This is a genomic window from Arachidicoccus ginsenosidivorans, from assembly GCF_007971385.1.
Lineage (GTDB): Bacteria > Bacteroidota > Bacteroidia > Chitinophagales > Chitinophagaceae > Arachidicoccus > Arachidicoccus ginsenosidivorans.
The window spans coordinates 4,267,686-4,729,058 of sequence record NZ_CP042434.1 but is presented as its reverse complement, the minus strand read 5'-3'; the positions used below and the strand labels follow the sequence as shown (position 1 = coordinate 4,729,058).

The window sequence follows — 461,373 nt, the reverse complement described above, 5'->3', positions numbered from 1 at the left end:
AACCCACAAATATCCGGCAAAAACATGCAGCGGCAGCAGATAGCGGGGTTATTGTATTAAGCTATTATCTAAGGGCCGGCCAGACTTTGTTTTTTAAAATGGGCACATCACTTACCAGTACGACAGCTGCAAAAAACAATCTGGATACAGAAATTCCTGGTTGGGATTTCAAGATAACTGAGCAAAAGGTGAAGGCGGATTGGAACCTTCATTTAGGTCGGATTAAAGTCTTTACAAAAAGTATCCATGATCTAAAAATGTTTTACACCTCCTTATATCACAGTTTTCAGCAACCCAGGCTATTTAGTGATGCGGCAGGTACCTACCCGGCGTTCAGTGGCGGCAAAAATCAAGAAAAATCGCCCATTATGCAAATCAAAGATGGCCTTTATTATGATGACTTTTCCATGTGGGATATTTATAGAGCCCAGCTGCCACTAATGATGCTTATTGAGCCTAAAACGGTCAATAATTTTGTCCGCTCCATATTGCTTAAAAGTGAGCAAGGTGGCTGGACGCCCATCTTTCCTTGCTGGAATAATTATACCGCAGCTATGATCGGGGATCATAGCACTGCTTTTGTAGCAGCTGCCTACCAAATGGGCATCAGGGATTTTGATTTAAAAGCACTATATCCTTACTTAAGAAAAAATGCATTTGATACGACAAGTCAAACTGCTTACCGGCAGGGAAAGGGCAGAAGAGCCCTAAAATCCTACCTGCGTTATGGTTATATTCCGCTCGAAGACGAGGTTAAAGATGCCTTTCACAAAAAAGAGCAGGTAAGTAGAACATTAGAATATAGCTATGATGACTATGCCTTAAGTGTGCTGGCAAAAGCACTGGGCAAAACCAGCGATTACAAGCATTTATCCAAAAGAGCACTCAATTATAAAAACGTCATTGATCCCAGTGTAGCCATGGCCAGAGGCAGGTACCAAAACGGCAAATGGATACAATCCTTTAGGCCATATGAGCGGGCTAGTTATATTACGGAAGGTACACCCGCTCAATACAGCTTTTATGTTCCACAGGATATCAAAGGGCTCGCCCAGTGGATGGGTGGTGATAAAATTTTAGAAAATCACCTGGACGAGCTGTTTGCAAAAAAGGGTTACTGGCATGGCAATGAGCCCGGGCACCAGATCCCTTTTATGTATAACTATACTAAATCCCCTTATAAAACACAACTTGAGGTACATAAAATTCTACAACAGGCATACAGCCCTGGCCCCGGCGGCATTGACGGTAATGACGATGCGGGTCAAATGAGCAGCTGGTATGTTTTTGCCTCGATGGGGTTTTATCCGGTGGATCCGGTATCAGGCACCTATATGTTATCCAGTCCCCACTTTGACCATATAGAAATACAACTGAGTAATCATAAAATGCTTTCCATTACCACACATAAAACAACAGTGTCGGCAATTTACATAGAAAAGATACTACTTAATGGTCGCCTTTATACCAAAAACTATTTGACTAAAGACCTTTTTAAAACAGGCGGAGACCTGCAAATCTACCTAACTGCTCATCCCACAGCCTGGGGAAGCAAGCAAAAAGATCGAGGATATTCCATGAGTCATTAAGCCGCAACCCTTTTATATGTCTCGTCTAAAGGCGCACAGATTTACCGGAAACGATTGCGCAAATTTTGGCCTTCAACCATGACAGTACAGGATGGTTATGCAAAAGACTCCACCTAACTTCGTAACTTAACTAACAATTGGTATTATACTTTTTTTTGCGACTTCCTATAAGTGGAACAGCAGCCTTTCAAAAATACCTGTTGTGGATATAGGCAGTGGCCTCCCTGAATTGAATTAGCGTACCTCTTAAAAATAAAGGAACGATCTTCCATTTCCAATAAATTATGAAAAGCAAAATTCTAGTATTGAGCTTTCTTTTGACCATGGCACATATTTGTCACGCTTCGGACTTTATCTGGTTCAGCAAAACAAGTCCTGTTACTTATGTATTGCCCAAAACGGTCGCTCCGGTGGTATACACGGCCGTCACCATGTGGCGCCAGGATCTGGCACAAGTGACCGGCCAACTTCCGACATTGCTAGCAGGTAACAAAAACCGGGATAAAGCAAGGATCCGTTTTATACAATATGATCAAGATCAGTCAAACGCGTTAAAATCACAGGGTGTTCCCGTAGATAAACTTGCTAAAACAAAGGAGGCATTTTATATTAAAGTTGCCGGCAAACAACTGCAGGTGATTGGCAGTGACCCCGTGGGCTGGCTTACGGCATTCTCGAACTCTCCAGACTGGCGGGTGTATCGCCATGGGTATGGTGGGGCGAGGTAACACCAGACAAAAAAACGACATTAACCTTACCGGATGATTTTGAAACTTTTCAAAGTCCGTCAGTAGAATATAGAGGCATTTTTATCAACGATGAGGACTGGAGCTTACAACCCTGGAGCTGGTTAAATTTTGATCCGCATCACAAAAAAGGCATGATCTCTGCCAAAACCTACAAAAAAGTCTTTCAGCTCATGCTGCGACTGCGGGCCAATATGATCTGGCCGGCTATGCATGGCAGTTCAGTACCTTTTTACTGGACACCTGGTGCCAAACAAGTGGCAGATAGTTGTGGAATCGTGATCGGCACTTCGCACTGCGAACCGATGATGTCCAATGCAAATGGTGAGTGGAATGAAAACAACCAGGGGCCATATAATTATATCACCAACAGAGATTCTGTTATTGCTTATTGGAGCAGACGGTTAAAGGCAGTCGCACCATATGATAACATATACACATTAGGCTTGCGTGGCAAGCACGACGGGTCCATGGAAGGCGTGCATACACTGAGCGAAAAAACCAAGGCCCTGCAAGCAGTTATTAACGATCAAAGATCCCTGCTCAAAAAATATGTAAATCCAGATTTACAGTCCATTCCACAACAGTTTGTACCCTATAAGGAAGTATTAGATATTTATGAAAATGGACTGCAAGTTCCTCAGGATGTAATGCTGACCTGGTGTGATGATAACTATGGCTATCTTACCCGGCTCAGCGATAAAAAGCAGCAGACGCGTACAGGCGGATCCGGTGTTTATTATCATCTAAGTTATTGGGGCCGTCCACATGACTATTTATGGTTAACCACCACACAACCTGGACTCATCTATTACGAAATGAGCACTGCCTATCACCATAATGCCAAAAGGTTATGGATCGTGAATGTCCATGATCCTAAAGTTGCGGCCTTCGATCTGGAACTCTTTTTGGATCTGGCCTGGGATATACATTTAACGGCCAGTCGTGGTAGCGTGGCTACACATCTTAAAAACTGCCTGATAAGAGATTACGGTCATCAGGTGGGAGAACAGCTATATCCTGTCATGAAAGAATTTTACCACTTAACAGCCATTCGTAAACCGGAATTTATGGGCTGGGAGCAAGTAGAATTAGATAAGAAAACTTATCCAAGAGGCATTTCTCCGGCCGGCACTACCGAATTTAGTTTTACGCAGTTCGCCGGCGAAGCGGACCGGTATCTGGCCGCTTATGCCAAAATAAAAACGGCTGTGGAACAAATTGAAAAAGAGATTCCTGCCGGTAAAAAAGACGCCTATTTTGCGGCCATTAAATACCCCGTATGCGCTGCAGCTGACATGGCCACAAAATGGCTGGAAGCAGCCAGGGCAAAATCCCTGGCGAGCGGTGATTACAGCGCTGTAAAGCGCAGTAAGGCAAAAAATCAGCTAATGACCGCCTCTGCAAAAAGCCTGAAGGCCTATCAGGAGATCCGCAGTATGACAGATTATTATAATAACAAATTGAATGGTGGACAATGGAAATATTTGATGTGTTTCAACCCAAGAAACTTACCGGTTTTTGATCAACCATCTTTACCAATAGACTTAACGGAGCAAGAAATTAATTTATATACGGCAAAAGCAAACGACCAGGAAGCTCCCTACGATTCCATCCAACCAGATCCATCCTACGTTGCCTTAAATGCGGCTGATTATACCAAAGCATCGTTTACCCCCCAACCAGTGGAAATGCTTGGCCATAGCATGGAGGCGGTACCGCTGCCTAAACAGCAGTCGCTCACCTATGTTTTTAATACCACTAAAGCCGGTGCAGCTGTTTTACGAACAGCCGTCATTCCAACGCAGCCCAATGACAAGGGCGATATCCGTTATAGCGTGCAAATTGACGATAACCCACCTCAGGTAATTTCTTTTAGGCAAAAGGGTAGAACAGAAACTTGGAAAACCAACGTGCTGCGCGGCCAGGCAGTAAATATTACACCGTGCCAGCTCAACCAGGGACAACATCAATTAAAAATAACGGCCCTGGATGATCACATAATCATTGATCAATGGATGGTTGATTTTAAGGCAAATCGCAAATTTTATGTCTTTCCTATAAATACACATTGACTTTATTTTATTTTAAAATGAACAGTAAGCACATGCGTGTAATATATCTATTGGTGGGTTTTCTAGCTGTATTTTGTTGCAAAGGCTTGGATGCACAATTGAGGTTTTATCCTGTGCGGGATCAAATGCTAACTGAGTCTTTAGATGGCACCTGGAAAATTAAGATGATTGCCGGTCAAGTGATACCTGATAGCTTAAGCAATTGGCTGGATTTAAGCTATGATACACAAAATTGGCAGGATATTCTTGTGCCCGGTAACCTGGAAACCCAAGGGTTAAAAATGCCGGAATATGGTGCAGATTTAAGCGATTATACAGGCCTGTACAGACGTAAGTTTGATTACAACCCAAGTTGGAAAGGCAGACATGTCATCTTAAGATTGGATGGTGTCAACTTCTCGTACACTATTTACTTAAACGGACACAAAGTAGGTGACTGGGGCAGCAGTTTTAATCTTTGTCAGTTTGATATAACGCCCTATTTAAATAAAGGCGGAAAAAATCTGCTTTGTATACAAGTATCCACCAGATCGCTGCCCACACAACCAGATAATACCTGGCAATTTGACACCAATGATGACTGGTCCTTATCAGGTATTTCCAGAGACGTAACACTGTTCACCCTTGATACCGTTTACTTAAAGGATGTGACATTCACTACTGATATTTTGGAAAACAAAGACGCTGATGTAAAGGTAGACGTACAAGTAGACAGATTTAAGCCTACACACACCCAAAATTATCAGGTGGAAGTATCACTGGTAGACCCATTAAATAACCATGTGATTGATTTTAGGAAGGCTTGTACTTTCAATAAGGATACGATCCATTTTAAAGCAAAATTGAAAACCCCCAGTCTGTGGACTGCTGAAACGCCCAATCTTTATCGATTGGAAGTTAATATCATAGGACCAACGGGCCAGGTAATTCAGCGTACCCACCAAAAAGTAGGTATCCGTAGTGTGCGGGTAGACGGCTACAACTTAAAAGTGAATAATGTACCCATTAAACTGCACGGTGTTTGTTTAAGTGAAATCAACCCTAAAAACGGCAGAGCACTCAAATATAAACAAAGGCGTCAGCAACTTAAAATGATGAAAGCCGCTGGCATTAACTTTATCCGAACAGCGCATTACCCTTTTAGTCCAGACTTTTATGATCTCACCGATGAAATGGGCTTTTATATCTGTGATGAAGTCCCCTTTGGATTTGGTGACCATAATTTAAAGGATGAAACCTATTTGCCGCAGTTGATTACCCGGGCCCGCGCTACAATCAGTCGGGATAAAAATCACCCCGCCGTGATCATCTGGTCGATCGGCAATGAGAATCCTTATACACCCATCGTGGAAAAGGTGATTCAGTATGTAAAGCAAAAGGATCCCAGCAGGCCGCGCGGACTGCCGCAACGAGGGTCTGATTATCTGCGTTATCAGGGCAGACAAAGTCCAAATGTGGATATTTACATGCCACATTATCTGGACGTAACTTCTTTAAATAAGAGCCTGCAAAAGACAGACAAACCACTCATTCTAACAGAATATGCCCATTCTCTGGGGCTGGCCATGGATGAATTTGAGCAGCAATACGCGAACATATTAAAACAGCCTCGGATTATTGGCGGATCCATTTGGTGCTGGACCGACCAGGCTATGCTGATAAGTAGACCGCCAAATGGGCTAGAAAGCGTAAACCGCTTTAATGAAAAAGTAAATCACCCAAATCTCAAACAGACACAGGTAATGGAAGGGATCCAAATTGATCAGCATCATTATTTGGATAACAATGGCAATAACGGCGCAGACGGCATTGTTTACGGAGATGGATATCCCCAGGAGGATTATTTTTTAGTAAGGAAAATTTATGCTCCTGTGCAAATCCAGGCAGATCATTTAAATTTTATCCCGGGCCAAAAATCAAATTTCACCATTGATGTCACCAACAGGTTTGACTTTATTTCCTTACATGGATACCAACTCAAATGGCAAATTGTCAACCTGAAAAAAACCATTGATCAAGGTAAGCGCTGGTTGGATGCACCCGCCAACCATACACAAAAAGTAACGATTCAGGGCTGGTTACCTGAACACCTGACTGCTGCACAGCCTTTGGCGCTGCATCTGATGGTGCTAGATCCACAAGGGAAACAAATCAATGAAAAAAATATTGTGCTGAAAGAGGCTGATTTTACCAAACAGATCAGGGATATAAAGGCTAATCAGGATTTACAAATTAGCATCTCAAAAACAGCAGTACTGGAAATTCAAAATAAAAAACAGCAGCTGTTAAAATCACCCTTACTGATGCGGGTGGGTAGAAAGCAGACCATTACACTGCAGGCGCAAACAAGTAAAAATAAGTTTAATTGGCAACCCTATTTACTCAGGCCTAAAGTAGATCATTTTAAAAAAATAAAGACCGATAGCGGCCAAGTCTACTTATTGGATTGCCATTGGGCCATTGATAATGATTCGTTCAATCACCGGGGATTTAAAGGAGTAGTACAGATACTGATTGGAAAAAATAACGTCATTGAATTAAGCTATAAAGCGCAGCCATACAAGGGTGCCACTGGCAGTCTGTTGGCATGTGGACTCACACTGCTACTGGAAAAACAATATCAAACATTTGACTATCTGGGGCAAGGGCCATTTTCTACGACGGTCGGCAAAAAGCCTATAATGAAAATGGGCTTTGGGCTTTGAATATTCAGGATATCCGCTTTAATGGGAACCGCTCCAATGTTAGGTTAGCAGCAGCTACATCAAAAGACAGTACAGGTATTGGCCTTTGGAGCAGCAACGGAAATATCGGGCTAGAAAATATAGATGGCCGTATGGCTATTTCTCAAAACGAAATAGTGAGCGGCTACGGCAGTAAATTTAAAACACCTAAAGGATTAATGCGTGCCAGTGATATAGATGAAGTTTCCGGGAGATTAATTTTATTTATAACCACAGCGTCAAAACCGGTAGATTTTTTAAATCAAACTTTTAATCCCTATAAAACAATTAATCCCGAGAATCCCTATCAAAGTAGTTATGGCTGGTAATGACGGCCTACCTACGGCCATTGTTTAATACTTTTTTCCCTATAAAAAGTCCCAGAATTCTAAATTTTCATAAAATAATACCAGCAATTCAAGGTCGCCGCATCACAAAATAAGTAAGTTGATCCCCTAAAAGGCAGATCAGTCTAATATATTTTTGGTTTTATTTAGCATATCGTAGCCCCTCATAATATAAAGACAAGGAAATCCCTTGGTAATAAATTGATGTGCATGTAATTATAAATTGAAATGCACTTTCAAATATGCCCATCTATGCCATTTATGGACACGATTTCAGCAATAAAAACAGCTTTTTGTGTCAATCTTACATGGATAATTGTTTTTTTTTCAATTAATACAGGACGGTACAGGACAGTCAGGTAAAACTACCCTGCTATATTTGTTAAGAATTGAAAAATGATTAACGTTCGTTAGACTTTTTTGAATATACTTAACTGATAAAACATTGATTTCTAGTATATAATAAAGGGTGTACACAAAAATATTCATGCTTTTATTATATTAAGTAAAGCTAAAATTAAGACAAGTGCTTACTGCTTTAAATTTGAGATATGCGATAATTAAAACGATAAGTAAGCTCAAAAGCAAGGTTTTAGCAATCTCAAGATGCTCATAAAAGTTTTTAACGGTATTAATGACCAAAATCTTGAAAAAAATGAACAAAAGAAGTGCGACCATTCAGCCACAAAGGCTGTTCAAACGCCAGGGGAAGCGTTTATATCTTCCCTTATCACTGATGGTTTTGTGTTTGGGGGCATCGCCCTGTTTAACACTGGCAGCACCTGGCCATGAGGGATACGTTTCTACTCGTCAGCAAAAAGTTATAAAAGGCCAAGTGCTTGATCAAACGGGTAAACCTATCGTAGGGGCTTCCATTATTATTAAAGGCACCCATAAGGGAACGATTTCAGATGCAGAGGGTCGGTTTCAGCTGGAGCTGCCAGATGCCAATACAACCATCCAGGTTGCCTACACGGGCTATACTACCCAGGAAATTACCCTGGATGGTAAAACCGATATTTCTGTCACGCTGAAAGAATCTGTCACCACCTTAGAAGATGTTGTAATGGTGGGATATGGCACACAGAAGAAAAGCGACCTTACAGGAGCTATTGTCAGTATATCCTCCGACGAGTTAGAGAAGCGCCCTGTTGCTAATGCCCTGGAAGCCATGCAAGGTAAGGCTGCCGGTGTGGACATTACCTCAAATGAACGTCCGGGTCAGACAGGCAGTGTAATGATTCGCGGTGTACGCTCTTTGAATGCCAGCAATTCCCCACTATATGTTGTAGATGGAATTCCACTGGCTACAGGCGGCATTGACGCCTTAAACCCCAACGATATCGAGTCTATCGATATCTTAAAAGACGCCTCAGCTACCGCCATCTACGGATCCAGAGGTGCAAATGGCGTTATCCTGGTCAAGACCAAACAAGGTAAAGCGGGCAAGTTAGCGGTTAATTATAACGGCTCTGTCACTTTTGACCAATTGGAGGATCGTTCCAAAATGATGAATTCTGCCCAGTACATTGAATTTAGAAGGGCTGCCTTCCGTAGAGCTGGTCAATATCCAGACGAGCCTACACTCGCCGCTGATAAAGTAATTTTCGGGCAGACAGACGCTTATGCCTGGGCCAATATTGAGAAAGGCTGGGCTGGCGGCACCTGGGACGGTTCAAAAGTGCCCACAACAGATTGGGCAGGCATGGTGACCAGAACGGGCATTACCCAAAATCACTCCTTAAGTGCCAGCGGTGGTACGGATAAAATCAAAACCTACGCCTCAATCGGTTACCTATCGCAAAATGGTACCCAGAAAGGCCAGGATTATACCCGGTACAATGGCAAATTCTCCATAGATCTGACACCTGTTAAATGGTTTAGATTCGGCGGAAGTATTTCAACGACATACAGCATCCAAAATTATGGGTTTGCCTCATCAAGTGCGACAGGTCCCGGTAGTCTCTATGCTGCCGCCAGAGGCATGTTGCCTTATGCTGTACCTTTTGACAGCACAGGGGCCCGCATTAACCTTCCAGGGGGAGATATTAATATTGTAAATCCGATCGGAGAGGATAAATATAATATCAATGAACGCAAACTAGTCAGAACGATCGGCTTGGTTTATGCTGAATTAAACATCATGCCCGGTTTAAAACTGCGCAGCAATTTTGGTCCAGAGTTCTATAATTGGCAAGACGGCCGTTTTATGGATTCCCTGTCCATTAATCGCGGCGGCGGAGAACCAGGCTCTACCAACTTCGCAGGCCTGGATCAAAGCAATAAACTATCCTGGACTTTGGATAATTTGCTCTATTATGATAAAGAAATCAACAAACACGCCTTTCATTTAACCTTACTGCAAAGTACGTCTTATAACAGAACGGAAACCTCTTCCATGTCCGCAGAAGACTTGCCATGGAACAGTCAGAAGTGGTATCAGTTAAATTCAGTGGCGGCTTTGAAAAGTTTCGGAACGGGACTTTCTAAAACCACGCTGGAATCTTACATGGCCCGTTTAAACTATTCTTATAACAATAAGTACCTTTTGACGCTTTCCAGCAGATGGGACGCCGCCTCACAGTTAGCGGACGGCCATAAATGGTCTTATTTCCCATCGCTGGCAGCTGCCTGGAGAATCGATCAGGAAGATTTTATGCGGGGTATCAGCTGGATTAATTCCTTAAAGCTAAGAGCAGGTATCGGTACAACAGGTAATGCCGCCATCTCTGCTTACCAGACACTTGGCGGCATCCAAACCCTGTATTATACCTGGGGAAGCAGCGTAGATGCAGGCTATGTGTCTTCAGATGCATCCTTAAAGGATCCTCAACCCATGGCTAATATAGACTTAGGCTGGGAGCGGACCACACAGTTTAATCTGGGTCTTGACTTCGACTTATTTCATAACCGGGTTAGCGGTTCCATTGATCTATATAAATCGCAGACAAACGACCTTTTAATGATGATGAGTATTCCTTCACTGACGGGGTATACCAGCGCCTGGGCCAATATTGGTAAAACGGCTAATAAAGGGATAGACATAACACTGAATACCGTCAATGTCCAGACAAGAGATTTTAGCTGGAATTCTACCCTTACGTTTGCAGGCAATAAAAGCAGAATTGTTGAACTAAGCAATGGTAAAGAAGATGATATCAATAATAGCTGGTTTATTGGTCAGCGCCTGGGCGTTTACTATGATTATAAGAAAATCGGGATCTGGCAAAATACCACTGCCGATCAGGCAGAAATGGCCAAATTCAATGCAAACGGTGGTGATTTTAAGGCCGGTGATATCAAATTAGCGGATTTGAATGGTGATTATAAAATCGATCCGAATAACGATAAAACAATTGTCGGTCATTCCAGTCCCAATTGGATGGGTGGTTTCCAAAATACATTTGATTATAAAAACTGGGAGCTAAGCGTATTTATTATCAGCAGATTGGGTTATACCATTGAAACAGGTGATGAAGCCCTGCAAGGACGCTATGCACAAAGGCTGTTGGATTACTGGACACCAGAAAATCCAACCAATGCTTATCCTTCTCCTGATTATAGCAGCGCTGCAGGGGATCCTTACAAGACAGCACTAAACTATCAGAACGGTTCTTTCATTAAAATCCGCAATATCTCATTGGGATACAGATTACCTAAAAAAGTATTAGACAACCTGCATATAACCAATCTGAAGTTCTATGCCCAGATGAGCAATCCAGCCCTGATCTATTCAGGTGTCTCCTGGATTGATCCGGATCTGGGAAGTTCTTCCTTTAACAGAGGCGTTGTAATTGGCGCTAACCTTACCTTTTAATTATTAAAGCATTATTATTATGAACCGATTTATAAGATATGGAATTCTGGGCATGAGCCTAGGTCTATGTTCACTGCAATCCTGCAAAAAAGGCTTTCTGGAAGAAAACTTAGTTACTTCCCTTAGCACAGACGATTTCAAAACTCAGCAAGGGCTAGATGCACTGGTCACAGGTATGTATCAGTCACTACGCTTTCACTTTAATTATGAATGGGCATATACCACAACCGAATATGGCACCGATGAGTTTGAGGTCGGCGGCGACCGAACAATGGAAATGTGGAATTCTTACAGCTCGAATTTGAATTCACAAACAGCCCATGCACAAAACATCTGGGATAATATGTATGGCAATATTAATTCGGCCAACATCGTCATACAGAACGTACCGCTTTACTATGGTGAGGGAGCGGATAAAAATACGCGCCTCGGAGAAGGCTATTTTATGCGTGCCTTCGATTATTTTAAACTGGTCAAACAATATGGGGGAGTTCCTATTAAACTAACCCCCTCTACCACCGTTGAGCGTGAGTTTACCAGAAATACAGAAAAAGAAGTCTATCAGCAAATCATTGATGACTTTACGAATGCCTATAATAACCTGCCGGAAACGCCGGCAGCTACAGGTAGGATCACAAAATATGCCGCTGCTCATTTTCTGGCCAAGGCTTATTTATACAGAGCCAGCGAGTTATATGACAGTTGGAACAGTGATACCAAACAGGCAGATCTGCAAAATGCCGTTAAATATGCAGATATCGTCATTAATAGCGGTCATTATAGCCTGGCACCCAATTATAGCGATCTCTGGGATTTTGAAACCGTAGACGGTCCCAATGAACAGCTCAATGAGATTATACTGGCAGCACAGTTCTCCAATAATACAGCCACACAAGGTCGTTATGGTAATCAGATCCACCTGTATTATCCTGCCGTTTATCAGAACCTGCCCGGTATGCAGCGGGATATTCCAGGCGACAGAGAATTTCAACGTATGCGTAGTACGGATTATATCCTGGATGTTTTTGACAGGGTCAATGATTCCAGATTCTGGAAAAGCTTTAAGACCAGCTATCTTTGTAATAAGCCTTCAGGTGCACCTAAATGGACGGCGGACTATGCACCCACGACTGCAGATATCGGCCAGCCCAAATTTGCCGGCGGACAGGAGTCTATCCGCTATATTGTGAATAGTGCCGGAGATACAAGATATACAGCTGATAATATCAATTACCGGGCACCAAGCATGTATGTGCGTTATTTTAGTGGTCAGGCCAATAACTATAAAGGCGGTCATGGTAATTATACGGCCAGCCAATATGTGGCACTTTCTAAATTTATGGATGGTTCCAGAAGCACAGTGGCTTCTCAGTTTGGACAAAGAGATGGTATCCTGGCAAGGCTTGCAGAAACCTATCTGATTGCAGCCGAAGCTTATGGTAGATTGGGCGATTACGATAAAGCGCTTCCTTATATTAATAAGGTCAGAGACAGAGCAGCCTATAAAGATGGAGAAGACCGTTCGTTTTATGTGGATGGCGGTGTTGCTTATAAGAACAATTCAGCAGCCAACGCAGCGACCTATGTTTCTTATTCGGACAAAAACACCTATTACGAGTCTAATAATCTGCCAGAAACGACAACCGGTAGCACACTGTCTGCTATGCACCTGAATAGCACCAGTGATATCTTTAATTCCAAGCATGATTTTATGATGTATTAGGGGTTAGTTCAAACGCTGATAAATTCCTTTGCTTTATCTTAAATGAACGTTCTCGGGAACTGGCCGGTGAATTAATGCGTTGGGAGGATCTGGCAAGAACCAAAACCTTGATTAAACGTGATAAGGCCTTTAATGATGAGGCGGCGCCTACGGATAAGGATTATCTCAGACCCATTCCACAATCCTTCCTGGATGCCATTCAGAGTGGCGGTTCTGCATTAACCAGCGCAGAAAAAGAAGCGATGCAAAATCCAGGTTGGTAGCCTTTAACCTATTATAATGTTCAGTTACTGCATTAGAATATTTTGTTTGTAATGCAACATGTAGACCTCATCCTAAAGCCTAGGCAAAGGATGGGGTCTTTTATTATGTCACTAAACCGACTATCTAAGCGTAAGTTGGCTGATAGGTATGCACAACGATCCCGCCGGGAAAAGATTTCACGTCCAATAACTTCAAGTCCAATTGCTGCGTCACTCCAGTAAATATCGAAAGTCCACTGCCCAGTATTACAGGATGGATGGCTAGTTGCAACTGATCCACCTCACCGGTTGTAAGCAGGCTTTGCACAAAATCCGCACCCCCAATAGCCATTACTGGCTTTCCCTCTTCTTGTTTAAGCCCCTGGATCTCTGATGTCAAATCTCCCGAAAATACACGTGCACCTGCCCAGGTGGCTGCAGTTGGCAACTGAATAATCTCTTCGCTCAAACTACTGGCTGCATCATATCCTTTTAATGTAAAAACGGCTTTCTGAATGCTGTTCATGGGCGCTGCAAAAGGACCCTGTGCACCTGGCCAGTAGGGCGCCATCTGGTGAAAGCTTTTGCGTCCCATAATAATTAACCCTGCTTCTTCGCTCAGTGAAACGGCCCAGTTTCTGGACTTTTCATCTGAGCTTCTAAATACCCAATCCATATTTCCATTTTCAGTGGCGACAAATCCATCCAGGGACATCGACATTTTGACAAATAATTTACGCATGGTGAAAGGTTTAAAAATGATTAATGCATCAAAAATACAAGAATTGAAAACGGGTAAAAGGGGGGCAAAACGACAAAAATAGGGGCGGACAAGTCGAAAAAAAGTGTAGGAACCACTTTGCATTGAAAATGACCAAGAAGCAAAAAAACAGTTACAAGATTTGTAACTGCTTTTTTTAGCTTTTTTCCTTTTTTGTCTTTTCAAAAAAACAAGTGCAATCTAATTTGTTGTATTGCACTTTAATAAATTTGCTCTCCCTGTTGGACTTGAACCAACGACCCTCTGATTAACAGTCAGATGCTCTAACCAACTGAGCTAAGGAAGAATCTTCTTACCAAGAAGCGGACCGGACGAGACTCGAACTCGCGACCTCCGCCGTGACAGGGCGGCATTCTAACCAACTGAACTACCGATCCAAATGTTGCATTGCTGCAAATGTATAAAGAACTTATTTCAAAACCCACAAATCACGCAACTTTGTGGAAAAAAGATTCCATTCTGAAATCTTCCTAACTTTCTGCTCTTCCTGTTGGACTTGAACCAACGACCCTCTGATTAACAGTCAGATGCTCTAACCAACTGAGCTAAGGAAGAATCTTCTTACCAAGAAGCGGACCGGACGAGACTCGAACTCGCGACCTCCGCCGTGACAGGGCGGCATTCTAACCAACTGAACTACCGATCCAAATTACCCAGAACTACTTGATATCCTTTGTTTTGGGTGTGCAAATATAAGAACAAATAATTTTATCAAACAAATATTTTTAAAAAAATTTTCTAACGTTACTTTTACACTCGATTAGACTAAATATTAAATAATTATGCCCCAGTATCCAAACAGACAGTTCCTCGATTTTGAGAAGCCGATCAAAGAGTTATACGAACAAATTGACCAGGCTAAAAAGCTGGCTGAAAAGAATCCGAAAATTGATTACACATCCAATATCGAACAAATTGAATCTTTGATAGAGGCTAAACGTAAGGAAATTACAGATAACCTCACCCCTTGGCAACGTGTGCAGCTAAGTCGTCATCCAGACCGTCCCTATACCCTAAAATATATAGACAAAATGACGACCGACTTTATTGAACTTTATGGTGATCGCAATGTCAAGGATGATAAAGCAATGATCGGGGGTTTTGCGAGTCTGGATGGGCAAACAGTCATGTTTATCGGACAACAGAAAGGCACCAATACCAAACAGCGCCAACTGCGTAATTTTGGGATGGCAAATCCGGAAGGTTACCGCAAAGCCTTAAGACTCATGAAACTGGCAGAAAAATTCAATAAGCCGATCGTCACCTTAATTGACACGCCGGGCGCATTCCCTGGCATGGAAGCCGAGGAAAGAGGCCAAAGTGAGGCCATTGCCCGCAATATTTATGAAATGTTCCGTTTAAAAGTACCGGTAATATGCATCATTATTGGTGAAGGAGCGAGTGGGGGGGCCTTGGGTATTGGTGTAGGCGACCGTGTCTTTATGCTGGAAAACTCCTGGTATACAGTGATTTCTCCGGAAAATTGCAGCTCTATTTTATGGAGAAGCTGGGATTATAAGGAAACCGCGGCCGAACAACTTAAATTAACCTCCGACTATATGAGTGAATTTGGTTTAGTAGATGGCGTAATTGCCGAACCCGTTGGAGGCGCCCATTGGGATTATGATCAGGCCGCAGCCACTTTAAAAGAAACCATTAAAAAATCTCTGGCTGAGCTGGCAAAAATACCAGCGGAAAAACGGATTTCTCAAAGGATCGCTAAATTTGAGAAAATGGGCAATTTTGAGGAAGTAAAAGCCTAAATTAAGCCCTGATTTATTAAAATATCATCATTAAAAAATAACATAGCAAATCATTATGTCGCTGAAAAGCTCTCTTAGAGGCACTGGCGTTGCCATTGTAACGCCATTTAACGAAGATCACACCATTGATTTTGAGGCATTAGGAAAAATTATTGACTTTCAGATTGACGGCGGTATCGAGTATTTGGTCACCCTGGGCACAACGGGAGAAACCCCGACCATTTCCCGGGAAGAGCAAATCCAGATTATTGAATTTACCTACGAAAAAGTAGCGGGTAGGGTACCTGTAGTGGTAGGCATCGGAGGCAACAATACCCAGGCAGTGGTAGAAACGCTAAAGACTTTCCCCCTGGAAAAGGCCACTGCAGTGCTTAGTTCTGCACCATATTACAGTAAACCTTCCCAAGAAGGTATTTTCCAACATTACAAGGCGCTCGCTGCGGCCAGCCCAAAACCAATTTTGCTCTATAATGTCCCTCATCGTACGGGCAAAAATATTGATGCGGACACCGTAATTCGTCTGGCAAATGAGGTAGCTAATATTGGCGGTATTAAGGAAGCCTGTGGTAACTTTACCCAGTTTGCCCGGATTTTAAGAGACGTACCAGAAGATTTTCTGGTAACCAGCGGAGAAGACGATATTGCGATTCCACAGATCGCTATGGGCATGCAAGGTGTTATTACCGTAGCCGGCAATGCTTTCCCTAAAGAAGTGTCTACCATTGTACGGTTAGCTCTGGAAGGAAAATTCAAAGAAGCAACTCAGGTCAATAATAAAATCCTTGAAGTATTCACCTTACTCTTTAATGAGAACAATCCGGCAGGCGTGAAGGCATTTTTATTTGAAAAAGGGTTGATTAAAAACGAACTACGTTTACCAGTTGTTCCGTTAAGTGCAGAAAATCACAGCAAGATCAAGGCTTTTTTAAAAAGCTATGATGCCTAAACAAAGATTAAACTTAATCAGTCTTTAAGTCTTTAAGCAATTAATATAAAAACAGGCGGTGCGGTAATGTCTCCAAAAAGACATTACCGCACCGCCTGTTTTTATGCCTTATGCACGAATACAAAAACTCCCTGAATGCTATTTACCGTGTAGGTATCCATTCAGGGAGTTCTTTATTTAAATTCAACAATATAATGATATTGCACCACTTGCTATATAGCGTGTTCTATTTTACCAGATTTTCAGCCTGTCCTCAGGTTTAATATACATTTTTTCACCTGGCTGAACGTTGAAAGCCTTATAAAAAGGATCAAAGTTCATAAGTGGACCGAGCACACGCCACATGGCAGGAGAGTGAGGGTCCAGGTTGATCAACTGACGCACACGGGCATCTTTATATTTACTTCTCCATATTTGAGCCAACGACATAAAGAACCGCTGATCTGGCGTATAACCATCGATCTTAGTAGTGTCCTGTCCTTGTTTCGTTAATTTGAAGGCATCCCAGGCAATGGCTACACCGCCAAAGTCAGCCATGTTTTCACCGGTGGTTAACTGCCCATTGACATGCAGCGAATCGAGCACAGTGAAACTATCATAAAGCCCTTGGATTTTTTTGACCTTTTCATCAAATTTGGCCTTGTCTTCTTTGGTCCACCAGTTATTGATATTACCATCTTTATCATATTGGGAACCTTGATCATCAAACCCGTGGGTCATTTCATGGCCAATGACCATGCCAATAGCACCATAGTTCACTGCATCATCTGCGTCTTTATCAAAGAAAGGATACTGCAGGATTCCAGCCGGGAATACAATCTGGTTGGTGGTGGGATCGTAATAAGCGTTGACAGTCGGAGGTGTCATATACCAAAGATTCTTATCCACTGGCTTTCCCAGTTGTGACAACTCAAAATTATAGTTATTCTCTCTGGCAGCAACCGCATTCTCAAAATATTTGGTACTATCTACATTCACTTTGCTATAATCTCTCCAGGTAGTTGGATACCCGATTTTACGGATAATGGCTTTAAGTTTGACCTGCGCAGTAGCTTTCGTTGAATCACTCATCCAATCCAAGTGCTGAATCCTATTAGAAAAGGCTGTTTCCAAATTGGTAACTAACTGATCCATTCTTTTTTTGGCTTCTGGCGGGAAGTATTTTTTCACATATAACTGCCCCAAAAGCTCACCTAAATTATGATCTATTGCGGAAACCATTCTTTTCCAAAGGGCTTCTTGTTTATCTCTACCTGTCAACTCTTTAGAATAGGCAAAGGCGGCATCTGAAAAGGCCGTACTTAGTACACCCGCATAAGATCCAATTGTATTGGCCTTTAAATAGACTTTCCATTGATCAATGGGTATGGAAGTAAGCATTTTATTGAGCTGCACATAATAGGCAGGCTGTTCCATATCCAAAGAATCAATACTACCAGCACCCAGATTTTTTAACAAATCTGTCCAGCCAATATTAGGCTCCGAACTAACCAGAGAGGCAACGGATACTTTGTTGTAATTACCTTTTACATCCCTTAACTGGACCCTTGTTTTATGGGATCCTGCTATCTGTTTTTCGATATTGTAAACCACCTGTGCATTTTTAACAGCGGCGGCAGAATCCGTGCCTGTTAAGGTAAATAGGTTGGCTACAAAAGTTTTGTAAGCATTTTGAATCCGCTCAGTCGCTGTATCTGTCCTAAAATAATAATCTCTGTCAGGTAGCCCAATGCCCGTCTGGTGAAAGGCGGCAATATTCATGGAGCTGTTTTTTTGATCTGGCCCGACGCCAAAAGAAATAATAGAATTATCACCTCTTTTGGCTGCATCAGCAACGTAAGTCATCAGCGACGGGATATCTTTAATACCATCAATGGCACTCAGCATGGGCTTAATCGGCTCATAACCTCTTTTGTCTCTAGTGACTGTATCCATACCAGAGGCAAAATAATCACCCACTTTTTGTTCAATACTACCAGGCTTATGGTCATTTTTCAGGGCATCTTCTACAATAGCCTTAAGTTTTTCCTGATTATCATCTATGAGTTGATTAAAACCGCCAACACCAAATTTTTCTGCAGGAATTTTAACGGTGTCCAGCCATTTACCGTTGACAAATTGGTAAAAATTATCGCCCGGTTTTACAGCACTGTCGATGTACTGGGTTTCAATAAAATGTTGCCTGGTATGCGTTGAACCATCAGACCCCGTGCCACTACAAGCAGCAAAGGCCGAAGCTACCGCAACAGCAGCAACAGAAAGTGTAACTTTATTCATTGTTTGTATTTTATTATTCAAATTCTAAAATCCGTTTTATAATTACTTTAGTTCAGGTAAAATCCGTCTAATCCAAGCGCACAATCAATTAAAATTCGTACCATTTACGGTTAAGTAAATTATATTTATTCAATAAATGGCCTGTTTAATACAGGCACTTTTGTTCAAGCGGGTCAGCTTAGACGGGATTCTTAGTCATTTACGCTGAACAAATGTCGGAAAATATTTGAAAAAAGCCACTGCTTATTTTATGACAATTATAAAATTCGACTACTCAGCCTAAATAATTGGTAATCAATAGAAAAAAGACATAATCATTAAATAAAAATATAATATTTGATAAATTAATGCGGGTATTACCCAATATCAGTATTTAAAATTTCAACGAACCGCCATAATTTCTGATATTTACAACTAATTATTGCATATTCAGTTTAAATACACAGGCAAGTATGCATTATTTTGTACAAATTAATTAAGCTAGATGATTTCGTCAATAGAAATAAAGGGATTCAAGTCCATAAGAAATCAAATTGTGCCATTGAAACAATTAAATGTTTTAATTGGCGGAAATGGCGTTGGGAAAAGTAATTTTATATCAGTATTTTCTCTTGTACGCAATTTATATGAAGGGAGTTTGCAAAATTATGTTATCAAAAAAGGAGGTAGTAATAGTTTTCTTTATGGAGGCAATAAAATTACCAATGAAATTTTTATTAAATTCATTTTTTCAAATCAAATTGATGAAGTTATTAATAGCTTCTTTGTTACATTAGAAAGCGGCGCAAATAAATTATTTATAAAAAAATTAAGTACGGGATTTAAAGGACTTAATGGACATTGGCATGAAAAAGACTTTGAACAAAATATTGAAGAATCTGCATTCTCCAAAATAAAGGAGAGTCAAGCTTACTATGTTAATAATTTATTGAAGGAATTTGAGGTTTATCACTTTCATGATACAAGTGATAACTCACCGATGAAGAGATTCAGTTCGATCAATGATAATCGATTTTTAAAAAAAGACGGATCAAATTTAGCAGCCTTCTTGTATTACTTAAAGTTAAAACACCCTAAACATTTTTTAAGGATTGAGCGAACAATATGTTCCATTGCGCCTTTTTTTGATAAATTTATACTTGAACCCAATAGATTAAATCCAGAAAATATTCAATTAGAATGGTTAGAAAAAGGTAATTATGAATCATTTTTCAATGCAAATAACTTATCTGATGGAACGCTTAGATTTATATGTCTTACCACTTTATTATTACAACCGACACCACCCAAAATAATAATAATTGACGAGCCGGAACTAGGACTTCATCCATTAGCAATAAACATATTAAGTGAATTATTCAAGAAAAAATCACAAGAAGGTATCCAAGTAATTATTTCAACTCAGTCCATTACTTTGTTAAATAACTTTGAGCCTGAGGACACTATTGTTGCAGACCGAAAAGAAAATTCCACAATTTTTAATCGCTTAAATAAAAATGAATTGGAGGCCTGGACAGAACAATATTCTATGGGAGAATTATGGGAAAAGAACATTATAGGAGGACAGCCATTTTAACATTTATGAAAAGATTAGTTTTTTAGTCGAAGGAGATTGTGAATTAATATTTATTCAAAAATTCTTGATACCATACCTTTATAAAAATGGATTACAGCATGTCGGAATAAATGCACAGAAGATTGTAACCAATGCAAAACTGAATAAAAAGGGAGGCAACATCTCTTATAAATATCTGAAAAACGATTTGCACAGAATTAATGCCTCAGGAAATGTAGTTATAACAACTTTACTTGATTTTTTTAGATTGCCAATTGACTTTCCTGGGCATAGCACGAATGATTGCGATCAAATTGAACAAAAAATGAGGGCGGACCAACCTCAAATACAAAATTACATCCCATATATTCAAAAACATGAATTTGAAGCATTGCTGTTTTCAAGCATAAAAGGTTTCGCCTTTATTATTGATGAGCCCAATACGTTAAATCAGATTAGAGGAATTATAGAAAAATTTGCGAACCCTGAGCAAATAAATGGAGGCGCCAATACATCTCCTTCAAAGAGACTTCTTAATATTTTTCCTTACAAAAAAGTTCATGATTCTGAATTAATAATGACCGAAATTACCATTGATGAAATTAGGGAAAAGTGCCCGAGATTCAATACATGGATTGATAAAATCTTAAGTCAAAATTATATCTCAAATTAATTTTATTAAATATTTGTCCATAATCACAGATTGGAATCTTGAGTTGGCAACAAGATTTAAAACAGAATGATCATTTATCAAAGCAGTCAAATAAGAAAAAAAATTGTTCTAGTGGTCAGCATTGGAGAATCCCTATGGGGCATAGCAAATTATCAAATAGGAATAACCCTCGTAATAGCCTGTGGACGATAAGTTAAACGAAATACCTAATGCTAATAAAAGCACCTGAAAGCCATATTTGTATTATTCCTGTTATCATTCAACTACATTGACAATACCAGACATGGTCGTTCAATCTGGCGCAAAATGTCGGTTTTTCAATTATTTTGTTCGTACTTTGCGCCATGCAAAAATTAAGCATGGATGATTTAGGCAGGTTAAGTCCTGAGCAATTCAAAGCAGCAGAAAAGTTGCCGCTGATCATCATTTTAGACAATATTCGCAGCATGCATAATGTAGGCAGTGTTTTCAGGACAGCAGATGCCTTCCTTTGTAGCGAACTTATGCTTTGCGGCTACACACCGCAACCTCCCATAGAGACATCCACAAAACAGCTCTGGGCGCCACAGAGACCGTTTATTGGTCCTATCACAAGCGCACACTAGAAGCCGTAGAACAGGTCCGGGCCAAAGGCTACGCTGTTTATAGCGTTGAACAGGCGAGTGGCAGTATTTCTACCGAAAACATGCAATCATTGAATGCACCTGGCCTTGTCAAAGGATTGGCGCTGGTCCTGGGCAATGAAGTCCAGGGAGTTGAGCAATCAGTCATTGATCAAAGCGACGGTTGTTTAGAAATCCCCCAATATGGCACAAAGCATTCTTTAAATATCTCCGTTGCAGCAGGTATTGTCATTTGGGAAGCCTCTAAGCTGCTTAGAAACAATAGATAGCATTTATTATTTCTGAAAAAACATGATAATTTTTATTACTTAACCCTTATAATTCATTGAAAATGACAATCCGAATTTTGGTCACAGGAGGAACGTTTGACAAGGAATATGATATGATCCATGGGAAACTGGATTTTGAACAAACCCATGTTCCCGAGATGCTGCAGCTAGGCCGCTGCACCGTCCCAGTAGAAATCAGGACACTGATGATGGTAGATTCTCTGGAAATGACAGATACAGACAGAGAATTGATCCTGCATAACTGCAGCTCCGTACCCGAGGACCGGATACTGCTGACACATGGAACAGATACAATGAGTCAGACAGCCGCCTATCTAGCGGCTGCCAACATCCCTAAAACCATTGTGATCACAGGTGCCATGATTCCCTATAAATTCGGCAGCTCAGACGGTTTTTTCAACCTGGGGGCCGCCCTTGCCTTTTTGCAAACCTTACCACATGGCGTCTATGTCGCCATGAATGGTCGGTATTATAACTGGGATAATGTCCAAAAAAATAAAAAAACGGGTTTCTTTGAAGAAATCACGACAAAGCAATCCTAATAAAGTAATCTGATATTCAATATTTTAAGTTTTTCGGTGGGGGATGTTAAGGCAAATTAACCCATCACTCACCGAATTTCCCTTTTCATTGTAACCCTCAATTCAATCTAAGCGTTATCTTTAAGGTATCAAATTTGAGAAGATAAATACCCGAATCAAGATGACTTATCAAATATCTCAAGGTATTAAAATTAATGTAGAGACCTTTTTTCAACCCGATCAAAGTAGTCCCATGATCAATGAATACCTCTTTGCCTATAGGATTACCATTGAAAACCACAATCCATTTGTTGTCCGGCTCCTAAGCAGGCACTGGCACATCTTTGATGCCAATGGTACGACCCAGGAGGTTAAAGGGGAGGGGTGGTTGGTGCGCAGCCCTTTATTGAGCCCGGTGCTTCCTATCAGTATATCAGCGGCTGCAGTCTGAACTCAGAAATGGGCAGAATGCATGGTGAATACCTGATGGAAAATCAAAATACCAAAACCCAGTTTACGGTGCCCATTCCGGCCTTTGATTTAATAACACCTTCTAAACTCAACTAAATCCGTGCATTGGCTTATAATCAATCATCTGAGCGATCAATTTGTCTAAAACCCTGTAGCAAGGCTTTATGGAATTAGTGCCTTATTTACCTGAAGATGCAATAAGAAAGGATCCAGGCTGTCAGCATGGGGATAAAAAGTGCCGTGTCCGTATCCGTCAAAACAGCTGGATCGCTAAAATTGCCTGCAAATGTATCAAACAAAAGGATGTAGCGCTTACCGTTTTTAGAACCATTTATCTTTCTCATAGCACACCTGGGGTCTTTTTAAACAATCACCGGTGGGTGGCCCATGAACTTGCCCATGTCAGGCAGTTCAGAACTTATGGCAACTTAAAATTCATCTTTTTGTATTTGAAAGAAAGCCTGAGCAAGGGCTATTATAACAATAAATGGGAGGTAGAAGCGAGAGCAGAAGAAAACAAGGCAGATATCCTGGAGGATTATTATTTTGAGTATGCCACCTAAACTCCGCAAAACGCTTAAAATCACCCTGCACTACCATATTGAACAATTTTCCCAACATCCTGCGGCCAAAATAAACCGCTAACCAAAATCTTTGCCTGAGACTGATTTCCCATGTGATTACAGGTCCTCAAATTCTTCTTCATCCATTTCAGCGGTTGTATCTATATATAAAGGCAGGCTTACATAAAAAGTAGTGCCTTTACCCGCTTCACTCTCAAACCAGATCTGTCCACCTGCGTTTTCCACAATGCCTTTGCAAATAGCCAGGCCTAAACCGGTACCAGAAGTCTTGGTGGTAAAATTAGGGACAAAGATTCTGGCTGCCGCCTCTTTTGTAATCCCCATGCCTTTATCGGCTACAGTCAACAATACATTTTTTTCAATTCGCTGTTCCTTAATACTAACCGCAAACTGATCCATATTTTCAGAGGCTTCCAGCGCATTTTTGATCAAATTAGTAAAGACACGCCGCAGTTGCACTTTGTCTGCTCTCACCGTATTAATCTGTGGGGAAGATTGATATTGCACATCAATGCCATCTTCTGTATTATAGAGTAGCAACAAAGGTCTTATAATTTCTTCAATGGTAAACGTCTCCGGTTTGGTATGATGGATATTGGCGAACTGGGAAAAATCACTGGCGATTTTTGCCAACTGGTCAATTTGCTCAATCAGCATATCTGAGACCCTTTTGGACAAAGAATGAATATCCTGACTCGGATCCTGCGCGGAGCGTTGCAAGAACTGCAGACTCAGTTTCATGGGCGTGAGCGGATTTTTGATCTCATGGGCGACCTGCCGGGCCATTTCTTTCCAGGCACCTTCTCTTTCACTGCGTGCAAGGGCGCGGGCACTTTCACCCAGCTTGCGGACCATGATATTATATTCTTTTACCAGATCCCCGATCTCATCATTGCGATTCCACTGGATTTCCTCATTTTCTATCCCAAGATTGATCTTACGCATATCTTCCTTGATCACCGAAAAGGACTGTGTAATTCTGTAAGTCAGTAAACTGGCCACAGCACCTGCCAGTAAAAAGATCAGGGCATTCAGGTTAATAATCGTTACAAGGAAACTCGATATTTCCTGATCCAGTTCATATTGAGAATTTAAGGCCGGTGTATTCAGATAAGCAAATACCTGTTTATTTTGGCCATACAAGGGAACATAAATACTTAAGTATTTGAGCTTTCCGATGGTCTCCTGCTGGAAAAACTTAATGCGGTGTCTGCCATGGAGTGCCTCAAAGGCGTTGGGATGCATTTTATTGGAGACAATATTCTCATTAAAGATATAAGGCTGCGAAGAGGCTTCCAGATTGCCATTTTTATCATAGAGATTGACATCCTGCTTATTTAAATTAGCCAGTTCAATAACTCTTTGGGCCACCAGTGTACTGTTATAAAAAGCATCCAGATCATTGGGCGCCTTCATATTCAAAGGCAGTTCCTGTTTTAAACTCTCTTCAATCTCGCCCGCCAATATCTGGGTGGATTGCATGAGTTTATCCTTGTTGGTCTTATTAAATCTACTGATAAAAAAGGAAATGGTAGAAATACCAATAATGATAAAAGAAAACAAACTAATAAAGATAAGGGTAGCATGCACCTGGAAACGAATATTAAAGTTTAGTCCGTTTTTGATCAATTTCCATTTAAACCGGGACTGTATAATAAAGCCTGAGAGCTTAAGCAATACAATAACCACTACAAAAGAAGAAAAGATGTAGGCAAATAAGGTCACCGTACTAAGCAGGTCATCATTTTTCTCCGTGATCACAACTGTCGTATGATTGCCTGCATTATACCAGAGCTCCTTTACCTTAAAGCTATTGTTTTGCCTGAATTCTCTTTTGGGTATCTGTTGGTCGCTCAAAGAATCAGAGAACTCAAAGTCTTTGCTATTAGAAAATAGTTGCCTGTTTTTATAAACAGCATAGGAGTAGTTTTGCGGGATCTGTCCGGTCACGATGACTGGATTATTCAGCAATTCCAAGGACAGGTTGTTATTGACATACTTTCTGGGTGAGAGTACAACGAACATGTATCCCATAACAGCGTGGTTATAAACACTGCTAATCTCCTTTCGGTAGATATAATTAAAATTATCGGATTCCGAACCATGAATATAGAGATCCGTCACATTGGTCGGCTTTGAATTACTGACCAGCGCATTGAGCAGACCAAAAGAAGTCGAATCTGCATTATATAACGGCGCTCTGTTGGCATCAAAGGTATAAATCCGCGTATTGAATTTATTTAAAAAACCCGAGAAATTAGCCATTATCAGGCTGTCCTTGACAAAGCGGTTATCCCCGTCGTCATAAAGGCGGTTAAAATTATCATTCCAGAAAAAGTTCGTAAAATTGCTGATCGCCATTTTTACCAGATTTTCACCAGCATTATCTGCCTGTAGGGCCAGCGCCTCTGCATACCTTTTCTTCTCCTCCAGTCTTCTGTTATTGGTGAACTGCAAAATTGCGGTAAAGGTGGCCGCAAAAAACATGACCCAAAATAAAAATACCTGGAAGCAACCAGCGGCCCGGGCAAATCCTCCCACCGGACCTGGAGGAAAAATAAATAAAGCACCATCCAGGCCAGTGCGAATATTTTTATGGTGACCAGATCTGAGGAACTGCTAACAGAGACCATTAAAAGCCCGCTGACCACCACTATGGCCATCCGCTCATACAGGCTAAACCCGGCATTTAAGGCCGGCAGATGCAGAAAATAAGACAGATTGAAAAAGCTCAGTGTAATAAAAGTCAGAATCACAAAAGTGACAACCGTGTAAATATTCAGGTTAAAAAAGTCGGCCACATTGATCGGGATCTTGGAATCTCTAACAAGACTGGATACAATGCTAACCATATTCATGGTACAGAGCGCAAATAAAAATAATGCCGCCACACCAATGACTTTGCTATATTTTTTTACCAATTGCTGGTGTCCGGCGCCTACTTTAGTATGTCGGTATTTAATAAAAAATGTGATCCAGAAAAACAGTAAAGTATTGATCAACAGATCCCCTAAGGAGGAGTGCAGCACATTGGAGGCATAGATAATAGGACTGAACAGCTCATAGCTCCTGTAATTAAAAGGGATGGGCAACCAATAGGTCATAAACCGAAGCAACACCACCGTTATAAGCAGCCAGAATGCGCCTTTGTAAAACCCTTTAACCAGCGTGATCTCACTGATGACCCCATTGATAAAGATCAGGACAAACAAAATGCCCAGCAATTTAAAATTAAAGATGCCATGCTGGGATGCTGATCCGGATTTTGTGCATATTTACTCAGCTTAAAGAGCTCCTGACCACGGGAATTGTAAATAGGTTCCCCAGTGCCGCTCTGATCCACATAATACATACCATCCAGATCCGGCGCATGGGCAAAGCTGTTTCTAAATATTTGCTTTCAATAAAATAGGTCCACCTAATAGGGATCATGGCCACTACCAGAAAGTCGCCCGTTTTGGTGGGAATGGTCTTTTTAAGCATTTCAAAAAGACCATTATTGGCCCGAATCGGGTAGTAGCCATCCGGCAATCTGAGATCCTGCTGGCTTACATTCATATTAAAGGTATTCCAATAGGTCTCTTTTGGCGGTGTACTATCGCCCACCGTATAAACAAATAGGCCGTATTCCTTGTCCTGTAAATCCAGAGCCGATTTATCTGCCTGACTATTCAGCAATAAATGTAAGGAGGCTGTGGTGGTTGTCAGGGTTTCAAAGTCCTTTTCCTGAGAGGCAAGATAAGATTCAAAACTTTGTTTGACCTTTTGAGGAGAGGCGTTAAATGCCCAGTAGTTGCTTATCACAAAAGAGAGTGTAAACATCCAGGCGGCTATGATCAGTGAATAGCCCTGCTTAAATATTGCTTTTCTAAATGTATTAATCATATACCGCTTGACGGCTACCCTTTAAAAATTCACACTAGTATAAGGTTAAGATTCAACCCTCAATTCAACCTGCTATTCACCCCTGATTCAACCCTCAATTCAACCCTCGATCAATCACTGTTCCGCCTGCGACCCGTCGCCATTTATACTTCCTTGAACCCCTAATTCCTTTTTCAGCTTTTGTTTTGCCGCTTCCCATAAGTCGTCCATTTCTTTAAAAAGCATATCTGGATCCGTAATGGAGCGTCCCTGATCCGCTGCCAGTTGCTCCATCAGATTAAAACGTTTGATAAATTTCTGATTGCAGCTTTCCAGCGCCTTATCCGCATCCACCTTCAAAAAGCGTGCGTAATTAATCAATGAGAAAAAAACATCCCCTAATTCTTCCTCTATATGCCCCTGATCCGTCGATTCGATCGCCTCCTGCAACTCACTGAGTTCCTCCAGGACTTTATCATACACGGACTGCGTTTCCCCTTCGGGCCAGTCAAAACCAGCTTGTCTTGCCTTTTCCTGGATCCGGGCAGCTTTGACCATGGAGGGCAACCCTTGGGGACGCCGCTCAATATGGCTGTTTTTTCTTGCTGTTGTTTTATTTGTTGCCAGTTGCGTTTAACCGCCTCAGCATCCTTCACTTTGATATCTCCATATATATGCGGATGACGGCGGATCATTTTTTCTGAGATCGACTCCAGGACATCTTTTAGATTAAACTGCTGCTGTTCTTTGCCGATCCGGGCATAAAACAATAAATGGAGCATAATATCACCGAGTTCACCTTTGAGATCTGACCAGTTTTTTTCATCAATGGCGCCGGTCAACTCATAGGTTTCCTCCAGCGTCATTGCTCTTAAGGTATCAATAGTCTGCTCTTGATCCCAGGGGCACTGTTCACGTAGTTCATCCATAATCGTTGCTAGCTTCATAAATGCCTCAGACAATCCTTCGTCCTGGCTGATCCGCTTGCTGAGCGACTTGTCTTCCATTTTTTGGGGCATTGGAGAAATTGGCCCTTCTGTAATTCCTTGCTTATCAATATCAGACTGATTCATAATTATATATATCGTTTTAATCCACTTTGAATTGGCCTTAAAAATACGTCAGCCTAACGAACTGTCCTAATTGGGCTCTTTATGCTAATTATTTTCCCCCGTTTTCACCATCCTAGATAAATTAACGGTTTTTGAACGCCCCAAAAAATCAAATCATAATCCACACTAAATCAATCATATAATTATTTTATTGGCACAAAAGGGGTTATTTTTTCAAAAAATATTAAACAAATGTTTGATTAACTTAAACAATTGTTTAATTTTGCACTATCAAAAGCAAAACAAAGGAATTGAGATATGTCAGACAAAAAATCTCATATTGTTAATATAGCCATCGAGCTGTTCTCCAAAAATGGTTTTGAGGGTACATCGATGCGTGATTTGGCGAGTGCAGCCGGCGTCAATATCGCTATGATTAACTATTATTTTGGCAGCAAGGAAAAACTCTTTGAAGCCATTGTAGAAGGGCGCTCTGAAATAGTCAGAAAAGAATTTGAAGAACTGGCACAGGATAAAAGTCTTACAGCCATTGAGAAAATGGACCGTATTATAGAAATGCAGGTAAACAAAGTCTTAGAAAAACGCCATTTTCATAAAGTCCTTCAAAATGAGGTCATGTTGAATAAACGACCTGAACTAAATATTGCCATCGGCAATATTTTTAAAAAGAACGGCATGCTGATAAAAGGAATTTTGGAAGAGGGGATTAATAATGGCGAGTTCAATAAAGTAGACTACGGACTCATCACTTCTACCATTATGGGAACGATCAACCATGTTTTTTTATCTCGTACCATCTGTAACCTGATTTTTGAACAAACAGCGCAAAATCCTGATCCGTTTGAAAATCCTAAAATAAAAAAAAGGGTCATTGCCCATCTGAAGGATTTGATTCACGTTTATCTTCTAAAGAAACCGGAAGGATCCTCACAAGCATAATACCGACTTAACCGAATTGTAAAACAATTTATAGATGAATCACACATTAAAAAAAGCAGGATATCTGATTGCCTTAATGATCATGCCTGCTGTTTTGTGGGCCCAACAACCGACAAAAACCTAAGTTTAAGTGAAGCCATTGAACTGGGACTGGGGCACAGCAAAAAACTCATGCTCTCAGATGCAGCAGTTGAGCAGGCTGAGGCAAGTCTGCAACAGTCCAAGGACGCAAAACTTCCAGATCTTAAATTAAGTGGTGCTTATTTATATCTGGCCCAACCACATTTGGATATTAAATTAGATCTGGGCGATAATAGTGATGACGATGCAGGCTCCTCGGATGACGGATCTTCCTCAAGCAGTTTTCCAAAAGTTCACCAGGCCGTCTACGGCATGGTCAGTGCTTCTTTGCCCCTGTATGCAGGAGGCAAGATCACTAACTCCATTAAAAGTGCCGAGTATCTGACAAAGGCTACTAAACTGGACGCAGAAAATGACAAAGAAGAAGTCGTACAAAACATTATCAGCGCTTATTATAACCTCTATAAGGCAGATGCCCAATTAAGACTGGTCAATGAAAATCTAAAAACCGCTGTGCAGCGCGTAAAAGACTTTTCAAATCTGGAAGCCAATGGCATTATCGCCAGAAACGATCTGATGAAAGCAGAATTGCAACAAAGCGATATGGAGCTGGCAGTACTGGATGCAGAGAACAACCGCAAGATTACTAATTTTAATTTTAACCTGCTACTAGGACTGGAAGATAGTACACAGATCATCATTGACACCAATGCAGTCGGCACACCTGCACAGGTAGAAGGGCTAGCTGATCTGGTAACAATGGCCAGATCCAACCGGTTTGATTACCTGGCCACCGTCCAGAGAAGCCAGGCAGCCTTATACAATACAAAGGCGATCCAAGGAAATAAATATCCGACCGTTGCACTCACAGGTGGTTATATGGCCGCCGATATCCCTAAGGCACTTTCAGCATATAACATCGTAAACGTTGGGGTAGGCGTCAGTTATGATCTGGGCGCTTTGTATAAAAATAAAGCCAAGGAGCGGGCCGCCAAGACGCAGGAAAAGATACTGGACATTCGGCGCCAAAAATTGGATGACGATATTCAGACAGAGATTTTCCAGGCCTATAATAATTATACCCATCAACTCAAAAAGCTGGATGTGTTGCAAAAAGCCATTGAGCAGGCAGCGGAAAACTACCGCATCACCAAAAATAAATATGACAATGCGCTGGCAACAGCCACTGAACTTTTCGATGCGGATGTCGCACAGCTACAGGCCAGAATCAATTTTGCCAATGCAAAAGCAGATGCAGCCGTTGCCTATAATAAAATCTATGAAACGGTAGGCGTACTGAATAAACGAGTGCATCACATAAATAACGACAAATAATTCGGTTTACAGATAGGGTATACCGCCAAAAACAAGCATAAAACAATAATTCAATTATAATTTATAAAGCGAGAAAAATGTCTCAGGAAAATAACACCACAAAACCCAAGAAAAAATCAAATGCCATGTTTGCGATCATTTTCTCCATTCTGGTCGTAGCAGGTATTATTTATGGCGTGATGGCTTTTTTGCATGCACAAAAGCATGAAGAAACAGATGATGCGCAGATCTCCAGTGACATCAGCCCGGTCATTCCACATGTCTCCGGTTATATTAAAGACGTACTGGTGAAAGATCATCAATATGTACATAAGGGCGACACCCTGGTCATTTTGGATGACCGTGATTTTCAGATTGCCCTGGAAAATGCCCAGGCCGGTCTCGCTGCTGCTAAGAGCGGTGTAAGCGTAGCCAGCGCAGGGATCGGCGTCGCACAAAGCAATATCGTCAGTTCAAGGACCTCCATTGAAACGGTGGATGCACAAATAGAAGCCGCTAAAGTAAAACTTTGGAGAGCCAATAGTGATTTTGAACGCTACAGTAATCTGATAAAAGACCACACGATTACCCAACAACAGTTTGAAGAGGCAAAAGCCACCAAAGAACTGGCTGAAAAACAGTTGAGTATTCTTCAGGCACAAAAAAATGCAGCTGCTAAGAACGTAGCAGCCGTCGTTTCTCAAAAAGAGGTATCCAACTCTCAGGTTGCCTCCGCTCAGGCGAAGATCAAACAGGAACAAGCCTCCATTGATGCCGCTAAACTAAACCTTTCTTATACGGTCATCACGGCTTCTGTAGACGGGCAGGTGGGTACCGTAAACTTACAACCCGGTCAATTTGTTTCCGCAGGCCAGGCTTTATTTGAGGTCGTTCCCAATTTAAAAAGATGGGTCGTTGCCAATTTCAAAGAAACGCAGATGACTAAAATCCGCAAAGGTCAGGATGTGCAGATTCATGTGGATGCCTACCCTGATATGGATCTCAAAGGAACAGTGAGCTCTATATCACCGGCCACCGGGGCTAAAATGGCATTATTACCGCCAGATAACGCTTCCGGCAACTTCATAAAAGTGGTTCAACGTCTTCCGGTGCGTATTGATCTTGTCGGCGCATCTGATTCAACTTTGCAGATGTTAAGCTCTGGTATGAGTGTGGACGTGGACGTCTTGCTTACTTCCGGTAAATAATATAGAAAATGGTTTTAAATAATTGGCTTTAGCAAGTGATCTGGGCTACCGGTACTCCTGATCACCCCTGGTGAAGCAGTCGTCTTCTAAAATTCATTAGTAGGCATTTAAGAAGCCAGCCAGCAAGGGCAGTGCGCTTTAGTTATTTACCATTAAACAGTAATTAATGACTACGCCCCGTCAGTGGCAGCGTATTTATTGATTTGCGCGAATGTCAGGTAGCTACTAAGCGATAATAAGCCAACATTTTCTTTTTAAAAGATGAAAAATTAAAATGAGTAATTCAATAAGCCTAAATCAACAGGATTCTTTGGTAGAATATGGCGCCAGGCGAGTGGTGATCGTGATTACAGCCATCCTGTGCGCACTGCTGGAGATCGTGGATACGACGATTGTCAACGTGGCGCTCAATGATATGAAGGGTAACCTGGGGCAACGCTCAGTGAGATCGGTTGGGTGATTACGGCCTATGCCATCGGGAACGTCATTATTATCCCATGACCAGTTGGTTAAGCCAGCAGTTTGGTCGCAGAAACTATTTTGCGGCATCGGTGATCGTATTTACAGCTTGTTCTTTTTCTGCGGTAATGCCACTAGTCTGTGGGAACTGATTATTTTCCGGTTTCTTCAAGGAGTAGGTGGGGGCGCCTTGCTTGTTACTTCCCAAACCATTATTACGGAAGTATTCCCAATGGATAAAAGAGGTATGGCTCAGGCTATTTACGGACTTGGCGTAATCGTGGGTCCAACCCTTGGGCCACCACTGGGTGGTTATCTGGTAGAGACCTATAGCTGGCCTTATATCTTTTTTGTAAATATCCCCATAGGTATTGCGGCCGCTATCATGACCTTAAAATTTGTTCGTAGTCCTAAATATGGAACAAAGAAAAAAGCCAGCGAAGTAGACTGGTATGGGATTTTATTTTTAATGGGCGCGGTGGGCTGTTTGCAGTTTGTATTGGAAAAAGGGCAAGAGGAGGACTGGTTTAGCTCCCATCTGGTGGTGATTTGTTCCATTATCTCTGCAGTTATGTTCTATTTCTTTATCTGGCGAGAGACCGTGGCTAAAAACCCCATTGTCAATCTCAGAGTACTCAAAGATAAGAATCTGGCTATCGGTACCATCCTGACCTTCATATTAGGGTTCGGCCTATATGGATCAACCTTTATTATACCACTTTACTTGCAGAATATTCTGGGCTGGACAGCCTATCAGGCTGGTCTGATTATGGTGCCATCGGCCGTGGTAACGGCCATTATGATGCCCATTATCGGTATACTGATGCAAAAAGGGGTCAAGCAACAACTCTTGATTGCGCTTGGGTTTATCCTGTTTTTGTCTACAGCTTGTGGGGATATAAGATCATCACACCAGACACCGGTTTTAATGACTTTTTCTGGATGCTGATGCTGCGTGGTTTTGCCCTTAGTATGATCTTTATTCCAATTACGACACTGGCCCTGTCCACCCTTACGGGTAAATCCATCGGCGAAGGTGCCTCCTTTACCGGTATGGCCAGACAGCTGGGCGGATCTTTCGGGGTCGCGTTGATTTCTACTTTTATGACGCGTCAGAACTTCAGCTACCGTACCGATATGGTCAGCAATACAAATGCAGCCAGCGGCATATTCCAGCACAAATATGAGAGTCTGGTGGCCATGTTTACGCATAAAGGCATGGCGCTTAACCAGGCAAGGAAAGCCGCCTATGAGGCCATTGATGGCATGATCATGAAACAAGTAGCCATCTTGTCCTATATGGATGTATTCCTATACATTGGTATGATGTTTTTAATCTGTGTGCCATTTGTATTAATGGTTAAAAACAGTAAGAAAAAGTGGATCTGAGTGCGGCAATGCACTAATTGAAATAATTAAATGATTTAGTCGGATTCGGCACTCATTAAGCAAAAAGGAACATCTGTTCTCACATATACAAAAATGTATATACGGGCAGATGTTTTTTTGGGTAGTACTTCCATATATACACTTTCTTCTGCTCCTGCTGTCTGCTGCCATCAGGCACAATAGGACGTTACAAAAATGTCTCAGGTAATGTCTCAGGTAATGTCCTGGGTTATTTCTTAGACTTAATCGACCCGGTTTTCTCTGCGATCCCAGACGCAAATACTTGGTCATTTTCTATCCAGCGTAGCTGCGTAGCGTAGCTGTGTAGCCTAACTGACTAGAGTAATTGAGTAATGGTATAAATGAGCAACCCAACCAGGCCGCCGACAATCGTGCCGTTGATACGGATATACTGCAGGTCTTTACCTACCTCCAGTTCCAGTTTTTCACTCAGATCATGACCCTGCCAGTTGCCCACAGTGCGACTAATCAGTTCACCCACCCGCGCTCGGTTGCGTAGCGTCAGCCGGTAGGCATTTAACCGGATCCAGTGATTGACTTTGCCGGCCATCTTTGGATCATTTTTTAAATTATCTGAAAGAACCAGGATCTGCCGGTCCAGATAACGGGAAAGTTTAGTGGTTTGTCCTAGTTCTGGTGCATAATCCAGTTCCTGCAGCAGCATATCTTTTAAATATTGCCAGGCCATCATGGCGTAGCCTTCCAGTTGTGTTTCTGAAAGCAGCCCGGCTTTTAGCTGCGCAAGGTCATTTTCATACTTTTCAGACGATTTTAAATCACTGGATAATAGTCTAAGCTGCCCCCTCATTTCTTGTCTAAGCGGGTGATTAGGTGTCTGGTGAATCTCATGGATATAATTGGCAAGCCCAGTGGTAATACGATTGGCCAGCATGTTATCAACAAAACCCGGCACCAAAAAGCCGCTTTCTTTTTTACTCTTTCTTTGACCAGCTCCTCATTGCCCGCAATATAATATTTAAGTTTTTCAAGCAGGTAATTAAGCAGTCTTTGGTCCTGACCCTGGCTAAGCAATAAGTCCAGGGCACTGCCCAGGGTAGGGCCCAGATTTACTGTTTCCAATAAATCCCGCCCTTTGTTTTTGAGAAAACGGGCTGCCGCCTGATCATCTGTTTTTTCCAGGAGTTCTTTGGCCATTTTCATAGCTTCCTGAAGCATTTGTTCACGGTTGCGCTCAATAGCCAGATAACCTCCAGCCATGGTAGCCACATCCAGCTTCTCAAAATAGGGGCGCAGTGCCATGGGTGTCAGAAAATTATCTACCACGAAGCCGCCCAGATTATTGCCGATCGTATTTTTTTTTCTTTCAATCAGGTTGGTATGTGGTATTTTCAGTCCCATAGGATGGTGAAAAAGTGCGGTCACGGCAAACCAATCTGCCAGTGCCCCCACCACACCCGCCTCGGCAAATGCACTGACATACCCCATCCAGCCGGCAGGTTCTTTTTTCATCAGGAAAACCATAAGTAAATAGACCGCTGCCATAAATACAAGACAGCAAGTAGCCAGGGTCTTATGTTTTTTTAATTGCCGGGCCTTATAATCTTCTAGTGTCCCATTTTCTTTTAATTGTTGCGACATATCTTTTTGCAGACTTGCAGGTATTTAATTGTACAATTATTCAGGTAAAATTACACTAAATCATTTATATTGAAATAACCGGCTTGGCTTAGCTGATCAGAGCGATCTAAAAATTCCAGCAAACAAATTGCACGCCTGCTATCAGGATATTTTGTAGGATATTTAGATAACAGCGCAAATGCCCATTTTAGCACCAGCCAGAAATCCAGCAATAAAAAAAGGGTCTGTTGTAATGCGCGCATTGCAACAGACCCTTTTTTTAACGACTTGCTGCAACTTATGCAGTCACAGCCTCCGTAATGCTCCTTTATGCTCCTTTAATGCAAGCCGTCCCAAAGCGGTTGCTTTGCAGCCAATATTGAAGGAGTCCTATAAGGATATTTTCCGAGCCAGGCTTTTAGGTACAGATTTTTTGTTCACCAAAATAGATGTGGTTTTATACTGTACATAGGCCTTGGACACATATAAGAAGCCATTGTAATCATTTTTAGTGCCCCAAGAGTTTTTAACGATATAAAACTCCTGACCGTCCTGGTCTTTGGCCAAACCAACAATATGCATTCCATGGTCATCAGTAGTGGTATAATCTTCCAGACCCTGCTGACGCAGTTCAGGCGTTATCACCATTTCTGTACGGTCACCATTATAAATGGCCGCTTTTTCATCGCGTGTCAGCTTTTTACCTTCCAGCTCCTCAGCGTTTTTAGGGACAAAAGCAACACCGTTGGGCCAGCTAAAATAAGGCTCAGAAACATCGGCGCCCCAGCCAACTGTATAACCGTTTTTCAGCGCATTGTCAATAACATCTGTCAAATCAGTTGGGGTAATATTGTAATCCCATTGGTATGCCCAGTTATCGGAGGCCATCATCATGGCTTTTTTATAATAAGGCGTTGAGGTCTGAGAAATAAACTCAATGTAATTATCTGCATCCAGATGGGCGACTTCTTTAGCGAAGGTTGCCGGTGTATAGGTCTTGCCATTGTATTGGAAAGTTGCAGGAACGACACCCAGGCTATCATCCAGGATCTTTTTAAATTCAGCTTTCCAGCCGGCCGGATCAATCTGACCTTTAATGGCAATTACTGAATCCAGTAAAGCTTTCAGCTTTTTCTGCATCGGGCCAAACCGGTTGATTTTTTTGCCTCCAACCAGACCGGTATAGTCTGATTCTGGCAAAGTACCATATTTGGCATACATATTAATAACGTCATGGCCTTCTCCACCATCACCCCAGCTCAGACCGCCTTTCATCAGGACATAAGCATCTGCTTTTTCCATATAGGCTTGACGCACGGTATAGATTTTAGATAAGTGTACAGGCGCCTGTCCGTTTTTAATCATTTCAGATTCCAGGAAGGAATTGGCTGAATAGCTCCAGCAGGTTCCTGAAGAGCCCTGATTTTCTACCGGCGTGGTAGACAGATCAATCACATTGGTAAATTTAAATCCTTGTTTTGCCGCATCCGTTGCATTTTCACTCGCTTTTTTAACCAGGTTCACCTGTGCAGTAGCCATTGACACGGTCAATAGTATTGCAAAAGCTGAAAGAAGCGTTCTTTTCATTGTTCTCTTAAATTGGTTTTAGAAATAATTGTTTTATTTAATTGTCCAGGCATATTGATTACATTGACATTGTACTAAATATAAAATCAATATTGCACAGCGTGCTGTCCTGTACAAAAAAACGAACCCAGGTTCAGAACCGGGGTCAGGTGGCCAAAGATAGGCGCATAATAACGATATTCAAAAAAACTTTTGAACACCTGTTAGTTTACCTGCAAAACTTGGATGCTTTTGGAGGGTCAATGTTTAATGGGGGGCATTATTCAACTCGGCAAAGGATAAATTCAGCAAATGATACCGGCTGTTATCTCCAGGATAGCTAAAATGCCACCATTCAGTGCTAAGCGGCTTAAAACCGCCGTGCACCATCACACTTTTAAGTAACGCCCTGTTTTTCAAAACATTGTCAGGCAAATTTTGATAACCCTGGTGGGCCTTATTGGTAAAATTGTCAAATTCAGTTGGCATCTGGACCGGTTTACCGGTTTTTAAGTCATAGAGACTAAGATCCACAGATAAAGCTCTGTTATGACCGCTGCCATGTCGGGGATCTGCCGCATAGCGGTTATCCGGCACCACTTCCCACATCTTTTCAGTCACTGAATAAGGACGGTAGCTGTCATAAATAAGCAAACCGTAGCCCAGCTTATTAAACTGTCGGGCTATTTTTTGCAGCGCAAGCGCAGCTGGCTTTCTAAGATAGGCCCTTGGTGCCTTATAAAGTACTTTGCCGGTAAAATTATTAAGGGTCGCATAGACAAAATCTGTTTTAAGATCCTCTATTAAACTATCCAGGGGGATTAACGCCAGATCAGGATCCTGGCTTATGCGCTGCTGGTAACTCGCCATATCATTAATTAGTCTCAAACCATATTTGTTTATTTTGTATGTTTGGGCATTTAAAGGCATCAAGGGCATCGTAAGGGTTATAACAATAAGGGTCAGGAAAATTTTAATACCGCAGATCACTTTGCAGATGCGACGATTGGTTCGGAAGAATCGGTTGATCCGCCCAGTTAGGGCAGACAACCTGGCTAGCAATGCCCGCTTCCCTGGGCCTGGTAAACCCAGCGCATGGAAGGGAAAAATGGTATTAACCGACCCTTGAAGTGACATAAATAAGGACATAAAATTCAAATTTTCTGATTCCGGCTTTATAATAAACCTGGATCAGGTTTAAAAGCGGGAACAAAATAGGCAATAATTGCCAACCGGCAAACGCTCTTTTGGCAATTGGAGGGCAATTTAGAGGGCAAAAACAGCATAACAGGCATTCAACTTATTTTAAATTCTTAGATGACGGGGACAAAAAAATACGCCACCAATACTTTTTTATTGATTGGCCTATGGGCTTTGGGGCTGATTATGTTGGGCAACGGTCCCCTGTATGGGCAATTGGCACCTACAAAATCAAAATCAGTGCAGGTAACCAAAGGGGCAGCCGGCCAAAAAATTGTCCTGGGTAAGGCGACGCATTACAGCCGCAGCCTGGAAGGCACCAAAACGGCCATTGGTACCCGGTATCAAAACCATAAAATGACAGCAGCCAGTAATTTTTTTAAGCTGCGAACCTGGGTTAAGGTCACCAGGCTTTCTAATGGGCGCAGCGTCACCGTATACATCAATGACCGCATGCATCCCTCCATGGCCAGTAAAGGCCGGGTCATTGACCTGTCCATCGCCGCCGCCGAAGCCCTCCATTTTATGGGTGGTGCAGGAATCACCCGGGTCAGGGTGGAAGAGATTCCTAAATGGGACGCTTTATCCAATGAGAATCAACCTGCGCCAGCCGATGAGATCAGCGCTTATGATCGCTAAAAGTGGTAAGCATCAGACCACAGGCATTACATTAATACATCAACACAAAGAAACTTAAAAACCTCAGACAATTGATACAATTGCAAACGGATGACATAATTTTGGAATCCTAAAGAAATATTGTGAATTTAGCGCTCCTGAATCGCAAGTAAAAACTGGCCAGATTGTTTAATTATGATCAGTGTAGGCGATTCATTAAAAGTAAAAGAAAATATATGTTGGTTAAGAAATATATGGTATTGCCTTTGTTTATCCTTGCTGTAGCCTGTGGCAACAGTGCAGGCGATCACTTAGGCAACCAAACCGATCAAAGTACGACCTTAAATGCCAAGCCGGATTACACGGTTATTAAAGTCTATCCACATGATCCTTCAGCCTTTACAGAAGGTTTTTATCTAAAAGGCGACACCGCCTATGAAAGTGCGGGCGAACCTGAGAAAAGCAGACTATTTAGCTATGATCTGAACTCCGGCAAGGTTTATCAGGAAGTAAAGCTGGCCAAAGCAGATTTTGGCGAAGGCATTAGCGAGCTGGGAGGGAAAATTTATCAGATGACCTGGCAGCAGCATATCGTATATGTCTATGACGCAAAAACGCTTAAAAAGACAGGGCAACTTACCTGGCCCAATGAGGGCTGGGGGATGACCACCGATGAACAGCATTTGATTGTCAGCGATGGCAGCAGTCACCTCTATTATATCAATCCGGTAGATTTTTCCGTTGTAAAAACCTTAAATATCCAGGGAGCTTATGGTCCTTTATCGCAGATCAACGAGCTGGAATATGTAGACGGGTTTATTTATGCCAATGTCTGGCAAACGGATAATATCGTCAAAATTGACCCTGCCACCAGTAAAGTGGTCGCCACTTATGATCTGACAGATATTCGCAAAAAAAATGGATTTGCGCAAAATAAGGATGATGTGCTCAATGGCATTGCTTATCATAAGGCAACTGGTAATTTTGTCATTACGGGCAAAAACTGGCAACACAGTTTTGAAATTAAATTTGCAAACCAACCCAAGCCTTAGCAAATCAGAGGGCCGGTTGTTGCCGCTGCCAATTATAGTTACTATTTAACCTACTGATTATAATTGTAATTATATTATTCAATTATAATTTTTATTTATGAATCGCATGGACTTTGACTTTCCAGTGTCGCAACGTGAACATTTTGTCTTTAATAAGATTGCCGCCACAGCCGATGAGTTGGGCATGGAGGTCTACCTGATTGGCGGCTATGTCCGTGATAAAATCCTGGATCGCCCGACAAAAGATGTCGACATTATGACAGTAGGTGATGGCTTACTACTAGCAAAGCAAATTGCAGAGCGGTTTCATCCAAAGCCACCTGTTACGCTTTTTAAAACCTACGGGACTGCACAGATTAAATTACCAGACATGGAAATTGAAATCGTGGGTGCCCGCAAAGAAAGTTACGAACAAAGCAGTCGCAAACCAGCGGTAGCGCAAGGCTCCCTGCAGGATGATCTTAACCGCAGAGATTTTACGATCAATACCTTTTTTTCAAGACTCAGCCTGCATCACACGGACGGCGGCAGGATCCAGGATCCTTTTAACGGACTACAGGATCTGTCCTATAAAATTATCCGGACGCCACAGGCGCCAGATAGCACCTTTAGTGACGACCCCTTAAGAATGCTAAGAGCCATCCGCTTTGCGACCCAGCTACAGTTTAGCATTCAGCCAGAAACACTGGAAGCAATCAAGCGGCAAAAAGAACGGATAAAAATCATTTCAGGGGAAAGAATTGCTGATGAGCTCAATAAGATCATGATGGCCAAAAAACCTTCCATCGGCTGGGCACTGCTTTTTACAACCGGTCTTTTGGATCAGTTTTTTCCGCAACTCTCCTCCATGGCAGGCGCTGAAAACGTAGATGGGATTGGCCACAAGGATAATTTTTATCATAGTATCCAGGTATTAGATAATATTGCCCCACATACCAAAGATCTATGGCTGCGCTGGGCGGCTTTGCTTCATGATATCGGCAAACCAGCCACCAAGCGTTTTGAAAAGGGGCATGGCTGGACTTTCCATGGCCACGAACTGGTGGGCGCCAAAATGGTTCCAAAGATTTTTAATCAGCTAAAACTGCCCCTTAATGACAAAATGCGCTATGTACAAAAACTAGTTGGACTACATATGCGGCCAGTCAGCCTGACCAAGGAAAATATTACCGATAGTGCGGTCAGAAGATTACTCTTTGATGCCGGCGCTGAGACAGATGATCTGATGACCCTCTGCTCGGCTGATATTACCAGTAAAAATGTTATGAAGGTCAGGCGCTTTAAGGAAAACTTTAAACTTGTCCGCAAAAGGATGGAAGAAGTGGAGGCCGCTGACAAAATGCGCAACTGGCAGCCACCAATTTCAGGGGATCTGATCATGCAGACCTTTGGCATCCGCCCCAGTAGGGAAGTAGGTATTATTAAGGATTGTATCCGGGAATCGATCATTGAAGGAATCATACCGGGCAGCTATGAGGCGGCCTATCAATTGATGCTGGATAAGGGCGCCGAGTTAGGTCTGGTGTCCAAAAAAGACGGCGGCACCGCGCCTAAGACTGGCCCTGGTGAGCTCTAAAACCATGACAGGGGTCTAGCAAAGACAAACAACAGCTTGCCTTTGCTAGGCTTCTCTGGCCGGCTTTTTGTGCCGCAGCAGCTTTATAAGTCAGTGGCTGGCAGACGGGCAAGCTGGCAAGATTATGCTATTTTTAAATAAGATTCAATCATATTATTAAAAACCATTGATATGGCCGTTTTGAAATTCAGGGTATATGTGGAAGAAGATAGTGGTGTTTACAGAGATATTGTCATTCAGACCGCGCAATTGTTCCAGGATTTGCATGCCTGTATTTTGCAGTCCTACGGTTTTGACAATAAACACCAGGCGACCTTTTATAGAAGTAATGAACATTGGCAAAGAGGCCGCCAGATATCGCTGGAAAAATATGACCGGCCCTACCGGGTGGAGCCCCTTTTGATGGCTGATACTGTTATTGGTACTGAGATTAAGGATACCAACCAACATTTTATCTATGAGTATGATTTTGATAAAAACTGGATCTTTTTGCTGGAACTCATTGGCATTAATAAAGATGCTGATCCCAGAAAAGAGTATCCTTATATTAGTCGGACGGAAGGAGTGGGGCCGCAACAATACGGCAATAAAAGTCTGCTACCGGATCAATTTATAGATATTGAGGAAAAATATGATCTGGACAAAAATGCTGACGGCTTTGAAAGTGAAGGTGGTGATGATGCTGATCAGGACGATAGTGATAACCAGGATGAGTCAGATGATCAGCAATTCACAGACGACCTTTAAATTCGAATTGTACCGACCTGCCCACGGGTAGACTAGCAGCTTATATTTTTGGGGAAAATCCATTTTAAATAAACTAAAAATACAGGCCAAAGCGTTCAAAAGAGGCCTGGGAAAGGTGTATTTTAACCGTTTCCAGGCCTTTTTGGGCCATTTGCCTAAAAAAGAGGGTTGTTTAACCATATTTTTTTTACGTTTTGGCGCAATTTGTGTAATATTGTAGTTATTCACTTGACTAAAAACAATGATTTCTGATATACCTCCGGCCTCTGAGTCCGTTGACATTTTAAAAATAGTATTAACCATTTTTCTGGTTTTATTAAATGGTTTTTTCGTTGCTGCTGAATTTGCTATCGTAAAAGTTCGTTCTTCCCAGATTACCACCACAAAGGGGGCTTCCAAAAAATTGGTCAATACGGCACGTATTGTAACCAATAACCTGGATAATTATCTGGCCGCTACCCAACTGGGGGTAACACTGGCCTCCCTTGGCCTTGGTTGGGTTGGTGAGAGCGTGATGACCAGTGTGGTCGTAAAATTCTTCCATCTGTTCTCCGTTGATATGAGTACCCCAACAGCCAGTAAAATTGCTATTATCCTGGCTTTTGTGCTTATTACCATTTTACATATTGTTTTTGGTGAATTAGCACCAAAATCAATCGCCATCCGCAAGGCCCCCAGACGACTTTACTGATCGCCGTACCGCTTCGCATCTTCTATTTTATATTCAGGCCTTTTATTTTGATGCTGAACTTTATGGCCAATTTAATTCTGAAGGCACTTAGAATCTCTCCTGTCAAGGAACAAGATATTCATACAGAAGAAGAGATCAAAATGATCATCACAGAAAGTGAGGAGGGAGGAGCCATTGAAGACTCTGAAAGAGAGCTGATTAATAATGTATTTGACTTTGACTCCAGAAGGGTCAGAGAAATTCTGACCCACCGAAAAGATATCGTGGCCCTTGATATTGATACGAGTTTTGATGAGATTGTAAATACAGTCGTAGCCGAGGGCTATTCCCGTTATCCCGTATATAAAGATTCGCTGGATGAACTGGTCGGCATCCTGACCGTTAAAGATATCCTGCAATTTGTCAATGCAGGCAAAACCAGAGATATTAAAAAAATATTGCGACCGGTGTTTTATATCCCGGATTCCATGAAAATCAAGGATATTTTAAAGTCCTTTCAGAAAGATCACCTGCAGATTGCCGTTGTAACAGATGAATATGGCGATCTGGCTGGTATTGTCACCATGGAAGATATCCTGGAGGAACTGGTCGGAGACATCCAGGATGAACACGACGCAGAATTACCCATTGCGGTACAGCAACCGGATGGAAGTTTTCTTGTGCAATCCCATGAAACCCTGGAAGATATCAATGAATACCTGCCTAAGGCTTTCCCGGTAAATGATGATGATTATTCCACCCTGTCAGGTCTGATTACCTTTAGTCATGGCAGTGTACCGGTCGAAGGAGAAGTGCTGGAACTCGCCGGTTATGAAATTACCATTCTTAAAATGTTTAGAAGCTCCGTGGAAAAAGTGCGCTTGCGATTACTACCAGGCACATCCTTCAACGAAAAGGTAGATAAATAATGCCCGTTCTTTGTCCGGGCCGCTAGCGGCCGGGACAAAGAACGAAACCACCACCTTTACCTACTTCATATTTACTATTTATTAGCTGGCAACACCACTGGCATACGCACGAATTAATTGAATAAGTGGTTGAAAAATTGATTAACTGATTGATTGAATTAGTTGATAACCACTTCGCTTATCGTGCCAGCGCCCATTTTTTCATTGATCCTTTCAATGATCAGCTGCTTTTGAAACATCAATTCATTTTTTAAAGGACCATTACTGGTTGTTATAAATAATTTTTGGTTGATGATCTGCAGTTTATTGGTGTATTTTGCAATGACCTCGCCCATAATCTCCTGCCAGACCTGTTCAATGGCAGCGGACTTAAGTCCATTTTTAAGACGGCTTTTCTGCATAAAGTTTTTCATGGCATCACCCATTGAAAATTCGGACATGATCAGTATTTTTTTAAAGTAAAAGCAGCTTGAAAAACTGCGTTTTAATGCTAAATAAGTTTAAGTAAGTTATTGTTTACCCTGAAAAATCCAAGGCCAGTTCACCAGGGTTAATGCTTAGTTGCTACCGTAAAGGCCTGCATGCGGGCAATATATTTTCCAATGACATCAAATTCCAGATTGACCAGATCACCGGGCTTAATCTGACTGATGCTCGTATGCTGATAAGTATAGGGAATGATGGCCACTGAAAAGACACCATCGCCCACATCAAAACAAGTCAGACTCGTGCCAGAAACAGCGATAGAGCCTTTTTCTATAATCAGATGATTAAACGGCTTAGGAAAGCTAAAACGATACAGATAACTGCCATTTTCAGGCGTAACGCTAAGACAAGTTCCTGTGGCATCCACATGTCCTTGAACGATATGACCATCCAGGCGGCCGCCAAGGGTCATACAACGCTCTAAATTCACTGTTTTGCCTATCTGCCACTCGCTGATATTACTTTTACGGATCGTTTCCTCAATGGCCGTCACCTGATAGCGACTTTCATTGATGGCCTCTACGGTGAGGCAGATACCATCATGACTCATACTTTGATCTACCTTTAATTCCCGGGTAATATCAGCTTCCAGCCAAAAAGATAAATTATGGCCACTTGCCGAAATATCCAATATCTTACCTACTGTTTCTACGATTCCTGTAAACATAGTGGCAAAGTTAATCCAAATAAATCGCTCGGCGTTCAAAACAAAGCAAGGATTACTGAGTAATGGCAGCAAAAAATGCAGGGATTGTGCCAAAAGGGCACAGGATGCAGTAGCGGCAACCCTACAACCTGCATTTTTAAAAACCTGCGCAGCGATAATTCTACAACTAGTTGATATTCAGTATATATAATTATACAACTTACAAAAAGAAGGTATATTTTTTGTCATATCCTGATTGTTGGCTATTTTTGCGCATCTTTAACCAAAAGGGGTATATAAAATTATGTTGATTATTGATTCCAAAGATTGTGAGAACATCGATAAAGCACTCAAAAAGTATAAAAAGAAATTTGAGAAAAGCAAGACGTTATTGCAGTTAAGAGAGCGCCAGCACTTTACCAAACCGTCCGTAAAACGTCGCTTTGAAGTCCTGAAAGCGGTCTATAAGCAAGACATTGCTTCTGGCAAGATTGAGAAATAATCTCGCATCTATTATCAATAACGATAAGATTTTAGCCTTAAAGTACTAACTTTAAGGCTAATTTTTTATGGACCAGCAAGCAACACATGAAGGGGCGGCAGCCAGGATCCCGGCTTTGGGTCAGTTTCTGGATTATCTCAGATTTGAGAAGCGCTATTCTGTGCATACCGTACTTGCCTATCAAATTGACCTGAATCAGTTTTTTGATTACTTGGTAACCCATTACGATGGCCTCGAATTTGAAAAAGTAAAGGCACCCGTCATACGCAGCTGGATGGTGGCCCTTAAAAACGACAAAACCCATCCCATCGGCAATAAAAGCCTGCATAGAAAGATATCTTCCTTAAAATCTTTTTATAAATACTTATTACGCAACCAGTTGGTGGATAGCTCCCCACTCACCGCCATTACGCTTCCAAAGATCAGCAAAAGGCTGCCCTCCTTTTTAAAGGAAAACGAAGCAGCAGCCCTTATCCATCCAGGCCGAATAGAAGGCTTATTGGAAACGGAACAGTTTAGTGCTAAAGCAGCGGCTGGTATTTTGCAGGGAAGCGATGCACTGGCAGGTCCAGATGGCCAATCGACCCAGATTTGGAAAAAATACTTCCATGATTTAACAGCCTATCTAAGCATCTGTCTGTTGTATGAATGTGGCATCCGGCGTAGTGAGCTGATTTCTTTAAAGCAAAAAGATATAGACAAAAGCCTAAAACAAATTAAAGTACTCGGCAAAGGCGGCAAAGAGCGTTTAATCCCCGTAGCAGACAGTCTCGTGGCACTCATCAGTCAATACCAGCAGGAAAAAACAAAGATCCCCGAACTTACGCAAAACAACCCAGACAGCGTTTTGCTGACAGACCACAAAGGCAAACCGCTCTATGACAAAAAAGTATATCATATGGTCTGCACCTTGGTGGCAGAAGTAACGGATCTTAAAAAAAAGAGTCCGCATATTTTGCGCCACAGCTTTGCCACCCATCTGCTGAATGCCGGGGCAGATTTGAGTGCGGTGAAAGAATTGCTGGGCCACGCCAGCCTGGCGGCCACCCAGGTCTATACCCACACCAATATTGAAAAGCTGAAGGAAGTTTATAAAAAAGCACACCCTAAGTCTTGACACAATTCTTGAAACGATGTCCCGAAATAACGTCCTGAATCTACTTCTTTAATCAAGCTCAAAACGAAGCCCTAAGTATGCAAGACCCTAAGTCCATAGCAGATCATCAGCGCCCAAAGCCATCCACAACGACTTCCCCTAGGAAAAGGTTTTGGCAACAAAGAGCCCGATGCTTTTTATTCGCTTTTAAAGGCATCGTCTATGCTTTTAAAACGAGCACAATATGTGGCTGCATAGCGCCGCTGCCGTGTTAGCCATATTGCTGGGTATTTTCCTGCATATTGGTGGCTGGCAGTGGTGCATCATTTTGATATGTATTGCCATGGTACTCGCCCTGGAAATCATCAATACCGCTATAGAACACCTGGCAGATAGCCTGCATCCTGGCTGGGATCCCCAAATAGGCCTGGTAAAAGACTTGGCCGCCGCTGCGGTGCTGGTGGCAGCCGTTATTAGTTTGATTATCGGATGTTGGATATTCGGGCCAGCTTTGATTGCCATGCTTTAACTGCATGGTAACTGCTGCTGGCTTTTCAAAAATAGGGCAATCAGTTACTTTTTTAAGCAAGCCCTAGAGTTCCCTTTTATTTTCAATGGCCCATTTAAGCAGGGCATTTTTAATCGGAGGGATATCTAATTTTTTAATAATGTGCGCCCGATGGGTCTCTACCGTTTTTTCAGAAATAAACAGCATCGCGGCTATTTCCTTAGAAGACTTCTGCTGACTGATCAGTTCCAGTATTTTTCTCTCCGAGAAGGTCAAAAGTGATAAAGTGTTGTGGGCAGTGGCCTGGCTGCCCACATGCAGACTGGCAGTTAACTGTTCACTAAAATAAGTTTCTCCTCTTACAATAGCCTGAATACATTGATCTAATTCATCGAGTGCAAAATCCTTTAATAAAAAGCCGCTGACCCCAATTTTTTTGCATAATTGTAAGTAGCCAGCTCTTTATCCAGGGTCAGTAAAACGATTTTACTGGGCAACCTGGACTGAATGACTTTACTGGCAATTTCAATACCAGTCATACCTGGCATGCTAATATCCAAAATAGCGATATGAGGTCTTTTGGTCATTATATTATTATAGGCCTCTATGCCATTCGTGCAGCAGGCCATCACATGATGGCCGTTTTGCACTAAATAAGTTTTGATGCCCAGAAGAATGGCCGGATGATCGTCTGCCAGTAATATATCAGCCATGAATAGGTATTTTTATTTTAATCAGTGTGCCGCTAGTGGAAGAGTGAATGGAGGCCTTGCCATTAATGGCACGGCTACGTTCAAGGATGCTGAAAAGGCCAAAAGAAGCGCCACTATTCAGGGTTGATTGAACATCAAATCCTTTGCCGTTGTCGCGAATTACGGCAACAAAATCACTGCCCTCAATCTTAGTCTGTATATTGGCTGCCTGCGCCTGGGCATATTTAATCACATTATTGAGCCCTTCTTGAAAGATCCTGAATAGCTGCAGTTCTTTTTCCTTACCCAATTCGCCGTTGTATTGAAGGTCTGTAGAAATAAAAAGCGATTCTTTTTCTGAAAGATGTTTACAAATGTGATAGACACTCTCCTTAAAACCAATCTGGTCCAAAATAATCGGATGCACACCTCTGGAAATCGCTCTTACTTCTTCTAATAGTCGGTCAATACTGGCAGCATCTATTTTTCCCCCATCTTTCAACTGGTGTTTTAATACCAGAATATTTTGACCCAGTCCATCATGCAAATCCCTGGCCAGTCGACCACGCTCTGCCTCACCACGCGCGATAAGGCCGGCGGAGAACTGCTGTTGCAAAGCGGTTTCTTTTCTTTTCCTACGTAATCTGGTATAGGTTATCAAAAAAGCGGCAATAGCAACGCCTGCAATTAGCAGCACCCCCAGCAACCGGGTAAAAGCTGTTTTGCGCTCGATTTGCTTTTGTTGTTTTTCGATGGTGGTTTCCTTTTTCTGCAAATCGTACTGTGTCCTTAAGCGGGTTATATATTTATTATTCGCCTGACTGGACAGGATATTGGTGACCGAATCGTAGGATTTATAATATCCTAAGGCATTTTGATACTGATGGCGTTTGTCATAAACCATATAAAGGTTAAAATATGCTGCCTTTACCAGGATCAGGTTATTTTGATCAGAAAACAGCTGAATAGCTGTTTTCATGTCTTTAATTTCTGAAAAGAGATCCGTTTTTACCTGTTCATAGGCAGGGGTAGAAAATATGACATACATCAGGCGCTGCTCTTCAGTACCGATGGCTGCCAATGGGGCTTTGCACAGATCAAAGAAATAGAGCGCCTTTTTCAGGTTGTTTCTTTCATAATAGATTTCCCCCAGATTGGTATATAGAATTATTTCTACACTTGGATTACTGACGCCGGTTTTTTTTAAAGCCAGCGCCCGCTTATAATGATAAAAAGCACTATCCATCTGGGATAAAGTAGCATAGGATCTGGCCAGGCTCACCTCACCAATAAAGGCATACGCGTCATTTTTGTGCCGGGTATAATATTCCAGACTCCATTTTTTGATGGGGATCGCCTTATCTTCCTCATCCATACTGGAATAGATAGCAGCCAAATTGCCATAATTCCCAATCATGGACATACTATCTTTCAATTTTTCAGAAATCTTAATGGCTTTCAAGTAATAATCAGCGGCCCGCTGAAAATCTCCTTTTTGATAATAGGTCTGGGCGATTAAAGCGTAATAAGAATTATACACCGTATCATTAAAGGCAGCTCTGTAAGGTTTTAAGGCCTGAAGTGCCAGTAAGCCGCTGTCAGCCTGTTGATTGATATACAGATAATAGGCTGCCTGAGAGAGTAATGTCTGCGCCTGAATCTCCGGTTGATCCTGACTTAGGATAAACTGCGCTTTATAAAAAGGCAGTACCGTGCTATCTGGATGGGCGTAGGCGATCATAAAAAGCTTTTTGAAAATAGGCCGGGCAAAGCTTGCTTTCAATGGTTCAGACAGTGAAGTATAGTAGGATTTCAAGTGCGCAATCTTATTATGAGGGTCTTCCTGCAAACTGTCCATGGAGGCGAGTGCTTTTGTAACAAGCTGTTTATCAGCTGAACTCACTAATTTAGGCTGCCGTGTCGGTTTGTTTTTACAGCCGGTAATGAGTAAAAGTATCAGTGAAAAGATCAATAAGCCTGCTCCCGCACAAAGAGCGCGCATCCGGCCATGATTATAGGAACTGCTTTTGCCTCCCCAAAAGTAGGGGTTACCCCCGATTGCCTGTTATGGTCGCTCATCGTAGTTTTGCTTCAGGAATTAAAAATAAATGGCCTGTAATTGAAGCGGCGTACCCACAAAATGCCGCAATTAAATACATGACCTAACAAAGATAACATGTAGGCATTGAATAGTGACGCATTTGATGATTAAAAAGTATATTACCCTTATTATGACTACTTAAACCCAAACCCAAAGGTTATCCAAGAGTTAATCCAAGTGATAATCCAAGTGATAATCCAAGGAACGCCAGCTACTGGTTACATAAAATAAATCAGTACGGATACACCTTAAGGTTTTGTCGATGGCCGCAACCAAAATTAAGCGCCTTAAAAAATTTATCTCGCGGTGTTTTTTTTAAAAAACCGCCGGGTCTTAAATCTTAAAACATACACCAAAACTAAAACCCGTAGAATGGATCTTTATATTCAGGTCCATTCTACAATCTAACTCCCAACACATTATGATAAAGAATCTACTTCTATGTGGACTGCTGCTTTGTGCCATGACTTTTCTCAATGCGCAAGACCTAGGCTATATAAACCAGGACGTCACCCTTACCACCGGCACCTATAATTGCAGTGGTACGGGTAATATAAACGTCACCATACCTCAGGGAGCAGTGGTGCAGCTTAATTGCACAGATACCTACGCCGGAGCCAATCTGATCATTTTCGGTCAGCTAACCGTAAATAAAAACCCAGGTAGCAGCCTGCAGGTGGGAGGATATATCCTTTTAGGTACAGCAGCCAACTTGACGGTCAATGGTAGTTTTATCAGCTCTAAAATGGTAACGCTAGGGGAAAATGCCACTTTTAGTATAACAAAGGACTATGCGTCCACCTTAAATGATGGGAAAAGTGTTCATCTACTCACCAAAAGTAACCTTCAGGTGGGTGGTAATAGTCGATTCAATAACGGACATTTAATCATGGATGCCGGCAGCGTCTTTACCACAACAGGCAATCTGACATTAGCCAATCCAGAAAGTCAAATCAGCGGTGCGCTCACCACTTTGGGAACGCTCACTATTTCCGGGGGTACCAATCAACTCAGCTGCCCGGGCAGTATCACGACTACCAACCTGGTCAATGATGCGGCGATCACCCCTGTGGCTATTTCCGGGTCCGGCTTTATTAAAATCACCGGCAATTTAGAACAAGGATCCGGCAATCCACTCACCAGCGATGCGACCATCGTAGTGGATTATAACGGTACAGGCGGCAATATAGGCGCAGCAACCAGAGGCGCTAGCAGTCCCTGTAGTCCACTGACCTTACCTGTAAATTTAAGCGACTTTTCAGCCAGCTACAACAAAGGCATCATTACCCTTACCTGGCAGACCGCTACAGAAATTAATAACAAAGGCTTTTACGTCCAGCGAAGCGTTGACGCAATCCACTATACGACCATTGGCTTTGAGCCCAGCAAGTCAATGAGTGGCAATAGCAGCGTCGGCTTAGCATATAGTTTTCTGGATCCAAGTCCAGAATTAAACAACTACTATAGACTCCAACAAATGGATTTAAACGGCCGGGTAAGTTATAGCGCCATTATTTACCAGCCCAAAGCAGGGACTGATGTCTCCCAGACAACTACCGTAAAGGCTTATCCAGTCCCAGCCACAGATTATATTTATTTTATCTCCAGTGCTGCCGGCCGTCTGATGATTTTTGACTTAAATGGCAGACAGGTACTTAATGGGATGGTTGCAGCAGGGGCAAACAAAATAAGTATACAGCAACTCAAAAGCGGGATTTATGATTACCGGATAAACAACCAAAAGGGCCGTTTTATCAAAAAATAGGGTTGAAGCAACTGCGCAAATACAGTAGGGGGGCAGATAGCGAAAATGCTGGCTAAACAATGGCCCGGAAGCCCCATGGCAAAAAATCAAATCAAATCAAATAACCAACCGGGATAGACAAAATTGCCAGCGCATGATGCGCTGGCAATTTTGTCATTTTTTCTATTTTGTTATTTTCTATTTATTGAAACAAATGCCCCAACCGGTTATTTAATAAATCTACGGAGCAAAAGGCACTATTACTTCAAGAATCCATCTGCATAAATAGTTCAGCAATAAATCAGCCAGGAAGTTATCATCTTTGGACGGCCGACTTATTCAGGGCCCAAAATCTTATGCTTCCTCGCTGGACAAGATCGCCCGCATATACTCTTTATTAAGTCTGGCAATATTGGTTATAGAAATCCCCTTCGGGCAGGTCGCTTCACAAGCCCCGGTTGCCGTGCAGGAACCAAATCCTTCCTTATCCATTTGAGCCACCATTTCAATAACGCGGGTTTTTCTTTCCGGATCTCCCTGTGGTAATAAAGCCAGCTGAGAGACTTTCGCTCCGGCAAATAACATAGCGGAGCTATTTTTACAGGCGGCTACACAGGCGCCGCAACCAATACAGGCCGCTGCTGCAAATGCATCGTCCGCAGATTTTTTATCAATAGGTATCGCATTGGCATCTGCCGGGTTGCCTGTATTTACAGAAATATACCCACCGGCCTGGATGACTCTGTCAAAAGCAGATCTGTCTACCATCAAATCTTTCACTACCGGGAAAGCCTTCGCTCTCCAGGGTTCAACAATAATGGTGTCACCATCCTGGAAGGCACGCATATGCAGCTGACAGGTGGTATTTTGTGCCCAGGGGCCATGCGGTTTACCATCGATCACCATGGAACAGGCACCACAGATCCCTTCTCTACAGTCATGATCAAAAGCAATGGGATCTTCTCCTTCTTCAATGAGCCGTTCATTGAGCACATCAAACATCTCCAAAAAGGACATTTCTGATGAGATATTATCTACCCGTAGGTTTTAAATCCGCCCTGAGCGTTTGCACCAGCCTGGCGCCATACTTTAAGCGTCAAATGCATATTGTAATGTTCCATAATGCCTAATTTTATATTTTGCCTTTAGGTCCGTGATCTAATTAAAATATTGTTTCAGTCACTAAAGGTTGTCGTGTTTTATGTATATCCTTGTCCAATCCGATTGCTATGTCCATTCCCAAGCCCTTCACTTTGGTTACTTGGGCGAGGTCAAGCACCGCATAAATAGGGGTTGACGCTATTTATAGTTACGCTGTGTGGGCTGGATTTTTTCAAAAATCAACGGTTCTTTATGTAATTCCCACTCGCCAACAGATTTAAACTCCCAGGCAGATACGTACATGAACTTTTCATCGTTTCTAAGCGCTTCTCCTTCTGGCGTCTGAGACTCTTCTCTAAAGTGTCCACCACAGCTTTCTGCGCGGTCCAGTGCATCCAGACACATGAGTTCTCCCAGTTCTAAAAAGTCAGCCACACGGCCTGCCTTATCCAGTTCCGGATTATATTCTTTGTCAGATCCCGGAATGCGTAAATCCTGCCAGAATTCAGCCCGGAGTTCCCGTATTTCCTGTATGGCTTGTTTAAGTCCCGCTTCATTACGGGCCATACCGCAATATTCCCACATAATCTTGCCCAGCCGTTTGTGAAAATGATCCACGCTATGTTTGCCCTTGATGCCCATCAGTTTGGCTATTCTTTGCGCTACTTGCTTTTCGGCAGTTGCAAAGGCTTCATGATCGGTTGAGATGGGTTTATGATAGATTTCACCGGCCAGATAATTACCCAGCGTATACGGAATAACAAAATAACCATCCGCCAGTCCCTGCATCAGGGCGGAAGCGCCCAGTCGGTTGGCACCATGGTCACTGTAATTGGCCTCTCCCAAACAATAAAGCCCCTGAACTGAAGTCATCAGTTCATAGTCTACCCACAGACCGCCCATGGTATAGTGGATGGCAGGGTAGATGCGCATAGGTACTTCATAAGGGTTCTCTCCGGTAATTTTTTCATACATATCGAACAGGTTGCCGTATTTTTCCTTAACGACTTCCAGTCCGTGGTGGCGAATAATCTCTGCAGAAGGATTATCGATCCCATGCTTGCCACACTCAATCTTTCCGTAACGATTAATGGCTTCTGTAAAATCCAAATAGACCGCCTGTTTGGTGGTGCCTACGCCGTAACCGGCGTCACATCTTTCTTTGGCAGCTCTGGAGGCCACATCACGGGGCACCAGGTTACCAAAGGCAGGATATCTTCTTTCCAGATAATAATCTCTTTCCTGTTCAGGAATCTGATTCGCTTTTCGTTTATCGTCTTTTTGCTTGGGGACCCAGATTCTACCATCATTGCGTAAGGACTCAGACATCAGTGTCAATTTGGACTGATGGTCTCCGGTAACCGGGATACAGGTCGGATGAATCTGTGTCATGCAGGGATTGGCAAAATAAGCGCCTTGCTTGTGTGCTTTCCAGGCGGCTGTAACATTACTACCCATTGCATTGGTTGACAGAAAATAAACATTGCCATAACCGCCGCTGCAGATAAGCACTGCATAGCCAAAATGTCTTTCCAGCTCTCCTGTCATCATATTACGGGCGATAATACCTCTGGCTTTGCCATCAATATGTACCACTTCCTGCATTTCATGGCGATCATACACCTGTACATTACCGAGTGCAACTTGTCTTTCCAGGGCACTATAGGCACCTAATAATAACTGTTGTCCAGTCTGCCCGGCTGCATAGAAAGTACGCTGCACCTGCACACCACCAAAGGAACGGTTGGACAAAAGTCCGCCGTACTCTCTGGCAAAGGGAACCCCTTGTGCGACACATTGATCGATAATATTGGCACTGACTTCAGCCAGTCGGTATACATTGGAATCCCTGGAGCGGTAATCGCCGCCCTTTAGGGTGTCGTAAAACAGTCTGAAGACGGAGTCGCCGTCATTTTGATAATTTTTTGCAGCATTAATACCTCCCTGTGCGGCAATAGAGTGAGCGCGTCTGGGAGAATCCTGAAAACAAAATGACTTAACTTTATACCCCATTTCTCCCAAAGAGGCTGCCGCACTGGCGCCAGCCAGTCCCGTACCAATTACGATGATTTCCAGTTTGCGTTTATTGGCAGGATTGACCAGTTTACAGTGGTCTTTGTATTCTGTCCACTTATTTTCTAATGGTCCTTTGGGTACTTTTGAATCAAATGCCATGCTATAAAAAGTTGTAATGATTATATGATCGTATTGCATACAAAAGAACCCGGCTTTTCAGGGGTTCTTTGTAGTGGGCTAGCTCAACCAGCCAAAATAAAAACTCAGGGGCATCAGGGCAAATAACAGCGGAACGATAATCGCAAATCCACGGCCGATGCAGGTGAGTAGTTTGTTATATTTGTTATTGTGTACACCCAGTGACCTAAATGCACTTTGAAAACCATGCATCAGGTGATAGGCAAGGGCGATCAGTCCGATCAGATAAACGATCACAATCCAACCAATGCTGAAGGTGACTTTCATGCGGTCATACAGATTGATTTCTTCTCCTAATAAAAATCCCTGGTGAACACGGTTGGGTAACCAGAAATTAGAAATATGCAGGATCAGAAAAATCAAAATCAGAATACCCAGCAGCGCCATAGAACGGCTATACCATTTGGAACCTCGGTTGCCGTAGCTTTTTTCATATCCGATGCCTCTTTTGGCTCTATTGGACATTTCAAGTATCAGCCCCTGGACAATATGAACAATTAAAAAGAAAAACAACCCGATTTCCAGCACACGAGGTACCCAGTTGCCCCCCATAAAATGCGCTGCACGGTTGAACATCTCTCCACCGTCATTGGCAAAAATGCAGAGGTTAAGTCCGACATGTACAATTAAAAATAGAACGAGGAAAAGACCTGTGGCACCCATGGTTAATTTTCGGCCAACTGCGGAAGTTAATAACTTTTTAAAGCTCATATCACTTGTTTAGTCTAAATAATTCGATGCAAAACTACAAAACTAACAGCAGTTTTGCATCAACGAAAAAAAATATTTTTTACAATTGTCTGACAATTCACTGAGATCCTAAATCAAATTAGATTTATTCTAATAGTTAGCACCTTCGTTATGAGCGCAAATCATTGAACTTATGCACTTCACAAAGATTTGCCTTGCACATTCACCCTTTAACAATTCAATAAGTCAATATTGACTTACCTCAACTGGAGCCTGAACATTATTTACAGTAGGCCGCCAGCGGCCTCATCAATAAACCAATGCAATTCACCGCTGGTGGGGCTGATTATTTGACTTGGGTAAATATCGGGCTCATACGCGCCTTCCAAAACAGCTTTCAAAGCTTTACTCTTGCCAGCACCCGCGACCAAAAAGGCGACAGCACCCGCGTGATTGGCTATTGGATGCGTCATCGTAATGCGGTACATATCCTGCGCTTCCAACCAAAAACTGTCCACCCATTTTTTAGTTTCATGAATGATCGGTTGACCTGGGAATAATGACAGGGTATGACCATCGTCTCCCATACCCAGGATCACCAGGTCAATGCCCGTTTGTTTGCCTTCATAAAAGCCACGCAGCAGCTTTTCGTATTGCAGGGCGCTCTCGGCCGGTTCTATATTTTCCGTTTGATAGAAATGGATCTGGTTTTTATTCACTGGTACCCGGTCCAGTAAGGTCTCATAGCACATTTTGGCATTGCTTCTATCATCTGAGAAAGGAACAAACCTTTCATCTCCCATAAAAAAATGCCATTTTGACCAATCTGTCTTATCCTTAAAATCGTCGCTGGCCAGTAGTAAATGAAGTTTCTTTGGTGTACTGCCACCTGACAGCGCCACAGAGAACGCACCATTGATGGCGATTTTCTGATTCGCGTAATCGATCAGAAAGTGAGCAAAGTCCTGGCTCAGCTGATCTATATCTTTTGATTTGTGTATTTGCATAATCTTTTTATTTATCCAGATGTATCCTCTAATAACAACTATTATCAAGAATTCAGTATATCTCCCTGTTCTTGGCACTCGTCCATCCTTGCCCCTTATTGACCCTGCCTAATAGCGGTTTATTAGCAGCGCCAAAGCGCAGGATAATGCACGAAAAAATGTTTAAGATAATGATTATATAAAAGCCTGAGGCTAATTTAGCGGCTCAGGCTTCTATTAAATCCATTATGATTAAGATTCTTTTCTGTCTTTTTTAGGAGGCAGTGTCACCCAGGTTCTGCCATCTCTTGCGATGAGTGCCTCTGCATCTTCCGGACCCCAGGAGCCAGGTGCGTAATTAGGGAAGTCAACCGGCGGGCGACTTTCCCAGGTTTCCAGAATAGGCGCTACCACTTCCCAGGCAATTTCTACCTGATCCCCCCGCATAAACTGCGTCGCATTGCCCATCATGGCATCCAGTAATAAAGTTTCATAGGCTTCCGGTTGTGGCTCATCATAGTTATCATTATAACTAAAGACCATATCCACCGGGTTCAGCGACATGGTTTGTCCTGGCCGCTTGGCCTGGAAACGCAACCGGATATCCATTTCTGGCTGTATACTGATGGTCAGCCTGTTGGCCCGCCAGGTTTCCGAAGCTTCTGTCGGGAAGGCATATTTAGGTGCTTCTTTAAACTGAATGGTGATGAGTGTCGTTTTTTCCATCAGGTGTTTACCTGTTCTAACGTAAAATGGAACACCCTGCCAGCGCCAGTTATCAATATAAAACTTAACCGCAGCAAAAGTATCGGTGCTTGATTCAGGATTCACGCCTTTTTCTTCCCGGTAAGCCTTTTCTTTTTTACCTTGCATCCAACCGCTGCCATACTGACCACGAACAGCATACTTCTGCACTTCGTGTTTATTAATCTTTCTGATGGCATTAAGCACGTCAGATTTTTTATTGCGGATCTCATTGGCCTCAAAAGAGACCGGCGCTTCCATGGCAATCATGCAAAGTACCTGCAATATATGGTTCTGTACCATATCACGTAGGGCACCTGCCTGTTCGTAATAGCCGCCTCTGTCTTCCACGCCCACGGTTTCTGCAGCCGTGATCTGAACATGATCGATATAATTGCAGTTCCAGATAGGTTCAAACAAGGCATTGGCAAAACGCAGAGCCAGGATATTTTGAACGGTTTCTTTGCCTAAGTAGTGGTCAATCCGGTAGATCTGATTTTCTTCAAATAAACCAGTTAAAAGACTATTGAGCTCTTTTGCGCTCTGCAGGTCATGACCGAAGGGTTTTTCCACCACAATCCGGGTATTGTTTTTATCCTTGCAGAGTTTTAATTTTTTAAGATTGGTGGCAATATCTGGCACCAGTTGAGGCGCTACCGCCAAGTAGAAAAGTACATTAGGATGTTCACCCCAGGCTTTTTCCCGATCCTCAATAATTTTTGCAATACCATTATAATCCTCCGGCTTATCTGCATCCATGCGCAGGTAGGAGATATGTTGCTGAAAACTCTCCCAGGTCGCATTTTTATCATCTTTTCTTCTGGAGAATTCTTTGATACCTTGCAAAAGATGACCTCTGAATTTCTCATCAGAATAATCCGTACGGCCCGTGCCGATGATCGCAAAATTATCCGGCATAAATTCATCGATAAACAGATTATAAAGGGCCGGTGTTAATTTGCGCTGATTTAAATCTCCGCTACCGCCAAATATAAAGACAACGGTCGCAGTGGGCTTTTTATGATTGTTATTTTTAGCCATTCGTTATTTGATTGAGATTGAGATTAAGTTAAGTGAAAGGCAGCACCGTATCGTTGATGTACTGTACTGCCTTTATTTTAAATTTACTTATTATTTAAGGATGGGCTTCCCACTGTGTATGGAAGATACCTTCTTTATCTGTTCTCTGATAAGTATGAGAGCCAAAATTATCTCTTTGTGCCTGAATCAGATTGGTCGGCATTTTTGCGGACACAAAAGATTCCAAATAGGCCAGTGAGGACTGAATAGCCCCAATAGCAATACCACTTTTAGCAGCCTGAGAGACAACATCCCTTAAATCCTGTTGGCCAGCTTTCACTTCGGCGGCGACCTTTGCATCCAACAAAATATTGGAGAGATTCGGGTCAGCCAGGTAAGCCTGGTAGAAGGTTTCTAAAAGAGTAGAGCGGATGATACAACCGCCTCTCCAGATTTTAACCACATCCTTCAAGGGGATCTCCATTTGTAATTCTTCGGAGGCTTTAACCAGCAAGGAGAGGCCCTGTGCATAACAGATAATGGTAGATACATACAAAGCCGCTTCTACCTGCGCCTCAAATTTTGCCGGATCCTCCTGAATTTTATGAATAACCGGTTGATACAAGGCGGCTGCTTTCAGGCGGTCATCCTTGTAGGCAGATAAGGTACGCATAGAAACTGCCATATCGATACTTGGAATAGCAACTCCTGTATCCATGGCATCCTGAGAGGTCCATTTACCTGTGCCCTTGGCACCGGCTTTATCTAAAATCATATCCACCAGGTAACCACCTGTTTCGGGGTCTTTGGTGGCAAATATATCACGCGTAATTTCTATCAAAAAAGACTGTAGTCTGCCATCATTCCAACGGCCAAACAATTCGTGCAACTGGTCGTTGGTATAACCGAGACCATTTTTAAGCAGATCATAGACTTCGCTGATGACTTCCATAATCGCATATTCAATACCATTATGCACCATTTTTACAAAATGGCCGGCGGCGTCCTTGCCCATATAAGCCGTACAAGGCTCCTGATCTTTACCAACCTTGGCAGAAATGGCTTCAAGTAGCGGTTTAACATGATCATAGGCTGCTTTATCCCCACCCGGCATAATACTGGGACCAAAACGAGCACCTTTTTCACCACCGGATACACCCATACCCATAAAATGGAAACCTTGGGGGCTAGCTCTTTTACTCTTCTTAAGGTATCTGTATAATGAGAATTTCCACCATCAATAATAATATCGCCTTTATCCAAAAAGGGGAGTAGGCTGGCAACCACTGCATCAACAGGCTTACCGGCAGGTACCAGCAAGGTAATTCTTCTAGGTGTAGAGAGACCCTCTACAAAGGTTTTGGTATCTGTAGTGCCTTTTACATATGTGCCTTCTGGCGCACCATCTTCCAGCGCTTTTGCCTTTTTTTCATCCAGATCAAGGCCCAGAACACTAAAGCCGTGATCGGCCATGTTATATAAAAGGTTCTGGCCCATTACACCAAGACCAATCATACCAAAATCAAACTTTTTTTCCATAATCCTTTTCTTTAATTTATGAGAGTACCAAAGTTAGTCAATTTGAGGTTTTACGACGGGCAATTAATACATTAATTTTTATTTTATTTTTAAATTATATATATACTGTTGCATCGTATCCAGATCAAAACTACTGAGATTCTGCCGGGCGGTAAGTCCTGCCTTCTGAGCCACCAGTACACCGTAACGAATATCATCCATGCCCCTGATGCTATGGGCATCGGGATCAATGGATAACATAATGCCTTTATCCAAAGCCTTTTGAATATAAGTCCAGTCAATATCCAGCCTGCGGGGATTGGCATTGAGTTCAACCACCACATTATTTGCCCGGCAGGCGTCCAGTACTTTTTCCATATCCAGCGGATAGCCTTTACGGCTGAGTAACAACCGACCGGTCATATGTCCCAAAATATGCGTAAATGGGTTTTCGATGGCTTTTATAAGCCGACTGGTCGCATCCGACTGGTCCATTTTTAATACAGAATGCACGGAGGCAATCACCAGATCAAAGCTGGAGAGAATATCTGGCGGATAATCCAGATCGCCATGGCGTAAAATATCACTTTCAATACTTTTAAAAATCTTAAAAGGCGCCAGGGTTTTATTGAGTTCATCGATCTCTTCATGCTGTTCCAGAATCCTGGCTGGCTGCAGGCCGCCGGCGTATCCGGCAGATTTGGAGTGATCAGAGATGACCAGGTATTCAAAACCTTTCGATTTGGCGGCGACGGCCATTTCTTTAAGTGTCTGTCCTCCATCACTATAGCGGCTATGACAGTGAATAATGCCTTTTATATCGGATGGAGTAATAACAGGAGGAAAATCACCTGAGATCGTTTTGGCTTTTTGAATAATATCCGGAAACTCTCTTTGAGGTACCGGAATAGGGCTTAATCCCAGGGTTTTAAACAAATCCTGTTCGTTCCAGTTGTCGCTTGTCACCTGATCTGGGAAATTATTTTCAAAGGCCTCTTTAAATACCGGGGAACAGTTTTGAAAAAATACCGCCCTGTCAAACGACTCACTTTGCGTAAGCAAAATAAAATGAAGTGCCGGCAATTTACCACTTTTGACCAATAATAATGTTGGACCTGATTCATTTTCTATCACCTCAAAGTCTGGAGCAGGATATAAATTTGCCATGGCCGCACTTTCAAATAAGGGGCGCAGCTGCTGCTGATTTAAGGTGGTTACCCATTCTAAATATTCAATGACCGGTAACTGTCTGGGCAGCTGGCCTGTCATTTTAAGCTTTGCCTCAGGCGTTCCTATTTTACTTGTTCGCTGAAGCTCCAGATCCAGCTCCAAGGCCAAGGCTTCCACCTGCGCATATAAAAACTGGCCCGCCTGGTCCTGAAAAAACAAAATGGCTTCCTTGATATTGTTCTGGGTTTTCTCCCCAAAACCTTTGAGCAACATCAGGCGGTTTTCTTCGCAGGCATAAAGTAACTCACCTAAGTTCTCCACACCTAGTTCCCGCCAGATGACGATTATTTTTTTGGGTCCCAACCCTTTAACCGATAGCATTTCAATAATGCCCGGCGGGGTTTTGTCCATCCACTGATCCAAAACTTTAATATGGCCCGTATCCAGTAATTCCAGTGTCTTGGCGCTGACAGCAGCACCGATACCCGGGATTTCCCGGATCTGTTCAGCTGTCATATCCTTAAAATTCAGGGCAAATTTTTCAATGGTTCTAACAGCGTTCTGGTAGGACCGGATTTTGAAGGGTGACTCCCCATGAAGTTCCATTAGTTCAGCCAGTAGTTTAAAGCGTGCCGCAATGTCTTTGTTTGTCATATTTCAATATTTATCAGTGCCTTAAAAGTACGTCAACTAAGGCTTAAATCAACAGCTCCGGTCCAACAAATTAAAGGTTAAGTGCCTTATTTAGCCTGAGCAGAGGGCAGTGAGAAAGAGCAGGTATAAAAAAAGTCCCGAAAAATCGGGACTTCAATATGTGCATTTGTACAGTTATGATTAACTGTTTGTTGCAGGCGTAGCTTCTGGAGCAGCTGCAGGCGGAGGTACGGACGCCTTCTTACCGCGCTTTGCACCAGCTTTTTTAGGAGCGGCTTTTTTAGCTGCTTTCTTAGCGGCCTTTTTAGGAGCTGCTTTTTTAGCTACTTTTTTTGCTGCTTTTTTGGGAGCTGCCTTTTTAGCGACCTTTTTTGCTGCTTTTTTAGGAGCTGCTTTTTTGGCTACCTTTTTTGCTGCTTTCTTAGGAGCTGCTTTTTTAGCTACCTTTTTTGCTGCTTTTTTGGGAGCTGCCTTTTTAGCGACCTTTTTTGCTGCTTTTTTAGGAGCTGCTTTTTTGGCTACTTTTTTAACGGCTTTCTTAGGAGCTGCTTTTTTAGCGGCTTTCTTAGCTGCTTTTTTAGGAGCGGCTTTTTTAGCTACTTTTTTAACGGCTGCCTTTTTTGGTGCTGCTTTTTTAGCAGCTTTTTTAGCTGTTGCCATGATAAAATTTATTTTAATGGTTAGTAAATTAGTAGTAAATATATAACCATTTATATTAACCAAAAAAAAATCTTTGCACAGTATGTTGAAAACTCCCTATCTATTTTGAATGGTTTTTCAGGCACTCATATATATCAAACAACGCTAATACCTACAAATAAAGGGTTACAGCGATTTTCATTTAGTAAAAAATCTTCAATTCTGCAAAATTTTGAGCCAATTTTTCTAAAAAAAATTTTTTCTTTTTTAACCTTATTTTTTCTTTTAAAGTGCATTTTTGGGGCTTTTTTGCACCTTGTCCGCCTGCTGATTTACCTTGCAATTTGCCTCCATATTGGGGTAAATAAAAAGACTCATTTCTAAAAGAAATAAGTCTTTTTATTTAAACGGGTTATAGGAAAGCTTATCTTAAAATCCTTTTTGCCTGCATGTCTTTTAAGATCGTTTTCGCAAAATCATAGGACATCTTTTCAGCGGAACTTGGATCGATGGTTTCTGATTGTGCAGAGTACAACATTTTGTTCTTTTGTTGTAAATCATACAGATTGGTCTCGAAAGAGTAGGAGGTGGTTCTTTCATAATACCCTCCGTAAGGCGCACCCCACATATAAGGTGCATAGAAAGAATAATAACTCCAAAAATAATAAGGACCTACACCGTAATAACCCGGTACAAACCTGCGGCTGGCATTCTTATCAATCATGGCGATGGTAATCACCCCATCAATGCCATCTTTTTTAAGCATCCTGAGCACCTGATTTTCGGATTTATGCCTGAATGCATTGGGGCCATATACATCTGTGGCGGTAACGGCCTGTATGCCCATGTTAATTAATCCAGATGCCAGTTCATTTTCCATATTCACTTTGACGGCTCTGTTTTTTGCACTTAACATGCCTAGTACAAGGACTTTATTAAAATGCTGGCCATTGGCCTGTAAGTCCTTGGAGACCCAACTTGTGGTCAATCTTGAGGAGCTGCACCCTGCCATAAATAACATGACAACAGGAACACACCAAAGCAATAGTTTTTTCATCATTTTAAATTTTATGGATTGTTCTTTTATAATATACCCTTTATATGTTTATTAATCTATTATTGATACAAATTTATACATTATACCGTTTTAAATAATGGTTTTGACCATTGCACCCAACCTCGCGCCTTTCTTTAAAAGCCATCAAAACTAAACTTCAACAAAGGTTAGGCAATAGATACAACATTTTAAATTTCACCCATTCAAAATCTAATCCTACCCAAACTCCCCCGTCTTACCTAAAACTCTTTAATCCTACTTCATTTCTACATTTATTCATCTATCTATTCATTTATTCATTTATCCGACCTATCGTTGTTGGTTGCTTTAAAAAAGCGGGGCTTCTGCTTATAGATTAATTTTTAGTGAATATACTATTATTTAGTTATTTGACAAATAACGGATTAAAAAGTAATCTCAAAGGGTTAGCTTTAACTTTTTTTTATTCAGGGCGTTTAAACTTCAACTGCAGCCTTACTACTTTGTTGTAAAAACTGACGATGCCAGGCGATCACCTGGGGCCAGAGTAGTGTTTGTCCATTATTAACGATTACGCCACCACACCGCTTCATTTTTTCATTTTCATCCATTTGCTTCAGTATCCTGCTGTTCGCCGCCTCAAAACTTAATTGATCTCGATCCATGATTCTTTGTATTCTGGTGGCTTTATCCGCATAGATTCCCAAAATAAAGTCAAGTGATCTGTTAGAACCTGACTCAAAAAGCAAAGCAGCTTCTTTAATCAGATAGCTGGTGGGTTTGGCCTGGTCGAGGTCAGCAATAGCGCTGTTTTGGGTTCCGGACTGTCCATTAGACCACTCACTCATTTTTGATTTAAATGCTTCATTTTGAATGGCTACCCAGTCCTCGGCAGCCTTGATAACAGGCGGATGGGTGATCTTGTTTAAGGTTTCCAAAAGTTGTTGATTATTAAAAACAAGTTGGCCGATCTTTTTTCGATTCAGGCCCTGATTTTCGGGCAAATAGGCATCCCTTCCAAAAGCCTCGATAATTTGCGCTTTGATAACAGGATCGCTGTCAATAAGGCTACGGGCAACCAGGTCACTGTCAAAAACAGGCACGCCCAGTTTTCTGAACAGATTCGTTACTACGGATTTGCCGCTGCCAATACCCCCGGTAATCCCGATTTTCAGCATAATTATATTTTTTCTTATTTGCCCAACCAAGGTACAAATTTACCGCAACATGGCGGCTTTGATAATATCTGTACCTCAGTACGTATAATTGCATAAAAAACAGCCACTAGTATTACCTAAATAATGCTTGGTGGCTGTAGAAAAATAGATTGATTTTTTCAGGGATATTAGGCCTTTTTAGCGCCCCCTTGTAATCCTTTGGTCCAATCCAGGGAAATGGCGGATTTTTCCAGTTTAACGTAACTACCAGGGCTGGTTTCCAGCATAATTGTGGTTCCGTCTTCATTTACCTTATTGATCGTTCCATGAATGCCGGCAATAGTGACGACTTTGTCACCTTTTTGCAGGTCATTGATAAAATTTTTCTGGTCTTTTGCCTTTTTGGTCTGTGGTCTGATCATAAAGAAATAGAAAACCACAATGATACCGATCATAATAATCAACTGGGCGGATCCGCCGCCAGCCTGGCCGCCCTGACCGGACATAAGTAATACAGAATTAAGCGTACTCATTGAATTGTCTGTTTTTGAATGTAAAATTTATTGTTTGCTGAATTTAATATAGATATTGGATATCGTTATTTAAAACCAATGATTCGATATTTGTTCTATTCATCTTTGTGCTGGCACAACCCTTATTTGGTCACTTTTCCCGTAAAGCCTAACACAAAATGGGCGTCATTGCTTGTATTGGAACTCACAACGATGCTTTTACGAACGCTGCCGGGTGCGCCATGGTTGGTGTCAAATTCGGCGGTTACATTGCCCTTTTTACCAGGCATGACGGCCGTCTTTGTATAATCAGCCACCGTACAACCGCAGGTGGGTCTTACCTCCGTGATAAATAGTGGCTTACTGCCTGTGTTCTCAAAACTGTAAGCTATTTTTACTTTATCCCCCATTTTGGCGGTACCAAAATCCTTTAAGGAATCAATCCAGTGAATAGTGGTAAAATTAGCGGTATCGGTCTGGGCATTTGCCGGTGCTTTCAGATTGCTACCTGTACTATCCTGACAGGCAGTAAAACCCACTGCCAGTGTAAACAGACAAATCCCAGCTAAGCATATTTTTCGCATAAAATTCCTGTTTAAAAATAGGTTTAATTATTTTTTAAAATCGACCTTTTGGATCTTATTTTGCGAAATTAGCTCTTTATGAATAGAATCTAAAATTCCATTTACAAATTGTCCGCTTTGTTGGGTGGAATAGTCTTTAGCAATATCAATGTATTCATTGATAGTGACTTTGGTTGGAATGGTCTCAAAATAGAGCAATTCTGTCAGGCCCATTTTTAATAAAACCATGTCTATGAGTGCAATACGGTCTGAATCCCAGTTTTTTAATTTAGGCTTGATCAGCTCCATCAGGTAATCTTCCTTTTCCATTACCGTGTGTAAGAGCTGGCGGGCATATTGCCATTTATCAGGCGCCACCGACTGATCCAGGTGCATGGAGCTAGGCTTATGCAGGTATTGCATGACCATTTGCTCTGCCATCTCTGCATCATCATCCAGATTAGCAAAACGCTCTTCAAGTTGCGACAAAAACCCTTCGTGGGTCAATAATAAATTTGTGAAAATGAAGGAGATAATCGCTGATTCTGACTTTTTATCCCGGTTTTGCTGGGCGATATAGTCCTGATAGGTGGCCGTGGTGATCAGTTCCAGAAAAATCTTTTTAATGATTTCCGGATCGATCTGGCTATCGGTTTTTTCAATGCTGATAACATTTTGAAAACCCGTATCTTCTTTAATTTTCCAAATGACCTCATTGCCGGCCAGTTTAATATTAAAGGCCAGATCTGCTGAAGTAACAATGTGCTTGGAGGCAAGCTGGCGGGCGTGCTTTTCGGCATAACCAGCGATATGCACCAGGTTATCGAGTAAATACACGACCAGCGCCCTGGTTTGATCAATTTGCTGAAGTAAAGTTTTTGAAAGATCGCCGCCGGCAAATAAAGGCTTTTCAGGTTTCATCACATCTACTGCATACAAAAGCTGCATGACTTTCACCCGGATATTTCTTCTGCTGATCATAAGGATATGGAATAAGAACTTTTTTAGAGGTGGCAAAGGTAATGAAAGATTATTATATGACCACCGTAAAATCGGACTTGTTCCCGCCTAAATTGCATTTCCAGGGTCATTTGGTAAGGGTTTAGCATTTCCTTATTACTTAGCAAGTCTCTCGGGCACCTAACATCAGAACCTGCTAAATTTATAACAAGCCATTATCCCGTAAAAATGCCGTGGCAACTTCAAAAGGACGACCAATTACCGCAAGGTCCCCATTACCAATATGGGTCTTTGCAAAAACCGGGGATATTTGACCAGCACGTCTATTACCGCCTTTGTATCCCCTGAACTGTTAAGCCCACTTTTAGCCATCAGCTCAAGATAATCCGGATCGCTTTGACGTAGCAGCTTTTGCGCAGGGAATCCTGTTTTTTCAATGAGCGTTATTAATTCGTCCCTAGAGAGTGGCCTTTGCAAATAATCCCGCAAAACAAAAGGGATATGGTTATCTGTCAGGAATTGATACAAGCACTGGCTTTTAGAACAACTGGCATTATGTATTAAAGTTAGGGTGGACATAAATAATGGATCTGTAATGAAAAAATCTATTGTGCGCAAACGGCAATAAGTACTAACAATAAGTACTATAGTAAGCGCATAAATTAAAGGGTACTTAAACAAAAAGCGTATCCAATGTTTATTAAAACAGGTAGACACGCTTTTTGTCAAGATCCGCTTATTTAAAAATCAATTAATAGCGGTAATGATCAGGTTTATAAGGTCCTTCTTTAGCAATATTCAGATAGGCTGATTGTGCATCTGTCAACACATCCAGGGTAACGCCGATTTTGGCCAGGTGCAGACGGGCTACTTTTTCATCCAGGTGCTTAGGCAGCACATAAACTTTGTTTTCATAGTTTTCCGGATGCAGCCAGAGTTCAATTTGGGCCAGCGTCTGATTGGTAAAAGAATTACTCATCACAAAGGAAGGATGACCGGTTGCACAACCCAGGTTTACCAGGCGGCCTTCTGCCAGTACAATAACATCTTTGCCGTCGATCGTATAAAGATCTACCTGTGGCTTAATGGTATTTTTAGTGGATCCGTAGTTATTATTCAGCCACTGCATATCGATTTCAATATCGAAGTGACCAATGTTACAAACAATGGTTTTATCTTTCATTAAACGGAATTCACGTTCAGCAATGATATCTCTGCAACCTGTAGTGGTCACGATAATATCCGCTTCTTTTACCGCATCTTCCATTTTTTTTACTTCAAATCCTTCCATAGCAGCCTGCAGGGCACAAATCGGATCGATTTCTGTCACGATCACCCGGGCACCGGCGCCACGAAGTGATTCTGCAGAGCCTTTACCAACATCCCCGAAACCAGCTACTACAGCGACTTTACCGGCGATCATTACATCCGTTGCACGACGGATCGCGTCTACGCAGGATTCTCTACAGCCGTATTTATTATCAAATTTGGATTTGGTAACTGAGTCATTAACGTTAATGGCTGGGATCGGCAACGTACCTTTCGCCATTCTTTCATATAATCTGTGTACACCTGTGGTGGTTTCCTCAGACAGGCCTTTAATGCCTGCCACCAGTTCAGGATATTGATCCAGCACCATATTGGTCAGATCCCCGCCATCATCTAAGATCATATTAAGGGGCTTTTCCTTGCTGCCAAAAAACAGGGTCTGTTCAATGCACCAATCGGCCTCTTGTTGGGTTTCTCCTTTCCAGGCAAATACAGGGACTCCCGTTGCGGCAATGGCCGCAGCGGCATGATCCTGCGTAGAGAAGATATTACAAGAACTCCATCTTACCTCTGCACCCAGGGCTGTCAGGGTCTCAATTAAGACGGCGGTCTGAATAGTCATATGCAGACAACCGGCAATGCGGGCACCTTTCAGCGGCTGAGCAGCACCATACTCCTCACGCAGACTCATTAGTCCGGGCATTTCTGCCTCTGCGAGTCTTATTTCCTTACGACCCCAATCGGCCAAATGGATATCTGCCACCTTGTAGGGGAGATTAAAATCGATTTTTTCTATTCCAGTAGACGTATTAGCGGCTGTTGACATAGTTTTTTATTGATTATTTAGGTTGATTATCTAATTATTTTGCGCGAAAATAAGGGATTTTTTACGTTTATAAGCCGTTTTAACGGCTATTAACGCCTGGAACCACTAAATTTTATACCCCCCATAAGATTTAGTGGTTAATCGCCCTGGTTATGGCCCCACTCATGTTGATATAAGTTCAAATTCAACCAGTTCTCCCAAACAATTACCCGTCAGGCGTATCTTTGAGTTCAATGAGTTGATAGTCTTTCTCCAGCTTTTCAAAAGCGGTTTTTAACCGCGCTGCATGCGTATCTGTAATAAAGATCTGTCCCTTGGCCTGGTCTGTGACCTGTCCAAGCAGATTGATCATCCTGTCCTCATCGAGTTTTTCAAAAACATCATCCAATAATAAGATAGGGATTACTTGTTTTACCCTGGCTATATAATCATAGGAGGCCAGTTTTAAAGCAAATAACAGGCTTTTTCGCTGTCCTTGGGAGGCCAGGGTTTTAAACTGAAGTCCATCCAGGGTAATCACCAATTCATCGCGGTGGATACCTTTGGTGGTTCTTTGCATTTGCAGATCTGCCCCAGACTATTTTTTAGTAATAATTCCAGGTTATCTGCAAATAAAGCTGAATGATACTTAATGTGTAGCCCTTCTGCTTTACCGGCGATAACCTGGTACTTACTTAATACAGCAGGCAGTAAATCATGCAGACAGGCCTTTCTTTTTTCAAATAAAGGTGCCCCTGATGGCAGAGTTGCTGATCCAGCACGGATAAAACTGGTTGAATCTGACTGAGCGGCTGCCCGGATTTCAACAGCGCATTGCGCTGCTGAAGGATCTTATTATAATGGATTAAATGCTGCAGATATTCCGGGTCTGTTTGCGCTAAAATGGTATCTATAAATTTTCTGCGTTCTTCGCTGCCGCCCATAATCAACTGACTGTCGTCAGGCGCGATCATGACGGCCGGCAATCTGCCAATATGCTGCGAAAATCGGTCATAAGCCACCTGATTGAATAAAAATTCTTTTTTGCCGCCTGGCCGCACAATGCATAAAAGTTGATCCCGAATAGGCTTAGTAAGCGTGGTAAGCGCAGCATCCTTGGTTTCCTTCACATCCTTATCATCCTTGACATCGCCATCACCCACAATGTCCTGATACGCTTTATGTGCTGTATCTGCTATTGCAACCTCGCCTTCCAGGCGAAAGCCCTCCGTGCCATGCAAGGCATTTTTACTGTCCGGTCTGGCAAAATAACTACGGGTAAAGCATAAGTAATAAATCGCATCCAAAAGATTGGTTTTGCCACTCCCATTCGGCCCGGCAATTCCAATAATTTGCTGCTTAAAATCAAAAGCTGCCTGCTGGTAATTTCTGAATTGAATCAGGGTTAATCGGGTAAACTTGGACACGGGGTAAATTTAGCAAATTTAAGCCAAAACAACCTATTCTAAAATGCAGCATGCAAAGAACAGGGCAACTGACTTTGAGATAATTAGCCGTTTAGCTTTCCCTAGCATTGCTATAGGCATATTTTATGGAAAATCAACTTTACGGCCTATTTAAGAAAAATAAAAATAGCCACTCTTGGTAGTTTGCGGGTGCATATACTACCGGAGCGGCTATTTTCAATATAATAGGCTTCACCAAAAGGCGAACCTAGTTTTGATTACTTTTTAGCGGAATCTGAAGGGGTAACATCCAACACCTGAATATCAAATTTCAGGTTACTGAAAGCAGGGATCTTTTCACCTTGATCTCTATCACCATAGCCTAGTTCAGCCGGGATATAAATGGTTCCTTTGGCACCTTTACCAAATAAACGTAGACCTTCATCCATTCCGACGATGGAACGGTGCTCACCAACGGCAATAGGTAATGGTTCTGTATGTCCTGCAATAGTAGAGTCTATATTGGAATCAAAGGCTTTTCCGTTAGACAGCAGGCTACCGGTATATTTAATGGTCGCTGTCATCCCTGAATCTGCTTTTTTGCTGATATCACCTGGCTGATCAATAACAACATAGGCGCCGCTTTTGGTTTTAACAGCTTTCAGGCCTTTGTCTTTAATATATTTATCCAGATCAGCAGTGGCTTGTTTTAATTTCACCTGTGAAATTTCCTGCTGTTTGGTCCTTTCTTTGGTCACATCTGCCTGAGCAGCAGCTTCATCCTTGAAAACATTCAGGATACTGACCGTCGCCTTTACGTGACGGCCTTTGGTCATAATCGGCGGCAAGCCCTGGTTAGGTCCCCTTGTTTAATGATGCTATCAACACTGATGATCACCTCAGCGCTATCTCCGGATTTTAACTGCGGAAATATTTCTAAAAAGGTCATTTTGGTTCTGGCGCTGGTGTCTACCTTGGTATACTGTGGCATCTTGTCGTAGGAATCACGCCATACGGTGTCTCCTAATTCCGGAATGGAGAATTTAAATTTGAATTTAACAATGTCACCGGCTGCCACCTGGACACCAGTCGTGTCTGCGCCGACTACCTTACCGGTCAGAATTTTATATTTCATGCCCGATGGCGTAGTCTTGTAATTGACATTACAAGCCGCCAGCCCCAAGATGGCAACGGCTGAAAATGCAAAAAATAGTCTTTTCATTTTTAAAATTATGCGTTCTTTTAATATTTTGGATTCGCAATATTAATTCAAAGCGGACTTATAATCTAATAAAACCTTTTTAAATTTTTGGACTGTTTCTGTGAGCGAATCTGCCGTATTGCCGCCTGCAGCATTTTTATGACCGCCTCCATTAAAATGTTTGCGGGCAAATTCATTGACGTCAAAATCACCTTTGCTCCTAAAACTCCACTTTCTTTCCTCGTCGCGGTCAATGACAATGGCCCCAAAGCGAATCCCCTCAATGGAAAGTAAGTAATTGACTAATCCTTCAGTATCACCGGTTTTTGTATGAAAAGCCAGCAAATCAGCCTTAGGGATGGTCATAATGGCCGTATTGTATTCATAGAGCACTTCCATGCGCTTGAGCAGAGAGTGGCCCAGAAAACGCAGGCGCTGTTCTGAGTTTGAGTCATAAATATGTTCATGCACCGGACTGTGCTGGAGTCCCAGATTCTTTAAATCAGCAATGGCTTCATGCACGGAGGCGGTGGTAGAGGGAAATCTAAAAGAGCCGGTATCGGTCATAAGACCCGTATAAATACAACTGGCCAGCTCAGGATCAATCAATTCCCTATGACCGCTGGATACAATAAAGTCATAGATCATTTCACAGGTGGAACTTTTGGCCGGAATACTGATCCCATAATCAAAGGCCTCTATTTGAGGTTGCTCATGGTGATCAATCAATATTTTGACCCCTTTTGCATTCAAAAGTGCAGGCTCCATATTTTTGGTTCTATATAGTACATTGAAATCCAGGCAAAAAATCCAGTCAGCGGCCTTAATATAGGCATCACTAAACAGCTTGGTTTTCTCATAATCCCATACCTGCTGCGCACCCGGCAACCAATCCAAAAAAGAGGCCCAGTTGGTAGGGGAGATGACCTGCACCTGATGGCCCAACTTAGCCAGTAAATGGTATAGTGCCAGGGTAGAGCCCATGGCATCGCCATCTGGCTTCTGGTGCATGGTGATCAATACTTTTTTAGCTTTGGTCGTTGTATTGAGTAAGGAATAGAATTCCGTGATTGGTTTCATGAATATTTTAGTGTATTTGTGGTGCCGGAACCAATTGATACAGTGTAGTTCATATCAGAAAGGCCTGGCAGGTTTAAAATCTGACTGGCGCAAAAATAACTGATTTTGCGCGGTTGGCAAAGCTTAGATTAGGGCAGCGTTGCCTACCGGCAATAAATAAAAAATAACCGTCCTGCAATTATGCACAGCCACGAATCAATCGTTTTGAAGCAAGGCTTTGTCGCTTATTCGTTTAAGAAACCTAAATTTTATCTCCCTTAATGATTGTTTATTTTAATATCAGTGATCAAGGGCCATTCAAAGCCTAAAATCCTAAAGACTACCACTCGTTAATTGGCCAAAATACTTTACTTTTGCGGCCAATCTTAAAAAATATGAGCAATACAACATTTACCATGATTAAACCGGATGCAACGGCTAAAGGCCACACCGGTGCTATCTTAGATCAGATCATTAAAGCTGGCTTTACCATCAAAGCGATGAAATGGACCAAACTGACCAAAGAACAGGCTGGTGCTTTTTACGAAGTACACAAAGAGCGTCCTTTTTATGGCGAACTGGTTGATTTTATGAGCAGCGGTCAGATCGTAGCTGCCATTCTGGAAAAAGAAGATGCAGTCGCAGCATTCAGAACGCTGATTGGTGCCACCAACCCAGCAGAAGCTGCAGAAGGTACGATCCGCAAACAATTTGCTGCTTCTATTGGAGAAAATGCGGTCCATGGCAGTGATAGTGATGAAAATGCTGCAATCGAAGGAAACTTCTTCTTCTCTAAACTGGAAAGATTCTAGTAGCGCACCTCTAAGAAAATCAGCCTCAGATTCGTTGTCCTGTTAAAAACAAAATAAATAGGGCACAGGTGTCATCAGGCTATGCATCATACAAAAAAAAGTCCTGGCAGCCGTCTAAACGATTACCTGCCAGGACTTTTTATTTTTCAAAAGCAAAACGGATAGCCCTTTGAGCTATCCGTTATTGCAAATTTACTAACACATTTATATTCGGTTACGTCCTAAAACGTCTGTTTATACCAAATGACTTACAGGTTATTTCTTACTGGCCTTTTTTTCGGCTTCCTGGGCAGCTTCTTCCACCGCCTGTGCAGTATCGGCGGGAGCCTGTTGTTCAGAGAGTTTCGCCCTGATTTTACCTTCAATTTCATTCGCAAGATCAGGGTTATCACCGAGCAGGCCTTTTACCGCATCACGGCCCTGTCCTAACTTACTGCCTTCATAGCTGAACCAACTACCGCTTTTGCCAACAATACCTAACTCGACGCCCATATCAATAATTTCACCGATCTTACTGATTCCTTGTCCGTAAATAATGTCGAACTCTGTATTACGGAAAGGAGGGGCTACTTTATTTTTAACGACTTTTACCTTGACGCGGTTTCCGATGGCTACATCGCCATCTTTAATCTGAGCTGCACGGCGGATATCCAGACGAACAGAAGCATAGAATTTAAGTGCATTACCACCGGTAGTGGTTTCCGGATTACCAAACATCACACCGATCTTTTCGCGCAACTGATTGATAAAGATACAAATGGTATTGGTTTTACTAATTGTGGCGGTTAGTTTTCTAAGTGCCTGACTCATCAGCCTTGCTTGTAAGCCCATCTTAGAATCGCCCATTTCTCCTTCGAGTTCCCCTTTAGGGACCAAGGCAGCGACGGAGTCAACGACAACAACGTCCAGTGCACCGGATAGGATCAGGCGATCAGTAATTTCCAGGGCCTGCTCTCCATAATCTGGCTGAGAAATCAATAAATTATCTACATCCACACCTAATTTACGGGCATAAGTGCTGTCAAAAGCATGCTCCGCATCGACAATAGCGCACATACCGCCTCTTTTTTGGGCCTCTGCGATCACATGGATGGCCAGGGTCGTCTTACCAGAGGATTCAGGTCCATAGATTTCTACCACACGGCCACGAGGTAAACCACCAATACCCAGGGCGGTATCCAGGCCAATAGATCCTGTTGATATGGAATCAATTACGCGATTGGGCTTTTCATTCATCATCATGACGCTTCCTTTCCCAAAATCCTTGTCAATTTTATCAATGGTCAGCTTTAAAGCCTTTAATTTTTCTGCGTTTATATTACTCATACTAAAAAAGCGTTTTTAAATATTAGATTTTCAGGTTTCAAAATTACAATATTTTTTTCAATAAAACTAATCAAATTAGTCAATATTTTATAATAGTCTTAGACATAACAAAATTTGTTTATAAGATTTTAAGAAAAGAAAAAAAGCGATTAATGTTGTGAAAGTAGAAAACATTCTCCAATATAGCTCATTTCGTTGTCGCTTTTTATGGAAGCTTATCTGTGGAAAAATAAAAACGTCTTTTTGTTTATAGCTGATCCTGCTGTTTATGCAGCAGGAAAAACCAAATACAAAAAGACGTTCAAGCGGTGGATATCCTTGGATAACCCACCAAACTTTTTACCTAAATCACATTACATCAATGAAATACATATCTAAATGCAATCCCAAAGCGGCCGGCTTCAAAATCAGAACCATGCGTTAATTGCCAGGCGGGGCGCCAGTCAAACCCAAAATCAATGGGTGCGTTGGGTACTTTATATTCAATTCCTAAGGCAGGGCGTACCAAAAAATCAGTATTACCATTACCAAAGGCAGCCTGGGGGCCTACGCCAATATTCCATAATAAACCTGGTGCATTGCGCACAGCTTCATTATAAGAATATTCCACGCCTAATGCCGTCAGTCCATCGCCAAACAAGACCATACCCTGAATGGCACCAGTCGGATTAATAAAATGCTTTACATGCGGTCCCACCAAGGTGGCGCCGTTGCCAAAATCAATAAATAATCCACCTGCAGTGCGGTAGGATTGTGCTTTGAGGCCTTGTGCTGCGCAGATGAGCAACATGGCTGATAACCCGAGGAGAATTTTTTCATACTCAAAATTTTATTTTGCGATTAATTAATTCTTTGTCAGAGAAATACAAAATCTACGCCAAAGGCAAAAAAAACTTAAAATCCCCAATTTCGGGGATCCTAAGTAAAAGGCTTTCTTCCTTATTTAGGGGGAATTTTCTGCCAAAGGGGCGCAAGCCGGAAAAACTGGCAACTGACATAATCCGCAAAGGGCTTGAATCAGTGGGTTTATGACCAAAATCTGGCATTATGCCATGGCTTTTGTTGACTAGCTTTTTTTTCTTAAAGTGCTCAATGGACCTCCTAAATATTGCTACCAGATAATTCGTGGGCAGTGTAGCGTTTTTCCCTCCTGCAGCGTTTCAATAACCAGTAAAGCAAATAGCTGCACACTGCTTTTTGATTCACCATAAGCAGGTGCAGCCCAAAAACAACAATAATTATAACGACCATGAAAAAGATGATTGAAAAAGCAATCAACCTGCGAATGTGGCTGATACTGGCCATCGCCGCTATCAGTATTTCCTCCTGCCTTAAAGATGACAACAACAGTTACAGTGTCCAGGTGGCAGGTGTGGCGCTGATCAATGCAGCACCTGGATCGGGCGCCCTGGACTTTATCTCTGACGGCAACAGAAATTATTTACCAACAACTTTTGCCTATGATACGGTCCTGAGCTATCGCAGCGCCTATCCGGGATTCAGGGTATTTGGAGTGACCTTGCATAACAGCAATGAACTACTGGGATCTCAGCAGTTTTATTTAGAGCCCGGCGTTGCCTATTCGTTATTTGTCACCGATACCATTGGAGATATAAAATTAGCCCTACTTAAGGATAGCCTGGGGGATCAGGACAGTACAATGGCTACCATCCGATTCGCCAATATGAGTGCAGACGCGCCAAATCTTACACTTGAGTTAAGCGGAGGAGGCCAAACGTCCAGCCTGGAAGCCGTTGCTTATTCAAAGGCGTCTAAATTTTCAAGTATAGCTCCTGGCGAAGATTATACCCTTAAACTCATCAATAGCGAAACCCAAAAAATCAATAGCGAAACCCAAAAAGTAATCGCCACCAAATCAGCAGTTACGCTTAAAAAAGCTAAAATCTATACCATATGGGCAAAGGGTATATTATCTTCCACCGACAGTAAAACGAAAATCGGACTAGCAGTAATGGAAAATGAGTAGGGTGGCTCTATCTTATATACTGCCTCTTAACTTCAACCTCCTTTAATTGAATATTGGTTACCTTTGATGAAGTAGCCATTGACAGTGAAATAGTTATTCATGGATAATCATGCAGACATCTTGGTCAATGGCTACACAAGAATCAAATTTAATAGAGGCCTCAAAAATCCCGATCGACAAACTCAGGGTCATTTAATGAAAAGCGACGCACCCAGCATCAGAAGCCTTGTCCAGGACTGTCAAAACAGTGATGCATCCTCCAAAGAGAGGCTGTATAGGACTTTTTATGGCTATTTGATGGGCGTTACGCTGCGTTATGTGAATACCTCAGATGATGCAGAAGAATTGGTTAACGATAGTTTTATGAAGATCTTTAAAAACATCGATGGATTTAGCGGCCCGGAAGATCCGGATAGCTTTGGTAAATTTTTTAAGGGATGGATCGCCAAAATCGCCTCCAGGACCGCCATTGACCATATCCGCAAACAAAAAGCCAATTTTAATATGACTGGTATTGAAAAGGCCGAACAGTTTGAGCATGCCGCTCCAGCCTCAATGACACTTGAAGTGGCAGATATTATGGCGCTCATCAACCAATTACCTGAAAATCATAAAATAGTTTTCAATCTACACGAAGTGGAAGGTTATACACATGAAGAAATAGCAAACATGATGGATATTCCCGTTAGTAGTTCCCGGGTATATTTAACACGCGCAAAAAGTAAATTAAGAACATTATATGCTTTGAAATTCAGTGCCTGTTGAGGATGCGGTAGATATTACCCCTACCACAGGCTACAAATAAAAGTAATCAAATAATAAATGAACAATATTTTAAATAACCAGCGAAGGGCTTAGCATGGAAAACGAGGAAAATGATATTATCCGTCAGTTGGCTGAAAAACTAAGAGCCCATCAGGAACCTTACAAAGAAGGCGCCTGGGAGCAGTTTGTCCGCCATGAAGCCGCAGCATCCGCTGCTCAATCAGCTGAGCCGGCGGCCCGGATAGAGAAAACTGGTACAAAGCAGCGAACACTGCTGCGTCCCTGGATGGCTGTTGCTGCCGCCTTGCTGCTCGCTGTGGGAGCCGGTTGGCTCTATATGTCCTTGAACCAGACAACGCACCTCAATGGAGTAGCAAGCTCCACAAAACAAGGCCATGAGGTGGCAAAAGATTCAAAAGGTTCAAAAGGCATACCAAGCGCTAGCACTCCAACCCCAATCATGCCGCAAAAGGCAGCTCAAGCAGCGATTTCCGGTCAGACAAATATGGATGCACAAGGCGACCGGTCTGTCCCAGCTGGTTCTTTGGCAATCAGCTCGTTTAATAACGACTTGAAAGAGGATGCAAAATCTGAGGGCAAGCTCCTGCAAAATCATCCTTACCACATAGGCCAAAGGGGCGTTATTATACTAAATAACCATTTTGCCACCACCGACCAGGCGGCCGCCAGGCAGATCGCGGAAAATGCACTGGCCTCCATTAATCAGCCTAGGCAGCTTCTGGTTCCGGGCCTTCAGATAAGCCCGGTGGGACCTGTATTTACGGTGACGGCACCTAAGGCTGCTAGTACAGCTCAGCGTCCTTATAATGCGCCATCAAATCAAAATAGCAATAACCGTGTATTGCAAAATAATACAGCCCTATCAGCCACTAATCAGCGCATAAAACCAAGTGCACAGCCCCTGGCTGACAATGCTAAGGTAGCTGGCGCCGGCAATCAAAGTAATAATCGTCAGGCCTTTGATCATTTTGACGATAAAGGTTATTTTGACGTAGCGGATAATAATGGTTCATCCCGCAAGTGGCATATGGGTGTCATGGTTGTCCCTGCTGTGAGTAATAGTGCAAAACTAAATATGGGGTACGGCCTCAGTGTAGGCTATAAACTCAGTAACCGACTTTCATTGGCCTCTGGTTTATCCTATGCTGAACTTACCGGCTCTAAAGATGCCGGCACTGGTCAAGGACAGAGTCTTGCCAGTATCGCTTCCAGCGGCAGGACACTCACAGCCCTTGACGCTAGTCTCACCGGACTGAACGTACCTTTAGAAATTCGTTATCAGGTCAGTTCCAAAATTTATGTGGGTACGGGTGTTTCAGCCATGGCAGTACTTTCCGATAAAGTTGAACGCAGATATGCCATTGCTCAAATGCAGAGCTCAGCGCTGGAGGCGAATACCGGTTATGCGCTAAAACCCGATGCCATGCAAAGTATCGCCTCTAATTTGAATAAGCGTGAGGTAATCCCTGATCAGGAAGTAGGGGCGAAGGATTTTGCAGGATTTATCAATTTCAGTCTGGGTTTTAAACAACCGCTCAATAAAAGCAAATCACTTTCCATCGAACCTTTTGTGAGTGTACCGATGAGTAATAATTTATTCAATCAAAATATTAAAATGACCAATGGCGGTCTCAGAATTAAGCTCGGGCTCTAATGCTGAATGGTCATTGGTCCTAAAGCCAAACATACAGCTTAAAATTGCAACACCTGTTTTATTTTCATTTGACCTGGCTGTTGCTAACCACCTAAATAATGTGTAAACACCTTACCTTTATGGAGGCAACGCTTAAGGCGAGCTAGCAACCCCTGAAAATTCTTAGTTTTGCTAGCTCGCCTGTTGCCCTTGGTTATTCGCTGCTGGCTATTTATGTAAAGTTTATTATTGAATGCCTTGAAACATTCAGCTTCATTCAAATGCCTTTAGTTATAGGATCAATTGCCAAAGGCTCACTTTGTCTTTGTCTTTGTCTTTGGCTTTGTCTTTGTCTTTGGCTTTGGCTTTGGCTTTGGCTTTTCAGTTTTGGCCTCTTCAGCATTGCGTTCAGATAATTCTAAAATCACGTCCCACTCATCCTCAGTTACCGGGCACACGGAAAGTCTTCCCTGACGAATCAGCCCCAGATCCTGCAAACGTTTTTCGGCCTTCATCTGGGCTAAACCAACAGGCGCCTTTAAAGCCTTTACGGGCTTTAAATCCACAGCCACCCAACGATCATCATCTATGGTAGGATCGGGGTAAGCTTCCCGGATCACCTGGGCAATACCTACGATTTCCATACCCTCATTGCTATGATAGAAAAAAACCTGATCTCCCTTTTGCATAGATCTGAGGTTATTACGGGCCTGGTAATTTCTGACACCATCCCAGAAGGTCTTCTTGTCCTTATTGAACTGCTGCCAACTGTATTTAAAGGGCTCCGATTTTACGAGCCAATAATTATTTGCCATTGTCTTGCTAAATATTTAGTGAAAAAAACAACCGCACATGCACTGTGCTATGTTTGCAGAACTTTGTTTATAGCGCTTTTGGCTAATTATATTTAAAAGCCCAATTAATCCCAGCCACTGGCAAGAACATCAGCCAGGTGCAGGCTTTTAATGGACACTCCTTTTTTGCCGGCGCATCCGCCAATATGCATCAGACAACTCATGTCAGTAGAAATCAGATAATCTGCCTTGGTGTCCAGTGCATGGCCGATTTTTTGATCGGCCATGGCCACACTGATGGGATTGAACTTTACCGCAAAGGTACCTCCAAAACCGCAACAAGTTGTCGTGTCCTCCATTTCTACGAGTTCCAACCCTTTTACATGGGAGAGCAGCTTTCTGGGTTCGTCCTTAATGTGACATTCCCTGAGACCGGCACAGCTATCATGATAGGTGGCCCGCCCTTCAAAAGTTGCACCTACGTCCTCCACTTTCAGTACATTGACCATAAAATCAGAGAACTCAAAAATGCGTTCACCAACAGCCTTTACATCATGTATCAATGAGGAGTTTTCAAATAACTTACCGTAATAATTACGCACGAACCCGACGCAACTGGCACTAGGAGCAACAATAAAGTCATCCGATTTAAAATCATCCAGAAACTTTTTGCAAACCGATTTAGCTTCGTCGAAAAAGCCTGCATTAAAAGCGGGCTGGCCGCAACAGGTCTGGTTCGTGTTATATTTAACATGGCAACCTGCTTTTTCCAATACTTTCACCATATTAAAGGCAACAGTAGGATAGAGCTGGTCTATAAAACAGGGAATAAATAATTGAACATCCATATCATTCAAAATAGAAGGGTTATCTTCAAATAGTGGGCAATCTGACTTAATCACCAGCACTAAAAAAAGGGATATAACCAAAAACCTTGCTAGAATAACAAAGCTACCAAAAACTTGTCTGGCAAAATAAGGTCTCCATCCTTTCTTTTGAGACACTGCCCAGATCAGGCGATCAAAGCGCCCGGTTCATTGCGATCATTTTAAGGGCCGTAATTGCAGCCTCTTCACCTTTATGCCCATGAATACCACCGGTTCTTTCAATGGCTTCCTGTTCATTATTAAGGGTTAAGACCCCAAATATGACAGGTACGGGTAATTGGAGATTAAGTGCCGTCACCCCATCGGATACCATCTGGCAGACATATTCAAAGTGGGGCGTTCCTCCTTGTATAACCGTGCCCAGCGTTATAAAGGCATCCGCCTTTTTTGCAGCCACCTGATCATAGCGCTTTACAGCAAAAGTGAGTTCCACAGCACCCGGTACGACAATGGTTTTATAAGAAACGCCGGCTGCCTGCAAAACCCGGATACATCCTTGTTCCAACCGGTCCACCAGGTGCGCATTCCACTCAGTCTTTACCAGGACAACAAAGGCATCCGCTAATTCAGGGATGCCTTGTGTCAATACGTTATTTCCAGTACTGGCCATATCGTTGATTAGTTTGTAGTCTGAACTTCCAACCTGTTCAGGTACTTTTCAGCCTGTGTACCTTTGACTGTATTTGGAAATTCATCTTTTAATTTTTTATAAATTGCAATGGCATCATTTTTCTGCCCGGCAAGTTCACTTAACATACCTGCTCTAAACAGATATTCTGAAGCGTTTACTGCATCATCTTCAAAAGTGGCAGCTGCTTTTTTATAGCTGCTAATTGCCTCCTTATTTTGTTTCAGCTCACTGTAAGCATCCCCTAAAGCACCATAAGCCATCATTTGAACCTGCTTTTGATCTGTGGAGAAGTCCTTGAGATATTTTACTGCATTTTGGAAATCGCCGATATGAAGATAAGCCGCTCCTGCATAATATTTAGCCAGATTGCCTGCAGGTGTGCCACCATAGCTCTTGATAATACCCAGCGCGCCGGTGCCATCTCCGGCACCATTTAAAACAGCCTTATAAGCTGCAGTATCCAAGGTTGGCTGAAACGCCGCCTGTTGAAAATGCGCCTGAACAACAGCTAATTGCTCATTAGCACGATCTTCTTTTGGTGCCTGGATAAATGCCTTATAAGCAATAACGCCCAAGACAGCAATGATAATAATTGCAACAATGGTCAGAAGCGTTTTTTGGTTTTTATACCAAAAGGCGGTAAGATCTGCACTGCTTTTTGCCTGATTGTAAGCCATAAATTGTTTTGATTTTTAATATGAGATTAGTCTACAATAAATTCATAATTGGGATCTGCATAGACGTCTTTTAACACTTCGCTGGCATCCGGGAATGGACTTTCTTCTGCGAATTTCACAGCAGCTTCCACGACATCTTCAATACGTTTGTCAATTGCAGCGATTTCCTCATCGGTTGCAATCCCCTTTTCTTTAATAGTATGCAAGGTCAAAAGTATCGGATCTTTGGATTTGTATTCTTCCAACTCTTCTTTGGTCCGGTATTTACCCGGATCAGAAATAGAGTGTCCTTTATAACGATAGGTTTTGATTTCTAAAAGGGTAGGGCCACCTTTCTCACGCGCACGCTTTACGGCTCTTGATACAGCCTCATGCACTGTTTCAGGATTCATACCATCTACAGAATCACCCGGCATTTCAAATCCGTCTGCTAATTTATAGATATCCAGTACGTTAGAGGTTCTTTCGATGGAAGTCCCCATGGCATAATGGTTGTTTTCACAAATAAATACAACCGGTAGGTTCCAAAGCATCGCCAGGTTGAATGTTTCATGGAGTACACCTTGTCTGGCAGCACCATCCCCGAAAAAACAAAGGACCACGTTATCTGTGCCACGGTATTGCTCAGCGAAAGCCAGTCCGGCACCCACACCTATCTGACCACCTACAATGCCGTGCCCACCAAAGAAATGGTGTTCTTTGCTAAAGAAGTGCATACTTCCGCCTTTACCCTTCGCACAACCAGTTGATTTACCATAGAGTTCAGCCATTGCTTCATTGGGGTAATCCCTTTGGCCATGCCCAGACCATGATCACGGTAAGCCGTAATAAATGGGTCTTCCGGACGAGTTGCTGTCATACAACCGGCAGCAATTGCTTCCTGTCCCACGTAGGCGTGGAAAAATCCGCGGATTTTTCCTGCCATTTTATACTTTTCTTCCGCTTTAAGCTCAAACTGGCGGATTAATTGCATCAGTTCATACCAATACAAATAGGTTTCCTTCGAAAATTGAGTATTTGTAGCCACGATAATAAAATTTGAGACGCAAATATAGTAATTAATTCCAGAAATCAACAGCGAATGACTGATTGGTTTTCCCTAATAACCAAAAAGGTGACTGAGGCAAACACGCCTTGAGGATCAAGGCGCTTTGGCCACAGTTTAGCCTAGGCTTCAAACCGCTATTTGTACATTTACCGATGGAAGGCTCCGTTTTATCGAAAACTTGTAACAAAATAGAGGGCATTTCCACTATTTTTGCCCCTACGATGAAACAGAATACATCCTCACCAAGGGGCCGGGGAAAAGACGGCCAGCCAAAAGCAAATATATTCAAAGTATTAAAGCCTTATAAAGGCCTACTGGCCGGGCTACTCATTTTTGCCCTGCTCAGCAATTTACTGAACCTGGTCATACCCAAAATTATTGAAAAGGGTATCGATAGTTTTACCCATCATACCTACCAGTTATCCTCAATACTCACGGTTTTTCTAATAGCCACCGTGAGTATTTTTGTTTTCAGTTACCTGCAAAGTATCATACAGACCTATGCCTCTGAAAAGGTGGCTCGCGATTTAAGAAAACAACTGGCAGACAAAGTCTCCCATCATTGCTATAAACAAATACAGGCGGTTAGTCCAAGTAAGATATTAACCAACCTGACCTCTGATGTAGACGCCGTAAAAACCTTTGTCTCTCAGGCAATTGTCTCCATTGTATCCTCCTTAGTTTTAATTATTGGTGCCGCTATTTTGCTGATCAATATCAACTGGAAACTCGGTTTACTCGTGCTACTAGTCATTCCTATTATTGGAGGCGCTTTCTTTTTGGTATTTAAAAAGGTAAAAGCGCTTTTCAAAAGATCTCAGGAAATCTTAGATAAGCTCAACAGGGTCATTAGTGAAGCTATTTTAGGATCTGCGCTGATTCGGGTACTGAATGCCCAATTGCCCGAATATTACAAATTTACAGAGGCCAGTGGAGAGGCTAAAAATCTGGGGCTGTCCATATTGCGCTTATTTGCGCTTTTGATACCGGTCATTGTATTTACCGCCAATATGGCCAGACTGATCGTCCTTGGCATGGGTGGCCATTTTGTGATTTCCGGTTCTATGACCCTGGGAGAATTTGCCGCCTTTAACAGTTATATCGCCATTCTGATTTTCCCGATTTTGATTATAGGTTTTATGAGCAATATCATCGCCCGGGCCTCTGCCTCCTATGGGAGAATCCTGCAGATCCTGGACGCCCCGGACGAAAAGCAAGGCGGCGATTTTGAGAAAACCCTGGTAGGAAATATCGATATTCAGCATTTAGTTTTAGCCTACGGTGATAAAAAGGCGCTAAAGGATGTATCCATTTCTATCAAAGCGGGTTCAAAAACAGCCATCATTGGACCGACAGCAGCTGGCAAGACCCAACTTTTGTACGCACTCACAACGCTTATTCAACCCGATAGTGGTCAGGTTTTATATGACGGTGTGCCGCTCGATGATTATGACCAGGAGGTATTACTTAGGCAAATCGGCCTGGTATTCCAGGACGCCGTTATTTTTAATATGAGCTTACGGGAAAATATTGCCTTTAATGCAGAGGTTTCACCCGAGCAAATGCAAAAGGCCATTGATACAGCCGAATTGGGTGATTTTATAGACTCGATGCCTGAGGGGCTGGAAACGATCGTCTCAGAAAGGGGTGATAGTCTTTCAGGTGGCCAGAAGCAAAGAGTCATGCTGGCAAGAGCCCTTGCCGGAAGTCCTAAAATTTTATTACTCGATGAGTTTACAGCAAGGGTGGATAAACAAACTGAACAAAAAATCTGGAACAATGTCGCTAAAAATTATCCTGGCATCACCCTGGTATCTATTACCCAAAATCTTCAGCCGATCATGGATTATGAACAAATCGTTTTGCTGATGGAAGGGGAGGTGGTAGCCAAAGGAACCCATCAGCAGCTCATGCAATCCACACCAGAATATGTACAGATTTATCAATCCCAGCAAAGCCTGAACGCTTACGAACCTGTAGCTGCCCAGTAAGACTGGCTTTGAAAATCCTCCCGGCATTATGCCAGTGAAGATTTTCGGTTGGTATAATGCACTATTTATTGACGTTATTAATTTTCTAATACATGAATTACGATTTAAAACTGGCGCCCAAAAGCTCTACAAAGGCTGCTTTAAAAAAAATGCTGCAGTTTCTTCGTCCCGAGAAAAAGCAGTTGGTCATTGCGCTACTAGTCATGATCCTGAACTCAGGGATCACCATGCTAACGCCTTATCTGATTGGTTATACCATCGATCATTATATTCAGACAGGACAGTATCACGGATTAATGGTTTATTGCGGAATTTTGTTTGGACTATACCTGATTTGGGCCTGGACCGAATACATGCAAACAGAAGTGATGGGCTCCATCGGACAGCGAATGCTTTATAGTTTGCGCAATGAGGTTTTTGGAAAATTGCAGTCATTGCCGGTTAGTTTTTTTAACCAGAATAAATCGGGAGATTTAATCGCCCGCATCAATAATGATACGGATAAGGTCAATCAGTTTTTCTCCCAATCCCTTATGCGGTTTATAGACAGTGTTTTTGCCATGACCGGCGCCATGATATTTCTTTTAAGTATTAACCTGAAACTGGGTAGTGCAACCCTTGTGCCTGGTGTTTTTATTTTGCTTTTTGTATTACTTGTTTCACCATGGGTCAAGAAGAAAAATGCCGTCAGCCTGAACCGCTCTGGTGGACTCAGCGGCGAGATCCAGGAAAGCCTGCATAATTTTAAAACTATTATTGCTTTTAATAGAAGAGATTATTTTAGAAGACGTTTCAAAAATGCCAATCAGGAAAATTACAAGGCAGCACTTCATGCGGGTCTGGCCAACAGTATTTTTGTTCCGGTATTTGCGTTATTTTCTAATCTGGCCCAACTCATTGTCCTGACCTATGGGATTTATCTGATTTCGGTCGGGCAGTTTACCATCGGTTTACTAATTAGCTTTATTGCCTATGCACAGAATTTCTATCAGCCACTCAGGCAACTTGCCGCGCTGTGGGCTAGTTTTCAGACCGCCATGGCAGCCTGGGACAGGATCTCTGTTATCATTGAGCTTAAAGCTGATTTGCAGCAATTACCGGTTGGCGAAGATAATAATATTGGTGTCGTAGATATTCATAAAAATGCACCTGTTATTGAATTTGACCATGTATTTTTTGAATACCCTGGTGGCAAAAAAGTACTCAAAGACATTAATTTTTCCCTGCAAAAAGGGAAGACTTATGCACTGGTTGGCCCTACTGGGGTGGCAAAACAACAACGGCTTCACTGATCGCCAGGCTTTATGATCCCACCTCTGGGCAGGTTTTACTCGATGGTCGCGATATAAGAAGCTTTACGCCTGAACAGCGTACTGCCAAAATAGGTTTTATTCTTCAGGAACCATTCTTATTCTCCGGTTCCTTAAGAGATAATATATTATATGGCAATGAACCCCTCAAAAATCTGGATAATCAGGCGCTGACCAGGCTCATGGATCAGATGGGACTCAGTGGTCTATTGATGCGCTTTGAAAAAGGGCTGGATACGCCTCTTAGCAGCGCAGTAGATGATATCAGCCTCGGACAAAAACAATTGATTGCCTTTATACGGGCTGTCATCAGAAAGCCGGAGGTATTAATACTAGATGAAGCAACGGCTAACATTGATACCGTAACAGAACAGTTGCTGAGCGAAATCCTGGAAAAACTACCGAGTTCGACAACCCGGATTATTATTGCTCACCGACTCAATACCATTGAAAATGCTGACGAAATTTTCTTTGTCAATGCAAAAGAGGTCACAGCAGCCGGTACTTTTGAACATGCCCTGGAATTATTATTAAAAGGCAAAAGGGTGAGCTAATAAAAACTTTTCGGTTTAAGCCTAAAAGCTTTCATGTTGCAAATGATAGCATTATTGGATTATTGGCCATAGCGTCAATACTATATTAATCCAATCTGTACTCGATCGTATTTAAAAACAAGCATCCCCGCAGGAAAATAAATCTGCAGGGATGCTATTTTTTTGATCATCTATTCAATATGATCCTCTTTACGCCAAAATCAAAACAAAGTCGATTCCAAAGTTTAGTGCATTTAGTTCACATAAACCGGCTTTAAAACCCATTATGCGTCCTATTTTTTGATAAATTTAAACTGATGTCCGTCTATCAGTACAAAGTATACTCCTTTAGCCAGATTTTGGATACCAATTTTTGCAGGCTGCGAAGCTCCATTAATAGTCGCACGCAATACTTGTCTGCCCGTACCGTCATAAATACTAGCAATTCCAGACACACCACTGATGAAAATATAATCATGCGCTGGGTTAGGATACAATTTAATACTAGTATTAGCCGGGGCTTTTATGGATGCGATAGGACTCCAGGATGATTTGCCGTTATTATCAATAATGGAAAGTTTATATTGGGTCTCTTTCACACCAGGTAATACTTTTTCTTCATAATGATAGGTGCTGGTATTGGTGGTGGTGCCTTTGCCCGCAATATACGCGATTTTTGACCAGGTTACCCCCATGTCTGTGCTGCGATAGAGCTCAAATCCCTTATTATCAAGCTCAGTGGCAGTTACCCAAATCAGCTGATTCATTCCATCTTTATAACTGCCATCAAAGTTTTTCAGATCAATGGCCAAAGTAGTCTGTTTCACGGTGACGGTAATCACATTAGAAGGGACGGGAGGTTGGTTTCTGTCGGTTGCATTATCCAATCTACGGTAATAAGTCGTACTGGTTATCTCGTCTATGGGCTGATAACCCGCATCTGTTGCACCTTTTATGTTTGTCCAGTTTACACCATCTGTCGACACTTGCCATTGATGGGTTATGTTAGCACCAGTTGTCGTGCTTGCTGCGGTTATTTCTGTGAACGCTGACGGTATGCCCTTATCCTGAATAGTCTGATCCTGACCAATTTGGCCCGCGCTAAACTGTTGAATGCAGATATTATCCTTAAAATCATTATTCGAGCTGTCGTTATCCGTAGATACGCGTACCATCCCTTTATTATCCAGATTGCTGGCAGCGTCTGGTGCTACCTGCACCTTCATAGTCAGTACAGGAAAGTCCCCTCCAGAAGGAATAGATCCGTTATATACTGCTGTCACAATGCCGCCATTCTCAGTAACGATCCAGCCATTACCTGCCCAACCAACAAAGCTCAGACCAGCCGGCAGTGTATCAGTAATAGTCGTGGTAGTTCCTGTCGCATCCGGGCCATTATTTTTTACACGCAGATAAATCTGATCGCCAGGATCACCCTGATAGAAAATATCCTGGTGCGTAGCCTTAATACTAAGATCAGTTGCAATGATCTGGGTGCTGACCTTTGCATAGTTATTGGTCAGATCCGCGTCAGTGATGCCGGTATTATCCGGATTTATTGCAGCACTATTCGTGATGGCTCCACCGCTGGGTCTTTTGTTCACAGTAACATAAGCAGTCAGCGTGGCTTCTGTGTTGTTGTCCAAGGTTGCGGCCCCCATATTCAGATGCGCTTTAAAAGTAGCACCATCTGTCGTTTGGGAAGTGATCACATTTTTGGCATTAACATGATCATTCCATACGATGCTGTCTAAAGTATAGGCATCTTCAGGTAACAGATTCCCCTTTGCATCGCGCAGTGTATCAGTCAGTATCAAATCCTTTAAATCTGCAGTAGTCGCATTGGTTACATTCACACTATATTTGAGTTGCTCTCCAACAGCGGCACTTGTTTTGTTGACGCGCTTATCTATACGGACGCCACCTGGGGTCGTAACAAAAAGATTGCGGATTTCATGATAATTAAAACCTTGCCCAGTAGAGGCTGCAAAGCCGACTTTCATTAATGCAGGTGGCTTATCGGTAGTGGTATAATCCAAAAGTTTAGCAAAGCTGCCACCCACACTTGTTGCCCACCTTACCTGAATATGGTATTTGTTGCCTGCAACCGGATCAATCTGAATCTGAATCCGGCGATAAAATTTACTGGCAGAAGGACGATTCTTAACAATAGGCACATAGTCAACTGCATTATTTTTCCCCAGAGTGGTGCCAGCCAGATATTTATTTGTTGTACTATTATTACTAGTGGTTGGCCCCCTTAAGACAATTGCATTGGGTGTAAAACCCGGCCCCCCATTTCTGCCTTCATTCGGGTTAGAGAAATTACCATATTCATCAATACCAATACCCAGATAGCCCCCTTTTAATCCAGGCTGTGTTGTCTCCCCGGACTTTATATAATTGGCATATCCCAGTGAACCGCCATAACCACCCAATTGAAAACTTCCTGGCCCATAGGTAGCATCAAATAAGTATATGGAAAAACCATCAGCCCCTCCATAGGTAGCCACGGCATCTGCCCAGGCGGTATATTCAAAATCAATAAATACACCCAGTGATGACGGGAAACTTTTGTTGATATACGCATATCCTTTTTGTTGATAGGCGGCCTTGGTAACCCGCAGCCAACCTTCACCTATCGGATCTTCCTTTCCAGAGGTCAGGTAGGCGGCAGGTGAACCGCCTAAAATAATTGCATTATCCACATTGCTACCCTTAAAATCCTGTTTAATGGTAAACTGGGCCTGGGAATTCAAGTACATTAGTACCATACCCAGCGCCAACACCCAGGCCAGGATACGGCCATAGTTGGGTGCCTTTTTGCTTGAAGTAAAATTTCTTTTCATGTTGTTTGTTGTTGTTTTTTTGTGGTTGTTTTTGTTGATTGTGCCACAAGTAAAGCACAGAGCATCCGCATACAGCCAGTATATTAATACTGCTGCTGGCCACCTGCGCCTGCAGGCAAGGCCTTAAGTCATGGATATAGTTTAGAAGGGCAGTGGCGACCAAAAAGCAAGGGTTCAATGCTTACTGGACGACTGTCTCAGCTGGGCAGTAGGGTTTCTGCCTAAACTTTATCTCCTTAAATGCCGGATAGACCCATCCGGTGCTTTCTTGTTGATTTAAAGGTTTTTAATTGTTTGTTTTGGGAAATGTTGAAGGGTGCTTTTTATATGTATTGATTTACCCTTTGCTGTTTGTTTAAAATATCCTTTTTATTAGTTACTGGGCATATGAACGATTAAATCATTGACCAGATCAAATAACTCTTTAGGTTCAAATGGCTTTAAAAGCCAGCCATTAAAATTCTCTACACTAGGACTGCCATTACCCCTTATTTGTGGCTGTTGCCCACTGACGCCCATTATGGGTACCTGCCTATTGGCACTATTATGAGACCTAACCAAGTTGGCCAGTTCATAGCCATCCATATCCGGCATGGAAATATCTGTGATGATCAGATCAAAAACCTGCTTCGCACATTTTTCAAGCGCCGCCCGTCCACCATCAGCTTCTGTGACCAAAAAGCCACCTCGCTTCAGTAGCATGGCTAAATAAGTCCTGTTGAGCAAATCATTATCCACAACCAAAACTTTGAGGCCGGTTTTTGTGGCGATGGGGTCTTGGTTTTTATGCAGGAGTTGCTCAGTTTTTGGCGTCTCCATCTCTTTATTAACAACTTGACTTGTACCATCCTCAACGTTCACAGATCCAAGTACAGCTTTTGTTTGTAGTTGCTTTTTTGTACTACTGTCCCATTTATAAGGAAGTTCAATATAAAATGTGGTGCCTTTACCAACGACACTTTCTACATCAATTTTTCCTTTATGAAGTTCAATAACCTTTTTTACGATGCTGAGTCCTAGTCCAGTGCTGCCTTCTTTTATTTCTCTTCTGTGAACCGCTGTCACATAGGCGTCAAAAACAGAGCCGCCCATTTTACTCTCAATTTGTCCGTCAATACCAATACCGGTATCTTTAATCGCCAGTGCCATGATGCAGGTTTCTGCATTTTTCTTGTGCAGGGAAGCGGCGATCCTGATGGAACCACTGTCCGTATATTTTATAGCATTACTGAGTAGATTAATCAGTAATTGCCTGAGTTGGAATGCATCCCCGATCAGCGTCGTATTTAAGGCACTGTCCAGACACTGTTCCAATTGTAAATTTTTTCTTTTAGCCTGCAGGCGTAACCCTGAAAGTATTTCCCGGATCACCAGTAAGGGATTAAAAGGAATTTCAGCTAATTTAAATTTTCCTTTTTCCATTTTGGTATAATCCAAAATATTATTGACCACGGATAAAAGCATCCCGGAGGACAGTTTAATAGCATCTATTACCTCTGACTGCTCACCGGATTTATGGTCCGTGGAAAGCTCGTTTGCAAAACGTGTTATAGAATGCAGTGGTGTACGAATCTCATGACTCATCGTCTCTGCAAATTCACTTTTAAGTCTTGCGTATTCTTCAGCCTTCTCTTTCGCACTTTTAAGCTGGTTGCTATTTTTGAAAAGGCGCTGTAAGATCCAAATGATAATCAGGGTCAATAACAACCCAAATACGATTAATAGCGTATTACCAAAGCGAATATCATTGGCGATAGAAAATGCATTTTTACTCAGTAATGCTTTTCTTTGCTGCTGTTGTTCAAGGATCGTAGCCTTCAGTGAGGCGAGAATCTTCTGCAATCCCTGCAATAAATTATGATTGGCACTCAAAAGTGCTCTTTCCTTGGACTTTAAGGCCATAAACATAGCTGCTTGCGCCATTAGCGCATTGCTTTGACCTTTTAAATCCTGCTTTCTAATCTGATAAACCGAATCCAGACTTCGCTTTTGAATAATAACCGTTTGATTTATACGCTTATACTGCTTATTGGTTATCGCATCTCTGAGTCTAGTTAATAATTTTCTTTTTGGAACAGCTGGCAATACCGATTTTACCATGGTCGTATCCATGGAAGCCGGTTGCCGGTTTTTGAAAGCAAAGGTCTCATTCTCCTCTTTTTGAGGATGATTTACCTGGTTATCAGATAACTGCAGAAGGGAATCCAGTAATAATCTTGCCTGAATATATTGCTTGGTACGCTGCGCTTTATCTGCAATAAGCGTTTCCATGTGCGCACTATCCGCGAACTTTCCATCTGAACGGGTTAATGAGTCTAAAATGACCGATACCTGCTGCAATTGATGCTGATAAGCCAATGCAAAAACAGAGTCTTTTTGCAAAATATATAACCTACAGTTATTTTCGGCCGCATATAACAGTCTGATGGCCTCATCAACTCTGTCTATACTGGAACGGGTTTCTGACAAATCCCCGACTGCTTTTGCCAACTTATCGGTATCCCTTTGGTTGATAAAAGCCAGGATGGAAAGACAGGACAGAGCCAAGACCAAAAATATAACCGTTATAAAGCCATAACCCTGATTTTTATGAGTCTGCCTTTTATCATTGTACCCTTGTTTTTTAATAATAAAGTACCGGGCTTGGGAGGGGTCTAGCGTATTTACATTCATGTTGATTGTATATCCTTCGCCCGGCACTAGATTATCGGTTCTTTCAAACCGAAATGCTCCATTCAATCATTTCCAGTGCAAAAATATAAGGTTGGAAAACAATAACATGTAGATATTGTTGAATTATTATGTAGTAAAATTATGACAATAAAATGCTTACAATTATGATTATCAATTTTTTAGCTCTAACACCTTAATCAGATCCGGTATATTTTGAATTTGTAATTTTTCGAAAATTCTGGTTTTATAGGTACTAACAGTAGATACGTGTAAATGTAATTCCTGTGAAATCTCTTTTAGACTTTTACCACTTACCAGCATATTAGCAATGGCAATTTCCCGGTTGGATAACTTCTCCAGTGGTCTGGATTTGCCCTTGCTGGCTTTATAAAACACTAAAGAGTCTTTGACTGCTTCACTTACATATTTACCATTATTAAATATCTTCTCCAGGGCATATTTCATTTCCTCTTCCGAGGCGAGCTTGTTTAGAAAACCATCCGCTCCTGATTCAATATAGCGCATGGCATACACCTCCTCATCTAAAGAAGAGAAAATGAGTATTTTACAACTCCCTGAAAATCTTTTAAGTAGATTGTATGCATTTAAAAAACTACCATTGGGCATAGATACATCTAAGATATATAAATCATAAGGGCTCTTTTGCGCCATTTCAATCACTCTTGCATAATCAGGCGCTTCCTCCACAAGGGCACCTGGCCTTAGTTTACGGATCATCATTGATAATCCATATCTGACAATCCCATGGTCATCTGCGACCAATATTCTTTCCTGCATGTACTAATTTTAATTTAAATCATTTCCAGGTTGTAAGGAAGGCTAAATACTAAATACTGTTGACTGATTTGCGTGCCAGGCACTGCTGTTTTCAAACAGTTTTCCTGGTCTTGCAATACAGTATTTTTTTGTTGTAAACTGCTGTTAAGCAGCTTTCCTCCCGCAACCGCCAGTATTTCATAAAACATTTTGGTGGCCCACTTACTGGTATCCTCACCCAGCCTGGCAGCAGAGATGCTTCCGTTTTCTTTTAAAAAATCTTCGTCCAAATTAAAGGCCGCTGCTGAGACGCCAACTTGTAGCATTTGACCGCCGTCCTGTTCCTTAATAGAAATAACCAATGGCTCCGTTAATGTTGTTTGCACTTCCGCCACTTTGCTCAACAAAAAGCACAATACTTTTACAAATACCCTGGTTGCTTTTATTGGCAATCCGTTTATCTGAACAGACAGTTTACCCATTTTTGGAATGGAAGTCAACAACATCGATTCAGTCAACATCACCATTTCTGCGTTTGTGCCTTCTTTTTGCGCCGCCAAAGCATTTAGAACCTGAATATAATTTTGTATCACCTTAAGGGTATAGATATTATGTTGGGTGGTTAGGTTTAATTCTTTGAAAGTATTCTCAGGTAAACTGTCCTGCTCAAGATTTTGATCCATCAATCTGGTAACCCAGTTTATATTACCTAAAAGTCCACTAAAATTATGAAATAAAATTTCCAGCCATTTTTCAGAATTATAAATAATCACCTTCAATTGATCACTGTTTTTAGGATCAATCGTGCTCCTCTCACGCGGAAGTTCTGTTTTTGGTGTTTTCATGTTCGTTGTTCATTTTAGTCAGGGTATGCCTAAAAATACAATAATTATTGGATTATTTAAACATATAAGCCGTTCAATTTGACAATATCTGGTATAAATATCATCAAAATCATTTAAACCTGATAAAACATGACTGTTTTTTCTGAAAAACTTTGCAGGGTCTACCAGCCAAAAATAAATGGGATCTAAGTCAAGTTAAGTCCTTTATTTATTGCCCATTAATTCATTGTCCTTTTTCTTGGGTTGAAACCACCGCCTTTAGGCGGAGGCTTAAGCTCAAGAATTGGCTTGAAAAATAATTGTAGTTTTTTATGCTAAATATTTGTGTATACTAAAATAATTGTCTATCTTTGTCAAAGATATGGTAGTTGTTGCGCAAATAAAGTTAGTTCCAGATCGGGAGCAATTTGGTCTGTTAATGGAAACATTAACGGCAATGAACCTTGCCTGCAACCAAATATCAGCGGTGGCTTTTGATAACCAGTGTTTTAACAGAATAAGGTTGCATAAGCTAACTTACTACGCTATACGGGAGGATTTTGGACTTAAATCCCAAATGACCATCCGGGCTATTGGTAAGGTTGCAGATGCATACAAGGTTAAAGCCAAAAAGGCTACAGGTCCAATCGATACCCAAAGAACCTTCAGATTAAAAGGGGCGGTAGCATTTGACTGTCGTATGATCAGCTTTGATCTCTCCAGTGATAGTTTAAGCATTCTTACACTCGAAGGAAGGCAAGTAATGAAATTTGAGGTTGGAGATAATGCCCGTAATTTGTTGGCATTTCAAAAGGGAGAATCAGATTTGTTTTTTCGTAACGGTCACTTTTTTTTAAATGTCAGTTGTGATATCCCGGAACCCGAATTAATAGATCACGAAAATATGATCGGCGTTGATTTGGGCATCAATCAGTTAGCGACTTTGTCTACTGGAGAGTCTTTTGATGGCCAGCAGACTGAAAAGGTACATAAAAAAAACCAAGCCAAAAGAACTGGTCTTCAAAAAAAGAAGACGCGTTCTGCAAAAAGAAAATTGAAAAAAAACTCTGGAAAAGAGAAAAGGTTTAAAAGGAATGAGAATCACATTATAAGTAAAAGAATAGTGGACGAGGCCAAACGCACCGGATCTGCAATAGCGTTAGAAGATCTAACAGGTATTCGCAGACGGCAAAGGGTTCGCAAGAGCCAACGTTCCAGGTTTTCTGGTTGGGCATTTCATCAATTACGCCAATTTATCATCTATAAGGCTAAGCTGGCCGGAGTACCTGTATTTTTGGTACCACCAGCCTATACTTCCCAAAGATGTCATAAATGTGGACATATTGAAAAAGCAAACCGGAAAACTCAAAGCGAATTTGTGTGCTGCAGCTGTGGTCACGGTGACCATGCGGACAAGAATGCAGCATTAAACATCGCCGAATTAGGCTGCAGTCAATCAGCCCATGGTCGCGTTGTCGGATTTATCCGACAGTAGTGGCAAGCCCTCGCCTTCTAGGCGAGGGTATGTTGACTTTTCTATCCCTAAAAATCCGGGGCAAGGCCCATATTTTATTTTTGAAAATGCTTGTATAAGTCTTCCATTAGTCTACTCATTAAATAGATTAGTTTTAATTGTAATTTTTAAGAATTAATTGGGAAAATAAGCAAATTATTTCTGCCCATCAAAGCTAATAGCAATAGGTCTACTGAAACAACATAGTAAAACTTAAATTAAAAAATGAAGCCTGGTTTATTAATTTAATCAGTACCGGGTCATGTACACACAAAGTGCTTAAAAATTAATATCATTTAAGCAAATTTTCTTTGTGGGGTGCCTTAACATAGTCAAAGTTCAGCGCTATAAAATAAACTTTTTCAAAAGAAGCATTTATTCATCTCTTAAACTAGCTACTGGGTTCGCTTTGGCAGCTGACACAGACTTAAAGCTTATACTGATAAAAGCAATCAACAGCGCCAAGCTGCCTGCCAGGGCAAATAACCACCAACTCAATTGAGTTTTATAAGCGTAATTTTGCAACCACCTATTTAGTGCATAATAAGCAAAGGGCATTGCCACAAAAAATGACAGAATAACAAGTCCGACAAATTCTTTAGAAATAAGTAGAACAATATTTGAAACAGTGGCACCCATCACCTTGCGAATGCCGATTTCTTTGGTTCGCTTACGTACCATAAGGGAGACCAGGCTAAATAAACCTGAACAAGTAATCATAATGGCCAATAAAGCAAATATATTAAACAACTTAGTCAGCCTTGTTTCGGTGTCATATAATTTGGCAATGCGTTCATCTACAAAACTGTAATCAAAGGCGCTTTTAGGAAAAAAGTCTTCCATTTCTTTTGTATAAACCGTAAGGTGGCTGCCGTATTACCGCCTGCAATTTTTATATACATATAACCGAAACGCAAGGGTTGGCTATTAATATGGATTGTTACATAAAGATTTTTCTCCTTTAGCGAGAGTGCCTTAAAATCGTCAATCACTCCAATGACATAAGCGCCCAATCCTTTAACTTCTCTGCCAACAGGATTTCCTTTTATATCATATGCTTCCAGGAGTGCCTTAGAAATATAAGTCGGGCTAAGTCCTTTTTCCTTCAAAGAATCTAGTGATGAACTATGAGCGGTATGCACCATATTGTTTGCAAATGCTTTCCCTTCAATTACCGGTACATCCAGGGTCTTTATAAAATCAGCGTCACCATCAATGGTTGCTACTCGTATCCCTTTTGAAGAGTCCTTAGGGCTGGGTCCCGTGAAGGTGGATCCATAAGTTTTCCCGACATTTAATCGCGACATAGATGTGGAAAGGATCATTGGATTCGTTTGCAATTCATTTTTGAAGGCACGCTCTTTTTGACCATAATCCTGAAAATTGAGTACAATCAGATTGTGGTCATTGAATCCTAAATTTTGATTATTTAGAAAATTTAATTGCGCATGCACTACCAGCGTGGCCACGATTAAAACAATCGAGATCGCGAACTGGATAATGATTAGCGCCTTTCTTAATCCCAGATTAAAACGAAATCCACTTGGTAGGGAGCCTTTTAAAGTGTTCGCCGGGTTTAACCTGGATAAGAACAGAGCAGGATAGAGACTGCAAAGTAAACTGGCGATAATACCAATGCCCGTAAACAACAAAATCGACTGGTAATTCAACAAAAACGAATAAGTGCTCTTAAAATTCAATAGGTAATTAAATGGATGCCAACATAAGATGGCCAGCAAAAGCGCTATTGGCAATGCGACGACAAAATATATAGATGATTCTCCCAGAAATTGAATGATCAATTGCTTTCTTTTAGCACCAAATAATTTTCTGACACCAATCTCCTTGGCTCTATCCAGGCTGCGTGCGACTGTCAGGTTGATAAAATTAAAACACCCGATAAGTAGGATCAAAAGCGCAATGCTCCCATAAACATATACGTATTTAATATCACTGATATTGTAATTTTCAGGAAAATCCCGGATACCCGACGCCCTTAAATGAATATTTTTAACCGGCATGAAATCAACCTTAGCGTTATCAAATTCATACTTGGTATACAGGCCTTCCAGTTTTTGTTTCACCTGCTGAATTGTATTATTCTTACCCAGCATAATACAGGTCGATCCGGAATTATACGCCATATAATCCAGGGGTTTGGTCACTGGTGGATGATTCATCAGGATTCCTGCACTAAAAAAGGTATTTGCTGGTAAATTTTGAATGATACCCGTTACTGTATAGGCAACAGAATCAGTAGCATATAATATAGTTCCTAGGGCAGGTATTTTGCCAAATAGATTTTTGGCGCCTTTGGGCGTCAATACTAATGCATTGGGGTGTTTAAAGGCCATTTTAGCATTGCCCGATAGAAATTTAAAATCAAACATGCGGAAAAAATCATTATCCACACTGGTCACATGGACCTTTTGAATCTCTCCACTATGCTTAAAAAAAGAAACTTGCTTATCATCTAAAGAAGTCTGGGCCTCTATTTCTGGAATTTCTCGTTGTAGGGTAGGTGATAAGGCAATGGGCGTAGCAGCCGATGTATAGCTTTCTGCTTTAAACGTCAATTTATTTAGGACCTGGTAAATCCTTGGCGCATTACTATACCCCGATTCAAAGGAGGTCTCATAGCGGATATAACCAATAATCAGCAATACACAAGTAAGCCCCACGGTAAGACCTAGTAGGCTGATAAAGGCATTTGTTCTGTCTTTTCTAAAACTCCTGATCCAAATCAAAAAATAATTTCGTAGCATAGCTAATTTTTTACGCTTCCAAATCAGCCTAAATAATACCAAAGTGCAACATACTGTTAATTACTATTTTAAATATATTATAAATACATACACTGTATCAATACCGTACAGTATTGTACGGTATTGATACAATTTTGCTCCGTTTAAAATAACCCCAGAAAATCAACCTATTATGCGTTCAAAATGCAAATTCTCCCTATCTGTCAGGGGCAAATAACCCAAACTCAGCAAAACTACAAGAGTAGTCACCCCCTGAATAATTAATGGATTTTATAATTAGGCGGACATACCTGGCAATAACCGCCCTGTCAAAATACGCATATTGTAAACCTGGTGTTCTATCAAATATAGCACGGGAGGCTGCAATTTTCCAGGATTTACCATCATTACTGGTCAACACCTTGATCTCACGAGGCGTATTATTAATGGCAATCGGCCTGTTTTGTATGGAGAAGCCACCTATCCGACGGCTTCTTTTTAAATCAATATTAATGACAAAAGGCAATTTTAAGGCAGCACTGTCTGGCGCTGGATTCCATCTTGAGCTCCAATAGGTATCTTTATGACCATCTATAATATTGCTTACAGCAGCCGGTTCGTAATTGATCTGTTCGGAACTTGCCCGAGCTGTCCAGCCTTTTTTGTCCAATGCCTTTTTTGTACCAAAAGCGACAATCGGTACACCATCATTAATATTAAAATGCTCGTCAAATTCGGTCGCAATGCCCACTTTGGCAGCAATAGGCATAATTTTCATCTGATAAGACACCCAACCGTGTTTATAAATAAATGCGGCCAAAGGCATTTCCAAATAAAAACTGTCTTTTCCTATAACAGGAGTCGCCCAGCTAAGCGCATTATAATCTCTGTTTACCCCTTCTCCTTCGTTATCAATATTAGGATCTGCATAATAAACAACATGGTTTAATGTGGCATTACTTTTAAATTTGCCGGAAATGGTGATTGCTTTTTTTATAGAATCGAAACGAGCATGTAACCGGACTAAAGACACTTTTACCGGCTGATAATAGGTCCCGGTATCTTTATTGAAAACCTGGATTTCGTTCAAAATAGCGCAATCTGCGTCCGTTAAGGAAGTGGTCCTTCCTGGATGCCCCCAAGTATAATTTCCATAGCCGAGCAAAGCCGTACCTAATGCAGGCTCATTTGCCTTCACGGAGTTATGCGGCAAGGTGAATGCATGCCCCATTTCATGGAACATGCCCCCAATATATTTACTACTAGAATCATTGATGGAAAAACCTGCACCATGATCTATGGCAAAACACCATTTCCCTATACCATAAAAGGGCCCGCCCATCGGGGTGATAATCAATGTGTGCACGCTATGATTTCTTGAAGGATTCTCTGCAAAAAAACTGTCAACTTCTTGCTTCGCATGGCTATAATTTTCATACCGATAGCCGCTCGTGGGATACTTGCCTTTCAGAATAATCATATCCACCAGGTTTTTCATGGTATCTCTCAGCAAACCGAATGTTTTAAATCCGTACCCATGCGCTGCCATCTGCTGGCCATAATACTGTCTGCCGCGAAGCAAAATACTAGACATCCTCTCCCTAAAATCTGGGGTAGAGGTGTAGTCGGTAGGGATAATGTAAACAACATTCAAATTGTAATACTGATCTGACGTATAGCGATAGAGCGTTCCATCATCTGCGCTGTCCGTTTCACTGACAACAACTTTAGGCTTGTCAAAACCAGATTTATTAATCAAATTTTTGGGCCCTAAATTTACGTTTTGTGTGTATCCTAGTTGACACACAACAAGTAGCCAGAAGAGGGTCATATAAGTCAGAAGTAGGTATTTACTTTTCATAATCATATATTGAGTAGGTCATAGCCTGCATCGAATATACCTTAATTCTTCCAAAAATTCCATAATCAATGGGGTAGTACAACAAACAATTTCATCCTATTTCAATGCAGCAGCTTCCCCGAATCTATTATCCTAGAATAAGAATTATAAAAGCAAAGACGCAATTGGTAGAAAGAATTACAGAAAAAATAAGAGCTTTAAAAAGCTGCGTATTTTAAAATTAATATCAATTTTCAAAATCCGCATTTAACAAAATGACATCCTCTAAAAATGACGCACATAAAATAATATTGGGCGTCCAAAACCAGGAGCGGAGTACTTAGCAGCGTTACTTAAAATAAAAAACAAAATGGATAAAATCTTTCTACAATTTAAAGATATCGATTGACCTGCTCAATGTCAATCAAGGCTGTAGGCATATTGTTACGTCCAATTGAAATACCAAGTGGGTTATTTTCATTTCCTCTATCATCGGGAATTTCTATAGCGCTGTTATTTACAGAAATCGAAGTACTATTAATTTCAAGTTTCACTCCACTTAATAAAAAATACCCTTCTACCAATCTAACAGAATTGTCGGAAAATTCAATATTAACAAGAACCCTGTCTTTATTTTTTATCAATAATCTTTTTTTATCGAACGAAATATCTATCCCATCTCCACAAAAAAGAATCATATTACTCCGCACAAGCAGCACCTCATTATTAAATTCATCTAATAAACAAATATCAAAAAGAATATGAGAATCAATTAAAGTAATCAACAAAACGGGGAAACAATCAATTGTTATCGGAAAAATTACTTGTTCTTCAGACTCCGCTCTTTTTTCAAAAATCATATTCACCATTCCAATAATAACACTTAACGATTCACGATCATTATAATGCAATATATCCTCAGCCTGACTTTTACTTCGCTTTATATTGTCCGGCAGTGTCACATTTTTAAGGCTTCTAGGTTCTATAATACCCTGCAAATTATTGGGCAAATGCTTTTGACATAAAAGCCTATAATCTACACCAGTCACCTTGGATTCACAGGCAGTACATACATAACATATTGGCGCCCCGCAAACCACACAACCATAATCACATTCCTTTAGAACAGAATAAAATTGATCGTAAGGTGGTAAATTCAAATAAAATACCGGGGAAAGTTTTGATTGCATCTCTTTGTATTTTTTAAAATTTTGGAGAATTTAAAAATACGATATTTTTATTTAAGTTGACAAAGGCGCTTTAGGCATATCATTTTATGCGCATCCTGGTGAAGATAGTACGCTTGTTTGGTATATGGAAGACACCTAAAAATTGGACAATAATGAGTGGAATAAGATTTTGAGGGGTTTGGGGGTCAAATTAAAAATGGAACCCAAATTTGAGTTCCATATTACGATGTGGTCTCGACAGGGATCGAACCTGTATCTAAAGTTTAGGAAACTTCTATTCTATCCATTGAACTACGAGACCTTAAAAGCGGGGCAAATGTAAGGCTTCTAATTCAAAAAATATTTAATTTACTCGGAAAAATCTCGATTTATTCGGAGGTCAAAACGAAACAACCTATCTTTGCATCTCAATAAAAACACTTTATGAAATTTTATAACTTAATAATAAAGTATCGTTTTTGGTTAAGCATCGCTGTGATTGTTCTGGCAATCATCCTGAATGCGACTGGCCAGGTAGGCTTCTGGGCGATGTTCCCCTTATATTTCATCGGCGCAATTGGCATTGCATCTCATTTCCTTATTGGCCCGCTACGTTTGGTTCAAAAACCCATGGAAGAAGGAAATCTGGAAGAAGTACAAAAAATTATTGATTCTGTCTGGTTCCCAGGCATGTTACTTAAACCGGTTCGTTCTACCTTTTACACTTTAAAAGGGAACCTGGCGATGATGAATAAGGATTATGACCAGGCAGAAAAGCATCTCAAAAATCTTCTTCCATCGGTTCTGCCATGCCTGAGGCAGAAGGTGCCAACAAGTTACAATTAGGTATGATGGCCATGCAGCGTGGTGATATGCGTTCTGGCGAAGGCTATCTGAGAGCAGCCTTAAAAATGGGCATTCCAGATAACGAGAGCAAAGCAGTAGCCAACCTTGGCATGTGCCAGATAATGATGAACAAAAGAGAATTCCGGGCTGCTAAGGATTATTTCCGTAAGGCAAAAGCCTGCAATCCAACTACTCCGGAAGTCGTTAGCCAGATTAAAGAAATTCAGAAATACATTTCCAGGGTCCCTGGTTAGTCCAGGCGGGACACCTGTTTTAGGTTATTTATAAGGCGTCAGCTGAATGCTGACGCCTTATTTTTTGCTGCACATTTAAATTATACTAAAGAGACTTCCCAAATTGTCTTATATTTGATATGGCTTTCAATGATTAAAACATATTTTTTTTCACTTTTAAATCTGCATTTTATGGGAACGTCAATTGGCGCATCGGAGTTAATTATCATATTGATCGGGGGTATAGGAACACTTGTCATAATTGGCATTTTATTTTACCTGATAAAATCTGCCATACAGGCTGGGGTCAGGGATGCCTATAGAGAGCGTAATTCAGGGACTGCTTTTGAGTTTAAGCAAACCAAGCTACTCGCAGAGATTGCCCGGGCAAACGGTGTCAGTGAGGAAAAAATACAGGAAATATTAAAGGAAAACACCTGATTATTGGAAAGCTTGCAGATGAACTCCAGCACGAAAAATCTTCAAACCAACCTTTTGTATGAAACGCCCATTTGCCTTCCTGATATTACTTTTTGTATATAGTTACACAACCGCCTTTGCGCAGCCCAACCTAGCTAAAGACTATATAAAAAATCATTACACAAAGGCCGAATACATGATCCCCATGCGGGATGGCGTGAAGCTTTATACTGCTGTATATACCCCAAAAGACACCAGTATGCAGTATCCTTTTATGCTAAACCGGACCTGCTATTCTGCAGGCCCTTATGGCAAGGATAATTTTCCTGCCAGATTAGGTCCTTCTCCAGAATTTACCCGGTCGGGGTTTATTTTTGTTTATCAGGATGTTCGGGGAAAATACAAAAGTGAGGGTTCCTGGACAGAAATCACACCTTTTATCCCCCATAAAACCGGCAGCCAACACGATGAGGCCTCTGATACTTATGACGCAGTCGACTGGCTGATTCACCACGCAGCGCATAATAATGGCAAAGTAGGTGTTTGGGGTATTTCCTATCCAGGCTTTTTTGCCACCAATGCCGCACTATCAGGCCATCCGGCCATCAAGGCCGTTTCCCCTCAGGCACCTGTAACAAATTGGTTTTTAGGCGACGACACCCACCATAAAGGTGCTTTTTTTCTGATGGATGAAGTTGGCTTTGATTATTGGTTTGCAAATTCCACCAACGGGCCCAACAAAAACAAGCTACCCAAACTGGAGCTTCCTATTAAAAATGCCTATGATTTCTACCTCAAATTAGGTCCTGTCAGCCAGGTCAATGCGCTTTATTATCACCATCAGGTGCCATTTTGGGATACTGTGCTAATGCACCCTAATTACGACCAGTGGTGGCAAGCCCGCGATATCAGCGCGCATATGCACCATGTAAAACCAGCGACATTACTAGTTGGCGGCTGGTATGACGCAGAGGATTTATGGGGTACACTTGAAACGTATAAAACCATTGAAAAAAACAATCCAGGCAATACCAATACCTTGATTATGGGGCCCTGGAACCATGGAGGATGGGCAGGTACTCATATGGATCATTTAGGGGATATCGCCTTTAATGGCAATACCAGCAGGTGGTTCCAAAAAAATATAGAATTCCCGTTTTTCGTGCATTATTTAAAAAATGAACCTCAGCCAAACCTGCCGGAAGCCGTGCTATATGACGTGGGGCTAAACCGATGGAACAAATTTGATGCGTGGCCCGCAAAAGCAGCAAAAGACATTAAATACTTTTTTAATACAAACGGGCAACTGACTAACGCTCCATCCGTGTCTAATAAAAATTTTGCGACCTACATTTCAGATCCCGCTCATCCAGTTCCCTACCAGGGGGGTATCCGAAAAAGCAGAGGCATTACCTATATGATTGACGATCAGCGTTTTGCCAGCAAACGAAAGGACGTTTTAAGCTTTACAACACCTATATTAAAAGAAAATACCACACTTGCAGGCCCGGTTAAAGCACATTTAAACGTTAGTATTTCCACCACTGATGCAGATTTTGTGGTTAAAATTATTGACGTATATCCCGACAGTGCCCGAGGTAAAATGAGCGGTTATCAAGCACTGGTCAGAGCAGAAGTCATGCGGGGCAAATACAGGAAAAGCTTTACAAATCCCCTGCCATTTACGCCTGGAAAGATAACGAAGGTGGACTATACACTGCCCGATTTACTGTATACATTTAAGAAGGGGCACAAAATCATGATACAGGTACAGAGTTCCTGGTTTCCGCTGGTGGACCGCAACCCGCAGGTATTTGAAAATATTTATAAGGCAAAGGCGGCGGACTTCACAGCGGCAACCATTAAACTTTATTTTGACAAAAACCATCCTTCCTATATTGAATCCACTGTGCTGGATGAACACCTTTATGATCAGCACCAGTTTACCGTAGGCGATGGCGGTTAAACCAGTCAGCATGCCAAAAGGGCTAAATAACGTAAAAGCCATGTTCACAAATTTGCATTAAATCCTTTTAAAAGTTAGGTCAATAAGGTACTTTTGTCACTAGTCAAAAGTACCTTAATACCCAGATGAATAAAATAGTACCCATCTTTTTATCGCTTTTGATCCTTTCAGGGATCCTTATGCAGCTAAATAGTTGCGCAGTGATCGTGCCTCCCGGTGGAGGGCCCAGAGATAGTCTCTCTCCGGTACTGGTATCTGCCTTACCCAATGATTCTACCCTGAACTTTAAGGCAAAGAAAATAACCTTGACTTTTGATGAATATGTACAGATCCAGGATATCTTCAATAACTTAATAGTCTCTCCGGTCGCCAAAAATATCCCCAATGTAAAAGCCAAATTAAGGGAGGTCACCATTGAGATTAAAGACACCTTAGAGCCTAATACCACCTATTCTTACGACTTTGGCAATGCCATTCAGGATGTCAACGAAAACAACCCGGTCAGAAACTTCACCTACGTTTTCAGCACGGGTGACCACCTGGATACAGATTCCATTACAGGTAAAGTCATCATGGCTGAGGACGGCGCCATTGACAGCACGTTGATCGTCGCCCTATACAGAGATCTCTCCGATACAGCCGTGCTAAAAAACAGCCCCAGATATTATACCAGGCTGGACAGCCTGGGTAGGTTTGCCTTTCATTTTCTACCCAAAGAAAACTACCATCTTTTTGCCGTGGAAAACTCCTATATGAAAAATTATAGTGATTCCACAGCAGTCTTTGCCTTTTTGGATAGCATTGTTTCTACTAAAAAGATTCCATCAATAACGGTATCACCTTATATGCCTTCCGTGCATATCCAAAAGAAACTACTGGTGGTAAAACAACGGCTCAGCTTTCAGAAAAACAAATAGAAAAAAGAAAAGAACAGGAAGCTAAAAAGCCCCTGACCGTCTCACTCAACCTGGAAGAAAACAAACAAAGTCTGCTAAAACCGCTGGTATTGACCTTTAGCAAACCACTGCAAGACTTCAAGCCAGACATGATCCAATTGACGGACACTAATTATACGCCAGTAAAAGACTTTGCAATTATCCCCGACTCAACGGATACCACTAATAGCCGGTTTGTAGTAAGGCATAATTGGGATCCTGATCAAGGAAAAGAATTTGAGCTCATTATGCCCGTTGAGGCAGCAACTGATAGTTTTAAAGTGCAGCTAGCCAAGGCAGATACGGTTAGATTCTCTGTTAAAACAGAGCATGATTATGCCACACTGGAGCTCAATTTTCCTGACGTGGATACCACTAAGCATCCTGTACTCCTGATCCTTAACGACAAGAAAATCGTGGATTCAGCGGTAATCGGACAGGACAGAAAAGTTCGAATAGCGCGCTTTGAGCCAGGCGAATACAACCTGCGCGTGCTCTATGACACGAATGGCGATATGCAATGGACACCGGGTAATTACCAGGAGCGCCGACAGCCCGAGCTTGGTATCGCCATCAAACGTAAATTCAAATTCTTGGTAGATACTGAAAATCAGTGGGATATATACATCAAAAAAGACCCTAACCAACCAGATCCCAATAACCCGTATCAATTACAGCATTATTGAGGCCACAGGAAATGACTGATTTCGTACCTTTGCACTTTCGTATTTATTATTTATGCAGTTACCATCCGCTTTATTAGAAAACGCCGTTAATGCTTTTGCCGGCCTACCGGGCATTGGCAAAAAAACAGCCCTTCGACTGGTACTACACCTGCTAAAACAGGACGAAGGGCAGGTGGCACAGTTTTCCGAGACTATTTCCAGGATGCGCAGCGATATCAAGTTTTGCAAACGCTGCCACAACCTCAGCGATCATGATCTTTGTGCCATTTGTGAGAACAAATTGCGCAATCAAAGGTTGATTTGCGTAGTAGAATCCATTAAAGATGTGATCGCCGTTGAAAATACCCAGCAGTTTAGTGGCCTTTATCATGTACTGGGCGGTGTTATATCGCCACTTGATGGGATAGGTCCCGATAGTCTGACCATAGACTCGCTGGTAGAAAGGGTCCAGCAACAAGAAGTAGAAGAACTGGTTTTTGCACTCAACCCCAATATCCAGGGAGATACCACCATTTTCTACATCCAGAAAAAACTACAACACCTGCCCTGCAAGATTACCACCATTTCCAGAGGGGTGGCTTTTGGCGGAGAACTCGAATATGCCGATGAAATGACACTCGGTCGTAGTATGATGAACCGCCTTCCAGTGGAAAATTACGTAAAATAAACCGCTCCGGTGGTAAGAGCGGCTATTCACACAACATAAACACCTGACAATCAGCAAATAGACAGAAAACACCTACCCTTATATTCCATTTTAAATATTCAGGTACATTTTGTAATTTTGCACCACAGAAATAAGATCTAGATAAGACATGACAAGATCCAGATGATATTTTGTGCATAAGGCAGATTTGTTTATTGTTCAGCCTTTTTTAAAGAACTAATAAACGTTGAGGATTAAGACTTCGCTTCAATTAAATAATACCCCAAACGTTTTATTAGTGATCAAATCAGGCAAGAGTAGTTATCAGCTGCCCTGGTTTGTCGCATTGCATTTGCAGATTTACTTTGAATCGCTATAGGCAATAGGGCAGGCCATCACAATTAAAATAAGAATGATACAATGTTATTAATTGAAGAGGCTTTAGAAAAAAGAATACTGGTGATCGATGGCGCCATGGGCACCATGATCCAACGCTATAAACTCGAAGAAGAAGACTTCAGAGGGGAAAGATTCAAAGACTGGCATCAGGATGTAAAGGGCAATAATGACCTGCTGAGTCTCACCCGCCCGGATATCATTGAAGCCATCCATCTCCAATATCTTGAGGCAGGTGCAGATATTGTGGAGACCAATACATTCAGTTCCACTAGTATTGCCCAGGCAGATTATGACATGAGTCAACTGGCCTATGAACTCAATGTCGCAGCCGCTAAATGTGCCCGCAGTGCGGTAAATAAATTTTTGCAGACACCTGAAGGCAAAGCCAAAGGCCATGTATATGTGGCAGGCGCTATCGGGCCACTCAATAAAACACTTTCACTTTCACCAGATGTGAATAACCCCGGATACCGCGCCGTCAGCTTTGACGAAGTAGCCACCGCTTATGAAGAGCAGATCAGAGGTCTTGCGGATGGTGGTGTAGATCTGCTGCTCATTGAAACAATTTTTGACACGCTGAATGCCAAGGCGGCTATCTATGCGATCAAAAACTTCTATCAAAAGGATGGCAGAAAACAGTTACCTATTATGATATCAGGGACGATTACCGATGCCAGTGGCAGAACACTTAGCGGGCAAACGCTGGAAGCATTTTATATTTCCGTTAGTCATGCAAATCCCTTGAGTGTAGGGCTTAACTGTGCGCTTGGTGCAGCAGAAATGCGCCCCTATATCCAGGAACTTAGTCAAATTGCCGGCTGTTTTACTTCTGCCTATCCCAATGCAGGGCTTCCCAATGCCATGGGCGAATATGACGAGACACCCGACGAAACCGCACATTTTCTGGAAAATTGGGCAGAGAATGGATTTGTAAATATTGTAGGTGGGTGCTGTGGTACCACCCCAGACCATATCCGACATATTGCAGCAGCCGTCAGTAAGTTAAAGCCGCGTCCAAGGCCGGTAGTTGCCACCACTTTATAAAACACCCTAAAGTCATCGGGCCAGTTGTTCATTTCTATCATTATTAAAAATAAGCTACCAAGTTTTATAATACATCATGTTAAAGCCTTATTTACAGCTCAGCGGTTTAGAACCCTTATCCATACGTCCAGAAACCAATTTTGTCAATATCGGAGAAAGAACCAATGTTACCGGGTCGAAAAAATTTGCCCGGCTGATCCGCAGCGGCAATTTTGAGGAGGCGTTAAGTGTTGCCCGCGATCAGGTGGAAAACGGCGCCCAGGTCATCGATATTAACATGGATGACGCCCTGCTGGATAGTCTGAGTGCCATGACGACCTTTTTAAATCTGGTCCAGGCTGAACCTGAAATTGCCCGCATTCCGATTATGATCGACTCTTCTAAATTTGAGATCATTGAAGCGGGATTAAGGTGTGTCCAGGGTAAGTGTATTGTAAACTCCATTTCTATGAAAGAAGGCGTGGAGAAGTTCAAAAAAGAAGCCCAGATCTGTAGAAATTTTGGTGCAGCAGTCGTGGTTATGGCTTTTGATGAAAAAGGCCAGGCCGATACCATGGAAAGAAAGGTAGAAATCAGCTCAAAAGCCTATCAGATCCTAACCGAAGAAATCGGCTTCCCGCCCCAGGACATCATTTTTGATTTAAACATCTTTGCCATTGCCACGGGTCTGGAAGAACATAATAACTACGCCGTCGATTTTATAGAAGCCACAAGGATACTAAAACAAAGATTCCCACTGGCCAAAATTAGTGGCGGTGTCAGTAATCTATCCTTTTCCTTCAGAGGCAATGAAACCGTCAGAGAGGCTATGCACAGTGTATTTTTATATTATGCAGTGAAAGCAGGTATGGACATGGGTATTGTCAATGCTGGTCAACTCGTAGTGTATGATCAAATTGAACCTAAATTAAGAGATCTTGCAGAACAGGTAATCCTAAACCATAACAATGAAGACAATGGTGCGACAGAAGCACTGATCACTTTTGCAGAAACCGTTAAAGCCAAAGGCAAAGTGATCAAAAAAGACGATAGCTGGCGCAAAGGCTCTGTACAGGACCGCTTAAGTCATGCACTGGTCAATGGTATTACGGATTACATTGATCAGGATACAGAAGAGGCCCGGCTACAATACGCCCGTCCACTGGAAGTAATTGAAGGACCACTCATGGTGGGTATGGATATCGTAGGGGATTTATTTGGATCGGGTAAAATGTTTTACCACAGGTAGTAAAAAGTGCCCGTGTCATGAAAAAAAGCGTGGCTTATTTATTTCCCTTTATAGAAAAAGAAAAGAAAATCAATCATATCCTGACCTTGCAACCATCGGATAGTCAACCAGCAACAAGCGTAAATGAACAGCAAGCTCACCTGATCTCTTTATTGGAAAAGCCTGACTTTGCAGCAGCTGGGTTTTTAGTTAACCAATTGATTGGCCAGCAGCAAATCCCTGTTGATGCCCTCTCAAAAGACTTCCAATTAGCGCTGGTTATTAAGGCAGTACAAACGAAAGTCGAAGAAACCAACACGCAGACTAGCACTGAAACTAGTACAGAGAAAGAGGATCTGTTGGAAGCCGCTTTGGAGCAAAATGGTTATCATTTACTATCTATCGATAAGGAGGATCTTATCCACCGGCCCGAACTCATAGAAATAGCCCTGAATAAAAAACTGGAGCAAATACAGCAGCTGGCCGCTAAATTAAAAGAAGCCGCCGAGCAGGGCGGTCAAAATTCCGGCCCTAAAAAGATACTGCTGGCCACCGTCAAAGGTGACGTCCATGATATTGGCAAAAATATTGTCGGGGTCGTACTAGGCTGCAATGGTTATGAGGTGCAAGATCTGGGGTCATGGTCCCTACTGAAAAGCTACTGGATACCGCCCTTAAAGAAAAGGTGGATATAGTAGGTGTCAGTGGTCTGATCACGCCATCCCTTGATGAAATGGTGGGTGTGGCCAAAGAAATGAAGCGCAGAGGCATGACCATCCCACTTTTAATCGGCGGAGCAACCACCTCACGTATTCATACGGCCGTCAAAATTGCCCCGCAGTATGATCACGGTGTCATCCACACCCTGGACGCCTCAAGATGTGTTACCGTGGTGGGACAATTATTCAATCCTGAACTCCGGGAAGCCTTCTTAAATAGCACTAAAGAAGACTATATCAAACTCAAGCACCAGTTTGAAAATAAAAAACCGGTTAAAAAGTATATTCCTTTTGCTGAGGCCCAGGCCAATCAGGTAAAAATTGACTGGGAAAATTATGCGCCCCCTGCGCCTGGTTTTATCGGCACCAAACTTTTTAAGAACTATGATCTTAGGGAAATCCGCAGCTTCATTGACTGGAAACCGTTTTTCATCAGCTGGGAACTCCATGGCAATTTCCCGGACATCTTATCGGATGAAATCGTTGGGGTAGAGGCGACAAAAGTCTATAATGACGCCAATCAGATGCTGGATACCATTATTAATGAAAGATGGTTACATGCAGATGGCATGGTAGCATTTATGGAGGCAGAAAAAACAGCACCGGACACCGTTCAGGTAACCATGGGAGATAAAAAGGCCACCCTAGAGTTTATCCGTCAGCAGGTAAAAAAAGCACCCGGTCAGCCCAATATTTCACTGAGCGATTTTCTTCGCCCTGCCAGTTATGGTAAAGATTATTTGGGCAGTTTTGCCGTTACCATTCACGGCATAGATCGACACCTGCAAAGATTTATAGCCGATCATGATGACTACAATAAAATCATGATTCAAGCCTTATCAGATAGGTTAGTAGAGGCCTTCGCAGAAATGCTGCATGAGAAAACCAGAAAAGAACTCTGGGTTATGACAGTGATGAGCATTTGAGCACAGATGATTTAATTCATGAAAAATATAACGGGATCCGTCCTGCGCCCGGTTATCCGGCCTGTCCGGATCACACGGAGAAAATCAAACTATTTGATCTTTTAGAAGCGACACAACATATAGATATACAACTAACAGAATCCCTGGCCATGCATCCAGCTTCCAGCGTCTGTGGCTGGTATTTCTCACATCCCAAGAGTCAGTATTTGGGATTGGCAAAATTATGCCCGATCAGTATGAGGATTATAAGCAAAGACAGGGGTGGAGCGAGGAGTATGCAGAAAAATGGCTGCGCCCGGTTATGGAATAGCGGTCAAATAATAATGCAGCCTATACAAAGTATTTGCCCATTTTGTGTTTTTGAGCTAACATTGTGGTAAGTAATGTAATCGCAAATAACTAAACCTCATAAATACAGCAAATCATGCATGCTAAATTAATACTTTGTCTGACATCCAGCCTACTAATGGGTGCAGCAGGCACGCTCACCGCCCAAAACAATAAATCTGATCGGTTGCTGGATAAAACGATTACTCAAGTGACAACCACTAAGTTACTGACGACACTTTCAGCCGATAATATGGAAGGCAGAAAGATCGGCACGCCAGGGATCAGAAAAGCAGCAGCTGTCATTGCGCAGCAATTTAAATTAGCCGGGTTACAACCTGCTGAAGGGATAGCGGTTATTACCAGAACTTTACCATGGTAAATAGCCACATCCTTTCAAAATCCGTACAGATTAATGGGCAACCATTTGCAGATAGTCTGTCGGCCATAATCAGTACCCAACCAGCCATCAAGGCCGACGACAAAGCAGGCTATGAGATGCTTACGCCCAAAGACCAACAGGAAGTCTTAAGCATCATTACATCACGTCGAAGCGCCAAAACCAATGCGGTGATCGTACTACCCACTAAATTTGCAAGACTTTTAAAAATAGCGCCCAGATTACAAAAAAGTCAGTTTCAGTCAAAGTTCAGTACAATACTGCTCTGCACAGATGAACCTGTAAACAGCTTTGAAATAAGCGCCACCAATCAGTTGTCGCTTATGCATATGGCCAATATTGTCGGTATTCTCCCAGGCAAAACCAAACCAAATGAGCTGGTGATTTTTTCGGGTCATTATGATCATTTAGGGGTAGATCCAACTAATAAAGTAGATAGTATATATAACGGTGCCAATGATGACGCCTCCGGTACAACCGCTGTCATGCAGCTGGCAAAGTATTATGCCAAGTTGGGAAATAATGCCAGGACACTTGTATTTGCTGCCTTTACAGCAGAAGAAGAGGGCGGGTTTGGTTCCACTTATTTTTCCCATCAGTTCGATCCAGAAAAAGTCATGGCGATGTTTAATATTGAGATGATCGGCACCCAGAGTAAATGGGGAGAAAACACTGCCTATATTACCGGTTATGAAAAAACAGATATGGGAGAGATCCTGCAAAAAAATCTGGCAGGCACTGGCTTTACTTTCCATCCAGATCCTTATACAGACCAGCATTTATTCTACCGTTCGGATAATGCTACTCTGGCTCGTCAGGGCGTACCAGCACATACTATTTCAACTTCCAAAATGGATGCAGAACCCAATTACCATAAAGTCTCCGATGAAATCAGCACCCTGGATCTTACCAATATGAACCGCATCATCCGCTGTATTGCCCTTAGTGCCCGAAGCATTGTAAATGGAGCAGAGACGCCATCCAGAGTCAATACAGCTGAACTGCGATAATAATCCAGTTTCTTAAACTTATGCAACCATATATTCCAGGCGTTATATAGGTTACGCAGCGGTCAAATTTCAATCGTTAATACAATAGGCTAAAAAAATAAAAAGGTGTCTGGAATTATGAATCATCAGATTCATAATTCCAGACACCTTTTTATTGCCGGGTTATCGCAATTATTTACCCACAACCCCCAAATTTGCGTGCTCCATGGCTGTGATTACATCTTTGCCGGTAGGTGATTCAAATACTTCTAAACCAAATTCTGGCGCGATGGTCAGTAAATGATCAAAAATATCACTCATGGTATCTTCATAAGGTCCCCACCTGACATCAGCCGTAAAACACCAAAGCTGTAGTGGCAAGCCTTCAGGCGTCGGATCCATTTGACGGACAATGGTGGTCAGATTGTGATTAAGCCTGGGATTCGCATCCAGGTAATTTTTGCATAAATTCTGTAAAGGCCTACATTGGTCAGTCTTCTGGTGTTGGCATCCACCTGAGCCTCACTACCCAAACTTGCGTTATAATCTGCAATTTCTTTTTCTTTTTCCAGGATATAATCATGCAATAAATGATAGCCTTTAAATTTTTCAATCATCTCCCCATCACAGAATTTAAAACTACTCATCTTTAGATAAATTGGCCTTTTAATTCTACGTCCACCGGTATCGGTCATGCCACGCCAGTTCTTAAAGGAAGAGGTTAGAAATCCTGCAGTGGGTACTGAAGACACTGTTTTATCCCAGTTCTTTACCTTAACGGTATTTAAGTTGATAGAAATCACATCTCCATCGGTATTATAATCCGGCATTTCAATCCAGTCACCGACTCTGATCATATCATATACAGAGATTTGTATACTGGCAACAAAACCCAGAATGGTATCTTTAAAAATCAACAATAGCACAGCGGTCATGGCGCCCATGGCCCCAGAAAATAAAGCGGACTCTTGCCCAGTAGTACAGACAGGATTAAAATACCCGCCACCAGATAAACAAAAATATTGATCACCTGAACATAACTGAATACGGGTTTTTCTTTTAAAGAAGGCACCTGAGATAATACTGCAGCAATCGTGTTTAAAACGGCCACAATGACGACAGCAAAAATACCGATGATTAAAATATCTGTCAACTTAAGCACAAAATGACTGGCCGATGGAAAATCAACAAATATAACAGGGGCAGCAGCCTTTATAATAAAAATAGGCAATAAAGCCGAGATCTTTAAAAACACCTTTCTTTCAATCAGTAAGTCATCCCAGGTAGTTTTCGATTTTTTTACAAATTTGTGGACCAGAACAATGCATATCTTTCTGGCCAGCCACCAGACCAGGCAACAAATCACAACCAAGCAAATCAATAGAAAGGGAATTTTTACATAATTAATGTTACTCCCAGATAAATGCAGGTTGTTTGTCAGCCACTGGTCCATTCCACTAAAAAGGTTTTTTGTCCTTGTCATTGTACTTGCCGTGTCAAATAATTCCATATAAATAAATTCAATTTATTTTTATCAGTTTAGGAAAATAATTATTAGAAAACTAAATCAACAATAGTTTTAGGGATCTTTGTTTTTATGGTCGGTTCAGATCCCGGACCTTATGGGGCACATCAGACTGACGAGCCAGAAGGGGCAAACATAACCATTATGTCAGGAGTCCCCAAACAAATAGCCACTAAATATAATTTTATTAAGAAAATCAGCTGCTTTACAGTGAATATGGCTGATATAAGGCAAGCACAAAACAAAAGCCCCAATAGAAATTGGGGCCGCAAGTACAATGTAATAACTAACTAAGAAAAATTTAAATAGATATGCAACTACATTTATTGCACGCTACTTTTAGTATCATCATTCCTTATTAAGGAGCCGGAGTAAAACGTAAATAAGGTTTTAACTCTCTAACACCTTTAGGGAATTTTTGTTTTGCTTCTTCTGTAGAGATCTTTGGAGAGATCACTACATCTTCGCCTTGTTTCCAGTTGGCTGGAGTAGAAAAGCCTTGATTTTCAGTCAACTGCAGAGAATCAATTACACGAATGATCTCATGGAAGTTTCTACCTGTAGAAGCAGGGTAGGTGATAATCAGTTTAACTTTTTTATCGGGGCCAATCACCAGCAAAGAACGTACTGTAGCTGTAGCGATTGCATTAGGATGAATAAAATCATACAGATTAGACACCTCACGGTTTTCATCTGCAATAATTGGGTATTGAACGTCTACATTCTGGGTCTCGTTGATATCTTTGATCCAGCCTTTGTGGCTTTCTACGCCATCCACGCTTAGTGCAAGTACTTTTACATTACGCTTTTCAAATTCGCCCTGGAAAGCTGCCGTCGCACCCAGTTCTGTGGTACAAACGGGTGTATAGTCAGCAGGGTGAGAAAATAATACTCCCCAGCTGTCGCCAAGGAACTCATAGAAATCTATATCACCTATAGAAGTCTTCGCCTGAAAGTTAGGAGCGGTATCGCCTAATTTTATGGACATAGTATTTAATATTTAAAAAATGATAAAAGCGTTTAATGATGCAAATATATTATTACTCTACTAAAAAACAAGACTATTGATAAATATTTTTTAAATTAATATGTAAAAGCAAAATGTGATTAACTTGTATATATCATTTTATATCCATCTATTGAATATATCAAAACTTAACACGTTCTTTGCACTATTAATTTATCATTAACTATTTACGCGTACCATTCTATTCAAATGAGATTTTATTTCTTTTGCAGTAAAATTTAAAATTATGTTATTGAGAAAAGCTTTACAATTACTGGTAATCATGCTGTTACCTGCCACTATGATGGCTCAGGTAACCACCAGTTCTATCAGCGGGAAGATCGTAACTGCTTCAGGTGCTCCTTTAGAGGGAGCCACCATCAAAGCCGTTCACACGCCTTCTGGCACAGTTTATAACACCATTTCCCGTGAAAACGGGTTGTTTGATCTGCAAGGTCTACGTGTTGGTGGACCTTATGTATTGAATGTCACCTATGTAGGCATGGTTCCACAAAAGGTAGAGGACATAACCTTAAGACTTGGTGAAACCTATGATCTTAAAATTGATATGCAGGACGCTTCTACGGATAACACCGATGTCACCGTCCACGCCCAGGTCAGGAAAGGTTCCAGCCTTAAAACGGGCGCCAGTACCATTATTACGACCAAACAACTGTCCGAACTTCCTAGTATCAGTCGTTCAATTACTGATTTTACCCGTCTGACGCCTCAGGCTAATGGCAATGGTTTTGCCGGCAGGGATGGCCGTTATAATAACCTGCAGGTAGATGGAGCCAATCTCAATAACAACTTTGGCTTAAGTTCAGATCTGACACCAGGTGGTGGTTCTCCCATTTCTCTGGATGCCCTGGATGAAGTATCTGTAAATATTGCCCCTTATGACGTTCGTCAATCTGGTTTTACCGGTGCAGGTATTAATGTGGTTACCAAAAGCGGTACCAATGATTTCCACGGAACGGCCTATGGTTTTTACAGAAATCAGGACTTCTACGGCTACAAAGTTGATGGACAAAAGCTGGCCAAAACACCCAATAAGAATACCACCTTTGGCGCATCATTAGGTGGACCCATTATTAAAAACAAACTCTTTTTCTTTATGAACTTTGAAAAAGAGAAGAGCTCAATACCGGGCATTACTTATGTGGCAACAGGTTCCCAAAACGCGGGCAATAAATCAACCACCACCTTAGAGGATTTAAAAAAGGTGCATGATTTTGTACAGGATAAATATGGCTATGATGTGGGTTCCTATGATAATTTCCCCAATTTTGAGTCTCAGAATACGAAGTTCCTGGCCAAAATTGACTGGAATATCAATAATGCCAATAAATTAACCGCAAAATACACCTCTTATAGCGGCTATGACGTTTCACCACTCAATGGCTCCAGTGTGCCACAGAATGGTAAGATTATCGTGGACGGACAACCCAATGGTGTCAGCAGAATGCCTAACAACCGCTTCAGCGCCAATTCCATGGCATTCAGCAATTCTAATTACCGGACCAATCATATCGTCCAGACGGGCTCTTTAGAATTAAACAGCCGGATCAATAATAAGTGGAGCAATCAATTTCTGGCCACCTATACCCATGTTAGTGATATCAGGGAACCCGAAGGCGGTAAGGTTTTCCCTTTTGTAGATATTTTTGATGGTAAAGGACAGAATTTCATCAGCTTCGGCACGGATCCTTTCACCAATAATAATGAGCTGCTGAACAATATTTTAAACTTCACTGACAATATCACTTTGTATGCTGGTAATCACACTTTTACCGGTGGGGTCACCTATGAGCGTCAAAAAGTAGGTAATATGTTTATGGGCGGTTCACAGGGGCATTACGTATATAATTCCCTGGATGACTTTTTAAATGAAAAGCAACCTGCTTATTATGGCTATACTTATTCATTAGTTGAAGGTCAGCCATCTGTTTTCTCGGCCGAACTGATCATGAGCCAATTAGGAGTTTACCTGCAGGATGAATATAAAATCAATCCAGACTTTAAATTGACTTATGGTCTTAGAATGGATATGCCGATTTATGGTCAAAAACCCATTGACAATCCAGCCATTGACGCCCTAAGCTTCCCTGACAAGGACGGCAATATGACCCATTATAACACAGGCGCGTGGCCAGAAAACGCGCCACTGTTCTCGCCAAGAATTGGCTTTAACTGGGATGTCATGGGCGATAGGTCCCTGATCGTCAGAGGTGGAACAGGGGTATTTTCTGGCAGAATCCCATTTGTCTTTTTAACCAACATGCCTTCCAACAGTGGCGTTTACCAAAATGCGGTATTCTTAAACAATAAAACGGATCTGGATGCAGCAGGTATCACTAAATTTAACCCGGATATTAATGCCTATGCAAATTCACCTGCCTTTCCCAAAGAGGCGCAGACCACTACACCACCTCAGAGTTTCGTGTTGATTGACAAACATTTTAAATTTCCAGAGGTTTGGCGTACCAATCTGGGTGCAGACAAGCGTTTTGGCAACGGCTGGACAGCCACAGCAGATCTGATGTTTACCAAAGACATTAATGCTGTCGTGATGCGCAATCCAAATTTAAAGGCCCCGACTGAGCGTTATAGCGGTCAGGATAATCGGCTGTATTATCCAAGCGGAGCTGATATGTATTATTATCCAACAAAGGAGGTCGGTACACCCATTGTTTTGGAAAACACCCATAAGGGCTACTCTTTCTCTGCCACGGCACAAATTACTAAAAGGGTAGGCGGGTTTTACGGATCACTGGCCTATACCTTCTCCAAAGCGAAAGAAGTCAGCCCTAATCCGGGCTCCAGAGCGACTTCCGCCTGGCAGTCCATTGCCAATGTTAACGGTTCCAATGATCAGGTACTGGACAATTCTCAATATGCGGTGCCACATCGTGTTGTTGGTAATTTCTCCTATACCTTCAATCATGGATTCTCCAGACGTTTCCCAACTACTTTATCCCTATTCTATCAGGGAAGTGCACAAAGCATGAACAGTTATGTACTGAACGGATCTATTGTTGGTGATGGCAATTCAGAATTAATGTATGTATATGCCAAAGGTTCAGACATTAACTTCAAACCTTATACAAATAAAGCAGGTACTACCTATTCAGCTGAACAACAGGCAGCCGCCTATGATGCCTTTGTAGCTTCCAGTAAATACCTGTCCAAACATAAGGGCGAATATGTTAGCCGTTACGGCGCAGCCACCCCTTGGTTCAATGAACTTGACTTTAAATTGACCCAGACTATATTTTCCATTGAATCTCCAAGCGGTAGTACACTGCACCAATTACAATTAAGTGTGGATATATTCAATCTGCCTAATCTGATCAGCAGCAAATGGGCCAACTGGGGGTATAGAAGAAAGATAACCTCCACCAATCCATTGCAATTCAAATTGGACAATACGACCAAGGAAGTCTATTATAATCTCTCAGAATATGATGGCGACCTGATCAAAAATGCTACTGATGTAAACTACTCATCCACCAGCACCTGGAGCTTGCAGCTGGGTTTACGCTATACTTTCTAATTAATTAGCAATCAAGCTAAAAAAAACCGATCACCTTGGGTGGTCGGTTTTTTTATTTTTTCAAAAAAATAAAAGATAAAAAACTCTTTTATTAATGTTTTTCATTTTACCTTTGCCCTGTAATCAAAAATATGTTATTTTCAAAAACCTGCGAATACGCAATCAGAGCCTGTATTTATATAGCGCAACAGTCCGGAGAGGACAAAAAAGTTGCCATAAAGGAGATCGCCAAAGGCATTGATTCTCCTGAGCACTTTATTGCTAAAATATTACAGAATCTAAGCAAAAAGGGATTTATTAATTCCGTAAAAGGCCCCAATGGGGGATTTTATATGGATAAAAGAACCTTAAAACAACCATTTCCGATATTGTGCTATTAATAGATGGAGATAGCCTGTTTACCAAATGTGTACTTGGCTTAAAACAATGTTCAGAATCCAAACCCTGTCCACTGCACAGTCAATACAAACATACCCGCAGGGAAATAGTTGAACTGTTCAGAAACTCAAAAATCGGACAGATCAGCGAGCAAGTAGATTTAAATGAAACTTTTTTAAAAATAAAGTAAAAAAACAGGGTCATTTTATCGAACTAAATAAAAAAGAAAAAGATTAAACAGAATTTCTATTTTTTTAGCATAATAAAAGATAAAAAGGTATTTATATCTATTATTTAAATGAAGCATCACATGAAAAACAAGCGCTTTAATTTACTTATCCTGGCACTGACCATCAGCTGCATGTCCGCCTCCATCACGGCTGTTTTCGGACAAGAGCAGGCGGGTGTTTTTGCCAAAACACACCCCGCGCTCGGATTTATTCTTTTTATTGTTTTGATTACCCTGGGAATTGTCTTTTTGGCCCTCTGGCTCAAAACCAGGCAAAGTCGCATTCGCCAGGAAACCAAGGATTATGATGCGCCCGTACGGGAGGATAAACTAGACACCTATATTAAAAATATGGATAGCGAACAAATCGATGCATTCTTAAAATTTAAATCCACCCCCAAAAAGGGTAGTGGGCAGTCCTTAGGCGTTATTGCCACCCTTTTTCTGCTATTACCGGCAACCGCCATCTTTGCCCAGGATCCAGAGCCAGCTAAAAAAGCAAGTGACCTGTTTGGAGACACCGGCATAATCATTACGATCGTATTGATTATGATACCCATATTAGTGGGGCTCATTTTGATGGTGGTTAAAACCTCTGGCGTGCTGAGGCAACTCTCCAACAGACGGCGTCTAAAAGAAGCCGATCGGCTCGCTGAAATCCTGGCAGACACCAATGATCCAGCGCTAATCGCCAGCCTGGAAAAAAGAAAATCCGCACTGGATTTTGCGTTAAGTAAAAGCGAACTGTCCGGCACCTTACCTCCTGAGGATACAAGAGGGCTGATTAATATAAAATCTAACGCAGGACTGCCCGTTGTAGAACCCAAGAAAAAAGCCGTAAAAAGGCCAAAAGTTGATCCAAAACTCACAAAATGGTCCTCTGGTATTTGGGCTGCGCTACTTTCTGGCTCTTACTAGGTACAACGGTCGGAGAATACTTAGGGATTAAATTTGTGGCTCCTGACGCCGATTCCGTGGCCTGGTTAAGTTTTGGCAGACTCAGGCCCGTGCATACCAATGCGGTATTCTGGGGCTGGTGCTCTCTGGCTATGCTGGGTCTTGCCAACTACGTGGTGCCCAGGGTGGGCAACACGAAACTGGCCAGCTATAAAATGGGCTGGTGGGCGCTTATACTGATCAACCTGACAGTGGTTGCTGGCTCTTTATGTTTAATGGCTGGCATCAATAATGCCGGCGGTGAATACAGAGAGTATATCTGGCCAGTTATGCTGCCATTTGCCATTGCCCTGGTTTTATCATTGATTAACTTTTTAAATACCGTTGCCCGTCGCAAAACCACAGAAATCTATATCGCTAATTGGTATATCATTGCAGCCATCATATTTACCATCGTTATTGCCCTGGTCGCTTACCTTCCCTGGTGGCAAAACGGCCTTGGCGAAACCATCGCCCAAGGGTATTATATGCACCAGGGGGTGGGCATGTGGTTTATGCTCTTTACGCTGGGTGTGGTATACTATTTTCTACCGCAGCAGCTCAATAAACCTATTTACTCCTATAGCCTGGGTATCCTGGCTTTTTGGACACAGATTTTGTTTTATACCTTAATTGGTTCACATCACTTTGTATTCAGCCCGATTCCCTGGTGGTTACAGACGGTAGCCATTGTCGGCAGCATGGGGATGGCCATACCCGTCATAGCCGGTACGACCAACTTCCTAATGACTTTCAAGGGCGGTTGGCACAAAGTTTCCGGCAGCTATACTTTGCCCTTTTTTATTGTCGGTATCATTTTCTACTTCACCGGTTCCATGCAGGGTACAGCAGAAGCCTTTAGAACAACCAACCTTTACTGGCACTTTACAGACTTTACCGTAGCGCACTCGCATCTGACCATGTATGGGATTATCTGCTTTTTTATGTGGGCCGGCATTTATGCACTGGTACCCCGGCTAACCGGCAAAGAACCACCACAGATCCTGGTGGGTGCACATTTTTGGCTGGCACTGATCGGACTAATGTTCTATACGGTTCCATTAATGTATGGAAGTACCTTAAAAGGGATGCTCTGGATGCAGGGAAAACCCTTTATAGATGGCGTGGTACTGATGGCTCCTTACTGGGTCTGGAGAGCTGTTGGCGGTTCCCTTATGTGGCTATCTCACCTGTTCTTCGCCTATAATTTTTACCGGATGGTCGTTAAAAGAAAAGAAGTAAGTGTTGCCGCTACGGCCATAAAAAAACTTAATCCTTCGCTAAATCAATCATTATAAACACCAGAAAATATACCGTCATGGATTTTTTTGATAATCATAAAAAGCTTTTTACAACGGCCGCGGCATTTTTTATCGGCCTGACACTGCTGGTTGCGGTTATTCCGGCCTTTGAAACAGATAAAATCAACCAGCCCTTACCGGGCGCTGTGCCACTCAGCCCAGCCGCCCAAAGAGGTAAGGCGCTCTATGTGGCTAACGGATGTATCGCCTGTCATACACAACAGGTCAGAAATGTGGATATGGATAAGGTCTGGGGGAAGCGCCCTAGTGTGGCAGCAGATTACGCAATGGACAGAAGACCGGATCTTTGGCACAATACAGCCACGCTAATGGGTTCAGAGAGAACCGGCCCGGATCTGACCAATATTGGTAACCGCCAGCCCAGCAAGGACTGGAACCTTGTTCACCTGTTTAATCCCAGAGCTGTCGTTAAAGAGTCTGTCATGCCTGCATACCCGTGGTTATTCATTTATAAGGACAATCCGGCTAAAACCGATATCATCGTCAATGTTCCTGCAGCATTTATGGAAGGAAAAACCGGAAAATATGTCGCTACCAAAAAAGCCATGGATTTGTTAGCCTATCTACAGTCACTCAAGCAGGTAGAGCTGCCTGATGGCACGACCGCACCTGAATTTCTGTATAAAAAAGCCGCAGCCAAAACCGAGACTGGAGCTGGCGGCGCCTCAGCCGATGGCGCCGCTTTATACACCGCCAACTGTCAGAGTTGCCACCAGGCCAGTGGAGAAGGCCTTCCAGGGGCTTTTCCGCCACTTAAAGGCAGTAGCGTGGTCACAGGAGATAACCTGGAGCTGTACGTTGGTATAATCATGAATGGCTATACAGGCAGAGAGAAAGAAGGTTTCGGGCCAATGCCCAATGTAGGTACAACGGCCAACCTGTCACCGGATGAAGTGACGGCCATTATCAACCATGAACGCACCAGCTGGGGCAATAGTGCGCCAGAGGTGAAAGTGGAAGATGTAAAAAGGTTTATGGAAGCAGCAAAATTGTCTGCTGGTCAGTAAATTGATTTAACCGCCTAAAAAACAATATAATTTTTTAACATCTCGGCTCATAAATAAGCTTTAAATTAGTGGAAAGGGCATTAGCAAAATAAAGTGCCTGCATCCATCCAAATTTATAAAACCTTAAAAAGTTGTGCAATGAAAAATTATGAAACAGTTTCTGAAGCGGTCAATGATTTAAGCAAAAGAGGTTATACGCATGATTTCAATCTGGGGGAAGACTGCCTGGTTTGTGGCCAGACGCTCTCCTTATCTCCCGAGGAATTTGAAATCGATGAAGTATATCGTTTTGAAGGCATGACAGACCCAGGCGATGAGATGATCGTTTATGCCATTGCCTCAAAAAAAGGAACAGAGAAAGGCGTGTTAGTCAATGGTTATGGTCTTTATCAGGACGGGGAGAGTTCGGTTATTATGAATAAACTTAGGATTGGTGAAGGTAAAATGAAATAAAAAGACATTCAGTTTGTTTTCCATTTTCATTTATCAGTCCTTAACCTTATCTGGATAACCTTACAAAAAAAACGCCTATTTAAATAATCAGGCATGCTTACCCATCTGGAAAAGTGGGAAAGTTAACATTCAATGATTTAAGTGAGGTTAAATTTGAATATAATGAAAAAAAGTCGTAGAAAATTGATGCATTCCAAAACAGGACAACTAAAATCAATTATGGGTAGATGCATGCTCGTTATAGCACTGTGGCTGGGAGATCTCTGCTTTGGCGCTGTTGCCTTGGCCTGCAGCGTATGTGAAAAGCAGCAGCCCAAAATCCTTAGAGGGATTACGCATGGTGCTGGTCCCCAGGGTAGATTTGATTATGTCATTATCTGGGTAATGGTCGTTATTACCATGGCCACCCTTTACTATTCCATTAAATGGTTGATACGTCCGGGTGAAAAAAATAAGGAACATATTAAAAGATTTATTTTAAACGAAGCGTAATATGGAAATGGTACTAAACAAAACAGTCGCATTGGAGGCAAGAAGCAGTATCCTGATCTTTATAGATGATGATCCAAAGCCTATTGCTGATTTTATCTCACCAGTCAATTTTGAACTGGATACCACCAAGCTCGTGGATGGTAAACATACCTTAAAAATTGTCAGCAGGGACCCGGATGGCAAAGAAGGGATCCGCCTGATTCCTTTTGAGGTACAAAACGGACCGGCCATCGCCATTGAAGGCATTAAGGAGAACGCCATTGTGGATGGCGTCCTGCCCCTGATGATCAACGCCTATGGCAAGGGAAATTCCCAGAATTTTCATATTGTGGGTAGTGAGTCTCCTCGTAGTATTCCTTCCTGGGTCTGGATTATTATCATTGGATTTTTTGGCTGGGCCATGTATTATTTAATTTCTTACTTACATTTGAGGCCACAATAACATTATGGTACCATTAAAAGATATACTTACGCTCGAGGATTGCAAGACTTTAGTTGATAATTTTTATGACAAAGTCAGAAAAGATCCATTGATAGGCCCCATATTCGATCGGGTGATTAAAGACCGCTGGCCGGAGCACCTGGAAAAGATGTACCGGTTCTGGCAAACCGTACTATTAGAGGATCACACGTATTTTGGGAGTCCTTTCCCTCCACATGCCAACCTGCCGGTAGAGTGGACACATTTTGAAAAATGGCTGGCACTTTTCAATCAGACGATCGACGAGCATTTTACGGGAGAGGTCGCGGCAGAGGCCAGATGGCGTGCCAATAAGATGGCAGAAATGTTCAATTTTAAGATCCAGTATTATAAGAATAATCAGGCTAAACCTTTATTCTAAAACTAAAAGAAAAGATAAAAAGATCTTCTACTCTGGACAGTTGTTTTAAAAAAAGCACTGATCAGTCAATTAATAATAAAAATCACCATGAACGCACAAATAAAGGAGCGTTACCCATACGCACTGCCTGCTGTTTTTTTATGGCTTGGATTTCTATGCGCCATCAGTTTTATGGAAGCCTGGTTAAAATTTCTAGCACCTGGCGTGACCATTTCCATTGGACTGGGTATCGGCAAACTGGTATTCGGTGCTTTAAACAAAGTGGAATGGGTACTTATTATCATTATAGCCGCGAACCTGTATTTTGTTGCTCAAAAAATATACAGCTACCGCAACATATTATTTATCATCGCGGCGCTGATGACCGCGCTGGAAACCTTTTGGGGACTTCCAACCCTGGATAAAATCGCTGATCAGATCATCCATGGTGGCATTGACAATCACCCTTCTTTGCATATTATATATGTCACAATGGAAGTCGTAAAGCTGATTATGCTGATTTTACTGGGCATTTATTTAGTTAAAAAACATCAAAATTTCAATTATGCAAATACTTAAATCAACTATACTGGGCGATATCGTCGCAGAAAACTATCAAACGGCCGCTGTACTGGAAAAATACCAGTTAGATTTTTGCTGCCATGGAACGCGTAGCCTGGCAGAAGCCTGCCTGGCTAAAAATCTGGATACCGACAATGTGGCTCAGGAACTCCAACAGACCATCGATGGCAACGGCGCCCCCTTTACAGAACAGGTCGGCGTTCCCAAAGGATTGAAAGACTGGCCACTGGATCTGATGGCAGATTATGTGGAGAAAACACATCACCGGTATGTCACCCGACAGACGCCTGTTATTGAAGGATATTTAAATAAAATTGTACAAGTTCATGGCGATCGTCATCCGGAGCTCTCAGAAATCCGGGATATTTTTCAACAAACCGCCGGTGAGCTGGCCATGCACATGAAAAAGGAGGAACTCATGCTTTTCCCTTTTATCCGCAAAATAACGACGGCTTCCATCAGCGGTGCCAAAATCTCAGCGCCGCCATTTGGCAGTATTGCCAATCCTGTAAATGCCATGCTGGCCGACCATGAAGCGGAAGGAGAGCGTTCTGCCAGGATCCGGACACTATGCAATGATTTTACACCACCCGCCGATGGTTGTAATACCTATAAATTGACTTTTCAGCTCCTTGAAGCCTTTGAGCAGGATTTACATCAGCATATCCATATTGAAAATAATATCCTATTTCCACGGGCAATTGAGCTGGAACCAAGCGTTTTAAGTTAAAAGAACAAATAGGTAGTAGTATATAGAAGAACTTTTTGTAACTTTAAGTTGGGCAATTCTATTATAATTATGGCAATACCGACAATACATATAAAAAGAGCCTATACGCCAGCCTCCCAAAAAGACGGCTGGCGTATATTAGTTGACAGGCTCTGGCCCAGAGGCGTTAAAAATGAAACGGCTGAATATAATGATTGGTTTAAAGTGATCGCCCCGTCAACCCAACTTAGAAAAGCTTTTGGTCACAAAGCGGAAAACTGGCCTGAGTTTCGTAAAAACTACAAAAGGAACTAAAGGACAATATGGCTGCCCTGGAACAGTTGCTCCAAGTTGTTAAAAAACACCCTACAGTGACCCTGGTGTATGGGGCCAAAGATCCAGATCATAACAACGCCGTTGTCTTAAGAGAAGTGCTTTTATCCCTACTCAAAATGTAAAATTATGGCGCCCATTAAACGAAGTGAATACCTAAAACCCTTATCCAGAGAACACCATTATAGCCTGCTGTTTGGCTGGAAGCTCCGTCAAGGGATCAACCACGAGGTAGCCGTTAACCGGATGATTGATTATGTCCGGTATTTTGAGCTGGGTATGCTAATCCCGCATTTTAAAGAGGAGGAAACCTGTCTGTTTATTTACAGTGACAGTCCTTTTGTGCAGCAGGCCTTAGATGAACACCGCCATATACTATCCATTATTCAGACCATGAAAGCAGCGCCGGATAGAACCGTGTATGCCGATCTGATTGCCCTGGCCGATCTGGTAGATCGTCATGTACGCTTTGAGGAAAGACAACTTTTCCCTTATCTGGAGCAGACCTTGACAGAGGCTGAGTTGGCAGCCGTTGCCGCGGCCATTCAAAACGGACCAGCCGTAGGAGATGACTACGAAGATCATTTCTGGGAGCACGGCGGGTAATAAGTAATAGCCTGGGATCAAAACAATTTGCAAGCTGCGTTCACAGCGATTAAACAGCCATTATCCACATCGTATAACAAATAACTAATTCGTTTATCTTTCCCTGACAATATATACTATTCTATTCGATACCTGCTTTTATCCACCGTTTATCCCATTTTAAGCAGCGTTTACCTATTTTTAGGACTTTATTTATGGCTTCCTTAGGTTTCTTTGTTATATTAGACCAACATTCACAAAATAGACCTTACCTAAAAATAAACTTTATGTGCACCCGCAGGATTATTGTACTGTCTGCTTTATGTTTTGCTTTACTTACTTCCTGTCACACCAAAAAGACAGTGGATCTATTAATTTACAATGCTACTATCTATACCGTTGACAGCAATTTTCTAAAGTGAGTGCAATGGCCATAGAAGGTGGTAAAATTATCGCTACAGGTGAGACAAAACAAATGCAACAAGCCTATGTGGGCAATCTGAATATTGATGCACAGGGTAAGTATATTTATCCCGGTTTTATTGATGCACATGCCCATTTTTTGGCCTATGGCCAGAGTCTTGGAGCTGTTGATTTAAAAGGGACTAAAAGCTGGCCGGATGTTTTGAAAAAACTTGCCGCTTTCAAAAAAAACAAATCTGGTAACGACACCACCTGGATTACCGGCCAGGGCTGGGATCAGAACGACTGGCCAGATAAACGCTTTCCGAGTAAATCCGGCCTGGATTCTTTATTTCCAAATAACCCGGTTGTCTTATCCAGAATCGATGGACACGCCGTTATTGCCAATCAAAAAGCGCTTGATCTGGCCGGTATCCGGCCTTACGACAGTATAAAAGGAGGGGAGATACTCGTTCAGGACAGCGCACTTACCGGGGTACTTATTGATAATGCCACACAACTCGTATTTAAACAGATTCCCATGCCCACAGAGGCTGAGGCAACTGAAGCATTACTGAAGGCCCAGCAAAACTGCTTTGCAGCCGGCCTTACTTCTTTGCAGGATATGGGAGAGGACACTATACTGATCCCCTTATTAGACAGCTTGCAAAAAGCAGGTAGCTTAAAGATGCGGCTTTATGTATTACTCCTTGATAAAAAAGCAAATTTTGATTACTTACTTAAAAAGGGAATCATTAAAACAGACTATTTGCATGTGCCTGGCTTTAAGGTGTTCGCCGATGGCGCCCTTGGCTCCAGAGGTGCCTGTTTATTGCAGCCTTACAGCGATGATTCTACTAGTTATGGATTTTTACTAAGTAGTAAGGCTCATTATGACTCCGTCGCAAAATTCATTTACAAGCATCATTTTCAGATGGCCACCCATGCTATTGGCGATTCTGCTGTTAGAACAATGCTTAAAATCTATGCAAAATACCTAAAAGGCCCCAATGATCGCCGTTGGCGTATAGAGCACGCACAGATTGTAAATCCAGCGGATTTGCATTATTTTAAAGACAATCAGATTATTGCCTCCATGCAGCCTACACATGCTACCTCGGATATGTATTGGGCTGAAACAAGGCTGGGGCCTGAGCGCATTAAAAACGCCTATATCAATAAAACCTTGCTTGAACAGTGCGGTTATCTTCCACTAGGGACCGATTTTCCGGTCGAAGATATTTCTCCGATTAAAACCTTTTATGCAGCGGTATTTCGCAGAGATGCAAGTGGTTTTCCCAAAGACGGCTTTCAAATAGAAAATGCGCTTACCAGACAAGAAGCCTTGCAAGGAATGACCATATGGGCAGCCAAAGCAGCTTTTGAGGATAAAGAAAAGGGCAGTCTTGAACCTGGTAAGTTTGCTGACTTTGTTGTAACGGATAAAGATTTAATGCAGGCAGACGTAGAGGATATACTAAAAACAAGGATCCTGATGACATTTATTGGCGGTCAGAAGGTCTTTGACCGCTCAGGTAGACCCATTCTAAGATAATCTTTCAAAAAATCAATCAAATAAAGAAAGCTGTTTTCCCTCACCTGGTTTTCTAAAAAGCGTCGTGTCTAATTGTAGCCTTTCGGTATTCAGGTGATTTAATTTGGCGTGGAGTTTAAAAGTCTGTCGTATCAATGTAGCGAAATGCCCATCTCCCCGCATCCTTTGGCCAAAGACGCTATCATTTACCTGACCGCCATGACAGGCCTCGATACTATGCCAGACTTTGCTGGCCTTATCAGGAAAGGTTTTTTCCAGCCAATCTTTAAAAATCACACCGATCTCCCCATTAAGTCTGACCACGGTATAACCCGCCCATTTTGCGCCGGCATCCGCCACGGTTTTTAATATACCTGCAATTTCGCTGTCATTTAGTCCGGGTATTATAGGAGCTTCCATAATCCCTACCGGAATACCTGCTGCAGATAACGACTCTATGATTTTTAATCTTTGACTAGCTGTTGTGGTCCTGGGTTCCAGTTTTTGCCTGAGTGGTTCACTAAGACTACCAATAGAAACATAGACCGCACAAAGGTTCATCGAGGCCATTTCACGAAGCAGATCCAGATCGCGCAAAATAAGGGCATTTTTGGTGATCATGCTAATGGGCTGTCTATAATCCAATGCAATTTGCAAAAGCTGACGGGTCAGTTTAAATTTTCTTTCTGCGGGCTGATAACAATCCGTGTTGCCAGAAAGCGTAATCGGATCACCGGTCCAGTTTTTTTTATTTAAAAAGGTTTTGAAAAGCTGGGGGGCCTGTTTTTTAACAATTATATTTCTTTCAAAATCAACCCCTGCGCTGAATCCCCAATACTGATGAGAATTACGTGCATAACAATAAATACAACCGTGCTCGCATCCCTGATATGGATTCAATGAATAGGCCATGCCTACATCCGGGCTCTCAACCGGATTTACAATGGTTTTGGCTTCCCCCAATATAAACTTTGTCGGGCGGTCCAAGGCCTCCCAGTCATCGATGCCTTCCACCTCAAACTTTCCATAACTATTTTTCAAAAAACGGTTATGGGGGCTGATCTGGGCACCTTGACCTTTTTGATAGCCTCCATTAAACATATCTTTTTTGGCAAATTCATCTTCCATTAGATAATAAAATTATAATATATAGAACAAATATACTAACTATTTAGAAACACAAAAACAATAATTGCCAATTATTTTGTAATTTTAATCATGAACTTCTCAAAATCACCCTCAAAAAAGGGTAAGTATTCCAGTAACTGGATGCGCTACCTCAGCTATGGCATCCAACTGATGGCCACCATTGGCATCGGCTTATATATTGGCTATAAGGCAGATCAACTGTTTAAAATTTCGTTCCCTTTACTTGTGTGGCTACTTCCTACGATACTACTGGTTTATATGCTCATTAAACTGGTCAAGGAATTTTCAAAAAACACCAAGAAGCAGGATGGTCATGCTAAGGATGGAAAAATTAATTGAGTTCCACTGCTCACCAGGTTCAATACATATATTGGCAAACATAACCAACCCCATAACCAACACCATACACAACATATACACAACACCACAAACCAGACAACATAAGGCAACATTAGGCCATAAATAGCCAATAAGCACCATCATTTGTTTTTTTGTAAGCAAAACCTCTTTTGAGACCCACTTTTTTTGAACACTCCTCTACCATTCTACCATCTGCTTACCCAAAATAAATCCTTACTTTTGCCCTTTAAATAAATTCCATGAAGAAATTCAGACTACAACGCAACTATATAAATTTATTACTATTGTTCCTGATTGTCAATACGTTTTGTCTTTTATACAGAAACGGATCGATACACCTGAGTTTTGAAGTGGATGTATACGTGGTCGTCATAGCCAATTTGTTATTATTTCTACTGGCCCTGTTTGGCTCTTACCGCCATGGCAGAGCCCTGGAAAACAAAAACCCCAACGTTTTTATTCGCTCTGTAATGGGGATGACTGTTTTAAAATTCTTTGTCCTGGTGGCTGCCGCCCTGATTTATGTTTTTACAGCCAAGGAAAACAGAAATGTGCCGGCGATTATCATATCCCTGGTGCTCTATATCCTGTATGCAATACTAGAAGTCAGTGCCGCCTATAAAATGAATAAAAACAAATCCACTGCCCAATAAGCATAAATAAACCTATTTTCTTGGTCCACCTATGGCAAAAACCCAGCGCCATCCCTTATCTGAGCTAGCCCAGTACCTTCCTGATAATACATTAGCAGAAGTACTGGCCTATTTACAAAAATACAAAGTTCAGTTAACCATCACCCAAGCCAGACGCTCCATTTTAGGAGATTATCGCAATGCCCATGGTCATCACGCCCACCGGATCTCTGTCAATGGGAATCTCAATAAATATAGCTTTTTAATTACCCTGCTGCATGAACTGGCCCACCTGGTTACATATGAATATCATCGCCACAGAGTAGCGCCGCATGGCAGGGAATGGAAAAATAATTACGCCGCCATTTTAAAAGACTTTTTGGCAAGGCAAGTGTTTCCTGAGGACATTGCAAGGGAACTCAACCGTTCCCTGCACAATCTGGGCGCCAGCAGTTGCTCAGAACCAGGACTTATGCGTGTACTAAAAAATTACGATGACGACACCTATGGATTACACCTGGTAGAAGACGTTCAGCCAGGCCAGTGGTTTGTCACCAGGGACAATAAAGTTTTTATAATGGAAAAGAAAATGCGCACCAGATATCTGTGCACTGCTTATCCAACCGGTAAACAATACTTGTTTAATGCCCTGTATGAAGTAAAAATCCTGGATAGTCACCCTGAATTCCCCTAGCATTATGCTAGGCATTAAACGGGCATCTGAAGCAATAACCTTTACTTACGAAAGGCACAATCTGCCCATTTGAACCGGTAAACCAAAAAATAAAAATAAGTGGGATAAATCAATAAAACGAAGTCGCTTTATTGATTTATCCCACTTATTTATTGATGTCAAATCTGTTTAGTCCAATAAGAGCCCAACCGGTCGCTTCAGGAAAAATAACTCAGATTGGTCTTGGGCGTTAAAGCCAGTAAAGACTGATACATCAGTTCAATGGTGGACTCAATATCTGAGCGGTGCAGCATTTCTACGGTGGTATGCATATAACGCAAAGGAATAGAAATCAAAACGGAAGGACAGCCGTCATTGGCATAAGCAAAACTATCCGTATCAGTGCCTGTACTGCGACTGGTCACCCTAAGCTGTACATCAATTTTATTTTTACCGGCTACCACTTGAACAAACTGCAATAGTTTATTTTGAACAGCAGGACCGTAGGTAAGCGCTGGGCCCTTACCACAGGCCGTATCTCCCTCAATGTTTTTATTAATAAAAGGCGTCTGTGTATCATGGGTAACGTCGGTAATAATGGCGACATTGGGCTTTATTCTTCGGGCAATCATTTCTGCCCCTCTCAGGCCAATTTCTTCCTGTACCGCATTGACAATATAGAGACCAAAAGGTAGTTTTTGTTTATTTTCTTTTAGCAACCGGGCTACCTGGGCAATCATAAAACCACCAATCCGGTTATCAAAAGCCCTGCCGATCAGATAACCGCCAGCCAGTTCATCAAACCCGTCCTGGTAAGTCACCACAGCGCCCACATGGATGCCTAAATCCTCCACCTCTTTTTTAGAACGAGCACCACAATCCAAAAACAGGTTATCTACCTTAGGCGTTGGTTCTTTTTGATCCGGATTATGGCGTGTATGGATGGCCGGCCATCCAAATACCGCCTTAACAGGGCCATTTTTACCATGAATCCATACCCGCATGGCCGGTGCAATCTGATGATCAACACCACCATTTCTTTTAAGATAAATAAAGCCCTGATCTGTAATATAATTAACAAACCAGGAAATCTCATCAGCATGTGCCTCAATCACCACCTTAAATTCATGATCGGGGTTAATAACACCAACTGCCGTACCATAGGGATCGGTAAAAGTCGTATCCACATAAGGTTTTATATAATCCAGCCAAAGATTCTGGCCACTGTGTTCAAAACCAACAGGGGAGGCATTGTTAATATAAGTTGTCAGAAATTCCCAGTCATTTTGTCCTACTTTCTGTCCAACTTTTTGTCCTGCTTTCTGAGCTGCCTTCTGTCCGGCTTTCTGCACCGCTTTTTGTGTGCCTGCTTTTTGTTTCTTTTCCTTTGCCATGCATTAGTCATTTTAGGCACCAAAAGTAAGCAATTTAACCAAACAGCAATGCGGCCGCAATGCCGCATATGCCTTTAAGCAGCATCAGCCCGTCAATGACCATCAGGTAAAACAATATAGGCTTTCTTTTATGCATAGAATAGGCAACAGATAGCAAGGCAATAAAAGGCAGGGTATTGATCAAAATGCTGCCCCATTTAAAATGCTGACCAGCAGTAAAGCCAATGAGCGCAATAAGGCCAATAGCAATGAGCGGTAATAATATGCTGAAAATGGTTTTTCTAAGCCCAACCCGAACCACAAAAGTCTTAAGATGGCGGTTATAATCATCTGCGTAATCCTTGATATCAAACATAATGCAGAGCACTGAGATGTACATCCAGTTTTTAATCAGAAGCCAAACTGACATCACGGAGATCTCATAGTGAAGGTTAATCTGCCATTTGTAAAACATAACCGGATAAATCGTCACAGCTCCAGCCCAAACAAAACCAATAATAAAAGGTTTGAGCCAGCCAGAGTTTCTCAGGTTGATTTTAATAAATGGAAAATAATCATTCCCATAATAAAAAAAAGCGACTAAGGGCACTAACAACAGCATCAGCCACTCATCCCCATGCAAACTGAATATCTCATGAAATTCCTTGATCACTAAATAAAGAGCAGCCCCGATGGCTATCAGGGTATACACAAATTGGGTAATGGTAATAGTTTTATAGTTTCTGGTATACCAGTGCGTCCGCCGGTTATAATAACTATTGGTGGTGGCAGCGGTTCTGGGTTTACCCGTAATGGAGGAGAAAATCCCAAAAAGGTGGAGTTCCCCCATATAAGCATAGCTATAATAGACAATAGTGCCTGTGATCAGCAATAAATAATAAGCAGGGGTATTTAAAGGTACTCCTTGTTGCAAAGAGGCTTCCATGGACAGCGCCACTGTACACAAGGCATAAAAGTAATTGCCAAAAAATATAAATTCCGTTAATTTCTTTCTCAAAATGCGACTACTTTGCTTTGCTTAAGAATTTCCCTGCAGGGACACCTTAAATACCGTAAACTACCTTCATTGCCCGGCCGTTAAAATTAATCAAAATACGTAAGACTGAAAGATAAAATAAGCGCTATTTGTTTAAAGAACAGTGTATACGAACCTTTTATGCAACAGGTCACAAAAAAGGTCAACCGGCCTGCAGCGACTTTAAATAGGTGTCACGCACAAAAAGTCCCGTCAGAATACGTAATTTTGCCCCCATTTAAACGAATGGACACGCACCAACAAATATTAATTGATAAAATATTCAATGCCCGGGCCTTTGACCCGGCATTGGCATTGGAAGTATTTAGATACCAATACGCATTCAAAGCTGGTGTGTACCGTCAGTGGTGTGAAAGTATAGGCATTCAGTCTTCTAATCAGGTGCGCTCCATAACCGAGATTCCCTTTTTACCGATCTCCTTTTTTAAATCCAAAGCGGTAAAAACAGGTGAATTTACCCCGGAGTTGATCTTTGAGAGCAGTGGCACCACCCAGACCCAAAATAGCCGCCACCATGTTAAAGATGGCGCCATCTATCAAGCAAGCTTTGTAAAAGCCTTTGAAAGGTTTTATGGGGATCCTAAAGATTATTGTATTTTGGGGTTGCTCCCCAATTATCTGGAAAAAGGGCATTCCTCACTAGTGAAGATGGTCCACGAGCTCAATGAGCTCAGTGGTCATCCAAAGGGCGGCTTTTATCTTTATGATTTTGACGGCTTAGGTAGATTATTACTGGAGCTGGAAAACAGCGGTCAGCAAACCTTACTTATAGGCGTCACTTTTGCCTTGCTGGATTTTGCAGATCATTTTGAAGGGTTAAAGCGGGCTGTCCAATGTAGCGATCCGCTTAACCAGATCGTTTTTATGGATACCGGGGGCATGAAAGGACGAAAAAAAGAAATGACCCGGCAAGAGGTACACGATCAGTTAACCAGCAAATTGGGCGTTAAAGTCATTCATTCTGAGTACGGCATGACAGAGCTTTTAAGCCAGGCCTATTCCAAAGGCAATGGCCGGTACCAGTGTCCACCCTGGATGCAAGTTTTGGTTCGAGATGAAAATGACCCTTTTGAGCTGAAAATCAAAGGGAAAGGGCTTATAAATGTCATCGACCTGGCCAATATTTATAGTTGCAGTTTTATTGCCACAGATGATATCGGATGGATCCATCAGGACTATTTTGAGATCTGGGGCAGGTTGGATCACAGTGATTTAAGAGGCTGCAGCCTGCTAGTAGTGGACTAGTAAAGACTGAAAAAAAACTTTATTGTTCCCTAAAGCCAATTAAAAGTCAATAGCGGGTAATTATCTGCTGTTAGATTAAACCTAAAAGATAATTATATATCTAAAAAATTGGTGTCGTTTCCCTTATATTTACATTATCAAAATGTAAGCTAAATCAGGGAATTAGCAATCGTCCGATTGAGCGGACAAGGAAAATTTAAATTATGGTGGCCTGGATAAGGGCCAATATTAAAAATTATAAAATTTTAACACATGAAAAAGCTATTCGTTGTATTATTCAGTTTGGCCACGACCGTCGGCTTTTCGCAAATCCGCAACGGAAATACCATTATAGAAAGAACCAGGGTAGGGGTTTACGGAGGTCTTTCCGTCGCCAACCAGGTCACCATTGATCCCGTCTACGGTGATGCTTATTCTGATAATGCCAAAGCAGGATTTATTGGCGGCTTATCCGTCAGCGTTCCCATCAGCTATGGCTGGTTTGTCCAACCTGAATTAAACTATACGGGGATGGGTACCAATTATTATGATGATCAGGTGAATGGCAATGTGAATCTGAATTTAAATTATATTAACCTGCCGGTACTATTTCGTTATTCTCAACCATTTACCGGTTTTGGCGTGTTATTCGGGCCACAGTATGGTTATCTGGTCAGTGCCAATACCATTCCTTCCGGATCCGCTAAAAAAGACTATGAAAAGGGCGATGTACTAGATAAATACAAAAGAAGTGATTTTTCTGGCGTAGTCGGTCTGGAATACTATTTTCCCAACGATGGCAGCGGTGCTACACAGTTTGGCCTTTCCGCCAGATACCAGTTTGGGCTGTTAAATGTCAATAATGGCGGTGTTACCTATGATGATGGCTCCTGGGCAAAACTGCACAACAACGCCTTTTTCATCACAGCAGGTGTCCGGTTTTAAAAAGTATCCAGCCATTTAATTTAATTAACAATAGACATATTTGGAAGCAAACCTGAACGGGTAGTCTGTTTCAACCAAGAAACGACTACCCATTTTTATTGCTTCCTTATAAAGATAATATTAAGCCTACCCCCTCAAAGTAAATACAACCAACCTTGGACCCCTATAAAACACCTACAACTTTGCCACATAAATCACTAACTTTACCCCCGAAAATACGGGACTCTATCCAGCTGTATAGTGAAAACAATCTTTACCGGATATATCCCTGTTTTTAAAGATATTTTAGAAGATAAATTAGAAGATTAATGTAGGAGATAACTTTTAGGATAACTACCTAACTCAAACCATCCTTTTATGCAAAAAGCGCTTCAGCTACGTATTACCGCACAGGACTTTTCCAGTAAACCGGCTATCCTTCAGCAAATTGCCCGGGCGTTGGATTTGCCAGCGGATCAGCTTACCGGCTTTCATATCCTTAAAAAGTCAATGGATGCCAGGCAACGACAGATCTATTATAATCTAAACCTGCTGGTTTACATTAAGGAAGCCTACCAGCCACTTACTTTACCGGAATTTCCGGCTAAAGAAGTACACCAGTCGGTTCATGAGGTACTAATTATCGGCGCCGGACCAGCCGGGTTATTTGCCGCACTCAGCTGCCTGGAGCACGGCATTCGGCCGGTAATGATAGAAAGAGGCAAGGATGTTCAAAAAAGAAGAAGAGATTTAGCGACCCTTAATAAACAAGGAAGCGTCAACCCAGAGAGTAACTATTGTTTTGGAGAAGGTGGTGCAGGCACCTATAGTGACGGCAAGCTCTATACCAGAAGCAAAAAAAGAGGCAGTATACAAAAAGCACTGGAAACCTTTGTACAGTTTGGTGCAGATCCAGCTATTTTATATGAAGCGCACCCGCATATTGGCACCAATAAATTACCAGCTATTATTACCCAGATGCGCCAAAAAGTTCTTGAAGCAGGCGGCCAGATCCATTTTGATCAGAAACTAACGGATTTTGAGCTTAAAGATGGCAAGATTATCTGCGTTACCACCCTGGCAGGAGACAAGATCAAGGCCAGTCACGTAATCCTTGCGACCGGACACTCAGCAAAAGACATTTACCGGTTATTAAAGGCAAAAAATATTTTTATAGAAAGCAAACCCTTTGCCCTTGGTGTACGCGTAGAACATCCGCAAAGCCTGATCAATGAAATCCAATATAAATGCACAGCGGCGGAGATGGCCCAACAGGGGCTACCTCCTGCAGCCTATAGTCTGGTCACCCAGCAGGCAGGCAGAGGCGTCTTTAGTTTTTGCATGTGCCCGGGGGCATTATCGCCCCGGCTGCCACCGAGCCGGGCGCCCTGGTCGTGAACGGCTGGAGTCCCAGTAAACGTAATAATCCCTATGCCAACAGTGGCATGGTCGTTCAGGTGGACCAAAAGGCAGCCTTTGAATTTCTACAAGTAAAAGGGCAAGGTAGTATTGATCCAAAAGATCCACTGCTGCTGATGCACTTTCAGCAGCTGGTGGAAGAGATCATGTATGAAGCGGGCGGTGGACAGTTCCAGGCACCCGCACAAAGACTCACTGATTTTGTCACCCACAAAAAATCCAGTAACCTGCCTGCCTGCAGTTATATACCAGGCGTTAAGAGCGCAAGGCTGGATCAATTACTGCCTCAGTTTATCGCCGACACACTTGGCGCAGGCCTGAAAGAATTTGGTCGTAAGATGAAGGGGTATTATACCGAGCAGGCCATCCTTGTAGGTACAGAAAGCAGGACTTCTGCGCCCGTCAGGATCCCTAGAGATCCCCTTGGCCTTCACCATCCACAAATCCAAAATCTATATCCTGCAGCTGAAGGCGCCGGTTATGCCGGCGGCATTATCAGCGCAGCGATGGATGGCACTAAAATCGTAGATACCATTGCAGAAAAGCTGGGCCTTTACCGGCCAGCTCCTGCAAAAGAGTGACTGTAAACAGCATGCTTAAGAACAACACACATACACCATACAAACAACACACATACACAAAAATTCAGGCGCACAAATTATAAACCAATGAACCTACTAGCCCATGCATATCTCAGTCAGCATGATCCCGAGTTACTTCTGGGCAATATGTTGGGCGATGACGTCAAAGGGCTGCAAATTAAATTATATCCGCCCAAAGTCAGAGCAGGTATTCAGCTGCATCGTTATATCGATAGTTTTACAGATCAGCATACACTGCTTAGCCAGGCAAGAGCGATATACCGGCCTGCCGCCGGTTTATTTGCCGGACCGCTGCTGGACATTACACTGGATTATTTTTTGGCAAACGATCCTGCGATTTATTCGAAAAGCGAATGGCAAAGCTTTGCCAGCTGGGCTTATCAAAGCCTGGACGCGCAAAGCACCTGGCATACTGGCGGCATGCGCCGCTATTTTCCTTACCTTAAAAAAGAAAACTGGTTTATCCATTACGGGGAGCTGCCTTTTATTGAAAATACCATGCGTCATTTACTTTCTCGGATTGGTCGGCCAGCAGCCAGCCCGGCAGCCATTTTGGCTTTTAAAGAAATCTGGATTATTTATCTCAGGTCTATCAAGTTTTTTTCCATGAGCTGGCCGCTTATGCCGCCAGCCAGGCAGCGCAGCTTTTACCTTAAAGTTTAAAGTAGATAAACTCGCTTTAGGGCTCCAATACCTATAAATTTTATTATTTGCAACTAATTAACCGGAAACTAGATTTCTATCCTACAAAAACAGCTAATTACCTACTGGTTTTGTAGACTTTTATCAAAATAAATTCTTTACCTTCGCACCTAAATTGAATCATCCTAAAATTCTATTATAGATGGCAAATGAATTAAACAACGTAGGCATCGGTACCAAACTGATCCATGCAGGAGCTGAACCTGATCCATTGACGGGCGCAATTATGACACCGATTTACCAGACCTCGACTTTTAAACAGGCCTCCCCAGGCGTGACCAAAGGTTTTGATTATTCCAGAGCAGGTAATCCAACCAGACAAGCCCTGGAAGCCTCTTTGGCTGCAATAGAAAACGGAAAATACGGACTGGCCTTTAGTAGCGGCGTCGCTGCAACAGATGCGGTGATCAAACTACTGTCTCCTGGAGATGAAGTCATTGCGGCTACGGATATGTATGGTGGAACCTACCGTTTGTTTGCCCAGCTCTTCGAAAAGTTCGGGATTCATTTTCATTATGTGGATATGAAAGATCCGGCTAATATCCAGACAAAAGTAAATGCCAATACCAAACTGATCTGGACAGAAACACCGACCAACCCACTGATCAATATAACCGACATAGAAGCGGTTGCAGCCATTGCTAAAAAGGCTGGCGCACTGCTTTGTGTAGATAATACTTTCGCCTCTCCTTATCTGCAAAATCCGCTTAACTGGGGAGCTGACATCGTTGTTCACTCTGCCACTAAATATTTGGGCGGACACAGCGACGTGGTCTTAGGCGCCGTCATTGTTAATGACAAAGACTTATATGAAAGGCTTTATTTTATACAAAAAAGCAGCGGGGCCGTACCCGGCCCACAGGATTGCTTTTTAGTGCTGCGTGGTATCAAAACCTTGCATGTGCGCATGGATCGTCACGGCGAAAACGGGGCTAAAATCGCCCATGCGCTCAGAAACAATCCAAAGGTGGCCGTTGTACACTGGTGCGGTTTTGAAGACCATCCAGGATATCAGATTGCTAAAAAGCAAATGCGCAACTTTGGCGGTATGCTGAGCTTTGAACTGAAAAATGATTCAATCCAGGAAGTAAACCGGGTCGTCACCTCAACCAAAATCATCACCCTGGCAGAATCCCTAGGTGGGGTAGAATCGCTGATCAACCATCCAGCCTCCATGACACATGCCTCTATTCCCAGAGAAGAACGCATTAAAAACGGGCTAAATGATGGTCTGATCCGCCTTAGTGTGGGCATTGAAGATGCAGCGGATTTGATTGCCGATCTGACCCAGGCCATTGGCTAAGGCCGGTAGCCATAGCAGATTATAATGGGCCAAATGGATCCAAATCATCATTTCTATAAAACAGTCGCCGCAAAAAGCATCACAGCTTACTTTGCGGCGATTTTGTTTGCCCATAAGCTTCTGTTTAGCCATCCACCCAAAATTTGCAACTTTAGCAGCGAATTAATGGGGATACTTAGGAAAGTTTTAGCAACTAGTCCTACTTTTGGCAAGAATAATGCTTTTAATGTCATAGGGAATGCAGCTAAAGCTCCTGCATAAAAAAAGCAGACTAAAGCAGCCCTGGAGCAACAGCAAATCTTAATAAAAGCTAACAAAAACCAGTAAAAGTTAGTAATTATAAGTAAGCTTGACAAGCATAATATAACCCTGGGATTAATCAACGAATGACCGCTGCGTTGATTGGATGGCAGACCAATAAACCTCCTGCCATCCAATCAACATAGGCGGCGGACGAGCAAAATTTATAAGGAAGGAATGAAATCTATTTTACTGTGTGTAGCCATTGGTTTAACACTTTTTACCGCCCAAGCGGCCTATGCGCAGGATACCACATACCACCCACGACCTGACAGTCTGCGAATGGACACCGCTGGCAAGGCAATTGCGACTACCTCAGACACGCTTTCTGCGTATCAACTGCGCCAAGACAGCTTAAAAGATAGTATAAAAGAAAGCTTACAAGATAGCATAAGAGTACATTCAATAGATAGCTTAAAACAGGCGCAGGCTCCAGACAGCGCGCGCAAGGCCCTGGTATTAGCCACTCCTAAGGACAGTACGCAAAAAACAGATAGCAACCAGGCGGATACCGCCTTTAATCAAAGCAATGGGCAATCAGTACAAGAGGCTAAGCAGCAAAATGAGCACCCGACCCCTGAAAAGGCCCAGGATAGCAGTAAAATCGTAGATATATTTGAAGAAATGGCGGCTGCCCGCGATCAGCAGGAACAAAACATAAAAAATGAAGCCGCCAGGAAGGCGGCAGAAAAAAAAGCTGCCCAGCAGGCTGAGCAAAAGGCCGAACACCAGCAGCAGACAGCCCAGCAACAGATCCAGGTGGCCATTTCCGAGAAAAAGCAGGCAATTCAAAATACAACAACAGGTGATACGACCAGCAGTCAAAAAAGCGTAAATATCGCAGATCCGGCGGCGCAGCCAGCTCACAAAGACAGCCTGCAGGCAATAAAGGCGACTTCGAGCGCTGTAGACTCCATTACAAATCAATCTGCAAATCAACCGACAAATCAACAAAAGCAGCCATCTGTAGCTGGCAACACGACGCAACAGGATAGTTCGAACTTCACACGCACTGCGGATAGGGTAACACCGGACACCAGTAATATGAGTGATATGGCGGTAAATCGCGATACCATTCAAAGTATTTTCATATTGCCACAACCCGCAGGGGACAGTTCAACGGCCGCCGATTCCGCAAATGCAACCAGTACTAATCAACCTGCAGCGCAAATAGGAGCGGACAGTGCAAGCAGTAGCGCCAGGCCTTCAACTGCAATGACTGACCACAATAAAAAAGTGAAAGACAGTCTTGACCAGTTATTTGCCGCCACCGCTGACGCTGCAATAGCAGATAGCAGCAAATCTGCCATTGCAAACAGCGCTACCAACAAAGTCCCTGCTGATGATACAAAGGCAAAGGCGCAGCACCTTACTCAGGTCCAGGCAACTGCCCAAACACCCGACACAACAAAAAGGCCCGCCAATAAGCCCGGCCGGGACAGTGTCACGGATCAAAGTATACCCAAACACCCTTCTGATACGAGTCAGGTCGCAGATATTATAGATTCCCTGGCGCCTAAAAACACGCCTTTTACGGAGCTGTTTCAGCCTTACCGGACCTTTAATAAACAGACCAATATAACCTCAACGACCAGCCTGACGATCCTGCAGCAAAATGTGGATTACAAGACCAGTGCAGATTTTACCACCCAGTATCAAAGAACAGGGGAAAGGGCGGGCAATTTTTTGTTTGACGTATCAGTTGTCAAACTCAATACAGAGGTAGAAACCATGGGCGTTCAGCTAAAATATGATTCCAACAAGAAAACAGACAGCACCTCCACCTTTGCCAAACCGCTTTTTGATATTGTGGGTAAAAGGACTTTTATACAGGTAGACAGCACCGGAAAAATAACGGCAATAGACAGTAGTCGACTGGGTAGACAGGTTAATACGGTGCTGAGTGGACTTTCACTCTCAGGAGGTGATTTTGAAGTAGGCAGCAATTTTGGGTTACTGGTGAGTAAACCTGGCACCCTTGATGTAGGGCAGCAGTGGACTGACTCTGTCAGCCATGGCGGCAATAAAAGGGTAACCACCTATAAAGTGCAAAGCCTGTTGGATGGCAATTTACTGGTCACTATTTCTGGTACGGTCAGCCAAACAGGAGAGATTTCCAGTGATGGCGCGATTTTCAAAACACATTTTACGGGGACACAAAATGGCAAAATGTATGTAGATCAGCAAACCTTACTGGTAAAATCCAGAGATATCACCCTTAACATGAAAGGCACGGTGGATTATAACGGCCAATCCTTACCTGCCGCTGGCGTTTCCAAGATCAAGGAAAAAGTGACCCCTGATTGACGATCAACCGTTTGTCACAATTGCCTTATCTTTACATCGTAATTAATTTTAAATTAATTATTTTTATTATTTAATAAAACCCGTAAAAAACCTTTAAATTAACCGGTATGCAATCAGACAAAATAGCCTCCCCGGCAGAGCGCTCCCAAGCACCAGCAGCAAAAAAAGGAAGCAAAAAAGCGACCACTAAAAAAGCACCCGTAGCAGAGTCAAACCCTGAAATTGAAAAAACGACTGCTCAAAAAGAGGCCGTAAAAGCCCCTAAAAAAGCACCAGCCAAAAAGGCAGCAACTAAGGCAGCAACTAAAGCAGCAACAAAAGCAGCGACAAAGACAAAAACAGCAACAGCCACTAAAGCAGCTGCTAAAAAAACGACCAAGTCCACCACCACTTCTAAGGCTGCAGGTAAGCTTAAAATCCGTTTTGAGATCTTCTTTTCAACAAAATTCGGAGAGGCATTACTTATTTCAGGGGCACATCCAGCTTTAGGAGCAGAAGCCACCATTGATGCACCCGTTATGCAGTACATCAATGACCAAAAATGGGCCATCAACCTGGAACTGGACAAATCCTCCATTAAAGACGGACAGCTCAGTTATACCTATTTATTACGTTATGATGATGGAGCACTGACTTTGTCCGCCCCATATCAACTTAATATACCCACCGGCGCTACCTCCATTACCGTAAGAGATAGTTGGAATGCACCCGGTTTTGAAAATAATGCGCTTTTAACCGATGCGCAGCAGGCTTTTGCTATTGAAGCAGGAACTAAAAAGGTTGCCTCCTCACCTAAAAAGAAGTTTAACCATCGCTTTATCATCAAGGCGCCTGCCTTGGAAGCAGGCAAGGCCATTTGCCTGATCGGCCAAGATCCTCAGCTTGGCGGTTGGGATCCTGCTAAAGCCGTGCTGCTGGAAAATCAAGCAAACGGCAATTGGCAAGTAGATCTAAGCCTTAAACTGTCTGAAGAAAATACCGCCTACAAATATGGTATTTATGATTTAGCCACCAGCCAGCTGGAAAGTTATGAAACAGGGGAGAACAGAATACTTCAAACAGACAATGCCGGGTCTGCTTTACTGATTCAGCAAGACGGTTTTATACGGACCAACTGAAGGACGCATAGCGTAAAAGGCGCCGGATTTATTGTACCTGTTTTTAGTCTGCGTTCGAACCGCAGTTTTGGTGTCGGAGATTTTTCCGACCTCAAAAAAGCCGTTTTATGGGCTGCAGCTACGGGCCAAAAGCTGATTCAACTGCTGCCCATTCATGATACGACCGCAACACACAGCTGGCGAGACAGTTATCCCTATGCGGCCATTTCTGTATTTGCATTGCATCCGATTTATCTGGATGTAACCAAACTCAGCCAAAAGCAGGCGGCCCAGAAATTACTCGCCTCCATGGAACCACTACGTCAAAAACTCAACGCGGCGGAAGCTGTCGATTATGAAGGCGTGCTTAAAGCCAAATGGCAGATTATCAAAGCCCTCTTCCAATTGGAAAAGGAGACGGTATTTAAATCCAGTTCCTACCAGGCATTTTTTGAGACCAATAAGGATTGGTTGATCCCCTATGGGTGTTTTTGCGTCTTAAGAGATAAATACGGCACCTGTGATTTTACGACCTGGTCTGAGACCCGTTATGAGCCACAGATAGCCACATTACTCAACACACTGGACCAGGAAGCATTGCTATTACATTATTATGTGCAGTTCCATCTGGACAAACAACTAAAAGAAGCCGTCAGCTTCGCCCATCAACATCACTGTATTTTTAAAGGGGATATCGCCATTGGTGTCTTTAAAAACAGTGTAGACGTCTGGCAAAATCAGTCGTTGTTTCATGTGGATGCGCAGGCAGGAGCACCGCCGGATGATTTTAGCGTCAGCGGTCAGAACTGGGGTTTCCGACCTACAACTGGCCCAGGATGAAAACAGCACATTACCAGTGGTGGAAAAGTCGGTTGAGTCATATGCAACAGTATTTTGATGCGACTCGTATCGATCATATTCTGGGCTTTTTCAGGATATGGAGTATCCCTGTATCGGCCGTTGAAGGCATCCTGGGCTATTTTCAGCCCGCAATCCCTGTAACAGAAAATGAACTTCGCGCACAAGGTGTTCATTTTTCACTGGAAAGGCTATACCGGCCCTATATCCATATCAAAGAGCTGAAAAAGGTCTTTTCAGAATCCTATCAGAAAATCACCGATGAATTTTTAAACGCTGAAGAAGAAGGCTTTTTTAGCTTTAAACCGGATTTTGATACCCAAAGAAAGCTGGATAATTATTTTAGAAAACGACCGGATAGCACCTATCATAAATGGCTACGCCAGGCATTACTGGATCTGCACGCCTCCGTTGTGCTGATCCAGGATCCAAACAAGCAAGGTAGTTTTCATTTTAGGTTTAATATGCAATTTACGAGTTGCTTTAAAACCTTGCACAGCTCTTTACAGCAGTCATTAAATGCGCTTTACCATGATTATTTTTTTTCCAGGCAAGACAAGCTCTGGCAAAAAGAAGCCATGGAGAAATTACCGATTATTAAAAACGCCTCCAATATGTTGATTTGTGGGGAAGACCTTGGCTTTACGCCCAGTTCAGTCCCTCAGGTAATGCGGGATTTAGGATTATTGGGGCTTTATGTTCAGCGCATGCCCAAAATCATGGGGCAGATGGCAGAAGACCTCTCCAAAGTACCTTATTTAAGCGTGGTTTCTCCCTCTACACATGACACCAGTAGTCTTAGAGGCTGGTGGCTCAGCCTGAGCAGGCAACAACAACAACTCTATTACCAACAGGTGCTAAAACAACCAGGCGACGCGCCAATAGGCCATGACTTGCCTGGTTGGCTAAATAAACTGATCATCAGACAAAATTTAGATGCCCCTGCCATGTGGAGCATTTTTCTTTTGCAGGATTTACTCAATATGGAGGATAGCCTGCATATTTCAGAGGTAGATCAGGAACAAATCAACCATCCAGAAAATCCAGATCAATACTGGCGGTATAGAATGCCAGTCACACTGGAGCAATTATTGGAACTACGGGATTTTAATCAAGGGTTACGTCAATTAATAGCAGATACAGGTAGATAAGGAGCATTTTGGTAGATAGAATCAGAAAAAATAAAGCCAACAAAGCAGGTTTATGGCTTAAAGAAAAACAATAGCTTACAATTTTATATATATAAGTAAAGGCGAACCAAATAAATGGTCCGCCTTCCTATATTTAACCCTGCTGCTTGAAAAAAAATCATTAAAAACAAGAGATTCCCATATAAGACCCGAGGCGGTTTTCTAAGTTTAAAAGGTTGGAAAAAAAATTACCTTTTTTATCCGTTTTTGCAGAATAATTAACATATAAGTAATAATACCGGTATAACAACGGGTAAAAACCTATTAAGCATCTATGGTTCCCTCAACTTTTCTTTTGGCTTCAATTCGTTAAGTGAGCTACAATTGGCGTATTTTTGCCGGATGGAAAAAAATCTGGAAGCGCTCACGGCAAACCTTGGTATAAAATCACTCAACGAATTACAGCAGGCAATGCTGGACGCCTCTACAGGTAAAGACGACCTCATCTTACTTTCCGCAACCGGATCAGGAAAAACCCTGGCCTTTTTGTTGCCGCTGCAAAGAGATCTGGATCCATCGCTTAGGCAAAATCAGGCCCTGATCATTGCCCCTTCCAGAGAGCTGGCACTCCAAATTGAAAATGTCTTCAGAGGTTTACAGACTGGTCTTAGCGTGACTTGTTGTTATGGTGGCCATAAAAGGGAGATTGAGGAAAATAACCTGAGCGCCTGTCCGGCCCTGATTATTGGCACACCTGGCCGTTTAGCCGACCACCTGCGCCGGGGTAATATAGATCCCACAGCCATTCAGACACTGGTTCTTGATGAATTTGATAAATGCCTGGAACTGGGTTTTTCTGATGAAATCAGCTTTATCCACAACAGTTTAAGCGGTCTGCAGCGTAAATGGATGATCTCCGCTACCTTACCCGTTGAATCGCCGGAAGGGATTTCACTGGAAGGTGCCAAAACACTGGATTTTAGAACAGATGCACTCCTGGAAGATAACCGCCTGGAATATAAACTGCTCAGTTTTGGCAAAGAAATTACCCGGCAGGCAGCCGCCTTCCAGCTAATCTGCACCCTTGGCGGGCGCAGCAGTATCCTTTTTTGCAACCAAAAAGACCATGTAGAAAGTCTATTTCACTATCTTAAGGAGCAGGGACTGGATTTAGTGTATTATCACGGTTCCATGGAGCAACGAGACAGGGACAGTGCGTTAAATAAATTCCGTAATGGAACGGTAAACCTTATGATCACCACCGATCTGGCCTCCCGTGGACTGGACATCTCCCACATTCGCTATATCATTCATTATCAATTACCCGAGTCCGAACAAGTCTTTATTCACCGCAATGGCCGCACGGCCAGAATGGATAAAACAGGGGCAGCCATTGTCATGCTGGGTCCTGACCAATACTTACCTCCCTATATGGATCCAGCGATGGAAAAGGTTGAGCTGAGCGCTAGCGCCCCTTTGCCGGCACCCTCAAAATGGATAACGCTATATGTAGCAGCGGGTAAAAAAATAAAGTAGGGAAAATTGATATTGTTGGATTTTTAACCAAGACAGGCGGCTTAAAAAAAGAGGATATAGGTCTGATCGAAGTCAAAGATTTCAGTGCATTTGTGGCCGTTAATCGCCATAAGATCTCAAAGCTACTCGCAAATATCAAAGAGGCACGCCTGAAAAACAAAAAAGTAAAAATCGATATCGCAAAATAATTGGCTACTTCAATAAAGTAAGCCAAAGTTTCCAAGGGTTGTTTTATTTTCCCAATCCGGATTATAATTGAAAATGGGTTTTAGCGGCAAAAAATTAGTTTTTTGATAACTAAATATTAATATTAATAGCCATACGAATTACCTCTGTTAGTCAACTAGTTTAGTAGAGATTATAGCTATTTTTTACACTTTATTACCACCTTCCATACAATTAGGACTAAAATCACTCCTTTTATCCCGTTTAGGTTCCATTTAACCCAAATCGGGGCTATTTTGCGCAATTTTTGCTTAAATTGCTGCTCCATTAATATGAAAACTATTTACTTATGCTATTAAGATCAAAAGGCAGCCTCCTTATTGCAGGAGCGTTGCTCCTTTCTATGGCCTCGTCTGCACAGGAAGTAAAGTTTACGGAGTACGATCTGGACAACGGGCTGCATGTCATCCTGCATCAGGATCATACGGCACCTGTGGTAGCCGTATCAGTTATGTATCACGTAGGATCAAAAAATGAGACACCTGGTCTGACTGGATTCGCGCATTTTTTTGAACACCTGTTATTTGAAGGAAGTGAAAACATCAAAAGAGGGGAGTTTATGAAAATAGTGTCGGCAGGTGGCGGACAAAACAATGCCAATACCACCCAGGACAGAACCTTCTATTATGAGGTCTTCCCTTCCAATCAACTCAAATTAGGTCTCTGGCTGGAAAGTGAGCGCATGATGCATCCGGTCATTAACCAAATTGGCGTAAACACGCAAAGAGAAGTAGTAAAAGAGGAAAAAAGAATGCGGGTCGATAACCGTCCATATGGTCATCTGATGGAGGATGTATTTAAAAATCTGTTTACCAAACATCCTTATCACTGGCAGACCATTGGTTCTATGGATGATATTAACCGCGCCAAACTAAGTGAGTTTCAGGACTTCTTTAAAAAATTCTATACACCGGGCAATGCGGTACTTAGTATTTCCGGTGATCTGAATATAGATTCTACCAAAGCCTTGATTAGTTCCTACTTTGGTCCAATTGCCAACGGGCCGAAGGTCGTTCAACCAAGCATCAAAGAAGATCCGATTACCCATCAAATCATCGATACCGCCTACGACGCGAATATCCAGGTACCTGCGCTGCTCACCGCCTACAGAACACCTGCGGAGAATTCCAAGGATGCGGTTGCGCTGCAAATGATCTCTTCCATCCTTTCAGGAGGCGCCAGTTCCAGATTATACAAAGAACTGGTAGATGATAAAAAGACGGCGCTGGAAGTAGCCTCCTTTAATTATGCCCTGGAAGATTATGGTGCTTACCTGGTACTGGCGATCCCTAATGGGGCTACGCCGCTGGACAGCCTTTTGCAGGCATTTGATACAAATATTAAAGAACTGCAAACCAACCTGATCAGTGAAAAGGATTATCAGAAAATCTTAAACCAGGCAGAAATGGATTTGTCAACAAGAGCAATACCAGTTTAGGCGTGGCTGAAGCCCTGGCTGCCGGTTATACTTTTTTTAATAAAAATACCAATCACATTAACGAAGAGCTACAGGAAATCAGATCTGTTACAAGAGAACAGATCCGGGATGTTGCCCGTAAATACCTGAACCCTAATCAGCGGTTGATCCTTTATTATTTGCCCAAGGCTAAATAGTACCCAGGTATCTTTATTTCCAAATTAATTAAGAAACTTCTATTATGCGAAAAATACTTTTTATAGCAGCCGGTGTACTTTTTATATCTGGTAGCTATGCACAAAATATCGACCGGTCACATGCCCCTAAACCCGGGCCGGCACCTGTTATTAAACTAAAGGACCCGGTTGTCTACACTTTAAAAAATGGCATCAAGGTGCTGGTGGTAGAAAACCACAAAACACCGATGATCAGCGCATCCTATTATATTTATACCGGACCGGTTAAGGAAGGGGATAAGGCTGGTGCCATGGGCCTGATGGGGCGTATGCTCAATGAAGGCACACAGCATATGAGTAAAGCGCAGTTTGACCTGGCCGCTGAACAGGACGGTACGTCTATTTCACTAAACAGCAGTGGCGGCTCAGTGGCCGCACTGGATCGTTATTTTGACAAAGGACTCGGGCTAATGGCCGATGCGCTTCGTTATCCAGCCTTAGCACAAAGCTCTTTTGATAAGCTGAAGACCCAGGAATTAAACGGGCTGAAGATCAGTGAAAAATCCATTAACACCATCGCCAGTAATGTAACCAGTGCGCTGGCTTATGGAAAACAAAGCCCACTGGGAGAATTTGAAACATCTGCCTCCGTTAACAATATTGCGTTAGCAGACGTCAAAGATTATTATCAAAAATACATTACTCCATCCAATGGCTACCTTACTATAATCGGGGATATCAAACCAGAACAGGCGCATAAACTGGCCGAGAAATATTTTGGCGATTGGACGGGTGCCAAAATAACGGTTAGTCAAATTGCACCTGTCGAAAATCCTGCTACAACAGAAATCGACCTGGTGGATGTACCTTCAGCGGTGCAGTCCGTCATTAATGTCACCAATGTAATCAGCTTACCGCTGGACAATCCTGATTATTTTTCTGCCCTGATCGCCAATCAGATTTTGGGCGGCGGCTCAGATGCTTATCTGTTTAAAGATATCCGGGAAAAACATGGCTTTACTTATGGCGCTTATAGTTCTGTTAGTGGCGGTGTACACCAAACCCGCTTTAATGCCAATGCAGCCGTACGCAATGCCGTAACGGACAGCTCCGTGATGCTATTTATGCAAAACATCAAAAAATCAGGGATGGTGAAGTCGACCAGGATCTGCTCAGAGACACCAAAGCGGCTTTCAACGGCAACTTTGCGCTCGGTACAGAAACATCGCCCGAATTGCCGGTTTTGCCAGAAATATTATGATCTATCACCTGCCTAAGGATTATTACCGTACGTATCTGCAAAAGATCAATGCAGTTAGCGCAACGGATGTACAAAAGGCAGCTAAAAAGTATTTTAATTATGCCAATACCCGCATCGTAATTGCCGGTAAGGCAGATTCTATTAAGGCTGGCCTGGAAAAACTGGGCTATCCGGTGAAAATGTATGACAAGGATGCCAATCCCGTTTCTGCTGAAGCGGCCGCAGCAGCCAATAAACCAGCAGCCTCAGCTACAGAGGTGATCAATCATTATCTCAAAGCCATCGGCGGCGAGCAGGCCATTGGCAAACTCACCAGCGTACTGGCTTCAGGTACCATGAAAGTTCAGGGAATGGAAATGCCCATTACCATTAAGCGCATGGCACCCAATAAGGAGTATATGGAAATGTCCATGAATGGTCAGGTGGTCAGCAAAACGATCTTTAATGGCACAACCGGCTATCAGTTACAGATGGGACAGAAAAAGATTTATCCGCTGATCAGGTGGCTAAATATAAAGAGGAAAAAAGTCTGATCCCGCAACTGCACTATCTGGAGGGAGATTATAAACTGGTACCCGGTAAAGTGGTAAAAATTGATGGCAAAGATGCCAATCAATTAACGGTTACCGGACCTTCCGGCAAGCCTTCGGTTGAATATTATGATGTTAATACGGGGCTTTTGCTTAGATCTGAGGTTACTTCTGATATGCAGGGACAATCCATCCAGGTGCAGACTAGTTTTAGCGACTATAAAAAAGTCGGTGATCTACTCTTAAACCAAAGCCAGACGATGACCATCACGGCCCCCAGGGTAGTCAGGAAATGAGTATTCACTTCACCGATTACAAATTAAATGAAGGGGTCTCTGAGGCGGATTTTCAGTAGATTGGTTCCTTTAATTTACAAGATTTAAAAGCAATTATTTAGAACAGGAAGGCCTTCTTATTGTGGAAAAACTTTTTTCCACAATAAGAAGGCCTTTTTTGGGCGATACTATTCACTCCAAACAACCTAAAAAAGCCATAGAATAACCAAAGATTCCCGTAAATACCCCTTAGCATTACCTGTCAAATAACCGTCGACTATTTGCAGTCTTGGGCCACAAAACGGTACTTCAGCTGCCATATCAAGTTATAGTCTTACCTTAGCATTAAGATGAACTTTAGTCGGCGGCCGTCGCCAGAGACATCAATTTTGTGAAAAGCAGGAGCGTGGCAGTACTCACGCATAACCACTGCTGTACAAGTCGCGCATTAAGAAATTGGCGAACATTTTTTTGAATCCTTCCCTTATGCAAAAAATAACAACAAATACCTCCTATGAAGAGCAGCATATACCGGTACCATCTGCCTATGCAGATTTATATGCACATTTTTATTTTGCCAGCTGTGCGGGCAAAAAGCCGGTTACAAGAACCCTTGTCCCTACATATGAGCCCATAATCGTTTTTGTTTTCGGTCAAGGTGTTTATTTGCCCCATCAGCAATTAACAATTGGGCCGACTTGTTTTTTCCTGGGTACTATAAAAAAAGCATTTACCTATGCCTTGTTGCCCCATACTGAATTTTTGGCTGTATCCTTAAAAGAAGATGGATTTTACCGGTTTTTTGGATTTTCTCCTCCAGCCGCAAATACACCACTAGATCCAGACGCGCTGGTGGCAGAAGACTGTTTTGGTCAACTTTACACAACACTCAGCAGGTTAAAAACAGCTAAATTGCGCGTCCAGGCACTGCTGGAATATTGCAAGCCCTACCCAGTTGACCGGTCTCCCAAGGTTAGCCATCTAATTGAAGCGCATAACGGCCATTTAAGTCCAATAAAACAAATAGCTGCTACTACTGGTCAGACAGTACGTACCATTCAGTTACAGCATAAAAAGTATTTTGGCTACTCAGCCAGCGAACGCTTCAGATATGGCCGGTTTATAAAGACCCTCAAATTACTTCACTCAATCAGGAGCGCGGATCAAAAGCACAGCAAAGCTACCTGGTTCGCTTTGATAGAGGAGTCGGGATACTATGATCAAGCTCAACTGATCCATGATTTTCAAAACTTTCTGCAAACAACACCCAGTGCTTATTTAAAGCAGCAAGGCCACTTCTGCCTGCCTCACATAGAGTAACTGCTCCTAAGGCCCTACTTCAAGAGGACCGGCAGATTTCGTATTTATACAATTTTAAGCAGCATGACCGGGGTAGTTTTGTGGTTCAATAAATCCATATTTAACCATGAAACATTTAATTGTTTTCGCTCACCCCAATACCCATAGTCTAAATGCACAACTGAAAAATGCATTAGTTGAGCACTTACAGCATTTGAACCATAAAGTGCAGGTGCGCGATCTCTATCAAATTAATTTCAATCCAGTGCTTAGTTTTGAAGATATCAAAAGACAAAGGCAAGGACAGGTAGTGCAGGAAGTAAGCAGGGAACAGGATTATATAAAGTGGGCGGACCACATTACGTTTATTCATCCCATCTGGTGGACAGGGCTGCCTGCCATCCTTAAAGGATACATCGATCGAGTCTTTAGTTATGGCTTCGCTTATCAATATGTGGATGGTGTCCAGCAGGGGCTACTTAAAGGTAAGCAGGTCGTTGTTATTAATACCCATGGAAAATCAGCCAGTTACTATATTGATATGGGAATGCTCAATGCACTTTCTCTTACCTCAGACACTGGAATTTATACCTATGCGGGTCTTACGCTAAATAAACATTTCTTCTTTGATCAGGCTGATCGGGCGAATGGTCTTCAAATCGAAAACTGGAAACAACAAATCATAAATCAGTTCAATTCTTAGCCGTAAAGCCACTTCAATTTGCATTTAAAAATAAATAAAATCACCGAAATACCATAGAAAATACATCTAAGACATTTCGGTGATACAATTAATTTATTTAAAAAAAGCGCTTGCGATTAGCTTAGCTCAGATTGCCTTCCCCCTCCAATAGAGCGGCTCTGGTCTGCTGGTAGGAAACACTCATGGAACCCGTAAAACTGATAATGGGCGGGTTAATCTTCTTAATAGATACCCGGACCTCTTCCGCTAGTTTGAATCGCCTAAGTATATCATTGCCGATATTAATGACCAGGGTTTCCAACAAGGGTTCCGGCTTTTGCATATGCCGGCGGATCAGGGCGTAGACTTCAGAATAGTCGATGGTCTCATGGATATGATAGGGAGTAGAAGCCGGCAGATAATACAGCTCTACATCGAGCTTAAAATCACCTCCCAGCTGTTTTTCCTCTTCATATAATCCGTGACGCGCCCTAAACCAAAGATCCAGTAATTCAATTTTGAGCATGGCTTTTTATTTTCTGATAATCAGTTATGACCAGTTACATACCCCTTAGGCCAGACCTTTTTCAGTCAGGTAACGCTCTGCATCCAGGGCAGCCATACAACCGCTCCCTGCCGCAGTAACAGCCTGACGATAGATTTTATCCTGCACATCCCCTGCGGCAAATACGCCTTCCACATTGGTTTTTGAACTGCCGGGAATGGTTTTGATATAACCCGCATCATCCATGTCTACAAAATCTTTAAAAATAGCGCTATTAGGCTGATGCCCAATGGCCACAAAAAAGGCACTTACCGGAATTTCCTGCGTGTCTCCAGTCTGGCTATTTTTTATCCGGACTGCTTCTACTTTTTTGTCCCCTAAGACTTCCTCCGTTTCGCTGTTCCAGTATATTTTTATATTGGCTGTATTTTTTACCCGGTCCTGCATCACTTTACTGGCGCGCATTCCGTCCTCGGGTTTTCTGACAATCATATGTACGGAGGAGGCCAGTTTTGACAAATACACCGCTTCCTCACAGGCGGTATCGCCTGCGCCCACAATAGCCACCTCTTTACCTCTGAAGAAAAACCCGTCACAAACAGCGCAGGCACTGACGCCATAACCATTTAAACGCTGTTCGCTTTCCAGATTCAGCCATTTGGCAGAAGCGCCCGTTGAAATAATCACTGTATCTGCTTCAATCCAGTCTTTCTCGTCCACCTGAACTTTATGTACCGGACCAGTAAAGTCCACCTTAGTGGCCAGACCATAGCGGATATCTGTACCCATCTTTTTTGCCTGATTTTCAAAATCAACCATCATTTCAGGACCCTGGATGCCATCCGGGTAGCCTGGATAATTTTCCACCTCTGTGGTAATGGTTAACTGGCCACCCGGCTGAATACCCTGATACAAAACAGGCTTCATACCAGCACGTGCTGCATATATAGCAGCCGTATACCCTGCCGGACCGGAACCAATAATCAGACAATGTACTTTTTCACTCATTAATTTATCGTTTTATCTAAATGAATCGTAAATATATGGAAGTTCAATAATTCTTCCTAATTGCATCATTATATTCCAGATGGCTAATTCATAACACTTTAGCAACATCCATCTTATAATGAATGGGTGCAAAGATAATACCTTTTTACAGATCAAACCCCATAACCTGCCATCAGCAGTAACTATCCTAAAATACAGTTCAAAAAGAGAAATCCCCCTTTTAACATAGACGCTTCGTGAGCCAATAGACAAAGCAAGATTGAGCTTTTAAACAAAGCGTTACTGGTCTGATTGCAGGATCTTTGCTGGGCAAATGGCAAAACAATTATAAAACCTTCTCATTCACAATCTTTATCTCAATGCTAATCTCAATGCTAATCTCAACCTTTAACAAACATTACCATGGAAAAAATTAAAATAGGAAGCGCAGGTCCGCTTATTGGAAAATTAGGCTTAGGCTGTATGCGGATGTCTCCGGTATGGAACAACCCCGGCAAATCAGAAAAAGAAAGTATCGCTGCCATCCATTACGCACTGGATCACGGCGTTCAGTTTCTAAATACAGGCGATTTTTACGGCGCGGGCCACAATGAGTTACTCGTGGGCAAGGCCATTAAAGACCGCAGAGATCAGGCCTTTATCAGTGTTAAGTTCGGTGCTGTATTTGATGGTGCTTTACTAGGCTTTGATCTTAGACCAACATCTATTAGTAATTTCATCAATTACTCCCTGGTCAGATTGGGTGTGGATTATATTGATCTTTACCAACCCTGCCGCATTGATGATCAGCATCTTTTGGAAGATATTGTGGGTACCATCCAGGATTTGATACATGCTGGCAAAGTCCGCCACCTGGGCCTCTCAGAAATCACCCCCCAGCAATTAAAACAGGCACATGCCATTCAACCGGTGGCAGCGCTTGAATACGGCTATTCACTGGCCAACCGGCAACTGGAAAAAGAACTGTTACCACTAGCAGAAAAATTGGGTATTTCCGTTGTGGCCTTTGCCATTACCGCTGAAGGCTTGTTAACCGGTCAGCTGAAAGCACCTTTGGAGGCAAATGACCACAGAAACCGATTCAGCTGTTTTCAGGGAGAAAATCTTAAACATAACCTGGAAAAAGTGGCTTTACTCGCTGATATGGCAGCAGGTAAAAACTGTACGGTGGCACAGCTTGCTATTGGATGGGTCAATGCCCAAAGCAAAAACATCATGCCCCTTATCAGTATGAATACCCCCAAAGAATTAGGGAGACCTTACAGGCGATGGATATTCAATTCACCCAGGACGAACTGACTTTACTAAATAAAGAATTTAATGCGGGCGCAATTTGGGGAGCAACCTACCTGCAAAGATAAAATAGCGGGCATCCAGACATAAAAACAAATGTGTTTATAGGGTGGGGGACTTCCTTATTCTTGACGGGCTATAGACTGGCCGCCTTATTGCCTTTATCTTTGCCTATATCGAGATCCCCATTTTTATTATTATTTTCCTTTGGATCTGACGCTTTATTATTACCATTCTTACCGGAACTGTCTTTATCAGGTCTGGTAGGGGCAGATTGTTCAGTATCAATATTTTTAACCTTTTTCTGAGGCGAAGCAGATGGGGTAGGCGTTAAAGGTTCTACTTTGACGGCGCCGGTTGATTTCACCGGTTTTTTTTCTCCAAGGTCATCATCATCTTCAGCCGCCGCAATATCAAACTCCTTTTTCAACCGCAGCAATTCTGCTTTATATTGATGTAGCGTAATCTTGTTTTGTTTATACAGGTCCCAGATCTTCTGCACCCGGATATTATAGGCGCTGATGCGATTGGTATTTTTAAGCTGCACAAATTCATCGGCAATATCTACCGGCTCTTCGGGTAATTTTTCTGGACTGGAAGCCGGCAAAGGCCCTTTGGCTCCAGGGCCATTTCCCAAATTATCAGGTCCTTCAGGATTATTTGGGTCTTCTGGGTTGTCATCATCTTCTGCTTGTCTGGACGCCTCTACCAGATAGTTTGCCAGTACCTGTAAGGGTTCTTTTATTTCCCGGAGCTCGCGCCTGATGATTTTTTTTAAGAGCTCCCGCACCATAAAATAAAGGATCACCAAAAAGATCAGTCCGAGTAGTATTTCCAGGATTATAAATTGAACCGTTACGTACATAATATCTGTATTTGTTGCAACTAAAGATAAGCCTTTATTCTACTATTTGATATTGTAAACCTGATAATTTCTCTAAAATCAAAATAGCCACTGGTTTTTTAAGATAAACCGGTGGCTATTTTCCGTAGAAAAAATACAATTTTCAATTACTGGCCTAAAATCCAGGCAAAGATCAGGGGTGCAACTATGGTCGCATCACTTTCTACTATATATTTAGGGGTATTTACATCAAGTTTACCCCAGGTAATTTTCTCATTAGGAACCGCCCCGGAATAAGACCCATAGGAAGTCGTACTGTCAGAGATCTGACAGAAATAGCTCCAGAAAGGCACATCTTCCCATTCCAGGTCCTGGTACATCATCGGTACTACGCAGATCGGAAAATCCCCTGCGATACCACCGCCAATCTGGAAAAAGCCTACACCTTTACCACCACTGTTGGCCCGATACCACTCGGTCAGATAGATCATGTATTCAATACCGGTTTTAACGGTATGGACATTCAACTGTTTTTTGATGACATAACTGGTAAAGATATTACCCGTCGTGCTGTCCTCCCATCCCGGAACAATAATGGGGATATTTTTTTCAGCTGCGGCCAAAATCCAGCTATTTTTCGGATCAATCTCATAATAAGGTTCCAATACGCCGCTGAGTACCACCTGATATAAAAATTCATGTGGAAAATAGCGTTCCCCTTTGGCCTCGGCTGCTTTCCAGACATCCAATAGATGGGCCTGCAGGCGCCGGAAAGCTTCTTCTTCCGGAATACAGGTATCGGTTACTCTATTGTAATGATTATCCAATAAATCCCTTTCCTGTTCAGGAGTCAGATCCCGGTATTCAGGGACTCTTTTATAATGGGAGTGTGCGACCAGGTTCATTACATCTTCTTCCAGGTTGGCCCCTGTACAACTGATAATAGCAATTTTATCCTGGCGGATCATCTCTGCCAGGGAAATACCCAGCTCTGCCGTACTCATGGCACCTGCCAGAGAAACCAGCATTTTACCACCTTCCAACAGGTGTTTTTCATATCCTTTGGCAGCATCCATCAGCGCTGCTGCATTGAAATGTCTGTAATGGTGTTCGATAAATGTAGAAATCGGACCTCTGTTCATATCGATATTGTTTAAAATTTTATACTTACTTGTTTTATTAGCGAATAACCTTATGTGTCAGCTATCCGTAGATTTTTGATTGGCTTTGCGCCCTGCAAATTTAAGGCTATTTCTGCTTTATTTTTACGTAGCTGAATAACAGTGCTACCGGTTCATAATCCAGGTCATTGGATTGAGTGGGTTACCCTGAGAGTCAGTGACCATAAAGAAAACTGTAGGTACCCCTGACATGCCAGTTGCCATATGACCTAAGATTGTACCGGCTTTAACCTCGTCACCTTTTTGAACGGCCACATCTTTTAAATTACTATAGGTTGTAAAATATTTACCATGACGCACAATGACCGCATAGGTCTCATCACTGATAACAACCGATACGGTACCAGAAGCCACTGATTTTACTGTAATATTACCACCGGTAGCCGTAATCTCAATGCCATCATTGACCTCTTTCAGGGTGGTTCCAGGTATTGACTGCACCCCATAGGCACCAGAAATAAAGCCGCCAGTTACCGGCCAGGGGAGATGCCCTCTGTTCTTTTCAAAATCCAGGGATTGCGTAAGGGTCTTTTCAGTAGACTCTAATACATTATAAGACCTGCCAATGCGTTGCGCATCCACATCAGATTTCTGTTCTTCTCTAAGTTTAGTTGGCCCAGCGTTATCACTACCTGATTTATCTGCATTACTACTTGCATTATTATCCGCCACCTGGCCCTGATTTGCTGGCGCATCTGCCTGTGCGGTTTTTTGATCGGTCTTCTGAGATCCAGCCGGCGGATTGTTTTGCCGGGCAGCCTGGGCGGCGGCAGCCGCCTTTTGTCTTGCCAGCGCTTCCTGTCTTGCTTTGACTATTTTTTGTTGTTCAGCAATCCGCTCACGCCGGGCTTCCTCTTCCTTAGCCTTGGCGATCCTGGCCTGTCTTTCTCTTTCCTTTCTTTCAGCTTCCTGAATTTCCCGGCGGATGACTTGTCGCAGTACTTCCTGTAACTTTCTTCTTTTAACAGCATTGGCGGCAATCTCTTTGCCGATTTCGCCTTCTCTGGATTTCAGATCCAAAATAGCACTGTCCTTTTCATTGCGGTCAGACTGTAAGGCGGCCAGTTGATTATTTTGCTGTCCTGCAGCGATCCTTTTATCTGATTTAGTACTTTCAAGTTTGGCAATATTTGCTCTGAGCACCGCCTGGGCCTTTTTAATATTGTCTGCCTGGGTCTCCCGGTAAGCCCGGTAACTTTTTAAGTAAGCCACCCTTCTAATCGCTTCATTAAAAGAATTTGCCGAGAACAGAAAATTAATATAATTATATTTACCCCGGTTTTTATAGGCAAACACCAGACTCTGGGCGTATTTAGTCGTCAGGGTATCGAGCGCTTTTTTATTGGCATCCACCTCTCCGTTATATTTGGTAATCTTGCGGTTCAAATCCTCCATCTCTTCATTGATGGACTCAATTAACGCGTGACGTGCTTTGATTTTCTTTTCCAGTAAATTGAGCTCCCTGAGGGACAACTTTCTTGTCTGACGCACCTGAGAAAGCGTTTCATTTAGATTATCCAGTTCCTTTTGCAGACTTTTTTGTTCCTGCTGGATTTCGTTCCTTGTTTGTTGCCCATAACTATACACCCAGGAGGTGCTACAAAGTATGATGCATACAAACAATTTTTTCAACATAATGCTTATTTTTTCTGCTACTTATTTGATTGATATACTAAAACTTAAAGTTAATCAACTCAAGGGATATTCCTATAACTCCTTATAATTTTTAGGAATACTGAAAGGAAAACTTAAGGGCTGGTTAAGTAAAACCTCCTTAAACTGCAATTTGATATCCGTGGTTTTTTTGTCCTGTAGTTTGATTTTGCGATCCATAGCCATCAAAATGGAATCTACCGTTTCATAATTGCCATAAGTCAAAGTGCAACTGCGTTTTATACCTGCTGCGTCTTGTTCAATTTTATTGCTTTTCAAAAGCAATTTATGGGGACTGCTGACCACCCCTAAAAAATTCTTAAAGACTTCTCCCTGAAGCGCCACATACCACCTGTTGCGGTTATGGCGGTAGGAGCGTACCACACCCTTAGTAAATAAAGGATTGCCCAAAATGATATTTTGCATATCCTGAAAACTGATCGGCATTTTGGCAATCTGCTCCAGATAACTGATCGGCCTTCGGGTCACGGTATGTTTTAGTTTATCCATCAATACCAAAGAATCAGGCCGGATCATGATGCGGTAACCTTCAATCGCAAAAGGTCCGGTAAGCGATACCCAGATCACACTGTCTTTTTTCAGCCGGATACTGGCAGAAGCGCTGGCACTATTGTCCTGGGTGCTATAATCCAGTTTTAATTTAGCTTTAAGCGTGGTAAAATGCTTAATCTGCTGGCTATCCAGCCCACCCAGCACCCGGTGCAGGCTGTCCAGTTCATCGCTTTGCATGCCAGGCGTCACTTTAACGACCCGGGAAGAGTCATTTTGCTGCAGCTTTTTTTGAATATGCTGCGCCTTTTTGGAAGTGGAGCAAGACAGCATTAAAACCGCACAAAATACGGCTGCGCTGTAAAAGGTGCCGGAAAAAATACGTTTTATCATGTATTATATATAGGTTATTGTTGGGCGGCAGCTGTCCTTGCTTTTAATAAGACAAGTATTAAGTACAGCCACCAGTTTTTATTAATTTTTACCGGTATGCCCAAATCCACCGGCCCGCGCAGGGTTTCAGAAAGCCCGTCGGTCTCTAGCCACTGTATCTGCTCCACCTGTTGAATGACCATTTGCGCAATTCGGTCACCTGGTTGTATGGTCTGGGCTTCACCAGAAAGATTGACCAGGATTACTTTAATTTCACCTCTGTAATCCGCATCAATGGTTCCAGGTGTATTTAGACAAGTCAGCCCTTGTTTTACCGCAAGGCCGCTTCTGGGCCGAATCTGCGCCTCATAACCAAGCGGCAACTCAATAAAGATACCGGTGGGCACCAGCTGCCTTTCAAGTGAAGCCAGCGTAACCGGCTCAGTTATGTTTGCCCTGAGATCCATGCCTGAAGATCCTTCCGTAGCATAGGCCGGCAATGCAAAGGCTGACTGATTAACAATAGGTATGGTCATCTTTTCTTTTGGACTACTCATATAAATTATTTATTAAATATTATTATATTAAAAATAGGGCCTTCCTCCACATATCTTTTCACATATCCCTTCCTATATTCAGGTGCCCGTTTCCCGATCGATCCTAATTCGCCCTGCGAAAATACTTGATTCAAAAACAATACCGGGTAAAATGCACCAAGTTAAATGCCCCGCTATAATGCATTTGTTTTTTCCACAGAACTATACCGTAATCCCCTAATGGGCATAATACCTACTATACTGTTTCAAGCAGCGCCACCGCATGGGCGGATAATCCCTCTTCTCTACCCACAAAGCCCATGGTTTCCATGGTAGTTGCTTTGATAGATACTCCATCTACGGGTAATTCCAAAATATTTGCGATGACTTCCCTCATGGCATTTACATAAGGCTTGATTTTAGGCTTTTCTAAAAGCAGGGTAGCGTCAATATTAACGACCCGGTAGCCTTTGGTCTTGATTAACTGATAACTACGCATGAGCAGAATCTTAGAATCAATATCCTTAAATTCAGCACTGGTATCTGGAAAATGCGTGCCGATATCACCCAGGGCAAGGGCGCCTAAAATGGCGTCACAGATGGCATGTAAAAGCACATCTGCATCACTGTGACCCAATCCGCCTTTTTCATGTTCAATTTTAATTCCACCAATCCAAAGATCCCTGCCCGTCACTAACTGATGAAAATCAATGCCCTGTCCGATTCTAATCCCCATATTTTGTATTTTCTCTGATTACCTTATTATATAGTACTATATAGTCCTTTACAAATTGCGCTAAAAATAACAACTTTTAGCACTTTAGTTAGGGACTGTGCATAAAAAAAGCGAAGGTAACCTTCGCTTTTCAAATTCCCGCCTTTTGTCCCCACAATATCCACGGCGACACATGGCAGTTATCCTACCCAAATAAATTTAATAATTCTTCGTCTGCCCCAGATCGAAAACCAGGGAGAAACGAAGCGTATTGGACAGCGGATTGCGGTTTACACTGCTGCCAGAAGGTGCTAAATATGCAAAATTAAAATTAATGACATTGTATTTAATCCCTGCACCGGCCGTAAAATAATGACGGTCACCGGCACCGGCTGATTCCAGGTAATAACCTGCTCTTAAGAAGAACTGATCATTATAGCCATATTCAGCACCTAGTGATCCGGAGTAAGCGCTGTTGGAAAATGATTTACCCCAGCTTTCAAAAACACCGGTATTATAATAATCCGCCAATTGCTGTTGATCCACATCTTCTGTTCCGATAAGATCCGGGGTTTTAGGCACCAGCATATGGTTTACATCCAGGGCAAAGGTCAGTTTATTATCCTCATCCAGTACTGCATGATAAGCACCGCCCAATCCCAGATTGGCTGGAATAAACTGTTTGGCATCCGGATCATTGGTATAACTGATCTTGGTTCCCAGATTAGATAAGGTTAGACCAGCGGTCAAACCTTGACCTGCTTCATCCAGACCGTTATAATAACCAGATAGATCCACCGCAAATGCACTACCGGATTTCATATCATTATCTTCCGTTCCATTACCCAGGCTGGAATTGATATATCGTGCTGTCAGACCAATACCGAACTGTTCGCTCAGTTTACGGGAGTAACCAAACTCTACGGAGAATTCTTTTGGATTTGAGCTACCCTGTAATTGCCCGGTTTCATCAGCAAACTGGATGCTACCCAGGTTAAAATAGCGCACGCCTCCACTAATAGCCTGCTGATCATCAATCTTATAAAAGCCACCTAAAGTGACTAAATATACGTCACTGGCCACATCTTTCAGCCAAGGCGTATAAGTAACGCCAATCTGGCCATTGGAAGTAGCAAAAGGAACTTTGGCGTTATTCCAGAAAGTCGCATTGGCATCTGGAGACAAGGCAATGCCCGCTTCTCCCATTGCACCTGCGCGGGCATCGGGAGAAATTCTTAAAAACGGCGTAGCAGTCGTAACAATGTTAATAGGGGTGTTGGTCTGCGCCTCGGCCATAAGACCCGTTCCCAATAAAGCACTAGCCAGTATGGCTGATTTTTTCCAGTTGAATCTCATATTTAGATTTCTTATAACTTAATATATTTATGGTATGCTTCTAAGCTGTGGGCATCCATAGTTTTATGATAAACGCTAGTAATGGTTTGATTATTATCTAAGTGGAACAATTTTTTAGATTTAAGCCGCTATCAGGGTACAAAAAATACAAATAACCCCTGGTCTGATTTATATTTGCGCCATGATTTACCCGATTTTACGTAAGGCATTTTTCAAAATGGCGCCAGAAAAAGCCCATTATTTTGCCATGAACCGCTTGAAAAATATCTGCGGGCTGCCAGGTGGCAGGGCACTAGTCAGTGCCCTTTGTGCCCATCAGGACCCAAAACTGAAAACCAGCGTATTTGGTATCGACTTTAGAAATCCAATTGGACTGGGTGCCGGCTTTGACAAGAACGCCCTATATCTAAGAGAATTGGAAGCCTTAGGATTTGGCAGTGTTGAAATCGGGACCGTGACCCCAAAAGGACAACCGGGTAATCCGCAGCCCAGACTTTTCAGACTCCCTGCCGATCAGGCACTGATTAACCGCATGGGTTTTAATAATGACGGTGCGCCGGCCGTTCGCGAAAGGCTGGAAAACTGGCGGGAAAAACACGACCTTAAAAATGGCTTTATCATCGGTGGCAATATCGGTAAAAACAAGATCACCGAAAATGAGGATGCCTGGAAAGACTACCTGAGTTGTTTTAAAACACTTTTTGAAGCAGTTGATTATTTTACCGTCAATGTGAGCTCTCCCAATACCCCTGGGCTCAGAGCGCTCCAGGAAAAAGACAGCCTTCGTAGAATCTTTACAGAAATTCAAACAGTTAACCAGGGCAAAAACACACCCAAACCGGTACTACTAAAAATAGCGCCGGATCTAAATGAACACCAGTTAGCTGACATCCTGCAGCTCGCAACAGAAATTAATTTGAGTGGCATTGTGGCCACCAATACAACGATTAGTAGAGCAGGGCTTAAGACCCCGGAAGCCACCGTAACGTCAATGGGCGCCGGCGGCCTAAGCGGCCGCCCGGTCAAGGCCCGCGCCACAGAGGTGATGGAATTTTGATTCAAGGTTTACCTGCGTCCACGCCTGTAATCGCGTCAGGCGGCATTTTTACCCCCAGCGATGCGCAAAGCAGACTCAAAGCCGGTGCACGGCTGGTGCAAGTCTGGACAGGCTTTATTTATGAAGGGCCAGCGATTGCCGGCAAGATTTGTAAACAACTTGGCTAAATTTTTAGGCCTTAGCTTTCCCACTTTGGTTATGATTTCCTACCTTTGCGCAATTCCTAAAAAATATGAATCATACAATCTCATCCAACGAATCCATTCCCTCCGCTAAAAAGAAAATCATCGTATTGGGCAGCGGTCCCAATAGAATCGGACAAGGAATAGAATTTGACTATTGTTGTGTACATGGTCTGCTCGCTATCAAAGAATGTGGTTATGAAGCCATTATGGTGAACTGCAATCCAGAAACCGTTTCTACTGACTTTGATATCGCGGACAAGCTGTATTTTGAACCTGTATTCTGGGAGCATCTCTGGGAAATTATTGAGTTAGAAAAACCAGAAGGTGTCATTGTCCAACTGGGTGGACAGACAGCGCTTAAACTCGCCAAAAAACTCCACGAAAAAGGGATCCGTATTTTCGGGACTTCCTTTGATAACATGGACATCGCCGAAGACCGTGGCCGGTTCAGCGACCTGCTCAAAGAGCTGGAAATTCCTTATCCACAGTATGGTACCGCATTCAATGCTGAGGAGGCTATTGAGGTGGCACAAAAAGTAGGCTTCCCGGTACTCGTAAGGCCCAGTTACGTATTAGGCGGACAACGGATGCGCATTGTCTTAAATGATGAAGACCTGGAAAATGCAGTGGTCAGCCTACTTAAGCATATCCCGGACAATAAAATCCTGATTGACCACTTTTTAGACCGTTGTCAGGAAGCAGAAATTGACGGCATTTTCGATGGAGAAGATTTTCACGTTATGGGGGTAATGGAGCACATTGAACCCGCTGGTATCCATTCCGGCGATAGTAATGCAGTGCTGCCGGCCTTTAACCTGACGCCACTGGAAGTAACCACCATGGAACATTACGGGGAAAAGATCGCCCGTGCTTTAGATATACGCGGCCTGATCAATATCCAGTTTGCAATCAAAGATGGTACCGTCTATGTCATTGAAGCCAACCCAAGAGCCAGTAGAACCACGCCATTTATCGCCAAGGCTTACGGCGTACCGTTTTTAAATATTGCCACCAAAGTCATGTTGGGTGCGAATATGCTAAAAGACTTTAAGATCGAGAAAAAACTGGACGGTTTTGCCATCAAAGAACCCGTGTTTAGTTTCAATAAGTTTCCACATGTCAATAAGGAATTAGGACCGGAAATGAAGAGTACCGGCGAGGCTATCCGCTTTATTAAAGATCTGCGGGATCCTTATTTCAGGAAGCTATACAAGGAAAGAAGCATGCACTTGAGCAAATAAAACGGGGCGGGACGAAGTCAGAATCGAGATAAAAAATTAAAGGTAATTTTTACAAATGATTTCGTTTTGTTTCGATGTTTGGCACAGTATTTGAAAAAATAGTGAACAGAAACGCACAAAAAAATGCGCTCTTTTAAATAAGCTAAATAGCAATAAAAAAATAACAATAAAAAACAAAGAGATCAGGATCATAAAGACGTATAAAGTAAGTATATAAGGTATAAAATGTCTACTCCTGATTCAAAATATATTTAAATTTTCTCATAAGCAGTTAGTTTTGGTTGCGGCCCCTATTTCCATAGGGGCTTATTTTTTGCCCCTAACGCTCCATTATTTTTTGTCAAGGACCCACTTCCCCTAACATCCAAAAATTGTACATTAATTCCCTAACTTTACCCTTTGTGTAGTAGCCACTTCGACATTCAGGTTTTTGCATATGGCTAAATTATAATAACGGTCGGAATAGTTAACTGCTCACAGTTTTTTTCTTTATTTAAATAATACTATTTCAATTATATATGCAGTCTACTTGTAAATTTAATTTAAATGCTGCTTGCAGAAAACCAAGGCATTTAAACATGGCTAAATCTGGATCAGTTGCCCTTTTAACTTTACTAATAATAACATTGGTAATGGCAAGCACAGCGTTAAAGGCCCAGGCGTATAAAGACGCCACCTTATCTCCCTATAAGCGCAGTGTGGATTTACTGAGCCGAATGAACACTGCTGAAAAAATTGGCCAACTCGCTACTTTATTTGGCTGGGAAATGTACCAGAAACATGAAGGGAGTGGCATTATACAGCTATCCGATAAACTTAAATCCGCCATCGATTCCGGTCATATCGGTATGCTCTGGGGGACGCTCAGAGCAGATCCCTGGACCCAGAAAACCCTGGAAAACGGCCTGAATCCCAAGGATGCTATTACCGCGACCAATAAAATCCAGCATTATGCCATCACGCATAGCAGGCTCGGTATACCGTTACTGCTGGCAGAGGAATGCGCGCATGGCCTGATGGCCATCGGCAGCACCGTTTTTCCAACGGCCATTGGCCAGGCCAGCACCTGGGATCCTAAGTTGATCCGGCAGATGGCCACAGCGATTGCTAAGGAGACCCGCGTGCTGGGAAGCCATATTGCTTACGGTCCCATATTAGACCTGGCCAGAGATCCAAGGTGGTCCAGAGTAGAAGAGACATATGGCGAGGACAGCTACCTGGTAAGCAAAATGGGGGAGGCCTTTGTCCGTGGCTTGCAGGGGAGCGGTGCATATAGTCAGGCAAAGGACAGTCTGCACGTCATTTCCACGCTAAAGCATTTTATTGCCTATGGCATCCCCTCAGGTGGTCACAACGGCGGCCCGGCTGTCACCAGCAACCGAATGCTTTTTGATGATTATCTGCCTCCCTTTAAGTCTGCGATTACTAAGGCCGGCGCCTTATCGGTAATGACTGCCTATAACTCCATTGATGGCGTACCCTGCACTGCTAATGAAGCCTTACTCAAAGATCTGTTGAAAAACCAGTGGGGATTTAATGGATTTGTTGTTTCTGATCTGGGCAGTATCAGCGGTATATATAATAGCAGCCATACAGCAGCAGGCCCCACCCAGGCAGCGGCCGCCGCCTTGCAGGCCGGCGTGGACAGTGATCTGGGTGGCTATGGCTATGGTAAATACCTGGACAGTGCCCTTCAGAAGGGTTTGATTTCAATGGGGGATCTGGATAGTGCTACTGTAAGGATACTTAATTTAAAATTTGCCCTGGGATTGTTTGAGCATCCCTACAGATCAGTTAACGGGGCAAGTCTGGTTCACAACAAAATCCACCAACAATTAAATCAACAAGTAGCTACCCAGTCCATCGTGTTACTCAAAAAAAAGCTGCTGCCGTTAAGCCCTGACATTAAATCAATTGCCGTTATCGGCCCCAATAGTGACAATACCTATAATCAGCTGGGTGATTACACCGCACCACAAGATCCCGCAAGCGTTACCACAGTTTTGGAAGGTATCAAAGCATTAGTGGGCAAAAATACAACCCTTAGATACGCCAAGGGCTGCGCCATCCGGGACAGTTCAAGTGCCGGTTTTACAGCCGCCATTGATGCGGCTAAGGCCTCGGAAGTGGTGGTCGTCGTACTGGGCGGCTCCAGTGCAAGGGATTTTAAAACCGAGTATAAATCCACGGGTGCTGCCATTGCCACGCAGAACACCATAAGTGATATGGAAAACGGGGAGGGCAATGACAGAAGTACTTTAAAACTTCTGGGCAGACAATCTGAACTGCTGGCAAAGCTCGCTGCAACCGGCAAACCTATTATCCTTGTACTTATTAACGGACGACCAGTAGCCTTTGAAAAAGAGGCTGATATGGCGGGTGATATTCTGGAGGCCTGGTATCCGGGCGCCGAAGGTGGTAAAGCCATTGCACGGATTATTTTTGGCAAAGTAAGTCCCAGTGGCAGACTGCCCATTTCCATACCGCGCTCGGTAGGGCAACTGCCTGTTTATTACAGCCAACCCAAAGGATCAGGCGGTCATTACGTGGAAGGCCCCGGCCAGCCTTTATATCCATTTGGTTACGGACTGAGTTATGGCAGTTTTGAATACAGCGATTTAAAAGTCAGTAAAACAGAAAACAACCAGGATGTATTGCTAGATGTTTCCTTTAAAGTTACCAATACCAGTAAACGCTTCGCTTCAACAGATATACAGCAACTTTATATAACAGATCAAACCAGCTCCGTCGTTACACCCATACGCCATCTTGTGGGTTTTAGCCGCTGTTATCTAAAACCGGGTCAGTCCGTTACACAGCGTATAAAGCTGGATAAAACAGCGCTTAGCTTATGGAACCTAAAGGGGCAACAGGTGGTAGAGCCTGGTAATTTTATACTGGCTTTATCAAAATTTGCCGGCGATCCGGACGCCTTAAAAGCGCAGGTGGAAGTACATACCGGGTACTTACTCGACATGCAACCTATTGAAAGAAAATAACATGAATATAATAATAGGGGCAAAAAGGAGCCAAAAACGGGAGCCATTTTAAAAAAAAATGTTATTTTCGATCCCTAATCGTTTAGAAAACTATAAAACCATGAAAAAATTACCCTTATGTGCCGGGTTATGCCTGGCTGCCACCTGTTTTTTTACATCTAATAGCCAGGCACAACTGTTCAAAAAACTAAAAGACAAAGTATCCGATAAAATTGAAAACAAAGTAGACAAGGTCCTGGATGGCGATTTGGGAACAAAAAGCCAAAAGGACAATAATGCCAGTGCTGAAAATAAAGTGACCGCAAATATTGGCCTCAGTGGTCCTTACCTTTTTGTCCAGGGCAAAGACACGATTTATTTTGATAATTTCTCTGCTGATCAGACGGGTGCCATGGCCTCGCATTGGAAATCAAATGGTAGTGGCTCCATTGAGACCACGACACAGTTTCCTGGTAAATGGTTGTTTTTAAACGAGTTTACTTCTTATAAGCTCAAAAGTGATACACCACTACCGGATAATTTTACCATCGAATTTGATATTGTCACCCTGAGTCGTGACAAGGCCCGTGATCTGAACAGCCTGTCTTTTGGCTTCGCCCATGATAATGGCATTAGCAGCTATATTGGGGATGCTTATAATGAAGGGGCCATATGCCAGACAGAGATTCATTACTGGAACAAAGAAATCATTAATTCCAGCAGCGACAATAAAAAGTATAATACGATTAAATTTCCGCTCAAAGGCTATGCGATCGGCAAAATGCATGTCGCCATTACAGTCAAAGGGCTGCACATGCAGGTCTACCTGGATAAACATAAGGTTCTGGATACGGATATGTTTGCCAGCACGCCAGAAACAAAATATTTTTATATCAGTACCAGTACCAGACTGGACAATGGTGCAAAAATAGGTGTAGGTAACTTTAAAATTGCCGGACTTTAGGCTTTAAACTGGATAGTCTTCAAATTTAAGTAAGGAAAGCTTATATACTTAAATAGGGTAACCGTATATTTTTTCCCTTGGTGGTATACAACAAAATTGGGGAGCGAATAAAAGCTATTAGGCTTTATTCGCTCCCCAATTTTTATTTACTAAATCCTACAACTTACTAAAAATTAAGTAGTTGATTATTAGTAAGTAATTAATTGCTCTTCAATCGTTTCTGGAATGGACCGCCACTCATATTGCTGATTGCGCAGCTGCGGTTCAAAGCCTGCCTCCCGAATCGCTTCCTGAATGGTCTTATAGGTAAACCGGTGCGGTGCTCCGGCCGCACTCACCACATTTTCCTCAATCATAATACTACCAAAATCATTGGCGCCGCCATGCAGGCAAACCTGTGCGGTAGCTTTACCTACTGTCAGCCAACTGGCCTGGATATTTTTGATATTGGGTAACATAATCCTGGAAAGCGCGATCATCCGAATATATTCATCCGCAGTGGTCAGATTATGTACACCGCGTATTCTGGTAAGTAGTGTATCTACATCCTGGAAGGTCCAGGGTATAAATGCCAGAAAGCCATGGGCATCTTTGGGTTTCTCTGCCTGTACTTCTCTTATTTTGACCAGATGGATAAATCTTTCTTCAATGGTTTCCACATGTCCAAACATCATAGTGGCACTGGTCGTTATATGTAACTGATGGGCTTGGCGCATAATCTCCAGCCACTCTTCAGAACCACATTTGCCCTTGCTGATGAGCCTGCGCACCCGATCAATCAGAATTTCTGCGCCGGCGCCCGGCAAAGAATCCATACCAGCTGCTTTAAGTGCTACCAACACGTCATGATGGCTCATGCCTTCCAATTTACAGATATGGGCGACTTCCGGGGGCCTAATGTGTGAAGTTTGATCTGGGGAAATTCAATTTTAATCGCCTTAAATGTATCCACATAGAACTGCAAACCCAGCTCCGGATGGTGTCCACCCTGCAATAATAACTGATCTCCGCCCAGCCTTAAAGTCTCCGTAATCTTTTTGCGATAGGTAGCCATATCGGTAATATATGCGTCCTTATGCCCGGGTACTCTAAAAAAGTTACAGAATTTACAATTGGCAATACAGACATTGGTCGTATTTACATTGCGGTCAATCTGCCAGGTCACTTTCCCGTGTGGTACTTGTATTTTTCTAATTGAATCAGCCACCTGCATCAGCTCTGCCAGAGGGGCGTGGTGATAAAGAAAAACGCCTTCTTCTACTGTTAAGTCTTCTAGTCCAAGCGCTTTTTCGTATAATTTGCTTAACTCCATATCAATTTTTAATAGGACTCAAAGTTACAACCTTTGGCCGTATGTTGCGTCCGTTAAAACCGTAAATTCCCTGTAGTTTAGTTACTTTTGTAAAATGGCAAGCACGATGACACCACTGGCAGAGCGCATGCGCCCTTCCGATTTAACCGACCTGGTAGGCCAGGGACACCTGACACGGGAAAACTCTATCTTACAAAAGGCCATAGAGAGCGGACGGGTTCCCTCTATGATACTATGGGGACCGCCAGGGGTAGGCAAGACCACCATTGCCCATATCATTGCCGCCTCTGTAAAAGCCCCTTTTTACGAATTGAGTGCCATTAGCAGTGGCGTGAAAGACATCCGGGAAATCCTGGATATGGCCAAAAAACAAACGGGCGCCATCCTTTTTATTGACGAGATCCACCGCTTCAACAAAAGCCAACAAGATGCTTTACTGGGGGCTGTAGAAAAAGGCACCATTACACTCATTGGGGCCACTACCGAAAATCCATCCTTTGAAGTCAATGCGGCCTTGCTTAGCAGATGTCAGGTATATAATCTTAAACCACTGGATAATAATGATTTAAAATCATTACTTGAACTTTCTATTCAAAAAGATCCTTGGTTATCTCAGCAAAATATCGAGCTCAAAGAAACAGAAGCCTTGATCAGAATCTCGGGAGGTGATGGTCGTAAACTGCTTAACCTGTTGGAGCTTACCGTGCAAAATCTGTTGGCACAAGGGCAAAATGATAGTAAGGACAAAGTCGCTTCCAAAATTCAGGTGACCGATGCGGCTGTCTTACAGGTGGCTCATCAAAAGGTCGCCTTATATGACAAAAAAGGGGAACAGCATTATGACATTATTTCTGCTTTTATTAAAAGCATGCGCGGCAGTGATCCCAATGCAGCCGTCTATTGGCTGGCCAGGATGATTGAAGGAGGGGAGGACGTAAAATTTATTGCCAGAAGACTGGTTATTTTTGCCAGTGAAGATATCGGCAATGCCAATCCGAATGCGCTACTACTCGCCAACTCTACCTTTGATGGCGTCCATAAGATCGGTTATCCAGAATCCAGAATTATATTGTCTCAATGCGTCACCTATCTAGCATCCTGCCCAAAAAGCAATGCCAGTTATCTGGCCATCGGACAGGCGCAGCGCCTAGTTCAGCAGACAGGCGATCTGCCGGTACCCCTGCACCTGCGTAATGCCCCCACCAAACTGATGAAGTCCATGGGATATGGCAAGGATTACCAGTATGCACACGATTATGAAGGTAATTTTGCCGGGCAGGAATATCTACCGCAGGACATTGCCGGCACTAAATTTTATGATCCGGGCCCCACGCCCCGCGAAAATGAACTCAGAAAATATCTTAAGGAAAAATGGCAGGATAAATATAAATATTAAAAAATTGCAGATTCTGTCAGATGTATGAATTGTATTTACTATTAACTTAAAGTTTAATTAAATACTACAAGTAAAACTTAATCAGTTATTTATATAAAAAATTATTCCATTAAAAAGCACCAACTAGTAGTAGTAGGTGCTTTTTAATGGAATAGGAGTACGGCTGAATTAAACATCTAAAAGGTTTTATTAGACGGCAATAATCCCGCTTTTTTATTTTTTGTTTTTATTTTTTGCCCAATCCAAATAAGCCATCCAGATAATCCTCCTTAAATTCGATATAAGTCGGACTATCCCCAGAGGCGGTAAGGGCGGATATATCACAATTGAATAAATCTGTTACCAAACGGGCCATTTCCGATTGGGTCAGCATCTTGCCTGCCTTCACGGCCTGTTGCCTGGCCATACAACGAATGACCTTTTCTTTATTTGAAAACCGGATTTCACTATTAAAGTGCTTGAACTGCTCCAGCAATAATTCAATGGCCCGGCCTTCCCCGCCGGTCGGCATATCGGCCGGTACCGCCGTCACCGCATAATGGCCATTTTGGTCTTTTTCAATATAATACCCCAGGGCCTGAATGGTATCACTTAATTCTTCCAGCAAAATACCATCCGAAGGGGAGATATGCAAATCGCTGGGTATTAACAGTCTCTGAGCTGCACCTGAACTTTTATGTAACTTCCTGCTAAACTGTTCATACAAAATCCGCTCATGGGCCAGTTGTTGATGCACGAGTACATACCCTCTAATAGTCGCCGCAATAATATAGGTATGCTGAATCTGCAAAAAAAGCGCCCCTTCCTGCACCTGCACTTGCTTTCTGCCGCCTGTATTACCGCCTCCAAGTCCTAGACCTAGACCAAGACCTAGACCAAGGTCCGCTCCGGCGCCAGCCATAGCCAGATAATCCAGGCCGACATCGCCTACAGCGCCTTCATTTAGGTTATTAGAATCATTTTGTGCGTCAGTTTGCTCGTCAGTCTCTGTTGCAGGAGCATAGCCTTTGTTTAAATAATCTTTAGGGTTTTGGGGCAAATCAGTGGGCAAGGTACTATAGCCGTCCGGATCTTCCGGCAATTGATAACCGCCTGTAGTAGGATTTAGATTAAGCCGTAGCCCGGATAGCCCATTGTCACTGCTGTCAGATTCATCTTGATTTAACTTATCAGGGTCATGTCTGTCAGTGGGCGCTGTAAAGCCAGGCTGAAAGTTGTCTGGGGTACGAAGAAAATCTGCGATCCTTTTGGCTTCCCCAGCTCTGTCAGCAGCACTTGCACCAGATCCACCTAAAGGATCTGGACTTATATTACCTGCTTCCCCTGCGGGTTTATAGAAATCCTGCCAGTTCTTTAAATTCCCTTTATCTGACCCGTCAATAAAATGTGCCTGATTTTTCTGGGTAAAGGTTTTATAGAGATTTCCGGCAGAGGCGGCTTGTTTTTCCTGATCATTAAAAGGCTTATTAATAGCGTCCAATTGTTGGATCTCGGGATTCAATGAGAAATCCAGCGAAGGCGCCACGCTGGACTGTACCAGGGAATGCTTGATGGCGGCTCTCACAAAGGCATAGATTATTTTCTCATCCTCAAATTTAATTTCCTGTTTGGTGGGGTGCACATTAATATCCACCTGATTAGGATCTATATCAATAAAAAGTACATATAACGGATAGTTATCCTTGGGAATCAATTCACTGAATGCACCTGCAACCGCGTGATTCAGATAGGCACTTTTGATAAAACGGTTATTTACAAAAAAATATTGGTCTCCTCTTGTCTTTTTAGATACCTCTGGTTTTCCAATAAACCCATGGATATTAATATAATCTGTTTCATCGTTGACGCTGACCAGCTGGGATTTAAGATTGCTGCCTAAGAGCTGAACAATACGTGCCTTTAATGGCCCCTGATCCAGATGAAACATTTCCTGCCCATTACTGGTCAGGGAGAAGAATATCTCCGGGAAAGCCAGGGCGACCCGTGTAAACTCTTCTATAATATGACGCAGTTCTGCTGCATTGCTTTTAAGGAAGTTTCTACGGGCTGGAACATTAAAAAAGAGGTTTTTCATACTAAAACTGGTACCAACGGGTGCCGCGCAAGGTTCCTGCTTTTGAATGGCACTATGAGCGGCTTCTATTAAAATACCCAGTTCCTGATCCCCCTGGCGGGTTTTGATCTCTACCTCTGCCACGGCAGCAATAGAGGCCAACGCCTCGCCCCTGAAACCCATTGTCTTAATCTCAAACAGATCTTCTATTTTTTTGATTTTGCTGGTGGCGTGCCGCTGCAGGGACAATATGGCGTCCGTTTCACTCATGCCTTTACCATTATCAATTACCTGAACAAGCGCCTTACCAGCATCCTGGATCACCAGGTGTATTTGGGTGGCCCCTGCATCTATCGCATTTTCCAATAATTCCTTTACTGCACTGGCCGGTCTTTGAATCACTTCGCCTGCGGCGATCTGATTGGCAATGTTGTCCGGCAATTTCTTAATAATATCCACGTGGTTCTTTCTTTTCTGATTTTTTAATAAAGGGACGACGAAGTTAAAGCTTAATCTGCAAATATTTTGCCTCATTTGCAGGGTTGTAACAGTACCGCGGTTTTCAAAATTCAATAATAACCTTTATTTTTGCGCATCAATTAAAATTTATGGGTAGAATTTTTGAAGTCAGAAAAGCCACCATGTTTGCCAGGTGGGATAAAATGTCCAAGCAATTTACGCGCATAGGCAAGGAAATCAACATAGCCGTTAAGGCAGGTGGAGGCAATCCAGATACCAATGCGGCACTCAGACGTTGTATGCAGAATGCCAAAAGCGTCAATATGCCTAAGGACAGGGTAGAAGCAGCCATTAAAAAAGCCCTGGGAAATGATACGGAGAATTACGAAGAACATCTCTATGAAGGTTACGCCCCGCATGGTGTAGCCATACTGGTAGAAACAGCGACCAATAATAACACAAGAACCGTAGCCAATGTCCGGTCTCACTTTAATAAAGGGGGCGGCTCTTTAGGCACCCACGGTTCTGTGAGCTTCCAGTTCAAGAAAATGGGGGTATTTAAACTAAATCCCGAAGGATTGGATCCCGACGAACTGGAACTGGAACTCATCGATGCAGGTCTGGAAGAAATGGGCGATTCCGTGGATGATCATGATCATCCGGTCCTTGTGCTGCGCTGTGCATTTACGGATTTTGGTAATTTGCAAAAAGGACTGGAAGATAAAAATATCACGCCACTTAGTGCAGAAACGGAATGGATCCCTACCGTTACCGTACCGGTCACAGATCAGCAGGCGGAAGACGTCAGTAAACTGATCGAAAGACTGGAGCAGGATGACGACGTCAATAAGGTGTTTCACAATATGGGCTAAATAGCCTTATAGCTATATAGCTAAATCAACTTATAAACCTGGATCATTTCCACGGCCACTTCCATTTCCACTTGCGGCAATAGCTGAATAAAAGTAAGCCAAGCCTTATAATAAATACGGGTAAAGCCAGTAAAATAAGTAAAATTATATACCAAGGGTGGATTGCGTCGTCCAAGTAAAACTTGGAAGGCGCAATCCACCCCTTTCTTATTGTAGCTTATTCTTGCTTATTGAAGCTTAATTTTGCTGAATGGTTGCCTTTTATTGCTTAATCACGCTTACATCGCCATTACTGTCGCTGCCCCTTCTACTAATGCCCGTAGTTTTAATGGCCATCCTTCTCTTTTAAAATCGGTGCCAAGGTTTTTATCTTACCATCTATTTTAAGCGTTTTAGGTATCTCAATTCCGAGGAGCCGGGCCACCATTGGGTAAATAGCTACATTAGGAAAACTTTTGATCTGCTGGTGCTGTTTAAATGCCGGTCCCCAGCAATAAAATGTTGCCTGCATGTCCTGCAATCTATTATCAAAGCCATGTGCGCCAAGTCCTTTTCTGCCGCCAAAATAAAATGAGTATGGTGGATAAGGCACAAGGATTATATCGCCAATACGCCCATTTGGATCGTCTTTAGTACGGTAATGCCAAAAGTGGGGTGTCTTGCTTGCCTTATAAACTTTATAATGAGTAGCATTCAATTTCAATTGCTTATAGAGCTTACTTAAACCTCTCTGTCCCACTTCATCCCTCGCATAAATATGCGTAAGCGCACTGCCCCCCGAATCAGATAATGACTGGTATCCAGGACAGGAGCGCTCAGATATTTGGTGGTATCCAGATTGGCAAAGCCATGATCTGATAACACAATAAAATTAATCGGCAGACCGGTCAGCTTGCAGCTGTCATAGAGCTGTTCAATACTTTGATCAACAAACTTTACCGCAGCTGCTGTCTCGGGGGCGTCTACGCCATGGAGATGCTCCATATGATCTACCTCAGGAAAATAAAAGGTAATCAGGTGCGGACGTTTGGCTTCAGGTAATTCCAGCCAGCTTTTTACAGCGCTGATTCTACTATCAATGGGAATCTTTTCGTTATACTTATAATAATAAGTGGGACGGACCCCGTCTATCGCAGCCTCTGACCCCACCCAATAAAAGCTGGCAGTCAACATACCGGCCTTTTCAGCCAGCACCCACAAAGGCTCACCTCCATACCAGCTGCTGTCCCGCACTGCATTTTTATTACTTACTTTATAGGTCGCCTGCTTCTTTGGATCATAAAAATAGTTATCGACCAAGCCATGATGCGCGGGATATAAGCCCGTTATAATGGCATAATGATTCGGAAAGGTCAGGCTGGGGTAACTTGGCTGCATGGACTTTGCCTCAACACCACAACTGCGCATCTTTTTTAGAAAACGGGCATTGTACTTATCTGCCAGATCCCATCTAAAGCCATCAATAGAGATCATAATCAAATAGGGCTTTTTTTCTTGTGCCGGCAGATTCTCTCTGCCCGGCACTACCTGCTGAACGGTATCCTGAGCCAAGAGGCCTGTAATACTTAAAGGACTTATTAAACAAAATGCAATAAGTCCACATAAAAAGAGGCGCTTTACATATAGATAACTTAGTTTCATAATATGTTTTTATACCCGCCGTCCTAAAGGTGTTATAATTTGTAGAGGGTGTTAGAACGCTGGGCCATATAAATAATACCAGCAAAGTTCCTCAATTCTTGGAAAACCTAAAATTAAATTCTAGGTGATGCTGATTTTATCTTTGGGAAATGCTACTTTTAATCATCATAGTAAACAGGCTTTGCTGTTATTATAATAAAACAATATAAAGCCTGGTTACTTGCTATTTTTTTATCTCCAATTATATATCTGACTTTTCATGAGGGCAGTCTTACGGTTTATTCAAATTATTTATGTGGTTTATGCCATCATTATGTTTAGCGTACTTATGCTCTTTGTCATTCCTTGTGCACTACTCACCCTGGTGTTGGATAACAGGAGGGGAGGTATCCTGATTTATGGTGCTTGTCGGATCTGGGCCATTTTGTGGTATCGGTTAATCGGGTTCCGATATAAAGAGCAATACCAGGGAACACATGACAGAAAAAAAGCTTATATATTCGTGGCTAATCACAGCTCTTATTTAGATATCCCACAACTCATGCGCGCTATGCATCAACCCGTGCGTGTACTTGGCAAGGCTGAGCTTGCCAAAGTACCCTTTTTTGGGATTATTTATAAGGCAGCTGTCATCACCGTAGACAGGGGTTCCATTCATAGTAAAGCGGCCAGCCTTAGACGCTTGACCAAAGTAATAAGACAAGGTATCTCCATATTTATTTTCCCTGAAGGCAGTTTTAATGAGAGCGGCCAGCCGCTGGCCAGATTTTACGATGGCGCATTTAAAATGGCCCTTGAAACAAACACCCCCATAAAACCAGTTTTATTTTTGGATACCGCAGACAGAATTCCCCCGAGCAGCCTTTTTGGCATGACACCTGGCAAGTGCAGAACGGTGTACCTTCCGGAAATTCCGGTCACCGGTTATAGCGATAAAGAAGTAGGTGCACTTAAGGAAAAAGTTTTTTCAGAAATGGAAAAAGCTTTGATCAAATTTAAAAAATAATCGTATCTTGTTAGCCGCATTTAAAACGGCCTGAACCGGATCAAATACAACACAGCAGAAACCAGAAACACCCATAAAAAAATGCCCGCTGAGACTTATAATATAACATATATAAGTGGACCTAACGAAAGCCACGCTGGCAATTGGCATCTGTTGTTGCAAAGAACCGTTCAAGTTTGCCTTATGCAGGGTAATTGTTGCAGTAAGAGAAGTAAGAATGTGTGCCAGAGGAACCATGCTGCATCTGGATTTTTTTAATACATAATTTTAGCTATTTATTGTAGATTTTGTGCAAATAGGGGGTAACCTAATGTGCCTTTGTTTGTGATCAGGGTCTGGTAAATTGTCGGCTTTAATAATAAAAGATTCGTACGCCTAAAAGGGTACAAGAATTGCATGGAGGGAAGTGACCAGAAAAATGTAAGTGGCGATCATTTTTCAATTTAGCGAATGTGCAAAAACGAACGATTTTGGGAATGTAAATTTTGCATAGGTAAAATTTATATTTTAAACAATAAAAAGGGGAGATGTAGATTATAGGTGAGCAGAATGCCCGTGAGACAAGGGAATAGAGAAATTATCAATATTTTATTTGGAAGGAATTTAATTAATATTCTATGCACAAAAAAATTAAAAATAAAAACTTTTTTTTCAACATTATTGTCCCACTTTCGTACACAATTACGGGAATATAAAACGATGATTGTGCAGGTATTTCTGTAATCCTCTACCCCTTAAATTGGTAATAACATATTAAATACGTTTAAGTAACTATGAATAAAACGGCAGAATCTGTTTGGGCGAACTGTCTTGATATCATCAAGGATATTGTCGAATGGCAGCACTTTAAAACTTGGTTTGAGCCGATTGTTCCTATTGAGCTTAAGGGGAATGTTTTATTAATACAGGTACCTAGTAACTTTTTCTACGAATATTTAGAACAACATTATGTAACACTGCTGGCCAAGACCTTAAAAAGACAATTAGGCAAGGAGGCCAAACTGGAATATCGTATTATGATCGATAGCGGTAATACCAGTGGCAGGGGACATATGGATCTGGCTTCTACTCAAACGAAATCAGATGTGTCTAATACGCTGGAACTGCCTATGCGGATCAACCGCAATAGTGATGTGAATCCTTTTGCGATTCCAGGCATAAAAAAGATGCAGATCGACCCTCAGCTGAACAGTGAGGATACTTTTGACAAGTTTGTGGAAGGAGACTGCAACCGGGTCGCCAGAAGAGCTGGAAAGACCGTTGCAGAAAAACCGGGTAATAACTCATTTAACCCATTATTTATATATGGCGGTTCCGGTCTGGGTAAAACCCACCTGTTGCATGCCATCGGCAATGAAGTTAAGCGACTGCACCATAATAAGGTGGTTTTATATGTGAGCAGTGAGAAGTTTATCAATCAGTTTCAATATCACAGCCGCAATAATCAAATTAATGATTTTATTAATTTCTACCAGCTGGTCGATGTACTCATGATTGATGATGTACAGTTTTTCAACCGGGCTGAAAAGAGCCAGGATGCCTTTTTTGCCATCTTCAACCATCTGCAGCAGAGCGGTAAACAGCTGATCCTTACTTCCGATAAATCCCCCAAGGACCTGGACGGACTGCAGGACAGGCTACTGAGCCGGTTTCGTTGGGGCTTAAGCGCAGATATCCAGGTACCAGATTATGAGACCAGGATTGAGATTTTTGAACAGAAAATGCGCGATGAAGGTCTGGTAATGTCTCCGGATGTTGTTAAATACGTTGCTTATAATATCAATACCAATGTAAGGGAGCTGAGAGGTGCCTTAATTTCCTTGCTAGCCCAATCTTCCCTTAATAAAAGGGAAATTGACATTGACCTGGCCAAAAGAGTCCTTAGGAACATCATCAAGACCAGCAATAAGGAAGTCACCATTGATACCATTCAGCGGCTGGTCTGTGAATATTTTGATGTACCCTATAACCGCCTGCTGGAAAAGACCAGAAAAAGAGAAATTGTACAGGCTCGCCAGATTACGATGTATCTGTCCAAGAATTTCACTAAAAACTCTCTCAAAACAATAGGGGAGCATTTTGGGGGTCGGGATCATACAACCGTTATCCATAGTTGTCAGACAGTCAAAGATCTGATGGATACCGATACGATCTTTAAGGAAAACGTCCTGGAACTTACCCAAAAAGTACAATTGGCCTCAATGTAAAAATTTACCTTAGAAAATTTGGAAATAACATTGCCACGAATTACTTTTGCCTCCCATTGAAACGATGGGCTTTCAGCAAAACCGGTGAGGTGGATGAGTGGCTGAAATCAGTAGTTTGCTAAACTGCCGTACGGGTTAAACTGTACCGCGGGTTCGAATCCCGCCCTCACCGCTGGTAATGCATCCAAAGTGACTTAAAACCGTCTGAATTATACAATTTAGGCGGTTTTTTTAATTTTCCCAACCTTATTTACCCCATTCTAATCCATCCTGCGAGGTACCAATCCGGTTACCAATTTTGATTCCTATATTTGGTAACCGCGAGACGCTGTAAACCTTTACAGTACAGCGTTAGGGCGAACAGGTCAAAGGAATTCAAAGGAGCTCAAATGACATTAATTTGATCAACTTTTAAAACGGAAATGGAATGATGACAAATCAAAGCTTTTCAATCTTAGTTTGGGTCAAAAAAAGCAGACTCAAAAACGGAATCTCCCCACTATGCATGAGAATTACAATCAACAAAAAAAGAGCGGAGATTACAACGAACCGAAGTATTGAACCTCACTTGTGGGATCATAAAGCCCAAAAGGTGAAAGGTAACAGTCCGGCTACCAAAGATATCAACCGGCATTTAGAAGCTATAAGAACAGCACTTCATAGCCATCAAAGCAGACTGGTCACAATGGGGAAGATTGTTACCGCCCAAATGCTGAAAAATGAATACCTCGGAAAAACGACAGATCGGAAAACCCTTGGAGATGCCTTTAAATTTTTTATCGAGAGACGTAAGGCATTAAAGGAAAAAGGAAAGTTATCGGATACAACGCTTAATAAGTATGAAAAAACATTTGAATATGTCAAGCAATTTATTAAAAAAGAATATAGGGTAGAAGATATTCAGCTCTCCGATATCAATGTTTCTTTTATGGAAGATTTTGCCCATTACCTGTTAACGAATTGCGATTTAGGGAACAATACAGCCATGAAAAAAATTGCCCAGGCGAAATCCGTATTCATAATGGCACACGGACGAGGTTGGATTAGGACAAACCCCGCCGCACTTTATAAATGTAATTACGAGGAAGATCATCCTGTAAGGTTAGAAATTGATGAGCTGCACACCATCATTACAAAACAGATTGACCTACCCAGATTAAGCGAAGCCAGAGATTGTTACGTATTTATGTGCTTCACAGGATATGCCTATATTGATGTAAGTGGCCTTACCAGGGCAAACCTATTCAAAGGGCCCAATGGAGGCGTCTGGGTGACTAAAAACCGGGAAAAAACAAACAGCGCAGAGTGTGTTCCCCTCTTTCCAATTCCGCTAGGTATACTTCAGAAATACAGCAACCATCCTTTTTGCCAACAAAAAGGTAGGTTATTGCCCATCAACAGTAATCAAAAATTTAATGCCTACCTCAAAGAGATCGCAGACTTATGTGGTATCCATAAGGAATTGACCACGCATACAGCCAGACACACATTTGCGACGACTGTTACTTTGGAAAATGGCGTTCCAATCGAAACCGTCAGTAAGATGCTTGGCCACAAAAAACTATCCACAACACAAAAGTATGCAAAGGTCACTAGGAAAAAGATTAATGAAAATATGGGACAGTTAAAAAGGAAGCTCTTCGGCCAAAATGATGAGCTTCTAATGCTCGAAATAAATTAAAATTATGGCTTTGGCTGAAGTGAACCTTCAGCCAAAATCTATTAACTCAAGTATCCATATTGAAAAAAAATGAAATAGCAGGGACTCCTTATAAACCGGTTAGGTTCTTTAATTTTTGATATAATTTATAACCTTCTCAGTAAGGAAAGGGTCATTGTAAAAATTTGGACTTGTAATTAACGTATCTGCTTTTATATTAAAATAGTAAACCGACGGATAAATTGAGTTACTTGCCAAAGAACTTGTCTTTAATAAGATACTATCGTATGGTTGTAATTTCCCATCCCCATTTATTGCTTCACCCTGCCCTAAAGAAAACTGCCCCCGGTCAATTGTGTCATTGTTGTCAATGATAAAATAACCGTTACTACCAGTAAAAACTAGGGTATCTAAAAATGGAGACTTACCTAATGCGGCATCCGATGGAACGTTTATCCCAGATGAGGAATGAACAGACCACTTACCCTTAATAGCACTTACCACAGGATCAATGGGATGTAAAGACGAGTCGCTATACTTCGAACAAGCGGTTATACCTACTGTAGCAATAACAATAACAAAAAATAATAGGTTTCTCATAATAGGCTCCATTTTTATTAAACATGGCAATTTAATCAAAATTTGTTACTATTGCCAATAAATACAACCAAACCTCCTCTGCAAATACCTCGCAATTCGTCGTAAATTTACAATGTCAGATTTAAGTTGTTAATTAATACAGAAGCTTTTAAGACTTGGTTGCCAATATTTTATATTATTAAAGAGTTATTCTATAAACAATCTAAAAAAGATTGAATTGGAACAATTGATTAGATATTTATATAATGGATAACACTCTTTAGTGTTATCTTGGGCATATATCTAAGACAACAACCTAATAATTAATAATAATTATATGGAAAAATAACCATAGGGCTTGATAATTAAATTATTATATTTTTATAAATTAAATTATTTGTTTCCTCAGTTTATAAACCTATGGATTAATGGTTTAATTGGACTTTTTTCTATGGTAAGAAATCCATAGTTCACGGCATTTAAATTGTACCGGTATTTTATTGCCATTAAGTAGCTGTTTGGTATTGAGAAATTCGATCCCCTCAGCTCTTAACTTAGCGAACCCTATGTTTATTTCTGTGCCATGAAGAATTTCTTTCACTGGAAAATTCGTCGATTCTATTAAGTTTTTCCTTTTAAGGTACATTCTCATATTTTCTTTTTTATATAAATTAATGTCATCATATGTTAGTTGAACCGCACCATTTCCAATATCGCTACGTATTTCTTTACCATCCATTATTTCTATAAGATGATTTACTGTTTCGATATTTTGAGCATTAATTTCACTGAAATCAAATTTGGAAAACCTAACGTCATAATATTGTTGGATTTTTTTTAATTTTAGAAAATACTGAAGATGAAATTCGGCATATAGCGCTAACTTTAACAATACTGCCCCATCTGTTACAGGAAAAACCAATTATCAGGACCACACTGAGTATAGCAATTATGGGAAGTGAACGCAATTATAAAGTCGCCAAAAAGCTAGCTGACAAAGTTGGGTTTAGGGCGCTTATTGAAAATCCATTTGACTGCCGAATGACGATGGACGCCTCTTCATTAAAAACCCGCGAGTATATAAAGGGGATTTACCAAAAATTGTCCAAAGAATCTATGGTCAAAATGAATAGTAAAATTCTATATACCATTGGCATACTGGAGGTCATACAATCAGAGCTTGAATATAAATGCGGTTTTACTGCCACTTCAGAAGCCCTGAGTGATCAGATTAAAGAATTAAAGAGATTTATACCAAGGCTGGAGAGCGCAAAATTTGTAGAATAGAAAGCTTTCTGCTATTAAATCATAATAGTAACTTCATTTTATTTTTCACTCCAAAAATAAATAAAATGGAACAAATTATTCCAATCCGCCACCATCTGGAAATCAATTCTTTAAAAAACAGAATTGTAAAAAGAATCCCAAGAAGAAAGCGTCAAATCCTTGAAATTTCATTAGTCGGGCTTTCGGCATTAGCTGTAGTACTCAACGTCCTGTCCTGGATTTACATCGAAAATTTGGCTTATTTAACTTTCGTACCAATTTTCATTACTCATTATTTAATCTATAAATACCAGCAAAGCGTAACCGTCATAAAAGAAATATTTTACAAGGTGCACGAGATTGATGACTTCAAGGAATGGCAATATGAGACCGTCTATAAATTGTTGTTCCCATTGGGACTCTCAGACAAAAGTGCATTAAAGCGTTATAAGAAAAGCCTCAGAAAACAAATTAGAAAACTATCAGCTTGGAATCTAAAGGAACAATTAAAATCAAAAGCACTTATTCTTCAACTATTCTGCTGTGCAATAAGCCCTGTTTTTACTAAATACGATTCCATACAAAGTTTTACATACAATCTGTGTATGTTTGTATGTTTAGTTATTTTTTGCCGGTGTGGTGAACGTCTGACCAAAGCACCGTCTAAATTGCTACTTCTATTAAGCAACAAATATTATATACATAGAGATCTAAAAAAATTAAACGATTTCCTAAACAAAATAGAAAATTAAAGAATCCAATCAATTTGGCCTTAATAAAATCAAGCTTCAAGTTAATTTAATTAAGGCCAAATATTTGAAATCGAAGGCTGCCCATAAGTAACCAAAATTAACCAATACAGCCATTGATGGCAATTGATTAAAAGATTGCATTATTCCATTAAAGCAACCCCCGTTTTCTGAGAATTTCATCTGGGTCTCGCTCTATATAAGAATCATCGGATGGCTTTCCATTTGATAGATCTCTGACATTAAATTGATTAATAATAATCTTACCGTCAGGACCAACGGATTCAATGGATTCAATATCCTTTAATAGATCAAGGGCTAAATATTTTTTTATAAATCCCCGCTTTACTTTAAAATAACTTAATGGCTGAGGTAGTAAAGAAATCTCATCAAATGTCAGCAAATCATCATCTGCCCTTGCCTCAGTAATAATATCAATTGATTTTAACTGAGGTAATTTGATATAAACTGGTTGGAATACTGCCATTTTTCAAAGTGTTTGGCAAACACCGGCGTATTTTGACCTGGGCCAGCTGCCAAAATTTTATAAAATAGGTCAAAAAGAGCCTTTGCCTCTTCCAATGTAAAATAGTGAACAGGATAAACCTTATTTCCCATTGAAAAGTTAGCGATGAATTCATCGCCATTTATACGAACTGCCAATATATACAAATAACTGTTATTCATAGGGTGAAATTAATAAATTATCAACAATAGAGCAAAAAAAGGCCATGTAAGTGTCAAAGACCAACTAACGAGTAAGCTCAGTCAAGATTAGTCACGTAATTTTACATTTATTTAAGATTCGATTTGTTTTGAACTTGATATCTTTCCACAAACCACAAACTTCATATAATAGCCATTTCATCGTCCATTCGTTTTGAGACGGGTATACTAGCGTGCCATTTTCTATTCCCGATATTATTTCCACAAAAATACGTCGGCGGTATTCGTGACGCCAACACTTTCGCGGCAAATGCTCCCTCGCTCCCTGCGGTCGCTCAGTCCGCTTTTTCCACGGTTGTTGGCGCCACCAGCCGCACCGGCGTACATTTTTGTTCCAAAATCGGGAAAAATGAAAATGTCACCATACATACCGTCCACTAAAAACAAGTACCCTGCGTCATGGCCACTAATAATGAAATATTGGGCTGTTGAAAAAGAAAAAAACGGGGCGGATGATCATGTGATCCGGATGGGGATAGGTTACGAGCCTAAAATGCAATACTTAAGGAGCTTGTTACTTGCAATGGTGTTGGCGATGGGTTACTTAAATCTATATGGCACTTCACAGCATTAGTTATTTAGTATTATTCCAATTATTTAAAAAATTATTTTTATGTCGCACAATATAAATTTTAATAACGTAACGGGTAAGCACAGTTTTTTTAGTGTAAAAGAAAAACCGTGGCACAATTTAGGCCAGACAATCAGTGACTATCCTACCAGTGCAGAAGCAATAAAATACGCTGGACTTGACTATGCGGTAATAAAATCTCCCTTGCTTTGTCAAAGCGCCGCAATGGGTATCGATGCCAACGGAGAAATTGTAGGACAGATCTCTATAAGTGTACCCAATAATTTTGCCACAGTTCGCACCGACACCAATACCATACTTGGAGTGGTGGGCAAAGACTACCAAATTGTACAAAACAAGGATGCTTTCAATTTCTTCGACGATTTGGTGCAGGACAGAAAGGATATCCACTATGAAACAGCGGGGACGCTAGGCAACGGAGAAAGGATTTTCATTACCGCAAAACTGCCTGATTATATAAAAGTTGGCAAGGATGATTTTATAGAAAAATATCTATTTCTAACGACCACCCACGATGGAAGCGGCAGCATAACTGCAGCATTTACGCCCGTACGGGTGGTATGCCAGAATACCTTAAATTCAGCGATGCGTAAATTATCTAATGTAGTCCGCATTAAACATACGAGTAATGTTAAGCAGCGGTTGGAACAGGCACACAAGATAATAGGCATCTCCAATGAGCTTAGCGAACAATTAGAAGGCACATTTAATAGTTGGGCGAAGGTCAGGATAACCGATGGAGAAGTGAAAAGGCTTATTGAGATGGCACTTGCTCCCAATAAGGAAACGATTGACAAGATACAAAAGGGAAATTATGACGAGGTATCCACGCAATATAAGAATCAATGTAGTGATGCCTTTATGTATGCCATGATGAGCGATACGCAGCAACTCGAAACCACAAAAGGTACGCTATTCGGAGCCTATAATAGTATCACTGGCTATTTTCAAAATGTACACAACTATTCAGATAGTGAACAAAAAACGAAGTCCATTATATATGGGGGAACAGCATCCTCTAAAACACAAACAGCCTTTAATATATGTGATTCGTTTCATACAAACGGCGAGCAGATACTAAAATTAAATTAAATGTTTTATTGCAGCCGTTGACAAGGCGGCTGCAATATTTCTTATTCAATAAACTTTAGCCATGATAACAGTAACAGAGTAAATCTTCAAATTGAAACACGATAATGGAAATAAAAAAGTAATTGTCGTATCCCTTACAGGTCTTTTAGGTGCAATTAATAAGGTGATCAATATGGAGTTTTGCCCCTATTCCGCTATTATTTCCATAAAAAAAATAAGGGAGAGTACTTATTTAAAAATCTAAAATAATCAATTAGTATTCATTTAGGTATATAAATGCATGAAGCATTTATAAAAATCATCAGTCAAGAATCTAACGGACATCAATGGTAACTACATAGAAAAAGAAGACCTATCAAAATTCCTATCACAGATAGTGAAATCTATCAGCTACTACCATGATAATCGGTCATTACGGTAATTTGATGGAAAGTTATTGAAATACTGGACAGATCTATATAATAAAATACAGAAATTAATCATTTAATTAAACTTCTCAAATATGTATAATTTTCTTAATCATATAAAATCTTCCAAATTATATTGCTCTTTAATTACTATAATGGGGCTAGCCGTTCGCTATTATATCGGCAAAAGAAGATTTTACCGAAGGGGAGCAGGTGGCTTGCAACAGTATTCAATTTACTGGGTAGCTATAGTATCAACTATTATCGAATGGATAGGTCAGCTGATAGCTTATATTCTTATTATATCTGGCACTGCACTACTATTGGCTTGGTTTTATAAGAACGAATAAAAACAAGGAGGTAGCAGAATTTAAAACAATCGTAATTAAAATTTTAAATTATACAAGATGGATTTTTTTCAAAATATAAATGCTATGCAGGTTCAAGGCGATTGGATTATTTGCATACGACAAAGCAAGCCCGAAAGGATGACTGTTTCTGTAGTCTTTAAAAATGATAATTGTGGAGATACTGCAAGAAAGATGGTGCCTCCGCTTGTATTTTCAGATAAGGTTGCCGCAGAAATAGACGGGAGTTTCTTTGCAGATCTGAACAGTGTTATTCCTGATACTGCAAAGCTCTTCAGTAGTATGGAGCATTATCTAAAACAAAGAGAAGAAGCTCAAAAGCACTCCCAAATGGAGACGGGGAAAATTGAACAGCAAAAGAAGCAGCAGGTAGATAAGCTTAAGAATATGAAGAAGCCTTAAAAAAAGTGGAAGAACTGGAGAAAGAGGGAAAATTTAAACAGGCGTGGCTCAAAGTTCAAAACCCAACAGATTTTCCGGAGCATTCAGATGATTTGAGGAAACTAAAAAGCAGTATTACCGAAAAATTCGCCCCTGAAATATTTGCCAATAAAGAAAAATAATTACAAAAATTAAAATATATTATTATGTCAATTGCAACACTTTTAGAAAGAATATTCATTTTCAAGGATAATGGGGTAGAGATTTCATTACCAGATCCTGACAGTAAGCTCAGCCCAGAAGCAGTCCTCAATTTCTACTCGAATACCTACGATATACTGGTTACAGCCAAAGTATCAAGTGGCAAGATAAATAATGACAAACTGGAATATAAATTTGAATCCGTACTCGGAACTAAGGGATAAACTAGGTAACAATGAAAAATAGAACATTCATCATCAAACCCACTAAAAATAAGAAGCAATGGGAACTTCATCAACAGTTGTCAAAATGGGCGAAAAGCTTAAACAGGTTGCAGGAAGGAAACGGGATAAAGAAGGACACCCTAAAACCTGTTCCAATATCCATGCTTCCGATGATTTTATGAAAAATCGGTTCCTGCCATTATTCACTCCGAAAAATAATGGCATTGTAAAAGCGTGTGAAGCCAGTCTAATACAATCCTTATCATTTATCGGTGAGAAATTTCAGATCGAAATCTTGAATACAGAAGGGAAGGAGTTTCCCTATAATATCTTAGCGGCACATTGGGATATCCAGGGAAAGCTGAGGCGGATAAATGGAAATTTAAACCTTCGTATTGTTAAAAATACAAAGACCAATGATATTCACCTTGCAACTTATGAAAGCGTCGATACCGGTCAAACACTTTATTATATTCCCATTGTACCAATATATTTAATGCTGAAAACAAAGGGTAAAAGAAAATGTGGACAATTATTATTAATGATTTGCGCAGACTTATACCGAAAAGCGGGCATACCCATGTATACTAGAAACTGTTGTATTCAAGATTACTATGAATCGATTGAAGAGTACTGGTATTCTCTATTTGATGAAGGCGAGGAAATTGATATTGAAAAAATGCGAAGCGAGCTTCGGCAGACCCGAGTAATTGGTGATATCATGTCTAGGAAAATGGAGAACAATTATCTTATTGAAAATTATAAAGACACCACTTCGAAAATTAAAGTAAACAATCTTTTCGAACAGAAGTGCTTAATACTGGCTAAAGAAGCTCATGAAATTTGCAAAACTTTTCCAAATAATTCAATTTTCCAACATATTACATTTAACGAAGATGACTACGATGATAAGGGAAGCCCGGATACTTACATATCGTTTGTTGCTACTACGAAAGGATACCTTTGGGAAGACCTAAATCGCTCTATAAATGAAGAACTAAGTAACTACGCCGGAGTACTGGAACCGGAAATAATAAATATTTTCGACAAACCATTCAAAGGACTATTCCCTTCGCTTGATTATGAAAGGAGCATCTTCAGGTTAATCATAAAATTATCAAAGCTTATAAATGAAATAGAAGAATGGAAAATCTAATTGATATCACCACGGATTTTGGAAAACTATATATCCCTCAAAAAGCACTTGTATTTTATGCGACTGAGCAGATTTGCAATAAAGAATTTTATATTGAAGCATTCGATATTGGAAACGATGGGACACCGCTAAATGCTAAACCATTGTCTGTTAAGGAAAGTTGCAGACTGGCAATGCTATTAAATTCATCCAATAAATTGCGTCATGCCTTTTTAAAGCCTAAAGGCCTGTTGCCCGAAAGTGTATTATATATTAACCCAGAGGAAGAAGGTTTTGTCATTTGGCAGACAAGGCAACGAAATAACAGATTATTCTTTAAAGAAAGCCTTGGCATCCGTAGTGGTAAGGCCAATATACCTGCCCTTATCTGGAAAGCCAATAGAAACGAACTGTTCCTATACGCTCTGAATGAAAATGTTAAAGCCACTGAAAATACAGCGTTGTTTCATGCACCATTTTTCAATATCTATGAATCGGGCAGTGTCTGTATGGGCAATGTTGGGATTGATATAGCACCGGACATTGGATTGGAGGATTTTATTGCAGGGTGGGAGCTGTACTTTTTCAATTCTTATTTTAGCCATTCGATATACGGGTATGCTACTAAAACTAATATTGTTCAATTATGGCAGGGATTGATGGACAAAGGAAATAAGTTCCCCAACACTACATTAAAGCCGAATGGATTAATTATAAAAGATATTCTATGAATAAGTTAAAAGCAGTACACTTTATACACGAGTATTTAATCAGCCCGACCAATCCCATTAAAGTATGTTTAATTGGGGCGGGGGGACAGGGAACAGGGTTCTGACAGAACTTGCCACCATGAACGAGGCATTAACCGCATTGGGGCATGGAGGGGTACAAGTAACGCTATTTGATGATGATATTATAAAAATAGCTAATTTCGGACGCCAGAGATTTTCCAGAAGCGAAACTGGTCTTTATAAGGCCGCTGCATTAATTAATCGCTGTAATCGTTTCTTCGGGACTAACTGGAAAGCGGTAACTCAGAAGTTTACGATGAATGCATATAGTGTCCTGACGCAAGAGATGGCAGCCAACATATACATTAGTTGTGTAGATACGGTCAAGGCTCGTTTTGACATTGCCAAGATTATAAAATGTATAAAAACAGTGGCTGAACATCAAAGGGATGAGCCGTTGTATTGGCTTGATTTTGGCAATAGCAGAGATTCGGGGCAGGCAATTCTTGCTACCGTAGGAGAAATAGAACAACCCAAATCTACCAAATACCTTCCAGTTGGAGAACTCGCTTTTATCACAGAGGAATATCATGATCTCCTATGGCAATCTGAAAAGGGAGATAATACCTCCACCTGTTCACTAGCGGAAGCCTTGCAAAATCAAGACTTATATATAAACGGCTCACTCGCCGAAATGGGTTGCTCCCTATTATGGAACCTGTTTAGGGATGGCATGATAGAAAATAAAGGCTTCTTTCACAACCTGAAAAACTTCAGGACACTACCTATCAAGATAAGACCGCTGTCTTACCCTGCCTGACATGGACTGGGTGAACTTAGAAATTCATGCATAAATCTAGGCGGCTCCATTATCTGCCGCCCCGTCCCTTGGGCGGCAGTTAATGGAGCAAAAGCGGTGTAGTGTATTGAATGTAAGCAGGGCTGCGCCACTATGCAACATTCAATACACTACTTTTTTTTATTGTCTTTTATGTGAATGCTTTAAATATTTATTGGCTACGGAAGGAGGTAAACGGCAATGAGTAATTATGCCAAAATTTAAGTGAAGAGTGTTTACCAATTAAATCAAAGTCGCTGTCTGCAGGAACTAGTTTAATGGAAAATGCTATAGCATAAAATGCTATAAGACTGTCATTGCTTTTGCGGATAGTAAGGCTTTTTTTGCTTAGGGATCTATAAAACTCGCACCATAGACCAATCTTATGGAGCCAATCAAATAATGCTAATAATACCAAATTAATTTTATGGAGCGACAAATTGTGCATTGTGATTTGGATACATCCATTGTATCGGTGGATCAGTAGTTCAACAGCGCCCTGATTGGAAATCCTGTCCTAGTCTGTGGAGCTTCCGACCGTGCGGTGGTCTCGTCGTGTTCATACGAAGTGCGCCGCTTTTGGGTACATTCAGCAATGCCCGCAAGCAATTATTGGCAAGGGCGATCGGGACGAGTACAGTAAATAATCCCGTATCGTTACCGAAATCATAGAGGAAAGAACACCAATACCGGAGAAAGCCTGTATAGATCAACATTATCCTGATATTTCCGGGGTGGATAAATTTTTCGGTAGCTGGAGTTTAGCAAAGGGACTCCGGCACAGAGTTATTGAAGAAACCGGACTGCCGATATCTTTTGGACTGTCTGTTAATTAAACAGTCTCTAAGATACCAACAGGGGAAGCCAAACTCTGTAATGAAAGGAAAGTGGCTTTCGGGGTCGAAAAGCAGTTTTTGGCGCTGCTATCAATTCGTAAGATACCAATGGTGGGAGAGAAGACCTATATACAGCTTCGTAATATGGGTGTTCCTAAAATCCAGACTATTCAAGAAATGACTCCAGATACCATGCAAAGAATACTGGGAGCTAATGGTATGACAATCTGAAAAAAAGCAAATGGCGTCGACGAGTCGCCAGTATTGCCTATTGTGAACAAAAAACTATGAGCAAAGAAAATACTTTTGAAAGAGATAGGATTGATATGTCATTGCAGAAAAAAGCTATAGCTAATGTGGTTGATGAACTTTCTATTGACCTAGGAAGTGAAGGAAAAGTAGCTGGCTGCATAACGCTTAAAATCCGATATTTCAATTTTGAAACTTTTACCGAACAGATGACAATTGGCTATACGTACTAAGAAAAAATCCTTTAGGCGAAAGCGATGCAGTTTTTTGGAAAGTTGTATTCAAGGAGAATGTTTATTCTACTCATCAGCATTAATTTCAGTGATAGGGTGGCTGGTGCCTACCAAATTGATCAGTTTAATGACATTGAAGGAGGGCTAAGCCTGATGCAAATGATGGATGGAATCGGAGTGCGTTTTGAAAACGATAAGTTAATGCGAGTTCCTGGATTTTAATACAATCAACAGGAAACTATGTTATTAAATGTGCACAGTTACTACAGCTTAAGATATGGCAGGCTCAGTTTTGAACAAAAAGTCCAAGATATGATGCAATTTGGAAATGATACAGCAGTGTTGACTGATATAAACTACAGCTCTGCGGTAGTGGATTTTGTCCTTCGTACCCGGGATCAAGGGCCAAACAGCCTTGCAGGAATGGAATTTAGGAATGATAATGAACTGATTTAAATAAGTATAGCAGAAAATCAGCGAGGTTTTAAAGAACTCACGATCTATTGACGTCTGCCAAGCAGTTTTGATTTTGACTTCAAGGAAGTAAAGAATAAGAAGACCTTTGCCGACAATCAGTATGATGATACAAGGCTACTGCTTAATTATGCAATGGATGGCTTTACCAAGCGGTATGATATGATGGGTAAAATAGCCAAAGAGCGTGTTGAAAGGAGTTGGATTACAGACGACCTAAACGGTGATTTTATTGATACCGTGCATTTAGCGCCGCGGCAAAGGAAATATCTTTTGCAGGGCATTGGAGTGTATTTGATTCAAGGGGAAAGTCGTTTTAGATTTTGGCTGTCCCGCCATCGAGGTGGAGAAATGCGCCAGAATGCCTTTAAAAGCCGATTCAAGAAGTACATAAATTATTCAATCACAAGAAAATAGCTTCATTAACCTAGCATTATTTATTCATTTTATTTTCTAAAAAAAGTAGTAAGTTCATTAAAAGTAAAGAATGGATTGCTACTTCCTTACAGTAGATTCTAATGAGAAAATTATTGTTTTCTTCGAAAATCTTCTTAATTTTACCGTCTCATAAGCAGTTAGTTTTGGTTGTGGCCGGGGTTTCTACTTTGGCCACTTTTTTGTCCATAGTAGTAATTGAAAATTAAATCATTGCACAAATAGCAGAAATCCGAAATTATAGTATTTTTAGGAAAAAGTTTCACAAAGAGAGTCTAGTGAGGTTAGTCTTAATACTGTAAGTCTACGACATAATTAATTATTCACTAATCTAACTCCTAATATAGGAGTTGCCTATCACATATATAGCCAAGTTGATCATCTATTACAGAGGTATTTTCATTAAGAAGTCTGATGACCATTTCTCGTTTTATCTTAGTATATTGTTCTAACTACCTCTAAGTTATTTTGTAAACTGAGATGCATTTTCCTGGTTCATATATGTGGCCAAAAAATTACTTCAATTGTTTTATGAGGTTAAAAAGTCGTGTGTCACTTTTTCAATATTATTCAAATTTTTAGATTGAATCTGATAAAATCCAGGCGAGTCTTTCCATTCCTCTTCAACTATCGGCTTTTCGTTTACTAGCTTATATCGTGCTAAAACAAGTATTATTTGCAGATGCATTGGGAAAAATACAATGAGCGATACACAATCCTTTTTAAAATCTTTGGGTTTTATTCTAAGTCTTTGAATAATATTCACAAATTCAAATTCTTTAGGTTTGGGTAACTTGATCGGAATACCGTATTTATGCTTTACACAAATACAGATCCAATTCAATTTGTGCGTTATATAGAATTGCTACCAATCCCTGATGTCAAAATCAAATCTCTCTTTTGCCCATTTTACTGTTGTTCCTTCAGTTTCCTAAAGTTCCCCCATAATTAATTCTGGTAATTTGATCACTTCATTTACATAGTTTTCAAACATATGAAAAAGTCCAACATATGCAAGACGAATTGTCTCATAAAAGGTTCCCTGAAAGTCAATTTCATCAATTCTTAAAATACTTTTGTATCTAGTATTCTGAATATCAGTTTTAATTTCATGGATAGCTTTATAAGTTGCTATAATAAATTGACTGCGAACCAACTCTTTAAACGTGGCTATTTCTGAAAGGCGATAGGATATAATATTAAACACATGGTTTCCAATCTTGGCCGTCTGAAATAAGTTGAAATTAGAATTTTACTAAATCCCTCAACTAGTTTTTCAACTAACCTATCAAATTTGTTTATCACTTTCTTTTTCATAATGTATCAAAATGTTTAATGAGTTAGTGTGTTTATGATTGGTCTATTTGACTTGAGGCATGGGACTGGATTTATCGAACGGGACTATTTTGCGTCGCATCATGGCCTTGTCTTTAAAATGTCGGGATATTTCCTCTGTGAGCGGCGTAAAGTTGTTGTTGTTATTCACATCAACATAATAAAAGATCCTGATCGACTTGCAGTTATCATGTTCGAAGATCATATTGAGCATGGTCCTGTCGGACAAGCCACAGGAATGCCCCAAGATGAAAACCTGGTATTCCTCGGCATCTAGGAAGCGGATCAGGTTGTGGTAGTTTGAGGTCTTAAAATAGCCAAAGGACTTGATATAATCGAAGTAACCATGTACTTTCTCCAGTTCCATTTTGGTATAGTCTGGGTCCAACTCGTCGCCAAAACCGAAGATAATGGGGTTCTTTTTATCTTTTAGCTTACCGTGAATATAATTTACCTCAATTCTCTTTATAGGGAGCATGGACCTGTTCTCTCTAAAATACTGTTCAACCGTAGATGTGTAATTAAAGTTTAAGATTAAATTTTTGTTAGGTAGTATATCATCTTCCTATTTTGTTTTAAGAATTTCAGTCTTATAGATTGGACTCTCAAAAATATCCCCAAAACCTGGGTGAAGACTGGATTGAGGAATGGTTTTTAAGTATTCCTCTAATTGTTTAATGATAAAAGCAAAAGAATTATTTAGGTCATTAAGTTTTTGTGGTTTTCTGTAGGGATCTTTAGATGCATATAGTATCCGTTTTAATTCTTCGTAATACTCATTTTCGACCTCGACCCAGGTAGAAAAATTACATTTTGATAAAAGTAACCTAAGAAAGTCAGATTTAAAAGTTGTATTAAATGGGTTTGAAACTTCTTGTAATTCATTTAACCGATAATTGGCATCGTTATGTATAAGCGGGTTGAACCCAACTGTTGTATATAAATGATTAATTAAATCGGAAGTCGAATTTATTTTTGTAAACCATGCGTGTCTAGGAATAACCTTTTTAATTGTCAATAAATCATCCTCATAATCTCCTTTTTCATAAGCATTCCCGTAGCATTTCTTTAAATACCAGAGCATAAAATCATTATACTTGGTTTCAAGGCCGTGGGCAAGATCGAAGCCGTTGCCAATGATGATAAGTCTATTCACTATATAGTTCTTTTTGGATAAAATAACAGCTTGATATGAGAGTAAGACCACCATCAAGTCATCAAATTTACTAAAAGTATTATCGATCTGACTACTTTTTTATGAAATACTTGAATGAAAATCTCCGCCGTTTGAAGCCTTAACAAGGCTATTATGGAAAATATTATCCGAAATTACCTATTATAAAATTCGGGAAGGAGGTGTCCTTTTGTGATACCAGACTTTCGAAGTTCAGGTTAAAAGGTCCAAACCCTATAATTCGATCAATTTCGATGACTTAATGGAGATCTTTGATGAAGCCCTCTCTATAACAAGGTACGATCAAAAACACCAAAGACGTTTACCGATTTTACGATAATAAAATGTTACTACCGGATCATTTCTTGATCCTCCGTTTGACATCTATTTGACTATTTGATCCTGCGGGTCTCGGTATTGGGGGAAAGTTGGAACGGGGCACATTTATAAAAAAGGGAATACTTTCTTTATATATCTAACAAGAAGATAAAGGAGTGTTAAGTGATTAAAGAGCCCATAAAAATGTCGTGCCGAAGTTTGGACTGTCGGATATGGAAGGGGTCTTGTGCGAATTTTGCACTCACAGCTGTAAAATTAACGTATTTTACTACCTATAATACAGCAACTGCCTATATTTTATTTAGGGGGCTGAATCGCTGGATTATTTATTTTTATATTAAATATATGGAAATAAACTGTACTTTTGTTTTACAGAATGAAAAAGGCTTTAGCCACCATATTATTTTTTATTTATCTTACAACAGTAAGCGGTGTAGGCATGAATCTACATTATTGTTGTGGGCATCTGGATAATGTGGTGTTAAGCTATACAGCCAAGACTTCAGCCAGGCCTTCTTGTGGTATGGAGTCTAGTTATAAAGGCAAGGACTGTTGCAAAGATGTGCACAAGCAAATAAAAATTACACAGTCTCAAAACATCGTATCGGACATGGCGGTCCCAGCCGTTTCTTTTTTTGCTGTTGTACTACCTACTTTTCCTAAAGTCCCAGCCCCTTGTTTTTCCTCCATTGCAAAGGGAAGTTTCTCTCCCCACGCTCCACCCTTTCGAGCGACGGCCCCCCTCTATTTGAAGAACTGTAGTTTCCTGATATGATTTCTTTTCCTTCCTGATACCGGACAGACCATTGTTTGTCTGGCTTTTGGCGTTTGACGATGCCAAAGAATCCTCTACATCAATTAGCGCACCATCGGTGTTGTATGCCTCGGTGCACACTATATAAGGAAAAGCAATTATCATGATTAATAAACTTATCTCCTGGTCTATTCACAACCGTTTTATTGTCATACTGGCAACGCTGGGGCTGATTGGCTACGGCTTTTACAGCATGACGCAGACGCCTGTGGATGCCATTCCTGACCTCTCCGAAAATGAAGTCATCGTATTTTCCCAGTGGATGGGCCGCAGCCCGCAACTGGTAGAAGACCAAATCACCTTCCCCTTGGTGAGTAACCTCCAGGGTATCCCAAAGGTAAAAGATATCCGGGCTACTTCCATGTTTGGAATGAGCTTTGTTTTCGTTGTATTCCAAGATAACGTAGATCCCTATTGGGCGCGTACCCGTGTCCTGGAGCGGCTGAATTACGCCCAAAAATTCCTGCCAGAAAATGTTGTTCCTTCGCTAGGTCCGGACGCTACCGGTGTCGGCCAGGTCTATTGGTATACCCTGCATGCGCCAGGATACGATTTAGGAGAACGGCGCGCCTTACAGGACTGGTATGTAAAATTTGCCTTGCAAAATGTACCGGGCGTAAGCGAGGTGTCTTCCTTTGGCGGTTTTCAAAAACAATATCAGGTCACGCTAGATCCTCATAAGCTTGATTATTACCATATTACGCTTATGGATGTCATGAAGGCGGTAAAAGAAAATAATAATGACGTTGGTGGTCGCGTCTTCGATTTAAATAGTAGCAACTATATCGTTCGGGGAATGGGCTATCTTAAAAACCCAGCGGAAATCGCCGATCTGCCGGTCGCTACCGAGGGTGCTACCCCATCCGGATCAAGGATATCGGGGATGTACAGATGGGCGGCGATCAGCGCCTAGGGATAATAGATGAAAACGGTGACGGGGAAGCGGTGGGTGGGGTAATCCTCATGCGCTATGGTGCCAATGCAGACGAAGTCATAAAGGGCGTGAAAGCTAAAATGACAGAGATACAAAAAGGGCTCCCGCCTGGCGTCACCTTTAAAACGGCTTACGACCGCAGTACGCTGATCGAAGCTTCAATCAAAAGCATTGAACATACTATTATCGAGGAGATCGTCCTGGTATGCGCCGTCATCCTCATTTTTCTCTTACACTTCCGCAGTGCGCTCGTTGTCATGCTGAGTATTCCGATAGCTATTTTGACGGCCTTCATCCTGATCCGCCTACTGGGATTTTCTTCCAATATTATGTCACTGAGCGGGATCGCTATTGCCATCGGCGTCATAGTCGACAATGCCATCGTAATGGTAGAAAATGCGTATCGACATTTAACAGAGGCAGACCATTAATTATAAAACTATGAACACTTCAAATAAAATCAGTAATAAAGAACGTATCGCTATTATTGAAAAGTCCGCCAAACAGGTAGGTAAGCCAGTGGTACATGCCATCCTGATTATCGTCGTTTCATTTATCCCCGTGTTTTTACTCACGGGACAGGAGGGCAAATTGTTTCACCCCCTTGCCTGGACAAAAACCCTGGTCATGGCTTCTTCTATGATCCTGGCCATTACCCTTATCCCGGTGCTCATGGTGCTGCTGATGCGGGGCAAAATGCGCCCGGAATCTAAGAACCCGGTCAGTAACTTCTTTGTCCGTCTATATGAACCGGTTTTAAGCTGGTGCTTAAAATGGAAGAAAACCGTACTCACGGTCAATATAATTGCGCTGGTTTTGTCCGTTTTTTTGCTAACAAGGATGGGCAGCGAGTTTATGCCACCTTTGGATGAAGGTACGATCCTGTTTATGCCGGTTGCGCTTCCGGATGCCTCCAACGCAGAGATGAAACGCATCTTACAGGTGCAGGATAAAATTATCAGCAGCTTCCCGGAGGTTAAAAATGTACTCGGTAAGGCAGGCCGTATTAATTCAGCTACCGACAATGCACCGATTAGCATGGTGGAGACCATTGTGCTGTTAAAACCAAAAAATGAGTGGCGTGCGGGGATGACCAAAGATAAGATCATCAGCCAACTGAACGAAAAACTACAAATTCCCGGTGTCACCAACGGCTGGACGCAACCCATTATTAACCGTATCAATATGCTCTCCACCGGTATTCGTACGGACGTGGGCGTGAAAATTTTCGGGCAGAATCTGGATACCATCTACCGGTTAGGTCAGATGATCGCCGGTGAGTTAAAAGGCATCAAAGGGATTGCAGATCTTTATCCGGAGCAGATTACAGGAGGTAAATACCTGAACATCGAGGTGAATAAAGACGCCATCGGGCGTTACGGACTGACAACGGATGATGTAAACAGTATTGTGCAAAGTGCCCTAGGGGGTATGAATGTCGGGCAAATTTATCAGGGGCGTGAAAGGTTCAGCGTCAATGTACGGCTGGCACAGGACTGGCGCGGAAGCCTGGATGACATCAAAGGGACGCTGGTGCAAACAAAAAATGGTCCACTCCCCTTATCCGATGTAGCTAGTATCTCCCTAAAGGACGGGCCTTCTATGATCAGTAGCGAAAACGCACTGCTGCGCGGCACCGTGCTCTTTGATGTCCGGGGCAGGGACCTGGGTGGCACCGTTAAGGAAGCCATGCAAAAACTGGATAAAACACTGACGCTGCCCAAGGGTTATTTTATAAACTGGAGCGGTCAGTGGGAAAACCAGTTGCATGCCCAAAAAACCCTGGAGCTGATCATTCCCGTCGCCATACTGCTTATTTTATTAATACTCTATTTCACCTTCCATGATTTGCGAGATGCATTCAACACGCTTCTAAGCGTCCCTTTCGCCTTCGTGGGTGGTATACTGATGGTTTATTTATGGGGTGAGAACCTGTCCGTAGCGGTGGCTGTCGGGTTCATTGCACTCTTTGGGGTGGCTGTAGAGACCGGCGTTGTGATGATGATTTATTTGGAAGAAGCGATGCAACGGATGGTCCGGGAAAAAGGAACAGCGGTGGACGTAGCTACCCTCAGGCACTATGTGCTGGAAGGCGCGGTAAAACGCTTACGTCCCAAACTAATGACAGTGTGTGTCGCCTTATTTGGATTAGTGCCTGTGCTTTGGTCCAATGGCACAGGAATAGAACTCATGCGGCCGGTGGCCTTGCCCATGATTGGTGGCATGGTGACCTCTGCCATTAGTATTTTGCTGGTGATGCCCATCATTTTTGAGTTGTTTAAAGAAAACGAATTAAAAAAATATGGAAGCATAAAAGTAAAAGACAGTTTATAGGACTATATAGATCTTCAACCTCAGAATTTTACATTATGAAAATTAAATCCTTTATAACCGGAAGCAAAAGCCTAGTTGTTCTACTGATTTTGGTGCTTGCAGCTACCCGGAAAACGCAGGCACAAACCTATACGCTCAGACAGATACTGGACAGCATTGAAACCGGTAATCCCGGTTTACAGCAGTTTGCCCTGAAAACGGCGGCTAGTTTTGCAGATGCAGATGCAGCGAAGGCATGGATGGCACCATCAGTAGGTGTTGGTCTCAGTGAGTTTCCCTATGGCGGCGGCAAGGACATGGGCGGTGGCGGCATGGCCCGAAAAATGCTGATGCTGCGTCTGGGACAGATGTTTCCCAACTTTGGTCAGCAAAATAAACAAAGAGACTATTATCAATCTTTGCATCTTCAGAACCAAGATGATAGCGCGACCATGAAAAATATGCTTTTTGCCAAAGCGAAAATGGCTTATTATGACGCCTTGGTGGCGGAAAAAAAATTAACAGTGGTGGGTCAGCAGCAAAAGCAGGTGCAGCTGCTGATTCAGATTTCAGAGGGCCGGTTGCCCTATGGTAAGGCAAGTTTACCAGAAATCTATAAGGCCAGGGCAAAGCTCAGTGACCTGCAATCCATGCGGGTACAATTACAGTCGGCCAGCGAACAGGCCGTTGCCATCTTAAACAGCCTGATGAACCGTTCCCAACAGGCACCCTTACAAATTGATACGGCAGAAGACTTTGCCCATTCAGAGATCGCTATTTTACAAGTGGACTCATCCTATATTTTGGAAAACCGTAGTGATATCCACCGGGCTTCTGACGAAATACACAGTCTCAGGCTGAATAAAAAGGTTGTTTCCAGCGAGTCCAAGCCAACCTTTGGTATAAACTTAGATAATATGCGCATGAATAGTGGTGGCTATATGTACAGTGCCATGGCGATGGTATCTGTTCCCATTGCGCCTTGGTTTTCCAAAGGCTATAAGTCAAAAGCAAAAGCCATCGACTATCAGATACAGGCCACCCGTAAAATGCAGGCGGGTCAGGTTCAAGAGGCTATTGGCGTCATACAAAAAGACTGGTTAAAACTACAGTCCGCGCAAAGAGATATACAAATTTTCCAGCAGGAAGTCATTCCTGCCTATAGTAAAGCCTACCAGTCCTACCTAAATGCATTTAGTGAAAACACAGGCGATATTTACGAAACACTCATGGCCTGGGATGAATTAACCATGAAGAAGATGCAGTACTGGGACAAAATAAGCGATCTGTTAAACATCCGTGTCATGCTGGAAACAGAAATGCAGAAGGATTAAAATTTATACATGATGAAACCAATTAAAAACAGAAACTTGGCTTGCCTTATACTGATGTTGGCCTTCATCGGGCTACTCATGGCGGGATGTCAGGGGAACCAGCCAAAGGCGCATTCGCAGGCAAAGGTCTATTATACCTGCTCCATGCATCCCCAAGTGCATAAAGATAAGCCAGGGAATTGCCCTATATGCGGCATGAAATTGATTAAGGTCGAGGAGACTAACCAAAAGGATACGGCGTCTTTAGATACCCCTTTGTATTATCTGACACAGCCGGTTACCCAAACGGTGACCGGATCATTTAAGACCTTCATACCAGTAAAAGGTAGTGCGGAGGATACGGTAACCGCCGACGGCATGATTGATTTTGACCAGCGGGATATCAACGGCGTTACGTCACGGGTGGCAGGGCGCATCGATAAGTTATATGTAAAGTATAGCGGCCAGTCCATAGCAAAAGGACAGCCACTGATGGAAATCTACAGCCCTGAGTTACTCAGTGTACAAAGAGAGCTGTTACAAACAATGAGGGAAAATGATGCACCACTTATAAAGGCGCTAAAAGCGAAATTACGCAATCTGGGGATGCACCAAAGTGAAATCCAAAAAGTAACAGAAAGTGGGAAGCCACTGCCACAGATTACTATTTTCAGTCCCTACCAGGGCATCGCTCGCCCAATAAACAATCAGGGGTTGGATAACAGTACCCCCGAATTACTGGACATCAGAAAAGGGATGTATGTGGACGCCGGGCAAAGTATTTTCGCTATTCAGGACATAACCAGGCGTTGGGCCTTACTTCATGTGTTTGCCAGTGATATGGCTTTTATCCAAAAAGGTGATCCCGTGTCATTATACGCGGAAGCCAGCCCGGATCAAATAATCGGCGGCCAGGTGGATTTTATCCCCCTTACCGCACAGAAAGCGAAAAAACCACTACCGTACGGGTCTATCTGAAAAATTTACCTGTGAACTGGAAAATAGGAACGCTTGTAAGAGGTCGCATCGTCATTGGCCATGAGGACAGGGACCTATATGTTCCTTTATCGGCGGTGAATAGACTAGGCATGCGAAGCGTGGTCTGGGTAAAGGATAGAAACAGCAATGATGTATTTCATGCAAGGACTGTGCAAACAGGTATTCGCACGGAAGATTCCATCGAAATACTTTCAGGTATTGAAGTGGGTGATCAAATCGTCGAAAACGCCGCTTATATGGTTGGTAGTGATAGTTTTATTCAATAAAAAAAGAGAAGGTCATGCAATATAAATGGATCATCATCGGTAGTTTACTACTATTTTCACTGGCTGCCTGTAATAATAAACAGGATGGTAAAGCAGCAGCGCAAGTGACAGACAGCCTACCGCAGAAAAAGGAATCGGTCATATACACCTGTCCTATGCATCATCAGATACGGGAAAAAGCACCGGGCAAATGCCCTATATGCGGTATGACCTTGGTCCCGCTGGATCAGGGTCCGGCAGAGAAAAATCCGGAAGATACCCTGGCTGAACTTAGGATTTCCTCCCGGCGGCAACTGCTGGCGGGTATTCACACCGATACAGCACAAATAACAAATTTACCGGGTGAGCTGGTGCTGACCGCAACCACCCTGTTTAATCCTAAACAGCAGGATGTGATCAGCGCCCGGGTAAATGGCTGGATTGAAAAAATGTATGTGCGCAATCCGGGTGAAGAAATCTTTACCGGCCAAAAACTATATGACCTGTACAGCCCCGATCTGCTTTCCGCTGAAAAAGACTATCTACTGGCAGTGCAGCAAAAAGGGCTTTTTAAAGAGGCCTCTGTAGATTTTACCGCTACCATTCAGGCAATGAAGCAAAAACTCCTGCGATGGGGGCTGTCCCAAAAACAGATTGACCACTTGCACGATCAGCCGCCAACCGGGAAAACGGCCATTTACAGTGAATCCGCCGGTTATCTCATCCAAAAGATGAAGGAGGAGGGCGGATACGTAAAAGAAGGAGAGGCCGTTTTAAGTCTTGCCGAGAATAATACACTATGGGTCCAGGCCCAGTTATATGACCAGCAGTTGCCGCTCATATCAAAGGATACGCAGATCTGGGTAGAACTGGCGGGAAGCACCGGCCAAAAATTACCAGGCAAGATCGTATTTGATAACCCTGTTAATCAGCAGAATTCACGCGTCCATCTCGTTAATATCGCTATCTCAAATCCAGATGGCAAAATACAACCGGGTATGCTGGCCTATGTACATATGCAAACATCAAAGGGACAACCAGGCGTGGTTATTCCCCAATCATCCGTTATTTATGGGCAGGACCATGCCTATGTCTGGATAAAGCGACCCGACAGTAGCTTTGAACGCCGGGAAGTAACACTGGGAAAAGATAATACTTCCCAGGTAGCGGTATTACAAGGAGTTAAAGCGGGTGAATCCGTGGTGTCTTCAGGTGCCTATCTGCTTAATAGTGAATATATTCTCAAAAATGGAAGCGGCGCCAACCTCTCTGGGATGCAAATGAGTGATATGAAAATGAGCGGAAGAAGTAAATAAAACTTTTGTAATTTTCAATGGTAAAAGGTGGCTCGATTATGGCAGCCTCCCGGAATTCTCAATATGGATTAATACTTCATGCAAAATTCTACCTTTATACTATGATAGAAAGAAAAATAGCTTCGGATTTTATAGGTGCTGAACATTAAAAAACAAAATACTTTGTATGCGACTTAAAAAAGTAGAGCAAGGGGAAGGGCTTTTCCGTAAGCTTTTGATCATATTCATTTCCATTGTGTCGGGAATGCGCTTGCCTGATGCGGCAAGGATCGTCATGTATCACCGGGATTTTTATGGGAAGCCCATGACGATGTGGACACAGGCCGCAATGCGTGGAGAAAGTCGTTGGTCTGTTGGTGAGCGGGAACTTTTCGCTGCCTTGACAGCAAAATGGAATTCATGCCCCTTTTGTATAAATGCGCATGGTACCATTGCGTCCCTGGTTTTGAATAAGACACTGGTAAAGGAATTACTTGATGGTTCTCACCCGCCAAATTTACCTCCTAAATTACGTATCATCCTGGACTTCCTGGAAATCCTCGCCAAAACACCAGATGAACTGACCAAAGAACAAATAGTGGCTGTTCTTCAAAACGGAATATCGACACAGGAATTTGAAGATGCAGTCGCAGTTGTCGCCCTCTTTAGCATTACCGTCCGCTGTGCGAATGCTCTTAATTTTGCTGCATTGAGCGATGAGGACCAAATCCGTGCGGCAAAACGAATGCTTGCACAAGGATATGTTTTCGGTAAGGACAAGATGGATGGACATCCAGATCACCCGGCCCTGGCCGAGGAACTACGCAGCCGTGTGCTTGAACGACCGAGACTAACAGATATAAGCCTTCGACAGGCTATTGCCAGTCGGGCGACTGGCGGCGCTGCTGTTGCTGAACCTATTTATGATCATCTGGCTCAACAAGTTGGTCAATACTCCTATAAGATTACAGATGAACAGATAGAAAAAGTAGTTCAGAAAACGGGAAGCGAAAAGGCTACTTTTGAATTAATTACAGCTGCTGCCGTTGGAGCAGGGCTTTACCGTTGGGATAAGGGGCTCAGCATATTACAGGAAGCTAACGGCAGTAGCTGACATTATTGTCAATCATCTGCACTCTCGAATCTATTCAATGTTTTTATTGAATAGTTGCAACAAATGCCTATTTTTACAAAAATTCTGAATTTGGAAAAGAGAGTATTTAAAGATCGGGCTTACTTTTTGTGGTCGCAACTGGTTAAAGCCATGGCGAATCCTCATCGCCTTGAAATCATTGATCTGCTTGGCCAGGCGGAACGCTCTGTTGAAGACATAGCAACTGAATCAAACTTATCAGTTGCAAATGCATCACAACACTTGCAACAATTAAAGAAAGCCGGACTGGTCAGCATCAGGAAAGAAGGCAACTACATCTATTACGGGCTTGCCAGTAACGAGGTGGGTAAATCAATGACCGTTTTAAAAGCTTTGGCTATGGATAATTTTTCGGAAATCAACCAGCTAATAAAAGACTTTCGGAAGAAAAAGAATAGCCTGGAATCAGTCACCATTTCAGAACTTATTAAAAGGATGAAGGCCGGTGAAGTTATCCTGCTTGACGTCAGGGAAGAAAATGAATTCAAGGCCGGGCATATCCCAAATGCATTAAATATTCCAGTTGGAAAGTTATTGGGTCAGCTAAAGAGCATGGATAGGTCAATGCAGTATATTGCCTATTGTCGCGGCCCGTTTTGTGTTTTCGCAGATGAGGCGGTTCAGCTGCTCAGGAAGCATCACTTTAAAGCTTTCCGTTTAGAAGAAGGCTTTCCGGACTGGAAAACAAAAGGGCTGCCCGTAGAAGTGGCTGCTTAAATATTACATCCATAATTCAAAGTTTAAAAATGAAAATAAATGCGCTTCTCTCGGTAATTTTAATTGTGACAGCAGCATTTTCGCTACAGGCTTCGGCTCAAGATAAAACGCAACCCTGGAACGCGAATCAACTTCTTGCACCGGAAGTGCTTGCTAAGAACATAGGTATTTCGGACACAGCCGCGCCACTTATTATCTGTATCGGCCCTTCAGCTTTAATTAAAGGCTCTGTAGAGATTGGTCCCGCACAAGAACATGACAATCTTGTCAAACTCAGGCAACTGCTTTCCAAACAGCCAAAGGATCGTGAGATGGTAATCTATTGTGGTTGCTGCCCATTTGACAAGTGCCCCAATATCCGCCCTGCCTTTGCTGTATTGAAGGAGATGGAGTTCACGGATCCAAAATTACTCAACCTTCCCCATAATCTCAAAGTGGACTGGATTGATAAAGGGTTCCCAATTAATGAAAACTGATGCTTAAAACTAAATTATTGTGGCTTACTATTCTTCTTTCTCTGGCGAGCGCAACTTCATTTGCACAATCCAATCAAACTGCTACAGCGCTAGTTGTTGGCAGCAAAGCGCCGGATTTGAGCCTGCCGGGGCCTAAGGGCGATACTGTATCGCTTTACTCCCTGAAAGGGCGTATTATATTGGTTGACTTTTGGGCCTCGTGGTGCGCCCCATGTGTCAAGGAACAGCCGGAATTGCTACAGTTGTATAAAAAGTATAAACACGCTCATTTTAAAAATGCAAGCGGATTTGAAATCTACGGCGTTTCCCTTGACAATAAAAAGGCAAACTGGGTAAAAGCCATACAAAAAATGAATATCAGTTGGATTCAGGTAAGCGACCTTAAATTCTGGAATTCAAAAGCTGCCCGCATCTTTGACGTTGAAGCATTACCCTTTAATGTCCTGATTGACGAAAAGGGAATTATCCTGGCCATAAACCTCCACGGGAAAGCACTCGAAAAGTCAATCCTTAATCAGATCGATAAATGATGAATATATTACAGCATAAGTATTATAATGAAGAAAGTGTTTTCAAGCCTGAGAATCTGCTGCGAGAAGCAAAGCGGCAAAAGAAAATGCAAGACTGTAAGGTTCCGCCCATCTGCCTTTTAGACCCTGACGGAGATATACTGGAGTATTTGCTGAGAACAGGGCAAGCTACCATTAATCATTGCTGGAGCTGCTATCATACTAAAATGTATTCTTTTGATTTAGGTAAATTTAAACTGGGAATAATTGGTTGCGCCGTCGGGGCTTCTTTCGCTGTGCTGATAGCAGAACAACTCTTTGTTTCCGGCTGCACACTGCTACTAAGTATCACTTCCTCCGGGATAATAAGCGATCGTTCAGACCGGGCCGATTATATACTTATTCGGGACGCCATAAGGGATGAAGGAACCAGTTATCACTACCTGAAGCCCGGACAGCCGTCAACTATGCACATCCACTTGTTAAAGATGTTGTGTAGTGGGTTGTTACCAAAAGCAGAGAATGTCGCCGTTGGCACAAGCTGGACGACAGATGCTCCCTACAGGGAAACCGGCAGTGCTATTGAAAGCATGAAAATCGAAGGAGCCGATGTGGTTGAGATGGAAGCCGCAGCGCTTTATGCATTTGGAATAGCAAAAAATAAAGAAGTCATCTGTTTTGCCCACATTACCAATTCCATGGCGCAGCAAGGTGATGATTTTGAAAAAGGCCAGGAGAATGGAAGCCTAAGTTCACTCGCATTGATCGGGCTTACACTTGAAAGCCTATCTGGTAAATAGCGATTAATGTCTTTAACATGGAAAACAGAAAACTGCATTGGGAAAATATCTATAATCACAAAAATCCGGATGAAGTCAGTTGGACGCAGGATGTACCGAAAACGTCACTGGATCTTATAGAGCGCTTTAATCTGCCAAGGTCTGTCAGTATAATAGATGTCGGCGGAGGGGACAGTCGTCTTGTTGATTTTCTATTGGCAAGGGGATATCAGGATATTACCGTGCTCGACATATCCGCAAAAGCTTTGGAAAGAGCAAAAGAACGGCTTGGTGAGAAGGCCAGTAGCGTTAAATGGATCGTAACGGATATCACCGAATTTGAAGCCCGGCAACAATATGACATATGGCATGACCGGGCGACATTTCATTTCCTGACTTCGGATGAACAGATTGACAAATATCTGAACATAGTTGAAAAGGCTGTGCGTAAATTTATGGTTATCGGCACTTTTTCGGATTTTGGGCCACAAAAGTACAGTGGTCTTGAAATTCGACAATATTCAGAACAACAACTCGAACAGAAGCTGGCTAAAGGATTTCAAAAGATAAAGTGCATAACTGAAGATCATGTAACGCCCTTTCATACAAAGCAAAACTTTCTTTTTTGTAGCTTTTCTGCAAAGAGATGATTACTAAAGTTATAAGTCGTCCCCTTGGTGTATTTGTATTTAAGCATTTGCTTAAATAAATAACTTTCATTACCTTTGACACGACAAAAATATAGCGTAGTGAGTGAATCTTGCATAAGGTTGAAGGCAGACATCGGACAAATAAAACGCTGCCGCGAAAAATTAGACGCCAATTCAAAGTCATTTTTGCAGTTAGGAGAAATTCTTTCATTGGCAGGTAACGAAGTACGGCTGAGAATCCTCTTTTTACTTGAGGAAGAAAAGGAACTGTGCCCTTGTGATCTTAGTGATATTTTGGGAATGACTATACCTGCTGTTTCACAGCATTTACGAAAACTCAGAGCCGGAAATGTTATTGAGGCAAGAAAAGAAGGACAAATCATTTTTTATTCGTTACGCAAACAGCATTTAAAAATATTAATACCGTTTTTCAAAATTATCAATCAACAAAATATGGCAACACGACACGTATGATAGCCAAAAAAAATAATAAAAGCTGGATTGCCGGAATTATTTCTGCCATAGCAGCATCACTTTGTTGTATTACTCCACTCTTGGCTTTCTTAGGTGGTGCAAGCGGGCTTGCTTCAGCTTTTTCGTGGCTTGAACCTTTCAGACCTTATTTTATTGGGTTAACCGTTTTGGTATTCGGTTTCGCCTGGTATCAGAAACTTAAACCGAAAAAAGAAATTGACTGCCATTGCGAAACGGAAGAAAAACCAAAGTTTATTCAAAGTAAAACCTTCTTGGGAATAGTGACCGTGTTCGCGGGCCTGATGCTCGCTTTTCCTCTATATGCTCCTATTTTCTATCCAAAGATAGAGCAACAAGTAATTGTTGACAAATCAAATATTCAGACCATTGAGTTTAAAGTAAGCGGAATGACTTGCACAGACTGTGAAAATCACATCAATTACGAAGTGAATAAGCTTTCGGGAATAATTAAATCGTCAGTATCATACGAGAAGGGAAATGCAATCATAGAATTTGACCATTCAAAAACAGACGTTGCCAAAATTGAAAAGGCAATTAATGGAACAGGATATACAGTAATAGCCAAAAAGAAAAATAAAATGGAAGTCAGACTACAATCAACTATCACCTGCCCCAACTGTGGACACAAAAAAGAAGAAGTTATGCCGACAGATGCTTGCCAGTTTTTTTACGAATGTGAAAAATGTAAGACAAGGCTAAAACCAAAGCCGGGCGACTGTTGTGTTTATTGCAGTTACGGAACCGTAAAATGTCCTCCAAGACAATTAAGTCCTTCTTGCTGCTAAGAGACAAGGACTTGCATCTTAGACGTGCGTATCGGAAGTTCCTAATAAGCCAAGTCATTTTGTCGAATTTCTTTGCAAAGGCCAACAGACCATCACACTGATGAGCTGGGACGCCCAGCAAGGATGGTCTGGATAGCATTGAGACTGCAAAAATGCAGTTAGGGGTGATAATGAAAAAATGACTACCATGATGGAGGGCCTAAACCCGCAGAAAGCGCATAGCATCACAACATTTGACATAGAGTGAATATGCTTCAAAATAAGGTGCCGCAGAGCCATTGTGGTATGCAGCTGTTTGAAAACGGCAAATCGTACATTTTAAAGTTTATCAAAAAGGTTAAAATATAGTAATTCTATAAATATCCCCAAAAATTTTATAACAATATTTCCCACCAGAGTTATACCTTTGTTGAACTAATAAAAACTTTAAGTAAAGCGTTTGAAAAGACAAGTGTTCATTTTGCTCTTGATTATAACCGGTTTCACAGTGATGCCGAATATGTCTTATGCCTGTAATTCAACCTCGGGCAAGACAGAAACCTCCTGTTACGAGAAGGGAAAAGTCTGTGACAAAGCAGATAAATCCTGTTGCGCTGAACATCATTCAAAAAAAGGTGCCCATGATGATTGTGGCGGTGGGTGCAATAACGCTTGTCACTGCCCTTCTGTAACGGCCGTAGCCTTACTATTCAAAAGCGCAGCGAAAAATAACATCTTCGTCAACTCAAAACAACAGTCCTATATTCCTGAATTCATCCTTTCTTCAGGTTTTCATTCTATCTGGCTACCGCCTAAAATAAGCTAAATTTCTTGAAGGACTGCCATAGGTGTGTCCAGTTGTAAGCAAAAAATATTGCTTATCTACCTATTTATTATTTACAAGAATTAAAAACTTATTAAAATGAAAACTTTAATGTTCATTGTAGCCGTGGCCGCTACAACACTTGCTGCCTGCAGCAACCCCCAAAAAACAAATGCAAAAACAACAGCTCCCACTGAGCAGACTGCCCAAGCAGCAACGGTAGCCGCAACTGGTCAAAATGCAAACGTAGACGAGGTAATTACCCATTACCTGCATGTAAAAAATGCCCTGACAGCTGATAATTCCAAAGAAGCTGCCACAGCAGGCGGACAGTTACATACTGCGCTTGTAAACCTCGGCAAGCAGACCATGACAGCGGCTCAGAAAAAGGCCTATACTGAAATTGCAAATGATGCAGAAGAAAATGCGGAACATATCTCCGAAAACGGAGGCAAGATAAAGCACCAACGGGAACATTTCCAGAACCTCAGCGGTGATATTTATGACCTGGTTAAAGCCTTTGGCACTTCCCAAACGCTTTACAAAGATTACTGCCCGATGGCAAAAGCATCCTGGCTGAGTGAGGTCAAAGACATTAAAAATCCTTACTTAGGCAAGAGCATGCCCACCTGTGGGTCGGTAAAAGAAACCATCAGCAAATAATAATTCCCAGATAATGAATAGACGTAAAGCCATTATCCTGGGAGTGCTGGGTGCATTTATCATCATACAATTTTTCAGACCTGACCGGAACCAAACCGGTCAGGTTTCTGACCAAAGCATGATGCGCCTTTACCATCCGCCCGATAGTATCACACATATAATAAAGCAGTCTTGCATGAACTGCCATTCCAACAATACGGAATATCCCTGGTATGCTGACGTGCAGCCGTCTGGCTGGTGGCTGGATTATCATATCCGTAAAGGCAAAGAAGAGGTCAATCTGGATGAATTTGCTGGGTACTCCGACAGACGAAAACTCAGCAAACTCCGCTCCATGAAAAGCCAGGTTCGGGACGGCGACATGCCCTTGCGGTCTTATACCTGGATGCATAAAGACGCACGGCTTTCAGATGCACAAAAAACGCAACTTATAAGCTGGCTGGACAAAACGATAGATAGTCTTAATCAACAATAAAAAAGCAAGTATTTTCTAAAATGAAACCGAGTAGTAATAATTTTCTAACACGGGAATGCAGTTACGGGAGTGAGCATCAAAAGAGGCAGGAACGTTCCGGAGTTGAAAAAACAAAAATTATACGAATGAAAAATATATTCATCTTAATCACCTTGTTATGCCTGGGCCAGGCAGTCTTCGCACAAACGTTTGATCGGGGCAATAATGATACTTATAGGCCGTTCACAAGCTTTGCTGCACCAGTGGCCAGGCCCACGCCGCTGGATTCGCCGCCACCCTCTGGTGTAATTTCCAATCTGGAGAAAGACCTCGCCACAAAAACGGTGAAAGGCGCGAATTCAGGCATCCATTTTCCCGAAGGAACACCGGGTGTCAAAACGGTCCGCTATGATTTATATGTGACCGATAGTACGGTCAACTATACAGGCAAAAAGCGAAAAGGCATTGCCGTTAATGGCAGCATCCCTGCGCCGACGCTGGTATTCACGATCGGTGATACGGCCATCATTTATGTGCATAACAACGCGGATGAACCGACTGCCGTGCACTGGCATGGGGTACAGTTACCGAACCGGATGGATGGCGTACCCTTTATGACACAGCAGCCTATACCACCCCATACCACCCATATCTATAAATTCCCCGTCGTACAGGCGGGCACTTACTGGTATCACAGCCATTTTTCTGTGCAGGAACAAATCGGCCTATATGGCGCCCTGATCTTTAACAAACGAACAGAACCAGAAATTCCGACCATCCCTGTGGTGCTCAGCGACTGGAGCGATATGAGACCCAAGGAGATAGACCGGAGGCTGCATACGGCAAACGACTGGTTTGCCATCAAAAAAGGCACTGTACAAAGCTATTCTGAGGCGATAAAAGCAGGTAAACTTGGCGTGAAGCTGACCAATGAATGGAAACGGATGAAGGCCATGGACGTCAGCGACGTCTATTATGAAAGGTTTTTTGTAAATGGGCAAACCGAGGAGCAGTTTCCCCAATTTAAAGCCGGCGATAAGGTTAGGTTGCGTATTGTCAACGGCGGCGCCTCTTCCTATTTCTGGCTTAGTTATAGCGGTGGTAAACTGATGGTGGTGGCTAATGATGGCAATGATGTCATGCCGGTGATGGTGGACAGGATGATCATTGGGCCGGCGGAAACCTACGACGTAGTCGTGACGATTCCAAAGGACATGCAATATGAGTTCCTGGCCACACCCGAAGATCGTACCGGTTCGGCGGGGCTTTGGCTGGGCAGTGGTATGAAAATGGCCGCCAAAAAGCTCCCCAAACTGAAATACTTTGCAGGCATGAAAATGATGAATGATATGATGAAAATGAATGGGGATATGAAGCCTATGGGCATGAATATGACCCTACAGACCATGGATATGAATAGTGTCATGTATCCGGAAATGGATGAAAATGCAGGTGATGAAAACATGGATGGAATGCAAGGTATGAACGGTATGAGTGAAATGGAGCACCCAAAGCATCATCAACCCCAGTCATCATCCTCCGAGCAGACCTATGTCTGCCCCATGCATCCGGAAGTAACTTCAGATAAGCCTGGCAAATGTCCCAAATGCGGTATGACCTTAGTCAAAAAGAAGGCACACGGGAATAAGGATATGGCGGCTGGCAGTACAAAAATGAAGGATATGCCAATGAAAGATATGGAGGGAGGAAGCCAGGGTAGCGTTATGGCGGCTGGAAAAATGACCTATGTCTGCCCCATGCACCCGGAAGTGACTTCAGATAAGCCTGGTAAATGTCCTAAATGCGGTATGGCTTTAGTCAAAAAGAAGGCAAACGGGGATAAGGATAGCGCTGCTGGTGCTGGCAGTACAAAAATGAAGGATATGCCGATGAAATCTATGGACGGTGGAAGCCCGGGTAGCGTTATGGCGGCTGGAAAAATGACCTATGTCTGTCCCATGCACCCGGAAGTAACTTCAGATAAGCCAGGCAAATGTCCTAAATGCGGTATGGATATGGTGAAAAAAGACACAGAAGGTAAGATGGATATGGATATGTCCTCTGGTGGCATTACAACGCTGAATTACAATATGCTGGAAGCCCCCGAAAAGACAACGCTCCCCAAAGGTCCCTGGAAAGAACTGAAATTTGAATTGACCGGTAACATGAACCGTTATGTATGGACACTGGACAACAAGACCGTTTCGGAAAGCGATAAAATACTCATCAAGCGTGGAGAAAATATCCGCATCATTTTGCACAATAACTCCATGATGCGCCACCCCATGCACCTGCATGGTCATGATTTTAGGGTACTTAACCAATACGGTGAAAAGTCCCCCATGAAAAATGTACTGGATATTATGCCGATGGAAACCGACACTTTAGAATTCCGCGCATCAGAAAGCGGTGACTGGTTTTTCCATTGTCATATCCTCTATCACATGATGAGCGGTATGGGCCGAGTATTCAGTTATGAAAACAGTCCTGCCAATCCGGAGATTCCTGATCCGGATAAAGCCTATAAAATGCTGAAAAAGGATGACCGGATGTTTCACCTGATGGCCCAAAATGACTTCGCTACCAATGGCAATGACGGTTCCCTGATGTATGCCAATACACGCTGGGCTTTCCAGAGCGAATGGAGATTAGGCTACAACGCCCATCACGGCTATGAAGTGGAGACGCATTTCGGCAGATACCTGGGTAAGATGCAATGGCTTTTTCCATATGTAGGCATTGACTGGCGTTACCGCAAACATTCGGCACATGATAAAAGCCTTTTGGGCCAAGAAAACACCAAAGATGACCGTAAAGTCATTCACGCCGGGTTGCAATATACCTTACCCATGCTACTAGTCCTAGACGCCAGTGTGGATCAAACAGGGTATTTCAGAATTCAGCTGATGCGGGAAGACATTCCACTTACGCCAAGGCTAAGAGCATCCTTTATGGTGAATACGGACCGCGAATATATGGTTGGAGGAAAGTATATCCTGACGAAAAACCTGGGCCTCTCTACCCATTACGACAGCGACATGGGATGGGGAGCCGGGCTTACCATCACTTATTAAACGCAAAAATTCATGAAACATACTTACAAGATAACCGGTATGAGCTGTGACGGCTGTAGGACAAAAGTAGCGCATGCGTTAAATGCCCTTGAAGGCGTTTCAGCAAAGGTCAACTTAGATCCGCCTCATGCGATACTCACGATGGAGCAGCATGTTCCCATCGAAAAATTGCAGGAAGCATTATCTGCTGCGGGCGATTATACGATAGAAATGTTGGGACATGACGAGGGCATTGTTGTAGCCGGGGGGCAGGTGCCTGCCCATGGAACGGCCGGTCCACAACTGAACCACCATGCACCTATCCAACATAATAAGTCACATAAGGATGACGATCAGCAGACAGGTCATGGGACATATTATTGCCCCATGCACTGTGAAGGTGATAAAACGTACGACAAACCGGGCAACTGCCCGGTTTGCGGGATGAGCCTGGTGAAAAAGCCTGCATTACAAAAAGTCACCCGGTACAGCTGCCCAATGCATCCCGAGATTATCCGGGACAGCCCGGGTTCATGCCCGATATGCGGGATGGATCTGGTACCCATAAATGGCGGCGAGAAAGAGGAAGATAATACCTATAAAGATCTGCTACGCAAATTTAAAATTGCCGTACTGTTTACCCTACCCATTTTTCTGATCGCCATGACGGAAATGATACCCGGTAATCCACTATTTAATGTAATGGGCTTAAAGTATTGGAACTGGGTGGAGTTTGCACTGTCCATTCCTGTGGTGTTCTATGCGACCTGGATGTTTTTGAGCGGGCGGGGCGCTCCATCATCACCTGGAGACTCAATATGTTTACCCTGATTGGTGTCGGTTCCGGTGTCGCCTGGCTGTTCAGCGTGCTTGCCTTGTTACTGCCGGGGATTTTTCCCGATCAGTTTAAGACGCACGCAGGCACGGTGTACGTTTATTTTGAAGCGGCCACGGTTATCCTGACCCTCGTGCTCTTAGGGCAGCTCTTAGAAGCCCGGGCACACGGTAAGACCAATAGTGCCATTAAAGAACTTTTGAAACTGGCACCCAATAGTGCGACTAAAATTGTAGGAAACCAGGAAAGCACGCTGTCCATAGAGGATATTCAAAAAGGAGATCTGCTGCGGGTGAAACCAGGAGAGAAAATACCTGTGGACGGAAGTATTAAAGTTGGAGCAGCCACCATTGATGAATCCATGATCTCCGGAGAACCCATTGCGGTGGATAAACAGGCGGGCGATAAAGTAAGCGCGGGTACGATAAACGGCAATAAGACCTTTACCATGCTGGCGGAAAAAGTAGGTGCTGACACCCTGCTCTCGCAGATTATTGAGATGGTGCATACTGCCAGCCGCTCCAAAGCACCAATCCAGAAACTGGCCGACAAGATTTCCGGCTACTTTGTGCCGATCGTCGTTGTCATTGCGCTCATCGCTTTTACAATTTGGGCTATTTATGGGCCTGACCCGGCCTATGTTTATGGTTTTGTCAATGCCATAGCGGTACTGATTATAGCCTGTCCCTGTGCATTGGGGCTGGCCACGCCCATGTCGGTCATGGTGGGTGTCGGCAAAGGCGCTAAATCAGGTATTCTCATCAAAGATGCTGAAGTGCTTGAAAAAATGAACAAGATCGATGTACTCATAATTGATAAGACGGGTACCATTACCGAAGGCAAGCCCTCAGTGGAGAAAATGGTCAGTACAAGCGCTCAATACGCGGAAAAAGAGATGCTTCAAATGATCGTGGCCCTCAATAGTCACAGCGAACATCCTTTAGCCGAGGCAACACTTAAATACGGCAAAGAAAAAGCCGTGCAGGCAAAGGCCGTTGACAAATTTGAAGCGGTCACGGGCAAAGGCGTTATAGGGGAATATGAAGGCCAGTCCCTGGCGCTGGGCAATGAGAAACTAATGGAGCAGGTAGGTGCGGTCATTGCGGCCGGGTTATTGAAGCAGGTTACCGACGAACAAAAGCAGGGGAAAACGGTTTCCTATTTGGCGGTAGGAAACGCCGCTGTCGGTTATATCGTGATTTCAGATAAGATCAAACAAACAAGTGCGGAGGCCATTCACAGATTACAGGAAGAAGGGATGGAGGTTATCATGTTTACAGGTGATAATGAAGCAACGGCAAAGGCGGTGAGTGACACGCTGCATCTTAATGGATACAAAGCGCAGATGCTGCCTGAAAATAAACTGGAGGAGATCAAGCGCCTTCAGGCACAGGGCAAAAAAGTGGCGATGGCAGGAGATGGCATAAACGATGCGCCCGCGCTGGCGCAGGCGGATATAGGCATTGCCATGGGTACCGGGACCGGAGTAGCCATTGAAAGCGCCGCTATCACCTTGGTAAAGGGTGATTTGAATGGAATAGCCAAGGCTCGGTTATTGAGCCATAAGGTGATGCGCAACATCAAGGAAAACTTGTGGTTTGCCTTGGGATATAACGTCTTGGGGATCCCCATTGCAGCCGGGGTGCTCTATCCTTTTTTCAGCGTTTTGCTGTCCCCATGATTGCAGCCCTGGCCATGAGCTTGAGTTCCGTTTCAGTCATCCTGAATGCACTTCGGTTAAGGAATGCCAAGATTCATTTTAGTAGTTAGATATATTAGATTAAACCCCTTAAAATTTTAAAATATCCTGTCACGGAACCTCAAAATCACTTCTCCCCCATAGGGGATCGTCACGAAACGGATCCCCATTTGAAACTTCTTTTCATGCTGATACTGTCCTTTATCTCCATGTATATTTTAATGTATGCCATGGTAAACAGCCTGGAAAATGTATTTTCCAACATTACATTAACTAGTTTTATATGGCGGCACTGATGACCATGCCAATGATTATTATCGAACTAGCAATAAAGAGTAAAATATAACACTAGAGGCAGATAAAATTAATGAAGACAAAGTTGAAAACCTTGCAAAAATGACCACCAGAAAGTCAGCGTAAGTGTTTTTATGGTAACGAACCGGATCAACTTTATTTTACTTAAATACGATTTCTTATACTGTTTGCCCGTCATCATCAAAAAACTTCTAAAGATTTTTTAAATATCTTTCACCCGTAAAGTTCATTTAATTGCGTCCGTTCATTTGGATAATACACACAGAAAATTATTTTTAAATGTCACGAAAAAAAAGATGATGAGTTATAATCCTAACGGAAAATTAAAGAATTTATTCTCATTTTGACATCACTTTATCATTTTATATATGTTACCCAGATATAATGCAACAGTGTATTAATAAAAATCAATTCAAATCGAGTATTTTTTAAAAATAATTTTTACTTTTGTCTCGAATGAAATTTTTACTGCAATATTGGCATGCTATCTTGTACTTTTATCTGTAATTCCTTGCAGAGATAAGGCGAATACGGCTGTTAACGGTAAAGAAGTGACTACAATTTCAGCGAGAACTAATCATCAACAAGATAACCGACATAAAACCGATGCCTGTACTCCTTTCTGCAACTGTTCCTGTTGCCCGGCATCTGCCTTCTTCCAGCCAGTGCCTGTTTTTACAATAGCTAAAGTAGCCATAAGGGCATCTTACCCAATAACTGATTTGACTTTTGTATCCCACGACGATAAAAGCATTTGGCAGCCTCCCCAATTGTCCTAACATTTTGATTGCTAAATTGTTTTGTTGGTAACAGATTTGTTGCCCGCACAATAACATTATCCGCAATCATTCTTTTTTATTTCAATAATTTTTTTGAATCTGTCTGCCTGTTGCGTGGCGACTATATCAATAGTTAACCTGCACCAGATAGGCATAAAAGATTAAAATGTTAGATAAGATCATCAAATTTTCCATCCAGCATAAGTTGATTATAGGGCTTTTTACGCTTGGGCTAATTGCATGGGGCATATTTTCCCTTACCCGTTTGCCCATTGATGCGGTGCCGGACATCACTAATAACCAGGTGCAGATTATTACCTCCTCGCCTTCCAATGGGGCTACAGATATTGAACGGTTTGTAACTTTCCCCATTGAACAAACCATGTCTACCATCCCGGGCAAGGAGGAAATTCGTTCTTTTTCCCGTTTTGGGCTTTCCGTGGTAACGGTCATTTTTAAAGATAATATAGATGTATATTGGGCAAGGCAACAGGTCAGCGAGCGCCTTGCCGAAGCCAAAACAGAAATCCCTGACGGCATGGGAAATCCCGAGCTTGGGCCGGTCTCCACCGGTCTTGGGGAGATCTACCAGTATGTCGTACGGCCAAAGCCTGGATATGAGAAAAAATATTCCGACAGAGAGCTGCGCAGCATCCAGGACTGGGTTGTCCGACGCCAGTTGCTTGGCGTTCCGGGAGTGGCCGATGTGAGCAGCTTTGGCGGACATTTGAAACAATATGAAGTAGCACTCAACCCGGATAAACTAAGGCCATAGGTGTTAGTATCAGCGAGGTATTTAACGCCTTAGCACTAAATAACCAGAATACTGGCGGTGCTTACATTGATAAAAAGCCCAATGCCTATTTTATCCGCAGTGATGGTTTGATAAAAATTTAGACGATATCCGCAACATTGTTGTAAAAAACACGCCGGGGGGAACGCCTATCTTGATTAAAGATGTAGGAACCGTGCAATACGGCTCTGCTATTCGCTACGGTGCCATGACTTATAACGACGATGGTGAAACGGTGGGAGCACTTGTTTTAATGCTGAAAGGTGCCAATGCTTCTAAAGTAATTGGGGATGTCAAGGAGCGAATCGCGGAAATCTCGAAGACACTTCCACAAGGTGTTGAAATAGACCCGTTTTTAGACCGTTCCAAACTTGTTGGCAGGGCAATAAGTACTGTAACCAGGAATTTAGCGGAAGGGGCGCTAATTGTCATATTTGTCCTCGTGGTTTTCCTGGGGAATCTGCGAGCCGGGCTGATCGTGGCTTCGGTTATCCCACTCTCGATGTTATTTGCCATTTCCCTGATGAATGTCTTTGGTGTTTCTGGGAATTTAATGTCGTTGGGGGCGATAGATTTTGGATTAATTGTGGATGGCGCTGTCATTATTGTGGAAACGGTATTGCATCAACTTGCGATGCGAAAGCCGGGTAGACTGGCTCAAAGTGTCATGGACCACGAAGTGCATTATTCTGCCAATAAGATGATGAGCTCTGCAACATTCGGTCAGATTATTATCCTGATTGTTTATTTTCCAATTCTTGCCCTGACCGGTATTGAAGGCAAAATGTTCCGACCGATGGCAGAAACCGTTGCTTTTGCCATTATCGGTGCACTGATTCTTTCGCTGACCTATGTACCTATGATGAGTGCGTTGTTTTTGAGTAAAAAAGTCAAGCACAAAAGGACCCTATCGGACCGGATTATGGAAATTTTTCAGAAAGCTTATACTCCACTTATTCATCTTGCATTAAAACGACGGATACTGACTATAGTAATTGCCATCGTATTATTTATTGGAAGCCTGGTTACGTTTAAATACTTAGGCGCTGAATTTATCCCTTCCCTGGACGAAGGGGATTTTGCAATAGAAATGCGTGTCATGACAGGCAGCAGTCTTTCCCAGACAGTTGAAGCCACGCAAAAGGCAGCAAAGGTTTTGAAAGACAACTTCCCTGAAGTTAAAGAAGTAGTCGGGAAAATAGGCTCCTCAGAAATACCGACCGATCCTATGCCGGTGGAGGCAGCTGACGTAATGGTCATTTTAAAAGATAAGAAAGACTGGACCAGTGCATCTAATAAAGATGAGCTGGCAGAAAAAATGCAGGCAAAGCTGGAAGAAAACGTCCCGGGTGTAACGTTTGGGTTCCAGCAACCCATACAAATGCGGTTTAACGAGCTTATCTCCGGTGCTAAGCAGGATTTGGTAGTAAAAGTGTTTGGTGACGACTTAGATATGCTGGCAAAATATGCAGAACAAATAGGCGACATTGCGCAGACAGTAAAAGGTTCTGCTGATATTTATGTAGAGCAGGTAACCGGCCTGCCGCAAATCGTTGTTCATTATAACCGCAGCCAAATTGCGCGCTTTGGCCTTAATATTGCCGAAATTAACAGGGTCATTCAGGCGGGTTTTGCAGGAACCTCTGCCGGACTTGTTTTCGAAGGGGAGCGGCGATATGACCTGGTCATTCGCTTAGAAAAAGAAAACCGGCAAAGCATTGAAGATATTAAGAATCTATCTGTCACTACTCCGGCAGGCATTCAGGTCCCCATCAGCCAGTTGGCAGATGTAGAAATGGAAATAGGCCCTAATCAGATTCAGCGGGAAGACACTCGCCGCAGGATCATGGTAGGCATCAATGTGCGCGGCAGAGACGTCAACAGCCTTGTACAGGAACTTCAGCAAAAGATTGACCAGAAAATTAAGTTTGAACCAGGTTATTCACTTACCTACGGAGGGGCTTTTAAAAATTTGCAGGAGGCCTCCGCACGGCTTTCCATAGCGGTACCAGTGGCACTCCTATTAATATTTTTCCTGCTCTTTATTTCGTTTAATTCTTTCAAGCAGGCGCTGCTAATTTTCACTGCAATCCCACTTTCTGCTATTGGTGGTGTATTTGCGTTATGGATAAGGGGCATGCCATTCAGTATTTCAGCTGGCATCGGATTTATTGCACTATTTGGCGTGGCTGTATTGAATGGCATTGTACTGATAGCAGAGTTTAATTCGCTTAAAAAATCGGGCATCACTAATCTTCGTGAGATCGTCATAATGGGCACCCGTGTGCGCCTGCGGCCAGTGCTGATGACCGCCACGGTGGCATCCCTTGGATTCTTCCCGATGGCGCTTTCCCATGGCAGCGGTGCGGAGGTGCAAAAACCATTGGCTACTGTTGTCATCGGTGGACTTATAACTGCTACTTTCCTCACACTTCTGGTGCTACCGGTGCTGTACACCTATTTTGAGGGCATAAAATGGAAAAAAATGAAAGCCGGAGCAACAATTACAGTGCTTTTAGTTTTAATGTTTAGCCCTTTGGTGACAAACGCTCAAACAAATCAGCCAAAGCCACAGCCACAGACGTTAGAGATGATCATCCAAAAGGCGGTCACCCAAAACGCATCGGTAAAATCCGCAACGCTGGATATTCATAAACAGGAATATCTCAGGAAAACAGCTACAGATTTCGGCAAAACAAATATTGAAGGGCAATATGGCCAATCCAACAGCAGACGATGGGATACTTACTTTTCTGTGAATCAAAATATTCCCAACCCAGGATTATTTGGAGCACAGAAAAAACTGGCAAATGCCCGTATAAAAGAAAGTAAGCTCAATGTAAATGTGGTGAAAAATGACCTTATTTATAATGTAAAATCTGTCTATTACCAGCTAAATTATTTATTAGCCTACCGCCAACTGTTATATGCTCAGGATACAGTGTATCAAAACTTTCTAAAAGCGGCTGACTTACGGTATAAAACTGGGGAAAGCACTTTGTTGGAAGCAAAAACAGCACAAACGCAGCTGGATGAAATCAAGAACGTTGCAGCGAAAAATGAAGGAGATATCCTGATTGCACAAAAAGAGTTACAAACGCTGTTAAATTCGGCCGCACCTATTGCTATCACTGACAGTATGATTATAAAAGCAGATGCAGCTTCCTTTTTGCATCCGGCAGATTCATTAAGTAGCCCGGTTTTAAAGCTCATCCAGCAAAAAATCGAAGTTGCTAATCACGCCGTCCAGGTGAGACGCGCTGAAGCCGGGCCAGATTTTTCTATTGGCTATTTTAATCAAAGCATTATTGGCATGCAACCTGTAAAAGGACAAGAGATCTATTTTGGTGCCGGTAACCGCTTTTGGGGGGTGCAGGCAAGTATCAGTATTCCACTCTTTTACAAGCCTTATAAAAATAAAATCAAGGCAGCGAAAGTAGATGCACAGATAGCACAAAAGCAATTTGAATTGTATAGTACCAATATCAGGGGAAAATATGACCAGGCCATTTCAGAATACCTGAAGCAGGAAAAGAGTGTCCGATATTATGAGGCGAGTGCTTTGCCAAATGCGGAGTTCATACGGAGGCAAGCGCAAAGCGCGTTTCAGCAGGGAGAAATCCAATATGTAGAACTATTGCAGGCACTGCGAACCTACTCAGAAATAAGGTCTAACTATTTACAAACCGTCCATCAATTCAACCGATCTGTCATTGAGTTGCAATATTTGTCCGGAAAAAATAACTAACTTTTAAATTAATTACGATGATACAGATAAAAAAATATGGCCTGTTGCTGCTCATAGCATTCACAGCTTTGCAAATAACCGCATGCAGCAGTAATGAAAATACTCCTTTACAAAACAAATCCTCAAGGTCGGATACTGCCGCCGAAGAAGTTTCAGACAATACTGTTACCTTAACACCACAGCAATTACAGTCCCTGGATATCAAGACCGGCAAAGCGGGGCTTCGTAATTTAAGTGCTGTCATTCAGGTAAATGGCAGATTGGAAGTCCCACCTCAAAATGCGGTGAGTATTACCATCCCCTATGGCGGTATCGTTAAATCAACAACACTATTGGATGGAAAAAGAGTAACCAAAGGTGAAAGGCTTGTCACTCTGGAGAGCCCCGAATTCATCCAACTGCAACAAGATTATTTAGATGGAACCAATCAGTTGGAGTTTCTTACGTCTGAGTATAACCGGCAGCAAGAACTGGCAACACAAAATATTAATGCCAAAAAGACACTGCAAAAATCCAAAGCAGATTATCAGGCTGCGCTCAATAAAGTAAAGGGGTTAAAAGCAAAGCTATCATTGATCCATATAAATACCAATACTTTAGAAGAAAATGGCATCCAGAATACCGTTACGATTTATTCACCCATCAACGGGTATGTAACACAGGTCAATGTAAACCGGGGAACGCACGTCAATCCCAATGATATGATGTTCAGGATTGTGAATTCAGATAATATGTATGTTGAATTGGCGGTATTTGAGAAGGATATCCCTAGACTAAAGCGGGATTTGAACATTCATTTTTCATTGGTCAATGACTCAACAGCATATAGGGCTCAAATTTACCTGATTGGCAAGGAGATAGGTAAAGACGGCAGCATACCGGTAAACTGCCGCATTACGAGCCCTATTACCTCATCCATGATCCCTGGTATCTATTTGAAAGCAACCATTGAGACCGGGACAAGCCAGTTAACCGCTCTTCCCGAAAACGCCATCGTAAGCTTTGGTGGAAAGGACTACGTTTTTCAGCCGGAATCGCCAAAATCGGGAAGCATTCAGGACGGGTACAGCTTCCGAATGCTCGAAGTTGAAACAGGTGTAACAGAAAATGGATATACGGCGGTGACCTTCACAAAAGATTTCAATCCCAACATGGCCATCGTAATCGAGGGTGCGTATGATCTGCTTTCAAAAATGAAAAATACATCCGAGGAAGAATAAACTTTAAATCAGCAGGAAGTCTATGCTATTATTTCTTTTAATACCGGTATTAACAATTATTGTAGGCGGTTTGGCGGCCATTTACCTAAAACCATCTCAGACGATATATAGTGTTATTCTTCACTTTTCTGCTGGAGTTGTTTTTTCAGTGGTTTCCGTAGAGCTTCTTCCTGATATTATTAAGATCCATGATCCTGTAAGGATAAGCATCGGGTTTGGATTGGGTATTTTTTCATGTTGACACTAATGTATTTTTCGGGCAAAATGGAGGATAAGGCTTCTGTAAACAAATCTTCAGTATTTCCTATAGGGCTTTTGTTAGCAGTATGCATAGATATAGCAATTGATGGCCTTTTGTTAGGAATAGGATTTGCAGCAGGACGCAAGGAAGGGATTCTCCTTTCTTTGGCACTTGCCACAGAAAACCTGACTTTAAGTTTAGCAACTGCTTCTTCTCTTGGGAGACAAGGTATTCGCGCCAATAAAGTGTTGTCCATTATTATCATATTGGCTGCTATTTTCTTTCTTTTTTCAATGGCAGGAGATGCTTTATTTCATAACCTGGAGGATACATCAATGGAAATTATATTGTCGTTTGGATTAGCTGCACTGCTTTTTCTCGTGACGGAAGAACTGTTAGTCAAAGCGCATGCGCAAAAAGATAATATATGGCTTACCGCGCCATTTTTTATAGGATATTTATTGTTTTTGATACTTGGTGTGACAATGTAACTTAATGATATTAAATATTTAAAAATGAAAAATACAGACCCAAATCACGTTCATACCTATGATGCGCAGGGAAGAATAACCTGTTGTACGTTGGAAGAAAAAATCTATACAGACGCTGGTGGAAAAAGGCTATTGCATGAGGAGGAGCATGAGGAGGAGCCTGATGATAAAGAACAAGGACAGGCAGATATAAAAGGGAAAAGTGCTATTATAAAATATCTGCCTGCCTTAATTAGTTTGATGATGCTATTAATCGGCATTGCATTGGATAATTATGTAAAACCGGCATTTTTCACCGGGTATATCCGCTTTGCATGGTATGCCGTTGCCTATTTGCCGGTAGGTTTTCCGGTAATGAAGGAAGGCTGGGATGCGTTATTAGGTAAAGAATTCTTCACCGAGTTCACCTTAATGGTTTTAGCAACTATCGGTGCATTTGCTATTGGCCAATACCCCGAAGGTGTGGCAGTGATGCTCTTCTATGCCATTGGAGAATTATTCCAAAGTGCAGCTGTGAGGAAGGCCAAAGGAAACATAAAGGCATTATTGGATATAAGGCCAGATGCTGCAAGCGTTTTGAAGGACAATAAATATATAGAAACAAAACCTGAAAATGTTTCTGTAGGAGAAACGATTCAGGTAAAGTCAGGTGAAAAAGTGCCTTTGGATGGACAAATGCTTAGTGTGGGTGGCAGTTTTAATACCGCAGCGCTTACAGGTGAGAGCAAACCTAAATCCATTTACAAAGGGGAACAGGTCTTGGCGGGAATGCTCAACCTTGATAAAGTAATTGAATTGAAGGTAACTAAGAAATTTGCTGACAGTTCTCTTGCAAGAATACTGGATATGGTTCAAAATGCTACTACGCGGAAAGCAAAGACAGAATTACTAATAAGGAGATTTGCGAAAATATATACGCCTATTGTATTTTTTTTGGCGGTGGCTTTAGTGCTCATCCCATATTTTATTGTCGGTGACTACCTATTTACACAATGGCTGTATAGGGCATTGGTGTTTTAGTGATCAGTTGCCCCTGCGCACTGGTTATTTCTATACCATTAGGCTATTTTGGAGGAATTGGCGCAGCCAGTAAAAATGGCATCCTGTTTAAAGGCTCGAATTACTTAGAACTGATGACCAAAATAAATACGGTAGTAATGGATAAGACAGGAACACTAACAGCTGGTGTTTTTAAAGTCCAGGACATTGTTACGACCGGGATGGATAAAAATGACTTTATTCCAATATTGTCCGCATTAGAAAGTAAATCCACACATCCTATTGCCAAAGCTATCGCCGAATATCAGAAAAACGACGTGCAAGCTTATGCCACAGAAGATATAGAGGAAATTTCAGGGCATGGATTAAAAGGGAAAGTAAACGGTAAATATGTGCTGGCTGGGAATACCAGATTACTTAGGAAATTTAATGTGAGTTATGATACAGCTATAGATCAGGTTGCAGAAACGATCGTTGTGGTGGCTATTAATAATAAATATGCTGGCTATGTACTGATAGCGGATGAAGTAAAGGAAGATGCCAAGCAGGCCATTAAGCAAATGCACTTGAACGGTATTAGGCAAACGATAATGTTGAGTGGGGATAAAAATGCCATTACACAAAAAATAGCAGGGCATTTAGACATAGACAAGGCCTTTGGTGATTTATTGCCCGAGGATAAAGTAGATAAAATTGAAGAGTTAAAGCAGGATAAAACGAACATCATCGCTTTTGTCGGAGATGGCGTCAATGATGCACCGGTGTTGGCATTAAGTGACGTTGGGATTGCTATGGGGCATTGGGCAGTGATGCTGCCATTGAAACGGCTGATGTAGTCATTCAAACAGATCAGCCTTCCAAAATAGTTACAGCCATTAAAATAGGAAAGGCTACTAAGCGAATTGTGATACAAAATATCGCTTTGGCGTTTACCGTAAAGGCGGTTGTCTTAGCTTTGGGAGCGGGAGGCTTGGCAACCATGTGGGAAGCTGTTTTCGCAGATGTAGGTGTAGCTTTGTTAGCAATATTGAATGCAGTTAGGATACAACGAATGCAGTTTTGAAGTATTATGCTTTAATTTTCAGCTACTTTTCATTACAGAATTTTTAACGATGAAGATTGTTATTTAGTTTGTGATCAAATGACTGGACCTGAAAGGGAGCTAATTTTAACGTTTTTTCCTTTTCATCAGCCTTCGAAATTTTCTTCTGGACTATCCTGAATATCAAAACGATGACATTCCCTGAGCTACTGGGACTGTATCAAAATATCAATCTCGAATTCCAACATTCTCCCACACTTATATAAAGTTAATTAAGAATGTTCAGAATTTTTTCATGAATTATCTACAATTGTTAAGTAATTATCGTAATATTGCAATTGAAGAATGAAATATGGGCTCTACAAAAACGGATTTATTCAATAAAAAGCAAAATGAATTGGCAAATATGGCGAAGGCTATCGCACACCCGGCCCGGATAGCCATTTTAGAGCAACTTGTGAAGACAAATGCCTGCATTTGTGGGGATTTGGTAGTTGAACTTGGCCTGGCCCAGCCGACCATTTCCCAACATTTAAAGGAATTAAAGCTGGCGGGAATTATCCAGGGTTCTGTGGAAGGGACAAGCGTATGCTATTGTATTGACCCGAAAGTCTGGAAGAAATTCCGGGAATTTTTTAATAATTTCTTTGTAGAAGTGGGAGACCCGACGGGAGAAGGTTGTTGTTGATATTTTTTTCTTCATTAAATCGCTTTATTGCAATAAACAAATACAAAAATATGGAAAAGCATAAAATTCTGTTCGTATGCGTTCATAATAGTGCAAGAAGCCAGATGGCCGAGGCTTTCTTAAATGAATTAGGCGCAGACGCCTTTATCGCCGAAAGTGCGGGTTTGGAACCAGGTACCTTAAATCCCTATGTGGTGGAAGCTATGGCGGAAGCCGGGATTGACATCAGCGGTAAACAGACGAAGGCCGTATTTGACCTTTTCAGGCAAGGCAAGCCCTTTAATGCAGTCATTACCGTCTGCGATGCGGCAAGCGCCGAGCGCTGCCCTGTTTTTCCAGGCATGACCAAGCGCATTGCCTGGTCTTTCCCCGATCCTTCCGGGTTTAAGGGTACTAAAGAAGAAATTTTGGCGCAAACCCGCGAAGTGCGGGATGAGATAAAGAAAAAAGTAACCGATTTTATCGGCGAAGCGAAAGTCTTAAAATTCTGGATGTAATATTCTTAATGTATAAAAACTTACGAAAATGAACAACGAACAAAAATTAAAAGAGCTGGTACAACAAAAATATGCAGCTATCGCCCTGCAAGATAAGGCCACCAATGAAGCGTCCTGCTGCGGATCGGGATGCTGCTCCACCGAAGTGTATCATATTATGAGCGACGATTACAGTACCCTGGAAGGCTATAATCCAGATGCGGATTTAGGATTGGGCTGCGGGCTACCGACACAATATGCGCAGATAAAACCGGGAGATACCGTTATTGATCTGGGTTCAGGTGCAGGTAATGATTGTTTTATTGCCCGCAGGGAAACCGGCGAAACCGGTAAAGTGATCGGCATAGATTTTACGCCTGCAATGGTAGATAAAGCAAGAGCCAACGTGGATAAGCTGGGCTATAATAATGTGGAATTTCGCCGTGGTGATATCGAGAAAATGCCTGTTACGGCAAATGCTGCGGATGTAATTGTGAGTAATTGCGTTTTAAACCTTGTGCCGAATAAAGACGGGGTATTTAAAGAAATTTATAGGGTGTTGAAACCCGGAGGCCATTTCAGTATTTCCGATATTGTTTTAGAAGGGGAATTGCCACCTGCATTACAGCAAGCGGCCGAAATGTATGCCGGATGTGTTGCGGGAGCTATTCAGAAAAAGGATTATTTAGACCTTATCTTACAAAACGGATTCAGCAATATAACCCTTCAAAAAGAAAAGGCTATTCAAATTCCTGATGATATCCTCGCAGGCTATCTTTCAAAAGAACAAATCAGTCAATTTAGAAACGGAGATAGCAGCATTAAAAGCATCACCGTCTATGCAGAAAAACCCGCAGAGGCGGCTTGCTGCGGCCCTGATTGTTGTAATTAAACTCTTTAAACGCGAAAAATATGTCTGCAAAAAACTGCGCTCCTGCACATGAAAGGAAAAAGTTAGGTTTCCTGGATAGGTACCTTACCCTGTGGATATTCCTGGCGATGCTCTGCGGTGTTTCCATAGGGTATTTTGTCCCTTCCTCATCCGATTTTATCAATTCCTTTTCTTCGGGAACAACCAATATTCCCCTGGCAATAGGGTTGATTTTGATGATGTATCCGCCTTTAGCCAAAGTACGTTACGAGCAGTTAGGTAAAGTGTTTAAAAACACAAAGGTATTAGGCGCTTCTTTACTTCTTAATTGGGTTTTCGGGCCTGTATTAATGTTCTTGCTCGCGCTACTTTTCCTGCATGGTTACCCGGAATATATGGTCGGATTGATACTTATCGGCCTTGCCAGGTGCATCGCAATGGTCATTGTCTGGAATGAGCTGGCTGAAGGAAACCGGGAATACGCAGCGGGATTGGTCGCATTAAACAGTATTTTCCAGGTATTGCTATACAGTGTTTACGCCTACCTGTTTATTACCGTTCTTCCGCCACTCTTTGGATTAAAAGGTCTGGACGTTCATATTACCATTGGAGAGATTGCGTGTAGCGTAGCTATTTACCTGGGCATTCCTTTTGCCGCCGGTCTTATCAGCCGTTATCTGCTATTGCGCTTAAAAGGGGATGCGTGGTACCAGCAAAAGTTTGTTCCGTTTATATCTCCTATCACGCTTATAGCCCTACTATTTACAATAGTGGTTATGTTCAGCCTGAAAGGCCAGATGATTGTCCGGATACCTTTTGATGTGATCCGCATAGCAATCCCGTTAATTGTCTATTTTGCTATTATGTTTCTGGTTAGCTTTTTTGTAGGGAAACGTCTGGGCGCAGATTATGCGCAGAATGCTGCGGTTTCCTTTACGGCTGCAGGTAATAATTTTGAATTGGCTATTGCGGTGGCTATTGGTGTGTTTGGCATTAATTCGGGAGAAGCCTTTGCAGGTGTCATCGGGCCGCTGGTAGAAGTTCCTGCGCTCATTATCCTGGTGAATGTTGCTTTTTGGCTTCGTAATAAATATTATAATAAACCTCAAAAAAATCAAGGTAGATGAAAATAGCCCTGTTCAGTGATATTCATGCCAATTTGCCAGCACTCCAGGCATGTTTAGAAGATATAGATGCAAAGCAGCCCGATGCAATATATTGTCTTGGTGATCTTGTAGGATATAATATTTGGCCAAATGAAGTGACTAATATTATTAGGAACCGCGGCATTCCTACAATTGCGGGGAATTACGATTTTGGTATCGGCAGGGTAAGCAACGACTGCGGTTGTGCATATAAAACAGATGAAGAGAAGCACATGGGTAAGGTTTCGATTGCCCTTACCAATGAATTGATAAAAGATGCCGAACGCAAATATCTAAGAACGCTTCCCGCTCACATACGATTGGAATTTCAGTTGAATAACGACAAATTGAATTTGCTGCTGGTGCACGGCAGTCCAAGGCGGATCAATGAGTATCTTTTTGAAGACAGGGAAGAAAAAAGTATGCTGCGCATTATGGAACAGGCAGATGCCGATATTATGTGCTTCGGGCATACCCATAAGCCTTACCACCGTATCTTAAATTCAGGTACTGCCGGACAAGATCATTTTCGCCACGCTGTAAATATAGGATCGGTGGGCAAGCCAAAAGACGGAGACCCAAGAGGCTGCTATGTTTTGCTTCATATAAATGAGCAAAGTGCTATATCGGTGAAAGAAAGCATTCAAGTGGAGTTCATCCGGTTTCAATATGATGTAGAAAAAGCAGCCAAAGCAGTTGAAGAAAGTATTTTGCCCGATAGATATGCGGAAAGTTTAAGAAACGCGCATTAAATAGGAAGATTATGAATGATGCCTCCGAAATATTGAAAGATCGAAAATAAGTCGTCCAAATAATAAACACAAATGTACAGTTATAAATACTCAAGCAGAGTCTAATATTTAGTTTTCTCTATTGACAGATTAATCAAGATTTTTAGACTGCCGCGCTATGAATATTAAAATAAAGTTTACCTTTGCTTAGGTTCATTTGAATCCAGATTAGTAAGGTACCAATACGGTTATCAGGGTCAATTCAAATCTTCCTAAATAATTGTAATTCAATTCGTTATATAAAATATCATTGGGTGCCGCCCTCACCGCAAAAGGCATTGATAATCAATGCCTTTTTTATTTACAGCCAATTTTACACATAACTTAGGGGCTATGGAATTAAATTAAAAAGACTTTAGTGCAATTAGGATTTCTTATACATATTTGTATATGTGTTTTTTCTAAAAGTCTTGCACAGTTGTAGGCGGAGCCACCTTCTGTAAAAAGTCCACCAACCGAATCGAAAATTTTAAAATCACTGCATCCTTTTATTCAATTTATTTTCCGGCATTCTTTTCAACTTCTGCGTGCATAAATCCAATTACAGCACAATCCAATTCTCTTAAAAGTTTATCTCCATTATTATCGGACTTTACGTTTCTATATTGAAGGTTTGGCCGTTCGCCATTTTCATGAAAGGCAAACATTGGCTTATAATACTCTTTTAGTGCATTTATTTATTATCGGGTAAATCACAACAATTTAATTTTCAAAACCGCACCTATAACTGCCGGTTTCTTTATGACGTTCCCTTCAGTATTTCTTTATTGTTTGTCCTTTGCCCGTTGCAATGCGCATTGGTAATTATTTTCCCAAAAATACATTCCATGACCAATCCAGTCATATTTTTCACGGCTTATCGTAATTTCATTGGGACTTGTAGGCAATTTATTCCCCCTTTCTTCATCACAACCGTTGAATCCAATAATTAAATTAGGGCTGGTACATTAAAGCATAATCTTAACGCTGATTTACGGCCTTCGCTAAAGTAGAATATGGGGCAGTATACTGGCCATTTTTATTAAAAATGCCAGCCTCTACCAACCGCTGACGCGCTTCTTCTTTGGGCATGGAGCTAACGCGCGCAAGTTCCTTTTTGGCTAAGTCTTTAATCTTTTTTAATTATTTTTCATTCATGTTACAAACCTACTGATTTTTAAATTAAAATAGTTGTATGTTGCTCAGGCCTCTAAAAGCTGCGCCAATCTTTAGGAATTTTCCGCTATTAGCCACAATTTGCGAGTTGTTTTTTATCATTGCTGTCAATTTCTATCAAAGGTAATGGGTAGCAAATTTTTGTTTAGTTACTCAACTTTTCTAAAGATATATGGAGTGATTTCAACAAAATCAGCCACTTTTACCTTGACAGATTTTACAGCATCATTTGCAGTAGTGAATGTAAAAACGGCGGCACCAAAATCGGTATCAGAAAAAGTTACATAAAACCGATTACCACCCAGCGGTTTCATGAATACTTTTAATGTGGGATGGTGGGATAATTTCATTTGTAACCCATCTTTTTCCATTACGATTTGCATCTTACCATACACATCATTGAAATAATTTCCAGTATATGATTTCAGCGGGAGCGTCGAATTTAAATGTAGTTTAACCGAATCTAATAAAATCTTCGTCTCCTTAGAAGCGGCCTGTTGATCATATTGAAAATATTTCAAATAAACCTGGCTATAGTTACGAAAGGGTAAATTTAAACAGGCATCTTCGATTTCACTCGCTAAAGCCTCAAAGAAATAATTTTGATCGCTATTTGTCAAGACAATAATGCCGATTTTTTCTTCAGGTATCAATAAAAATTGACTTAAAAAGCCGGTAACACCGCCGTCATGCTCAACAATTCTGCGACCTTCATATTCTTTGAGTTCATATCCCAAACCATAAAGTGAAAAATGTCCTTCATTGAACATTGGGGGATTTTGCCGCATAATAGAGTAGGGGGTCCATGTCTTTTCAATTACATTTGGGTCAATAACCTGCTTGCCTTTATATTTTCCATGATTTAATAAAGTGATGGCCCATTTGCTCATATCACTGACGGAGGAGCTAATGCTGCCGGCAGGGGCCAAATTGTCTATATTGGCGTAAGGAAGTTTTATTAGGTTGGAGTCTTTTACGGTATGTGCCAGCGCTCTGTCTTTGGCAAACGGCAGGTCTTTGCTTAAAACTACGGTATTTTTCATATCAAGTGGCAGTAGAATCCTTTCTTTGATAAAATCTTCCCATTGCTCCCCTGTAACCTTTGGAATGATCTGTCCTGCTGTAAGAAAAGCAGCATTTGTATACCCCCAGGTTGTCCGAAAAGGGTATACGGCTTTAATATGTGCCATTTTTTCAATGATATCGTTTCTCGTCAAATTACTTTTCCAATAAGTAAAATCTCCCTGGAAGGTTTCAAAGCCCAATCTGTGACAGAGCAAATCGGCAATGATGGCTTGCTCTCCAGCCAGCTTATTATCCAGTTTGAACCGGGGTAGCCATTTTGTTACCTTGTCATTCAAAGAAAGTTTTTTTTCAGCATCCAACATAGCAATGGCAGTCGCCGTAAATGCTTTGGTATTAGAGCCAATCATAAACAGTGTATTAACATCCACACTGTCAGTACCACCCGCTTCCTTTACACCAAAACCTTTCATATAGACAACTTTTGAATCTTTCACTACACAAACTGCCACACCCGGCAATCGCCAATCTTTTAGAGCACTGCTTATATAATTATCCAGGCTGTCCTGAATAAAATGCGACCGGTTTTGGCTGTGGACTACACTTAGAGATACCATCCAAATAGCTGCTGGTAATAAAAGATGACGTTTCATTTGATTTTATTTATTTCGTTAGTTGGTTCACTAATTTAAAAATACTAATAATTACAAGAAATTGTAGACGGCAATTTAGAGACTAATAACCACGTTGTGCGCTTACTCATACTTTCTACCATATAACAATCCGTAATTTAGGTAGAAACTGGTGTATATTTTTAATTTTTGAATATTTTTTTCTGATAGCTGCATGAACTTATGAGCAAACAGACTTTTGTTAAATTGCCAGGGCTTCTGGAAGTACATAACCTATTAAGCGTACGCTGTGTAGCCAGTTCCAAGTGATCATTTAAGACGCTGAAGTCTATCCTCACTCAAATCATAAAATAATGGAACGCAAGTTTCGATTTCTCTTTGCAAAATCTGCGCTGGTGACAGGGATTCTAAAAACATCAAAAGAGCCCGAAGGCTGTTGCCATGGGCTACAATCAAGACTTCCTGACTTTGCAACAAACAAGGCAGGATTGATTGCTTAAAGTAGGGAATAACCCTATTATACGTATCTTTCAGGCTTTCCCCTCCGGGAGGTGCCACATCAAAGGAACGGCGCCAAAGCCATACTTGTTTTTCCCCAAACTCCTTGGTAATTTCTGCTTTATCCTTTCCCTCAAGCGCTCCATAAGAGCGCTCATTCAACGCCTTATTAATTACCACTGGAACATCCTGCCAGCCACACACTTCTTGAATAATCTGCAACGTATGTTGGGCCCTGATTAATTTGGAAGTAAAGGCAATATCAATTCTTTGATCTTTAATTTCTAAGGCCGCTTTCCTGGCCTCTTGCTTGCCTGTCTTCGTAATGTCAATATCCTGCCAGCCAGTAAATCTGTTTTCCAGATTATATTCAGACTGGCCATGACGAATTAAAATAAGGTTGGTGTGTTCCATTTCAATTTAATTTCTAAAATTGCTGATTCCTATCATTCCCTTGATTTCAAGGTAGTTCAAGGTAGTTCAAGGTAGTTCAATCTATGCGAATAACGAAAATTTATCTAAAATTTGCCATCAGTATAGCACGCACCTGTCATTTTATTGGCCATGCAGGCATTAAAAAGTAAATGCATATCACACTTCTGGACTACTTCCTAATGATTCAGAACAAGTTTAATTTTGGTGACCAAAGTGTAATTCCAATATCTAAATTTGAAATGTTTGCTTCAGCAAAGGTTAACCTTATCAGATTTCATCAAAAGAACAACCAAAGGATTTATCCTAACAAATAAAAACTTTTCCTAACTTCAAATCTTCAAAAGAAAATTTGGCAAATTATAATTGTAAGATATGAAACGCACACTCATCCACTTGGTGGTCTTATTTTCAGGTTTTCTGATTTTAACTGCTAACGTCATTGCTCAGCGCACAAAAGCGACAGACACCGCTAGCATTCAATGGGGTGAAAAAGTGCCTTTACAGCCTACGCCAGCGGTTATCAGCCCAACCCATCATCCACATAATAAGGTCAATGCTCTAGGCGAAATAACTGATACGAGTTATGGATCCCAGTATTGCAGATTATTGAATATAAGCGGCAAGCATTGGCTCGCTGTTTACACCGTTCAAACCAATAAGGGATATAAAAAGATCCACAGGGTGGTCTCAGATTAGAAATTGCCACCTCTAAAGACAATGGCCAGACCTGGCGCACAATTTCAAGGTTAAAAGATCCAGGCCGTGATCTGGATAATGGCCAATTAATCATATTAAATAATGGGCATATACTGCTGGCCTGCAGGTCGGTTCGGTGGCATTCATCCTACCGTCTCCCGGTCTATGAAAGTGATGATGAGGGGAAAAGCTGGAAGCGACTTAGTGTCATTGATCAAAATGAAGGCCCAGACGGCAGTCTGGGTAATCCAGATAAAGGCATTTATGAACCGCATTTTATCCTGTTAGAAAATAACCAGCTGGCCGTTTTCTATGCAAATGAAAAACATGTTACTGAAACGCCATCTTATAGCCAGGTGATTTCAGAGAAGATTTCTTCAGATCAAGGCAAAACCTGGGGCCCGGAAATCTTTGTTGCCCATGACCCTAATAACAAGGATGCACGACCCGGCATGCCTGTTTGTACCAAGATGAAAAATGGCGATTATATGGTTGTATATGAGGTGTGTGGTACAAAAGGATGTAATATCTACCAAAAGTCCAGCACGAACGCAATAGACTGGACAGTGGGGATCGGGAAAGCTGTACCTGATCAAACCGGCGCACCCTTTATCCTCTCCCTAACTGACGGTCGTCTTGTCGTTAGTTCTAATAGAGGCAACGTTTCAATTAGTGAAGATTATGGCAATAGTTGGCTGCTGCAACAAAGCCCCTGGCATTTCACAAAACCCTATGAAAAGGATTGGCAACAAGCGCTTTGGCCTTCTATTTACCAATTTGGTCCCAATAAAATAGGTGTAACAGCTGGTTTACGCAAGCACTTTCCCCACAAAGGGCGTCAGGTAACCATTCGGTTCGGCAAGCTAAACAAGGCATCTCATTAACAAAAAGACACGCCTTTGGGTACAATTCTGGCTATTTAAATATAGGCAATACAGACCGCTTTGCTTTTGCGAGATTAAATTTATAAAAATTTTTAAAGTAAATCTCGCAAAAGAAAAACATACTGACCAATCTTAAACCACCGGCTTCAACAGTATAATCCCCTTTAAATTTCAAGCAGGCCAAGGAAACTTGACAACTGTTATATTCAGCGGTAACAGGCGGTAATACAAAGTCCTCGCCCCAGCTGTGCAATCCCAAGCCATTAAATCCATCAGGCTGCTGGTGGTATACAAAAAAGTGGAATTGGGATGCGCATGCGTTCTGTAATAATAGACAAATCCTTCCGGGTACAGATCCGTGGGGGTCTTGGCAATTTGTTCACCCGTTAAACTGTCCACCCCTTCGTATTGGACCTTTCCACCACTCGCCTCTTGTGTTCTGGCTGCTGCGGCCCGTTTCAGCCGCTGCTGGATGATATTAGTTTGTGAATTCTCAAAACCGTTACGTCTGACTTCACCTGAATTAAACATACTCAGTGTGGCGATGGCAGCAGTATTACGGCGAATGATAGCATCTTCAGGCAAAGCGGCTACTTTTTTACAGATTTTGCCAATAGAACGTAATTAAATAGTATTTAAACAAAAAAACGCAAGATAATGACAACAAGAAAATTAGGCAACAGCGGACTGGAAGTTTCCGAACTTGGTCTGGGATGCATGGACCTCACCTTTGGTTACGGAAAGGCAACTAACGAGAAAGAGGCCATTGAATTAATACAGGCAGCCTTCAACCAAGGAGTAAGCTTTTTTGATACGGCTGAAGCTTATAGTCAGGAGGGCAATGAGCTGTTACTGGGCAAAGCAGTAATGCCTTTTAGAGACAAAGTGTTGATTGCCACAAAATTTGGTTTTAAAGATGGCGATTCCACTAAAGGCCAGGATAGCCGGCCAGAAAGGATTCGGCAGGTGGCAGAAAATTCCCTGAAAAATCTATAAACTGATTATATCGATTTATTTTATCAGCACCGTGTCGACACCAGTGTGCCTATTGAAGCGGTAGCAGGCACGATCCAGGATTTAATTCAGGAAGGCAAGATCAGGTACGACGAAGCTCCACCGTTTAAAGGAAAACATCGGTGCGGTGGGCATTACTTTATCCAGCGAGGATTTACAAAACATTGAAACGGCCTATTCTAAGATAGAACTTACCGGTGCCAGATACCCTGAACACCTAATGAATAGAGTAGGGAAGTAGGCTAATTAAAGTAACTGAAAAGTAGTACACTTTTTAAACCGCATTATTGTACAAAGGCCAAAAGCACTCAACATACAAGTCATCCTCAAATAAATGCATAAATTTGAGTGGATGCGAGTCGCTAAATTCAAAATAATTAAAATAAAATATACACAATGATAACACAGGACAAATCCATATTTCCTTTAGGCAATCCAGGACCAGCTGAGTGGTTCACGGGTGAAGTGCATGTACAATCTCTGGTCTCCCCTGAAAAGGTGGAAAATTTATATAACGTTGGTCAGGTGACCTTTAGTCCTGGCGCCAGGACCCACTGGCATACGCATCCCATAGGACAGGTATTACTTGTTCTGGAAGGCACAGGATGGTATCAGCAAAAGGGGCAACCCGCTCAAATTATCCGTAAAGGCAGTACAGTGGCTATCCCTAAAGATGTTGAACACTGGCACGGTGCGTCCGAAGGGGAGAAACTAGTTCACATCGCCATTTCCAATATCCAAAATGGCAATAGCGTCACCTGGCTGTCGCCAGTAACAAACACACAGTACGCTCAGGTGCATCAAAAGTAATATGTAAACTTCCTTGCCTTTCTGGTCAGGTAGTATACTACTATCATACTACCCCATAAGAAACGATGGGGCTTAGAAGTCCTTTAATGCTCGTGGATTCAAAGCATGCGCTTCTTTAAGGCCCCTATAGGATAAGCGGATGCGTCTTAAAGCGGGGTTAAGGTATAAATTCAAAAATCTTTAACTTTATAATACCCTACTTTTATGGCCTCAAATTCTTGAAACGATAGATTACGAAAGATTATAACCTGATAAATTAAAAAAAGATGAATACATTTTCTGTTAAAGCATTTGGCACTGAAGCGCCCGAGGCTGCTTTAAACCAGATGCAGATAGATCGCAGGGAAGTCACCGCAAACGACGTGGAAATAGACATATTGTATTGTGGTGTCTGCCATTCAGATCTGCATACTGCCCGAAACGAATGGGGAGGCACAATCTACCCCAATGTCCCCGGCCATGAAATCGTTGGCAAGGTCAGCAAAATTGGCACGGAAGTAACCAAATATAAAATCGGTGATTTGGTGGGCGTAGGCTGCCTGGTAGACAGCTGCAGAACCTGTGACAGTTGCAGGGAGGGATTGGAACAATATTGCGAAAACGGTAATGTTCAGACCTATAACGGACAAGACAAGCATTTGCACCATCAAACATTCGGTGGCTATTCTGAACGCATTGTGGTTGACCAGGATTTTGTATTGAAAATACCGTCAAATCTTAATTTAGCTGGGACAGCGCCATTACTTTGTGCAGGCATTACCACTTATTCGCCTTTAAAACACTGGAAGGTGGGGCCGGGCAAAAAAGTCGGCATTGTTGGCATAGGCGGTCTGGGTCACATGGGGGTAAAAATAGCCAAAGCAATGGGCGCTCACACGGTGGTTATCACAACTTCAGCCTCAAAATAGCAGACGCCAAAAGGCTGGGGGCTGACGAAGTGATCCTGTCAACCGATAGGGAGCAAATGCAAAAGAACGCAGGCACCCTCCATTTTATTTTGGATTGTGTTTCTGCGCAGCATGACATTAATGCATACCTGAGTCTGCTTAGAAGAGATGGCTCCCTAACGCTTGTGGGGGCACCTGAACATCCACTGCCAGTAGCGGCATTTAGCCTAATCCCGGGCCGGAAAAGCTTTTCCGGATCCATGATCGGAGGAATAAAAGAGACCCAGGAAATGCTGGATTTTTGCGGGCAGCACGATATCACCTCTGACATTGAGATGATAAGGATGGAGCAAATCAATGGAGCCTATGAGCGTTTATTAAAAGGAGACGTAAAATATCGCTTTGTAATAGATATGGCCAGCCTGAAAGAAAATTAAAAAAATAAAAAATAAAATGACAAATACAGCCTGCGCGTATCAAAAAAAAGATACAACGCAGGCTGTTTAATTGAGCAAACCGAGACCCAATGCGTTCCAACGCTTCAAAAATTCAACCCAGCTATCAGCGGTAAAAATAACACCAGCCATCCTGGTTTTATGAAAATCCACGTGATCGCCCTTTTATTAGGAGCTACCTTCCATCATCCTGCCAGGATTTCACCCATGACGCCTGCCACAATCTCATCACAATGGATCAGATTAAACTCAAAAAGATCTGAGGGCGCGTATACTTTAGATATTTCATTTTTGAGCATCGCCTTAGCCCTGTTCAACCGAACTTTCACATTGCCCTCACTTATCCCCAGTAAACCAGCGGTATCCGCCACACTCAGATCATTGATTTCACGAAGTGTAAATACAACCCTGTACGCATAAGGAACCTTTGAGAGTGCCTGTTCAATTATATGGGCCAGTTCTCTTCTTTGCATAAATCTATCTGTATTGTTGTGAGCATCTCTCCAATTACCCTCTTCACCACTTTGCAGTGTTACAAGCTGCTGCCCGTATAATCCGTGTACCTGCTTTTGTTTTTTCCGGTAACAGTTATTGAGCATGATGCGGATCAGCCAGGTTTGAAAGCTGGAACGCCCCTCAAAACTTTTCAGATGCTGGTAAGCATTAATAAATGTTTCCTGCATCAGATCTTTTGTATCCTCTAAGTCAAATCCATATCCTCGCCCGACTTTATAGAGCGCTGCATTGAACCTCCTGACAATGATTTCAAAAAATGCCTTTTCACCTGTAAGCACTCTTGAAATCACCTCCTGATCCGCATATGCCTTTGAATCTACCATGATGAACTACTGAATAATTTTAGAAATTCTTGCCATTGAAAATGCGGCAATAGCCATGACCAGATCACGGACAGCCACATCCAAAAACTGCAGTCCTGCTAGTAAAGTTAGGGCAATTAAGGCTAACCAGGCTGCGACAATAAGCCCACCAATCTCGGGTTTCTTAAGTACAATGATCCCCGCAACAATTTCAATGACGCCCACGATCATCATAAACGTATGGGCGCTAAAGGGAATAATGCCGGCAAGGCCCGGATTTAGATAGAGATCCCAATTGGTCAGCAGGTCCACAAATTTATCTGCCCCGGCTACAATGGGCACAATCACAAAGGTGAACTTTAGGAGGTTGAAAACGCCACTTAAGGCCGTTTGTTGATTTTGACTTGTCATTATTTTAGTTTTTTATGCTGTTTGTTCTATTGGAGACTTCCAATAGCGAAAAGGTTACAGATCAAAAAAAATATCAAATAGCCAGTTTTAAGGACTGGCTAACGAAAATAAGGACAACCTCGTCAGTTATAAATAAGTCCGTACAAAAACAAAGAACGCTTAGCGGTAGCGCAAAGGGCAGAAGGAGCAGGGGAGCACGGGCGCAAACGGGGGAGGACTGTAAAAAGAAGTATTTTTATTACAGCCATTAAATTTCACCAAAAAAGCGCTCCTGATAATCAGGAGCGCTTTTTGGCTGCATCAAAAAATGCAACACAATTAGCAGGCTACCAAGCACTTGCCTACCTTAATGCAGTGGGAAAAATGCTTATTTACGGATATAGGTATGATAGAGTTTTGTCGTCGAACTATCTTTTAAGTAAAGTGTGCTCATTGACAATAAATTACCCTTCAAATTAAAATAAAACATATCAGGCTTAGTAGCATCATTTGTAATCGGCTTTGCAGAATTTTCAGAGTGGTAAACAATGCTGTCATAGCGTTGCATTTGTCCATTCCCATTTATGGCGCTGTCCCGGCCTAGTGAAAAATGTCCCCAATCGGTTGTATCACCGTTATTTATAAAATAGTACTGCATATCATCTGTATAGACAATAGAATCTTCATAAATCTTAAAGTCAGTCTGAACAAGCGCCGCCTCGTAACCGACAAACCCATTAAAAGCCCAGGTTCCAGTCACACTTGGCACTATTAATGGAAGCGTTTGCACCTTATCCTTAGAACAGGCGCCCAATAGTAAAGTTCCTGCAATGAATAACATTGAAAATTTTCTCATAAATAAATAGGTTTAACCGAAAACGCCGCACAAATTAAAAACGCTACATATATCTTAAATTTTTTTTAAAACAACCGCGATTACCATTATCAGGATTTGGGATAAACAATCAGCCTACCTATACCAGTCATCTTCCAACTAAAAGTATTCACATAACTAAAATTAAACATACGAATAAAACCTATTTTTCCGTAATTTTTTTTATTGGAGCCTGGGACCGCCTTTTGTGAATAAACCGGACCAAACTAGCCCCATTTCCAACCAGAAACCCTATATAATAATATTTAGATTATGTGTAAAGACATATTTATCATAAGGTATATAATAACAATAGTTTATTATGCACACCTGTTGATTTCTTTAATCAAATAATTTGTTCTGAATGATGAACTTTGACTTTGTTCTGAAAAATCAGTTCAACCCCTTAGTCATTTGTTATTTTGTTTTGCATCATAATTTGAATGATACAGGAAGCTTATTCACACTTTAATTTTTTTACATTATGGGACTTTTTGATAAAAGAGTAGCGTATAAGCCTTTTGAGTATCCGGAAATACTTAAGTTTACGCAGGCGATCAATACTTCATTTTGGGTGCATTCAGAGGTAGATTTTACCGCTGACACCCAGGACTTTCATTCTAGCTTAAATGAGGCGGAACAACATGCCATCAGAAACAGTTTGCTGTCTATCGCGCAGATAGAAGTAGCCGTGAAGTCCTTCTGGGGTAATCTTTATCATCATTTCCCAAAACCAGAGATCAACGGACTGGGTTCTACGTTTGCAGAATGTGAATTCCGCCACTCAGAAGCCTACTCCCGTCTGCTGGAAGTACTGGGCTATAACAATTATTTTGAAAACCTGCTGAAAGTCCCGGTTATGCGCGAACGTATCGCTTATTTGTCTGAGGCGCTCCAAACTGCAGGTTCCACTGATCAGAAAGAATACGTTACCTCCCTGATTATGTTTAGCATCCTGATTGAAAACGTCAGCCTTTTCAGCCAGTTTGCCGTAATTCTGGCCTTTACCCGATTTAAAGGGCTGATGAAAAATGTCAGCAATATCATTGCCTGGACTTCAGTGGACGAACAGGTTCATGCCAATGCGGGCATTTACCTGGTCAACCAACTCAGAGAAGAATATCCGGAAATCTTCACCGCTGAGCACCTCGATCAGGTGCGCAGTCTGGTCAAAAAGTCCATCGAAACAGAGGAACGCATTCTGGACTGGATATTCAGTGCCGGAGAAATCGATATTATCAATAAACACGACCTGGCCAATTTCATGAAGAAAAGAGCCGATGAAAGCCTGGTTAAAATTGGCATTCCGGCCATTTTTAACGTAACCGCCGAAGAAATAGCACCTATGGTATGGTTTGAAGAAGAAGTATTCTCCAACACGCTGGATGACTTTTTTGCAAAACGTCCTGTAGATTATACAAAACACGACAAGAGTATCTCAGCGAATGATTTATTCTAATTAATTTTGAGATTATACTAAGAAAACCATATTTGTGTACAATATAAAACCGAATGCACATGACCAATTTATTTGAAGAAGCCACAGCAAATGCTGAACCCAAGGCACCAGCCTTAATACAGAATTATGAACATGAAAAGCTCTGGTGGAAAAATGAGGAAAGTGAGCGAATTCTTAACAGTGGCTACCTGCTGAAAGGTGAGACGGTAGAAGGAGCGATCGAAAGAATTTGTTCCGCAGTTGCTCAGCGTCTGTATAAACCCGAGTTAAAAGAGGCCTTCAAAGAAATTGTTGAAAGAGGATGGATGAGCCTGAGCTCCCCGATCTGGGCCAATATGGGTACGGAAAGAGGCCTCCCGATCTCCTGCTTTAATGTGCATATTCCTGATAACATTGAAGGGATCACCCACAAACTAGGAGAAGTGATCATGCAGACCAAACTAGGAGGGGGGACTTCCGCCTATTTTGGTGGTCTGCGTGAAAGGGGCAGCTCTATTACAGACAACGGCAAAAGCACCGGTGCTGTCAGCTTTATGCGGCTCTTTGATACAGCCATGGATACCATTTCTCAAGGTGGTGTTCGTAGAGGCGCCTTTGCAGCCTATATGGATATAGATCATGGCGATATTGAGGAATTTTTGTCCATCAAAGATATTGGTCACCCCATCCAGAACCTGTTCTTTGGTGTCTGCATTCCTGATTACTGGATGCAGGAAATGATCGATGGAGATACGAAAAAAAGAGAGATCTGGGCTAAAGTACTAGAAAGTCGTCAACAAAAAGGATTACCTTATCTGTTTTTCTCCGACAATGTCAATAAAAACAGACCGCAGGTTTATAAAGACAAAAACCTGACCATCCATGCCTCCAATCTGTGTTCAGAGATCATGCTGCCTTCCACAGAAGATGAATCCTTCATCTGCTGCCTGGCTTCCATGAACCTGGAGCTTTATGATGAATGGAAAGATACGGACGCCGTAAAACTGGCCGTTTTCTTCTTAGATGCCGTCCTGCAGGAATTTATTGTTAAATCTGAAGACAATTTTTATCTGGAAGCCGCACATAAGTTTGCAAAAAGGCACCGGGCATTGGGACTGGGCGCCCTGGGTTGGCATTCTTATCTGCAAAAGAATATGATTCCATTTGAAGGAATGCAGGCTAAGCAACTAACGACCACTATCTTTAAAGATATCAGTGAAAAAGCCGTGAAAGCCAGCCGCGATCTGGCCTGGATTTATGGTGAACCTGAATTACTACAGGGATACAACCAAAGAAATACCACCCTTATGGCCATTGCACCAACTACGTCTTCTTCCGCTATTTTGGGACAGACTTCTCCGGGCATTGAACCATTCAGCAGCAATTATTATAAGGTGGGCCTCTCTAAGGGTAACTTTATGCGCAAGAACAAATACCTGAAAAAATTGCTGGAAGAAAAAGGTATTGACAACGAAGACACCTGGAGAAGCATTATGCTCAACCATGGCAGTGTACAACATCTAAATGAATTAAGCGCTGAAGAAAAAGAGGTGTTTAAAACCTTTAAGGAAATCAGTCAGCTGGAAATCATACAACAAGCCTCTATCCGCCAAAAGTATGTAGACCAGTCACAGAGCCTGAATGTAAATATCCCGTCCAATCTTCCGATCAAAGAAGTAAACCGCTTATTTATCGAAGCCTGGAAATTAGGCGTCAAAACAATTTATTACCAACGTAGCCAAAGTGTGTCTAAGGAAATGGTCACCAATCTGGTTAGTTGTAAAAGCTGTGAGGCTTAATACTGGTAGCCAGCGTTTAGCTGATTTTTTACTTGATATTTAAATTTGATATTTAATTTTTTATTTTTAAATAGCCGTTTTTTGTCCTCACAAAAAACGGCTATTTCCATATAGATATGGATCTGACGATAGCCATTATACTGATCAGCTTTTTCTCCTCTTTTATCCGCTCCACTTTTGGGTTTGGAGAGGCGCTGGTGGCTCTGCCCTTACTAGCGCTGATACTGCCCCTTCGGGTAGCCGTACCACTAGCCATCATGCTGTCTATCGCCATAGCGCTGCTGGTTGTCTTGCAGGATCATCAGCATATCCATTTTCAGCAGGCCAAATGGTTAATTATATCTGCTTTACCAGGTATTCCGCTTGGCCTTTATCTGATGCTGCAATTAAAGGAAGACGTCACCAAAATCGCATTAGGCCTGCTTATCTGCCTGTTTTCTATTTATTCCATTTTTAAAAAACCGCGCCAAAGCAAACAACATAGCCAAAATGGTCAAATTACGCAAAAGAGGCGCACTGGTCTGTTATATCTAATGGGATTTCTATCGGGTCTTCTTGGAGGCGCCTATGGCCTTAACGGGCCACCACTGGTCTATTATGGAGATAAACAAGGCTGGTCGGCAGCGCATTTCAGGGCAACCCTGCAGGCCTATTTTTTGCCTGCCAGCACCTTTGCCTTAGTAGGATTTATTGCCAAATCAATGGTAACAGCTCAAGTATTGCATTACTTTTGGATTGCGCTTCCCAGCGCCATACCAGCTATCTATCTGGGTAGATGGCTCAATAAACAGTTCACGACCGGCATTTTTTTTAAAATCGTCTACGGCTTGCTTTTGTTACTGGGAATCATATTAATGCGATCAAACATCTAACATCTAAAGCACTGGCTTTACTATTTCCCGTCAAAACCTAAACCCACCCAAAAAGAAAATGTACGGGTCATTTTCGCTTCAGATATTGTCACATTCTGACAATAACTATTCATATGTAAAAAATCCTTACATGATTATCAATCCCTTATTCGTGTAATTTCTGAACCGCTTACAAATTGTCGCATCTTCGCTAAAATTTCCGTTACCTTAGTTTCCAATTTAGCAACTACATGCAAATGTAGATACCCTTATGCTACTGGACACGACTGGAAAAGACTTCTAAGCGATACTGTCCAACCACCAACACCTTTTTGACGAAATTTCGGACCCTGTCGGATGACACTTGGCAAATGCAAGTTTTAAATTCATCCGGGTGACCATTTATTATAAAAACTGTTGCAATTAATGAAACAAAACTACAAGCAGTCTACGAATCACTTTACATCCAAACCAGTAGTGGGAGGATAAGCTTTTATCAAATATAAATACTTAAGGCAGGCATGATTAGCCGGTATTAGCTGTTGACAAACCTTCAGCTAACCCTGCTCTACCAGCACTCGCTAAGGCTTACCTGAAATAGGGATCATATCCCTAATGGGGGGATTTTGTGTGCACTTATTTATTATTACATATATATTGGAATATAAATTCCAAAAGAACCATTTTATTTTTTCACCAAACAAATTTCTTTATGAAAACAAAATTTACACTGCTTACAAACCTCAAACAACCTTTAATTTCTCTATTGGTGGTTGGCTTGTTGATGACACTCACAAGTCCTGTCATTGGGCAGTACATCAACACACACATATTTGACAAAGCACCTGTGTTACTAAGTGACCAGGCACCTAACGGCTGGTATCCGGACCGGTATGCGCCCAATTCTTTTACGGTTACGACAGCGCCAGCCACTTACGCCACTGCGCTGAAAGAAAGCATCAGTAGTGCAGACGGAGCACTTACCAGAAGCCCAAATGACGCATTTTACAACACACAGGGCCGCTCTCTCATCTTACCTGATGGCACCCTTGAAATAAGTGCAAATCTTTACATTCCAGCCAGCTGGGCCGACACCCATAAAAGAATGGCCGGGCTCTGGGCAGCAGGCGCCAAGGCAGATGGCACCATAAGCGAAACTTATCCGGTACTGGAATTTAGCTCAGATGATCCAGCGGGCGGCACTAATTACCAGCCCAGATTTCAGGGATTTGACGACCAGACAGATACATGGATAAGCCTTGGATTGCCTACTGATTTTCAATATGACCAGTGGTATACATTAAATATAAAAATAGATCCATCGACCCACCAGACAACATACACGGTGGCAGATAAACAACTCAACGTTTCTTCAGCGGATATCCAAAACTTGCATCATGTTATATTGCAGGGTTATAACTACGATCCGGCATACCCATTAAACGCACAAAATCCAGGCGTGGACTATGATATATATTGTCATGATATAACTTCCATTTCTACTGGCAACAACGTATTTAACACCACTGCCGAGACTTATTATCCAAGTATTCGCCAGGCTGTTAGTCAGGCCACAAGCGGCGACCACTTAGTTGTATCGGGCACCGGTTTTAATGAACAGGTCATAATCGACAAACCCTTAACCCTTGAAGGCGACGCTGCTTTCCAGAGCGCAAAACCATTGCTTGATTTTACAGGTACCGCCACAGGCAAATCTTCCATCATCGATATCAGTGCAAACAATGTGCTGATTAAAAATCTGGATTTCCATGTAGATCTGTCAAAAATTAATAGTGCTGTTATTGCCTCCAGTGCTTCGATGGATACGATTTCTATCGTTGGTAACCATGTCAGCCCCTACAAGTCAACCGGTGACTTCGCTGGTGCTTATGGGCTCAGAAACGCCTTTAGTATCAATTACGCTACCTATAGAGCAGGAGGGGATCACGGCGTCTATTTTGAAGGAAATACGGTGGATGCAGACCTAAGTAATAACATTATTTTTCGCTCAGGTTTAAGTGCAGATGTCTGCACCGGCCAGTTTCTGAATAATACCTTACAAACTTTAAATCAGGATTTGACTATCCGGTTTTTTAAAAACGGTATCATCAATATCCAAAACAACCATTTCAATGGCGGCGGGCTGGAAATAGCCACCCCAGAAAGCAAAAACGGCCTGGTGGACATTGAAAACAATACCTTCAATGGGGCCATGGGCAGTCAATACACCTCTTCCCTGCGCATAAAAGACAATTTTGATTTTATGCCGGCTGTGATTAAAAACAATCAATTTACCAATCATAATTGGGCCATCAGCGTGGAGAACTTCTCTAATATCTCCATTGAGGACAATACCTTTACGCCTGACGCCAATTCTACCACGTTCCGCGATATCACTTTTAACACCAAAGACCTCAGCTCAAGCAGTGGACATGGTGATGCCGCCATTGGGGGCAGCGTCACAGGAAATATTTTTAATGGCAATAGCCAGCAAGGGGCAGGAACGGCCATTGCATTATATAATCATGACAGTCAGGACGCCACTATTTATCCTTTTACTATTGGCCAAAAAGACCATGAAAATGTATTTGCTGCCAGTATTGGCAAGGCTATTTATCTGGATAACCATGGCGGCGTCACTTCCACAGATCTGACATCAGCATTTCCGGAGTATACTGGGTTACCTGCCACCAATACAGATTACTGGCAGACCGATATTGATGCGACCCATAATATTTTCAAAGTGGGACCTGAAGGTGCAGGCGTTATCTGTGCTAATATGACCTATTACCAGGCCCAGGCGGCAAAGCAACAGATATTTGATCAACAAAATGATCAACATATCGCCCGGGTTATATTAAAGACGCCTGTGATCAATGTCACTAAAGAGGCCGCTTCTACTACCGCAGAGCAGTTCAGGTATGCCACCTTACAGGAATCATTAATGCTGCCAGCATTAATGATTCCTTGTACGCCAGCCCCTGGGTATATAGGGAAGATATCAATATAAATAAGGAGGGCTTAAAACTCAGTGGTGCTTTGCAATATGGCGTGGACACAACCATACTGTCAGGCCCCAATAGCGGAAGTGAAAACACCTTAATTATTATGGCCAAAAATGTGCATGTAACACATCTTATGGTTACACGTGAAGGCAATAATATCACGGAGTTTGCCACCAATGTAAAAAACCAAGGGATTCATATTCAGGGACCGGAAGGTGTCGTGTTGCAGCACTTACTGGTTACCGGAAACCGCAGTGGGATTTACATCAATCATACCAATGGAACTATTATTGACAGTTGCGACATTCTTTTCAACAGAACCGGGATCCAACTGGTAAATACTTGTGATAATACGGTCATCACGCATAACAACATAAAAGATAACTGGACCTCAGGAGTATTGCTTTATGAACTCTCTGCTGGCGCCACGAAAAATATCACCGCCAATTACAATAATTTTTCCGCCAACTGGTATACAGATGTAGAAAACAGATCTAGCGAAAATACCCTGGACTTCAATGGTAATAATTGGAATACCGAAACCATTCAACCCATAGACCAGCAGGCAGGGGAGCCCGGTTACGCCGATCTGATCCCCGCTAAGTATGGTGGTACGGCCTCTTATGATAATAATGGTAGTCATCATCAGATTACCGGCGGTATAAACGGCGTGGATTATTCAGCCTGGCTGCCAAATACTGCTATTAATGCGATTGATAACAGTAAATATCCTGGGTTTGCCCCCGTTGATACCGCGATTGTCTACATCGATGACATTGTCCAAACCGCTCCTGGCATGACAAAAATGGCTCGGGCACAAAGCATTGTTGGGGTAGGCGGAAAAATCATTTCCGTGTCGGATGTCCTGCATCAAACCATTGAACCAGGCAAGCCTTTCACCCTGGAAAGTACCTCAGGCAATCTAACTATTGATGGCATTGACTTTGGCAGCGATCCGAGCCCCGCACCCATTGAGATTGACCAAAATATCACCATAAGCAATACATTAAACCTGGGTAATGGGGCCATTATTATGGGGGCAGGCAAAACACTCACCCTTGACGCTGCAAATGCAAATATAGATTTAAGTGGTGGCAACGGTTATATTAACGGCACCTTGGTGGTAAATAATGTACCCAGCAGCGGCAGCTATACTTTCCCAGTAGGATCAGAAACTGCAGGGGCGCAATATATTGAATTTGCACCCACTGGTGGCTCTGGCGGCTCCTTTGCGGTAAGCTATTCTGATCAGGGCTATTCGGACTTTGACCTCGCCGGTGATGATCCAGAAAATCTGACCAGCGTCGATCAGCATCGCTTTTGGAATTTTGAACGCACCAGTGGAGACTTAAAGGGTCTTGTCACCATACAAGACTATACCAATTCTTTGCCAGAGCACGCGGTGATAGCCCACTACGGTTCGGATCATAAATGGCATAATCTGGGTGGGGTCTTTATTCAGGAAAAAGATCCTCAAATTCTGCAGGCAACCATTGAGAGTGATGAATTCAGCCCTTTTACCATTGGTAGTACCGAGGCTGCATTACCTGTTGCTATTACTGGATTTAAGGCCAATATAGCCGGACAGCAGGTACAATTTAACTGGGAGAGTCTGACTGAAAATAACTGTAAAGGGTTTGGCATTGAAAGAAGCAAAGACGGGAAGAGCTGGCAGCAAATTGCTTTTATTCCAAGTCAGGCAAATGGTGGCAATAGCACCAGTCCGCTTTACTACACAGCTATGGATCTTCAGCCAATGGCAGGAATTAATTATTACCGTTTAAGGCAAGATCTTAAAAATGCAGTCAGTGCTTTTAGTGATATTAAAACCATTCAATTTGAGGGAAAAAAGAACATTCATGTATATCCCAACCCAGCAGCAGATAAAATTACCATCAGTGGTATGACTGGGACAATTTACATTTATAACAATAGTGGCAAGTTACAAATGACGCAAAAAGTTCAATCAGCTACACAGCAAGTGTCGGTTGAGAGACTCGCTACAGGCCTTTACTTTATAAAAGACAGCGCCGGACATACCACTCAATTTATCAAAAAATAGCGTTTATGCTGTTATGATGAGGAAGTGCTCCCTTCGGGGGCACTTTTTTTTGCGCTTATACCGACAATTAATGGCTGTTATTGAAATTTCCCTTTTGTCGTGCTGTCCACTACCGCACCATTCGCCGTGTCAGTAGGATGACTCGTGCCAGCCGGATTATAACCACTTGGTTGACCAGGCATTGGACTGTCGCTGATTGTTGCACTATCTGGCATACCCATATCATTGGGGTTATCATTTAAGTGCTGGGGGCCCTTGCCGCTACCGCAACTAAGCGCAAAGAAAAGAACCAGAGCGGTCAAAAAAAGTTTCCAATGGGTATTTTTCACATTATTCATCATCATTGCATTTTTGAAATTATTAAACCTAGATATACAGACTATGATACAAAAAATGCTCCGAAGCTCATTTTCTTGAAACTTTAACACTAGAAGCAAGCCATTTTTTGAAAGACTCATTTATACAACCAACACAGATTGACGGATAGATCCAGCAAAAAGATGGTACTAATAATATTGGATTTTTTATTTATTTAGCCATCTTTCTGCGAAAAAACAACGAAAAACTTCCAATTTAACCTTTAAAAATGCCGTATTTTTTATGCTTATTACCTACCTTTATCTTTGATTAAAATTGATAACGATTCAACCTTCCATTAAGTCGGTTGCCAAAAAAAGATGGTAAAACATAGCGAAAACCAACATATTGACCCTTAGTATTTAACCATAGAATAAACCCTGCATGCAGCAAATTTTTCATAATCTCATTAAAGAATTTCAATTACCCTTATCTAGTCCGGTTCTCATATTTTCCCTAATCCTTTTGATCATTCTTTTTGCGCCCATAGCGCTAAAAAGATTCAATCTGCCCGGCATTATCGGCCTTATTGTCTCTGGTGTGATCATCGGCCCAAAAGGACTTGATATCATTGCCAATGATTCTGCTATTCATCTTTTTTCTACCATAGGCATCCTGTATATTATGTTTATAGCGGGGCTTGAACTTGATTTACAACAGTTTAAGAAACACCGCAACAAAAGCCTGATATTTGGCGCTTTTACCTTCTTTCTGCCACTGATTATCGGCTACCCGGTCTGCCGCTATATCCTTGGATATGATTTTAATGCCAGTTTTTTAACCGCCAGTATGTTTGCCACCCATACGCTTGTTTCTTACCCAATTGTCAGCAAACTCGGTGTCTCTAAAAACATTTCCGTGGCTTTGACTGTAGGAGGAACGATTTTGACGGATACTGCCGTGTTGATTATATTAGCCGTCATTTTGGGTAAATCCAGAGGTGGCCTTTCGGAGGAGTTTTTTATCACCCTGGGTATTTCCATTTTGCTCTTTTCTGCTTTCATGTTTTTGGTGATCCCCAGAATTGCCAAATGGTTTTTCCAGAAAATGGAAAGTGAAAAGCATGCCCACTACATTTTTGTATTGGCAGTCGTATTCTTTGCCGCTTTTTTGTCGCAGGTGATCGGCCTGGAACCCATTATTGGTGCTTTCGTAGCCGGTCTGGCGCTCAATAAACTGATCCCGGAATCCTCAGCCTTAATGAACCGGATTGAATTTATCGGCAATTCACTTTTTATCCCCTTTTTTTTGATCGCAGTGGGTATGCAAGTAAATATTAAAGTCATCACAGCGGGCCCTATGGCGCTGGTTGTAGCAGGGACTTTATCGCTGGTTGCCATCGTCGGCAAGTGGCTTGCCGCCTGGTCCACCCAGCATATTTTCAAATTATCAAAAGATCAAAGAGGTATTATTTTCGGTCTTAGCGGATCCCACGCCGCAGCCACCTTGGCGGTTATTTTAGTCGGTTATGAGGCAAAAATCCTGGATGAGAATATCTTAAATGGTACCATTATTCTCATTTTGATTACCTGTATTGTCTCTTCACTGGTCACCGAAAGATCGGCCAAAGCTATTTTGATTCAAAACGAGACCCGGGATCTTGTCAGTGAGGAAAAAGAGACCTCCAATAGGGAGAATATTATAGTCACGGCCTCCAAGGCCATCAAATTTGAGAAATTACTGGAACTGGCTTTGTTGATCAAAAATAAAAAATCGGATGAACCGGTGACGATCTTGTCTGTAGTGCCCAATAATGAAGCAGCAGAAGAAAACATCCTTAAATCCCGCAATAAACTCCATGAATTTATCACTATGGCATCCGCTACGGAAGTGAAGGCAAATATAATTACGACACTGGATCATAATGCAGCCAGCGGGATCGCCAGGGTTGCCAAGGAATCCATGGCCGACCTGGTCATTACCAGTTGGCCCAATAGGGCGCGTATGCTGGATTTATTTATTGGAGAAAAAATGGAAGGTATTATTCGTAGTGTGGATAAAAACCTTTTTATCTGCCGATTATCCGCTCCGCTGGTTACCAATAAAAGAATCGTGCTGGCCTCCCCACCACTGGCAGAGCTGGAAAAAGGGTTTGATTTATGGGTTCGCAAAGTCATCCGCCTGGCCGAAGAATTAACAGTACCTATATTCCATTATGGTCACACCCACACGCATAGCGCTTTTAAACAGAAGATCCACAAAATGGGCGTCAACATCTCCTATTTTCACCACAATTTTGAAGATTGGGACAATTTTGTCAGTTTCACCCGCTTTGTTAAACCAGAAGATTTATTCGTAGTGGTATCCGCCAGAAATGGGTCTGTGTCCTATATGGGTGTACAAGATCACTTGCATTATAAACTTGACAAATATTTTGAACAAATCAGCAAAATTATCATTTTCCCTAAACAAGAAGGGGTGCTTACAGGTGATGACAATTATGAGGAAATTAATCTGAGCCCACTTAACAGAAGTCTGGATGCATTCGAACTGGTTGGAAAAAGCATCAAGGACTTCTTCAATAAAAAGCAGCCTTAAATCTTATAAAATATAGGACAAAGGCTGCTCACCTATAACCCGAAATAAGGACAATTTATTTACAAGAGACGATTTAATTAATGTCTTTTTGACGGCCTGCTGCGAGTTGTTCAATTAACTTCTCATTAAAGGCCGGCAAGTCCTCAGGTGATCTGCTGGTAATCAAAAAACCATCCACTACCACCTGTTGATCGGTCCATTTGGCTCCTGCATTGATCAGATCCGTTTTAATGGAAGGGTAGGAAGTCAGCTCTTTGCCTTCCAATAAACCGGTTTCAATGAGTGTTTGCGGGCCATGACAAATAGCAGCAATTGGTTTGCCTGCTTCACTGAATTTTTTGACAAAAGCTACTGCTTCTTGGTGTGTTCTGAGCTTGTCGGGATTCATTACACCGCCTGGCAATACAAGGGCTATATACTGATCGGCATCCGCCCCAGCCACATCTTGGTCTACTTTTAATTCTGTCCCCCAGTCACCGTGATCCCAGCCCCGAATGGTCTTTTTTCCAGTGGAAAGAATCTCCACTGTAATACCTACGTCTTCTAAGGCCTTTTTAGGGCTGAGCAGTTCAGACTGCTCAAATCCTGTTTCTGACAGGATAGCCACTTTCTTTCCTTTTAAATATGCACTACTTTCCATTTTATTCCTTTTATATTACAAAAACAAATATTTAATCCAACCCTTTCTAATAGTACCAGCCGCCAATGCCATGCCAGCCCGTAGCAAACTTGTAGCAAAGTACCGCTGCGGCCAAATGAAGGTTAAGGGGGGTGGTATAACTGGGCATTTACAGCAACATTTTGTACCAAGCCCGCCGCATTTGATGCAACTTTTCTAATTTTGCAGCCACCACTATGTTGAAGGTCCCAAACAAAAAGTGCCCATTAGATATCGCCATGCACTGGATTTTCACATAATAGACACAAACTTAATTTTTAATATACCGCTCCATGACTTTAAAAAACAGCTCAGATCAAATGGAAACCCACCTTTACAACGCTAAAGTCATCCATACAGCGGGACTGATTGTTTATCAGAATAAGCAGTTACTGTTAGCCTTTAGCAAGCATAAAAGCGCCTGGTATTTGCCAGGGGGTAAAATTGATCCTGAAGAAAGCCCACTAGAGGCCTTAATCCGGGAAATCCAAGAGGAATTGTGCGTAACACTACTGAAGACAGATCTGACCCCCTTGTTTCACATTACAGCGCCAGCCTTTGGCGAAAAGGAAGGGATCATTATGGAACAAGATTGTTTTCAAGGGCCTTCGGACCTGCCTTACAAGGCCTCTAGCGAAATAGGGGAGTTGCGCTATTTTTCCTTGGCGGATTATATGGCCCAGTCACCTATCGTGCCAGGGGTTATCACCGCTTTTGAAAAGTTGCAGGCTGCAGGCCTCGCTGCTAATACAAGGTAATTTTTTACTAGATATCTACCCATCTATACCTCCGTCAGGAATTCTTAGTAAATTTGGTAGCTATGACGACCATTAAAGAAACATCGCTGGAAGGCTTTTATCAGGAGATTGCCGGTATCACCGGTCAGTCTTTAACAGAGTTACTGCCGCCTGATATACAAAAGGAGGTGGGACACTTTAACATCTTTAATATCCGTGAGACCTATAAAAATGCCAAGGATAACAGCGTTATGCCCTATAACCGCAGAGCTTATTACAAGATCAGTTGTATAAAAGGCAAAAACAGGGCTGAATATGCAGATAAGGTCATCCAGATAGAAAAATACGGTTTACTCTTTGCGACGCCTAAGGTGCCTTACCACTGGATTCCCTTAAATGAGCCAGACGGCGATTTTTGCATCTTCACAAAAGATTTTTTGATGCAGGGCAACAGCGCTGTGCAACTAGATGAACTACCCATTTTTAAAGCGTCCGGTACACCGGTTTTTGAATTATCTGAGGCGCATTTCAAGGAGATCCATCCTGTTTTTACGAAAATGCAACAGGCGATTCTAACGGATTATCCTTATAAATACGATCTGATCAGAAATTATGTAATGGAGCTGATCCACTATGGGCAGCAATTACAACCTCAAAATAGCAATCGAAGGCCACAAAATGCGGCAGAGCGCATCTTATCTCTTTTTATAGAACTGCTGGAAAGGCAATTTTCAACTGCTGGCGGTGAAAAACTTTTGCTTAGAACTGCCGGGGATTTTGCCAGCCGCCTGGCCATTCATGTCAACCATCTCAATAAAATCATTAAAGACCTTACCGGCCAATCCACCACAGATATTATCAGTGGTCGGATTATCCAGGAGGCCAAAATTCTGCTCAGGCAATCGACACTCAATATATCTGAAATTGCCTATACTCTTGGTTTTGAACAAACTGCACATTTTTCCAATTTCTTTAAAAAACATACCGGAACCAGTCCAAGTATATACAGGTCATAACCATTATTGTTTTCGGCGCGTCTTTTTTAAAAATATTTGATTTTTGCAAGCATCCCTTTGAATATTGCAAACAACCAAAGGTAGTTATTATAGACCTTTGCGTTATCAAATGATTCAATAATACAACAATAAATTGATACAAAAATGACAGCAGTTAACAACAAAATCGCCCTTATTACAGGAGGCTCCAGAGGACTGGGTAGAGAGATGGCGCTCGCCCTGGCAACAGACGGAAAAGATATTATCATTACCTATCACAGCAATCAAAGGCAGGCAGAAGAGGTCGTGGGCCTGATTAAAGCAAAAGGCGTAAAGGCTGCAGCCTTCCAGCTGGATGCCAGCAAAACAGATTCGTTTGACGCTTTTTTTGCCAATCTAAGTACCTATCTGAACCAAACCTATCAAAAGGCAACTTTCGATTATCTGATCAATAACGGAGGTACAGCTTTATATGCACCATTTGCACAAACAACCGAAGCAGCATTTGATCAGATTGTCAACCTGCATTTTAAAGGGGTTTATTTTCTTTCACAAAAGGCATTGCCTTTTTTAAACGATCACGGTGCCATCGTAAATGTAAGCTCTGGTCTGGCCAGGTTCTCGCTTCCCGGATCATCCGCCTATGGCGCCACTAAGGCAGCTGTAGATTCACTCAGCCGGTACATGGCAAGGGAACTTGGCAGTCGTGGCATCCGGGTCAATTCCATTGCACCGGGTGCTATTGAAACTGATTTTGGTGGTGGTCACGTCAGAGACAATAAGGACATTAACCAATTTATCGCGGCAGAAACGCCACTGGGCAGGGTAGGACTTCCTACCGATATCGGCGGCGTCGTGGCCTTTTTATGTTCAGATGCAGCCGGTTGGATCAGTGGACAGCGCTTAGAGGTCTCTGGTGGCATTTATGCATAATTGTGCTTGCAATAAGTAAGGAGTTACCTCCTTTTGCCACAACATCTTTTGCCACAACATAAAAATGGCTGGTCGCTAAGGGTTCTTAAATCTGTTAGCGGCCAGCCATTTTCTTATTATGATAACCAATATTATTTTCAGCTGCTTAGATTACTGCTGCACATTTGAGCTGGAACTGGCAGCTTCCTTCAGCATTTCTTTTACGGCTGCTTCCAGTTGATCATCCTTGCCATTTAAGAAATCCTCGTAGGGTAAGGCAACTTTGATATCCGGTTCAATTTGTAATCTTTCCGTTGGTCTTTTTTCCTTGCCAATGGTAGCCACCATCGGAATACCAAAGATCAGTGTCGGGTCGATTTGGCGTTCCCACCACACAGCCGTACCGGTGCCCGCAACAGGCATGCCGATCAGTTTTCCGATTTTAAGTTCCTGATAAGCATAAGGGAAAATATAAGCATCACTGTAGTTGCTTTCACTCATTAAAACGCAACTAGGTTTCTGCCACTTATTGAGCGGTTCACCACCCTTTAGTACATGGCCCTGGGGCGCAAATTTCAGGTAATTCTTTCCTGAAAGGAAAGTAACCAGATCATCATGCAACCAGCCACCGCCATTAAAGCGCGTATCGACAATTAAGGCCTGTTTCTCTCTGTTTTTACCCATAACTTTATCGAAGGTTTCCCTGAAACTGCCATCATTCATCCCTTCAACATGTACATAGCCGATTTTGCCACCACTGAGTTTATTCACCATATCTTCCATTAAACGCGTCCAGCGTTTATACATCAGATCTGATTCTTTGGCCAGCGTGATCGGCCTTATTTTTTCCTCCCAGGTCTTGCCGTCTTTTCCCTGAAAGGTTAAGAGCACGTTTTTACCCGCCTGATGGTTGAGTAAAATGGCCCAGTCAATGCTATCTGTTATAGGCTGATGATTAATCTGTACGAGTAAATCGCCGGCCTTTATTTTGGTTTTGGTCCGGTCAATGGGGCCACCTGCAATGACTTCTGTAATTTTCAGGCCCTTCCCCGTATATGTCTCATCATAAAGCAGGCCCAGTGAGGCGGTTTGATCCGCATTTTCATGATTGGGATAGAACCTGCCGCCCGTATGCGATACATCCAGCTCACCCAGCATTTCACTGAGCAGTAGGGCAAAATCATAATTATTGTTGATATGCGGTAAAAAGCGTTCATAGACCTTTTTATACCCATCCCAATCTACCCCATTCATATCGGGTGCATACAGTTTCTTTTTGACTTGCCGCCAGGCATGCTCAAAAATATACCTTCTTTCCGCGGATGCGTCCAGCATCATGTTTCCATCAATGGAAATAGGGCTGACCTTACCGGAGGTAACATCCACCTTAATTAAACCACCACGGGAACTTAAAAACAGACTCTTGCCATCTTTACTCATTTCAAGACTGCTGGGTGAACCGCTTAATTTAGCCAGAATCTTGGTATCATGCGTTCTGGGCTCCGTAACCCAGAGGTCAAACCCTTTTTCAAATGCCGCCAGATAATACAATTTAGAACCGTCATTAGACAATACATAATCGCTGATGGAGGAACTATTGATGGTCAGCCTAATCTGGCGCCTATCCAGATCTGTAAAATCCAGTTTTAAAATTGAATCTTTATTGTCTTTTGAGAGCGTATCTTTTTTCTTATTAGGGTCGTGTGCCGTAAGCGCCGCAGTGCCCTTTTTCCCTTCCCCTTTGGTGGTATCGGGTTTGGCTTCTTTTTCCTTCAGCAAGGCGTAATCCTCCTTACTTAAGATAAATTGATCATAGGCTTCTTTGTCAAAAAACACACCATATACATCCACTTCCTGGCTACCTTGAGAAGCCAGGGATTTTCTACCCAGTTTACTGCTTTCCCAGGTAAGCATTTTGCCGCCAAGTGCCCATTTGCTGTTAAATTCCCCAAATCCACTGTTAACCGGGTGCATAATCTTGCCTGTTCCGTCAGCGGCAATCAAGGCGGTATTACTGGAAGAGAAATACCCCATTTCGTCATCAGCAATGACCCAGCGACTGTCCGGACTCCAGTTAAAATCCCAGTCTCCGTCAGCATAAGAGTAATTATGTCCTTCCGGTAATAAGGTAACAGTCTTTTTAGTGGCAATCGTGTAGACCTTTAATATATTGCGCTCCTCAATATAGGCAATTTTTTTGCCGTCAGGGGACAGTTTAGGCTGGTACTCATCCTTATCCGTGGCAATCAGTGGCTCCTCTTTGATAACAGTAGAGGCATAAAAATAAGGTTCTTCGTTGCGAACAATTGAAGCCTTATAAATATCCCAGCTATTGCCTCTTTCTGTCGCATAGATAAGGCTTCTACCGTCTGGTGCCCACTGTACCATTCTTTCCTGCTGTGGTGTATTGGTAATCCTTTTGGTTTCCCCGTTTTCTACTGCGGTAACGAAAACCTCTCCTCTGGAAACAAAGGCGATTTCTTTGCCACTAGGAGAGAGCGCGAATTCACTGATATCTCCATTTACTTTCTTTTCCTTAGAAATACCGGCGTCACCATCATTGGTCAGATTTATGGCCACTTTTGTGGGCTTTGCACCATTAGCGAGGGTATAGATTTCTCCGTTCCAGGTAAAACAAAGCGTATTATCATCAGCCAGGCTAAGATTTCTAACAGGATTTGTTGTAAAATCAGTCAATTGGGTAGGTGTAGCCGTAATATCAGCCGCCTGTTTAAACACGTTCTGCGTCCCGTTTTTTTCGCTCAGATAATAAACGCTATTGCCATCTGCACTAAATAGTGGCTCCCTATCTTCACCATTGAAGGCGCTTATTTTTTTATAACTTTTATGCGGGATATCCATTACCCAGATATCTCTGGTGACTGCCGAGGTTGCATGTTTACGCTGTTCACTCTCATAACCTTTTATATCTTCAAATACGATTTCGTTGCCCTTTTTATTGTAGTGAGCTGTCGACATACCTGCCGCACTGATCAGTAGTGGCCGGCCGCCATTTATAGAGACCGTATAAACCATCGGAAAAAGCGAGGAACTGAACCGGACGCTTTTTGCGGGCGCATTTCTAGACGACTTGAATAAAACATTTTTGTTATCTGGTGTAAAATCATAAGGGAAGTCATTGGCACTATGCTCGGTGATCCTTTTGGGCGTGCCGCCCTTTGCCGGCATCACAAAAACATCAAAATTACCATACCGGTCACTGGCAAAGGCGATATAACGTCCATCATGACTCCAGACGGGCATCATATTATGCGCATCGAATAGCGTCAGCGGAACAGCCGTTCCGCCACTTGAATTAACCGTATATAATGTACCCTTATAGCCAAAGGCAATGGTTTGCCCATCGGGTGAAATGGCTGGATTTTGCAGCCATAATGGGGTGATCTGTGCCGTCAGGGCTCCTGTCAGCAAGATAAATAAACCCAGTAGCAGTTTTTTCATGTACTTGAAAAATGATAAAAGTGGAAAAATTAGTTAGGCTGTAAATATAGCGATAATAACGCATAAGAGAAATATTATATAGACAATTACAACCCAGCGGCACGCTTTAGTTACCTAAATATCAGTCAATTACAATAATCTTTTTGCGCTATAACCCATTATACCAAGAAATTTTGTAAATTATTATTGACACATTGTAAAGTATACATTACTATTTAGCAGCTTTATATTACATTTGCCGAATAATTAAGATCATTGTTAAACGCAGTAAACACCTTACGCATGAAGTTTATAATACTGGTAATCAAAGCATTATTAATTTATTTACTGTTTATTCTACCTAAAACCATTCAAGGACAGGATGCGCTATCTGGAATCGTCCTGGATACAGCTGACAACCCTATTGACAATGTCCTGATTACCGCCCAAACTCAAAAAGACCATCAGCTTACATTAAAACAAACAAGGACCAATCAAAAAGGGGAATTTAACTTACCCATTACAACTTCAACAACATCAGTAGTTTTTCAAAAACAGGGTTATATGACAGTTGGTTTTAACCGGGGTCAATTAAATAAATTATTAGTCGCGACTCATCTTAGCGTGACTTTACCTATTGCATCACAGCGGCAATTAGCTGACGTAACCGTAAAATCCAGGCCGCCACTTATTGAACATCAATTGGACAAAGTCATCTTAAAAGTAGCCGGCAGCTCCATTGAAGACATCGGGTCAAGTCTGGATCTGCTAAAATACGGTCCAGGTATTGCACTTATTGATGGGCACATTTTCTTAAATGGCAATCAATCACCTGAAATTTTGATTAATGGCAAAAAACTGCAACTAACAGGAGCTGCCCGTATCAGCTTTTTAAACAGTTTAAAATCCTCCGACATCGAAGCCATTGAGATTATGGCTTATCCTCCCGTCAGTTTTGATGCGGCAGGTAGCGGTGGACTTATTAATATAAGATTGAAAAAAAAGTTGCAACAAGGACTAACAGGAAGTCTCTCCTTCCGGGGATATCAAGGACTGGGTGGGTACCCGGATTACACCCCAAGTGTTAACCTGTCTTACAATAAGAAAAAGTTTGGCCTGCAGATGGGTGTGACTCACGATTATTTTAAAGCTTATTTTGATGTTGGGACCAAAAGATCTGTTGTTGACCATAGCGGTACAGGCCAATATAGCTCTTTGGCAAAAAACATCCGAAAAGTGTTATTGGAGAGTCAAAATTTGAGTCTATTTTACAATTTGAATAAACACGCCTTGCTGGGGATTGATCTTATGCATACGATTACAGGGGGTTCAACAATAACTGCAGCAAATTCAACCCTTAAGTACCCAGAAAGCTTGCATAACCAAAACGGCCTAGGTCATTATTTAGAAAAGTTCCACAAAAACTTCACGGACCTGAGCGGCAATTATATTTATAGGCCAGATTCCTTAGGATCGGCTTTTAGAATCTTAAGCGATTTAGCCCTTAGCCAGGACCGCAATTTTTCTATTAGCAACAGTAGCTACTTTGATGACCAGCAAAACAATTTAAAGGATACCTCTTTTATCACACATTACCCCAGCCGTTCCATTATTTATACACTGCAATCTGATTATAAAAAGATGCTCCCAAATGCCAGGTCGTTATTTATAGGGTTTAAATACACAAATACAGGCATTTCCAATAATAATTACGGCGAGGCTCGTTTACACCATGAATTTGTCTTGGATTCCTCAACAGCTTTTAAATTTAAATATAGCGAGCAAATTCTTGCAGGTTTTTTGGAGCTAAAAGGGCAGGTGGCGGCTATATCCTACCAGCTGGGACTCAGAGGAGAATACAGCCATATTACAGGCAGTATCTACAACAGTCTGCATCAGGATAGCCGCCATTCAAAGGCTTACTTTAATCTCTTTCCAGCCGTGTTCTTAAAAAAGATAACCAGCCAAAAAGCAAATAATTATCTGATGGCTAGGTTCAGCCGTCGTATAAAGCGACCTTCTTATTATCAGTTAAATCCCTTTCAATACGCCATAGATAATTATACGACCAGTAGCGGAAATCCCTACCTTAAGCCTCAATACACCAATGCCGTTGCGCTCAGTTATACCTGGCACAACAAAATTGACTTTAGTTTAAACTATACGAATACAACTTTCATGATCAGTCCCATTACCAGTTATTATGCAGACAGTGCAAAAATGTCGAGAACATATCAAAATATAGGTCAATCTGATAACTTTTACATAATGATTACTATCCCAATTGCTATTTGTTCCTGGTGGCAATCAAATAATACCATTAATACCGGGCTTAACGCAACAAGCAGCAATTTGTTCTTTCTCAAAAAGTATTATGTATCAGCAGCGTTGAATCAGGATTTTACTTTGTCTAAAACTACCTCCCTAAATTTATTTGGGTCATATAGATATCACCAGATGTGGGCCAATACCTTATATGATCCAAATTGGCAAGTAGATATATCTTTCAGAAAAAAGCTATTGGATGGGAAGTTAGTGATGAGTCTGGGAGTAGATGACCTGTTAAATACCTATGGAAAATCCAAAAGCAGGCAATTTTTTAACAAGAACCTGCTGCTGAATAAGCGCACCTTTCAATCCAGGGAAATTAAACTTTCCATCAATTATCGATTAGAAATTGGGAAACAATTTTTACACCATACAATTGAGCGGAGCAATACAGCGGAGCAGGGTAGATTATAGATACTAAAGGCAAATTCCAGGAATCAATAATAAGCAATGATCTGAGAAATATTATTAATTTTCATCCATATGTTTGATAACTTCACGAAATAGGTCATATTTGTACAATTGTTAGCCGTTCAATGTCAAAACAATTAAAATCAACTATCATATTAATCTAAATTAGATATATGTATCAAAATATTTGATTTGGATTTTAGATTGCAATTTCTGATCACAAGCATCATATGTTTATTACTGCATTAATAACAAATAGAAATGAGTTCAATTCGTATTAAAAATTTCGGTCCAATAAAAGCAGGTTTATTGGAAAATAATGGCTGGATAGAAGTCAAAAAGGCGACAATATTTATTGGCAATCAGGGCTCAGGAAGAAGTACAGTAGCAAAATTAATTTCAACATTTTTGTGGATTGAAAAAGCACTTGTCAGAGGGGATTTAAATCAGAAAATTCTCGAAACGAAAAATAAATTCAAAAATCAATTTCTGGCGTATCACCGTTTAGAAAATTATTTAAATTTTAAAAGTGAAATTGAATTCAATGGAGAAGCTTATAATATTAAATACGAAGATGGATTTTTAAAAATTAAAGAAATTGAAACAAAGTCTTATTCATTGCCTCAAATCATGTACGTTCCGGCAGAACGGAATTTCATTTCCTATGTAAGGACACCAAAAGAACTTAAATTCTCTTCTGATTCCTTAAAAGAATTTTTGACTGAATTTGAAAACGCAAAAGAAAATTTAAAATGGCCTATCCAATTACCTATTAATGCCTGTGAAATTGAATATGACAAATTAAATGACATTTTAAACTTAAAGGGAGAAGGATACAAAGTTAAATTGATAGAATCTTCAAGTGGGTTTCAGTCTTTGGTTCCCTTATATTTGATTTCAGATTACCTGGCAAATTCAGTAAAAATCCAAAGTAATGCAAATAGTGAGGCCATGAGTGAAGAAGAAATTAGGCGTTTTAAAAAAGGTGTCAATTATATATTAACAAATGACACTTTAACTGATGAACAAAAACGAGTTGCTTTATCAGTCCTTTCATCCAAATTTAATAAAACATCATTCATTAACATTGTAGAGGAGCCGGAACAGAATTTATTCCCAACATCTCAATGGGAAATATTACAAAGTCTCCTTAGATTCAACAATATGAATTTAAAAAATAAATTGATAATTACAACGCATAGTCCATATATTATCAATTATTTGAGCATTTTGATTCAAGGAGCATTTTTAAAAGAGAAAATTGACGCAAGTAGCCCAGAAAGTAAATTAAGTGAAAAACTTTTTGCGAGAATACCAAAAGATGCAATCATTTCTGCGGATGATGTAATTATCTATCAACTAGATGAGACTAACGGGAAAATAGAAAAATTAGAAACGTTTGAAGGCATCCCATCTGATGAAAACTTTTTAAACAAAAAATTACAGGAAAGCAATAACCTTTTTGATTATATGCTTGAAATTGAACAAGAATTATAATATGCCAATTGATTTTTTTAAGAAGGATTGCTGTGAAGGACCAATATCTGATGCCAAATTGGGCATAATAGATGACCAACTTGGAGCCAAGGCTCATACTGATTTTTCAGATGAATCTAAATGGCATGCAACCATAAAAAACAATAATAATAAAAAGATTTTTTTTCACTCAATCGATAATTGCCTTAATATTTTTAAAGATGAAAGTCAAGATTTGGAAAGCACTTGTGATGCCATGATTACTTTTCATGACGGACTCTATTTAATTGAATTGAAAACGCAAAGTCAAGGAGGCTGGATTCAAAAAGCAAAAACTCAACTTGAAAATACTATTCGCCTTCTAACTAAAGCTCATGACATCTCCTCAATTAAACATAAAAAGGCTTTCGCCTGTAACAGAAAACACCCTAACTTCTCTGTCCTAGAAAGTGCAGAGAAAAAAGCCTTCTTCAGCAGAACGAATGGATTTAGACTTGATATTCAGGCAGAAGTTGTAATTAAATAGCCGATATCAGACGATAAAGATTAAAAGATCGCATTTCGAAATTAAGGTCTTTCCTAGTGGCAAATAAAATTTCTGTACTTAAGAACCGGCCATCTAACTTGCCTTTATTCAAGGGCAACCTTTGATGGGCTAGATATACCGGAACCAACAAAACAAGCCATTTAGCTTCCAAAACGGCTCATTTCATTATCAAATTGCCTCATAAAGCAGAATTTCTTCTCAGAAACAGGCAGTTATCTCAGGGATTCCTTAATTTTACCCACGCTATCAATCAATCCCTTATGAAACTGACAGCTTTGATCACCGGCCTTCTTTTGAGTTTAATGTCCTTTGGGCAAAAACTAACCACCAAACAACTGATGCAGCTCTGGAGCGCCTCAGATACTTCTCAGACGACCAAAGCTGAAATTACTTATGCAGATTTGAAACAAAACAAAGATCTCAAAACCTTCAACCGAAGACTTTTTGAACTCTATACCTATTTGAGCCACCATGCTAATAATAGACTACTGATCCGCACATGGATATATGAAGTACTGGGAAAATCTGAATTTAAAATAAATTTTAGCGCCACAGATAAACTGCATATGCAGAAAGGACAAAAAATGGCAGGATTGATGGAAGATGATCAATTATTATCTGAGTTATTTTCTTTATACCCCAGGATGTCCAGCCCATACGATAATTCTTATTATACACTTCGCTCCCTGGAAATACAGCGTCGAATTGGTATGGAACACTTCCCGTTATTTTATCTTCGACTGATCAATTTCAGTATCAGTATGTATCATGTCGGTGAATATAAAGCAGCTATAGACTATGGCAAAAATGCACTGGAGCTCCTTGAAAACAGGGGCGGAGAGGACGCATTACAAAGGCGGGTATTACAATTAGACTATGTGGGTGCCAGTTATAAACAACTTGACAAACCAGATAGCGTTAACTATTATTACCGTCAGCTTCAAAAATATGCCTTACAATTTAAAGATTCTATCCTTAAACAGATCTGGCTGGGTATTGCTAAAGGGGTATGGGTTATAGCTTAATAATGGAAAATAATTATGCAGCTGCCAGACCTCTGGTGGAGGCCAATTTAGCCTCCAGTTTGAAATATGGGCAGATGCAGGATGCAGCAATGGCCAGAAGTGCGTTGGCAGAGATTGATTTTGCCCGTCAAAAATATCAAAAGGCTCTTTTAGGATGGCAGCAAGCCTACAAATGGTACGGTCAGGATCTACTAGGGAAATTGCAGGTTAGTCATAGCCTAGGTGTAATCTTTAATAAGTTAGGAGATTTTGATAGTTCCCTGTATTACTATCAGCGCTATGCGGAATATAAAATTAAATTTAATCAGCAAAATAATAGAGAGAAATCAGATGTTCTGCAAAGCAGAATTGAATTCAACAAAATGGACGGAGCTTTACAGGTAGCCAAAAAAGACATCCGGGCTGAAAAAAATATCCGATTGGCCATTCTGACCTGTCTGCTACTATTAGCAATTATTGCCATTCTTATCTATAATCGCAGCAGGATAAAACACAAGCTCGCCCTGGAAAAAGTCCAAACAAGGCAAAGATTAGCCGAGCTGGAAATAAGTAAAGCCAAAGAACAAATTAAGACCTTTACAGAACGAATCAAGAAAAGTGAGGCATTGATCGAAGAATTAAAAGCAGTCCAGCAAACCGAAAATAATGCTGGCCCAAATTTGGAAGAAAAATTATTGGCCTTCACCTTGGTCACTAATGAGGGTTGGGAAGATTTTAGAATTGAGTTTATAAAAGCATATCCGGCATTTTATCCCGCTCTGCAAAAGCGAGCTGGCAATCTTACCCCGGCAGAGGAGAGGCTCGCCGCGCTGATTCATCTACAATTAAACAATACTGAAATCGCAGGATCCTTAGGAATCGCCAAAGAAAGTGTATCCAGAAGCAAAAGAAGACTAAAAACTAGGCTCGACTTATCTGAAATGGATTCTTTAGAATTATTTTTAACCCAAATATCTCCGACAGAACTTAAATAACTCATTAGTTTACTGACAGATATCAATCAATTACTTTTGTCCGCATTTTGTCCGCCCTTAAGAAATGACCAGTAAATATCAATTTGGTAATTTTATTCAGTGAACAAATCGAACCATAATAAAAACAATGATAGCCGGTGGGCCTATCTTATCATTGCGATTCTAACCCTTGCGCTTATGCTGGCGGTCTGGCTCTTCTTTGCCCACAAAATTGCTCAATTGTCCAAATAACCCGCTCTTAAATTTTAGACAATCTTACTTATTTGCCTAAACGCTCGTTAAGGGCCAACAACTTCAGACATCAAAAACGAACACCAAAAGTAAATATAGAATTAAAAAGGAGACATTATACAGCTATAGTTTTTAACCAGTACAAAGATATTAGCAGTCCAAGTTCATGTTTAAACATTAATAACCCATCACCAGATTAACATTAATTTACGGCAGCTCTAATATTTTTGATTTAAAAATCACCATAAATTTGGTTCGGAAATTTTTCCAATAACAAATTAAATTTAGCATCATGAAGAAATTAATTTTTGGATTGATCATGGCTTTCGCGTGCAGTTTTTGTTTTACAACAAGTAATGCACAAAGCACCACTACGACCCCTACAACTACACAACAGGTCGCCAAAAAAGCAAAGAAAACAAAGAAAAAAGCCGTAAAAAAGGCAGACAAAACAAAAACAGAAGCAACAGCGGCAACGAAAAAGGCCACAAAAAAAGCTGACAAAACAGCAAAGACCGAAAAAAAAGCAGTCGCTAAAAAGGCTGTGACAGAAAAGAAAACAGCTAACGCAAAGGTAGATGCAAAAGGCCATCACCTGAAAAAGGATGGTACCAAGGATATGCGTTATAAAGAAAACAAGCAATAATTCCGCTTGAATAATTTAAATAGATTAATATCTGGAACCGCGGAATTTTAAAATCTTTAAAATTGCCGCGGTTTTTGTTTTAAAATTATAGGCTACTAGCTTTAATTAAAGCAAACTTAGTTGGCATGTTATAAAAACCCATTTCAGGCAATAAAACAGATTAACGCCCTATCTTTATCTGAAGTGATTAAAACTTTGCCAGTATTTATCCTTATAAATATCAATGTTCACCTCTTCAAACTGGCTCTTATATTTATTTTGTATCGCATAAAGCACTTTAGATGGTGTCCTGAATTCACAGCAGGCAAAATTCATCCGACATACGCCATTGCCTATTTGACGCCCTATATATAAATAACCTTGTTCTCCTTGAAGTTCTTTCATTAAATCTTGTTCAAGCTGATTAACCAATTCATAAGTTTTATTACCAGGCATGCCATTATTTCCCTCCTTATACCAAAGTTCGATATTAGCGATCCAGGGATGGGAGGCCTTGCTATCCCATTCAAGGACAGCGGTATTCACCAGGGCAATGAGCGGATTTCCATTGGCATGCTGGCCTTCATAGGTCGCATAGTGATCCTCTTTACTATCGTATCTTTCCTCATTATACTTTTCAATAAATTCCTTTTCTCGCCAGTTTAAATAATCTTTCAAACGGGCAATCGCAATCAGTTCCTTTTCTGCCTGCACTGGTCCTATTACCTGCATTTGATCAATGATGGTGGCTGCTTTCAATTCACCCAGATAGTTATCCAAATAGATATAAACACCCAATCTTATGGTTTCGCTGTCCTGCTCACTGTAATCATCATATATCAGAGTAAGATCCACTTCATCTGGATATGCAGCATGTTCATTGGCATAAAAATTTAAATTATCCTGATTGAACCGGTAATCACCCATATGGATATCAATATCTTCCATTCTAATTGCCGGTTTTAGCGCAGTAAACTTCCAATTTTCTATACGGGGCGCAGCGGCCACCAAATCTTCAACAAACACTATTTGAGCAATATTGCCCTCTGCAGTAAACACCAATTCTGCAGTATTTTCATCATACATGCCTGTTACATAATAATAATCTTTTTTTATAAGCGCTAATTGAGCCGCCAGTGGATCCAGAAAATTCTGGTCAATTTGGCTTCCTTCTTGTACCACCTTAAAGAATTTAGTGGCCTTGGAATTGAACCACCACCAAAAAGCGGTATAATCTAGGGTAGGAGACGGCTTTTTGCCAAAAATAGATTTAATCTCACGCATAATGTAATTTGTTAATAGGTTTTCATATTCAAAAAGCCTTGAATCTGTCTTGAAATGTCCTGGATACTCAATAATACCGCCTGATCTTTTAAACGATCACTGGTTTCCAGCTCATTAAAATCACTGGCGATTTTTTCGCCTTGTACATCTTTTGTAACAATGGTAGTAAATGGAATGAGTCCTGTTCGAACATCTAAAACAATAAGCTGCACAGTAGCAAATGCCTTGATGGCTGTTTTTGAAAAAAGCTTATATTTTGAATAAATGCCATTTTCTATGTTGTAGATAACGACTACATCTGATTGACTTCTGACAGCTGCCTCCCGAATACTGGTAAAAGTCGCAGGCTTAGCTAATAGGATCGAAGGAATTGCAGAAATGCGTTTCACTCTTGAAGAGCTTTTGAATTGGTCGGTGAACATCTCCAAATAGTGCTGTTGGGATTTTAGATAATGTTCGTCATTCCATAAATAACTACGTGAATTACCTGAATTCGTTAGATTAACGATACTCATTCTTAAATCCTGGGGGAGCTCATAATGACCATCCAGAATCTTACTAATGTTATCTTCGGATATCGTAGATTGCTTATCATTAAAAAGTGAAGTGGTTAGCGTATTATCTTGGTTCGACTCAATTCCAGCCACCGTGTTTGAACTGGTTGGCGGTCGTGAAGTGACACAACCACCTAAGATGAAAAAAGAGCTCACCGTAATAATGATCAACAGTAATTTCGTCAGATTCCCAATTTTGGTATTCATAATCTTCTAAGCATTAGGTTAAAAATTAAAATTACGTAATTTTTAGATGTTTTTTATATATGTAATTGTATTTATTTTGAATGGTTTAACCTACTTACAAATATGCCTATTTAATACCGGACCCCGTTTTTAAGGCAACAATTACCTTACACCAAGGCACAGATATTATTTAGCCTTAGAATAACGATCACCACAAATAAAAACATTCAGTTTTTTTTATCCTAACGCGCTTACCGAGTCTTGGCCCAATGATCCATATAATTTTCAAATACGTCCAGAGGCATAACGCCGCCTTTTAAAATCGCATCATGGAATTCACGCAAGCTAAAGCTTTCGCCTAACTGATTTTTGTATTTATCCCGCAGCTCATTAATTTTCAATTCACCAATTTTATAGGAGAGCGCCTGGCCGGGCCACGCCATATATCGCTCTATTTCAGCAGTGGCCGAGGCTTCAGATATTGGTTCATGCTGCATATTATAGGCAATCGCCTCTTCTCTGGTCATTTTGCCCATATGCAGTCCGGTGTCTACCACCAGACGAATCGCTCTGTGTATTTCAGCCCCCAGAGCGCCCAACTGATGATAGGGATCAGTTAGTACGCCCAGTTCCTTACCTAGGGACTCGCAATAAAGTGCCCAACCTTCTCCAAAAGCACTGCTCCAATATTTCTGTCTCAATTTGGGCACGTTAGCATTTTCGTATTGTAGGCTAATTTGATAATGATGTCCAGGAATGGCTTCATGCAAAAAGAGACTTTCCATTTCATCATTAGTCACGTTTACCTCCCTGGGATTTAATATTGGCACATAAAACACGCCAGGTCGGCCACTGGATAAATCGCCTGGTACATATTCTGCAGAAGCGGAAGCGGCCCTGAAATCCTCCGTTTTCCGGATTTCAAATGGAGAAACAGGCGCCACACCAAAATAGGTGGAAATATTTGGCCGGATTCGATCATAAACACTTTGATAGGCGTCCAATACTTCCTGATCTGAATCAAATGGGAAAAATTGTGGGTCCGTCTTCATAAATTCAAAAAGCTCCCTTAAAGATCCTTTAAACCCTATTTGATCTTTAATCTTGCTCATCTGTGTAGAAATTCGCTCTACTTCTTTCACCCCCAATTGATAAACCGATTCAGGATCCAAATGTTTGGTTACGGATGCAAAAATATATTGTTGATATAACTTTTGGCCATCCGGCAAATCATTAATACCTGAACTTAACCGTGCGTGGTGCAAATATTCTTCCGTAAGAAAGACCAACAATTTTTGAAAGGAAGGAACCAAATCTTTTTCAATCATTTCCTTAAAACGCTTATCCAATATTTTTTGATCGTCCACATCAAAATCAGACGGGTAATTTTTTGTCGGGGCATAGAAAATAGCGCTGTCATCGGCTTTAGTTAGCTCTTCCAATTGCGGGATAATTTTTACCACCAGGGATTGAGGCAGCACCATTTTGCTTTTGATTCCTTTGCGCATATTTTCAATTGCCACCTCGGTCCACCTGACAAAGGCCTTACATCTTGTAAGCCAGTCATTATAATCCTTTAAGGTTTTAAATGGCTGAACAGAGGCACCTGAGCCTAACATCGCCATATAAAGGTGCAGGCCAGTAAACTGATTGATGGGCATATAAGCTAGAGGAAACGGCTCAAAATTAAGTACTGACTGGATCTGATTTTCCATAATGGAATAGCAAATCACTTCATCACTGGTAAGAAGTCCCAGGTTAAACTGCTTAAGTTTTTTATGATAATCCCTATATGTCTTATACAAAGTTTCCCAATAAGCATCATCCTCTGCAGGAAGCTGATCATTGAACCCTTCAACACCGTCAAAAGTGGCCTGTAAAGGGTTAAGTGCATAGGAATCTCTATAGAAATCATCAAATAATCTATTTAATTCCGTATTTGTTGCTATCGTCATCATTGTTGTACAAATTAATTTATCAGTGCCTTAAAGGTCGTTATTTTGTTAATAAATATTACATTAATTTATAAAATTTAATCTATTCCATTCAGCTCCCTATACTATAATAAGTACTCACATGAGCCTCCTATTTTGAAATATATGGGCAACTGGATTCGGAGTAAACCTTGTCCATTTATCAGCATAAAACTGGTTCCTGGTGCGGGACCTGTCTAAATGGTCTATAACAACAGAGACCGGCAGGTCATGCACCAGAACTCTACCCTGCGGGTATCCCATAAGTGGCTGACTACAAGGCATGACAACCTCAACCGCCCGGATACCACCTAGCTCAATAGCACAACTGACAACTTCGCTAGCATCCTTGCAGCAGCGAGTGAGACAACTAAATACCCCTATACCAATCTTACAGCTGCCACGATTCTTACAGAGACCCATTACGATAATTACGATAACCTGCCTGCACTACCTTCAGCCATGAACAAAACCTTTAATGGCAGCTGGGACAGCAATTGGCTCACTGCCAGCATCTCGACCTTCCCTTATGCGGAGAAACCTGCACAAAACAGTACCATTACACCAAAGGGATGGTCACCTGGACCAGAGTGAAGGTGCTGGACAGCACCCTTATCCTGGCCTCCATTCATATCTATGATTACAATTTTCATAATACGATATCTTAAATTTACCCCGTCAAATTACCATACCCAGCAAGGAATTTATCAGGTATTATTCTAATGCAACAGGAAGCAAACTACAAAAAGGCACCTTAGATAATACCATCATCTTCGGCAAAACAGCTTTTACCAATATAGTAAAGGCCATTTGGAAGAAATAATTAATAGCCTTGAACATACAAAAAGAGTTATTAAAGAAACTTTAAGGATTCTTACTCATAGGTATGATTATATTGTAATAATACTTAGGGATGGAAATACTGTAACAATTACTTGCCTCATGGATATTTTCTTAAAGAAAAAATTGAAAATTGGAGCGGCATCGAGCTCGAACATAAGGCTGTTCTTTTCCCCTTTTTAAAGAAAAATTCGACCTAAAAAAGTTGATACTTTATTTTATTCAATATTTGTCATACGTCTTTCTAAAAAACTTAAAGTACAGGATTCTCCGTACTCTAATATTTTAATTATAAAGTGTCTTAAATATAAATTCTATTTTTATATTTTGCTTAGTCAGCGGTATGCTGGTACTATTGGGTCTGGTGCATGTCTCCGGACAGAATAATATCGGCCTGAAACCGCAGTATGTGCTACTGAACTCTCCGAATGCATCTAGGTTAAGGCAATACGGGGATATTCCTGTTAGTTGTTACACAGGTGTTCTGGCTGTGGAAGTACCGATATACGAAATAAAGGTGAACGGTCTTAACATTCCGTTCAGCCTACCATGCTTGGGAGATAAAGTTACAGCAGGAAGTAAGCTGGGCAGAGTTTGGGAGGCATTTAATGCGGGCGGGCCGGTGATGAAGAACATTTAGCGAAAGGAGGACCTTGAAGTAACGGTTATCTGTCAACAGGCACAAATGACGGCATACTTCAAGGCAAAAGCCTTATTCAATAAGTATATTAATGAAGGGACCTGCTTCCGTCAGTACCGCGTACAATTAACCCCAACGTGGACCATGTAACGTGTATTAACTTTATAAACATTATGCATATCAGTAAGACCGAACCCGACCTGCATTCGTATAATCTCGGCACTCCGAAAAAATGATTATGGGTGCTGCAGAGGACCAGCCGACCGGATATGACAGCACAAAAAAGAAAGGGTTGTTATTGTCCCCAACTGATTATGTGGATTTTTAGTTCAGTGGAAATGTCTGGACAGTACACAATGTGCAGGGAAACATCTATTACTTCCAGACATTCGAAACGACTTCGGTGGCGAGCAGCGCCCCTTATACCAAGATACCGTCTTTCTTCTTGAATAAATCACCGACCATTGCCCAACATAACAGAATCCGGGCATCCGCCCTTAATAACGGGAACGAACATAGCTTTATTAGCGCATGGCTTCTGGACTCAATCGTTACCCCATGAAAAATAAGGTGGTATTTGAGTATGTAAAAGGATTTGTGGAGGCACCGTTGAGTCTGACGGAATAAGCCCACTATCTCAATACCGCCTCTCCTTTACAGGTATTATGGAATAAAGTACCTTATTTGGTTATCCAAACCAATCCTTGTAATATCATAGCCTTAACTATGGCCCTAACGGTTAAAAATAACCAGATCAATTAGTAAATCCCAGTGCGCACCAGAAAGAGGGATTTATCATATTAGTAGATTATATTAAGCAGGTAAATGGTATGTGAATGACTTTTATCACTACCAGTATGATGAACTATCAGAAGCAATCTACTACATTGTGAATTTACTAAATGTTGATATGTTCAAAATGTACCTGTCAGTCTATTATAATCATGATACTGTAATCCTATTAGTTCACTATTTATCCCATTGAAATACAAAAAGCAGCTAGATCGATAGTACCAAAATAATTAAAATAAGTGTGCTTTTGAGCAAGACCTATTACGTAGATCAAACACAGAAATAGAAATTTTTGGGGAACCGCATGTGATTTCGTAAATCCCCTACCAGTTCTGAACAAGATATTCAAAGCCGTCAAGATGATTGGCTTAAATCTCTAAATCATTGATTGCCGTTTGTATGGTACGAAGTGTTTAATCGAAAATTTTATTCATCCTCTTATATAAAAATTAATATTAGGCTGTCAATTGATAAATTTTACACCACCCATCCACCAAATTACGGCACCTCTTGTCAGAGATAGCCTATTGCGTTCACCATAATTAACTATCCAAGAAATCCATAATTAATTTCACCGTTTCAATTGGTTGTTCAGCAAGTATAAAATGTCCACTTTCTTTTACTTTTTTTAGTTGTAAGTCGGTTGTTATATTTGGCAATGACATTTGTAACAATTCATATCCGCTTTCACCACCAATGCCAATAACGGGCATAGTGAGCTTGTTATATGTTTTACTATCTTCTATGTCTTGGGGGAAGGCCTGATACCAAGCATTAGAAGACCGAATTGCTTCTTTGCTATTATAAGCAGAAACATAAACAGCTTTGTCGAAATCACTTATGCTGGTTTGGTCATTCAATAGGTGTTTAAACAGCCATTCTATAACAATATTCATACGACCCTCAAGAATTTGTTCAGGCAGTTCTTTTACCTGATTAAAAGCAAGCCACCAAGGATAAAGGAAATTCGCGCCCAAAATGGGCAGCATTGGCAAATGATACATTCCCGCATCAGGATGCGGTGTGTCCAACATAATTAATTTAAAAACCGATTCTGAATGGTTTACAGCGAAACTATATGCTACGTGTGCACCGATATCATGCCCACCAATGTACACTTTTTTAAAGCCTAACTTCTTTACAAGTCCAAAAATGTCTTTAGCCATATTCTTTTTCTCATAGCCATCAATCGGCTTGTCAGAATTTCCCATTCCACGCATCTCTACGACAATAACACGATAATTTGTAGCAAGTGTTGGCATTACTTTATGATAAGCCCACCAAGTTTCAGGATATCCCGGAATTAAAATCAATGGTTCACCTCTTCCACCTACAACGTAATGTAGTTTTGTACCATTTACATCAGCATAATGATGGGTAAAACCTGGAACTAACTTGATTAGTTCTTCTACGTCAAATTTATTGCTAATCGTCATACATTTGATTTTGCTATGTTGATAATTTAAAAGGCATTGCCAATCCTGCAAAGGCAATTCCTCTTTGTTTTATAATTTCTCGTCTGTCTACAATGAGATTTATTTAGTATTCAACTTGCGAAATGCAAAATTAAGGATTATTTTTGCAAACTACAAGTATGTAGCATACTGCATAGTTTGATTTTTTTTGTAAAATAATTCATAGGATGAAATTAATACATCAGCTTTCCAAAGAAACTGGAATACCAATCGGAACAATACGTTTCTACGAAAAAAGTGGACTTTTTAGAGGTAAAACCAAAGAAGAAGTAAAAACCAATAATTATGTTTATTATGGTGATGAAGTTGTTGAAAAGCTAAGGTTTATACAAATGGCAAAAGCTGTCGGCTTTACCTTGTCTGAAATAAAAGAAGTTATTGATGCCTGGTATAAAAAACAAATCAGTAAGAATGCAAAAATCGAAGTTCTCGATAGAAAATTGTTGCAAATTGATGAAAAAATAAAAGAACTTAAAGCATTCAAAAACAAATAGCTCTTTGTAAATTCAATATCGAGAACGAGATTGGTTAATGTGTTTCGTTTTGGCATATTTATTATAGTCGGTAAGCCGTACCAGAAATAAAAACTCAAAAAATGAAACGGAAGACACTTGTTGATATTATCGAAATTTTATTTATCGTCCTTTGTGTTTACGCCGCTACTACTAAACTGCATGATTTTCAAAAGTTCAGGGTGCAATTAGGGCCGTCTCCATTACTGACGGCATTTGCAGGTTGGTTTGTCCGTGTAATAACAGTCGGTGAAATTGGGATTGCCATCTGGTGATATGAAGTGCAGATATATTCGGTAGATTAACATAAATAATTTTGCATTCTTCTCTTCCTATCTCGAAGTATTTTTCCAACAGAGTATCCATCGTATTGATGATTTCTTACAAATAATGACAAACAAAATAAATGAAGCTAAAATATATACATTAATTGATGAACATAAATTTACGATTTATATTTTATTATCATTTAATGCAATCACAAAGAAAATTACTTGGGCTTTTTAGTACGTGCCAGTAAATAACAATGGGCTAAAAAATATATAATTTTTTTGCAAAGATACCAATAATTGGTACCTTTGAAGTAAAATACAATTTATGCCTAAGAACACGTCAATATTACTGGGGGACTATTTCGACAAATACATAAAACAACAAATTCAAACGGGGAAATTTTCTTCTGCCAGTGAAGTAGTAAGAGCTGCATTAAGACTATTTGAATATCAGGAAACAAAAAAACTGAGTTAATAAAAGAACTCAAAAAAGGTGAGAAATCAGGTTTTTTGGACAACTTCAAACGACAGGAATTTCTGAATAACATTCACACCAAACACATTGCAAAGTAATGCCGTTTAAATTAAGTAAAGAAGCAGCAAACGATTTAGAAAATATTTGGCTCTATACACTTGAAAATTGGTCAATAGAACAAGCAGACAGGTACTTCAACCTTTTAATGGATGAAATCGAATATTTAACTGAGAAACCATACTCAGGAAAAGACTCCAGTAGAATTAGAAAGGGATATTTTCGTTCAAAAGTTAAATCACACTTTATCTTCTACAAAATCAGTAAAAATGCTGATGAAATTGAAATAATTAGGATTTTACATCAAAGGATGGATCTTGAGGACAGGCTAAACGAATAAACTATTCCACCTCATAATTCAAAATGAGTGATTGAAAGTGCCATACAATCAATAAATGCCAATCCAGAATAACAGGCATACAAAAACAGATCCTTAACATAATTTAAGATAGGATCCACCAATACGCATTTTTCTAAAAGTACCAATTCCTCCATGGTAACTTTCTTTCTTTTTGGCTTTTTCATTGTGTAACTATAGTCGTCAATTGGATTAGCAGCAATCCATTTTAGTTCTTTTGCCCAGTTAAGAATTCTTTTAAATCTTTGGATATGTTTAGCAAGTCCATTACCATCACAAGGATCATTGGGTCTAATAGGGTGAGAGCGAATATAAAACTCAAAATCTACTGCAAATTCCATCGTGATTTGAGAAAGTAAGACATCTCCCTCAGCGTTGTATTGTTTGACAAACTTTTCCAACTAATCAATTGTCGTTTTGTAATTTTTAAATCCTCCGGGCTTTAATTTTGTTTCCCATATTTTTTTAAAATAATTCAGAAGCTCGATGAGTTTATGCCCTTTTGGCAAAGCATGTACACCCAGGTAAGCTTGTTTGACGGTTTCTGCCGTAATGACGGCCTCTTTATCCAGCAGCATTCTATACTTAAGTTTGATCTTAAAGCGAACATCATCCATATGCTGGTTAAGCGCCTTTACCTGCATGCTGTTGCCACGCACTTGCTTTTTCTTACTGTCCCAATCTGCTACTGGGATACGTTCTTTTAAAGAGAGCTCCGCCCTTTCTTTGTCAATAGTAATCCGTACATAAATAAAGCCGCTCGTTTTGTCGTCTTTGCAACGACGGATGAGGAATTCAATTTCAAAGGAATGTGGTGATCGCATAGCATTTTTTTTAAAAGATTTTGAAATAGTTTGCCTTGATTTCTTTTCGTCCAGTAGTGTCCGAAACTTCTCGTCCGTTTCTAATCCAGTCAAAAAGTGTCAAAAAAAATTACAACAAACTATTAATCAACATCTTGAACCTTCTGGTGAGTTTCAAGGTCCGTGCCAGTGTGTACACACCGTTTAACTCACCGGAAAATAGCTATGTTTTGATATGGTATGATATACAAGTGCGAAAAAAAACCTGTAAATCAACAAGATTTACAGGTTTAGATATTTTTAGAAAGCCAATTTGTCGGGATGACTGGATTCGAACCAGCGGCCTCTTCGTCCCGAACGAAGCGCGCTACCGGGCTGCGCTACATCCCGCATTATGGTTACAAAAGACTTTGGATACTTCAAAGCCCTGCTAAGAATTCCATTGTATCAACATTATCTGCATAATCCATGAGTGTCGGCATTTGCCCCTGCCCAAAGGGTACATAAGCTTTCCCAATGATGCATTGAATATCCTCATTGCCCTTCAGACTGTCATTTATTGCAGCCATATCATTGTAAAAACTGTAATGCACCAAACTAATGGGAGAGAACAGCGCTTCATTTTCGATAAGCAGCAAGGAGCCACTATTCATATACATTTTGCTGTTCATAATCAGTATTGCCAACTGATAGTCAAAATTATGATGGTACTTATGAAAATCCAAATAATAATTATACACTTTTAATGCCTCAATCAGCGGCACAAAATCATACCCTTCAGGAACATAAAGTTTAGTAACATTTCTGCAGCCCAGGCCAAAATATAACATCAGATCACTAGCCAATCCACTTAATTGCTGCTTAGATTCATCTCCAGTAAGAACCGCAACTGAGGTTCTGTTTTTTCGGATAATATGGGGTTTGTTGCCAAAATAATAATCAAAATACCTGCTTGAGTTATTACTCCCCGTAGCAATATAGGCGTCACAATCCTTTAATCTTTCCACCACGCTTACTTGACTTGCAAAGGCAGGATCCCACTCAGTCATTTTAGTGAGCAAGTGTTTTAATAGCACTTGGTCCTTAGAGGACAGTTTAATCTGCTGCTTATGACCGCTTAAAAATACGCTCAAAAAGTCATGGAAGCCCACAAGGGGTAAATTGCCCGCCATGACTACACCAACTGTTTTTGGGGTTTTCGAGTGGTTTAATGCAGGATAGCGACTAAGCCATTTTTCAAGCAAGGATTCGTTTAAATATGCTTCGGCAATGTTTTTCGTTGCAGTATCAATGAATTCAGGGATAAACCAAGGATTTTCCCGGTAAGCCTGGTGCTTAATCTGCTGCCACTCATCATTGTTTTGGAGCAAATAATTTCCTAACTTTGCAGCCAAAGCTACTTTTTGCGACAATTGCATATTTAATGTAATTTTGCGCAAAATTATTCAAAAAAATTAAACCAGCGAACCAGATGGCGATTAAGATAACAGATGAATGTATTAATTGTGGCGCCTGCGAACCAGAATGCCCCAATAATGCCATTTACGAAGGAGGAGTAGATTGGGCCATCACGGACGGCACCAGCGTTAAAGGTGATTATACCCTAATGGACGGTTCGGTCGTTGATGCAGATAAAAGATTTGATCCAATCAGTAATGATGTTTATTTCATCGTTCCAGATAAATGTACAGAATGTCAGGGCTTTCATGAGGAGCCACAATGTGCAGCCGTTTGTCCGGTAGACTGTTGTGTACCAGATGAAATGTATGAAGAGACTGTTGAGGAGCTCTTGAACAAAAAAGACAAATTACACGTATAATTTAACTTGTATATAAAATTTTTAATTATTTAAGGGAACCTGTCTATTCATCGACCCCAAACATCATAAGCAAAAAGCGTCAATATTTGGTAATATTGACGCTTTTCTTATTCTTTTCTTTTCCACTGTAGATAAGGTGAGCCGGAACGATTAGCCCAGCCAATCAACCATCCACCTAATGTTATTTATTCTACTGGTGTCAGGTATTGGGCATAACTATAGCCTTCTTCACCATCATTAGTTCTAACCAACCACCACTGTTCATTGGCCTTGCCCACCAAAGTAATTACTTCCCCATGAGCCGCTTTGCCAACGATTGGCTGATCGGTACCGGGTCCTTTGCGGATATTTAGATTCGTAGAATCCGTCACAACCTTTACTTTGGCACCCGCCACAGCAGTAGCGACATTAACATTTAATACCACATCACCGGTTAAAAAATTAGGATCAATTTTCCCATAAATATCCCAAAGCTTATTTTTAACATCCGCACTCGGTGCAGTGCCGGTAATATGAAGAACACCATCGGATTCATTGATCTGAGCACCGGTTACACCAGAGGTATTAACGGCGTCAATCAATTCTTTGTATTTATCCTGTAAAGCTGCCATTTTCTTGATTTTTTTTGTTAGCGAATAATATAAGGTACAGGCTATTTAACCTTTACCTGACTCATATCTGTTTTCTTGGGATTTAATGCATCCAGTGCAGCTTTCAGTGTTTTAACCTTAGACTGCTCAATTTCTCCGGTAACCGTAATAACACCATCAGAAACGGTGGCTGTAATTCCAGGAAAATCCTTGGTAGCATCCGCAACACCTTGTGTCAAGGCATCAGCAGCAGGCGCTACGCTGGCAGCGGGTGCCGGTTCTACTTCTATATTATCAACAACGCTTTTCACACCTGCATCTTTCAGGTTATTTACTGCAGTTTCTACAGCTGCCTTATCGGACTCAGATCCTACCAGACCGCTAAGGGTAACCACACCATCTTTTACATCGGCCGACACGCCGGGTGTAGCAGAAATAGCGGTTTGCACTTTAGTCTGAATGTCTGCGTCAGACGGTTTGGATTTACAAGATGGCATTGCTACGGCCAGTGCCGTTGCCATTACAAAGGCAGGTAACATTCTTTTTAGTTGCATAGAACTTAATTTTAAGGTTAAAAATCAGAAGAATTTTTATAAACATCCCACTTAGAAAGAGAGATATATTATGTTAATTTAATATTCCTTTGCAATTCTGATGCCAACTCCTTAAATAAGGTCGTTAGTTTGGGCTCCGCTGCCTGGGCGGCCTCAAGGACTTCCTCATGGGTAATGATATTATCTTCGGCCCGGATACCTAGGTCTGTCACCACACTCACACAAAATACCTTCATGCCGCCATGCACCGCCACAATGACTTCCTGGACCGTACTCATTCCCACAACATCACCACCTACAGCCTTAATTAACTTATATTCTGCCCGGGTTTCAAAAGTTGGCCCTGTGACCCCAGTATAAACGCCTTCATGTACTGCAAAATCGTAATCAATGGCAATACGCTTAGCAATGGCAATAATATCCTTGCTATAAGGTTCACTCATATCCGGGAACCTGGGACCTAAATCTTCTTCATTAGGACCTAATAGAGGATTTTGGGTAAAAAAACTAATATGATCACTAATCAGCACCAGATCACCCACCTTATAATCTGGATTTACAGCCCCGGCAGCATTGGACAATAATAAGGTTTTTATTCCGAGGCCCTGCATGACCCTGATCGGGTAGGAGACCTCCTGAGGGCTATATCCTTCGTAATAATGAAAACGGCCGGACATGGCTAGTACAGGTACACCATTTAAAAGGCCAAATATCAGTTTCCCACTATGCCCTTTTACAGTACTCACCGGAAAATGCGGAATATCTTCATAACTCAATGACTGTTCAACGGTAATTTCAGTGGCCAGATTCCCCAGGCCACTGCCCAGTACAATACCAATCAATGGCTTTTTATCACATTTACTCTGTATAAAACGTACCGTGTCTTGAATGCGCTCTTTTAAACTTGCCATAATAGGTAAAATCGTAATTAATATGAATAAAGGGTTAGTGTGAACCAATCGCCGGATTTAGAAATAGTCCTTTAGATAAATTTATTTCATTTCGGCGACTACTAAACAAAAATAAAACATTTGCACTCAAATTATTAAACAAAATTTTCCTATAATAAGAAGCCTAATTTTCCTAAAATGACAATCCAGGATTTTAAATGCGAGTCGCCAATTAGCCGCCGGCAATCATACCAGCCAAGCAAACCTACCTATATAAAGCACCAGCAATCAAATAATAACAAAAAGGCCGGCAGTAAAACTGCCGGCCCTAGGTTTTAGGTATTATTCATAGGTTGAAAACAAGGTTTGATTATCGCTGATGAAAGGATACAAAGATCTTTTAATCAGTTATCATTAAAAGGGCATGGTATAGGCAACTCTTAGCCCAACAAAGCCGTTTTTCACATCATTTTTGGACCAACCTTCATAACGAACACTTAAGTCCAGGTTAGAAGAGGCCATTACACCGATCTGTCCAGCATAAGTTAAAGCTGTAGAACCACCTTTATTGGTACCAATAGCGGCACCTATCTGTGGTTCAGCGTAAAGACCACCCATACTAAAGCGTACACCAGCTTTTAAGGGCACAAATCCCACATCTTTAAATCCAGCGTCTTTTAAGTCGCTTTTAGCGAAAAAATTGTTGTAACCGGCAGAAACGGTGGCTGCGATCGTTTCATCAAAGTTGTAAGCATATTTCAGGTCTGCTCCCAAACCAAATGAGCTGTAATCACTAAAATCACCAACCGGTAAAGCACCAGTTATGCCTACGCTGAACTCAGATCCGATTGGACGTTCATATTGTGCTTTGGAAGCACCTACGAATAAAAAGCCAGCTGCTAATAACAAAAATGCCTTTTTCATAAATTGTAAATTTTTGATTCAGGTGGGATATATCTAAAACTATACCAAAGCATCCCTATCCAAATTTACGATAACAAAAAAGATTAAAAGGCGATCAAACACCTCCACAAAATCTTCTATAACGCATTAATAATCAATAAACAACGATTCAATTATGATTTTCTACGACTACCTATTACTTTAAATTGGTATTCAATCATTTATCGAAAAAATTTTACAATCCCTTTTGCATTCCCTTCTACAACCCATTTTACTTTCCCCAAAGCAGGGAATCAACCATTTATTGCGTTCAATTAAGCAGAGGCAAACAAGGCATAAGCGATAAATGTCATTGTTTTATTTGTATCCCAACCATTTATAGGTCACTGTAATGCAGCTTATGGTTAATAAGTGTCTATCTATCTGGCATAAATGGCATTTATTGCCCCAATAACTTCAAAAATCGATTAAGCTGCAGCTGCATGGTTGCAAATGCAATGAAAATATTATTTTAATTTAACCTGCTCCGCTTCTAATTCCTGTAGCGTCATATCTCCAAAAGCAAAGCGGTATTCTAAAAGTGTTGACTGCTCCATTTTAGTCAGCGGCCGCCTATATATGGCTTCCAGCTTTTCCGTTTCATCTTCTAATGCTTTCAAAACATGTGTATGCTGATCAAACGCCTCAAAATAGCGCACACCCAACCTTCTTAACGAAATAGCATCAAAATGCAACCCGTCTGGATTGGCTGTCAAGTCCTCAGCAGACACAAAATAACAATCCGGGGTTTGCGTGGCGTACTCAAGCAGTGCCTGGTTCACTAAAGGATAACCTCCAAAAAACGCTCCATAACGACCACTGGGCAAAAAATCACCCAGCCCACCGATGATCAAAGGCACTTTAGGCAAGCCCAAGACGTTCCTTAAAGCGTCTATAATCTCCCCAAACCGGTCCTTATAAATAGCCGCCAGGTCGCCAAAACAGTCATTTTCTCCCTGGTGCCAGAGAATCCCTGTAATTTTGCTGCTTTGCTGTGCCAGCTTTGCAAGGAATACAGCATGCTCAAACAAAGGACCTCCTACCTTCCAGTCTTCCAGACTGGAACCTCCTTCCGCACAGGGGATGAGTCCGATTTCCTTATCTGCATGGGCGCGCCGCCACAGGGCGGCAAAAGAAGCGCAGAGGCCAATACCAGAAAACGGACGGTCTGGATTTATTGGTTCCCACATCGTCTGCCAAAGTCCATTACGCTGCATTTTAATCTGCGTATCAAAGATCCGGGGTACATCCTTCAAAAAGCCCCGTCCAGCCATATTAGATTGGCCAATCATTAAAAAAGAATCCATTATTCAACCGTATTTAAATCACTAAATCACTTAAGGTTTATCCTCGTCGGGCAAATTATATACAACTGGTATCAATATTAAAACCTTCCTTTATCCTTTCAATTGCCCATCCGTTTAAGGTAATACAACCACCATGATGTAGCCTTCAAAACAAAAAATACAGACCTGGTTATATGCGTCATGGAGACTTAATTATAACGAGGTCTGTATGTTGTATGCGCTATTTAACTTATTATGATCTACCCAAAGAAACTAGAATGGTAAATCATCGGCTTCTCCTGGCGCACTATCCGGCACAAAGGGTGGAGGAGGTGCATCCACGCCCTGGGCAGGTGCCCCAAATCCGCCGCCACCTTGCAGACTACCTGCAGGTTCCATTCTCCAGGCATCCAGGTTGGTAATATAATTTTCTCTGCCGTCTTTTGACCATTTGGTCCCTTTCAGGTTAAACGACACTTTTACTTCATCACCCAGGTTAAAACGATCTGGCAAAGAGGTGCGGTCCTGCACACATTGTAATTTGATAAAATTACTGATGATGCGACCACCGATATCATCGGTTTTCTCAATCACAAACTCTCTTGTTTTAAAAGTCTCTGTGCGTTGTATGGTATCATACTTCGCCACTAATTTTCCAATTAATTCGTAAGCCATTTTTATTTTGAATTTATAATGTTTATTAATAAGATCAAGCGCTTCCAGGCCAATTCCGTCTGGCCCGTGCAGACTCAGACAATTTTCCACCTAAAAATTCCACACTTATTTATAGCCCCTTTTATATACACTTTTATAGCCCCCTTTTATTGCCCCTTATTCAGGCCCTTATTTAAGCCCTTATCAGTAACGAACCCGGCCTAGAAAAATGGAGCGTGAAAGTAAGGACTTTTGCTCAACTTTGCGCTGTTCATTGTAAAAATAACCAGCCCATAGCATCTATTAATCCTTTCGAAGCCATTAGAGAGTAAAAGTACCCCGTAATTTTGGCCTTTTTTTTTAAAACTAGGCGGATTAAATGACATAGGGGTAGCAACAGAAGCCCTTAGGGACACCATGACCGTCAGGAAGTCTCCAGTTGTTTTCTTCGTTCTAATTCCAGATTAATAAGTGCCAGTTCTCTGCCTGTCTGGCCCTTCACGCTGGAATTCTCCTGCGCCCTGCGCATTAAATAAGGGATTACATCTCTGATAGGCCCAAAGGGTACGTATTTACTTACCTGGTAACCCTCTTTGGCCAGATTGAAAGTTATATTATCACTCATACCGTAGAGCTGGGAAAAGTGCACATGGGGATGATTATGGGCAATCCCCTTTTGATCGAGTAGTTCAGCAGCATACATAGAACTGGCTTCATTGTGCGTAGCCACCACAAAACCGATGGAATCAATATGGTCCACAGCGTACTGAACCGCACTGTTATAATCCAGATCCGTGCTATCCTTGTCTTTTTGGATGGGAGAGGGGTAGCCCTGTTCTGCCGCCCGGGCTCTTTCTTTTTCCATATAAGCACCCCGAACCAGCTTTACGCCCAGTAAAAAACCCTGCCTTTTGGCAATATCATGACTCATCTTTAAAAAGTCCAACCGGTCATGGCGGTAAAGCTGAATGGTATTATAAACGAGCAAACTTTCTGTATTATAGATTTCCATCATTTCCATGGTAATCCGATCGATGGGATCCTGGATCCAGCTTTCTTCTGCATCTACCAGTACACCAATATTATACGCTTTGGCAGCCTCACAGATCTGGATCATTCTTTGACGAACCCTTGCCCATTCGGCGAGTTGTTCTTCATTTTCATGCACACCGCTTCTTAGTCTGGGCGCTTCATTGAGTTTTCTTAAAAGCTCCATACGGGCAATGCCAGAAACTTTGATGGCAATTACGGGAATATTCTTCTGGGTTGCGGCAAATTTGATCACACGAATAAACTCCTGCATTCCATGGTCAAAACTCGCTTCTGATTCTTTGCCTTCCACCCCATAATCTAAAATGACACCTACACCATATTGGTTTAACATGTCGCAGATGGGAGCGGTTTGCTCCAAAGATTCACCGCCCACAAACTGCTTAAAGATCGTGCTACGAATCAGCCCATTGATGGGCAATCCGGTTTTCATTAAAAAAGGTGTAAAACGCGTACCCAGAGATGTTAAAATTGGATACTTCATGGTGGAAAACAGGCTTTTGGCAGATTTTAGGTCTTTAGTCGTCTTATAGGCAAAGGCCACCTTTGTATTGTCAAATGAAAGGTTCATTCAGATTATAATTTGGGAGCAAATATCGAACAAAAGAATTTAAAACAGAAAATTTGCTCCTAAAAACAAACAAACGTTTACGCAAATTTTGTGTAAGCGCACCGTTGCAGTTCCTATCCAAAGAGATAGCTGAGCATTTGGACCGAATAATCCTCCATAAAAAGGATGTATCTTTGCCCGGCAAATGGAAAAAACTGAGAAGAAGAAACTGGACATGCGCCTGCTAGGCAGGGTATTTACCTATGTCAAACCTTACCGGCTCCAATTTACCTGTAGTCTGGTATTGGCATTGGTATTATCGGTGTTTGCCCCCGTGCGCCCTTATTTGATACAGCTGACCGTCAATGAAGCGACCGGCAAAGCCTCCAGCATCCCCGGTTGGCTGAAATTATTTATCAGCCAAGCGCACCTAAATAATGTGCTGCAGTTCATTATTGCCGTTACCATTTTTCAGATTGTTTTTATTTTCATAGAAACCCTGACCAGGTTTATTTTCAGTTTTATCACTTCCTGGCTAGGGCAGGCCGTGGTGAAAGATATGCGTATTGAAGTGTTCCACAAGATCAGCCAGCTAAATCAACGCCAGTTCGACAAAACCCCGATCGGCACGCTGACCACCCGGACCATTAATGATATAGAAAGCATCAATAATATTTTCTCGGACGGCCTGGTACCCATTCTAGCCGACCTGTTCGCCATTATCGTTACCCTTGGCACCATGTTCTATATCGACTGGAAACTGACCCTTATCAGTCTGATTCCCTTTCCGATACTCATTGTGGCCACCTATTATTTTAAAGAAAGCGTCAACAAAAGTTACCTTAGGGTCAGAAACGCCATCTCCGCCCTGAATGCTTTTGTTCAGGAGCATATCTCCGGCATGGCCATCGTGCAGGCCTTTGCTGCCGAAAAAAGAGAAGCCAATAAATTTGATCAGATTAATAAAGAGCACCGGAATGCCAATATTTCTGCCATATTTGCCTATTCGGTATTCTTTCCGGTCGTAGAAATCATTTTAGCCCTCAGTATGGCTTTTCTGATCTGGTTTGTAGCAGATAATAAGCTGGACGCCGGCCTTCTGGTTTCCTTTATTTTATACCTCAACCAGATTTTTAGACCACTACGGGTTATTGCCGATAAGTTCAATGTGTTGCAAATGGGACTAATTGCGGCCGAGCGTGTCTTTAAAGTGCTGGAAAATGAAGACATGCAGCCTCAGGCCAGTGAGGGGCATTACAACCCAGAAAAATCAAAGGTGAAATCAGCTTTGAACAGGTTAGTTTTGCGTATAATATGCCCCATTATGTGTTGCGGGATTTAAATTTCCAGATTAATCCAGGAGAAACTGTTGCCATCGTCGGACACACCGGTAGCGGCAAAACCTCCATTATTAGTCTGATAAACAGGCTTTATGAGATTCAAAGTGGAAAAATCCTGGTCGATAAGGTAGATATCAGAGACTATAATATTGAAGGACTTCGTAAACATATTGGCGTCGTACTCCAGGACGTATTTTTATTTTCCGGCTCAATTATGGAAAATATCACCCTGCGCAATCCAGATATCACCAAGGCCGAAGTGGTGTCTGCCGCAAAAATGATTGGGATGCATGATTTTATCATGCAACTGGAAGGCAACTACGATTTTGCTGTCATGGAAAGAGGCAGCTCGCTAAGCCTTGGTCAAAGACAGCTAATCTCATTTATTCGAGCACTTTTATATGATCCTTCGATTCTGATACTGGATGAAGCGACCTCTTCCATTGACACCGATAGTGAGATGCTGGTGCAACAGGCCATTGATAAGCTCATTAAAGGCCGAACTTCCATCGTGATTGCCCACAGGCTCTCCACCATCCGCAAAGCCCATAAGATTATTGTATTGGATAAAGGCGTCATAAGAGAAATCGGCACCCACGATGCACTTTTGGAGCGTAACGGATTTTATGCGAAATTGCATCAAATGCAGTTCGCAGATCAAATGCAGACTGCTTCTTAAAAAACAGGCCGTTGCAGACAAATACGCATCATCAGGACAGTTCAATAAAACAGGCACAAAGCCAGCCAGGCGCTACACCCCTTGTGCAAATTAAGCACCTGAGTATTCATTTTGGTCAAGCGTCCGTGCTACGCAAGGTTAATTTAACGATTGGCACCGGCCAGACACTGGCCATTGTCGGAGAGTCCGGTAGCGGCAAATCACTCACAGCCCTTTCTCTTTTGCATTTGTTACCTTCAAATGCAGACCTTGATGGTGAGATTTTGTTGGAAAACGCCTTTAACGACCAACCATCGGATAAGCACGCGCAGACCGATATCACATTTTTGGACGCACTTTCAATGCAGCAAATCCGTGGGGCACAGATCGCCATGATCTTTCAGGAGCCCATGAGCAGTTTAAACCCGGTAATTACCTGTGGCCAGCAAATAGTGGAAGCTATTTTAGCACATACATCCATTACCTACCAGGCGGCCAAAGAAAGGACCTTGCAGCTTTTTAAAGAAGTGCAGCTGCCAGAACCAGACAAAATTTTTGCTAAATATCCCCACCAGATCAGTGGCGGTCAAAAGCAAAGGGTCATGATTGCCATGGCCATGAGTTGCGACCCCAGACTACTGATCTGCGACGAGCCTACCACAGCCCTGGATGTTATGGTGCAAAAAGAGATTCTGCAGTTAATTGATGAATTAAAGCAAAAAAACAACATGAGCGTGTTGTTTATATCTCACGATATCCAACTGGTGGCAGCCATTGCAGATCAGATTGCCGTGCTCTACAAAGGCGATCTTGTCGAAGTCGGTCCAGCTGATCAAATCATCACCCGCCCACAGCATCCCTATACCAGAGCGCTTTTATCCTGCCGACCAGGGCTCTACGAGAGTGGGCAGCGACTGCCGGTGGTCAGTGATTTTTTAGTTATTTTAAATAAGCCAGCGGGACAAACTGCTGCAGTTAAGACAGCTAGCAATGAATCAGCTCCAGATGCCACAGTTACTGCCCTTGGATCAACAACAGGCATTCAACCCCTAAAACCAGTACAAAAGCCAGAAAACCAGGGTGCGCAAATAAAGTCAAGCACACAAAGTACACAAACAAGGCTGGCAACAACAGCGGAGCATTCCACTATTTTAGCTATTGAGCACCTGCAGGTCTGGTATCCTGACACCGCACACCGCGACTTTTGGGGTAGACCCACTGGTTACCATAAAGCCATACAAGACCTTAGTCTTCAGGTAAAAAGAGGCGAGACACTGGGACTTGTCGGCGGTTCTGGCTGCGGCAAAACAACACTTGGCAGGGCAGTTATGGGCCTTACACCAGTTCATAGCGGTAAGATTCTCTATAAAGGGCAAAACTGGTTACAGAGGAACGGTAACAGCGCCAGTAAGGCCCAGCAAATGCAAATGATCTTTCAGGATCCGTATAGCGCTTTAAATCCCCGGCTAACCATTGGCCGGGCGATTGGTGAGGCCTTACAGGTACATGGTAAGCTCAGCAGCAAAGAAGTGAAAGCCATGGTATGTGAGTGGCTGGAAAAAGTAGGACTGCAGGCGGCTCATTATGACCGTTACCCCCATGAATTCAGTGGGGGCCAAAGACAAAGAATCGTGATCGCCCGGGCGCTGATCCTAAGACCTGATTTTGTAATTTGTGATGAAAGTGTATCTGCACTTGATGTCAGCGTTCAGGCGCAAATATTAAATCTATTCAACGACCTGAAAGCAGAGCTGGGTTTTACCTCCATATTTATTTCTCATGACCTGTCTGTTGTGCGTTATATCTCTGACAGAATCGCTGTCATGCATAAGGGTAGGATAGAAGAGCTGGGGCCTGCAGCCAGCGTTTATCATCATCCGGTCTCACCCTATACCGAGGCACTGCTTGCCGCTTCCAACGCTTCAATTTTACGTAAGAAATAAATACCCAAAGCAAATACTTGTTTTCTGTCAGGGCCATGAGTAAAGTACTGCGAGCCAGATTTATAGAGGAACTGAAATTTTAGCTCCCGGATCGGGTAATGCAAGATCTAATAGACAAACTCAAAAGCACGGAATGGGTGGTGTATGCAAAACGTCCATTTGGATTTGCTCACTCCGTTATTGAATACCTGGGAAGTTGAAGGTATACGCACAAAGTTGCTATTAGCAACCACAGGACGTAGGATAGAAGCAGAGTAAAGTGAGTTTTTCATATAAAGAATACAAGAAACAGGGCAAGGAAAAGAGCAAGAAAAGGACGATGTTAATTGATGTTACTGAGTTTATCAGGCGTTTTGCGATACACATTTTAGAGCGGGGCCTCGTTCGCATACGCCATTACGGGTTTCTTTGTAATGCATCAAAAAAGGATACCATTCCTTTGCTGAAACTAGCATTATGCCTTTCTTACATATTTGCTATATATTATATTTGAGACCTAGGTACAAATAGACGGGAATTTTCATCTGTTTGAATTTCAAACCGGACTTCTTAACGTTCGTGCTTTTTTTTCTCTGTTTTTTTTAGCCTTTTCAATCGTTGTTTGTCCGCTTTAATAAATTCGGAAATTTCCTTTTTCTCTTTTTCTGACAATGCCTTCCCTTTGATTACGAAGTCCACACCTTCTGGTTCTTTTATATAGCCCATAATTATCCATTTTTAAAATATTTGTCAATTAAAATCTTCGCTGCTACTGTATTTATAACCATCAATTGCGATCCATGTTGTTGAGCTTTTAATATTTTTTTGTAATGTTCAACGAGTCGACTCTTTGCCATAAAGGAGGCGTAACCTTCAAAACCTTATTGGAAAGAAACTTTAGAGGCGTAAGCAACCAAATTCCCGGCAATTCCTTTATAAAGTCCATTTTTTCCAATATTGAATGGAGCACTTTCGAGCAATTCCATATAAATGTGATCCACTTGAATCGTCATGCTAACTAAGCTGGGTTTTACCTCCATTTTTATCTCTCATGATCTGTCTGTTGTGCGTTATATCTCTGACAGAATCGCTGTCATGCATAAGGGTAGGATAGAAGAGCTGGGGCCTGCAGCCAGCGTTTATCATCATCCGGCCTCACCCTATACCCAAGTGCTGCTTGCCGCTTCCAACGCTTCAATTTTTCGTAAGAAATAAAAAAAAATAGTATAAAAAGTTCTAAACAGCCCCTACTCATCTGTAATACGGGCCGTAAAATACTGGCAAAATTCTGCACTAAAATACCCCAGCACACCAGTCTCAGCCCTGGAAGACGTAGTGGTAATATTTGTGGTAGGATTGCTGGGCGTAGCACCCAGGGTCTGCTGGTTATTTTGTAACTGGTAAAAATACTGATAAACCGGCTCGCTAATCTGAATCATGGCTACCGTCAGCGTATCGCCTAAATGGATATCAATATCTTTGGTAAAGATCGGCCGCTCATTGGGCAGGCCATCACCCACATTATCATTAAGCACATTTATACCCGGATCTTTCTTATGATTGATATATTGTTCAAACCTGTAAAAGTTTCTTACCCCTGGCGGATCTACGTACTGCGGCACCGCTGTAAAAACTGACTTGCTGTCTAGCTTGCCCGCCTCAGACAGCAAAGAAATCCCCTCAAAAGTCACTGTATCCGGCATAACAGATCTGGCACTATAGCTTTGCCCATTAACGACCACATTTAATAGATAAACATGCCCGGGTAGGGGACGTATTTTGCGACTCGGAAAATAAGGATATCCGTTTTCATCCAGCCTTGATCTTAAAGTATCAAAAACCTGCCTGCTGCTATCTGTCAACACAACCAAGCCATCCGCTAGATAGGTAAAAGCCTGTTGATTGGAAAAATCCTGGGAATAAGACAATCTTACATAAGAGCCGTCCTGCTGATTGGAGACCACCCCTTCAATCACCAGTTTAGGCGTAATTGATTTTAAAGACACAGCCACTTCTTTAGTGCAGCTGCACAGCAGCACGCACAGCAAAAAGACACCTTCTAACACAACTGCTTTCCCTCTTAATAAAGTGGCTATGAATTTATATAATGGTACCCATCTCATTGTTTATGCATTGATGCTTCCTTGTTTTATTATTGTTTATTTATTGAATATACATCAGAATTTGAAATTATAAGTCACAGAGGGCACCCACCTAAACAGGGCCGTTTGTTTGGCCACCGTTTTGCCCGGATTATTTTCATCCTGCTCAAAACGGATGATATAGGCATTTTCCCTGCCATATACATTATACAGTCCAAAACTCCAGGAAGCCGAGTAATGTTTTTTGGGTTTACACTTTAGGGTAAAATTAATATCCATACGGTGATAAAGGGGCATCCGGTAATCATTTCTATTGCCATAATAGAAGAAAGTTTGATTATTAACGCTGTACTTCGCTTCCGGAAAAGTGACAGCGTTACCAGTAGCCAGCATAAAATCACCGGCTACTTCCCAGCGCTCAGACAAAGGATACATCGCTACCACCGACAAATCATGGGTTCTGTCCTGATGGGCCTTATACCAATTACCACCACTGATGCCTGCAATTTTCTTTTCCGTTCTGGAGAGCGTATAGCTAAGCCAGCCAGTTAGCTTCCCCTGATTTTTTTTCAGATAAAGCTCCAGTCCATAAGCCCTGCCAATCCCATATAATAGCTGGGATTCCACGTCCTGGGTAGTGGTCAGATCGGCACCGTTTCTATAATCCACCTGTGCCCCCATCCATTTATAATAAGACTCTGCCTCCAATCGGTATCCTGAAAAGTCCCGGTAATACCCCAATGATATTTGGTCTGCCGTCTCGGGGCGGATATTATAACTGTCCCCGATCCATTGATCCGTGGGATTAGTAGACAGGGAGTTACTCAGTAAATGCAGGTGCTGAGAATTCCTGCTATAGGAGGCCTTCAGGCTGGCTGCATTATTTAAATGCCAGGCCACCGATAGCCGGGGTTCCGGATTCAGGTAAGTCTTGCCAATCTGACCCTGGTTTAACTGGACAGAATCCTGAGCGGTCGTGCTCTCAGGTGTATATTTATAATAAGTTCCCGGTCCCAGCACACTATAAGCGGACAGCCGGATACCTGCTGATAGTTCCAGACGGCTGCTAAGTTTGCCAGTATAATTAAGATAGAGACCGTTTTCCCAGCTATACTGCATGGATTTATATTGGGAATAATCGCTGGAATCATTGCCCCCTGAAAAATGCGTCGGATCAAACTGATGATAGATACTGCTTAGGCCCCCATGAAAATTACCGATGGCAGAATTCCAGCTAAAATCTTGTTTCAGATCCAGATCGCGGATCAGGGAGTTCAGATGGAATTTATTATTCCCGGATTTTAATAATATATTAAAGCGGTAGTCACTGAATATAAAACTGGTATTAGAGAACAGGCCATCCCCCAGAATACTACTCAGCCTGAGCGTAGCTACTTTATTGCCCCAGTCAATCATAAACTGATCTTTCAACCCCAGTTTATCCGTACCCAGGTAACCGGAAAAATATAGATGGGTTTTATCTGTAATGGCCAGATTTGCTTTTCCATTCAGGTCATAAAAATACAAAGCATTGTTTTTGACGTCCTTATTTTTACTCAGATGTAAAAATAAATCCGCATAGGTCCTGCGCCCTGTAACCAAAAAGGAGGATCTCCCTTTTTGAATCGGTCCTTCCAGACTCAGCCGACTGCTGATCAGACCGATACCGCCGGCCGCATGAAAGCTTTGATTATTGCCTTCTTTCATATGCACATCCAAAACAGAGGCCAGGCGGCCACCATAGCGCGCATCTGCACTGCCCTTAATTAAGGTGACGTCTTTAATGGCATCGCTATTAAAGGTGCTGAAAAAACCAAATAAATGCGACGCATTATAAATCGGTGCCTCATCTAATAAAATGAGGTTCTGACCAGTTGTGCCACCCCGGACATAAAAGCCAGCATTCCCATCTCCGGACTGTTTTACACCAGGCAAAAGAGAAAGCGTCTTTAAAACGTCCCTTTCCCCAAAAATCACCGGCAGCCTGGCCGCCTCTTTTATATCAATCTGACTGACACCCATTTGGGTAGGGGAGCGTTGCCTTTGTCCATTGGCATAAACCTTTACGGCGCTGCTATCCAGCGCTGCCTCAGAACTGCCAAGCGGCACTAGAGCGATTTCAAGGACTGTATCTCTTGTAAAAACCACCGGCAATAAGGTGTCCTGGTAGCCAACATGGGTTATCAAAAGTCGCCCGCCGACTGATTTTGAAACCAGGCTAAAAAAACCGTAACTATTGGTTACAGTGCCACTTATATTTTTATCCCCAAATTTGACGCTGGCACCTAAAAGTAATTCGCCGGAAGACTGATCCGTAATACGGCCGCTTATTTTTATGGCATGCACCGGCTTTTGCGCCCGGATAAGACAGGCCAACTGCAAAAAGAAAACCAATAAAATGGCCGGACGCAGCACCATAGGCTTCACTAAATTTGATGTTGCTAATTTTGGTTTTGACCGTCTCAGCAATCAGTATTCAATATTTTAAAGACTTTTGTAATCCATTTTATTCATCCAATATTTTAAAGGCCATTTTTTTCTACAGCTATTCCCATTCCATTACTTCCCTGAGCGCACGAGTCTGAATCCCAGGTTATTACTGGCGCTAGAGGGTTCTCCTTTCCCTCTTGAACCTGCTTTATACCTAATACAATACTCATCACTGCATAAAAAAGAACCGCCCCGCTGCACCCTTTGAACAAGACTCGGCTGTTCAGGATCATAGCTATCTTTGGGGCCCTGTGGATTTAGCGTTGGACTACTGCCGTAATAATCCGGACGGTAAAAATCACTGCACCACTCCCAGGCATTGCCTTCCATATCATAAAGCCCATAGGCGCTGACCGGATACTGCTCTATAGGTGCCAGCATAATATAGCCATCTTCTTTGGTGTTGTGATCCGGGAAATGTCCCTGGAAATTATTGGCCATATATTTACCCCCTGGATGCAAGTCTTTGCCCCAGTAATAATTTTCAAAATGTTTCCCTGCCCTTGCAGCATATTCCCACTCCGCTTCTGTAGGTAGTCGTTTCCCGGCCCATTTGGCATAAGCCAGACAATCCTCATAACAGACTTGTACCACGGGATAATGACCTTTGCCCTGAATAGAAGAATTTGGGCCTGTCGGATGCCGCCAGTCAGCCCCAGGTACATATTGCCACCAGGCCATGGGGTTATTTAAAGGGACCGGATGTGCTGGCGGTGAAAAAACACCGGATCCAGGCACGAGTTTATCTGCCGGAACATTTGGATAATCCTTTGGATTCAGCGGTCTTTCGGCTACCGTAATATAATGAGTGGCAGCCACAAATTTGGCAAACTGGTCATTGGTCACCTCGTGGGTATCCATGTAAAAGGAAGACACCGTGACTTTATGAATTGGCTGCGCATCGGCAAACTGATCAGATCCCATCTGAAAACTGCCCCCTTTAATGAATACCATTTTGCCACTGTCAAAATCAGCTCCGCCAGTCGTGGTGGCAGCGGCCAATTGACTGGCTCCGGCTGCGGAGTCGCCTGAGGCCCCGCCGCCGCCCATCAGTAACCCAGCCCTGGAAGGCGCTTTACACAGGGTACAATCCATGGGCATCTTACCCTGTCTGCCCTGCGTCGTTACTTGTTGCATTCCAGAGGCGCTATCTGTTAAGGATTTGTTTTTATTTTGTCTGTCATTAGAGGAGCAGCCAGAAAGTAATAAACCCATTAAAACAACAGATAGCCCGACAATAGTGAATGCAGATTGACTTTGACCATGTTTAGCAGTCGCTATTGGGACTGTCTTTTTCGCTGCAGTGCCCTGCAAAGCAGCACACGCCGCATGCAAACTTACGCGGCTTAATGCTTTGTTGGCCTTATAAAAGGAAGGTAGAAGCTTCATGTATAAATATAAAAAGTAATCTCAGCAAATCTAATGAAAGTTAAGCACAATCCCTTGGCTGGTGCTGATCCAGTTCCAAAGGGACTATCCACCTGCTGAAAACTCCTTTACCTATTTTTGGCTTTGGGTAATTCTTAGTACCTTTGCCGCTCAAAAATTATAAGTAGTAACTCCATGATTAGCGCAAGAAACATCACCCTGGCCTATGGCAAAAGGGTTCTTTTTGACGAGGTAAATATCAATTTTATCAAAGGTAACTGTTACGGGGTTATCGGAGCAAACGGTGCGGGCAAATCCACCTTTCTGAAAATCCTCTCCGGTGAGATCGAACCCAATAAGGGCCATGTGGAGATCACCCCTGGGGAAAGGCTCTCCTTTTTAAAACAGAACCAATTTGAGTTTGATAATGAAACAGTACTCAATACAGTGCTGATGGGCCACAAGAAAATGTGGGACATTATGCACAAAAAAGACGCTATCTATGCCGATCCGGATGCCACCGAGGATGATTATATGAAAGCCGGTGAACTGGAGGCTGAATTTGGAGAAATGGGGGATATGAATCAGAAAGTAACGCAGCGAACTTTCTAAGTTCGCTGGGTATCAAGGATGATATGCACCAGCTATATATGCGGGACGTTCCATCCAATATGAAAGTGCGCGTACTGCTGGCTCAGGCCTTATTCGGAAATCCGGACATCTTGCTTTTGGATGAACCGACCAACGGACTCGATATTGAAACCATTGGCTGGCTGGAAAACTTCCTGGCAGACTACCAGAACATCGTACTGGTGGTGTCCCATGACCGTCACTTCCTGGACGCCATTTGTACCCATGTGGCAGATGTGGACCGCCAGAAAATAAAAATTTATACAGGTAACTACTCTTTTTGGTATGAGTCTTCTCAGTTGATGGCCCGTCAGATTGCGGACAAGAACAAGAAAATGGAAGACAAGCGTAAAGACCTACTAGACTTTATCGCCCGCTTTAGCGCCAATGCGTCAAAATCCAAACAGGCCACTTCCAGAAAGAAAGCACTGGAGAAACTCACCATTGAAGAAATAGAACCTTCCAACAGAAAATATCCAGGGATTATTTTCCAACCCTTACGTGAGGTGGGCAATGAAATCCTGCATGTTGAGAACCTGAAAAAGACGGTGGAAGGCCGTAGTTTATTTGATAAAGTGACTTTTGACATCAAAAAAGGAGAGAAAATTGCCTTTTTAAGTAAGGATCCAATGGCCGTGTCCGCCTTTTTTGATATTATTAATAACGAAGCTCAGGCAGATGGCGGGCAATTCCAATGGGGCACGACCATCACAAAAGCTTATTTACCCATTGAGAACGCGAAATATTTTGAAAAGGGCTTGCCCCTGCTGGATTGGCTGCGTCAATACGTTCCTGCCCATGTTACCGAGGCAGATGAACCTTTCTTAAGAGGCTTCTTTGGCAAAATGCTCTTTGCCGGGGATGATATCCTGAAAAAAACAGATGTACTTAGTGGGGGAGAAAAAGTAAGGTGTATGGTATCTCGTATGATGCTCCAAAACCCCAATGTGATTGTCCTTGATCAGCCCACCAACCACCTGGATCTGGAAAGCATTCAAAGCTTCAATGAAAGCTGTATTAACTTCCCAGGCATTGTACTGCTCACCTCTCATGACCACACTTTTATGGAAACCGTAGCAAACAGGGTGATTGAACTGACACCTAAAGGTATTATCGATCGACTGATGACTTTCGATGAGTACCTGCAGGATGCAAGGGTAAAAGAACTCAGAGCAGAAATGTACAGCTAACACGGGGCCAAAAAAGGCACCACAGTTTAACATAGATACTAAACAAGGAGCGGATAGGAGATGTTTTCAACCAAAACATGCTTATCCGCTCCTTTTTTGCCTGGTTATAATAACAAAAGAGGCGATTTAGCAGAAGCTTATGTTGATTTTGACAATATAAGTTGGGTGTTTTTCCATGAATCCATTATCTTAGAGTGACTATTTGATATGTATAAAAATTGGATAAAGTGGTGGATAAAGCGATTATAACAAGGGCCTTTTAAGCGTAGCGAGGTCACAGCTTATTATGCGCTTCATTTGTTGAAGTCTTTTAATTTGATCGTTTTTTTGACCGTTATTTGATTATTCAAAAAAGAAGTAAGCAATAACCTACATGGAATATATAGACTATTACAACATACTCGGGCTGAAAAAAAACGCTTCAGCCGAAGAAATTAAAAAGGCCTACCGCAAACTGGCCAGAAAATACCATCCGGACCTGAACCCGGAAGATGAAGAGGCTAAAAAGAAGTTCCAACAGATCAATGAAGCCCATGAAGTGCTCAGTGACCCTGAAAAGCGCAAAAAATACGATCAGTACGGTCAGAACTGGAAAGAAAGCGAGGCCTATGAAAAGGCACGTAAGTCTGGTCAAGGCGCCGCTCAGGAAGGATTTGGCGGGCATTATAGCAGCGGCAGTTATCACACAGGCGGGGGTGCCGGTTTTGACGACTACGACTTCTCAGATTTCTTTTCCTCCATGTTTGGCGGTGGAGGTGGCGGCGGCGGCGAAACCAGGGGCGGCCAGCGCCGGGGTTACCGGGGTCAGGACATCCAGGCACAGTTTCCACTGGATTTACGCCAGGCCTACCATACCCATAAGCAAGTCTTTACGGTAGGGGGAAAAAATATCCGCATCACCATACCTGCCGGTGTAGAAGACCAGCAGGTCATCCGCCTCAAAGGTCATGGCAGTCCCGGCATCAACGGCGGACCTGCCGGTGATCTGTATATTACCTTTACTATTCAACCGGATCCGAACTTTAAACGCATAGGCAGCGACTTATATGCCACCCAGCAGATCCCGCTCTATACAGCCATACTGGGCGGAGAAATACTTGTAAACACACTGGATGGCCAGGTAAAACTAAAAGTAAAACCAGAAACCCAGGATGGCAAAAAAGTGAAACTTGCAGGCAAAGGTTTTGCGGTTTACAAAAAAGAAGGCAGTTTTGGCGATTTATATATTACCTACAAAATCCTTATTCCGACTCATTTAACCGAGGAAGAAAAAGCGCTATTTACCCAACTTCAAAAAATCAACCCGCATGGAAGCAAATAATAATAACTCTATAGAGACCATACCGGTTACAAATCTTTGCATTCACTATAAGATCGAAACAGCGTTTTTTGAGCGCCTGGAGTCTTTTGGACTGATTAACCTGATACACCAGGACCAGACACCCGCCATTGCGGTTGAAAGTATCAAAGAAATTGAAAGATGGATCCATCTCCATTATGACCTGAATATCAATATGGAAGGATTGGATGCAATTGCCCATATATTACGACGGATGGAACTGCTGCAATCTGAACTGGCTAAGGCAAAAAGCAGACTACGCAGTATGGAAGGATTGTAAATTAGGCGAATATAGTTTTTTGCAATTATTAACCGTCCAGGTGGTGGTTTTGGATCAAAATGTATTAACTTTGCTTAACAATTTGGGTAATGGATATATTTTTACGTAATAAATTAAGGCATCCTCTGGCATATGAGACCCGCACCGTAAAACGGCTGCGGTCTGTTGTCTGCTTGGTTACAGCAGGCCTTACCCTTTTAATGAGCGTCATCTTTGGTTCCCTTAACCAGCTGCATGCCGCAAGTGTCGCTTCCAGTCTTTGTGCATTGAACACCCCTTCGGCCAGCACGACTACCGCCCCGTTAACGAATGCTTTAACGACCGCTTTATCTAACCCTTTTAACATGGATTTGAGTGATAATTTATTTGATACGGCCAAGAGGCAAGTATCCTGTTATCCCAATCCGGCAATTTCCTATATCAATTTTAAGTTTGAGAAAACCGTTCCAAAGGATGCGAAACTGTTTGTTTTCAGTTTCACCGGAAGGAAAATGACGGAACTGGCCCTTACTGGTGCCGTTATTAAAGTCTCCCTGGATAATTACTATCGGGGATTATATGTTTATCAGCTTAGAAGTGCCGGTGGCGCAATTATGGAAAGCGGCAAATTCCAGGTTAAGAACTGACAGTGATTTTTCACAAATGAAAAATGGAAGCGAATTTGGACCTACGTGTGAACACCTATTATAGATCAACTTACAATTCAACAAAGCATTATGCCCTTAATTAAAAGTATTTCAGGGATCCGCGGTACTATAGGCGGAAAACCCGGAGAGACCTTGAGCCCTTTAGATGTCGTAAAATTTGCAGCCGCCTATGGAACATGGATCAAGCAAAATAATGAGACCAATAGTAAAATTGTCGTAGGAAGAGATGGCAGGATCAGCGGAGAGATGGTTCAGCGCCTAGTCGTATCCACCTTGAACAGCGTTGGCCTGGACGTCATTGATGTTGGTCTGAGTACCACCCCACCGTTGAAATGGCGGTTAAATTTGAAGATGCAGCCGGTGGTATTATCCTGACTGCCAGCCATAATCCCAAAGAGTGGAATGCGTTGAAATTACTTAATCAGGACGGCGAGTTCATCAGCGGCGCCGATGGCGCAGCTATCCTGGAAATGGTGGAAAAAGAGGATTTTAATTTTGTCGGTGTGGATAAGCTCGGTAGCTATGCGATCAACGAAACGGTGCTAGCCAAGCATATAGACGTCATTACCAAATATCCTTTGGTAAAACCTGAGGCTATTAAGGAAAAAGGATTTAAAATTGTTGTGGATGCGATTAACAGTACGGGCGCTATTGCGGTACCCGAACTATTAAAAGCACTGGGTGTTAATGAAAGCGATATCTTTATTTTAAATGAAGAGGTCAATGGTAAATTTGCACATAACCCGGAACCCTTGCCAGAACACCTCAATAGCCTGCGCAATGAAGTAAAGCAACAAAAAGCAGACTTAGGCATCGCAGTAGATCCGGATGTGGACCGCCTTTGTTTTGTCAGCGAAGATGGCTCACTTTTCGGTGAAGAATATACGTTAGTGGCAATCGCCGATTACGTACTGCAACATAAAAAAGGAAATACCGTCAGCAACATGTCCTCTACCAGGGCCCTTCGTGATGTAACAGAAAAGGCAGGCGGTCAGTATTTTGCCAGCCCAGTAGGAGAGGTAAATGTGGTGCAGAAAATGAAGGAAGTAAGTGCGGTGATTGGCGGTGAAGGCAATGGTGGCGTTATTGTGCCGGACCTGCATTACGGCCGGGATGCCTTAATTGGCATTGCGCTATTCCTATCCATGATGACTGAACGCAAAAGTGTACATCAATTGCGCATTCAATACCCCAATTATTTTATCTCAAAAAATAAAATTGAACTGGAAAACGGCATTAATGTATCACGAATATTTGACCAGATCAAAACCAAATACAAGAACAATCCCATCAATCAGGAAGATGGCCTGAAAATAGAATTCGATAAAGACTGGGTACACCTGCGCACCAGTAATACCGAACCTATTGTCAGAATTTATGCAGAGAGTTCTTCTCCCACAACAGCAGAGAATATTGCCAAGCGTATCATGCAGGATATCAAAGAGGCCATGTAAGTCTAAGTGACTGATCCAGGGCTTCATATACAGCTAAAGGCAACCAACTTATTAATTTAAGGTACGGTTGTATTAGAATAGCAAGTATCTTTGCCAAAATTTAATTAAAAAGCGTACAATTAAATTGTACGCTTTTTGGTTAAAACAATGATTAAAATACTAAGAAAGAAATGTCTAATCGTATCTACTTTGATAATGCAGCTACGACCGCTCTTGACAAGGAAGTCCTTGACGCCATGCTGCCTTATCTGACCACTCATTTTGGTAATCCGTCCTCCATATACAGCTATGGCCGTGAAACCCGGCTGGCTGTTGAAAATGCCCGCAAATCTGTGGCAAAAATATTAGGGGTTCATCCGGCAGAAATTTTCTTTACCAGCGGAGGAACAGAAAGCACGAATACCGCCATTACCGCTGCCGTCAGAGATTTAGGGTGTACCCGTATTATCACTTCTCCATTAGAGCATCATGCCACCATGCACTGCACCGAAGCCTTCCACAAAAGAGGGGAAGTGAGGCTAGAGCATGTAAATATTTTACCGAATGGACATATCGATTTGGAGGACCTTGAAACCAGGCTGTCCTGCACAACGGATAAAACGCTTATTACCCTGATGCATGCCAATAATGAGATCGGCAATTTACTCAATGTGGAAAAAGTCGGCATTTTAGCCCAGCAATACGGCGCCATTTTTCACTGCGATACCGTTCAGACGGTAGGCCACTATCCGCTGGATTTAAAAAAGCTTAAAGTGCACTTTACCAGCGCAGCCGGTCATAAGTTCCACGGCCCAAAAGGTATTGGCGTCCTGTATGTAAATGAAGATATCAAAATCCATCCTTTTATTGAAGGTGGTGCACAGGAACGCAATATGCGGGCCGGCACCGAAAATATTTATGGCATCGTAGGCTTTGCCAAAGCCCTTGAAATGGCCATGGCGAACTATGAAACGGAAAGAAAACATATTCAGGCCATTAAAGATTATATGATCCAGCGGCTGGAAAATGAGTTTGAAGGGGTGCGCTTTAATGGCGACACGAGGGGTGAGAGTCTGTATACCGTATTAAGCGTTAGTTTTCCGGAAACAGAGAAAACAGAAATGCTGCTTTTTAATCTGGACATCCACCATATCTGTGTTTCCGGAGGTAGTGCCTGCTCCAGTGGGGCCAGCCTCGGCTCGCATGTCATTAATTCCCTGTATCCTGCAGACAAGATCGTGCCGGTTAGGTTTTCCTTCTCAAAATATAATACGATCCAAGAAGCTGATCAGGTCATAGACACCTTAAAAGCACTACTTTAACAGCCTTACAGTCAAAACCTGCATAAAAAAGCCATCAAAAACTTTCCTGGTGGCTTTTTTATGTCCTGATAGGCCTTTATATTCTGAAATTAGCTTGTATATTGCGTTAAATTTCTACTTGCAGTTATGGACATCCTCATTAAGAACCTGAATTTCCCCAAAAATGTACATCAAGAACTGTCCAATGGAGATATCCTGATCCGGGACGGTAAAATCACTGAAATTGCCCCCTCCATTGCGCCGGCTAAGGACGATAATCTGGAAATACTGGATGCAGCAGGAGGCTATGTGAGTCCAGGCTGGGTGGAAATTTTTTCGGATTTTGCAGATCCGGGTTACGAGTTTAAGGAGGATTTAACCAGTGGGGCTGCTGCCGGCTTTGCAGGCGGCTTTACCCACGTTTTTTTATTACCCTCTACACATCCCGTCGTAGATAGTAAGTCACAGGTACGCTATATTATAGAAAAGGCAGCCCGGTTGCCCATTAAGCTCTATCCAATTGGCGCTATTTCTAAGGGACTAGAAGGCAGGGAACTCTCTGAAATGTATGATATGGCCGCCAGCGGCGCCATTGCGTTCTCTGATGGCAAAGCCCCGCTGCAATCTGCCGGGCTTTTACTAAAAGCACTGCAATACGTTAAGGCCGAAGGCCAGGTGCTCATCCAAATGCCCTTTGACAAGACAATCGGCACTTTTGGGCTGATCAATGAAGGCATTACTTCCACACGTCTTGGATTGCCAGGCTTGCCGGCAATTGCCGAGGAGCTGATGATCCAAAGAGATATTGAACTGGTCCGCTATACGGAAAGCAAGCTGCATTTTACAGGAATTGCTTCTAAAAAATCTGTGGATTTAATTGCACGAGCGAAAAAGCAAGGCCTGCCAGTTACCTGCAGTGTTACACCGCATCACTTGCTTTTTACAGACGAGGATCTGACGAGTTACGACACCAATCTGAAAGTTAATCCGCCCCTCAGAACGACAGAAGACAGGGAAGCTTTAAGGGAAGGCGTTAAAAACGGCGTTATTGACGCAATTGCCACCCAACATTTTGCAGAGCATGCAGATGATAAGGTGCGTGAATTTGAATATGCCAAAAACGGCATGATTGGCCTTCAGACCACTTATAGCGTTTTAATGGAAGCGATGCCAGATATCAGCCCGGAAAGGGTAGTAGAACTACTTAGCCTGGGAGCAAGATCTATCTTTGGCCTGGATACTGACAGTTTAAAACTAGGTCAGCAGGCTGATCTGACTATTTTTCATCCAACAAAAAAGAGTACTTTTACCAAAGCGGCCAATAAAAGTAAGGCAGCGAACAGCCCTTATTTTGACAGAGCACTTAAAGGCAAGGTACTGGCAACGATATCGCGCAATCAAATTACTAAAAACTAAACGTTATTACAATGGAAGAAAAGAAAGGCAAACTCTGGGAAAAAGGGATCTTAATTGCACTGGTTTTGATCGTACTGCAGTTGATTTTGCATTTTACCGGTCAGGATAAAAATACCGCTTTGGGGCTGGTAAGCATCCTGATTTTTTTAGCCGGCATTATCTATGTAACGATTTTATACAGCAAGGACTTAAATGGCCAGGTCACTTTTGGCAATCTCTTTGCACATGGCTTTAAAATAGCCGCCATTGTCGCGCTGATCATGTTGGTCTGGGCCATACTCATGTATAAAGTTATTTTCCCAGATATGGAGGATAAGATTATGCAGATCCAAAGAGAAGCCTTACTAAAAAAAGGATTAACTGATCAACAGGTAAGTGATAGCCTTGCCGTCAGTAAAAAGTTTTTTATGACCTTTATGGTGGCTGGTACGGTTTTGTATTATATTGTGCTGGGCGCCATTGGTGCACTGCTAGGCGGCGCATTTTCCAAAAGAATACCGGCGGGTGCATCCCCTTTCCAGGATCAACCCGGTTCTACGCAGCCACCGGCAGATCCATCAGGACAGTTGCCCCAGTAGCGTAAACGCGCATACCCTGGCACATGAAAACTGGCTATATATTTGATATATGGACCGTAAAATAACCCGGTCACTATGGTGGCCGTATGACACAGGCTGTTGCATAAACAGTCATAAAAAATTTGTATTAGCAGAAGCGTTTTATGATAGATATATCCGTAATTGTTCCTTTATTCAATGAAGATGAATCCCTGCCGGAACTAGCAGACTGGATCACCAGGGTCATGAAGGAAAATAATTTTACCTATGAAGTGATTATGGTGGATGATGGCAGCACAGATAACAGCTGGCAGGTCATCCAGTCCATCTCTAAAATCAATACGAACTTTAAAGGGATTAAGTTTCAGCGCAATTACGGAAAATCAGCGGCCCTCAACGAAGGCTTTAAGGTCGCATCAGGTTCCGTGGTGATTACCATGGATGCCGATTTGCAGGACAGTCCCGATGAGATACCTGAGCTTTATCAGATGATTAATGAGCAGGGTTATGATCTGGTCAGTGGCTGGAAGAAAAAACGCTTTGATAATAAACTGACCAAAAACCTGCCCTCTAAATTATTTAATGCAGCGGCCAGGCGTAGCTCCGGCATTAAACTTCATGATTTTAATTGTGGATTAAAGGCTTATAAAAATAAAGTTGTCAAGAGCATTGAAGTGTATGGCGAAATGCACCGTTATATCCCGGTGCTGGCCAAGTGGGCCGGTTTTAGAAAGATCGGAGAGAAGGTAGTCGAGCATCGTGCCCGTAAATTTGGGGTCACGAAGTTTGGTCTGGAGCGTTTTGTCAATGGTTTTTTGGATTTGGGTACCATTTCCTTTATCAGCCGCTTTGGCAAACGTCCTATGCACTTTTTCGGACTTTACGGCAGCCTTTGTTTTCTGATTGGCTTTGTCATCAGTATCGTACTGATTATTAATAAATTTATTCATCCTTTCCAGGGCCTTACCAATAGCCCACCTTTTTTTATTGCCCTGACAGCTATGGTCATAGGGATGCAGCTTTTTCTGGCGGGATTTATCGGGGAGCTGATAGCCAGAAACGGTGCGGACCGTAATAAATACCTGATAGAACAGCGCCTGGGATTGGATTAATGTAATACTGATAAAGTAAAGCATAAGATCAATGCCCTTAGGCCCCCTCAACTATTTTTACTTAAAAAAACGAATGACGGGTAGTTTTTGTATTACCTTTGCCGGCGATGCAGTTAAAATGTCTTTGTTTTTTATAGCTGCAATCCCTACTAATGAATTGAATAAGTGCAATATATGTCTAGTTTATCTATAAGCCAAAGAGGCATTGAAATGCCGGCTTCCCCTATACGCAAACTGGTGCCCTTTGCTGAAAATGCCAAACAAAAGGGCATCCATGTCTATCACTTAAATATCGGTCAACCCGATATTGAGACCCCACCTGCCGCCATGGATGCGGTGAGGCACAACCATATGCGGGTCCTGGAATACACGCACAGTGCAGGAAATGAATCTTACCGCCAAAAACTCGCGCTTTATTATAAAAGCATTGGAATAGATGTTAGTTCAGAGGAGATTCTGATTACCACAGGCGGCTCGGAGGCCATCTTTTTTAGCTTTCTGGCCTGCCTGAATCCGGGAGATGAGGTCATTATTCCTGAACCATTTTATGCCAATTATAACGGTTTTGCGGTGGAGGCCGGCGTATCCGTGGTTCCGGTACCTTCCAGCATTCAAGATGGTTTTGCCCTGCCGCCTGTCAGTGACTTTGAAAAACTGATTACCGACAGGACGAAAGCTATTATTATTTGCAACCCTAATAATCCCACTGGATATCTGTATAGCCCGGAAGAAATGCATAATCTTAGAGATATCATATTAAAGCATAACCTGTATCTTTTCTCCGATGAGGCTTACCGGGAGTTCAGCTATGGCGACACGCCTATCAGCGCTATGTCCTTAAAAGGGGCAGAGCAAAATGTGATCCTGACAGATACAATCAGTAAGCGCTACAGTGCCTGCGGTGCCAGAATGGGAGCCCTGGTCACTAAAAACAAGGAAGTCCTTGAAACGGTGCTGAAATTTGCGCAGGCAAGGCTTAGCCCGCCGGGATTTGCCCAGATTTTGGGAGAGGCCGCTACAGAGCTGCCCGCTGATTATTTTGAGGGGACCCGCCAGGAATATAAAAACAGAAGAGACGCCCTGGTTAGGCGCCTAAATGCCATGGAAGGGGTGTTTTGCCCCAATCCAGGTGGCGCATTTTATGCCATGGCCAGTTTGCCGGTAGCAGACTCCGAAGATTTCTGCAGATGGTTATTGGAAGATTTCTCTTATAATAATCAAACACTTATGATGGCACCCGCCCCAGGATTTTATGCCACCCCGGACTTGGTAAAAACGAGGTCCGGCTGGCCTATGTGCTCAATGTCCAGGAGATAGAAAAAGCGATGGATTGTTTAGAACAGGCACTTAAAGTGTATCCAAAGGCAACGATTAAACAGTAAGCATGCAGTTTTTTTCAATTTAAAGTCAATTTTACATATTCTTAGTTTTTTACTAACAAATTCTGCCCTATCTTTGTGCCACAAAAGTGATAAAGAGCGGTTTTCAGACGGAAATGGAGTAAAACAACAACTCAAGATAAGCAATTGATTCGTGTTACAAAAATCCTGGAAGTAAACGCAATTTGAAATAACGGTTCGCGAATATTAGATGGAATTTTCTGCAAAGTTTATTACATCAAATACGCAAAAAAAACTTCAAAAAAAGTTCAAAACCGATTAAACCTTTTGGAGCGTCACTGGTCAAAAAAACATTGGCAAGCAAGCGCAAAAACAGTAGAATTAAAAAAGTAGAATTATAAGATATTTGACACTGATTTTTTAAGATTATTAATAATCAGTTACCTTTTTTTCATATGGCAAGCAATCGAAGACGGTCTGTGGTTTCTACCACGGACCTTTCTTTTTGTCAGCACTTTAAAAGGGATTGTAACATTAGCTACCTTTTAATTTTGCCCCGAGTCAAAATTAAGCCTGACTATATTGTTCTATTTTTCCTCCTTATTCAAAATCTTCAATTGTTGAAACCATTTTCCGTGATTAATCCCCAAGTTTTTGTGTTGATCCATAAAATATTTTAAAAAACTGTGACATTTTGCTACCTGCTGCGTTTTATAGTATGGGAGCATGACGTTCTAAAGACTATACATACATTCATAACAGTTTACTTTATGACAAATGGATCATTTAATGGATAAACAATCAGCCATTTATACCGCCTTTTTAAAAGAATTGGAGACCCATAAAGGCATCATTTATAAAATCTCTTATAGCTTTTGTAAAACCAAAGCTGATTGCCAGGATTTAACCCAGGAAATCATCATTAAACTCTGGCAGTCTTTTGGTACGTATCGCTCCTTTAGTAAAACCTCAACATGGATTTACAGGGTCTCCTTGAATACTGCGATTTCTTTTTACCGAAAGGAAAAGACCAGAAACAGGATTATAACCACCACCCATGATTCTCTTTTGCAATTGGCTGAAGCAGCGCCAGCTGCAAATAGGGAGACAGATGAAAAAATCGCCTACCTGCATCAATTTCTATTGGCGTTAAAAGAAATGGACCGGGCGCTCATGATTTTGTACCTGGAAGGAAAAGCCCTTAAAGAGATTGCAGAAATTATGGGCATATCTCCAACCAATGTCTCCACAAAAATAAATAGAATCAAAGTGGTATTGAAAGAGCGGTTTTCTAAACTTAATTTTTAAATCAACATCAAAATCGACCAATATGGAACAGGTAAATCTAGGACAATTATGGCAAGAACAAACCAGTAAAATAAACCAGGCCATTGCCTTAAACGAGCAAGTATTACAACAAATCCTCGGGCAAAAAGCAGCGTCCGTCACACAACAGTTTAAAGGCTTTAAAATCAGGGGCATTATAATAGCGATACTCTACTTATTTATTTTAGGTTCGGCGCTATGCTATGCAGCGGTTCATTTTAACCGTTCTGCCAGTTATTTTATGGTCTCTGTAGCAGCGATTTTTCTGATTAATGTTAAGGCATTGGCTGACTATATTAAACATTTAGTCTGGGCAAATAAAGTAGATTTTGATGGACCTGTTATTGCCATACAAGAACAACTGGCAAGACTTGAGCTCTCTTTATTTAGGCATACCCGTATCATGATCCTGCAACTTCCTTTTTGGACAACCTTTTATCTGAGCCCCGCCTGGTTCCCGGCTGGCACCAGCCTTGGCTGGATTATTTTCCAAGTAACCATAACAGGGTTATCAATTTTTATTACCTACTGGCTTTATAAAAATCTACGAATACAAAATGCGCACTATAAATGGGTCAGAATTTTAATTGAGGGAGCTGGCGGCAAATCTGTTTATAAAGCCTTGGCGATTTGTCAACAAATTAACTCGTACCAGGCCATGGAGCAATCAATAAACCGGTAAAGCCGAAACTTCCTAATGCACCCTTTTCCACCATGCAAATTAGACTGTGTTTATCTTCTATCCAACTAAAAATGCGCTGCACATCAAACAAAAAAGGGCATTACCGATATTTTAATGGATATACAGTAATGCCCTTTTTGCTTATTTCAATAAAAATAAAGCTTTATGCCTTAAAAGTGCCAGCGTACAAACGCCTCCATCGCTGCATATTGCGTCAGACCAAGCTGCGCATATAATCCAGCGGTATTAGCATTACGCTCTTCAGCCCTTTGCCAGAATTCACGGCTGTCAGAGCCCTGGAACGGCACGGAGTCTTTTTGGGACTGATGGATAAAGATACCATAACGTTTCTTTTTTACCTGATCCGGACTCATAGGGACAGCCATTTCTATTTCAGCAATATCCCATTCCTGCCAGGCACCCTTATAGAGCCATACCCAACAATCTTTCACCCAGCTATCGCCTTGTTGCTTGAGTCTTCTCATGCTCTCAAAAATAATATCCAGGCAAACTTTATGGGTACCATGTGGATCGGCCAGGTCACCTGCACAGTAAACCTGTTGCGGCTTAATTTTTCTTAATAGCTCCATAGTCACCTTAATATCATCTTCTCCCATCGGTTTTTTCTCGATAGTTCCGGTCTCATAAAAAGGCAGATTCATAAAATGAATCTGGTCATCATGGAGTCCCACATATTTTGAGGTGGCTTTTGCTTCACAACGGCGGATCAGTCCTTTTACGGAACGGATGATCTCTGTATCTATATCGTTTGTCTTTTTCGTCGCGATAAAGTCCTGCGCTTCTTTGAGTATTTTATTACTGGTAGAGGCGTCCTGCCGGGTCAGTTGATCAAAACCAACGGCAAAATCCAGAAAACGAGTCACAAATTCATCAGTGACCGCAATATTACCACTGGTCTGATAGGCGACATGTACATTATGCCCTTGGTCGTGGAGTCGCATAAAAGTCCCGCCCATGGAAATAATATCATCGTCGGGATGTGGTGAAAATATCAGACAAGTTTTTGGATATGGATTGGAACGTTCAGGGTGGTTGGCACGGGGTTCACCAGGCTTACCGCCCGGCCAGCCTGTAATAGAATCACGCAACATATAGAATACCTGCAAATTAATCTCATAGGCATCTCCGTTATCGGCCAAAAGATCACTTAGGCCGTTTTCATTATAATCATTGTTGGTTAAACTAAGGATCGGTTTGCCGATTTTAAGTGCCATGGCGACCACGGCTCTACGCATGAGCCCATCTGTCCATTCAACATTGCCGCACATCCAGGGAGATTTAAAGCGGGTCAGCTCACTAGCTGCCAGCTCATCGATCACAAAAGTGCAGTTGTTATGCATTTGCAGATAACTGGCTGGCACCTGATCGGTAACAGGACCTTCTACGGCCATCACGACCGTTGGCGCTTTATTACCCCAGGCCAGCAGCACAATTCTTTTGGATTTCATGATCGTGCCCAGCCCCATGGTAATCGCCAGACGAGGTACTTTGCTCAGGTTGACAAAATCACGGCAGTTCGCAATACGCGTATTGTTATCCAGGATAAGCAGCCTTGTTTTGGAAAAAAGGCTGGACCCTGGTTCATTAAACCCGATATGGCCATTATGCCCAAGTCCTAACAACTGCAGATCAATGCCACCTGCCTGGTCGATCATATTTTCATACTGTTCACAGGCTGCACGGACGTCGGCCTTTGCGAGTTCTCCATTGGGCATATGGATATTTGCCGGATCCATATCCACATGATCGAATAAATGCTGATGCATGAAAATCCAGTAGCTGTTGATAGAGTCTCTGCTAATGGGATAATACTCATCCAGATTGAAAGAAACCACGTTTTTAAAACTCAGGTTTTCTTCTTTGTGCATGCGCACTAGCTCAGCATACAACTGGATAGGGGTGGAGCCGGTGGCCAGGCCCAGTACACATTTTTCATTTTTAGCCGCCTTCTCCCTGATTAAATCAGCAATTTCTTTGGCAACTGCCAAAGAGCCTTCATCGGGAGTTTTGTAAATTTCCACAGGGATTTTCTCAAAAGAGTCAACCATGTTCATAATTAATTTGGAATTTGATGGGTGAATGTGAGCGGTAAAGTTACTTTAAATTACCCGAAAGTATAGCTGTCTAGGCAAACGTTTGCTAAAACAAAATCCCCTCTTAAAAGGCCCGGTTGGGTCAAAATCAGTCATTTAATATTGCTGCTCAACTTTATCAAAATTGCCATAATTTTACCCTCCGTCAATAAAAATTATAACACATGAGCTATTGCACATTTGTCCATGATATTACAGCCCAAAAGGATTTGATTCATAAAATTTATCATGATCAGTTCTATGGGTTTCCGCTCGAAGATGACAACCAGCTATTTGGCAGGCTGATTTTGGAAATTAACCAGGCAGGCCTTTCCTGGGCGACGATTCTTAGAAAAGAATCTGCCTTTAAAAAGGCCTTCCACAACTATGATATAAAGAAAATAGCCCGGTATGCAGACAAAGACATCCAGCGACTTTTATTGGATGAAGGCATCATTAGAAACCGCTTAAAAATACAGGCCGTTATTCATAATGCAAAGGTGATTTTAGATTTACAAAAATCCCACGGTTCTTTTAAAGCATGGCTGGATAGCCATCACCCACTTGAAAAGGCAGACTGGGTAAAACTGTTTAAAAAGACCTTTAAGTTTACTGGTGGCGAGATCACCGGAGAATTTCTGATGAGTACCGGTTATCTGCCTGGCGCCCATGACCCTGATTGCCCGACTTATAAAAAGCTTAAAAAGCTAAAAAATCTGCCTTTAAATAAAATTTGAGTGTGAAACAATAAGGCACTACATGCATAAATGCCTTTATTTGAGACTGTTAGGATTCATTTTGGGCACATTTAAATTATTAAATTATTTGTTTTCAGCAATGGAAATCGAGGCTGGAGGATCCTTAATCGCTCTTTCTGGCATTAAAAACAGCATTGGAGGTCGCCGCGTTGAAAAAGGTTAAAAACTAACAGTAAAACAAGTAGTAAACTAACGGCAAATGTGGGATAAATGTGGATTCTTTTTATGTAAATTATTATATATATAGAAATTTTCCATTATTTTTAAACAAAAATTAATGGAAAATCAAATCATTCAGGTTGACAAAACCGCCAATCCGGCGCCATTAGGGCTTCTCGGATTTGGCATGACCACCGTTTTACTTAATATCCATAACGCGGGCTGTATCCCGCTAAGTAGTATGATCCTTGCCATGGGTATTTTCTATGGTGGTATCGCTCAGGTGATTGCAGGCATTATGGAGTGGAAGAAAGGCAATACCTTTGGAACGACCGCATTTATCTCTTACGGATTTTTCTGGCTTACCCTGGTAGGTTTGCTTGTACTTCCTAAGTTAGGTTGGTGGGACGCCCAGGCGGATATGAGTGGATCCATGGGCTGGTATCTGTTTTTGTGGGGTGTATTTACTTTTGGGATGTTTTTCCCCACCCTTAAAAATAACCGGGCCTTGCAGGTGGTATTTGGCACCCTGACTATTTTGTTTTTTCTGCTTTCCGCTGCAGAATTCTCAGGCAATGCAGATCTGACCAAAATTGCAGGTTATGAAGGCATTATCTGTGGTGCTTCTGCCATTTATACGGCAATAGCGGAGCTGATAAACGGTGGTTACGGCAAAACCGTACTTCCCCTGGGAATCGTAAAAAAATAAACAACTTTCAGTAGTATTGCCATAAGGCAACTGATTATCAGTTATCTTATGGCAATACTACTTTTAAAAGGCATCCTTAAAATTATTTAGCTTCTTCGGCTGATTTTTAGAGCAATGCAAAATGCTTACTTTTGCAGCACAAAAAAATCAGCTATGCTCGTTGGATTTAATAATGTAACATTTGAATTTGGGGCTCGAACCATTGTAGCAGACGCCACCTGGCATATCCATCCGGGAGAAAGAATCGGGCTTATCGGCTATAATGGAACCGGCAAATCTACCCTTTTAAAAGTCATGGTGGGACAGTACCTGCCCACTGGTGGCAGTGTTGAAAGGGGTAAATCAACGACAATTGGCTATCTGCATCAGGATCTACTTAGTTTTGATACCGAGGAAAGCATTCTGGAAGTAGCCACGGGTGCCTTTGAGCGGATTCGGTTTCTGGAAAAAGAAATCGAACGATTGGGGATCATATTAGAAAATGACAGCAACGAAAAACTACTGGAAAAATACACCGATTATCTCCATGAAATGGATGTTCTCGATGGTTATACCATCCAGCACCGCACAGAAGAAGTATTGCATGGCCTTGGTTTTAGCAATGAAGAATTACTACGACCTTATAAAACCTTTAGCGGGGGTTGGCGGATGCGGGTGCTGCTGGCAAAAATGATCCTGCAACAGCCAGATGTATTATTACTGGATGAACCAACCAACCACCTGGATTTACCATCCATTGAATGGCTGGAAAGATACCTGTCTGGTTACAAGGGAAGTGTAGTCATTGTGTCCCATGACCAGTTCTTCCTCAATAAAATGGTCAACAAAATCGTAGAGCTTTATCAGCAGCAATTACATATCTATACGGGAGATTACGCCTATTATCAAAAAGAAAAGGAACTCCGCATAGAAATGCAACAGCGTGCCTATGAAAACCAACAAGACTATATCAAACAGCAAGAAAGGTTTATTGAGCGCTTCAGGGCCAAGGCCACTAAAGCGGCTCAGGCCCAGTCTGCCATGAAACGACTTGATAAGATTGACCGTATCGAGCAGGTAGAGGTAGAAAGGCCTAATTTGCGCATCAATTTTCAGATCGATAAACAGCCAGGGAAAATCCTGGTAACCCTTAAAGACGTTACAAAAGCCTTCGGCGATAGAATTATTGTAAAAAATGCCAGTGCAGAAATCGATCGGGGGGACAAAATTGCCTTAATTGGTGCGAATGGCAAGGGTAAATCTACCTTACTTAGAATGATTGCCGATACGGAACCCTTTGAGGGTGAGCGAATCTGGGGTCATAACGTGGAAGAAAGCTTCTATGCCCAGCACCAGCTGGAGAGTTTAAATCTGGAAAATACCATTATTGAGGAGATGCAAGGCTGCGGTAGCGGTAAAACGGAGTTGGAACTACGCAGCTTACTCGGTGGTTTTATGTTCGGCGGAGATGATATTGATAAGAAAATCAAGATTTTAAGCGGCGGCGAGAAGGCCAGGGTGGCCCTGGCCAAAGTCATTGCCAGCAAATCCAACTTCCTGATGCTGGATGAACCGACCAACCACCTGGATATGCATTCGGTAGATCTGTTGGCGACCGCCTTAACAAAATATGAGGGCAGTTTGATTTTTGTTAGCCACGACCGTTATTTTATCAGCAAAACAGCCAATAAGATCTGGGAAATAGATGGTTATGAAATCAAAGAGTTCAAAGGCAGCTATGCGGAATACATGGAATGGAAAGCCTTGATGGCGGAAAGGCAAAAACAACTGGAAAAGCAATCCATGGGTAATGTTTCGTCACAAGAGACAAAACAACCCGTGATAGCACCTGTTAGTAAAACCAAAGAAAAAGCTAAGCCAGAACCCATAAATCTGGACAGAGAGCAGAAAAAGACCTTGCAGCGCTGTCAAAAGCAAATGGAAAAAGCAGAAGAGCTCATTGACAGCCTTAAGACCAGGCAAACAGCCATCGAACTGGAAATGTCCAGGCCGGAAACTTATGCTCAGGCGGACAAATTCAGTAAACTGGAACAACAGTATGCCGAGGCGAAAGCCCAACTGGCCCAGGCCGAAAAAGACTATGAAGCTCTTTTTGATCAGATTATGGCATTAGAGGCCGGCTTATAATGCCCCTTTTAAATCCGCCTGGTCAAAAGGCCGCTATGTCATTTACCGATCTAAAACGATGTTTAAACGATTATTTTGGTAATTGCATTAAAATTTAAGGGTTAAAAGGCCTGGCTGGCTTATCTTTGCACACAAATTTTTGATATGGTATATGGCATTATTGCAGCAGGAGCGGGTTCCAGATTAAGGGCAGACGGTTTCCAGGGGTTTAAACCGATGGTACAAATTGCCGGGGAAGCCTTAATCCAGCGCCTGATCCGTATTTTTCAGGCAAATAATGCTACATCCATTTATATTATCTTAAATAACGCAGAAATTGAGGTGGGCCAGTTTATTGAAAGCCTGCCAAATCTAGCCGGCACACCTATAAAGATCCTATACAAAGACACGCCTAGTTCTTTTCACAGCTTTTATGCGCTGGCGAACAAGATGGCACCCGAGGATCAGTCAGCGGTCTGTATTTCCACGATCGATCCTGTATTCAGAGAAGAGGCCTTTAAAGGGTATATTGACGCGTTTAAACAACAAAAGGAACTGGACGGGCTAATGGCTGTCACTTCTTATGTAGAGGACGACAAGCCATTACATGTTTATATAGATCCCGATTTTAAGATTACAAAGTTCGCCAGTGACCCACTGCCAGGACAGCCATGGATCTCCGGAGGTATTTATCTATTCAGAAATAAAGCACTCCAGGTAGCAGAAACGGCCATGCAGGCACAGGTCAGCAAAATGCGCAATTATCAACAGGCACTCCTTAATGCAGGCTTAAATCTGAAGGCCTATGATTTAGGCAGGATCATTGATATTGATCATGTCAGTGATATTGCTTTAGCAAAGGCATTATTAGAAAATAACCTGGCTAAAAGGGAAGGATTTGGGATAAAGTAGAACAATTGATTATTAAGACACTTACTTAAGATACATGCAGGTAATCGGTATAAAAAGGGCAGTAAAGCACTCACCCAACCATATTAACAACGATGCCACCATTTTTCAAATGGTGGCGGATCTTCTTAAAGAGCGTGGGGCAGTGCTGACGACCTATCATGAGCACGAATTTTTAAAGTCCGAGCATAAAACAGATACCTTTAAAGATACCCGGCTGATTTTTTCCATGTCCCGCAATCCAGAAGTGCTTTCCCGGCTACAATCCATTCAAAAGACCTATGGTCAGCAAATAGCCATGCTCAATAGCCCTGATGGTATTGAACATTGTTTTAGATCCAATATTACCCGGATCTTACTGAACAGTAACATTGCAACTGCTCCCAGCTTGATTATCCCTACCCAGGGGTATGATAGGAAGGATTTGCAAAAGCTAGATCAGGGGCACGGTTTATGGCTTAAGCGAGGGGATTTCCATGCAATCATTAAAGAAGACGTCGTCTTTGCTGGAAATCCGGAAGAGGCGACTGAACTACTGGCAGCATTTAAGGCAAGAAATATAGCAGAAGTAGTCGCCTCCAGTCACCTGGCCGGTGATTTGATTAAATTTTACGGGGTCAGCGGTACTGATTTTTCCACTGGCTGTATCCATACGAAAAGGGCCATTATAAATACAAGGAATTTGAGGCAATTAATGGAGAAACAAAGCATTTTAAGTTTAATCAATCAGCCCTGCGTGCGCTCGCGGACAAGACAGCCGTGGCAGCACAGGTGCCTATCTATGGCGGAGACGCTGTTATAGATGCATCAGGCAATATAGCCATAATTGATTTTAATGACTGGCCTAGCTTTGCACCCTGCAGAAAGCAGGCGGCCGCAGCCATTTACCAGCTGCTGACCCAGGCAATAGACAGTGCAACGCAAAAGCAGACGACTAGTCTCTTTCAGCCAAAAACAGCTTTTAATCAAAGTACCAATGGGCAAAAGGCAGTTCCAGCAAGTACGGCTCGCACAGCAACGGTTGTAGCGATGCAGGAACATGCTGACCGTAACAAGCAGCGCCCTAAACCAGTGCATAACAACAAAGCCGCTGATAAATAAACATTTACTTATAAGCAGACATTTAGACATCATACCTTGCAAGAAGCCATGAGTAATCAAGTAGAAGAACAATTAAAAATCGACGAACAAGAAAGGGCGCAGGCAGCTGCCAGTGAATTTGCAGCTTCCTTAAAAAGCCGTGACACAGAAGAGAAAATTGATATCTGGTTTTACCGTCCTATTGGCCTGCGTATTGCCAAGGCATGCGCCAAACTAAATATCACACCCAATACGGTCACTATCACCAGTATTTATATCGGCGTAGTGGCTGGTATTTTGTTTTACTGGAATAATATCTGGATCAACATAGTTGGCATGCTGCTGTTAATCTTCGCCAACTCGTTGGATAGTGCTGATGGCCAACTAGCCAGACTTACTGATAATAAAAGCCGGTTTGGCAGAATACTGGACGGTATTGCCGGCGATTTTTGGTTCGGTGCCATTGCCATCGCCTTATCGCTCAGGCTGATCAATGAAGGCTGGTCTCCACTGGTCTGGATTTTGGCAGTTGTGTCTGGTTTTTCACACGTGATTCAATCGGCCATGGCGGATTACTACCGTAATTTATACTTGTATTTTCTGAAAGGAGATAGCGGTAGTGAATTTGATAATAGCAAAGAAGTGGAAAAGCAGATTAATGATTTTACAGGTATCCGCCGCTTTGCCATGAAAACCTATCATAATTATACCAAAATCCAGGAAAGTGCATCTCCGTGGTTGCAGAAATTTTTGCATAAATTGAGAACAGAACCTGATTTTATGACGCCGGAGTTAAGAGCCGACTTTTTAATGGCCAACCGGCCACTGATGAAATATACCAATATCATCCAGTTCAATACAAGGGTGATTTCCTGTTTATCTGGTTATTTATCGGTCAGCCTTGGCTTTATTTTCTTTTTGATATCTTTATCCTGAACCCGATTATGCTTTTTTTAATCAACCGCCAGGAAAGCTATTGCAAAAAGACGCTCAAATCCGTCAATAAAAATTAAAAAATAATCAAATAGAGCGGCCAACAGTGGCGTCCACCCAGACACAAAATGCCCATGCTAAATACAGACAAAATACAAGCTTTATTATTTGATTTTGGTGGCACCATCGATACCGGTGGACTGCATTGGGTGCATATCCTCTATCCTTTATGGGAGGCCCGCCATCCAGGCCTGGATCCCTCGCTTTACAGCAGGGCCTTTGCCCATGGTGAGCGCAGCTTAGCACAAAAGAAAATCATTCAAAAAGAGGATAACTTTTTGGATCTGTTGGAAAAAAAGCTGGCCATCCAGGCGGCTTATTTAAATCAGCACGGGCTGCCCTGCACCATCATGGATCAGAAATCAATTGCAGATGAAGCCTATCAAGAGGCATCCTACAACTGCCAGCAACATGCAGGCATCTTAAAAATGCTGGGACAAAAATACCGGATCGCGATGGTCTCCAATTTTTATGGAAATTTGCATACCGTACTGAAGGATTTTGGCATTTTACCCCTTTTTGAGACGATTACTGAATCCGCAGTGGTGGGGGTTAAAAAGCCAGATCCCAGGATCTGGCAGCTAGGTGCGGACAGCCTGCATCTGCCCACAGATAGGGTAGTAGCCATTGGAGACGCTCTGACAAAAGATATGATCCCTGCAACATCCATAGGCTGTCAAGGCATCTGGATACAAGGGAAGGGGTGGGAAGAGGCTCCAGGAAGCGCCGGTACCGGTGATCAAAGTCAGTATGAAGAAAGTGTCAATAAATATCAATTGATACCCATAAAAAGTCTGAGTCAGTTACCGGAACTGCTCCTTTCTAAAAAATAAATAACAGCAAACAAACTTTGATTATTAATATTCCAATTTAGGATTAGATAAAGTAAGTCAAAAGCAACTAAGCGCTAATCCAATCTGGTTTGGGCAATCTAAAAAGCATTTGATACATTTTTAAATAAGCGATGGCAAAGAAGATATTACAACTCAATGAAAAGAAAAAGGTCTCGGTGATGCAATTCCTTAAATCGGAATTATCCTCACTAAGTTCTACCATCGTGGACCTGGGTGTCTTTACTCTCTGTTCTGTCGTTTTCCATTTAAATATCGTTATATCTACCAGCGCCGGTGTAATCTGCGGTGGGGTTATTAACTTTTTAATGAATCGAAATTTTGCTTTTAAGAGTTTTGAGCAAAAGAAAAGCCATCAGGTCGCCCGTTATCTGCTTGTCTGGGTAGGGTCACTACTACTCAACACTTATGGCACTTACGCCTTTGTGGATAAACTAGGCTTCAATAAATTTGTTGCCAGATTGGGCACAGGCCTCATCGTTCGTTTTGCCTGGAACTTCCCAATGCTGAAGTATTTTGTTTTTAAAAAGTAATTGCCTTAAATACCTTGCCTATTTTTTTGGGATTCCGTTTAGATCCAATTAATATTTTCTAAGTAGGAGATTTTAAAATTCCTTATAAATCCATAGCTTGACGCCGAAAAGCCGTAATACGTTGAATTTGGTCTGAATATTAAAATATCATATCTTCGCTAAACCTACTTAAGATTGATTGCCAAATCATCACCAATTCCTGAATGCAAGTTTAAATATAAGGTCAGAATCGGATATGCTACATTATAAAAAAGGGCTGTCCAAAGAAGCCATCATAAAGTTGTCCGCTTATTTCAAAGTTTCACAGGAGGCATTTAATCGCCCCTACAAATTGAATGTACCAGAAAATGCACATTTACAAAATGAAAGTGTTATGAATACCAAAAAGAAATTAGCAGTGACTTAGCAAACCAGTCTGTATTCGCACCGTGCCCCTAGCCCTCATCCTGGTCCTGGATCACAATTATCCTGACCCCTTTAAAATTGCTTTATTTACTCGCCTTATTTGCTGGTCTGAGTTGCTCCCTGTGTTGCTCCTTGTGTTGCTCCTTGTTTTTTCTTCGGGAAGCCAGAAACAAAGATTTTATCCCAAAGCGCACTGCTCACTCCAAAACCTTTGTGTTCATCCTGGTAATGGTGCAACATATGATGTTGTTTGATCCGCTTCATCAAAGGTGACTTAAAATTATGATGGTGCATCGCATAGTGCATCATATCATAAGCCAGATATCCCGCTAAAAAGGCAGCAAAAAAGCTACTCAGTGCACCCCCATTAGGTAAAATCAGATAGAAGATAAAATAAAACAGTAGCGCTAGTGGGATACTCACAGAAGGGGGCATTACCAGTCTTTTTTTATCTCTGGGATAATCATGATGCACACCATGAAAAATAAAATGAATTCTTTTTCCCCAGGAAGAACTGGGATGAAAATGAAAAATAAACCGGTGCAGCACATACTCAGTGAGCGTCCAGATAAACAGTCCCAGGGCAAAATACCCCAGAAAATACAGCAGGCTTACATGATAAACACCAAAAGCCCTGTATATAAAAATGGCGATTGCCGGTATAAATATAAATAAGGGAACGGTAAAATGCACCTTGGACAAGCTTTCCAAAAGGCTACTTTTAAACATTCTTGTTGACTCCGTAGAGTTGGATACAAAATTCTTTGCCATAACACTTAAGTTTAATTCGCTGTTACAAATTTAATCAATTTTCTGCTAGCCCGCTTTGTCATGGCCCTCATCAGGGTCTTTTTTAACGTCGGTGAGTCTTTGCACTTCTTCTTTACCACTACTCAGGTCCTGGCCTCTTAGTTCCACATAATCTACGTGCGGATTCCAGAAGCTGCCGCCGTTTATATAGATAAAGATACTGCCAAGTACTGTTAGTTTGTCATTTATCTTTCCATATACCCGCCATTTACCATCTTTAGTCTGTAGCAGGTACATGTGGTACTTTTTATAGGAAACAAACCAGAATTCATATTTTCCATCACCTCTTTGCTTGATATTCAACCCATAAGCAAAGTGTCGCTGTATAAAATTCAAATCCTTTTTCTGCCCTTTGGGGGAATCCCCGTAGCGCAACCAATAAGTTTTAAGGGGTATTTTAGCGTTCACCTGACCGTTACTGCCTACATTTAAGTCACAGGCTATGGTGTTGGTATTAGGTGTTCTTTGCAAAAAAAACATACGGTTTGCGGTCGTAGGCGGAATGGGGTAAGCCATTCCCTCTCTTAAAATCGTGCTTTGTGCCCTTGCTACATTGGGTTGCAGTACACTCAAAAACACCATTATAAACCCCAAAAACAGCAATTTAAAACGGTCTTTCGATTGTATCAAAGCTGTCAATGTAAAGATGCTACTTTGTCTCCAAGTGTTTTCACCTACCTTCTCAACCGTCTTTGAACTTGTCACGCTCTTCACTTTTTTGTTTGCCTGCTTAAAATCATGCGGCAAACGATAAACTCCTCGCATTACTTTTTATTATATTATAATATTAAAAGTCAAATTTAATCCTGAACCGAATACCCCATTTAGCGATATCACTGTGTTCCAGGTAAGTAAACCGGCGGACATAATCCACCCTTAAAATCTTGAATATATTGGTAATCCCAAAACCGGCCTCAAAATATGGATCATTTTGCAGGGCAAATGTGCTCATCATCCCGTCTGTATAAGGAAAGCGCATTTGATCCTGATTTACCATGGGGTTATTTTCATCCCTTAATCCTCCAAACAAAGCCTTTCCTTCAATGACCTCACGCCATTTTAAGCGCTTAAGAAGCGGTATCTTATTGAAAAAGAAGCCGTTAAAATAATGATCTGCCATAATCGATACATAATGATCGCTGGCAAACTCCATGAAGTTCATCAAGTTATAAGAATTCAGCTGGTAGGCGTAGGTCTGATTGGCCCTGGGCAGTGAAAGCAGGGGATAAGGTACTTTACCCGCGATATAGCCCCCGTCCACTGTTACGTCCGTAAAGCCGAACTGAGACAAATAAAACCTTTTAAAGATATTGGCCTGGAAATTATTGTAGTTATATTCCCCTCCAAATAATCCCTTAATGCCAGCTGTATATCTGAGCTGGAAGATCGGATATTTGTTGATCAGTGGAATACGATAGAGCTTGGTCTGGTAATACACCTCACCAGGTGCATAGCGAAGCGTAAGGCCTACTTCTCCAGTTGTTACATGATCTACCGCCCTCAATAAGCCTGGTTGGCCGCCGTTGTAATTAAAGTCCAGGCTTCCCGCCGGTGACTGTTTCCAGTAACGCGCATTGAATTCATAGGAGAAATGATTCTCGAATTCTCTTTTATAGTTAATATTAAAATAGTCATTATACAACCATTTATCATTATTCCCTCTTTTGAAGGATAGGAAAAAGTTGTCTTCCTGAACAAATTGTAATTCCTGACCGGGAATTTTCGTATCATGCTGATAACTAACACTTATATAGTTTTGAGGAAACTTATAAATGGATTTATCATTGAGAGAATAAGTAGCGCTACCAAAATACTTAAATTTCTGATCCTTAAAACCATAAGCGCCATAACCTTCAAAGAATATCCGGTCACTCAGCCTGGTGGTGGTACGACCACCCGCTCTTAACCGAAAGCCTTCCACGGGGTTAAAGCTATAAAAAGTATTAGCAGGTCCTATTTCAGCGGGTCCCACCTGTTTGTACCCTGCAAATATGAAGGTGATCCAGTCCATGGTCCGTTTAAAAGACTTCATGTTCTTTAATGAATCAATATTCATATAAGTTTTAGACTCAGCAGTTGTCAGGGTATCGGTCCGGTGGAGTGCCCAGAACTGCGCATTTCTGGCATCCGCAGAGTCCTTTTGAACGACCTGAGAACCCTTGAATATGGAATCAGCCAGCGGCTGATCGGTCTTAAAATCCGAAAATGAAATGACTCTTTCCCCATACAGGCCCATGCCTTTTTTGGAAAGTCCAAAATCAGCCATCATATCACTTTTGGTCAATAGATACCGGCCATTATCTGTTTTCACAAAATCCAGGGAGATATTCATGGCTCTTAGGAAATTGACATTGATGCCAATGGGAGAGAAGAGCCGGGCTCTTTGCACGGCGTAATGGCCATCCAGGGTAATATCCAGATTACCCCTGAAAAGCATATCCTGTGGATTTCTGGGTGAGAATGCGAGGTGCACGATTTTAATACCATCGCGCTCCACGGTATCCCGGATATAAAATTTATAAAAAGTTGGAGCCGATCCTGCAATCGGGCTTAAAAACTGGTTGGATAGCAGCGTAATATTATTTTCATAAATATCAATGGCTGCATATAAGCTTCCCAGATATTTGGTAACACCTTTGGTATCAATAAATTCCCCAAAATCGACTTTTCTGGCACCTGTGATCACCTTTTTTTCATCTTTGGGATGACTGCGGAAATAATTATTGGAACTGGTCTCCTCCAAATAAATAGGTAGCAGGCTCTTGCCTTTCACCTTGGTGGTATCGACATTGTTTAATAAAAACTGATACTTTTTCAGGGCCTTTTTGCTCTTGAGTTTTTCCGAGAAATTACTGACAGAAACCGTCATTTTCTCATACTGCTTATAGGAAGCTGTTTCAAAGGCATTCATGCGGTTTTCGTCCTTATGCTCAATGACTTTTCTAATAAGCGCCACGGCAGGATTATCCCGGTTGCGATATCTTTCCTTATGGTTTTTAACCACCACATCCGCCAATGCATGCCCGCTTTCTTCCAGCTGCATATCAATGGTCTGTTTGGGAACGTCAAAATTAACGTCTATGGAACCGGTCTTATAACCGACATAAATAAATTTCAGATGATTATCTTTGACAAACCTCCTGGCAGCAAATAAAGTATAGTGTCCGGTAGAGTCGGTCATTACACCGGCAGATCCGCTAAAGAACACGCTCACATTGGCAATAGGGGCACCACTTGTCGCATCTGTCACCAAACCCTTGATAACAACGGAACCCGGATGATCCTGTGCCCAGAGTCCGCCTATAGATACAAGCAGACATACTATAAACAGAAGTAGACTTCGCAATTTGATCTTAAAAGACATTTGTTTTTTGCTTCTAACGTTGTTGTGGCCGCTTAAAGGCTGTGGCTTTAATAATAAGCCCGCAGCAGCATACCACTATGAGTAAAATATTTTTTTAAAAACCACCTCTGCATTTAGCTTAACTCAGCTACCCTCAGATACTGGTTTTCAACCTTATACCTCTTAATACTTATTTTCCCCTTACCCACAAGATCCAGTGTTTGCTTGACTGTTTTTAAATGCAGCAATTGCTAAACACTTTTTCTTCTTATTAAAAACTGATCAAATGCCCTTAAATCACCAAAGTCTGATTCGGTCGTTTTTTTGCTGACATGTCATTGACTAAGAATCAATAATATGTCCGCTGAAACCAAAACCAAAAAGATTCAAAACGAACAGCAATAGCGATGCTATGATCTATGATAAACCTTAATCACTATAACTGATCTACTGATAATGCTCAAAATCCCTAATACTGTTATTTTAAGTTAAACAAGGTGATCCGCCATCTGTGTTGTTTTCAGCGTGGGCTCCATTCCCGGGGCTGAACAGATGGCGGATGAATCCAACTATCTTTCAATTGTTGTTATAATGCTATTGACATTGTCAAAATCTGATGATAAAGACCCTGTAAACATTAATAACACCTTGTTTAAACGTACTGTACTTAGTTCAAATACAATTACGCTTCATCTTCTTCATAATAATCCAGACCAAGATGCGTGATTAATTCTTCACCCATCATATAACGTAAGGTATTCTGCAATTTGATCAATTGTTTGAAGATGTCATTTTCCGGACGAAGTCCTTCTTTTGTCTGAGGTGATTTCAGATAGAAAGACAACCATTCCTGAATGCCTTTCATACCGGCACGTTTGGCCAGATCTGCAAATAATGCCAGATCCAGTGCTACGGGTGCTGCCAGGATAGAATCACGGCAAAGGAAATTAATTTTAATCTGCATTGGATAACCTAACCAGCCAAAGATGTCAATATTATCCCAGCTTTCTTTGTTGTCACCGTGTGGAGGGTAATAATTGATACGAATCTTATGGTACAGATCACCATACAGTTCAGGATGCAGATCAGGACGCAGGATATCTTCCAAAACGCCGAGTTTAGACACTTCCTTGGTTTTAAAGTTTTCAGGTTTGTCTAGCACGAGTCCGTCTCTGTTACCCAGGATATTGGTGGAGAACCAACCTCTAACACCTAAAGAGCGTGCTTCCAGACCTGGTGCCAGGATGGTTTTCATCAAAGTCTGACCGGTTTTGAAATCTTTACCTGCAATAGGCGTATTGGTGTCTTTAGACAACTGTACCAGAGCGCGGGTATCTACAGTCAGGTTAGGTGCACCATTTACGTATGGAATACCCTGTACCAATGCGGCATAAGCGTATATCATACTTGGAGCGATCCTGTCATCGTTGGCTTTTAATGCAGCTTCAAATGCTTCTACTGTTTCATGGATTTCAGAAGCTTCAAAGTATTTTTCTGTAGAACCACACCAAAGTACAACGATACGGTTCAGGCCATGTTTTTCTTTAAAATCCTGAATATCTTTGATGGTTTGTTGTGCCAGATCCCATTTGGTTTCACCGGTTTTAACGTGGTGGCCGTCCAGGTTCTCAACATAACTCTTATCAAATACCGCTTTCATCGGAGCGATTTGTTCCAGCTCATCTTTAATGGAATCCAACAAGTGCTGATCGAGTACTTTGGCAATACTTGCTGCCTGATAGACATTATCCTCATAAACATCCCAGCCACCAAATACGATATCCTCGAGCTTTGCTACCGGAACAAAATCCTTTATTTTCGGGTAATTATTGTCAGTTCTTTTTCCAATACGGATATGGCCAGTCTGCGTCAGGGAACCGACTGGCTCAGCAAGGCCTCTTCTGCTGGCAATTACACCAGCGATTAATGTAGTGGCCACAGCCCCTAAACCAGGAATGAGTATTCCCAACTTACCCTCAGCGGGTTGAACTTTTTGTTTCATTGAGTACTATTTTATGTGTTATATTAGTAAAATTACCTAACCTATGCTTACCAGGTCCTCCTCTAAATAAAGTTCGCTGCAAAATTAAACAATTGTTTAAAACAAACAAATGTTTAAATTAGACTTTTTGTAAATTTTAAGACATTGTTTAAACAATGATCTTATTATCGCAAAAAAATCCTGGCTTTCTATTACTTAGACCAGTTCCTGGCCTGATTCCAGGCAATGGTTTCACCAACGCCCTTTTCTAATGGATACTGAGGCTGATAGCCCAGCTCCGTTTTCGCCTTTTGTATACTGCAGGCCCAACTGCCTATCAGTTCCTTTAATTTATCCTTATTCAGGATGGATGTTCTGGAAGGCATTATTTTTTCCAGTATACCGAGCGCGCCTGAAACAATGCTTACCGGAATATGCAGTCGCAATGTACGCCTGTTTAAATCTTTTTTTACCTGCTGGGCAAAATCATACCTGTTATAGTTTTCGCCGTCACTTAGTATAAAAGTCTGCCGGGTCACCTGGCTATCCAGGGCCAGCAAAACCGCGCGGCAAAGATCTTTTACATAAATAAAGCTCAGCTGCTGAGCTGCACGCCCTAAGTAAAGCTCCCAACCTTTGCGAACCATATTAATAATGATCTGCATATCCTTATCTCTGGGGCCATACACAGCAGTAGGCCGAAGTGTAATCAGGGGCAATTCAGGATACTGCTGCAAATACTGCTCGGCCTGCCACTTACTTTTGCCATATAGGGTTACCGGTTGGGGGGCGGCCTCTTCACTAAGCGACTTGCCGCTGGTGGTTGGTCCCATAACGGCCATGGAACTGACAAATACAAATTTTTCTACCGGCCGTTTAGCTGCCAGTGATGCCCGGGCGAGTGTAACGGTGACCGTTGCATTCGCATTTGTATAATCCTCAGCGCTCTTTGCTTTTGTCAGACCTGCCACATGGGCTATGTGGGTGATCCCATATTGATCCAGCAGGGCTGTCACACTATTAACGTTTCTATAATCAGGATAGACTAATTGAATATTCAGACCTTCCAAATTCGTCAGATCACTTGTTTTGCGCACCGCTGCATATACCTCAAAACCATTGTCCAGGGCCATTTCTGCAAGATGCGAGCCTACAAAACCATTCGCTCCTGTGATCAATAGTTTCTTATCTGTCATATTTTCTTTTCGTAAATTCTATACCTTTTATAAGGTACACCTCCAATATCCTGGATGGCTTTATTCATAAGAATATTGTCTTCCAATACCCAGGAAGCTTCCACTTGTTTAATACGTTGTTTTTTGACCACCTCATCAATTATAGCGGTGTAAAATGCCATCTCGACGCCAATTTTCCGGTAGCCCTCTATGACACCGAGCATGATAATACGCATGCTTTTTACCTTATTTTTCCCAGCCAGTAACTTAAAGATACCGGTAGGAAAGAGGCGCCCTCTTTTAATCTTTTTTAATACTTCATTGATATTAGGAAGTGCCAGTGCAAATCCCACTATCTCACCTTCATGCTCCGCTACGATGCAGAAGTTCGGATCCAGGATCATTTTCAGATCCTTAGCCGTATAATTGAATTCTTTATCCGTCATGGGGTAAAAACCAAGGTTTTTATCCCAGGCAGAATTATAGACCTTTTTAATCTTATCCGCTTCATTTTGAAAATCTTTCATATTAATCTTGCGGATAATAATATTTCTGTTGTCCAGCTTTTTTTGTGTCAGTTCATGCAGTCTTCTGACACGCTTGTCATTGTAACTATCTACCTGATAAAGATAGGCCAGGATATCAGTCTGTTTGGTGTATCCATGCGCTTCAACCAGGGCAGGGTAATATGAGGCGTTATGCGTCATCATGACCATCGGTGGGGTAGAGAAGCCATCCACCAGCATACCACAGCTTTCATTGGTGGAAGGATTCATAGGACCAACAATATGATCTGTAACCCCCTTTTCGCGCAGCCATTTTTCTACCACGTCCAGTAAAAGGTCTGCAACCGTTTGGTCATTTATGCAATCAAAAAAACCGAAAAATCCATCGTTTACTTTGTTGAAAATATTGTGATTGTCATTGAGAATGCCGGCAATCCTACCAACGATTTTATCCCCATCATAGCAAAGATACAGCTGAATCTGCCCATTCTCATGGAATGGATGTTTAGAAGGACTTAATAAGTCTTTCTGGGCGATAAACAGTTCCGGTACATAAGTCGGATCATTTTTGTATAAATCATGCGGAAAATCTACAAATGCCTTCAACTCCTTTTTAGAATCGACAAGAACAATTTTTTTCATTTTTTGATTTGGTTAATGTGTGCTAAAATAGCGTTTTTCTGGTCAGACTATTTTTTTGAGACTTTCATTCCTTCCACCCGGCTTAGCTCCACACCAATCTCTTTTGCAATACTTGTGATTTTCTCAACGGCTTCCTTGATCTGATCAAAGGTATGTGTTGCCATCAGCGAAAAACGAATCAGCGATTCTTCGGAAGGTACCGCAGGGGCGACCACCGGATTGACAAATACGCCTTGCTCCAGTAGCTTTTTGGTGAGCAGGAATGTTTTATCAGAATCCCTGATATAAATAGGCAAAATCGGACTCTGGGTACGCCCCAGATTAAATCCGGCTTCTAATAATAGTTTCTGAGCATAATTGGTATTTGCCCACAGGCGTTGCATATGCTCCGGTTCTGTTTCGATGATGTCCAGGGCGGCCATTACACTGGCTGCAGAGGAAGGCGTCATAGAGGCACTGAAGAGTAAGGAACGGGCGCGATGTTTCAGGTAATCAATCGTGGCCGCATCACTGGCTACAAAGCCACCTAAGGAAGCCAAAGATTTACTGAAAGTACCCATGATCAGGTCCACTTCATTTGTTAAGCCAAAATGGGAAGCAGTTCCGGCTCCCCGCTGGCCGATCACGCCCAGACTATGGGCGTCATCCACATATATATTTACGCCGTATTTATCAGCGAGCTTTACGATTTCTGGCAGGTTTACAATATCTCCTTCCATAGAAAAGATACCGTCTACTGCAATAACTTTTAGTGAATCCTCTGGCAGGATTCTGAGTTTTTGCTCCAAATCCTCCATATCATTATGGCGATATTTAAGTACTTTGGAGAAGGAAAGTCTGGCACCATCTATAATAGAGGCATGGTCATATTCATCCAGCAACAAATAATCATTGCGGCCACCAATGGCAGATAAAACCCCCAGGTTCACCTGGAAGCCTGTAGAAAACAATAAGGCGTCTTCTTTACCCACAAAGGCCGCCAGCCTTTTTTCCAATTCAATATGTATGTCCAGGGTGCCATTTAAAAACCGGGAACCAGCACAACCTGACCCGTATTTTTCTACCGCCTTTTGAGCAGCCTCCTTGATCTTCGGATGGTTGGTTAACCCCAGATAGGAGTTGGATCCAAACATCAATACAGGTTTACCTTCTATATATACAATAGTATCCTGCCCTGATTCAATGGACCTGAAATAAGGGTAAAGGCCCTTGTCTTTAATAATTGCAGCGTCTTTGAACTCCGCGATTTTTGATTTTAATTTTTTCTGCATCCGTGACCAATCTTATTAATAATAATTCCGGTTGTTGAACAATTTGAATAGAACGTTACCTGATAAAAGCAAAAGTAAGCATAAATAATGCCTTATGCTACCCCGAAGTCCTCTTTCAAAATTAACGTTTCCCCACGTATCCTCCCTGATTATTTAAATCACATTATATATCCATTTTCCTTATATTGGATAAAAAGATAACATTCAAATAATGCGTAAAATAAAAAGTATTCTTTAAAGTTATCCAATAGTTTATAATTTTCGTCGCTGTTTTTTAACTGCTTACCGAAAACTAACAAGGCTGCAATGCCAGAAACTCCATTCTAAGGCACTTTCAGCAGCAATGCTATCAATCGTTAGCAATAAACAGCTTGTCAGAGATTAGTATATATAAATATTACTAATACACGCTAAATCGGCGCAAAGGTAGTGATAAATGTTATACCATTGATTAAAAGTTATGAACGGTTGTCAATAATTTAAAATATTTCATCTAATTGATTATCAATATATTTAGAGATCCTACTTTCAACACTTCCCATTAAATATATCTTTTAAAAGACGCCTTAAGTAATTAAACGCCCTATTCGTTTTTTTAACTTAATTCATTTTCATTTTCATGATTAAACTGCCTAGCAACCTGTTCTATTTTTGCCTTACAGTCAAAAAGATCCAATAAGCGGTAGATCACTTCCTGTACAATAGAATCCGGACAACTGGCACCACTGGTAATCAAAATCTTGGCTGGCCTTCTGTCACCCATAAAATCCTTTACGTGGCTGATTTTTTTGGTCCGCCAGTCACAGGTCTCAATTTCACGGGCGGAGAGAATCCTGGAAGCATGATTGATAAAATAAGTAGGTAGCTTTTCTGAACAGAGTTCCACTAAATGTGAGGTGTTACTACTGTTATACCCGCCTACCACGATGGCAAAATCGGCGTCTGTTTCCAGCATGCCGCTGACGGCCGACTGGTTATCATTGGTCGCATAACAAAGCGTATCCCTGGTATCGGCAAAGTGCTGCGCCAGATTAGTGTCATCCAGCTGGTAATGCTCCTTGATCGTTTTTTTAAGAAAATCCGAGATCGCCTGGGTCTCACTGGCTAGTTGAGTCGTCTGATTGACGACGCCCAGGCTTTTTAAATCTTTTTCCACATCAAAACCTTCAGAATATTTCCCGTGAAATAACGAATAGAATTCCGCCCCGGGCCTTTGCCCCCGGATAAATTCTGCCAAAAGCGCCGCCTCCTGCATATCGTTGACAATGACCGTCGGCGTCTTGGCCGAAGCGTGAGAGAAAGTCGCCCGGGTTTCTTCGTGCCGGGGTTTCCCATGTACCACTATACTATAGCCTTTTCTGGCAATCTGCTCGCTGCGGTTCCATACCTTTTCTACAAAAGGGCAGGTGGTGTTGTATTTTTCCGTCTGAATGCCTTTACTATGCAACAGCTCCTCCACTTCCAGGGTCGTTCCAAAGGCCGGAATAACCACGATATCCTCTGAGGAGATCTCGTCAAAAGAAATCAGTTGCCGGCCGTATGTATCCTGCAGGAATTTAACCCCTCGTTGAGCCAGATCTGCATTGACCTGGGGATTATGGATCATTTCGCTGAGCAGATAGATTTGCCTGTCGGGATGGGCTTCAATAATATTAAAAGCAATTTCTATGGCATTTTCCACCCCATAACAAAACCCAAAATGCCTGGCCAAAAAGATCTGCACGGCCCCAAAATCTAATAGCGTCGGACTAAAATCCTTTTTTAGCTTGTCTTGAAGTCGCCTATTGCTCTTGATGGCACTGATCAGGTCACTTCTATATATACTAGGTACATTAAATTGCTTCATTCGTTTTTGTTTTCAATTGCCCCTGGGCGCCTCTTTAACCTTAGTGAACAAAATACTGGTTTTCAGTGTAGATAAAGTTTCATAAACCTTAAGCACGGAACATTTTAATATGTTCAATACCCGCCTCCAGATACACCTCACTGATGGTTTTAAAGCCCAAAGATCCGTAAAACTGCTCTAAATACCGCTGCGCACTGATCTTTATAGGGCCTTTCCCGAAGGACAGCTCTAGATGCTCTAGTGACTTTTCCATCATAAGTCGCCCCAATCCACGCCCCCGGTAACTAGCCGATACCGCCACCCGGCCAATGGACATTTCCTGGTAGGAGAGTCCGGGCGGCAAAAGACGGGCATAGCCTGCCAAAACATCGCCGTCATAAATGGTGAGATGCAGACTCTGTTGGTCTTTATCATCCAGATCCAGGTCGTCACAGTGCTGTTCCACGTAAAACACCTGATTACGAAGCTGTAAAATTCTATAAAGTTCAATCAGCGACAGCTCCTCAAATTTTTTGCATTGAGTGGTATAATTCATGGGACAAAATTAAATCAATCCCTGTTTCTATCCCTATTTTTAATTTAGAAAGCTATATTTGTTAGATCATAATATTTGACTCAGCTATTTAAATAACATAAAGCCAATATAAACATATGTCTGCCTCCTTATTACTGACTATTGTATTCGCCTATTTCCTACTGCTGCTTTTGTTTCCTGGAAGACCTCCAAAGGCAGTAATAATGAATCCTTTTTTATCGGTAACCGAAGCAGTAACTGGATGCTGGTGGCCTTCGGGATGATTGGAACATCACTGAGCGGAGTCACCTTTGTTAGTGTGCCGGGGGCCGTTGGCCATGACCATTTTGGTTATCTGCAGATAACCATTGGCTATGCCATCGGTTATATCGCTATTGCCTTTATCTTACTACCGCTTTATTACCGGTTAAAACTGACCTCTATTTATGGATATCTGCGTTCCCGTATGGGTATGGCTTCCTATAAGACCGGCGCACTTTTTTTTATTGTCTCCAGATGGGTAGGCGCCACTGCCCGGTTGTACCTGGTGGTGATTATTCTGCAGACCATTATATTGGATCGCTTAGGGGTACCTTTTTGGCTGACAACGCTTATTATTTTAATAATGATCATACTATATACGTATGAGGGCGGTGTAAAAACCATTGTCTGGACCGATACCTTGCAGACCACCTGCATGCTGGCAGGAATGATTATATGTAGCATCTATATGCTCTATCATATGGATATGAGTGTAACAGACAGTCTAACCGCTATGCGCCATAATGGCCTGTCCAGGGTATTTGGGCTGGATTTTAATGATAAAAACTATTTTATCAAGCAAATTATAGCGGGTGCCTTTATCACCATAACCATGACTGGAATCGACCAGGAAATGATGCAGAAAAGTATTTCTGTGAGCAATCTGAAAGATTCCCAGAAAAACATGGTCACTTTGTCTGTTATTATACTGGTTGTTATTACTTTGTTTTTATATATGGGAGGGCTGATCCATCTTTATGGCGCCAGAGAGCACCTGACAGCGACCGGAGATTTACTATTCCCTACCATTGCCCTGGAGCATATGCCGACTTCCATCGGCATTATCTTTTTAATCGCCCTGATTTCAGCGCTGTTTCCCAGCGCCGACGGAGCCATGACGGCGCTGACCTCCTCCATCTGCATTGATATCATGGGCATGAAAAGGCAAGACAAATGGGATGCAGCAAGGCAGCAATCCATCCGTAAAAAAGTCCATTTATGGGTCGCTTTCAGCTTTTTGATCCTGGTGCTGGTCTTTAAAGTGATCAATGATAATTCAATGATTGGCATTATCCTTAAGATGGCGACCTATACCTATGGTCCTTTGCTTGGTTTATTTGCTTTTGGCATCTTTAGCAAACGCAAGGTTCGGGATAAATATGTTCCCTATATCTGCTTTGCAGCGCCTATTCTCTGTATGTTGATTGATTTTAATCAGGAGCATATCTTTGGCCTGTTCAGAATCGGATTAGAACTGATCGTTATTAACGGTGGGCTTACCTGGCTTGGCCTCTGGCTTTTTTCTTCTCCTTCTAAAAGTGCAGACTGGGAATCAGCCGGACTGCATGGGGCACAGCCAGATAGGGCCTAAGAAAACTGTCCATCAGGGAACGGTTATTTTCAAAACCCCTCTGGTGGAACAAAACGGCCACCAAGGCTGCTATTTACTTGAAAAATGTATTGAATATAAGTGGCAAAATACCACTTATTTCAATAGATTTGTAGCTGTACAACCGTAGCGTAATAACGAAGCAGATTATTAGCAGTTTAAATAGATAATATGATGGACCTGATACATCCCGAGGTGGAGCATTTTGCCGATCAAATGACATCTCTTCCTGATGCATTACTACAGGAAATTGAAAGAGCCACTTATGACAGCCATGATCAGCCTCACATGCTGAGTGGTCATGTGCAAGGCAGGGTGCTTTCACTGCTCAGCCAGATCAGACGGCCTAAATATATCCTAGAAATCGGCACTTTTACGGGTTACAGCGCGCTTTGCCTGGCCGAAGGGCTCAAAGAGGATGGCCAGCTGCATACCATTGAGCTCCGGGCCGCAGATGCCCAGCTGGCCCAGTCTTATTTTGACCGAAGTATTCATAAAAATAAAATATATTTGCATGAGGGGAATGCTAAAGAGATTATCCCCTCATTAAATTATCCTTGGGATCTTGTCTTTATCGATGCTGACAAACCAGGTTATATTGATTATTATGAACAGGTGATGGAAAGACTTAGTCCTGGTGGCATTATCCTGGCAGACAATGTGCTCTTTCACGGGCAGATATTTGAAGATCCGGTAAAGGGCAAAAGCGCCAAAGCCATTCAGGCTTTTAATCAGCATGTTGCAAAGGATACCAGGTCGGAGCAGGTGCTGCTTACCATTCGTGATGGGCTGTTAATGATTAAAAAAGTCAACGCTTAAAAATAAACAATGAAAAAGAGCGCCGGAGTATTCCTATGTATGTTGACGGTATCCATGCTGTCCATATCTGTTGCCTGGTCACAGAGCCGCAGTCCTCAGGTAGAGGCTTATATTCAGCGATATGAAACGCTGGCTGTCTCAGAAATGATGCGCACCGGTGTACCGGCCTCCATTACACTGGCGCAGGCTATTTTGGAATCTGGCTGTGGCCAGAGCACGCTTGCTAAAAATTCCAATAATCATTTTGGTATTAAATGTAAAACGGAGTGGACGGGGGAGAAAACTTACCATGACGACGATAGAAAAGCAGAATGCTTCCGAGTATATAACAGCGTAGAAGACTCCTACAAGGATCACTCCGATTTTCTGAAAAACCGGCCTTATTATACAGACTTATTCAGGCTCAGTCAAACTGACTATAAAGGCTGGGCTTATGGGCTAAAAAAAGACGGCTATGCAACGGAAAAAGACTATCCTCAAAACCTGATTAAACTCATAGAGACCTATAATCTGGAAAATTATACCGATCTGGCCATCAGTAAAATGAAAAATAACCAGGACGGTGCGGGAATTATCCCGGGTAGTAACATTGCCTTAAATGACCAAAATAACGCCAATCTTGGTCAGCCTGCTGCCCCTGGCAGAAGCCTGACGTCCACCGCATCCGAAAACACGGATAACAATACACAAAAGGCACTAGCAGCAGTCAATAATTCAGATAACTTAAGGCAAAACAATTCAGGCGCACCCGCCATGCGGGTAGCGCAGACCACCGTTCGGCCACCTAGTTACCCAGTAGCGCCCTTTAAAATCAATCACACCAAAGTGGTATTTGCGCCAAAAGGGATGTCGCTCATGGCACTGGCATCCAAAAACAATATTAATTTTCATAAGCTGCTTACCTTAAATGATCTGGGACCTACCGCCGTATTATCCCCAGGTCAATTGATCTTTTTGGAAAAAAGACCCAAAAAAGGAGAAAAAGAGTACGTGATCAGCAAATATGGGCAATCGCTCAAAGAAATTGCGGCAGGACAGGGTGTTGCCTTAAAAAGCCTGGTCAGTTATAACAAAACAGCCGCCGAATTACCTTTGGCAGCTGGTCAGAAAGTTTATTTACGCGGTAAGGCACCAGCAGCCCTGAAGACTTTGTCCAAATAAATTGGATGGAAAGCAGCAAACAGTAGCCAATAAGCGGCCACTTAAAATATCCATTATTATAGTACGCATAGATAAATAAATAGACAAACAACAATACTTCCATATTAATATCATTACAAGCATGGCAAACTCCATACAGATACACGGTAAAAATTTTGTTCCTTATTTATCCGAGACAGCCATCAAGGAGAAAATAAAGGAGATGGCGGCTGCCATCTCTAAAGATTATGCGGGTAAAAGGCCGCTTTTTATCGGCATTCTCAATGGTGCTTTTATGTTTGCCAGTGACCTTTTTAAGGAATTGACTATTGAAGCGGAAATCTCATTTATCAAACTGGCCTCTTATTCTGGTACAAAATCTACTGGAAAAGTGCTTACAGCCATTGGCCTGGATGCGGATATCAATGGCAGGCATGTTATCATTATTGAAGATATCGTGGATACCGGTAAGACGCTCAGTAGTTTTTTGCCACAACTCGAACACCAGGGTCCTGCATCTATTAAACTAGCTGCCCTATTGACGAAACCAGAAGCTAGAACCCATCCCATTACTATCGATTATCTGTGCTTTACCATACCCAATAAATTTGTGGTAGGGTATGGCTTGGATTATGATAGCCTGGGACGGAATTTAAAGGAGATCTATCAGTTAAAAGAGGAGTAAGGGTAAATACTGCACTTCCATCCATTCCCATTGTGCCTTGTACTTCTATGTCATTTGGAAATTGAACTTGATATTTAAAATTCATATCCTTTGATTTTAGCGGAAAAAATAGATATTCCTCAATATACAATTTATTTAGACAGACAGAATATGGTTTAAGGATCCTATTTAAATCAGCCGTCAACGGAGATTCTTGGAGCAATGACGCAAATTTTGAAATAGAAATATTTTTAATACTTCTGTTATATTTTAAAATTGACTGACTGTTAAGGTAGTTTGTTAACCCGCTGGCACATACCATTCGGATACTAAACGATTTTAGTCTACTAAGATTAAATTGTTTAGAAGCAGTATCTAAAATAAGGTGTAGTTCTTTTATAAAATTACTATAAGTAATAAGTTTTACGTCCCGATTATCTTCAGGTACTTCTACCACTTTTGCCGAATCATAAATAGATGTTGGTTCGGTTCTCTCTTCATTAAAAGAATATTCACACTTTATTGCAATATTTTTATCTAATTTATCCAAAATTATGCGGCAATAGAATGAAGAAGTGTCTTGATTATTCAAAACATAGTATTCCTTTTTTATATAGTTTGGATCACTGGTATAATCCGACACATTACGAATTTTGACTACAGTATCATTTGTAGTGTCGCCCATTGGCGTCTTCTTAATAGAATTGTCATTTTTATTACTTCCACATCTAAAGATGAATACTGAAAGTAAAATGATAAAAAAGAGCTTCATACTTTTAAACTGTTACCAATATGATATTGTTAATTCAGGATAGAGATAGAATTTATGAGCAAAAAGAAATCGTTCCGATGATTATTTTTCACAACGCTACAGCATTGGGGGTTGTAACTGAAAAGACTTCTATTGTTTTTAAGGCGTTATTACAACCGCGTTCACTGAGTTGGCGGTAATAAAGGATTTCTGACATTACCTAAAGGTCACACGCATTCGCAAAAACGCCCGCAACAAAATGGAAAACCAAATGGTTGCGGGCGTTTTAAGCTTTTGGAAATAGTATCGAGTCTTCTTTACCAGATATTGATATTAAATCCGGTTCTGATAATGGCCGTGGGGCGGGAGCGGAGTGTTCCACCCTCATCATAATAGCTTTCCCGGTAAGGTGAGTTCTTATTGTTTAAAAAATCCATCCCCACACTGAAAAAGAAGCTGGACTGCCCAAATATACGGTTGGTATAACCAATGGCACCGATCAGACTGGGCGCTGAGGCGTTTTGCCTGTCGCTTTTTACGCCGTCTGGACTGATATAACGGGAACTCACCAGGTTTTCCTCAAATGAGCCTTCAAAAAACAGAAAATCAACCGGATAGACTCTGGCAAAAGGCGCTACTCCCAGATTCCAGGTCCGCCATTTACCTCCATTATAATAATCTTTACTATAATTGTACACTGCATTAAAACCAAGACCCACATCCACAAAAGGACTCAAAGAATAACCGATGGAAGGATTGATACCAAAGGCACCACCGCCATCCCCAAAAGAAGCAATAAAGTTGCCACCTACAAAATAATGGCGCAACTTAGGTGGCTTTTGCTGGCCGTATTGAGTCGCCGGCTGAATAGCATAATCATCTGCACTATCACTGTAGCCATTATCATTTTGATACTGGGCAAAACTGGCAGTAGTTAGAAAACCAAAACTTAGTAACAATATTAACTTAGGCGCCTTTTTGAGCTGTCTTCTGCAAAATTGTTTCATGATCAGTTACTTTTTAAAATGGCAGGTAAAATCCCTTATCAAAGATCAAAGATTTTACCTGCATTAAGAATATTATTTGGATCAAATGCTCTTTTTATACCACGCATCAGATTTAACTGTGCCTCATTAAAGATAATAGGCATATACTTTTTCTGAATCAGGCCAATGCCGTGTTCTCCACTTATGGTGCCACCCAGGCTATGGACCAGTTTAAACAAATCCTCCAATACCGCCGTCATTTCTGGATTTTCAAAACTATTGGGCTGGCCTTCCTTATTGATCCGGATATGCAGGTTGCCATCTCCGGAGTGACCATAACAGACCACTTTGAAGTCATGTTGCGCACCCAGGGCTTTAACACCTTTAATGAGTTTAGGCAACTCGGCTCTTGGCACAACCGTATCTTCTTCGATGGTATAACCTTTCATTTTAACTGCTTCTGCCACCCGGCGACGTAGTTTCCAGAGCTCTTCTTTTTGCTGGGCATCTTCGGCAAAAAAGATCTCGCCGGCTTCATAATCTGCGAGTAAGACAGAGATTTCCTCCATTTCCTGCATGAGCACATCCATATTGTTGCCATCGACTTCAATAATCAGATGCGCCTCAATATCATCGGACACGGGCAGGCTGTGACTATCCACCATTTCACTGACGATTTTAAGCGCGTTGATTTCGACCAGTTCCAGTGCACTAGGGGTAAATCCGGCCCTAAAAATAGCGCTCACCGCCTCACTGGCTTTTTCTACACTGGCAAAAGGAGCCAGCATCAGTAAATCATATTTAGGCAGTGGAATGAGTTTTAAAACAATCTTGGTGACAATCCCCAGGGTACCTTCACTGCCAACCAAGAGCTGGGTCAGGTTATATCCGGTAGAGTTCTTCAGTACATTAGAACCAGTCCAGATAATTTCCCCGGTTGGCAAAACCACTTCCAGATTCAAGACATAATCTTTTACCACACCGTATTTAACGGCCTTTGGTCCGCCGCTGTTCTCGGCGATATTCCCACCGATAAAACAAGAGCCTTTACTACTAGGATCGGGGGGATAGAACAGATTCTTTTCTTTTACCGCATCCTGCAATACCTCGGTGATCACACCAGGTTCAGTGGTTACCTGCAGGTTGCGCTCATCAATGGACAGGATTTTATTGAGTCTTTCTGTAGAAAGTAGTACACCCCCTAAATTAGGTAAGGCGCCGCCACTAAGTCCTGTACCGCCTCCTCTTGGGGTAACCGGTATTTTATGGGTATTGCACAGTCGCATAATCTGGCTGATCTGCTCAGTGGTTTCTGGTTTTAAGACTACCCAGGGAAGATATAATAATCTTTCTGTCTCGTCATGTCCGTAGTTGGATCTTGACGCTTCATCTGTCAGCACATTATTTGCGCCAACGACAGCGGTGAAGGCCTCCAGTAGTTCAGGAGAAATCATGATAATTAAATTGCTTTTTAGAATTTTTGTTTATGAGATGATGATTTTATTTGCTGCTGCTTATGATGATCTTGATGATGATGATGATAATAATAATGGTCGTAATTACGATATAATAAGTGCCCCTTCAATGAATGGCCTTATATTGATTATCCACCAAACAAAACATCCCGCATTGAATAGATGCCTTTTCTATCTGAGAGAAACTCAGCAGCTAAAACAGCACCTGAGGCAAATCCTTTGCGGTTATGTGCGGTATGCTTGATTTCAATATCGTCGATATCACTGCTATAAGTTACCACGTGCGTTCCAGGTGCCGGATCTATTCTTTTAGAGATAATAGACAGCTCTTCAGGGTTACTTGCGCTTTGATTCACCCAGTTCTTTTTGCGGTCAAGATTTTCCAGAATCTGACCAGCCAGGCTGATAGCCGTTCCAGAAGGCGCATCCTTTTTCTGGGTATGATGGATTTCTTCCATACTGACATCATAGGAAGGATAGTCTTCCATCAGTCTTGCCAGGTATTTATTGACCTCAAAAAACAGATTCACGCCAATAGAGTAGTTGCTGCTGTATAAAAAGGCACCGTCTTTTTCTTTGACCGCGACTTCTACTTCACTTAATCGGTCCAGCCAGCCAGTGGAACCAGAGACAACGGGTACGCCGTTTTCAATACACTTTATAATATTTTCAAAAGCGGTCTCAGGGCCGGTAAACTCAATGGCCACATCTGCCATTTTTATAGCTTCCGGGGTAAAATCAGCGGTATTGTCAATATTTATTTTAAGGACGATCTCATGGCCTTTTGCCACGGCAATTTGTTCAATCGCTTGTCCCATTTTACCATACCCAATTAATGCAATTTTCATATAAACCTAATTTTCTGTTTTTATTTTTAAGGAGACTGGTTTTCTTCTGGTTTTTCGATAAGCCCTATCTGCCTGCATAATCTTTATCTTTATCTTTATCTTTATACTGGCGTATTACTACGTGCGACACAGTTTAATATTTAATTTCCTTTACCCTTTATCCTTTACAGTTTACCTTTATTTCAATGAAAAACTAAGACCAATGCCTGGTATTCTTGCATATTGAAAATAAACCGGTCTAACCTGCATACTGATATCATCCGTAACATTAAATCCGTGCAGATGACCAAATACCGTTGCATCCGCAATCTGCAATCCCCAACCAAGTAAAGCGGCCACAATGGAATAATCCCGGTACTGTCTGAACGTATTTCTATAGCTTTGTATGGTAGACAAATAATTGGTCACATAATTTCCACCTACCTTTTTATAACTGTTATATGCATCCTGAAACTTTTGTTCCAACTGAGCAAATTTAGCCGCATTCAGTTTGCCTTTACCGCCAGAGATCACCGGCATTTCTTCAAAAACCACATTGTAGGCTTGTCTGGCTGCATTGTATTCCTTACTATTGTCTATATAAAGATAAATGGGAATACCCACGGCGGCCACTGCAAGTGGCACCTTCCAGTATTCATGATTATAGGCCTGTCCCCATCCTGGCAAAATCAAGGAGCGGATCGTAGCGCCCTTTGGTGTATGCTCTTTGCTACCTGGCAGTTTCAAAGAAAAAGGCAGCAAAGCCCGCTTAAGGGTGCTGTCCGGTTTTGGGGCTGTACTGTCCTGATCATTATTAGCGTTACCTAATGGACTTTTCCCCAAAGTATCAGATAAAGCTCGACTTGTCATAGGCACTTCAACCGCTTTATGCAGGGAATCAACTGCGGGGCCTTTGCCAAAAGTAGCGGTATCTTTATCTACGGACTGCGCAATGACGCCAGAGGGAAACCACAGCAACATACCACTTATAACTACAAAAACTGTAGCGGCCTTTATTATAATTGTCTTTGCTTTTGTCACTTTATTTTTCGCTACTGCTGCTACTGCTACAACTACTGGAATACCTGCTGTCACGGTTATTTTCGCTGCATCTACACCGATCCATTTGCCCATCTGTATGATGATATTACTGCTTCCAAGTTAATTAACTGCCTAAACTTCTGATCCTACTACTAACCGATCTGAACATTCATCGTATCCAGTAGTTTGTTTAACTCCTGTAAGGAATAATATTCGATCAAAATACTGCCGTTGCCCTTTTTGCTATGGGCTAGTTTGACCTTGGTCCCAAAATGTGAGGCTAATTGATCCTCGATCTTTTTATAGGCGGGCGGTAAACCGGCAGCAGCGGTAGCCGCTTTAGGCTTGGCGTCCGAACTGCCTTCATTTTGCATTTGACGAACCAACGCTTCCGTTTGTCTTACACTGAGCCCCTTTTCCTTAATTTCCTTAAAGGCGTATAACTGCTTATCTACCAGATCCAGGCTGATGAGCGCCCTGGCATGCCCCATGGAGATGATGCCAAAACGGACCGCCAGCTGGACATCGGGTGGCAGTTTGAGCAGCCGGATATAATTGGCCACTGTACTTCTTTCCTTACCCATTCGTTCAGCTACCTGTTCCTGAGTATAGCCCAGTTCATCCATCATTCTTTGATAACTCAGACTGATTTCAATGGCATTCAGGTCCTCACGCTGGAGATTTTCCAACAGCGCCAGTTCCAGGATTTCCCCATCATCCGCATTTCTGATATATACCGGTACATCTTTCAGACCAGCGATTTTCGCCGCCCTAAAACGCCTTTCACCGGCTATCAGCCGGTACGTACCACTAGCTAGCTTGCTCACCGTCAGTGGCTGGATAATATCATGAATGGTAATGGAAGCGGCTAATTCTTTCAAGGCTTTTTCATCAAAATCATTTCTGGGATTTCTGGGATTCACCTCAATGGACTCTACCGGTATCCTGAGCGAAGTAGTGGCTTCTTCCACCACTTTTGGATTCAGGTTACCAGAAGTTGTTTTAAGGTCCGCATGAATATTATCCAGCAAAGAACGAATGCCCTTTCCAAGGGCTTCTTTGCCTTGTTTGGGTTTTGCTTTTGCATTAGGATTTAGATTCAGACCAGTCTTCGCTTTTGATGTTGCCATGCCTTTAAATTATAATGTTCCGGATTTCAAGGGTTTAGGGTTATCTTACAGCAAAACCGCCCTTGGCGGTCTGAGGCTGTCTGGCAGCTGATGTAAGTACCATACTATTTAATAATTTTTTTCTTTTGCGGGATCTTCGTCATGTTGTTTTTCTGTAATACTTCCTTGGCCAGGTTCAGGTAATTGACGGCCCCTTTGGAATCAGAATCATATAAAACGACAGGTTTTCCAAAACTAGGTGCTTCGCTAAGCCGGGTATTTCTGTGAATAATGGTATCAAATACCAATTCATCAAAATGGCGGCGCACCTCACTGACGACCTGATTGCTCAACCTTAGCCGTCCGTCATACATCGTCATCAAAATCCCTTCAATTTCCAGATCAGGATTCAACCTGTTTTGTACGATCTTAATGGTATTGAGCAGTTTGCCCAAGCCTTCGAGTGCAAAAAACTCACACTGAACCGGTACCACGACACTATTTGCCGCCACCAGTGAATTGACAGTGATCAGTCCCAGGGAAGGAGAACAATCTATAATGATAAAATCATATTGATCCGCTACTGGTTCCAGTACCTTTTTTAACACATTTTCTCTGTTGGGCGAGTTGATCATCTCAATTTCCGCACCCACTAGGTCAATATGTGATGGAATCAAGTCTAAAAAGGGAACGTCACTTTTAAGAATTACCTCACTTGCAGGTGTCTCATTGACCATTACGTCATACAGACTGGTGGTAATATTATGCAGATCAAAGCCGATCCCGGTCGTACTATTGGCCTGCGGATCCGCATCAATCAATAATGTCTTGAATTCAAGCACAGCAAAGCTGGCTGCTAGGTTTATAGCGGTGGTGGTCTTACCGACACCGCCTTTTTGATTGGCTACGCCAATGATTCTTGCCATATATTATAAAAATAAATTTATCCGCTTCAAAGATAGTATTTCTGGTCGGAGTTTTAGAATTCTAATTAGTGATTTTATTTAGTAAAATCAGGCGTTCCACGTGAATCATCTGCCGCGTGGAACATGCTAAACCTCTATGGCCTTGCCAGGTTCCGGTAACAGCAGGGTTTTACCCGCCTGCTGAAACAAATCCAGGGCCGCCTGGGTATCTATTTTGATGATATCAAAGGTATTATAGTGTACGCCAACGATTTTATCACATTTAATAAAATCAGAAGCGATTACAGCGTCTGCCGCATCCATGGTATAATTTCCGCCAATGGGCAAAATAGCAAAATCCAAAATAGACCAATAAGGAATCAGCTGCATATCCATCGTAAGGGCCGTATCTCCGGCAATATACAAATTGCCTTCAGCGGTATTTATAACAAATCCCAAAGGGTTACCGCCATAGCTGCCATCAGGCAGTCCTGATGAATGAATGGCGTTTACCCCGCGGAGTTTCCCGAACTCAAAATCTATAAAACCACCCTGATTTATGGGATGCACATTTTTTATGCCTTTGGTTTCCAACCAGTCAGCAATTTCTGCATTCGCGATGACCTTTGCGCCCGTTCTGCCAGCTATCGCTATTAAATCAGCTACATGGTCTCCGTGTCCATGCGTCACCAAAATAAAATCCGCTGGAATATGGTCAGGGTCAATCCCTGCAGCAGCAGGGTTGCCAGTAATATAGGGATCTACAAGTATATGTTTATTATTAATTACCAGCGAAAAGCTGGCATGGCCGTAATAGGTGAGTTGCATATGATTGAATTTTAATAGATATTTATTGACTCAGGTTAGCAAATATAATTTTTGTACCGGATTTCGCCCAGTGTTTCACAATGTTTCACAGAACATTTGCCCAAAAAAATGATTATAACATTTTAGGGATGGTTTTTCTGACGGGAAGCCCCTAAATTTGATAGACCGACAGGGAATGTCCCTTAAAATGAACCAGATGTATAGATTTTTACATGTCAGGATCATCCTGGCCTTACTTATAATCATAGTTGACACCTATCTTTATTTTGTTTTACGCTTTATAACCAAAAATTATGGTCCCAAAACAAGGCTGACGGTTTTCTCCATTCATTGGGGGATCAGTATCATTAGCATCATCAGTCTGTTTTTCCTGGGAGCTGTCCAGGAAGATATACGTCGGTACCTGATTACTATTCTGGTAGGATTCTGGTAGCCAAACTCTTGACCCTGGTTATTTTATTAATTGATGAGACCAGGCGCGGGCTTTTTTGGACGGTACGCCGGTTGACACCGGCTAAATCTACCGCCGTTAATGACCTGCAGGATAAAATCCCCCGGTCTACCTTTTTAGTGTGGCTGGGTATGATCTTCGGTGGTGGCTTTCTGGGCGTATTTATGTATGGGATGACCAATAAATACAACTACCGGGTCAGACGTCTCCGGTTAAAGTTTAAAAATTTCCCGGATAGCTTCAGGGGCCTTAAAATCGTGCAACTCAGCGATATACATAGTGGTAGTTTTTCCAACAAACCGGCCGTGAGCAGAGGCGTGGATATGGTACTGAATGAAAAGCCAGATATGATTCTTTTTACCGGAGATCTGGTCAATGACAAAGCCATTGAAATGGACAATTATAAGGATCTTTTCAGTCGCATAAAGGCCCCCATGGGGGTTTATAGCACCTTAGGCAACCACGATTATGGGGATTATGCCCATTGGGACTCCCCTCAGGAAAAGGCAGCTAATCTGGAGGCCCTGAAAAAGGTTCATGCAGATATGGGCTGGCGACTAATGATGAATGAACACAAGATATTTGAGAAAAACGGTGAAAAATTTGCCCTGTTAGGCATCGAGAACTGGGGGCCAAGGGTCATTTCCCAAAATACGGCCGGTTGGACCTGGCTTATCCGGGAACAGAAAATATCCCATTTAAATTATTAATGAGCCATGATCCCAGTCATTGGGACGCCGAAATCCGGCCTAAATACGGCAAGATCGATCTGACCTTAGCCGGGCATACCCACGGGATGCAGTTCGGCGTGGAACTACCGCACTTTAAATGGAGCCCGATTCAATATATTTATAAACAATGGGCCGGACTCTATAAAGAAGGTAGTCAGTACTTATATGTCAACAGAGGTTATGGTTTTCTGGGCTATCCTGGAAGGGTAGGGATACTGCCAGAAATCACGGTGCTTGAGTTTGTATAAGTAAGCGCCCCCAAAAAGGTAGGCAAGCATAAAAATAAATAGTCTTAATTTTACCAATAACTTTAAACTTAACTTTACTGGCACCTGAAAACCCTTGCGACGGGCAAAATCAATCGAAATTGCGTACACAAACAAATATTCAGCAGGAAAGAACAAGCGTTAATACCCTATAAAAAGATCATATAAGAAAAAAGTACAAACACAAATAAAAACTTTACTAAGATGAAAAAACAACCGGCAAAATCAGGCCAATACACCCTACTGAAAATAGCCATCCTGTCTTTGGTGGCACTTGCTTTTATGGCCATCACACAAAAAGCCAAGGCGCAAGTAAAAGTATATACGATTAAGGATGTGAAAACGGTGACCATTAACCAACCACCACCAATCCAAAAAAACCTAAAGACAACTGCTCCCCCACGGCCGAGCAGATTATGACAGCAGCCAAGGCTAAGGCCGCTAGTGAGCACAAAAACGTTTTGATCATTTTCCATGCCTCCTGGTGCGGTTGGTGTAAAAAGATGGATGCCAGCATTGAGGATCCTAGCTGCAAGGCCTATTTTGATAAAAACTATGTCATCCAGCATTTGACCGTTATGGAAAACGGCGCAAATGTCAGTCTGGAAAATCCTGGCGCACAGAAAATGTTGGAAGATTATGGCGGGGGCCAGTCCGGCATTCCCTATTGGCTCATTTTCTCCCCGGATGGCAAACTACTGGCCGACTCCAAATTTCACAGTGATGATCCGGAAGACAAGGCCAATAACCAGAATATGGGCTGCCCCGCTCAGCCCGCAGAGGTTGACTATTTTATTCAGGTGCTAAAAAAGACCTCTACTATGTCTAACAGTGAAGCGGCAGCTGTCAAAGCCCGTTTTTTGAAAAACAATCCGACTAAATCTTAAAATTCGACTAAATCCCAAGCCGATTTTAGTTAAATGTCCCCAACCTTCTGGAATAAATCAAAAGGGCAATAATTGTTTGCGACCCAGCAAAAGGTCTTACCTTTGCCAGGCTATAGACCCGCGCTATCGCGGCCGGCTTTTCTTATTGAAAACGACCGGTCGAGGAAAGTCCGGACAGCATAGAGCAGCTTACCGGTGAAATACCGGGGTCAGGTTGACTGATCACAGCCAGCACCACAGAAAATAACCGCCCGCCTAGTCCTCTTTTTGGGGGGCCAAAGCAGGTAAGGGTGAAAACGTACGGTAAGCGCGTACGGGAAGCATTAGCAATAATGTTTTCGGGTAAGCCTTAAGCGCTGCAATGTCACATATAGTCGGGGTAGAGAGCGGCTCGCTCGATGTTTTGTTCTTTAGGGAACCATCACAACCTGATGGGGTAGGCAGCTACATCAAAACAGTAATGTTTTGGGCAGATAAATGATAGTGTAGAAACAGAATCCGGCTTACGAGGTATATAGCAATTTTTAGATTTAGATTTAAGTTTAGATTTTAAAAACAAACCCTGCGTCTTTTTAAAGAAGGCTTAACGGCCCCTTTAAAAAGACGCAGGGTTTATGCTTACATGCTGTTCTAATGTGAGCAGGGGCGTGTTGCAAGAAGCGGTGGAGGACAATCAGGTAATTAAATGCTAGACGGAACTGGTTGCAGGCTTTATGCCAGTTTAATAATCCTTCGCAATATTACGCCTAAAATGGGTAAAAAATGCTATTGGATAGATGAATTATGGCAAAAAAATAGCGTTGTTTTTTATCCATATTGCATTTGTATTTGCGTTTTTACAATTGGTACATCCATCAATATGCCCTCCAAGGATGCCGTCCTGCATCTTTTGATGGCATTAAGCGTTCTTAGCTGCCAGGGATTAAGATGACTCTTTTGCCGTATCTGTGACCAATATTTATTTAGAATATCCGCCACCTCATATTTGGGAACCATTATTACTGCAGATTGAAGACTAAATCAACCGGAGATACTTCTTTCTGGGCGGGGATGGATACCAGTTGAAGGTAAATTATGGTTGATTTAATGTCTGAATGTCCCATATATTGTTGGACGGAGGGCAAAGGTGTATGGTTTTCAACGAGTAAGGGGGCATAGCTGTGGCAACGTATGCGGAGACACATTTTTAGTAATCCCAGCAGCCTTAACGGCTGCCTTAAGCACCTGGTTGATTCCTGCAATAGGAATAGCACGACCAGAACATTTAAGAGCTTCAAATACAAATTTTTGGGGACTCCAATATGCAAGGTGTGTCTTTAACTTTCCAAGGACTCCTTTGCTGGTAGGAATGCACCGATCCTTGTTTCGCTTACTTTCCCGTACATGAAGCCTGGAGCGTTCAAAATAGGTGTCACCGACTTCCAGGGCAGGTACCTCACTGATACGTAAAGCACTCCATTGAAAATGGAGTGCTTTACACTACTGGTTATTATCCACATTATGTTAACACTCGCTTAGAAATACAAGAATACCAATTTTGTAGGCAGGCAGCTTTTTAAAGCGCATTTATCAATAAAAAATCCGCAAAATCAGCTCGCGAAAAAATGGGAATTTACTCCAAAAATAAAATAATCCTCTGTAATGCCCGCCACCAGTGCATTTTAGAAATGCTAAAAAACGGGAATTTTCTCCACCAATTTTTTTGGTAATTTTCTTGGTGATTCATTTCATTTTTCTCATCTTTGCATTAGAAATCAGTAGCGCTTGTAGCAGAAGAACTGTTTTAACAGGTTTAATATAATACAGCCGCTCTTTTCTAAAGTAAGTAATTAAGCTTTGCCGCTTTGCCAAAAAGCAAGCTCAATAAAGTAGTTTAAATAATCAATAAGGTGATACAGCAGGGTAATACAGCAGATGATTACCACTGTGTTGTTATAGGCATTTTATGCCTACTAGAAAATGAATGAATAGACAATGACTAAACCCTACATAAAAGGCTATAAGTTTCGCATCTACCCAAATAAGGAGCAGATGCGCTTTTTGGCCAATGTATTTGGCTGCAATCGCTTTGTCTATAATTACATGCTGGAATGGCATAATAAAGTATATAAGAACGAAAAAAGATGCCTGCACCTTAAGGAGATGAACGCTATGCTGCCTGTATTGAAAAAGCAGGAGGAAACCAAATGGTTGGGTGCAGTAATTGCTCAATCACTGCAGATGTCAGTTAAAGATTTAGAAAGTGCATTTAACCGCTATTTTAAAAAGGTCAGTGCGCACCCAACGTTTAAATCCAAATATGACAGGCAATGTTTTAAAATACCCCAAAACTTTAAATTTAAAGACGGTAAAATAAAGATACCTAAGCTTGATAGTTGGATCAAGGTGCATGTGAGCCGGGAGATAGAAGGAAAAATCCTGTACATGCACATTTCCAAAACACCTACGGATAAATATTATGTATCTCTTACTGTAGCAGGTACAAAAAAAACATTTGAGAAGACCGGTAAACAGGCTGGAATTGATTTGGGCATCAAAGAGGCGGTTATCTTATCAGATGGGACCATATACAAAAATATTAAAGCATTTAAATCACTTGAGAAAAAGCTTGCCTATGAACAAAGACAGCTTGCAAAGAAGCAAAAAGGAAGTAATTCCAGGCAACGCCAAAGAAAAAAGGTGGCGTTGCTTCATGAGCGGATAGAGAGTATGAGAAAGGATTTTATCAGCAAAATAACTACAGAGATTGTCAAGAACCATGACACTCTGTGTGTAGAAGACCTTGCTGTTGCAAATCTGATCAAAAATCATAAGTTGGCAAAATCCCTGGCGGATGTTTCCTTAGGTAGGATCCGTACAGAACTGAAGTATAAATGTGCATGGCATGACCGGGTCTATATTGAAATAGACCGGTACTATCCATCCAGTAAGACCTGCTCTGGCTGTGGCTGGATTAAGCAGGATCTGACCCTGGCTGACAGGTCGTGGACCTGTCAGTCTTGTGGAGCACATCATGATCGGGATATTAATGCTGCTAAAATATATTAGCCGAAGGCTTAAAAATAATATCCGGCTGCGGTACTCAGTCGGAGGGTAAACCCAAACAGGTGGAGGCGTCTTCGTTGGAAGAGTCTGTGAAGCCTGATAAACCGAAGGGGTAAGTTTAAGTGAAGATTAATCTTCGCTTAGCTACCTTTAGGTTTCGTACAATATATCATTGCCTATATTTTTCTTTGTCCGCTTCCGTAATGACCCTGATGACCCGGCAAGGATTTCCCAGCGCCAGAACTCCAGGCGGAATATCTTTACTCACCACACTGCCGGCACCAATAACGCTGTCATCTCCAATGGTAACACCTGGTAATACAGCTACCTGCGCCCCAAACCAAACATTACTTCCCACCGAGATCGGGTGGGCAAATTCCAGGCCTTGACTGCGACGCTCTTTGTCAAGCGGATGCCCGGCGCTGTAAAAGCCGCAGTTAGGTCCAATAAATACATGATCTCCAAAGCGAACTTTTGCACAGTCCAATATGACTAAATTGACGTTTGAATAAAAATAATCCCCAATTTCAATATTATAGCCGTAGTCGCAATAAAAAGGCTGTTCTATAACAGGGTCTTTACCCAGCCTTCCGATGAGTTGTTGCAAGATCTCTATACGCCCTAGTTTATCCACAGGGGCCACCTTATTAAAATTAAAACATAATTGCTTGGCGCGTAGTAATGCTGATTGCAACGTCGGATCCAGTGCAGCATTGTACAATTGGCCTGCTGCCAGTTTCTGCTTTTCAGTATCCAACGCTTTATCCATACACTTGTTTTTCCCCTGTTAGCTCAAATAGGCTTAAGTCAATGTTCCTTTTTACTGTAAAGCCCTTGGATTTAGACTAAAAAGGTAAACAATGTATCGTTTTTATTGAGCTCTGTGAATTTAATGTGGTGCTCATGCATCCGCTCAATTAACGGTGCATAATCTTCCTTGTTTAACAGTTCAATCCCTACAAGCGCCGTACCATGTTCTTTATTGGTTTTGTGCAGGTATTCAAAGCGGGCAATATCATCAGTGGGACCCAGCACCAAGTTTAAAAACTCCCTTAGTGCGCCTGGTCGCTGAGAAAACCCGATCAGAAAATAGTGTTTTAAGCCCTCATATTGTAAAGACAGCTCTTTGATCTCCGGCATTCGGTCAATATCATTGTTGCTGCCACTGACAATACAAACCACCTTTTTGCCTTTAATTTCTTCTTTAAAATCTTCCAATGCAGCAATGGAGAGCGCACCGGCGGGTTCCGCAACAATGGCATCTCTATTATACAGATCCAGGATCGTAGAGCAAATCCTGCCTTCCGGCACCGTTGTGGGTGTTCCTTGAATCTGCCTAAAAAGTTCCAGATTCAAATCACCAATCCTTTTAACGGCCGCGCCGTCCACAAACCGGTTAATGGAATCCAGTACCACGGGTTCACCTACCTTTAAGGCAGCTGTCAGCGATGCAGCCCCTTCCGGTTCAGCGCCAATAATTTTGGTCGCCGGGGAATGTTGTTTAAAATAAAGACCGACACCGCCAGCGAGGCCACCGCCGCCAACGGGTACAAATACATAATCAATATCCTTTTGATCTTCCAGGATCTCAATTGCGACTGTTCCCTGGCCTTCAATGATCTTCGCATGATTGAAAGGAGGAATAAAGGTCATATGGTGCTCCTTGGTATAAATTTTCGCCGCTGCAGCGCAATCATCAAAAGTATCGCCTGTCAATACGATTTCCAGATCCGGCCCACCGAACATTCTGGTTTGTGTTATTTTCTGTTTGGGAGTAATGCTGGGCATAAAAACAACCCCTTTAATGCCCAGTTTATGACAACTGAAGGCAAAGCCCTGGGCATGATTACCCGCGCTGGCACAAACAACACCTTTGGCACTAACTTCTGCCGGTAAGGTGCTGATCATATTATAAGCTCCGCGGATCTTATAGGAGCGCACTCTTTGCAGGTCTTCTCTTTTTAGATATACCTGACAGTTATATTTACTTGACAGCCCTTCATTGAGCTGCAATGGTGTTCTGTTTACAATAGGTTTAAGTCTGGCGGCCGCCCCTTCAAAATCGATTTCCATTATAAATGTATATTATATTTAATATTTTCTACTACTGACGATATTTTTGGTCAGTTAAGTGATTGCCTGGCTTTTGACCAAACACCTTATTGTCAAAACCAGCCAATCGTTTGCAAAATCCTGCTTCGATCTGTCTACCTGGGACAAATAGAAGGAAAATGGATACAACCGTTAAGCATTATATCTTTCTATCCATATTTATCCACAATGGCTGGCATAAAAAAAGCTGCCGCAGGTTCAATCAGTACGAATACTTCTACCTGATTTTTGCGGCAGCTTTCTATTATAAAACGAATAACAAGTCGCTTGTTATTAGTTATTTTCTGGTCTCAGACTTCTGACAGTCTTTCCAGCCTGCCATAATTCACTTTCACGCAGTTCTTTTAATTCTGCATCCAGTTTCTCACGGTAGTCTTTCTGACTGTTGGAGTCAATGGAACGCTGTGATTCTTTACCAGTAGCCACGCTTTCATAAAGTTCATTGAAAACAGGCAAAGTCGCATCACGGAATTTCTTCCACCAGTCCAGCGCGCCGCGCTGTGCTGTTGTAGAACAGTTGGCATACATCCAATCCATACCGTTTTCTGCAACCAGTGGCATCAGTGACTGTGTCAATTCTTCAACTGTTTCATTGAAGGCTTCAGAAGGCGTATGGCCTTTTTCGCGCAGAACCTGGTACTGCGCTGCGAAAACACCCTGGATACAACCCATCAGTGTGCCTCTTTCTCCGGTAAGATCACTAAATACTTCTTTTTTGAAGTCTGTCTCAAACAGGTAACCGCTACCCACTGCAATACCCAGTGCGATCACTCTATCCTGTGCTTTGCCGGTAGCATCCTGGAAAATAGCAAAAGAACTGTTCAGACCGCGGCCTTGCAAAAACATCCGGCGCAGTGATGTACCAGAACCCTTTGGAGCGACTAAGAACACGTCTACATCTGCTGGCGGGATAATACCTGTCTGTTCGTTAAAAGTAATACCAAAGCCATGAGAGAAATAAAGTGCCTTTCCAGCTGTCAAATGTTTTTTAACAGTAGGCCACAGTTCAATCTGGGCAGCATCGCTGAGCAGATAACAGATGATGGTCCCTTTTTCCAGTGCAGTCTCAATATCGAAAAGGGTCTCACCGGGCACAAATCCATCAGCTACTGCCTTATCCCAGCTTTTAGAGTCTTTACGCTGACCCACAATTACATTGATTCCATTATCTCTTTGGTTCAGCGCCTGTCCTGGCCCTTGTACACCATAACCGATAACGGCTACTGTTTCATTTTTCAGCACCTCTTGCGCTTTCGCCAGAGGAAATTCTTCGCGGGTTACCACATTTTCTTCAACACCGCCAAAGTTCAATTTTGCCATTGTTTGTTGTTTTTGTTTTCTGATTTAATTTTCTGATCTAAGTTTCTATTTAAGTTTCTATCTAAGTTCCTATTTAAAAATGCTTTCTATAAATATTATTTACTAAAGTACCTTTCTTTTGGAGTATAATGCATCATCAATAATTATCATTAAATATCCTTATCCGTACCAGCTCCCATCCTAAAATCTGTCTTCGCAAATCTTAGCGATGTCCAGCCAGACAAAATCCACTCAATTTAAATCGAATTTAAAGCGACTTCAGGACCTTGCATTTTAGCGCTTTTTACTGCCTCAGCCTGCTTCAATACTGCCTTTTGTGCCCTGGCAATCCCCAAATGAAGATTCTCATGGGCCAGGCAGCATACCAGTGTATTTTCCACACTGTCCATCGGAATCTGATAGGTATCCGTGGAGCAGGTCTGCCATTTCGTAAAGACCCCTGCCTGGATGTCCGCCTCAATTTGATCCAGACTGGTTACCAGCAGCTTTTTAATCTCGGCTACTTCTTCCAAAGTAGCGTTTACCTCTGGACGTGTTCCTTTGCCAAAGCGTCCCGGGAAGGGTAGGGTAAGCGCCGGCTTTACCTGACTGCGAATATAACAAAGTCCCAGTGTACTTACCAGAATATGACCCATATTCCAGATAATATTATTGTTAAAGCCTTCCGGCACCTCATTTAGCTGTTCTAAGGAAAGGTCCTCTATCATCCCTAGAAAAAGTGTCCTGGATCTGCGTAAATAAGCTAAACTGATCTCAGCGGCTGTTTGCATGATTGATTGTTTTTTATCGTAACCTCATTAGGGCTACATGGTAAATACTTCGTCCCTTTTATCAAGAAACTCATTTTCAATAACTTCTTGAGAAGGTTCATGCTGCTCAAATTCTTTTAATTTAGCATGGAACCCTTCACTGTCTTTAATAATGGCCACCCGGGCACTACGGACAAACTCAATCAGACCATAAGGTGCCAAGGCATTGAGCAGTCCATCGGTTTCCTCTCTGTGCCCCACCGTTTCAAAAACGGTATAATCGCTTCGGATAGCCACAGCCTGGGCCCCATATTCTCTGAGCAGCCGTTCTACTTTGGCTTTCTCAGAGATCACACTGGTCGGTACTTTGTACATGGCCAGTTCCTGCCAGACAATGTCCTCATTGACATTGTAATAGGATTTGAGCACTTCTACCTGTTTTTCTATCTGGCGATTGAGCTTGCTGACCACTTCCTCCACCTCCGCTATAACGATGGTAAAACGGGAGATGCCCTCAATCTCTGTAGGAGAGACGTTTAAGCTCTCTACATTGATTTTACGTCTGGAAAACATGATCGCAATGCGGCTGAGCAGCCCGATCTGGTTTTCCGTGAACACAGAAATTGTAAATTCTTTTTTCTGATGAGGGGCACTGCTGCTATCAGCAGCAGGTGCATATAATACGGATGCTTGATTTTTCATTGTTTTCTTTTTAACCCCGGTAAGACGTGTTGATGGACTTACCGGGTAACATTACAACTTAACTAATTTGACAAAACGCTTTGTGTCTCTCTCTTTCTGTCTGTGTGCTATTTAAGGCGGATTTCACTGACGCTACATCCCTGAGGCACCATCGGAAATACATTGTTTTCTTTACCCACCATCACTTCCAGTACATAAGCACCGTCATGATCCAGCATTTCTTTGAGTGCAGAGCGCAGATCTGCGCGCTGATCAATGCTTTTGCCCGGGATGCCATATCCTTCAGCTACCTTGATAAAGTCTGGTGAAGTGATATTGACAAAAGAATAGCGTTTGTCGTTAAAGAGTTGCTGCCACTGGCGCACCATTCCCAGAAAATGATTGTTTAAAATCAGGGTTTTAACGGCCGCACCAAATTGCATAATGGTACCAAACTCCTGAATCGTCATCTGTAGTCCTCCATCTCCGCAAATAGCGACAACGGTTCTGTCGGGTGCACCGTATTTAGCACCGATGGCTGCCGGAAGACCGAAGCCCATTGTGCCCAGCCCGCCGGAAGTAATATTACTGCGGGTCTTCTTAAAATCCGCATACCTGCAGGCCACCATCTGATGCTGTCCAACGTCCGTTACGATAATTGCCTCACCACCGGTTAGTTCATTGAGTATTTTAATTACTTCGCCCATGGACAAGACCTCTCCGGTTGGGTTGAGTTCGGGCTCGATGACTTCTTTGATTTCCTCCCTTTCGAGTTCACGGAATTTTTCCAGCCACTCTTTGTGTTCTTTTTGCTCCACTAATGCGGTCAGCATAGGCAGGGTCTCTTTACAGTCCCCCCAAACAGGAACTGTAACCGGAACGTTTTTACCAATTTCTGCCGGATCGATATCCAGGTGAATGATCTTTGCCTGTTTGGCATATTTATCCAGGCGGCCTGTTACCCGGTCATCGAAACGCATACCCACGGCGATCAGTACATCGCAATCGTTGGTCATTACATTTGGGGCGTAGTTGCCATGCATGCCTAACATACCCACATTTAGCGGATGGGTCGTTTCTACAGCACTTTCTCCTAAGATTGTCCAGGCCGAAGGCAGACCCGCCTTTTCAATAAAAGCTTTAAATTCTTTTTCTGCCGCCCCTAATATCACGCCCTGCCCAAAGATCACAAAAGGCTTTTTAGCCTCATTGATAAGCTTTGCTGCTTGTTCGACGTAAGATTTACGCACTTTGGGCGCCGGGCGGTAACTGCGGATATGCTCACAAGGTGTATAGCCTGTAAAATCAAATTTTTGCAGCTGTGCATTTTTGGTAATATCAATCAGCACCGGACCAGGCCTGCCGGTTCTGGCAATATGAAAGGCCTTGGCCAGTACCCCGGGAATTTCCGTGGCATCGGTTATCTGATAATTCCATTTGGTAACTGGCGCTGTAATATTAACTACGTCTGTTTCCTGAAAAGCATCGGTGCCCAACAGGTGTGCAAATACCTGACCGGTAATACATACGAGTGGTGTACTATCAATCATTGCATCGGCAACGCCGGTAATCAGGTTGGTGGCACCAGGACCGCTTGTTGCAAAGACGACGCCTACTTTACCAGAACTTCGGGCATATCCCTGGGCTGCATGAATGCCGCCCTGTTCATGGCGCACCAGGATGTGCTCCAGTTTATCATGATAATCATACAAGGCGTCGTAGATGGGCATGATCGCCCCTCCCGGATAGCCAAAGATGGTAGTTACCCCTTCTATCAGTAACCCTTCCAGTAGTGCCTGACTACCGGTAAGTGATCTGGATTTTTCCGTCTGGGGCTCGGCGGCTTCTTTAACTTCAAGCGTATCCATTTTAATACTTTTTATTTATGGTAAAATGATTTGATTGTAATTATTGCCTTTTTAAATCTTCTGGAAGTTCATCCGTTACACAGCCGTATGCTGCAGAGGCCACTGTATTGGCATATTTATACAATACACCGGAACTTACTTTTAATGGCGGTTGTTTCCACAGGCTGCGGCGACGGGCAATTTCCTCTTCAGAAACTTTTAATTCTAATTTGTTGTTGACTGCATCAATTTCAATGATATCATCATCTTCAACCAGGGCAATCAAACCACCTTTGTGGGCTTCTGGCGTGATATGTCCCACCACAAAACCGTGGGTACCCCCACTGAAACGACCGTCAGTTATCAGCGCCACGGTTTTACCCAGGCCTGCACCAATAATCGCACCGGTTGGTTTGAGCATTTCCGGCATACCCGGTGCACCAACTGGCCCGCTGTAGCGAATCACGACAACATCGCCCGGATGCACTCTTTTAGAGGCCAGCCCTTCGATCAGATGGGCTTCACCATCAAATACCCTGGCTGTTCCTTCAAATCTTTCTCCTTCCTTTCCGGTAATTTTAGCCACACTGCCATCTTCGGCCAGGTTACCGTACAAAATCTGTAAGTGACCGGTGGCTTTGATTGGATTTTCCAGCGAATGAACAATATCTTGTTTATCAAAATCCAGATCCGGCGCATCTGCCAGGTTCTCGGCAATAGTTTTACCTGTAACAGTTAGACAATCCCCGTGAATTAAGCCTTTTGATAATAAGTACTTCATGACCGCCGGCGTACCGCCATACTTATGCAAGTCTTCCATCAGGTACTTTCCGCTAGGTTTAAAGTCTGCCAGCATCGGAACCTTATCGCTGATCATTTGAAAATCATCTTGCGATAGTGGCACTTTGGCTGTTCTGGCAATGGCAATCATATGCAGGACGGCATTGGTGCTTCCGCCCAGGGCCATAATAACAGTCATGGCATTTTCAAAAGCCTTACGGGTCATGATGTCCGATGGCTTGATATCTCTTTCTAACAGTACTTTAATAGCGGCACCTGCTGCTTTACATTCCTTTTGTTTTTCTTCACTTAAGGCTGGATTGGAGGAAGAGTAAGGTAGACTCATCCCTAATGCCTCAATGGCACTGGCCATGGTATTGGCCGTATACATTCCACCACAGGCACCTGCGCCCGGACAGGCATGTTGCACGATCCCTTTAAAATCAGCTTCATCCAGGTTACCGGCTATTTTCTGCCCCAGGGCCTCAAAGGCAGAGACGATATTTAAATCCTCGCCTTTATAATGCCCCGGTGCAATGGTTCCACCATAGAGCATCAGTGAAGGACGGTTAAGTCTGGCCATGGCCATGATGGAACCCGGCATATTTTTATCACATCCGGGGATGGTAATCAACCCGTCATAATACTGCGCTCCTGCATTGGTCTCAATACTGTCTGCGATAACATCCCGGCTAACCAGACTATAACGCATACCGTCTGTACCATTGGCCATCCCGTCACTGACACCAATTGTATAAAACCTAAGCCCAACAAGCCCTGTTTCATTGACGCTCGCTTTGACCTCAGTGGCCAGGTCATTTAAATGCATATTACAAGGATTGCCATCCCAGCCCATAGCAGCGATCCCTACCTGGGCCTTTTTAAGATCTTCATCCGTCATGCCCAAGGCATAATACATAGCCTGTGCACCTGGCTGGGTTTCATCCTGGGTTAAATTTCTCGAATATTTATTGAGATTTGATTCCATTTTTTTGCTTGTTATTTAATGAACAATTTGAATAGTCTTTTTGCTTTTTATCAACCTAAATATTATATATCAGTTTATCTTTTGTCCTGTTGCTTTTGTTTTTTAAAATAGCCCCCGTTTTATGGGTCCTCTTATTTCGATCATTGCTTCACACGTCTTCTATACACGTCTTCTATACACTTCCGCTATACTTCCGCTATACTCGCTCTACACTTGCTCTTCCTCCACAAATACAATCAAGCAGGTCTAAAACGAAAGCACCACTTCCTGATCTGGGAAGTGGTGCTGATTAAATTATTTTGTGTGTATACTACAAAACAAATCCACTCCCTCGAATTGAAGAAATAATGACCACCAAAGTAATAATGACCACTACAGGGATTATATTTTTTACACTTGTTTTCATTTAATAGAATGCGCTGCATTTTCTCTCAGCGAAAACAAATGTAGAAAAAAATATTAAACAAAGAACAATAGCTGAAAAAAATATTTTGATCAGCCTTATAACCCTTTAAAGAAAAACACTTTAAATAATGGTTGATTTACCCAGTTCTACAGATTTTTTATTGACATCAGCCGGGATTTTTTGCTCAATAAAATCTTTTATCAGATCCCCGATCACACTGGTGCCATAATTATTGACGTTGTCAATATCCTGACTGACAAAACCTTGGGCCAGGGTCCAGGCCACCGCCTTTCTAACGAGCGCCGCTTCTTCATTCATCTGAAAATGCTCCAGCATCATAGCAGCACTTAAAATGGACCCAATCGGATTGGCGATATCTTTACCAGCTGCCTGCGGATAAGAACCGTGAATGGGTTCAAACAATACGGTGCCGGTGCCCACAGAAGAGGAAGGCAATAATCCCAGTGAACCACTCAGCACACTGGACTCATCGCTGATAATATCCCCAAACATATTCTCTGTAAGAACAACATCAAATTGTTTTGGATTGACAATGATCTGCATGGCTGCATTGTCTACAAACATATAATCAACAGCAATATCCGGATAAGATGGTGCGATATCCTGTACAACTTTACGCCACAGACGAGAGGTTTCCAGTACATTGGCCTTGTCAACCAGGGTCAGTTTTTTTCGGCGTTCAGGCCTTGCGGCGTACTGGAAGGCCAGATGGGCGATTCTTTCTATTTCCGGGCGGGTATAGCTACAAAGGTCTGATGCTTCGGTTTTCTCTTCATTAATTTTCTTTTCACCAAAATAAATACCGCCGGTCAACTCTCTGAAAATTACAAAGTCCACGCCTTCCATTTTCTCTGGCTTTAAAGGCGACAAATGACTCAGGGCAGGGTAGGTGATTACCGGGCGAATATTGGCAAATAGCTGCAGGGAACTACGCAGCTTTAACAGCCCTTGTTCAGGACGGACTTTAGCGGAAGGATCGTTATCATATTTAGGATGACCAATGGCCCCAAATAGCACAGCATCTGTTTTGAGTGCCGATTCTATCGTCGCATCAGGCAGGGGATTACCAGTTTCATCGATGGCTACGGCACCCATTAATTGGTAGTCATACGTAAATTCATGGCCGAACTGTTCGCCGACCGCATTTAAAATTTTGATGGATTGCTCTGTAACCTCTGGTCCGATACCATCACCTAAGATGACCGTAATACTCTTTTTCATTACTTTTTTATTTTAAATCTGTTCTATTGTTTCAATCATTTGCTTCTTTCTACGTCAATTTAATCCACTAATACTTGCTGCTCTTTTTAGCTGTCCTATCAGGGATCATTTCTACTACGGCTAGGGTGATGCATTGCAGACTTCCAGCTTCTTTTTAAGTGGTTCATTATTTTGCGCATTATATGTCAGGTAACCGCCCCGGCCATCACCAGTAAGTTCCAGCACTTTAGTAACCACCGCCGGAATTTCGCTGGCGTAATGACTGATATAGATCAGTGTGGCGCCTGTTTGCTCCGAGTAATCTTCCACGAGTTTCACAAAAGCCTCTGTCTGCCACTGATCTAGTCCCTGACAAGGTTCATCCAGTATGAGCAGCGGTGGATTTTTGATAAAAGCACGCAGCAGCAGCATAAGTCTTTGCTGGCCAGTAGATATCTCAGAGAGTTTTTCTCTTTGATTAATTGAAGGCCAAGGGTATCTAACCACTTGTTAATCTGGACGTATTGCTCATCGCTTAGTTTGCGGTAGAGTCCCATGGTATCAAAATAACCGCTGGCAACTACCGAAAAACAGGTGATGTTTTTATCAAAATAAGCATGCAGCTCAGGGGATACAAATCCCATCTGCTTTTTAATATCCCAAATACTTTCCCCGGTGCCTCTTTTTTTACCAAATAAGTAGATCTCACTGGCATAGGCCCTGGGGTTATCGCCATAGATCAAACTAAGCAAAGTAGATTTGCCCGCACCATTCGGTCCTTTGAGGAGCCAACGCTCCCCAGCTTTTACCGTCCAGTTCAGCTGATCAAAGATCAATTTATCTGCATAACTGATATGCAGGTTAACCATTTTTATAATACTGTCAGCCTGACTTTTTATTCGCTTAAGATTTAATCCGGTAAGGTCATAGCGCTCAGCTGTAGGATGAAAACTCGCCTGATAAGTGGCTAACGGACCAAAATAAGTTGATTTACCCGCCTGCAATTCCAGTACGTGGGTGGCCACCTCTGGAAAATGACTTCTTGCCCCTGTCAGCGTAATGAGTTGAATACCTTTTTGGGTCAACTGCACCAGCAGTTGATTTAAAGCTGCTCTTGCCGCTACGTCAAGGCCCACAAAAGGTTCATCCAAAATAACAATAGGCGCCGGGTTTAATAGCATTTTAACCAGCTGAAACCGTTTGTGTTCTCCACTGGAGAGTGTCAGCAAGGTTTTATCTGCCAGATAGCCAATATTAAAAGCGGCCAGATGCTGCTCAATAAGCGCTTTAGGATCCTGACGCGCTCCAGGACGAATAACTTGCAGCAACTCTTCCATTACGCTATAGGCGTCCTCATTATCCAGGCTGTTATAGCGTTGTTGGTAATAGCCGTCCACCGTATTGCTGCGGTTTTTGATGGTATAACGCTGGTCCACCATCTGGACATTTTTACCAGTTGTTTGCGGCACGGCCCCTTGCAGGGATGGTAGAATTACCGGCTGGATATCCACTCGTCCGGTGATAAACAGTTTGCCGGCAAGGGCCATCCCCAGACTGGTCTTGCCAGATCCAGAAGGTCCGGTAATCACCAGATGGGCGCCCTTGGGCAATTCAAAACTGAGCTCATTTATACAAAATCCACCCGGTCTTGACAGCTTTACATTTTCTAATATGATTGTTGATGTATTCACGATAATTGCTGCATTACTGTTTATTTGTACGCATTATGCTATCCCAGCTGCTGTTCATAGGCGGTGATTTCGCCCCGCATATTGAGCAGGTAATCAATATCATCAAAACCGTTTAGTAAACAGTCTTTTTTATAATGATTAATTTCAAAGCTTTCTTTTTCGCCGGTCGCTAAAATGGTAATGGTCTGATCAGCCACGCTAACTGCGATTTCTGTTTTGGGGTCTTTTTCCACTGCCGTAAAGATCTGCTGCAAAAAACCTTCAGATACCGTAACCGGCACCAAAAAGTTATTGAGGGCATTGTTTTTAAAAATATCTGCAAAAAAGCTGCTGACCACCACATCAAAACCGTAGTCTTTAATCGCCCAGGCCGCATGTTCTCTGGAAGAACCGCAGCCAAAATTCTTGGCTGCCACAAGGATTTTTCCAGCATAAATCGGGTTATTCAACACAAAATCCTTTTTAGGCTCTAAAGGATTATTATTTTCAAAACGCCAGTCCCGAAAGAGATTCTCCCCAAATCCTTCCCGGCTGGTGGCCTTTAAAAAGCGGGCGGGGATGATCTGATCGGTATCAATATTTTCCAGGTTCAAAGGAACCACCGTTGACTTTATAAGATTAATTGCTTTACTCATTACTAATAATTAAATACTTTTTTAAAATTTTGAATGACCATGGTAGGTTAACCAGTGTTGGGTTGCCTTACACCAGTTCCCGAACGTCGCATACCTTACCGGTAACGGCGGCAGCTGCCGCCATAAGTGGACTTGCCAGCATGGTGCGGGCATTTGGTCCCTGACGACCTTCAAAATTTCTATTGGAAGTAGAGATACAATATTTGCCGGCCGGAATCTTATCCTCATTCATACCAAGGCAGGCACTACAACCTGGTTGGCGCAGCTGAAAGCCTGCGGCTTCCAAGATTTTATCAATGCCTTCCTCCTTTGCCTGGGCTTCTACCTGTTTGCTGCCAGGAACGACCCAGCAAGTAACGCCTTCGGCCTTTTGCTTGCCTTTGACAAAGGCAGCAACCTGGCGCAGATCTTCAATACGGGAATTGGTACAACTACCGATAAATACATAATCCACCGGATGGCCCATAATATGCTCACCTGCCTTAAGGCCCATATATTGTATGGACTTTTCAAAAGCAGGCTGATCACGCTGACTGATCTCACTGAGTTCAGGCACATGACCGGTAACGCCAATTCCCATACCAGGATTGGTACCATAGGTAATCATTGGTTCGATATCCTCGGCCTTAAAATGATATTCTTTATCAAAAACACTGTCCTGATCGGAATACAGCTGTTGCCATTCGGCCAGCTTTTTATCCCAGTCTGCACCCTGAGGTGCAAACTTGCGCCCTTTTACATAGTCAAAAGTGGTCTGGTCCGGTGCGATCATGCCGCAACGGGCACCCATTTCAATACTCATATTACAGATTGTCATGCGGGCTTCCATCGTGAGTGCACGGATCGCGCTGCCGGCAAATTCAACCGCGTATCCTGTCGCACCGCTGGCAGAGATCTGCGCCAGGATATACAGGACAATATCTTTAGAAGTGACGCCTTTGCCCAGGTCTCCGTCTACGGAGATACGCATCAGTTTAGGTTTGCTTTGCAAAAGACACTGGGTGGCCAGTACCATTTCCACTTCACTGGTGCCAATACCAAAGGCAATGGAGCCAAAAGCGCCATGTGTACTGGTGTGGCTGTCCCCACAGACATAAGTACAACCCGGCTGGGTTACCCCCAGTTCAGGTCCGATCACATGGACAATGCCCTGAAAGGGATGTCCCAGGCCATAGAGTTCAATCCCGAATTTGGCGCAGTTGTCCTTAAGGGTCTGTACCTGAATCCGACTGAGTTCTTCTTTAATGGGTAGTTCCTGATTGAGGGTAGGGACGTTGTGGTCCGCTGTGGCGACAACCTGCTGGGGTCTAAAGACCGGCAGGCCTCTTTTTTCAAGGCCTTTAAAAGCCTGCGGACTGGTAACTTCATGGATAAAATGACGGTCAATGTATAAAACGGAAGGACCATCCTTGATCTGTTTTACAACATGGGTATCCCAGATTTTATCAAATAATGTTTTCTTGCTCATATCACTGAATAAAAAATCTTAAAAATATTGAATAGAATTTGAATCGTTATCTGTGCTTAGGGGCTTATATGCTGCTGGCCAGACTAGCCAGATCCTCGTCTGTGACTTCTTTTTTCTCGTCCGCTACGGCCAGAAATCTTTCATAGAGTACATCTACCTGGTCTCTGGTAAAGTCATGTCCCAGCTTTTTAAACCGAAAAGCCAAGGCGCTCCTGCCGCTTCTGGCTGTCAGCACAATTTTAGAGATATCGGCGCCCACTTCCATGGGATCAATAATCTCATAAGTGGTGGCTTCTTTTAAGAAGCCATCCTGATGAATACCAGAGGAGTGCGCAAAGGCATTGTCACCCACAATGGCTTTATTGGGTTGCACCGGCATACGCATGGTATCGGAGACTTGTTTACTTAAGCCATGAAGACGTGTGCTCTCGATATTGGTATATAGTCCCAGTTCCGGATGTTTTTTGATGGCCATGGCCACTTCTTCCAAAGAAGTATTACCGGCTCTTTCACCGATGCCATTAATCGTACATTCTATCTGGCGCGCGCCGGCAATGACGCCTGCCAGGGAATTGGCCGTCGCCAGCCCCAGGTCATTGTGGCAATGGCAGGAAATAGTGGCCTTTTCAATGCCTTTGACATTACTAACCAAATAGGCAATTTTCTCTGCATACTGATGCGGTAAACAAAAACCGGTTGTATCCGGAATATTGACAACTGTGGCGCCGGCGGCGATCACCGCTTCAATTAACTGCGCCAAAAACACGATATCCGCTCTACCGGCATCCTCTGCAAAAAATTCCACATCAGGAACCAGATTGCGGGCCAGTTTAACGGCAGCTGTAGCGCGTTCAATAATTTTCTCACGGGTAGTGTTGAATTTATACTTAATATGATTGTCAGAAGAGCCAATCCCTGTATGGATACGGGGACGGTTGGCAAACTTCAGCGCGTCAGCAGCGACTTCTATATCTTTTTGTACGGCTCTTGTAAGTCCACAAACGGTCACATCTTTAACGGCCTTTGCGATCTGCTCCACAGAGTGAAAATCACCCGGGCTGGAGATCGGAAAACCCGCCTCAATAATATCCACGCCCAGTAGTTCAAGTTCAAGCGCCAGTTTAACCTTCTCAGTAGTATTGAGTTTGCAACCAGGTACTTGTTCTCCATCTCTGAGGGTGGTGTCGAAAATATCAATTTTGTGTTCAGACATAATCTTAGCGTTATTTAAATTAATTTGTTTGTATTGTGGTAATCATATACATTAAACAAACAAATGTAAGTTTTTGTGATCGTTTTTCTTTATTTTTCAAATGTATTTAGGCCTTCTTTGACAATCAAATCAAATTATCACAGAATCTACGGTGAAAAACGTAGCTTTGTAAGGCTTAAACCCACGTGTGTCAAGGGTTTGATAAATTGATAATTACTATGCCCAATCGAAGAAATGACGAGCTTTTCCAACTGGTTAAATCATTGGAAAAGAGTGAAAAACGCCATTTTAAGCTTTTTATCAAGCGAAACTCCGGTGCGGAAGACCTGAAAATCGTCCAGCTGTTTGATGCCTTTGATAAAATGGAGGAATACGATGAGGTGGCGCTGCTCAAAAAAACAAATCCATTAAGAAGCAGCAGCTATCCAATATGAAGGCGCACCTGTCCAGGCAGATCCTGACCTCGCTTAGACTACTTAAAGACGACTCCAACCTGGAAATGTGGCTCAATGAGCAAATGGCCCATGCCCGTATTCTATACAGTAAAGGGCTTTATATCCAGAGCCTTAAAACCCTGGAGAAAATAAAGCAACAGGCAGCCATGTACCACCAGCATGTTTCGCTGTTGCTGGCACTGGAACTCTCTAAAAAAATAGAGCTCCTGCATGTTACCCGGTCCATGCAGGACCGGGCAGAGCAGCTCTCAGAGGCTGTAAATCAGGTTACTGGAAAAATAACAGCGCAAAACCAGCTCTCCAATCTGGCCCTACAGATGTATGGCTGGTATATCAAGATGGGGCATGCCAGAGACCAAAAAGATGTCCTGGCGGTACAGCTGTTTTTTAAGACTAATTTACCGGAAACGCAGGTAACGCAGCTATCTTTTTATGCCAAAATGTATTACTATCAGGCACATAGCTGGTACCATTTTATCCTGCAGGACCTCAGGCTGTTTTACCGTTATACCCAAAAATGGTTTGACCTTTTTATAAGGGAGCCAGATATGCAACAGATCGAACCCGTTTTGTTTGTTAAAGCCATGCACAATCTGCTGAGTGCTCATTTTGACACCAATAACCACGATAAATTTGTAGAAGTGCTCAGCGTATTTGAGCATTTTAGTCAGTCTCCTATTGCCCAAAGCAGTGTGAATATCAAAATACAGGTCTTTATGTACCTGTATACCGCTGAGATCAACCGGCATTTTTTGGAAGGTACTTTTACAAAGGGAATTGAACTGATTGGCGTAATCGAAGATAAACTGGCGCAGTACAAAGCGCACCTGGATACCCACCGTGTGCTGGTGTTCTACTATAAAATGGCCTGCCTTTATTTTGGCAGTGGTGACAACGGTAGCTGCATTGATTACTTAAATAAAATCATCCATCAGAAATCAGATCTCAGAACGGATTTGCAATGTTATGCCCGGTTGCTGCACCTGATTGCGCATTACGAACTGGGCAATATGGACCTTTTGGAATACCTACTAAAATCGGTCTATCGTTACATGGCCAATATGAAGAATCTGAATTTGGTGGAAGAGCAAGTATTTGCCTTCCTTAGAAGATCCTTTAAACTGGCACCGGGCCGCATGATTGCAGCCTTCAAAAGCTTAAAGCAACAACTGGATAAACTGGAGAAGAACTCGCTGGAAACGAGGTCTTTTATGTATCTGGACATCCAGGCCTGGCTGGACAGTAAAATCCGCGGTGTACCTGTACAAAAAGTACTCAGAGAGCGCTATTTGTCCCATCAGCGGACCAAAAAGTCCAAATTAAAACCGATTGGTGGCAGCAGTAGTAGTAGTGGAAGTAATAGTAACACCAAAACGCTCCACAAACTCCCTAAAAAGGGCGGTTAAAGCCTGATACAATGTATGTTGTGACCTGGCAATGATTAGCCGTAATGACCTCCAAATTCAGTTAACCAGTGCTATACAACAGTAACTTTACCCCGTGAAAGGGTATAAGCACCAGAACTTTAACAATTTAACTCCGGGAGAATGCTAAAATTCCAGTTTTAGCAGCCATTTTTTATTGGGCCGGGGCAAACTTTAATCTTTTCTGGTGGCAGTGATTCTGGCTTTATTCAAGGTGACTTCCAACAAAAAAGTACAGTAAATCAATACTGTACTTTTTTGTTGGTTGTGCACTTATTGATGGCCTTTAGGCCACTTGGTAAGCTAAATTAAAGATGGGCTTTAATTTTTTGTTCCAAAACGGATTTAGGAACGGCACCGATTTGTTTGTCTACGACTTCGCCGTTTTTAATAAAGAGGATAGCTGGTATGGAAGTAATGCCATATTTAACGCTGACATCCGGATTATTATCTACATTGAGTTTGCCTACTTTTACCTGTCCGTCATACTCTTTAGCCAGTTCTTCAACAACTGGTCCGATGGCCCGGCATGGCCCACACCATTCTGCCCAAAAATCAACAACAGTCAATTTTTCGTTTGCAATCACTTCATTTTGGAAGTTGGCGTCGGTAAATTCTAATGCCATAACTTTTAAATTTAAGTTTTATTAATTACTAGGTTGAAATACAAAGATAACTCCAATTTCTGATTGTAGGCACTTTTGGCATTTTGGGGGACACAATTATAACAATTGAGTGACAGAAAGGCATAAATTTAATAAAAGCAGTACATCCGTGTCACTTTTATACCTAATTTTGCCCTCCAAATAGATAAACTATGACCCAAATAGAATTAATCCGCGCTGGTCACGATTATGCCTTTGATTCCATTGATGAAAGCGGTGTGATCACCAAAATGGACACCAAACCAGAAATGGGCGGTGTTGGTTACGGTGCCAGGCCTATGGGGTTATTACTGAATGCCCTGGCAGGTTGCGCCAGTATTGACATACTCTCCATTCTTAAAAAAGAAAGCAAGAAATTACAGATTATAAGGTGACTGTTAACGGAGAAAGACAATCTGGAAAGGAGCCTTCCCTTTGGACAGAAATCTTTATGACCTTCAGTATTGATGGAGATGTCGACAGGCTAAGCGCTAAAAAGGCCATTGACCTTTCTTTGGATAAGTACTGCTCGGTCGCAGCCACGCTTCGAGCGGCAGGTGCCACCATCAAATATGAACTGATCTTAAACGGTCAGTAATTTTTCTGTACCAGGCACTTGGAGGAGCCTCACAGGAAGTAATCATCTTTATTTATCCTATCATTATAGCATAATTTTAAATTGTACATGTCAAATAGAAAATTACACCCTGAGACCGAGGCGATCCGTCTGCAGACGCCCACAACGGCTCAACACGAACATTCTACCCCCATATATCTTACCAGCAGCTTTGTTTTTGACAAAGCCGATAATATGCGGGCAGCTTTTGCCGGAGAAACCGACGATAATATTTATAGCAGATACAGCAACCCTAACGTAGATGAATTTGCAGCAAAAGTAGCGGCAATGGAAAAATGCGAAGCTGGGTATGCTGTAGCCAGCGGTATGGCAGCAGTATTCAGTTCTTTTATGGCGCTTTTGAAAACAGGAGATCACCTGCTTTGCTGCCGCTCTATCTTTGGTGGTACGGTAACCGTCGTCACTAAATTTCTGGATAAATTTGGTATTGAATATACTTTTGTACCCGCTGATGATATCAGTTGCTGGGAAAAAGAAATTAAACCCAATACCAAAATGGTCTATCTGGAAACACCCACCAATCCACAACTCGAACTGGTGGATCTGGAGGCAGTGGGCAAACTGACCAAAAAACACGGTATTATTTTTAATGTAGATAACTGTTTTGCCACACCGGTATTACAGACACCCGTAGATTTTGGTGCAGATATCGTACTTCACTCCGCTACTAAGTGGATGGACGGCCAGGGCAGGGTCCTGGGTGGCGTAGTTGTTGGTAAAAAAGAACTGATCCATGAGATCTATTTATTTTGTCGCAACTCCGGACCGGCGCTTTCTGCCTTTAATGCATGGGTCTTAAGCAAAAGTCTGGAAACGCTGTCTATCCGCATTAACAGGCACTCTGAAAGTGCTTTAAAAGTGGCAGAAAGACTGGAAAAGAATCCCCAGATTGAATGGTTGAAATATCCAATGCTCCCCAGTCACCCGCAATATGAGATCGCCAAAAAGCAAATGAAAGCCGGTGGTGGTATCGTCTGCTTTGAAATCAAAGGTGGGATAGCCGCAGGCGCTAAGTTCATGGACAGCCTGGAGCTGTTATCGCTCACACCTAACCTGGGTGATTCCAGAAGTATTGCCTCCCATCCGGCCAGCACGACACATGGTAAACTCACCGAAGAAGAGAGAGCCAAAGTAGGCATTACCCCGGGGCTGATCCGCATTTCTGTTGGTCTGGAACATCCTGACGATATCCTATACGATATTGAACAGGCGCTGGCTAAAATCTAATATCTATTTGAGCCCAATATGGATGAGTGGTCCAGGGAAAGCACTAAAAAAGCATACCCCAACAAGGTATGCTTTTTTCATGGCAGGTTTTTGTACTAATGCAGGCGATCTACCATCAAAACAGTTGATTCATGACTCGAGCTCGACCCGCATTTTTTTATTTATTACGATCTGGCCTGATAATCACCATTATTTTAGGAGGTACCTTCTTTAGCAATGCACAATCCTCAGGTGATGGCATCTGGGGCCTGGATATCTCTCATCATCAAGGCAGCATCGACTGGAAAACCCTGGCCACAAAGAAACCTGATTTTATCTATTTTAAGGCCACGGAGGGAAGCACACATGGTGATGACAATTATGAAAATAACAGAGTGCAGGCGCGTAAATATGGCATCGTAAGCGGTGCCTATCATTTTTTCTCATTTACCTCCCCTGGTATCCGCCAGGCGCTGCATTTTATTCACACGGCCAAACTTAAAAAGGGAGATCTTCCACCTGTATTAGATGTAGAATGGATCAAACCCATGCCTTCGGTTAGCGCTGTTGTAAGAGAGGTCACTACATTTTTGACGACTGTTGAAAAAGAGACAGGTGTACGCCCGGTTATCTATACGGACTGTATGCTTTATAACCAATACCTGAAAGACAGGTTGCCAGGACACTATAAGTTATGGATCGCCAGCTACCAGTCAAAGCCAGACTGTGAATGCATCTTCTGGCAAAAAAGCAATAATTACAAAATCAGTGGGGTAGACGGGTACGTGGATTATAATGTTTTTATGGGCAGCAAAAGTCAATTTCAGGGGATTAGAATGGATTGATTGGAAATATACAAATAGAACCTTTATTTAATTTAGCGCAAAAAAAAATCAGGTAGGGGCATTCATCCTAAGATAAAATTATTGCTTATGCGCTGTCCATTTTGGGGGATCAATGCTACTATGGAAAATCGAAAAGATAATAACCTTATTATTTTCAATAGCATAATGTAAGGTATAGGAAACTTCTTCAGATCAGAAATGCGACTGCCCATTCCATTAATTTCATACCTAATTAAATGTGCAAGTGGATGTAAAATCAATTTTTCAACAACATTTTTTTAATATTCATCAAATATACTGGGCAATCTTTCACTTTTTTCACTATACCGCTTTTTTAAGTCCTCAATTTGTTTAAAAATGCTAGGCTAAGAATTATTTTAAATTTATCCATTCCTACGCATTCCGTTTTCAACAAATTGATCCCAATCATGAACAAAGTAGGAGCGCTTTTAAATGCATTAATTTGTTCTTCAACAATCTTTTTTTGCCAGTCATGAACCGCATCATTTTTTAGTTCATGGCTATTAATATTCCAGTCTTCAATTGGCAAACAATTTTAATCCAAACAAAAATATGCGCCCTTTAAAACGCCATGCATTGAACGATACGATGTTTTGCCCCATCACCCAACTAAAAAACCAGCTATGCCATTTATTTCTAAGGTCATAGCTGGTTATTGTTATTTTTAATGCTGAAGCAATGGCTTATACTTCCTGGCCGATCACTTCACTGGAAAATTCAAAATGGATCTCTGGATTATTGGTAATCTCCGTATTTAGAAACCATTCACTTTGGGCCAGATAGACCGGATTGCCGTCTTTATCCTCGCCCGTATTTTGTTGTTTAAATCGCATAAAATCAGCCAGTATATTTGGATCTGTCGAACTCAGCCAGCAGGCTTTATAAAAGGGGAGTGTTCTGAACTCCACCGCTGCGCCATATTCCTGTAACAAGCGGTACTGAATCACCTCAAACTGCAGATCACCCACGCAACCAATGATCTTTTTCGTACCACCATATTGGGTAAATAGCTGGGCGACTCCCTCATCAGTTAATTGGGCAATTCCTTTTTCCATTTGCTTGGTCTTCATTGGATCCTTATTGACCAGTTCCTTAAAGATCTCTGGAGAGAAAGAGGGGATACCCGTAAAATAGAATTTTTCTCCTTCGGTCAGTGTATCACCAATCTTAAAATTACCCGTATCAAATAAACCGACTACATCACCTGGAAAAGCGTCCTCAATGATATCTTTGCTGCGCGCCATAAAGCTATAAGGGTTACTGAATCGTATATCTTTATTAAGACGGACGTGTTTATAATACTTATTACGCTCAAAGCGGCCGCTGCATACCCTTAAAAAGGCAATCCTGTCCCGATGTTTGGGATCCAGGTTGGCATGAATTTTAAAAACAAAACCACTGAACTTGTCTTCACCAGCACTCACTTCCCTGAGTGTCGTATTTCTGTCCCGTGGCACTGGCGCTATATCAATAAAAGTGTCCAGCATTTCTTTCACACCAAAGTTATTAACGGCGCTTCCAAAGAAAACAGGAGCCACTTCTCCTGCCAGATAGGCCTCGGTATCCAACTGGCCATATACGCCATCAATTAATTCAACATCTTCGCGAAGGGTATCTGCATCTGCCTGACCCAGCTTCTTATCCAAAATGGGATCAGCCAGATCTTCAATGACTACGCTCTCACTATCGGCCTTCATCCCTGAGGTGAAGAGCACAAGGTTCTTTTCTCTTAGGTTATATACTCCTTTAAAATCCTTACCACTGTTAATGGGGAAAGTCATCGGGTGTAAGGTCAGTTTTAGTTCTTTTTCAATTTCTTCCAACAGATCAAACCGGTTCTTACCATCCCGGTCCATCTTATTGATAAATACGATCACTGGTGTATCCCGCATTCGGCAGACTTCAATGAGTCTTCTGGTCTGATCTTCCACACCATTGACACTATCCACCACCAGCACAACACTGTCAACGGCCGTTAGCGTACGATAGGTATCTTCCGCAAAATCTTTGTGACCTGGCGTATCCAGCAGGTTGATTAAAAAATCTTTGTATTCAAAGGTCATCACAGAGGTGGCCACCGAAATTCCACGCTGGCGTTCAATCTCCATAAAGTCAGAAGTCGCGTGTTTTTTAATTTTATTGCTTTTAACGGCGCCGGCAGTCTGAATGGCGCCACCAAATAACAGGAATTTCTCAGTCAGCGTCGTCTTACCTGCATCTGGATGGGAGATGATGGCAAATGTCTTACGCCGGTTAATTTCTTTTTCGTATTTCATCTTTTTAAATAGTGGGCAAAGTTAAGGGTATTTGCTGCTTTTGCAAAGCGGCAAATACCCTTAACCAAGCCTGGATTTTGCGGACCAGATCACTCCATTAATTCACTGATTTCCAGCCACCTAAGTTCTTTTTCTTCTAATAAGGCAATGATTTCGGCGATCCTTTTACTGTGAACACTCAACTGTTCAAAGGCCAGATTGGCATTTCCGAGTGCTTCTTCAAGGCCTGCTTTCTCAGTTTCCAGTTCTGCTATTTCTGCTTCCAGCTGATCAAATTCGCGTTTTTCCTTATAAGACACTTTTTTTGCTACTGACTCTTTCTTACCCTGCATGTCCTGTTCAGGCTGCGCATTATTTTCCGCCGGTTGTTTTTTAACAGCTTTGGTTTCTCCTTGTTGTTTAAGCCGGGTTTCCTCCTGTTTTTGCCAGATTCTGTATTGAGAGTAGTTTCCTGGAAAATCACGAATATTTCCTGCGCCTTCAAACACAAAGAGATGATCCACCAGCCGGTCCATAAAATACCGGTCATGGGAGACAATGAGTATACAACCCTGGTAATCCATCAGAAAATTTTCCAGTACTGCCAGGGTGGGCAGATCCAGATCATTGGTGGGTTCATCCAGAATCAGAAAGTTGGGATTTCTAAAAAGGATCGTTAAAAGCTGTAGTCTTTTTTTCTCTCCACCAGAGAGCGATTCAATAAAAGTGTATTGTTTATCTCCTGGGAATAAAAATAGTTCCAGGAACTGTGCAGCGGAAAGCGCGCCGCCGCCTGCTAAAGGAAAGCTCTCGGCAATGGATTTAACGTATTCAATCACCCGGACATTCTCTTTAATTTCCAGGCCTTGTTGAGAAAAATTACCAAATACCACCGTTTCTCCAATATTGATCTTGCCGCTATCGGCCGTTTCTATTTGCTGGATGATGTTGAGTAGGGTAGACTTGCCGGCACCATTTTTACCCACAATACCAATACGTTCCCCTTTGGTAAAGGTATAATCAAAGCCCTGGATGACCTTTTTATCGCCGTAGCTTTTATATACTTTTTTAAGTTCCACCACCTTGCCTCCAAGGCGGGTCATTTTAGCCTCCAGCTGCATTTGGGTATCCTCAATTTTTTGACTGGCTTTTTCGGCTACTTTATAAAAATTATCTTGCCTGGATTTACTTTTGGTGGTCCTGGCCTTGGGTTGCTTACGCATCCATTCCAATTCTTTTCTATAGGTATTGCGCGCCTTTTCAATACTGGCCTGCTCACTTTCAATACGGGCGGCTTTTGCTTCCATATAATACTGATAGTCACCCCGGTAGACTTGCATATCTGAGCGATCCAGCTCCCAGATCTCATCGCAGACGCTGTCCAGAAAATAGCGGTCATGGGTAACTAGTAGCAGCGTTACTTTTTCCTGATTCAGGTAATGCTCCAACCATTCAATCATTTCTACATCCAGATGATTGGTCGGTTCATCCATCATTAACAGTGTGTGACCCGCCTCAAAACCGATATCAATCAGGGTTCTTGCCAGTGCCACTCTTTTGCGCTGTCCCCCGCTAAGGGTGGAAACTTTCTGATGGTGTTGGGTTATATTTAGTTTGGCAAATATCTGACCGACTTTAGCATCAAAGGACCAACCGCCCACTTCATCCATTAATTCAAATGCACGGGCGAGCTGATCAGCATCCTCAGCCTCCACTGCAGCCTCATAACTGCGAATGGCCTGGATGACAGGATGGGCTTCATGGAGGACATTATCCAGAATAGAGCCGTTTTCATCAAATTCAGGCTGTTGTTCAAATAAAGCTACTTTTACATCCTTGTGTATCCAGAGCTTCCCTGCGTCAGGCGGCTCCTTACCGGCTAGTATTTTAAGTAATGTACTCTTACCCACACCGTTACGGGCAATCAAACCAATTTTATCCCCTTCATTGATATGAAAAGAGATGTTTTTAAATAAGGGGACAATCCCGTAACTCTTTGTTAGCCCTTCGGCCGATAAATAATGCATCCTGCAAAGATAACAAGAGGGCCGGTAAAAAGAATTTAAAAGCGTATATACTAAAAATATAATAATTAATATTAAAATAATTTTACATGTTTACATTTTTAGATCTATGTTTTTATAAACCAAAACACCTTGTCGCAGTTTTCAAGCAGGCCTCACCACTATTTATGATACCACCTTTTGCAGGTTGCATGCTTTGAAAACAAGCTTGGATTATGGCTATTAACAATCCTAAACGAATTTATTGATGAAATAAAGTAATTACTTGAGTTGGCTCGGCAAAAAGCTTATTCTGCTACTAATTTTGCAACGGTTGAAGTTTATTGGCCAACTGGAAAGCGAATTGTGGAAGAGGAGCAGCCGGGTGAAAAGAGGGCCGTTTATGGAGCCGAATTAATTTAATTGCTTTCTTTGGAATTGACCATGCGTCCTGGTCGTGGTTTTTCATAAACCAATATCCGTAATTTCCGGCTTTTTTATTTAACCTTTCCAAATCTCTTGGAGATTCAGCAGACAGTGTCTGCTAAATTGACTTGGACCCATTTTCAATTAATTATTAGCGTATCTGACGAGGCGGCGCGTAATTATTACCTCAAAGCGCTACGTTCATCTACCTCTTTCTATATTATTAGCATCTATACAGGATAGTGTGGTTTATAATTTTATTGCGGATTTCTCCGCCAGGTAGATGGCTAACTATCCACCTTCAGCAATTCGGCATCTTGAAAATCATGCTGAGCGCATAAATTTTAATGCGTCAGCCCTGCTGCTAAATTGCTTGTCAGAACCGTTTGCTGAATACGTCTTATATTTGGGCAAATTTTTGAGCATAAAAAATCATTATATATGGCAATTTGGGGATAGATCTGGGCGGAACAAAAATAGAAGGCGTCATATTATCCTCACTGGATGATACCACACCTATTGTACGACAAAGGATAGCTACTGAGGGAGAAAAGGGTTACGATCATATACTTTCTAGAATCGCTCAGGTACTGGACCTTTTAAAATCCGCCTCTGGACTCAAACCAGAACGTATTGGCATTTGCACACCAGGTGTACTGGATCCTGGCACCCAGACCATGAAAAACTGTAATTCCACTGCACTCAACGGTCGGCCTATGTTGGCAGATCTTGAGGCGAGACTAGGTCTTCCGGTCGTAATGGCCAATGATGCCAATTGTTTTGCCTTGGCAGAAACCCACCTGGGAGCCATAAAACAGCAGGCCCCTAAAGCCAGGACCGTTTTTGGGATTATTATGGGCACAGGCGTTGGTGGTGGCATTGTGGTTGACGGAAAAATCATTGAAGGTCGCCATGGGATCGGTGGAGAGTGGGGGCATAATTTTTGGACAGCACTGGAGGTCCCTGCTATTGCGGGAAGACCGGTTGCGTGGAAACTGTTATCGCAGGTCCTTCTCTGGAAAGATTCTATCTGGAGCAATCCGGCACTAAAAAACTCCTTAAGCAAATTGTTATGGAGGCTAAAACGGATCCCTATGCAAAAGCCACCGTGGATAGATTACACGAACAGTTTGGCCGGGCCTTATCAGTCGTCATCAATATTTTAGATCCTGATGCCATTGTAATAGGTGGGGGCGTAGGCAATATTGACAGTCTGTACACCAAGGGCCGGGAAAGGCTTGCCCATTATATATTTAATGACAAGGTAGAAGTCCCCATCTTAAAACCCATGTTGGGAGACAGCGCCGGTGTATTTGGTGCAGCCGCGCTGGTAGGCTAATCACAATCAAAAATGCATTTAATTCCCCCTGCAAGTGGTACTAAAGCCATCAAGGATGAACAATAATTATCAATAATAATAATCAATTTTATATATAATATACATGTTGCATATAGATCATTTAATAGAAGAGGCCTTAAGAGAGGACATCGGCACGGGCGACCATTCCACGCTCAGTTGTATTCCCAAAGAAGCTAAAGGGAAGGCCCTTTTAAAAATCAAACAAGACGGCGTGCTGGCAGGCATGGAAGTGGCGGAGATCATTTTTCGTAAAATGGAAAAGGACTGCAAGTTCTTCCCTTTTAAAAAAGACGGGGACAAAATGGCCCATGGAGAAATCGCCTTTGAGGTAAGTGCACATGTGCATACCATACTTAGCGCAGAAAGACTCGTATTAAATTGCATGCAACGCATGAGTGGCATTGCCACACTAACCAAGGCTTACGCAGATAAACTGCAAGGTTATCATACCCGAATCCTGGACACCCGTAAAACAACGCCTAATTTCCGGATACTGGAAAAAGAAGCAGTGCGTATTGGCGGTGGCATTAATCACCGTTTCGGGCTCTATGATATGATTATGCTAAAAGACAATCATATTGATTATGCCGGCGGCATAAAGCAGGCCATTACCCGTGCCCATGAATACGTGGTCAGAACAGGTTTACCCATTAAAATCGAAGTAGAGACCAGATCATTGGAAGATGTAAAAAAAGTAATCGCCATCGGTGAAGGGAAGGTTTTCAGGATTATGTTAGATAACTTTACACCTGAAGAGCTCACAGAGGCGCTCGCCTTAATCGATCACCGCTTTGAATCAGAGGCCAGTGGCGGTATTAATTTAGAAACGGTCACCCAGTATGCAAAGACGGGCGTGGATTACGTCAGCGTAGGCGGTTTGATTCACCAGGCCAAAAGTCTGGATCTAAGCCTAAAAGCAGAAATAGAAAAATAAGTAAAAGCTCCAACCGTTTTATACGTAAAAGCAAATAGGATGGCTAAGAATAAAAAAGTAATACCAGGTAGTGGTGGTTATGTATATAGCACGGACCCTGATTTTAAGATACAATCTTCTGAAGAGAAAATAGATACCCCTTCTGCCGCTCAGCAAAAGCTCCGTATCTGGCTGGAAACCAAAAACAGGGGCGGCAAAGCCGCCACCGTTATTAAAGGCTTCAGTGGCAGCGAAGATGATTTAAAAGAACTGGGCAAAAAGCTAAAAACCTTTACAGGTACCGGCGGCAGCGTTAAAGATCAGGAGATCATCATTCAGGGTGATCAAAGAGAAAAGGTACTCGGCTGGTTATTAAAAGCAGGCTATTCAGGTACTAAAATTGCAGGTAAGTAAACAGAAAATTACGATAGGTAATAGCTCAATAACAGCTTAATATTCAACCATGAAACTCAATCATCTGATCGATCACAGCGTTTTATCACCTACGACACTGCTTCGTGACGTAGAAAAATGCTGTCAAGAGGCAATAGATTACGGCTTTGCGGCTGTTTGTATTCCACCCCCTTTTGTTAAAATAGCAAAAACGCTTTTAAAGGATAGCCCGGTTAAGGTAGCTACCGTCATCGGATTTCCATTTGGCTATAGCGCCATTGAAGCAAAACTGGCAGAGGCAGTGCTGGCCATGGTAGACGGCGCCGATGAACTGGACGTTGTCATCAATTTAATTGCCTTGAAAAATAAGGACTGGCCCTATCTGGCCAGTGAACTGAATCATTTGGCGCCCGTCATCAAAAAAGAAAATAATACCTTAAAAATTATTATAGAAAGCGGTATATTAACCGACGAAGAGATTATTAAATGCTGCCAGTTGTATGGCGCCGCAGAAATTGATTATCTGAAGACCTCCACCGGTTATGCAGAGAAAGGCGCTAGTCTGCACGCGGTGCAGCTCTTTAAAGCCAATCTTCCGACTGGCACAGGCATTAAAGCATCTGGTGGCATCCGGGATCATGCATTTGCCAAGTCGCTGGTGCAGGCAGGCGCCACCAGGCTCGGTTGCAGTGCCAGTGTGGCCATTGTAACGGATCCAAATAATCAAGTGAGCAATTAACCAGGCGCACATTAAAAAAAACAGCAAGGCAAGCACCATTAAATAAAGCACATGCTAAAAACAAAGATAGAACAACTCGCGAAGGCTTATCACAGTGAGTTTATAGATATACGCAGACACTTACATGCCCACCCTGAGCTCAGTTATCAGGAATTTGAGACCTCTAAATTTATTCAGGATAAGTTAAAGGCTTTCAATATTCATTATCAGGTAATGGCTGAGACGGGCGTAATCGGGCTAATTGAGGGCAAAAACCCCAATAGTCGCGTTATTGCCCTTAGAGCAGATATGGATGCATTGCCTATACTAGAGGCCAATCAGGTGCCTTACGCTTCCCAAAATAAAGGGATCATGCATGGTTGCGGGCATGATGTCCATACCACCTGTCTTTTAGGCGCTGCCCGTATTTTGCAGGAGACCAAAGACCAGTGGGAGGGAACGGTAAAACTAATTTTTCAACCAGGGGAAGAACGTAACCCAGGAGGTGCCAGCCTCTTGATAAAAGAAGGTGTACTTAAAAACCCGGAAGTACAAGGCATTATCGGTCTGCATGTTCATCCCGGGCTGCCAGCAGGCAAACTTAGCTTTAGAAGCGGCCGGGTGATGGCCAGCGCCGATGAACTCTATTTTACCATTAAATCTGAAGGCGGTCATGCGGCTGCGCCGCATCTGACAGCCGACACCATCTTAATTGCGTCGCAATTAATTGTCAGTCTGCAACAACTTATCAGCAGAAACTGCGATCCATTTTCTCCTTCCGTTTTATCCATCTGCAGCTTCCAGGGAGGCCACACCACCAATGTCATTCCCAGTGAAGTGCACCTAAAGGGGACGTTTAGGGCCATGGATGAGACCTGGCGCTATAAAGCACATGAACTGATTAAAAAATTAGCGATCGGCCTGGTGACTTCCATGGGTGCTACGGTAGATGTACATATCGATGTCGGTTATCCCTCGGTCAATAATCAGGCAGCTTTAACCAATACCTGCAGGACTCTCGCCGAAGAACTGATTGGTAAAGACCTGGTGGAAGAAACAGAGCTTAGAATGGGCGCCGAGGATTTTGGTCATTACACCCAAATGATTCCCGGTTGTTTTTACCGCTTAGGCGTACGTAATGAAGCCAAAGGCATCACACATAATGTGCATACGCCGCTTTTTGACGCCGATGAATCGGCCATCAAAACAGGCATGGCCATGATGGCCTGGTTGGGTTCACAGGCCAGTGTTTGATAAAACTCTGAAGGCCAAAGAGAAACAAATTGATAAAATCTATTCTTTTTTTTTGGTTATTTGAGGCTTTTTATACCTTCGTATCTACAATCATATAATCTAATTATGTCAGATGCTAAGAAACAGGACGCCTTACTCTATCATAGTAAGGGCCGTCCGGGAAAAATTGAAGTCATTCCAACCAAAGAAGCCAAAACGCAAAGAGACCTTTCATTAGCCTATAGCCCTGGTGTGGCTGAACCCTGTATGGAGATTCATGCCAATGCGGAAGATGCCTATAAGTATACCGCCAAAGGCAACCTGGTGGCCGTTATCAGCAACGGGACCGCTGTACTGGGTCTGGGTAATATTGGTGCCCTGGCCGGTAAACCGGTCATGGAGGGTAAAGGGGTCTTATTCAAAATCTTTGCGGACATTGATGTATTTGATATTGAGATCAATGAAACCGATCCCGAGAAATTTGTACAGATTGTAAAATCACTGGAGCCCACTTTTGGCGGGATTAATTTGGAAGACATCAAAGCGCCGGAATGCTTTTATATTGAGCAGCATTTAAAAGAACAGCTCAGCATCCCGGTGATGCATGATGATCAGCATGGGACAGCCATTATCAGTGGAGCCGCCTTGCTCAATGCACTGGAAATACAACAAAAAAACATTGCTGACACTAAATTTGTGATTTCAGGGGCCGGCGCTGCCGCCGTTGCCTGCGTACAGATATATGTAGCGCTGGGTGCCAAACATGAAAATTTTTCCATATTTGACATCGACGGGATATTACACAAAGGGCGCACGGACCTGGGTGATATCCGGGCTAAGTTTGCGGTTGACGACTCGAATCTGACGCTTGCAGCCGCCATGCAAGGCGCCGACGTATTTATTGGCCTAAGCGCGCCCAATGTATTAAAACCAGAAATGGTGGCAACGATGAACAGCAACCCCATTGTCTTTGCCATGGCCAACCCAACGCCGGAGATTTCCTATGAAGCAGCCAAAGCCGTGCGTGATGATATTATTATGGCAACCGGCAGAAGCGATTATCCCAACCAGGTCAATAATGTTCTGGGATTTCCCTATATATTTAGAGGAGCGCTTGACGTGCGCGCAACCCAGATCAATGAAGCCATGAAACTTGCCGCCGTTAAAGCGTTGGCGGAACTGGCCAAAACACCGGTACCAGACATTGTTACCATGGCCTATGGGCAGAAAAACATCATTTTTGGGCCGGATTATATTATTCCAAAACCACTGGATCCCAGACTGCTGGCCTCGGTTTCACCGGCTGTTGCCAAGGCAGCCATTGAAAGTGGCGTAGCTAAAAGTCCGATCACGGACTGGGAAGCCTATCGTGTTGAACTCAATAAAAGACTCGGGCTGGATAACCAGGTGATCCGTGCCATTGGTGGCCAGGTACGTCGTAATCCTAAAAGAATCGTCTTTGCAGAAGCAGATAACCAGAAAATCCTTAAATCAGCCTCCATCGCCTATGAGGACGGCATTTGCTATCCAATCCTGCTAGGCGAAAGAACTAAGATTGAATCCATCGCCAAGGCCAATGGGATTAATATCGAAGAGTTTCCTATTGTGGATTCCAGGGATCCCGAACTAGAAAGTACCCGGCAAAAATATGCCGCCGCATTTTTTGCCAAAAGACAGCGCAAAGGCATTAATGACTACGAGAGCAAAAAACTCATGCGGGACCGCAATTACTTTGGCTGCATGATGGTAGAAATGGGCGACGCAGACGCAATGATTTCTGGGTTAACCAAAAATTATGCGGATGCCATCCGGCCGGCGCTGCAAACCATCGGTGTGGAAAATGGCGTGAAAAAAATCGCCGGTATGTATCTGCTGCTCACCAAAAAAGGACCGCTGTTCTTAGCAGATACCACCATTAATTTTAATCCCACTGCAGAGCAGCTGGCTGATATCACCTTAATGGTGGCCAAAGAGATCGGCAACTTTAATATCACGCCACATATCGCGATGCTCAGTTACAGTAATTTTGGCAGCAATCCCTCCGATGAGGCTAAACTTGTGGCGCAGGCTACAAAGATTGTTCAACAGAAAAATCCTGAACTGGTGGTCGACGGAGAAATGCAAGCCTGGCTTCCTTTTAATAAAGAGGTTTTAAAGGAAAATTACGGTTTCAGTGCCCTGGTGGACAAAGATGTCAATACCCTTATTTTCCCGAACCTAACCGCAGGTAACGTGGCCTATAACCTGCTCAAAGAAGTAGGCGGGGCTGAACTGATCGGTCCGATCCTTTTGGGTCTCAATAAACCAGTGCATGTATTACAACTGGGTAGTTCTGTACGCAATATTGTCAATATGGCCAATATCGCCGTGCTGGATGCGCAGCTGAAGTGCGCTTCGCACTCCAATCAGGCACTGCTGGATTCCAGCTACTGGACCAAACTCAAAACAAAAATGGGACTGATCAAATAGGTCAAATAGACTGGTATGTTTTATAAAAAAGTGTGCAGTTGGTTATAAACTGCACACTTTTTTTCCCGTAAAAGAGGAAAAAATTATCATTTAGATAAAACAAGATTAATCCATTTTTTATAATGATAGTCGTTATGCATTCTCACTTTATTGTCTTTATCTAAAATATCTGACAATCTATTAAAATTGTCATATTTATATTTTTTGACAGCTCCTTTTTCATCAGTTTCCGTAGCTAGGCCTACCAGGGGCAAATAGGTGAAGGTCTTAACGAACACATCAGTTTTGTTTTGCAGTTGTGTACGGAGTTGGCTTAAATACGTGGCAATATCGTCATCTGTTTTATCGTAAATGGCAGCAGTATCTATCAAAAGATTTATCTCATTAAAGGAGACTCCTTTAATTTGTGCGACCGGATATTGCCCTTTGTAGCCCCAGATTAAAGTCGTAGGAGTACCAGCTACGGTGTATTGCAACAGATTATTATTTCCATCATATAAATCATATGTTGCATTTGTTGTTTCTGGGTGAATATTGCCATAACGTTCAGAAATAGAGGCTAGTAAATAGGAATTTGGTCTATTCCCGGCAATAAAATGTTTACTAATTGAGTGTTCATAATGACCTGTCACGTCTCCCTTTAAATCAGAAGTATTAACAACTTCGGCGACTCTATTGTCATTAACCATTTGGGCATAGACAACATTAGAAGCACTATAATCAAATGGATAATAATATACAGTTGAATAAGAAGCGCCTTTCGAATCCTGATAGACATTTCGGCGCATCAATCGGTATTGTGATTCGTAAATATTGGTTTCTTTCATTCTAAGCGAATCATTTAGTGAATAATTATAAACAATGGTGCTATCCGGTAGGGTTTCTACATCAAATACAGGATACCAGACTAAAAGGTTATGAGGATTAATTATATAATGTGAACATTGACTACCAGTAGAGCTATTTACATCTACCAAAGCAGGATATCCTCCAACCATAACACTGTAATAGATAGGCGAGCTGTGATTAGAATAGTAATTGAGCGTCCTTTTTGTTAAAACTTGATTACTATCTCTTATATCTTCTTTGGCAATGGAACCACTTTCGGGCTCTTCTGGAGATTTAAAAGATGGGACAGAGAATATGACTGCACTTCCACTTGTAATGCCAGCGTTAACTAAGATATCTTGACTATTATTAAAATAGGTATCCACAGCACCTATATTATTTCCTACGTTATCCAGATTATATTGAATGACTTCTGAATATCCAACCCCAGCGTGGCTACCCATTGGATTTGAGGATAAAAATTGGGAGCCATTTATTACAGTCTGGTCATAAGTGTATAACATATATTTGCCATCAACTATTTCTCCAGTTTTTAATACAGACAACTGTTCATCGCGAAAAAATGATTTAGGCGAGTTATTGATTCCACCAAAATAATTATAAGTGGTCCTTTTTGAAGGGCTTGTTGATCCACTAGCATAAAAATCTATAGATTTTGTACGCAGCCCTTCACCTTTAGTTGTAACATTATTTAGGGAGTCTATATCAGGAGCAAAATAATTAGTAAAGGTATTCAACTCATAGGTAAATTTAGTTTTCCCACCAGTGGGATAAGTAATGGAGATCAGTATACCTGCTTGTGTATTCACCACATCCGCTCCATGGTTATTATGACTATCGCCAAGAGAACTTTTTGATGGGAACCTAACGGGATTAGGAATCAGCGTAATATTGGTTAACGCTCCATTATAAAATCCCCAAAAATCAGTGGCACAGCTATTTTTATGGGGTAATTTCACCGGGTTATAGTCAAACTGGTACCAGTTGGAGTCATTTTGCTTTATTTGATCCAGCTGCATTCTAAGATATGAAAATCTACCAGTATCATTATAATAGGCTCCATTAGATATTACATGATCTTTTACCGTGCTGGAGTTGATATAACTATACTCAAAACTAAATCGGTCAACGATATGTTGGTTTTGATTAATGATAGTTAGACTATCTAGGCGCACACCTCCATTAACATCCAGCCTAGGCGAGGCATGAAATGTCACAGTGGCAAACTTAGATTTGATTTCTGTTAAATGACATTCTGGTTCTCTGAATGTAGTTATAGTGGTTAGCGGGTTTATCGTATCAACTCCTATATTACAAGAGAAAAGCATACCTGTGCTGGAACCAGAAACATAACCAGTAAATGTGGTATAGCTGATACCATGAGAAGAAGCACTTTTTTGAACTACAGCGGATTGACTATTTTGGGGGAAAGATCTATAAAGACTGTCCGATTGTGCATAATGAAAGCTAATCGTATCTTTATTTAATGATACAATTTTAGTGACCATCCATTTTTTACTTGTAGGCTTTATATAGGTTGGAGGAATTGTACATCCATTTTTATCGGAATTATCTGTATATACAGGAGTGTATTGGCCAAATACAAACGTTTGTCCCGTGGGGATCGTGATAGTAAATGCATTTTGTTGAAATTCAATCTTATAGCCTTTTTTATTAAGAGATACAAAATTATCCGTAACAACATCATAGATAAAATTAATAGAGTTGCCCAGGAAATTGGCTTTAAAAATATCATGTTCTGAATCAAAATACTCGTGTGTTTCAAAAAAATATTGGTAATGATTATTCATGCTGCCGTTATAAGGCATATAATACCTGAGTGTGGTAGCCGCTCCATAAGCCGCAATGGGTGTTTGTGGAGTATAAGTCGGCGTTGTGGCAGGCATATAAGTTCCGCACGCATCATGGTTATAACTGTACAAAACAGAAAAAGGTCCATGTATAAAGTCTGGTTGCATCCATAAAGGATTTGCACTAGTCCCTTTGGAATTTTGGGCTGCAAGATAATAAACATCCGCTAAGTCATCTTTGTCCATGACAGTTTGAACAATTTGACCTAAAGGCAAGTTCCATCCAAGACCGACCCAGCTGGCTTCTTCATTCACTTTTATGCCGCCTGTGTGATAATTGACGGTAATAGGTATAGTTAAATCCCCTTGCTCAATGGTATATAACGGAACGGTAACATCAGCGACACCGGTATATTTACCAATGGGCAAATCCTCATATTTGGTGAATTGATAGGTAGTAGGAGAGACGGGAAGCAATTTATCTTCTACCGTTTGAGACAGTTGTGCCCTAGATGATGAAGTTAATAATAATGACAAAATAATAAGAACGTATAAGCGAATAAAATGACCTCTCATAATGTCTTACGTTTTAATGAATAAACACCGCTGATTGCTAATTTGACTTAAAAGTACAAACAATAAATAAAAATCTTTAAAATGTGTAATTATTTAATTAAATTGCAAATAGCTTTAGAGATTAGTTGCGCCTTCTTATTTATTACATGTTGACTAAAATGTAGATTATGAGGATAACCTTACTATTATTGCTATTGTCAGTATTTTATAGTTCAGCCCTAAATGCGCAGGTAAGCATTAGAACAAGCGCCGAAAAAGTGCTAAAAGACCGGTCTTCAACAGCCCTAGAAGTGTATAGAGAAGGCGTAAAATATTTAAAGAATGGGCCTACAGACTATGAAAAGGCCTTTTTGTCTTTTAAGACGGCAGCTAATATGGGAGATGATCAGGCCTGCTTCGCAACGGCGTACTGTTTATTCAAAGGAATTGGATGTAACCAACAATACGAACAGGCGGTGCGATTATTTAGAGAAGGGGCACTCAAAGGAAGGGATAATTCCATGTATTTTCTGGGTTTGGCCTTTAAAAACAATTATGGGATCCAAAGAAATGAAGACTCGGCTAAATATTGGTTGGGGCGGGCAGCAGCATTGGGCTATAAACAAGCTATTGAGGAGTTGAAAACGACTGAAGCAGAAAATGCCAATAATATAGCAGCAATCCTGATGGAGAAAATTAACCGCGCAAAATCTCCAAAGCTTGCTACCTTAAACGAATTTAAAAGGGTAGAGGGAGGCATCCCATCTAAAAGCTTGATTGCCGGAACATATCAAGGATATACGCTACATTATGATTGGAGTGGAATGTATTTAATCAGCAGTACGCCATTAAAATTAGTTTTACAGGATTTTCCTGCGGGAGCTACGGACTCCATCAGTGGCACCTGGACAGACAAAACGGCCTCTCCAATACAGCTGTCTGGTCTCTTGACAGGGGACTCCGTATTATTTGAGCATACCTTCTACAAAGTAATAGATCACTATAGTTGGGGTAAGCCCATCAATTATGAGTTTAAATCTGCAATACTAAGCCTGACCCAGTCTGGAGATAGTGTATATCTGTCAGGCATGCTGTCATTATTTTCTCCAGATAGAAACGAGCCCAGCAAACCTACACTCATTGCCCTTGTAAGAAAAAACGCTATTGCAAAAAGCTTACGCGATAGCCTTGACCACCAAGAATCTGATGGGACTTCTAGCTTAAGTAAGGTTATTAGCAGTGTGCGGGTTTACCCAAATCCTTTCAGCACAGTATTTACTGCAGAGTTTGTATTGAAAGAGGATGCCACTGTACAACTGGTGCTTTATAATATGGTAGGAGATCGGGTATTTAAGAAGGACAAGACACCGCTTAAAGCTGGAAAATATGCCATTTTAATAAGTCCAGGTAGATTAACTTCTGGAATGTATATACTAAAATTGCTGTTAGAGGACGGTCGAAGTGTTGACCTAAAGGTGATTAGAAGATAACCACAGTCAACTGGCAATCGACTGAACAGCTAGCTATTTTATTGGCTAATATGTTTTGTAAATCATTAATAACAGATAATCACAACAACCTTAAACTAATTCAAAATATTATTTCATGCTTAGCAATATTAAATCCAGAACACTGTTTCTTAGTTTATGCCTGGCACTCCTTTGTTTTAGTCTTAGTAAAGAGGCAATCTCTCAGTGTACCTATAGCAATTATAGCCTTGCACCCTCTGGTAATGTCTGCGGCACTACGACTACGATAACGATGTCTGGTTCCCAATCGGGCGTTAACTATCAGTTAAAAAATACTTCTGGTAATCTGGGAAGCGTTGTTGCCGGCACTGGTAGCGCTATTAGCTGGAGTAATGTCAGTTTGGCTAGTGGTGGAGCCAGTTATGCAGTGGCAGCCACTAAAAGTGGTTGTTCTGGTATCGTTATAGTGGCCACCACGTATATTACTCCCTCCTCACCAGTTACTTCAAGTGATGTAGTGATTACTGCCAGTGATGCAGTGCTTTATCAAAATGACTCCATCGTTTTTACGGTAGGTAAAGCTTCTGGATCTAGAGCTGTATTTACCGGCTATCAGCTCTATGATGGTCCACCCATCGGAATCCAGAGCTCCAGCAATACCTTTGTTGTTAAATCTATGCCTGCACACAGCTATTCTATTTTGGTAAGTTCCAGCTGTGGCTCCGCTATGGTCTCCTGCCCGACCTTTGTTGAAGGCGGAATAAGACCTGCAGATACTAGCTCGCCTACGGTATTGAGCAATCAAAACTATATTGCCACCTGGACAACAACAGCACCCATTACAGACCCCGATTTACTCATTACCCGCCCTCTTTCAGACGTAAAGCTCTCTGTTCAGTATTTTGACGGCCTGGGCAGACCCATACAAACGGTTTTAAAACAAGGTTCGCTAGTAACAGCTACCAATACCAGCGCAGACCTGATTACCTCCACACTCTATGACAGTATGGGTAGACAGAACAGTACCCTGTTGCCCTACGCTGCCACTGACGCTGCTGATGGCCACTTCCGCCCTGATGCTGAAGCTGACCAGATAAGCTGGTATAACGGCAGTAGCACCATCTCAAAGCCTGGGCAGGGGGTAAATGCAAGAACCCTTACCTTATTTGAACCTTCTCCTTTAAACAGAGTACAAGAGACCTTTGCACCAGGTGATAGCTGGCTGGGCTCAGCCGGCGAACCTGCTGAAGCCAATCGCCACTCTGTCAAACAAAAATACTGGATCAATACCGCTACAGATGCGGTTAGAGTCTGGGATGTCAGCTATGTAACAACACCAGGTTCTGGTTTTGGCACTTATACCCTTAACCCCCTTGACACTTACCCAACAGGCAGTCTTTATAAGAATGTTACGGTAGACGAGCGAAACAGACAGGTGATTGAGTTTAAGGATAAAGAAGGGCATACTATCCTTAAAAAGGTGCAATTATCCGCTACGGCCGATAACGGCAGTGGCAGCCCGCATGCGGGCTGGCTATGCACTTATTATCTTTATGATGATTTTGGCAATTTACGCTGCGTTATCCAGCCAGAAGGGGTAAGACTATTGGAAGCGAACGCCTGGAACCTTACGAACACCGTAGGGCAAAATATCCTAAAAGAACAGTGCTTCCGCTATGAGTATGACGGCAGAAACCGTATGATTATAAAACAGGTCCCTGGTGCGGGACCTGTCTATATGGTCTATGATAACAGAGACAGGCTGGTAATGACACAAGACGCTCTAATGAGAGTAAGCCATAAATGGTTGACTACCCATTATGATAACCTGAACCGGGCTGATACCACCTGGATATACAGCAGCTCCACAGCACTCACCAGTATCCTTGCCGCAGCAGCAGATACCAGTATATACCCATATACAGCACCTACTGCTTCTACGATACTAACAGAGACCCATTATGACGACTACACAAAACTGCCTGCTGGGCTAAGTAGCAGCTATTTAGCTACCTGGAACAGCTATTTTGTTCCTGCCAGTACCACCAGCTTCCCCTTTGCAGAGACGCCTACGCAGAATAGCACGATTACCACCAAGGGCCTGGTGACCTGGACCAGGGTAAAGGTCCTGGACAGCACCCTTACCCTGGCAGCAGTGAACATCTATGACGATAAGGGGAGGCTAATCCAGACCCAGAGCCAGAATATTACGGGTGGCGTAGACGTCAGCACCAACCAGTACAGCTGGGCTGGCTGGCCACTGGTCACCGTTCAGAAGCAAGAAGAGAAAAAGGGCAGTACCACCCAAACTACCGTTGTAGTGACCAAAATGACCTATGATGACCTAGGTAGAGTCGTAAAGACCGAGATGAAGCAAAGCAACAGCCATGTTAAATCAGGAGCCATGCCTGCTGCCTATGCGACCATCAGTGAAGTAGGCTATGATGCACTGGGACAGGTTAGAGAAAAGAAAATCGGAAAAAGAAGATCTAGCACCGTCGTTAGCGGTGAAAACAGCTATACCGCCACGCCGCTGGAGACTCAGGACTATGATTATAATATCAGAGGCTGGCTGCTGGGCGTAAACAGAGCGTATGTCAGGCAAAACAGCACTACGGATAGCCTAAATACAGCTACCACTACAGGCATAATCAGTGGTGAGATGTTTACAGAAAGCTCCTCTGACTTACAGACAGTTACATTCCCCGACTCGCATTATTTTGGTTTTGATTTAGGCTATGACCAAAAGCAAAATGACAGAATCAATGGCATCCCCTATGACACTGCTAGGTATGATGGTAATATTACTGGTATGACCTGGAAGGGAGCTAATGATAAAAAGATCCGTAAATATGATTTTGGCTATGACAAAACAGGCCGGCTGACCGTTGCCCATTTTGGGCAGTTTACCAGCTCCGTTTTCAGTAACGAGCTGGTAAAATATGATGTAACTGGCTTAACCTATGACAACAATGGCAATATTCTAACTATGAACCAGTACGGGTTAAAATCCACTGGCAATTCTGCTATTATCGATCAGCTGAGTTATCATTATAAGCCCCAGAGTAATAAACTGCAGTATGTCGTTGACGCAGCCAACGACCAAAACAGCACACTGGGGGATTTTAAATATCCCAGTGTTACTAAGACCAGTGCTACCATCGACTATATATATGATGGAAATGGGAATATGGTCAGCGATCAGAACAAAAATATCTCTCAAATCAGCTACAATATCTTAAATTTACCCAGTCAAATTTGGGTACCCGGCAAAGGGGTTATCAGGTATTACTATGATGCTACAGGCAATAAACTACAGAAACGCACCTTAGATAATACCGTTAGCCTCACTACACCTTCAATCACCACTTATATAGGGGGAGCCGTTTATCTAAATGACACATTACAGTTCTTTGGCACACCGGAGGGCAGGGTAAGGTCTAACGCTGACAGTACTGGCTGGCTCTATGATTATTTTCTAAAAGATCACCTGGGTAATACCCGGATGATGATTACGGATGATTATAATGTAGCAAGCCCCATACTTGAAGCTTATAGTTACTATCCGTTCGGACTGCAGCAAAAGGGAATAGGGCTCACACAAGCAGGCACTCTACACAACTTTAAAAATACCTTTCAAAAGCAGGAGCTCAATGAGGATTTGGGCGTGGATCTATATGAGTTCAAATACCGCATGGATGATCCCCAGATTGGGAGGTTTTTGAAAATTGATCCACTAGCGGACAAATATGAATATAATTCTACTTATGCGTTTAGTGCAAACAAGGTAACAGGTCATGTTGAACTGGAAGGCCTTGAACCATATGCAGCATATCGAGTCGAACAGGATTTAAGAGATGTCGAAAGTGGAAAAGTTACAACAGAACAACTCGATAAAAGATTAAATATTAGAGCCAATTCGGACTTAGTTGCCGTGGGGCTTGGTCTTGTATTAGCAGGGGCAGCAGAAGAATTGGGCGCTGGAACAGTAGGGAAGATAATAAGATCCTTTGTTTCCAAAGGTAAGGGGGAAACCGATAATGAAGCTTTAACCGAAATTGAAACTTCACCATCGTTGTCATCTAATAAATCTGTAAGAAGTTCTAATAGATTACAACCAGACAAAGAGAATGCTGATGGAGATCATACCACTTTTATAAGAGATGCAAATGATGATATATTTAAATATCAGGAGTGGAAAAAGAATGACAAAAATCCAAATAAATTTGATGCTGGAAAGCGATTCGATGGAGGGGATTTTGATGGCAAGCCAGGCGCCTTGCATTATAACAATAAAACTCAGAAAGATATTCCGACCCCCATATTAATGAAAAAAAGATTCCCGGGAAGGTACGCCCCGCGAGACTGGATGAAATTCCAAATAATAAACGTTTCAAATTTGAAAAATAAGAAAAATGGAAATAATAAAATGGCTCGAGGATTGGTATAAACTTCAATGTGATGGAGATTGGGAGCATGACCATGTCATAAATATTGAGACTCTTGATAATCCAGGGTGGATTGTAAAAATAAATTTGAAGGATACTGAATTAGAAAATCTTGAACTAATGGTAGACGATACGGAGCGAAGTGAGGAGGATTGGTTTCATTATAGAATAAAAGATAGTGAATATTTTGCAGCTGGCGATCCTAATAAGCTCTTGTTTTTGTTAGAAAAATTTAAGGAAATTGCTGAGATGCATAGTAAAAAAAATAACCAATTTGATGATGGGAACTGATTCGATGATGGAACAAAAGACGGACAACATGGGAAGGCCCATAATGATAAAGAAACTCCTGTCATTTACAATGTTGACAACCTGACATATGATAATAATGGCAATATATTAACGATTAATCAGCATGCGTTAAAACCTACCGATACATCAGGTCTAATAGATCAGCTGAGCTACCATTATATGGCCCAAAGCAATAAGCTGTTATATGTCGCCCATCAGACCAATGACGCAAATAGCACCTTGGGAGACTTCAAATACGATCTCAATATAACTAAAACAGAAAATACGAAAGATTATACATATGACGGTAATGGTAATATGATCAGCGATCAGAACAAAAATATCTCTCAAATCAGTTATAATAATTTAAATTTACCTAGTCAAATTTGGGAACCCGGCAAAGGGGTTATCAGGTATTACTTTGATGCTACAGGCAATAAACTACAGAAACGCACCTTAGATAATACTATTAGCCTCACTACTCCTTCAATCACCACTTATATAGGGTGAGCCGTTTATCTAAATGACACATTACAGTAAATATGTAAGAAAAGCATGGATCAAGTTGCCGCAGTAATCGCGAGATTCTGCATAACATTATATTGTGATCATCGCTAAGGTCACCCATTATTCAAAAATTAAAACTTTGAACCATGCCTGTATCAAAATTAAGCCATTCCAGAGACTTTACCGGTGAAAACTTCTACATCGGCCTGGACGTACACAAAAAAAGCTGGAGCGTTACAGTCAGAACTTCAAATCTTGAAGTAGGACATTTTAACCAGGCCCCAGATCCGAAAGCATTGCATTCTTATCTTACTAAGAAATTTCCATCTGGCACCTATTATAGCGCTTATGAGGCTGGTTTCAGCGAAACCTCCTCTCATATAGCCCTTTGCAAGTTGGGTATTCAGAATATTATAGTTCATGCCAGTGATATTCCTAATACAGACAAGGAGAAGAAAAATAAAACCGATGTCCATGAAAGCCGTTCTATCGCTAAATACCTTGAGAAAGGGCTTCTGAAGCCAATACACGTTTTAACAGAACAGGCAACAAGAGCTAAGAGGGTATTTCAGGCTACGTGAATCTCAAGTGGGTGACCAAACTAGGGCAAATCACCGGCTTAAAAGTTATTTGGACTTTATTGGTATACGCCTGCCTAAGGATATGGTCGTTGTTGGGAAATTCACCAACAAACAACTATTGTGGATTGAAAAGCAACAATTGTCTACTTCGGCTGGGCAATCGAGTTTACTGCGGTAAATTACCAACTACAGAGAGCAGAGGGAAAGGGTGACTGAGGTAACAAAATCCTTAAGGACCTTTATAATAGAGAAATTCCCCGATGCATACAATAATTTATTGACAATACCTGGAATTGGTTCAACCACAGCAATAGCATTAATAGCTGAGATTGGTAATTTTAATAGGTTTGAAACGCCTTGTGAGTATTGTTCTTACTTGGGAATGATCCCCTGGGACCACAGTAGTGGAGACAGTACCAGAACATTTGGCGTACAACCACGCTGTAATAAGCATTTACGGCCGCTGTTAGTAGAAGCTGCTTGGATAGCAATACGCAAAGATGCTGGCTTGTTATTATATTATAAGAAACACGCAGCAAAAAACAACAAGCACGCAATTATGAAAGTCGCCAGAAAGTTGGCTTTAATTGCCAAGGGAGTGGTCACAAACAATAAGCCTTATGACCCAGATTATTTACAATCCCGTGCAGAAATTCAACAACAGCAGAAGCCAAAGCCGTAATTCGGTTTTTTTAGGCATAAACTGAAAGAATGATAATGGTAAGGCCAGTTCAATAAATCATCAAACTGGCCCCATTCTATCAGGTCAGGCTATCTCTTCACCGGTTGCACCGCTGCAGAGCCGGGGTCCGTTTTACCTGACAAATAAAACTACAAATAATAAAACAAATAATAGAAGTGATTTTCAGGCTAAATGCAAGAACCCTTACCTTATTTGAACTTTCTCATTTAAACAGAGTACAAGAGACCTTTGCACCAGGTGATAGCTGGCTGGGCTCAGCCAGCGAACCTGCTGAAGCCAGTCGCCACTCTGTCAAACAAAAATACTGGATCAATACCGCTACAGATGCGGTTAGAATCTGGGATGTCAGCTATGTAACTACACCCGGTTCCGGTTTTGGCACCTATACTCTTAACCCCCTTGGCACTTACCCTGCAGGCAGTCTTTATAAGAATGTTACGGTAGACGAGCAAAACAGACAGGTGATTGAGTTTAAGGATAAAGAAGGGCATACTATCCTTAAAAAGGTGCAATTATCCGCTACGGCCGATAACGGCAGTGGCAGCCCGCATGCGGGCTGGCTATGCACTTATTATCTGTATGATGATTTTGGCAATTTACGCTGCGTTATCCAGCCAGAAGGAGTAAGACTATTGGAAGCGAACGCCTGGAACCTTACGAACACCGTAGGGCAAAATATCCTAAAAGAACAGTGCTTCCGCTATGAGTATGACGGCAGAAACCGTATGATTATAAAACAGGTCCCTGGTGCGGGACCTGTCTATATGGTCTATGATAACAGAGACAGGCTGGTAATGACACAAGACGCTCTAATGAGAGTAAGCCATAAATGGTTGACTACCCATTATGATAACCTGAACCGGGCTGATACCACCTGGATATACAGCAGCTCCACAGCACTCACCAGTATCCTTGCCGCAGCAGCAGATACTAGTAAATACCCATATACAGCACCTACTGCTTCTACGATACTAACAGAGACCCATTATGACGACTACACAAAACTGCCTGCTGGGCTAAGTAGCAGCTATTTAGCTACCTGGAACAGCTATTTTGTTCCTGCCAGTACCACCAGCTTCCCCTTTGCAGAGACGCCTACGCAGAATAGCACGATTACCACCAAGGGCCTGGTGACCTGGACCAGGGTAAAGGTCCTGGACAGCACCCTTACCCTGGCAGCAGTGAACATCTATGACGATAAGGGGAGGCTAATCCAGACCCAGAGCCAGAATATTACGGGTGGCGTAGACGTCAGCACCAACCAGTACAGCTGGGCTGGCTGGCCACTGGTCACCGTTCAGAAGCAAGAAGAGAAAAAGGGCAGTACCACCCAAACTACCGTTGTAGTGACCAAAATGACCTATGATGACCTAGGTAGAGTCGTAAAGACCGAGATGAAGCAAAGCAACAGCCATGTTAAATCAGGAGCCATGCCTGCTGCCTATGCGACCATCAGTGAAGTAGGCTATGATGCACTGGGACAGGTTAGAGAAAAGAAAATCGGAAAAAGAAGATCTAGCACCGTCGTTAGCGGTGAAAACAGCTATACCGCCACGCCGCTGGAGACTCAGGACTATGATTATAATATCAGAGGCTGGCTGCTGGGCGTAAACAGAGCGTATGTCAGGCAAAACAGCACTACGGATAGCCTAAATACAGCTACCACTACAGGCATAATCAGTGGTGAGATGTTTACAGAAAGCTCCTCTGACTTACAGACAGTTACATTCCCCGACTCGCATTATTTTGGTTTTGATTTAGGCTATGACCAAAAGCAAAATGACAGAATCAATGGCATCCCCTATGACACTGCTAGGTATGATGGTAATATTACTGGTATGACCTGGAAGGGAGCTAATGATAAAAAGATCCGTAAATATGATTTTGGCTATGACAAAACAGGCCGGCTGACCGTTGCCCATTTTGGGCAGTTTACCAGCTCCGTTTTCAGTAACGAGCTGGTAAAATATGATGTAACTGGCTTAACCTATGACAACAATGGCAATATTCTAACTATGAACCAGTACGGGTTAAAATCCACTGGCAATTCTGCTATTATCGATCAGCTGAGTTATCATTATAAGCCCCAGAGTAATAAACTGCAGTATGTCGTTGACGCAGCCAACGACCAAAACAGCACACTGGGGGATTTTAAATATCCCAGTGTTACTAAGACCAGTGCTACCATCGACTATATATATGATGGAAATGGGAATATGGTCAGCGATCAGAACAAAAATATCTCTCAAATCAGCTACAATATCTTAAATTTACCCAGTCAAATTTGGGTACCCGGCAAAGGGGTTATCAGGTATTACTATGATGCTGCGGGCAATAAACTACAGAAACGCACCTTAGATAATACCGTTAGCCTCACTACACCTTCAATCACCACTTATATAGGGGGAGCCGTTTATCTAAATGACACATTACAGTTCTTTGGCACACCTGAAGGTAGGGTAAGGTCTAACGCAGACAATACTGGTTGGCTCTATGATTACTTCTTAAAGGATCACCTGGGTAATATCCGGATGATGATTACGGATGATTATAATGTAAGTAGCCCCATACTGGAGGCTTATAGTTATTATCCGTTTGGACTGCAGATGGCTGGCATATCCCTGCAACAAACAGGCAACTTGCAAAACAAATATCTTTACAACGGCAAAGAACTTCAAGAAGACTTAGGATTAAACCAATACGACTACGGCGCACGTTTTTACGATGCGCAAATAGGAAGATGGCATATATTAGATAAGTTGTCTGATAAATACCCAAACAGCAGCCCATATACTTATGTCTTAGATAGACCAACGATTGCAATAGACCCTGACGGGCAAAGAATAATTTTTGTAAATGGATATTTAGGATTTGGTTCTCCAACAGGTGGACCAACATATTGGAATGGTGCAAATGGTGCATTCGTTAATGGCGCAAAGGCATTTTTCAATGACTATAGTACCCCGTATTTTACAAACGTAGAATATAGCGCATTATCAAGTGCCGCAGATAGGCACGAAGATGGTTATGCCTATGCACGAGACCACTATTATGAATTAACGGAAGGCATGGACGTATATGGTGATGATAACACATTTGAGGTAGTAACTCATAGTATGGGTGCTTCATTTGGCGAAGGCATGATAGATTATCTTAAAATGATGGGTTGGAAAGTAAAAGAGAGTGTTCATCTAAACGCATTTCAAGCAGCAGACATTAAAGCAAACACTAATGTAAATAACAAGCCAGGTACGGATACGCCTGACCCTAATGGAGCAGGGACATTTGTTATAGATTATCAAAACACAAACGACCCCGTAATAAATAATTGGTTTAGGTCAAGTCCAGGAGATATAAAGAATGCAAAAAAAATCAGAGAACAAAGCCCCAATTCTCTAAGTACCAGACATAGAACACCTATTGATAATGATAACTTTTGGAATGAACTAAATGGGTTGATTAATCAAAAAGTTAATAATCGACAAATATCTAATATTCTAACTAATTGGTTACAGCAGAATCCCAATATACAAGTTACAATTCAACAATAAAAATCTTTGAAAATGAAATCTGTAATAAATTTTATAGCAATTATTGCAAGTCTTTATAGCTTATACTATCAATTCATATTCTTTATTTTTAATAATCTCACAAGAAGTTCAAAGACAAATTATTCATCTTCTTTTTTCATAGATGGCTTGCCTGAAATAATAACAATTATAATATGCTTGCTGTTTCTTATTATAAATATCAAGGCTCTTTTTAAACATATTAAGTCTAAGTAAATTAAAGTAGTTTGAAATAACGAACAAAGCCGCAGTGATTCGGATTTTGTTATTTTAAAGAGCTAGGAGCTTAGCGGATTTAATCAGTCCGTCAAGAGCTTGAGAACATTGAAGGGGCAACGAATATTCGGGAAAACCAACAACAAGTAGATAAGGATGGAATAAAGGTAGGTAGAAATAGACCAGATATCCAATATGATAAAAACGGAGTGCATCATAATGAAGAATATGATCATAAGGAGTCAAGTAGCAAAAAACACGAAAAGACAATCCGGAAAAATGATCCTAATTCAAACATAAAGACGACCATCTTAACCGGCGTATGAACTGATGTCAACTTCTTCCTTTATCGCACACAATGCAATTATGTCATTGATTGTGTAAGACTTCGACCACCCTTCAATTTATTAGCAATTTGCCCAACAATCTTTTCTGCATGCACCCTTGAGTTTTCAATAAACCATTTATGGGTGTTAAGCCCGCCACAGACAACGCCTGCCAGATATAAACCCGGCACATTGGTTTCCATGCTATCCGGATTATGATCGGGTAAGCATGCATTTTGCCGGTCTATTTGAATCCCAAATCTTTGCAGCATATCAAAATCAGGCCTAAAACCTGTCATAGCCAGTACATAATCGTTGGGTAGGGTTATTATCTTTCCCAATTTATCTTTGATCACGACTTCCTTTTCTTTGATTTCCAGGAGCTCAGATTCAAAATAAGCTTTGATACTTCCTTCCGCTATCCGGTTTTCAATATCAGGTTTTACCCAGTATTTCACCCGCTTGCCTATTTCATTTCCCCGAATAAGCATGGTTACATCACCGCCCTTACGCCAGATTTCCAGGGCAGCATCCACCGCTGAATTATTAGCCCCCACAACCAAAGTTTTCTCCATTACATAAGGATGGGCCTCTTTGTAATAGTGATGCACTTTAGGCAAATCTTCTCCCGCAATATCCATATATATGGGTACATCATAAAATCCGGTAGCAATGATCACTTTTTTGGCAGTATAACTACCTTTAGAGGTATTTACCACAAACAGACCTTCATTTATCTGATCTACTTCATTTTCTTTATTTCCCTTTTCGCCCTTTTTGCCTTTATCTTCCGTTTCCTTTTTGATATTATCCACCGTTTCATAAAGGTGAATCTGAAGATCAAAATACTGCGTAACCTGCCGGTAATATTCCAAGGCTTCCTGCCGTCCTGGCTTAGGCGCCAGGCACATAAATGGTAGCCCGCCAATCTCCAGGCGATCTGCCGTAGAGAAAAAGGTCATAAAAATAGGGTAGTTGAACAGGGAATTCACCAGGGCGCCTTTTTCAATAATCAGGTAATCCAACCCGGCTTTTTTAGCCTCAATACCGCAGGTCAGCCCAATAGGACCTGCCCCAACAATTAAAATATCTAATGGTTTCACTTGTCTGTTTTTTTAATAAGTCCAAGCCAGTCAGCAAATAAGCTGCTAATACATGCGCCAACCTTAAGAACTCAGTTTGCTGTTTGCTGTTTTCTGTATTAGCCGCCAGTATACACCAACTGGCATTTAGCATCTGTCCAGCATACATTCCTCTTAGAGTAATACAGCCGCCAGAATATAATCCGCAATCAATATCGTAATACAACTTGTGACCACCGCTTTGGTACTGGCTCTGCCGATCTCCAGAGACCCGCCTCTGACATGGTATCCGTAATAGGCAGAGATACTGCTAATTAGAAAGGCAAAGGTATAAGCCTTGATCATCGCAAATACGACATTAAAAGTACTAAAGCCCATGCGCAGTCCCCTGTCAAAAATACTGGGAGAAATAATGCCGGAAAAATCACCCGCTACCCGGCCACCCCAGATACCCACAATACAGGAAATCAAAATCAGCATCGGCATCATAATAAAAGAAGCCGCAATTTTAGGAAAGACCAGATAGGAATAAGGATTGATTCCCATAATCTCCAAGGCATCAATTTGCTCAGAGACCCTCATATTGCCCAGTTCTGAAGCTACCTTACTGCCAATCACACCCGCCAGTACGATGCTAAGTACGGTAGGAGAGAGCTCAAGCAAGATACTATCACGCACGATTTGGGCAATGGTGGTCAGCGGTATGAGCGGACTGACCAGCTGATAGGCCGTCTGAACCGTAGTAACCGCCCCTAAGAATATAGAGACAATTAACACAATCGGCAATGCTCCGAACCCGATCTCATAGCACTGGCCGATAAACTCCTTCCAGTACATTTTGACATTCTCAGGCCTGGTAAACATGCTTTTAAGCATGATCAGATATTTGCCGAACTCCGTTAAAAAAGTTGAAAACATATAAGATTGTTTCGCTTGCAATTTACAGATATAAATACAAAAAAGCATTGGATGTCAAGTTATTCTTATTGGAAGTTTATAATTTGCAATTGATTAGAATCTTTGAATAGAATAGGGCGTTTCATGTTAACTGGGTGTATTTATTTTTAACATTTAAATTTTCAATAAAATTATACCCAATAAGGTATAATTTTATCTAATTTAATATTATTATACCCTAAAAGGTATAGTATTTAAATAATTATCACATATTATACCCTAAAAGGTATAATATCAATTAAAACTATTATCTTTATACCCTAAAAGGTATATAATGGAATCAAAATTATCAGATTTTGTAAAATTAAAAAGGAAGCAATTAAAAATAAATCAGGTGGAGCTTTCAATTAGGGCGGGTGTCGGTCTCCGTTTTATAAGAGAATTGGAGCAAGGAAAGAAAACTTTAAGGATTGATAAGGTTAATCAGGTATTAGCACTTTTCGGCAGCGAATTAGGTGTTATTAAAAAAATTGAATTATGAGAAAAGCAAATGTTTACTTTAAAGAAAAAATTGCAGGAATTATCACCGAAACAACGGAAGGATATGAATTTCAATACAATAATTCCTATATAAATTCACCAGGCAAGATTAATCCAATTAGTTTAACCTTACCTATCCGGCATGAAATATATTATAGTCCTATTTTGTTCCCTTTCTTTGATGGTCTAATTCCAGAAGGTTGGTTATTAAATATAGCAGTCAACAACTGGAAAATAGCGGCAAGAGATCGATTTGGACTGTTAATCACTCTATGCAATGATTGCATAGGGGCTGTTTCAATCATACCAATAGAAATCAATAATGAATAATTGTTTATATTGTTACCAAGTTATTAAGGATAATCATAATAATGATTTTCACCCTTCTTGCTCAAAAAAATTGTTTGGCACAACCACCCCTCCACTAGTTGACATAAGTTTTAGTCAGCTAGAGGAAATTGCATTAAATATAGTTAATAACATATTTCCGTGACTGGGGTCCAACCAAAGCTTTCCTTACACCTGGAAAAGCAAAAAAATATTTTATCCAGATTAACGGTTGTAGGAGTTAACGGCGATTTCATCCTAAAACCTCCTCACCATCCATTTAAAGATCTTCCTGAAAACGAAGACCTAACCATGCATTTAGCCGAAACAGCTGGCATCCATACCGCCAAGCACTCTTTAATTCGCCTGGCCTCTGGAGAACTCGCTTACTTGACTCGCCGCTATGACAGAGAAGGCAAAAAAAAACTTGCTGTAGAGGATTTTTGTCAGCTTAGTGAGCGGTTAACAGAACATAAATACCGCGGTTCATTAGAAAAATGTGGCAAACTCATCGATCAATTTACAGAAAATAAAGGCTACGATAAACAACGTTTTTTTGAACTAGCAATCTTTTGCTATTTAACAGGCAATGCAGATATGCATCTAAAAAACTTCTCCTTGATTGAAAGTCCATTCGGAGGTTATACGCTTACGCCAGCCTATGACCTGGTCAATACAGCTATTGTAATGCCGGAAGATCACGAAGAATCTGCGCTAACTATCAATGGTAAAAAAAGTAAGTTAAAACTCCAAGATTTCCATCAATTAGGTAGCAATCTTGACATCCCAGTCAAAGTAAGGAATTACATCTTTGATCACTTCCAAAAATTATTGCCAATTTGGCAAAACTGGATTCAACACAGTTTTCTTTCACCAGATATGAAAGAAGAATACACGCAATTTATCCAGCAAAAGTTCCAGCGATTGTTTAAACAGTAAGTCCACGAAAGTCATAAACTGCACGCTAAATTCCAAATCTGATAACAATGGCGTTATCTATTGAATCATTATTCAATATTTTAATTAATTAATCAAAATCACAATATAGATTCAATGTCAAGACCACCATATATGCAATGCCCTCTGCTAAAAAATTACTTGCTTAAAAATGCACAGGCTAATCTTGTATGAACACCCATAATCATGATTTTTTTATTATTAAAGCAGAGCGAAAATTCTATAAACCTTTAATTTTAAGCCATTAGTTCAAAAAATTGCTTTAGTTTTGCTGCCCTTTTAGTAATAACTATGCTGAAGCAACAGGCCACAAAAACCTGGAAATTATCCACGCCCATTATTTTTGGTGAACTGACCCAGATGTCCCTGGGTCTGATCGACTCCGCCATGGTTGGCTCCATCAGTTATAAACAACTAGCCGCCTCAGCACTGGTCAATAGCGTACTGGTTATTCCTTTTGTATTTGGTATCGGGCTGACCATGTCAATATCCCAAAAAGTAGCCGCCGCCCATGGCAGAAAGGACGGTCAGCAGGTGTCGCATTACCTGTATAATGGCTTTATCCTTTGCTCCATTGCGGCACTTATGATCTGTGGGCTTTTAGAACTGGGTAAAAACATATTGTTTCACCTGGATCAGGATCCTGAGGTCGCCCGGCTATCCGTTCCTTTTTTAAGGCTGGTGGGTTTTTCAGTGGTGCCGACCCTTATGTTTATGTCTATCAAGCAGTTTACCGATGGGCTGGAAAAGACAAAAACAGCCATGATCTTATCACTGCTGGCCATGCCACTCAATATATTTTTAAACTGGCTGCTCATTTTCGGCAACTGGGGCATGCCCAGACTAGAACTGGTGGGCGCCGGGCTGGGCACGCTGATCACCCGTATAATCATCCTGATCGCCATGATTATCGTGCTGTTTACCCATCCATTATTTAGCAGATATGTCGCTGTGCGTAAAAACCAGTGGAAACTTAAATGGGCGTCGATCAGAGAACTGCTTAGAATCGGTGTACCCAGTGGCCTTCAGGCAGGCATAGAGACAGGGGCTTTTGCCGTGTCTGGTATCATTGTTGGTACACTAGGCGCAATTGAACTGGCAGCACATCAAATTGCCCTGCAATGCGCATCTTTGACTTTTATGGTCTCTTTGGGACTGGCCCAGGGTTGTTCCATTAGAATCAGTAATGCTTTTGGCAGAAAACACTGGCCAGAAATTCATTTAATCGGCAAAAGCACTTTTTATACCGGGTTAATTTATGGGGTCATCTGTGCCTTGCTATTTATTTTCTTACGCAAACCCTTGTCGCAGATCTTTAATGATGACAGCCAGGTTATTGCCTTATCCTCCATGCTGATGTTCTATGCGGCCGTGTTTCAGATTTCAGATGCCACCCAGGCCATCGGCGTGGGCAGTCTAAGAGGTATTAATGATGTTAAAATGCCTACGATATACATGGCTACAGCCTATTGGGTCTTTGGGGTACCGATTGGTTGCTTACTCACCTTTGTGTTCCATTTTGGCGTCACCGGCATCTGGATCGGATTTATCCTGGGCCTTTCCTTTAACGCCTTGTTTCTGAATAAACGATTTAATAAAATGGTCCGTCAACATCTGTGACGGACCATTTTATTAAATTTTACAGCCCTGATTTTTTGCCTTTCCAGTCCCCCAATCAATAGCCAGCGCAAAAAAGTGCACTTTCCTTGAACTAAGGTTATTTTAGCAAATAAGGCTGGATTTGTTTTTGCCAGCGCGCATAACCAGCGGGTTTCATATGCAACTGATCAGATAAAAACAGCGAGGTGTCTACTTGACCGGACGCGTCTTGCATGACTTTAGTAATATCAATAAATTCTGCATTGGACTGCTCTTCCAAAAAATCCTCAATCAGACCGTTGGTCTTTTCAAATCTAGGCCAGGCGTATTTACGACTGGGACTGAATTTAATGGACACATAACCAATATTGGCCTCAGGCAGTTTTTCCCGGATCAGATCAAATAAGGTATGAAAACGTTCAAAAACCGAGTCCGCCGAAATGGATTTATCATAATCAAAGTCATTTTCACCGCAATAGATAATGACCTGCTTTGGATGATAGGGGAAGATAATTTTATCTGCATAGTAGATCAGGTTGGGAAGCTGAGAACCGCCAAAGCCACGGTTGATAATGGTATAACCCGGAAAATACTTATCGACATCTGTCCATTTTCTAAAAGAAGAGCTGCCCACAAATAAAATAGCGTCCTTAGGCGGCATTTTAAGGCTGTCTGCGTGCAAAAAATGGTTGATCTCTCCTTTAAATGACTGATTGGACTGGCCATTTACTGGCCCTAAAAACACCAAACAAATGGCGAGCAGGCCCCAAACTTTTTTCATAGAATTTTATTTTATAATATATAATCAGATTGTTTAATTGACTTACCAAATATAACCTTATTCAGGAGGTAGACAAAAATCTTTAGATTCGTTTAACAACCCTTATCCAAAATGCCTAAATACTTAACGAACGGCTGCTGGGCAAACGCTACACGTTTTTTTTAAGGAGGCATCAACTTTGTTTATCTTCGCCAGATAAGGCGGTTTTTAAAAACAGACTATTTAAAAAGGCAGACACAGGCAAAAAGTATGATGGATAATAAGGATAAGGAGCAGCAACAAAACGGGGAAAAACATCAATCAGCATCGACCAAAACTGAGGTGGCAGGATTGCACGGCCAGCAAAGCGGTGACAGCCATAAGCCAGCTCAAGATCAAGGTCAAGATCAGGATCAGGATCAGGCCCAGGCGCCAGGCGCATTGGCTGATCTTTTTGAATCAGCCAATGCGCATAAACAACGACTTTATGCAGAAATTATCATACCGCTGCACCTGCCCCGCAACTATACCTGGGAGATCCCCGATTATTTAATGGCAGCAGCAGCCATTGGTCTGCGCTGCGAAGTTTCGCTGCGTAACAAAAAGTATACAGGCATTATTAAAAACCTATTTAAAGTACCGCCAAAGGATTTTACACCGCTTCCTATTTATAGTCTGCTGGATAAAGCGCCCATTGTAACAGCCGTACAACTCAAATTCTGGGAATGGATAGCGGATTATTACCAGTGCAGTGAAGGAGATGTGATGCAGGCAGCTGTCCCCTCTAATTTTAAACTCTCCAGTGAAAGTATCATCCGCATAGAAGACGAATTTGCCGATGACGTATTAGCTGGCGGCAAACAACTGGATCAGGATTTAAGTGATGAAGAGTTCCTTCTGGCTGAAGCCTTACAAATTAGAGGAGAGCTCCGCTTCCCGGAAATCCAGCAAATTCTGGAAGGCAGAAAAATCTACCCGGTAGTCAAAAAATTAATTGATCGTGGACTTTGTTATATCGAACAATCGCTTAAAGAAAAATACAAGGAGAAAAAAGCCGTTTTTATCCGCTTTCATCCAGATTACCAAAAAGACGAAAACCTGGAGCCCTTGCTCAATAACTGGAAAGGTGCCCCGGCCCAGCTAAAAGTCCTGATGCTGCTAAGACATATGACGCTGGGAGATGGAGACGTCATGCAATCAGCGCTGTTAAAAAAAGCGGCTACTTCATTAAGCACTATCAAAGCCTTGCTGGATAAAAAAATGCTGGTCGCAGAGCGTAGATCTGTTACCAGGCTACCCGTATTAGCGCCGTTTATTGAGATGGATTTTTCATTGAGCGCTGCACAAAAAAGCGCCTTCGACCTGTTGGTTGATTTAATGCAGCAAAAGAAGGTAAATCTGCTGCATGGCGTAACGGCCAGCGGCAAGACGCATCTCTACCTTAAATTGATGGAACAGGCGCTAAGCGCTGGCAAACAAGTGTTGTATATGCTACCGGAAATTGCCTTAACCGCTCAGATTATCAGAAGGCTGCAGCATCATTTTGGTGGTCACGTGGCGGTCTATCATTCCAGGTTTAACCCCAATGAAAGAGTAGAGCTCTGGGAAAAAGTACTGCAGGGTGAAGTACAGATCATTGTTGGCGCCAGATCCGCCTTACTTTTACCCTTTAAGGACCTGGGACTGATCATCGTAGATGAGGAGCATGATAGCTCTTATAAACAACAAGATCCAGCCCCCCGCTATCATGCAAGGGATGCGGCTATTTATTACGGTGCATTATTTGAACAATGTCCGGTGTTACTGGGCAGTGCCACGCCTTCTTTGGAATCTTACTATAATGCCTCGCAAGGCAAATACGGTCTTGTCACTCTTTTGGAACGCTTTGAGAATGTAGCCATGCCCGTTATTGAGCTGGATAACCTCAATATGATCCCCAAAGAGATCCCAAGACCGATCCTGATCTCCCCGGAGCTGGAGACGCAAATTCAGGAGGCACTTAAGGCGCAAAAGCAAGTGATTCTTTTTCAGAACAGAAGAGGCTATTCTCCTTATCAGATCTGTAATAGCTGTGGCTGGATACCGCAGTGCAAGCACTGCGCCGTTTCACTGACCTATCACAAAGGCAGAAATAAACTGGTGTGTCATTACTGCGGAACAGAATATCCGCTGGTCACAACTTGCGCGGCCTGTGGCAGTCACGATTTTCAAAGAAAAAAGTTCGGCACAGAACAAATTGAAGAAGCGGTCGCTGCTTTATTCCCCAAGGCACGTGTAGCCCGAATGGATTATGACAGTGTTAAGGGAAAATTCAGCCATGACGCCATGATACAGCTGTTTGAATCTAGAAAAATCGATATTTTGATCGGCACGCAGATGGTGGTAAAAGGACTCGATTTTGAGCATGTCAGTCTGGTAGGGATTCTGGATGCAGACGGCCTTTTGAACTTCGCAGATTTCAGGGTGGGGGAGCGTGCCTTCCAGCTAATGGAACAAGTTAGTGGCCGCGCCGGCAGAAAAGATGGTAAAGGCAAAGTATTGATACAGGTATCCAATATCCATCATCCGGTGTTACAATATGTACAACAGCACGATTATCTGGCCATGTATCAGGAAGAGATTCAGCACAGAAAGGCCTTTAAATATCCGCCCTTTACCCGGCTGATTCGGCTGATTTTTAAACACCGGGATACCCACACGGCCCGACAGGCAGCTGAGCGCATGGCGCAGGCTTTAAGGCAATTGGCCTCGCTGGAGGTACTGGGTCCAGCCACAGCGCCCATAGAAAGGGTTCGGGGACAGTATTTATGGGAAATTCTAATCAAGGTGCCCAAACAACCGGGGCAGCTGCAGCGTTGCAAAAAAGTCATTGATCACCAGAGGGCTATTTTGCAATCCATTAAAGAATTTGCCCGGGTACAGATTGCAGCGGACGTCGACCCGGCATAAGCCAACATGCTTAATCCAGCAATAGGCAAAGTAATAAAAATCATATTAAAACTGAGTGGGGGTTGCTTTGCGCCGTATCTCACCTGTTTTATATTTAGGTTCCGGTCGAATATGAATCAATATAATAGCGCATAAAATGATTAAAATCCCCAGTAATTGCCATACACTAATTGGCTCATTTAGAATCAAATAAGCACAGAGGGCTGCTGTAGGCAATTCAACGCTGCCTAAAATACTGCTTAGGGCCACGCCTACTTTTGGGATGGCATAGGCAAACAGTAGCGGTGGCAGAACCATCCCAAAAAAAGCCAATAAAAGGCCGATGGGCAGTAAATCCATCAAATAAATACTTAATGTTCGCGTGTCTATTAATTCCCGTATTTTGGCAAAGGGCGGAAAAACAGCCATGATAATCAGCACGACCCCTAAAATTATCCAGGAACTTTTTACAATGGCTGGCAGTGCATTGCCCACATAACCACTGGCCAAAACAAAGACGGCATAGAAAAAACCGGCCATCAGTCCAAATCCAATGCTGGCAATAGAAAACTGAATATGCCCATTGTTGCCAATCAGTCCCGAACCCAGAATTGTCCCGACTAGAACGATTGAGACAAATAACCATTTACGGGGCGTAATGGAGATTTTAAAAAGGAGGCGCTCCAATACAATGGAGATCCATGTGTATTGCATGAGCAAAATAATCGCAATGGAGGCTGGCATTACTTCCACACATTTATAATAGCTGATACTGATGCAACCGGAAGCCATGCCTGTCAGAATAAGTCTTAAAGCGGTACTGGTGGGAGTGGTGTCTTTTGACGCTACCGCATGTCCCTGCCTTGATTTAGGCCTGCACAACCGGTAAATCATCAGCAACATCCACAATAGCACGGCACCAAAATAAGCCTGGGCACTCGTGACATCTGCCAGAGAAAATCCATAGCCATAGGCAAGTTTGACAAAGGTGGACAGAATCCCAAAGCTGCAGCCACCTAATAGCACCAGAAAAATGTTTCGTATCGCCATATTGTGTTAATAAAGATACGGGATTTGTCGTAGTCCGCTTATAATTCAAAAGTGGATAGGTGCGCTTTTTGTCAATTTCTGTCATTTTTTATTTTTGCGGGAGGGCATTTTAGGTGCGGGTCAACCGTAAAAAACCACCGCCGTTGAATGCTGCAAATTTTTAACATCCGCTTGCAGATAATCTATTAAATTGGAGGCATATTTGTAAACTTAAGAAAATCTATGCATCCAAAGCGTATTATATGTGTTTTTATATTAATATTAGTGTTTGCTGGAGGAGCTGTAGCGCAGCGTCTCATCCGTGGTCATGTATATGGCGCCCGAACAACCACTTCCCCGGTTGATTCAATGCAACTGCGTACCTATCGGGGACAAGTAACCTTTTCAGATAACGAAGGTTACTATCAAATCAGTAGCAGTAATCCAAGTAATGACACCTTGTATGTTTCTTATAAAGGCAGGTTTATCATGGCTTATCCGATCGGTAAAATCACCACCCCCGAAAAGTTTGATATTTATTTGCAGAATCCCGGTTTTTACGACAACAGCTATTACAATGAGCTGGAGGATGTTCAGGTGCATGCACGCAATTATCACACAGACTCCTTGGAAAAAAGAAGATTATATGGAGATATATTCAATTATTCAAAACCCAAATTCAACCCTTTCCATCCGGTTACTTCCGCGATCAACCTGTTTAGACAACCTTATCTGAACCGGCAAAAACGCTATCAACAATTTGCTGTTAGCAGTGAAAAAGATGGGTACATTGATTCTCGTTTTACAGCTGCTTTGGTGGCCAGTTTAACCGGTATGCAGGACGATGAACAGATTCGGGTATTCATGAAAAAATACCGACCCTCCTTTGAACAGTTAAAAGGCATGGTGGATTTAACCTTAGGTCAATACATTTTGGACTGTTACAAAGTATTCAAAGTGCAACAGAGCACACAAAAAGACTCGACCCAGCTACCAACAAATACAAACACAAGCACGAACAATTAAGTAATTAATTTACCCAAATAAAATCAGCGGTTTTTTTGCAGGCAACGCACTATGTAGTAACTTTGCGGTCAAATTAGCAATTATTAAAACAGGCGTTACCATATTTTTGATCCTACTGCTTAATTGCCAGATCTTTAATAACTTTCTGGTAATGGCTACTTTTTTTGTCAATCAAGATTATATAGCGGCTAATCTCTGCGTCAATAAGGACAATCCTGAAATGCACTGTAACGGTCAGTGCCAGTTAGATAAAAAACTTAACGAAGACAACAAACAAAATCAACCTAATTCATCCGATAAGCGCGTCAGCTTTGAGGCGACTGTCTTTTTATTCAATGAGGCAAATCCACTTGCTCATTTGACACCAGACACCACTGCTACACCCCAAAATGGCATTCCTGTTTTATTCACTGAGCAGGCCTACTATGCCAAACCCATTCATCCACCTGCTGCCTGTTAATTCTAATTCCAGGCAACGTTAGTACAATTTAAGCCGGTTATTCCGTGTATACGCAGCTATACAAAGCTAGAGTACATTAGGTCCATGGTCTATTTGATGGACGTTGTGTAGTTGTTATGCCCCCTTGTAGAATGTTCAGTCACCTAGGGTGACCCCAACATTCAATAGGCAATTCATGGGATATTTCAAAAGGTGTTCTGCTTAAGTGCCTGCTAAACGCTCGCCTCATCCACCCTTGATTTTTTTTAGGAATATTAAGATGCTATTTTTTGATTTTGCATCGTATGGCATGTTGGCTTAACAAGTGCGGACTGATTCAATAAATGCTCCCTCTTAGTTTTAATAAAAGTACATATTGAGTCCGGCCTATGCCACTGCAATCAACCATTTAGGGATATGCCCCATCAGTAAAAATGTGCTACGGTACATGGGGCTCCTTTTAGGGTACTGGCAGGGGTATGCCCTGCCAAATATCAAATCGGAGAGTAGCCCCAACACAAGACCGAATCAATAAAAACACGACAATGATTTACCTAGATAAATATGAAGTATACAATAAAACAATTTCCTGTAAAAAGTTGTATCATACCAAAACTGGCTGGCACCGGGTTTTATCCTCCTTATTCACCTTGTCCATACTACTATTATTTCTGACGCCAATAGTTGCACAACAAACAATTCAACAAATTAAAGGTAAGGTACTGGATCAGCAAACAGGCCAGCCTATCGCTGGTGTAACCATTAGATTTCAGACAAGTTGCTGCCTCGCCGATCACGGGGCGACCTGTCAGTGTATTTCTGATGCAAAAGGACAGTTTAATATGCAATATAATTGCAGCGGTCTTTGTAACAATATGACAGCAGCAGAGGTCAACACTGCTGAAAAGCAAATGGATACTTTGCTTATCACAGCTGTCAACTACCAGCCGTCCACACTTATCAGAAATCATGATCAGGTAAACCAACCTTTTACTGCCTACCTGCAACCACTGACCAATGACCTGTCCGAAGTACTGGTCACTGCTTCCCGGTTTAAGCAGACCCGGGCCGATATTGCGGCCTCCATTGGCGTAGTGGACAGCCTGCAGCTGGCGCTTACAAAGGCCACACAAATTGATCAATTGGTCAATCAGGTGCCGGGTGTTTTTATGGCGGATCTGGGTAGTGAGCAGCATGAAATGAGTATCCGTCAGCCCATTACGACCAAAAGTCTGTTTTTATATTTAGAAGATGGGCTACCCATCAGAACTTCCGGATTATACAATCACAATGCACTTTTAGAAATGAATCTGGCGGCTACTGGCAGAATTGAAGTACTAAAAGGGCCTGCTTCTGCCCAATATGGACCGGAGGCAGTAGGAGGTGCCGTTAATATTATCTCTCTGGCACCCCCGCAAAATCTTTCAGGAAAAATAACGGCCGAAGCAGATAACAACGGCTACAAAAAGACATCGCTTTCTATTGGCAATACTTTTGGCAAATTCGCTGCTGTACTGAGCGGTTATTATGCCAACAGAAATAACGGTCCGATTGATTATAGTAACTATCACAAAACGGCCTTTACCCTGAATACGGTGTATCAAATCAGCCCTTCGCTGAGCTGGCAAAACAAGGCTACTTATGTGGATTATTATGCGGATATGTCCGGTTCACTGGATAGCCTGGCTTTCGCCCATAAGAATTTTACCAGTCATTATCAATTCACCTACAGAAAGGTAAAAGCCTTCAGGGGCAGTTCCATACTAACTAAAACATGGAATCCCCAATCCGAGACGAAACTGTCCTTAATGTACCGTAATAACCAGACAGGACAAAATCCAGCCTATAGAATCAAAGACAATAAAACGGATCCTTTAAAGGCTACAGGCGAGATCAATATGAATGCATTCACCAGCTATGTGGGCTTATTGCAGCACCACCAGCATTTTAATTGGCAAAACAGTTCGCTGATCATGGGCCTAAGTGCAGACATCAGTCCCAGTAATTATGATGCCCGTTTTATTCAGGTCGATAAAAATACCGCCGGCGATTATACCAGTTATAACGATCCTGATTCCGTTATGACGGATTATAATACACATATTAACAACTACGCGGCATTCTTACAATGGCAGATGGATTTACACCCAGGTCTCAGGCTAACGCTTGCCGGCAGATACGACCGTTTTGATTATGATTTTAAAAATCATTTACCAGTAACTGCAGTCAGTGGGGCACCTTCCTCCAATGTTAATTTTAATCACTGGACACCCAAAGTCGGGCTGAACTATAACCTAAAATATGCAGGGTTTTATGCCAGCTATGGGCAGGGTTATGTTCCGCCCCAGGTGACAGAGCTGTTTAATAATGTCAAAGTGCCGTTTTTAAAACCGCAGGTATTTCGTAATTACGAAGTAGGAGGCTGGTTACACCTGTTAAAATCCACCCTGGGCATCGACTGGAGCCTTTACCGTATGAACGGAACAGGAGAAATTATTTCGGTGCGTAACACTGACGGCTCCTCGGAAAATAAAAATGCTGGAAAAACGACCCACACAGGTCTCGAACTGGGATTGAACTATCATCCGGATCATCAGTGGCAAATCCGTCTGGGCGGCACGATAGCCAGGCATAAATTCCAAAAGGAGACACAAAGCGGTGTCACCCTTGATGGCAACCAGATGCAGGCGGCCCCTAGTTTTATTGGTAATGGCACGCTAACCTTCCAGCCGGATTTCCTTAAAGGATTCCACGCCAGCGTTGAATACCAACAAGTAGGTAGTTATTACATGGACGATGCCAACACGACAAAATATAAAGGATTTGAGGTCTTGAATTTCAGGGCAGGCTACCAGTATCATAAAGTAGAGATCTGGGCGAATGCCTTGAATCTGCTGGATTCGTATTACGCCGATGTAGCTACCAAATCAGCCTATGGATATAGCTATAATCTGGGCAATCCTTTTACCCTGGTGGTCGGATTGGCCTTTCACTTTTAAAATGCAAAAAGTCACCTTATGCGCATAAAATCTTTATATCGTCTGCACAGGGCACTCAGTATCATTATCGGCATCCCCATTTTTCTCTGGGCCATCAGTGGCCTGATGCACCCTTTAATGACAAATGTACGGCCAGCCATTGCCACGCAGGAAAGTCCAGAATATTTGCTGTCCAGTGACATTTTAAAAACAGCCATACCGCTTAAAAAGGTTCTTCAAAACGCAGGCATTCACCAAAGTTTCAGAAGCCGGATTGTTCATATGGATAGCACCTGGTATTACCAGGTGCTATCACGACAAAGTCCATCCAATCAAGTCAACAAGAGATCCCGCATCACCGGCACGCAAAACGCTTACTTATCTTTATTGCAGGCCAGGTATTTTAACCTGCAAACAGGCAGAGAGCTTGCACAGGGCGATAAATTATACGCAGCCAGTCTGGCACGCCATTTTCTTAGTGGAAAGCAAAGCCAGGTAAACAGCACGAGTCCCCGGATTAAGTCCATTCAACGTGTCAGAGATTTCACCGCTTCCTACACGTATGTTAACCGGTTATTACCCGTGGAAAAGGTTCGTTTTGAAAGAGCAGACCATATCACTATTTATGTAGATACCCATAATAGCCAGTTTGCCTTCGCACTGGATCAGCACCGACAAAATTTTAATCAGTTTTTTGGATGGTTCCATACCTGGTCCTGGATGGACAGCTTGCCTAAACTTAAAGCAGCGATAATTGCACTCATTTTACTCGTGGCCTTATTTACGGCAGGGCTTGGCATTTATTTGGCAGTCAAGACGAGACCCAAAACGAGCACCCGGAACCGTGCAAATAAAACAACTTCGACGACCTTGACCAAAGCCCGAAAATTACACAGAACTTCCGCTATTATCGGTTCCATATTTTTGATATGCTGGGCCTTCAGCGGGCTGGTTCACGCCATTCAAAACGGAAGAACGCCTTTTTATATCCAGCCTGTTTCTAATGAGCGAATTAAGACAAACTTATTACCAGACAGCCTTGACCAAACTTTTACCCAGTTGGCTGAGTCGTCGCATTTATCTTCAATTGGCCTGATGCAATTGAACGGCAAACTCTTTATGGAGAGCAGTCCTTACGATACAGCAGAGGGTTCCAAAGACTTGATGTTGACTGGTGGCGTAAACGCCACAACTAAGCATTACTACGGTTATGAATACAGGAAAAACAGTATACAAAGCAACAATCTTAGCGCTTGGACGCCTTATACAGAAAATCAAATAGCCAGGCTGATGGCCGCATTGGTTTTAAGAAAAGAAGCCAATTCATCTATTGGGAACAAGCAATTAGATCACCAGATTAGCAAAACAGACACAGCTAGGCTCCAGGCCACTTATTTGACTCATTTTACCGAAGCATATAATTTTTCCGACAAAGTACTACCGGTCTGGCAAATAAGCACGAGCACTTCTGCAGCAATACAGCAGGGGGCAACCTCAGCAAATAACCCAATATTTATTGACGCTTCCACAGGATCATTGGTTAAAAAAGCTGACCCTTTCAAACAGGCAGATGCGCTAATTTTTGCATTTTTCCATAAGCATGAGTTTATGGCATGGGCCGGCAAATCAGCCAAGGATGCCAGTACAGTACTTGGCGTGATCATTGTAATCACGCTGCTAGTTATTGGTTACCGACTGGTATATATCAAATACAAAACCAAGCGAAAGTCATAAAACGCGCCTTAGGCAATGAATGGTAGACTTTTGTGGCATCCCTAAGGTTAAAGTGTATAAAAGGCAGCCTATCCGTGCAGTTTGACGCGTGGATCCAGCACCGTATATAAAATATCGGCCAGTATATTAACGACCACAAAGAAAGTAGCCGTAATCAGCACGCTGCCCATTACTACCGGAAAATCCAGATTTTCCAGGGCGTCTACAGTTGTTTTACCGATGCCTTTCCAGCCAAAGATATACTCGACAAAAAAAGAACCGGCCAGCAGCTCCGCAAACCAACCGGTAATGGCGGTGGCCACTGGATTTAAAGCATTGGGCAGGGCATGTTTAAAGACAACCCTTTTTTTGGTAAGGCCTTTGGCATAGGCAGTCCGGATGTAGTCTTTGCCCAGTACATCCAGCATGGCACTTCGGGTCAGCTGGGTAATGATGGCCAGCGGCCGGATACCCAGGGTTAATGCCGGCAGCCAAAGATTGCGCAGGGCAAGATGTCTACCTGTAACAACGTCATAATCAAAAAGACTTCCGGTCATAAAAAGACCGGTATATTGATGCAGCAAGAAGCCAAAAACGTAGGCGATGACGATGCCCATAAAAAAAGAAGGTGCTGAAATCCCAAGGACACTGGCAAATACCGCCGAGCTATCCATCCAGGTATTTTGTTTGACAGCCGATAAGACGCCCAAAAGGATACCGATAAGGGTCGCAAAGATCATGGCCGAGAAGGCCAGTATCATGGTACCCGGCAAAGCTTCCATCAATATATCCATTACTGGTCTTCTGTTTTGATAAGATCTTCTCAGATAAGGCACTTTGATGCCCACCTTCAGGTCACCACCTACGAAAATACCTTTGAGGCCCTTTTCCTTAATATCTTCTTTAGTGGCAACACCAATAGGGGAGACATCATTTACATACAGCAAAAACTGTTTCCATTTAGGCTGATCCAGGGCCAGTTCTTTGCGGACATTGGCAAGTGTGGCGCTGTCGCCTGTCTGACCTAAAACAAGCCTTGCCGGGTCACCAAAACCCTGGAACAGAAAAAAGACGACAATGACCACGCCCACCAGAACCAGGACACCATAACCCATCTTTTTAAGTATAAATGAAAACATGTAGAAAGCTGCTCAGATTTAATGATGTCAGACCAGAACACCTGGTCCAGGTATAAAGATAACTTATTTTTATTTTTATTTTATCCACAACACTGCGATGCATTTAGTTGCGTGGATTTTACGACTTTTATGGGCCTAATTAATTAAACCGTTTTAATCATAAATGCGTCGTTTTTTGCCGCTTTCAAAATCTTTAAAGATAAAAGCCCCCAGGTTATCCAGGCTGGCAAAATAGGCCTTGCCGTGATTGGCCTCGGTAAATTCTGTGATAAACTGCTGCAAATAGGGATCTGAGGCAATCATAAAAGTGGTGATATCAATTTTTAGTTTTTTGCATTGTACGGCCAGGTTGATGCAACGATTGGTGATTTTTCGATCTAACCCAAAGGCATTTTTATAATACCTGCCACCTATTTTCAGACAGGTAGGCTTTCCATCGGTAATCATAAAGATCTTTTTATTGGCATTTTTTCTTCTGCGTAATATATCCATGGCCAGCTCCATACCGGCGACCGTATTGGTATGATAAGGGCCTACCTGCAAATAGGGCAAATCCTTAATCTCTACGGTCCAGGCGTCATTGCCAAAAACAACAATATCCAGTGTGTCTTTAGGATATTTGGTGGTAATCAGTTCGCTAAGCGCCATGGCCACTTTTTGGCCGGGGTTATTCTATCCTCCCCATATAATATCATAGAGTGGGAGATGTCAATCATCAACACGGTGGAGGTCTGGGCCTTATAATCCGTTTCTCTGATCTGCAAATCATTTTCCTGCAGCTCAAAATGGTCTAATCCGTGATTAATCTGGGCCGTTCGGATACTTTGGGTAAAATCTATTTGCTCCAGTTTATCTCCGAATTGATAACTACGGGTATCCGGGCTGATTTCATCGCCCAGCCCCGGTTTTTTGGTGGGATGATCCCCGTTTTTCGATTTTTTTAGTTTGCTGAAAATCTCTTCCAGGCTTTTTTGTCTAAGCGTCTGCTCTGATTTGGCGGTCAGGGCAAAAGTTCCCATGGCGGGATCTTCTTTTAGATAGCCATTGTCCTTGAGATCCTGAATAAAGTCACCCATCCCGTAGTTTTCATCTGTGAGGTGAAACTGCTTATCGAGTTCCATCATCCAGCGCAGCGTCTCCTCGGCGTCACCACTCGTATAGGGGAGCAGTTGCATAAAAAGATCCAGCAATTGCTCAAACTTGGTTTTGCCAGGTTGGGGTTCATATTTTGAAAAGTTAAAGCCTTCCATAAAACGTTTTTTGGCCTTAGGCCATTTTTTTTAAATCAGCAGTAAGTTACACTGTTTTTAGCTACTTGCCAGAAAATTACGCGGCAGATAGCAATTTTTGGTAAAAATTAAACACATGAAAATTAATAAAATACGAGCTCATCCCAGCTCCAAATCCCCGACAGCTTCAATTTAAGGTAGCTACAGCCCCTTGGATCTGACTAATTGAACATCAAGCTCCTAACACAAGTTAGGTTGGTCATATGCCAAAACATCAGTAAATTGCCGGGGTTTCAAAACATTATTCATTACAAATTAAAATTTTACAATGGCAAAGTACAGAGCAGGCGTCTTATATGGCGAAGAAGTAGCTGCCGTATTCAGCGATGCAAAGGCAGGTAACTTCGCCCTCCCTGCAGTTAACGTAACCGGTACAAATACCATTAATGCAGTACTGGAAACAGCTGCAAAAGTTAATTCTCCCGTTATTATTCAGTTCAGCAACGGTGGTGCGCAATTTTTTGCCGGTAAAGGCATGCCCAATGATAAGCTACAGGCAAATATCAGCGGTGCAATCAGTGGAGCGCTGCATATACATAATGTAGCAAAATACTATGGTGTTCCGGTTATCCTGCACACCGACCATGCTGCTAAAAAATGGTTGCCCTGGATTGATGGCCTGATTACTGCAGGTGAACAGTTCAATAAAGAAAAAGGTCAGCCGCTGTTCAGCTCCCACATGCTGGATTTGAGCGAAGAACCTTTGGAAGAAAACATTGCCACTTCAGTTGAATTCTTCAAGAGAATGGCTCCCTTAGGCATGTGCCTTGAAATTGAGCTGGGTGTAACCGGTGGGGAAGAAGATGGTGTCGACAACTCCCATGTAGACAATTCCAAATTATACACCCAACCTGAAGAAGTGTATGAAGCTTATCAGGCGCTGGCTAAAGTAGGTGATTTATTTACCATTGCCGCAGCTTTTGGTAATGTACACGGTGTTTACAAACCAGGGAATGTAGAACTCACCCCCGCAATTCTTAAAAACAGCCAGGTATATGTTGCTGAAAAATTAGGGCTGGATAAAGATGCCAAACCAGTTTCTTTTGTATTCCATGGCGGTAGTGGTTCTGAAAAATCCCAGATCACCGAAACCTTGGGTTATGGCGTGGTAAAAATGAATCTGGATACCGATATGCAGTGGGCATTTGCCGATGGCGTGTTTAGTTATTACAAACAAAACGAAGCATATCTTCAGGGCCAGCTCGGGAACCCAACCGGAGAAGATGCCCCCAATAAGAAATACTATGATCCACGCGTTTGGTTGCGCAAGGGAGAAGAATCCTTTGTAAAACGTTTGGAGGAAGCCTTCGGCGACTTAAATTGTCTGGGCAAAAACGCATAAAAAATAAGCGTTTACATACGTTTTTATCAAAAGTTCAAACGATTTTAGGATCGTTTGAACTTTTTGTTTTTTTACAATTGTATTTGGCATTTTTCCGCTAAAGCGGACTATATTTGTTTGAAATAGTAATTTTTTATATCTATGGCAGACAAAACCATTATTATAACCGGCGGAGCCGGATTTATCGGCTCACATGTAGTTCGCAGATTCGTTCATCAGTATCCGAACGACCGGATTATTAATCTGGACAAATTAACCTATGCAGGTAACCTAAACAATTTAACAGACATTGAAGATAAGCCCAATTATCAGTTTATAAAGGCAGATATTACAGATAGCCAGCAAATGCTGGATATTTTTACCAAAGACAAGCCTGATGGCATTATTCATCTGGCAGCTGAAAGCCATGTGGACAGATCCATTACCAGTCCCCTGGAATTTGTATTAACCAATGTGGTGGGAACGGTAAATTTGCTTAATGCAGCCCGCAGCACCTGGAAGGATAATTATGATCAGCACCGGTTTTATCATGTATCTACTGATGAGGTTTACGGTGCACTTGGCAAAGAAGGTATGTTTACAGAAAATACGCCTTATGATCCACATAGCCCGTATTCTGCCTCCAAAGCCAGCTCAGATCATTTTGTCAGAGCTTATCACGACACCTATGGTATGAATACGGTGATCTCTAACTGTAGCAATAATTACGGTTCGCATCATTTTCCAGAAAAACTGATTCCACTAGCCATCCACAATATCCAGCATAACAAACCCGTTCCTATTTACGGTAAAGGAGAAAACGTCAGAGATTGGTTATTTGTGGAGGACCATGCCAGGGCCATTGATATGATCTATCACAAGGCAGCCTCCGGATCGACCTACAATATCGGTGGACATAATGAATGGACCAATCTGGACCTTATTAGGCTTTTATGCAAGATCATGGATGATCGCCTAAACAGAGCACCAGGTAGTTCAGAAAAACTAATCACCTTTGTGACTGACAGAGCCGGGCATGACCTGCGCTATGCGATCAATGCGGATAAACTGGAAAAAGACCTGGGCTGGAAGCCCAGCCTGCGATTGGAAGAAGGGTTGGAGAAAACCGTTGACTGGTATTTAGCCAACGAAGACTGGCTGCAAAATGTAACCAGTGGTGATTATCAAAAATATTATGAAAAGCAATACAGTGGCAGATAAGCTACTGAAGAAAATCATTTATGGAAATTAAAGAAACACATTTAAAGGGTTGTTTTACGATGCGTCCTTGGGTCTTTAAAGACGACAGAGGTTACTTTTTTGAAAGTTATAACCAAAAAGCCTTTACGGAGCTGACCGGCTATAGTGCGGAATTTGTCCAGGATAATCAGTCTTTGTCTACCTATGGCACCGTCAGAGGCATACATTTTCAAAGTGGTGCGCACGCACAGGCAAAATTAGTTAGGGTTATTGAAGGTAGCGTGTATGATGTTGCTGTCGATCTCAGAAGGGACTCCAGTACTTATGGAAAGTGGTTCGGTGTGGAACTCTCCGGTGAAAATAACCTTCAGTTATTTATCCCCAGAGGATTTGCACACGGCTTTTCCGTTCTAAGCGAAACAGCGCTATTCAGTTATAAATGCGATAATTTTTACCATAAGGCTTCTGAAGGAGGTATTCGCTATGATGACCCAACCCTGGGCATTGACTGGCAGATTCCTAAAGACAAAATGATCTTATCCGAAAAGGACCTGTTATTGCCTTTTTTTAACGACCTATCTAAAGGTTAAGCTACAGGTAAATCTAAAGAGATTAAGCTAGGGTCTAATCATTTTTTCATAATCTATTACCCATGAAAGGAATTATACTGGCCGGAGGATCCGGCACGAGGCTTTATCCCATTACGCTGGGCATCAGTAAACAACTAATGCCAATCTACGATAAACCGATGATCTATTACCCTTTATCCGTGCTGATGATGGCCGGTATACGGGAAATACTGATCATAACCACCCCTGAAGATCAGCAGGGGTTTATCCGCTTACTTGGAGATGGCAGTAAATGGGGTTGCCGTTTTGAATATATTGTCCAGCCGGTGCCCAATGGCCTGGCGCAGGCATTTGTATTGGGCGCGGACTTTATCGGCCTGGATAAGGTGGCCTTGATACTGGGGGATAATATTTTTTATGGTAGCGGTCTGGCTAAATTATTACAGCAAAATAATGATCCGGTTGGTGGCGTTATATATGCCTATCAGGTAAGTGATCCTGAGCGGTATGGCGTTGTAGCATTTGACGAGCACAACCAGGCAATATCTATTGAAGAGAAGCCTGTACAACCAAAATCAAATTATGCCGTTCCTGGCCTTTATTTTTATGATAACTCCGTTGTAGAAGTGGCTAAAAATATTCAGCCGTCCGCCAGGGGAGAATATGAAATTACGGATGTTAACCGGTATTATTTAGAGCAGGGCAAATTAAATGTAGGTGTTTTAAGTCGGGGAACAGCCTGGCTGGATACGGGTACACATGATTCCATGATGGAAGCCTCTCAATTTGTACAGGTCATTGAAAACAGACAAGGGTTAAAAATAGGCTGTCCGGAAGAAATTGCCTTCAGAATGGGCTTTATAGACCGAGCGCAATTACAAAAAGTTGCAGAACCATTAAAGAAAAGTGGCTATGGGGAATACCTGCTGAAGCTCTAAGCATCAAGGGCAGCTATTTTTTATTCCAACCAAATATTAAACATAAAAGTGAGCGAAAAGACAACAAAAGTAGTCCTGATTGGTTATGGCCATATTGGCAAAAGACACGCTGCGGTAATAATGGGCAGTAAATATTTTGAATTGGTCGCGCTGGTAGATACCCATCACGAAAAGCGACCAGAAAACTTACCAGAATCAGTTAGTTTTTTCGCGACGCTCAATGATTTTCTGGCTGCAGAAAAAAAAGCAGGATTAGCGATTATTGCAACCCCCAACGGTTTGCATGGTCAGCAAATCAAGCAGTGTTTAGATAATGGATTGAATGTTGTTGCAGAAAAGCCCATTGTATTAAGTAGCACCGAGCTAACAGCGCTCCATCATAAGGCTATTAATGCCGGACTTCAATTATTCCCTGTCGTTCAAAACAGATATGCAAAAATAGCTACCTGGCTACAGCAATTGTTACAAAAAGAACTGCTTGGTCAGATTTATATTATACAAGTAAATTGTCTTTGGAACCGCGACGAACGTTATTATCAAAAAGAGAGCTGGCATGGCGATCTGCAACTGGATGGTGGCAGTCTATATACACAGTTTCTGCATTTTATTGATATGCTGTATTGGTTATTTGGCAAACCCAGTGTCAAATCTGCAACCTTATTAGATTTTAATCATCAGGCGCTTTCTAATTTTGAAGATTCAGGACTTATCCAATTTGGGTTCACAAAGGGAATCGCCAAGGACGCCCTGACGACCATGACCTTTAGTACCGCTGCCTGGAGTCAAAATGCGGAAAGTTCACTTACCATAATTGCCGAGAAAGGGTCCATCAAAATAGCAGGGCAGTATATGGAAAAACTGCAATACGCTATCGGAGACGGCCTGCCAAATGAAGTAGCGCTGCAGGAGGAACTCTCTATGGACATATATAAGGAAAAATATGGTGCAGCCGGTGGGCATTATCAGTTTTGGGACGAAATGGAAAAGTTCTATAAAGGTCAGTCGCACGCCTTACCAACCGTCCAGGAGGCAACTGAAGTAATTGAGATTATTGAGCAGATTTATCAAAATAGATAAATTAATTTTGAGCGGCTTATTTCTTTGGAAAAGTGGTGTCATTAATCATGATCAATATAGGCTCTAAAATTATATAACAAAACTGGAATGACCCACCACAGAAATACTTTAAATCAAAATAACCATATTTTATGTCAAGAATAAAATATAGCGCTTGTCTAGTTTTATCACTATCTTTTCTGATTTATTCCAAAATCAGTGCACAGAGTTGTGAGGAAATATATAATATCTCCTTGCCTTATTCCATATTCACAACATTTTTTAAAAAGAATCCCCAAATTAAAAGCGTGCATTTTGAATCAAAAAATAAAAACCAATATTACGTAAGCTTAAACTCATCCAAGGGCAAAACAAATATTATAGAAGGTTACTATTTAGAATTTGAAGGTGATAAATATATTTTCGACTTAAAATACCCACATTTAAAACTAGACAAATTACCATCTTTAGATCTCAAAGTATTCCCAGCGAATAAAGAGCTGGGCATTAAATACAAAACAAATACCGACGTTTTCAGAGATAGTATGAAATACACAAGGCATATTGCCTCAACAAAAATTATTATTATTATTATTATATAAATCGACTTCGATTTTCAGCGGGTTATAAGGAAGATATTGATAGTTTAGCAAAAATTTTTCAGATAGATTTTATCAATCAAAAAATCATCACTGTCCCCAGTGATTCAGTCGTTTTATTTTATGGCGCTGTAGAAAGGAATGGGACAATAAGCGAAGTCCAGTTATATACAAATAAAAGTACTCAATATACTAAATTTATAAAAAAGGAGCTTGAAAGAAATAATACGGGGTGGTCTCCATTAACAGTTTCAGGAGGTAAGCTTCTAAGATCCAAGATGCTGATATATATTAAATTGCATAATAATAAAATCACCTTATCCACAAGACTGGATGCATACAAAAGAAGCTTGGGCATTAAAACCCTCTATGCCCCAATAAATCATAAAAGTACACCTTGATTCAAATTATTGAAATATAATATACATTTTTGATAAGTAAGCAGCAATGTACCACTTTATCACAAATAAGGCATACCACCTCGGTAATCAGCATTGATCCATTTCAGTAATTACCATGTACCACTTCGGTAAGTAAAAAGTACCATTTCAGTAACGAAAAACTATTTCGGTAAGGAGAATTGATCAATTTCGGTAATCAGGATGTATCACTTCGGTATTGCATGTACCACTTTGGTAGGTAAAAAGTACCATTCCGGTAATTAGGAAATAAGGATTCCACCGTATGATTTTCTGTGATTATCAAAAAACAGGTGCAATAAGCAAAATTGAATTCTATAATACTTCCCAAAACCATTTTCTAATTTCATAAAAAATCAATTGCTAGAAATTGGTAGTGGTTGGGCTCCCGAACTTCAAAACGGCAGGTCAATAATAAGTAGTATCATAATTTATTTAAATTTACAAAATGACGGGACGTTTGTTATTTCTTCATCAAGATGGAACAACCTTAAATAACCCCCTCTTTGAGAATATCTATCAACAACAAAAATATATAGCAAATTTATCCCTGATAATAAATCTGTCCACTAAATCATCGTTTGGCAATCTTGATTAATCCTCAGTAAACAATTGAGCCATCAGGCTACAGCCAAGAGCGTATAACCTTTAATTCACTAAATCAAAAAATCAAAGGAGCCATCTTCTCAAATTCCATTTTTGTTCATTATATTTACAATTAACATTTTGCATCATTAAACGCTAAAATCAAAATTGTACGAATGACAGAAAATGCAGGGGTATTACCGACCAAACCTCACTATGCCATTTTGGATGGTTTAAGAGGGGTAGCAGCCGTAATCGTTGTATTATTCCACACCTTTGAAGCCCATGCGGAGAGCTCGCTCACCCAAATAATCAATCATGGTTACCTGGCAGTGGATTTCTTTTTTGTATTATCAGGTTTTGTAATAGGGTATGCCTATGATGACCGCTGGCATAAATTGACATTAGGCAGCTTTTTTAAAAGAAGGCTACAAAGGTTACAACCAATGGTGATCATGGGTATGGTGATAGGTGCCATATGCTTCTATTTCGGTGATTCCTCCTTATGGCCAGCGATTCATACCATCCCAGTTTGGAAGGTGATACTGACGATGTTAATAGGCTTTACCTTGATACCAGTTACACCGAGCATGGATATTCGCGGATGGCAGGAGATGCATCCACTGAATGGCCCAGGTTGGTCATTATTTTTTGAATACATTGCTAATATTCTCTATGCAGTAGGACTCAGAAAACTATCCAAAAAGGCATTGTCGGTTTTAGTTATCTTATCTGCAGCACTATTGGTCCATTACCTGCTCACTTCTAAAAATGGTGATGTGATTGGAGGCTGGAGTGTTACGCCTGAACAATTACGGATCGGTTTTACCAGGCTATTTTATCCATTCTTTGCAGGGCTTTTGCTGTCCAGAGTATGCAAACCAGGTCGCATTAAACGTGCTTTTCTCATTTGCAGCCTGCTTATCTGTGTAGCACTGGCAATGCCTAGATTAGGTGGAGATGCTCATCGTTGGCTAAATGGCCTTTATGAGGCATTTATAATCATTATTATTTTTCCATTAGTTGTCTATGTAGGTGCTAGCGGCTTTACGATAGCTAAGGCAGAAAAGAAAATTTGTAAATTTTTGGGCGATATTTCTTATCCTCTATATATCACCCATTACGCCTTCATATATATTTACACTGGCTGGGCCAGTGACCACCATTTAACAAATATGCCTCTAGCGATTGGTTATGGCGCACTAACAGTAATTGGTTCTATTTTGGTGGCTTATCTTTGTTTAAAATATTACGATGAACCCGTCAGGGCGTGGCTCAAACGTAAATGGAAATAGCCATTTATAAAAATCTACATCACCATCAATGCTGGAATTATTTTACACAAATTCACCCCATTCAAAAAGGTTATTGCTGAATTTCAGAGATTATATTCCTTCATTTGCAGATTGACAATTCAATGAAAGAAAAAGGAAAGTAAAATTATCCAAAAAGAGTTATATGAACTTAGACCGTTATACATTCAATTCCAATAGCAGTTATCTTGATTTTGAATTTCAAAGTGAAGGGCCAAAAGGCAAGATAAAAAAAGTAGTCCGTTTCAGTCCGCAAAATGCGAATGGGATTACATACTTTAATCTTGGTTTTGGCGATGTAAATCCGGAAACAGGCAATATTGATGATTTATCTAAATCGAACAACGGTGATCGAGACAAAATATTAGCGACAATTGCACAAAATTACCAAAATTTTAAATATTTATGGATTCGTTGGTGGCAAATGGCAACAATTTAAAAAAGGAGTGAATTATAATGCTTTTTTGGTTGCACGGGCTGACGCATTAAAATAATTTGTTCCGCATTTCACCTATGTGGCCTAACAAATAGATATTACGATATTTATCCACATGTATTGTTTTGGTTCTTTGGATTCCTTTTCATTGCGTAAAAGAATAACATGGAATGTACTCCCTTGAACTATTTTCGCAGTTACAAAGACCATAGGATGAAACGTAAGCAGGTGCATAAATTGGATACGATAATAGCTATTACATTGGCTGCAATAATATGTGGAGCTGAGAGCTGGTATGATATAGCGGAATTTGGCAAACAGAAAAAAGACTGGTTGAGTCGCTTTTTAGACCTTTCTGGCGGCGTTCCTTCCCACGATACATTTAACCGCTTCTTTTCAATGGCAGATAGCGCCGCCCTGGAGAATTGTTTTAGAGAATGGATATCCTGAAAGATGATTGAGTTGAATTTAGTTTATTGTTATTGGCATATTACCAGATAATACTAAATCGCCGGCAAATGCTTTTACACCTAATTTACACCAGTATTGTTATAAGTTTATTGATAATCAGCTATTTTATACATACCGAATTGGTAAAGTTCTTTGACAATTTGAATAATGTGAGAAACAAAATCAATCAAATAAATAACATCTAATCAAACACCTGCTGCCAACAAGCAGTTTGGCCAATGACCGGTGTTTATGGCTTAAAAGTTATTCGTCCGCCCGTTTTATCACAATTGATTTCTAATTTAAGAGGGCCGCGTTCAGACACTCAGACTCCCATTCACAAAAGGATATTCCATTAATTCAGGCATTATTTTAGACTGTAAAACACTGTGCAGTGCATTAGTATGTCTGGTATGGTGGATATCAGAGCCCACGTAGTCGTACATGCCTTTTTCAAAAAGATAAGTAGCCACTTTTTTAACATGCTTTCCGTAATATCCAGAAAATGCGATCAGATTCAATTGAAATAAACAACCCTTTTCCTTCAGTTCATCATATTTATCCAGAGTATTGTGATAGAAATTATAACGCTCCGGATGGGCTAATATAGGTTGATACCCGTGGGTCTGTAAGGCAAAAAGGCCATTATGGAGATAAGGTGATTCCAGTAGATAAGACATCTCAACCAAAACCCGGTTATCATGAATGGTCAGCATCTTTTCACCACTTTCAACCATCTTTACAAACCTTTCATCAATCATGTATTCTGCAGCCGCCTCAATTTGCATTTCTATGCCATTTTTCTGGACAGCTTCTCTAAGTAAGTCTCTTCTCTCCAAAATCGTCTTCGAGTCGTTAGGATAGATATCTTCACTAGAGTGGGGTGTAGCGACCATTTTACGGTATCCATGACGATACATACTCTCCACGAGTGCCAGACTGTCCTCAATTGACTGAGCACCATCATCTATACCAGGTAGAATATGACTGTGTATATCCGTTTTGACAAATCCCCAGTCACGGCTCTTTGTCGCAGCAACACTAGATTTTTTAAACAAATTGAACATCCTACAGATTTTCAGATTAAAGCAGCTATTTAGTTCCGGCAAAACCGGCTAAGATGTAAATGAAGATAGGGCAGTAGCCCTATCTTCTAAATTAAAATTTATTAGATCACCAGCATGGCATCGCCATAGGTGAAGAAATTGTATTTTTCCTTAATTGCGACCTGATAAGCTTCCATTGCCAGATCATAACCTGTAAATGCGCAAACCATGATAAGTAAACTAGTCTTAGGCAGGTGAAAGTTTGTAATCAAACTGTCAGCAATACTGAATTTATGTGGCGGGTGTACAAACACATTTGTCCAGCCTTCATTTGGTTTCAATAATCCCTGGGCAGTAAAACTACTTTCCAAGGCACGCATAGTGGTGGTACCGATAGAACAAACCCGGTGACCAGTGGTTTTAGCCGCATTGACAATTTTGCAGGTTTCATCCTCTATGCGAAAATACTCAGCATCCATTTTATGTTTGCTTAAATCCTCTACTTCAATTGGACGGAAAGTGCCAAGACTGGTATGCAACGTTAATTCTGCAAACTTGATCCCCTGGATCTCCAGGCGTTTGATCAATTCCTTGCTAAAGTGCATGCCCGCTGTGGGCGCTGCTACCGCGCCTTCATATTTAGCATATACGGTTTGATAGCGTTCCTTATCCTCTTCAGTTGGTTTACGTTTAATATATTTTGGTAGAGGCGTTTCACCCATAAATTCCAGCATTTTTCTAAAACTGGCCTCATCGCTGTCCCAAAGAAAGCGGATGGTTCTGCCTCGGCTGGTCGTATTGTCGATTACCTCAGCCACCAGTTCATCATTTTCCCCAAAATAAAGCTTGTTTCCGACACGAATCTTACGGGCAGGATCCACGATGACATCCCAAAGTCGGTTTTGTTTGTTGAGTTCACGTAGCAAAAAGACTTCAATTTTAGCACCGGTCTTTTCCTTTCTGCCATACATTCTGGCCGGGAAAACTTTTGTATTGTTAACAACAAAGACATCCTTGTCATCAAAATAGTCCAAAACATCCTTAAACTGTTTGTGCTCAATACGGCCGGTATTTCTTTCTACGACCATCAAACGCGAATCTTCACGACGTTTTGGGGGATTCTGGGCAATTAAATTAAGGGGTAAATCGAAGCGAAACTGAGATAATTTCATGTGCTTGGTTCAAATTTTACAGATGTTTCCCTAAAAAAGCGGGCCTTTTTGGGGAGTATCCTGTGTCTATTAATTAATATTATTTAATAGCCCACATACATACTGTCGACGCCTTACGGGGCGACTGGATGATGTTACGGCATCATTATAAGTGCGCAAAATTACGAAAATTAATGATCACAACCTGATATTAACGTTTCAATTCATATAATATTATGCTTTTATTCACGGGTTCGGACAAATAATTGGGTAAAATAAGCGACTCCCTGACGGTTGTAAGCAATCCCAATGCCAACCTTGTTGAACTTTCCCCTTAGATTCTTTCTATGTGGTGCACTATGAATCCAGATATTTACGACCTGCCTGGCAGAGAGTTTGCCAAAAGCAACATTTTCACCGGTGGCAATATATCTACCGTATTTAGCCCTTAGTTTGTTGGTCCTGCTTTGAAAGCCGCCATGGCCAAACCCAGCTCTTCCGGCGGCCATGTCACTACTATGCTGCTGGGCCAGTCGGGAGGCTGTACCATCAAGTACAAGCGCCGGCAATCCTTGCCGGTGCCTGTATTGATTCGTATATTTTAAAATTTCACGTTGGAACTGGCCTCTGCTTTGAGCCGAGACACATACAATAAGTCCAAACGAGCATAGGGAAATAAAAAGTAATGATCTGAACTGGCGCATACTATTAAATGATTTAGGGTTTTCCCATGTATGACTTCCTAATGATGGGCTTGGTTTATTCTGATCAATGTTTCACCTTGCTTTCTATTGAATTATCTACTTACAATATGTTCGGCCCTATAGGCGGCCACCTGTTTTACTGTATTATCCGCAAAATCCCTGAATGCCTTCTTTGAAATCTCATCTTCACCCATCATAGCAGGCGCACCCTGATCGCCACCTTCCCGGATACTTTGTACAAGTGGGATCTGGCCCAAAAACTGGATATCATATTCATCGGCCAGGTGCTTGCCACCTTCTTTACCAAAAATGTAGTACTTATTATCTGGCAGTTCCGCCGGCGTGAAATAGGCCATATTCTCTATAATACCCAAAATGGGAACATTAATCTGCGCCTGACTGAACATGGCGATACCTTTTTTGGCATCTGCCAAGGCTACATCCTGCGGGGTGGTCACGATCACCACACCGGTTACGGGAACTAACTGCATGAGAGTCAGATGAATATCTCCTGTTCCTGGAGGCATATCAATGATCAGGTAGTCCAGATCACCCCAATATACATCTGTTACAAACTGGCGAACGGCGCTACTAACCATAGGCCCTCTCCAAACAACAGCTTGTCTTTCATCTACTAACAGACCAATACTGATAATTTTTATTCCATATTTTTCCAGCGGCGCAATCTTGGCCTTGCCCTCCACTTCCATCATCATGGGACGATCACCGCGCACACCAAACATAATCGGGCCACTTGGACCATATATGTCGGCATCCATAAAACCAACACTGAAACCATCCTGAGCCAGGGCCAGGGCCAGGTTGGCAGAAACCGTGCTTTTGCCTACACCGCCTTTTCCGCTGACAACTGCAATAATATTTTTCACGCCAGGTAATACTTTTTCATGAACGGCAGCGATTTTGCTGGTTTTAGCGGTAAATGTAACGTTTACATTTACTTCAGGGTCCAGCTTTTTAATCTGGGTTTCACATTGTTCATTGATACTACCTTTATGGGGAGCCGAGCTCATGGGTACGCCCACGGTCAGCGAGATGTTCTTATCATGGATTTTAATATCAGACACCATATGTAATGAGATGATATCCTTTTTCTGCTCAGGATCTATCACATTAGTGAGCGCCTTTACAATTTCTGCTTCCGTCATCTTTATATAAAATTTTAGTAATGGGTAATTTTTCTGGTTGCAAAAATAACCCATTACAAGGGACTTCCCGAATAAATGGCACCAAAAGCCCAAAGCCCCCGTTTAATATTACGTTAAACCGGTGGCAATTAATGTATTTTCATTAATTTTGAAACGTACCACTGGTGGATAAAATCCATTTTAAATAAAACAAAGTAATCCCTCTAGTGCCATTGCAAAGAAAACGAATGAAAAGACGCATATATTTTATACTGATTTTACTGTTAGCATTGGCCATAGGCCAAAAGGCTGAGGCCCAACAGCAAAAGGTCATTCAACTCTCTGGTATTATCCAAACGACTGATAGCACGATACTGCCTGGAGCCAGCGTCTTTGTCAAAGGCACTAAAAGAGGTACGATCTCCAATGATGCGGGTATCTATTCTATTGCCGTTTCACCGGGAGACTCCATTGAGTTCTCTTATATCGGCTTTAAATCAGCCATTGTCCATATACCACAGGAAACGACCAATAGTCAATTATACAGTTCTCCCAGGCTGGCCGAAGACACCGCATTTTTACCTACGGCCATTGTCAGCCCACTGCCAACCCCTGCACAGTTTAAATACATGTTTTTAAATTCCCCTATTGTACGTACCAATGCAGATATCGCCAGGGAAAATCTCAATATTAAAAACCTGTTAAGGGAAATGCGCCGCATGCCCCTTGACGGAGATGCCATTTATAATATGCACAGCAGAGAACAGTTCCAAAGAGGCGCCGGTAGAGGCATGGTACCCACCTCTGGTATTTTTAACCCACTGGCATGGCGAGACTTTGTTCGTTCCCTGAAAGAAGGCGGCTCCAGTGATTAGCGCGACACTTACAAAGGTGAAACCAGGGTAAGATCAGGGTAAAATAAGGGTTAATCAGGACAGATCTACCCTGAACCTGATTCCAATCAGCATTGAATAAAGCAACGTCGCGTTTAATCTATTAGCCAGGTAATGCACTTACCTTTAAAAGCAAAATCTGCCAGTCAAAACAAGATTACATTAAAATAATCCAGAATTATTGGATGACCCAGGCCTATTTTTAGGATTTACGGCCTATCTTGCATTTAGTATATGTAATACATAAAAATAGTACAATAAATCGTTCTAATACATCATTAACTGGTAAGAAAATCTACACAAAATGCAAATCATAGCAAGAAAGGGCAGGTCCCAAGCCCGTACAATCAAGTCATTGCTGAAAACAAAATCATTCATGGCCGGGTTATCACTGTTATCGCTGGTAGTCATAACACAACCAGCGATCGCACAGACCACCACCAATAGTTCAGCTATATCCGTGCAATCCAGTAAGACCGATAACCGGTATCCTTTGATCCCTTACCCGCAGTCTTTAATACCCGCGGCCGGTCAGTTCATTTTTAACCAAAATACCCATCTAATAGCCGATAGCAAAACACTTGGTATAGAAATCCAGGACTTAAAGGAACTATTACAATTACCACTTAAGCCGGTAAGTAACCTACCTGAGGCAAATTTCATCTCCCTGGAACTGGACGGATCACTTACACACCCAGAGGGCTATTCATTAACCATTACGCCGGCATCCGTCAAGATTATTGCCAAAGACAAGGCTGGCATTTTCAGAGCAATAGAAACGATCCGCCAGTTACTGCCACCATCTTTGGAAGGAGCAAAGGGGGCGGATAATCAAGCCATACCAGCAGCTACTATCACCGATTATCCTGCCTATGCCTATAGAGGGATGCATCTGGATGTCGCCCGCCATTTTTTCTCCATAGATTACCTGTATAAATTTGTGGACAGGCTAGCACTCTATAAATTCAATAAATTCCATTTACACCTGACAGATGATGAGGGCTGGCGCATTGAAATCAAAAAATACCCTAAACTAACCAGCGAGGGCGCCTGGCGCACCCTGGATAGTCACGACTCAGCCTGTATCAAAAGGGCAGAACAGACCGGCAACCCGGATATGTATCTGGACAGCAGCCACCTTAAAATGATCCATGGGAAAATGATGTATGGCGGCTTTTACACCCAAAAAGAAATGAAAGCATTGGTGGCGTATGCCGCTGCCCGCCATATTGATATTATTCCAGAAATCGATATGCCAGGGCACTCCAGAACAGCCATCCGGCTTTATCCATTCCTAGCCTGCTCCGCAGCCAAGGAAACCGGTCAAGGCTTTTCAGTCCCGATGTGCCCCTGCAATGAGGCTACTTATACTTTTGCCGAAAACGTCTATAAAGAAATCTTTGCTATTTTCCCCTATGAGTATGTGCATTTAGGCGCCGATGAGGTCAATAAAGAAAGCTGGGAAAACTCCGCTGAATGCGCCGTTACCTTAAATAAAGAAGGTCTTAAAAACGTCAATGAATTGCAAAGCTATTTTGTCCGCCGCATGGAACAGTTTTTTAATAAACATGGCAAAAAGCTCATTGGATGGGATGAGATACTGGAAGGAGGGTAACCCCTACGGCCAACATCATGTATTGGCGTTCCTGGGTGCCTAAAGCACCCATTATAGCGGCAAAGAAAGGCAATAAAGTCATCATGACACCTGGCAATCCTTTATATTTCGATGCCATTCCTGATAAAAATTCATTGATGAACGTCTATCATTTTAACCCGATACCGGCAGGGCTGAATAAAGAGCAGGCCGCCAATATTCTGGGTGCACAGGCCAATTCCTGGACAGAGTATATTCCTACCACCAATCGACTGGAATATATGGAATATCCCAGAATGCTGGCCTTAGCAGAAGTCTTGTGGACGGCTAAAACAAACGACAGTTCCTTTATGCACCGCTTGAACAAGCAGTACGTAAGAATGGACAAAATGCATATTCATTACCGTTTGCCCGATATTGAAGGGACTTTACAAAACAATGCCTTTTTAGACAGTGCCGTATTAAATGTCTATCCGCCTAAAGAAGACCTGGTTATTCATTATACCACAGACGAAAAGACACCTGAATTAACAGATCCCGTATTAGACCATCCATTGGTCATTAAGTCAGATAAAGTGATTAAACTGGCCGCATTTACCCCTGCGGGCATTAGAGGCGATATCTATACCTGCCATTATACCAAAACCACCTTAAGTCCTGCCGTGATGGTCAAAAGAAATTATACAGGCATGAATGTCAGTTATTATGCAGGTCAATTTAAAACAGTCAAAGGAATGGATCAGAAGGCGGTGACCCAAAAATGGAACCAGCCAGACTTAAGCGTAGATGCCCAAAAAGCCACAGCAGGCGCTTTTGGTCTACGTTACAGCGGCCTTATTACCGTTCCGACTTCTGGCATTTACACTTTTTATCTGACAGCAGATGATGGAGCCGTGCTTACCATAGATAATAAAACTGTCGTCGACAATGACGGCCTACATTCCGCAGTAGAGAAAAATGGCCAGATTGCCCTGGAAAAAGGGCACCATTTTTTTAAACTCGATTTTATTGAAGGTGGTGGCGGTTATAAACTCCAGCTGAAATATGCCGGTCCCGGTGAAAATACACCCCAGCTCGTAACAGCAGATATGCTGCGGTAATCACTTACAACGAAACCCTGGTTTAATTCAAGTCCAAAAGCCCTTAAGACAGCACTAAACAGCAAGCGCGCTATTTAATGCTGTCTTTTGTTTGAAATAGCTCCTTTTATACCATCTTGGCAATTTTGGCAATTTTAGCATTCTTATAATTGATCGGATGTCTATTGTCAGCTGTAAGCTAAGACACTCATCTTCGGGATAACTGCTGCTGATACGAGACAGTCCCTTTCCTAAAGTCTATCCTTACAATACTATATAAGTCCGGTTTTATTCAAGACAACTTTTTTACTTTTGCGCATGACAAAGTCACTGATTAAAAAAAGTCACAAAATAACAAGGAGGCAACAGCACTATGCAAAAGATGGCCAGGGACTAAGTAAGCGCCTACTACTGCTCATGTCCATTACAACAGGGGTAGTCGTGGCAAACAATTACTACAACCAGCCTTTACTTGGACTAATGGCAAAAGACTTTGGCGTCTCAGAACTACAAATCAGCAGTATCCCCATGCTGACACAAATCGGTTATGCATTTGGCCTGTTTTTTATCGTACCACTGGGGGATAAGCTAAAACGTAAAAAACTAATCCTTGCAGATTTTGCCTTTATTATTATTGCTTTAGTTGGCATGGCACTTTCCACCACACCTTTCCAATTAAAGTTGTTTAGTTTTTTAATTGGCTTTAGCGCCGTCATTGCTCAGTTACTGGTCCCCATGGCAGCGCAATTATCCACCGATGATAAAAGAGGCAGTGCCATCGGCACTGTCATGTCAGGGCTATTAATGGGCATTCTAGCCTCCAGAACACTCAGCGGTTATATTGGTGCTCACTTCGGATGGCAAGCCATTTATTATATAGCGGCAGGTTTGATTTTTTTGCTTTTTTTCTGTCTGGTCAGATTACTGCCGGAAATCAATCCGGATTTTAAAGGGACCTATCCGGCACTGTTAAAATCCATTATTACACAGTTTCGTACGCAGCCTGGTTTAAGGCTAGCTTCCTTCAGGGGCGCATTTGATTTTGCCTGTTTCAGCGTTTTTTGGACAACCATTGTGTTTTTGCTGGAAGGAGCGCCATTCCATATGGGTAGTGATGTTGCCGGCGCTATGGGCCTTGTAGGTATTGCCGGGGCTATTGTCGCCTCTTATGTAGGTAAACTAAGCGACAGGGGCAGCAAAAACAAGCTCATTATGATGGGCATATTGATCGTGCTACTATCCTGGGTGGTACTCGGATTTTCTGGCAAAAGCATGGTGGGACTTATTATTGGAGCGTTCTTATTAGATTGGGGCGTCCAATCGGTTCATATTACCAATCAGGCCATTATTTTTCAGGGCAATCCTACTGCCAGAAATAGAATCAATACCGTTTATATGGTTTGGTATTTTATCGGTGGCTCACTAGGGACACTGGTAGGAGGGGCCATCTGGTTTTATACGGGTTGGTTGGGCACCGCACTTAGTGGGGTAATTTTATCGCTTATGATGCTGGTACTCCACATAATCGGCAGTCGCCATTTGTCTGGGCCAGTAGACGCCTGATGATCAGGCCTTATAACATTAAACCCCCAGCGGGCTGGAAGAACAAAAAAACTGCCGCAAATTACCGGTCAAGACCAGGTAATTTGCGGTAGTTTTTTACTTGTTTTCAAGTATTGTAACAATAAAAAAGATACGCTCTATCGTTATAACTTCATCTTCTTGCGCAATTTGCCGTCAATGGCATTTTTGTTCACCATAATGGCAACTGTCTTATAATTGATAAAAGCTTTGGAAGCATACAGAAATCCTTTATAGATATTACCCGTACCCCAGGAGTTTTTCACTATATAAAATTCATCCCCGTTTTGATCTTTGGCTAGTCCAACAATATGCATCAGGTGATCATCTGTGGTCCTTTTATTATTATAGGCGGCCTGCCTGTTTTCAGGGGTAATTTTCATTTCCGGGGCAGGATGGGTAAACCAGCCTGCAATAGTTGCCTTGTCCAGGTTTTTAGCATTAAGCGTATCGGCTCCCTGAGGAACTACAGCCGCACTGTTCAACCAGCTAAAATAGGGTTCAGAGCAATCCGTATCCCATTCAACGGTATAGCCTTTTTTTAGCGCACCGTCAATGATTTCTGTCAGATCAGACAGTGGTACATTTATATAATTTTCCATGAAGGCCCAGTTATCGGGCACCATCAGCATCCCTGTTTGCCAATAAGGCGTATTGGTTTGGCTCATGATTTCTACATAATCATCCGCCTTTAGGCCAGTATATTCACTTGCGAAGCTTTTAGGTGTATAAGACTTGCCATTGTAGGTAAACTCAGCAGGCACTTTTCCTAAATGCTGATCCAAAATCTGATTGATAGTATCTTTCCAATTAGCAGGGATATGATGTGCCTCCAGCCAGCCTTTCAGCTTACTTAGGATTTCTTTTTGCATGGGACCAAAATTATTAATCGTATCCCCGTTAATAAGACCCGTATATACGGATTCAGGCATAGTACCATATTTAGCCAGCATATTGGTTACGTCATGTGCCTGGCCACCATCTCCATAATTGACATTGCCATCCATGCGCAAATAGTTTTCGGCCTTTTCTAAATACACATTACGGGCTGTAAATATTTTGGAAAGATGAACGGGCGCTTTTCCCTTTTGATCATCTCACTTTCTAAAAAGGAATTTGTCGAATAACTCCAGCAGGTTCCGGACTTACCCTGGTTTTCCACTGGCGTATAGGTCAAATTAATCAAGTCTGTAAAATGATACCCCTGTTTATCCAGGATCGTTTGGTTCTTATTGACTTTACTAATCAGCCCCTCCTGTGCACTGGCTTGCACGAATAGCCCCATACAAACAGCCGCTATTGCCAAACTGGCCGCCTGTTTCAATTTAGTTGTATACATTTAATACAATTTTTTTTATGCTTACTTTAGTTATTGTTCGTTACTACATCTTCATAGTCAGTACTTTGCCTGGCTCATCTAAACAAGATAGTGGCCTGAAAATCGCTTACTGGCTATTTTCAAAGATAGGGGATTGCTACAAAATAGCCAGTAATTCCTTATCTCAGCTCAATTAGAAACTGTAATTATTGCCTGTAATACTACACCACCTAATATTGGGCGTTGGAAATACGCTTGCTGCCGGTGCAGTTCTATTTTGGCTGCACTTAGTTAGTTTTAGAGAGGCAGCTGCTGGGTGCAATGACTAAAATTTGAAACATGACGCGGCATCCTTAAAATAAAGTCTGCCATTTATATAAGTGAAAATCATTCACTTATCTGAAAAACCACTGGGTATTTTAAAAGTCAAGCCTTATATTTGCTTATAGCAACGTTATAGTTGATCCAGACGCTATACCGTTCATTATCAATTTAACGCGTTATTTTAAAGGACACAAATGAGAAGTAGACAAAAAAACAGCAGTTCCAAAAACAACAGAGCCCGCCATCAGGCGCCTCCCAGCCTCTGGCAGGAAAATTCTGCAGAACTTGCCATACAACTTCTTGCCGCCCTTGATTTTGAGGGTGCGCAGTCGGCCTTTAATAACTGGATCCCCCAGGCATCGATGGACCCTTCAATTGAGCAAAAGGAACCCGCTGCTTTCGCGGCTATTCGCGCAGCAAAAGATTGGGGGCCGTTGCTCTCAGAATGGATCAATACAGGTAAACAGCTATTGCCAATGAATGCCCTTCAATTGGACAATTTACTTATCCAATATCAAAACTATGATTTTGGCAAATGGTTGAAGTTATTTTCCCAAAATCTATTGCAGTTGTTTTTAAGGATGAGCCAAGATCTTATAAGGATCCATAATCCGTCTGTAAACGAAGGGCAGAAGACTTTGACTGATCAGCCAAATAAGGAGCCAACCCCTGCTAAAACAAAAAAATCAGGCACACAAAAGAACAACCAAAATAATAAGGCGTTCAAGCAGGCGGCAAAGGAAGCAAATTTATTATATCCCGTCATAACCAAAATCACCGGACACTTACTCTCCAAGCACGCAACGACTAAAACCCTTGGACAGGCGAACGATTTATTAAAGCTGGCCTTTAAGGCATTTCATATGGACGGCAGGTACTCTTATTTACTTGCTCACTGCTATTATAAGAACCGCAAAAAGGAGCAGGCCAACCAACAATTTGCCTACAGTTTATTATACTATCCAGAGTTGACACTAAGTTTCAACGAGGACAAAGCGCTTTTCCAGTTCCCAAAAGAAATCGTGGCGCTGATAAAAAAACAACCGCAGCCTGCAAAAGCGGTTACTTTGGGCGTCATCAAGGGTATTTTTAAATTAATTGAACTACCGTCCGACCTTCATTTTTCTGATCAGCAACATCAAGATGCGTTGCAATGCTACCTAGCTTTACAGCAGGCAGAGGCGGCTGCTTACCAACCTCGAAAAAACCTTCGACAGTTGGCTGATACCAGAAAGGCGCTTATGGATGCTGACCAGGTTTTAGGGAAAGAATACATGAAAATGATCAAAGTCAGAGAAGGACGTTGAGTTTTTCCCTTGGAAACTGTTAGAAGTATGCTGCAAATCATAGAACATTTTGCCATAAAATCACCTAAAAACTCATGCACATTTTGCATGATCTGATTTCGCTGTAATCCTTTGCCCGCCTAGATTCCTAACGAATATTAAAGACCCACCAATTTATTCATAGGATTTAAAAATCTTTTGTAATTTGACAGCCAAAGCAGACTAATCAAACCACAAAAACATTTCTATGATTCAAACAAGTAAGCAAGGCAGACAAATGCGTCAAATCGCCTCCTCACTCATCCTGGCAGGGCTTCTCATGGCAGGTAGTGCAGGGTTTGCGCAGGATTACAAACCGGTGGAGGGAAAAATTATGACCAAATGGGCAAAGGATGTCAATCCCAAAGCACCCTTACCAGAATATCCACGCCCACAACTCAAAAGAGCCGAGTGGCAAAACCTGAACGGCTTATGGCAGTATGCTATAACAGATGCCAGCATCGAGGCCATTCCAACGAGTTTTGACGGTAAAATTCTTGTACCTTACCCAGTTGAATCAGCACTTTCCGGCGTGGGTAAAACCGTAGGGGAGGACCATGCTTTATGGTATAATACCACTATTAATCAAAAAAGCTCAAAGGTAAAGACCGGTTAATTTTGCATTTTGGAGCCGTAGATTGGAGAACTGATGTATATATTAACGGCAAAAAAATAGGCCGTCATGAAGGCGGCTATGATCCTTTTAGTTTTGATATTACAGACTATCTAGATAAAGGAAAAACCCAGCAACTAACACTGCGCGTCTGGGACCCTACTGATAAAGGCCCTCAACCCAGAGGTAAACAAGTCAGTAGTCCAAACGGTATCTGGTATACCCCTGTCACGGGCATTTGGCAAACTGTCTGGACAGAACAGGTTCCGGGGACTTATATTGCGTCTACCAAACAGACGCCGAATCTGGACGCCTCCAGCTTAAAAGTGTCTGCAGATGTTGTGGGTGCACAGCCTGGCGATCAGGTCGTCTTTGTTGCCAGCGATAAAGGGAAGGTAGTAGGGCAGACAACTATAGATGCAGCCGCTAAAACCGAGGGTAGCATAGCGATTTCCAATCCGCAAACCTGGTCTCCAAATAATCCGCATTTATATCAGTTACAGATCTCCGTTCAAAGAAAAGGCAAACTGCTGGACGAAGCGAGCAGCTATTTTGCCATGCGCAAATCCTCCCTGGTCAAAGACAGCGAAGGGCATACGAGATTAGGCCTGAACAATAAACCCATTTTCCAGTACGGTCCACTTGATCAGGGCTGGTGGCCGGACGGCTTATATACAGCACCTACGGATGAGGCTTTATTATTTGATATTGCTGAAACCAAAAAAATGGGCTTTAATATGATCCGTAAACATATTAAGATTGAACCTGCCCGCTGGTATTATTACTGCGATAGCCTAGGTATGCTGGTATGGCAGGATATGCCCAGCGGTGATCTGGGTGGCAATACCTGGGATAACCGTCCAGGCATCATAAATGGTCACAATAAAGACAAACAACGCTCTGCTGAGTCAGAAGGCTATTACAGAAAGGAATGGAAGGCAATGATCGATGCGACCTACAATTTCCCATGTATCGTTGTCTGGACGCCATTTAATGAAGCATGGGGACAGTTTAAAACAGTGGACATTACTAAATGGACCAAAAATTATGATCCTTCCAGACTGGTTAACAGCGCCAGTGGCGGTAATTTTTTCTGGACAGGGGATATCCTGGATTTGCACAACTATCCAGAACCTGCCATGCCGGATCCAGAGGTCTTCGGTAAAACAGGCATGGCACTTGTTTTAGGCGAATTCGGGGGGCTTGGATTACCAGTTAAGGGGCATACATGGCAGCAAAAGGATAACTGGGGCTATCAGACGTTCAAAAACCAGGACGATTTACTGAAGCGCTACAGTCAATTGGTCGATGATCTGAAAAGATTAATTCCACTGGGACTCTCCGCTGCTGTTTATACACAAACAACGGACGTAGAGGTAGAAACCAATGGTATTATGACCTATGACAGAAAGGTCATTAAAATGCCAGCAGAAAAACTACACGCCTTGCATGCACCATTATACCAGGAGGAAAAATAAGTTTTTCGAGCTAATTTAAAGCCGGTCCGAAAATAGGGTTACATAATAATCACCCGGTTTTTGTATTTTTCAGTGTCCCATTGGAAGTTGCTTTGTTTTAAATATTAAGCAGCGCCTATGGGACACTTTTATAAAACAAGGCATTAGCCTAGTATTGAAATAGGAGATTTAGTTTAGTAGTCGCCATTTCCCTTAGGAAATTGCCCATACTTCAGCAATTCAGAGTCAAATTTCTTTTTACTGGTAGCGTAGCTTTCAGAGGTCGGTAAAAAATATTTTTCGCACTAATTTTATTTTGTTTCTTTGTATGGTCAGCAAATCGCAATGGCAGGGCTAGGCGTGTAAATTATGCATTAAAATAAAATATTATATAATAGACACAGCATCGCCTAGGCGATGCCTCAATATTCTCCATAATTTTTATTGTTTATCAACATTCAGTTGACAGCCCGTTCCCTAGACGGGCTTTTTTTACGTTAAGAGCTGCTACAAATATACAATATATATAAATTATAAACAAATAATAATCATTTAATTACAATTTTTCTTCACTGTTTTTGGCACTTTTTTTGCATGGGAGAATTTTCAAGATTTAAGCACCGCTGATTTGATTTATCAGCTAAATAAAGTGAGCCATCATTTCTTTCCTGAGTTGTCGGACTGGCTTGGCGAGGTGAAGGACCACCGGATTGATAACTGTTGTAAATATAGCATGTCTAACCTATTGACCCAGGTCATTCACATGTTTCAGGTTCAGGGTTCAACCCGTAATAACATGAACCAACTAAGGAAAAATGGGAGCTATTTTAAGGATAATTTTGAAGCATTACACGGCGACATGCAATTAGCGCACTTTGACACGGTGAACAATGTAATTAAAACAGTAGATGCTGGAGACCTGATATTGGTATTAGGCAAGATGATTAACGCTTTAATCCGATCCAAAGTGATTAATCCGGCAGAAGGTTATTATCATATTGTAATGGATGCTACTGGAGTTGCGAGTTATCACACCCCACCATTGGATGGAGCGCTTTCCAAGAAAAAAAATAATACAACTACTTATTATGCCAGTGTACTAGAAGCTAAAATCATAACGGATAATGGCCTTTGCCTGTCTGTGGCCAGTGAATTACTTAGTAATGAAGGAAAAGGGTTTTATGACAAGCAGGACTGTGAACTGGCTGCCTTCTCCAGGCTCGCAGACCAGTTACACAAACTGTTTCCCCGGCTGCCTATCTGTTTGCATTTAGATGGGCTCTATGCCAATGCAACGGTTATGAAAAAATGCGAGCAATATGGCTGGAAATATATAATTACTCGTAAAGACGGTAACCTTCCAAAACTGGACGAGCAGATTAAGGACACCCTAGAAAAAGTTAGTTTTGTGTACCCGGAAGTGCTGAATCCAGGGCAAAAGGAAGCAAACCTAGGAGATGTTCAATATCTATGGGCTGCTAACCTCCAACACCAAAACCACCAGTTAAACTATATGGAGGGGAGATTCCCAAAGCATAACAGTCAAGCAGTGACCAAGTTCGCCTATATTACCAACCTAAACATTAATTTAGATAGCCCACTGCTTCAATCAATTGTCAGACGTTTTATGTCTTCTGGCCGCAGCAGATGGCTAATAGAAAACAAAGGATTCAATGATCAGAAGAATAACGGGTTCAATATGGAGCACAAATTTGTTCGCAAAAGCATCATGAACCTGTATAAATACTATATACTGCTGCAAATAGCCCATATAATTCATCAATTAACTATAAAGTCAAAGGCGGTGGTTAAGCTTGTCAAACAGTCAAAGGTTACCATAAAAATGCTGTGGGACCGGCTTAAATCTGTTTTATTGGAACGGGTCTTATGCAAAGAAACGATCATGCAAAACAGGCAACGGTGCCAAATCCGCCTGGAAAAGATAAAGAGGCGGGAGGATAAGCCCATAAACCTTACGAAACCAATTTCTTAACTCCAACTAAAACCAAACCTAAACCTATTAACTACGCTACTAAATTGACTCAGCTTGCTGGGCTGGCGGAGCTATGCCTAGTCTTGGAAATTAGCACAGTAACGGAAATTTTACTTAAATTGACTCTGAATTGCTGCCATACTTAAACAGCAAGACCTATTTTCAGAAATAACCCTTAACTTAGCCTGTCATTTCTTTTAATGGCCAATATCACCCCCTTGAAAGGGACAATCAATTTAGTATCAATACTTATCATTATTTTTTTACAAACTGACATTAAAATAAACAATATAGATTTCCATGAGTAAATATGATGAAATGACCTACAGAAGATGCGGCAAATCAGGATTAAAACTTCCGGCCGTCTCTTTAGGCCTATGGCATAATTTCGGGTTTGTGGACAAGTATGCCCAGTTCAGAACCACATTGCATACTGCATTTGACCAAGGAATCACTCATTTTGACTTAGCCAATAATTACGGTCCGCCTCCAGGATCTGCAGAGGAAAATTTCGGCAAATTATTACATGCTGACTTTAAGCAGCATCGGGACGAGCTGATCATTTCCACCAAGGCAGGGTATACCATGTGGGAAGGTCCTTATGGAGACTGGGGTTCAAAAAAATACCTGGTTGCTTCACTGGATCAAAGCCTAAAAAGAATGGGACTGGAATATGTGGACATATTCTATCACCACCGTCCAGATCCCGAAACACCGCTGGAAGAAACCATGCGGACACTCGATTTAGTGGTTCGCCAAGGAAAAGCGCTTTATGTGGGTATATCCAACTATCCACCCGAACTGGCTGCAAAAGCCTTTAAGATACTTCGTGAATTAGGCACGCCTTGTCTTATCCATCAACCTAAATATTCTATGTTTGAAAGATGGGTTGAGGATGGCTTGTTAGATACGCTTGAAGCAAATGGTGTTGGCTGCATTCCCTTTTCCCCCTTGGCCCAAGGCATGCTGACAGGCAAGTACCTAAATGGTATCCCTGAAGATTCCAGAGCCGCCAAATCCCACGGATTTTTGAAAAAAGAAGCCCTGACCGAAGAGAAACTCAAACAGATCCGAGCACTCAATGACCTGGCGATCACCCGTGGACAATCCCTGGCACAAATGGCCCTTAGTTGGATACTGAAAGATCCCAGGATCACCTCCGTTTTAGTAGGTGCCAGTAGCAGCGAGCAGTTGTTAGACTCCTTAAAATGTTTAAAAAATCTGGAATTTGAACAGGTAGAGCTGGATAAAATTGATCAAATACTTCGTGGATAACATCAATAAGTTAAAAGGTTCATACAACGTTAAATATTGAAACACAAATAATTACAGGCCAGATAAAATCCTTAAATTTGTAAGTAAATCCAGTTGTTTATAACGCACAAAATAATATTATGCATCAGCTATCCGCCTTTAAACATTCAAATTGTTTAAAAATAAACAGTAACATAAATCATTTTACCAGATGGGCAGTGGTGCCTATGTTTTTAAGTGGCTTACTACTTTTAGGCAGCTGCCAGAATACCAGTGCCGTTAAAGAAAATGACCAGACAAACGCTACAGCAAAAACGGATAGCGGCCAAAAGAATAACGATGCCACTCAAAATGGCAATACACAATTATCACAAAAAAATAAATCTTTTATGACAACGATTCAATTGAAAGGCAACCCCATACATACAGTGGGAGCACTTCCCCAAAACGGCACCGAGGCACCAGATTTTACACTGGTTGACACAGAACTAGGCGATAAATCTCTTTCCCAATATAAAGGCAAGTTCGTTATTTTAAATATCTTCCCAAGTGTCAATACTGGGGTTTGCGCTGCTTCAGTCAGACAGTTTAATAAAGACGCAGCCGCGGTTCCTAATGCAGTTGTGCTTTGTATATCTAAGGATTTACCTTTTGCACAAGCGCAGTTTTGCGGTGCTGAAGGCATTAAAAATGTCGTCATGCTTTCTGATTTCAGGACTGATTTTGGCCACCAATACGGCGTTCAAATGGCGGACGGTCCTTTACAAGGATTACTCAGCAGGGCAGTAGTTGTGATTAACCCTGAAGGAAAGATTATTTATGAACAACAGGTACCTGAAATTACCGAAGAACCTAATTATGAAAAGGCATTGGCAGCCATTAAATAATTAACTTACTCGTTAGCACAGACTAATAATTACTACATATACCTAATCCTGCCACTTATATTTGTAAGTGACTGAAAGGCAAACGCCGGTATACATTAAAGGCTATAGTTTCTTAAGGATCCTATAGCCTTTAATGTGTATCGGCATTTTTATCTCAACTATGTTAATACGAAGAAGGGATAAATAATCAATTTCATATCATTGTTTATTAGATGGGCACCTACCTGTAAAACGCTTAACGCATTCTAAACTATCGCTAATCTTGATTGCCAACAACATATATAATCACTTCCAATTATAGATTATCAGTTTTGTTGTCAATTCCTAAAAACAACCAATTCATTTTAACCTTTGTCGTTTCCCATTTGAATCAAATCTGCAAATTTTTGAACAATATTTGGATATCATTTGTTTTTCTTTAACGCATTTTTGCTAATGAAATGTTTACGGGACCAAATTTAAGTAAGCTTTTAATGATAATTCTACTGTAATGAAATCCAAAGTATTGATAAATAAGCAATTATTCACCTATTTTAGTCAAACGTTTGCACTGAATCCAAACTGCAAATTTTTTGGCCAAAATTTGGATAATGCGTCTTTGTGTTTGACACACATTTGCTAACAGATTTGCTTAGGGGTAAATTATATTAGGCCTATCATTATTGTGCCGCTGAATTGAAATCCAAACGACTGGTGAACAAAATTTTAATCATTGTACATTTTTAAGGTTTAAACTATGAATTGTATAAAAAAAATACGGATATCTCATCTGTGTATTGTACTGGTCTTACTTACTGGTTGTTTTATCAGTTGTAAGAAAAGCGGATCTATTGACACCTCGGGGTCAGGCGCCTATAAACCCGGTGAAGATGTTGTTGTAACGGACTTCTTTCCCAAATCAGGGGCGGCGGACAGCAATTGGTCATTTACGGTAAAAATTTTGGCAACGATAAATCCATCGTGTCTGTCAATATTGGAGGCAAACCCGCCACCGTCATAAATGTTCATAATGACGGGATTTACTGTATAGTACCTGATCGGGCATACTCAGGAGAAATAGAAGTCAATGTTGGCGCTGCCTCTGAAAAACAGCTTGCCATGGCTGTTGATACATTTGGTTATCAAAGGAGAATGGTTGTCACAACCCTGGCAGGCAAAAAGGATGAACGCGATAATTATGACATCAAGGACGGCACTTTTGATGATTGCGGCGGATTTTATGATCCAACCTGGCTGGTATTTGATCCTAAAAATCCAGACCTCTTATATGTTGGTCAGGATGGAAGCGACGTTAGGTTGCTAAATTTTAAAGACAGTACGGTTACAACACCCATTACCAGAGGGATGGGCAACTGGAGTAGAATCAGGACAATCGCTTTTACAAATGACGGTGACCATATGATTATCGCCAATGATCAGGGGGACGTCAATGGCATCAGTACCTCTATTTTGTCAAGAGCCAGTGGCTTTAAAGATCCTAAAGTATTGACCTCCTATAAACAATGTAACGGAGCCTCTGTTCATCCTAAAACAGGTGAGTTATACTTTAACAGCTATGAAAAAGGCCAGTTTTACAGATTCGATTTAAATGATTATTTTGAAAACAATATTGGCATCAAAGATTATCAGGAACTGTTTAAAATCCAGGACAATAACTGGGAATTCCAGATTGATATCGCTCCCTCTGGAGATTATGCTTATATCGTTGTTATCAATCAGCATTATATTCTAAGAACAGATTACAATTGGGACACTGAGACCTTTATGCAACCCTATGTTGTTTGCGGAGAACCACATTCTACAGGTTGGGTTGATGGTGTAGGTACCCAGGCAAGGCTTAACAATCCATACCAAGGGGTTTTTGTTAGAAATCCTGATTATGCAGGGAAGGCCGATGAATATGATTTTTACTTTACCGAGCAAAGCAATCATGACATTCGGATTCTTACGCCAGAAGGCAAAGTCACCACTTTTGCAGGTAGAGGCAGTTCCAGTATTGACGCCAACCCATACGGCCATATAGACGGCGCACTTCGCACTGAGGCAAGGTTTGATCGCCCTCAAGGCTTGGCTTATGACTCTGTCAACCATGTATTTTATGTGGGCGATTGGATGAATCGCTGTATCAGAAAAATTTCATTAGAAAACTAAAATATTATTGCTATGACCAAATCGTTCATACGAAGAACTTCCATTTTCGTTCTGTTTCTTTTAACCGTGATGACCTCCATCGCGCAAAAAAGGATTACCGTCCATGGTAAGGTAACAGATCAGGAGACTGGAGAATCACTATCTGGAGTAAGTGTCTCCGTCATCAACACCGCAGGTTTAGGAACCTTTTCAAATAAAGAGGGTATTTTCTCCTTAAAAGTGGAAGTCTATCATAAACTGCTATTTTCTTATATCGGTTATGATACAGTGCAAGTCCAAATTAAGGAAAATGACACGGTGAATGTATCGATGAAAAAATCTAATATCCAGGCCATGGATGAAGTAGTGGTTACTGCACTTGGCACCCAAAAAGACTCAATGTCACAGGTGCCATTACAACTGTGGATATGGATGAGCTCAGAAAATCTGCACCCACCGCGAGTATTGTAAATACACTGGCGGGTAATGTGCCTGGGATCCTTGCCATGCAAACCTCCGGTCAACCAGGAAAAGACATTTCGAATTTCTGGGTCCGCGGTATTTCTACCTTTGGAGCCAGTAGTGGCGCCCTGGTGCTCGTGGACGGATTTGAACGGGACATCAATGAAGTCAATATTGATGATATTAAATCATTTTCTGTCCTTAAAGACGCCTCTGCCACCGCCTTATATGGTTCCAAAGGCGCCAATGGGGTATTATTAATTACCACCAAACATGGCACTATCGGTAAAACAAATATTAATGCCAAAGCAGAATCCTCTTATAATACAAGGACCATTACACCAGAGTTTGTCGACGGGCCAACCTATGCCAGCCTCCTTAATGAATCGCGCATTACCAGAGACCAACCAGCCATTTACAGTCCAGTTGAACTGGAAATCCTACGAATGGGTCTGGATCCCGATCTATATCCCAATGTTGATTGGTCAGAAAAGTTACTAAAAGACGGTGCGTTTACCAATCATGCCAACCTTAGTTTAAGCGGTGGCGGAACAACCGCCAGGTATTTTGTTTCTGGAAGTTACCTGGATGAAAAGGGATGTACAAAACAGATGATGAACTGGCAAAGGATTACAATACAAATGCTGATTACCAAAAATGGACCTATAGACTTAATACAGACGTCAATGTAACCAAAACAACCGTTGTTAAATTAGGCGTCTCCGGCTCCCTTACCAAAAGGAACAGTCCGGGCCTTGGAGACAATGACGTATGGGGCGAGCTCTTTGGCTATTCCGCAATCCGTACACCGATTACTTATTCCAATGGTTATATACCTGCCGTGGGTACAGGCAACCAAACAAATCCCTGGGTGGCAGCTACGCAAACCGGTTATAATGAAAACTGGACTAATAATATCCAAACCAATGTCACGCTGGATCAGGATTTAAACTTTCTTGTAAATGGATTAACCTTTGAAGGCAGCTTCGGTTATGACACTTACAACTCCAGTAACATCGAACGACATAAATGGCCCGAACAATGGAGAGCAGAGCGTCATAGAGACCAGGATGGCAATTTAATTTTTACCAATATATCCGGCCCCAGTGTACTGACTCAGGCTAGCAGCAATGATGGCAGCCGCAGGGAATTTTTGATTGCCATGTTGAACTATAACCATAGTATTAAAGACCACCATATCGGCATCGATTTACGCTATAATCAGGAGTCCAACACATTTACCCAAAATCTGGGCACTGATATCAAAAACGGCATCGCCAAGAAAAATCAAGGACTTGCCGGGCGCGCGGCTTATAACTGGAAAAACAGATATTATGCTGATTTTAATTTTGGGTATACCGGATCAGAAAACTTTAGCCCAGGCCATCAGTTCGGTTTTTTCCCGGCCGTTTCAGGTGCATGGAATATCGCAGAAGAGAATTTCATAAAAGAAAATATGAAGTGGATCAATATGTTTAAAATCAGATATTCTTATGGAAAAGTAGGTAATGATAATCTGGGCGGCAATAGATTCCCATATTTGTATACTATAGATGGAAATAATAAAGGAGGTTATCAATGGGCAGAATTCGGGAATGATAAAAACTATCCTGGATTAGGATTTTCACAAGTCGCCTCCCCTTATGTTACCTGGGAAATGGCTACTAAACAGGATTTAGGTTTGGATTTATCGCTTTGGAACAATCAATTTTCCATGACAGTAGATGCCTTTAAAGATGAACGTACCGGCATTTATATGGACAGAAATTTCTTGCCCAGTTATGTTGGTTTAACCAGTATCCCTAGTGCAAACGTTGGTGCAGTTCGCTCTAAAGGTATTGATGGTAATTTTACGGTGCAACGACAATTCAATAAGGTTCATGTGACGGTGCGTGGCAATATTACACTGAGCAAGAATGAGGTCTTGGACAGAGACGAAGAACAAAGCGTCTACCCCTATCAGATGCAAAAAGGTTACAGAGTTAACCAAACCAGAGGGTTAATCGCATTGGGACTGTTTAAAGACTATGATGATATCCGTAATAGTCCGACCCAAACATTTGGCGCTTATCAACCTGGTGACATTAAGTATAAAGATGTGAATGGTGATGGAGTAATTAATAATGACGATGTCGTAGCCGTCGGCTCTACCAGCACACCTAATTTAGTATACGGATTTGGGGCGTCCGTTACCTGGAAAGGCTTTGATGTGAATGTACTTTTCCAGGGTGCGGGCAGTTCCAGCTTTTTCATCTACGGAAAAACCGTATATGCATTCACTGAGGGAGAATGGGGAAATATTCTCAAAGGGCTGTTAGAAAACAGATGGGTATCCGCTGATATCTCCGGAGACCCTGCCACTGAAAACCCCAATGCGCCATATCCCAGATTAAGCTATAGCGACAGAGATGGCAATAACTATAGGAATTCTACCTTCTGGTTACGCAATGGTCGGTACTTAAGGCTTAGAAATCTGGATATCGGTTATACCTTGCCAAAAGAAATGCTCCATAAAATACACATGAACAGCGTCCGCATTTACTGTATTGGCACTAATTTATTTACATGGGCACCCTTTAAATTGTGGGATCCAGAGACAACTGATCCTAGAGGAGAAACTTACCCTCTAATCAAATCAGTGACGCTCGGCCTACAAATCAGTTTATAATATAAAAAACATATATTATGTTGAAAAAAATAAAAGCAATCTCCATTTTTTGTTTAATGGTGACGCTACTATTCTCCTGCAAAAAATACCTTAAGACAGATGAATATTTTAAAGACCGGATGGATTTAGACAAATCCTTCAATAATGTTGAATATATTGAAGAGTGGCTAGCCAACTCCTATTCTTATCTAACAGGGGCAAATGCTGACGTCGCCAGCAAGGGCTTTGAGCCATTTAACTTCTCAGATGATATATATTACGGCGACCGCGACGTCAATTATGATGTCACCAATGCCGGCGCATTATCATATAACAGATTTAGTTTAGGTAATTATCATGAAGACGAAAAGCAGGGATCCTGGACTCAGTGCTATCAAGGTATCCGTAGCGCCTCCATTTTTATCCAAAATATAGACAATTCCACGGTCATAAGTGACGAGGACAAAGCAGATTACAAGGCGCAGGCCAGGTTTGTCAGGGCCTATTATTACTGGTTGTTACTTAGAAAATACGGTCCGGTTCCCATTATGCCAGAGGATGGAGCAGATTATACTGATAGCTATGATGAACTGGCACTTCCCAGAAACACCTATGAGCAGTGTGCAGAATATATAGGAAAAGAAATGGTTTTGGCGGCAAAAGATTTACCACAAAGCAGAGGTCAATTGGCAATCGCGCGCCCCACTAAAGGAGCAGCACTTGCCACAAGAGCAAAAGTATTTTTGTATGCAGCTAGTCCATTAATGAATGGCGGTAAAGTGAGTATGGACTACAAAGAAAAGCTGGTTGACGACAAAGGTAATCCGCTGCTTTCTATTACTTATGATGAGTCCAAATGGGCCAGAGCAGCAGCCGCTGCTAAAGACGTAATGCGTCTAGGTGCCTATTCTCTTTATGTAGCTCCTTTTACAAATTCTGGAACAGTTACGCATCCGGCCACAATAGTGCCTCCCTATAATGCTGAGTTCTCCGATAAACCATGGCCTGACGGCTGGTCAAATATCGATCCATTCCAGTCTTATCGTGCACTTTTTGATGGTGAATTATCCGCCGCCGAAAATCCAGAGCTAATATTCACGCGTGGTCAGAATCAGTCATCCGAAGGTATCAATGTTATGGTTGTCCATCAATTACCACGTATAGCATCCGGTTGGAACACACACGGTATGACTTTAAAACAATGTGATGCCTATTATATGAATGATGGCAAGGATGTTCCAGGCAAAGACGCCGAGTATGGAAAGGGCAATGGCAGTCAGCGTGTTCAAGGTTTTGTAACTGATGAAGATGTTGCTGAGGGAAAATACAAACCGTTAGAAGCGGGTGTTTCTTTGCAATTTGCCAATAGGGAGCCCAGGTTTTACGCATCAGTGGGTTATAATGGCAGTGTGTGGGATCTGACCAATGAAACAGAGGTAAAAAACAGAGAGCAACAGGTTTTCTATTATCGCGGTTCAGGTAATGGATATACCAATACGATGTTTTGGTTAAGAACGGGTATTGGCATCAAAAAATATGTAAATCCGATGGATACTTATGAAAATAATAATCTAGCTAATGTTGTACCCAAATATGAGCCAGCCATCCGTTATGCAGATATATTACTTGCATACGCAGAGTCTTTAAATGAATTAAATGGTTCATATAATATACCTAGCTGGGACAGTTCTGAAGTGTATACCATTGCCAGAAGTATTCCAGAAATGAAATCAGCAGTCAAACCTATTCGAATCAGAGCCGGTTTGCCTGATTTCACAGACGCTGTGTATTCAAGTAATACAGCGCTGCGCACCGCAATCAAACGTGAGCGGCAAATTGAACTCATGGGAGAACAGGAACGTTATTATGATTTACGCAGATGGGAAGATGCAACGAAAGAACTTACTCTTCCAATCTATGGCTACAATGTTCTTATGACGGCCAACCAAAGGGATTTATTCCATCAGCCAGTTGAAGCATTTGCACTGCAAAGCACTTTTGCTCCAAAAATGTATTTTTGGCCCATTTCAATCGAAGAATTAAGGCGTGATAGTCGCATGACACAAAATCCAGGTTGGCTTACTTATACTAATTAATACTAATAAATGCAACTGAATCTGCCTTCTTTTCTCAAATAGAAAATCAAACAGATAAAGTCACATTCGACAATTAAAAAGAAATACGCATGAAAAAGATAGCTGCATTAATTACCATTCTTTTATGTATTGGGTCAATGGCCTGTAATAAAGAATGGACAGATGAGCAATTTAAACAATATGTTTCCTTTAAAGCTCCGTTAAATGGAGATGGAGTTACCCCCATACACGTCCGGTACAAACCTGACGGCATGGTCGACTACCAATTACCCGTTATCGTCAGTGGTACGACTGACAATAAGAAAAACCTGATGGTGCATTTAGGCGTGGATCCAGATACGCTCAAAGTATTCAATGATGCCAATTTTCAAAATAGAACGGATCTTTATTATAAAGAATTAACCGATCAATATTTTAAAATTCCTGATACGGTTTCCATTCCTAAAGGATCAAATACGAATACTATCAACATAGGTTTTACATTAAGTAATATTGATTTGGTGGATAAATGGATTCTTCCTTTGACTATTGAGCCATCAACTTCAAATGAATATACTCCAAACCCAAGAAGAAACTTCTCCAAGGCATTGTTAAGAATTGTACCTTTCAATGATTTTTCTGGTGATTATAGCGGAACTGCCCTTAAAGTGTACCTGAAAGGGGAAGAAGATGGGGCTGCTATCGTTAAAAGCATTATTACAACTTATGTAGTAGACGATAACACCATCTTTTTCTATGCCGGTACAGTGGACGAAAATAAATCCGACAGGCGTAATTATAAGATAATCGCCCACTTTGATACCGAGAAAAGGGAAGTAACACTTACTTCTGATAATCCATTGATGAATTTGCAAGTAAACAAAACAATTAACTATTCAGTAGAGGAAATTCCAGATGAATTACAACCATATTTAGTCCATAGATATGTAACCATCAGCAATATTGATTATAATTATACCGATTATACTTCTGTCGCCGGCGCATCCGTTGATTACACAATCAGAGGTTCTCTGATTATGGAAAGAAAAATCAATACCCAGATACCAGATGAAGATCAGGCGATTCAGTGGTAATTAAATAAGAGACGGCCGTCTTCCCATTTAAGGAGACAAACAACTGAAGCCCCGATGTCAATTTTATTCATCGGGGCTTTTCTTTAAAATAGACAAATGAAAAAACTTGCGACCCAGTTTATAATTATTTTTATGTTTTTGGCAAATTTGCAAGCCTTCAGTCAGCACATTGATATAAATACGACCAAAACATTAAGGAAATTTCCAACATGGGAATCAAGGCTTGGGTATGTAATCAATGGACCAGGTCACGCTATAATAATCAAACAAGGTCTTGAACTAATTCAGTATAAATTAATGAAAAACCTTAATTTAGATTCATTAATTGCATGCCCAGTTAGTGCGAAGGATTTAATTCCAATTTACCCATATAACGATAGCCTTGCCAAAAATGATTTTATTATTTCCTCTCCCAATAATTCAGTCAGCAATTCTCTCTCTGAATTTAATAATCGGAAAAAACAAATTATCCATCACCAACTCAATGACCGAAATATGTTTCCTGTAAAGCTCAAATGGAATTACAAAGGTCATATATTTTATACCTATTGTATTATTTCTCGTACGACTCAAGAAGTAGTTTATGATAACATTCTATCAAATATTCATACTATAATAGTATCTTCTATTTAATAAACTTTAGCATGAAATATCTAAAATTCATATTCAAAAGGAACAACTCATCCCTATGGAAATCTCTACCACTTTACATTAAAGCTTTCGCCCTTTATTTCATTGTTCTGGATCTTGCATTTTTAATTTATGCAGTTGGAAGTGTTTATGGATTAGTACCTGCAATAAAATATATTACTATTTATGGATTGTATACCACATCATTATGCAGCGGTTATGGTTTGATTATACTGACATTATACAGTTTTAAAGCGATTGTCGCTTGTTCGCTTTTGTTGGGAAAAAAGGATACCTATTTGCTTGGATTTATTGACGGAAGTTTAGGTATTATATTTTGGAGCTATGCCACTTTATTGCCAATATTCGCAGAACATTTTAATGGGCCTCATATTCTGTCTTTCGAGATATTATTGCTCATACCTTACAATATTTATATGGGAAAATCATTATTTAACAATGCTCAAAATCCTAAAACATTTTAAAATCTAAATTTCGATGCCACTAAAGTCATTTATTAAATTAATAACCTGTTTCTGGATAATTTTCATTGCATTATCATTCATATTGCCTTCAATAGCTGCAATTTCACAGACCGAAAATTTGTAAGCCTTCAGTCAGGATATTGATATAAATACGATCAAAACATTAAGGAAATTTCCAACATGTGAAACAAGGCTTGAGTAGGCAATCAATGGAACAGAACACGCTCTGGAAGACAAGGAATATCTTAATAGGGGGGATACTTCGGTAAATAAAAAACCCAAGGTTATTGCGTACAACCTTATTAAGAACAATTATAATGTTTATGATGGCTTCAAAACAGATATAAATTTTAAAATTGTAGATACTATTTTTGGTGATTACTCCCCAATTGCCTCATTGAACGATTTTGAATGATTACAAATATATTGCACGTATGCTGAAAAAGAAGATTCAACTTACATTATCGGCATTTTTTCGATCAACATGAATCCAGATAAGGGAAATATCCCAAAAAGAATAGAGGATTCTCAAGATCCAAAGTTCTTAATGAATGGTAATGACCGTTTCTATAAAAGAGCAAAGCTGCTTTTTTTTAACCAGCGCTCAATTAAAGAGAATAAATGCTAATTGCAAATGGGGAATAATCTATAATATAAAACTCAACAAACTGTTTAAAGGGAAGTTTAATCAATGTAAAGTTGTTGCATGCGAAAACACAAATGGAAATTTCTTCACAGGATATTATTTTTATAACATGCCAAACGAGCTAAAAATAACAAAAAAAATAATGAGTCAATTAGGGAAAATACGGTTTAATTAAAACCAAGATATTAACATTTATAGGTAATTTCTTTAAATCTATATAGCAATGGATTATATTATGAGTAATAAAAGATGGGCGGATTGAAGTCAATTTTTTAAAACAGAACATACTATTCAAATTGTGGACTCATATAATTATTAATAATATCAAATTTTAATAAATTATTGTAACTTTATATAATAGGAATTGACCATAACAATTTTCCCTGATTCAAGCAAATAGTTACATTTTTCTAACAGGCAGATCATTTAGGGGGCGAGATCTATAATTGAATTATCAAAAACCGATTCACACGATAAGTCATTTTTAAAAGTACCATTACATGAGAAAGTTCATTACCTTCATATTCATATTGTCTTCAATAGCTGTATTTTCACAGTCTACAAATAACAACAAGATTTTTCGGATTAATCCTGACTACGCTCAAGGTGCAGTAGTTGACAAAATTTATGAAACAGTCAAATACATACCTTTGGAAACAACTGCAGAAAGTCTATTTGGGGCAATCTATCAGCTGGAAGTAACAGATCAATATTTTATTATATTGGATAGAAATACCAATAGCATTTTGCTATTTAATAAAAATGGCCAGTTTCATACCAAAATAAAAGGTGGTGATCAATCCTTTCTAGGGAATGTCATTCATTCTTTTAATGTGATTAAAGGGAAAAAGCAAATAATGTTTAGGCATAGACGAACCTTGCATTATTATAATTTTGACGGCAAAGAATTACCTAATCCATCTACTTTAGCTTTACCCAATTCTTTAAAAAGATATTGGTTTAATGATTCCACTAATGTAGACTTCGACTATAACATCTATGAAAAACTACCAGATTCAACGGCCTTTAAATTAAATTTTTATGCAAATAGAAATTTGATTAAAAGTGCTTTCCCATATAATCCAAAGCATTCACCATTTAGGAATGATGACATTTACTACGAAAGTCATTCTGTTTTTTATAAAACTACTAACGACACTACTGCTATATTTTGCCAGCCATATGACTATTCGGTGTACCTGCTTTCATCGAATGGCAGGTTATCAAAAAAGGTCACATTTTTATTTCCTTTGGCAAATTCTTTACCCGATAATTTTAACCAGGATACTTTATTGCGCGGTCGGCGAATAACTTATTTACGTAATCACAAAGATAAATTCTACGGCATATCTTATTTTTATCAGTTTGGAAACAATTACGTCTTTAAGCTTGATCACATGTCTTACCCAGATACTTATCTTTATAATACACAATCTAAAAATTTATATTGCATCCAGCGAATTTCACCGGATAGTTCAAATTATTATCTCCCGGTTTCGGATATTTTGGGATTTGTCGATTTTGCAAATTCCAATTTCTTAACCAGGGATAATAAGTATTTATATACCTCAGTTTCTTCTTTGCAAATGTTTAAAGCCAAAAGTGTGACTACTGATAAACACCCAAAGTACCCAGTGGCCTTAAAAAAATATTTTGCAACTCAATCTCGTAAAAGCAATCCCGTCATCATCCAGGTAAAACTAAAAGAAAACCTATAAGCCATTGGCATTTACTTGTGGTAAGGACAATGCTGCCATAATCACCTATTAAACCATAAAATGTTGTAGGCCTCCCTGAACTTTCCTTTTTGTATCTTTGCAGCAGCATAATATTTACCTAGCAAACAACCCTTTGCCCCTTGAGAAAGAAAAGGAAAATAGCATTTAACCGGTTTTTAGAGGTCAACTTTCTGATTTATATCACTAAGTGCCTGATCGGTCTGTTTATTACCTATACAATATATGTAACATTTCCACAGCACCAGTTCTTCTGGAGCGTAATATCCGTGTTATTAGCTTTCTCGCCAGATGATAAGGACGCTAAAAAAGTGGCTTACGACCGAATGAAAGCCAATATTTTGGGTTCTTCCGTAGGTATGGTCTTATTTCTGATTCATTTCCCCAATCTTTTTATTATGGGACTAGGGGTAGTGGCTACTATCGGGATTGCTACCTTACTCAACATTCAGTCCACTACACGCTCTGCGCTGGCAGCCGTTGTTATTGTTTTACTATACGAGCAGGAAAACGCTTCCTGGCATATGGCCCTGGAAAGAATGATTTGCGTGATTATTGGTTGTCTGATAGCGCTGCTGTTGACCTTACTTTTCGATGTCGTGTTGTTTAAAGATAAAAGAGGAAGACTGATCCGCAAAGCAAGAGTGGTGCGCAAACATTATATTAAAAAATAATTTAATCTCAAAGCTTCCCATTTTTGCATTATCAGAATGTCTAATCTTGCTGTATCTTTGCCTTATGCAATTTTACTGTCACTCACTTAGTTCCTATAAAAGACTGAAGACCCGTGAGGTCAAAGTAGGAGATCTATTACTAGGGGCGGATCATCCTATCCGCCTGCAGACCATGACAACGACCGATACCATGGACACAGCGGCTACCGTGGCGGAATCTATCCGTTGTATTGAAGCGGGTGCCGAACTTATTCGTATTACCGCACCTTCTAAAAAAGAAGCCGAAAACCTGGCCAATATCAAAAAGGCCCTTCGCGATAAAGGTTATAATACCCCACTGGTCGCAGATATACATTTTACCCCAAATGCCGCAGAAATTGCCGCTAAAATCGTAGAAAAAGTACGTGTCAATCCAGGTAACTATGTGGATAAGAAGAAGTTCGAGCAGATTGATTATACAGACAGCGCTTATAATGAGGAACTGGATCGCATTAGAACAAGGTTTACCCCTTTGGTACGGATCTGCAAAGCGCATGGCACTGCCATGCGCATAGGCACCAATCATGGCAGTCTGGGAGACCGTATTATGAGCCGTTATGGGGATACCACTATGGGCATGGTAGAAAGTGCCATGGAATTTTTAAGGATCTGTAGAGATGAGGATTATCACAATATCGTCCTTTCCATGAAAGCCTCCAATACCCACGTCATGGTAGAAGCCTACCGGCTGCTTATCCAGCAAATGGATGCAGAGTTCGGGGAATTATACCCACTGCATCTCGGTGTAACAGAGGCCGGAGATGGAGAAGATGGCCGTATTAAATCCGCGGTCGGCATTGGCGCTCTGCTGGAAGACGGCATTGGTGATACCGTCCGGGTATCACTGACTGAAGATGCGGAACTGGAGATACCCGTTTGTTATGACCTGGTAAAAAGATATGATTTTACTCTGGACAAAAACAAGGAGATATTAGAAAAAGAGCCTGATTTTGCTGTGCCGGCTATCACCACAGATCATCTGCCTTATTCTCCTTTTGAATACAAACGCCGTGAGACCAATCAAATCAGCAATATTGGCAGCGCGCATGTACCGGTAGTGATTGCCGATTTGAGCAAACTCAATCATATTACGCCAGGCGATCTGCTGCAGGTAGGTTATCAGTATAATGAGAAGCTGGACAAATGGTTTATAAGTGACAGGGCCGCAGATTACATTTTCATTGGCTATCAAAATATTGATTTTCAACTACCAGGCACCTTAAGGGCCGTGGTTTATCCACCTGCTTTTGATTTGCAGGAACATAAAGAGCAGTTCTGTCCTTTGTTTGATACCACCACTTACCTCGCAGGCAAAGATCAGAAAGGTAAAATCAATTTTGTCCATATTCAGGTGTATAGCGACACCCAGACCGATATAACCAAGGAGCAATTAAATCAACTGGCTGCAGATCCTACAGTAGTACTCATTTTAAGCAGTAACCGAAAAAACGCCTTGCAGGCCATTAGGCGTTTTATTATCCATTTAGAAACCCAGCAAGTTAAAAACCCTGTCATTATCAGTGTTGCCAGTAACTGGAATACCGCAGATGAACATTTGATCCATTTTTCTACAGAAGCTGGCGGTCTGCTTGTTGATGGGATGGGAGATGGGGTCTTCTTTCACCTAAAAACAACTGCCTATAAAGCACTGGCAGGCAATTTTCAGGCCGCAGCTGGCAGGAATTATCAGCAAAATACGAATGTAGAGCAATTTTTAAATGCCACTGCATTTAGTATCCTGCAGGCTTCCAGAACGAGGATATCAAAAACCGAATATATTTCCTGCCCCAGTTGTGGCAGAACCTTATTTGATCTGCAGGAAACAACGGCTAAAATCCGGGCGGTTACCAACCACCTGAAAGGCGTAAAAATCGCCATTATGGGTTGTATCGTGAACGGACCGGGAGAAATGGCAGACGCAGATTTTGGCTATGTCGGCTCCGGCGTGGGCAAAATCACCTTATATAAAGGCAAAGAAGTTGTTAAAAGAAATATAGATAGTGAGATCGCCGTAGGCGAACTCATTAATCTTTTAAAAGAAGGAGGCGTCTGGGTAGAACCTTAAAAACAACTGCTAAAGTGATATAAATCAATAGTAATAAGTACTTTAACGCAGCAAATTAATGGTGGTTCCAGCGTTAAGACCAAGTCCAGTCAAGATCCAGACCTGTTCAAGACCTGCGTCTAACCTTATATAAGGAAATTAATTCAGTTTTTAGTCTATGGCAGCACTCGTTACGATTTACACATCTGTTAGTTTATCTGAGATCTATATCGCCCAGGCCAAGCTTGAGGAGGCGGGTATTGCTTCTTTTACCAGAGACGAGCGCCTCCATCAGACAGCACCTTATCTTTCTTCGCTGACCAACGGGATACAGCTTCAGGTAACTTCAAGTGATATTGACGAGGCTATACAGGTATTACAAGAAGCTGGGATTCTGATTCCTGTCGTCGAAAAAAAAGATAATTTCTCCAAAAAATTAAAATGGATCTTCCTGATCGTGTTACTGGTAGAACTAGTTTATCTGTTGATTAAACATAAGGTTTTATGATAAAGCAAAAAATATTTGTCTGGTATCCAAAGATGTTTATCTTTGCAGCCCGTTAAAATGCCTGTGCATCAAAAACGCGTGAAAAAGCGGATGTGGCGAAATTGGCAGACGCACTAGACTTAGGATCTAGCGCCGCGAGGCGTGTGGGTTCGACTCCCTCCATCCGCACACACCGTCTTACCCTTTTAAGACGGTTTTTTTTTAATTTTAATCACCTCGATAGGGCGGGGCGCAGCTGTTCAAACATGGCAACAATTACCAGAGAGCAAATCGCACCATTAAACGATAAGCTCGTTGTAACTCTTAAGAAAGAAGACTATTTACCCGCTGTTGATAAAAGCATTAAAAATTATGCTAAGACGGCCAATATTCAGGGATTCCGCAAAGGAATGGTTCCTGCCGGCCTAGTACGTAAAATGTATGGTCCTTCCATTTTACAGGATGAGGTGATCAAAACTGTAGACAACGAAATCAACAAATACATTGCTGACGAGAAACTGGCCATTATTGCACAACCTATTCCTTTAGATGAAACACCGGTCGAGTTCAGCATCCAGGATCCCAAGGATTATACATTTGAATTTGAGATCGGATTACAGCCAGAAATAAACATTGATCCAAAATCGATCAATGTGACCCGTTACCAGATCGAGGTTACTGACCAGATTTTAGACGAGGAACTGGAAAGACTGCGTCAACGCTATGGCAATTATAGCACACCAGAAACAGTAGAAGATGAAAATGCCATCATCAGCGCTGATATTGCAGTAGATGGCCAGGACGACGCTGCAAAAGAAGACGAAAATGAATCTAAAGCAGCTGAAGCAGCGACAGAAGTAGCTGAGACAACTAAAGCAGCCACTACAGCGATAACATTAAAAGAAATCGCCAAAGGACAGCAAAAAGAGTTCAAAGGCAAAAAAGTAGGGGACATCGTTACAGTAGAACTGGGCAAAGCATTTAAAGGTGAAATCCTGGACAGGGTACTTTCTGATTTAAAACTGGACAAAGAAGACAAAGAAAACGCCAAAAAGACCGTTACCCTGACGATTACCAAAATCGGTCTGTTGGAACCCGCAGCTTACGATGAAAAACTTTTCGATCAGGTATATCCAGGAAGAGATATCAAAACTGAAGAAGATTTTAAAGCAGCTGTCAAGGAAGATATTACTAAATATTACGGCCAGCAAGCCAGCGGTCAGATCCACGATCAGATCTACCATCATCTTACAGACCATGTTACACTCGATATGCCTGAAACGTTTTTAAAACGCTGGATGAAAATTTCAAGTGAAGGCAAAAAAACCGAGGAAGAATTGGATAAAGACATTGTAGAGTTTAAAAAGCAGTTACAGTGGGCGCTTATTTCTTCTAAACTCAGTAGCGACAATAACATCCAGGTGCAACACGAAGAATTGAAAGATTACGCCAGACATCAACTCTTAAATTACCTGGGCGGTCAGATGGGCCTGCAGGGTAATGAGCAGTGGATAGATGATTACGCAAATAAAATGCTTGCGGATCAAAAGTTCATTGATGATGCCCACGGTCAGATCCGGATTGGCAAATTATTCGAAGTACTGGAAAAACAGGTAACAGCCAAAGATCAGCCAATTACTGAGAAAGAATTCACAGAAATGGTTCAAAAGCATCAGCATGAACACCATCATTAGGCATTAGCTGGTTACCTTTAGGAAGTTTACTGTCAGATAGCAGATTTCCAGGGGTAATAGCACCCAAAATGATTTTCATAAGAAAATGGCGGTTAATCCCTAAAAGGCGCATTAACCGCCATTTTCACGTTTTACAGCAAGCAGTTTTTCTGAGCTCAGGCCAGACTGCCGTTTTGTCGGTCACTCATCTGCTGCACGAAGTTTGGTATTACCCTATAGAATTACGAGTTAAACCTCAATGGAATAACAAAAATTGAATATCTTCAAACCCTAATATTAATATTTATGGACATAGGAAAAGAATTTGAAAAATATGCTGTAAAACATCAGGGAATCAGCAGTAATACCATGCACCAATACAAAGGGCAGTTTACGGCGCTTACGCCTTATATTATTGAGGAACGTCCCATGAATGTGGCATCCATGGATGTCTTCAGTAGGTTGATGATGGATCGTATCATCTTTCTAGGAGAAGGCATCAATGATTACGTAGCCAATATCGTTACCGCACAGCTTTTATTTTTAGATAGCGTTGATCGCACCAGAGACATCCAAATGTATATCAACAGCCCCGGCGGCAGCGTTTATGCCGGTTTGGGTATTTATGATACCATGCAATTTGTATCTCCCGATGTATCTACCATCTGTACCGGTATGGCAGCCTCCATGAGTGCTGTGCTCATGGCAGCAGGTGTGAAAGGCAAAAGAAGCGCCTTAAAGCACAGTCGGATCATGATTCACCAGCCCAGCGGCGCGATCGGCGGCCAAGCCTCTGATATCCAGATTACAGCCAGAGAAATCCGCAAAATCAAAAACGAATTG

At 41.9% G+C, this 461,373-nt stretch carries 416 protein-coding genes, 8 tRNA genes, 1 other RNA gene and 16 pseudogenes (2 of these 441 running past the window's edge); 279 read left to right on the top strand and 162 right to left on the bottom strand.

What is annotated here, in order from left to right; translation table 11 throughout:
- The 8 genes from FSB73_RS19050 to FSB73_RS25635 form a co-directional block, all read left to right on the top strand.
- Positions 1–1,589, top strand: the 3' portion of a protein-coding gene (locus FSB73_RS19050) for a GH92 family glycosyl hydrolase (RefSeq protein ID WP_146785829.1). 784 nt of this gene lie to the left of the window's left edge; 1,589 of the gene's 2,373 nt are visible here — the last part of the coding sequence; the start codon falls outside the window, past its left edge; its stop codon occupies positions 1,587–1,589.
- Positions 1,590–1,873: 284 nt separating this feature from the next.
- Complete coding sequence (locus FSB73_RS25640) at positions 1,874–2,317, top strand: hypothetical protein (protein ID WP_225974183.1); 444 nt, start codon at positions 1,874–1,876, stop codon at positions 2,315–2,317.
- The gene (locus FSB73_RS19045) at positions 2,248–4,410 is read left to right on the top strand and encodes a glycosyl hydrolase 115 family protein (protein ID WP_317132884.1); all 2,163 of its coding nucleotides are present in this window, start codon (positions 2,248–2,250) and stop codon (positions 4,408–4,410) included. The genes FSB73_RS25640 and FSB73_RS19045 overlap by 70 nt, the downstream gene beginning before the upstream one ends.
- A gap of 32 nt (positions 4,411–4,442) precedes the next feature.
- Entirely contained in the window at positions 4,443–7,115 is a 2,673-nt protein-coding gene (locus FSB73_RS19040; protein ID WP_158639609.1) for a glycoside hydrolase family 2 protein, read from the top strand.
- A complete protein-coding gene (locus FSB73_RS19035) occupies positions 7,112–7,462 on the top strand; it encodes a hypothetical protein (protein ID WP_146785823.1) in 351 nt (116 codons plus the stop codon). Before FSB73_RS19040 ends, FSB73_RS19035 begins: the two co-directional genes overlap by 4 nt.
- A 673-nt stretch (positions 7,463–8,135) precedes the next feature.
- Positions 8,136–11,297 carry a SusC/RagA family TonB-linked outer membrane protein gene (locus FSB73_RS19030; protein WP_158639608.1) on the top strand — a complete coding sequence of 1,054 codons (3,162 nt, stop codon included), beginning with the start codon at positions 8,136–8,138 and terminating at the stop codon, positions 11,295–11,297.
- Positions 11,298–11,316: 19 nt separating this feature from the next.
- A complete protein-coding gene (locus tag FSB73_RS19025) occupies positions 11,317–13,020 on the top strand; it encodes a RagB/SusD family nutrient uptake outer membrane protein (RefSeq protein WP_225974182.1) in 1,704 nt (567 codons plus the stop codon).
- 74 nt (positions 13,021–13,094) lie between these two features.
- Entirely contained in the window at positions 13,095–13,283 is a 189-nt protein-coding gene (locus FSB73_RS25635; RefSeq protein ID WP_394344808.1) for a hypothetical protein, read from the top strand.
- A gap of 124 nt (positions 13,284–13,407) precedes the next feature.
- On the opposite strand, the gene FSB73_RS19020 is transcribed toward FSB73_RS25635, so the two are convergent.
- The 5 genes from FSB73_RS19020 to FSB73_RS19000 form a co-directional block, all read right to left on the bottom strand.
- Entirely contained in the window at positions 13,408–14,004 is a 597-nt protein-coding gene (locus FSB73_RS19020; protein WP_146785817.1) for a dihydrofolate reductase family protein, read from the bottom strand.
- A 251-nt stretch (positions 14,005–14,255) separates the two neighbouring features.
- A tRNA-Asn gene (locus FSB73_RS19015) sits at positions 14,256–14,329 on the bottom strand.
- A gap of 17 nt (positions 14,330–14,346) precedes the next feature.
- Positions 14,347–14,420: transfer RNA gene (locus FSB73_RS19010), tRNA-Asp, on the bottom strand.
- A gap of 104 nt (positions 14,421–14,524) precedes the next feature.
- Positions 14,525–14,598: transfer RNA gene (locus tag FSB73_RS19005), tRNA-Asn, on the bottom strand.
- 17 nt (positions 14,599–14,615) lie between these two features.
- Positions 14,616–14,689: transfer RNA gene (locus FSB73_RS19000), tRNA-Asp, on the bottom strand.
- Between the two features lie 136 nt (positions 14,690–14,825).
- Between FSB73_RS19000 and FSB73_RS18995 the strand changes: the two genes are divergently transcribed.
- On the top strand, positions 14,826–15,806 hold the full coding sequence (locus FSB73_RS18995) for an acetyl-CoA carboxylase carboxyltransferase subunit alpha (RefSeq protein WP_146785814.1): 981 nt from the start codon (positions 14,826–14,828) through the stop codon (positions 15,804–15,806).
- Positions 15,807–15,861: 55 nt separating this feature from the next.
- Complete coding sequence (gene dapA / locus FSB73_RS18990) at positions 15,862–16,752, top strand: 4-hydroxy-tetrahydrodipicolinate synthase (protein WP_146785811.1); 891 nt, start codon at positions 15,862–15,864, stop codon at positions 16,750–16,752.
- A 231-nt stretch (positions 16,753–16,983) separates the two neighbouring features.
- On the opposite strand, the gene FSB73_RS18985 is transcribed toward dapA, so the two are convergent.
- On the bottom strand, positions 16,984–19,029 hold the full coding sequence (locus tag FSB73_RS18985; RefSeq protein WP_146785809.1) for a M13 family metallopeptidase: 2,046 nt from the start codon (positions 19,027–19,029) through the stop codon (positions 16,984–16,986).
- A gap of 484 nt (positions 19,030–19,513) precedes the next feature.
- On the opposite strand from FSB73_RS18985, the gene FSB73_RS18980 reads away from it, so the two are divergent.
- From FSB73_RS18980 to FSB73_RS18955, 6 genes and pseudogenes are all read left to right on the top strand, one after another.
- Complete coding sequence (locus FSB73_RS18980) at positions 19,514–20,605, top strand: AAA family ATPase (RefSeq protein WP_146785806.1); 1,092 nt, start codon at positions 19,514–19,516, stop codon at positions 20,603–20,605.
- 1 nt (position 20,606) lies between these two features.
- Positions 20,607–21,257: a DUF4276 family protein gene (locus tag FSB73_RS18975; RefSeq protein WP_146785803.1), complete on the top strand. Its 651-nt coding sequence runs from the start codon at positions 20,607–20,609 to the stop codon at positions 21,255–21,257.
- A 508-nt stretch (positions 21,258–21,765) separates the two neighbouring features.
- Positions 21,766–22,149, top strand: a complete 384-nt coding sequence (locus tag FSB73_RS18970) for a TrmH family RNA methyltransferase (protein WP_262712392.1) — start codon at positions 21,766–21,768, stop codon at positions 22,147–22,149.
- A gap of 62 nt (positions 22,150–22,211) precedes the next feature.
- Positions 22,212–22,712 carry an asparaginase domain-containing protein gene (locus tag FSB73_RS18965; RefSeq protein ID WP_146785800.1) on the top strand — a complete coding sequence of 167 codons (501 nt, stop codon included), beginning with the start codon at positions 22,212–22,214 and terminating at the stop codon, positions 22,710–22,712.
- 160 nt (positions 22,713–22,872) lie between these two features.
- Positions 22,873–23,258, top strand: a pseudogene (apaG, locus tag FSB73_RS18960) (Co2+/Mg2+ efflux protein ApaG).
- A 68-nt stretch (positions 23,259–23,326) separates the two neighbouring features.
- Entirely contained in the window at positions 23,327–23,725 is a 399-nt protein-coding gene (locus FSB73_RS18955; protein WP_146785797.1) for a DUF4157 domain-containing protein, read from the top strand.
- Between the two features lie 117 nt (positions 23,726–23,842).
- Here FSB73_RS18955 and FSB73_RS25630 read toward each other — a convergent pair whose 3' ends face one another.
- From FSB73_RS25630 to FSB73_RS25615, 5 genes are all read right to left on the bottom strand, one after another.
- Positions 23,843–24,532, bottom strand: a complete 690-nt coding sequence (locus FSB73_RS25630; RefSeq protein ID WP_225974864.1) for a sensor histidine kinase — start codon at positions 24,530–24,532, stop codon at positions 23,843–23,845.
- Positions 24,533–26,109: 1,577 nt separating this feature from the next.
- Positions 26,110–26,958, bottom strand: coding sequence for a hypothetical protein (locus tag FSB73_RS25625; protein ID WP_225974181.1), 849 nt, complete (start codon positions 26,956–26,958; stop codon positions 26,110–26,112).
- A 67-nt stretch (positions 26,959–27,025) separates the two neighbouring features.
- Positions 27,026–27,631 carry a hypothetical protein gene (locus tag FSB73_RS18945; RefSeq protein ID WP_146785791.1) on the bottom strand — a complete coding sequence of 202 codons (606 nt, stop codon included), beginning with the start codon at positions 27,629–27,631 and terminating at the stop codon, positions 27,026–27,028.
- Positions 27,632–27,745: 114 nt separating this feature from the next.
- Complete coding sequence (locus FSB73_RS25620) at positions 27,746–28,093, bottom strand: MazG nucleotide pyrophosphohydrolase domain-containing protein (RefSeq protein WP_225974180.1); 348 nt, start codon at positions 28,091–28,093, stop codon at positions 27,746–27,748.
- Positions 28,021–28,683 carry a MazG nucleotide pyrophosphohydrolase domain-containing protein gene (locus FSB73_RS25615; RefSeq protein ID WP_225974179.1) on the bottom strand — a complete coding sequence of 221 codons (663 nt, stop codon included), beginning with the start codon at positions 28,681–28,683 and terminating at the stop codon, positions 28,021–28,023. Before FSB73_RS25615 ends, FSB73_RS25620 begins: the two co-directional genes overlap by 73 nt.
- 297 nt (positions 28,684–28,980) lie before the next feature.
- Here FSB73_RS25615 and FSB73_RS18935 point away from each other — a divergent pair, with 297 nt between their 5' ends.
- The 6 genes from FSB73_RS18935 (at position 28,981) to FSB73_RS25600 (ending at position 34,073) form a co-directional block, all read left to right on the top strand.
- Complete coding sequence (locus FSB73_RS18935; RefSeq protein ID WP_146785788.1) at positions 28,981–29,622, top strand: TetR/AcrR family transcriptional regulator; 642 nt, start codon at positions 28,981–28,983, stop codon at positions 29,620–29,622.
- 96 nt (positions 29,623–29,718) lie between these two features.
- Positions 29,719–31,038 carry a TolC family protein gene (locus FSB73_RS18930; protein ID WP_146785785.1) on the top strand — a complete coding sequence of 440 codons (1,320 nt, stop codon included), beginning with the start codon at positions 29,719–29,721 and terminating at the stop codon, positions 31,036–31,038.
- Positions 31,039–31,115: 77 nt separating this feature from the next.
- Complete coding sequence (locus FSB73_RS18925) at positions 31,116–32,225, top strand: HlyD family secretion protein (protein WP_146785782.1); 1,110 nt, start codon at positions 31,116–31,118, stop codon at positions 32,223–32,225.
- 274 nt (positions 32,226–32,499) lie between these two features.
- On the top strand, positions 32,500–32,685 hold the full coding sequence (locus tag FSB73_RS25610) for a hypothetical protein (protein WP_225974178.1): 186 nt from the start codon (positions 32,500–32,502) through the stop codon (positions 32,683–32,685).
- A 9-nt stretch (positions 32,686–32,694) separates the two neighbouring features.
- Positions 32,695–33,633, top strand: a complete 939-nt coding sequence (locus FSB73_RS25605; RefSeq protein ID WP_225974177.1) for a DHA2 family efflux MFS transporter permease subunit — start codon at positions 32,695–32,697, stop codon at positions 33,631–33,633.
- On the top strand, positions 33,627–34,073 hold the full coding sequence (locus tag FSB73_RS25600) for an MFS transporter (RefSeq protein WP_225974176.1): 447 nt from the start codon (positions 33,627–33,629) through the stop codon (positions 34,071–34,073). Before FSB73_RS25605 ends, FSB73_RS25600 begins: the two co-directional genes overlap by 7 nt.
- A gap of 337 nt (positions 34,074–34,410) precedes the next feature.
- Here FSB73_RS25600 and FSB73_RS27775 read toward each other — a convergent pair.
- The 3 genes and pseudogenes from FSB73_RS27775 to FSB73_RS18900 form a co-directional block, all read right to left on the bottom strand.
- Positions 34,411–35,540: pseudogene (locus FSB73_RS27775) on the bottom strand (DUF445 domain-containing protein).
- Positions 35,541–36,062: 522 nt separating this feature from the next.
- A complete protein-coding gene (locus tag FSB73_RS18905) occupies positions 36,063–37,259 on the bottom strand; it encodes a C1 family peptidase (protein WP_146785772.1) in 1,197 nt (398 codons plus the stop codon).
- Between the two features lie 246 nt (positions 37,260–37,505).
- Complete coding sequence (locus FSB73_RS18900; RefSeq protein ID WP_158639607.1) at positions 37,506–38,126, bottom strand: M15 family metallopeptidase; 621 nt, start codon at positions 38,124–38,126, stop codon at positions 37,506–37,508.
- Positions 38,127–38,555: 429 nt separating this feature from the next.
- Here FSB73_RS18900 and FSB73_RS18895 point away from each other — a divergent pair, with 429 nt between their 5' ends.
- The 6 genes and pseudogenes from FSB73_RS18895 to FSB73_RS26995 all read left to right on the top strand — a co-directional run bounded on the left by FSB73_RS18895 (position 38,556) and on the right by FSB73_RS26995 (position 44,030).
- Entirely contained in the window at positions 38,556–39,077 is a 522-nt protein-coding gene (locus FSB73_RS18895) for a septal ring lytic transglycosylase RlpA family protein (RefSeq protein WP_146785766.1), read from the top strand.
- A 215-nt stretch (positions 39,078–39,292) separates the two neighbouring features.
- Positions 39,293–40,108, top strand: coding sequence for a glutaminyl-peptide cyclotransferase (locus tag FSB73_RS18890; RefSeq protein WP_146785763.1), 816 nt, complete (start codon positions 39,293–39,295; stop codon positions 40,106–40,108).
- A gap of 97 nt (positions 40,109–40,205) precedes the next feature.
- A complete protein-coding gene (locus tag FSB73_RS18885; RefSeq protein ID WP_225974175.1) occupies positions 40,206–41,684 on the top strand; it encodes a CCA tRNA nucleotidyltransferase in 1,479 nt (492 codons plus the stop codon).
- A gap of 171 nt (positions 41,685–41,855) precedes the next feature.
- The gene (locus tag FSB73_RS18880) at positions 41,856–42,431 is read left to right on the top strand and encodes an IS1096 element passenger TnpR family protein (RefSeq protein WP_146785760.1); all 576 of its coding nucleotides are present in this window, start codon (positions 41,856–41,858) and stop codon (positions 42,429–42,431) included.
- Positions 42,432–42,672: 241 nt separating this feature from the next.
- A pseudogene (locus FSB73_RS27000) lies at positions 42,673–43,250 on the top strand (CNNM domain-containing protein); the annotation flags it as partial.
- A gap of 12 nt (positions 43,251–43,262) precedes the next feature.
- A complete protein-coding gene (locus tag FSB73_RS26995) occupies positions 43,263–44,030 on the top strand; it encodes a hemolysin family protein (protein WP_262712663.1) in 768 nt (255 codons plus the stop codon).
- A gap of 158 nt (positions 44,031–44,188) precedes the next feature.
- Here the strand turns inward: FSB73_RS26995 and FSB73_RS18870 are convergent, their stop codons facing one another.
- Complete coding sequence (locus tag FSB73_RS18870) at positions 44,189–44,470, bottom strand: DUF721 domain-containing protein (RefSeq protein WP_146785757.1); 282 nt, start codon at positions 44,468–44,470, stop codon at positions 44,189–44,191.
- Between the two features lie 110 nt (positions 44,471–44,580).
- Positions 44,581–45,183 (bottom strand): riboflavin synthase, encoded by a 603-nt coding sequence (locus FSB73_RS18865; protein ID WP_146785755.1) that lies wholly within the window; start codon positions 45,181–45,183, stop codon positions 44,581–44,583.
- 283 nt (positions 45,184–45,466) lie between these two features.
- On the opposite strand from FSB73_RS18865, the gene rpsU reads away from it, so the two are divergent.
- The 3 genes from rpsU to FSB73_RS18850 all read left to right on the top strand — a co-directional run bounded on the left by rpsU (position 45,467) and on the right by FSB73_RS18850 (position 47,289).
- The gene (rpsU, locus tag FSB73_RS18860; protein ID WP_146785752.1) at positions 45,467–45,664 is read left to right on the top strand and encodes a 30S ribosomal protein S21; all 198 of its coding nucleotides are present in this window, start codon (positions 45,467–45,469) and stop codon (positions 45,662–45,664) included.
- A 67-nt stretch (positions 45,665–45,731) separates the two neighbouring features.
- Positions 45,732–46,781: a tyrosine-type recombinase/integrase gene (locus FSB73_RS18855; RefSeq protein WP_146785749.1), complete on the top strand. Its 1,050-nt coding sequence runs from the start codon at positions 45,732–45,734 to the stop codon at positions 46,779–46,781.
- A gap of 223 nt (positions 46,782–47,004) precedes the next feature.
- Positions 47,005–47,289, top strand: coding sequence for a diacylglycerol kinase family protein (locus FSB73_RS18850; RefSeq protein WP_146785746.1), 285 nt, complete (start codon positions 47,005–47,007; stop codon positions 47,287–47,289).
- 63 nt (positions 47,290–47,352) lie between these two features.
- Here the strand turns inward: FSB73_RS18850 and FSB73_RS18845 are convergent, their stop codons facing one another.
- From FSB73_RS18845 to FSB73_RS18835, 3 genes are all read right to left on the bottom strand, one after another.
- Positions 47,353–47,583 (bottom strand): response regulator transcription factor, encoded by a 231-nt coding sequence (locus tag FSB73_RS18845; protein WP_146785743.1) that lies wholly within the window; start codon positions 47,581–47,583, stop codon positions 47,353–47,355.
- Positions 47,584–47,675: 92 nt separating this feature from the next.
- Complete coding sequence (locus tag FSB73_RS18840; protein ID WP_146785740.1) at positions 47,676–47,981, bottom strand: response regulator; 306 nt, start codon at positions 47,979–47,981, stop codon at positions 47,676–47,678.
- Positions 47,974–49,962, bottom strand: coding sequence for a tetratricopeptide repeat-containing sensor histidine kinase (locus tag FSB73_RS18835; RefSeq protein WP_146785737.1), 1,989 nt, complete (start codon positions 49,960–49,962; stop codon positions 47,974–47,976). Before FSB73_RS18835 ends, FSB73_RS18840 begins: the two co-directional genes overlap by 8 nt.
- Positions 49,963–50,482: 520 nt before the next feature.
- Between FSB73_RS18835 and FSB73_RS18830 the strand changes: the two genes are divergently transcribed.
- Positions 50,483–51,826: a T9SS type A sorting domain-containing protein gene (locus FSB73_RS18830; protein WP_146785734.1), complete on the top strand. Its 1,344-nt coding sequence runs from the start codon at positions 50,483–50,485 to the stop codon at positions 51,824–51,826.
- 333 nt (positions 51,827–52,159) lie between these two features.
- Here FSB73_RS18830 and FSB73_RS18825 read toward each other — a convergent pair whose 3' ends face one another.
- From FSB73_RS18825 to FSB73_RS18730, 21 genes and pseudogenes are all read right to left on the bottom strand, one after another.
- On the bottom strand, positions 52,160–52,822 hold the full coding sequence (locus tag FSB73_RS18825) for a succinate dehydrogenase/fumarate reductase iron-sulfur subunit (RefSeq protein WP_262712390.1): 663 nt from the start codon (positions 52,820–52,822) through the stop codon (positions 52,160–52,162).
- A 282-nt stretch (positions 52,823–53,104) separates the two neighbouring features.
- On the bottom strand, positions 53,105–55,081 hold the full coding sequence (locus FSB73_RS18820; RefSeq protein WP_146788596.1) for a fumarate reductase/succinate dehydrogenase flavoprotein subunit: 1,977 nt from the start codon (positions 55,079–55,081) through the stop codon (positions 53,105–53,107).
- Between the two features lie 78 nt (positions 55,082–55,159).
- Positions 55,160–55,831 carry a succinate dehydrogenase cytochrome b subunit gene (locus FSB73_RS18815; protein WP_146785731.1) on the bottom strand — a complete coding sequence of 224 codons (672 nt, stop codon included), beginning with the start codon at positions 55,829–55,831 and terminating at the stop codon, positions 55,160–55,162.
- Positions 55,832–56,094: 263 nt separating this feature from the next.
- On the bottom strand, positions 56,095–56,817 hold the full coding sequence (gene pgl / locus FSB73_RS18810; protein ID WP_146785728.1) for a 6-phosphogluconolactonase: 723 nt from the start codon (positions 56,815–56,817) through the stop codon (positions 56,095–56,097).
- Between the two features lie 231 nt (positions 56,818–57,048).
- Positions 57,049–58,581, bottom strand: a complete 1,533-nt coding sequence (gene zwf, locus FSB73_RS18805) for a glucose-6-phosphate dehydrogenase (protein WP_146785725.1) — start codon at positions 58,579–58,581, stop codon at positions 57,049–57,051.
- A 94-nt stretch (positions 58,582–58,675) separates the two neighbouring features.
- A pseudogene (gene gndA, locus FSB73_RS18800) lies at positions 58,676–60,033 on the bottom strand (NADP-dependent phosphogluconate dehydrogenase).
- A gap of 144 nt (positions 60,034–60,177) precedes the next feature.
- Positions 60,178–61,902 carry a DNA polymerase/3'-5' exonuclease PolX gene (locus tag FSB73_RS18795; RefSeq protein WP_146785722.1) on the bottom strand — a complete coding sequence of 575 codons (1,725 nt, stop codon included), beginning with the start codon at positions 61,900–61,902 and terminating at the stop codon, positions 60,178–60,180.
- 180 nt (positions 61,903–62,082) lie between these two features.
- Entirely contained in the window at positions 62,083–62,562 is a 480-nt protein-coding gene (locus FSB73_RS18790) for a hypothetical protein (protein WP_146785720.1), read from the bottom strand.
- Between the two features lie 181 nt (positions 62,563–62,743).
- Positions 62,744–62,884, bottom strand: coding sequence for a hypothetical protein (locus FSB73_RS23375; protein ID WP_158639606.1), 141 nt, complete (start codon positions 62,882–62,884; stop codon positions 62,744–62,746).
- Between the two features lie 81 nt (positions 62,885–62,965).
- On the bottom strand, positions 62,966–63,601 hold the full coding sequence (locus tag FSB73_RS18785) for a hypothetical protein (RefSeq protein ID WP_146785717.1): 636 nt from the start codon (positions 63,599–63,601) through the stop codon (positions 62,966–62,968).
- A gap of 452 nt (positions 63,602–64,053) precedes the next feature.
- Entirely contained in the window at positions 64,054–64,755 is a 702-nt protein-coding gene (coaE, locus tag FSB73_RS18780; protein WP_146785714.1) for a dephospho-CoA kinase, read from the bottom strand.
- A gap of 167 nt (positions 64,756–64,922) precedes the next feature.
- Positions 64,923–65,267 (bottom strand): preprotein translocase subunit YajC, encoded by a 345-nt coding sequence (gene yajC / locus FSB73_RS18775; RefSeq protein WP_146785711.1) that lies wholly within the window; start codon positions 65,265–65,267, stop codon positions 64,923–64,925.
- 122 nt (positions 65,268–65,389) lie between these two features.
- Positions 65,390–65,830, bottom strand: coding sequence for a DUF1573 domain-containing protein (locus FSB73_RS18770; protein WP_146785708.1), 441 nt, complete (start codon positions 65,828–65,830; stop codon positions 65,390–65,392).
- 27 nt (positions 65,831–65,857) lie between these two features.
- Positions 65,858–66,790 carry a transcription antitermination factor NusB gene (nusB, locus tag FSB73_RS18765; protein WP_146785706.1) on the bottom strand — a complete coding sequence of 311 codons (933 nt, stop codon included), beginning with the start codon at positions 66,788–66,790 and terminating at the stop codon, positions 65,858–65,860.
- A gap of 237 nt (positions 66,791–67,027) precedes the next feature.
- Positions 67,028–67,297: an arsenate reductase family protein gene (locus FSB73_RS18760; RefSeq protein WP_146785704.1), complete on the bottom strand. Its 270-nt coding sequence runs from the start codon at positions 67,295–67,297 to the stop codon at positions 67,028–67,030.
- A 223-nt stretch (positions 67,298–67,520) separates the two neighbouring features.
- Positions 67,521–68,864, bottom strand: a complete 1,344-nt coding sequence (ahcY, locus tag FSB73_RS18755; protein WP_146785701.1) for an adenosylhomocysteinase — start codon at positions 68,862–68,864, stop codon at positions 67,521–67,523.
- Between the two features lie 205 nt (positions 68,865–69,069).
- Entirely contained in the window at positions 69,070–69,423 is a 354-nt protein-coding gene (locus FSB73_RS18750; protein ID WP_146785698.1) for a DNA replication/repair protein RecF, read from the bottom strand.
- 115 nt (positions 69,424–69,538) lie between these two features.
- Positions 69,539–70,270 carry a DNA replication/repair protein RecF gene (locus FSB73_RS25585; protein ID WP_225974174.1) on the bottom strand — a complete coding sequence of 244 codons (732 nt, stop codon included), beginning with the start codon at positions 70,268–70,270 and terminating at the stop codon, positions 69,539–69,541.
- A gap of 257 nt (positions 70,271–70,527) precedes the next feature.
- The gene (locus tag FSB73_RS18740; protein WP_146785695.1) at positions 70,528–71,085 is read right to left on the bottom strand and encodes an FKBP-type peptidyl-prolyl cis-trans isomerase; all 558 of its coding nucleotides are present in this window, start codon (positions 71,083–71,085) and stop codon (positions 70,528–70,530) included.
- Positions 71,082–71,471, bottom strand: coding sequence for a hypothetical protein (locus tag FSB73_RS18735; protein WP_146785691.1), 390 nt, complete (start codon positions 71,469–71,471; stop codon positions 71,082–71,084). Before FSB73_RS18735 ends, FSB73_RS18740 begins: the two co-directional genes overlap by 4 nt.
- Positions 71,472–71,513: 42 nt before the next feature.
- Complete coding sequence (locus FSB73_RS18730; RefSeq protein ID WP_146785688.1) at positions 71,514–72,530, bottom strand: DHH family phosphoesterase; 1,017 nt, start codon at positions 72,528–72,530, stop codon at positions 71,514–71,516.
- Between the two features lie 374 nt (positions 72,531–72,904).
- Here FSB73_RS18730 and FSB73_RS18725 point away from each other — a divergent pair, with 374 nt between their 5' ends.
- Positions 72,905–73,321 (top strand): nucleoside-diphosphate kinase, encoded by a 417-nt coding sequence (locus FSB73_RS18725; RefSeq protein ID WP_146785685.1) that lies wholly within the window; start codon positions 72,905–72,907, stop codon positions 73,319–73,321.
- 255 nt (positions 73,322–73,576) lie between these two features.
- Here FSB73_RS18725 and recA read toward each other — a convergent pair whose 3' ends face one another.
- Both recA and FSB73_RS18715 read right to left on the bottom strand, forming a co-directional pair.
- A complete protein-coding gene (recA, locus tag FSB73_RS18720; protein WP_146785681.1) occupies positions 73,577–74,647 on the bottom strand; it encodes a recombinase RecA in 1,071 nt (356 codons plus the stop codon).
- A gap of 358 nt (positions 74,648–75,005) precedes the next feature.
- Complete coding sequence (locus FSB73_RS18715; RefSeq protein ID WP_146785678.1) at positions 75,006–75,437, bottom strand: hypothetical protein; 432 nt, start codon at positions 75,435–75,437, stop codon at positions 75,006–75,008.
- Between the two features lie 459 nt (positions 75,438–75,896).
- Between FSB73_RS18715 and FSB73_RS18710 the strand changes: the two genes are divergently transcribed.
- The 3 genes from FSB73_RS18710 (at position 75,897) to FSB73_RS18700 (ending at position 79,074) form a co-directional block, all read left to right on the top strand.
- Entirely contained in the window at positions 75,897–76,634 is a 738-nt protein-coding gene (locus FSB73_RS18710; RefSeq protein WP_146785675.1) for a DUF4397 domain-containing protein, read from the top strand.
- A 99-nt stretch (positions 76,635–76,733) separates the two neighbouring features.
- Positions 76,734–77,399: an RNA polymerase sigma factor gene (locus FSB73_RS18705; RefSeq protein ID WP_225974173.1), complete on the top strand. Its 666-nt coding sequence runs from the start codon at positions 76,734–76,736 to the stop codon at positions 77,397–77,399.
- A gap of 94 nt (positions 77,400–77,493) precedes the next feature.
- The gene (locus FSB73_RS18700; RefSeq protein WP_146785672.1) at positions 77,494–79,074 is read left to right on the top strand and encodes a hypothetical protein; all 1,581 of its coding nucleotides are present in this window, start codon (positions 77,494–77,496) and stop codon (positions 79,072–79,074) included.
- A gap of 293 nt (positions 79,075–79,367) precedes the next feature.
- Here FSB73_RS18700 and FSB73_RS18695 read toward each other — a convergent pair whose 3' ends face one another.
- From FSB73_RS18695 to pdhA, 5 genes and pseudogenes are all read right to left on the bottom strand, one after another.
- Positions 79,368–79,868, bottom strand: a complete 501-nt coding sequence (locus tag FSB73_RS18695) for an EVE domain-containing protein (RefSeq protein ID WP_225974172.1) — start codon at positions 79,866–79,868, stop codon at positions 79,368–79,370.
- A 104-nt stretch (positions 79,869–79,972) separates the two neighbouring features.
- A complete protein-coding gene (locus FSB73_RS18690) occupies positions 79,973–80,749 on the bottom strand; it encodes a (Fe-S)-binding protein (protein WP_225974171.1) in 777 nt (258 codons plus the stop codon).
- 118 nt (positions 80,750–80,867) lie between these two features.
- Positions 80,868–81,344, bottom strand: a complete 477-nt coding sequence (gene ribH, locus FSB73_RS18685) for a 6,7-dimethyl-8-ribityllumazine synthase (RefSeq protein WP_146785669.1) — start codon at positions 81,342–81,344, stop codon at positions 80,868–80,870.
- 8 nt (positions 81,345–81,352) lie between these two features.
- Positions 81,353–82,042: a tetratricopeptide repeat protein gene (locus FSB73_RS18680; RefSeq protein ID WP_146785666.1), complete on the bottom strand. Its 690-nt coding sequence runs from the start codon at positions 82,040–82,042 to the stop codon at positions 81,353–81,355.
- 26 nt (positions 82,043–82,068) lie between these two features.
- Positions 82,069–82,967: pseudogene (gene pdhA, locus FSB73_RS18675) on the bottom strand (pyruvate dehydrogenase (acetyl-transferring) E1 component subunit alpha).
- A gap of 344 nt (positions 82,968–83,311) precedes the next feature.
- On the opposite strand from pdhA, the gene FSB73_RS18670 reads away from it, so the two are divergent.
- The 3 genes from FSB73_RS18670 to FSB73_RS25580 all read left to right on the top strand — a co-directional run bounded on the left by FSB73_RS18670 (position 83,312) and on the right by FSB73_RS25580 (position 86,945).
- On the top strand, positions 83,312–85,081 hold the full coding sequence (locus tag FSB73_RS18670) for an ABC transporter ATP-binding protein (protein ID WP_146785664.1): 1,770 nt from the start codon (positions 83,312–83,314) through the stop codon (positions 85,079–85,081).
- Positions 85,082–85,173: 92 nt separating this feature from the next.
- A complete protein-coding gene (locus FSB73_RS18665; RefSeq protein WP_225974170.1) occupies positions 85,174–86,373 on the top strand; it encodes an ABC transporter ATP-binding protein in 1,200 nt (399 codons plus the stop codon).
- Positions 86,370–86,945 carry an ATP-binding cassette domain-containing protein gene (locus tag FSB73_RS25580; RefSeq protein ID WP_225974861.1) on the top strand — a complete coding sequence of 192 codons (576 nt, stop codon included), beginning with the start codon at positions 86,370–86,372 and terminating at the stop codon, positions 86,943–86,945. Before FSB73_RS18665 ends, FSB73_RS25580 begins: the two co-directional genes overlap by 4 nt.
- A gap of 272 nt (positions 86,946–87,217) precedes the next feature.
- Here the strand turns inward: FSB73_RS25580 and FSB73_RS18660 are convergent, their stop codons facing one another.
- The 4 genes from FSB73_RS18660 to FSB73_RS18645 all read right to left on the bottom strand — a co-directional run bounded on the left by FSB73_RS18660 (position 87,218) and on the right by FSB73_RS18645 (position 94,068).
- Positions 87,218–89,773 (bottom strand): T9SS type A sorting domain-containing protein, encoded by a 2,556-nt coding sequence (locus tag FSB73_RS18660; protein ID WP_146785661.1) that lies wholly within the window; start codon positions 89,771–89,773, stop codon positions 87,218–87,220.
- Between the two features lie 372 nt (positions 89,774–90,145).
- Complete coding sequence (locus tag FSB73_RS18655) at positions 90,146–92,512, bottom strand: ATP-binding response regulator (RefSeq protein WP_146785658.1); 2,367 nt, start codon at positions 92,510–92,512, stop codon at positions 90,146–90,148.
- Between the two features lie 105 nt (positions 92,513–92,617).
- Positions 92,618–93,244: a response regulator transcription factor gene (locus FSB73_RS18650; protein ID WP_146785655.1), complete on the bottom strand. Its 627-nt coding sequence runs from the start codon at positions 93,242–93,244 to the stop codon at positions 92,618–92,620.
- 14 nt (positions 93,245–93,258) lie between these two features.
- A complete protein-coding gene (locus FSB73_RS18645; protein ID WP_146785652.1) occupies positions 93,259–94,068 on the bottom strand; it encodes a hypothetical protein in 810 nt (269 codons plus the stop codon).
- 361 nt (positions 94,069–94,429) lie between these two features.
- Here FSB73_RS18645 and FSB73_RS18640 point away from each other — a divergent pair, with 361 nt between their 5' ends.
- On the top strand, positions 94,430–95,542 hold the full coding sequence (locus tag FSB73_RS18640) for an RNA-guided endonuclease TnpB family protein (protein ID WP_262712661.1): 1,113 nt from the start codon (positions 94,430–94,432) through the stop codon (positions 95,540–95,542).
- A gap of 393 nt (positions 95,543–95,935) precedes the next feature.
- On the opposite strand, the gene FSB73_RS18635 is transcribed toward FSB73_RS18640, so the two are convergent.
- From FSB73_RS18635 to FSB73_RS18615, 5 genes are all read right to left on the bottom strand, one after another.
- Positions 95,936–96,403, bottom strand: a complete 468-nt coding sequence (locus FSB73_RS18635; protein ID WP_146785645.1) for an ABC transporter permease — start codon at positions 96,401–96,403, stop codon at positions 95,936–95,938.
- Positions 96,358–98,325: an ABC transporter permease gene (locus FSB73_RS18630; protein ID WP_146785642.1), complete on the bottom strand. Its 1,968-nt coding sequence runs from the start codon at positions 98,323–98,325 to the stop codon at positions 96,358–96,360. Before FSB73_RS18630 ends, FSB73_RS18635 begins: the two co-directional genes overlap by 46 nt.
- 196 nt (positions 98,326–98,521) lie before the next feature.
- Positions 98,522–100,165, bottom strand: a complete 1,644-nt coding sequence (locus FSB73_RS18625) for a discoidin domain-containing protein (protein WP_158639604.1) — start codon at positions 100,163–100,165, stop codon at positions 98,522–98,524.
- A 371-nt stretch (positions 100,166–100,536) separates the two neighbouring features.
- A complete protein-coding gene (locus FSB73_RS18620; RefSeq protein ID WP_146785636.1) occupies positions 100,537–101,334 on the bottom strand; it encodes a hypothetical protein in 798 nt (265 codons plus the stop codon).
- A gap of 229 nt (positions 101,335–101,563) precedes the next feature.
- Positions 101,564–101,635 (bottom strand) — tRNA-Arg (locus FSB73_RS18615).
- Positions 101,636–101,757: 122 nt separating this feature from the next.
- Here FSB73_RS18615 and FSB73_RS25575 point away from each other — a divergent pair.
- The 13 genes and pseudogenes from FSB73_RS25575 (at position 101,758) to FSB73_RS18555 (ending at position 113,077) form a co-directional block, all read left to right on the top strand.
- Positions 101,758–102,159 carry a hypothetical protein gene (locus tag FSB73_RS25575; RefSeq protein ID WP_225974169.1) on the top strand — a complete coding sequence of 134 codons (402 nt, stop codon included), beginning with the start codon at positions 101,758–101,760 and terminating at the stop codon, positions 102,157–102,159.
- On the top strand, positions 102,123–102,413 hold the full coding sequence (locus FSB73_RS25570; RefSeq protein ID WP_225974168.1) for a tetratricopeptide repeat protein: 291 nt from the start codon (positions 102,123–102,125) through the stop codon (positions 102,411–102,413). The genes FSB73_RS25575 and FSB73_RS25570 overlap by 37 nt, the downstream gene beginning before the upstream one ends.
- A gap of 171 nt (positions 102,414–102,584) precedes the next feature.
- A complete protein-coding gene (locus tag FSB73_RS18605) occupies positions 102,585–102,833 on the top strand; it encodes a hypothetical protein (protein WP_146785634.1) in 249 nt (82 codons plus the stop codon).
- 58 nt (positions 102,834–102,891) lie between these two features.
- Entirely contained in the window at positions 102,892–104,778 is a 1,887-nt protein-coding gene (locus FSB73_RS18600; RefSeq protein WP_146785631.1) for a CocE/NonD family hydrolase, read from the top strand.
- Between the two features lie 125 nt (positions 104,779–104,903).
- Positions 104,904–105,695 (top strand): Ig-like domain-containing protein, encoded by a 792-nt coding sequence (locus FSB73_RS18595; protein ID WP_146785628.1) that lies wholly within the window; start codon positions 104,904–104,906, stop codon positions 105,693–105,695.
- 89 nt (positions 105,696–105,784) lie between these two features.
- Positions 105,785–106,399 carry a hypothetical protein gene (locus tag FSB73_RS18590; RefSeq protein ID WP_146785624.1) on the top strand — a complete coding sequence of 205 codons (615 nt, stop codon included), beginning with the start codon at positions 105,785–105,787 and terminating at the stop codon, positions 106,397–106,399.
- Between the two features lie 52 nt (positions 106,400–106,451).
- Positions 106,452–107,066, top strand: a complete 615-nt coding sequence (gene recR / locus FSB73_RS18585) for a recombination mediator RecR (protein ID WP_146785621.1) — start codon at positions 106,452–106,454, stop codon at positions 107,064–107,066.
- A gap of 399 nt (positions 107,067–107,465) precedes the next feature.
- Complete coding sequence (locus tag FSB73_RS18580; protein ID WP_146785618.1) at positions 107,466–108,488, top strand: homocysteine S-methyltransferase family protein; 1,023 nt, start codon at positions 107,466–107,468, stop codon at positions 108,486–108,488.
- A 76-nt stretch (positions 108,489–108,564) separates the two neighbouring features.
- Positions 108,565–109,716, top strand: a complete 1,152-nt coding sequence (locus FSB73_RS25565; protein WP_225974167.1) for a dihydropteroate synthase — start codon at positions 108,565–108,567, stop codon at positions 109,714–109,716.
- 17 nt (positions 109,717–109,733) lie between these two features.
- Positions 109,734–110,390 carry a hypothetical protein gene (locus FSB73_RS25560; protein WP_225974166.1) on the top strand — a complete coding sequence of 219 codons (657 nt, stop codon included), beginning with the start codon at positions 109,734–109,736 and terminating at the stop codon, positions 110,388–110,390.
- Positions 110,336–111,720, top strand: a pseudogene (locus FSB73_RS26990) (vitamin B12 dependent-methionine synthase activation domain-containing protein). The gene FSB73_RS25560 and the pseudogene FSB73_RS26990 overlap by 55 nt, the downstream one beginning before the upstream one ends.
- A 44-nt stretch (positions 111,721–111,764) precedes the next feature.
- Positions 111,765–112,049: a hypothetical protein gene (locus tag FSB73_RS18560; protein WP_146785606.1), complete on the top strand. Its 285-nt coding sequence runs from the start codon at positions 111,765–111,767 to the stop codon at positions 112,047–112,049.
- Positions 112,043–113,077 carry a M28 family metallopeptidase gene (locus FSB73_RS18555; protein ID WP_225974165.1) on the top strand — a complete coding sequence of 345 codons (1,035 nt, stop codon included), beginning with the start codon at positions 112,043–112,045 and terminating at the stop codon, positions 113,075–113,077. Before FSB73_RS18560 ends, FSB73_RS18555 begins: the two co-directional genes overlap by 7 nt.
- Positions 113,078–113,248: 171 nt before the next feature.
- Here the strand turns inward: FSB73_RS18555 and FSB73_RS18550 are convergent, their stop codons facing one another.
- From FSB73_RS18550 to FSB73_RS18535, 4 genes are all read right to left on the bottom strand, one after another.
- Positions 113,249–113,458, bottom strand: a complete 210-nt coding sequence (locus FSB73_RS18550) for a hypothetical protein (protein ID WP_317132809.1) — start codon at positions 113,456–113,458, stop codon at positions 113,249–113,251.
- A 17-nt stretch (positions 113,459–113,475) separates the two neighbouring features.
- Entirely contained in the window at positions 113,476–114,000 is a 525-nt protein-coding gene (locus FSB73_RS18545; protein ID WP_146785597.1) for a mechanosensitive ion channel family protein, read from the bottom strand.
- On the bottom strand, positions 113,988–114,566 hold the full coding sequence (locus tag FSB73_RS18540) for a hypothetical protein (protein ID WP_146785592.1): 579 nt from the start codon (positions 114,564–114,566) through the stop codon (positions 113,988–113,990). The genes FSB73_RS18545 and FSB73_RS18540 overlap by 13 nt, the downstream gene beginning before the upstream one ends.
- A gap of 373 nt (positions 114,567–114,939) precedes the next feature.
- The gene (locus FSB73_RS18535) at positions 114,940–115,569 is read right to left on the bottom strand and encodes a peroxiredoxin (RefSeq protein WP_146785588.1); all 630 of its coding nucleotides are present in this window, start codon (positions 115,567–115,569) and stop codon (positions 114,940–114,942) included.
- Between the two features lie 265 nt (positions 115,570–115,834).
- Here FSB73_RS18535 and FSB73_RS18530 point away from each other — a divergent pair, with 265 nt between their 5' ends.
- The 14 genes and pseudogenes from FSB73_RS18530 to FSB73_RS18470 all read left to right on the top strand — a co-directional run bounded on the left by FSB73_RS18530 (position 115,835) and on the right by FSB73_RS18470 (position 128,947).
- Positions 115,835–119,143: a TonB-dependent receptor gene (locus FSB73_RS18530; protein WP_146785585.1), complete on the top strand. Its 3,309-nt coding sequence runs from the start codon at positions 115,835–115,837 to the stop codon at positions 119,141–119,143.
- 131 nt (positions 119,144–119,274) lie between these two features.
- Entirely contained in the window at positions 119,275–119,523 is a 249-nt protein-coding gene (locus tag FSB73_RS25550; RefSeq protein WP_225974164.1) for an RrF2 family transcriptional regulator, read from the top strand.
- A 308-nt stretch (positions 119,524–119,831) separates the two neighbouring features.
- A complete protein-coding gene (locus FSB73_RS25545) occupies positions 119,832–120,668 on the top strand; it encodes a hypothetical protein (RefSeq protein ID WP_225974163.1) in 837 nt (278 codons plus the stop codon).
- Positions 120,623–121,984 carry a cbb3-type cytochrome c oxidase subunit I gene (locus FSB73_RS25540; protein WP_225974162.1) on the top strand — a complete coding sequence of 454 codons (1,362 nt, stop codon included), beginning with the start codon at positions 120,623–120,625 and terminating at the stop codon, positions 121,982–121,984. The genes FSB73_RS25545 and FSB73_RS25540 overlap by 46 nt, the downstream gene beginning before the upstream one ends.
- 20 nt (positions 121,985–122,004) lie before the next feature.
- The gene (locus tag FSB73_RS18515) at positions 122,005–123,015 is read left to right on the top strand and encodes a cytochrome c (protein WP_146785582.1); all 1,011 of its coding nucleotides are present in this window, start codon (positions 122,005–122,007) and stop codon (positions 123,013–123,015) included.
- Positions 123,016–123,153: 138 nt separating this feature from the next.
- Positions 123,154–123,468, top strand: coding sequence for a phosphoribosylpyrophosphate synthetase (locus tag FSB73_RS18510; RefSeq protein ID WP_146785579.1), 315 nt, complete (start codon positions 123,154–123,156; stop codon positions 123,466–123,468).
- A gap of 162 nt (positions 123,469–123,630) precedes the next feature.
- Complete coding sequence (locus FSB73_RS18505) at positions 123,631–123,960, top strand: hypothetical protein (protein WP_225974161.1); 330 nt, start codon at positions 123,631–123,633, stop codon at positions 123,958–123,960.
- Position 123,961: 1 nt separating this feature from the next.
- Positions 123,962–124,402, top strand: coding sequence for a cytochrome C (locus FSB73_RS18500; protein ID WP_225974160.1), 441 nt, complete (start codon positions 123,962–123,964; stop codon positions 124,400–124,402).
- A gap of 4 nt (positions 124,403–124,406) precedes the next feature.
- On the top strand, positions 124,407–124,802 hold the full coding sequence (locus FSB73_RS18495; protein WP_146785576.1) for a group III truncated hemoglobin: 396 nt from the start codon (positions 124,407–124,409) through the stop codon (positions 124,800–124,802).
- An 87-nt stretch (positions 124,803–124,889) separates the two neighbouring features.
- On the top strand, positions 124,890–125,360 hold the full coding sequence (locus FSB73_RS18490) for a hypothetical protein (protein ID WP_146785573.1): 471 nt from the start codon (positions 124,890–124,892) through the stop codon (positions 125,358–125,360).
- Complete coding sequence (ric, locus tag FSB73_RS18485) at positions 125,347–126,093, top strand: iron-sulfur cluster repair di-iron protein (protein ID WP_146785570.1); 747 nt, start codon at positions 125,347–125,349, stop codon at positions 126,091–126,093. Before FSB73_RS18490 ends, ric begins: the two co-directional genes overlap by 14 nt.
- A gap of 69 nt (positions 126,094–126,162) precedes the next feature.
- A pseudogene (locus tag FSB73_RS27770) lies at positions 126,163–126,530 on the top strand (DUF488 domain-containing protein).
- 4 nt (positions 126,531–126,534) lie between these two features.
- Positions 126,535–127,011 (top strand): hemerythrin domain-containing protein, encoded by a 477-nt coding sequence (locus FSB73_RS18475; protein ID WP_146785567.1) that lies wholly within the window; start codon positions 126,535–126,537, stop codon positions 127,009–127,011.
- Between the two features lie 406 nt (positions 127,012–127,417).
- Positions 127,418–128,947, top strand: coding sequence for an amidohydrolase (locus FSB73_RS18470; protein ID WP_225974159.1), 1,530 nt, complete (start codon positions 127,418–127,420; stop codon positions 128,945–128,947).
- Positions 128,948–128,959: 12 nt separating this feature from the next.
- Here FSB73_RS18470 and FSB73_RS18465 read toward each other — a convergent pair whose 3' ends face one another.
- The gene (locus tag FSB73_RS18465) at positions 128,960–130,054 is read right to left on the bottom strand and encodes a PA0069 family radical SAM protein (RefSeq protein ID WP_146785563.1); all 1,095 of its coding nucleotides are present in this window, start codon (positions 130,052–130,054) and stop codon (positions 128,960–128,962) included.
- 90 nt (positions 130,055–130,144) lie between these two features.
- Here FSB73_RS18465 and FSB73_RS18460 point away from each other — a divergent pair, with 90 nt between their 5' ends.
- The 3 genes from FSB73_RS18460 (at position 130,145) to FSB73_RS18450 (ending at position 131,761) form a co-directional block, all read left to right on the top strand.
- The gene (locus FSB73_RS18460; protein WP_146785561.1) at positions 130,145–130,414 is read left to right on the top strand and encodes an AtpZ/AtpI family protein; all 270 of its coding nucleotides are present in this window, start codon (positions 130,145–130,147) and stop codon (positions 130,412–130,414) included.
- Between the two features lie 260 nt (positions 130,415–130,674).
- The gene (locus tag FSB73_RS18455) at positions 130,675–131,088 is read left to right on the top strand and encodes a hypothetical protein (protein ID WP_146785558.1); all 414 of its coding nucleotides are present in this window, start codon (positions 130,675–130,677) and stop codon (positions 131,086–131,088) included.
- 31 nt (positions 131,089–131,119) lie between these two features.
- Positions 131,120–131,761, top strand: coding sequence for a SprT-like domain-containing protein (locus FSB73_RS18450; RefSeq protein WP_146785555.1), 642 nt, complete (start codon positions 131,120–131,122; stop codon positions 131,759–131,761).
- Between the two features lie 197 nt (positions 131,762–131,958).
- Here the strand turns inward: FSB73_RS18450 and FSB73_RS18445 are convergent, their stop codons facing one another.
- A complete protein-coding gene (locus tag FSB73_RS18445) occupies positions 131,959–133,134 on the bottom strand; it encodes a M42 family metallopeptidase (RefSeq protein ID WP_146785552.1) in 1,176 nt (391 codons plus the stop codon).
- A 34-nt stretch (positions 133,135–133,168) separates the two neighbouring features.
- Positions 133,169–134,131 carry a UbiA prenyltransferase family protein gene (locus FSB73_RS18440; RefSeq protein WP_146785549.1) on the bottom strand — a complete coding sequence of 321 codons (963 nt, stop codon included), beginning with the start codon at positions 134,129–134,131 and terminating at the stop codon, positions 133,169–133,171.
- Between the two features lie 159 nt (positions 134,132–134,290).
- Here FSB73_RS18440 and FSB73_RS18435 point away from each other — a divergent pair, with 159 nt between their 5' ends.
- The 18 genes and pseudogenes from FSB73_RS18435 (at position 134,291) to FSB73_RS18355 (ending at position 153,458) form a co-directional block, all read left to right on the top strand.
- The gene (locus FSB73_RS18435) at positions 134,291–135,415 is read left to right on the top strand and encodes a LuxE/PaaK family acyltransferase (RefSeq protein ID WP_225974158.1); all 1,125 of its coding nucleotides are present in this window, start codon (positions 134,291–134,293) and stop codon (positions 135,413–135,415) included.
- 252 nt (positions 135,416–135,667) lie between these two features.
- Positions 135,668–136,339, top strand: a complete 672-nt coding sequence (locus FSB73_RS18430) for a porin family protein (protein ID WP_146785547.1) — start codon at positions 135,668–135,670, stop codon at positions 136,337–136,339.
- Between the two features lie 357 nt (positions 136,340–136,696).
- Positions 136,697–138,318 (top strand): annotated as a pseudogene (locus FSB73_RS27765) (NAD(P)/FAD-dependent oxidoreductase).
- Positions 138,319–138,405: 87 nt separating this feature from the next.
- Positions 138,406–139,002 (top strand): acyl carrier protein phosphodiesterase, encoded by a 597-nt coding sequence (locus FSB73_RS18420; RefSeq protein ID WP_146785544.1) that lies wholly within the window; start codon positions 138,406–138,408, stop codon positions 139,000–139,002.
- A 181-nt stretch (positions 139,003–139,183) separates the two neighbouring features.
- Positions 139,184–140,344 (top strand): cystathionine gamma-synthase, encoded by a 1,161-nt coding sequence (locus tag FSB73_RS18415; protein WP_146785541.1) that lies wholly within the window; start codon positions 139,184–139,186, stop codon positions 140,342–140,344.
- A gap of 33 nt (positions 140,345–140,377) precedes the next feature.
- A complete protein-coding gene (locus FSB73_RS18410; RefSeq protein WP_146785538.1) occupies positions 140,378–140,605 on the top strand; it encodes a hypothetical protein in 228 nt (75 codons plus the stop codon).
- 216 nt (positions 140,606–140,821) lie between these two features.
- Positions 140,822–142,951, top strand: a complete 2,130-nt coding sequence (locus FSB73_RS18405; RefSeq protein ID WP_146785534.1) for a hypothetical protein — start codon at positions 140,822–140,824, stop codon at positions 142,949–142,951.
- A 107-nt stretch (positions 142,952–143,058) separates the two neighbouring features.
- Entirely contained in the window at positions 143,059–144,069 is a 1,011-nt protein-coding gene (locus FSB73_RS18400) for a carbohydrate-binding module family 20 domain-containing protein (RefSeq protein ID WP_146785531.1), read from the top strand.
- Between the two features lie 30 nt (positions 144,070–144,099).
- A pseudogene (locus tag FSB73_RS27760) lies at positions 144,100–146,057 on the top strand (4-alpha-glucanotransferase).
- Positions 146,058–146,438: 381 nt separating this feature from the next.
- Entirely contained in the window at positions 146,439–147,572 is a 1,134-nt protein-coding gene (locus FSB73_RS18385; RefSeq protein WP_225974155.1) for a DEAD/DEAH box helicase, read from the top strand.
- A 5-nt stretch (positions 147,573–147,577) separates the two neighbouring features.
- Complete coding sequence (locus tag FSB73_RS25520; RefSeq protein WP_225974859.1) at positions 147,578–147,760, top strand: DbpA RNA binding domain-containing protein; 183 nt, start codon at positions 147,578–147,580, stop codon at positions 147,758–147,760.
- 326 nt (positions 147,761–148,086) lie between these two features.
- On the top strand, positions 148,087–149,235 hold the full coding sequence (locus FSB73_RS18380) for a M16 family metallopeptidase (RefSeq protein ID WP_225974154.1): 1,149 nt from the start codon (positions 148,087–148,089) through the stop codon (positions 149,233–149,235).
- 2 nt (positions 149,236–149,237) lie between these two features.
- On the top strand, positions 149,238–149,411 hold the full coding sequence (locus FSB73_RS25515; RefSeq protein WP_225974153.1) for a hypothetical protein: 174 nt from the start codon (positions 149,238–149,240) through the stop codon (positions 149,409–149,411).
- A 44-nt stretch (positions 149,412–149,455) separates the two neighbouring features.
- Positions 149,456–150,667, top strand: coding sequence for a M16 family metallopeptidase (locus FSB73_RS18375; protein ID WP_146785522.1), 1,212 nt, complete (start codon positions 149,456–149,458; stop codon positions 150,665–150,667).
- Entirely contained in the window at positions 150,648–151,184 is a 537-nt protein-coding gene (locus tag FSB73_RS18370; protein WP_146785519.1) for a hypothetical protein, read from the top strand. The genes FSB73_RS18375 and FSB73_RS18370 overlap by 20 nt, the downstream gene beginning before the upstream one ends.
- Complete coding sequence (locus FSB73_RS18365) at positions 151,154–151,477, top strand: hypothetical protein (RefSeq protein ID WP_146785516.1); 324 nt, start codon at positions 151,154–151,156, stop codon at positions 151,475–151,477. Before FSB73_RS18370 ends, FSB73_RS18365 begins: the two co-directional genes overlap by 31 nt.
- Positions 151,478–151,942: 465 nt before the next feature.
- Positions 151,943–152,776, top strand: coding sequence for an AraC family transcriptional regulator (locus FSB73_RS18360; protein WP_146785513.1), 834 nt, complete (start codon positions 151,943–151,945; stop codon positions 152,774–152,776).
- Between the two features lie 106 nt (positions 152,777–152,882).
- Positions 152,883–153,458, top strand: coding sequence for an NAD(P)H-dependent oxidoreductase (locus FSB73_RS18355; protein WP_146785510.1), 576 nt, complete (start codon positions 152,883–152,885; stop codon positions 153,456–153,458).
- A 121-nt stretch (positions 153,459–153,579) separates the two neighbouring features.
- On the opposite strand, the gene FSB73_RS18350 is transcribed toward FSB73_RS18355, so the two are convergent.
- Positions 153,580–153,963 carry a dihydroneopterin aldolase gene (locus tag FSB73_RS18350; protein WP_146785507.1) on the bottom strand — a complete coding sequence of 128 codons (384 nt, stop codon included), beginning with the start codon at positions 153,961–153,963 and terminating at the stop codon, positions 153,580–153,582.
- A gap of 45 nt (positions 153,964–154,008) precedes the next feature.
- The gene (trxB, locus tag FSB73_RS18345) at positions 154,009–154,950 is read right to left on the bottom strand and encodes a thioredoxin-disulfide reductase (protein ID WP_146785504.1); all 942 of its coding nucleotides are present in this window, start codon (positions 154,948–154,950) and stop codon (positions 154,009–154,011) included.
- A gap of 402 nt (positions 154,951–155,352) precedes the next feature.
- Here trxB and FSB73_RS18340 point away from each other — a divergent pair, with 402 nt between their 5' ends.
- Entirely contained in the window at positions 155,353–156,249 is an 897-nt protein-coding gene (locus tag FSB73_RS18340) for an aldo/keto reductase (RefSeq protein ID WP_225974152.1), read from the top strand.
- A 130-nt stretch (positions 156,250–156,379) separates the two neighbouring features.
- Here the strand turns inward: FSB73_RS18340 and FSB73_RS18335 are convergent, their stop codons facing one another.
- The 7 genes from FSB73_RS18335 to porV all read right to left on the bottom strand — a co-directional run bounded on the left by FSB73_RS18335 (position 156,380) and on the right by porV (position 163,410).
- A complete protein-coding gene (locus FSB73_RS18335; protein WP_146785501.1) occupies positions 156,380–157,108 on the bottom strand; it encodes a hypothetical protein in 729 nt (242 codons plus the stop codon).
- A 146-nt stretch (positions 157,109–157,254) separates the two neighbouring features.
- Positions 157,255–158,229 carry a deoxyhypusine synthase family protein gene (locus FSB73_RS18330; protein ID WP_146785499.1) on the bottom strand — a complete coding sequence of 325 codons (975 nt, stop codon included), beginning with the start codon at positions 158,227–158,229 and terminating at the stop codon, positions 157,255–157,257.
- A gap of 144 nt (positions 158,230–158,373) precedes the next feature.
- The gene (locus FSB73_RS18325; protein ID WP_146785496.1) at positions 158,374–159,903 is read right to left on the bottom strand and encodes a murein hydrolase activator EnvC family protein; all 1,530 of its coding nucleotides are present in this window, start codon (positions 159,901–159,903) and stop codon (positions 158,374–158,376) included.
- Positions 159,904–159,975: 72 nt separating this feature from the next.
- Complete coding sequence (locus FSB73_RS18320; protein WP_146785493.1) at positions 159,976–160,824, bottom strand: DUF4292 domain-containing protein; 849 nt, start codon at positions 160,822–160,824, stop codon at positions 159,976–159,978.
- Positions 160,825–160,838: 14 nt separating this feature from the next.
- Positions 160,839–161,360 carry a dUTP diphosphatase gene (gene dut, locus FSB73_RS18315; RefSeq protein WP_225974151.1) on the bottom strand — a complete coding sequence of 174 codons (522 nt, stop codon included), beginning with the start codon at positions 161,358–161,360 and terminating at the stop codon, positions 160,839–160,841.
- A gap of 235 nt (positions 161,361–161,595) precedes the next feature.
- On the bottom strand, positions 161,596–162,075 hold the full coding sequence (ispF, locus tag FSB73_RS18310; protein ID WP_146785490.1) for a 2-C-methyl-D-erythritol 2,4-cyclodiphosphate synthase: 480 nt from the start codon (positions 162,073–162,075) through the stop codon (positions 161,596–161,598).
- A 198-nt stretch (positions 162,076–162,273) separates the two neighbouring features.
- A complete protein-coding gene (gene porV, locus FSB73_RS18305) occupies positions 162,274–163,410 on the bottom strand; it encodes a type IX secretion system outer membrane channel protein PorV (protein ID WP_146785487.1) in 1,137 nt (378 codons plus the stop codon).
- 181 nt (positions 163,411–163,591) lie between these two features.
- Between porV and FSB73_RS18300 the strand changes: the two genes are divergently transcribed.
- The 5 genes from FSB73_RS18300 to FSB73_RS18285 all read left to right on the top strand — a co-directional run bounded on the left by FSB73_RS18300 (position 163,592) and on the right by FSB73_RS18285 (position 169,835).
- A complete protein-coding gene (locus FSB73_RS18300; protein WP_262712384.1) occupies positions 163,592–164,467 on the top strand; it encodes a quinone-dependent dihydroorotate dehydrogenase in 876 nt (291 codons plus the stop codon).
- Positions 164,464–164,634 carry a hypothetical protein gene (locus FSB73_RS26960; protein WP_262712383.1) on the top strand — a complete coding sequence of 57 codons (171 nt, stop codon included), beginning with the start codon at positions 164,464–164,466 and terminating at the stop codon, positions 164,632–164,634. Before FSB73_RS18300 ends, FSB73_RS26960 begins: the two co-directional genes overlap by 4 nt.
- A 65-nt stretch (positions 164,635–164,699) precedes the next feature.
- Positions 164,700–165,893: a carbamoyl phosphate synthase preATP-grasp domain-containing protein gene (locus FSB73_RS18295; protein WP_146785483.1), complete on the top strand. Its 1,194-nt coding sequence runs from the start codon at positions 164,700–164,702 to the stop codon at positions 165,891–165,893.
- 632 nt (positions 165,894–166,525) lie between these two features.
- Entirely contained in the window at positions 166,526–168,892 is a 2,367-nt protein-coding gene (locus FSB73_RS18290) for a glycoside hydrolase family 3 N-terminal domain-containing protein (protein WP_158639602.1), read from the top strand.
- A gap of 100 nt (positions 168,893–168,992) precedes the next feature.
- On the top strand, positions 168,993–169,835 hold the full coding sequence (locus FSB73_RS18285) for a hypothetical protein (protein ID WP_146785477.1): 843 nt from the start codon (positions 168,993–168,995) through the stop codon (positions 169,833–169,835).
- 188 nt (positions 169,836–170,023) lie between these two features.
- Here the strand turns inward: FSB73_RS18285 and FSB73_RS25510 are convergent, their stop codons facing one another.
- Positions 170,024–170,692 carry a hypothetical protein gene (locus FSB73_RS25510; RefSeq protein ID WP_225974150.1) on the bottom strand — a complete coding sequence of 223 codons (669 nt, stop codon included), beginning with the start codon at positions 170,690–170,692 and terminating at the stop codon, positions 170,024–170,026.
- Entirely contained in the window at positions 170,689–171,147 is a 459-nt protein-coding gene (locus FSB73_RS25505) for a radical SAM protein (RefSeq protein WP_225974149.1), read from the bottom strand. The genes FSB73_RS25510 and FSB73_RS25505 overlap by 4 nt, the downstream gene beginning before the upstream one ends.
- 94 nt (positions 171,148–171,241) lie before the next feature.
- Here FSB73_RS25505 and FSB73_RS18275 point away from each other — a divergent pair, with 94 nt between their 5' ends.
- Positions 171,242–172,543 carry a replication-associated recombination protein A gene (locus FSB73_RS18275; protein ID WP_225974148.1) on the top strand — a complete coding sequence of 434 codons (1,302 nt, stop codon included), beginning with the start codon at positions 171,242–171,244 and terminating at the stop codon, positions 172,541–172,543.
- A 226-nt stretch (positions 172,544–172,769) separates the two neighbouring features.
- On the opposite strand, the gene mutL is transcribed toward FSB73_RS18275, so the two are convergent.
- Positions 172,770–175,055 carry a DNA mismatch repair endonuclease MutL gene (gene mutL / locus FSB73_RS18270; protein ID WP_225974147.1) on the bottom strand — a complete coding sequence of 762 codons (2,286 nt, stop codon included), beginning with the start codon at positions 175,053–175,055 and terminating at the stop codon, positions 172,770–172,772.
- Positions 175,056–175,204: 149 nt separating this feature from the next.
- Here mutL and FSB73_RS18265 point away from each other — a divergent pair, with 149 nt between their 5' ends.
- Positions 175,205–175,927 (top strand): YebC/PmpR family DNA-binding transcriptional regulator, encoded by a 723-nt coding sequence (locus FSB73_RS18265; protein WP_146785472.1) that lies wholly within the window; start codon positions 175,205–175,207, stop codon positions 175,925–175,927.
- 325 nt (positions 175,928–176,252) lie between these two features.
- Here the strand turns inward: FSB73_RS18265 and FSB73_RS26955 are convergent, their stop codons facing one another.
- A complete protein-coding gene (locus FSB73_RS26955; RefSeq protein ID WP_262712382.1) occupies positions 176,253–176,666 on the bottom strand; it encodes an alkaline phosphatase family protein in 414 nt (137 codons plus the stop codon).
- Entirely contained in the window at positions 176,648–177,568 is a 921-nt protein-coding gene (locus FSB73_RS26950) for an alkaline phosphatase family protein (RefSeq protein ID WP_262712381.1), read from the bottom strand. The genes FSB73_RS26955 and FSB73_RS26950 overlap by 19 nt, the downstream gene beginning before the upstream one ends.
- A 259-nt stretch (positions 177,569–177,827) precedes the next feature.
- Between FSB73_RS26950 and FSB73_RS18255 the strand changes: the two genes are divergently transcribed.
- The 4 genes from FSB73_RS18255 to FSB73_RS18240 all read left to right on the top strand — a co-directional run bounded on the left by FSB73_RS18255 (position 177,828) and on the right by FSB73_RS18240 (position 182,462).
- On the top strand, positions 177,828–178,574 hold the full coding sequence (locus tag FSB73_RS18255) for a lysophospholipid acyltransferase family protein (RefSeq protein ID WP_146785469.1): 747 nt from the start codon (positions 177,828–177,830) through the stop codon (positions 178,572–178,574).
- Positions 178,575–179,347: 773 nt separating this feature from the next.
- On the top strand, positions 179,348–180,781 hold the full coding sequence (gene dnaA, locus FSB73_RS18250) for a chromosomal replication initiator protein DnaA (protein ID WP_146785466.1): 1,434 nt from the start codon (positions 179,348–179,350) through the stop codon (positions 180,779–180,781).
- Positions 180,782–180,864: 83 nt separating this feature from the next.
- Positions 180,865–180,953 (top strand) — tRNA-Ser (locus FSB73_RS18245).
- A gap of 255 nt (positions 180,954–181,208) precedes the next feature.
- On the top strand, positions 181,209–182,462 hold the full coding sequence (locus tag FSB73_RS18240; protein ID WP_146785463.1) for a site-specific integrase: 1,254 nt from the start codon (positions 181,209–181,211) through the stop codon (positions 182,460–182,462).
- 108 nt (positions 182,463–182,570) lie between these two features.
- Here FSB73_RS18240 and FSB73_RS18235 read toward each other — a convergent pair whose 3' ends face one another.
- A complete protein-coding gene (locus FSB73_RS18235) occupies positions 182,571–183,041 on the bottom strand; it encodes a hypothetical protein (RefSeq protein WP_146785460.1) in 471 nt (156 codons plus the stop codon).
- Positions 183,042–183,453: 412 nt separating this feature from the next.
- Positions 183,454–183,759, bottom strand: coding sequence for a hypothetical protein (locus FSB73_RS18230; RefSeq protein WP_158639601.1), 306 nt, complete (start codon positions 183,757–183,759; stop codon positions 183,454–183,456).
- Between the two features lie 212 nt (positions 183,760–183,971).
- Between FSB73_RS18230 and FSB73_RS18225 the strand changes: the two genes are divergently transcribed.
- Positions 183,972–184,307 carry a hypothetical protein gene (locus FSB73_RS18225; RefSeq protein ID WP_146785454.1) on the top strand — a complete coding sequence of 112 codons (336 nt, stop codon included), beginning with the start codon at positions 183,972–183,974 and terminating at the stop codon, positions 184,305–184,307.
- 65 nt (positions 184,308–184,372) lie between these two features.
- Positions 184,373–185,038: a hypothetical protein gene (locus FSB73_RS18220; RefSeq protein ID WP_146785451.1), complete on the top strand. Its 666-nt coding sequence runs from the start codon at positions 184,373–184,375 to the stop codon at positions 185,036–185,038.
- A gap of 148 nt (positions 185,039–185,186) precedes the next feature.
- Here FSB73_RS18220 and FSB73_RS18215 read toward each other — a convergent pair whose 3' ends face one another.
- Both FSB73_RS18215 and FSB73_RS18210 read right to left on the bottom strand, forming a co-directional pair.
- On the bottom strand, positions 185,187–185,522 hold the full coding sequence (locus tag FSB73_RS18215) for a hypothetical protein (RefSeq protein ID WP_146785448.1): 336 nt from the start codon (positions 185,520–185,522) through the stop codon (positions 185,187–185,189).
- The gene (locus tag FSB73_RS18210) at positions 185,480–185,722 is read right to left on the bottom strand and encodes a hypothetical protein (protein WP_146785446.1); all 243 of its coding nucleotides are present in this window, start codon (positions 185,720–185,722) and stop codon (positions 185,480–185,482) included. The genes FSB73_RS18215 and FSB73_RS18210 overlap by 43 nt, the downstream gene beginning before the upstream one ends.
- A gap of 451 nt (positions 185,723–186,173) precedes the next feature.
- Here FSB73_RS18210 and FSB73_RS23370 point away from each other — a divergent pair, with 451 nt between their 5' ends.
- The 14 genes and pseudogenes from FSB73_RS23370 to FSB73_RS18155 all read left to right on the top strand — a co-directional run bounded on the left by FSB73_RS23370 (position 186,174) and on the right by FSB73_RS18155 (position 193,939).
- Positions 186,174–186,335 (top strand): hypothetical protein, encoded by a 162-nt coding sequence (locus FSB73_RS23370; RefSeq protein WP_158639600.1) that lies wholly within the window; start codon positions 186,174–186,176, stop codon positions 186,333–186,335.
- Between the two features lie 39 nt (positions 186,336–186,374).
- The gene (locus FSB73_RS18205; protein WP_146785444.1) at positions 186,375–187,445 is read left to right on the top strand and encodes a DUF932 domain-containing protein; all 1,071 of its coding nucleotides are present in this window, start codon (positions 186,375–186,377) and stop codon (positions 187,443–187,445) included.
- Between the two features lie 814 nt (positions 187,446–188,259).
- Positions 188,260–188,783: pseudogene (locus tag FSB73_RS18200) on the top strand (hypothetical protein).
- Positions 188,784–188,807: 24 nt separating this feature from the next.
- Complete coding sequence (locus FSB73_RS18195) at positions 188,808–189,026, top strand: PRTRC system protein C (RefSeq protein WP_146785440.1); 219 nt, start codon at positions 188,808–188,810, stop codon at positions 189,024–189,026.
- Between the two features lie 58 nt (positions 189,027–189,084).
- Complete coding sequence (locus FSB73_RS18190) at positions 189,085–190,182, top strand: hypothetical protein (RefSeq protein ID WP_146785438.1); 1,098 nt, start codon at positions 189,085–189,087, stop codon at positions 190,180–190,182.
- On the top strand, positions 190,170–190,892 hold the full coding sequence (locus FSB73_RS18185; RefSeq protein WP_146785436.1) for a PRTRC system protein B: 723 nt from the start codon (positions 190,170–190,172) through the stop codon (positions 190,890–190,892). Before FSB73_RS18190 ends, FSB73_RS18185 begins: the two co-directional genes overlap by 13 nt.
- Positions 190,893–190,956: 64 nt before the next feature.
- Entirely contained in the window at positions 190,957–191,712 is a 756-nt protein-coding gene (locus FSB73_RS18180) for a PRTRC system ThiF family protein (protein ID WP_225974146.1), read from the top strand.
- Between the two features lie 517 nt (positions 191,713–192,229).
- Positions 192,230–192,373 carry a Y-family DNA polymerase gene (locus FSB73_RS27755; protein ID WP_146788572.1) on the top strand — a complete coding sequence of 48 codons (144 nt, stop codon included), beginning with the start codon at positions 192,230–192,232 and terminating at the stop codon, positions 192,371–192,373.
- A 10-nt stretch (positions 192,374–192,383) separates the two neighbouring features.
- A complete protein-coding gene (locus FSB73_RS27750; RefSeq protein ID WP_146788569.1) occupies positions 192,384–192,566 on the top strand; it encodes a Y-family DNA polymerase in 183 nt (60 codons plus the stop codon).
- A 51-nt stretch (positions 192,567–192,617) separates the two neighbouring features.
- A complete protein-coding gene (locus tag FSB73_RS18165; RefSeq protein WP_146785434.1) occupies positions 192,618–192,797 on the top strand; it encodes a hypothetical protein in 180 nt (59 codons plus the stop codon).
- 56 nt (positions 192,798–192,853) lie between these two features.
- On the top strand, positions 192,854–193,048 hold the full coding sequence (locus tag FSB73_RS18160) for a DinB/UmuC family translesion DNA polymerase (protein WP_146785432.1): 195 nt from the start codon (positions 192,854–192,856) through the stop codon (positions 193,046–193,048).
- 57 nt (positions 193,049–193,105) lie between these two features.
- Entirely contained in the window at positions 193,106–193,270 is a 165-nt protein-coding gene (locus FSB73_RS23360; protein ID WP_158639598.1) for a hypothetical protein, read from the top strand.
- A gap of 90 nt (positions 193,271–193,360) precedes the next feature.
- A complete protein-coding gene (locus tag FSB73_RS23355; protein WP_158639597.1) occupies positions 193,361–193,504 on the top strand; it encodes a hypothetical protein in 144 nt (47 codons plus the stop codon).
- A 153-nt stretch (positions 193,505–193,657) separates the two neighbouring features.
- On the top strand, positions 193,658–193,939 hold the full coding sequence (locus FSB73_RS18155) for a hypothetical protein (protein WP_146785430.1): 282 nt from the start codon (positions 193,658–193,660) through the stop codon (positions 193,937–193,939).
- A 949-nt stretch (positions 193,940–194,888) separates the two neighbouring features.
- On the opposite strand, the gene FSB73_RS18150 is transcribed toward FSB73_RS18155, so the two are convergent.
- The 3 genes from FSB73_RS18150 to FSB73_RS18140 form a co-directional block, all read right to left on the bottom strand.
- Positions 194,889–195,164: a hypothetical protein gene (locus FSB73_RS18150; RefSeq protein WP_146785428.1), complete on the bottom strand. Its 276-nt coding sequence runs from the start codon at positions 195,162–195,164 to the stop codon at positions 194,889–194,891.
- A 153-nt stretch (positions 195,165–195,317) separates the two neighbouring features.
- A complete protein-coding gene (locus FSB73_RS18145) occupies positions 195,318–195,848 on the bottom strand; it encodes an AbiH family protein (protein ID WP_146785426.1) in 531 nt (176 codons plus the stop codon).
- A 9-nt stretch (positions 195,849–195,857) separates the two neighbouring features.
- Positions 195,858–196,448, bottom strand: a complete 591-nt coding sequence (locus FSB73_RS18140) for an AbiH family protein (RefSeq protein WP_158639596.1) — start codon at positions 196,446–196,448, stop codon at positions 195,858–195,860.
- 733 nt (positions 196,449–197,181) lie between these two features.
- Here FSB73_RS18140 and FSB73_RS28005 point away from each other — a divergent pair.
- The 34 genes from FSB73_RS28005 (at position 197,182) to FSB73_RS18000 (ending at position 231,348) form a co-directional block, all read left to right on the top strand.
- Entirely contained in the window at positions 197,182–197,580 is a 399-nt protein-coding gene (locus FSB73_RS28005; protein ID WP_449371687.1) for an HYC_CC_PP family protein, read from the top strand.
- A gap of 142 nt (positions 197,581–197,722) precedes the next feature.
- A complete protein-coding gene (locus FSB73_RS26940) occupies positions 197,723–198,532 on the top strand; it encodes an efflux RND transporter permease subunit (protein ID WP_262712378.1) in 810 nt (269 codons plus the stop codon).
- Entirely contained in the window at positions 198,511–198,984 is a 474-nt protein-coding gene (locus FSB73_RS26935) for an efflux RND transporter permease subunit (RefSeq protein ID WP_262712377.1), read from the top strand. The genes FSB73_RS26940 and FSB73_RS26935 overlap by 22 nt, the downstream gene beginning before the upstream one ends.
- A gap of 10 nt (positions 198,985–198,994) precedes the next feature.
- Complete coding sequence (locus FSB73_RS26930; RefSeq protein ID WP_146785420.1) at positions 198,995–200,887, top strand: efflux RND transporter permease subunit; 1,893 nt, start codon at positions 198,995–198,997, stop codon at positions 200,885–200,887.
- A gap of 35 nt (positions 200,888–200,922) precedes the next feature.
- Positions 200,923–202,200, top strand: a complete 1,278-nt coding sequence (locus tag FSB73_RS18125; protein WP_146785417.1) for a TolC family protein — start codon at positions 200,923–200,925, stop codon at positions 202,198–202,200.
- Positions 202,201–202,209: 9 nt separating this feature from the next.
- Entirely contained in the window at positions 202,210–203,157 is a 948-nt protein-coding gene (locus tag FSB73_RS18120; RefSeq protein ID WP_146785414.1) for an efflux RND transporter periplasmic adaptor subunit, read from the top strand.
- Between the two features lie 11 nt (positions 203,158–203,168).
- On the top strand, positions 203,169–203,444 hold the full coding sequence (locus tag FSB73_RS18115; protein ID WP_146785411.1) for an efflux RND transporter periplasmic adaptor subunit: 276 nt from the start codon (positions 203,169–203,171) through the stop codon (positions 203,442–203,444).
- A 14-nt stretch (positions 203,445–203,458) separates the two neighbouring features.
- The gene (locus FSB73_RS18110; RefSeq protein WP_146785408.1) at positions 203,459–204,739 is read left to right on the top strand and encodes an efflux RND transporter periplasmic adaptor subunit; all 1,281 of its coding nucleotides are present in this window, start codon (positions 203,459–203,461) and stop codon (positions 204,737–204,739) included.
- 166 nt (positions 204,740–204,905) lie between these two features.
- Positions 204,906–205,832 carry a carboxymuconolactone decarboxylase family protein gene (locus tag FSB73_RS18105; RefSeq protein ID WP_146785405.1) on the top strand — a complete coding sequence of 309 codons (927 nt, stop codon included), beginning with the start codon at positions 204,906–204,908 and terminating at the stop codon, positions 205,830–205,832.
- A gap of 90 nt (positions 205,833–205,922) precedes the next feature.
- Positions 205,923–206,588, top strand: a complete 666-nt coding sequence (locus FSB73_RS18100) for a metalloregulator ArsR/SmtB family transcription factor (protein ID WP_225974145.1) — start codon at positions 205,923–205,925, stop codon at positions 206,586–206,588.
- A 29-nt stretch (positions 206,589–206,617) separates the two neighbouring features.
- Complete coding sequence (locus tag FSB73_RS18095) at positions 206,618–207,064, top strand: rhodanese-like domain-containing protein (protein ID WP_146785399.1); 447 nt, start codon at positions 206,618–206,620, stop codon at positions 207,062–207,064.
- Positions 207,064–207,594, top strand: a complete 531-nt coding sequence (locus tag FSB73_RS18090) for a TlpA family protein disulfide reductase (protein ID WP_146785396.1) — start codon at positions 207,064–207,066, stop codon at positions 207,592–207,594. Before FSB73_RS18095 ends, FSB73_RS18090 begins: the two co-directional genes overlap by 1 nt.
- Entirely contained in the window at positions 207,591–208,373 is a 783-nt protein-coding gene (locus FSB73_RS18085; RefSeq protein WP_225974144.1) for a nucleoside phosphorylase, read from the top strand. The genes FSB73_RS18090 and FSB73_RS18085 overlap by 4 nt, the downstream gene beginning before the upstream one ends.
- Before the next feature lie 17 nt (positions 208,374–208,390).
- On the top strand, positions 208,391–209,002 hold the full coding sequence (locus tag FSB73_RS18080) for a class I SAM-dependent methyltransferase (RefSeq protein WP_146785393.1): 612 nt from the start codon (positions 208,391–208,393) through the stop codon (positions 209,000–209,002).
- Positions 209,003–209,101: 99 nt separating this feature from the next.
- Positions 209,102–209,476 carry an ArsR/SmtB family transcription factor gene (locus FSB73_RS18075; RefSeq protein WP_146785388.1) on the top strand — a complete coding sequence of 125 codons (375 nt, stop codon included), beginning with the start codon at positions 209,102–209,104 and terminating at the stop codon, positions 209,474–209,476.
- Entirely contained in the window at positions 209,473–210,282 is an 810-nt protein-coding gene (gene merTP, locus FSB73_RS18070) for a mercuric transport protein MerTP (protein WP_146785386.1), read from the top strand. The genes FSB73_RS18075 and merTP overlap by 4 nt, the downstream gene beginning before the upstream one ends.
- A gap of 439 nt (positions 210,283–210,721) precedes the next feature.
- Positions 210,722–211,087 (top strand): hypothetical protein, encoded by a 366-nt coding sequence (locus FSB73_RS18065; protein ID WP_158639595.1) that lies wholly within the window; start codon positions 210,722–210,724, stop codon positions 211,085–211,087.
- A 96-nt stretch (positions 211,088–211,183) separates the two neighbouring features.
- The gene (locus FSB73_RS18060) at positions 211,184–211,747 is read left to right on the top strand and encodes a DUF3347 domain-containing protein (protein WP_146785380.1); all 564 of its coding nucleotides are present in this window, start codon (positions 211,184–211,186) and stop codon (positions 211,745–211,747) included.
- Between the two features lie 13 nt (positions 211,748–211,760).
- Complete coding sequence (locus FSB73_RS18055; protein ID WP_146785377.1) at positions 211,761–212,222, top strand: heme-binding domain-containing protein; 462 nt, start codon at positions 211,761–211,763, stop codon at positions 212,220–212,222.
- Between the two features lie 125 nt (positions 212,223–212,347).
- A complete protein-coding gene (locus FSB73_RS25495) occupies positions 212,348–215,275 on the top strand; it encodes a heavy metal-binding domain-containing protein (RefSeq protein WP_225974143.1) in 2,928 nt (975 codons plus the stop codon).
- A 12-nt stretch (positions 215,276–215,287) separates the two neighbouring features.
- Positions 215,288–216,085, top strand: coding sequence for a heavy metal-binding domain-containing protein (locus FSB73_RS25490; protein ID WP_225974142.1), 798 nt, complete (start codon positions 215,288–215,290; stop codon positions 216,083–216,085).
- A complete protein-coding gene (locus FSB73_RS18045; RefSeq protein ID WP_225974141.1) occupies positions 215,971–217,770 on the top strand; it encodes a copper-translocating P-type ATPase in 1,800 nt (599 codons plus the stop codon). Before FSB73_RS25490 ends, FSB73_RS18045 begins: the two co-directional genes overlap by 115 nt.
- An 809-nt stretch (positions 217,771–218,579) precedes the next feature.
- Positions 218,580–218,882, top strand: a complete 303-nt coding sequence (locus tag FSB73_RS27745; RefSeq protein WP_394344805.1) for a DUF6660 family protein — start codon at positions 218,580–218,582, stop codon at positions 218,880–218,882.
- A 166-nt stretch (positions 218,883–219,048) separates the two neighbouring features.
- The gene (locus tag FSB73_RS26925) at positions 219,049–219,657 is read left to right on the top strand and encodes an efflux RND transporter permease subunit (RefSeq protein WP_262712376.1); all 609 of its coding nucleotides are present in this window, start codon (positions 219,049–219,051) and stop codon (positions 219,655–219,657) included.
- Positions 219,658–219,829: 172 nt separating this feature from the next.
- The gene (locus FSB73_RS26920) at positions 219,830–223,423 is read left to right on the top strand and encodes a CusA/CzcA family heavy metal efflux RND transporter (protein WP_262712375.1); all 3,594 of its coding nucleotides are present in this window, start codon (positions 219,830–219,832) and stop codon (positions 223,421–223,423) included.
- 17 nt (positions 223,424–223,440) lie between these two features.
- The gene (locus FSB73_RS18035; protein WP_091401251.1) at positions 223,441–224,643 is read left to right on the top strand and encodes an efflux RND transporter periplasmic adaptor subunit; all 1,203 of its coding nucleotides are present in this window, start codon (positions 223,441–223,443) and stop codon (positions 224,641–224,643) included.
- A 264-nt stretch (positions 224,644–224,907) separates the two neighbouring features.
- Positions 224,908–225,375 carry a ZIP family metal transporter gene (locus FSB73_RS18030; RefSeq protein WP_225974140.1) on the top strand — a complete coding sequence of 156 codons (468 nt, stop codon included), beginning with the start codon at positions 224,908–224,910 and terminating at the stop codon, positions 225,373–225,375.
- Between the two features lie 24 nt (positions 225,376–225,399).
- Complete coding sequence (locus FSB73_RS25480; protein WP_225974139.1) at positions 225,400–226,395, top strand: P-type ATPase; 996 nt, start codon at positions 225,400–225,402, stop codon at positions 226,393–226,395.
- Positions 226,395–227,210, top strand: coding sequence for an HAD-IC family P-type ATPase (locus tag FSB73_RS25475; protein WP_225974138.1), 816 nt, complete (start codon positions 226,395–226,397; stop codon positions 227,208–227,210). Before FSB73_RS25480 ends, FSB73_RS25475 begins: the two co-directional genes overlap by 1 nt.
- 558 nt (positions 227,211–227,768) lie before the next feature.
- Positions 227,769–228,104 carry an ArsR/SmtB family transcription factor gene (locus FSB73_RS18020; RefSeq protein WP_091401247.1) on the top strand — a complete coding sequence of 112 codons (336 nt, stop codon included), beginning with the start codon at positions 227,769–227,771 and terminating at the stop codon, positions 228,102–228,104.
- A gap of 50 nt (positions 228,105–228,154) precedes the next feature.
- Positions 228,155–228,601: an arsenate reductase ArsC gene (locus FSB73_RS18015; RefSeq protein ID WP_091401245.1), complete on the top strand. Its 447-nt coding sequence runs from the start codon at positions 228,155–228,157 to the stop codon at positions 228,599–228,601.
- Between the two features lie 28 nt (positions 228,602–228,629).
- On the top strand, positions 228,630–229,472 hold the full coding sequence (locus tag FSB73_RS18010; RefSeq protein WP_091401244.1) for an arsenite methyltransferase: 843 nt from the start codon (positions 228,630–228,632) through the stop codon (positions 229,470–229,472).
- Positions 229,473–229,492: 20 nt separating this feature from the next.
- The gene (gene arsB, locus FSB73_RS18005; RefSeq protein WP_091401242.1) at positions 229,493–230,578 is read left to right on the top strand and encodes an ACR3 family arsenite efflux transporter; all 1,086 of its coding nucleotides are present in this window, start codon (positions 229,493–229,495) and stop codon (positions 230,576–230,578) included.
- Positions 230,575–231,348, top strand: a complete 774-nt coding sequence (locus FSB73_RS18000; protein WP_091401240.1) for a metallophosphoesterase family protein — start codon at positions 230,575–230,577, stop codon at positions 231,346–231,348. Before arsB ends, FSB73_RS18000 begins: the two co-directional genes overlap by 4 nt.
- Before the next feature lie 1,343 nt (positions 231,349–232,691).
- On the opposite strand, the gene FSB73_RS17995 is transcribed toward FSB73_RS18000, so the two are convergent.
- Together FSB73_RS17995 and FSB73_RS17990 are read right to left on the bottom strand one after the other, a co-directional pair.
- Complete coding sequence (locus FSB73_RS17995) at positions 232,692–234,218, bottom strand: serine hydrolase (RefSeq protein ID WP_146785374.1); 1,527 nt, start codon at positions 234,216–234,218, stop codon at positions 232,692–232,694.
- 288 nt (positions 234,219–234,506) lie between these two features.
- Positions 234,507–235,109: a 2,3-bisphosphoglycerate-dependent phosphoglycerate mutase gene (locus FSB73_RS17990; RefSeq protein ID WP_146785372.1), complete on the bottom strand. Its 603-nt coding sequence runs from the start codon at positions 235,107–235,109 to the stop codon at positions 234,507–234,509.
- A gap of 393 nt (positions 235,110–235,502) precedes the next feature.
- On the opposite strand from FSB73_RS17990, the gene FSB73_RS17985 reads away from it, so the two are divergent.
- Positions 235,503–235,826: a hypothetical protein gene (locus tag FSB73_RS17985; protein WP_146785369.1), complete on the top strand. Its 324-nt coding sequence runs from the start codon at positions 235,503–235,505 to the stop codon at positions 235,824–235,826.
- Positions 235,827–235,828: 2 nt separating this feature from the next.
- Positions 235,829–236,710 carry a sialidase family protein gene (locus tag FSB73_RS17980; protein ID WP_146785366.1) on the top strand — a complete coding sequence of 294 codons (882 nt, stop codon included), beginning with the start codon at positions 235,829–235,831 and terminating at the stop codon, positions 236,708–236,710.
- A 171-nt stretch (positions 236,711–236,881) separates the two neighbouring features.
- Here FSB73_RS17980 and FSB73_RS17975 read toward each other — a convergent pair whose 3' ends face one another.
- Entirely contained in the window at positions 236,882–237,295 is a 414-nt protein-coding gene (locus tag FSB73_RS17975; protein WP_225974137.1) for a hypothetical protein, read from the bottom strand.
- A 72-nt stretch (positions 237,296–237,367) separates the two neighbouring features.
- Between FSB73_RS17975 and FSB73_RS17970 the strand changes: the two are divergent.
- From FSB73_RS17970 to FSB73_RS27320, 4 genes and pseudogenes are all read left to right on the top strand, one after another.
- A pseudogene (locus FSB73_RS17970) lies at positions 237,368–237,892 on the top strand (aldo/keto reductase).
- A gap of 228 nt (positions 237,893–238,120) precedes the next feature.
- Positions 238,121–238,534 carry a (R)-mandelonitrile lyase gene (locus tag FSB73_RS17965; protein ID WP_146785363.1) on the top strand — a complete coding sequence of 138 codons (414 nt, stop codon included), beginning with the start codon at positions 238,121–238,123 and terminating at the stop codon, positions 238,532–238,534.
- Between the two features lie 266 nt (positions 238,535–238,800).
- A complete protein-coding gene (locus tag FSB73_RS27325) occupies positions 238,801–239,442 on the top strand; it encodes an NAD(P)-dependent alcohol dehydrogenase (RefSeq protein WP_317132808.1) in 642 nt (213 codons plus the stop codon).
- 29 nt (positions 239,443–239,471) lie between these two features.
- The gene (locus tag FSB73_RS27320; protein WP_317132807.1) at positions 239,472–239,858 is read left to right on the top strand and encodes a zinc-binding dehydrogenase; all 387 of its coding nucleotides are present in this window, start codon (positions 239,472–239,474) and stop codon (positions 239,856–239,858) included.
- A 203-nt stretch (positions 239,859–240,061) separates the two neighbouring features.
- Here the strand turns inward: FSB73_RS27320 and FSB73_RS17955 are convergent, their stop codons facing one another.
- The 3 genes from FSB73_RS17955 to FSB73_RS17945 form a co-directional block, all read right to left on the bottom strand.
- The gene (locus FSB73_RS17955) at positions 240,062–240,715 is read right to left on the bottom strand and encodes a sigma-70 family RNA polymerase sigma factor (RefSeq protein WP_146785360.1); all 654 of its coding nucleotides are present in this window, start codon (positions 240,713–240,715) and stop codon (positions 240,062–240,064) included.
- A 6-nt stretch (positions 240,716–240,721) separates the two neighbouring features.
- Complete coding sequence (locus FSB73_RS17950) at positions 240,722–241,105, bottom strand: hypothetical protein (RefSeq protein WP_146785357.1); 384 nt, start codon at positions 241,103–241,105, stop codon at positions 240,722–240,724.
- Positions 241,106–241,472: 367 nt separating this feature from the next.
- Complete coding sequence (locus tag FSB73_RS17945) at positions 241,473–241,940, bottom strand: hypothetical protein (protein WP_146785354.1); 468 nt, start codon at positions 241,938–241,940, stop codon at positions 241,473–241,475.
- Positions 241,941–242,442: 502 nt separating this feature from the next.
- Between FSB73_RS17945 and FSB73_RS17940 the strand changes: the two genes are divergently transcribed.
- From FSB73_RS17940 to FSB73_RS17920, 5 genes are all read left to right on the top strand, one after another.
- Entirely contained in the window at positions 242,443–243,417 is a 975-nt protein-coding gene (locus tag FSB73_RS17940; RefSeq protein WP_146785351.1) for a ribonucleotide-diphosphate reductase subunit beta, read from the top strand.
- 59 nt (positions 243,418–243,476) lie between these two features.
- Positions 243,477–245,195 carry a ribonucleoside-diphosphate reductase subunit alpha gene (locus FSB73_RS17935; protein ID WP_146785349.1) on the top strand — a complete coding sequence of 573 codons (1,719 nt, stop codon included), beginning with the start codon at positions 243,477–243,479 and terminating at the stop codon, positions 245,193–245,195.
- 116 nt (positions 245,196–245,311) lie between these two features.
- The gene (locus tag FSB73_RS17930) at positions 245,312–246,067 is read left to right on the top strand and encodes a sulfite exporter TauE/SafE family protein (protein WP_146785346.1); all 756 of its coding nucleotides are present in this window, start codon (positions 245,312–245,314) and stop codon (positions 246,065–246,067) included.
- Positions 246,068–246,758: 691 nt separating this feature from the next.
- Positions 246,759–249,056, top strand: a complete 2,298-nt coding sequence (locus FSB73_RS17925; RefSeq protein ID WP_146785343.1) for a right-handed parallel beta-helix repeat-containing protein — start codon at positions 246,759–246,761, stop codon at positions 249,054–249,056.
- On the top strand, positions 249,014–251,113 hold the full coding sequence (locus tag FSB73_RS17920) for a T9SS type A sorting domain-containing protein (RefSeq protein WP_146785340.1): 2,100 nt from the start codon (positions 249,014–249,016) through the stop codon (positions 251,111–251,113). Before FSB73_RS17925 ends, FSB73_RS17920 begins: the two co-directional genes overlap by 43 nt.
- Before the next feature lie 77 nt (positions 251,114–251,190).
- Here FSB73_RS17920 and FSB73_RS17915 read toward each other — a convergent pair whose 3' ends face one another.
- Complete coding sequence (locus tag FSB73_RS17915) at positions 251,191–251,457, bottom strand: hypothetical protein (RefSeq protein ID WP_146785337.1); 267 nt, start codon at positions 251,455–251,457, stop codon at positions 251,191–251,193.
- A gap of 397 nt (positions 251,458–251,854) precedes the next feature.
- Between FSB73_RS17915 and FSB73_RS17910 the strand changes: the two genes are divergently transcribed.
- Positions 251,855–254,008 carry a cation:proton antiporter gene (locus tag FSB73_RS17910; protein ID WP_146785334.1) on the top strand — a complete coding sequence of 718 codons (2,154 nt, stop codon included), beginning with the start codon at positions 251,855–251,857 and terminating at the stop codon, positions 254,006–254,008.
- A gap of 73 nt (positions 254,009–254,081) precedes the next feature.
- On the opposite strand, the gene FSB73_RS17905 is transcribed toward FSB73_RS17910, so the two are convergent.
- A complete protein-coding gene (locus FSB73_RS17905) occupies positions 254,082–254,648 on the bottom strand; it encodes a type 1 glutamine amidotransferase domain-containing protein (protein ID WP_146785331.1) in 567 nt (188 codons plus the stop codon).
- Between the two features lie 311 nt (positions 254,649–254,959).
- On the opposite strand from FSB73_RS17905, the gene FSB73_RS17900 reads away from it, so the two are divergent.
- The 3 genes from FSB73_RS17900 to FSB73_RS17890 all read left to right on the top strand — a co-directional run bounded on the left by FSB73_RS17900 (position 254,960) and on the right by FSB73_RS17890 (position 257,331).
- Positions 254,960–255,424, top strand: a complete 465-nt coding sequence (locus FSB73_RS17900) for an NUDIX hydrolase (protein WP_225974136.1) — start codon at positions 254,960–254,962, stop codon at positions 255,422–255,424.
- 62 nt (positions 255,425–255,486) lie between these two features.
- Positions 255,487–256,419: a helix-turn-helix domain-containing protein gene (locus tag FSB73_RS17895; RefSeq protein WP_146785328.1), complete on the top strand. Its 933-nt coding sequence runs from the start codon at positions 255,487–255,489 to the stop codon at positions 256,417–256,419.
- A 144-nt stretch (positions 256,420–256,563) separates the two neighbouring features.
- Positions 256,564–257,331, top strand: coding sequence for an SDR family NAD(P)-dependent oxidoreductase (locus FSB73_RS17890; RefSeq protein WP_146785325.1), 768 nt, complete (start codon positions 256,564–256,566; stop codon positions 257,329–257,331).
- Positions 257,332–257,481: 150 nt separating this feature from the next.
- Here FSB73_RS17890 and FSB73_RS17885 read toward each other — a convergent pair whose 3' ends face one another.
- Positions 257,482–260,772, bottom strand: coding sequence for a S41 family peptidase (locus FSB73_RS17885; protein WP_146785322.1), 3,291 nt, complete (start codon positions 260,770–260,772; stop codon positions 257,482–257,484).
- Positions 260,773–261,054: 282 nt separating this feature from the next.
- Here FSB73_RS17885 and FSB73_RS17880 point away from each other — a divergent pair, with 282 nt between their 5' ends.
- From FSB73_RS17880 to FSB73_RS17855, 6 genes are all read left to right on the top strand, one after another.
- A complete protein-coding gene (locus tag FSB73_RS17880; RefSeq protein ID WP_146785319.1) occupies positions 261,055–263,493 on the top strand; it encodes an outer membrane beta-barrel family protein in 2,439 nt (812 codons plus the stop codon).
- 258 nt (positions 263,494–263,751) lie between these two features.
- On the top strand, positions 263,752–264,987 hold the full coding sequence (locus tag FSB73_RS17875; protein WP_146785316.1) for an AAA family ATPase: 1,236 nt from the start codon (positions 263,752–263,754) through the stop codon (positions 264,985–264,987).
- A complete protein-coding gene (locus FSB73_RS17870; protein ID WP_146785313.1) occupies positions 264,971–265,492 on the top strand; it encodes a hypothetical protein in 522 nt (173 codons plus the stop codon). The genes FSB73_RS17875 and FSB73_RS17870 overlap by 17 nt, the downstream gene beginning before the upstream one ends.
- A 281-nt stretch (positions 265,493–265,773) precedes the next feature.
- Positions 265,774–266,538 carry a hypothetical protein gene (locus FSB73_RS17865; RefSeq protein WP_146785310.1) on the top strand — a complete coding sequence of 255 codons (765 nt, stop codon included), beginning with the start codon at positions 265,774–265,776 and terminating at the stop codon, positions 266,536–266,538.
- Positions 266,539–266,540: 2 nt separating this feature from the next.
- On the top strand, positions 266,541–267,512 hold the full coding sequence (locus tag FSB73_RS17860; protein ID WP_146785307.1) for a helix-turn-helix transcriptional regulator: 972 nt from the start codon (positions 266,541–266,543) through the stop codon (positions 267,510–267,512).
- 523 nt (positions 267,513–268,035) lie between these two features.
- Positions 268,036–268,389 (top strand): hypothetical protein, encoded by a 354-nt coding sequence (locus FSB73_RS17855; protein ID WP_146785303.1) that lies wholly within the window; start codon positions 268,036–268,038, stop codon positions 268,387–268,389.
- A 174-nt stretch (positions 268,390–268,563) separates the two neighbouring features.
- Here FSB73_RS17855 and FSB73_RS17850 read toward each other — a convergent pair whose 3' ends face one another.
- From FSB73_RS17850 to FSB73_RS17835, 5 genes are all read right to left on the bottom strand, one after another.
- Positions 268,564–269,652, bottom strand: coding sequence for a DUF695 domain-containing protein (locus FSB73_RS17850; RefSeq protein WP_146785300.1), 1,089 nt, complete (start codon positions 269,650–269,652; stop codon positions 268,564–268,566).
- 11 nt (positions 269,653–269,663) lie between these two features.
- Entirely contained in the window at positions 269,664–270,413 is a 750-nt protein-coding gene (locus FSB73_RS17845) for a hypothetical protein (protein ID WP_146785297.1), read from the bottom strand.
- Positions 270,414–270,643: 230 nt separating this feature from the next.
- On the bottom strand, positions 270,644–272,350 hold the full coding sequence (locus FSB73_RS17840; RefSeq protein ID WP_146785294.1) for a DUF885 domain-containing protein: 1,707 nt from the start codon (positions 272,348–272,350) through the stop codon (positions 270,644–270,646).
- A 542-nt stretch (positions 272,351–272,892) separates the two neighbouring features.
- The gene (locus FSB73_RS26915) at positions 272,893–273,018 is read right to left on the bottom strand and encodes a hypothetical protein (protein WP_262712374.1); all 126 of its coding nucleotides are present in this window, start codon (positions 273,016–273,018) and stop codon (positions 272,893–272,895) included.
- 2,161 nt (positions 273,019–275,179) lie between these two features.
- Positions 275,180–276,073, bottom strand: coding sequence for an alpha/beta fold hydrolase (locus FSB73_RS17835; protein ID WP_146785290.1), 894 nt, complete (start codon positions 276,071–276,073; stop codon positions 275,180–275,182).
- Between the two features lie 206 nt (positions 276,074–276,279).
- Here FSB73_RS17835 and FSB73_RS17830 point away from each other — a divergent pair, with 206 nt between their 5' ends.
- From FSB73_RS17830 to FSB73_RS17815, 4 genes are all read left to right on the top strand, one after another.
- Positions 276,280–276,606, top strand: coding sequence for a MerR family transcriptional regulator (locus tag FSB73_RS17830; RefSeq protein WP_225974135.1), 327 nt, complete (start codon positions 276,280–276,282; stop codon positions 276,604–276,606).
- A 101-nt stretch (positions 276,607–276,707) separates the two neighbouring features.
- The gene (locus FSB73_RS17825; RefSeq protein ID WP_146785287.1) at positions 276,708–276,899 is read left to right on the top strand and encodes a MauE/DoxX family redox-associated membrane protein; all 192 of its coding nucleotides are present in this window, start codon (positions 276,708–276,710) and stop codon (positions 276,897–276,899) included.
- A 322-nt stretch (positions 276,900–277,221) separates the two neighbouring features.
- Complete coding sequence (locus FSB73_RS25470) at positions 277,222–277,371, top strand: type II toxin-antitoxin system ParD family antitoxin (protein WP_225974134.1); 150 nt, start codon at positions 277,222–277,224, stop codon at positions 277,369–277,371.
- A gap of 97 nt (positions 277,372–277,468) precedes the next feature.
- Complete coding sequence (locus FSB73_RS17815) at positions 277,469–277,768, top strand: type II toxin-antitoxin system RelE/ParE family toxin (RefSeq protein ID WP_146785284.1); 300 nt, start codon at positions 277,469–277,471, stop codon at positions 277,766–277,768.
- Between the two features lie 11 nt (positions 277,769–277,779).
- Here FSB73_RS17815 and FSB73_RS17810 read toward each other — a convergent pair whose 3' ends face one another.
- The 4 genes from FSB73_RS17810 to FSB73_RS17795 form a co-directional block, all read right to left on the bottom strand.
- Positions 277,780–278,187 (bottom strand): phage integrase SAM-like domain-containing protein, encoded by a 408-nt coding sequence (locus tag FSB73_RS17810; protein WP_146785280.1) that lies wholly within the window; start codon positions 278,185–278,187, stop codon positions 277,780–277,782.
- Positions 278,188–278,610: an Arm DNA-binding domain-containing protein gene (locus tag FSB73_RS17805; protein ID WP_146785277.1), complete on the bottom strand. Its 423-nt coding sequence runs from the start codon at positions 278,608–278,610 to the stop codon at positions 278,188–278,190.
- Positions 278,611–278,905: 295 nt separating this feature from the next.
- Positions 278,906–278,979 (bottom strand) — tRNA-Pro (locus FSB73_RS17800).
- A gap of 29 nt (positions 278,980–279,008) precedes the next feature.
- Entirely contained in the window at positions 279,009–280,007 is a 999-nt protein-coding gene (locus tag FSB73_RS17795) for an acyl-CoA reductase (RefSeq protein ID WP_146785274.1), read from the bottom strand.
- A 53-nt stretch (positions 280,008–280,060) separates the two neighbouring features.
- Between FSB73_RS17795 and FSB73_RS17790 the strand changes: the two genes are divergently transcribed.
- Positions 280,061–280,408, top strand: a complete 348-nt coding sequence (locus FSB73_RS17790; RefSeq protein ID WP_146785271.1) for a 4Fe-4S dicluster domain-containing protein — start codon at positions 280,061–280,063, stop codon at positions 280,406–280,408.
- 185 nt (positions 280,409–280,593) lie between these two features.
- Here FSB73_RS17790 and FSB73_RS17785 read toward each other — a convergent pair whose 3' ends face one another.
- The 7 genes from FSB73_RS17785 to FSB73_RS17755 form a co-directional block, all read right to left on the bottom strand.
- Complete coding sequence (locus FSB73_RS17785) at positions 280,594–281,019, bottom strand: SH3 domain-containing protein (RefSeq protein WP_146785267.1); 426 nt, start codon at positions 281,017–281,019, stop codon at positions 280,594–280,596.
- Between the two features lie 41 nt (positions 281,020–281,060).
- Positions 281,061–281,552: a BON domain-containing protein gene (locus FSB73_RS17780; RefSeq protein ID WP_146785264.1), complete on the bottom strand. Its 492-nt coding sequence runs from the start codon at positions 281,550–281,552 to the stop codon at positions 281,061–281,063.
- A gap of 68 nt (positions 281,553–281,620) precedes the next feature.
- Positions 281,621–282,463, bottom strand: coding sequence for a purine-nucleoside phosphorylase (locus tag FSB73_RS17775; RefSeq protein ID WP_146785262.1), 843 nt, complete (start codon positions 282,461–282,463; stop codon positions 281,621–281,623).
- A 393-nt stretch (positions 282,464–282,856) separates the two neighbouring features.
- Entirely contained in the window at positions 282,857–283,366 is a 510-nt protein-coding gene (locus FSB73_RS17770; RefSeq protein WP_146785259.1) for a hypothetical protein, read from the bottom strand.
- Between the two features lie 485 nt (positions 283,367–283,851).
- Positions 283,852–284,691: a sialate O-acetylesterase gene (locus FSB73_RS17765; RefSeq protein ID WP_225974133.1), complete on the bottom strand. Its 840-nt coding sequence runs from the start codon at positions 284,689–284,691 to the stop codon at positions 283,852–283,854.
- A gap of 252 nt (positions 284,692–284,943) precedes the next feature.
- Positions 284,944–285,345 carry a DUF3127 domain-containing protein gene (locus tag FSB73_RS17760; protein WP_146785253.1) on the bottom strand — a complete coding sequence of 134 codons (402 nt, stop codon included), beginning with the start codon at positions 285,343–285,345 and terminating at the stop codon, positions 284,944–284,946.
- 403 nt (positions 285,346–285,748) lie between these two features.
- On the bottom strand, positions 285,749–286,945 hold the full coding sequence (locus FSB73_RS17755; RefSeq protein ID WP_146785250.1) for a proline dehydrogenase family protein: 1,197 nt from the start codon (positions 286,943–286,945) through the stop codon (positions 285,749–285,751).
- 184 nt (positions 286,946–287,129) lie between these two features.
- Here FSB73_RS17755 and FSB73_RS25465 point away from each other — a divergent pair, with 184 nt between their 5' ends.
- From FSB73_RS25465 to FSB73_RS27740, 4 genes are all read left to right on the top strand, one after another.
- Positions 287,130–288,266 (top strand): ABC transporter ATP-binding protein, encoded by a 1,137-nt coding sequence (locus FSB73_RS25465; RefSeq protein WP_225974132.1) that lies wholly within the window; start codon positions 287,130–287,132, stop codon positions 288,264–288,266.
- Entirely contained in the window at positions 288,251–288,943 is a 693-nt protein-coding gene (locus tag FSB73_RS25460) for an ABC transporter ATP-binding protein (protein WP_225974131.1), read from the top strand. Before FSB73_RS25465 ends, FSB73_RS25460 begins: the two co-directional genes overlap by 16 nt.
- Positions 288,944–288,954: 11 nt before the next feature.
- Positions 288,955–290,865 carry a dipeptide ABC transporter ATP-binding protein gene (locus tag FSB73_RS25455; protein WP_225974130.1) on the top strand — a complete coding sequence of 637 codons (1,911 nt, stop codon included), beginning with the start codon at positions 288,955–288,957 and terminating at the stop codon, positions 290,863–290,865.
- Between the two features lie 259 nt (positions 290,866–291,124).
- Entirely contained in the window at positions 291,125–291,358 is a 234-nt protein-coding gene (locus tag FSB73_RS27740) for a transposase (protein WP_146785247.1), read from the top strand.
- A 56-nt stretch (positions 291,359–291,414) separates the two neighbouring features.
- On the opposite strand, the gene FSB73_RS23525 is transcribed toward FSB73_RS27740, so the two are convergent.
- A complete protein-coding gene (locus tag FSB73_RS23525) occupies positions 291,415–291,570 on the bottom strand; it encodes a hypothetical protein (protein WP_192904076.1) in 156 nt (51 codons plus the stop codon).
- A 285-nt stretch (positions 291,571–291,855) separates the two neighbouring features.
- Between FSB73_RS23525 and FSB73_RS17735 the strand changes: the two genes are divergently transcribed.
- Positions 291,856–292,059 (top strand): hypothetical protein, encoded by a 204-nt coding sequence (locus FSB73_RS17735; RefSeq protein WP_146785244.1) that lies wholly within the window; start codon positions 291,856–291,858, stop codon positions 292,057–292,059.
- A 32-nt stretch (positions 292,060–292,091) separates the two neighbouring features.
- On the opposite strand, the gene FSB73_RS17730 is transcribed toward FSB73_RS17735, so the two are convergent.
- The 3 genes from FSB73_RS17730 to FSB73_RS17720 all read right to left on the bottom strand — a co-directional run bounded on the left by FSB73_RS17730 (position 292,092) and on the right by FSB73_RS17720 (position 296,825).
- Positions 292,092–292,967 carry a DUF4249 family protein gene (locus FSB73_RS17730; protein ID WP_146785241.1) on the bottom strand — a complete coding sequence of 292 codons (876 nt, stop codon included), beginning with the start codon at positions 292,965–292,967 and terminating at the stop codon, positions 292,092–292,094.
- Positions 292,968–293,021: 54 nt separating this feature from the next.
- Complete coding sequence (locus tag FSB73_RS17725) at positions 293,022–295,364, bottom strand: TonB-dependent receptor (protein WP_146785238.1); 2,343 nt, start codon at positions 295,362–295,364, stop codon at positions 293,022–293,024.
- Between the two features lie 141 nt (positions 295,365–295,505).
- Positions 295,506–296,825 carry a formylglycine-generating enzyme family protein gene (locus tag FSB73_RS17720; RefSeq protein WP_225974129.1) on the bottom strand — a complete coding sequence of 440 codons (1,320 nt, stop codon included), beginning with the start codon at positions 296,823–296,825 and terminating at the stop codon, positions 295,506–295,508.
- Between the two features lie 174 nt (positions 296,826–296,999).
- On the opposite strand from FSB73_RS17720, the gene FSB73_RS25450 reads away from it, so the two are divergent.
- The 14 genes and pseudogenes from FSB73_RS25450 to FSB73_RS17660 all read left to right on the top strand — a co-directional run bounded on the left by FSB73_RS25450 (position 297,000) and on the right by FSB73_RS17660 (position 310,057).
- Positions 297,000–297,416: an ATP-binding cassette domain-containing protein gene (locus FSB73_RS25450; RefSeq protein ID WP_262712373.1), complete on the top strand. Its 417-nt coding sequence runs from the start codon at positions 297,000–297,002 to the stop codon at positions 297,414–297,416.
- A gap of 23 nt (positions 297,417–297,439) precedes the next feature.
- Positions 297,440–298,624, top strand: a complete 1,185-nt coding sequence (locus tag FSB73_RS25445) for an ABC-F family ATP-binding cassette domain-containing protein (RefSeq protein ID WP_262712372.1) — start codon at positions 297,440–297,442, stop codon at positions 298,622–298,624.
- A gap of 373 nt (positions 298,625–298,997) precedes the next feature.
- Positions 298,998–299,945 carry a J domain-containing protein gene (locus FSB73_RS17710; protein WP_146785235.1) on the top strand — a complete coding sequence of 316 codons (948 nt, stop codon included), beginning with the start codon at positions 298,998–299,000 and terminating at the stop codon, positions 299,943–299,945.
- Positions 299,932–300,243, top strand: a complete 312-nt coding sequence (locus tag FSB73_RS17705) for a chaperone modulator CbpM (protein WP_146785232.1) — start codon at positions 299,932–299,934, stop codon at positions 300,241–300,243. The genes FSB73_RS17710 and FSB73_RS17705 overlap by 14 nt, the downstream gene beginning before the upstream one ends.
- Positions 300,244–300,332: 89 nt before the next feature.
- The gene (locus FSB73_RS17700; protein WP_146785229.1) at positions 300,333–300,869 is read left to right on the top strand and encodes a T9SS type A sorting domain-containing protein; all 537 of its coding nucleotides are present in this window, start codon (positions 300,333–300,335) and stop codon (positions 300,867–300,869) included.
- Positions 300,870–300,959: 90 nt separating this feature from the next.
- Positions 300,960–301,324: pseudogene (locus FSB73_RS25440) on the top strand (phosphoglucosamine mutase); the annotation flags it as partial.
- Between the two features lie 36 nt (positions 301,325–301,360).
- Positions 301,361–302,344, top strand: coding sequence for a phosphohexomutase domain-containing protein (locus tag FSB73_RS17695; RefSeq protein WP_225974855.1), 984 nt, complete (start codon positions 301,361–301,363; stop codon positions 302,342–302,344).
- A 170-nt stretch (positions 302,345–302,514) separates the two neighbouring features.
- Positions 302,515–303,645, top strand: a complete 1,131-nt coding sequence (locus FSB73_RS17690; RefSeq protein ID WP_146785226.1) for a cysteine desulfurase family protein — start codon at positions 302,515–302,517, stop codon at positions 303,643–303,645.
- 126 nt (positions 303,646–303,771) lie between these two features.
- Positions 303,772–305,040: a dihydroorotase gene (locus FSB73_RS17685; RefSeq protein WP_146785223.1), complete on the top strand. Its 1,269-nt coding sequence runs from the start codon at positions 303,772–303,774 to the stop codon at positions 305,038–305,040.
- 11 nt (positions 305,041–305,051) lie between these two features.
- Complete coding sequence (locus tag FSB73_RS17680) at positions 305,052–305,618, top strand: DUF4199 domain-containing protein (RefSeq protein ID WP_146785220.1); 567 nt, start codon at positions 305,052–305,054, stop codon at positions 305,616–305,618.
- Between the two features lie 143 nt (positions 305,619–305,761).
- Positions 305,762–306,709 (top strand): glycosyltransferase family 2 protein, encoded by a 948-nt coding sequence (locus tag FSB73_RS17675; RefSeq protein WP_225974128.1) that lies wholly within the window; start codon positions 305,762–305,764, stop codon positions 306,707–306,709.
- 174 nt (positions 306,710–306,883) lie between these two features.
- Positions 306,884–308,026 carry a pyridoxal phosphate-dependent aminotransferase gene (locus FSB73_RS17670; RefSeq protein ID WP_225974127.1) on the top strand — a complete coding sequence of 381 codons (1,143 nt, stop codon included), beginning with the start codon at positions 306,884–306,886 and terminating at the stop codon, positions 308,024–308,026.
- Positions 308,027–308,838: 812 nt separating this feature from the next.
- Positions 308,839–309,357: an RNA polymerase sigma factor gene (locus tag FSB73_RS17665; protein WP_146785217.1), complete on the top strand. Its 519-nt coding sequence runs from the start codon at positions 308,839–308,841 to the stop codon at positions 309,355–309,357.
- 22 nt (positions 309,358–309,379) lie between these two features.
- On the top strand, positions 309,380–310,057 hold the full coding sequence (locus tag FSB73_RS17660; protein WP_146785214.1) for a hypothetical protein: 678 nt from the start codon (positions 309,380–309,382) through the stop codon (positions 310,055–310,057).
- 170 nt (positions 310,058–310,227) lie between these two features.
- Here the strand turns inward: FSB73_RS17660 and nagB are convergent, their stop codons facing one another.
- Positions 310,228–312,132: a glucosamine-6-phosphate deaminase gene (gene nagB, locus FSB73_RS17655; RefSeq protein WP_146785211.1), complete on the bottom strand. Its 1,905-nt coding sequence runs from the start codon at positions 312,130–312,132 to the stop codon at positions 310,228–310,230.
- Between the two features lie 203 nt (positions 312,133–312,335).
- Here nagB and FSB73_RS17650 point away from each other — a divergent pair, with 203 nt between their 5' ends.
- The 9 genes from FSB73_RS17650 to FSB73_RS17610 all read left to right on the top strand — a co-directional run bounded on the left by FSB73_RS17650 (position 312,336) and on the right by FSB73_RS17610 (position 320,248).
- Positions 312,336–312,887 carry a DNA-3-methyladenine glycosylase I gene (locus FSB73_RS17650; RefSeq protein WP_146785207.1) on the top strand — a complete coding sequence of 184 codons (552 nt, stop codon included), beginning with the start codon at positions 312,336–312,338 and terminating at the stop codon, positions 312,885–312,887.
- Between the two features lie 298 nt (positions 312,888–313,185).
- Positions 313,186–313,776, top strand: coding sequence for an acetate uptake transporter (locus tag FSB73_RS17645; protein ID WP_146785204.1), 591 nt, complete (start codon positions 313,186–313,188; stop codon positions 313,774–313,776).
- Positions 313,777–313,929: 153 nt separating this feature from the next.
- A complete protein-coding gene (locus tag FSB73_RS17640; RefSeq protein WP_146785200.1) occupies positions 313,930–315,903 on the top strand; it encodes an ABC-F family ATP-binding cassette domain-containing protein in 1,974 nt (657 codons plus the stop codon).
- 144 nt (positions 315,904–316,047) lie between these two features.
- Positions 316,048–316,794: a sugar phosphate nucleotidyltransferase gene (locus FSB73_RS17635; RefSeq protein ID WP_146785196.1), complete on the top strand. Its 747-nt coding sequence runs from the start codon at positions 316,048–316,050 to the stop codon at positions 316,792–316,794.
- Between the two features lie 34 nt (positions 316,795–316,828).
- Complete coding sequence (locus tag FSB73_RS17630; RefSeq protein WP_146785191.1) at positions 316,829–317,593, top strand: hypothetical protein; 765 nt, start codon at positions 316,829–316,831, stop codon at positions 317,591–317,593.
- Complete coding sequence (locus tag FSB73_RS17625; RefSeq protein ID WP_146785186.1) at positions 317,551–317,892, top strand: hypothetical protein; 342 nt, start codon at positions 317,551–317,553, stop codon at positions 317,890–317,892. Before FSB73_RS17630 ends, FSB73_RS17625 begins: the two co-directional genes overlap by 43 nt.
- A gap of 48 nt (positions 317,893–317,940) precedes the next feature.
- Positions 317,941–318,807, top strand: a complete 867-nt coding sequence (locus FSB73_RS17620; RefSeq protein WP_225974126.1) for a CDP-alcohol phosphatidyltransferase family protein — start codon at positions 317,941–317,943, stop codon at positions 318,805–318,807.
- Positions 318,808–318,938: 131 nt separating this feature from the next.
- Positions 318,939–319,697, top strand: a complete 759-nt coding sequence (locus FSB73_RS17615; protein WP_158639594.1) for an HAD family hydrolase — start codon at positions 318,939–318,941, stop codon at positions 319,695–319,697.
- Between the two features lie 131 nt (positions 319,698–319,828).
- Complete coding sequence (locus FSB73_RS17610) at positions 319,829–320,248, top strand: GtrA family protein (RefSeq protein WP_146785178.1); 420 nt, start codon at positions 319,829–319,831, stop codon at positions 320,246–320,248.
- 501 nt (positions 320,249–320,749) lie between these two features.
- Here the strand turns inward: FSB73_RS17610 and FSB73_RS17600 are convergent.
- From FSB73_RS17600 to FSB73_RS17560, 9 genes are all read right to left on the bottom strand, one after another.
- Positions 320,750–321,424 carry a sterol desaturase family protein gene (locus FSB73_RS17600; protein ID WP_146785175.1) on the bottom strand — a complete coding sequence of 225 codons (675 nt, stop codon included), beginning with the start codon at positions 321,422–321,424 and terminating at the stop codon, positions 320,750–320,752.
- Positions 321,425–321,469: 45 nt separating this feature from the next.
- Positions 321,470–322,168 carry a DUF4833 domain-containing protein gene (locus FSB73_RS17595; protein ID WP_158639593.1) on the bottom strand — a complete coding sequence of 233 codons (699 nt, stop codon included), beginning with the start codon at positions 322,166–322,168 and terminating at the stop codon, positions 321,470–321,472.
- An 82-nt stretch (positions 322,169–322,250) separates the two neighbouring features.
- Positions 322,251–324,827 (bottom strand): DUF5686 and carboxypeptidase-like regulatory domain-containing protein, encoded by a 2,577-nt coding sequence (locus FSB73_RS17590; protein WP_146785169.1) that lies wholly within the window; start codon positions 324,825–324,827, stop codon positions 322,251–322,253.
- A 661-nt stretch (positions 324,828–325,488) separates the two neighbouring features.
- Positions 325,489–326,808: an inositol-3-phosphate synthase gene (locus FSB73_RS17585; protein WP_146785166.1), complete on the bottom strand. Its 1,320-nt coding sequence runs from the start codon at positions 326,806–326,808 to the stop codon at positions 325,489–325,491.
- Positions 326,809–326,999: 191 nt separating this feature from the next.
- Positions 327,000–327,983: an NAD-dependent epimerase/dehydratase family protein gene (locus FSB73_RS17580; RefSeq protein WP_146785163.1), complete on the bottom strand. Its 984-nt coding sequence runs from the start codon at positions 327,981–327,983 to the stop codon at positions 327,000–327,002.
- Positions 327,980–329,110 carry a GNAT family N-acetyltransferase gene (locus tag FSB73_RS17575; protein ID WP_146785160.1) on the bottom strand — a complete coding sequence of 377 codons (1,131 nt, stop codon included), beginning with the start codon at positions 329,108–329,110 and terminating at the stop codon, positions 327,980–327,982. The genes FSB73_RS17580 and FSB73_RS17575 overlap by 4 nt, the downstream gene beginning before the upstream one ends.
- Before the next feature lie 47 nt (positions 329,111–329,157).
- On the bottom strand, positions 329,158–330,381 hold the full coding sequence (spt, locus tag FSB73_RS17570) for a serine palmitoyltransferase (RefSeq protein WP_146785158.1): 1,224 nt from the start codon (positions 330,379–330,381) through the stop codon (positions 329,158–329,160).
- 595 nt (positions 330,382–330,976) lie between these two features.
- Entirely contained in the window at positions 330,977–332,227 is a 1,251-nt protein-coding gene (locus FSB73_RS17565) for a 4-hydroxy-3-methylbut-2-enyl diphosphate reductase (RefSeq protein WP_146785155.1), read from the bottom strand.
- A gap of 88 nt (positions 332,228–332,315) precedes the next feature.
- On the bottom strand, positions 332,316–332,762 hold the full coding sequence (locus tag FSB73_RS17560; protein WP_146785152.1) for a GNAT family N-acetyltransferase: 447 nt from the start codon (positions 332,760–332,762) through the stop codon (positions 332,316–332,318).
- 247 nt (positions 332,763–333,009) lie between these two features.
- On the opposite strand from FSB73_RS17560, the gene FSB73_RS17555 reads away from it, so the two are divergent.
- The 4 genes from FSB73_RS17555 to hpt all read left to right on the top strand — a co-directional run bounded on the left by FSB73_RS17555 (position 333,010) and on the right by hpt (position 337,036).
- Positions 333,010–334,374 (top strand): sodium:solute symporter, encoded by a 1,365-nt coding sequence (locus FSB73_RS17555; protein ID WP_262712369.1) that lies wholly within the window; start codon positions 333,010–333,012, stop codon positions 334,372–334,374.
- Between the two features lie 189 nt (positions 334,375–334,563).
- Positions 334,564–335,211 carry an O-methyltransferase gene (locus FSB73_RS17550; protein WP_225974125.1) on the top strand — a complete coding sequence of 216 codons (648 nt, stop codon included), beginning with the start codon at positions 334,564–334,566 and terminating at the stop codon, positions 335,209–335,211.
- A 9-nt stretch (positions 335,212–335,220) separates the two neighbouring features.
- A complete protein-coding gene (locus FSB73_RS17545; protein ID WP_225974124.1) occupies positions 335,221–336,372 on the top strand; it encodes a glucosaminidase domain-containing protein in 1,152 nt (383 codons plus the stop codon).
- Positions 336,373–336,493: 121 nt separating this feature from the next.
- Positions 336,494–337,036 (top strand): hypoxanthine phosphoribosyltransferase, encoded by a 543-nt coding sequence (gene hpt, locus FSB73_RS17540; RefSeq protein ID WP_146785149.1) that lies wholly within the window; start codon positions 336,494–336,496, stop codon positions 337,034–337,036.
- Here the strand turns inward: hpt and FSB73_RS17535 are convergent.
- Complete coding sequence (locus FSB73_RS17535; protein ID WP_146785147.1) at positions 336,942–337,700, bottom strand: hypothetical protein; 759 nt, start codon at positions 337,698–337,700, stop codon at positions 336,942–336,944. The genes hpt and FSB73_RS17535 overlap by 95 nt on opposite strands.
- Positions 337,701–337,807: 107 nt before the next feature.
- Here FSB73_RS17535 and FSB73_RS23350 point away from each other — a divergent pair, with 107 nt between their 5' ends.
- Positions 337,808–337,966 carry a hypothetical protein gene (locus tag FSB73_RS23350; protein WP_158639592.1) on the top strand — a complete coding sequence of 53 codons (159 nt, stop codon included), beginning with the start codon at positions 337,808–337,810 and terminating at the stop codon, positions 337,964–337,966.
- A 117-nt stretch (positions 337,967–338,083) separates the two neighbouring features.
- Here FSB73_RS23350 and FSB73_RS17530 read toward each other — a convergent pair whose 3' ends face one another.
- From FSB73_RS17530 to FSB73_RS17500, 7 genes are all read right to left on the bottom strand, one after another.
- Positions 338,084–338,773, bottom strand: coding sequence for a hypothetical protein (locus tag FSB73_RS17530; RefSeq protein ID WP_146785145.1), 690 nt, complete (start codon positions 338,771–338,773; stop codon positions 338,084–338,086).
- Between the two features lie 38 nt (positions 338,774–338,811).
- Positions 338,812–340,206 (bottom strand): FAD-binding oxidoreductase, encoded by a 1,395-nt coding sequence (locus tag FSB73_RS17525; protein ID WP_146785143.1) that lies wholly within the window; start codon positions 340,204–340,206, stop codon positions 338,812–338,814.
- 149 nt (positions 340,207–340,355) lie between these two features.
- On the bottom strand, positions 340,356–341,075 hold the full coding sequence (gene dapB / locus FSB73_RS17520) for a 4-hydroxy-tetrahydrodipicolinate reductase (RefSeq protein WP_146785141.1): 720 nt from the start codon (positions 341,073–341,075) through the stop codon (positions 340,356–340,358).
- A gap of 177 nt (positions 341,076–341,252) precedes the next feature.
- Positions 341,253–342,188, bottom strand: coding sequence for a DUF5683 domain-containing protein (locus FSB73_RS17515; RefSeq protein WP_146785140.1), 936 nt, complete (start codon positions 342,186–342,188; stop codon positions 341,253–341,255).
- A 59-nt stretch (positions 342,189–342,247) separates the two neighbouring features.
- Entirely contained in the window at positions 342,248–343,225 is a 978-nt protein-coding gene (locus tag FSB73_RS17510) for a ParB/RepB/Spo0J family partition protein (RefSeq protein ID WP_146785134.1), read from the bottom strand.
- Positions 343,226–343,329: 104 nt separating this feature from the next.
- Positions 343,330–344,130, bottom strand: coding sequence for a ParA family protein (locus FSB73_RS17505; RefSeq protein WP_146785132.1), 801 nt, complete (start codon positions 344,128–344,130; stop codon positions 343,330–343,332).
- A gap of 126 nt (positions 344,131–344,256) precedes the next feature.
- Positions 344,257–344,937, bottom strand: coding sequence for a metal-dependent hydrolase (locus tag FSB73_RS17500; protein WP_146785130.1), 681 nt, complete (start codon positions 344,935–344,937; stop codon positions 344,257–344,259).
- A gap of 196 nt (positions 344,938–345,133) precedes the next feature.
- On the opposite strand from FSB73_RS17500, the gene FSB73_RS25435 reads away from it, so the two are divergent.
- The 6 genes from FSB73_RS25435 (at position 345,134) to rnpB (ending at position 347,794) form a co-directional block, all read left to right on the top strand.
- A complete protein-coding gene (locus FSB73_RS25435) occupies positions 345,134–345,370 on the top strand; it encodes a hypothetical protein (RefSeq protein WP_225974123.1) in 237 nt (78 codons plus the stop codon).
- A gap of 8 nt (positions 345,371–345,378) precedes the next feature.
- Positions 345,379–346,098: a metallophosphoesterase gene (locus FSB73_RS25430; RefSeq protein WP_225974122.1), complete on the top strand. Its 720-nt coding sequence runs from the start codon at positions 345,379–345,381 to the stop codon at positions 346,096–346,098.
- Positions 346,098–346,367: a metallophosphoesterase family protein gene (locus FSB73_RS25425; protein ID WP_225974121.1), complete on the top strand. Its 270-nt coding sequence runs from the start codon at positions 346,098–346,100 to the stop codon at positions 346,365–346,367. The genes FSB73_RS25430 and FSB73_RS25425 overlap by 1 nt, the downstream gene beginning before the upstream one ends.
- Before the next feature lie 222 nt (positions 346,368–346,589).
- Positions 346,590–346,805, top strand: a complete 216-nt coding sequence (locus FSB73_RS17490) for a hypothetical protein (protein ID WP_146785128.1) — start codon at positions 346,590–346,592, stop codon at positions 346,803–346,805.
- Positions 346,802–347,272, top strand: a complete 471-nt coding sequence (locus FSB73_RS17485; protein WP_146785126.1) for a thioredoxin family protein — start codon at positions 346,802–346,804, stop codon at positions 347,270–347,272. The genes FSB73_RS17490 and FSB73_RS17485 overlap by 4 nt, the downstream gene beginning before the upstream one ends.
- 110 nt (positions 347,273–347,382) lie before the next feature.
- An RNA gene (gene rnpB / locus FSB73_RS17480) (RNase P RNA component class A) lies at positions 347,383–347,794 on the top strand.
- 615 nt (positions 347,795–348,409) lie between these two features.
- Here the strand turns inward: rnpB and FSB73_RS27735 are convergent.
- Positions 348,410–348,715: a tyrosine-type recombinase/integrase gene (locus tag FSB73_RS27735; protein ID WP_146788544.1), complete on the bottom strand. Its 306-nt coding sequence runs from the start codon at positions 348,713–348,715 to the stop codon at positions 348,410–348,412.
- A gap of 531 nt (positions 348,716–349,246) precedes the next feature.
- Between FSB73_RS27735 and FSB73_RS17465 the strand changes: the two genes are divergently transcribed.
- The gene (locus FSB73_RS17465) at positions 349,247–350,320 is read left to right on the top strand and encodes an RNA-guided endonuclease TnpB family protein (protein WP_146785122.1); all 1,074 of its coding nucleotides are present in this window, start codon (positions 349,247–349,249) and stop codon (positions 350,318–350,320) included.
- Positions 350,321–350,486: 166 nt separating this feature from the next.
- On the opposite strand, the gene FSB73_RS27315 is transcribed toward FSB73_RS17465, so the two are convergent.
- From FSB73_RS27315 to FSB73_RS17400, 13 genes and pseudogenes are all read right to left on the bottom strand, one after another.
- Positions 350,487–351,086: a sugar O-acetyltransferase gene (locus FSB73_RS27315; protein ID WP_146785119.1), complete on the bottom strand. Its 600-nt coding sequence runs from the start codon at positions 351,084–351,086 to the stop codon at positions 350,487–350,489.
- 71 nt (positions 351,087–351,157) lie between these two features.
- On the bottom strand, positions 351,158–352,390 hold the full coding sequence (ilvA, locus tag FSB73_RS17455; protein ID WP_146785116.1) for a threonine ammonia-lyase IlvA: 1,233 nt from the start codon (positions 352,388–352,390) through the stop codon (positions 351,158–351,160).
- 312 nt (positions 352,391–352,702) lie between these two features.
- Positions 352,703–353,749 (bottom strand): ketol-acid reductoisomerase, encoded by a 1,047-nt coding sequence (gene ilvC / locus FSB73_RS17450; protein WP_146785113.1) that lies wholly within the window; start codon positions 353,747–353,749, stop codon positions 352,703–352,705.
- A 236-nt stretch (positions 353,750–353,985) separates the two neighbouring features.
- Entirely contained in the window at positions 353,986–354,519 is a 534-nt protein-coding gene (locus FSB73_RS17445) for a DinB family protein (RefSeq protein WP_146785110.1), read from the bottom strand.
- Positions 354,520–354,552: 33 nt separating this feature from the next.
- Positions 354,553–355,200, bottom strand: a complete 648-nt coding sequence (ilvN, locus tag FSB73_RS17440; RefSeq protein ID WP_146785107.1) for an acetolactate synthase small subunit — start codon at positions 355,198–355,200, stop codon at positions 354,553–354,555.
- 107 nt (positions 355,201–355,307) lie between these two features.
- A complete protein-coding gene (gene ilvB / locus FSB73_RS17435; protein WP_146785104.1) occupies positions 355,308–357,047 on the bottom strand; it encodes a biosynthetic-type acetolactate synthase large subunit in 1,740 nt (579 codons plus the stop codon).
- Between the two features lie 40 nt (positions 357,048–357,087).
- A complete protein-coding gene (ilvD, locus tag FSB73_RS17430) occupies positions 357,088–358,794 on the bottom strand; it encodes a dihydroxy-acid dehydratase (RefSeq protein WP_146785102.1) in 1,707 nt (568 codons plus the stop codon).
- Positions 358,795–359,320: 526 nt separating this feature from the next.
- Entirely contained in the window at positions 359,321–360,442 is a 1,122-nt protein-coding gene (gene leuB, locus FSB73_RS17425; RefSeq protein WP_146785099.1) for a 3-isopropylmalate dehydrogenase, read from the bottom strand.
- Positions 360,443–360,562: 120 nt separating this feature from the next.
- Positions 360,563–360,760, bottom strand: a complete 198-nt coding sequence (locus tag FSB73_RS26900; protein WP_262712367.1) for a hypothetical protein — start codon at positions 360,758–360,760, stop codon at positions 360,563–360,565.
- Positions 360,761–362,112 (bottom strand): annotated as a pseudogene (locus tag FSB73_RS17415) (ATP-binding cassette domain-containing protein); the annotation flags it as partial. It abuts the gene before it with no gap.
- A gap of 38 nt (positions 362,113–362,150) precedes the next feature.
- A complete protein-coding gene (gene leuD, locus FSB73_RS17410; RefSeq protein ID WP_146785090.1) occupies positions 362,151–362,747 on the bottom strand; it encodes a 3-isopropylmalate dehydratase small subunit in 597 nt (198 codons plus the stop codon).
- A gap of 67 nt (positions 362,748–362,814) precedes the next feature.
- Complete coding sequence (gene leuC / locus FSB73_RS17405; RefSeq protein WP_146785087.1) at positions 362,815–364,215, bottom strand: 3-isopropylmalate dehydratase large subunit; 1,401 nt, start codon at positions 364,213–364,215, stop codon at positions 362,815–362,817.
- 64 nt (positions 364,216–364,279) lie between these two features.
- Positions 364,280–365,428: a 2-isopropylmalate synthase gene (locus tag FSB73_RS17400; protein ID WP_146785084.1), complete on the bottom strand. Its 1,149-nt coding sequence runs from the start codon at positions 365,426–365,428 to the stop codon at positions 364,280–364,282.
- Positions 365,429–365,646: 218 nt separating this feature from the next.
- Between FSB73_RS17400 and FSB73_RS23520 the strand changes: the two genes are divergently transcribed.
- Both FSB73_RS23520 and FSB73_RS17395 read left to right on the top strand, forming a co-directional pair.
- Complete coding sequence (locus FSB73_RS23520) at positions 365,647–365,862, top strand: hypothetical protein (protein ID WP_192904075.1); 216 nt, start codon at positions 365,647–365,649, stop codon at positions 365,860–365,862.
- Positions 365,859–367,289 (top strand): hypothetical protein, encoded by a 1,431-nt coding sequence (locus tag FSB73_RS17395; RefSeq protein WP_192904074.1) that lies wholly within the window; start codon positions 365,859–365,861, stop codon positions 367,287–367,289. The genes FSB73_RS23520 and FSB73_RS17395 overlap by 4 nt, the downstream gene beginning before the upstream one ends.
- A gap of 326 nt (positions 367,290–367,615) precedes the next feature.
- Here the strand turns inward: FSB73_RS17395 and trxA are convergent, their stop codons facing one another.
- Positions 367,616–367,933, bottom strand: coding sequence for a thioredoxin (gene trxA, locus FSB73_RS17390; protein WP_146785081.1), 318 nt, complete (start codon positions 367,931–367,933; stop codon positions 367,616–367,618).
- A 191-nt stretch (positions 367,934–368,124) separates the two neighbouring features.
- Between trxA and FSB73_RS25415 the strand changes: the two genes are divergently transcribed.
- The 4 genes from FSB73_RS25415 to FSB73_RS17375 all read left to right on the top strand — a co-directional run bounded on the left by FSB73_RS25415 (position 368,125) and on the right by FSB73_RS17375 (position 370,639).
- The gene (locus FSB73_RS25415) at positions 368,125–368,346 is read left to right on the top strand and encodes an OsmC family protein (RefSeq protein WP_225974120.1); all 222 of its coding nucleotides are present in this window, start codon (positions 368,125–368,127) and stop codon (positions 368,344–368,346) included.
- Positions 368,343–368,549 carry an OsmC family protein gene (locus FSB73_RS25410; protein ID WP_262712366.1) on the top strand — a complete coding sequence of 69 codons (207 nt, stop codon included), beginning with the start codon at positions 368,343–368,345 and terminating at the stop codon, positions 368,547–368,549. Before FSB73_RS25415 ends, FSB73_RS25410 begins: the two co-directional genes overlap by 4 nt.
- Positions 368,550–368,636: 87 nt before the next feature.
- The gene (locus tag FSB73_RS17380) at positions 368,637–369,815 is read left to right on the top strand and encodes a trans-sulfuration enzyme family protein (RefSeq protein WP_146785078.1); all 1,179 of its coding nucleotides are present in this window, start codon (positions 368,637–368,639) and stop codon (positions 369,813–369,815) included.
- A 131-nt stretch (positions 369,816–369,946) separates the two neighbouring features.
- Positions 369,947–370,639, top strand: coding sequence for a glycoside hydrolase family 25 protein (locus tag FSB73_RS17375; protein WP_146785076.1), 693 nt, complete (start codon positions 369,947–369,949; stop codon positions 370,637–370,639).
- A gap of 704 nt (positions 370,640–371,343) precedes the next feature.
- Here the strand turns inward: FSB73_RS17375 and FSB73_RS17370 are convergent.
- Together FSB73_RS17370 and FSB73_RS17365 are read right to left on the bottom strand one after the other, a co-directional pair.
- The gene (locus tag FSB73_RS17370; RefSeq protein ID WP_146785073.1) at positions 371,344–372,936 is read right to left on the bottom strand and encodes a peptide chain release factor 3; all 1,593 of its coding nucleotides are present in this window, start codon (positions 372,934–372,936) and stop codon (positions 371,344–371,346) included.
- Positions 372,937–373,025: 89 nt separating this feature from the next.
- Positions 373,026–374,942: an ABC-F family ATP-binding cassette domain-containing protein gene (locus tag FSB73_RS17365; RefSeq protein WP_146785070.1), complete on the bottom strand. Its 1,917-nt coding sequence runs from the start codon at positions 374,940–374,942 to the stop codon at positions 373,026–373,028.
- A gap of 267 nt (positions 374,943–375,209) precedes the next feature.
- Here FSB73_RS17365 and FSB73_RS27730 point away from each other — a divergent pair.
- From FSB73_RS27730 to FSB73_RS17330, 7 genes and pseudogenes are all read left to right on the top strand, one after another.
- Positions 375,210–375,587 (top strand): annotated as a pseudogene (locus FSB73_RS27730) (DUF1016 N-terminal domain-containing protein).
- 206 nt (positions 375,588–375,793) lie between these two features.
- Positions 375,794–376,683: pseudogene (locus FSB73_RS27725) on the top strand (ROK family protein).
- A 103-nt stretch (positions 376,684–376,786) separates the two neighbouring features.
- Positions 376,787–377,638 carry a carboxylating nicotinate-nucleotide diphosphorylase gene (nadC, locus tag FSB73_RS17350; RefSeq protein WP_146785067.1) on the top strand — a complete coding sequence of 284 codons (852 nt, stop codon included), beginning with the start codon at positions 376,787–376,789 and terminating at the stop codon, positions 377,636–377,638.
- A gap of 39 nt (positions 377,639–377,677) precedes the next feature.
- Entirely contained in the window at positions 377,678–378,031 is a 354-nt protein-coding gene (locus FSB73_RS17345; protein ID WP_146785064.1) for a translation initiation factor, read from the top strand.
- A gap of 49 nt (positions 378,032–378,080) precedes the next feature.
- Positions 378,081–378,749 carry a deoxyribose-phosphate aldolase gene (deoC, locus tag FSB73_RS17340; RefSeq protein ID WP_146785061.1) on the top strand — a complete coding sequence of 223 codons (669 nt, stop codon included), beginning with the start codon at positions 378,081–378,083 and terminating at the stop codon, positions 378,747–378,749.
- A 51-nt stretch (positions 378,750–378,800) separates the two neighbouring features.
- Entirely contained in the window at positions 378,801–379,982 is a 1,182-nt protein-coding gene (locus tag FSB73_RS17335) for a M20 metallopeptidase family protein (RefSeq protein ID WP_146785058.1), read from the top strand.
- A gap of 105 nt (positions 379,983–380,087) precedes the next feature.
- Positions 380,088–382,430: an NADP-dependent malic enzyme gene (locus tag FSB73_RS17330; protein WP_146785055.1), complete on the top strand. Its 2,343-nt coding sequence runs from the start codon at positions 380,088–380,090 to the stop codon at positions 382,428–382,430.
- Between the two features lie 86 nt (positions 382,431–382,516).
- Here the strand turns inward: FSB73_RS17330 and FSB73_RS17325 are convergent, their stop codons facing one another.
- On the bottom strand, positions 382,517–385,666 hold the full coding sequence (locus FSB73_RS17325; RefSeq protein WP_146785052.1) for a hypothetical protein: 3,150 nt from the start codon (positions 385,664–385,666) through the stop codon (positions 382,517–382,519).
- Positions 385,667–385,833: 167 nt separating this feature from the next.
- On the opposite strand from FSB73_RS17325, the gene FSB73_RS17320 reads away from it, so the two are divergent.
- From FSB73_RS17320 to FSB73_RS17290, 7 genes are all read left to right on the top strand, one after another.
- Positions 385,834–387,135, top strand: a complete 1,302-nt coding sequence (locus FSB73_RS17320; RefSeq protein WP_146785049.1) for a T9SS type A sorting domain-containing protein — start codon at positions 385,834–385,836, stop codon at positions 387,133–387,135.
- A gap of 115 nt (positions 387,136–387,250) precedes the next feature.
- Positions 387,251–391,564: a DUF6443 domain-containing protein gene (locus tag FSB73_RS17315; protein WP_146785046.1), complete on the top strand. Its 4,314-nt coding sequence runs from the start codon at positions 387,251–387,253 to the stop codon at positions 391,562–391,564.
- Positions 391,530–391,853, top strand: coding sequence for an immunity 53 family protein (locus tag FSB73_RS17310; RefSeq protein ID WP_146785043.1), 324 nt, complete (start codon positions 391,530–391,532; stop codon positions 391,851–391,853). The genes FSB73_RS17315 and FSB73_RS17310 overlap by 35 nt, the downstream gene beginning before the upstream one ends.
- A 180-nt stretch (positions 391,854–392,033) precedes the next feature.
- Positions 392,034–392,363: a hypothetical protein gene (locus FSB73_RS17305; protein ID WP_146785040.1), complete on the top strand. Its 330-nt coding sequence runs from the start codon at positions 392,034–392,036 to the stop codon at positions 392,361–392,363.
- Positions 392,364–392,506: 143 nt separating this feature from the next.
- Entirely contained in the window at positions 392,507–392,941 is a 435-nt protein-coding gene (locus FSB73_RS17300; protein ID WP_146785037.1) for a hypothetical protein, read from the top strand.
- Between the two features lie 208 nt (positions 392,942–393,149).
- Complete coding sequence (locus FSB73_RS17295; RefSeq protein ID WP_158639590.1) at positions 393,150–393,623, top strand: transposase; 474 nt, start codon at positions 393,150–393,152, stop codon at positions 393,621–393,623.
- Positions 393,624–393,799: 176 nt separating this feature from the next.
- Positions 393,800–397,195 (top strand): RHS repeat-associated core domain-containing protein, encoded by a 3,396-nt coding sequence (locus FSB73_RS17290; protein ID WP_146785031.1) that lies wholly within the window; start codon positions 393,800–393,802, stop codon positions 397,193–397,195.
- A 598-nt stretch (positions 397,196–397,793) separates the two neighbouring features.
- Here the strand turns inward: FSB73_RS17290 and FSB73_RS17285 are convergent.
- Positions 397,794–398,858 carry a YpdA family putative bacillithiol disulfide reductase gene (locus FSB73_RS17285; RefSeq protein WP_146785029.1) on the bottom strand — a complete coding sequence of 355 codons (1,065 nt, stop codon included), beginning with the start codon at positions 398,856–398,858 and terminating at the stop codon, positions 397,794–397,796.
- Between the two features lie 153 nt (positions 398,859–399,011).
- Positions 399,012–399,755, bottom strand: a complete 744-nt coding sequence (locus FSB73_RS17280) for an MlaE family ABC transporter permease (RefSeq protein WP_192904073.1) — start codon at positions 399,753–399,755, stop codon at positions 399,012–399,014.
- Between the two features lie 313 nt (positions 399,756–400,068).
- On the opposite strand from FSB73_RS17280, the gene FSB73_RS17275 reads away from it, so the two are divergent.
- The 4 genes from FSB73_RS17275 (at position 400,069) to FSB73_RS17260 (ending at position 403,178) form a co-directional block, all read left to right on the top strand.
- Positions 400,069–400,275: a type II toxin-antitoxin system Y4mF family antitoxin gene (locus FSB73_RS17275; RefSeq protein ID WP_146785026.1), complete on the top strand. Its 207-nt coding sequence runs from the start codon at positions 400,069–400,071 to the stop codon at positions 400,273–400,275.
- The gene (locus tag FSB73_RS17270) at positions 400,272–400,604 is read left to right on the top strand and encodes a HipA N-terminal domain-containing protein (protein ID WP_192904072.1); all 333 of its coding nucleotides are present in this window, start codon (positions 400,272–400,274) and stop codon (positions 400,602–400,604) included. The genes FSB73_RS17275 and FSB73_RS17270 overlap by 4 nt, the downstream gene beginning before the upstream one ends.
- 159 nt (positions 400,605–400,763) lie before the next feature.
- Positions 400,764–401,540, top strand: a complete 777-nt coding sequence (locus tag FSB73_RS17265; protein ID WP_225974119.1) for a HipA domain-containing protein — start codon at positions 400,764–400,766, stop codon at positions 401,538–401,540.
- A 309-nt stretch (positions 401,541–401,849) separates the two neighbouring features.
- Complete coding sequence (locus FSB73_RS17260) at positions 401,850–403,178, top strand: MATE family efflux transporter (RefSeq protein WP_225974118.1); 1,329 nt, start codon at positions 401,850–401,852, stop codon at positions 403,176–403,178.
- A 97-nt stretch (positions 403,179–403,275) separates the two neighbouring features.
- On the opposite strand, the gene FSB73_RS17255 is transcribed toward FSB73_RS17260, so the two are convergent.
- Positions 403,276–403,938, bottom strand: coding sequence for a GDSL-type esterase/lipase family protein (locus FSB73_RS17255; protein ID WP_146785020.1), 663 nt, complete (start codon positions 403,936–403,938; stop codon positions 403,276–403,278).
- Between the two features lie 249 nt (positions 403,939–404,187).
- On the opposite strand from FSB73_RS17255, the gene priA reads away from it, so the two are divergent.
- Positions 404,188–406,866: a replication restart helicase PriA gene (gene priA, locus FSB73_RS17250; protein ID WP_225974117.1), complete on the top strand. Its 2,679-nt coding sequence runs from the start codon at positions 404,188–404,190 to the stop codon at positions 406,864–406,866.
- Positions 406,867–406,911: 45 nt separating this feature from the next.
- Here priA and FSB73_RS17245 read toward each other — a convergent pair whose 3' ends face one another.
- Positions 406,912–407,895 carry an EamA family transporter gene (locus tag FSB73_RS17245; RefSeq protein WP_146785017.1) on the bottom strand — a complete coding sequence of 328 codons (984 nt, stop codon included), beginning with the start codon at positions 407,893–407,895 and terminating at the stop codon, positions 406,912–406,914.
- Between the two features lie 222 nt (positions 407,896–408,117).
- Between FSB73_RS17245 and FSB73_RS17240 the strand changes: the two genes are divergently transcribed.
- The 4 genes from FSB73_RS17240 to FSB73_RS17225 all read left to right on the top strand — a co-directional run bounded on the left by FSB73_RS17240 (position 408,118) and on the right by FSB73_RS17225 (position 414,051).
- Entirely contained in the window at positions 408,118–408,900 is a 783-nt protein-coding gene (locus FSB73_RS17240) for a hypothetical protein (protein ID WP_158639589.1), read from the top strand.
- Between the two features lie 151 nt (positions 408,901–409,051).
- Positions 409,052–409,360 (top strand): hypothetical protein, encoded by a 309-nt coding sequence (locus FSB73_RS17235; protein WP_146785010.1) that lies wholly within the window; start codon positions 409,052–409,054, stop codon positions 409,358–409,360.
- 524 nt (positions 409,361–409,884) lie between these two features.
- A complete protein-coding gene (locus tag FSB73_RS17230; RefSeq protein WP_158639588.1) occupies positions 409,885–412,338 on the top strand; it encodes a TonB-dependent receptor in 2,454 nt (817 codons plus the stop codon).
- Between the two features lie 18 nt (positions 412,339–412,356).
- On the top strand, positions 412,357–414,051 hold the full coding sequence (locus tag FSB73_RS17225) for a PepSY domain-containing protein (RefSeq protein WP_146785004.1): 1,695 nt from the start codon (positions 412,357–412,359) through the stop codon (positions 414,049–414,051).
- Between the two features lie 68 nt (positions 414,052–414,119).
- Here FSB73_RS17225 and FSB73_RS17220 read toward each other — a convergent pair whose 3' ends face one another.
- The 3 genes from FSB73_RS17220 to FSB73_RS25400 form a co-directional block, all read right to left on the bottom strand.
- Positions 414,120–415,169 carry an ABC transporter permease gene (locus FSB73_RS17220; RefSeq protein WP_146785001.1) on the bottom strand — a complete coding sequence of 350 codons (1,050 nt, stop codon included), beginning with the start codon at positions 415,167–415,169 and terminating at the stop codon, positions 414,120–414,122.
- Between the two features lie 153 nt (positions 415,170–415,322).
- Positions 415,323–415,817: a vWA domain-containing protein gene (locus FSB73_RS25405; protein ID WP_225974116.1), complete on the bottom strand. Its 495-nt coding sequence runs from the start codon at positions 415,815–415,817 to the stop codon at positions 415,323–415,325.
- Positions 415,799–416,419: a vWA domain-containing protein gene (locus FSB73_RS25400; RefSeq protein ID WP_225974115.1), complete on the bottom strand. Its 621-nt coding sequence runs from the start codon at positions 416,417–416,419 to the stop codon at positions 415,799–415,801. Before FSB73_RS25400 ends, FSB73_RS25405 begins: the two co-directional genes overlap by 19 nt.
- A gap of 307 nt (positions 416,420–416,726) precedes the next feature.
- Here FSB73_RS25400 and fbaA point away from each other — a divergent pair, with 307 nt between their 5' ends.
- From fbaA to FSB73_RS17165, 9 genes and pseudogenes are all read left to right on the top strand, one after another.
- A complete protein-coding gene (gene fbaA, locus FSB73_RS17205) occupies positions 416,727–417,800 on the top strand; it encodes a class II fructose-bisphosphate aldolase (protein ID WP_146784993.1) in 1,074 nt (357 codons plus the stop codon).
- Positions 417,801–417,941: 141 nt separating this feature from the next.
- Positions 417,942–419,000 carry a dTDP-glucose 4,6-dehydratase gene (gene rfbB / locus FSB73_RS17200; protein WP_146784990.1) on the top strand — a complete coding sequence of 353 codons (1,059 nt, stop codon included), beginning with the start codon at positions 417,942–417,944 and terminating at the stop codon, positions 418,998–419,000.
- A 20-nt stretch (positions 419,001–419,020) separates the two neighbouring features.
- Positions 419,021–419,569: a dTDP-4-dehydrorhamnose 3,5-epimerase gene (gene rfbC / locus FSB73_RS17195; RefSeq protein ID WP_146784986.1), complete on the top strand. Its 549-nt coding sequence runs from the start codon at positions 419,021–419,023 to the stop codon at positions 419,567–419,569.
- A gap of 62 nt (positions 419,570–419,631) precedes the next feature.
- Positions 419,632–420,486 (top strand): glucose-1-phosphate thymidylyltransferase RfbA, encoded by an 855-nt coding sequence (gene rfbA, locus FSB73_RS17190; protein ID WP_146784982.1) that lies wholly within the window; start codon positions 419,632–419,634, stop codon positions 420,484–420,486.
- A 48-nt stretch (positions 420,487–420,534) separates the two neighbouring features.
- The gene (locus tag FSB73_RS17185) at positions 420,535–421,563 is read left to right on the top strand and encodes a Gfo/Idh/MocA family protein (RefSeq protein WP_146784979.1); all 1,029 of its coding nucleotides are present in this window, start codon (positions 420,535–420,537) and stop codon (positions 421,561–421,563) included.
- A gap of 131 nt (positions 421,564–421,694) precedes the next feature.
- Positions 421,695–422,144: a hypothetical protein gene (locus tag FSB73_RS17180; RefSeq protein WP_146784976.1), complete on the top strand. Its 450-nt coding sequence runs from the start codon at positions 421,695–421,697 to the stop codon at positions 422,142–422,144.
- 1,177 nt (positions 422,145–423,321) lie between these two features.
- A complete protein-coding gene (locus FSB73_RS17175; RefSeq protein ID WP_146784974.1) occupies positions 423,322–424,440 on the top strand; it encodes an acyltransferase family protein in 1,119 nt (372 codons plus the stop codon).
- A gap of 163 nt (positions 424,441–424,603) precedes the next feature.
- Positions 424,604–424,952 (top strand): annotated as a pseudogene (locus tag FSB73_RS17170) (DUF6934 family protein).
- A 107-nt stretch (positions 424,953–425,059) separates the two neighbouring features.
- On the top strand, positions 425,060–425,344 hold the full coding sequence (locus tag FSB73_RS17165; RefSeq protein ID WP_262712364.1) for an ISAs1 family transposase: 285 nt from the start codon (positions 425,060–425,062) through the stop codon (positions 425,342–425,344).
- A 317-nt stretch (positions 425,345–425,661) separates the two neighbouring features.
- On the opposite strand, the gene FSB73_RS17160 is transcribed toward FSB73_RS17165, so the two are convergent.
- The 4 genes from FSB73_RS17160 to FSB73_RS17145 form a co-directional block, all read right to left on the bottom strand.
- Entirely contained in the window at positions 425,662–426,411 is a 750-nt protein-coding gene (locus FSB73_RS17160) for a tyrosine-protein phosphatase (RefSeq protein ID WP_146784968.1), read from the bottom strand.
- Positions 426,412–426,512: 101 nt separating this feature from the next.
- A complete protein-coding gene (gene queA, locus FSB73_RS17155; protein WP_146784965.1) occupies positions 426,513–427,562 on the bottom strand; it encodes a tRNA preQ1(34) S-adenosylmethionine ribosyltransferase-isomerase QueA in 1,050 nt (349 codons plus the stop codon).
- Between the two features lie 221 nt (positions 427,563–427,783).
- Positions 427,784–428,245 carry a CAP domain-containing protein gene (locus FSB73_RS17150; RefSeq protein ID WP_146784962.1) on the bottom strand — a complete coding sequence of 154 codons (462 nt, stop codon included), beginning with the start codon at positions 428,243–428,245 and terminating at the stop codon, positions 427,784–427,786.
- Positions 428,246–428,337: 92 nt separating this feature from the next.
- Positions 428,338–429,411 carry an Mrp/NBP35 family ATP-binding protein gene (locus FSB73_RS17145; protein WP_192904071.1) on the bottom strand — a complete coding sequence of 358 codons (1,074 nt, stop codon included), beginning with the start codon at positions 429,409–429,411 and terminating at the stop codon, positions 428,338–428,340.
- A 227-nt stretch (positions 429,412–429,638) separates the two neighbouring features.
- Here FSB73_RS17145 and FSB73_RS17140 point away from each other — a divergent pair, with 227 nt between their 5' ends.
- The 4 genes from FSB73_RS17140 (at position 429,639) to FSB73_RS17125 (ending at position 434,519) form a co-directional block, all read left to right on the top strand.
- Positions 429,639–430,265 carry a carboxypeptidase-like regulatory domain-containing protein gene (locus FSB73_RS17140; protein ID WP_146784959.1) on the top strand — a complete coding sequence of 209 codons (627 nt, stop codon included), beginning with the start codon at positions 429,639–429,641 and terminating at the stop codon, positions 430,263–430,265.
- A 322-nt stretch (positions 430,266–430,587) separates the two neighbouring features.
- Positions 430,588–431,898 carry a beta-N-acetylhexosaminidase gene (locus FSB73_RS17135; protein WP_146784956.1) on the top strand — a complete coding sequence of 437 codons (1,311 nt, stop codon included), beginning with the start codon at positions 430,588–430,590 and terminating at the stop codon, positions 431,896–431,898.
- 17 nt (positions 431,899–431,915) lie between these two features.
- On the top strand, positions 431,916–432,977 hold the full coding sequence (locus FSB73_RS26885) for a family 20 glycosylhydrolase (protein ID WP_146784953.1): 1,062 nt from the start codon (positions 431,916–431,918) through the stop codon (positions 432,975–432,977).
- A 297-nt stretch (positions 432,978–433,274) separates the two neighbouring features.
- Positions 433,275–434,519 (top strand): MFS transporter, encoded by a 1,245-nt coding sequence (locus tag FSB73_RS17125; RefSeq protein ID WP_146784950.1) that lies wholly within the window; start codon positions 433,275–433,277, stop codon positions 434,517–434,519.
- A gap of 143 nt (positions 434,520–434,662) precedes the next feature.
- Here the strand turns inward: FSB73_RS17125 and FSB73_RS17120 are convergent, their stop codons facing one another.
- Positions 434,663–435,577: a C1 family peptidase gene (locus tag FSB73_RS17120; protein ID WP_225974114.1), complete on the bottom strand. Its 915-nt coding sequence runs from the start codon at positions 435,575–435,577 to the stop codon at positions 434,663–434,665.
- On the bottom strand, positions 435,568–435,876 hold the full coding sequence (locus FSB73_RS25390) for a hypothetical protein (RefSeq protein WP_225974113.1): 309 nt from the start codon (positions 435,874–435,876) through the stop codon (positions 435,568–435,570). The genes FSB73_RS17120 and FSB73_RS25390 overlap by 10 nt, the downstream gene beginning before the upstream one ends.
- A gap of 497 nt (positions 435,877–436,373) precedes the next feature.
- On the opposite strand from FSB73_RS25390, the gene FSB73_RS17115 reads away from it, so the two are divergent.
- From FSB73_RS17115 to FSB73_RS17030, 21 genes are all read left to right on the top strand, one after another.
- Positions 436,374–437,486, top strand: a complete 1,113-nt coding sequence (locus tag FSB73_RS17115; RefSeq protein ID WP_146784947.1) for a hypothetical protein — start codon at positions 436,374–436,376, stop codon at positions 437,484–437,486.
- 226 nt (positions 437,487–437,712) lie between these two features.
- Entirely contained in the window at positions 437,713–438,120 is a 408-nt protein-coding gene (locus FSB73_RS25385; protein WP_225974112.1) for a hypothetical protein, read from the top strand.
- A gap of 2 nt (positions 438,121–438,122) precedes the next feature.
- Positions 438,123–439,595, top strand: a complete 1,473-nt coding sequence (locus FSB73_RS17110) for a glycoside hydrolase family 2 protein (protein WP_262712363.1) — start codon at positions 438,123–438,125, stop codon at positions 439,593–439,595.
- A 607-nt stretch (positions 439,596–440,202) separates the two neighbouring features.
- Positions 440,203–441,567: a hypothetical protein gene (locus FSB73_RS17105; RefSeq protein ID WP_146784944.1), complete on the top strand. Its 1,365-nt coding sequence runs from the start codon at positions 440,203–440,205 to the stop codon at positions 441,565–441,567.
- A gap of 300 nt (positions 441,568–441,867) precedes the next feature.
- Positions 441,868–442,842, top strand: a complete 975-nt coding sequence (gene mgrA / locus FSB73_RS17100) for an L-glyceraldehyde 3-phosphate reductase (RefSeq protein WP_225974111.1) — start codon at positions 441,868–441,870, stop codon at positions 442,840–442,842.
- Between the two features lie 119 nt (positions 442,843–442,961).
- Complete coding sequence (gene tpx, locus FSB73_RS17095) at positions 442,962–443,708, top strand: thiol peroxidase (RefSeq protein ID WP_225974110.1); 747 nt, start codon at positions 442,962–442,964, stop codon at positions 443,706–443,708.
- Positions 443,709–444,668: 960 nt separating this feature from the next.
- Positions 444,669–445,859 (top strand): NHL repeat-containing protein, encoded by a 1,191-nt coding sequence (locus FSB73_RS17090; protein ID WP_262712362.1) that lies wholly within the window; start codon positions 444,669–444,671, stop codon positions 445,857–445,859.
- A gap of 12 nt (positions 445,860–445,871) precedes the next feature.
- Positions 445,872–446,309 (top strand): carboxypeptidase-like regulatory domain-containing protein, encoded by a 438-nt coding sequence (locus FSB73_RS25380; protein WP_225974108.1) that lies wholly within the window; start codon positions 445,872–445,874, stop codon positions 446,307–446,309.
- Positions 446,267–446,992, top strand: a complete 726-nt coding sequence (locus FSB73_RS25375; protein WP_262712361.1) for a TonB-dependent receptor plug domain-containing protein — start codon at positions 446,267–446,269, stop codon at positions 446,990–446,992. Before FSB73_RS25380 ends, FSB73_RS25375 begins: the two co-directional genes overlap by 43 nt.
- Positions 446,899–448,968, top strand: a complete 2,070-nt coding sequence (locus tag FSB73_RS17085) for a SusC/RagA family TonB-linked outer membrane protein (protein WP_225974107.1) — start codon at positions 446,899–446,901, stop codon at positions 448,966–448,968. The genes FSB73_RS25375 and FSB73_RS17085 overlap by 94 nt, the downstream gene beginning before the upstream one ends.
- A 17-nt stretch (positions 448,969–448,985) precedes the next feature.
- Positions 448,986–451,043, top strand: coding sequence for a RagB/SusD family nutrient uptake outer membrane protein (locus FSB73_RS17080; protein WP_192904070.1), 2,058 nt, complete (start codon positions 448,986–448,988; stop codon positions 451,041–451,043).
- A gap of 89 nt (positions 451,044–451,132) precedes the next feature.
- Entirely contained in the window at positions 451,133–452,116 is a 984-nt protein-coding gene (locus FSB73_RS17075; RefSeq protein WP_146784941.1) for a DUF4973 domain-containing protein, read from the top strand.
- A 96-nt stretch (positions 452,117–452,212) separates the two neighbouring features.
- Entirely contained in the window at positions 452,213–452,749 is a 537-nt protein-coding gene (locus FSB73_RS17070) for a hypothetical protein (RefSeq protein ID WP_146784938.1), read from the top strand.
- A gap of 11 nt (positions 452,750–452,760) precedes the next feature.
- Entirely contained in the window at positions 452,761–453,231 is a 471-nt protein-coding gene (locus FSB73_RS17065; RefSeq protein WP_146784935.1) for a hypothetical protein, read from the top strand.
- Between the two features lie 1,146 nt (positions 453,232–454,377).
- A complete protein-coding gene (locus FSB73_RS17060; protein WP_146784931.1) occupies positions 454,378–455,595 on the top strand; it encodes a 6-bladed beta-propeller in 1,218 nt (405 codons plus the stop codon).
- 140 nt (positions 455,596–455,735) lie between these two features.
- Entirely contained in the window at positions 455,736–456,287 is a 552-nt protein-coding gene (locus FSB73_RS17055) for an FUSC family protein (protein WP_146784926.1), read from the top strand.
- 64 nt (positions 456,288–456,351) lie between these two features.
- Positions 456,352–458,391, top strand: coding sequence for a (E)-4-hydroxy-3-methylbut-2-enyl-diphosphate synthase (gene ispG, locus FSB73_RS17050; RefSeq protein ID WP_146784921.1), 2,040 nt, complete (start codon positions 456,352–456,354; stop codon positions 458,389–458,391).
- A gap of 157 nt (positions 458,392–458,548) precedes the next feature.
- Positions 458,549–458,878, top strand: a complete 330-nt coding sequence (locus FSB73_RS17045; RefSeq protein ID WP_146784915.1) for a putative signal transducing protein — start codon at positions 458,549–458,551, stop codon at positions 458,876–458,878.
- Between the two features lie 86 nt (positions 458,879–458,964).
- Positions 458,965–459,046: transfer RNA gene (locus tag FSB73_RS17040), tRNA-Leu, on the top strand.
- A 77-nt stretch (positions 459,047–459,123) separates the two neighbouring features.
- A complete protein-coding gene (locus tag FSB73_RS17035; RefSeq protein WP_146784910.1) occupies positions 459,124–460,551 on the top strand; it encodes a trigger factor in 1,428 nt (475 codons plus the stop codon).
- 285 nt (positions 460,552–460,836) lie between these two features.
- On the top strand, positions 460,837–461,373 hold the 5' portion of the coding sequence (locus FSB73_RS17030) for a ClpP family protease (protein WP_146784903.1). The gene runs 150 nt beyond the window's last position; 537 of the gene's 687 nt are visible here — the first part of the coding sequence; it begins with the start codon at positions 460,837–460,839; the stop codon falls past the right edge of the window.

Excerpts from the sequence above, each read along its gene's own strand:
- FSB73_RS17145 (WP_192904071.1), bottom strand. The coding sequence starts at position 429,411 with ATGACGGAAGCAGAAATTGTAAAGGCGCTCACTAATGTGATAGATCCT.
- FSB73_RS18645 (WP_146785652.1), bottom strand. The coding sequence starts at position 94,068 with ATGAAAACACCAAAAACAGAACTTCCGCGTGAGAGGAGCACGATTGAT.
- FSB73_RS17545 (WP_225974124.1), top strand. The coding sequence starts at position 335,221 with ATGAAAAAGAGCGCCGGAGTATTCCTATGTATGTTGACGGTATCCATG.
- FSB73_RS17805 (WP_146785277.1), bottom strand. The coding sequence starts at position 278,610 with ATGCGATCACCACATTCCTTTGAAATTGAATTCCTCATCCGTCGTTGC.
- FSB73_RS18220 (WP_146785451.1), top strand. The coding sequence starts at position 184,373 with ATGGAACAAATTATTCCAATCCGCCACCATCTGGAAATCAATTCTTTA.
- FSB73_RS18330 (WP_146785499.1), bottom strand. The coding sequence starts at position 158,229 with ATGAACAGAGGTCCGATTTCTACATTTATCGAACACCATTACAGACAT.
- FSB73_RS25570 (WP_225974168.1), top strand. The coding sequence starts at position 102,123 with ATGCCTGAGGCAGAAGGTGCCAACAAGTTACAATTAGGTATGATGGCC.
- FSB73_RS18505 (WP_225974161.1), top strand. The coding sequence starts at position 123,631 with ATGAAAAAAAGTCGTAGAAAATTGATGCATTCCAAAACAGGACAACTA.
- FSB73_RS17900 (WP_225974136.1), top strand. The coding sequence starts at position 254,960 with ATGACTTTAAAAAACAGCTCAGATCAAATGGAAACCCACCTTTACAAC.
- spt (WP_146785158.1), bottom strand. The coding sequence starts at position 330,381 with ATGCAGAAAAAATTAAAATCAAAAATCGCGGAGTTCAAAGACGCTGCA.
- FSB73_RS18400 (WP_146785531.1), top strand. The coding sequence starts at position 143,059 with ATGCAATCAGACAAAATAGCCTCCCCGGCAGAGCGCTCCCAAGCACCA.
- FSB73_RS17910 (WP_146785334.1), top strand. The coding sequence starts at position 251,855 with ATGCAGCAAATTTTTCATAATCTCATTAAAGAATTTCAATTACCCTTA.
- FSB73_RS18530 (WP_146785585.1), top strand. The coding sequence starts at position 115,835 with ATGTTATTGAGAAAAGCTTTACAATTACTGGTAATCATGCTGTTACCT.
- FSB73_RS17770 (WP_146785259.1), bottom strand. The coding sequence starts at position 283,366 with ATGAAAAAGGCATTTTTGTTATTAGCAGCTGGCTTTTTATTCGTAGGT.
- FSB73_RS17345 (WP_146785064.1), top strand. The coding sequence starts at position 377,678 with ATGGCTAAGAATAAAAAAGTAATACCAGGTAGTGGTGGTTATGTATAT.
- FSB73_RS18180 (WP_225974146.1), top strand. The coding sequence starts at position 190,957 with ATGTTTAATTGGGGCGGGGGGACAGGGAACAGGGTTCTGACAGAACTT.
- FSB73_RS17645 (WP_146785204.1), top strand. The coding sequence starts at position 313,186 with ATGGAAAATCAAATCATTCAGGTTGACAAAACCGCCAATCCGGCGCCA.
- hpt (WP_146785149.1), top strand. The coding sequence starts at position 336,494 with ATGGCAAACTCCATACAGATACACGGTAAAAATTTTGTTCCTTATTTA.
- FSB73_RS18555 (WP_225974165.1), top strand. The coding sequence starts at position 112,043 with ATGGTAAATAGCCACATCCTTTCAAAATCCGTACAGATTAATGGGCAA.
- FSB73_RS19030 (WP_158639608.1), top strand. The coding sequence starts at position 8,136 with ATGAACAAAAGAAGTGCGACCATTCAGCCACAAAGGCTGTTCAAACGC.
- FSB73_RS18865 (WP_146785755.1), bottom strand. The coding sequence starts at position 45,183 with ATGTTTACAGGAATCGTAGAAACAGTAGGTAAGATATTGGATATTTCG.
- ilvA (WP_146785116.1), bottom strand. The coding sequence starts at position 352,390 with ATGGAAATCGATTTTGAAGGGGCGGCCGCCAGACTTAAACCTATTGTA.
- FSB73_RS17905 (WP_146785331.1), bottom strand. The coding sequence starts at position 254,648 with ATGGAAAGTAGTGCATATTTAAAAGGAAAGAAAGTGGCTATCCTGTCA.
- leuC (WP_146785087.1), bottom strand. The coding sequence starts at position 364,215 with ATGAGCAAGAAAACATTATTTGATAAAATCTGGGATACCCATGTTGTA.
- FSB73_RS18210 (WP_146785446.1), bottom strand. The coding sequence starts at position 185,722 with ATGAATAACAGTTATTTGTATATATTGGCAGTTCGTATAAATGGCGAT.
- FSB73_RS18495 (WP_146785576.1), top strand. The coding sequence starts at position 124,407 with ATGGTACCATTAAAAGATATACTTACGCTCGAGGATTGCAAGACTTTA.
- FSB73_RS17365 (WP_146785070.1), bottom strand. The coding sequence starts at position 374,942 with ATGCATTATTTATCGGCCGAAGGGCTAACAAAGAGTTACGGGATTGTC.
- FSB73_RS19025 (WP_225974182.1), top strand. The coding sequence starts at position 11,317 with ATGAACCGATTTATAAGATATGGAATTCTGGGCATGAGCCTAGGTCTA.
- FSB73_RS18945 (WP_146785791.1), bottom strand. The coding sequence starts at position 27,631 with ATGATTAATACATTTAGAAAAGCAATATTTAAGCAGGGCTATTCACTG.
- FSB73_RS17815 (WP_146785284.1), top strand. The coding sequence starts at position 277,469 with ATGCCGTTTAAATTAAGTAAAGAAGCAGCAAACGATTTAGAAAATATT.
- FSB73_RS17945 (WP_146785354.1), bottom strand. The coding sequence starts at position 241,940 with ATGAGAAAATTTTCAATGTTATTCATTGCAGGAACTTTACTATTGGGC.
- FSB73_RS18385 (WP_225974155.1), top strand. The coding sequence starts at position 146,439 with ATGGAAAAAAATCTGGAAGCGCTCACGGCAAACCTTGGTATAAAATCA.
- FSB73_RS18515 (WP_146785582.1), top strand. The coding sequence starts at position 122,005 with ATGGATTTTTTTGATAATCATAAAAAGCTTTTTACAACGGCCGCGGCA.
- FSB73_RS18125 (WP_146785417.1), top strand. The coding sequence starts at position 200,923 with ATGAAAATTAAATCCTTTATAACCGGAAGCAAAAGCCTAGTTGTTCTA.
- FSB73_RS18935 (WP_146785788.1), top strand. The coding sequence starts at position 28,981 with ATGTCAGACAAAAAATCTCATATTGTTAATATAGCCATCGAGCTGTTC.
- FSB73_RS26925 (WP_262712376.1), top strand. The coding sequence starts at position 219,049 with ATGTTAGATAAGATCATCAAATTTTCCATCCAGCATAAGTTGATTATA.
- FSB73_RS17325 (WP_146785052.1), bottom strand. The coding sequence starts at position 385,666 with ATGAGAGGTCATTTTATTCGCTTATACGTTCTTATTATTTTGTCATTA.
- FSB73_RS26940 (WP_262712378.1), top strand. The coding sequence starts at position 197,723 with ATGATTAATAAACTTATCTCCTGGTCTATTCACAACCGTTTTATTGTC.
- FSB73_RS17260 (WP_225974118.1), top strand. The coding sequence starts at position 401,850 with ATGCTGAAGCAACAGGCCACAAAAACCTGGAAATTATCCACGCCCATT.
- FSB73_RS18155 (WP_146785430.1), top strand. The coding sequence starts at position 193,658 with ATGGATGGCTTTACCAAGCGGTATGATATGATGGGTAAAATAGCCAAA.
- FSB73_RS17630 (WP_146785191.1), top strand. The coding sequence starts at position 316,829 with ATGCAGGTAATCGGTATAAAAAGGGCAGTAAAGCACTCACCCAACCAT.
- FSB73_RS17635 (WP_146785196.1), top strand. The coding sequence starts at position 316,048 with ATGGTATATGGCATTATTGCAGCAGGAGCGGGTTCCAGATTAAGGGCA.
- FSB73_RS25510 (WP_225974150.1), bottom strand. The coding sequence starts at position 170,692 with ATGAGCCATCATGACGTGTTGGTAGCACTTAAAGCAGCTGGTATGGAT.
- nusB (WP_146785706.1), bottom strand. The coding sequence starts at position 66,790 with ATGATCAGCAGAAGAAATATCCGGGTGAAAGTCATGCAGCTTTTGTAT.
- FSB73_RS18985 (WP_146785809.1), bottom strand. The coding sequence starts at position 19,029 with ATGAATAAAGTTACACTTTCTGTTGCTGCTGTTGCGGTAGCTTCGGCC.
- FSB73_RS18510 (WP_146785579.1), top strand. The coding sequence starts at position 123,154 with ATGAAAAATTATGAAACAGTTTCTGAAGCGGTCAATGATTTAAGCAAA.
- FSB73_RS25425 (WP_225974121.1), top strand. The coding sequence starts at position 346,098 with ATGAGCCATGATCCCAGTCATTGGGACGCCGAAATCCGGCCTAAATAC.
- FSB73_RS17485 (WP_146785126.1), top strand. The coding sequence starts at position 346,802 with ATGACAGCAGCCAAGGCTAAGGCCGCTAGTGAGCACAAAAACGTTTTG.
- FSB73_RS25405 (WP_225974116.1), bottom strand. The coding sequence starts at position 415,817 with ATGGCGCTTAGCGAACTGATTACCACCAAATATCCTAAAGACACACTG.
- FSB73_RS17665 (WP_146785217.1), top strand. The coding sequence starts at position 308,839 with ATGGATAAACAATCAGCCATTTATACCGCCTTTTTAAAAGAATTGGAG.
- FSB73_RS17850 (WP_146785300.1), bottom strand. The coding sequence starts at position 269,652 with ATGCGTGAGATTAAATCTATTTTTGGCAAAAAGCCGTCTCCTACCCTA.
- FSB73_RS17615 (WP_158639594.1), top strand. The coding sequence starts at position 318,939 with ATGCTAAATACAGACAAAATACAAGCTTTATTATTTGATTTTGGTGGC.
- FSB73_RS25540 (WP_225974162.1), top strand. The coding sequence starts at position 120,623 with ATGGTCCTCTGGTATTTGGGCTGCGCTACTTTCTGGCTCTTACTAGGT.
- FSB73_RS17995 (WP_146785374.1), bottom strand. The coding sequence starts at position 234,218 with ATGAAACGTCATCTTTTATTACCAGCAGCTATTTGGATGGTATCTCTA.
- FSB73_RS25470 (WP_225974134.1), top strand. The coding sequence starts at position 277,222 with ATGCCTAAGAACACGTCAATATTACTGGGGGACTATTTCGACAAATAC.
- ilvN (WP_146785107.1), bottom strand. The coding sequence starts at position 355,200 with ATGAAAAATCAAGCATCCGTATTATATGCACCTGCTGCTGATAGCAGC.
- FSB73_RS18820 (WP_146788596.1), bottom strand. The coding sequence starts at position 55,081 with ATGGCATTTGATTCAAAAGTACCCAAAGGACCATTAGAAAATAAGTGG.
- FSB73_RS23355 (WP_158639597.1), top strand. The coding sequence starts at position 193,361 with ATGATGCAATTTGGAAATGATACAGCAGTGTTGACTGATATAAACTAC.
- nagB (WP_146785211.1), bottom strand. The coding sequence starts at position 312,132 with ATGAACATGGTTGACTCTTTTGAGAAAATCCCTGTGGAAATTTACAAA.
- FSB73_RS18695 (WP_225974172.1), bottom strand. The coding sequence starts at position 79,868 with ATGGCAAATAATTATTGGCTCGTAAAATCGGAGCCCTTTAAATACAGT.
- FSB73_RS25635 (WP_394344808.1), top strand. The coding sequence starts at position 13,095 with ATGCGTTGGGAGGATCTGGCAAGAACCAAAACCTTGATTAAACGTGAT.
- FSB73_RS25465 (WP_225974132.1), top strand. The coding sequence starts at position 287,130 with ATGGAAAAAACTGAGAAGAAGAAACTGGACATGCGCCTGCTAGGCAGG.
- FSB73_RS18350 (WP_146785507.1), bottom strand. The coding sequence starts at position 153,963 with ATGCTCAAAATTGAATTACTGGATCTTTGGTTTAGGGCGCGTCACGGA.
- FSB73_RS17790 (WP_146785271.1), top strand. The coding sequence starts at position 280,061 with ATGGCGATTAAGATAACAGATGAATGTATTAATTGTGGCGCCTGCGAA.
- leuB (WP_146785099.1), bottom strand. The coding sequence starts at position 360,442 with ATGAAAAAGAGTATTACGGTCATCTTAGGTGATGGTATCGGACCAGAG.
- FSB73_RS17515 (WP_146785140.1), bottom strand. The coding sequence starts at position 342,188 with ATGGGCAAATGGATCGGTGTAGATGCAGCGAAAATAACCGTGACAGCA.
- FSB73_RS17375 (WP_146785076.1), top strand. The coding sequence starts at position 369,947 with ATGACTCGAGCTCGACCCGCATTTTTTTATTTATTACGATCTGGCCTG.
- FSB73_RS23350 (WP_158639592.1), top strand. The coding sequence starts at position 337,808 with ATGATATTGTTAATTCAGGATAGAGATAGAATTTATGAGCAAAAAGAA.
- FSB73_RS18290 (WP_158639602.1), top strand. The coding sequence starts at position 166,526 with ATGGCAAGCACAGCGTTAAAGGCCCAGGCGTATAAAGACGCCACCTTA.
- FSB73_RS18380 (WP_225974154.1), top strand. The coding sequence starts at position 148,087 with ATGCTATTAAGATCAAAAGGCAGCCTCCTTATTGCAGGAGCGTTGCTC.
- FSB73_RS18030 (WP_225974140.1), top strand. The coding sequence starts at position 224,908 with ATGGAGGATAAGGCTTCTGTAAACAAATCTTCAGTATTTCCTATAGGG.
- FSB73_RS18435 (WP_225974158.1), top strand. The coding sequence starts at position 134,291 with ATGCAACAGGTCACAAAAAAGGTCAACCGGCCTGCAGCGACTTTAAAT.
- FSB73_RS17085 (WP_225974107.1), top strand. The coding sequence starts at position 446,899 with ATGTACAAAACAGATGATGAACTGGCAAAGGATTACAATACAAATGCT.
- FSB73_RS18465 (WP_146785563.1), bottom strand. The coding sequence starts at position 130,054 with ATGGAAGATGAATTTGCCAAAAAAGATATGTTTAATGGAGGCTATCAA.
- FSB73_RS17035 (WP_146784910.1), top strand. The coding sequence starts at position 459,124 with ATGGCAACAATTACCAGAGAGCAAATCGCACCATTAAACGATAAGCTC.
- FSB73_RS18890 (WP_146785763.1), top strand. The coding sequence starts at position 39,293 with ATGTTGGTTAAGAAATATATGGTATTGCCTTTGTTTATCCTTGCTGTA.
- FSB73_RS18830 (WP_146785734.1), top strand. The coding sequence starts at position 50,483 with ATGATAAAGAATCTACTTCTATGTGGACTGCTGCTTTGTGCCATGACT.
- pgl (WP_146785728.1), bottom strand. The coding sequence starts at position 56,817 with ATGCAAATACACAAATCAAAAGATATAGATCAGCTGAGCCAGGACTTT.
- FSB73_RS18710 (WP_146785675.1), top strand. The coding sequence starts at position 75,897 with ATGAAAAAGATGATTGAAAAAGCAATCAACCTGCGAATGTGGCTGATA.
- FSB73_RS17490 (WP_146785128.1), top strand. The coding sequence starts at position 346,590 with ATGAAAAAACAACCGGCAAAATCAGGCCAATACACCCTACTGAAAATA.
- FSB73_RS17560 (WP_146785152.1), bottom strand. The coding sequence starts at position 332,762 with ATGAATTATACCACTCAATGCAAAAAATTTGAGGAGCTGTCGCTGATT.
- FSB73_RS18700 (WP_146785672.1), top strand. The coding sequence starts at position 77,494 with ATGGAAAACGAGGAAAATGATATTATCCGTCAGTTGGCTGAAAAACTA.
- FSB73_RS17990 (WP_146785372.1), bottom strand. The coding sequence starts at position 235,109 with ATGGAACACACCAACCTTATTTTAATTCGTCATGGCCAGTCTGAATAT.
- FSB73_RS25630 (WP_225974864.1), bottom strand. The coding sequence starts at position 24,532 with ATGGCCCGGCAGGTCGCCCATGAGATCAAAAATCCGCTCACGCCCATG.
- FSB73_RS18415 (WP_146785541.1), top strand. The coding sequence starts at position 139,184 with ATGGCAAATGAATTAAACAACGTAGGCATCGGTACCAAACTGATCCAT.
- FSB73_RS17880 (WP_146785319.1), top strand. The coding sequence starts at position 261,055 with ATGAAGTTTATAATACTGGTAATCAAAGCATTATTAATTTATTTACTG.
- FSB73_RS18680 (WP_146785666.1), bottom strand. The coding sequence starts at position 82,042 with ATGGCTTACAATCAGGCAAAAAGCAGTGCAGATCTTACCGCCTTTTGG.
- FSB73_RS18665 (WP_225974170.1), top strand. The coding sequence starts at position 85,174 with ATGAATTACGATTTAAAACTGGCGCCCAAAAGCTCTACAAAGGCTGCT.
- FSB73_RS17220 (WP_146785001.1), bottom strand. The coding sequence starts at position 415,169 with ATGTTTTCATTTATACTTAAAAAGATGGGTTATGGTGTCCTGGTTCTG.
- FSB73_RS17675 (WP_225974128.1), top strand. The coding sequence starts at position 305,762 with ATGATAGATATATCCGTAATTGTTCCTTTATTCAATGAAGATGAATCC.
- FSB73_RS17915 (WP_146785337.1), bottom strand. The coding sequence starts at position 251,457 with ATGATGATGAATAATGTGAAAAATACCCATTGGAAACTTTTTTTGACC.
- FSB73_RS17445 (WP_146785110.1), bottom strand. The coding sequence starts at position 354,519 with ATGCAAACAGCCGCTGAGATCAGTTTAGCTTATTTACGCAGATCCAGG.
- FSB73_RS18335 (WP_146785501.1), bottom strand. The coding sequence starts at position 157,108 with ATGTACGTAACGGTTCAATTTATAATCCTGGAAATACTACTCGGACTG.
- ric (WP_146785570.1), top strand. The coding sequence starts at position 125,347 with ATGCAAATACTTAAATCAACTATACTGGGCGATATCGTCGCAGAAAAC.
- FSB73_RS17180 (WP_146784976.1), top strand. The coding sequence starts at position 421,695 with ATGTCAAGAATAAAATATAGCGCTTGTCTAGTTTTATCACTATCTTTT.
- FSB73_RS17245 (WP_146785017.1), bottom strand. The coding sequence starts at position 407,895 with ATGGCGATACGAAACATTTTTCTGGTGCTATTAGGTGGCTGCAGCTTT.
- coaE (WP_146785714.1), bottom strand. The coding sequence starts at position 64,755 with ATGCTGAAAATCGGGATTACCGGGGGTATTGGCAGCGGCAAATCCGTA.
- FSB73_RS18835 (WP_146785737.1), bottom strand. The coding sequence starts at position 49,962 with ATGCGCGCTCTTTGTGCGGGAGCAGGCTTATTGATCTTTTCACTGATA.
- FSB73_RS18320 (WP_146785493.1), bottom strand. The coding sequence starts at position 160,824 with ATGATAAAACGTATTTTTTCCGGCACCTTTTACAGCGCAGCCGTATTT.
- FSB73_RS17700 (WP_146785229.1), top strand. The coding sequence starts at position 300,333 with ATGGATATATTTTTACGTAATAAATTAAGGCATCCTCTGGCATATGAG.
- FSB73_RS18870 (WP_146785757.1), bottom strand. The coding sequence starts at position 44,470 with ATGTCCGAATTTTCAATGGGTGATGCCATGAAAAACTTTATGCAGAAA.
- FSB73_RS17150 (WP_146784962.1), bottom strand. The coding sequence starts at position 428,245 with ATGCGCCAGTTCAGATCATTACTTTTTATTTCCCTATGCTCGTTTGGA.
- FSB73_RS17710 (WP_146785235.1), top strand. The coding sequence starts at position 298,998 with ATGGAATATATAGACTATTACAACATACTCGGGCTGAAAAAAAACGCT.
- rfbA (WP_146784982.1), top strand. The coding sequence starts at position 419,632 with ATGAAAGGAATTATACTGGCCGGAGGATCCGGCACGAGGCTTTATCCC.
- mgrA (WP_225974111.1), top strand. The coding sequence starts at position 441,868 with ATGAGTAAATATGATGAAATGACCTACAGAAGATGCGGCAAATCAGGA.
- FSB73_RS17780 (WP_146785264.1), bottom strand. The coding sequence starts at position 281,552 with ATGCAACTAAAAAGAATGTTACCTGCCTTTGTAATGGCAACGGCACTG.
- FSB73_RS18965 (WP_146785800.1), top strand. The coding sequence starts at position 22,212 with ATGACAATCCGAATTTTGGTCACAGGAGGAACGTTTGACAAGGAATAT.
- nadC (WP_146785067.1), top strand. The coding sequence starts at position 376,787 with ATGTTGCATATAGATCATTTAATAGAAGAGGCCTTAAGAGAGGACATC.
- FSB73_RS17660 (WP_146785214.1), top strand. The coding sequence starts at position 309,380 with ATGGAACAGGTAAATCTAGGACAATTATGGCAAGAACAAACCAGTAAA.
- FSB73_RS17235 (WP_146785010.1), top strand. The coding sequence starts at position 409,052 with ATGGCTACTTTTTTTGTCAATCAAGATTATATAGCGGCTAATCTCTGC.
- FSB73_RS17705 (WP_146785232.1), top strand. The coding sequence starts at position 299,932 with ATGGAAGCAAATAATAATAACTCTATAGAGACCATACCGGTTACAAAT.
- FSB73_RS23520 (WP_192904075.1), top strand. The coding sequence starts at position 365,647 with ATGCCCAATCGAAGAAATGACGAGCTTTTCCAACTGGTTAAATCATTG.
- FSB73_RS18885 (WP_225974175.1), top strand. The coding sequence starts at position 40,206 with ATGAATCGCATGGACTTTGACTTTCCAGTGTCGCAACGTGAACATTTT.
- FSB73_RS17225 (WP_146785004.1), top strand. The coding sequence starts at position 412,357 with ATGCGCATAAAATCTTTATATCGTCTGCACAGGGCACTCAGTATCATT.
- FSB73_RS18235 (WP_146785460.1), bottom strand. The coding sequence starts at position 183,041 with ATGAGAAACCTATTATTTTTTGTTATTGTTATTGCTACAGTAGGTATA.
- FSB73_RS17690 (WP_146785226.1), top strand. The coding sequence starts at position 302,515 with ATGTCTAATCGTATCTACTTTGATAATGCAGCTACGACCGCTCTTGAC.
- FSB73_RS25615 (WP_225974179.1), bottom strand. The coding sequence starts at position 28,683 with ATGAATCAGTCTGATATTGATAAGCAAGGAATTACAGAAGGGCCAATT.
- FSB73_RS17650 (WP_146785207.1), top strand. The coding sequence starts at position 312,336 with ATGAGCTATTGCACATTTGTCCATGATATTACAGCCCAAAAGGATTTG.
- FSB73_RS17275 (WP_146785026.1), top strand. The coding sequence starts at position 400,069 with ATGGAATCAAAATTATCAGATTTTGTAAAATTAAAAAGGAAGCAATTA.
- trxB (WP_146785504.1), bottom strand. The coding sequence starts at position 154,950 with ATGAGTGAAAAAGTACATTGTCTGATTATTGGTTCCGGTCCGGCAGGG.
- FSB73_RS17930 (WP_146785346.1), top strand. The coding sequence starts at position 245,312 with ATGGATCTGACGATAGCCATTATACTGATCAGCTTTTTCTCCTCTTTT.
- FSB73_RS17855 (WP_146785303.1), top strand. The coding sequence starts at position 268,036 with ATGAAGAAATTAATTTTTGGATTGATCATGGCTTTCGCGTGCAGTTTT.
- FSB73_RS25385 (WP_225974112.1), top strand. The coding sequence starts at position 437,713 with ATGATTCAAACAAGTAAGCAAGGCAGACAAATGCGTCAAATCGCCTCC.
- FSB73_RS17305 (WP_146785040.1), top strand. The coding sequence starts at position 392,034 with ATGGCCCAAAGCAATAAGCTGTTATATGTCGCCCATCAGACCAATGAC.
- FSB73_RS18625 (WP_158639604.1), bottom strand. The coding sequence starts at position 100,165 with ATGAAAAGTAAATACCTACTTCTGACTTATATGACCCTCTTCTGGCTA.
- FSB73_RS18095 (WP_146785399.1), top strand. The coding sequence starts at position 206,618 with ATGAAAATAAATGCGCTTCTCTCGGTAATTTTAATTGTGACAGCAGCA.
- FSB73_RS18360 (WP_146785513.1), top strand. The coding sequence starts at position 151,943 with ATGCAAAAAATAACAACAAATACCTCCTATGAAGAGCAGCATATACCG.
- FSB73_RS18450 (WP_146785555.1), top strand. The coding sequence starts at position 131,120 with ATGGCAAAAACCCAGCGCCATCCCTTATCTGAGCTAGCCCAGTACCTT.
- FSB73_RS25450 (WP_262712373.1), top strand. The coding sequence starts at position 297,000 with ATGATTAGCGCAAGAAACATCACCCTGGCCTATGGCAAAAGGGTTCTT.
- FSB73_RS17060 (WP_146784931.1), top strand. The coding sequence starts at position 454,378 with ATGAGAAAGTTCATTACCTTCATATTCATATTGTCTTCAATAGCTGTA.
- FSB73_RS17070 (WP_146784938.1), top strand. The coding sequence starts at position 452,213 with ATGAAAAAACTTGCGACCCAGTTTATAATTATTTTTATGTTTTTGGCA.
- FSB73_RS18340 (WP_225974152.1), top strand. The coding sequence starts at position 155,353 with ATGGAAAAAATTAAAATAGGAAGCGCAGGTCCGCTTATTGGAAAATTA.
- FSB73_RS18020 (WP_091401247.1), top strand. The coding sequence starts at position 227,769 with ATGGGCTCTACAAAAACGGATTTATTCAATAAAAAGCAAAATGAATTG.
- FSB73_RS18265 (WP_146785472.1), top strand. The coding sequence starts at position 175,205 with ATGGGTAGAATTTTTGAAGTCAGAAAAGCCACCATGTTTGCCAGGTGG.
- FSB73_RS17860 (WP_146785307.1), top strand. The coding sequence starts at position 266,541 with ATGGAAAATAATTATGCAGCTGCCAGACCTCTGGTGGAGGCCAATTTA.
- FSB73_RS25565 (WP_225974167.1), top strand. The coding sequence starts at position 108,565 with ATGTTAAAGCCTTATTTACAGCTCAGCGGTTTAGAACCCTTATCCATA.
- FSB73_RS17755 (WP_146785250.1), bottom strand. The coding sequence starts at position 286,945 with ATGAACCTTTCATTTGACAATACAAAGGTGGCCTTTGCCTATAAGACG.
- FSB73_RS26935 (WP_262712377.1), top strand. The coding sequence starts at position 198,511 with ATGGGCGGCGATCAGCGCCTAGGGATAATAGATGAAAACGGTGACGGG.
- recA (WP_146785681.1), bottom strand. The coding sequence starts at position 74,647 with ATGAGTAATATAAACGCAGAAAAATTAAAGGCTTTAAAGCTGACCATT.
- FSB73_RS18730 (WP_146785688.1), bottom strand. The coding sequence starts at position 72,530 with ATGAAACCAATCACGGAATTCTATTCCTTACTCAATACAACGACCAAA.
- FSB73_RS17535 (WP_146785147.1), bottom strand. The coding sequence starts at position 337,700 with ATGGGCGACACTACAAATGATACTGTAGTCAAAATTCGTAATGTGTCG.
- FSB73_RS25375 (WP_262712361.1), top strand. The coding sequence starts at position 446,267 with ATGGATGAGCTCAGAAAATCTGCACCCACCGCGAGTATTGTAAATACA.
- FSB73_RS25600 (WP_225974176.1), top strand. The coding sequence starts at position 33,627 with ATGCTGATGCTGCGTGGTTTTGCCCTTAGTATGATCTTTATTCCAATT.
- FSB73_RS25610 (WP_225974178.1), top strand. The coding sequence starts at position 32,500 with ATGAGTAATTCAATAAGCCTAAATCAACAGGATTCTTTGGTAGAATAT.
- FSB73_RS17075 (WP_146784941.1), top strand. The coding sequence starts at position 451,133 with ATGAAAAAGATAGCTGCATTAATTACCATTCTTTTATGTATTGGGTCA.
- FSB73_RS17875 (WP_146785316.1), top strand. The coding sequence starts at position 263,752 with ATGAGTTCAATTCGTATTAAAAATTTCGGTCCAATAAAAGCAGGTTTA.
- FSB73_RS19040 (WP_158639609.1), top strand. The coding sequence starts at position 4,443 with ATGCGTGTAATATATCTATTGGTGGGTTTTCTAGCTGTATTTTGTTGC.
- FSB73_RS17240 (WP_158639589.1), top strand. The coding sequence starts at position 408,118 with ATGCATCCAAAGCGTATTATATGTGTTTTTATATTAATATTAGTGTTT.
- FSB73_RS18475 (WP_146785567.1), top strand. The coding sequence starts at position 126,535 with ATGGCGCCCATTAAACGAAGTGAATACCTAAAACCCTTATCCAGAGAA.
- FSB73_RS18630 (WP_146785642.1), bottom strand. The coding sequence starts at position 98,325 with ATGCTACGAAATTATTTTTTGATTTGGATCAGGAGTTTTAGAAAAGAC.
- FSB73_RS17335 (WP_146785058.1), top strand. The coding sequence starts at position 378,801 with ATGCTAAAAACAAAGATAGAACAACTCGCGAAGGCTTATCACAGTGAG.
- FSB73_RS17300 (WP_146785037.1), top strand. The coding sequence starts at position 392,507 with ATGCCTGTATCAAAATTAAGCCATTCCAGAGACTTTACCGGTGAAAAC.
- FSB73_RS18240 (WP_146785463.1), top strand. The coding sequence starts at position 181,209 with ATGATGACAAATCAAAGCTTTTCAATCTTAGTTTGGGTCAAAAAAAGC.
- FSB73_RS17125 (WP_146784950.1), top strand. The coding sequence starts at position 433,275 with ATGACAAAGTCACTGATTAAAAAAAGTCACAAAATAACAAGGAGGCAA.
- FSB73_RS17310 (WP_146785043.1), top strand. The coding sequence starts at position 391,530 with ATGGAAATAATAAAATGGCTCGAGGATTGGTATAAACTTCAATGTGAT.
- FSB73_RS17830 (WP_225974135.1), top strand. The coding sequence starts at position 276,280 with ATGAAATTAATACATCAGCTTTCCAAAGAAACTGGAATACCAATCGGA.
- FSB73_RS18295 (WP_146785483.1), top strand. The coding sequence starts at position 164,700 with ATGAATCATACAATCTCATCCAACGAATCCATTCCCTCCGCTAAAAAG.
- FSB73_RS18060 (WP_146785380.1), top strand. The coding sequence starts at position 211,184 with ATGAAAACTTTAATGTTCATTGTAGCCGTGGCCGCTACAACACTTGCT.
- FSB73_RS17620 (WP_225974126.1), top strand. The coding sequence starts at position 317,941 with ATGAGTAATCAAGTAGAAGAACAATTAAAAATCGACGAACAAGAAAGG.
- FSB73_RS17500 (WP_146785130.1), bottom strand. The coding sequence starts at position 344,937 with ATGCAACTCACCTATTACGGCCATGCCAGCTTTTCGCTGGTAATTAAT.
- FSB73_RS17785 (WP_146785267.1), bottom strand. The coding sequence starts at position 281,019 with ATGGCAGCTTTACAGGATAAATACAAAGAATTGATTGACGCCGTTAAT.
- FSB73_RS27315 (WP_146785119.1), bottom strand. The coding sequence starts at position 351,086 with ATGGATAAAGCGTTGGATACTGAAAAGCAGAAACTGGCAGCAGGCCAA.
- FSB73_RS18035 (WP_091401251.1), top strand. The coding sequence starts at position 223,441 with ATGATACAGATAAAAAAATATGGCCTGTTGCTGCTCATAGCATTCACA.
- FSB73_RS18545 (WP_146785597.1), bottom strand. The coding sequence starts at position 114,000 with ATGGGCGCCATGACCGCTGTGCTATTGTTGATTTTTAAAGATACCATT.
- FSB73_RS18420 (WP_146785544.1), top strand. The coding sequence starts at position 138,406 with ATGAACCTACTAGCCCATGCATATCTCAGTCAGCATGATCCCGAGTTA.
- FSB73_RS18090 (WP_146785396.1), top strand. The coding sequence starts at position 207,064 with ATGCTTAAAACTAAATTATTGTGGCTTACTATTCTTCTTTCTCTGGCG.
- FSB73_RS23360 (WP_158639598.1), top strand. The coding sequence starts at position 193,106 with ATGTTTATTCTACTCATCAGCATTAATTTCAGTGATAGGGTGGCTGGT.
- FSB73_RS17775 (WP_146785262.1), bottom strand. The coding sequence starts at position 282,463 with ATGGCAAGTTTAAAAGAGCGCATTCAAGACACGGTACGTTTTATACAG.
- FSB73_RS18825 (WP_262712390.1), bottom strand. The coding sequence starts at position 52,822 with ATGTCCTTTTTGGAGATGTTTGATGTGCTCAATGAACGGCTCATTGAA.
- FSB73_RS18955 (WP_146785797.1), top strand. The coding sequence starts at position 23,327 with ATGGAATTAGTGCCTTATTTACCTGAAGATGCAATAAGAAAGGATCCA.
- FSB73_RS18430 (WP_146785547.1), top strand. The coding sequence starts at position 135,668 with ATGAAAAAGCTATTCGTTGTATTATTCAGTTTGGCCACGACCGTCGGC.
- FSB73_RS17165 (WP_262712364.1), top strand. The coding sequence starts at position 425,060 with ATGGAATGTACTCCCTTGAACTATTTTCGCAGTTACAAAGACCATAGG.
- fbaA (WP_146784993.1), top strand. The coding sequence starts at position 416,727 with ATGGCAAAGTACAGAGCAGGCGTCTTATATGGCGAAGAAGTAGCTGCC.
- FSB73_RS17680 (WP_146785220.1), top strand. The coding sequence starts at position 305,052 with ATGGAAGAAAAGAAAGGCAAACTCTGGGAAAAAGGGATCTTAATTGCA.
- FSB73_RS18160 (WP_146785432.1), top strand. The coding sequence starts at position 192,854 with ATGAGCAAAGAAAATACTTTTGAAAGAGATAGGATTGATATGTCATTG.
- FSB73_RS23370 (WP_158639600.1), top strand. The coding sequence starts at position 186,174 with ATGAAATATTGGGCTGTTGAAAAAGAAAAAAACGGGGCGGATGATCAT.
- FSB73_RS17840 (WP_146785294.1), bottom strand. The coding sequence starts at position 272,350 with ATGATGACGATAGCAACAAATACGGAATTAAATAGATTATTTGATGAT.
- FSB73_RS18285 (WP_146785477.1), top strand. The coding sequence starts at position 168,993 with ATGAAAAAATTACCCTTATGTGCCGGGTTATGCCTGGCTGCCACCTGT.
- FSB73_RS27325 (WP_317132808.1), top strand. The coding sequence starts at position 238,801 with ATGAATACATTTTCTGTTAAAGCATTTGGCACTGAAGCGCCCGAGGCT.
- FSB73_RS17640 (WP_146785200.1), top strand. The coding sequence starts at position 313,930 with ATGCTCGTTGGATTTAATAATGTAACATTTGAATTTGGGGCTCGAACC.
- FSB73_RS18735 (WP_146785691.1), bottom strand. The coding sequence starts at position 71,471 with ATGAAAAGACTATTTTTTGCATTTTCAGCCGTTGCCATCTTGGGGCTG.
- tpx (WP_225974110.1), top strand. The coding sequence starts at position 442,962 with ATGCATCAGCTATCCGCCTTTAAACATTCAAATTGTTTAAAAATAAAC.
- FSB73_RS17380 (WP_146785078.1), top strand. The coding sequence starts at position 368,637 with ATGTCAAATAGAAAATTACACCCTGAGACCGAGGCGATCCGTCTGCAG.
- FSB73_RS17565 (WP_146785155.1), bottom strand. The coding sequence starts at position 332,227 with ATGAAGCAATTTAATGTACCTAGTATATATAGAAGTGACCTGATCAGT.
- FSB73_RS25480 (WP_225974139.1), top strand. The coding sequence starts at position 225,400 with ATGAAAAATACAGACCCAAATCACGTTCATACCTATGATGCGCAGGGA.
- FSB73_RS17320 (WP_146785049.1), top strand. The coding sequence starts at position 385,834 with ATGAGGATAACCTTACTATTATTGCTATTGTCAGTATTTTATAGTTCA.
- FSB73_RS17255 (WP_146785020.1), bottom strand. The coding sequence starts at position 403,938 with ATGAAAAAAGTTTGGGGCCTGCTCGCCATTTGTTTGGTGTTTTTAGGG.
- FSB73_RS18105 (WP_146785405.1), top strand. The coding sequence starts at position 204,906 with ATGCGACTTAAAAAAGTAGAGCAAGGGGAAGGGCTTTTCCGTAAGCTT.
- rfbC (WP_146784986.1), top strand. The coding sequence starts at position 419,021 with ATGGAAATTAAAGAAACACATTTAAAGGGTTGTTTTACGATGCGTCCT.
- FSB73_RS17795 (WP_146785274.1), bottom strand. The coding sequence starts at position 280,007 with ATGCAATTGTCGCAAAAAGTAGCTTTGGCTGCAAAGTTAGGAAATTAT.
- FSB73_RS17510 (WP_146785134.1), bottom strand. The coding sequence starts at position 343,225 with ATGGCAACATCAAAAGCGAAGACTGGTCTGAATCTAAATCCTAATGCA.
- FSB73_RS18120 (WP_146785414.1), top strand. The coding sequence starts at position 202,210 with ATGATGAAACCAATTAAAAACAGAAACTTGGCTTGCCTTATACTGATG.
- FSB73_RS25490 (WP_225974142.1), top strand. The coding sequence starts at position 215,288 with ATGAAACATACTTACAAGATAACCGGTATGAGCTGTGACGGCTGTAGG.
- FSB73_RS26995 (WP_262712663.1), top strand. The coding sequence starts at position 43,263 with ATGATCATCACAGAAAGTGAGGAGGGAGGAGCCATTGAAGACTCTGAA.
- FSB73_RS17230 (WP_158639588.1), top strand. The coding sequence starts at position 409,885 with ATGATTTACCTAGATAAATATGAAGTATACAATAAAACAATTTCCTGT.
- FSB73_RS18445 (WP_146785552.1), bottom strand. The coding sequence starts at position 133,134 with ATGGCAAAGGAAAAGAAACAAAAAGCAGGCACACAAAAAGCGGTGCAG.
- FSB73_RS18370 (WP_146785519.1), top strand. The coding sequence starts at position 150,648 with ATGATCTATCACCTGCCTAAGGATTATTACCGTACGTATCTGCAAAAG.
- FSB73_RS18740 (WP_146785695.1), bottom strand. The coding sequence starts at position 71,085 with ATGACCAAAGGCCGTCACGTAAAGGCGACGGTCAGTATCCTGAATGTT.
- FSB73_RS18855 (WP_146785749.1), top strand. The coding sequence starts at position 45,732 with ATGGACCAGCAAGCAACACATGAAGGGGCGGCAGCCAGGATCCCGGCT.
- FSB73_RS17600 (WP_146785175.1), bottom strand. The coding sequence starts at position 321,424 with ATGGCAAAGAATTTTGTATCCAACTCTACGGAGTCAACAAGAATGTTT.
- FSB73_RS17135 (WP_146784956.1), top strand. The coding sequence starts at position 430,588 with ATGCAAATCATAGCAAGAAAGGGCAGGTCCCAAGCCCGTACAATCAAG.
- FSB73_RS17890 (WP_146785325.1), top strand. The coding sequence starts at position 256,564 with ATGACAGCAGTTAACAACAAAATCGCCCTTATTACAGGAGGCTCCAGA.
- FSB73_RS17160 (WP_146784968.1), bottom strand. The coding sequence starts at position 426,411 with ATGTTCAATTTGTTTAAAAAATCTAGTGTTGCTGCGACAAAGAGCCGT.
- ribH (WP_146785669.1), bottom strand. The coding sequence starts at position 81,344 with ATGGCCAGTACTGGAAATAACGTATTGACACAAGGCATCCCTGAATTA.
- FSB73_RS18325 (WP_146785496.1), bottom strand. The coding sequence starts at position 159,903 with ATGTTGAAAAAATTGTTTGTATGCATCATACTTTGTAGCACCTCCTGG.
- porV (WP_146785487.1), bottom strand. The coding sequence starts at position 163,410 with ATGAGATTCAACTGGAAAAAATCAGCCATACTGGCTAGTGCTTTATTG.
- leuD (WP_146785090.1), bottom strand. The coding sequence starts at position 362,747 with ATGAGTAAAGCAATTAATCTTATAAAGTCAACGGTGGTTCCTTTGAAC.
- FSB73_RS18300 (WP_262712384.1), top strand. The coding sequence starts at position 163,592 with ATGATTTACCCGATTTTACGTAAGGCATTTTTCAAAATGGCGCCAGAA.
- zwf (WP_146785725.1), bottom strand. The coding sequence starts at position 58,581 with ATGGCTAAAAATAACAATCATAAAAAGCCCACTGCGACCGTTGTCTTT.
- FSB73_RS17950 (WP_146785357.1), bottom strand. The coding sequence starts at position 241,105 with ATGACAAGTCAAAATCAACAAACGGCCTTAAGTGGCGTTTTCAACCTC.
- FSB73_RS18600 (WP_146785631.1), top strand. The coding sequence starts at position 102,892 with ATGAAACGCCCATTTGCCTTCCTGATATTACTTTTTGTATATAGTTAC.
- dapB (WP_146785141.1), bottom strand. The coding sequence starts at position 341,075 with ATGAAAATTGCATTAATTGGGTATGGTAAAATGGGACAAGCGATTGAA.
- FSB73_RS18895 (WP_146785766.1), top strand. The coding sequence starts at position 38,556 with ATGACGGGGACAAAAAAATACGCCACCAATACTTTTTTATTGATTGGC.
- FSB73_RS18635 (WP_146785645.1), bottom strand. The coding sequence starts at position 96,403 with ATGGAAGACTTTTTTCCTAAAAGCGCCTTTGATTACAGTTTTGTAGAT.
- FSB73_RS18470 (WP_225974159.1), top strand. The coding sequence starts at position 127,418 with ATGGCCATAGAAGGTGGTAAAATTATCGCTACAGGTGAGACAAAACAA.
- FSB73_RS18055 (WP_146785377.1), top strand. The coding sequence starts at position 211,761 with ATGAATAGACGTAAAGCCATTATCCTGGGAGTGCTGGGTGCATTTATC.
- FSB73_RS18750 (WP_146785698.1), bottom strand. The coding sequence starts at position 69,423 with ATGCAAAGAACCACCAAAGGTATCCACCGCGATGAATTGGTGATTACC.
- yajC (WP_146785711.1), bottom strand. The coding sequence starts at position 65,267 with ATGAGTACGCTTAATTCTGTATTACTTATGTCCGGTCAGGGCGGCCAG.
- FSB73_RS18795 (WP_146785722.1), bottom strand. The coding sequence starts at position 61,902 with ATGACAAACAAAGACATTGCGGCACGCTTTAAACTACTGGCTGAACTA.
- FSB73_RS18980 (WP_146785806.1), top strand. The coding sequence starts at position 19,514 with ATGATTTCGTCAATAGAAATAAAGGGATTCAAGTCCATAAGAAATCAA.
- FSB73_RS17925 (WP_146785343.1), top strand. The coding sequence starts at position 246,759 with ATGAAAACAAAATTTACACTGCTTACAAACCTCAAACAACCTTTAATT.
- FSB73_RS18405 (WP_146785534.1), top strand. The coding sequence starts at position 140,822 with ATGAAATCTATTTTACTGTGTGTAGCCATTGGTTTAACACTTTTTACC.
- FSB73_RS26950 (WP_262712381.1), bottom strand. The coding sequence starts at position 177,568 with ATGAAACTAAGTTATCTATATGTAAAGCGCCTCTTTTTATGTGGACTT.
- FSB73_RS25380 (WP_225974108.1), top strand. The coding sequence starts at position 445,872 with ATGACCAAATCGTTCATACGAAGAACTTCCATTTTCGTTCTGTTTCTT.
- dut (WP_225974151.1), bottom strand. The coding sequence starts at position 161,360 with ATGAGTAGTCCAAAAGAAAAGATGACCATACCTATTGTTAATCAGTCA.
- FSB73_RS26930 (WP_146785420.1), top strand. The coding sequence starts at position 198,995 with ATGAACACTTCAAATAAAATCAGTAATAAAGAACGTATCGCTATTATT.
- FSB73_RS18605 (WP_146785634.1), top strand. The coding sequence starts at position 102,585 with ATGGGAACGTCAATTGGCGCATCGGAGTTAATTATCATATTGATCGGG.
- FSB73_RS18535 (WP_146785588.1), bottom strand. The coding sequence starts at position 115,569 with ATGTCCATAAAATTAGGCGATACCGCTCCTAACTTTCAGGCGAAGACT.
- FSB73_RS18705 (WP_225974173.1), top strand. The coding sequence starts at position 76,734 with ATGGATAATCATGCAGACATCTTGGTCAATGGCTACACAAGAATCAAA.
- FSB73_RS28005 (WP_449371687.1), top strand. The coding sequence starts at position 197,182 with ATGAAAAAGGCTTTAGCCACCATATTATTTTTTATTTATCTTACAACA.
- priA (WP_225974117.1), top strand. The coding sequence starts at position 404,188 with ATGATGGATAATAAGGATAAGGAGCAGCAACAAAACGGGGAAAAACAT.
- FSB73_RS18460 (WP_146785561.1), top strand. The coding sequence starts at position 130,145 with ATGAACTTCTCAAAATCACCCTCAAAAAAGGGTAAGTATTCCAGTAAC.
- FSB73_RS18255 (WP_146785469.1), top strand. The coding sequence starts at position 177,828 with ATGAGGGCAGTCTTACGGTTTATTCAAATTATTTATGTGGTTTATGCC.
- FSB73_RS17550 (WP_225974125.1), top strand. The coding sequence starts at position 334,564 with ATGATGGACCTGATACATCCCGAGGTGGAGCATTTTGCCGATCAAATG.
- FSB73_RS18560 (WP_146785606.1), top strand. The coding sequence starts at position 111,765 with ATGCATGCTAAATTAATACTTTGTCTGACATCCAGCCTACTAATGGGT.
- FSB73_RS18410 (WP_146785538.1), top strand. The coding sequence starts at position 140,378 with ATGGATCCAAATCATCATTTCTATAAAACAGTCGCCGCAAAAAGCATC.
- recR (WP_146785621.1), top strand. The coding sequence starts at position 106,452 with ATGCAGTTACCATCCGCTTTATTAGAAAACGCCGTTAATGCTTTTGCC.
- FSB73_RS18085 (WP_225974144.1), top strand. The coding sequence starts at position 207,591 with ATGATGAATATATTACAGCATAAGTATTATAATGAAGAAAGTGTTTTC.
- FSB73_RS25560 (WP_225974166.1), top strand. The coding sequence starts at position 109,734 with ATGAAAAAAAGCGTGGCTTATTTATTTCCCTTTATAGAAAAAGAAAAG.
- FSB73_RS25495 (WP_225974143.1), top strand. The coding sequence starts at position 212,348 with ATGAAAAATATATTCATCTTAATCACCTTGTTATGCCTGGGCCAGGCA.
- FSB73_RS18850 (WP_146785746.1), top strand. The coding sequence starts at position 47,005 with ATGTGGCTGCATAGCGCCGCTGCCGTGTTAGCCATATTGCTGGGTATT.
- FSB73_RS18770 (WP_146785708.1), bottom strand. The coding sequence starts at position 65,830 with ATGCGAAAAATATGCTTAGCTGGGATTTGTCTGTTTACACTGGCAGTG.
- FSB73_RS18670 (WP_146785664.1), top strand. The coding sequence starts at position 83,312 with ATGAAACAGAATACATCCTCACCAAGGGGCCGGGGAAAAGACGGCCAG.
- ilvC (WP_146785113.1), bottom strand. The coding sequence starts at position 353,749 with ATGGCAAAATTGAACTTTGGCGGTGTTGAAGAAAATGTGGTAACCCGC.
- FSB73_RS18080 (WP_146785393.1), top strand. The coding sequence starts at position 208,391 with ATGGAAAACAGAAAACTGCATTGGGAAAATATCTATAATCACAAAAAT.
- FSB73_RS17935 (WP_146785349.1), top strand. The coding sequence starts at position 243,477 with ATGACCAATTTATTTGAAGAAGCCACAGCAAATGCTGAACCCAAGGCA.
- FSB73_RS17760 (WP_146785253.1), bottom strand. The coding sequence starts at position 285,345 with ATGGCTTACGAATTAATTGGAAAATTAGTGGCGAAGTATGATACCATA.
- FSB73_RS17065 (WP_146784935.1), top strand. The coding sequence starts at position 452,761 with ATGAAATATCTAAAATTCATATTCAAAAGGAACAACTCATCCCTATGG.
- FSB73_RS17955 (WP_146785360.1), bottom strand. The coding sequence starts at position 240,715 with ATGGTAGATTCAAAGGCATATGCGGATCAGGAGGTGATTTCAAGAGTG.
- FSB73_RS18550 (WP_317132809.1), bottom strand. The coding sequence starts at position 113,458 with ATGGATCCGACGCCTGAAGGCTTGCCACTACAGCTTTGGTGTTTTACG.
- ilvD (WP_146785102.1), bottom strand. The coding sequence starts at position 358,794 with ATGGAATCAAATCTCAATAAATATTCGAGAAATTTAACCCAGGATGAA.
- FSB73_RS17140 (WP_146784959.1), top strand. The coding sequence starts at position 429,639 with ATGAAAAGACGCATATATTTTATACTGATTTTACTGTTAGCATTGGCC.
- trxA (WP_146785081.1), bottom strand. The coding sequence starts at position 367,933 with ATGGCATTAGAATTTACCGACGCCAACTTCCAAAATGAAGTGATTGCA.
- FSB73_RS18580 (WP_146785618.1), top strand. The coding sequence starts at position 107,466 with ATGTTATTAATTGAAGAGGCTTTAGAAAAAAGAATACTGGTGATCGAT.
- FSB73_RS19020 (WP_146785817.1), bottom strand. The coding sequence starts at position 14,004 with ATGCGTAAATTATTTGTCAAAATGTCGATGTCCCTGGATGGATTTGTC.
- FSB73_RS18190 (WP_146785438.1), top strand. The coding sequence starts at position 189,085 with ATGGGAACTTCATCAACAGTTGTCAAAATGGGCGAAAAGCTTAAACAG.
- FSB73_RS17865 (WP_146785310.1), top strand. The coding sequence starts at position 265,774 with ATGAAACTGACAGCTTTGATCACCGGCCTTCTTTTGAGTTTAATGTCC.
- merTP (WP_146785386.1), top strand. The coding sequence starts at position 209,473 with ATGATAGCCAAAAAAAATAATAAAAGCTGGATTGCCGGAATTATTTCT.
- FSB73_RS25545 (WP_225974163.1), top strand. The coding sequence starts at position 119,832 with ATGAAAAACAAGCGCTTTAATTTACTTATCCTGGCACTGACCATCAGC.
- FSB73_RS17610 (WP_146785178.1), top strand. The coding sequence starts at position 319,829 with ATGGCAAAGAAGATATTACAACTCAATGAAAAGAAAAAGGTCTCGGTG.
- FSB73_RS17765 (WP_225974133.1), bottom strand. The coding sequence starts at position 284,691 with ATGGATTCTTTTTTAATGATTGGCCAATCTAATATGGCTGGACGGGGC.
- FSB73_RS25415 (WP_225974120.1), top strand. The coding sequence starts at position 368,125 with ATGACCCAAATAGAATTAATCCGCGCTGGTCACGATTATGCCTTTGAT.
- FSB73_RS18595 (WP_146785628.1), top strand. The coding sequence starts at position 104,904 with ATGAATAAAATAGTACCCATCTTTTTATCGCTTTTGATCCTTTCAGGG.
- FSB73_RS25400 (WP_225974115.1), bottom strand. The coding sequence starts at position 416,419 with ATGGAAGGCTTTAACTTTTCAAAATATGAACCCCAACCTGGCAAAACC.
- FSB73_RS18275 (WP_225974148.1), top strand. The coding sequence starts at position 171,242 with ATGGCAAGCACGATGACACCACTGGCAGAGCGCATGCGCCCTTCCGAT.
- FSB73_RS17395 (WP_192904074.1), top strand. The coding sequence starts at position 365,859 with ATGAAGGCGCACCTGTCCAGGCAGATCCTGACCTCGCTTAGACTACTT.
- FSB73_RS18880 (WP_146785760.1), top strand. The coding sequence starts at position 41,856 with ATGGCCGTTTTGAAATTCAGGGTATATGTGGAAGAAGATAGTGGTGTT.
- FSB73_RS18790 (WP_146785720.1), bottom strand. The coding sequence starts at position 62,562 with ATGGCAACAGCTAAAAAAGCTGCTAAAAAAGCAGCACCAAAAAAGGCA.
- deoC (WP_146785061.1), top strand. The coding sequence starts at position 378,081 with ATGAAACTCAATCATCTGATCGATCACAGCGTTTTATCACCTACGACA.
- FSB73_RS26915 (WP_262712374.1), bottom strand. The coding sequence starts at position 273,018 with ATGAAAATTGTAATCATAGATATGAATGGAGGCCAGGATAAGGGTGCT.
- FSB73_RS18995 (WP_146785814.1), top strand. The coding sequence starts at position 14,826 with ATGCCCCAGTATCCAAACAGACAGTTCCTCGATTTTGAGAAGCCGATC.
- FSB73_RS17115 (WP_146784947.1), top strand. The coding sequence starts at position 436,374 with ATGAGAAGTAGACAAAAAAACAGCAGTTCCAAAAACAACAGAGCCCGC.
- FSB73_RS17505 (WP_146785132.1), bottom strand. The coding sequence starts at position 344,130 with ATGGCAAGAATCATTGGCGTAGCCAATCAAAAAGGCGGTGTCGGTAAG.
- FSB73_RS17370 (WP_146785073.1), bottom strand. The coding sequence starts at position 372,936 with ATGAAATACGAAAAAGAAATTAACCGGCGTAAGACATTTGCCATCATC.
- FSB73_RS25390 (WP_225974113.1), bottom strand. The coding sequence starts at position 435,876 with ATGTATACAACTAAATTGAAACAGGCGGCCAGTTTGGCAATAGCGGCT.
- FSB73_RS17965 (WP_146785363.1), top strand. The coding sequence starts at position 238,121 with ATGATAACACAGGACAAATCCATATTTCCTTTAGGCAATCCAGGACCA.
- FSB73_RS17720 (WP_225974129.1), bottom strand. The coding sequence starts at position 296,825 with ATGAAGCTTCTACCTTCCTTTTATAAGGCCAACAAAGCATTAAGCCGC.
- FSB73_RS17735 (WP_146785244.1), top strand. The coding sequence starts at position 291,856 with ATGCTAACTAAGCTGGGTTTTACCTCCATTTTTATCTCTCATGATCTG.
- FSB73_RS25435 (WP_225974123.1), top strand. The coding sequence starts at position 345,134 with ATGTATAGATTTTTACATGTCAGGATCATCCTGGCCTTACTTATAATC.
- FSB73_RS18355 (WP_146785510.1), top strand. The coding sequence starts at position 152,883 with ATGAAACATTTAATTGTTTTCGCTCACCCCAATACCCATAGTCTAAAT.
- FSB73_RS25550 (WP_225974164.1), top strand. The coding sequence starts at position 119,275 with ATGTTATTTTCAAAAACCTGCGAATACGCAATCAGAGCCTGTATTTAT.
- FSB73_RS17845 (WP_146785297.1), bottom strand. The coding sequence starts at position 270,413 with ATGAATACCAAAATTGGGAATCTGACGAAATTACTGTTGATCATTATT.
- FSB73_RS17400 (WP_146785084.1), bottom strand. The coding sequence starts at position 365,428 with ATGTCTGAACACAAAATTGATATTTTCGACACCACCCTCAGAGATGGA.
- FSB73_RS17080 (WP_192904070.1), top strand. The coding sequence starts at position 448,986 with ATGTTGAAAAAAATAAAAGCAATCTCCATTTTTTGTTTAATGGTGACG.
- FSB73_RS17940 (WP_146785351.1), top strand. The coding sequence starts at position 242,443 with ATGGGACTTTTTGATAAAAGAGTAGCGTATAAGCCTTTTGAGTATCCG.
- rpsU (WP_146785752.1), top strand. The coding sequence starts at position 45,467 with ATGTTGATTATTGATTCCAAAGATTGTGAGAACATCGATAAAGCACTC.
- FSB73_RS17825 (WP_146785287.1), top strand. The coding sequence starts at position 276,708 with ATGAAACGGAAGACACTTGTTGATATTATCGAAATTTTATTTATCGTC.
- FSB73_RS17730 (WP_146785241.1), bottom strand. The coding sequence starts at position 292,967 with ATGAGATGGGTACCATTATATAAATTCATAGCCACTTTATTAAGAGGG.
- FSB73_RS17895 (WP_146785328.1), top strand. The coding sequence starts at position 255,487 with ATGACGACCATTAAAGAAACATCGCTGGAAGGCTTTTATCAGGAGATT.
- FSB73_RS17280 (WP_192904073.1), bottom strand. The coding sequence starts at position 399,755 with ATGTTTTCAACTTTTTTAACGGAGTTCGGCAAATATCTGATCATGCTT.
- FSB73_RS18925 (WP_146785782.1), top strand. The coding sequence starts at position 31,116 with ATGTCTCAGGAAAATAACACCACAAAACCCAAGAAAAAATCAAATGCC.
- rfbB (WP_146784990.1), top strand. The coding sequence starts at position 417,942 with ATGGCAGACAAAACCATTATTATAACCGGCGGAGCCGGATTTATCGGC.
- FSB73_RS18010 (WP_091401244.1), top strand. The coding sequence starts at position 228,630 with ATGAACAACGAACAAAAATTAAAAGAGCTGGTACAACAAAAATATGCA.
- FSB73_RS17985 (WP_146785369.1), top strand. The coding sequence starts at position 235,503 with ATGAAACGCACACTCATCCACTTGGTGGTCTTATTTTCAGGTTTTCTG.
- FSB73_RS17530 (WP_146785145.1), bottom strand. The coding sequence starts at position 338,773 with ATGAAACAATTTTGCAGAAGACAGCTCAAAAAGGCGCCTAAGTTAATA.
- ilvB (WP_146785104.1), bottom strand. The coding sequence starts at position 357,047 with ATGGATACGCTTGAAGTTAAAGAAGCCGCCGAGCCCCAGACGGAAAAA.
- FSB73_RS18540 (WP_146785592.1), bottom strand. The coding sequence starts at position 114,566 with ATGGAATTATTTGACACGGCAAGTACAATGACAAGGACAAAAAACCTT.
- FSB73_RS18375 (WP_146785522.1), top strand. The coding sequence starts at position 149,456 with ATGCGAAAAATACTTTTTATAGCAGCCGGTGTACTTTTTATATCTGGT.
- FSB73_RS17885 (WP_146785322.1), bottom strand. The coding sequence starts at position 260,772 with ATGAAAAAACTGCTACTGGGTTTATTTATCTTGCTGACAGGAGCCCTG.
- FSB73_RS18500 (WP_225974160.1), top strand. The coding sequence starts at position 123,962 with ATGGAAATGGTACTAAACAAAACAGTCGCATTGGAGGCAAGAAGCAGT.
- FSB73_RS18195 (WP_146785440.1), top strand. The coding sequence starts at position 188,808 with ATGTCAATTGCAACACTTTTAGAAAGAATATTCATTTTCAAGGATAAT.
- FSB73_RS18905 (WP_146785772.1), bottom strand. The coding sequence starts at position 37,259 with ATGAAAAGAACGCTTCTTTCAGCTTTTGCAATACTATTGACCGTGTCA.
- FSB73_RS18110 (WP_146785408.1), top strand. The coding sequence starts at position 203,459 with ATGCAATATAAATGGATCATCATCGGTAGTTTACTACTATTTTCACTG.
- FSB73_RS18205 (WP_146785444.1), top strand. The coding sequence starts at position 186,375 with ATGTCGCACAATATAAATTTTAATAACGTAACGGGTAAGCACAGTTTT.
- FSB73_RS18840 (WP_146785740.1), bottom strand. The coding sequence starts at position 47,981 with ATGGCTGATATATTACTGGCAGACGATCATCCGGCCATTCTTCTGGGC.
- FSB73_RS17725 (WP_146785238.1), bottom strand. The coding sequence starts at position 295,364 with ATGGTGCTGCGTCCGGCCATTTTATTGGTTTTCTTTTTGCAGTTGGCC.
- queA (WP_146784965.1), bottom strand. The coding sequence starts at position 427,562 with ATGAAATTATCTCAGTTTCGCTTCGATTTACCCCTTAATTTAATTGCC.
- FSB73_RS25640 (WP_225974183.1), top strand. The coding sequence starts at position 1,874 with ATGAAAAGCAAAATTCTAGTATTGAGCTTTCTTTTGACCATGGCACAT.
- FSB73_RS17525 (WP_146785143.1), bottom strand. The coding sequence starts at position 340,206 with ATGATTTCTCCTGAACTACTGGAGGCCTTCACCGCTGTCGTTGGCGCA.
- FSB73_RS17330 (WP_146785055.1), top strand. The coding sequence starts at position 380,088 with ATGTCAGATGCTAAGAAACAGGACGCCTTACTCTATCATAGTAAGGGC.
- FSB73_RS17575 (WP_146785160.1), bottom strand. The coding sequence starts at position 329,110 with ATGAAAAAAATTGTTCTTGTCGATTCTAAAAAGGAGTTGAAGGCATTT.
- FSB73_RS17045 (WP_146784915.1), top strand. The coding sequence starts at position 458,549 with ATGGCAGCACTCGTTACGATTTACACATCTGTTAGTTTATCTGAGATC.
- FSB73_RS18620 (WP_146785636.1), bottom strand. The coding sequence starts at position 101,334 with ATGCAATCAAAACTTTCCCCGGTATTTTATTTGAATTTACCACCTTAC.
- FSB73_RS17585 (WP_146785166.1), bottom strand. The coding sequence starts at position 326,808 with ATGAAACAAAAAGTTCAACCCGCTGAGGGTAAGTTGGGAATACTCATT.
- FSB73_RS18660 (WP_146785661.1), bottom strand. The coding sequence starts at position 89,773 with ATGAAAAGAAATTTTACTTCAAGCAAAAAGGCACCCAACTATGGCCGT.
- FSB73_RS18185 (WP_146785436.1), top strand. The coding sequence starts at position 190,170 with ATGGAAAATCTAATTGATATCACCACGGATTTTGGAAAACTATATATC.
- FSB73_RS18490 (WP_146785573.1), top strand. The coding sequence starts at position 124,890 with ATGAACGCACAAATAAAGGAGCGTTACCCATACGCACTGCCTGCTGTT.
- ahcY (WP_146785701.1), bottom strand. The coding sequence starts at position 68,864 with ATGTCAACAGCCGCTAATACGTCTACTGGAATAGAAAAAATCGATTTT.
- FSB73_RS17590 (WP_146785169.1), bottom strand. The coding sequence starts at position 324,827 with ATGTCTTTTAAGATCAAATTGCGAAGTCTACTTCTGTTTATAGTATGT.
- FSB73_RS18215 (WP_146785448.1), bottom strand. The coding sequence starts at position 185,522 with ATGGCAGTATTCCAACCAGTTTATATCAAATTACCTCAGTTAAAATCA.
- FSB73_RS18640 (WP_262712661.1), top strand. The coding sequence starts at position 94,430 with ATGGTAGTTGTTGCGCAAATAAAGTTAGTTCCAGATCGGGAGCAATTT.
- FSB73_RS25605 (WP_225974177.1), top strand. The coding sequence starts at position 32,695 with ATGCCATCGGGAACGTCATTATTATCCCATGACCAGTTGGTTAAGCCA.
- FSB73_RS17175 (WP_146784974.1), top strand. The coding sequence starts at position 423,322 with ATGACAGAAAATGCAGGGGTATTACCGACCAAACCTCACTATGCCATT.
- FSB73_RS25505 (WP_225974149.1), bottom strand. The coding sequence starts at position 171,147 with ATGGAGTTAAGCAAATTATACGAAAAAGCGCTTGGACTAGAAGACTTA.
- FSB73_RS25575 (WP_225974169.1), top strand. The coding sequence starts at position 101,758 with ATGAAATTTTATAACTTAATAATAAAGTATCGTTTTTGGTTAAGCATC.
- FSB73_RS17270 (WP_192904072.1), top strand. The coding sequence starts at position 400,272 with ATGAGAAAAGCAAATGTTTACTTTAAAGAAAAAATTGCAGGAATTATC.
- FSB73_RS17580 (WP_146785163.1), bottom strand. The coding sequence starts at position 327,983 with ATGACAGATAAGAAACTATTGATCACAGGAGCGAATGGTTTTGTAGGC.
- FSB73_RS18725 (WP_146785685.1), top strand. The coding sequence starts at position 72,905 with ATGAGCAATACAACATTTACCATGATTAAACCGGATGCAACGGCTAAA.
- arsB (WP_091401242.1), top strand. The coding sequence starts at position 229,493 with ATGTCTGCAAAAAACTGCGCTCCTGCACATGAAAGGAAAAAGTTAGGT.
- FSB73_RS18785 (WP_146785717.1), bottom strand. The coding sequence starts at position 63,601 with ATGATGAAAAAACTATTGCTTTGGTGTGTTCCTGTTGTCATGTTATTT.
- FSB73_RS17685 (WP_146785223.1), top strand. The coding sequence starts at position 303,772 with ATGGACATCCTCATTAAGAACCTGAATTTCCCCAAAAATGTACATCAA.
- ispG (WP_146784921.1), top strand. The coding sequence starts at position 456,352 with ATGCAATTTTACTGTCACTCACTTAGTTCCTATAAAAGACTGAAGACC.
- FSB73_RS17695 (WP_225974855.1), top strand. The coding sequence starts at position 301,361 with ATGGTGGAAAAAGAGGATTTTAATTTTGTCGGTGTGGATAAGCTCGGT.
- dnaA (WP_146785466.1), top strand. The coding sequence starts at position 179,348 with ATGAATAAAACGGCAGAATCTGTTTGGGCGAACTGTCTTGATATCATC.
- FSB73_RS25445 (WP_262712372.1), top strand. The coding sequence starts at position 297,440 with ATGCACCAGCTATATATGCGGGACGTTCCATCCAATATGAAAGTGCGC.
- dapA (WP_146785811.1), top strand. The coding sequence starts at position 15,862 with ATGTCGCTGAAAAGCTCTCTTAGAGGCACTGGCGTTGCCATTGTAACG.
- FSB73_RS18000 (WP_091401240.1), top strand. The coding sequence starts at position 230,575 with ATGAAAATAGCCCTGTTCAGTGATATTCATGCCAATTTGCCAGCACTC.
- FSB73_RS23525 (WP_192904076.1), bottom strand. The coding sequence starts at position 291,570 with ATGGGCTATATAAAAGAACCAGAAGGTGTGGACTTCGTAATCAAAGGG.
- FSB73_RS18015 (WP_091401245.1), top strand. The coding sequence starts at position 228,155 with ATGGAAAAGCATAAAATTCTGTTCGTATGCGTTCATAATAGTGCAAGA.
- FSB73_RS17315 (WP_146785046.1), top strand. The coding sequence starts at position 387,251 with ATGCTTAGCAATATTAAATCCAGAACACTGTTTCTTAGTTTATGCCTG.
- ispF (WP_146785490.1), bottom strand. The coding sequence starts at position 162,075 with ATGGGGATTAGAATCGGACAGGGCATTGATTTTCATCAGTTAGTGACG.
- FSB73_RS18715 (WP_146785678.1), bottom strand. The coding sequence starts at position 75,437 with ATGTTGCTCATCTGCGCAGCACAAGGCCTCAAAGCACAATCCTACCGC.
- FSB73_RS17835 (WP_146785290.1), bottom strand. The coding sequence starts at position 276,073 with ATGACGATTAGCAATAAATTTGACGTAGAAGAACTAATCAAGTTAGTT.
- FSB73_RS18230 (WP_158639601.1), bottom strand. The coding sequence starts at position 183,759 with ATGGATGGTAAAGAAATACGTAGCGATATTGGAAATGGTGCGGTTCAA.
- FSB73_RS26885 (WP_146784953.1), top strand. The coding sequence starts at position 431,916 with ATGTATTGGCGTTCCTGGGTGCCTAAAGCACCCATTATAGCGGCAAAG.
- FSB73_RS17670 (WP_225974127.1), top strand. The coding sequence starts at position 306,884 with ATGTCTAGTTTATCTATAAGCCAAAGAGGCATTGAAATGCCGGCTTCC.
- FSB73_RS18815 (WP_146785731.1), bottom strand. The coding sequence starts at position 55,831 with ATGAGCTTTAAAAAGTTATTAACTTCCGCAGTTGGCCGAAAATTAACC.
- FSB73_RS17465 (WP_146785122.1), top strand. The coding sequence starts at position 349,247 with ATGACTAAACCCTACATAAAAGGCTATAAGTTTCGCATCTACCCAAAT.
- FSB73_RS18455 (WP_146785558.1), top strand. The coding sequence starts at position 130,675 with ATGAAGAAATTCAGACTACAACGCAACTATATAAATTTATTACTATTG.
- FSB73_RS18225 (WP_146785454.1), top strand. The coding sequence starts at position 183,972 with ATGGGAAGTGAACGCAATTATAAAGTCGCCAAAAAGCTAGCTGACAAA.
- FSB73_RS18650 (WP_146785655.1), bottom strand. The coding sequence starts at position 93,244 with ATGCAGGAAAGAATATTGGTCGCAGATGACCATGGGATTGTCAGATAT.